Raw genomic sequence first — 376,985 nt, 5'->3', positions numbered from 1 at the left:
ACGCATCCCGGATCCGTTCATACTGCGCTTCTGTCAGTTCCATCGGTAAGACCAGACTAACAGAAAACTAGAACATAGCGTGAACACGCCCTAGTGAACAACATTCGATCCTTGGTCACTAAGATATAGATTGAAACTTGAGGCGACCGCCCCGAAGACGGAGTCTGCATCTGCGCCGTAGTAGCCGGGCATCGAGAAGCGTTTCCCTTGAGGGTGCTGAAAAAGGCAACGAATTTAGCAACGACGCGTGTCTGCCGGTCAATGCTGCAATTGACTTCGTCTTTGGCGAATCTTCCTTTTCTCAAAAGATCCGGCACATACTAAGTCTTCAGTAACTAGTACCGCTTGGTTTGATCATTTTTACTCGATGAGTAAGTAATCTGAGAGGCGGGGAAGGGGCGGGGCGATCGAGATATCTAACCCGCTAACTCATTCGCTAAATTAAGAGGCAGCCCGACATAGTTTTCTGCCAGCGATCTTGCTCCCGCCTCCGAACTGGTCACATAGTCCAATTCCGCAGTCTGCCGGCGCTGGTCGAAGGAATTGGCATCAGGAAAGCGATGAAGAATCGACGTCATCCACCAGGAAAAGCGCTGAACCTTCCAGACTCGGCGAAGACAAGTCTCCGAATAGGCTGCCAGTGTCTCAGAGTTACCACTCTTGTAATACGCCGCGAGACCATGCGCCAGCACGCGCACGTCCGCGATGGCAAGATTCATTCCCTTCGCGCCGGTAGGCGGGACGATGTGGGCCGAATCTCCGGCGAGGAACAACCTGCCGTACTGCATTGGCTCGACGACAAAGCTACGCATGGGTGTGACACTTTTCTGCAGGATTGGGCCCTGATTGGGCTGCCAGCCATCGACGCCAATCAATCTGGTGAGGAGTTCGCTCCAAATCCGGTCGTCGGACCAGTTGGCGATGTCCTCCGCAGGATCACATTGGAGATAAAGACGCGTAACTTTGGGCGAACGCATACTGTAGAGCGCAAAACCGCGTTCGTGATTAGCGTATACCAGTTCTTCCTGTGAAGGCGGCGCGTCGGCAAGGATGCCAAGCCACGCAAATGGGTAGATGCGATCGTAGACAGTGAGTGCGCCTTCAGGTATTGATTGACGGCATATCCCATGAAAGCCGTCGCAACCAGCGATGTAATCGCAATGCAGCTGCTCTAGTGTGCCATTCTCCGAAAAATGGATCACTGGATGTTCGTCGTTGAGGCGATGTATGCTCACTTGCTCGACGTTAAAGACGATCTTCCCACCGCTTCCCAACCTCGCGTTCACCAGGTCTTTGACGACTTCGTGTTGCCCGTAGACGACCACGGCCTTACCAGTTAAGTCGGTCATGTCGATGCGATGGCGCTTCTCCTGGAAGCCAATCTCGATACCGTGATGCAGCAGTCCTTCTTTGCGCATGCGTTCCCCAATACCGGTACGATTCAGAATGTCGACTGTGCCTTGTTCTAGCACGCCGGCGCGCACACGTTCTTCTATATATTGGCGGCTGCGGGCTTCGATGATGACTGATTCAATTCCCTGAAGATGCAAAAGGTGAGCCAACATCAGTCCTGCTGGTCCGGCCCCTACAATTCCGACTTGGGTACGCATCATTTTCTCCTCGCTGCTGATTGGAACTGATCCGGGTTCCATCTTGGTATGAATGAATTCAGGACCTCAGGCTATGCTGCATCCGTTGCGCGGCTCAGAACTCTAAAAAAACGGTCTCATTCTGTCCCTGCATGTGGATGTCCCACGTAAAAAACCCTGGTTGGTCGGCTGAAGCCCTTAGAAGCAGGGTCTCGCGGCGCGCTATTGGGATGCTTTGCAAAATGGCGTCGCCTTCGTTCAAGACTTCATCGGGAAAGTAGATTCGTGTAACGAGACCTTTGAGTAGCCCCCGCATGATCAATCCGACGACCAAGTGCGGTGCCTGCAATCTGCCGTTGGGCCCGGGGACCGCTCCGGGCTTGATTGTCTTAAATTGAAACCGTCCCTCGTCGTCGGTGGGAATCCGGCCGTAACCACTGAAACGGTGGTCCAGCGGCATATGTTGCCTGTCGTCAGGATGCGCATATTTTCCATGAGAATTTGCTTGCCATGTCTCAAGGAGGGCGTCTGGGATCGGCCGGAGATCGCTATCGAGTATGCGGCCTTGAACCTGAATGTGATCTCCTTGCATATGCGGGACCGCGATGTCAGCCTGCGTGAGACGGCCGAGACCGATGCTGAAAAACGGGCCGACAGTTTGCCAAGTTGTTGCTTGTAGACTCATACTCATTCCTCGCTAGTAGTGGTTTGTGTCTTCGAGAGGCGTCGCGTCTCGCCCGCGCAAAACGATGTCGAACCTGTAGCCCAAGGCTTGGCTTGGAACGGTACTGTCCCAATCGAAGCATGAGATAAGCCGGTTGCGCGCCTCTTCATCTGCGGTGCAGTTGAAGATGGGATCGAAGGGCAGCAGCGGATCGCCAGGAAAGTACATCTGTGTCACGATGCGGGTTGCAAACGCAGGACCTAAGATCGAGAAATGGATGTGTGCCGGCCTCCAGGCATTATGGTGATTGCCCCACGGATACCTTCCTGGAAGCACGGTAACGAAGCGATAGCGGCCATTGTCGTCCGTCACCGTGTGACCTTCTCCGGTAAAGTTGGGGTCGAGCGGAGCATTGTGTTGGTCACGCTTGTGCAGGTAGCGTCCCGCAGCATTAGCCTGCCAAATCTCGATCAGCGTACGACGCATTGGACGCCCATCCTCATCGATCACTCGCCCGCTAACAATGATTCGCTCACCCAGAGGTTGACCTTGATGTTGCCTGGTCAGATCGTAGGCGCCAGCGTCTACGGCGTCTTCCCCGAAGTGTGGACCCGTCAGCTCCGACAGAGTTTGCGGAATAGCAATCAGAGGCTGCCTAGGCGCTCGCTTGAGGGAGGATAAGTAAGGGATGTGAAGGTACTCTGGTTGAGTGCCAGGCGTCGGCTTGCGATACCGATTGATTAGATCAAAGCCGTATCTAAAATCACTGGAATCCATCCTGCCGTCGATCGAATCCTTGTCTGTCGTACGCTGAGAGGTATTTTTGTCCATTTGGTTTTCCCTTGCGCCGGCGGCGAAAAAGTTGTTTTAGGCTTCCCAGAGCAGCTAATGAGTTCGGGTGGCGGCCGGTAAGTCGATATTGAAGTTGGTGTCGCGGATGAGGGAGCCTCCGGGCACTAGATGGCGAAGAGTCTGATCATTCAGGGCAATTTCGAGATTTCTTCGCGAGAGGCGAGAATGCTCTCGAGCAAGACTCTCAGCGCGGGTGCCTTCACGCTTTTCGATTGCGTCTAGAATTGCGCGGTGCTGATCCTGCCCGATCATTAGCACTTCGCGGGATTCTGGAATCCGTGTTTGTACCAGCAGAAAGCCGCTATTCGGCGAGGCGAATGGAAGTCTCACAATACGTTCCATTTCCCGCGTTAGGATTTCACTCTCGGCCAAGTCAAGTAGCAATGCGTGGAAGCGTCCATTCCATTCGATGTATTGCGTCAGAGATTCCATATCCGAAGTTGAGGCATGCACCGCGACATTGAGTGCTCTGACGCATTCTCTTATTTCGATCAACGACTTCTGTGCACGCAGCGAATCGAGCGGCAGTCGTTCAGCCGCGAATCGCGCTGCGGTGCCCTCTAGTACTCCCCGCACTTCGATCGAATCGTAAATATCGCCCAAAGTAATGGCGCGAACCAAAAAACCGCGCGTAGGATGCATCTCCAGCAAACCCTCATGTTCGAGCGTAGTGAGCGCGAGCCGAAGCGGTGTGCGTGAAACATTGAGTCGAGCAGCCAAGGGCAGTTCCGCCATTCGCTCTCCGGGCAGGAATTGGCCGCTCAACAGCAACTCACGCAGGCGTAGCAACGCGGTCATCGTCTGCGACTGGTTTTCACGCCCGTTCTCCTGATCTTCGTGGCCTGAAGCATTAGTTCGAGACATGTTCCAAAGCCTCCCAACGGATAGTCTTTTCATTTCGAAACCTTAGATAGATAGGAACGGCAAACGGGAGAGATTTATGAACGTCGAGTGATACTGCGTTGCGATTGCAAAGAGTATGAGGCGTGTATTCACAGTCGTGCTGCGATCCCCCGATCGCAACATGACGGACAACCCCCGCGAAGGCATTGCACACGAGGTCGGTCAAAACATGAATTTGGAAAGGGCATGACGATTGTCCTGTAAAACGGAATCAGCATACAATAAAATATAAGTTGTATGCAACAGCTCATTGTTCTCCTCAGTTGTCTTTAGCCAGACAAAGCAGTATTCAAGATCGGTATTAGAACCGAAAAATTAGAATAGCGCGTTCGGGAAGATTTATAATGTATTGATTAATATATACTTATATTCTAAACGCGAGCCTATTCAGGCTAACACGGAGTAAGGTTACGTAGTGTGTGTCTTCTCAGGAATTTTTACTCTAACAACGGTGTCTGAACTTACCAGTTGCATGCAACACACATTTGAGCGTATACAGTCAGGCTGAGTAGAAAGTGCACGCTAGCTGCAAATGACTGAACTGTCATAAGGTGCTTTCGGCATTGGTCGGCACTATGGAGGTAAGGCATTGATCACGCTTTCAACGATGTCCACTGATACCGTTCCAGTAGGGAATATTGAAGAGTTCTGGCAGGTCAACGCTTCCGAGTTATTTGGGCGACTAGAGTTGGAGACCCGTTCAGACGAACACTTTTACGGCCGTTGCACACATGCTAATATCGACGACCTAGTGCTTTGCAAACTCGCGTCCGGCCCGCATCGGATCACACGTACTGCCACCTCCGCGCGCCAATACGATCGGGGATATTTGAAGGCGTTTTTGCAAATACGCGGGACGAGCTTGCTCGATCAGGATGACCGCACCACGCTGATCGAACCCGGCGAGTGGAGTCTGTATGATACCGCTCGCCCCTACCACTTAACAGTTCTGGAGGAGAGCGAGATGCTACTGCTGCTGCTGCCTCGAGAACGGCTATACACTCCGCAATCGAATCTGCGCCGGTTGACGGTTCGCAAATTCTCAGCCCGAGCGGGTGTAGGTAAGCTCGCGTGCCAGTTCGCTCATGTTGCTTTCGATGAAGTCGCAACGCTCAACATCTCTCAAAGCGTAGACGTCGCGGACTCCATCTCCCAAATGATTCGCCTCGCGGTTCATGACACTTTGTCGGTAAACGTTACGCCTCCATCGAGCGAGATGCTCTGCGAGCGCATCAAGTCTTATGTGACGAGCCATCTACGCAACCCCGAACTCAGCATTGATGATGTTGCTAAGGCAATTCGCTGCACCAAGCGATACCTGCATAAGACCTTTGAAAAGGAAGAGCTTTCAATCTCTGAATACATTCTGAGACAGCGGTTGGAACGCTGTCGTCAGCAGTTGCTGGATTCGGGTTGCGCCGATCGGTCAATCACGGATATTGCTTTCTCATGGGGTTTCAACAACTCAAACCACTTCAGCCGCTGTTTCAAAGAGGCCTTCGGTATGTCGCCGCGTGCGGTTCGCCCTGGCCCCACTGCTACGTAACTGTTTTGCGCACCGATTTGATAGCTCTCGGCAGGTTTTTTAAATAACATGTTCTTCCATCTGTTTTGCACCAATCCTGTTCATCCCGCACAGTTCCCTCAGAGAGAGATTCAAAGTTCCTTGTCAGGCGGGACGGACTCGATTCCGTTGCCTAGTCTCCTCTCGTCTCGGATTGTGCGATTTTCAGTGCGGCTTACTCGAGACAGCAGATGATTGGAGGCGAAATGTCGAGAATAATCCGAGTTAAATTTTTGCTGTTGGCCGTGATGGCGTGGGGAACACGAGGAGCGATAGCACAGGTGGGCACAGCGCAGTTGAACGGAACCGTTCACGATGCTGGGGGTGCGGTGATCCCAAAGGCGACGGTTACGCTTCGAGACGTTGCGACGAATCGGGCTTACACGACCTCGACGAACGATAGTGGATTTTATGCTCAGACCAGCGTGAGTCCCGGAAGCTATTCGCTGATGGTCGAGGCAAACGGTTTCTCTAAGTCAATCCAAAACGGTATTGTGCTCAGCGTTGGTCAGATCGCGTCCATCGACGTTGGTCTGACGGTCGCTGCCGCCAAACAAGATGTCGTCGTTACGACGGAGACGCTACCGCTCGATACTTCGCGTACCGAAGTGAGCCAGGTGATCACAACAAGTCAGATCCAGTCTCTGCCGATAAGCGGCCGGCTCTTCACTGATTTCGCCTTGCTCACTCCGGGCGTCGCTACGGGTCGCAGCAGCCTGCAATCAACCTTCACGGAGACCGAAGTAACTCGCATCTCGTTCGGGGGGCAGCGAGACTTTAGCAACGAAATTACGATCGACGGCGCAGACAACATCAATACCGTTACCGGTTCTCAAAGAGCGACGCCGTCCCAGGAGGCTGTCGCCGAGTTTCGAGTGGTCAATAGCAGCTTCGGAACAGAGACCGGTCGCGCACTGGGCGGTCTCGTGGATATCGTCACCAAGTCAGGGACGAATGACTTGCACGGCTCCGTGTACGACTACTTCCAAAACAATGCAACCAATGCAAGATCGATCTTGCAACCTGCGCCCGAAGCGGACACCCTTCGACAGAACCAGTTCGGCGCGACTCTGGGCGGCCCGATCAGGAAGGACAAGACCTTTTTCTTCAGCAACTACGAGGGACAGCGTCGAGGCGAGTCCCCCACGTACCCGGTGACACTACTAAACGATTTCGCGCTGTTCAATGCGGCGAAATCGGCGTTGAACATAGCCCCCGAGACCTTGAATGTTCTGAAGACTGCCGATTCGGACAATGGCTTCATCAAAGTTGATCACGAACTTAACAAGAGCAATCGCTTAGCGGTTCGCTATAACATCTACGACTCACGCAGCCTCAACCTGCTGGTAGGCGACACGCTGGACGGAGGCGGCATCGCAGCCCCGAGCGGTGGACACAATGCCTTCATACGTGATCAATCGCTGGTTGGCGTCTTCAACTCAGTGATCAATTCGGCGCTTGTGAATACGTTTCTCGGTCAATATGCACGACGTCACTATGACTTTCCCGGGGCGACGGGTCAGCCAACCCTGGATATCCCCAATACGCTCCAGTTTGGCCACAACTTTGGAGTGTTCGATCAGATCAACGAGTCACGTCTTCAATTCTCAGATACCGTCGCTTGGGTAAAAGGATCGCACGTTGCGAAGTTCGGTGTAGACACCAACTATCTCAATGACTTCGTTCTTTCTCCCGGTTTTACGCCAATGCGTATCGTGCTGCCGGGCGCGAGCTGCCTGGTCGAGTTCGCCAACTATGTGAACCCGGCAGCCAACCTCCAGCAAAATCCCGCCGATGGGCCCTGCCCCGTACCCAACTCCCTGCACGGAGTGCCTATTGTGTTCTGGGGCGCCCCGATCGGACACGGACCTTTAGCTCCTGGGTATCTGCCGCCTCCGATCGATACCAGCTGGGCAAGCCCTTTCGTGCCGTCGCTGCGATCAGATTTCAACGATCCGCTCAATCACGGTTACTTTGGTTTTTTTGCTCAGGATCAGTGGCATATTACCCCGACGTTGAATCTGACCTATGGACTGCGCTACGACTTTGAGACAGGTCTCTCAACGCAAATCAACCCAGACTATCGTGGCTTCCAGCCGCGAGTAGGTCTAGCTTACTCCTTGAACAAGAAGACGACGGTGCGTGCAGGCTTCGGGCTCTTCGACGACCGGTACAACTTAACCTTCATCTTTACTACACGTCTCCAGAGGCCAGTAGTCATCCCCAATGCCACTCTCCCGGGGGTGCAGTACAACTCCGATACGTTGCCTTTTTCGCTTAACCAGTTGACGCCTGGACCACCGCTTCCCAACGGTCAGACTATTACGCCCGCGGATGCCGCCGCGACCCTGGTCAAAACAGGGCAGGTGCCCCCCAGCTTTCTGACCGGCCCACAAGGTACGACTGTTCCCGGCAGCGCTGATCTGGTAGATCACAACAGCCGTATTCCCTATTCGGAGCAGGCAAATTTTGCGATCGACCGCGAACTCGGCAAGGGTTTCGTGCTCGACGTCGCCTATTTGTTTGTCGCGGGACACAAATTGCTGCGTCCGCAGAATCTAAACGTCTGTCCTCCCGGTGGATTGAGCAACGCTGCTACCAACTGTCCAGCCGCTGGACCTAAACCTCCGGATTGGCCTACCGGCAAAGACACCTTTAGCGGACCTTTATATACGAATGCCGGTCTCCTCTACTTCACGGACAACACGGGCAATACTGCCTACAACGGAGTGACAGTGCAGATTGTTGGCAATATCGCTCCTTATTTCCGCCTCAATGCAAACTACACTTTTTCAAAGACATTCGATAACGGCACCTTCGCTACCTTCGTTAGTACGCCTCAGGATCAGTACAAGAGAAATCTGGAGCGAGCATTATCGAATCAGGACGTTCGGCACCGTTTTATCGGTAACTTCACGGCGACCGCGCCGCAGAAGAAGTTTGTGCGTAACTTCGATCTCAGCGGCATCGTGAATCTTCAATCGGGTCGTCCCTTCACCGAGTTCGTAGGGTTTGATGCGAACGGGGACACGAATCCAGTCACAGATAGAGTCGGTGACGCCGGACGGAATACCTATCTGGGGGACAAGCTCATCACAGCCGATCTTCGTCTTCAACGAACCATCAAGTTCGAATTTGGCCAGCTGGCATTAGCTGTAGACGGCTTCAATACGTTCAATAGGGCGAACGTCAACGAAGTCACCTCCGTCTACGGAACGTATAACTACTGCGGCGGTCAAATACCGAAGCAGTACAAGGACACGGTCTCCCGTTCCATTCAGCAAGGCTCGACAGTTAGCTGTCCGACGGGCGGGCCGCCAACTCCTAACCCTCTCTTCGGCACTCCTAGGACCGTGTTCAACCCACGCCAGTTGCAGTTCTCGGCGAAGTTCGTCTTCTAGCTGGATTATCAGACTTTGCGTGATTATCGAAGCCAGCGAGTTAATCCGGGAAATCGAAAACGACAGGAGTTCTATGATGGCCACAATCTCGCCGCCCAGGACTGAATGGACGGACAAGTTATATTCCGGCGGCTGGCGGCATGGAACAGCCGGTGTGCATGAGGTCATTGAACCGGCGACAGGGGAGGTCCTTGCAAGTGTAGGAATGGCAGACCAGTCCGATGTATCGGGAGCCGCACAAGCGGCAAGCGCTGCACAGAGCGCATGGGCCAATATGCCGGTGCGGGCGCGAGCGGAGATCTTTCGTAAGGCCGCCGCAGTCTTTGAGCGCGAGGCGGGGGAGATGGTATTGTTCATCGCGCGTGAGACTGGATCCCTGCTAATGAAAGCCCGCCATGAGGTGCAACAGGCGATCGACATTCTGTACTGCGCCGCAGGCATGCCGCTGCAGCCAAACGGCCACATATTGCCGCAGATGTCAGGTCGATTTAACTTTGCCCAGCGTGTGCCGCTCGGAGTGGTGGGCGTCATCTCGCCCTTCAACTTTCCATTGATCCTTTCCATTCGTTCCGTCGCGCCCGCGCTCGCAGCCGGTAATTCCGTAATTCTCAAGCCCGATCCCCAAACACCAATTACAGGCGGTTTTTTTATCGCGAAAGCTTTTGAGGAAGCCGGTCTGCCGCGGAATGTCTTGCATGTCTTGCCAGGCAGGGCAGATGTAGGAGAGGCGATGTGTACGGAGAGTGATATCGCCATGATTGCCTTTACAGGCTCAACTGCCGCCGGTCGTAAAGTGGGCGAGCTCTGCGGGAGGCATCTGAAGAAGGTCGCGCTGGAGTTGGGAGGCAAGAATCCACTGATTGTTCTCGACGATGCCGATGTAGACATCGCAGTATCGAACGCTGCTTGGGGTTGCTATCTTCATCAGGGGCAGATCTGCATGGCAACTGGTCTCATCCTCGTACACGAATCGATCGTAGCTCAGTTCACGTCTCAGCTAACTGAGAAAGCAAAGCATCTGAGGGTAGGCAATCCAGCTATGGAAGAGGTCGCTTTGGGACCCGTGATCAGCGCCAAGCAGCGGGACCGCATCCACCAGATTGTGCATGAATCAGTGTCGCAGGGCGCAAATCTTTTGACAGGAGGCAACTACCGCGATTTGTTTTATCAACCCACGGTGCTCGGTGGCGTACGTCCTGGCATGAGAGCTTTCGAAGAAGAGATCTTTGGGCCGGTCGCGGCAGTCGTCTCTTTTGGATCCGATGACGAAGCCGCGGAGTTGGCCAACCGCAGTGAGTACGGTCTTTCCGCCGGATTAATTTCAGGGGATGGAGGACGAGCACTGGCCCTCGGCCAGCGGCTCAAGACGGGATTGCTGCACATCAACGATCAGACCGTCGCCGATGACGTGGTTAATCCATTCGGTGGACGCGGTGCATCGGGCAATGGCACCAGCATGGGCGGGCCCGCGGATTGGGAAGAGTATACCCAGTGGCAATGGATTACTTTGAAGAGTAGCGCCACCCCCTACCCAATGTAGAAATATGATTGCGAGATTATCTTGAGAAAAGCCATCAAAGCGGCAGTAGCAAGGGCAATATCCGCACCTTTGACCTTGGAAACCCTTCAAATTGAAGACCCGCGAGCCGGTGAAGTTCGGGTGAGTATTATTGCCAGCGGCATCTGCCACACCGATATTGCGATGCGCGATCAGGTCTTCGCAGTACCCCACCCGATCGTGTTGGGACACGAAGGCGCGGGCGTGGTCGAGTCCGTTGGCGCGGATGTCGTTCATTTTTCGCCCGGTGATCACGTCGTCATGAGTTACAGCTCTTGCGGTCGATGCTCTTACTGCAAACAAGCTGAAACGGCGTATTGCAACTTCTTCTTTGAGCTGAACTTCAAGGGTGCGCGCTTGGATGGCACCGGAGCGTTCGATGCCGGTCCCGATGGAATTCATAGCCATTTCTTTGGCCAGTCTTCCTTTGCGGAGTACTCCGTGTGTGCGGTACGTAATCTGATCAGAGTTCCGAAGGACATTCCGCTGGAACTACTCGCACCGCTTGGTTGCGGCGTAATGACCGGGGCAGGTTCCATCATGCACGCCTTGAAGGTTAGGGTAGGTGAGTCCATTGCAGTCTTTGGCGCTGGAAGCGTGGGCCTCAGCGCTGTAATGGCTGCTCGCGTGGTGGGCGCGACCCAGATTATCGCCGTGGATGTGAACGATGCGCGCTTGCAGATGGCGCTCGAATTAGGTGCGACGCATGTGATCAACCCCCACAATGAAGAGCCTGCCTCAGCGATCAAAGGAATGTTGCCAGAAGGTGTGAACTTTGCGTTGGATACAACTTCACGTCCAGAGACGATCACTGCAGCCATCTCGGCACTTTCGTCTCGCGGCAGTTGCGGCCTAGTCGGGGTCTCACCACCCGACGACCGGATCAGCATCGCGCCGATGGAGATGGTCAGCTTTGGGAAGAAACTTCAGGGGATCGTGGAGGGCGAAGTTGTGCCGTCAGTATTTATCCCGCAACTCATCGAGCTTTATCGCCAGGGCCGCTTTCCTTTCGATCGGCTGATTCGTTTCTATCCCTTCGAAGAGGTCAACCAGGCTATTTACGATTCCGAGACCGGAAGAGCCATCAAGGCTGTAATTAGGATGGAGCATTAAAACAACACGAGCATCTCGTGTTGCGACTAACAACAGGGATCATCAAGTATGGCAGAAATCACTTCTCTTCGATCCGCAGTCCAGCGCCTCATCCTCGATGGAGACACGGTTGCGCTCGAGGGTTTTACTCATCTTATCCCCTTCGCTGCGGGACATGAGATCATCCGTCAACGCAAGTCGGATCTGACTCTTATCCGCATGACGCCGGATGTGATCTACGATCAGCTCATCGGTGCCGGCTGCGTTCGTAAGCTAATCTTCTCCTGGGGCGGAAACCCCGGCGTAGGTTCTCTGCATCGTCTGCGAGACGCAGTGGAAGCGGATTGGCCTCGAGCGCTTGAACTGGAAGAACACTCTCACGCCGACCTGGCGAACGCCTACGTCGCGGGTGCGTCCAATCTACCCTTCGCAGTCATGCGCGGTTACGCGGGTTGCGAGCTTCCAGCACATAATCCGACCATTCGAACGATCGTCTGTCCCTTCACGGGCGAGCAGTTAGCTGCGGTTCCGGCTGTTCGGCCGGACGTTACTGTTATCCATGCGCAAAAGGCTGATCGTAAAGGAAATGTCCTGCTCTGGGGCATCCTCGGCGTACAGAGGGAAGCGGTGCTTTGCGCAAAGCGATCGATCGTCACGGTTGAAGAGATTGTCGATAAACTTGATGCTTGGCCGAATGCATGCGTCCTTCCGGCATGGGTCATTGATGCCGTTTGTGAGGTACCGTACGGAGCGACACCGTCTTATGCCCACGGCTACTATTCACGGGACAATCAGTTCTATCGTGCCTGGGACGGCATCAGTCGCGGCCGTGACTCATTCAACGATTGGATTGATCACTATGTCTACGGCGTGGCAGACTTCGAGGAGTTTCTGTCTGCTGCATCTCTCAAGCCACGAAAGGAACAACTTTGAGCATGACTCTCATACCCGCAACTGCAACCGAGATGATGACCATTGCGTCGGCGCGTCTTCTACGTAACGGCCAGGTGTGTTTTGTCGGTATCGGCCTACCCTCGACTGCGGCGAATCTAGCGAGATTGACGCACGCACCCGATATCGTCCTGATCTATGAGAGCGGACCAATCGGTGCCAAGCCAAATGTCCTTCCACTCTCAATAGGAGACGGAGATCTTGCCGATACCGCCGATACGGTCGTTTCTACCCCGGAGATATTTCGCTACTGGTTACAAGGCGGTCGCGTGGACATCGGGTTCCTCGGAGCTGCACAGATTGACCGGTTTGCCAATATCAACACCACGGTCATTGGCAGCTACGCAAAGCCCAAGACTCGCCTTCCCGGAGCGGGCGGCGCACCAGAGATTGCGAGCTCTGCCCGTGATGTGCTGATCATTCTTCGCCAGTCCCGAAGAACCTTCGTCAACAAGCTGGACTTCCTCACGTCGATTGGCTTTGGTGAGGGCGGGGATCATCGCAAACGGCTTGGTCTTCCGGGGAATGGTCCTCGTGCAGTTGTTACCGACCTTTGTATCTTTGAGCCTGATCCTTCGACGCGTGAGATGACTGTGACCTCACTCCATGAAGGCATTACTCGAGATCAGGTTATCGCGGCAACTGGCTGGCCGGTCCGCTTCGCTGAAGGAGTGAGCTCCATTTCAGCCGCCACCGAGACTGAACTATCGACCTTGCGCGATCTCGAGCGTCGCACGTTGATCGCTCACGGCGTCATCACCGGAGATTCAATTTGAAACACGAAGCATTTGTCTGTGATGCGCTCCGAACTCCCATCGGACGGTTTGGAGGCGCTCTTTCTACTGTCCGCACCGACGACCTCGCGGCGATTCCAATTCGCGGTCTCATGGAGCGCAATCCATCGGTCGACTGGCGGCAGCTTGATGAGGTATTTCTCGGCTGCGCCAATCAAGCAGGGGAAGACAACCGTAATGTTGCCCGCATGGCGGCTTTGCTCGCAGGTCTACCCGTCGAAGTTCCGGGCACCGCCGTCAATCGTCTCTGCGCATCCGGAATGGATGCAATTGGGGCGGCAGCCCGCGCCATCGCAAGCGGTGAACTCGATCTTACAATCGCCGGCGGCATTGAATCTATGAGCCGCGCTCCATTCGTCATGGCAAAGCCCGAAGCTGCTTTTCAACGGACCGCCAGCCTGCAGGACACCACAATTGGTTGGCGGTTCGTGAATCCAAAGATGCAAGAGGCTTATGGAATCGATTCGATGCCGGAGACGGCAGAGAACGTCGCGATAGAAGAAGAAATCTCCCGCGCCAATCAAGATGCCTTTGCCTGGCGCAGCCAGATGCGCGCCGCAGCAGCGCAAGATTCCGGATACTTCGCTGAAGAGATTCTCCCGGTAACCATCCAACAAAAGGGGTCTTCTCTCCTTGTCGACCAAGACGAGCATCCCCGCCGCAGTACTACTCTTGAAGCCCTCGCCAAGCTTCGCCCTATATATCCCAATGGAAGTGTTACGGCAGGGAATGCCGCAGGGATCAACGATGGAGCCGCAGCTGTGATTGTGGCCTCGGCAGCCGCAGTGACGACTCACGGACTGCGTCCGCGAGCTCGCATCCTTGGCATGGCCAGCGCAGGCGTCGCTCCACGCGTAATGGGCATGGGACCGGTGCCCGCGACCCGGAAGTTGCTCTCACGTCTCGGCATGACTCTCGACGCATTCAACGTTATCGAGCTGAACGAGGCTTTTGCCAGCCAGGCGCTGGCGTGCCTGCGTCACCTTGACGTTCCGGATGATGCGACTAGAGTCAACCCGAATGGCGGCGCGATTGCCCTCGGCCATCCACTCGGCATGAGCGGCACACGTCTTGTCCTGACGACGGTGCACCAGATGGAAAAGATCGGAGCGCGGTTCGGCTTGGCGACGATGTGTGTTGGGGTTGGCCAAGGGGTGGCTATCGCGTTGGAGCTTGTCAGGTGAGAACATAATCTAGCTGCCACCTCTTCGCTTCTCAAAGAGCTTTGGAACATCATCTATGGCGTTGAATTCTCCAACTCGGATCTATGATCCACTCTTCGCGACGCCGGAGATTGCTGCTGTGTTTTCAGGTCGAGGCCAAGTGGAGCAGATGCTTCGATTCGAATGGGCTCTGGCAGTCGCTCTGGAAGAGGCTTGCGTTATTCCTGTCGGAGTCTCTAAAGCCATCGAGGCAGTTACTGTCGATACTCTGGACCTCGACGAGATAGCTTTAGGTGCTGTAAATGCAGGCAATCTGGCCATTCCATTCATATCTAGCCTCAAGAGCTACGTCTTGGAGCATAGCCCCTCCTTGGTTGAGTACATCCACTGGGGGGCGACCAGTCAAGATGTTCTCGACACGGCAAAGGTGCTGCAAGCTCGCGAGACCATCAGGTTGTTGCAGATAGATCTCGATGGAATTAGCGACGAATTAGTCGTTCTCGTCCAGAAGCACGCGCTCACGCTTTTACCCGGGCGCACATGGTTGCAGCACGGTCCGCCTGTCACCTGGGGATTGAAACTCGCTGGATGGCTGGATGCGCTACAGCGGCACCGGGTACGTCTCAAGGAAGCTTCCGCGCGCTGCATTGTGCTGCAGTTCGGCGGTGCTGTCGGTACGCTCGCGGCTTTGGGTGAACTCGGTCCCCCCGTCACCCGGCGACTTGCCCATGCTCTCGACCTTCCTGAACCATCCATGCCGTGGCACACGCATCGCGATCGCTTTGCTGAACTTGCAACAACCCTCGGCCTGCTTGCCGGTACGCTTGGCAAGATCGGGAGGGATTTTTCCCTGTTGATGCAGACGGAGATCGCAGAAGTCCTTGAACCCGCCGGAGAGAATCGCGGAACCTCCAGCACCATGCCGCACAAACGCAACCCGGTCTATTCAAGTATTTTGCTGGCGACCGCGGTACGAGTCCCCGGTCTCGTCTCAACCATGCTCTCGGCTATGGTGCAGGAGCATGAGCGCGGCTTGGGCGGATGGCAGGCTGAGTGGGAGACGCTCGACGAACTGTTTCGGCTTACAGCAGGCTCTCTTCGTGCTGCCCGTCACGTTGTTTCCGACTGCGCTGTGAACGAAGATTTGATGCGACAGCACCTCGCTGCGATAGGTGGCGTCGCACTTTCGGAAGCAGTTTCGTTTGCGCTCGCAAGAAAAATTGGGAGGAGTCCAGCGCATCGCTTGCTCGCACAAGTCACCCGCGCTGCTCTGGACCACCGTCTCACGCTTCGTGAGGCGCTGCTGAAGTCTACCGAAGTTTGCAACCAACTTTCTGTCGAGGAGATCGATCTGGCACTCGATCCTGGCCGCTATCTTGGGTCGACCAGTACCTTCATCGCCAACGTCATTGCTGCGGAGGAGAGAGGCTAATGCCGCATCTTTCTCTCGATGGCAGATCAATCTTTTACCAACGTGATGGACCGATCGGAGCACCGGTGCTATTGCTGTCAGGATCTCTAGGAACCACCTTAGAAATGTGGAAGTTTCAAGTGGAGGGGCTACAGGAACATTACGATATTATCCGCTATGACGTGCGAGGGCATGGAAAAAGCTCAACGTCGATAAGACCTTATAGCATCGACGACCTTGGCGGCGATGTTGTTGCTCTCATTGAAGAGTTGGGCATCGATGGTATTGCCTTTTGTGGGCTTTCGATCGGTGGCGCGATAGGTCAGTGGCTCGCGATTCATGCTCCGAAACACTTTCGCGCCTTCATTCTTGCGAACACGGCAGCCAAGATCGGAACGCTTGATGCATGGGCCAAGCGAATCGCGATAGTCGAAGAACAAGGGATGGTCATCATTACTGAGAGTGTCATCGAACGATGGTTTACCTCAGCATTCCGAGAAGCTTCTCCGCAGATCATCGCGAACATGAAGCGGATGCTAAGGGGCTGCGATCCCATCGGATATGTGGCGGCGTGCAAAGCCCTACGTGATATGAATCTCTGTAGCTCTGTCCATCTAATTCGTACGCCGACCCACATCCTCGCGGGCGAGCACGATCTAGTCACCACAGTCGCCGATGCCACGTATTTGAAGGAGAAGATAGCTGGTTCAAGTCTAGCGATACTTCCCGCATCACATATTTCGAATGTGGAGACATCGTCGGCATTCAATTCTGCCGTGCGTCACTTTTTACAGGAGCGAGATGTCAATGGATGATAATGAGCGCCGACAACAAGGATTTACCGTTCGAAGAGCAGTCCTCGGAGATGCGCATGTAGACCGAGCCGAGGCTGGCAAGACACCGCTCAACGAAGACTTTCAAGACTTCATTACGCGCTACGCTTGGGGCGAGATTTGGTCGCGCCCCGGGATGTCTTGGCATACCCGAAGTCTTATCACCATATCAATTCTCATTGCCCTAAACCGGCCTGAGGAGCTGCGTATGCATTTCGCTGCGGCCTTCAACAATGGTGTTACGGAAGACGAACTGAAAGAGCTTATGCTGCACAGTTCCCTCTATTGTGGTCTACCCGCAGCCAATGCAGCCTACTGCCTCGCCTCCGAAGTAATCGCGGAGCGTGCCGGCAAACACTAACAAGCTTATTTCGGAATCGGTATATTGGTTTCTGTTGAGATTTGAACATAGGTTAGCCAAGATGGATGACCTCTTGACTGACAGACAGATCACGCCCCTCCGGGGTCATATGTAGTTCCATGGGATCACCACCAGCCGCGATGTTTTAGATGAGGAGCTTCCGGATTCCCGCATTGTGTCGAACGATGGTCTCTATGCCTTCGGCCGGCATCAACCCAACATCGCGCATCGAGGCGAGTTGAGAAAAAAACCTTGCTTTTGGAAGCGCTGCTATTACATTTTCGCATCTTCAAACCGAGATAAAAATTGGAGCTGTCGAATGAGGGATAATTCCGTAAGAATTAACGGTTTCGATGTGACGAAGAAGGTGCATCATAAAATCTTATTGTCCGAGACGAGAACTGGCACCTCGACGTGAAAAAGGAGATCGACTAGAAGGGCTGGATTACGCCATGCCAGAAGGGATGACCCATTGGCACTCTATGGACCTGCCGGAGTTAAACATTGAACAGGAGGGGTTTGGACTGGGATTGTAGAGAATGTGTAGCTGCGCACCTGTCGATATCGCCGTTTGGATCGCGAACCGCTCTATCGGCCCAGATGTGAAGGGGTCCAGTTCGACGTGGTCAAGTCGCTTTAGCGTTCCCAGTGTGAGTGTTTCGCACATAGGCCTTGACCGTTGCAAATTCACGATTTTCCTCTGGGCCACATGGACTGATTCGATATTGGCCCACTGCGGCGGGCAAGATCACCGTCTCGGCGTAATGCAACTCAAACGGCGTGAATGATGCGGTCGGGCTTTCGATGAGTACGCTGGATCCCTCAACGAGATTCAAGACGTTGACCGCACCCCTTGTATCGTGTTCCACCGGCACCGAGAACCAGTGACGCCGAGTCTCGATGAACTCTTCTTTGTGAAGGCCGGTACGCTCCTCGCGCCAACCCGGACCTTCAGCGACGACGGAAACCACATTTGTTAGTTCACAATCCACGAAGTCTTGGGTCTGATTCCATCGAATGTTGGCAAAGGCGTGTTCCAAGTGTATCGGGCGGGGAAGCCCATCTAGCCCCATGCGCAACCAATCCCACATCTTAAAGGTGAAGATGTAAGGCGTGGCACTTATTTCCAAGACCATGCATCCCGAACCCGAGCAGTGGACTGTCCCTGCAGGGATCAAGAAGTGATCATGTTTCTTGGCAGGAATTGAATGAACGTACCTATCGGTCGGGAATGTCTCACCTGATCGTTGAGCCAATTCCAGATCGCGGATCATGGCATTTGGATCGTCAGCATTCTTTAGGCCAAGGTAGATCTTTGCGCCCGCCTCTACATCAAGCAGGTAATAGCTTTCATCCTGCGTGTAGCTCAGCCCAAATTGTTGCTCGGCGTACTCCCTTAGCGGATGAACCTGTAACGATAAGTTACCGCCGCCCATGGTGTCCAAGAGATCAAAACGTATCGGGAAGTCCGCCCCGAACCTTGCGTACACTGCTTCACCCAACAACTGCTGAGGAAAAAAGAGAACAAGATTGATCGCAGGCAATTCGTAGATAACATCATCGAATCGCAACCGCAGGCTGTTCTCTTCAGGAACACAGTCAAAGCACCAAGCGTAATTGACAGCTTCATGCGGAAGATCGAATACTTCCTTCATCCACTGTCCTCCCCAAGGACCGGGATCGAAGAACGGGACTAGTCGGAGGGGTGCCTTGATGGCTTTCAAGAGTTCTGTGAAGTAGTTTTGTGCATCTAGCATCTTCGGAGATGATGGCTCAGTCGTATCAATGAAAACGGCGACCCGCTTCGCAACAGACACCTTCAGCCGATCCGCCACGCGCCAGTCGAGGAAAAAAGCTCGCTTGTATTTCTCAGAAGCAGGAGCCGTTCTATTAGAAAGACCAAGGTTTCCCAGTAAGCCTGCCCTTTGCCGCTTCTGAATTTCCCATCTCGGCATATCCACGTACGCAATGAGAGGAGCTCCTGGACAGACCACTGACGCACCGGTCCCGACAACGAGCTTCATGCCATTGGCTTTCTCAATCTGCTCTCGAATCCGCGTGAGTTTGCCGCCGTCAAAGAATGTATCAATGGTGGCATGGCTTAGCACTCCGAAGACTGGGTCGTCCCCGAGTTCGCGATCAAAGAGAGACTTCAGCTGTGGTTCGGTCAGCAATGCGTCTTCTGAGTAGAAGACAGCGTCTGGGTGAAGATGGATCTTTAGTTGGCGGGTAATCTCCTCTATATCGGCACCTGGGTAGCACTCCACGCAGAGTGTATTGGAGTAGCCTTCGAAGCGGCTCCGGATTGAAGCCGATATCGCATCCCAACCGTGGATGCATGTGGAGGTCGGCAGCCCGGTAATAACAGCCGGGCTTTTATCATAATTGGATGGTCGAGGAATATCAGCGACCTTCTAGGAGGGGAATAGTGCCATACAACGCTGAGTGCGGACCGAGGCTTGCTACTTGTATTTCGACGGGACCGGCGGGGGTCCATGCGTGGCGATGGATGAAAGCGCGCAGATCTGGAATGACCATCTCAGGCGACTTCATAACGCCTCCTCCAAGAAGTACCTTGCTTGGTCCATAGACATGAATCAGCCCTATGATGCCTGCTGCCCATACACGAATGCAGTGCCGCCGCACAGCTTCAGCGACTAGGTCACCTTCCGCTACAGCATCAAACAGCTCCTTGAAACCTCCTAGTGTATTGCCGAAAAGCGTACTGGTCTCAATGCACGGCCAGCCTTGCAGGATGTGCGGGAGTGCCCAGGTTGATGCTTCAGCTTCCATGCAGCCGACCGCCCCGCAACTGCATGTCCGGCCATTCAGATTCACGGGTATGTGCCCTCCCAAACAGCCGCCTTGTGGCTGAGACGAGCGAAACACCTTGCCTTCGACAAGCGCGGCGCACCCTATCCCAGTCCCAAACGTCAGCATGATGGCCGAGTCTGCATTACGGAGCCCACCCCCGTACCACTCTCCGAGAAGACCCATTCGAGCGTCGTTCTCAAGACGCAGAGGAAGACCGAAGTTCTCTTTGCTCCATCCAACAAGGTCGATAGAAGGTGCATCGCTATACTTACCATTTGTTCCGACGACGCGATTGCTCTTCCAATCGACCAACGCGGCTATGCCCATGCCTATACCCGATACCTGATTCAATGCCAAATTGTTCTGTGCCAGTAGGCGCCTTATGCAAATTGCTAAATTGGGCAGGACCCGGGCCAACTGAGCTTTAGGAGTCAAGGATATATCCTCAACGGCAATAAGTGTGTGGGCGTTCACCAGACCGACCGCGGCATGCGATCCGCCAAGCTCAATAGCGACTGCAACGGACAAAGGTCACCTCTCTCCTTGAGCGATGACGAACACTCCTACGCACAGGAGGAGCATTCCGGCTATCTGTTTAGCTACAACTGTCCGCGGAGCAGTGGCCCATTCGCTGGTCGCAAAACTAAATACACCAGCGAAGAAGACGATGAGCGACATGAACAACGGCCACGCGTCCGTTGCCCCGAGACGAGCCATTGCTGATCCATAAACTATGCTACTGCCGAACCACAGTAACGCCATTAGCATCGCGTAGGCGAAGTAGTGTCGAGTTGTTCTTTCCGCAAACTGCAGGCCAGTACGCTCCCGGTTTGCTAGGTAAATGCAATAGGCGAGATTTGGTAATGCGCCAGCCGCAAGCAGAGGGAGCCAGACGATGTTGGAAGCAAAACCGGGCGCGGCACCCCGATGGGTAGCGTCCGAGATCAATGCCCTAGAAGAGGCCAAGCCAAGATTCATCGCGCTCGCGCAAAGACCGGACAAAACCGCGATAGCTACTCCACCCGGCGTTCGATTGCCTCTTGGCAGATTCGAGTATTTTTCCTTCTGGTCTCCGGCGATCGCACACAGAGTCAGGCCAGAGATCATCACCGCACAGCCAATCAAGAGACTTGCGTAGAGGCCTCCGAGGGCACTTCGCTCAAGGAGCGGTACCAGTAAACTTCCAGCGCATGCTGAAGTTCCCAAGACGATTGAAAACGCGACAGCCAATCCGACTCTTTTGATAGCAAGGCCGAAGAGCACCTGCGCCACTCCCCAGGTGATGCCGCAGAGGAGAAGACGAATCAGCTGAATCGTAGAGGCGTCGCGATAGATTTCCGGCGCATAGGGAATCATCAGACGAGCCGTCAGGAGAGGCAAGAAGATAAGCGCAAAAAGAGTCCAAACACCCCAGGACGTTTGCCAAGACCAGCGCTGCATCCGCTTCATTGGAAGAGCGAAGGAAGCGTTCATCAGACTTGCAACAACAATCAAGATAAATCCCATAAGCGTGTCATCCATCCTTTCTTCCGCTCACGCGGTGGGCGCATAAGCATTGTGTCTTTAGACCGGCCTTCAGACGAGTGCAAGTCAGATAGCCAAATCCTGAAGCGTAGCCACCACACCATACAGGAGTTGTGCAAACGTTTGCAAATACCAAGCTAGGCTTCACCTGTTCCGTGATGCCGCGTCAGTGGAGTGCTAACATTCAGGAAAGCTGAGTAAGATCGGAGCCCCTAGAAAGGTTTGGCTAAGTGAATAATAGCAATCGTGTCACTTTGAAGGACTTGGCCAACCAACTCGGAATCTCGATCGCAACCGTCAGTAGGGCACTTCAGGGCAATCCTCGCATAAACGCTATAACGAAGCAGCGAGTCTCAAAGCTGGCTGCTGCCTCAGGATATGTCCCGAATCCCGCGGCTCGGTACCTGGTCTCGAATAAGGGGCTTATGATCGGCGTCAATTCTCCGCGCGAGATCGCCTTTTTCTATGATGCTGCGAGGCGCGGAATCAATGATGAAGCGGCTCCCTTCGAGGGGGCTGGGGTGCAGATTCAGCATCGCGTCTTTCCCAGGCTTGGTGAGGGTGAAAAGGACGCCTTCGAAGAGGCAATTGCAGCTGGGCTGGACGGGCTCATCGTCGTGCCCGGTGATCTGCCGTCTCTCAAGAGTTCATTTCGGAAGGCAGCAAAGCTCGGGCTACCTGTCTTGTGCTTGGTAACGGATGCACCAAATTCCCAAAAGCTTTGCTCTGTAAGCATCAACACGCATTCAATGGGCGCCATTTCAGCGTCATTGATGGGACGGTTTTTGGGCGGGTCGGGGAAGATTATGGTCACGACCGGCAATCTTAAGGTGGCAGATCACGAGCAGAAGTTCGCCGCCTTCGAGCAGACCATCAAGGCGGAATTTCCAAAGATGCAGGTCTTTCCAGCAATCGAAAACCACGAGATTGCGGAAGAAGCGTATAGGACATCGCGTGCGTTCGTGGCCAAACACCGAGACACCTCTGGCGTCTACATTAGTACCGGCAATGGCGCACCGGTTCTTGAGGCACTCGACGAGATCAAGTTGCTCGGCAAGTTGACCGTCATCTCAACAGATGTGTATGCGTCTGCCGTCCCCCACATTCGTTCCGGTGCGGTTGCTGCTGTGCTCTACGAACGCCCATACAGCCAGGGACGTACTGCATTCCGCCTGATGTACGAGTACCTCGTAGAAGGCAGGCTTCCAGTTCCTGAAATCCGCTTGGAGCCGCTCCTGATCATGAATAGTAACCTTGGTGCCTTCATCTCTCGACCAGGTAGCGAGAACCAGAACAAGGGCAATCGCGCACCGCTCACGCTGACTGACGAATTGGTCCTCTTCGATCAGCGCCAAAGCTGACCCGAACTCTCCGCAGAAATGTCTCTTGACAAGCAAGAAGCTGTTAAGGTAGCGTTCACACGTTCTAAATACAAACGTTTGCACAGTTTTCAAAAGAGCTCAAAGTTGCACGCTTCCTGGTGCGCAGATATATCGCAGGCTTACTGCACAGAGCGGGCCATTTGTCCGCATGGAGGGTTTAAATGTCCAGAAAGTTGCACTTCAGTTTGCTTCTGGGTGTTTTACTGTCAACCACCTTTGCGACGAATACCCGCGTCCAGGCGCAGTCCGTCAGCATAGTACAGACGAATGGCGACCAGTCCTTACTGCTGGCTAACGAACCCTCAACATCGTTTGGTTCATCGTCAGGTGGCACCTACACGATCACCATCAATCCCAGTGTGACATATCAGCAGATGGATGGCTTTGGCGGCTCACTTACCGATTCCTCCACGTACAACATTTATAACTTCTTGACTCCAGCTCAACAGACTGCGGTATTGCAAAGCCTCTTCAGCAGTACATCAGGAATCGGTCTGAGCATGCTACGGCAACCGATGGGTGCTAGCGACGAAACCGCGCAGGGGTTCTTCACTTATGACGACTTGCCGTCTGGGCAAACGGACGTGCCTTTAGCTAACTTTTCCATCGCAAAGGATTTGACCTACACAATCCCCGTCTTAAAGGAAGCTTTTGCGATCAATCCGAAGATTAAGGTCGAAATGCTGCCTTGGAGTCCTCCGGCATGGATGAAGCAATCTGGCACATTAATTGGAGGTTATTTCAACGACATTTATTTTCCGTCCCTCGCCCAGTATTTTGTCAAGACGATCCAGGCATATCAGGCGGAAGGTATTCCCGTCTATGCCGTCGCACCGCAAAATGAGCCAGATCACGAGACAACAGACATCACTTATCCTGCGGAAACCTTCTCTGCGAGCGAAGAAGAAACCTTTATCGCCAATAATCTCGGACCTGCGCTAGCGAATGCCGGCCTCAGTCCCAAGATATTTGGCTACGATCACAACTGGGGCGACACCACCTATCCCGAAACGCTCCTCGCCTACGGTCCGGCAGCCGCTTATCTAGCCGGAATCTCATGGCATTGTTATTCAGGCGCCGTGACGGCGCAATCAACTGTCGAAGCCGCTTACCCGGGTTTTGGAGTCTGGGAATCGGAATGCGCGGAAGGCGATGAAGACACCTTTACTCGCGACCTTCAATACACCATGGAAAACATCCTTATTGGGTCGCCGAACAACTGGGCGAAAGGCGCGACGGCGTGGAGTCTAGCTCTCGATGAGAATAACGGGCCTTACGATGCCAACTGCTCCGACTGTATTGGATTTGTGACCATCAATACCAGTGTGAGTCCGGCAACCGTGACCAAGACCCCGACTTACTACGCTTATGGCCAGATGAACGGAGTGGTTCCGGGCGCATACCGCGTACAGTCTAACTCGGGGGCAGTTGGGAGTGGTGGCATTGAAGACACGGCATACCTAAACCCGAATGGATCAATGACCCTCGTCGTCTATAACGACGCAACATCATCTACCACATTCGATGTGAACTGGGCCCCAAACAACACGAATTTCGTCTACACTCTCCCGGCAAATTCAGCTGCCACTTTCTATTGGACTCCAACAACGGGAGTTCCCCTCGGAATACCCACTAACTTAACTGCCACTGTCGCCTCTAGCAGCGGGATTAACCTGAACTGGACGGCTAGTAACGCCTCCGGGGTAACTTATGACGTGTTCCGCAGCACGTTCAGCGCATTCGCTCCTACTACGGGCAATCGAATTGCGAGCGGGCTTAGCGCGACAACTTTTTCTGACACCGGGCTTTATCCTGGTTCAACGTTTCATTATGAGGTAGAAGCCACAAACGCCTCGGGAGCAAGCAATCCCTCAAACGAGGCGAGCGCGACTACAACGCCAGTGATTTCGACAGGTAGTTATTACACGATCGACAATCTGGCCAGCGGTTTGTGTTTGGACGACACCAATGGAAGCACCTCCAATGGCACGGTGCTGCAGCAGTACACCTGTTCTCAAAACGACACAAATCAGCAATGGCAATTCACTGCAACTGCCGGCGGCTACTATGAGATAACAGCCTACAATGCGTCTACGCTGGCCTGGAATGTATATGACTCAGGAACCTCTCCAGGAACGAATATGCAGCTTTGGGCTTATGGCGGTACGAACAACGAGCAGTTTATGCCTGTTCTGCTCTCGAATGGAAATTACGAGTTTATTGACCAAAACAGTGGCCTCTGTCTCAACGTCCCCAATGGAGCGTCTACCAACTCCCTTCAAATGCAGATCAATACCTGCAACGGATCGATGAGCGAGGCGTTTACGCTGACCCCGCCAGCCGCCTCGATTGTGAACACTGAGTACTACACGCTTACCAATGAAGCCAGCGGTATGTGTTTGGACGACACTAATGGAGGCATCTCTAACGGGACGGTTCTTCAACAGTACACCTGCTCATCGTCAGGCAATACAAACCAGCAATGGCGGTTCACGCCAACCAGCAGCGGCTATTACGAGATCGCAAGTTACAACTCGAGCACGCTGGCATGGAATGTTTACGACTCAGGGACCTTACCCGGAACGAACATGCAGCTGTGGACCTACAGCGGCGGGGCCAACGAGCAGTTCAAGCCTGTTTTGCTCGCGACTGGGTACTTTGAGTTCATCGACCAGAACAGCGGTCTTTGTCTTAATGTTCCCAGCGGAGCGCCCACCAACTCCCTTCAATTGCAGATCAATACCTGCAATGGGTCTACCAGTGAGGCGTTCAAAATGAAGGCGGCCGCTCCAGCTATTTCGACAACCGCAAAATACCAGATTGCCAACGAAGCTAGCGGTATGTGTGCGGACGACACCAATGGAGGCATCTCCAATGGCACGGTCCTTCAACAGTACACCTGTTCATCGTCAGCCAATACAAACCAGCAATGGCAGTTCACACCAACGAGCGGCGGCTATTACGAGATCGCGAGCTACAACTCGAGCACGTTGGCATGGAATGTTTACGATTCAGGAACAGCACCCGGAACGAATATGCAGCTTTGGACATACAGCGGCACCAACAACGAACAATTCATGCCTGTACTGCTCTCGAATGGATATTACGAGCTTATCGACAAAAACAGCGGTCTCTGCCTCAACGTACCCTACGGAGCAGGTCTCAATAGTCTTCAGCTTCAAATCAATAGCTGTAATGGAGGACTAAGCGAGTCGTTCAGGCTGACCCAGCAGTAATCGCAATAAATGAGACTTAGACCAAGACCACAATTGAGCATTTATTGAAAATTTAGAAGTTTTTCAGGAGAGCCACCAGTGGAAGTCAAGCCTAGCCCAAAACAAAAGATATTCCGTGCATTGATGATCGCTACCGCAACGATCCTGCTCGTGACTCACCCGATGCAATCGGCAGCGCAGCTCTCCACTGCCTCAGTGAATGGTGTTATCCGTGATCAAAGTGGAGCAGTGATCCCGGGTGCTACTGTGATTTTGCGCAATGTAGACACCGCTGTAGCGATTGATACAAAGACGAATACAACAGGCACGTACGGTCTCTTTAACATCACTCCTGGGCACTACACCATCGAGGTTCAATCCTCTGGGTTTAGCCCCAAGAAAGACACGACCTTTACGCTGGAGGTCAGCCAGGTTGCAACTTTCGATTTTGTGCTGACCGTGGGGAGTCAAAGTTCGGAAGTCACGGTTTCGTCAAGCAACGCACAGATTGACACCACTACGGCAAACCTCGGTACTGTAATTACGGGCCGACAAGTGAATGATCTTCCGTTGAATGGCCGGAATTTCACACAGCTTCTTCTGTTAACTCCTGGGGTTTCTGGTGCAAATCCTAGCCAGAATGCTGGGGGATATACCACCGCAGTAGCGCTTGGTTCGTCTTTCTCATTTCCCGCCGTTAATGGACAGACAAACCGCAGCAACTACTTCTTGACCGATGGGATGAACAATTATGGTACATTTTTCAGCACCTATGCAGTACCGCCGATTATCGATGCGATCCAGGAATTTAAGATTGTTTCCCACACGGATGACGCCGAATTTGGTTCTGTTTTGGGAGGCGTCGTGAACGTCGTGACCAAGTCTGGGACGAATACACTTCACGGCTCGGCCTGGGAGTATGCGCGGAACGCGATTTTTGATGCCCGCACCTATTTTCTACCGCCTACAGCCGCCAAAGCTCAATTTCATCAAAATCAGTTTGGCGGGTCCATTGGTGGACCGGTGGTGGTGCCTAAGGTCTACGATGGCAGGAATAAAACATTCTTCTTCGGTGCCTACCAAGGATTCCGTTACCTTCAGACGAGCAATACGCCCCTAAGAGTTCCTACAGCAGCGCAGCTGAGCGGCGATGAAAGCAGTTGGCCTACGCAACTTTATAACCCATATACGACCAAGCCCGATCCGGCCCATCCAGGGCAGTTTATCCGCGATGCGTTTCCGGGGAACCAGTTAGGATCCTTTCTTGACCCACGAATGGTTGCGTACGCTCAATTCGTCTTTCCCATGGCTGGGCCTGTTTTCGACGGCGCTGGCGACAATGCAATTGACACCACACCAGTCACGCAAGAGCAAAACGAATTTAACGTGAGGATCGACCATACCTTTAGAAACGGCGATACAGCATTCTTTCGATACAGTTTTATAGATAGCAATGTGAATTCCTCGGGGGGACAGCCTGGCCTGCCAAACGTCACTGCGACCCCTGCGCGCAATTGGGGCGGAAGCTATGTACACGTATTTAGTCCGACTCTTGTGTCTCAGGTTCAGTATGCCCGCACCACCGTCCAATTGAATTCAACCACTCGTTTCGATCGCTCCACCTCTGCCATCATTAGTCAAGTTGGCTTCTCGCCAAGCTTCGTTGGGCAGTTTACGGCTGTAGATGGATCTTTGCTGCCCGGCCCAGGCATCGCGAATTTCACTGGCGGTAGTGGCGAGAATGTAAACTATAATCCTGGCGCAACAAACAGTTATCAGATCAGCGGAAGCGTAACCAAAGTTGCGGGGCGGAATGTTATACGCTTGGGCGGTGGTTATATTAGTGCAGGATACGCCACGCTGACTTCCGGTGCGCAGCTTGGGTTCGCCGCTCAACAGACCGGTAACACAAATCCTCTTGATACCGTAAATGCAGGCGATCCACTTGCCTCCTTTCTCATCAATGTCCCGAATTATGCAGAGCACTTCAACAGGGAATCGAATACTCGGCCTGGTGGTGTTCTAAGCGCTTTTGCTCAAGATACTTGGAAGGCCAGCGATCGTCTCACGCTGAATTTAGGGGTTCGATATGACGTGACGTTCATTCCGCCCTTTGGAACGGAGTCAACAGCTGGTAAGCAGGGCGGTATCGAAACTGGCGACGTGAATTTCAATAATGGGACCTATGTTCTTCAAAAGTTATCCCCTCCCTGCAACGTTACAGGAGTGGCCCCTTGCATTCCAGGCGACGGCACCCTTCCAGCCAATGTGGTAGTCGATCCCCGAGGCAAGATCGCCTTCAATAGCTACAATAATGTAGGTCCACGATTTGGATTCGCTTACCGCATCGGTGAAAAGTCAGCTCTGAAAGGTGGATTCGGGATTGTCTATGACAATTGGGCGGCCGTAACGCAGACTTCGCAAAATATAGGTGGGGGATGGCCTGATGTCGGGCAGCAACTTGCGAACAATATAAATCAGCCGAACTCCGGCACGACGACGCCGACTGTACAGAGTCAGAATCCATTCAATGACAATGGAAACAGTGCTCTCCCCGGACCTACCCCATTCAATCAAGTAGGATTTTTCTATGATCCTCATCTTAAGGATCCTTATTCCGAGCAGTGGAATCTTGGCGCGGAGCGCCAACTTGATAGCTCCACGACAGTTGAAATAAACTACGTAGGATCGGTGTCCAAGCGTTTGGGTATGCCGGGCTACTACAACACCGCTTTACTTCCGGGCTCTGGAAATCCGCAAAGTCGGGCTTTATATCCTTATATAGCGCCGACTTACTATAGTCGAAGTGTTGGGGCGGCCAACTACAACGCTTTCCAATTCTCTCTAAATCGACGCTTTAATAATGGGCTGGCCTACCAAGTCGCCTATACCTGGTCAAAGGCGATGAACGTTGGTGGAGACGATTTGTTCCAAAACACGACAGTTCCCACAGATCCCTATAATCCGGCCGCCTACGGAAATTACAGTGTGTCAGGGTTTGACCTTACAAACATCCTGTCGGTGAATGCTGTTTATCAGATTCCAGTCGGACGAGGGCAGCGCTTATCCACCGGATCTCACGTGGCGGACTACATACTAGGGAACTGGCAATTTAATAACATTTTTCAAGCCCATTCGGGATTGCCTTTCACTCCGTACATAAGCAGCGATATCGCAAACACCGGCAATCTTGCTCAGAATGAGTATGAACATGCGAATATCGTCGGAAATCCGAATAAGATTACGAAGAGAACGAGTGCGGAGTTCTTCAACACAGCCGCTTATGTGGCACCGGCAGGCTTTACCTTTGGAACGGCCTCGCGAAACTCCCTGAGGTCTGCAGGTTATTGGGGTTTGGATTCATCGATATTCCGACTGTTCCCTGTTGGAGGTGAACGTGAATTTGAATTTCGAATCGAAGCCTTTAACCTTCTGAATAACGTGGTACTTGGACAACCGAACAACGATCTAAATAGTGGAATGTCATTCGGAACGGTGAATACAACAGCCAATTCATCGAGAGTCTTACAACTCGCATTGAAGTATCTTTTCTAATGTCTTGCAAAGACAGGATCACCATTTAGAGGAGCTTTATGCCATCCGGTTTAGGCGGTATCGCGGTCTTCTGTCGATGTTATACGCGACTTTCTGCGCCGGTGAATCTGTCTCTCATGAGGATTTGTCGCCTTAGCGTTATGCATCACTCAGCGGGCTTGCAGTCAGGAGTTAGCGAACCAAAAATCTGAATACCTCTTCAGACAAGCGACTGAGCTAGTCCATGCTAGAAGACTGGCAGAGGCATAGTCGCTTCTTGAGCAGGTGAATTCAATCCCCCACCGTGCTGCCCTGATTACGTTGTACGGACAAGTCGGAGAGCGACTTAAAAGTATAGATATTGCTTCTACACTCTCTATGGTGAAGTAAGTGCTTTGACTCGGTGATAGGACCGCTAACGCGAGAAGTCGTTTAATGGATTCGCATGAACTCGAAAAATAACGCGTTGTGACACAGTTCCTGTGTGATACGCGCTAATTCAGATGAAGAAAGCATGGTTCATTCCAATGGGTATGGTGTCGCGACGTCGGTTTATGCAACAGGCTGCTGTTTCAGCTTCGTTATCCTTAGCAGGGCGGCTGTCTGTTGCCGGAATCGTTAGTTCTCCCTCCACGCCGAGGGCTTGGAAAACTGCAGGTGAGGACCGATACGCGGAATTTGGCGTCAAACCGTGGGCGGCGGCCTCTGCTCCAGGAGCGGTGGCAGTGCGCATCGACCCAACGCGGTCTATGCAGAGCGTCCTTGGCTTCGGCGGCGCCTTCACGGACGCCTCCTGCTATCTCTTTAGCCAGATGGAGAAGGCCGCGCGGTCTAGTCTGATGGATCAGCTCTACGGCCCCACCGGTTTGAACTTCTCGGTTGGCCGCACCTGCATCGGCGCCAGCGACTATTCGCGTAATGCATACAGTTTCGACGACAGTGCAACTCCCGACCCGACGCTCTCGAAGTTCAGCATCGAGCATGACCAAGCCTACATCCTGCCGACGCTGCGGGAGGCGCTGGCGGTGAATCCTGAACTCTTTCTCTTCTCAACGCCCTGGAGTCCACCCGCATGGATGAAGTCCAACCACTCAATGCTTGGCGGCAACATGCGCGACCAGTATTTCGGCACGTATGCGCAATATTTTGTGAAGTTCATTCAGGCGTACCAGGCACAAGGGGTACACGTTTCAGCTGTTACCTCACAGAATGAGGTTGACACCGATCAGGACAGCAAGATGCCGGCGTCGCTCTGGGGTCAGTATGACGAGGTCGTTTTCGTGAGGGACCATCTGGGACCTGCTTTGCGCGCGGCCTCTCTCGACACGAAGATATGGATACTCGATCACAATTACGACCTCTTGGGGCGCGTTATTGACGAGCTTGAGGAACCAGGACTGGCGCAATACGTCGATGGCGTGGCGTGGCACGGATACATGGGTTCGCCTGAGGCGATGACGCGGGTACACGATGCCTTCCCAACCAAGCATGCGTACTGGACGGAAGGTACTCCGGATCTCGCGGCGCCCGATAACGCAACAAACTGGACGAAATGGTCGGCCACCTTCACGGACATTCTTAAGAACTGGGCGCGCTGCATCGTCGGTTGGAATCTGGTGCTGGACGAGAAGGGAATGCCGAATATCGGACCTTACGAATGCGGGGGTCTGGTCACCCTCGACTCCAAGACCCAGCGGATCAGTCCCAGCGGCCAGTACTGGGCCTTTGCGCATTTTTCAAAAAATGTACGGCGCGGCGCGCGCGTAATTAGTACAAATGGCGGAATTGACGGTGTTGAACATGTCGCGTTCGCAAATCCAGAGGGCGACTACGTCTTGGTGCTCACGAATTCAGGATCCACCACCGACGTCGCCTGCGAGTTCCAGGGACACTCTACCCAGGTCCATATGCCGCAGAACTCTGTGGTAACACTGAAGTGGACCTAGTTCGGATCAAGTGTCTGAAAGAACACAACGTGAGGTACCGACAGTAGATGGATCCTTCGACTTGTAAACAAGATGAGGTTGCCAGAACTTGAGCACGAAGCGGACGCGAAAGTTAGGGCGTATTGACACGTCCTGAGTTTCGTCAAACGGAACTAGCCACAACACGAAAATACAGACGGCGCAGATATGCGTCGATTCGACACTTAAGTGAGGCACAGACTGCGGTTCTTTGATAGCCGAGAAGGTTGATTTACCGCAGCTGGGCAGTTCTGGGCATCACGACTTCAGCGGCTCGCAAGCAAGCTGATTTGGAGAACGAAGATAATGGGAATCACCCGAAGAGATTGGATCAAGGGGGCCGCTTCGACCTTTGCCATGGCTCAGGCCGGTTGGGAAGCGAAAAGCGCGTTCGGGTTGGAATTGCCGCATGCTCGCCCGGCGCTTGCCGATCGCCACTTCAGCAGTTCTGCGATCGAAGAACTCATCCCGCAAGTGCAACGGCAGATCGGCGACCCCGCGTTGAGTACACTCTTCGCGAATTGTTTTCCTAATACGCTAGATACGACGGTTTTCCCCGGCACCTCTGAGGGTAAGCCCGACACCTTTATAGTGACCGGTGATATCGCCGCCATGTGGTTGCGAGACTCCGCAGCGCAGGTATGGCCTTATTTGCCGCTCGCCAGACAAGACGAAAAGCTGCGCTTTCTGTTAGAGGGCGTGATTCGGCGCCAGACGCATTGCATCCTGCTCGACCCATATGCCAACGCTTTCCAACGCGATTCTTCAGCTCCCCCGTTAGAGTGGGCGATCGATAATAAGACGGAGCATCGGCCGGGTGTGGCCGAGCGCAAATGGGAGTTGGACTCGCTGTGCTATCCGGTGCGCCTGGCCTACGGCTACTGGCAGGCAACCGGGGACACGCAGCCTTTCGATGCGCAGTGGAGAGAAGCGGGTCGAACGGTGGTGCATACCTTTCGCACACAGCAACGCACGCAGGGCCAAGGACCGTATTCCTTCCTGCGCGTTACCACCTCTCCCAACGATACCCTTGCCCTGAGCGGCTACGGAAATCCTGGACGGCCAGTGGGATTAGTCTTCTCCATGTTCCGTCCCTCGGACGACGCCTGTATCTTTCCCCTCTTCATTCCCGCCAATCAGTTCGCGGTCGTGAGCCTGCGCCAATTGGCAACCCTAGCCAGTAAAGCAGTTCACGATGACAAGCTGGCAGCTGAAGCATCGGCATTAGCGGCAGAAATAGAAGCGGCGCTACAAGAACACGGAACCGTGCAACACCCCACGCTGGGCCGCATATGGGCTTACGAGGTGGACGGCTATGGCGGTACGGCGTTGTTAGATGACGGCAATGCGCCGGGTCTACTTACGATTCCTTACCTGGGGTATTGCCGCAAAGGCGATCCCCTCTATCGCCGTACCCGACAGTTCGCTCTTAGTGCCGCAAATCCCTATTTCGTCCAGGGAAAAGTAGCCGAGGGCATCGGCGGTCCGCATGTGGCACGCAATATGATATGGCCAATGTCCATCACCTTTCGCGCACTCACCTCGCAAGACGACGGGGAGATCCGCTACTGTTTACGGGTACTGCGAGACACGACGGCGGGAACAGGCTTCATTCACGAGTCTTTCGACAAGGACGACCCGTTCAAATACACGCGGCCCTGGTTTGCGTGGGCGAACACTCTTTTTGGCGAATTGGTCGTTCGTCTTGCTCACGAAAAACCTGCTCTGCTCGCAGCGCCTCTGGATTAACCTTCCCGCTCACCGGCAACGATTCGCAGGGGTTCGAAGGACAAATACCTCCGAGAACATTGACCTGAATTCGTTTATGTACGAGCCGATCTTCAATATGTCGGATGACAGATTGCGACTTCCAACACCATCCGGCAAGCGCCGAGCAACCAGAAGATTGATGTAGCTATATGGGTTGGCAAAGTGAATAATAGCCTGTTGGAAAGTTGTAGGTTCCTTGCTCATGAACATTCTCTACCCAATCATTGGAGATGAGTCATGGATATCATTGCCTGCATCATTAGCTCTTGGAAACGAACCAAATTCGATGTCCATCCTCGACAAGGACGCCCCATGCAATTGGGGCTGCTATCACCCTTATTCCTTTCAGTGACGTTGACGGTCCTCCTTAACTCCTTTGTGCGATCCGCCCGCGGTCAACAGCACGGTGGATCTGATCGAGCCGAGGAACTCTATTCCCAGGGGATTTCTCTTGCGCGCGAGGGCAGGCTTGCAGAAGCGGAATCTGTACTCGAAAAGGCGAATACTGTCGACCCCGCAAATTTCGACATAGTAAGCACCCTCGGGCAAGTTCGCGGAAAGCTCGGCGATCTTCCGAGCGCCATTTCGCTCTTTCAGCTGGCTATTCAACTCGCGCCAACCAAAGCCGAGGCTCACGACAATCTGGCCATCGCGCTAGCGGACAACAACGATCTGGACGCCGCTCTGATCGAGACGACGAAGTCACTGGCCCTGGACCCACATTTCGCTTCCGCACACCTTACCAAGGCCCGTATCCTTCAAGACCAACGGCATAGCCAGGAGTCCGCTCGTGAATATGCCGAGGTGGTGAAGCTCGCGCCGGAGTGGGAAGCGGGCTACTATTACTGGGCGCTCTTGGTACGCGATGAAGGTGATCAAGCGAAAGAGACCGACCTCCTGCGAACCGTCGTCAGACTTCAGCCCACTAACGAAAAGGCGCTTTATTTGCTTGGCTGCGGCCTCTCGGACCAGGGCGACCAGCCGGGAGCGATCACGTCCTGGAAAAAGGCGCTGGCCCTGCAGCCGAATGACACGCAGACGTTGTACCGGCTATCCAGAGGACTTCGCGAGTCCAACCCAGCCGAATCGGCAGAGTTAGAGAAGCGATTCTTCCGGCTTCGCAGCGAGCGCGACAACCTCGACAACATCAAGTCGTTGGGAAATGACGGCTATCGAGCCATGGAACAGCAAAGGTGGACCGATGCCATCGCTTCTTTTGAGAGAGCCCTGTCGATGTGCGAGGACTGCAGCGTCGAGGCGGGCCTCCGGAAAGATCTCGGGCTCGCTCTTTGCCGGCGCGGCGACACGCCCGCTGGAGTAGCCCAGCTTCGCGCAGCGCTAAAGCTGAATCCATCTGACCGCGATATTGTGAAGGCATTATCAACATTGACTGCGACACCCTAGGTTATGACCCCGTCTTCTCTGCCTGCTCCCCGACCATCGACCGTATCGCTCTTCTGCCAGATACTCGACAATCACTGCGCGGCCATGGAGCTCCACGGTCGACGCTCGCGAATCTGTCAGAGTATTAGCAGACAGACTAGGATTGATGACCTGCGAGTTATCCTGAGAGCTCTCGTAGAGCTTTCGTACTCCTCGGCGCAACCCGAGCTGCCTAACACAGCAAGTCAGATAGCGGACGCATCGCTCCGACGATTCGTCGACTCCGACGGCATGCTCCATGGGAGCTGTCAGCCGCGATGCGAAGCCGATGACGTACGTACAATATTCAAGGAGATCTTTATGCGCAATCTCTCCGCGCTTCAGCAACGCTCCCCGAATCCTGAATATCGAAGCTTTATCCTTCATGCAGCGGATAGTGTATTGACAAATGCGGGCGATACCCAAACCACTATGAACAAGTATGGTCAGGGCCTGCGCTGTGCTCCACTGCGGACGCACAAAGTGCAGGTCTCGACTCCATTGTTGCTGCGGCGAGAGTATCACTCTAAGTGAGCCTCACGATGCGAACGCTTTTGACAGGCCTTGCGCTGATCTGTATGGCCAGCGAGCCTGTGGCTCAGGTCAAGCAGACCGCTATACCACCGTTAGATCAGCTCGTAAAAAGCGATGGAGGCCTCTCGCAGAAATACTCTGATATCAATGCCGAGTCGAACGTCACCCTGCGTACATTGGCAGATTCTTCCCAAGCGAATGGCCAATGGAAAGCTGCTGCTTATTACTGGATGAGGTTGGTCTCCCTGTACGGCAAGGCAGATGACCGAATATCGCTGGGAATCGCCCAACTGCACATGGGAAAGGATGCCGAAGCTATCGTCAGCTTTCAGGCAGCCATTGTCACAAACCCGGCGAGCTTTGATGCGTGGGCCAACTTAGGCGTGGCACATTCGCGAGTGCAGCAATACGATCAAGCGGTTGTCTCGCTCCAAAAGGCACTGACCCTTAATCCTGGAGAGTTCCAGACTCGTCTCACCTTGGCAAAAGCGCTGACATCGGTCTTTCGCTTCAAGGAAGCACTTGCGATTGCCCTCGATTGTGAGCAGCGCGCTCCTAAAGATCCAGAAGTACTCGGCTTGGTTGGGCAGATACAACTGTTTTCCGGACAGCCTGGCGAGGCCTTGAGTGCGTTTGAGCGTCTCGCCTTGCAGCGAACGCTAACCGCCACTGAAGAAGCAGATGCCGGACGGACATTGATGTTGCTCGATCGACCCTCTGAGGCGCGAACTCATTTTCTCCGCGCACTGTCTCTCGACTCAGCTCTCACGGGCATACATTTCGACCTGGCTCGGTGCGCCCGCCGTATGCATGATCGAGACATAGAAGAGCAGGAGGACTCTCTGGCCAAGGCAGAGTTGCGCTGCACAAATCAGCAAGCCGAAGCTTTGGCACTGGTATGTGACGCAGACCAGTTCGAGAGCAACGGAGATCGAATAGCGGCTTCAATGCGCTACCATCAAGCTCTTCCATTGGTATGCGGCTCGCCCAAGCTCATCTACGAGGTCGCGCGAGGCTTGGTGAATTTAGGTGAGTTCGGCGCTGCCGCCCAACTCCTGGAATCGGCGCATAAAGAAAATATCACCTCCGCCAACATCCTCACTCTTCAGGCGCTCCTTGTCGAATCCAACGGTAAGTTCGAAGCTGCGGAGGCTGATCTTCGCGAAGCCCTAAATCTAGAACCCTCATCTATACTGGCACTTACAAACATGGGTGCCTTATTAGGCAAGCAGGGTCGATTAAGTGAAGCCGAGGATTACTTGGAGTCAGCAACGGAGATAGATCCACAAGCTCAAGATACTCTTGTTGATCTGGCTCTTATAAAGGCGGCGAGGAATCATATCGAGGAAGCAAATGCTCTCCTGAGGCGTGCCCTGAAATCTCCCGGAAATCACTCCCGTGCTGTGACGGCGCTTAATGCCTTGTGTGCTACAGAAGTAGCCACCTGTTCTCAGAAGTGATAGACCTCCTTGGATTAGGTGTTTAGTCCCCGGCATTTGATGGATTGGGTCGAGGGTAAATCTATCCGGGGTTTGTGACTAGAGTTTGCAGAGGTATTCGTATGACGTGAGGCCTTTCAAGGTCTTGAGTCTTCGGGCGAAGTTGTAGGCTGTTACAAGTCGGTCAATTGAGCTTTGAGTTGGTTATGGGTGTCGTAAAAGTATTGCTTCACCGTAGCTGTAGCTTTAATCGCTATTTGTCGTAGTGTTTCAGAATTATTTGTCGCATCTTGCGTCATCCCGGCCCAATCACGAGGCTGTCCCGTGCGGCTTCGACGACTGCGGTCGAGACCAGATGAAGGTTGTTTACGCTGAGAACCCGCTCGATCTGGGTGAGAAGTCGGGTCAAGAGCCTGAAGTTTCCGCCGGTCATCCGTATCAGACTCGCTATCACTTCCGGGACCAGTTGTTCGTCCGGAAGGGTGACTCCGGCAGGTGTCCATCTCCTTTCCAGCAGCTTTTGCATTTGAGTAGCATCGAGAGGCCGGAACTCATGGACGAACCCGATACGCGAATAGAGTGACGTAACAAATCGTATTATCAACTGGCTAGGGACATAGTCGGGAGCTTCAGAGAGTCCAAAGTCATTGAATACGTTGCATCCGCAATATATGGTGGCGCGGGACGATTACTGCAAATCAGCCCACAGTTAGGGATATTGCTATCGGAAGTAAAGCGGATAGCCTTCCAAGCGTCGAGGGTAACGGGGAGTGATAACCGCGCCATCCGACCGGGTTCGAACGGCGCGGCTGGGTAGGTTGTCAGAAGCTGAAGATGCCGTAGAACTGAACCTGTCGTGGGCTTCCAATGGGGTTGGTGATGGCGCCTACTCCCTGACTGGAGAAGACGGTGGGGTCGCTGTTGGGTAGCGGAGTGATTCCCGGCGGGTTGTTGAAGTCGCTGCCGCTGAAGTTGTTGCCGGGCGTATCGAAGCTGGGGGTGTTGGTGACGTTGAAGACCTCCATGGCGATGCGGAGGCGGTACTGTTCGTGTAGTTTGGTCTCTTTGAAGAGGGCGATGTCGGCCCGCTTCTGGAAGGCGCTGCGGAAGATGTTGCGCTGGCCGGTTGCAAAGGTCGACTCGAAGGTATCGCAGAGATAACCGCCGCTGGTAGTCCCGCCGCAAGGTGGAACGCCGGACTCTCCGGGCTGCAAGGAAGGATAGGCGAAGGCAGATGGGGTGAAAGCGACATCGTTGAAGTTGGAGGAGGTGCCGTTGGGTGCATTCGGGTTCACGAAGGCTCCGCTGTGCTTGGTGTGCGCACTCTTCGGATTGAAGCCGGGCGCGAGCGGAAGCACAGGGTTAGTGAGGAAGTCGTTGGATGCGAAGAAGATGCTGCCAACGGTTCCGGAGAAGTCGTAGACGTTATAGGGTTGGCCGCTCTGGAACGTGGTGACGCCGCTGAGGCCCCATCCGCTTCCCGCCTTGTCAGCAAAGCGGTTTCCAGTTTTAAGATCGGGCACCTGGTAGTTGAAGCTGAAGATGGTCACGTGGGTGCGATCGTAGTCCGAAGAGGCATATCCGGAGGCGAGATTCTGAGGATTGTTGCCGTTGTAGAAAAGTCCGAAGCCGCTCGCAGCATCCAGGGAGTGCGACCAGGTGTAGGACAAAAGAAAGTCGAAGCCATGCCAATTCGTCTGCCGAATGGAGGCTAGTAAAGCGTCGTAGTGCGACCAGCCTACAGTTGTCCAGGCCACGGAGTTGGGACTGTAGCCGATGTAAGGCACACGCAGATCGGTGTTGCCTCCGGTGCTGGTGCTGTAGGGCTCGGTGAGGAGTGTGGCTCCATTGGGATACTGGGCGTTGTAGCCATAGCTGTAGCTCTGCCCGTTGACCGGGTGATCCGGCGTAGCCACCTGGGGCTGATTGAAGGGGACAGGGACGGTCTGGTGGACTCCGTGATTGCCCGTGTATCCGAGCGTGGTCACGATACTGTGCGTGAGTTGGTACTGGAGGTCGAGGCTCCAGTTCTCGGTGTAGGGAAGACTGTTGTTAGCCGCGTAGGCACCAAACAGATAGGGGTTGGCTCCATCGATCAGGGCTGCCTGATTAGAGAGATTCTTGATGAAGTTAGCAGGATTGGTGTCGATTGGCGGGCGCACGGTTCCGAACGGATTCTCGGAGGTTGCACCCTTAGCGGGTATCACACCCTGCACAAAGGGGGGCTGCAGCGTAACCCCGAAGGGTCCATTAAAGCCGTTACCGGCGGAGGGTGAGAACTCGGTGAAGTATTCGCCTCGGTCGTAGTAGAGCCCGAACCCCGCCCGCAGGACGAGCTTGTCGGTGATGCTGTTGGCGAGACCGATGCGCGGGCCGATGCCCCACTGGCGATTCGTAAGGGTGGACTTCGATGCGCCCCGGGAAGCATAAAGTTTGTTGTTGCCGGCGACGACAAGACCACTGTTGATGATGGTATCGCTGGCGAGGTCGTAGGAGTACTGCCTTGGACTGAAGTTGACCAGATTGCCGTACTTCTCGTAGAGGCCGCCGTCGTAGTCGTAGCGGATGCCGGCGGTGATGGTCAGGTGCGGGGTCGCACGCCACTGATCTTGGGCATACCCGCCAACCTGAGGCGAGCGGTAGTAGCGGTTGCTTGCGCCCTGGAAGTAGACCGAGGTTCCAGCGCTGTTGCGAAGCGGCCCGCCGGTGAGGAAGTTGCCGATGCTGTTATAGGAGAGCGTGGCAACCTGATTGGCGCGGTTGATGATGTTGAGTTGGGTGAAATCGTAGTTGCCGCCGAAGGCGAAGGAGTGATTTCCAACCACGTAGTTCAGCGTCGAGGTGCCCTCGAACGTGTTCTGAGAGAAGCCGGTGTTGGCAAAGTTGGAGGTTGGGCCGATATTAAGACTATTGAAGCCGTTTGCATTGCGAATGGCGACACCGGGAAGCAGCGGGCTGCCGAAGAGATTGATGCCCACCGCAGAAGGACCAAAGGGTTGGCCGGTGAAAGAGTCCACCTTCATGCGAACGAACCCCCCCTTCTGCTCCCACGTAAGCCGCGGAGAGAGAACAACCGTGTTTTCGAGCGAGAAGACCTGGCTGCCAGCAGTGTACTTCTGCGGAAATCCGAGCAGGTTGGTGCTCGAAAAGGGGCTCTCGCTGGGATCCTGTTGGAAGTAATACCTGCCGGTAAGAGTGTCCTTGTGTGAAAGCACGTAGCTGATATTCAGGTTGGCCTGATCGGCTTGGAACTTCGAAGCAGGGCCGATAAACGATACCTTGCCGGCAGGATCGGCAGGGGACTCAATCAGGAGTCGGCCGCCCGGGAGTTTGGCTTGGAGAAAGGCGAGTGCGACGGGGTCGATAGGGGTGCCGGGGGGAAGGTTTGCCGCGGCTAATACAGGCTGCAGGCCAGCCACACTGCGGTCGTCGGTAATGCCGAGGGGCGCGAAGTAGCTACTGAGCGAATTGAGTTGGTCGCGCGCGCGGGTGTACTGATAGCTGGCGTAGAAGAAGAGCTTGTCGTGCCGGATGGGGCCACCGAGTTCCGCACCCGCGACATAGCGGTGAAGATCTGGAGTGGGGTTGCCGGTCTGTTTGTTGAAGAACGGATTGGCGTTGAGCGCGGAGGTCTCCCAGTTGCCATAAGCGGACCCATGAAGCGCGTTGGTGCCGGTTTTTGTAGTTACGTCGATGTGGGCGCCCGCAGTGGCTCCCTGCGCAGCGTCGAACATGGACGTGTTGACGCGCTCCTCTGCAATAGTCTGCTGCGGGGGAGAGGGAAGAGCTTCGCCGATAGCGTCGAAGATCGAGGTGTTGGTGCGGATGGTGCCATTCGACTGGAATGACTCGCCAGTGTTCAGAACGGCGCGGCTTTCGGTGACCTGACTGGAAGAGGCGCCGTTGAACAGGTTGTTAGTCATGACGCCGTTAAAAGTGAAGGTGTTGCTGCTGAGGCGCTGTCCGTTGGCATAGATGTTCTGGTTGCCAAGGCCGGTGTTGGTGCCGGTGTCGGCAAGCAGGTCAGCGTGAACTCCCGGACTAAGCGTTGCCAGTTGCGTGAAGCTGCCGGTGCCGAGCGGAATCTTTTCAATCTGCGCCGCGTCGAGAATGTAACCGTTGGTGGTATCCACTGTGTCGAGCTGAGGCGTCGCTGCAACGTCGATAGTGGAGGAGACCTGGCCGGCCTTGAGGCGCACAACCAGCGCGGCAGTGCGATCGGCCTGAATCTGGAAGCCGCTAAGCTTTTCCGTATCAAAGCCATTGGCTGTGATAGTCACCGTGTACAGACCGATCGGCAGACCTTGCACCTGGTAGGCGCCGCTTCCGTTCGTGGAAGTAGTACGGCTCGCTGCAGTTTGATCGTTGACAAGCACGACACTTGCTCCGGAGATGATTGCTCCGGTCGCGTCGCTGATGACGCCGGACACTGAACCCAGTGTTTGTTGCGCGTTTGCGGATTGAAGAATAATCGCACTCAGGATGATCAGGGCGATAAGTATCGCTCTACGTGGCGTCATTGGCTCTACCTTTCAGTAAACAAAGCAGGTATGTAGTAGTGAAATTAGGGCCTATGGTTCAGTTGTGGCCTTTGTTGATGAGGCTAGGGATCAAATGTTAAACGGCGGTGACAATTGTCTCGCGTATGTCGCGGTATGAATAAAGGACGGTTTTTTTGTTGTGCTATTCCGACGACCTCCCGGAACGATCCGCCCTTCTCAAAAAAAACTGCGACTCTAAAAGTCGTCTATACCTTTTGGCGGGGGGTAGGGTGACGACAACCCCCCGCGTCCGCACCCAAAGACTGCGAGGTCTCGATTGCCACGCGCTCCCTTCACCGAGTCTGTACCGCCTCAAATTCGCCCCCTGCCCTCGAGGCGTGCGTCTGAATTCGGGTACCCCTAAAATCCTATTCGCGAGACATCCGCGTGGGGCATCGATCGGATAAGTTGCGTTGCGCCTGCGCTGGCTAACAGCCCGAGGAGCGCGGCTGCAGCCCGTCGAACAAAATAAGACGCAATATCTGATCACGTTGCGCGCCGAGGGCGATGCGAATGCCAATTTCCGACACTCGCTGGGTCACCAAGTAGGAAAGCACTCCATACAGGCCTACCGCGGCCAGGAGAAGCCGGCGCACGCGCTCAAGCAGTGACTGGTGGAAGAGCATCACTTTGTCGCGCGTATCGTATTGGATTTCCGGCAAACCGAATTTCATGGTCATCACGTGATCGATACCGCAGCCTAGGTCCGCCATGCGCAGGTGCATGAAGCTCTTGAAAAGCAGTCCGGCTGAGAAGAGCAGCATGACCGTGAGCTCGATTTCAACTGTAAGCATCGTCTTGTGAAGCTGCGCCCGCGAGGTGCTGGTGCTGGCCGATCGTGAGGACTCCTGCAGCGCTGTGAGTAGCCGACTGCCAGTGGATGTGACTGCCGGCGCGAGACCAGCCAGCAATCCTGTAATCACGACCAGCCCTGCGGCAAAAGTGAAAACCCATCCATCGATGTGCACGGAGTCGGCCCGGGGTAGATTGCGCCAGTTGGCAGCGAGCCATCGCGTCGAAGCGAGCGATAGCATCAGGGCGAGCCCGCCACCCGCCACTGTTATACCTGGACTCCAAAGGGCGCCACCTCTGCGGCCACCGAGTGGCTAAAGCCGCCGGCGGCCCCATTTGGCAGCATGGTAGGGAGAGTTGCCAGGTATCGCCATCCGGCCGCCGATCAAGGACACCTGAAAAATGCGCCCGCTACGCTGACTGCCATGACCGGAACTGCAGCACGCGTTGTGTAAACCATCGAGCCGCCCATACTCAGATACGGCCGTCGCGACTGCAGCCTTCGTGGCTGCTTCATCGCGGACTTCGAGCGAGACCGGTTGAGTCGCTCTCCATACTGTCGCACCAAATCATCGAGTTGCGCAGTCTTGCGAGCCCCGGCGACTACGTTGTCACCTGCAGCCAACGCCGCTTCCGAAATGTCCCGCCCTAGTCCGTTGCCACTTCCTGTAACCAACCAGACTTTTGTCGTGAGAAGATCTCCTAGTTATTAGATTCACAATTCAAGGCCGAGGTTCCGAACAAGACCGGGTCCATTGCTAATTCGCACTCCCTCCACTCTAGGACTGGAGTAAAAAAACTTTGTCCAGCTTGATAGCGACTCTGCAAGCCAAGCCGCTTGACACATTGCCATTGCAGTCGCCTTTCTGGCTAGTCCGCTGGCAGGATATGTCTCCGGAGTCATTGTGAGAATCGGCGGCGGCGTGTAGCCGAGCTTCGAGCCTTTTCTCACCAGCACGAACGACGGCCTTTAGTCTTCCAGTGAGCGTGCCGCCCTTGGAATTGAGAGCTAAGGGATGCTGATCGCGATCTTGCCGAAGTGCCCGCCTTCAGCCAGATGTCTGTAGGCTGCCTGCGCCTGATCCATGGGGAACGTAGCGTCGAGAACGGGTTTGATTCCATGGGCGGTCATCGCAGCTGCGGCGTCGGCAAAATCAGCCACAGGGCCTGTATTGTTGCCCTGCAGGCGAATGCGCCTCTCCATCACGGGGACCACGTTGATCGAGACCTCCGTCCCGGACAGGAAGCCGATGATGAACACTGTGCTATCAAGACCCGCAGCTTCGATCGATTGCGGAAAGGTCGCCGCACCGCCTGTCTCGAGCACAAGATCAGCGCCTCTTCCATCGGTCAGGCGAAGCACCGCATCCGCCCACTTGGGAGTGAATTTGTAATTGATAATTTCATCAGCGCCCAGTTTGCGGGCGCGCTCCAGCTTCTCGTCAGAGGACGATGTAACAAGAACCCGCGCCCCGTGCGCCCTTGCAAACTGCATTGCAAAAAGCGATACGCCGCCGGTGCCGAGCACGAGAGCCGTCTTGTGCGGTCCCAGTCCGGCGGTGCGAACGGCGCGCCAGGCCGTGGTCGCTGCTATCGGTAAGGTGGCCGCTTCAGCGTGCGATAGGTGCGCCGGTGTATGGACCAGCGAGTGCGCGGGAACCACCACATACTCCGCGAGGCTGCCGGGAAGATCGATGCCACGACGTGGGCCGCCGCCGGCGGTGGGCATCCGGCCATCCTGCCAGTTGGGAATGAAATGCGGGATGACCCGTTCTCCAACAGTCCAGTCGGTCACAGCCGCGCCGATAGCCGCGATCTCGCCTGCTCCGTCTGTAACGGGAATGATCGGAAAATTGTTGAGGGGATACTTGCCGGTGGCAACGGCGATATCAAGAAAGTTCAACGAAGCGGCCCGCAGACGAACTAACACCTCAGCCGGGCCTGGGACGGGATCAGGATAAGTGCAGGAATGCAGTGCATCGACACGTGGTGCCGCTAGCTCAATGACTTTCATGAGTTCTCCAAGTTAATCTTTTAGATGGCCGCGGAATCGATTCGATTCCACACCTTGCCAGAGCGCGAAATACTACCGATAAATCATCTTAAACGAAATAGAAGGTCAGATGACGAGAGTCGACCTGCCGAAGACTGGTAGCGTCTAAAGTAAAAAATTTCGCACAGAGTTCCGCTGCTAGGCTAGCAAGACGTACCTCGTCGCGGCCAGCCAGCAACAGCGCAGCGCCTTTGTTGGCAAGTCGCCTACAAAGAGCAGAGCCCACTCCTCCATACGCTCCGAACACTACATAGGAGTTGCTCATGTCGCATGTTCCTCGAAACTCAAGCACCATGTTCGCGAAAAGAATCCTAATCTTCGCTTCTTATTTTTGCCTAGCGATGATGAATGAAGATACAGGATGGCCTGATTCATTTTAGGAGAAAATACCTGATCAAAAAATCAAACGCGAACAGGCATGCTGTAGCTGTTACTGACATAACAAATGAGACTTGAGTTTTGAACCCTGCTACCAAACAGCTTCTCAAAAAGAGGTGCACTCTGAACCAAAAAATTACCTTGTCCCCGTTTGACAAATAAATAGCTAACAAAGCTGAGAACCTAACTTTTCGTTCAAGGAAATCTTGTGAAGCGAATTCATGTGATGACATGTCTGGCGTTGCTGCGTTGCGGAAGTGGATGATGACAGAATTGCTATGGCGATCTCGCAAGCAGCGCCGCAACTATGGATTCGATTTGCCGCACGTGCTATCAAATTATTGGATGTCGTGAGGCTGAAGCACAACTCGCCACCATACTAAAAATTCGTTAGGCTCGATCGGCCGACACGGCTCTTGGCGTCCATATCGAGACTCCAACCGGCGCAGGATTTCAAGCAGAATTTCAGGAGCGCTATCCACATAGCCCAGTGGCCAGCAATCGAGCCATTGGCCATCCCAGCCTCGCCAACGCCCAACGAATGTTCTTCTCCCGAAGAACGGACGCTGGAGCCACGGCCTCGATGCCTGAGCCACGGGCTTCTGACCCTCCCGGAATGACATTCAACTTGGAATTTTAGGCGCTTCGGCTATCAGTTGTATCTCGCTGGCCACCTCGCGCGGGTCAGGCTCCTCCCATAACAGCATCGCTTTCGGCAAAGTGAGCGCCTGCACCCCGACCGTCAGGAGAAGGGCAACGATGTCTCCCGCTGTTGTTGGTCGTTCTAGATGGGTCGAATACATTCCCGCGAGATATATTGCGTATGCCATTAGCCAAACCAGCGTTCTCCGTGAAGCCCAATCTCTTTGCGCTACTTCACGCTCGTCTGGCAGCCACGGACGAGCCTCCCGGCTCTTGATGATGGGCATCACGTAAGTTCCTATTCGATAGTTCTTCAGCAACTCCTCCTGTTGCTCTGCCGAACTGTCTTCAAACCCTGCTGTCCCATATCGGTAGCGGGCCCACTCATCAAGGCTGCCGACCATCATCGTCTCCGGAGTCCTTCGCTTCGGAACGTCGAAGGTCTTGACCAAGCCCCCGTTGCGAAATACTCCGGTAAACGCGACCAGAAAAAGACAACCCCCACATTGTCCAGTATGGATGCCCAAACCGCTCCACTCTTTCATTTGCAGCCCAAACACACCTGCACCGAAGACCCCGTAGGTTACTACTACCGCAACGCGTCGTCGCCACCGGGCTTGCATATCGATACCCAGCAATCGTAGCTGCTTCACGCCGGTATTCAGCATCGCTATGCCTCTCTCTTTTCGATCACGTACACCAGCTCGCTCAGCGGTCGAAATGGATCTGGCGAGAAGACCGCCTCAACCGGCAGCTTGAAGAATCCGCTAATCTTGAATGCCAGTTCGAGAGACGGGGTGTAATCGCCCCTCTCCAGAAATCCGATCGTCTGTGGGTTGACACCCACAGCTTGCGCCAAGACCTGCCTGCTCAAGGATCGTTCTGAACGAAGTACAGCAATGCGGTTATAAAGCATATAGGTATCTTTTAAAAAGATTACGTTGCTTATAAGCAATATATCAAGCTCTCACACGGTGATACGGCCACTCCTCCACCACATTCCGAAAATAACTAGCGCCCCTTTCGGCCAGCCGTCTTCCGCTATTAGGATTGATCTAGGCAGGGATCGGGCCCTCCATGCGCGCAAAAAGACACGGCAGCACCCGAAAAGATCTGGCCACTGCAGATGACGGTCAACAGTTCTGGGGAACAAGGTACAGGATCGCGACGCCGTTTCTGAAGCTTCTGAGCTCAGGGGGTGTAAAGTACAACGCTTGTAAGACATCGGTGAATCAAGCTCTGTGTTTGGGAGAGTGATCATCCTCATGGGACACGCGGAACTCACAGAAGCCGTTGGCACGGATGCGAGCAAGCCGAAGATTCAACGATACACGGACGTTTGGCAGCGCAAGTCGGAAGGGCCCTGGATGCTAATTGCGCGTCAAAGCCACCTACATTGCGGTCCTTAGAACTCGGCTCTTCAAAACTGATCACTGGCCGGTGCATTGATAAAGACATCTAATGCTGGTAAAACACAACATTTTTGATCTTTCTTCAGATAGCGTCATCCCGTACTATGGAGGCACTTTGCAAGAGCAGGGGAGGAATAGATCGTGATTTCAATCTGTTTGGCACAAGATATGAAGCATCTCGCATGGACCGCTCTGATGCTTACCGGATACGCTACAGCAGAATGGAAGGCTGCGAATGAGCAAGTAACTGCCGCAGCCAAAGAACCCCAGATTGCAGCCGTATTAGAGGCCGTCAATGCATTGGATGCAGCGCTGGTGAAGGATAACCATGCCGCATTTGCTGCTGGGCTGGCGAAGGATCTTGTCGTCAACAATCCTCAGAATGGCATCTCTATCAGCGGGGCAACGGGACGCAGAAACACCGCAGGGCTGATCAGCTATAGCAGCTATATACGATCCGTTGAGTATGCAGGGATGCATGGCGATATGGTGTTGCTGATGGGGGACGAGCGGGTTATGCCCAAGGGTGATTCAACGTTGTCGGGAAAAGAGGTGCGGCGTCGGTTCACGGACTTGTGGAAGATGGAGGATGGTCGGTGGGTGCTGACTGTCCGGCAATCGACGATCGTAGCGCCATGAGAGATGCACTATCTGCGCCGCTATTGGAGAATTCTTCATGGTCCCTGCTGACGATCAGCACACCTGGTGTGTCGCTTCTAGTTCGGAAGCGCGGCGGTATTCTGCCCGGAGGCAAGCTTCCAGCTACCATCGATCTGTTTGATTGCCAGATATTTGAAGTGGGTGACAAGCGTGCCTGGAGCGGATTCGACGACACCCGGCGGTAAACCCACGAATTTGGTGACGGTTTGGTCGGTGTCGACCAGGACGGCGGAGTCTGAGATCTGGTCGAACTTTCGCTGAACGATGGCGATGGAGCTACCTTTGAATGGCCCAGCAAATATTCTGGCGTGCTGCTGCTGGACTGCCATCTTCCCGGTAAAGACTTGGCCTCGAATATTGATGAAGTCTGCGTCTTCGGTGTATTCATCGGCGTATGAGACGCTATCACCAGCGTTCCAGGCTGACTCTTCCGTCGCAAGTATCTTCGCGATGGCAATCTGTGGGGTGTCTTCAGCGGCTTGTACTCTGCCGCAACCAGTGGTTACGATTGAAAGCGTCATCATAAGTGCACCTATCCAGTTTCGAAATTTCATTTTTCTATCCCTCCGGGCTGATAATTCAAACTGAAATCGATCATGACAACACCCTGCCCATAACTCCTGAAGATGGTCTGGAGTTTTTCTGAAGATCGGAGCGAGCGGTGAGTAGCGAAATATGGAGGATGGACGGAATCGAGCTCGACAGACGAAGCTTTTCGCTGCGGCGTCATGGAGCGATCGTGCGCCTGGACCCAAAGCCTCTGGAGCTGCTGTTCCTGCTGGTTGAAAGCCGGGGCGGCGTGATCTCCCATGACGAGGCACTGCGCCGGGTATGGGGGGAGAATGTCTTTGTAAATGGCGAGGCGGCGCTTTACACGGCGGTAAAAAAGATCCGTCAGGCATTGGGCGACGCGACTTTAATCGAGACCGTCACCGGTAGAGGGTACCGGCTACGGATGGCAATCAATACTGAATCAGACAGCGCTCCGCCCAACATCACGCTGGCTTCACCAGAAGGTCAGAGACTGGCCATTCTTCCGTTGTTGAACCTCTCCAATGATCCCGAGCAGGATTACTTCTCTGATGGATTGACCGAAGAACTAATCAGCGCCGTCTCGCGTCTGCTGCGGGGACAGATGGGAGTGATCGCACGAACGTCGGTCATGCGGTATCGCAATGTGAGCAAACCGGTTGAAGAGATCGCCCAGGAACTCAAGGTCGATTACCTCGTGGAGGGCAGCGTAAAGCGTGACTCTGGAAGAGTTCGCGTCACTGTTCAGTTATTGCGTTCGGTTGACGGTACAGCGCTATGGTGCGAGAGCTTTGAGCGCGTGGTCGACGACGCGCTGGCGATGCAGTCGGAGATTGCGCTTGCCACAGCCACCGCCATCGGTATACAGATCGCGCCGCATGCCGCAGCAAGCACTAAGACAGGGAGAGCTGGCCCTATCAACGCCGAGGTACACGACCGCTATCTCCGCGCTCGACATCTCTTGAGTCAGCGTACCAAGCCTGCTATTCAGGCGGCGATGCGCTATCTACAGGAGGCTCTTGCAATCGACCCCGGCTTCGCACCTGCGACGGCAAGTCTCGCTTTGTGCTATGCGGTGCTGCCGATCACCAGCCTCTTGCGCCCGCATGACTGCTTCCCGGCGGCTCAGAGCCTGGCTAGCGACGCACTATCGCTGGACGCATCGCAAACGGACGCGCACATCGCATTAGGACTGGTTGACTTCTGGTATCGGCGTGATTGGAATGCCGCACGGCACCACTTCCTTCACGCTTCCACATTGAACCCGGGAGACAGTGCTCCTCCGATGTTTTTGGCGCATATCCATTCGATCCTGGGAGAGCACGAGCAGGCGCTGACGACCCTTGGCGCAGCGCTTTTTCTGGACCCGATCTCCCCTATCGTGAGAACCCATCATGGCCATTTCCTTTACAACGCGGGACGGTCGCTGGAGGCACTTCTTCCGCTGGAACAGGTGCTGGAAATGGCACCGCACTTCTGGGTAGCCCATCTGATGCGCGGGAAGGCACTCGCTACACCTGACCATCTTCAGGGTGAAATTCCCGGTCTGTCGGCTACCTCAACTGAAGCGATCGACTCATTCCTGCTTTCGGAGCGTTTTGCCATGGGCAACAGCGAACCGTTGGCATTTCGCATCCATACTCTGGCTGCGACAGGCCGGAAAGCTGAGGCCGAAGAGGCCTTCCGGACGATGCTGGAGATACAAACAAGAAGCCCGTTGCCTCCATTGCATCGGGGGCTGGCGGCAGTGGCTGTAGGTGCTCATGCCACCGCCCTAGAGTTGATCGAGGAAGCATTCGCGGAGAACGATGTCCGCCTAGTCTTCCTGTTAGTCGAGTCGCGCTGGAGCGGTTTGGGGAAATGCCAATATGCCGACGCCTTACAGCGAGCCAACCTGGTTGGCTGCAGTGTGGCAAGCTCCTAATCAAGCGCGAGCGCCCTGTCGCGAACCGGAATCTCTTCTCCATCGTAATCTCCCGATAGACCATTTTCTGTGGTTGCGGCAAAGGTCCTCTATCAGGGATGTTTCACTTACGCGTCTATGGAATAAGAGTTCTCGTAGTCATCCTCGCTCCCATACTTAAGAAGAACGCCTCCGTACATCTCGTGAGTTACAGACTGCGAACCAAGAGGTATCGCTGCTTCGCAGACCATCCGCCCCAACCCAGATCGCACCCTGCCTAACGACGACTATGATGGCGGTCGCAGATGCGTATGTGTCAGACAAAACGATTCCCAACAGGCAGATAAAGCAGATCAATTTTCGGATGAAATCCTATCACTGAGACTCTACTCTTCCAACAACTCCTCGATCCGCTCTACCGCCGCCAACCAGCTCGCGTGTTGCTCGTTGCTTAAAGTCTCCAACACTTTCATCACTTCGTTCGGTGCGTCTACAATCTTTAGATATTTGGTGAGCACCACAATGTCGTCGTCAAAACGTTCAAGACTTTCGCGCTGGATTGCCGCTATGCGCTCGAATACGGCTGAGTTATCGTGGACAGGCTCAGAAGATTTGGGAACAACGCGGTTAGTGAAATTTAGGGTATTGACGTCTACATTGAATCGAGTGAGGCTCGTCCCTGGCAATTCTAGATTTACGTGTCGGCCTTCAGCGCGGACACTTGCAGCCTTTCGCTCCGAATCAGATCGCTCAGGAATCACCCTATCACCGATCTGTGGGATTGGTGGTGGTGTAGGTGGCTGGGGTGGTCCTAGCGGCAGGGTTGGATGTTCTGCCTTTTTACGTGCTCTCGCCATGATGCATAGGCTAGCAGACAGTCAACTGTGTCGAACTCGGTTTTGGTTCCCAGTCGATAAACCATCATACTTTTTTGTTGAAAGGGATAAAAGAAAAGCATAATATTCGGTGCTCTCAGGGAGGTTGAGTTCCATGACCCTGGAATATAAACGTCACCCTCAGTTTCCTCTTCGACTCCCGCCTTCGCTGCGACAGAGAGCTACCGAACTTGCACTTGCAGAAGGTGTATCTCTCACCGTTTTTATAAGTCAAGCAGTGACAGAGAAGATAGAACGGATGCAATTCCGTCACCTTGAGGAAAACGATCGATAGCTACGCGACCGTCAAAGTTAGGCTCCCGTCTAGCCATTTTCTTTGGTCGATTTCTGACTTGCATTGGAGTATGTGTTTACGATGGTGTTCTTGTTCGGCCCTCATCGCAGCAAATTCAGCCGGTTCGGTAGTTGACTCATCCGCGTTTGCAATCCTATTTGCCAAGGCTTCGGTTTCGTGTTCCGAAGTGCGAATCTGGTCTACAAGGTCGGCGTGGTTAGGATCAGCCATGTCAGTCTCCACTAAGTTTGAAATTAGGTATTCGCGAAGGTTACCAGGGATGCTTGGGATGCGCTGGCTATCTTACTCCTGAGCTTCAGCCCAACCCTGCTGCCAAGCCTTACTCTTGGAGTCATCATTCTGCCCACCGTTTTGACCACACTCGAAGCCTTTATCGTAGTCAGCAATCTCTTCGTCCGAATGCTTTTTCAGCATGAATGGCTTTGAGTTCAGGCTTTCACCCGGAGCAGCCTCACCGCTGAGACCTCTTTCGCTGTAAGCTTCGTTGCTGTTGCTGTTGCTGTTGCTGTTGCTGTCATCTGGCACTGGCTGTACTCCAGTTACAACTGGATCGCTGACTGTAACAGTGTTCGGTGGTATGAGATCTTGGCTGTCATCTAGCGGCATTGTCTTGTTACACCTCGTTGTGGAATTCCGCAGCACACGATGGCTTTGACGCATCATCCAGTCATTGAGTCGCCTAGTCTTTCGGCCACACTTGGTTCCTGTTGGCAGGTCGTGCATATGGAACGATGTTCGATGTAGGTCGCTCGTGCAGTTGAGACAAGCTTCACTGCGTCAGTCCACCCCTGATGTCGTAACTCTATGCTCACACCCGGCTTACGCATGTTTGCATCTGCTTGTGCCATATGGCTTGTTGCTTCAAAGAGTTTTTTGGCAAGATTCCATCCGACTGGACACGGTGTCTGCACATTGTGAGGTACGGTTTTCGATCATCTGTGGATTGGGATACGAACAAGAAAAGGATCGAGGATCGTCGATCACGCAGGCCTTCGCCAATCCTCGGCAAACCCGAGAATCTAGATTTGCTCTTGCGTCAACTCGATAGCCTGACAGCGGACATCTTTACCTTCATCAACCCATGCGTCTGATGCCGTGCTGCTCAGCTTCTGAATATCGTTATCTGATACGCCAGCTATGCGGGCGGCTGCGGCAAATACGTGTGGATTTATGTGAATGGCCCCTAATGCAGGAGTACCCTTTGCCGAGGTCATTAGTTTCAGATAACCATCTGTGGTCTTTCTGAATGCGAGTCTGTAAATCATCTGGAACTTCTCCAAGAAGAATGCATAGCACGCTGGGATAGAAGAGATGGAGTACAGACATGATCCTTCTCGATCTTTTCAACCTCTACTTCTAACCGGTTCGCAGCTATCGTTTGAAAGCAGCGCATACAAATCGAATTCCAAGTCCCATCCATATTGAGTTTACGAAACGGTGCCGGAGCTAGTTGTGACATCTATTACGACCTCCGATCGGCCACCACAAACGAAATTTTTCAAAGCTTTGGTCGACTAGCAGAAATTGCGAAACATTTATTCATCTAAAGAAAGACCGAAGTTTATCTCTTTCGCTGTCCCAATTCCTAACCTCTCCAACTCACAGCAATCGTAAAACCTCATTACACTTTTCACATTTATCACTATGGTTCACCATCGCGGTATGTGTCCACAGAAGATCATTACGGCTGCTACTTGTTCTGCCGTGACCTAACGTGTTGACACACTCACCAGCTGCCTCCAGGAACCTTCGTGCAAGGTCCATCCCTTCATCACACGCTGGCATGTTCTCGATATCCCAAAGGGTCAGTAGAGCATCACTCTTTACTGGCATATTCCTTTACCTCTTTATCCGTTTGCACACTGTTCTGATGATCGGGAGAGCCATGCTGACGCTCTTTGTGATTGTGATCTAAAGGCACTCGGCGTTTCTCGGAATTCGCTGTGTACGACTTCTAAGCCTGTCGAACTGCTCCCGACTTAATTCAAATCAACAAAGCCTGATCTGCGCTCTTTTAGACTTTGCCTAACCAACTGAATGTCCCGGAACCTGCAGGCCCAGCATTGTCGATTCCGACTACAATCACCGGCTGCACAGCTTTCTTCGCGATCAAATCCGTAAGGGTTTCGTCAACGTGCCACTCATCTGGACACGGCTGTGAGGTGCAGCGGTCACAAAGGAACTGCCCGTCAAAGAGGTAGAGTACTGGGTACCGCTTCAGGGGAACCGCAGAATTGGAATAACCGCTGGGCAGCCACACCCGCAGCAGACGTTGGTCGCCATACACCTTGCTCTCCAACGGAATCATTTCAAGTGTCCCGGTGACGGTGCTTTTGCAGGGCTGCGGCATCAACTCGCTTGCGCTCGTAACAACCGCAATCAAAAGACTAGTGGAAGCAATAAGACGACGAATCATGGCGCCTTTCCCGTAATTTGAACCAGTCAAGCAGACCGAAGGAAGGCAAGTTTCTACGTATCCCGGAGGCCGTAAGTATCTAAAACAATGTACATTGCCACGACAATGTGAATTGTCAGGGGTAAAATCACTTCATGACAACTGCGCTCGTTTTGGTGCCTGTGCCACCTGAAAGTAGGGAGGGGGAGCCCCTCGCCCTCACCCCGGCACAGGTCAGACTGCGGAAGATGGTCCTCGACGCGGTGCCGTCGCCCCATTCTAAGCGCAACTACGGGAAAGCCCTCGACGACCTATTCGCCTTCTGTGCCAGCCGGCCTCTCTCCCGGTCCTTATTAATGGAGTGGCGAGCGGCCATGGAGTCGCTCTCCCCCTCTATTATTAATGTCCGGCTCTCCGCGGTGCGCAAGCTGGTCGAGGAAGCCCGGGGGAACAACCTGATCGGATCGGAGGAGGCGGCCAGCCTGACCGACGTCCCCAACATCCGCCAGAAGGGAACCCGGCAGGGGAACTGGCTGACCCGGGAGCAGGCCAAAGAACTTCTAGCGGTCCCCGATCGCTCCACCCTGAAGGGAAAACGCGACTACGTGATCCTGGCGTTGCTGGTCGGCTGCGCCCTCAGGCGAAATGAGCTGGCCGAGCTCGACGTCGCGACCATCCAGCAAAGGGAAGGGCGCTGGGTCTTGGCCGACCTCGAGGGCAAAGGTCGGCGCATCCGCACCGTCGCCATCCCCATCTGGGTCAAGCAGGGCATCAACGCCTGGATGATCGCGGCCGGCATCGAAGACGGCCGGCTGCTGCGCTCGGTTTCCAAAAGCGGGAAGGTCAACCGTGACACGCTGAGCGACTGGGCAATCTGGTCAATAGTTGAACAGTCATCGAAGCAAATCGGCATCGAGCATTTCGGTGCCCACGACCTGCGTCGAACTTGCGCGAAACTGTGTAGGAAGAACGGCGGCGATCTCGAGCAGATCAAATTCTTGCTTGGCCACTCCTCCATCCAGACGACCGAACGTTATCTCGGGTCGGAGCAAGACATCGAGATCGCGGTGAACGATAACCTGGGACTTTGAAGGCGATATTAGAAACGCGGGTCGTGTGATGGAAAGGTTGGTTCCTGCTCGCCTTCCCGCAGGCCGGCGAGATGAATGGCGAACCTATACTAGTTTTATGAAGAAGGGTCGTCCGCCAGTTCATAGTTGGCGCGAAATGGCGACTGCTTGGATCCATGATCAAGTGCGACGCGAATGGCTGGATGACAACCCACTGGTTGCAGACGAGAGTGGTATCCCCAGGTCTGGAAGATCGGTATCTACGTTGAACTATGTAGAAACTGTGAACATTCTCGTGGATCTATACTGGAGGTTGTCTACTGATCATCGAATATTGCTGGCGCCAGCGGGCAGTAAGATGCAAACAGTAGGCTGTTTCTTGGTGCGGAGTCTTCATCCAGACATTCATATCGAATACCCATGTCCCGAAGGATTTGCACCTGAGTACTCTTCGGGAATCGGAAGCCGATGGCAAGTCGACATGGGTAACCTGCGCGGCTTGACAAATGCTTTAGCGACCATCGAGAGGCGGGAATTCCTTGAACTCTCATTATGAGAGTATTCAAGTGTCTTCTAACGTCGACTGAGCGATGTGAATAGTCCTCGTTTACGGTTCGACAAGAACATCATTGGATAGTATGCGTATCTTCAAAGCCTGTTCCAGCTGAGCCGCCAGTTCTCGGACTTTAGCGACCAAGGCAAGTATGGCGGTGTTGTCCCACAAACCCATTTCACCGGCTTTAGATTTGCCGTTACGATGCACAATGTCATGCCTCTGGAGAACGGCTTTGTACAAAGCGCCAAGATTCTTCGGAAACGTGATATCAAGTGTGTCTTTGTACATGGCGCTCACGGTAGCGAGCCTGTGCCAGATCACCTCTCCGAGTTGGTCGAAAACCAATGTTTCTAGGTTCCTAGCAGTTGCGGCGGCTGCGCTGAGGAGAATCTTATGATCTTTCAACTTAGGGTCTGTCTCGACAAACTTTTGAACGAGCTCCGCGTCGCCCTTTATCTCTTGCCTGAACCTGTCAGCCAGGTAGGTTTCCAAGGCCGTGATCGCATTTGCGAACAGTAGTCGGCGCATGAACTGTTCGCTTTCACCCAATTGTTTTAGCCTTGTCGCTGCCTCGATTTCATCCAGGCTCAGCTCAAGAATGTCGTGAGGAGTCAGGGGCAAAGAGCTGAGGTCAACAACTTCGGCTTCATCCTGTGGAAGAGAATCGGGATTGGCCGACCATTCAAAATTCTGTTCTGTCAGCTCATCGGCGAGCTCATCTAAAGCTGAGTCCTTGGTCGCTCCGGAAAATTCGTCGCGTAGCTCATCTTTCGCGCCGAATGGTCCACCCCAAATCCATTGATATCCACCTTCCGAACTGTCATAGGGTAGGATCAGTGGGTCGCTGTAATGCTTAAAGAACCAGGCACGCATTACTTCCATCTGCTTTTGTTTGCTGAGCTTCCGTAGTGTTCCGATACCGACCGGTGTGCCGTCTTCGAGGTAGTAGGTGCGCCTCACGTGTTTCTCTGCCATTTGGTGTGGTCTCTCGATCTGTAGCTTTGATCGCTATCTGGCGCAAAATTTGAGGCTTTTATGGCGTATCTGCTAGTCGACTAGGCAGCACGAACGTCCCTCAGTTACAGGCAGAGACACTGTGTGCATCCTACTCGATGATGAGCATTGTCGGAACCATTGTCCCACTTGTCAGCCGCACTCAAACGCCGGAAAGTATACCCCCCGGATTCAGATACCGTCCTCAATTTTCGGGATTCGCCGAAAGGTTTTCGCGCCAGGCGCGCTAAAAACTTCGAATAAACGGCCGGCACTTGTAACATCCGGGCATGAGAAAAATTGCAGGTGTTCTGATCGAGCGCTTGGGCCTTATCGCCCTTGCTGCTGCCGCCGCCACCTTATTGCACTACTATAGTGACCTCAGTTTTGCGGCGTCTATCCTGTTAGGCTGCGCTTTCACGATTATCGGCCTATGGCTCTACGCCCTGAAGGAGCTCGCCGCGTTCAAGCCTTATCGCCTCATTTTCGGAGTCAACTACGATGCATTGTGGGAAGATCTGAAGCTAACGCCGGCCGAAGGGCCGAAGTTCGAGAACGTCAGTCTGACGGCGATCAACGCCGCGATTTTTGCCCGTTCCGATCAACGCGCCTATAGCGTGAAGCTAGATTTATACAAGGATATTCCCTGCGGTGCACCTACTTGGAGGACAGGCCCCGGCGAAATCAACGACGGCCCGACCTTTTTCCTGCGGCCGGCGCGAGACGGCTATCAGTTTGGCGCGCATGTGCAACGAGAATGGTGGAAGGCCCACAGCCTGCAGCTCGACCAGGCGCTGCGCGATCGGCAGCTAGCTTATGACAACACTATTGTGCTCAGGTTTTTGCCCTATGGTTTCATGCACGAGCATACACGTCGGTGGAATGAAACTGCGTCCCTCTGGTATGGCTTTGACCGCAAGCAGCGCCGATGGAAGACGCGGCTGCAACAAGAGGGCTGGACCTTCGACGACAATTACCCGACACATATCAATCATCGTTATCTCAGCATCGGTTATTACGATTTATAGCGTACCGCGCTAGTGTCAAGGTTTGCAGTTGTAGATTCCCTTTGGCGTGCGAAGATGAGCTATGACCGCTGACGAATATTTGAATATGCTTCTCGTCCGCGAGGCGGTCAACACCGGTACGACTTCGCCGGTCCTGGCCGTGCAGGCGACCCTGATGCCGATATTTTGGGAATGGGCAGGCAGCCAGCTTTTGGCGGTTCATCCAAGCGGCTCTTTTATGAAAGGCACCGCAATTCTGAGCGGTACGGATATCGATTTATTTATCTCCCTTTCCGAGACGACTAAGGAATCCCTAAAAGAAATTCACGCCCTACTCTTTACCAAGCTGACGCAGGTCGGCTATGCGCCGATGCGGCAAAATGTCTCCCTGAATATCAAGGTCCAGGGCTTTTCGGTCGACCTTGTGCCTGCGAAGCGTCAAAACCCTCTGCTTAACGATCACAGCCTGTATCGCCGCAACGGCGGGGAGTGGACCAAGACGAATGTGGTCACACATATTAATTATGTCCGGGCCGCGAATTGCCAGCAGGAGATACGGATTTTAAAGCTCTGGCGCAATCAAAAGAAGTTGGATTTTCCTTCTTTCTACCTTGAATTGACGGTCATCAAGGCGCTTTCACTTCAGACTGGCTATACGCTGGGGCGGCGAGTGCAAATCGTTTTTGAATATCTGCGAGATACTTTTGCCACGGTTCGCGTCGTCGACCCGGCCAATTCGAACAACTTCATATCGGACGACGTGACCGATGGCGAAAAGCTGAAGATCATCGCGGCCGCCAAAGCGGCGCGTAATGCCGCCAACTGGAATGAGATAGTCAAATGAAATGGTCATTGCCGAAGTTAATGAAGGGTCTTCATGAGCGCGTCGCACAGGATCTAAAAACTGCGCGCGAAACCCTAGGCCATCCGGTCGCGCTTGGTGACGGAAGCCAGGCGGTCTGGCTTTCTCTATTCGAAACGTATTTGCCTGAGCGCTACCGCGCCATGACGGCTACCGTTGTTGACAGTCGCGGCAAGTTCAGCGAACAGATCGACGTTGTTATCTACGACCGTCAATATTCACCGTTGATTTTCACGCATAAGAACGAAACGGTTATACCGGCGGAAGCGGTCTATGCAGTCTTTGAATCGAAGCAGGAAATTACGGGTTCGTACATAAAATACGCTCAGAAAAAGATTGCCAGTGTGAGGAACCTTCAGCGCACCAGTGTCGCAATTCAAACCATAGATGGTCCGCGCAAGAAGGCACTGCAGCCGATACTAGGCGGCTTCCTCGCGTTCGACTGCCGATGGAAAAAGCCAATCGATAAGACCTTATCGCGTGCGCTGACAGCCGATCAGTCGGACGGGCGCCTCGATCTGGGCTGTATTGCCACCTACGGAACTTTTGGATGCACCGCCGCCGGTTGTCTAGTATCGGAGCCGCACGATAAAGCGGCAACGTCATTCCTGCTTGCTTTCATCACGCAGTTGCAGGCATGCGGTACGGTTCCGGCGATCGACATGCAAGCCTACGCACGGTGGCTTGTCTGACGTGCACTTCGGTGGAGCGAGGCCGCGCCGCTTCGACATGCCGGGCCGCACTAAAATCGGACAATCTGATCTGTAGTCCGTGATCTTCACGCGGTGCGCTGCCCACCAGATAATTCTCAACACTCGTGCCGATTTGAATGATTAAATAGGTGTGACTTCCGGCTCATCCTCAATAAACTCTTCAGTCTCGTCTGGGACGTCTCCATCATCGCTATAACCGTAATAACTAGCAGTCGGCGCCAAATTTCCGCCGTAAAATCTGACTCCATGCTTCTGCAAAATGCTAAAAAACTCATCGTTCGCGATGTAGTCAGTTTTGGCTACCGCCCAACCATGCTCGTGTGCTTCATAAGCAAGCAACCAGTGGTCCTCATATAAATGGGTCGCGTTCATACGGCTGCGCCAGAGCGTTAGCTTTGACGTTTGCAAGAAACCTCGTTCAATGAGATCCAGTCCTATTAGGGCGACGATGTCGTCGTCGACAGCCGCTATCTTATCCCCAACGGTTCGCGAGATGAAGACGCCCATCTTCTTCGCAAGCCACAGCGCCCACGAGACCTCGTTTCCTTGTTGAAGTGGCGCGTGATACGAGCAAATACTCTCCAATGCGCTAGTCAAGGCTCCATTATTTTTATGGAATGCTGGATAATGATCGTAAACGTCACCCACAACTGAAAGCATTGTCGGTTCCCCTAGCGCGGCCCTCAGTAGCAAGGATTCGCAGAAGATCCAGTTCTCTTCGGCAAGTTTCGCGCTTAATACTTGTTTCGCAGCGTAGGTCAGTACGTTATCGGTAGGGAAGTTTTTTGCGTGTTCATAGGCGCGGTCGAAGAGACTCAAAAGATCCGTTGCCTGAGGCTGTCCGCTATCGCGTATCACAAGTCCACGAAGGTCGCTCTTCCAGGCTGGCTCGAACCTGTCCGGTAGCGAGATGATCTCCGTCTTAGGATCGTTTATCTCCAGCTCATATTGTTTGGCAACACCGTGAAGAACCGCCAAAGCTGTTTCAGCTTCAGAGATCGACCCAAGATATAAGTTATAGTCATCGATGGATCGCGTGCCCTTGATGTTGGGCAGCTTTTTTTGAAGTTCGAGGTCGAGAGCAGTACCGATTATTTCTCCGATGATAAATGAGGTGTCAGGTCCGATCGGGATTCCGCCAGTTTGTTTGTCTTGGGACTCTCGCGTCCATAAATCGATTCGATTTCCGAATAGTGCGTACTTCTTATCCGCTCTTGCGGCGGCTTTGCCATGTAGAGCCCAGGGAATGCTGTGAGTGTAGATCGATGGATAAAAACGCGCGATGTCCGTCTTGAGCAGAAAGCGAGCTCCTACCGATCTCTGAGCTCTGAAAAATGGCTGTTTGTTGAGGTCATTCTGCGACTCTACTGCTCTATCTGTACCCAGCACGGGCATGCTTAACGACAAAGGAGATTGCCGGCAGAATTTGTAAATATCCTTCCAATCGTGTGCAATCTGTGCCGCGGCCATCAATTGATGAAGCGGATTCGGAATCGACAGTGACCTGCGCAGGTGTTTGCGCTTCGGCACAGAATGCGTAACGCATCGACTCCGCAATTTGTTAGCTTGCTTTGCAAGCATTCCTAACATGATGGGACGGATGTGTTTCATCATGTCAGGCAACGCGACGGTTATCCCTAAGGCATTAACCGGCGGAATTATGCGGTCAGGAAAGTACCCATTTGTCATCAGATCATGGATGATCAATTTACCGGAAGCTGCGAGCGTGAGAGCCATATAGGGGCAGCTGAATCATACTAGGAACTCTTTCAAGAACCGGTAATTCAGAAGGCCTCCAAGCTCAACGTATCCTAACAACAAACGGTGGGTGAGTCTTTCTCATCCGCATTCGTTAGAAAAGCGACTAGGTGACGACTCGGATTCATTGGGGCTTGCGAGTGCGACCAGGATAGTGAATGTGGATTTCGCTGCGCATTAGAACGTAGATTAGGGCAGCAGCTGCGCCGGCAGGCCAGCCATAATCGGAAATCAAGCTTGCCAAGACCGTCATTATTGTTTCCTCCAAAGACAAATTCGAACCTAAGGTGCTGGCCCGGGACGCCGATGCCTCCCCTACCCCCCCGGATAGGCTTCTTTGTAGTGCTTGGCCTGCGCCCGGCGGGCGCGTTCAGGATCGTTCTCCCGCCATCGCCGACTTTTGGCGCGGCTGCGACAACCCTCGCTGCAGTACCGCCGACTCGACGTGGTGCGGTCGAAGACCGCGCTGCACTCAGCACACGCGCCACGGCCCTTCGCTGACAAGTCACATTCCCACATTGCGGGCCCTCGTTCCGCGACGAGTGCAAACAACTCGTCCAAGCGGTATTTTTCATAAAGTGCCTTATAGGCCTCTGGCGAGGGGTTGTTCAGCAATTCCAGACCATTTTCGGTCAGATTGAAGTCGGGCGTCCGCAGCGGGAAAATTTTGCCTTCGTTCCGTGTTCCCTTGAAGCGCTCCAAGGTGGAACGCCAGTTGATATTTCGAAATGTGGTTTCGGTGAAGTTTTTGGTTTCCCAGCCATAAAAAGAGACTTCAATACTGTAGCCCTGCTCAATTTGGGCCTTGAAGGGTTGCGCCATCCAAAGGCGTGACATTTCATCGCTAAATCTGATCTCGTGAAGAGCCTTTCGCCAACCTTGGTGTTGTTGAGGCTTAAGATCAGCATCCAATCGCGTCGCAAAATAGTCTCGTGTCCGTAGCCATTCGGCATGTTGCTTCCGGGCGTCCGCCTTGTGTGCCTCTAGCTGCTCGGCTGGTACAGGGCAAAAGCCGTCGTCCATCCGGATGATGTCGTTTGCAAAAAACTCGGTCATCTCGCGCGTGCGTCGCTGCCAGTTTTCGTAATCGTCAACTTCCATGCTGTCGTAAGCGAAATCATCGACGGAAAGTATCTCGAGAAATTCATTCCATTCACTAAAGATGTGCTGCAGCTCGGCATCGCTGTAATGGCCGGTCGCCTGCAGTTTTTTTGCCAGCCGAGCTTGCTGCTCGGTATAGAGCAAGAAGCCTTCACAGCCGGCGCCGTCTTTCCAGCGCCGCAACAGCTTGCCGTCGATCATCGCGTCCAGCTCGGACCGAATTATCCCATGCGACTCGACGGCATTAGCTAACCAGTCGTCCTGCAGTTCGCCACAGATTTGAGGATCGAAGAGCCGGAATTGCAAAGGCGTCTCCATGTCGAAGCCTGGCGCAGGAATCGGGTGAAAGGGATTGATCCGCTCGGCTTCCTGCGTATCGCTCATCTGGGTGGAATCCAAAATAGCCATGATTAGACAATAGGCCTACTCGGACCCTACGCAAACGGTCTTCAAATGACCGCTCCTTCGAAGTGACAACTCGGAAGCTATCGAGTTCGCCTTCTCGAGGAGTGGCAATCGCCGATTCACTTAGCGACGCTGAACGGAGATGAGTGGATAAGGTCTCGCGACCTCATCCACTCTAGCCGGCGACTATTCGTCGTCGGCTCCATCTGAAGGATCATCAGCGGCCTCGAACTTCGAGAGCCGCTTCATGCTGACGGCGTGGATCTCCGCGATCCGGTGCTTGAAGGTGGTCCCTTTGACCTCATCCTCTACCTCGCGATACCGGAGAATGCCTTCCAGGGTGACGAGCTGCCCCTTCTGGAGGGTCTTGGCGAACTTCGAGAGATTCCTCCAGGCAAAGACGCGATGCCATTCGGTGCGGGTTTCGTACTCGCCTTTGTCGTTCTTCCAGCTTTCCTGAGTTGCGATGTTGAGGGTGACGTACTCTTTGTTGTTCTGAGCGGTTTTGGCTTCTGCGTTCTGCCCGAGGCGGCCGATGAGGATAACTTTGTTGAACATGGTGTTTAGCTCCGGTTCTTTTGGTTTGTCCGCTGTCTGCGGTACATGCTTGCCCAACGGGTGTGCCGTCGCGACCCCCTCCCTCGGCGACTGAATAGAATCTGTGGAAGGGGACCACAGCTTGCCTGGGGGCAGGAGTCCGCACCTCACGGAGGCGCGCAGCGGATTCTGGGAAGGAGAGCGTGCGTCCGAAGGGCGGGGGTGTCTTGAGCGCGGCACGCTGAACGCAGATAGAAAGGCAAACCGGAAAGGGAGCCTCCCTGTTCGACGGCTTTCCCTCATGGCGCGAGTCGCAAAAGCCAGCTCAGAAACTAGAAGTGTCATCCACAAACGGGAGGAAAAATGACAAGGGCAAATGCAGCATCGATGCTCATCGCTCGGCCCATCTTCTCGCCTTCTCCATGGTTCTCCGGATGTAGGCAGCTCGCTTGGAAAGGCTGGGATCGCGGGAGAGGTAATCGTCTTCAAGGGCACATCCGATCCGGTCCTCGGTCATGCCATTGGCAAAAGCGGCGACACAGAAAGCGATGTCGGCGGCGGCGGGACGATCCTGGTACCTGGTTGAGCTTCGGAATCGCTCAAGAGACAAGTTCGATAACCTCGGTCCCCTTCGGGGAGAAATAGAACTTTGCAGACGCTTTGCCTCGTGTTCCTGCTCGCGGACCTGGTAGAGCGTCCTTATCTCCTGCTCGAAGGCCTCCGCCATTGGGTACTGCTGTCCGCTGTGGCTGAGCAGGCGCACGAAAGGGTAGAGGCCGTCAGACTTTCTGTATTTCGGTTTGCAGTGGTGAATCCGGGAAGCCGACCAAACCGCCTCCAGTCCGCCGCGCTGGGGTCGGCGTCGTACCGCTCGGCCAATGTCTGCGCGGCAAAGGTTCCGAGGAGCTTCGGAAACGTTCTCGGGTGCTTGAGCCAGGCTTGAAAGTTGCCGGCGCTGGTCTCGACAACAGCGCATGGGTTGAAACCATCCGCCGCGAGCCTCGCAAGCGAGGTCTCGTGGAGATCGTCGAGGGTGGTGAAACGATGCTCCCCGGATGGGCGTATGTAGATGTGCGAGCCGTGGGCATTGCGGTACTTGAGCAGAGAAAGCCTGTCGAGGACCGCCGCGGCCGAGATGCCATCGAGTCCTGGAAGCATTCCACGCTCACTGAGGACACCGACATCGTAGAGAGGTGCCTCGATAGCCGTGAGCAAATTGCGAACTGTGGATTTTGTTCTATTCATCGACGTCATCCTTGAAATTTGTTTCGCCGTGGGAGGGGAGCGGGGAGGGAAAGGCCCCGCCGCCCGCGTTGCGTGGGCGAAGTTCATACCATCTACCCTCTAAGCGAGATGAGAAGGACACTTTTTGACAGCATCTCGGGCATTTTTTTTGAAGAGTGCGGTTGCAAACGCAACCCCTCGGATTAGAGAGGTTGGCTTCCAAATGGAGGATCTTTCTGCCTCTGTGAGTTTGTCCTGTTGCGTGGCCGACGTACGTGAGACCACGGCGTCGCTCTTCGCAAAAACTCCCGATGCGCGGCATCAAGCGATAGCCTCGCCTGATGCAGGTCAAAGAGGGAGAAGCAAGTGGAGCATCCGCCCTTGATTCCGCCGCGTCCGTCTCGCTCCGGGTTGTAACGCGGATGCCGCTGGCACTTCGCCTTCACCCTCTCGGCGACCTTGAGTTTGTAGCTGAACTGAAACATGATCTCCTCCTTTCGGAAAAAGAGCGGGAGCCATTTGGCTGACTCCCGCTGCGGCGTTAGGCTGCAACGTCCTTCTTAGCCGTCGTCTTCTTCGTTGCGGTCTTCTGCGCGGCCTTGATCGGTGTGGCTGTCTTCACTTTCTTGCTGGCTGTCTTCTTGGGTTGTGGGGGAGCAAACGCGGCTTCGGCCTCGGTCAGAAAGTCGATTTCGCTTTCGCGCGGCGTGGCTGTGTGTGCGGTGAGGACGAGACGGAGAGCAAACCCGGTGAGCTTGTCATCTTGTAGTCCGTCGATGGTGGATAGCAGAATCTCTTCGGAGGTATGCTGGTTGTTTTCGTCGTTCGCGGCAAGTTGTTCCGCTACGTCATCGAAGGCATAAGGGTCGATAGTGACGAGGGCGCGGAGAAATACCCTCAACTGTGCTGCGCTGAACATGGCCGGGGCCTTTTCGATAATGCGGTCGAACTTGGATACACGCGCCTTATGCAACTTCTCTCTCCGGGCGCGTTCGGCTTCATGCTCCTTCTGTTCCTGCTCGAACTGCTGTTTACGCTCGTCGGCTCTCCGCTCCTGCTCCTGCGCGTACTCCTTTCGTTGTTGTTCGTAGTTGCGCTGGCGTTCCTCGGCCTCTTCCTGTGTCTCGGCTTCGGACGCGGGCGCCATTGTCGGGGCGGGATTGGCGGCTTGTTCTTCCTCTGCTCGTGGGTCGTGTACGGGGCAATCGTCGTCTGTGCATACGGTGAGAGTGGTTCCTACGCGCTTGCCGTAGACGATGATTGCGGGCTTAGCGGCTGCGCACGGCGGGGCTGGCTCGGCGTCCGGGTTCTCGACTACCGTCTCGATCTCGCGTAAGTGCCCGCGCTGAACGGCACCTGGCCTCTGCTCTCGTGCGTTCCTCCAGCCGTTCTCTATCTGGATAAGCTCGGGGCGGGTTGCAATCTCGCGGTCGATATGGGCGGTGAGCTTGATTTGATAGCAGGGTCCTGAGAGGCATTGGTCGCCGTCAGTTACGTCCGAAAAGAGGGAAGTGTTGTATCCGCTGCGGCGGGGGCAAGTGACGCAAGCTCCGGCTGCGGGATTGAGGGTGGGATCTTCGCGGTCGAATGGAGCATCCGCGAGCGCGAGATAGAGGTTGTTCTGAATCCAAGCGGATACATGCTTGGCAGGTAGCAAGTGCGCCTCCGAGTCCTGTCAGTCCTTGCGCCAGCACTGCTCGAATGCCTCGGCCTGTGACTCCTGCGGTAGACGGGCGATGAGGTTGGCGTGGCTGGCGGTGATGCGCTCTTGAGTGAATGCCTCGGCCACTTCAGCGATGAGTTGCAGAAGAGACAAACGAGCGTAGATGTGGCTTGCGCTCTTGCCTGACTTCTCGACCAACGTTGCAACGTCGTAGCCAGGCAGGTCAAGCAAGCGTTGGAACCCCTGTGCTTCCTCGTAAGGATGGATATCGGCGCGTTGGGCGTTTTCGACTAATTGCCATTCGAGAGCCTGAGTATCGTCGACTTCGACGATGCGGGCGGGGATGGAAAACAACTCGGCCAGTTGTGCCGCACGGTAACGCCGCGCTCCTGCGATCAACTCGAAGCCTTCCGAGTTAGGGCGTACAGTGACGGGCTGAATGAGGCCGTGATGCTTGATGCTCTCGGCAAGCTCCAGCAGCTTGCCTTCGTCAAAAGTGCGACGTGGGTTCGTGGTGGACTCATGGATGGTGTCGAGGGCGAGGTACTGGAATGCGCTGCTGTTCTGCATGACTGCCTCCTTGGGCGGGTTAAGACGTGTGGGGTGGTGGGAGCGGGACGGCCTGAGCCGTCCGCCCCCCGTGGGAGAAAATTCGTTAGCTGGCTTGCGCCAGTGCGGGTTCGGGGCCGGCTTCCGCCTCGGTCTGCTCCGCTGTGGCGGCGGGTGTCTCGATTGCGGAAAGAATCAAAGCTGACGTGCGCTGGATGACTTCCAAGCTCTCGGCCAGAAGTGCAGCATTGCCGTGGTACAGGTGGATGTATTCGGCTGAGGCACGGCCAGCGTCAAGGCCGATGGTCTGCGAAACAACGAAGGCGATAGCCTCGGCTTCCGTCTCGCGAACGGTTTTGGTGGTAGCTGTTCTGCGCTCTGCTTTGTGGAGCATTTCGTGTGCGAGTTCATGGACAAGGGTGCTGAACTCTTCGGCTGCTACCTGTCCGGGAAGGACGGCGATCCGGCCTCCGTAGCTCATGCCAAGTGCCGGGGCGATGCTCTCTTTGAACTCAAGCTCGATACCCTGCGCGATGAGAAAGTCGATGAGGCGTTCGCGGTACTCGCCCACTTCACCTTTCACCCGCTCTGAGAGATCGGGGAGCGGTGCGCCGTCTGTCTGGCTCACATCGAAAACGTAGGCCGAACGAAAGCCTACGAGTACGGGCTGATTCTGCTTGGTGATGTCCTTTTCGGCTTCCTTGTCCTTCTTACGGCGTACTCCAATCATCGGAGCCAGAATGCGGATGCCTTTCTGCCCCTTGATGACTTTGCGGCCTAGCTGGTTCCACGCATACATCCCGGCAACGCGGGTTGCGTCCGGTTTCTGTCGTGCGATTTCGAGAATGTTCCCGAAGCTGTAGTTATGGAAACGGCCCATTGCGGTGAGGTACGCAGTGAGTCCTTCGCTGTGGCCCGCTTCAAGCTGCTCGATAAGGAGCTTCACGTTGGCGGCGATTATTTCTTTCGCCGTCTGCGCTGTAGAGGTCGAGGGAAGGGAAGTAACGTTGCTGGCTTCGTTCGTGGTGGCGTTGCCGCTCATGGGGTGATTCCTCCGTCTTTGAATGGCCGTGCTGTGTTTGCTAACAAACACGCCTTGGCCCTGGCCCACGCCAGCAGGGGCGGCAAGTGCAAGAGGAGGGTTCCCTACCCTCGGAACGGAGCGGGAGCGGCATGGAGGGGGCGGAGCGCAGCGGAGGTCTGCACAAGCGCAGCGCGGAAGATTAGGGTGCCTCTTGCGCGCGCCAGGGACGGAGTCCCTCAGGAGGCTTGGTTACCTTGCTGCGCGGAGCGCATGAGATCGCACTTCGTTGTTGCTGGTGCAATGGGGCCGGCGTTGCGGGCAGGGAACGAGACTCTTACGAAACCAATGCTCGGACCCATCTCATCCGCCGGAGCAACTTCAGAGTTGCCGACAATCCAAGAGTTGAGTGATATTGTGATGTTTTTCGGCAATCTCCGAATGCCGATTCTTGCGGCAATTCGAAAGTCAGTCGAGGATCAGCTTTGATTCAGGGGCCGTAAACATCATTACGGTCAATGATTGCTGCGGACGCCCCGCTAATGGCTACCCACGGTACTTCGTCGGAGTAACTCCGACCATCCGCCGAAAAACCTTCGCGAAATGACTTTGATCAGCAAAGCCTACCGCAACGCCCGTTTCGCCGACGCTAAACGCCGGATTGCGAAGGTATTGCTTCGCACGATCGATCCTGCACTGCAGAAGGTATTGATAGGCAGTCAGTCCTGTACTCATCTTGAATAACTCGCAGAAGTAATGAGGGCTCATTCCTGCTAATTGCGCAAGCTCCCATAGACGCAGTTCCTGAGTAAAGTTCTGGTTGATAAAATCAAGAACTCGGTTCAGACGGGCTTTAGGCATTCCGCCGTGAAATTGAGGGCTATCGCCCTTTCGAGCCGAGTAACGCCGAATGAGGTAAAGGCCGAGTGTCAAACCAAGAGACTCGCCATAGAGAGGACCAGCCGGAGACCCGTCCTCGAGGTCGGCATGCATCGCGAGCATCAATGATTGAATGTGACGATCGCGAAGATTCCAGTGTGTCGTGAGTTCCAACTCATCAAGATGCGCAGTGTTCTCAAGTGAGCGCGACAGGAAACCCGGTGCCATGACCACGACGATCCTAGTCGTCGGACCCGACCAAGTGAGCCGATCACGACTGCCTGCGGGTAACAAATAGATTGTGCCGGGACTGTTCGCTGCACTGTGACTCCGTCCCTCCGTAGTCCACTGAGCCTTGATCTCTCCCCGAGTAAGAAGGTTAATGAAATGTGTCGGATGTTCATGATCCGGGATGGCGACGCCCGGGATGTCGCTGAACGATTCCAGGGCAATTCCATTCCAACCGGCGCCCTTACTTGTAATCGAAGAGCGGGTAGGAAAGGGGCACATGGCGCACCCGGTACGCATCACTTCTACGGCGTCGACAGGAAGGACCCCAGAGTTGGCCATGGTTTTACCTTTTTACCTCGCCAGGGAAACATTAGTAGAAGAGCATACACTCTTTCATCGCAGGCCGGTTTTTTTGACCAATTAAATCGGAAGAATTGACCAACACCGGAACATTTGACCAACCCTTCCGCGGTACTGTGTCCCTCAATCAGTTGAGAAACGGACGAAAGGGGCTCCAAATCACCAAGAAAGGCTTTACAAGGTTGCTCGAATACATCCACGCGAACGACAGTGGAAACATCAGCCTGGCAGCGATGGCCAAGATCGCCGAGGTGACGCCGCACCATTTTGCGTCGTTGTTTACAAAAGCGACCGGACTGAGTCCGCATCAGTATGTTCTGCGGACGAGAATCGAGCGCGCGAAGATCCACTTGCAAGATGAGATGCTGAGCGTGGCGCAGGTGAGCAGGCTCACTGGGTTCAGGACCCAGGAACACTTTACGAAGGTATTTCGGCGAATAGTCGGCGTAACTCCGAGCGCGTTTCGCGAAGGGTTATCAATTGATTAACGGTGGAAAACACACCGTTCAGTCTAGGTATCACTCAGAGAAACTAGGCAACAACTTGAACGAGAAGAACCCATGGTGAGCGCCATACCCGCGCCACGCTCGTAGCATTCTTGTGTCTTTTTGGAGTATCTGATGAGACGTATTGGCGAGATGATTTACTTGGTGGAAGATCAGCCTCACGTGCGAGAAGGCCTCTTCGCCTTCCTCACCTCGATGGAGTTGGAGGTATTGTGTTTCGGATCAGCATCAGAATACCTCGCTTACGTCAGATCTGATGTAAGTGCATGTCTGATATTGGAAATGGGACTGAAAGACATGCATGGCCTGGAACTGCAGCGTCGGCTAGCCGGGGAATTGGGCCCGCCGATCATCTTCATCAGCGAACATGGTAGCGTCTTATCGATAGTCAGTGCGATGAAGGCCGGCGCGGTGGAGTGCCTAACTAAGCCTGTAGATTATGAAGCATTGCTGATGGCTATTGAGGCAGCCCTCGCACAGGATCGAAGGGTGAGGCAGAAGCAGGCTGATAAAGCAAAGCTCCGAGAACGACTTTGCTCCTTGACTCCTCGGCAACGAGAGGTATTTTCACTTGTTGTCGGAGGACTTCTTAATAAGCAAGCCGCGGCCATTCTCGAAATCAGTGAAGTAACTTTACAAATCCATCGAAGTCAGATCATGCGGAAGATGGCCGCGGACTCGTTCGCAGAGCTTGTCAGGATGGCGGTAAAGCTCCACATCCCATACTGGCGGGCGGCCTCTACAGCTGAATGCCTCTCATCGTCCAAAGAGCTTCTCAACAGATAGCTGTGATTGTGCGTACGATGACTTTCGCGAACAAGAATAGGTCCGCATCTAATCGACGGCCCTGTCATCACAGTTAGTGGCGCGACTTTAGGCTTTTGGGATCGGGCACCGTGAACTTCACCGTTTCGCTGGTGATTACTTTGTGGGTGGGGTCTGCCAGTTCAATCAGCACCTTATGAGGGCCAGGTTCCAGGCCGACCAGAATTATCGTTTCGCCGCTAGCGTCGACAAAGTGCCAGGGAGCGTCATCGATGGTGATGTGGATATGACCGATGCGCGGCGACACGTCGAGGGCTCCTTTGCCAAACACTGGCACGACGCGCAGGTTTTCCGTCCGGTACTGTATGAAGATGCGGCCCTGAGCCAGCGGCTCGGGAAGCGGTGGATCGACAATCAGCTTTGGAAGTGGCTCGTTTTCGATGGCGACCAACGGTGATGGGACCGCGAATGTCCTTGGCGCTCTGGGAAGAGGCTCCGGCGACAGGCAAGCTGCAGGCGGCCATGGCGGCTACGTACCTGAGAGATGCGCGCATGGTGCCTCCTTTCAAAGAGATTTGGTGGAGGAGCATGCCAGCAGAGGCGTCGGGTCATAGCTCCTGCGAATTCGTCGATTTCGTTTGAACCTCGATCCGATCACGAAGCCGATGTGCGCAGTCTGCAGCTCAATGCCGCCTTCGCAGAGTCTGCAAGTGTCGCCACTGCCGCGGCGAGCATGATGAAGTCTTTGACGATCAGCCGGCCTACACCCGAGAGATACGGGAATCCGTGATTGGCATCTCCGAGCGCGGGCACCCAAGCCTCCGGTGTACTAATCAGAAATGACAGGGTCGTACACGACATCAGGATGAGTAGACCGCTCCCAAGCGCAGATAGCTCCGGTTTGACGGGATACAGAGCAATAAGAATACCGATGACTATGATGACGGCGCCCAACGCGTGTGAAAACGCGTATGTGCCATTTTCCTGATGCCAGGCTCTATGCTGCTGGTTCAGTTCCCCTTCTTTATTCACGTGGGTTCGATACTCTGACGGCCGATGATAGAGAAAGCTCATCACTGGACTGTTCGCAACGAGAGGAACAATGCTATCCGCTTCGTAATCTACGAATTTGAGTCCCCCAATCCAGAGTAGGACGATCACTAAAGCGCCCCGCAGCATGCTCATCGCCACACGATCAAGTTTCGAGGCAGCATACAAGCCTGACAATAACCAGCGACCGAGCAACGATGTTTCATCTTGAGGCGATTTCTTGTCCATCGAGAAGGCTCCTGTCCGACGTGCCAAAGTGCAATCGTTCCCTAATCAGGCAGAACCGCAGAAACTATTCATGTGATGTCAATTTGAGAGTCGGAACTTTTGCCGCCGCGGACTCCACAGAAGCGCCTGTAGGTCCCCCACAGAGATGGGTGGTCGTGGCCACTTTGTTCCGCCGGTTGAGGACGGCATTGGTTGAAGAGTACCCCACGGTCATAGCAAGAACAAGGAGCGCTCCGGGAATTACAGGTGGACTTGGAACCGGAATGTCGAAGAACCGGCAACCTGCACCGACTATGAAACTGATCACGAGACCGATCATGACTTTCATTTGACAGCTCCGAGAGCTAAGAATCGCTAGGCCTGGCATGAGCATTCAGAAATTGTCGGCTCGTAGCGCTCCGAACCCGAATCTCATATGCCCTCGCTGCAAGGAACACTAGCCGGTGACAGATCGGATTGCTATCACGTGTTTACGTTAGGGTCGTCGCGCCAGCACTTTTCCTGAATCGCAGGAACCCCGGAATAATGATGCGCCGCCGCTCAGTGCGCTCCGGTTCCAAACGATCCGAATATTCCCTAATACAAACACGTGATAGGCAAGCTCTGAGGTACTCACTATTGTTATGAGCGAGACGATCTTTCGTCCGCACATTTTTCCTAAGGAGCCGCTTATGTCCACGACTTTAGTTTCGTCGGTATCAACCTCCGTACACTACAACACGATTCGCATAGGGGACCTGGATATCTTCTACCGCGAGGCCGGCGCTCCGGATGCACCCGTGCTGATTCTGCTGCATGGGTTTCCGACCTCATCGAATATGTTCCGAAATCTCATTCCTCGTCTGGCTGGTTCGTTTCGAGTGATCGCACCCGATTATCCAGGATATGGGTTCAGCAGCATGCCTGATCGCTCGAGCTATTCCTATACTTTCGAGAAGATGGCCAAAATCGTCGAGGAGCTCACGATTACGCTGGAACTGCCAAAGTATTCTCTTTACGTCATGGACTACGGCGCGCCTATCGGATATCGGCTGGCACTTCTGCACCCGGAAAAGATTGCGGGGCTTATCGTGCAAAACGGGAACGCGTATGACGAAGGGTTGCTGGAGTTCTGGGACCCGATCAAGAAGTATTGGCATGATGCCACACCGGAGAACCGTGCGGCTCTGAATTTCCTGGTGTCGCCCGACGCAACAAAGTGGCAGTATCAGAACGGAGTGAATGATCTCTCACTTCTCGATCCCACGACATGGACGCTGGATCAACTCGGACTTGATCGTCCGGGCAACGGGGACATCCAGCTGGATATGTTGTATGACTACCGGACGAACGTACCACTATATCCCGACTTTCAGGCATTTTTCCGCAAGTATCAGCCGCCAACTCTGATCGTCTGGGGCAAGAATGACCACATCTTCCCGGCAGAGGGTGCAGCTCCTTACAAGCGTGATCTTCCGAATGTGGAGACTCACCTGCTCGACACGGGTCACTTCGCCCTGGAAACTCACGGTGAAGAGATCGCTTCCTGTATCGAGAAGTTTTTCGCACGCCGCGGTTGACTGTCCGTGCCGGCTGACCGAACATTAAAAGGCCGGTCCGCCCACACGATTCAGCAGAAAGAGGCCCTATGAGCTTTGCTTCGCTGCTCTTCACACCCGAGGTTAAAAGGCTGCAAGAGCGCTTTGGGAGCCGGCAGCAGTACGAGCGGATGGAGAAATCCGGTCCGTCGCACGATCGCCTCACTGCCTTTGAGTCGGAGTTCCTAGCCGAACGAGATAGCTTTTACTGGGCGACAACAGGAGCCACCGGATGGCCCTACGTCCAGCATCGCGGTGGGCCCAAAGGGTTCATCAAAGTGATCGACGATCGCACTCTCGCACTGGCAGATTTCCGCGGGAACACACAGTACATCAGCACAGGAAATCTGCTTACTGATAATCGTGTCGCCCTCATCATGGTCGATTATCCGCGGCAGGCCCGTCTCAAGATACTGGGGCGCGTAGAAATCTTTGAAGGCGAGAAGGCTGTCGGCTGGATAGAGCGCGTTCGTATGCTTGGATACAAGGCAGTCATTGAACGGGTATTCGTCATCCATGTCGAAGCCTACGACTGGAACTGTCCGCAACACATCACGCCGCGTTATACGGCAGAAGAGGTCCACGACGCGGTGCATGCGACTGAAGAGCGGTTGCGCAGCGTGGAACTGGAAAATGCTAAGTTGCGGAAAGAACTCGCACACTTGCGCGCCAGCTAAATCCGATGCTGAGAACCATTGAGCTGACTTAGAAAGGTGCCTAACGTCATGACCTCACGTCCGCCATTACCTCCGTTCACACAAGAGACTGCAATTCAAAAGGTTTGTCTCGCCGAAGACGGCCGGAACACGCGTGCCCCGAGAAGGTCTCTCGCCTACACTGTCGATTCACGTTGGCGGAACCGTGCCGAATTTGCAAATGGTAGAGAGCAGATTGTCGCACTCCTCTCACAAAAGTGGACAAGAGAGTTAGACTACCGACTCATAAGGAGTTGTGGCCGTTCCATGGAAGCCTATCGCAGTACGGTTCGCGTACAAATACCACGATGACTCGGGAAACTGGTTCGCGCCTACGGCAATGAGAATTGGAACTTCGACGAGCAGGGTTTAATGTTTGCGCGAAATGCGAGTATCAATGAGTTACCGATCAGGTCAGCCGATCCATTGGCCCTTGGGAAGACGGCCCGACGAACCGCCGGACTTGAGTGCTCTGGGCCTTTAATACTTCGACCCTGCTGTCAGAGATCCAATTCAACCTCTGACCGAGGGGTCGAACAGCAGATCAAAACGTTCCCCTCAGAAGGCCGATCAAGCGGCTCGGGTGAGTAGTCGACTCTGCCGTCGATCAGCCCGGACTCGCACGTGTGGCATACACCAACCCGGCATGACCACCTGACAGGAATATCGCAAGCTTCAGCGAATTCGAGAAGGCTTCCATAATGCGAGTTCCACGGAACGGTGAAACCACTACGTGTGAAGGAAACTTTCGGACCGGTGCTAACAGTTTCGGTGGGTGGATGTGATGGCGGTAGTGTCATGCTCGCGATTCCAGGTGTTATTGACGGTCCCGCGCCGAATATCTCTGAATGTATGCACGTATCGGTAACGTCCCAGGACTTCAACCCAGCTGTGAGATCCGCTATGAAAGCAATTGGTCCGCACAGATAGAAGTCCGCTGTTTTCGGTATGTTGCGTTGTTCCAATAACGCCAGATTAAGGTGCCCTTGAACGTCGTAGTCCTTCCCCGGCTGATCTCCAGCCTCCGGCTTGCTATAAGTGACCAACGAACGGCTCTGGGGAAGACCCTTCAAAAGCTCCCGTGCTTCCGCCGCAAATGGGTGTTCTCTGCCGTTGCGTGCTCCGTAGCACCACCAGATCTCTCGCTTGGAATTTGCTTCTGTGGCCGCTAGCGAATGAAGCATGGAGAGTACAGGCGTCGCCCCGATACCCGCGCTCAATAGCACGACGGGTTTGTCGTTCGGTGCAAGCGTAAAGCTGCCTCTCGGCGCGCTTACCTGAAGTAGATCGCCAACCTGGATGCGTTCATGAAAGTAGTGGCTGCCTGCGCCATCACCACGCTTCACGCTGACGCGATAGGTTGCTGCATCCTGCGGACCAGACATCGAATAGCTTCGCAGGATTGGAGTTGAGTCCTTGTCGAGCCGAAGCTTGAAGACCAGAAATTGACCGGCCAGAGGCACCGGTAATGGGCTCCGATCCTCCGACTCGAGGATGACAGAGCGCACGTCAGCGCTCTCTCGCTGCACCGCTGCTACGCGCAGCAGTCGAAATCCGCTCCACGCCGGCTGTGCCGCGGAGGTGGGGGCGAGGCCGGCATTGCCACCCTGCTTGTCCGCCTCGACCAGAGCTTGCAACGATCCTTTCCAACCCGCGCTAAGTGCGGGGATGAGGAGGGCACGTACCAGTTGATCGCGCGGATGGCCAGGCAAGTAAAGCAGCGCATCGACTTCGGCGACACTGACATGTTCCGGCCCATCAGCAACCTTGACGATCTCATCTCCCGCGCCAATGTCCCCTTCCTCAATCACACGGAAATAGAAGCCCGGTCGCTTGTGCGAAACAAGCAGCGAGGGCATCTGTGGGTTATTCATCCGTATGCCGACGCGATAGCAAGTGACCCGCGGCTGAGTCACCTCGAACAGCGCAGCACCAATCCGGTAGCGATCACCAATGCAGGCCTCATCATCGGAAAGACCATCGACTGTCAGATTCTCTCCGAACTGTCCGTACTCAAAGTCATGCCGCTGAAACTGAGCCTCCCAGTAGCGATAGGAGTCGAGTTGATACACCATCACGGCTCGATGCTCTCCGCCGTGGCCCGCGAGATCGCCCTGCCCATCGCCGTCAAGGTTAAGACGCCGCGCCATCACCCTGCCCGCTACGGACCGCTTCCAGATGGCGGTGTGGACGATCTTGCCTTGCCATTCAATATCGCGAGGAAGGCCGACGTTCACGGAGATAAGCAAACTCACAGTGCACCTTCTAAGGTAAAGCTACAAGAAATTCTTTTGAAAGAGCTATTTGTTCCGCGGAGCGTCTATCGTGCTCTCGCTACATTCTGCGCGTCCTCTACGACCAACGTAAATTCATCCGTGTCGATGTGGAACAAATAGCCGTAGATGTTGAGAGTCCTCGGCACCCCTGCAGACGCTCGAACCAGATTGACGTCGTGGTTAAGCGACGATCTGAAGTCGCGGATCGCCAGGCTGTCTCTTTCGTACACTGCCGAAAGGTCCGCACCCTGTTCAGCCTGAAAGGCGTCGATAAGCCCATCTGCCGTGAAGCTGGTTGTTCCGCAAAACGTATGATGTGCAACGACGATGTTTTGGACACCGAAGAGATGGTGCCCGATCGTAATGGAACGAAGTGCATCGATTGCACGGCCTCCCGCCACAACAATCGGAAAGATAGTTGCGTTAGAACCGACCTTGTTGCCAGCTTTGTCAAGCACCAACTCGCCGGGATAAACCTCATGCGGCCAAATTCTGGCCAGCATGAATGGTATTTGCGCTGCGCGCGGGTCGTAACAAAACATCACAATCGTTCGGAGCGGTACGGCATTCTTGAACGCTGCTCGCACATTCGGTTCGTTGTATCCCGGACTCAGCGAGTATACGTATTCGTTGAATTCATTCGCGTTGCCATCTGTTGTGCTGTTCATCCTCAATGCTCCTGACTGTGGCCGTTCATCCACTCAAGACAGTACTGCTTCGCCGATTCGTGCACAATCAGAGGTTTCTGTTAGATGTCCCCGATATGACTTTGCTCGCCGTTCGAGCCGTTAACTAGAGGGATCGCCCGCAATGCGTAACCGCTCCCAGAGCGGCGTGCGTAGTGGGGACACGGCTAATAGAAAGACATGATAGCGGCGAGTGCTCTGCACGGCTACGATCGAGTTGTTGATGCCGCTGTAGCTGTGGCGGCATCGGATGCGTGCATTGTGAGGAGCGATATGGAGATCAGCAATATCCCGAACACTTCCCGCCGGCATTTTATCGCCGCCGCAAGCGTTTCTACTGCCGCTGCGCTATTCACTCCGCCGATGCTCCATTCGTCAGAAATCGAAAGCATCCCAGATGGCAGCACTCTACAGCCGACGCCATCAGCTCTGAGCCTCGGGAGGAGCGACACGGCAGTAGTATTTATCGATCCTCAAAATGACGTGTTGAGCGAAAAGGGTCTCTCTTGGCCTCTTGTTCATGAGAGTCTGAAGGAAAACAACACCATTGAAAACATGGAACGCATCTTCAAGACCGCGAAGGCTCAGGGATTCGAGGTGTTCATCTCTCCTCATTACTTCTTCCCCACCGACAAAGGATGGAAGTTCAATGGGCCTCTCGAAACCGACGAGGCTACGTCCGGTCTGTTCGCACGCAAAGGGCGTTTGAACCTCGACGGATTCGAGGGCTCCGGCGCGGACTGGCTGGCACGCTTCAAGCCGTACATCGAGGACGGAAAGACAATCGTGGTGTCGCCCCATCGTGTGTGGGGGCCACAGACAAACGACCTCGTTCTTCAGCTTCGCAAACGAAGGATCAGCAAGATCATTCTCGGTGGAATGTTGGCCAACATGTGTGTCGAATCTCATCTACGGGAATTTCTGGAGCAAGGATTCGAGGTAGCCGTCGTGAAAGACGCTACTGCGGGGCCGAAACACCCAAAGTGGGGATATGGCTATACGGCGGCGCTCATTAATTACGCGTTTCTCGCCCACGCAGTCCTAACAACGGACGAAACGGTCAAGGCGATGGAGAGTGGTCAGCGATAGATTTTCAAAAGAAGATGGAGAAACACGGTGAAAATTGCCATTGCCTCCGATCATGCGGGCTTTCCGCTTAAGCAGGAAATACTTGAGTATGTTTCCCGGCTAGGTCACGATGCGCTCGATCTCGGCGCTCACAATACCGAACCTTCGGACTATCCGGACTTTGCGGCGGCGGTAGGCGGGGCGCTTATGGCCTCGTCTGCCGATCGCGGCATCCTCATATGCGGCTCCGGCGTCGGAGTCTGCGTCGCGGCCAATAAAATGCCGGGAATCCGAGCGGGTATATGTCACGACACGTACTCCGCCCACCAGGGGGTCGAACACGACGATATGAATGTCCTCGTCATAGGAGCTCGTATCCTTGGCTCCGCGCTCGCATTCGAGGTTACACAAAGTTATTTGAATGCCAGATTCCAAGCGTATGAAGAGCGCTTTGTCCGCCGCCTCAACAAGATAAAAGCCATTGAGCGCCTCTACATGCCTGTAGCCATGAGGTAGTGACCCCGCTGGCTGGCAACGAATCCACGCTTGATTGAAATATTGACCGCATGCGTGCGATCGTTTTCGCCTAGCTTGGAAAGGATTCAAACGGTCCATGATCGCCAAGCCTCAAGAGGATGACCAATGTCGAAGAAGCTTGAAGGAAAGATCGCACTCGTTACCGGCGGAACAAGCGGTATTGGCCTCGCCACCGCAAAACGCTTCGTCTCAGAAGGTGCGAAAGTCATCATTACCGGTCGCCGCAAGGATGTACTCGACGGCGCCGTAAAAGAGATCGGGCCCAGTGCGACCGGCGTCCAGGCCGACGCCAGCAACCTCGCAGACCTCGATAGGCTCTACGCACAGATCAAGGAGCAACATGGCCGTATCGATGTCCTGTTTGCCAATGCTGGAGGAGGCGAGTTTGCCACCATCGATAAGGTGACCGAAGAGCATTTTGACAAGACCTTCGACACGAATGTTAGGGGCGTCTTCTTCACGGTGCAGAAAGCGCTTCCACTTATGCACGATGGCGGAGCCATCGTGCTCAACGCCTCTATCGTTTCCGTCAAAGGAATGCCTGCGTTCGGCGTCTATAGCGCCACCAAGGCCGCGGTCCGCTCCTTCGCCCGCACGTGGACTAACGAACTCAAGGAACGGCAGATCCGCGTCAATGTCGTGAGTCCCGGTCCCATCGACACTCCCGGAGTCGACGGTCTCGCTCAGGATCAGGAGCAGGCGAAACAGCTGAAGGCCGGTCTGGCATCCCAGGTCCCGCTGGGTCGCATGGGTCATCCTGACGAGATTGCAAAGGCCGTCGTTTTTCTCGCCTCCGACGACTCCAGCTTCGTCGCCGGCATTGAGCTTTTTGTCGACGGTGGCATGGTGCAGGTCTAGTTGTCGCACAAGGTCCGGAACGTTGCTCGTGCTAATTCGCGACGCCGCCATTCGTCTCTTCGAGAACGAACAGCTTGCTCAGGTAACAGGTCGCTTCTCACAATCCGACGGAAGACCTGAAAAAGCAGTAGACGGACAATAGAAGCCTAGCAGAGGCTTCGCCGGATGGTGCTTGACTCCCGAGTCAATGTCCGCCTCTCGGCGGTCCGGAAGCTGGTCGCGGAGGCGCGGCGAAATGGCCTGATTGGGGTTGAGGATGCCGCGAGCCTCTCGGAGGTCCCGAACATCCGGCAGAAAGGGAACTCGGCTGGGGAACTGGCTGACACGGGATCAAGCGAAGGAGCTGCTTGCCGTTCCCGATCGCTCGACGCTGAAAGGCAAGCGGGATTATGTAATTCTGGCGCTGCTGGTTGGCTGTGCGCTTCGGCGGCAGGAGCTGGCGACCCTCGACGTGGAGATAATCCAGCTACTAGAAGGTCGCTGGGTCCTGGCCGATCTCGAAGGGAAGGGAAGAGCATGCGAACCGTGGCGGTCCCAGTGTGGGTCAAGCAGGTGAACGACAACCTGGGGCTTTGAAACCGACCCGGCCTCTAAGCGAATCGCTTATTGGGGAGATCGGCATAGTAAAAGGATGGGAGAGGAAGGTAATCCGCGACGAAACCGACGATCCTTGTGGAGACGTGGGCCGATGGGCTGTTCGCTGTCACCGGCGATTCGGCCTCGAGGCTCAAGAGTAAATAATATTGGACACACCCAACTTCGCAAGTAGATCGGTTGGGTGTATCGGTTTAGCGACAATCTCGAATTCGTGACCCTGCGTTTTCGCCTGTTCAAGCAGATCGGCAGTGGCAGCTTGCCTGAGAAGAAAAATATTTTGCAGTTTGGAAGTTTGCTGCGAACCGCGATTGCGACCTCGATGCCAGTCATGCCTGGCATAACTACGTCAGCGATCATCATTTCAGGCTGGAAGCTGTCGAGTAATTCAACCACTTGTTCTCCGCTAAACACAGCGCGAGCCTCGAAGCCCGCCTGGTTGAGAATGATCGCAAGGGTGGTAGCAATCTTCTCCTCATCGTCAACCACGATTACTCTACGTTCGTCAGTTCTGACGTTTCGGTCATGTATGCCTTTCTTCGCCTTGATTGACGTCTGGCTTAGGACAAATTAGATGCAGATTTTGTTCTAGTGCGCACGGAGATTGATAACCAGCCATCACAAATTCAGTTTTGGGTTTGGCGTAAATTTCTGCGATGCGGTGATTGAACGTAGTGCTCTCAATCTCCTACGCCCGCTCACTTTCTCACACGTTGCTCGGGTTGTTGGCAAGCACCGGGCTGCGCGTCGGAGAAGCAAGCGGTCTGACAGTTGAGGATCCGAGGGTCGATAAAACAGGCGACCATTCGTAGTGAAAGCCACAGCCAAATTGCTCCTGTTCGTATAGGCCAGGGAACTCGATATCTTCTCCTCGGGTGAGGGTGTCGACCATCTCAGTGGCAAACCTACGCGGCATTAGCATGCTGAAGGCTCTCTCGAATTGGCCACAGTTGATACTGAACCATTGCATTGTTTCGGTCGAGCATGTGGCTAGGAACGCGACACCTCGGAGCTCCCCTTTGAACTCGCCCTCAAAAAATAGTGACGGCTTTGCTGAGAGCTTGTATGTTCCAATCATGATTGCATCCGATGCATAGCTGTGTCGTCCATCTTACACATTACTTAGGAATAGTCTCTTTGTTCTGAGGGGTACTCTCTGACGGCTCACGGTGGGGCCTCAAGTCCAGCAGTTCCTCCACCACATACCCGCCAGTCGTTCCGTCCGAGAACGTCACAATCAGCCCGTCATCACCTTCGCGCTCCACGGTTAGTATTCGTATTTGGTTGGCCATGAGAAGTCTATATACACTCTCTAGGTCTGCTGATCTGTTCAATTTTGTACACTACGGGTTGTTTTGGGCTTGGTGGTGCGCTGTGTGCGGAGCGCCCTGTCCCAAGCCTCCCAAAGCAGTAAGCAGATCAAGCTCCTATGGCACTGGCCGATCCAGACGACCGAAAGCTATCACGGCTCCAAACAGGAGATAGCGATAGCGGTCAACGATAACCTGGGCTTGTTGGCTCTGATGGTGAGCGACTCTATTTGTATAGGCGCCGCCTGAAGTATCTTGGAATGATTCTGCGAAGATACGGCCTGGTGGAAGGAACGCCGGATAATGAAGCGTCGAGTCTGCTCCTACGATATGTTCGCCGTCCCTGACCCTTCCTTCGTCATGAAGGATACGGTCGGAGAGATGTACTTCTGCAATTTGCGATGCTTCTGTGTTTGGTCGGTGCAGTTGGCTACAAGGCCGAACCTTTCTGTAGATGATAAAAACAGTGCCTATTCGCTGACCACTCCATCGGGTGAAGAACATCAGTTTGCTGGGATTGTGGAGGTGGCGCGGTGGGCTACGGCCAATGCTATTGGATAGTGAGGTTTGGGAATCTGACACGCTAAACTAGCGTCTGGAAGGTGCCTTGTGGCCCAGCTGTTGATCTCCCCGCAGGAATACGAAACGCTTCTCAAGGCGCTGAAGGAAAGAATCCGATCAGCGCAACTGCAAGCCTTACGTTCAGTCAACAGCGAGCTGATTTCGCTATACGCAGATATCGGGCGAATGATCGTCGAGAAGCAGCAGGGCGATACCTGGGGCAAGAGCGTCGTTGGCAGTTTGGCAGAGGATCTACGCAAGGAATTCCCCGCGACGAATGGCTTTTCCGCCGCTAATCTCTGGCGAATGAAGAATTTCTACGAGGTGTACGGAGGGGATGCAAAACTCGCACAGCTTGTGCGAGAAATTGGCTGGTCCCACAACATCACCATTCTGGAGAAGTGCAAGAGCGAACAGGAGAGGGAGTTTTACATCCGCAGCTGCCGGAAGTTTGGCTGGTCCCGGAATGTCCTGGTTCACCAAATCGAGAATCAGGTTTTTCAAAGAACGATGACCAGTCAGACCAACTTCAGAGCTGCTTTGGACCCTGCAGCCTCGGTTCACGCTCAGTTGGCGGTAAAAGATGAGTACACGTTCGCCTTCCTGGACTTGGAGGATGCACATAGTGAGCGAGAGCTCGAAAGGGCACTGACTGAACGCGTTGGCGCGTTTCTGCAGGAGATGGGCAATATGTTTGCGTTTGTCGGGAGCCAGTACAAGATTCATGTTGGTGAACGTGATTTCTTCATCGACCTGCTTCTCTACCACCGGCAATTGCGCGCCCTGATAGCGCTGGAACTGAAGATTGGGGAGTTCGAGCCGGACTATATCGGCAAGATGCAGTTCTATTTATCGGTCCTCGATGACACGGTTCGTCTGCCAGAAGAGCAGCCGTCGATCGGGATTATTCTCTGTAAATCGAAGGATCGGCTGATTGTTGAGTACGCGTTGAAGGACGCGACCCTGCCGATCGGCGTCTCTTCTTATAGCGTGACCCCAAATATTCCGAGTCGACTGCAAGGCCAACTGCCGAGCCCGGAGCAGATCGCATTCCTTTTGGCCGGTATTGATTGAATTGTGTGCAAGCCACTCACTATAAATGACTTGTAAAACTCGCACAGCCTGTGCGAGTTTTACCAGACCTCTGACGGACTCGCCGGGGTCGTTTAACGACAATTTTGTTCTACGACGGAATACTTTCGTGTTTATTGAAATAAAGTATTGCATTAGTATTAGAAATGTATTACGGTGGTAAGGTCATCACGGGAGCCCCGCCAATGCCCGACAATTCCGCCATCGTCCTCTTCACTGCCAAAAGCGCCGACCGCATCATCCGAGAGGGAGGCACCTCTTCATGGCGTTTGGATCGCAACAATGCCCGGCGTTGTACCTACGCCGTTTGTGTCCGCAATGCGCACGCCGATTGGGGTGACGGCAATGAGCAGCATCACGACGCTTTCCTCGTAGGTAAGGTTTCTGCAGTGGTTCCGACTGGCGCTACTCCGGATAACAACGAATCACCGAAAGACCGCTATTTGATCGTTTTCAGTGAGTACGCACACGTCGCCGTTCCTGATTCCTGGCCTAAGGGCTATCGGAACCCAGTGCGTTATTCAACGCTTGAAGAGATCGGCATCGATCCGGCTAAGCTGGAGTGGAAGCCTATGCCTGAGGCGACTGAGGGACCATCCGATGAGGACGAGACGCCCGCTCCCGCAGCGAAGGGTGGCATCGAGGCGCTAACGATCATTCAAGCCAAGAAAGGCCTAGCGCTAACCTTCGGAGTTTCGCCGGAGGCCGTTGAGATCGTTATTCGCGGCTAACTGGTTCTAAGGTGGATGAGCCGAGGGCTCATCCACCCAGGCCGCCGACTACTCGTCGTCTGCTCCGTCCAAAGGATCATCGGCGGCCTCAACTTTCGAGAGGCGCTTCATGCTCATGGCGTGGATCTCGGCGATCCGGTGCTTGAAGGTGGCCCCTTTGACCTCATCCTCTACCTCGCGATACCGGAGAATGCCTTCCAGGGTGACGAGCTGCCCCTTCTGGAGAGTCTTGGCGAACTTCGAGAGATTCCTCCAGGCATAGACGCGGTGCCACTCGGTGCGGGTTTCGTACTCGCCTTTGTCGTTCTTCCAGCTCTCCTGGGTTGCGATGTTGAGGGTGACGTATTCTTTGTTGTTCTGAGCGGTTTTGGCTTCTGCGTTCTGTCCGAGGCGGCCGATGAGGATGACTTTGTTGAACATGTACCTGTGCAACTCGCGATGTCTTTGCATCTGGGCGGTGATGCTGGTGACGAAACATAATTTGCCAGCGAGCGAGCGAGATCGTTCATTTTGTGGTGACAAGTCCTCTTGGCAAAAAGCGCAGCTTCGACAAACTGATGGATCTTGCTCAATGGGCCGATGCTAACGCATTGGGTAAACCTGAAAGTGAGTGGTTGATGAACGGGCGCGATGTCGAATAATTGGATTTTGGTGGGAGTATAGAAGCCGCTGCAAGCGGTTTATCTTAAAATAGCTTGAGCAAGTGGAGATTGTGCATGATTCATCCAAGACTCGCGGCCTTAGAGAAGTGGGAGCCCATCGAATACGCGGCCGGCTATCGGGCACGTTTAGCTGCGATACCGGATTCAGAGATCGCACATCATTGTTGGCGTTGTGGCTGGGAAGACGCCGATGCGGAAGCTCTTGAATTAGAGAGGCACAAACGTGTCTTAGCCGATGGCGGGGAAGATGCTTACGCAGAGACATGGGGTCTGCTGTTCGATGCCGGCGGTGATGCCCGGGCGAATGCAGTTCCGTTCGATGAGGGCCGTACGCAACCCTGGAAAGAAGGCTGGATCGCCGCGGACATTAACGTTGGACTGGCAGGCTTTGAAGACTAACCCTTCGAAGACCGGAGTACAGCGGGCGCTGCATTGCCGATGCGGACGCGAGAAGATCCTTGCGCTCGGTCTTTGTGCGACCTGCTACACCTTGAAACGGCAGGACGACGAATATTTTGGCGGGCTGCGAGAGCAGGTCCTGGAACGAGATGGTTATTGCTGCCGTGTTTGCGGTGCTTCGGGGCGACGCAAACGTTCCATCGTTGTTCATCATCGCGTACCAGGAATATCCGAACTTCATCTTATGATTTCTCTTTGCCCTGGGTGTCATGCGAAAGTGGGTCGCACAAAAGCAGTTCTTTCACAGATGCCACCGCTTCTGCTCGAATTGTGGCGCGAACAACACCCGCTCGGTCATGAGCAAACCGCATTAGACTTCAAGGCCAATTTCCCAGTAGCTAAGAGCGCGCTTCTGTTCAGAGAAATCGCTCCACAGGCGCGATAGTTCAAGCGCGAAGCCCTCTTGCTCTGCGACGCGTTTTCGGACGCTCAGCTAACTGCACGGGGTTCGACCAGGGATCGACTGACTTCAATAGACGAAGGTGCTCATCGAGAACGAAGTCTCGTCCGCATTTTAAAAGTTCAGAGAATTTCCTTTAGTCGCTGAAGGGCACGCCAAACGTCAACGAAGCGGTTGTGGGTGGCCGATGCTGGGAACCAATCACATGTGGATCTTTTCCCATTGCCTTCCAGGTAGAGTATGCGACTTCATTCATGTAAAGCAGTCTGATCTCCTCACTGCTTTCGCCTCTTTGGCTATAGATGCTTATTCGAGTCAGAAGCTGCGTCTGCTCTGTCTCAGATATAAAAGTGCTCATACTAATGGCTGGAGCGTTCTGAACGTCCTGCACCTCGAGCTCACTTTGCGCGATGATCAGATAATTCAGTGGGGGCTGCGGGTGAATCGCATCCAGCCGAAATAGCACGTCGTTGGAGGTGTCACCTGATTGGTACTGCGAATTTGTCATATTTCTCTTTCCTGCAATTGGCTGATCGTCGCACTCGATTCGTTAGGTCGTTTCTTTCCGTGCGTTAGAAAAGCCGTAATATCTTCGCCAGCAGTTGACGCAGCGAAGCGGATGCAATGAAAAGAGGGCCAAGGGCCCATCCATAGGCTGCAATTCCGCTTCAGTGAACTCAAAAGACCTACATAGTGGACATGTTCTGGGCGACCAAAGAAGCCGCGGTAGATTCGCTGGCCAGTCAAATCGAGGTGCGTTCATTCCGCTCCTACGAATATCGGACCATTTGCGTTTAGATGGTTTCGCCTGCGACAAAATGACGTGAGGCGGGAGCAAAGAGCCCGGTACCTGAGCTAACCATACGCCCTATTTACCATCTGTGCGGCGCGGTCTCATGCCGGAATAGTGTGGTCCATTCGCCCGTCGAGGGAGTCAAACAAGGCTTCCACAAGATCGACTATGCATTTCGGACTTAGGCGAGTGATGGCCTCCAGAGGCCTTACCGGAGGTCGCTGGACAGCGAATGTTAGACGGAGGCTGCGACAGGAACAGAGTATAGGGTACCGTCGTTGCGGGCTCACCCGGGTTGTTTGTGTGTGACTACAGTCATCAAAGCGGCAGAGAGATCTTGAATGCGGTGCCGCTTTTGCCAGGACGCACGCTGCTTCGAAGACGAATCCGCCCTCTATGACGCTCAACAATTCTCTTTGAAAGTGCCAACCCGAGTCCCGTTCCGCGTTCTCCTTTTGTCGTGAAGAAAGGCTGGAAGATTAATTCGTTTTGGTCAGGCGGGATGCCATGACCATTGTCAGCAATCACAAATTCGACTATCCCCTGGCGTTTCCTCAGGCGCAGCCGGAGCGTCCCTTCCGTTGGTAGAGCATCCAAGGCGTTTACGATTAGATTTGAAACAACCTGGAGCATCTCACCTGTATAAACCTCGGCTACGATGCCATCGGAGAGTTCTTTGACAAGATTGATTCGCTTCTCTCTGATCGCGCGCTGATGAATACGGACGGCCGATTCGGTCAGAAGGACTAGGTCTACCGGTTTGGGTTTATCCGATTGCCGCGCAAATCCGAGTGTCTGTTTCGCGATATAACTCAGATTCTCCATCTGCTCTTGAGCCAGGGTCATGTACTTCCGCACTTTCTCTGAATCTGCTGCCTGTTCCAGAGCAAGATAATTCAAGTGGCCCAGGGCTTCTAGAGGGTTCTTGATTTCGTGCATAACTTCTAAGGCTAAGCGCCCTGCAATTGCACGCTCCTCCGATTTCCGAAGCGCCTCGGTGACAACCGCTAGACGCTGTTCAGCGGACCGTAAGGCCTCAATCGCTGACGCTAAGTCTGGTGAGGTGTCGGACTCCGTGTTCGCACCCATAAGCTCTTCTGATACTTCGCTGGAGAGACGCCCATTCGGCGTTTCGATTGGGATATGCCCGCAGACCAGTTGGCACGACTAATTTTCCATAGAGTCGACCTGAAAACTCAGATGCACAACGACTGCGCTATGTCGCCTAACAGGCATATCTTTCTCATAGGAGCATTTTCACTCAATGGGTTGGGAAACTGACCCTTTCATGCCTTGGATTGAACGCAATCGAGGAGATCCTGAACCGTCTCTACAAGCTTGCGCGGACCATCGAAAGCACTCAGAACAGCTCCGGTTGTCCGCTCGGAACAAGGAGAGCCGCTTGCTGTAAGGACCAAAGTGTTCAAAGCTGGCCGCTGAAGCTTCGCGAAATCTAATGCAGCTTCGCATTGTTGCTCTGATAGCGAGTGACAGAGCACGACCAAGGCTACTTCGCCGCTCTTCATAATGGACTCAGCGCCGTCAGAGCTAATCGCCGAGAATACCTGAAAACCAGCGTTTTCTAAGACCATCGTTCGCGTACCAAGCAGGAGCTCGTCGCTCCCATAAACGAGAATCCCAACTGAGGTATGTACTGCTGAAGACGGGTTCAAGGCGACCTCCTGTCGGTCGAATTGTAAGGGAAGCGCCCGCCTGGTATATGCCCGGTAGGCGTCATAGCCGCGCTTTTGGCGTATAGTCGAAATCAGGACGGTGTCTAACCCGTCTCATAAAATTCAGCCGTGACTGCTTGCCGTTTCCAAACGGCCGTCCCTTGCGATCTGACGCAGGGGGCCTTCATGCCTACCCAGACCGATAATCTTTTTCTATCTTCTCTGACTGCTGGGAGCCGTCAGGCGCTTTTGGCCCATTCCGTTTCTATGACTCTCTCCCCCTCAGTACCATCCTGTACGAGGCACAAGAGGCTCCCCCCTTTGCTTACTTCATCACTTCCGGTATGGCATCAGTCGTAACCTCTATGGCCGATGGCGCAACTGCGGAGGTCGGGGTCGTCGGGCGTGAGGGAGTCATCGGGAGTCTGCAACTCATGGGACCGGCGCTCGCTCCGACGCGATGCTTCATGCAGTTGGCAGGAAGTGCGCTGAGAATCTCACTTTCTGATTTGCGGAAAGCATTTCGCACTTCCGAAGAGGTGCGAGATCGCATCCTCGAGTTTGTTCAAGAGCAGGCTATGGACCTCAGTCAGATCGCGGGGTGCCACCGGCTGCACGAAGCAGAGCAGCGTCTCGCACGGTGGCTGCTGACGGTTCAGGACCGAACGCGGGGTGACGTGCTGAACCTCACGCAAGATTTTCTGGGGATGATGCTCGGCTCCCGTCGTACCACGGTCAGCTCACTGGCAGGAGCTTTCCAAGCTGCAGGCGTCATAGATTACCAGCGAGGGCGCATCAAGATCCTCGATCGACCAAAACTTGCGGCCATTGCTTGTGACTGCTACGAGGTCACAAGTCAGCTTTGTGCGGGACTCTATACCCGCCCATTGCCAGGCAACGTCGATCAGCTAACGATTTCAAACCTGACAGTTCTTGGAAACCATCACTGACAGTTTGCTTCTGACTCAGAGGGCTCCAATCTGGGCCGTATGACAACAAGTTTACGACCGACGAGAACGAGGTTGCGATGGACATTCAAAGATTGAAAACGGAAACCGAGAACGACCATCGAGCAGTCGAAGGAACGTTTGCCCTCATGGATGAGGATCTCAACGTTACCCAGTACATCGGCTGCCTTCTGCAGATGTATGGGATGGTTTCAGCCTGGGAGGAGCGTTCTCTCGAGGTCGCACCACGATGGCTGCGGACTCAGCTTGTGGCCCGAAAGCGAAAGAAGATGCTTGAGCTTGATCTGGCGTGGTTCGGAGTGAAGTACAGAGGTGATCTGCGTCCCGGGTTGTCGCAAATTAGGGATCTACCCAGCCTTCTCGGGGCGATGTATGTGATGGAAGGATCGACACTCGGCGGCCAGCTGATCGCCCGTCAGCTTCAGAAAACTCTTCATCTGAGCGAAGGCAAGGGCGACGCTTATTTCAGGGGCCATGGGGATCAGACCGGTCCTATGTGGAAGGAGTTCTGCCATGTCCTAGAGACGAAGGTGGCGGAGGAGGAAACAGAATCGGTTGTTCTTTCAGCAAAGGCAATGTTTGCAACCTATGGATCGTGGATGTTGATGGGATCGGCCATAGATGGCAGTTGATCCGCTCTTAGGCATTCCGTTCTCTCCTTCCACAGCTCAATCGAAAGTGGACATCCAAAACTGCGAAGACGAGCAAATTCGTATTCCGGGAAGTATCCAGCCCCATGGGTTCTTGCTCTTGCTTGATGATCGCCTTGAACGGATTGTCGCTGCGAGCGAGAGCACTGAAGAGTTCCTCGAAGTTCCTCTCACATTGATTCTTGGAGCGCTCGTAGAAGTCGTTTTAGAACGAGAAGTTCTCGGAGCGCTCAAAGCACAAGCAAATTCCAATGAGATTTTGGGGTCGCAGGCGTATCTTGGCGCGTTCCAAATGCGGGGAAGACTCTATAGCGTCATTACCCACCGGGTGGGAAACGAACGTATTCTGGAGTTTGAGCGCTTAGAACAACTCATCAGTTCGGAGTTGACCAATCAGGTCTTTACCAACTTTGTCAGTAAGCTCAATAAGCTTCGTGACGAAAAAGAGCTCTGTCAGGCACTCACCGACCAAGTAAAAAGTCTGACAGGATTTAATCGCGTTTTGCTCTATCGCTTCGACGAATACGGTCACGGTACGGTTCTCTGCGAAGAAACGGATAGTGTGCTGCCCAGCTATCTTGATTTGCGGTTTCCGGCCTCCGACATTCCACGGCAAGCCCGAGCCCTGTACCTTCAGAACACCGTGCGGATTATTCCGGACGCGATGTATTTGGCTTCGCCGCTCCGCGCGATCAACCAGAGGCCAATCGCCACATTGGACCTGTCCATGTCGATTCTTAGGAGCGTCTCCCCATTTCACCTCGAATACATGCGGAATATGGGAACAACGTCTTCGATGTCGATCTCGATCGTCTCTGAAGACAAACTTTGGGGGTTAGTCAGCGGACATCATGCTGAGCCTCGCATGGTTCCATACCTAGTCCGAAGCGTTTGCGATCTGCTGACAAAGCTAGTTTGTGCGCAGTTGACGAGTTTTCGATCTGCGACAAATCTGAAGAAGATAGTACATTTTCACGCTGTACAGCGTCGGATGCTGATGCATATGGCGGCTGAGAATAATCACGTTGCGGCCATCGCTGAGCAGATGAGGGACCTGATTGAGATCACCGACGCAAATGGCGCGGCACTCGTGATCGATGGTCAGTTCAAAGTTTTTGGCCAGACGCCCGCTGAAGAGGACATCCACAAGCTTGCAGCTTGGATGGATGGGATGCCGGATCTTGAGGTCTTTGAGAGTCGGCATCTCGGCAAGCACATCGAGTGGGCAGAAGCTTTCAGCGAAGTTGCTAGTGGCCTTCTTGCAGTTCGGATCTCGTATATACGGCAGGGCTACATTATGTGGTTTCGACCGGAAGTAGTGCGAACGGTAAATTGGGCTGGCGAGCCGAAAAAGCTGGACCATTCCGATAAAGGTCTCAACCCACGACAGTCTTTTGAAACGTGGAAAGAACTGGTGCGAGGCAGAAGCAATCCGTGGACGGAGATGGAGATCGAGTCTGCGACAGACTTCCGCGGGGCTGTAATGACTATCAGCCTCAAGCGCGCAGAGGAAGCTGTGCAGCTTGGTGAGGCACGCTTTCTGCAGCTTACCAACGCTTTGCCTCATCCCGTTTGGACTTCGGACGATGAAGGTCGCCTCACCTATGTCAATCTGAAATGGCTCGATCAGGGCCTAGGGAACATGGGCCGTTGGTATGAAGAGGATCGTCTCGCGCTGGAAGACAGAGATCGAACTGAAGACCTTTGGAAAATATCAGTAGCCCGCGGAATGTCATTCGATATTGAAGTACGATTCCGCTCCCCGGCGGAAACGGTGGAGCGCTGGAATCTAGTAAGGGCAATCCCTTATCTGCAAGCTGACGGAAGTCGAGCTGGCTGGGCAGGAACCTGCACTGACCTGACGGATCGGCGGCAACGCGAGACTGCAATTCGAATGAGTGAAAAACTCGCGCTCTCGGGAAGAATGACGAGCGTCATCGCGCATGAGATCAATAATCCGCTCGAGGCGATCATCAATCTTCTATATCTTCTCGGTGGTCGGGTGAAAGGAGACGATGTCGCGACAGACTATATTGGATCGGCAGAAGCCGAGCTACAGCGCATTTCGGGACTCACGAAGCAGACGCTGCGTTGGTCGAAGGAGAACGTGCAGAAGGCTGAGTATGGGACGGCAGGAGAGTTGTTCAGGGATGTTCTGCAACTTTTCGCCGGCAAGATAAGGAATCGACAAGTCAACGTTACGATCAAAGGCGGAGAGGATTTCCGCTTCTATGGCACGGTAGGTCAGTTGAGCCAGGTGGTGGCAAATCTTTTATCAAATGCCATCCAGGCTGTAGCTGTAGGTGGGCGAATTTGGCTCGGCGCGACTTCAAGCGGCGAAACCATGCAGATCGTTATACGGGACAACGGGTGCGGGATGAGCCAGGAGACTTTGAGAAACCTCTTCCAACCTTTCTACAGCACGAAGGGAGATCTTGGAAATGGTCTGGGACTCTACATTTCTCGCGAAATCGTCGAACGACACCAAGGGAGCATCACGGCAGAGAGTGAACTTGATATAGGAACTACGATGCGCATTAGTTTACCCACTCGAAAACCTCTGGATGAATAAAACCTCACATGCTGCGAGAGGGTAGAATAGGGATATCGCATCTAGTTGTTGAAATCGTGGGCGGCTCTATTCGCCACAAAACTTACCACTGCGGTGCGGTCTTCCGTCCTCGACGAACCGCCACTTCTCAAGAAGAACCTGCATTTCACCCGCGAACTCAGCAGAACGTTAGTCTGAACGCCGCATAAAAGGAGAACTAACGTGCGCTCAGAACTGATCTTTCGTGCCAGGGAAACGGTCGCCAACAAGTACAAGTTGTGTCAGACAGCCTCAAAGGCAACTCGCAGCCTGCACATCGCCGCGACAAACACCACAGACACCATCAATAATGCCTTCTCCCGAATAGCAGGTGGTGATGACTCTTCGGCAGCTCCGAATCCTCTTCTTTCCTCGTCGTAGCGAGCAGAGTCGGGATCATCGCCACTGGTTCAGACGCCTCGCGATCCACTATACGTAAGCTGCATTATCGGGCCTGTCGGCATACTGCTGATGGACCGCTTTATCAATGACTCCGGCGCCAAACAAGCCTTGACTCGACAATGCTGCCGGATGCATCCTTCTGCTTTGTGACAAGGGTGAGGCTGTCGCGCTCAAACGTAAAGCTTCTATGCTGGTTCCGGTTGATTAGATTGGGCAAGAGGGAAACTATGGGCATATGGATGACCTCCCCGCGCTCCTCGTCGACTGCATATGCCCCACAGTACGGGATGTACCCGTTTGCAAGATTCGCTCCTTGACCCGACTCAGCAGGAGCCCATGGATCGGTTCCGAGCGCCTTCCGGTCTCGCCTCATTAGCTGAGCGGAAACAAAGCCGTTGGCTGTGTAAATCAGAAAACCTACAGGCGCTGCCCCCAAAGGGTTGAGTTCTTCTGACGATTTAGACTGCTCAGTAAAGCTTTCCAGGTTCCAAACCCCCACGAATGGACTCCGAGCGTGGGCTGCATCTCCTGTCACCATGACGTCTCCTTTTGCCTGATCTAACTTATGCATTGTGTGCCTCTGGTATGTCCGTGCTCAGAGAATGGAGAAGTCGCATTTTGCCTTCGTCTTCTACATAGACCGCAACCAAACGGAAGTGAGAGACAAACTCCACACCTCCACGTTCTGCAATCGTTTGGCTGTCCCCGGTGAGGAGTGCTACCGAGCCGATCAATCGAACAAGCGCATTCGTTAGCTTGATGGACCTGAAAACAAGATCACCCGATTGCAGGTCGGTGAGAACTTGTTCCTTGGACAGGACACTACCGTTTGAGCGGACGAGTCTGTAATCATCGGCATACAGCTCGGCAAGCGAACTCCAGTCCTGATCGAGGAGAGCCTGATAGAAGACGAGGTTGTTGGTTTGCAGTACGGTTTCTGCGGTCATATGGCCTCGCTGGAAGGTGGATAGTCGGTGTAGCCCTTCTCTTGCCCTCCGTAGAACGTCGACCGATCGTATGGACTGAGTTTCAGATCGCTCTCGATTCGTTCCACCAAGTCCGGATTCGATATGAACATGCGACCGAACGCCACTGCATCCGCGTTCTTATCACCAACAGCTTCGCTGGCGGTGCGCGGCGTATAGGCGGCGGCAGTGATCAGGACACCCTGGAAATGAGGTCTGAAGAGCTTGGCGTTGTTCAATGCATCTTCATGCAATGCGTCGCCCAGACCAATCTCCGAGCCGCGGCCCTCGATGAGGTGGAGGTATGCCAAGTTGCGGTCATTCAGTTCATCGATGATCGAGGTGAACAACCGCATCGGGTTGCTGTCGCCGATGCCACCGTATTGACCAAATGGTGACAGCCGCACCCCAAGTCGTTCGGACCCGATGGAAGCTGAGACTTCCTCTGTAATTTCGAGGAGGAACCGCATCCGATTGATGATGGAACCCCCATATGCGTCCATTCTGATATTTGTTCCGTCTTCCAGAAATTGGTCGATCAGGTGGCTGTTAGAAGCCTGAAGTTCTACTCCGTCGAAACCTGCCTCGATGGCGTTGCGACTGGCCTTTGTGAAGCTCTTAATGATCGGGCTTATCTCGTTCAGTTCGAGAGTTCGAGGTGTCTCAATCGGAACCTGCCGGCCATCGCGCGTGAACCCAGGCAGTTTCGGAGGAATGGCAGAGGGCGCTACGGGTGGTCCGCCGTCCGGGGTGAACGAAGAGTGAGAATTACGGCCATTGTGAGCAATCTGGAGGAAGATCCGTCCGCCTCGGGAGTGAACGGCCTCCGTGACGGCCTTCCATCCATCTATCTGCTCCCGCGTGTAGATGCCTGGAGCATTTGGATATCCCTGACCCTGTTGGCTTACTGCGGTCCCCTCGGCGATGATGAGCCCAGCGGCGGCTCGCTGGGCATAGTATTCCGCATTCAAAGCTGTGGGGACATTTCCGGCTCCAGCACGCATTCTGGTAAGAGGGGCCATAATGATGCGGTTGGGAAGTGTGATGGCTCCCAACCGCAAGGGCTCAAAGAGCGAAGGATGATGGCGCATATTGTCCTTTTTATGCTGAAAGGTTGATGTGAGTGACGGCTTACCCACGATTACTGCAGGGTGATTTCACCCATGTCGATCTTCACCAGAAGGGGCTCGGGCACGAGTTGGTAGTCCCCTTCATAGGCGTAGATCCGGCGTTTGGTCGGGAAGATGATCCCACCCACGTCCCGATAGTCAGAGGCATAGTTCAGACCGGTTGCTCCACCGAGAATGTCCACCGTGTAGTCGTGGCGCCTGATCAAGCCATCCGGGCCGAAGCATGAAATCTGTTCTCGCGTGTGGCTCTTGATGTTGTCCGGAAAGGTGACCTTCAAACGACGCCACTTCTCCCCACTCACATCTATGGACGCAATCTCCTCGGTCACAAATCCCGGTTGCGTGTAGAGAAACGGAGTATTCAGGTAGGTCCAAAGTGCCTCGCCCTGGAAGTAGGCAACGTGCAAGTCATCCCACGGAGTTTCACGGGCCTGACCATCGAACGACTTCTCGGGATCCTCACGCTCAAGAAGCACAGTGCCATCCCGCTTCTCCATCACCAGTCGCTCCGGTGTGAAGAGAAAGCGTTTATCCTGGCCTGGAAAGTCTGTGGTCATCCGTTCTTTTTTGGTGTCCACAGTCATCACCACGTCCTTCAGGTAATCACCCTGGCTCTTCACAAACCAGATCGCCCCGGTGAGCGAGGCTGCAACGGTAACGCAGCTAATCTCGTTCCAACGCTTGAGACCTCCGTGTGCGTGCATTGCTTTCTGCAAAAGATCATTCATTTTCAGCTCCTGGCTTGTCTTGGTGCTGTTGCGTGCTGCGCGAGTGAGTGGAGCCGGTGTTAGACGGCTGAGGGTTGGGGTGCTTCAAGCTGCTCATTGAAGCTTGAGACGAAGACTGCCTCGTTGGGGCCGGCTTGGTCGCGTAGGAACTTCGCATGGGGAACCATGATCTCGTTCGCCTCTGTTGCAAGAGCCGCCATCGTGCCTTTCAGAAACTCGTCGAGCGGCATCGCGCGTGGCTCTTCGCTGCTGTTGAGCAGGTCGGTGCGGACCCAGGGAGGAATGACTTCCAGAACTCGAACCGGAGTGTGGCGTAACTCAAATCGGAGGGACTGCGCATAGGAGTGGAGCGCTGCCTTGGTGGATGAATAGACTGCTGTCATCGCCATGGGGGTGAAGCCAAGGACCGACGAGACGATCAGCACCGCAGCGGACTCTTGCTTTTTGAGGTGGTCGATCAAGGCACCTGTGCTCCGTATCGGCCCCATCAGATTGGTCGCAATGGTTGACGTGACCAGGTCATCGTCTACCAGGGCCGAAGCGTCGTCGATCAGCATGATTCCTGCATTGTTGATGAGCACATTCAGGGTGGGGTATTTGGCAATGAGTTGCTCGGCAGCCCGGCGTATGCTCTCTGGATCAGTCACATCTAATTCAACTGAGTCCATTCCGGGATTGGCTTCCAGGGTCTTCTCCAGATGACCCTGGCGACGACCAGAGATGATTACCTTGTTGCCCAGACGGTGAAGAGCCTCGGCAAGTCCACGCCCGATACCAGAGCCGCCTCCAGTGATAAGAATTACGTTCCCTTCAGTTTTCATGGTTCTCCTTTGTTCTCTGTGATTTGGTCTGGCTGGTGGTGCCTACGCGAAAGAGGCACCGAACATCGGTAGCCCGCTCTTGGATTCAAGTTCTGTTGCTTCGTCCTGGATGACATCCCAGTGTTCGACCAACACCCCTTCATCAAGGCGTACGATGTCGGCTACGATCCAATTCCTGGGCAGTCCGTGACCGGAAAACCGGCCATGCAAGATCACGAAGTCGCCCTCGGCCAAGGCGACATGATTCTCATATCGCAGCGTTTCCGGAAGGGCTCTGGTCAGACCGAGTAAGCCGTCACGTCCAGGGCCAATGTGCGCGCTGTGCTGGATGTAGTTAGGCGACCAGAAGCGCTCCGCAGCTTCGTAGTCCCGCTTGTTGAAAAGGGCGTCGAAGGCTTCGAGAACAGTTGCCTTATTCTTAGCGGGAGTAGCGAGGGTCATGATTGCTCCTTAATAACCACCGTTGTTTCTGAAGATGACGCTTGGTAGATCATGTCGATCATGGTGTGCATGGCCACAGCGTCCGAGAAGTCTCGGCCTGTCTTGCCTCCATGCACCCGATCCCGAGCAAACGCCTCATAAAGATGAGCCAAGTCCTGGACGCTGGCATCAAGTTCCGTTGGCGGGAGGAGGCTGAGATGATTGGGTGTGGGCAACTCTCTCCAGGTCTGTCCCTCGCCCTGCGCTCCTCGAATCAGGTCGTTGTGTTTTGTAACGAACGCCTTCTCATTTGTGATCTGGAGGTCGCCGTCTGTGCCGGTGAGATCGATTTGAAGTCCTGTTTGATTGCGCTTCCCACCCTCAAGCTGGATCTGAAACATAGCGCCGTTCTGAAGCGTACCCATGACCATCACGCCGTCAGGCGTCTCATTGGGGAACGACTCTCCCGTACTGCTTATCAGCTTAGGAAATTGTGTTCGGACAAGGGAGGTCATCGTGGCGGGCTGGCCTGCCGCGTTAAACAGCATGTCCATAAAGTGACCGCCATAGATTGAGAGCACATGGGAGAAGTTCTTTGCTGGAATTGTCCAGTCGAGCGATGCCGATCGTACTGGCCCAAAACCCGCCATGCTGACGTGCATACGAACCGAACGGAGTTGACCTACGTAGCCTTCTGAAAGAAGTTCGTGGAGATGGAGGGAACTAGATCCAACGGTCCGCTGAAGTCCCACGAGATGCCGAACACCGCGCTGCTCCGCAAGCTGCAAAAGCTCTTCCGAGTCTTTCGTGTTGGTCGTGAGCGGCCACTCGCAATAGACATCCTTCCCCGCCAGAATGGCAGCTTTAACCGCTAAAGCGTGTTCTGGTGCCGGGGAAAGTACCGCGACCAGGTCCACCTCAGCGTCGTTTACAAGTTGGTGCATGTCGCCGTAGCTACGAGGAATATCGTATGTTTTTCCGATTTCCCTGGCCTTCTCCAGGCTCCTACTTGAGACGGCGACAATATCGTATTCCGGCAACAATCTGAGCGCGGGAACATGCCCATATCGTGCCCAGTTGCCGACCCCGACCAGACCTATCCGGATTCTGCGTTCTTCCGCCATGTCGTACCTCGTGAATGCGTGTCCTAGTAGCGAAAGCGATCTGCGTACGTCTTGGCAAAATCGGCGAGAAATCGAGGCGCGCGGCCTGTCAGCCCAGGAAAGTTGTCAAAGGTGGCATCTGCACCGATGTCCTTGCCATTAGTAAAATCGGTATAGCTGTCGAATACGCACTTCATGTATGCAGGCTCGGCCCCTGCAGCAAGCACGTTCCGAAGAAACTCGGATGGCGGCTGCGGCTCGTACGAAAAGGGCTGCCCCAAAACTTCCGTAAAGACCTCCGCAAGTTCGTAGTAGGTCTTTGCCTCATACCCCATGCGGTAGGTCTTACCGGCATGAGGCTCAGGCCGCGCGAGGCAAACCGCTGCGACGGCTGCAACGTCGTCGCAATCGACCCAACTTAGTCGTGCGCCTCCAACGTAATGTTTGATCACGCCCTTTTGCACGTAGCTTTCGCCTCCATATCCGAGCAGATTCTGCATGAAGATCTCGGGGCGCAAGTGCGTGAAAGTGATGCCGGACCACTCGATGTACCGCTCGATGAACTGGTGCCAGCCGTAATGAGCGACACGCGTGTCGTCGTCACCGCTAGCACCCAAATGAACAATCTGTTGAACCCCGCCCCGCTTGGCGCTGTTCACCAGGTCCTTGCTTTGGCGGAGCATGTCTATCGTGTAGCCGGTTGCCATGAAGATGCGATCGATGTTTTCTAGGGCCGGGGCAAACGTCTCAATTCTGTCGAGATCAAACTCCACAACCTCCACCCCTAGGTGTTCTGCCCTTGCCGGATTACGAGCTGCTGCAACGACTTCGACGCCCTGGTTGGCTACAAGCAGCGGCACCAGAGCACCGCCAACCTGCCCTGTCGCTCCCAGTACCAGCACTCTTGCTTTCGTATTCATAGGACCCTTTCGGAGACAAAGAATGGGCAGGAAGCCGCCATCCCCTCAAGGAGGCGGCTTGCCGCTGGATGAGGAGAGTTAGGAACGGCTAGTTGTCGATCGCCTCGGCTGCGAGAGCGATAAGGTTCGCCACAGCCTCTGGCTTGGACATAAACGGACAATGGCTGGAGGGAACGGTGCGGATAGTAGCGTTCATGCGCTTGGCAAGGAACTCCTGGGCTGGTGGCGGAATCATCTGATCCTCAGTACAGACGAGGTACCAGGAGGGAAGTGTCTTCCATGCTGAAACCGCTTCCTTTCCGCCAAAAGCCGCAAGCGCCAGAGGTTTCTGTACTGCGGCCATCACAGCGGCCTCATCCGCAGTGGCATCCCCCGCGAACGACTTATGGAAAGTCTCACGATTGATCCAGAGGAATCCGTGAGCGTCGGGCTGAATGGAGGAAGACCCCGGAGAAGGAGGGCCCTGGTTAGCGAGCGACTCAAGGCTCTCGCCTTCATCGAGAGCGAACGCCGTAATGTACACCAGAGCTTTGACCTGCGGGGTTGCCGTGGCTGCGCCGGTGATAACTGCGCCTCCATAGGAATGCCCGACCAGTACAGTAGGTTCGGATTGCTCAGAAAGTAACCGCCGAGTCACATCGATGTCGTTCTCAAGGGATGTGAGCGGGATCTGAGCTGCCGTCACGTTATAGCCCTTTGCCTGAAGCAAGAGAATAACCTTGCTCCAGCATGAACCATCCGCCCATGCTCCGTGTACCAGCACGATGTTTTCTTTTTTGCTCATGACAGCCTCCAGGGTTCAGTGTTGTGAGATCGAATTCTCGTGTCATCAAACACCGCTTAGACAGCTACAGCCTGCGCATAGACGGGGTAATCGGTGTAGCCGACCTCATCAAAGGTGTAGAAGGTTGAGCGATCGTAGGGCGTCAGCTCCAGATGCTCGGCAATACGTTGAGGCAGGTCAGGGTTGGAGAGAAAGTGACGGCCGAAGGCCACTGCGTCGAGAGTTCCGGTTGAAACTACTTGCTCTGCGGTGTCGGGCTCGAAGCCTCCAGCGGCAATCATTTTTCCGTTGAAGAATGGGCGAAGGCGTTCTGCTGCAAGCCCTCCGCTCGCTTTCACATCTTCGCTACCGGATACCCTCGGCTCGATCAGATGGAGATAGGCAAGTCCGAAATGATTCAACTCTGTCGCAACATGAGCGAAAAGGGCATCCGGGTTGCTATCCGACATGCTATTCCAGGTTCCGTAAGGACCAATACGGACGGCTACGCGATCTGCTCCCCAAACAGAGGCGAGGGCGTGTACGATTTCAGAGAGCAGGCGCACACGGTTCTCCAGAGACCCGCCGTACTCGTCAGTCCGCTTGTTGCTCCCATCCTGCAAAAACTGGTCGACGAGGTAGCCGTTAGCGGCATGGAGTTCAACTCCCTCGAATCCAGCGGCCATTGCGCGTTTCGCCGCTTCACGGTAATCCGCAACGATGCCGGCTATCTCTTCCAAGGCCAATGCCCGATGCGGAGAGGGCTGAACCCAGCCACCGGGGATGGATACAAGATGATTCGAATTTTCCCAGTATGTTGGATCGACAGAAGCCGACACAGGGGTCGCACCACCCGTCATCGCGGTGTGAGACGAGCGCCCACTATGCCAGAGCTGCGCGAACATATGGCCGCCCTTGGCATGAACGGCAGACACGATCTTCTTCCATCCCTCGACCTGCTGATCGGAGTAGAGGCCCGGGGCTCCGAGCCAACCACGGCTGGTCAACGAAATGTTCGTCGCCTCCGTGATAATGAGTCCGCCGTCCGATGCACGTTGTTCGTAATACTCACGCATCAGATCACCCGGGACGGAATCAGGCTGAACTGAACGGGAGCGGGTAAGAGGCGCCATGATGACGCGGTGCTTCAATCGCAGAGCCCCGAGTGCCGTGGGTGTGAAAAGAGCGTTGCTAGCCTTCATCAGTCTGTCTCCTCTTTGCGTTCTAAAAGTCGTGGCCTGTAAACGTGCACTTTCAGTTGCAAGCCTAGGTGCAAATATCTATGTGGCAAAGACCAGATTGGGCCGCTTAACGTGGGCCCTTTCGGGCTAATATTTCGCTTAGCCGTGGTCTCAGTACAAATCCATGTCTGAAGCTTTGCGGATTGCCTACCGGCGGGAGACGGTCACTCTTCGACGCCCGAACCACAGTGCGTCAAGCGAATAGGCACCGGGTCCCAGCAACAGAACGGCTATGAGAAGTAGCACTCCGAGAACGCAGCAGGGAAGGCCCCTGAACCCTGTCTCCCACTCGACGGTCATCTGCAAAGCTAATGCCGCTGCACAAGCAAACGGTGTCATCAGCCCCGCGACTAGTAAGCCCGCGACCGGCCAAAGGATGAAAAAAACCCAATTCGGGACCGTTCCTCCAACGCAGAGAGCGTAACCTACTACCATCGCTGTTGCGCAAACACGCAAGAGAATCAATCCGGCACCCGGCGGTCCAGCCGGAAACATCGTGAACAGTCTCTGCACCTTTAGAGTTCAGCAGATTTTGCCTACGGCTTGAAGACCCTAAATGAAGGGACGATCGTAGCCATTTTGAGCCCCTATCGACAGCACCAAATAGAGAGTACTGTTCTTGCATCTCCGTCTCTAAAGGATCGAATTGCGTTCTTTCTCCGTTAGCCTGAAGTTTGCGGTTTGTCGACAGTGGCGCGGTCTCGCTGCTTGCCTCGACCTTCGTTGTCTTAGGCGCAGCTTCTCATGCGTTACGCAGTCCGAGCTGGATGCATCGCGTGGTTGGTAAAAAACTGTCTATCGGGGCTCAGCCCAATGTCTGACCCACAGCCAATCCGGGTTCTCGTTGTTGACGATCATCCGATGATGAGAGCCGGGCTGCGCGGCGAAATTGACGCTCAAATAGATATGCATGTTGTTGCCGAGGCATCAGACGGCAGGGAAGCGATTGAACTGTTCCATATACATCGTCCTGATGTCACGCTTATGGATGTGCGTATGCCGGGGCTAGGCGGGATCGAAGCAATTGAGATCTTGCGAAAGGATTTCCCGTATGCGCGATTTGTAATTCTTACGACGGCAGCCGGAGATGTTGTTGCGCTTCGAGCATTCAAGGCCGGTGCGGTGGGCTACCTGCTGAAGAACCTGTTGCGCACCGAACTAATCGATACGATTCGCGTAGTTCACTCAGGACGTCGAAGAATCCCGCCAGACGTTGCTCGGGAGATGGCAGAACACGCTGCAGATGACTCCTTGTCGTCGAGAGAAATCGATGTGCTCCGTTCTATTTCTCAAGGCCAAGCTAACAAGATCATCGCATCGGAGCTTGGTATCTCTGAGAACACAGTCAAAAACCACGTGAAGAGCATTCTTTCGAAGTTGGACGCCAACGATCGCACCGATGCCGCGATCATTGCAATTCGCCGTGGTTACATCGAGATGTAAGACTCGGTGGCTCTATTGAGCCATCTGCTTATGGTCGGATTGAGACTGTCGAAATGGACGGACCTGCCTTACCTTCAGCACAGGATGGGATGCAGCACACGAGAACACGCCGTGATGTAGGTCCTCCACAGTGAAAGGGACACCCTCATGAACTTACGACGTAATCTCCTTGCGGCATTCCTGTGCGCTCCACTCGTTTCTCTTACCGTCCCCGTTACCGGCCTGTCGCAGGTGCCATCCAAAGAGCCAATCAAGAACGTGGTTCTGGTGCATGGAGCATGGGCAGATGGCTCAAGCTGGCTGAAGATCCTCCCGCTTCTTGAGGCAGAGGGTTTGCACGTCGTCTGTGCTCAGATCCCACTCACCTCCTTTGCAGATGATGTTGCAGCCACAAAGCGGATCATTGATGCGCAGGAGGGTCCTGTGCTGCTTGTCGGCCACTCCTACGGAGGAGCGGTCATCACGGAAGCTGGCAACGACCCCAAGGTGGCTGGACTCGTCTACGTCGCCGCCTTCGCTCCAGATCAGGGAGAATCAGCCGGTAGCCTCGGGAAACCCTACGGAGCAACGCCGGGCGTAGGCGAGCTTCGCCCGTTGGCGGATGGGTTTCTGGTGCTCACAGAAAAAGGCATCCTGGAAGATTTTGCGCCCGATGTTGCTCTCGAAGACCGTACATTGATGATTGCTACCCAGGTTCCAACGCAAGGTGCTGCCTTGGGAGCCCCCATCACAACTGCTGCCTGGCGTACAAAGCCATCTTGGTTTGTCGTAGCCGCAAATGATCGAATGATCGCACCGGAACAAGAACGAGTGACGGCTAAGAGGATGAATGCTAAAACTTTGATTCTCTCGACAAGTCACGTTCCGATGATCTCAAAACCACATGAAGTAGCCGACTTCATCACTAACGCGGCATCAGCGAAGTCCAATCCGACTCCTCCAGGTACCCTGTAGGAAGTCCTGTTTTCAAACAGGAGGGGAAGCGCCTTATGCCTTAGACAGAGGCGCACCCTTCGAATCACCTCCAAGTTAATCACTCGAACCAGGAGCATGGCAATGCTAATTGGTACAGATCCGATTGAAGCTGAAATCGTTTATCTGCAGTCGAGGATTTGCACCTTGGAGCAATGCATCTGTGAGTTGCTGGTGAAGAATGAACTCCTGCGATCAACCCTCTCCCGCGGTGCTTTTCTGAGCTGGGTTAATAGGCCGCAAAGCTAAAGCTTCGCTGGATCTGTCGAGTGATCCTGTTTTATAGGGGGTCGTGGTCGTCGTGCCGTACGTAATGTGGGAACCGCCATACTCCGGCTTCCAAAGACTGCCTCCCTGAAAATAGCGATTCATGCTGCTCAGCTTTCCAGCCTCCGCTCGGGCTTCCTTTTGACCCGCTGTAGCTGACCGAATCGCGCGGTCTGCACCAGAACCATTCTGTATAGTCGGTGGAGAAAGGCTAATCGCCGAGATGTGCCAACCCTAACGGGCAATCCTCACCTTCCGTCAAATTTGCTTCATCTGTCTCTTGTACTCGCTTAGCCATTAGTGACTGTTCAGCAAAGGGTTGGAGGAGGATAGATGGCGATAAGGAACTTCTTGCCTGCAAGATAATGTATGAAGATCATTTCGCATCTCCGGCAAATAGCGGGCCGAAGCATAGGAAACTGTCTATGTTGTATCGTTGTGCTGCTTTGCGCGCAGATTGTGCAGGCGGAATATCCAGATTCAAGTGAGTATCCCCTCCGGAATAAGTACATTCGCTCTGAATTGACCGTTGAGCAAGGTTTACCCGATAACGTCGTGAATGCGATCGCACAGACCGAAAATGGGTTGTTGTGGATCGGAACGGGTACCGGCCTTGCAAGTTTTGATGGTGTTGCGTTTCATCCGCTTCGACTCAAGCTCGAGGGGTCTGCATCTGCAGGCGCGGTTAATGCTCTTCTCCGGGCTTCTAACGGAGATCTATGGGTTGGCACTGACGCGGGTGCGACAGTTCTTCCTAAGGCTTCTCAAGACCACATCGATCCAGGCACGTTAAAATTACTTCGTACGGCGGCAGGGGTCTCAGAGGACGCCCAAATCATCTTTGAAGCTCGGAATAGAGATATTTTAGTTGGAGGCAAGCACGGACTTTATCTGTATTCCGGGAAGGTGCTGGTTCCAGTTCTGGAGAACGTATACGTCAACAGGATCAGCCAAGCGGCTGACGGACACCTTTACATCGTAACAAGCGATGGATTAATTGAAGTTGCGGGAAAGAACAGGATCCCGGCTACCGTGACGGCCAAGCAACTTGGGGTTCAACCTGACCAGGTCTTTGAAGTTCACCAAGGGAGCGATGGTACCGTTTGGTACGGCACGCATGCCGGCATTAGGCGCCAGTCTAATGGTCTAGTCTCGTCACTGACACCAAGCCACGTGGGAAATACGGCGACGAACCACATCTATGAGGATCCCCAAGGCCACATATGGGTCGGCACCGGGATCGGCTTGTATCTGGTCACCGGAGATCGATTAGAGAATCTGGATACTCTAGACCTTCCCCGGTCAATCTATGTCACCGAATCTGGCGATGTGTGGTTGGGAACGAATGGAAACGGGCTTTGGCACTACAAACCACGAGCAATCCGCGTTTATACCAGGAAGGATGGGTTGCCGAACGATCAGCCGATGGCCCTTCTTGCGCGTCCTGATGGACAGCTATTTGTCGGGAGCAACTGCGGCTTCTCTATCTTCGACGGGAAGCGTTTTCGCAAGTACTTCGAGAAGGACGGTCTCACCAATACCTGTGTCTGGTCTCTTGCACAAGACTCTAAAGACAATGTGTGGATCGGGACGTATGGAGGTGGGCTGTTCAAATTCACGAACGGGCACTTCACTCAATTCTCCAAGGCCGACGGACTCCCTGATACGGTGGTCACGAAGATTCTGGTTGCGCACGATGATTCGTTATGGATTGCGACTCCTAATGGCGTTAGCCACATGCAAGGCAAGAAATTTCACAACTACGGACGTGCGGAAGGCTTGTCCAGTGATCACGTGCTCGACATCCACGAGGATAAGGCAGATACAATCTGGATCGCTTCGCCACAGGGTATCGATCACTTGGTCAAAGAGCGCTTTCAGCGCCTTGACCTGACCTTGGCCACAGGTGATGGATCTCCCTCTCGGTTCGTCGAGGATGGAAGGAGCAACCTTTATATTGCTGGCGCTAGATACGGATTGAGCAGGCTGGTAAATGGTCAGCTCAAAACGATCTTCGACAATCTGAACGTGAACGGGATGATCGAACTGCCTGACTCTCAGCTCTGGTGTAGTAGCCGGTACGGCATCTATAGGTTGCCTGTCGAATCGATTACGAAACGATTGACTAGCCCTGAGTCACCGCTTGATTATCGCTGGATAAATACCAGTGATGGCCTTCTTTCAAGCCAAACAAGCGTGGGATCTCCGAACATCGTTCGGACTGCGGACGGCAAAGTCTGGGTAGCTACCGTGAAAGGCCTGGCCGAGCTTGATGTGACCAAATGGCCTAAGGCAACACAAAATCCCATCATCTTTATTCCAGGAATCACTATCGAAGGCATTGACGTTCCTGTGGGTCAAAGTCTCACGCTGTCGCCGGGAGCACACCGCACTGAGATCACAATGGCGGCTGTGGACCTTGATGCACCGGATACTATTCGCATGCAGTACCGTCTCGAGGGCGTCGACTCAAGATGGCAAAATACAACCGCTTCTCGGGCCGCCGTCTACACAACGATCCCACCAGGTACACATCGATTCTTGGTGCGTTCGACGAACAGTGATGGCGTCTGGGGAAAATCTGACTTCGCTTATGACGTGCAGCAACAAGCATTCCTCTATGAACGTTTGTGGTTTCGCCTGCTCCTGGTAGGCATGGCGCTTTTTGCAATCAGTGCTCTGTATCTCTTCCGCGTAAACATCCTTGTAAACCAGGCGCGATTGGTACTTGAGGAACGAATGCGGGAACGCGAGAGAATTGCGCGAGATCTTCACGATACGTTCTTCCAAGGGATACAAGGCCTTTTGCTTCGCTTCAACACTGGGACCACACACCTCAGGCAAGACGAACCCGCACGGGCCATTTTCGAGGAAGCTTTGCAGCAATCGGATGGCGTGATGCTGGAGGGACGAGAACTCGTGCTCGATCTGCGAAGTCCTACGCGAGATACGTATGATCTCTCCGAGGCCCTCGCCGAAGTGGCACTTTCGTTGCGCAAACTCGGCAATGTCACCTTCCGTTCCATATGCAATGGTTCGATACAGGCTCTCCATCCAATAGTTTTTGAAGAGGCGTACCGCATAGGTAAGGAAGCGCTCACCAACGGATTTCGGCATGCGGAAGCCAGCGAGATGGAGACCGAGATCAATTTTGATAGGAATGAGTTTCGACTTCGTATACGTGATAACGGGATCGGCCTGGACAGAACGACTCTGGGCGATGGCTTCCGCGAAGGGCATTGGGGTTTGCCTGGAATGAGGGAGCGGGCTGCAAAGATCGGCGGCAGGCTGGAAATCTGGAGTAGAACAGGACTTGGAACCGAAATAGAGTTACGGATTCCAGCTTCAGTCGCATACCGCTTAAGACCGCAGATAGTACGAAGTCGTTTAGCGGCTTTCCTTCGACTTGGCTAGCACCTGCCCACTGGGGGCCTTCTGCATCAACTCGTTGGCCGCGGTGTTTCCCTCTACTCTTTAAATCATGCTGCGACGGCCTTGTCGAAGAGCTCGTTTTCGAAACGAAACGGGACCATGACATTTCTAGCGAGCACTGCACATCGACTATACATAAACTGCGTTATCGGACGTAAGTTTTTTGTTATCAATAGTATAGCATTTGTGGATGTATTTCGCCTTTTATTCGCTTATTGTTTGGGCATGGGCGGCGAACGATCCTCCACAACCCGGATGCGGCTGGCAGGAAAGATCTGCTGCTTTTGCGGGCGCTACCTTGACGCAATGCTCTGGCAACCGCCTGGCGAACGAGCCTGCGATTCGTGCGCGGTCCAACGCGCACCTGCCCCAAAGTTTCGCCGCATCCATATGTCCTTCGTTCTTCGAGAGCGATGGCATTGCACTTTCATGGAGGAAGATCTCCGCACTAAGGCCGCTCCCCCTCGTACCTTCACAAACCCGGACAACATGGTCGAGATGATTCGCCGCGGCAACGGATTCCGCGACCTCGCTTCAAAGCAGGCCGTCGAACATGCCATCATGGCTGGACGCGGCAATGTCGATCTCCTGCTGACACCGGAACAGTATGCACGGCTGGTGGGGTAGAAGAATGGTCGATTCTGCGATCAATTGGCTGTTTGTCGATCTCAACTCTTATTTCGCCTCGATCGAACAGGAGCTTTGCCCCGAACTGCGCGGCCAGCCCATCGCGATCGTGCCGATTCGTATTGAAGCTCAGACGGGCTGCTGTATCGCCGTCAGCTACCAGGCCAAGGCTTATGGCGTCCAAACCGGCTTCAGTGTTGCGGACGCCAAGCTGCTCTGCCCGCACATCATCCTGGTCGAGGCTCGCCCGCGCCTATACGTCGAATACCACCACCGCATTGCCGCCGCGATTGAGCACTGCATCCCCATCCAGCAGGTCATGTCCTGCGACGAGTTCGCCTGCCAGCTCCTCGGCCGCGAGCGCACGTTACTACGCGCCACCGCCATAGCCTACGAGATAAAGCGTGAGCTCCGCACGGTCGGCATCACGCTGCGTTGTTCCGTTGGCCTGGCACCCAACCGTCTGCTCGCCAAGATCGCTGGCGACATGCAGAAACCGGACGGCCTTATGATCTTCGAGCGGCGCTACCTTCCACAGGCGCTCTACAGCCTCGAACTAGCCGACATTCCCGGCATCGGAAAGCGCATGGAGCAGCGCATTCTTGCCGAAGGCATTACCACCATGCGCCAACTCTGCACCCTCACACGCGAGCGGATGCACACGATATGGGGAGGCGTCTTAGGTGACCGATTGTGGCTCTGGCTGCGCGGTGAAGATTTTCTTGAACCGCCAGCGCGTCCGCTACAAACTCTTAGCCGTCAGCACATCTTGCCTCCAGACTGCCGAACACCGGATAAGGCCCGTGCCGTGGCGCTCAAACTACTACACTCCACGGCTCGCAAGATGCGCCGCAACGATCTCTGGGCCGGCGGCCTCTCCTTGCAGGTTGGCTTTTATGATCATGTCGCATTCGCCTGCAATGTACGCATCGAGCCATGCCACGATCCATACACGCTGCAGGAGCACTTAATTGCCGTATGGCCGCGCGTTCCCGCCTACACGCCCTCAGACCTATCTGTAACTCTTACCCATCTTGATCTAGCTCCGTCTCCGGACCTCTTCGGCATTGATCCGTTTAACGAGCCGAATGCGAAACAGCGTGTAGTCACAGCCCTCGATACCATCAACGCCCGCTATGGCCTTAATACCGTGTATCTCGGCTCCGTTCATCAGGTCCGCAAGGAAGCACCGACCCGTATTCCTTTCGGCCCACCGCCGCCGTTGGAGGAATTCGACGACACCGCCGATAAATTGCGCACGCCGAGGGGTCCACGCGGCATCCGGGCATCAGATCTTCCCAGAGTGCAGCCGAAAACGCCAACGTCTGGTGGGTCAGTTTGAGTTCCTTCTGTCTGTAGGGGAACACCAATGAATTTCTAAATGAGTGACTCGCCCTGTTATCGTCATTTGACCTGTCCGTTACGACCGAGCGTAGCGCATGGTCCATAGAGCGTTGTCTCCTTCGTTGTATTCGTTGCCATCCCAGGGAGTGCCACAAACATGCAGGTAAGCAAACGGAGTACCCGCAAACATTACCCAGGCTCCCTTATCGCGGACCGTAGTTGGAAGCCCATTCTCTTTCGCATCAAAGGGCCACGTAATCATCCAATGAGGTCCGATTGGTATAGCGGGACTCGTCTTATCGGCCGGATCGGTGTTACTCCTCTGTGTTGCGCCGCAAAGCATATAAATCATCCCGGGAGATTCATTCGTCGGCTTCGGTTTGCCCTGCATGGCATCCATCATCCATCGCATACCCATCGGGTTCATGCACATTGGCGGTTCGCCAATCTTATTCTCGTTGCCAGGCACACAAACCCATTCGTTGGTTCCTTTAGCCAAAACCGTTAGTGTCCCATCGGCTCCCAGTTCGGCGACCATCGCATTTCTAGTCACTTGTTCAGGGCCGGAAAGTCTCGCTCGTTTGATTCTTGGGTCTTCCGCTTGGTCCAGGATTTGTTGCCTTTTCGTTTTTCCGAGGAGAAGATCGAAATCTGTCTCCTTCGTGAGAACCACACTTTGACCGGAACTGCTGCTCAATGACGCAGCAGCTCCGATCGTAATGACGATGAAATCTCTTCTAGTTCTCGTGGTCAGACTTGGACTGTCGAACCTTGGTTGCTGGCCGCGACAGGAATGTGCCCATCGATCCAGCTTTTGATATCCACGATGACCGACTCCTTATCGATATCGTTAAGTAGGTCGTGAAAGCAGCCTTCGTAAAGCTTTAGGGTTTTGTCGGTGGAACCGGCCATCTCGTAAAAATGCTGGCTACCACTTGGCTTTGTATTCTTATCGAGAGTGCCATGCAGGATCAGAACTGGCAGCGTGATCAGAGGAAACTCTTTCTTGAGTCGCTCGTCAGCCCGAACCATCGCGGCCATCGTTTGGGTTGGCTGAGTCTCATGCGCAATCAGTGGATCATTGTCCATTGTTTCGACGACTTTCGCATCACGAGAGAATCTCTCATTTGGAAGGTGAAGAATATGCGCATGTGGCGCGACATGGCTCAGTCCCTTGAAAACCGCGAGAGCAAAATCAGGAGCAGGTAACTCGTGGGCAAAACTTTCGCAGATCAGCCCCGTCAGCTCAGCCTGGTGGTCGAGGGTATAGAGGCATGCGACAACGCCGCCAGCGCTATGACCAAGCAAAAACAGAGGTAGACCCGGTTCGCGCGACTTCGCGACTGTCGTAACCGCCTCGACGTCACGCACGTAGTCCTCAAAGGCTTCGACATAGAAGCGTTCGCCGTCCGAATTCCCGCGACCTCGCAGATCCACAGCGTAAACAGCGAGACCATCGGCAACGAACTGTTCGGCCACCCATTCGTAGTATCCACTGTGGGCATTGAAACCAGGGACGATGACGACAATCGCGTGAGCCGCCTCGTCCGGACGCCATGAGCGAAAGAATATTTTTAGACCGCCTTCACTGTCGACCGTTTCTTGATTTGTAGTAGCCCGACTTTGTTTCATAGCACGCTCCTTATGCGAGATTTGTAAATCTGATTCGCGATCTTCAAACGGATGCTCACCGCGAGTTCGCTCGGACTCGTATCGCATCGATAGGATTTGTTCCATTCCCCGTGCTTAATCGACTGTTAATGGCGCGAATTGCAAGTAAATGCAGAACGACGGCAAGCGGTACAAAGAATCCTGGAATCAATAGAAACGGAAATGTACTTATCATTCGATCGGGAATTTCCGAGTGGATAAGATGGAGTGGTCCGGGAGCTGTCAGTATGGCGCGAGTCACAACATTCAATAGTGCGAGAAGCCCGAGGATGTTCCAAGCACTTGCGAATTTGAGTCCCCATCGCCCACGTGTGGACAACCATGCGATAACGGGTGCTGACAGTCCTATATAGATGTCGATGTTTGCTCCAGCGAAGGTCATCATCCTGGGCACCAGGCCCTCGATCCAGAGCTGATGCAGGAACAACTCCACGCCGATGCGAAAGCATTGTGTGCCCAGGATTAACCAGAGCGGAAAGGCTAGTACGGCCTGCGTGCTGGCAGACGGTTGCACAATGAAAAAGATGAGGAACAGAAGAACAGGACCGACGATGAAAGCGATTCCTGGTGGCCGTGTCTCCGAATTACTGAGAATGCCAAAGTGTGCCATCAGGCCGGCGTAGAGAAACCATACGAGGAGACCAGCCAGCAAACGGACTGCGGCCCGACGATTGATGTAGCGGTCGATCAGCGCGACGACGAACGTTGTCATCAGCGCCACGAATCCGAGAAAGAGTGTGGAGGTCATTTGCAATTCCTGGTTACTGATCCATATGACTTCTCGCTACATCGTTGCTACTTTGCGGCCATCAACATACCGAGAGGCAGCAGAGGACCGATCGGCATAAGCTCAAAGGTCAACAGGTTGGCTTGTCCAAGGGGCAGGCCTTTAAGGAGCTTGTCCGCCTCGTTGACTGAGTCCACGCTCATTAGGAAAATAACGCCCACCTCTTTCTCTCTCAGCCAGAACTGCTCCATCTTTCCGTCGAGATAGAGTTGCAATGTCGCCGGAACTTCCTTCGGTAGATACTCCTGACGTTGTTCCTGCGAGAGAGACTCCAGTGTGCCGACTGCCATTATCTTCATAATTTCCTCCAGTAGATAAGGCTTGCAGATTATTGGTGTTCGGCGACGGGTGCGCGAAACAGCGATTCATTCTTGACGATGTAGTCCATCATCTCGAGTGGCTCCCGGCCGGTGAGCTTCTTCACCATGTCGTTGGTTCCGGAGAAGACTCCGTCGCGGCAATCCTGGCAGACGTATCCCATGTGCTGTTGGAAGTACGGCGTAAATCCCAACTCTTTCAACAGAGTCTTGAAAGCTTCGATCTCCATGGGGATGTAGGTGATTTTGTTCCCCAAGGCCTGCGTGAGCATGTCCGCAATTTCGTACTGGCTCAGTTCCTTGGGACCATAGAGCGGATAGGTCTTTCCGGCGTGTTGGGCGGGCTCCTGGAGGATGGCGGCGATGACTCTGCCGAGGTCTTCCCCTGCGACAGGGGCGTACCGGGCGTCGCCAAATGCGAGGGGGAGGATCTTCTTATCCCGGATAGCGCCTGCCATATACATGATCCATTCAGCAAATAAAGTCGGACGCAGATGGGTGACCGGAACCCCTGAGCGATCCAGCAGTCGCTCCGCGATCCAATGATTCTGAGCCGCGTGACTCTTCGCAGATCTTCGCGCTGAGGCCTGCGACATGTTCACGATGGCACCAACACCCTGTTCGAGCGCGGTCTGCGCAAAAAAGGCAGTGGCCTCCAGGAGGCCTGGAACTTGAATGGGATAAACAAAATAGGCCCCGGTTATTCCCGTCAATGCTTCGCTGACCGCCTCAAAATCAGAGAGATCACCTTGTACAACCTCGACGCCCTGGGCACTGAGTTGCTCTGATCGAGCATCTCTCTTATGAACGAACGCTCGAACGGGTATCTTCAGCTCCAGAAGCGTTTCGATGGCACTGCTGCCCGTTGCTCCCGTTGCTCCCGTGATTAGAATCTTCTTGTTTGACATGGTGTCTCCAGTCGGGGAAGGCGAAGAGGGAGCGATCTTTCCCTGTGCTCCGATAGCTAATGCCTAAACGAACAGTAGCTGAATTATCGATGGCCGCTGGGTCGGATAAGCAACGTTTTAGGACATTCGAGTGTGCAGAGGCATAGACTGAGCCTGGAGCAAATCGAATGCACAAAGTCGGTTTTATTATGTTTCCTGCATTTTCGCCCATCAACTTCGCCGCCACGAGCGTATTCGAAACCGCAAACTGGCAAATTGGGAAACCGGAGTACCAACTCACTCTGCTCTCAGAAGATGGTGGTCCGATCGCTACGTCTCTGGGCTCGCAGATTCAAACGGTGTCATTCAAGCGCCGCGCGTTTGACACGATCATCGTTGCCGGCGGCATCGAACCCCCAACCCCTACGCCGGGCCTGGTGAAGTACCTTCAATCCGCTATCCATCGAAGTCGAAGGATAGCTTCGATCTGTACGGGGGCGCTGGTGCTTGCGGAAGCGGGATTGCTCGATGGTCGGAGAGCAACTACTCATTGGAACGCTGCAAGAGAGATGAAACGACGCTATCCAAGGATCGCTATGGAAGAAGATCGCATCTTTATCGCCGACGGACCCGTATGGACATCAGCTGGCATGAGCGCTGGTCTCGATCTCGCCCTGGCGATGGTGGAGAGCGATCTTGGCGTCGAGATAGCTCGGGCGGTTGCCAGGACATTGGTGGTCTATCATCGACGTTCAGGCGGCCAGTCTCAGTTTTCGACGCTGCTTGATTTGGATGCACAATCCGATCGCGTTCAAAACGCTCTCACGTATGCGAAAAAGAACCTTAGCTCACCTTTATCTGTAGTTGGCTTGGCGAAGGCGGCGTTTCTAAGTCCGCGGCAATTCAGTCGAGTATTTCGAGAAGAAACAGGCCGGTCTCCCGCTCAGGCAATCGAACGGCTGCGCGTAGAATCTGCTCGTTTGATGATGGAAGGCGGGCGCTTCTCCGCTGAGGAGATCGCCAGGAAGAACGGCTTCGGAAATCGAGAGCGCATGCGACGGTCATTTCTGCGGGCGTTTGGACGTTCTCCGCAGGCAATCCAGCGCAACATAGCCGTCTCGATCTAATAGCGATACAGTCGATGAACCGCTTTACTACCATCAAAAGCTTGTACTTCATTTTGGTTTGCTCGCCCGATTAGATAGATAACAGGAAACGCGTTAGGTCATCGAATCTCCAACTTTCCTGTGTTCGGCAAACTGGACCGTATCCGTCTCGGTTGACGACAAATTGCCAAGTCACTCATCGACGAGCCACATTCCACATGGACGAGTAGTTGACTTCTCGTACGAATGACCACATTGTCAGGTGGCCATATCAAGCCAATTCATCCTGGAATGTGCTCAGCTAGTTTCCCGTCCGTGGCGCATCCCACTGCGCGCGATCAACTCCCTTGATCAGCAGCCAAAGCGTCAGGGAGACCATCGCCACGAACATGGGCACAATCACGTAGGGCAAGTCGTGCTGCGGTGCGAGGACAACTATAAAATTCTTCGCGATGAAGCTTGCACCGCCAAGGATGAGGATCGCGCCAAGCCCACGCGGCAAGTAGCCGGAACGCACAATCAAGTACCCACGGAGCACCGCCGCAGTGCCATAGAACGTTGCGAAGATGCCGAAGCCATATCCGTAGATGGTGAGGCAGAGATAGGTGAGCGCCGCCTTGGCCTCCGGCGAGATCACCCGGGCGACATCGGCATCCAACGCCGGTAGCGCTGCGGCAAAGTAAAGCATTTCCCCTGCGGCAAAGACTGCCGTCCCCATCAGCCCGAAACACGCCCCCAGCAGCGACAGGTTACGGCTCACGGGGCGTAGCAGCGCATAGAGCAGCACGTTAAGCGTAATGTCGCAGGTGGCTTCGATGAGGTACGCGGCAAAGCTGGCCCGAAAGATTCCCACCGAGCTGGCCACCCGTTGCGCGGTCCCAGCCAGGTCGTTGGCGATGAGCAGTGTATTCGGCACGTGCGACTCGCCAAATCCCCCCGCCACGATCGTGATGACATACAGGGCCCCGATCCACCGCGCGTACTGCTGTGCTGTGCCTGCGTTCATCGCACACCTCGTAATGCCACATGATACGTGCGTCGGGTGACAGACCGTCCCCGAAGAGACCGCGAAAGCGAGAAATGAGAGCACTTCAGTTGGCCGAATAGTCGGCTTGTCAGCAACTTGACGCGAGGTTGCAAACGGTCCGCATAGCCGGTTACACAACAACTTGCCGAAGACATCCATCGACCTGAATAGGGTCAATGAGCGCTAAGACCTGCTATCGACAGTTGAAATTCGAGATGCCTAGCGGTCGGCAAAGCGCGGCTCACTGATAGGCGTGCCGGCCGGCGATGCTTGTTTTGCCGGGAGGAGCGCAAGCAGCGTGACTCCAATCACGACAAACATCACAATGTCCTGGGGACTATCCTGTCTGTGCATCCCGTGCGCCACGGCCTGCGCCGACATGATTGTCATCGTGAACGCATGGGCAAGGCTTGACCACGCCCCATAGGCGATCATCAAACGATGATTGGCCGGCTGCTTAACAGCCAACAACAGACAGACCCCAAGCGCCGTGTTAAGGCTCAGGAACATCGGCATGACGTCACTATGCCCGCTAAGCCACTTAGCGTGCCGCAGATTGTCGAACAGGAGATAACCCCAAAAACAGTAAAGCAAGCCCACCAACACCAACACTACCTGTAAGGCGCGTTCACGTTTCAACCGTCCTCCGTTTTGTGTGATCGTCAGCGGTGATCCGTTCGATATTAAGAACCCTGCGAGTTTCCGCAGTGGCTGCAGAATGCTTCTCCCCCGCGAATAGGCTTGCCACAGGAGCTGCAAGGCCCAAGGAGAGGCCCTCGGAACAGAAAATAAAGGATGAATCCAATGAAATTGGGTATGAGGAAAGCGGCAATCACCCAGGCCCAGGCAGGCTTCTGACGCCTTTTTGCGTCCCCGAAGATATATCCGAGGGCAAGGAAAAAAGCCGCGGTGAAGACGCCAAACGTTAAGCCAAACCAAAGCGCTTCCGGCATCGCACTGAGAAATCCTTTGGTGGCAAGGAGGGAACGGCCCTGGCCGGAAGCAAAATAGAGCACCCAAATCGGGATCGCCAGTGCCGCGATGCCCATTGCACATCGGGGTAAAGTCTTCCGCGTTGCCGTTCCCAATAAGACAGCCGCAACTACAATTCCGGCCAAAAACGCTATCAAAAGCACCGCCGATTGCTGTGTCATGCAATACCTCGATTCTCACCAGGGGCCGCGAGCAGACATAAGGCTGCGCAAAGAGATGGCAGTAGCCAAAAAACGAGCACGCCTGCCTGGACTTGAGCAGTGTCAAAATGGACCCCCAGGCGCGTGGCCATCCGGTATACGAGTGCCGATCCGATAAATGACATCGAGAGTGCTACAGCAAATGCAGCCCAGTTTTTGAATGGCACGCTGTGCTGTCGCATTGCCCCGGTGTCACGCGCAAGAATCCCACGACCCTCTTTCGCCTGCAGCCTGAGGGCCGCCAGAACCCTGGCATTGAGGGTTGGATTTACCTCGAAGGAAAAACCGCTGAGGCCCGCGATAATCCGGTTGCTGGCGCTGAGATACTCCCTGCAGGTAGCGCAAGTGGAGAGATGCTCGCGAAGAGATTGTTCCTTCTCCGCTGAGAGGACGCCCGCCAGACTCTCGTCGATCATGCGTTGGAAAGTGTCGTGGTGGTTAATATTCATGCTGTGTCTCCCTCAAACTGCGGCCGCAGCGTTGCCAGTCCTCGATAAATTCTGGAAGCTACGGTAGAGACCGGCGCTCCCACAATCACTGATATCTCCTGTAGAGATAGGTCTTCTTGAAAACGCAGTACGAGGGCTTCGCGATAGACGGGCTCCAGAGTTTGCAGAGAGTGGGCAAGCCGCTCGGCATCTTGTGTCCGCGCCGCAAGCGTGTATGGCGAAGGCTCACCGGATGCAGGCGATGAGCGAACACCATCCTCCTCATTTGAGTCCAGGTTAAACATCGGTCGCTTACGCATGGCATCAAGAGCAATATTGCGTGCCACCCTGAAGAGCCAGGGTTCAAAGCGGGAGTGCCCGTCGTAGGACTCACCTCGCTCCAGGACTCGGAGCCACGTCTCCTGCACGAAGTCGTCAACTCCATCGCGTCTGCCCAACAGGGAGACGAGATAGCGAACAAGCCGGTATTGGTATTGCTCGACCAGCGTCTCGAGGACAGCGACATCTCTCTGTCGCAACCCAAGCGCGATTCGTTGCGGATCGCTTTCCATGGACGCCCTCGAAATCAGCTCATAATCGAACATACGTGGGGTATACGAACCATGAACCCAAAATTACGAAAAGTAGAACCATTGGCTATTGGAAACCCGAAACTTGCTTCTGGCGGTTCGATACATTTTCTGGAGAAATGGTCGGCAATCTGGAAGTTGGCCTGATCGGACCTCAATTCAAGACAAATTGCCGCTAGAGAACCCTCTGGAAAGAGAAATATCCCCTCTGGACGCCCCTAAAGAGAAAAGAAAGCCTAGACAAGGGAGAGAGGATCTCAGCGGACCTGTTCCTCTCCGCAAATCCGGCCCGATGTTCAGAAAAGCAAAGGTCCCTTCTCGATGTGTGCCAAATCGCCAAGGCACTCATCGAGGATCGCGGGCGTGTCACGGTTCGTCACCGATTGCTATTTCAAAATGATCAACTGCTCAACGTCTACCTAAGTTTCCCTGACAACCTTTTTAGGGTCTTTGTCATCGAGAAGCGCAACGAATTTGGTGTGTCTCAGATGGTCGGCACCGGTCCACTCCAGAAATCCTATTTGAGCTACGGCCTCGGGCTTCAGCCAAACGCATTCCTTCATCTTCTCAGCGGTAAGACCGGCCCCCCAACGGCCTTCCGAGAGTTCCGGAAGATTTGCGAAGGGGCACTTCGCCGCTTTGAGGTGCTTAATCTTCTCGAACATTAAAGTCTTCTCCTCAAACTATGCGCTCTATGGCGACCTGTCGCGGCGGGTCGGGGACACGCTGACGTCTATGGTGCCGACGGTGGAAACTTACTCGATTGACGAGAGCTTTCTGCACTTGACGGACTTCCGGGAAGGAGAAGTGGAGAGCATGGCGCGCGAGCTGCGCGATCGCGTTCTGCGCTGGACCGGTATTCCTACTTGCGTCGGCATTGCTCCAACAAAGACGCTTGCTAAGGTAGGAAACTTTATCGCAAAGAAGCGGCCGCAATATGTTGGCGTTTGCGATCTACGCTCCGCTACGGTCCGGGCGGAGCTGCTGTCTGCTGTGCCGGTAGAAGAGGTCTGGGGCGTCGGCGGGGCGTCCGCCGCAAAGCTGGCAAAGCTAGGCGTCTCGACAGCTGCGGACTTGGCCGCGCTCGAAGCCGACGATGCACGGGCGCTGATGACGGTGACCGGTGGGCGCGAGGTTTATGAGTTGCGCGGGATCTCCTGTCTGCCGCTGGATTTGCTGGAGCCGACGCGGAAGGGAATCGCCGTTACCCGGAGCTTTGGCAAAGCCGTCACATCCTGGTCAGAAATGCGAGAGGCCATCGCAAGCTACGCCACCCGCGCGGCGGAGAAGATGCGCCGGTACAAGGTAGCGGCGGAGAATTTGTTTGTCTTCATGCATACAAACACCTTCAACAATGACCCTTTCTACTCAAACGGTGCGACGGCACGGTTTGTAGAAACGACAAACGATACCGGCGAGGTGGTCGCGCTGGCGGTTCGCCTTGGCGAACGTCTGTGGCGTCCTGGCTTCCGCTATGCAAAGGCCGGCGTGATGATCACAGAGCTGCTGCCTGAGACGGTGCGGCAACCAGCGCTCTGGAACGACATCGAGCGCGAGAAGAGGGAACGGGTGTGGAAGGTCATGGACGGACTGAACGCCGACCTTGGCCGTGATACGGTGCGAATTCTGAGCGCGGGAGGGAAAACCGCGAGCTGGAAGCTTCGGGCGGAACATCGGTTGCCGCGCTGGACCACACGCTGGGCAGAATTGCCGCGAGTTCGAGCGTAGACTCAGCAGGTGACCTTCTTATCAGGTAAGTTTACTGATCTAGGGGGCACCTCAAGAAATGGAAATTTATGTGCGCTAAGGCTGGGGGCGATTCTAGAACTTCGGAGACGAGATCAGTTACTTTTTGGGTTGCTCATCGCAGAAGCGAAGCGTAGATAGTGTGATCTCATTGAGCAAGGCAATTTGACCCTTAGCCATTTGCATGTAAAGATTCGCTTTCACAGGATCATCAGAATCATTTAGCGCGAGATAAACAAGGTTGTTGATCGCCTCTAAAGGCCTGACGACTTCCGTCATCAACGCTCGCGTATGAGCGCGAACCTCAACTAAGGCTGCGCTCCCAGAGACAGCGTCTTCCACTTGCTGTAGCCGCGTGGTTAGCTCTTCTAGGGTAATTGAATCTTCTCCAACTTCATCTCATCAAGAGATGACGGCATATTGTTTTACGTTCTTGGGACTGCTCAGGTAAGATGACCAGACCCTCCCCGAAGTTAGCTGTGTAGTAAAACAAGAGACTGAGAAAGAGTACCCGTGTCTTCTTCACCAACATCTCGCCAAATACTGATTTATGGTCATGACGCGATGCTTCTGGACACTCGCAGGATGCTGCTTGAACAAGCCGGATTTCTGGTGAAGGTTGCAATAGGTCAAGATGGCGTTCGTAGCCTGCTAGGACAAGCTGAAGTGCCGTACTCTTTGATCGTGGTTTGTTACACCGTGCCAGAGGCAGAGAAGCAATGGGTTAGAACCGCTGCGGATGCGTCTGGTGCACCTATCCACCAACTAACACCTCTCGTTCTCCCTGCTGAACTCCTAAGACAAACCGAAGCGTTGGTGCGAATACAACAGGTTCATTCAAAGGTGCCTTAGTTAGGGGCAGACACTGAGAGCTTTGGCGGAGTTGGCTCAGGGGTCATAGGAGTTGCCGCCAACTTCCGAGATCTCGTCCACAATAGATGCATGTCGGCTTTCGAAACCGAGACAACCCGCTTTATTGCCACATGGATGCAGCTTCGTCAGGTGATCCAAGCCGCAAACTTCAACCGCTTCCAGCAGGCAGGATTGAGCGCGACTCAGTTCATGACGTTGAATGTGGTCCCAAACGCAGGCATGACGCTCACTGAACTCGCGAGAAGACTGAACTTAAGTCCAGCCACCCTAAACGCCACCGTTCATTCTTTGGAAGAGCGAGGTCTTGTCCGCCGAATCCGTCAAATCGAAGACGGGCGGAAAATCAACATCTTCGCTACAAAGGCAGGCGAAAGCTTACAGAATTCCACATCTTCGGATTTCCACGCCTTCCTGACCGGGATATTTAGTCAAATGAGTAAGACAAGGCGTGAGGGCCTCCTTGCCGGCCTTGAGCAGATGGTGAAGCTCAGCGCCTTGAGCCCGGAGTCCCCTAAGCCTACTCGCCATGCTGATGACGCTCCTCAGGGGAGGCGTAGTTCTCGGCAATCTCGGCAGCAGTGATCTCGATCTCGCTGTTCCGCTGAATAAGGGATGCGATATCTTCATCCGTCTTGCCACGCTTCCGCAGAGACTCAATCTCGTCGCTGAACATTCCAACAAACGCCTGGATGGGAACTGCTCAGGCCCCAGGCCGGCTGCTTCGCGGAGAGACTTCTGCGCCTTAATTGCTTCTTCGACGGGATACAGCTTCGGTTGGCTCATTGGGTTTTCCTTTCGTAGTACGAAGTATTTATACTTGGAGAACGAGCATTCCGGAAAGGTTGCCTCCTCTGAACCATGGAGCGGTGCACACTGCTTTCGGGTCAACCATCGCTGACAGCGGAAAGGGAACGCCCTTTTCCATCAGCGTTTGAACCCTTTCACGAAAACGCAGTCTTGGAGCCTTGGGACCACGGGTGAGCAAACATAGTCTTGATAAGCACAAGGGCGCGATAACGGCAGAAGGGCAGCGGAACGGGACAATCTTCCGCATTTGCTCCTAGCCAGAATCCATCCATCAAAAGTCCCGTCGTAGTCAACGGCACTCGGGCAAGCGGATTGCTACTAAGTACTAGACGTGTTGAGTTCAGGCGTGGCTTTCGCATCATCTTCTTCGCTCTTTTTAGCGGAGTACTTCTCTTTCTCGGTCTTAGGTTTCTTCGCCTGCTCTGGCTCTCTGGCGCTCTGCTTCATGATTGGTGCCCCTGCTGCCGTGATCTTCCTCGCCGCCGACAACTCCTCCTTCAGATTGGCATTGAGCAGCCTGATAATCTTCGGCATTGGCAAAGCGGTCGCCATGGAGATGCAGGCTTCGTAGCCTGCAATCTCGTAGTGTTCGGTACGTAAGGCCGCCCCAACAAGCCCAGCATCAAATGACGCGCCATCTTCATCTTTCTCCAATGCGTCTTTACCCTCTTCCACGACGCCTTCCATGCCACTACAGTGCTGCCCTGTAGGCTTCTCGCCCAATTCGCCAAAGACTCTCTTTAGCCGCTCGACCTGACCCTTGGTTTCCTCCAGGTGTGCCGCGAAAAGTTGCTTCAGTTTGGGTTCTTCGCTCCTTTCGCAAGCTTTGGTAATGCTTTCACTAACTGATTTTCCGCACTGTACATGTCGCGAAGTTCGTCCAACAGAACGTCTCGTAATGCCATCTTGGTCTCCTTTGTCGCCAGTTGTCGCCAAGAGATTGCGACCGTGTTCCAGGAAATTAGGAACGCGGAAAAAAAAAGACCTTGATAGTTGATAAAACGTGAGCTCAGTGGCTGAACAACGCAATGAGGATGACGATTGGGATAGGTACACCGAGAAGGAGAAGCAGGATCGAGCGCATGGGAGTGTTCCTTAATATTTATTTTTTGCTGTTGAGAAAATTCGACAAAGTTCGATGCGTCTAGATAGCAACAACATGATCCCGTTGCCTTCCCCCAATTGTCCCGGCAAAGCTGGCGCAGAAGGCTCCGATAAGTAGAGCAACAAAGGTCCAAAGCAAGGTATGGGCGACGGATTTGCGTGCGGTTTCAGCTGCTGCCTTAACGCTCAGAAACAGGTCGGAAACTCTCTTATCGGCGTCGCTCTGACTCAGCCCGGTTTTGGATATCACCAGTTGATCAAGGTAAGTTTTGTCTGCGGCGGAGAGATCGCCCTGTTTGAGAGCTGTTGCAAAGATCACTCCCGCTTCCCGGTTTACTGAAGTGTTGTCTATTTCAGGTTTCGAACCATCGGTACGGAAAAGGGAATCGACGAAGTAAGGGTTGGGGCTTGCTGTGCCTGCCTGGTTTTTGGTTGCGGCAGTTGAGTTCTCGCTACCTGGCGCTGCACCCATGAGGGAGGTAGCAGCTGAAGTAAGGAACGCTGCGGTGACAACTAATGCAACCGACCAGGCTAGGAAACCGTGTGCGGTGTCGCGAAAGTACACTTCGTCCGTACGAATACCGGCCCATTTTGTTCTCAACCGGCCGGCCAAGTAGCCGCCCATCGAAGAGCTCATGATCTGGATGAGAATGAGCCAAACGATTGCAGCGCCTCCGATCGTTGATGTCGAAGCTCCCACACCAGACCAAACCGATACTGAAGCGAGTCCTAAGCCCGTACCCAAAGCTATAAGGATCAGCGAAAGAGCCGCTGTAACAAAGGCCCCTGCAACAACGGCGGACCAAGAGACTCCAGATGAGTTGGCTTCGTTATTTCCTACACTTCTATATCCAGTTCGTTGATCTTCCACTGGTAAGTTCACATTTCCTACATGTGCCATGATTTCTCCGTTATTTCAAGGAAGCAAGAAAGTGAGGCTTAGAAAGAACACGAAGACACGTTCTTCCTAAGCCCGACAATCGCTATTTAGTTGCCGCTAACGACTTACCATGCGCCTCGGTGGAGTGCTGGTGAGCCTCGGTCGATTGATCATGAGCTTTTTTGGAATGTTCAGCGCCCGCTTTATGGTCGCCCTTTTCGTGGTGAGCAGCAGCAGCGTGGTGTGCCTTCGCCGCGTTCTCGTGATGTTCCGCAGCTTTCTTATGCGCTTGATGAGCCATAGTGGTCTCTTTTCTGGGCATGTGACGCCCGCGGAGGAGCATACACTAAGATTGATCACTCGGTCGACCTAAGAAGAGACCGAAACCCAATGCAACGCTGGCCTAGTCGCGACAAAGCCGCCCTCAATTGGGGTGCTCTACGGATTGGGTTACTTTAAGAGGCTGTGCTGTCTCGAAACGCCTTCACTTTGTCGTGCGAAGCTAAAATGTGCGCTTGTTGTTTCGTAAGCAGCTCGCGAGTAACTGAAGAGGGGAGATCCTTTGCTTCTAAGGCTTCCTGGTACGCCTTCTTGGCAACATCCTCACCCTGTTCTGCGGTCTCCAATAGAGCGTGATCACCCCCGCCAAGACTGGCCTTTAGATCTGCCCAGGTGCGGTGAAGCGCTCCGGTTGCGGTACCACCAATGTCTTTCGTGTCGCCTTTTGCCAGTGCGAGTTCTGCCTCAAGTTCAGTAGCAAACTTGCCACGGTTAGCGGACTCTGCCAAAAAGAATTCTCTAAGGTCGGGCCTCTTCAGCTTCTCTCCAAGGTCTGCAAAACCGGTTTGTCCGTCGTGGAGTATCTGCACAATTGTCTTTACCAGCGAATAGCCTTCTGCCATGTGACACCTCGCTTTGTTTGAAGCGAGAGTCGTACTTGGGGTTGGTAGAACCTAGTTAACGGTTGCTATAAGTGCGGATTAAACGGAACGAGTTATTTATTTCCACTATACATAAGTAGCGTTATCGGACTTAGAATCAATAACTTACACTAGCACATCGTACCATATGAATTCAGATGACACTATCGCCCTTGGTGCGTTAACCTAAAAGTCCCCCTCAGGGGATTTCACCATGAATGAACGAATGCGATTTGTTCATCGACCGAATCGGGATTCTTCTTTCGATTCAATTTGCCGCGAATGCTACCAAACAATTGGACATCGAAAGGCTGAAGCAGAGCTTGCAAATGATGAGATAGTCCATGTCTGCAACATGGGTCATCCCTATACCGTCCGACAAGAAGGCCTCGAAGAAATCGGATGGACTGCCTCTAAAGAAAGTTAGGTCCTTAATATGCGAATTGCGTCACACCTTTTTCGTGAAATCCTTGACGGAATCCAGTCCGAACTGAGTGCTTTAGATCATCAAAAAACGTTAGCAGAAGATGAGGGCGCGCCTACGATTACTGAGATAGCTGCGATTGATAGAGTCAGAAAAATTCTTCGGGGGACGTCGGCTCTCATTAAGATCGAACTTGACGACCTCGATAGAGTGACGAACGGTCAGTTCAGACGATCTGAGTCCATTAAGCCGGTACCTAGCGACGCCGGAGAAGAAAGACTATAAGCAGGATTATTACGACCAATCCCAATCCACCGGGCCATATAAACGCTCTACCATTGCTGGACACTCCTGCAACGAGGCACCCTGTGAGCGACATGCAGCATAAGAAGACCGCAGCAATCTTCAACGCTAAACGAACGCCGGCTTGATGTAGCGAAATCATGTTCAACATTTAGCTCGTTTCCTCCAAGGCATAGTGAGTGCGTAGTAAGTCTACCCTGCCCACCTTCGTAGAACTCGGCCACCTAAGAAAGAAACGAAGGGCGAATGGGAGACCACAGCATCGGATCGCTCCCTCTGAGACGACCACATTAGGACGTTTAATGACCCTTTTTTAGATGTTCTAGTTTGTCCTGGCCTTCCATCTCCATGGTCCATCCATGTATCCAAGCTTGATGCGCCTCTTTCAACTGCTTTTCACCGCGAATAGCGGCTTCGTGACCCAGTCTTTCGTAGAATTCGTGTATCTGGCCCGACATCATGCCGTCGATGTCGGGGGGGGCCACGCATTCTGGGTTGGCTTCTGATCGACTGACGTTACTTTTCCTTTGCTTACTCCCACTACCTTCCTCATCTCGTACCTCGCTTGCAGTTCTAAACCTCTAAGCAGTTCACCAACCCTAAAACGGTCTTAATTCTTTGATGATCTTGATTGGATCTTCGCCTTCTCCCCAAGCGAGAACAAGAGAGTTGGATTTTGCTGTTAGGATTTGCGAGAGGCTTCCCTGAGATGGTGAATATGTCAAGTGCCGCGAATACGCTAGTCGACGCAACACCCGTTCAGCGCCTCCTTCTGAGGATCGTGAACGCGCTTGTCGATGTACCGGATGCTGTTTCGATCGAGATAACGGCTGGCTCCGACCAAACCACCTTTCGCATTTCGGTCCACCCTTCGGACATCGGAAAGCTCATTGGGAAGCAAGGCCGGACAGCCCGGTCCATTCGCACAATCTTTGCCGCTTGTAGTGTAAGACTTCAGCATCGTTTCTCAATCGATATCGTCGAAGACCTAAAACCTTTCCTGAGAAGCCGTCCGGACGCATGACCGCGCGAAAGCAGCGAGCTTTTTTAGGTTTCTTTTAGTACTTTGCGGGGGTCTTATCTTCTCGCATGGCAATGAACTTGGTGTGCCGGAGGTGGTCTGCTGGTCCACTCTAAAAATTCTACCTGGGCGACTGCCTCCGGCTTGAGCCAAACGCACACCTTCATCTTCTCAGCGGTGAGTCCCTGTCCGCACCGGCCACTATTGGGTTCGGGAAGGTTTGTGAATGGGCAGTGTGCGGTCGTTAGATGTTTGAGCTGGTCGAAGACTTTCCGGCGAGTGGCGGGCACGAAGGCAGCTCGCACTCGGGATGCATAGATGAGATTCTTTCCACGGTAGAAGCCGACGATGGTTGAATCGAGTCCAAGATTGCTGGGCACGTAACCGCCAATGACGAACTCCTGACTGAGATTGATGCGGTGTTTGGACCATAGGTCACTTCTCTGCCGCGGTTGATAAATACTGTCCGAGCGCTTTGCGGATCTGGAGCAGATCAAATTCTTGCTCGGCCACTCCTCCATCCAGGCGACCGAACGTTATCTAGGGTCGGAGCAAGACATCGAGATCGCGGTGAGCGATAACCTGGGACTTTGAAGGCTATATTAGAAACGCCGGTCGTGTGATGGAAAGGTTGGTTCCTGCTCACCTTCCCGCAGGCCGGCGAGATGAATGGCGAACCTATACTAGTTTTATGAAGAAAGTTGATTCTTTCGAGCTCTACGACGGCATCCGTCTGCTTGTTCTTTCGGCCCGTCAGACGGTGGCGCGGGGCGTAATCTTTTACAGGTTCAGACGAACTATGAAATTGGGCGGCGAATCGTCGAGCACGAGCAGGGCGGAGCTGATCGCGCACAATATCGCAAGGAAGTCATTAAGGAACTGGCTGAGCGTCTAACAACGGACTTTGGCAATGGGTTTTCAAAAAGCAATCTCGAGTACATGCGCCGTTTCTACCTTGTATATCCGGGTCGAGACATCCAAATATACCAGACGCTGTCTGGGCAATTCGGTGGCCTTGATAATAGTCTCCCTTCTTCAATTGCCCAGACAGTGTCTGGGCAATCTACTTCACCTCGTGCACAGGTTCCTTTTACCCTCAGCTGGTCCCATTACGTATCTCTTTTGGGGCTAAAGGATCAGGAGCGCAGATTTTATGAGATCGAGGCAGCCGAGCAAGGCTGGACACTGCGAGATCTCAAACGCCAATTCAATGCCGGCCTTTTCGAACGACTTGCACTCAGCCGAGACAAGAAGGCGATACGTGACCTTTCCCATCAGGGACAGGGTGTTTCGAGACCGCAGGACATACTCAAGACCCTTATGTTTTGGAATTCCTTGGACTAGAGGGCAGGGCTACCCACTCTGAATCTGATCTCGAAGCGGCGATCGTCAAGCACGTACAACATTTTCTCCTTGAACTGGGCAAGGGGTTTCTTTTCGAGGCACGTCAGAAGCGCTTCACTTTCGATGAAGAACACTTCTTCATCGATTTGGTTTTCTACAACCGTCTTCTAAAATGCTACGTGCTCATCGATTTGAAAATAGGAAACCTGACACATCAAGATCTCGGCCAAATGCAGATGTACGTCAATTACTTCGATCGATTCGTCAAAAACGATCAGGAAAACTCCACAGTCGGCATCGTTCTCTGCAAGAAGAAGAACACTGCGCTCGTCGAAATCACCTTACCTAAAGATGCGAATATCCATGCACGGGAATACCAGCTATATCTTCCGAGCAAAGAGGAACTTCAGCAAAAGCTAGAGGAATGGATTGAAGAGCAAGCAAAAGTTGGTGAACCATCGTCCGCTTAAAGGCAGATTTCCTGCCGAAATTCTAGGCTTCAGATCGTCTTTAGGCCAAACTATGGCTTTTCTAATTATGTGGCATACTTCTCAGCTAATTATTTGGCGCAGCGGCTCCGAATCGGGGGCGAAAATCTCTGTGGCATGCTTCATCGATAATGCAGCTATGCTTAGGCGCATGGGTTTGCGGGACAAAGTGAGGGACCTTGCATATGCCACTATATTTTTTTATTTTCCTCGGAATGCTAGCCGCCTCAATGTTGCTGTACATAGTGGCTGTGGGATTTGCGGCCGCCAGGCGGCGTCCGATGCCCATTTGGATCGGCGGGTCGGCGGCGAGCCGGCTGCAAGATACCAACGTGGCGTTGATGTGGTGGAATGTCGGCGTCGGCTGGTTACTGTACTTCAACGTCTATCGCATCCATGTGGACATGAGTGCTCTTGGTGATGCCGCCCTGCAAGCATTTAGCCGCGGCTATACGACCCGATTGCCGATCGTAGTGTTGCCCTACGGTCTGATGTGCCTATTAGCGGTGCTCGGGCTGTGGGGCGAGCCAGGTCGCACCTCGCGCCGCGCCCTTTGGGGCATCGCAACACTGCTCGTACTGAACATCCTTAGTACACCGTTCGCGGCAGGCGCGCAAGGAGATATTCAAGAACACGGATTCACACTAAAGGCATACCAACAACTGCAAATGGCGCATCTTTTTCGCAGTGTGCTGATCACCATCGCCGCTGTGTGGGGCATTGTCGAGGGATGGCGTCTGCCGAGAGTTGACGCGAAAGTTGACGGTGCCAGGAATTCTTAGCGGCTTCGCGCGCGCTGTCTATTTATGGGTGACCACTTTGTATTGGGGGAAGCGATGACCGAAGCCTATCGACATGGATGCGATCATGGTAGGTCCAGATCTGTTGAGACGGCATTTTCGGCGGTTTGGGCTTAGAACCCTATCCTTTGTGCAATGTTATGTCGCAGTCAGCCGGTAATCCAATCGATCAAGGCTAGGTTGACGGCATCGGGTTGGAATGCGCTGCTGTTCTGCATGGTTGCTCTTCTTGGAATTTGGTGAGGGATGAAGGTGGGGGCGAACGAGGTTCTCTCGTCCGCTCCGTTCGGGGTACTAGATGGGTTGGGTCAACTGTTGCTCGTAGGCTTTGGCGAAGCCCTGACAGCGAAGGTTGCTATCCCACTGCACGGCATATTGGCTGCCCACGATGTTCCGGCTCCACTGCTCCACGCCTACGTAGTCGTTTCGGTAGTGATAGGGATCGAGTTGCCCATCGCGAAGCTCGAAGCACATCTCTAGGTCGCGCATGAGATCGCCATTTTGCTCGCCGTGATGAGTGACAGAGACAGTTGGAAGACCGGATGGGCGTTCTTCTATGGCCCTCGATGACAAGAGCCATAAAGAGCGTGTTTCGATCTTGAAGAAGAGGCCGGGATTCCAGCCTCCGGCCGTCTCGAGGATGCGGATGATGGTCTGCATCAGGCCAACTCCGTGATTGCTGCTGTGTCACTGATGTTCACTGCGGGCGGCTCGATGGCAGAGAGGATAAGGGCTACGGCAAAAAAGGAGCCGACCACGGGCCGGCTCCATCTCCAATGCGGCCGCAATGTAGCGGCTCTTGAACTATGCTTGCTGTTGAGGTTATCGAACGAACCTGCGACGAACCAATCCAGCAAAGCCGGTCAGTCCGGTACCTAACAGGATGAACGTGCTTGGCTCTGGAGTAACACCGGTTCCGCCACCTCCGCCGCCGCCACCGCCCAGAACTTGTGAGTAGTCAGCTGACAGGTCCTCGATCAGGAAAGGATCGCTGCTGTTCGCGCCGGTGAGGGTGATGGTTTTGATGAACGTGCCGCTTTCGGACCATTCGTTGAATGAGCCCTGAAAGATGTTGGAGGTGTAGAAATCGGTTCCATCAAACGCGATTCCGGTTGTTCCACCAGAGTGAGCCGCTGCGTTGATGTAGTCGGCTTGAATAAGGTTGCCGCTGGTATCGTAGAGATCGTAGTTATCTACGCTGCCGTCAGCCTCGTTCGATAGTAGATACCCTTTACCGTTCATGACGAAGTATTCAAGGCCGTCGCAATAGCCAGTACAGTCTGCGAGCGACACGGTCTTCAGCAGAGTTCCGGTAGGACTGTACAAGTAGGCGTGATTTGTGCCGCTGTAATCGCCGACCCAGAAGTTCGTACCGTCATAGGCGATGGTAGAAAGGGCTGTGGAGCCAGCGACCGTAAATAAAGGTCCGTTGTCTGTCTTCGTCGCGAGGTTGTAGGAGTAGACGGCGTTGGTGGTAGCCGAGGTATAGTACATTGTGGTCCCGACAACTACAACGCCGCGACCATTGACGCCGCTGAGACCCGTATACGTGTTAGTAACTGCGCCGGTAGTTTTATCAATTTGAAAGACGTATGGGGAGCCCCCGGTGGCATTGTCCCCGTAGATGAAGTTGTCCGCGAGAGCTGAAGATGTCGCGGCAGCCAACAGGCAGCTCAAAACAAGTAATTTTTTCAAGAAATACCTCCAGAGATGGTTGGAAAGAGTAAAAGAATCCCGAACCTTCGCTTCCGCTGCGGACGGTAAAAGAACGCAGTTTCTGAGGCGAAAGGGCATCGGAGGAGCGCCGGCACAAACGAGACAGAGATGATTTTTTAGGGGCCTAGAAACGTAACCGGAGACAAACCGTCTGGTTTGCGCGAGTGTCTCTATCGAGAATTCGCCAACAAAGCATTCCGCATGTTGGAGCCTTTGTTGGCTGACGCGAAACTAGATGCAATTGCCGCGCCAATCTTGATCGTTCAAAGCAAAGCATTTAATTGTTGTGTTAAACCGAGCGTCCGTGCAAACAATTGCGCCCTTGTGAGAATCCATCGGGTATTAGTTTCAGAGAACGGGTCTTCATTCGGTTACGCTCCATTGGCACTTCTTGAATTATCTTGGTTTCAGCGCGCGTTGCGACTATGGCGGAGCGCCCAGAGACTCTGTTTCCGAACCATCTTTAGGTTTCCGGCACGCCACGCGGATCTTTTAATCCGCCTGCAACCTCGGGCCGTCAGTTCCAGGCATGGGACAAAGACGAGCATTGCCAGTAAAATGGCTGAGGTTATAGCTATCGAGATCAGGCTTTCAGACATAGAACTCCTCTTTCCAACGACAGGATAAGAAAAGGGGCTTATCACAATCCATTCGATTGCAGAAGATGAGGTGACCTTCTGGTACCGGTGGAGATAAACACGTCCCTCCATAACGCACCGACGCGGGGTCCCGTGAGGATCAGACTAGACGGCTCGAATACACATCTTTAATCCGCCACACTTCATCCTCACCCCGCAGTCGGTGTGCAGCTTGGTTGTCACACAATGCCTCGTTGACAGTCCTCAAGCCACGCTTAAACATTTCTCAATTAACAATCAATGAAGTTATGTACCTTTATCGAGGTATTTTGTGGCCGTCACCACGAACTTTTTTCTTGTTTTGTGACAACATTAGCCACCCAGGCGACGGTGGCACTTCGTCAATTTGCTCTTCGAAGCTCACCCGGCGTGTTCGATTGCGTCAGCCCTTTCTTGCATCTATGGGCGACCATTTCGAGATTGAGATCTCAGTTATCATCGCAACCTTAGCAAGAACCGTCATTTCCGCTCCAGCGTCAGAGAGTAGATATCATCGGTTCCCTCGTCGCGGAGCATCATGGGCGCGTCGGCTTGGTCGAGGCCCATCCACAGGGTATAAGTGCCCGTGTACCGCGCGCCTTCCAGATCGGCGACTTGCTCCCGTCTTCCGTCCGAAGCGCGAATGCGTTGGACTGACGGATCGGCCGTCCACCGGACGTAGTATATCCACCGGCCATCGTGTGACCATTCGGGAAAAGCAACGGCGCCTGTATCCAGCTTCGTCCATCTTCCGCTCGACAGGTCAAGGAGTCTCAAACTCACCGTATCGAGTGTCATGGCGGAGATGAAACGGCCGTCCGGCGACCAGCGGGGCACCAGGAGACCTTCAGATTCAGGAAGGACAGTGGCCTTTCTTGTGACGACGTCGAAGGCGCGCAAGTCAGATTGTGTGCTTGCGCCGACATTGGGCGACGTGGAGAATGCAATCTTCTGTCCATCAGGCGACCAACTTGGATCCGTCTCCGCCTTACGATCCAGCGGCAAAATGCGATGCGGCTTTCCGCTTCCATCGGACGCAATGACGGAGATGGCGTCGATACCGTCTGCCGTTCGATCGACAAAGGCAATTAGAGATCCGTCGGGGGACCAGCGCACCGATTTCGGGTGCAAGGGAGGTTCAGTCATCTGAATGGGATGACTGCCGTCCAGATTCGCGCGCCAGAGAACGCCATCGGGATAGGAGACATATGCCACAGATCTGCCGTCGTTCGAAAAGACGACGAACTCCACCGAGATACCTGCGAGAAAGGGCTTGAATTGTGTGGATTTTGTGTCAAAGCGAACAAGCTCGCCCCGCCGGGTGCGGCCCGATGCAAAGATCTTTTTCCCATCGGAGCTGGCAATCGGCCTATCCCAGACGGTGGGTCCGAAGGTGAGTTGAACCGGGGTTGCAGGTTCGCTCGAACCGAAGCTACGCTCGCGCGGAAGAAGCCAGATCTGGCCGTCGGCGACAAAGAAGAATTGTCCATCTGGCGCCCATTCTCCACTCCATTGAGTGGGCGATTTGCCCCATCCGGGGAGGAGCTGGTGGACATTGGTTCCGTCGAATGCGATCTCCCACAACAAGCCGTCTTTGGAAAACCGTATTGTCTTACCGTTCGGCGACCATGCCAGCGACTTCAAATATCCGCCGGGTGAGGCGATTCGATGTGCGTCCGAACCGTTCCGTCGCATCACGAATATATCGCCGTTCGCCGAGGCACTGACCATCTTCTCTCCGTCGGGAGACCAAGCTGAGGAAACTACGGCGTCCGCAAGATGGTGAATAGCGCCGCCCACGAGGCGAAAACTCCACAGCGAAGTGGCAGGTCCTTGTCCGCCTGCCTGAGAGATGATCAACAGAGTGGATCCATCCGGCGAAACGTCGCCGCTCCACGGATCCTCGATCCCAAGCTGGACCGGAACCTCCACTCCGCCGGAGACCGAAACCTCCGCCACGCCTCCAGTTTGTAGTTGCGTAAAATAGATTCTGCTCCCATCGGTTCCACCGATGGATTTGGCTCGTCCGTCGGATGTGATTGGTGCGTACGTCGAGACGCGCAGATGGGTTGGGTAACTCCATCGCATCGCAAGGTACGCAGTCAAAAGTACAAGCACCACTGCGGCACCGACGAGCCAGCGCATCGCAGGCGAACCAATAGTGCGGCCGAGCGAACGCGGCTCCCTTGCAGTGGGCGTTGCTCCGCTTGTCAAAGAAACTCGTGGCATCACGAGCGGCTGACTGGGTGTCCGGAGGTCGAGCGCAACATCGGTCGATACATCGCCGTTGGCTTCGATCTCCTCCTCCTCAATCGTGATATCGGTCACCGTTTCACTAGAGTTGACCACGACCTGCTGCTGAAGCCGTTCCTGCGGGGCGTGTCGCTTCTCCAGCTCTACCGGTACGGTGAACCTGTAGCCGCGGCGGGAAATAGTCTCAATGATTTTTTTACCCGACTCGTGCCGTAACAGAGCTTTGCGCAGCAGGAAGATCTGCTGAGTGAGGTTGCTTTCATCGACGAACTGGTCTGGCCAGAGTGCGGCAAGCAATTCATCCTTGCTACATACGCGGTCGCGATGATCAATGAGGTAAACGAGCAAATCGAAACTTTTACGATTCAGAGCAATCGCTTCCCGCCCCCACTTGAGTGTCCAGCCGGAGGGGTCGACAACATAGCCTTCGAATCGAATCAGGTCCCTGGTTTCCAGCAGCATAAGGCGAATGGGCGGAATTGAGACAGGTTGAAGCGAACCGTAAAGTTTCGTGATGAGAACAGAGGCATCCCACGAGTTCCATGCCGTGACTAAAACGACGAGCACTTCGCCAAAGCATACCAAACCAATTGCGAAAGCCCTAGCGGCGCCCTCAAAAAACCAAGACAACGGCGGAGAAACTGTTCGGTCTGTTCAGCGTAGCCATTTCAAAGGCCACCCAGCAATCTAAGCTCCTCAGTCGTCGTAAGATGATCTCTCCGCAATTGCTTTCGACCGTACGGCTCGAACCGAGGTTCCGCCAAATTGCCGCACAAAGGCTACGACAAATAATTTCTCAAGCTACACGTTATGTGTCACACCGTCCCAAATGCAGAGCAGGTTTTGGTCAGAAATGCTGCCGATGTTTCTGCTGCGCCTGTCCACCAAGATCTTACAAACAGAATTGTTACATCAGGCGGAAGCGTTGCTGCGAATAAAGCAAGTGGATTGAAAGGGATCGCCAGGGCCGGAACCTGGGAGACTTGAGAAAGCTAGTCGATCTCATGACTGAACGCGGAATCTCGGTTCACTACCTGAAGGAGGGGCTGGCCTTCACCGGCGAGGATGCGCCAATGGCAAACCTAATGCTCAGTGTGATGGGTGCGGTCGGCCAGTTCGAACGAGACCTGATTTGTGAGCGTCAGAAGAAGGGAATTGAGCTTGCAAAGCGAGATGGGGCCTACAAGGGCCGCAAACGGAAGTTCTCGCCGGAGAGGGCGGCGGAGCTGAGCCGGCATTTGGCGGAAGGGGAGGAGAAGGCTAGTCTAGCCCGCGAGTTCGGTGTCAATCGAGCAACGGTCTATCGTTACTTAGGTTGGACTGCGGCTGAGGCTGCTTCCGGTGCCAAGAAGCCGAGGGTAAAACGGGGTCGATCTCATCGGGAGCGTAACTATGAAGGGTCCTGTTCAACGAAGGGTCCTGTTCAACGCTCACTGCACTGCCCTGCGTGCTCTTGATCTGTGCTCGACGTGTTACACGCTGAAACGGCAGGATGATGAGCACTTCGGCGGTCTGCGGTAGGCCGCTTTGGAGCGAGACGGTAAGCGATGCCGGGTGCGTGACGCTTCCGGCCGAGATAAGCGTGCCCTCGAACAGAGGGACGGGTGTGGCTATGGGACGCTGCGCCTTGAAGTCGAGATTGGTCTGCTCATGCCCTTTTGGGTGTTGTTCCCGCCAAAGCTTCAGCAGAAGCGGAGGCATGGCAGACAAGACGGCCTTCGGGCGATGGACCTTCGCATGGCAGCTAGGACAAAGCGAGATCATCAAATGTAGAACTGACGTGCCGGGGACCCTATGGTGAACAATGATGGGTTTCAAAGAAATGAAGTCGCAGTATCCTGTCACTCCAGGCGGTCGATATTTCGTGGTCAAGGGTCGTCTCTGGCGACGCACAAACCCTTCACTTCCATCCGAAAGGAAGCAACTCCTGGTCCATGAGTTGATGGAGACGCGCAGGGCGAAGGGCGCAGCTATGCATAATCGGGACTTGGTCGGCCGCGAAGCAGCCCGGAAGAGGGTCGATCAAGTTAAACATTAATTAGGTGAGCGCGGGCCGGTTTGGTGGACTGACGGAACCCCGGATTAGAACCGGCATATGGCAATCAGTACGCCATATGCCGATTGGTTTATCAGTTTATCCGTTTAGGAGCATGACTTTCATGTCTGCCACAGGCTGCTAGGACTTGATGGGTGGGATCGCCAGGATCTGCCCGACCTGATTTTATTCGCGTCGGCCAAATGATTCGCCTTGGAGATTTCGTTGTATTTGTTGGGTGGCCACATAACGTTTATCAATATCACGGATTGAACGCATAGTGGATGTGACGCTTAAGCTAGCTTCTCGATGAGGAGTTTCGCCACCGCGGCCGAAGACTTCGGATTCTGCCCGGTGATCAGCAGGCCATCTTCGACGACGTATTCAGTCATGTCCTCTCCTTTGGAATATATGCCGCGCAACCTCTTGAGTTCATCTTCCAGCAGGAAGGGCACCACATCGGTCAGCTCCATAGCAGCTTCTTCTGTGTTGGTGAAACCGGTAACTCTTCTTCCGGAGACGAGGGGAGCACCGTCTGGCGTTTCGACATGCCGAAGCGCGGCCGGCGCGTGACACACTAGGGCGACGGTCTTTCGTGCCGCAAGAAAAGACTCGATGAGTTTCCTGGAATTTCGATCCTCCGCAAGATCCCACATCGGCCCATGTCCGCCCGAGTAGAAAGCCGCGTCGAAATCTGACTCTGAAACATCTGCTAGGCGCTCTGTGGTCGCAAGCTGCTCCTTGGCTTCGCCATCAAGTTTGAAGCGCAACGTGGATATTGACTGTGTTGTAATCCCGTCGCTTTTTGGGTCTACGGGTGGCTCGCCACCCTTGGGCGAAGCGAGAACGATGTGTGCCCCCGCATCTTTGAATATGTAGTACGGGGCGCAAAACTCTTCGAGCCAGAGTCCCGTCTTCTTACCGGTATTTCCCAGTTGATCGTGTGACGTAAGCACCATAAGAATCTTCATTGATCATCTCCTATATACAAAGTTTTAGGTCGGAAGCAAGTGCGAATGCGAATGCCTAGGTTCGGGAAACAATCCAGACAGGTTTGATGAGCTGATCTGATTGCAGACACAGTCTGATCAGCAATACTGCTTTTAGCGACTCGCTCCGTCGCGCTCCTCTGGCGTCCAATTAGACTCGGGTGTTTCGGGATTCATGTCGTAGCATTTCTGTACTTGTGCTGCTCGGGTACCGAGGCCGTCCTTGACAGTCTTCGTCCAGGGAGCCTCGATGTTCTTCTTGGTTTCCTCCAACATCGATTGGGGCTCAAGGTTTCGGTAGCTATCGACTTCACCTGCGACTACCTTGGTCATCGTCGTGATCATGAGGGCTGGGTCGAATTGTGGTCTCGGGAACGCAAGCTTTGTGTACTCGAAAAGCCTCTCCGACGGTATGTCCTCCCAACTTTCCCAGGTTTGGAAGCCGCGATCGTTGAAGCCGGTCAGGAAGGGACCTGGATTGATCGTCGCGACCTCGACACCAAACTCCTGAAGCTCCATGCTCATCGTCTCGGCTATGGCTTCGATGGCGTGTTTGGAAGCGGAGTAGATGCCGGTGAACGGGTTGACATTCAGACCTTCACGGGAGGACACCCAGACGATGCGTCCCCGCCCCCGCTTTGCCATCTGCTTCACGATGCCCTGCGTGAGCAGGAGAGGTCCGATAACGTTCACCTCAAACTCATGACGCATGTTGCTGGCGGGGATATCTACTACAGAGCCGCCCTCTAGAACCCCGGCATTGTTCACCAGGATGTCGATGTTCCATCCGAGGGCCTTCCTGCGGTCGCCCTCAACGGTGACATCCAGCTTTTCGACCTGTACGCTTAGTCCCCTCGCCGCCACATCACGCTTGAGCGGCTGCACTTGCCCGTAGATTTCAACGGCAGCGATCACCTCGAAGCCTTTCTCCGCAAGTTGCAAGGCCGTTCCATACCCCAGACCGGTCGCCGCGCCTGTAATCAAGACCCTCTTCATACCATCTCCTTTGTGTTTCATCGTTCTCCCGCCAAAACACGGTAATCGTTTGGCACCTGCTGTGTATGCGTGGCTCGAGCTTGCAGAGCTCGCCAGCGAAGCGCCATTCTTTCTATAGATGATGTCGCAGGTAATGCGTTTGGCCGAAAGCTCCGATTGTTTAGCCTAAAGCTACGACCACATTCACCCTTGCTCACTCTCGTGCGCACAATAAACCGCTGATGGACCTCTACGGTGGTTTAGAGTCATGAAATGCCGCACCGAAACGCCGATCGGCAAACCGCTGAGATACGTAGCGACGCGGTGCGCCTGGCTGCTCGACTGACCCCGCTGGAGGGCTACAACCAGACTCTCGTGGACGACGTTACGGTTTTACGACGGAGCAAATCCATACCGCGGACTCCTATTGCCTACGACCCAAGCCTGATTTTTGTTATTCAAGGAAAGAAGATCGACTACCTGGGAGGAACCAGGCTGGTTTACGACTCAAACACAGTGTTGGTGCTCTCCGCGCCCATGCCGCTGGAGTGCGTTGTTGAGGCGAATCAGAACACGCCGTTGCTTTCTGTGGTCGTCCGCCTTCGGAGAGAAGTCGTGCTCAGTATAGTGTCGAGGATGCGGAATCTGGACCTAGTGCACCGGACTGCCCCTCAAGCTATTCTGACCGCGACCCTGGACGAAGAACTCGCAAGTACGCTCATACGGCTACTCAAGACTGCCACCTCGCCCGAAGACGCGCGGGTACTTGGCGACCAAGTGGTTCGGGAACTCATCTACCTTGTACTCAAAGGGCCTAGCGGCTCGGGGATTCGTGCAATGGTGGACGTCCATGGATCTTTCGCCAACATCCTTCGTGCTCTTCAACGTATGCACGCGGAATACCGCCGCCCTTTGTTGGTTTCGGACCTCGCACGTCGTGCGGGTATGAGCGTCTCGACGTTTCACTTCCACTTCAAGCAGGTGACCGCCACGACGCCGATCCAGTACGTCAAAGCGATCCGCATGCATAGAGCACGCGCGATGTTGCTTGATGCGAATGCTACGGCTGGAAGCGCGGCAGCAGAGGTCGGTTACAAAAGCTCATCACATTTCGGCCGAGATTACAGACGGTTCTTTGGGGAAGCTCCCGCCAGGGGCGCTCCAAAGTCGAGCAGAAAGGGCATCAACAGGTTGCGAGGAATGCAGACTGCCAGCCATTATCGGAGATGACATAGACACCTCCTCCCACACCTTGGACCGCATATCCCAGTTTCGGATCGATCTTCCAAACCTGTGCCTTCACCGAAGGCAAGAGCGGTACGTACTTCTTCAGGTTCTCTGCTGAATCCTCATGTGAGGACTGAGCTGAGGCGCAAGCGAAAATGGCGGCAGCAAGTGCCAGACCGTACATGAACTTTTTCATTGGTAGCTCTCCTACTACTGAAGGCCGCACTAAGGCACACGCCTGCTGTGCGGCTGGCTGATTCCTTATTGCCCCCGTCTCGAATATCGATCTCTGTTGAAATACTGAAACTCAATCAGAGAAAGTCGTACACTGGCGACAATTAGTGTTTTGGTGGATTGGTGGTAGAGAAGCAGTATCGTGAAATTTTCCAGCTACTGTCGACCTTTTGAAACACGAAGAGTTCCTGGTTCGCCTCGGGGCCGCCGTCGCCGGTGGCGTTGACCTTGGATGTTCCTGCCGAATTGGTACGTGCGATCGCCCAGTCAGGAGCTATCTGGAAGACTTCAGCAACATTGAAATTTACCTTGAGCGTGATTGCCTCGAATACTCCGAGATATGCCTTATGGACTGCATCGGCTCCAACGCTGGACGGGAAATTCTGCGCCATGAAGACGCCGTCAGGGGCGTAGAGCTTCATCACTGCATCCGTATCGGACTGGTTCAACGCGTCTTGATATTCCTTTAGTACGGCGACGACGGCTTGTTCATTTGAATTCATAATTTGGACCTCCCAGACTGCCGATGCTTCGTAACTAACTTTAGGCTTATCCCGTCAGCGCGATAAGCGGGGTAAACTGGGAATCAGCTTTCCATAATGGAATAATGAAGATGGACCTCAATTCGCTGATGATTTTCGCCAAAGTCGTCGAGGTGAACAGCTTTTCAGAGGCTGCCCGCCGACTCAAAATGCCTGTCTCAACCGTGAGTCGCCGCATCGTGGAACTGGAGGATCAGCTCGGCGTGCGCCTGCTTGAGCGCTCCACACGCAGCCTCCGGCTCACCGATGTTGGTTCGGAAGTTCTGGAGCATGCTCAGCACAGCGCCGAACTCAGCGAAGCCGTCGACGGCATCGTCTCGAACCATCTGTCAAACGTCTCCGGCGTACTCCGGCTCTCCGCGCCACCCAGCATCTCCGACTCATTGCTTGCGCCGCTGGTCGGCGCCTTCCAGGCATCCTATCCTAACGTCCGCGTCCAGATCTTCATCACCGAACGGATCGTCGATCAGATCGCCGAAGGCGTCGACCTGTCGTTCAGGGTAGGAGAACTCGAGGATTCAGCACTCGTCGCCCGCAAGATTCTCACCTACCGGCACCGGCTTGTCGCGAGCCCTACCTATATGGCGAAGTGCAAGCCTCCCAGATCACCACGCGACCTACTGGGCCATCGTCTGCTCGCGTTCTCGTTTTGGAAGCCGGAGAATACCTGGAAGTTCACACACACGTGAACGGAAAAGATAAGGAAACCCTTACTTTCCGGCCCTACCTCTCAATCAACGAATATGCGGGCCTTGTCGGCACGATTCAAATTGGCGGAAAAGTCGAGGCAAAGAAGGAACAGTACCATCGGTTCGCGCCCGGAGTCGCATTTCAGTATGAAGCTGAACTTCCCACCGCCTCAACGGGTGCGCTTCAGGGCTATGGTCAACAAGCAATTCTGCTTCTCAATCACCACTACGGGAATAACGGTCACATTGATGTCATTGCGAATGGCTCGATAGTACAGTCAGACTGCCAAACGGTTACCGGATGTCGGTACGGTGGACAACAATCGTTCGCTCTTAGCTACCACCTTCAAAACAAGACGCGTTTTTACGCTGAGATTTTCGGCCAGAACACCTCACAATCCAATACGCCGCCTGGCACTTACTTGTTTGGCGGTTTATATCACCAATTTAGTGACGCCTTTGGCATAAACGGCGGCGTGCGATTTGGCATCAGTGATCACTCGGCAGCTATTGGCACGACAATCGGGTTGGTCTTCGGCAAACGCATTCAAAATGATGCGCCCGCTAAGCATCAGCCATGAGACAGCTTCGAAGATTTCTCGTTCGTTCTATTGGTGCGTCTTTTTCTTGAGGGCACTTCCCAAACTTCGGTGATCGATGCATCAATAAGGAATAGTAGTGACTGCAGATATGGTCTGGTCCTTGGGCTTGCTGATCGGGGCCTTGCCGTCCCACAACGTACCTCCCCAAGTCTTATTGCGTTCGGCGGCGGCCTTATGGGTTACAAACATTCTTGTCTTTGCGTCGTGGTACTGGCGCTTGGATGCAGATGGTCCTAATGTGCGGGATTTGCGCGAGAGCCATACCGATGGCGCGTTCTTGTTTCCGCACATGACTCTCAATGCTGAGACAAGAAAGGAAATGGGCGAGCAATATTTGAGCCCCGGATTCGTAGACTACCTCTTCATCGCCTTCAACACGAGTACCGCTTTCTCCCCCACAGACTGCCCTGTATTGCCGAGATGGGCCAAAGAACTCAAGATGGTTCAATCCCTCATCTCTTTCACCACCGTGGCTCTGCTCGCGGCTCGAGCTGTTAACATCCTGTAATCTCGAGCGACTACCGCTACCTGAATATGGACCAGGTTGTAGCTCAAGCTTTACTCACTTTCCGACGGATAACGAAAAGACACGCCCGCGCTACTGAAGTTTGCGTCTCCCCTTATGTTAAACCGAATGGATAACAGTGCCCATTGATTAGTTCGAATTCAGTTTGACTAGTTGGGTCGGGATGAGTTTCGCCGACTATGGCACTGTTCAGTCGTCCCAGGTTTGTTAGGGAGATTCGGCCGCTGGGAAAAGCATGCTAGACTTTTCGGCATGCCACTCATCATCATTCTTATTGTCCTATTGGTTCTCTTCGGCGGCGGCGGCTACTACATGGGTCCTGGAGTCGGCTACTACGGTGGCGGCGGCCTTAGTCTCGTTCTTGCGATTGCGATTATCTACCTGCTGTTTGGTCGAGGGCGGAGCAGGCTGTAGGGATCGTGGCCGTGAAGTCTATCTAGACTCCCGAAAACGTCATAACGAGAGGGATAGCTCTGGCAGAGCTACCTGATAGGGTTTATGGTGGTCGCAAGACTGCCTTGAACGCGATCCGAGTCACGAAACCTAGGAGGCGCGTAGCAGCCGGCGAATCGAACACATCGATTGCTATTAGGTCCGTGTTGCGCGCCTGACGCTCTATAGATATGTTGTTGGGAGCGAAGTGACATCTGAATATCCTGTGACTCCTGGTTAGGGGAAGGTTATGGCGCTGCACCAACCCGCAGATTCCTCAGGACCTGAGACGAACGCTAGTGAAGCGCCTCATGGAAGCACGACAAGCGAAACGCGCGTGGCAATTCGCAAGGATGACGAAGCCGCAAAAGAGGCGGCGAGAAGAATTATAGACGAGGTGAAGCACCTCTTAGGCGAGCGAGGCCCGGTTTGGTGGACTGACAGTTCACCCGACTGGAATCGGCACAAGGTGTCAGGAACGCCCTATGCTGAATGGTTTACCCAATTAGATGTATAGCTGGTCAACGCTTAAACGGAAGGAAGCGCATGACTAGGCGAGAACAGGCCAACTGCGAAAGGTGGGAGCCCGCGGAGTATGCGGTCGGTTATGGCGCTCGCTTGAGCGGAATTCCGAAGCTGGAGACATCGCACCGCTGGTGGCAAATGGGACGGGACGATGCCGACACGGAGCTGTTGGAGTCAGCTCGACACCCCTAAAGTGCTTGAGGAAGGCGGCGAAGACAACTTCGTAGAGACTTGGGGCCTTCTCTTCTACGCGGGCAGCCAAGCCAAAGCAAATGGGATTCCGTTTGATAGTGCCCGCAGTGATCTTTGGAAAGAAGGTTGGATCTGCGTCGATATTAGTCTGGGCATGTTGGGAGAAAAGGTGCGTTGAAAAAGTGCTTCCAAAGCGCCATGTACTGCAGCTGCGGGAATGCGAAGATCCTCGCACACGGCCTTGCGCGACTTGCTACACGCTCAAGCGTCAGGATGAGGAATACTTTGGTGGGCTGCGAGAGATGGTCCTGAAGCGGGACGGCCGTTGCTGTAGAGTGTGCGGCGCCCGATTGTGGTTCATCACCGAAACCCGACCATTTGGATGCTGCTCACGCCACAATTGCAGGAGTAACGGTCGAACCGGCGTCTTCGCCATCAACATCTTCGTACGGTGGACCCTTAGCGTGACACGGCAAACAAGAGCAGAACTCTTTAGACTTCAACGCTCAGAGCGAGAATTATGAACCGGGCCGACTATTCTGCGGTGAAAGGTGAATAGTCATCGCGTTTTGGTCAACGTTATGTCGGCAGACTGAGCGGTTCATTTCATAGGACCAAATGGACAAAGGCGCATCGGGCCTTTGTTGCTTCATAGTTCCCATGAGGAGGTCAGAAAGCTTCTACGCTGCGAAAGCCTATCTGCGGAGGAGTCGGACAGCCACGAAAAAGGTATCAGCGCATGGGGCGTTTCCAGCGCGGTTTGGAACCTGATGGATCGGCAGTTAGCGCAGCCCGTCGAACGCGGCAACGGTTGGCCCTGGAACGGCTATGCGCTGAGACAGATGAAGAAGCAGGAAAAGTTTCGGCGCCACTTCAACTTCGCGCTGGATCCTAGCACGGGGCTAGAGCGAAGGCAGAAGTGATCTACCGTTGGTCGGAGCCTTGTGGCTATGAGGACGAACGGGAGGATTGATTGAAGAAGCAGGTGGGGAGATCTTTAGGTAGGCAAAACTGTGGTGCATGGTGCTCGACATCGGGCTCTACAGCGCGATGGTGTGACTTTCCTTTTTGGCCTGTCGGTCACAGAAGCTAAGTGTACATAATGCGATTTCGTTGAGTAAGGCGATTCGACTCTGCACCATTAACATGTACAGATTCACCTTCTCAGAATTATGAGAATCATTTAGTGCGAGATGTGTCTGATTTACCTGTGCACCAACTCGCTCTTCTCATTCTTCCGACGGAGCTCCGGAGGCAAGCTGAAGGGTTGACGCGAATACGGCTGGTTCATTCAGAGTTGCTAATCGAAGGTAGACGCTGACTTTTGGCGAATTTGGCTAGGAATCACATTAGTTGGAGCCAGCTTGCGAGATCTCGTCCACAATAGATGCATGTCGGCTTTCGAAAATGAGACAACCCGCTTTATTGCCGCATGGATGCAGCTCCGTCAGGTGATCCAGGCCGCAAACTTTAACCGCTTCCAGCAAGCAGGATTGAGCGCGACGCAGTTCATAACCTTGAACGTGGTTCCAAAGCAAGGCATGACTCTCACAGAACTCTCAAGAAGACTGAATTTAAGTCCAGCCACCCTAAACGCCACCGTTAACTCTTTGGAAGAGCGAGATCTTGTCCGCCGAACCCGTCAGATCACAGACGGTCGGAAAATCGACATTTCTGCGACAAAGGCAGGCGAGACTTTACAGAACTCCACATCTTTGGGTTTCCACGCCTTCATGTCTGGAATATTCGGTCGAATGAGTAAGACAGGGCGTGAGGGCCTCCTCGCCGGCCTTGAGCAGATGGTGAAGCTCAGCGCCATAAGCCTAGAGGCCCCTAAGCCTACTCGCTATGCTGATGACGCTCTTCAGGTGAGGCGTAGTTCTCGGCAATCTCGGCAGCAGTGATCTCGATTGCGCTGTTTCGCTGAATAAGGGACGCGATATCGTCATCGGTCTTGCCACGCTTCCGCAGAGACTCAATCTCGTCACTGATCATTCCAACAAACGCCTGGATGGGAAACTGCTCAGGTCCCAGCCCGGCTGCTTCGCGCAAAGACTTCTGTGCCTTGATTGCTTCTTCGACAGAATACAGCTTCGGCTGACTCATTCGTTGTCCTTTCGTAGTACGAAGTATTTATACTTGGAGCGCAGACGTTCTGTAAAGGTTGCCACTCCCTCGACGAGATTGACACACTTGCGCCACTTCTCTCTAGGGTGAGAGATCTGAGTCCTAATCGACCGCATCGGGGTAAGCGGATTGCCCTCAGGTGGTAGACGTATTGAGTTCGGGCGCGGCTTTCGCCTCTTCTTCCTTGCTCTTTTTAGCGGAGTATTTCTCTTTCTCGGTCTTCGGCTTCTTCGCCTGCTCGGGCTCTTTGGCACTTTGCTTCATGATTGGTGCCCCTGATGTCGTGATCTTCCTTGCCGCCGACAACTCCTCTAGGTTGGAGTTGAGCAGCCTCACTATATTCGGCATTGCCAAAGCGGTCGCCATAGAGATGCAGGCTTCGTAGCCTGCGATCTCGTAATGTTCCGTACGTAAAGCGAATCTCTGAGCCGTTCTTCACCACGAAAGGCATTAACGGAACTGGTTTGGGTTTATGGATCTTAGCCAGCGCGCCGAGGTGATGGATGCTGTGCAGCGGATGCGGCAGAAGGCGCGCAGCTATGGCGATCTGGCTCCTAACAGCTACGTGAATATGGTCGAGACGGGAGGCTCCATTGAGATCCGACTTCTAAACCCTGCGGTATTCTACGTACCTTACTACGATCCGGTCATCGTGTTCGCTCGCCCTTGGCCAGGCTTCGTAGTTGGCACCGCGATCCGATTTGGACCCGCAGTTACCATCTCCGCCACCTTCGGGACATGGGGCTGGTGCACCGGTCCGGCGTTCTTCTGGCCAGCTCACACGATTGTGATCGGAGGGAATCCGTGGGAACATAGTTGGGTAAACCGGGGGTCTATGTTCACCCCGTACTCCCATCCCCGGATTCGGCCGGTCGGCCCGCGAGTGAGATCCACCGGAGATAAGAAGCGTGGCAAACGCTAGACAATCGAGATTGTAAGGGGGGCGGCAAAGATGCCGCCCCAGGTGCCACTGGGGTACCTCTTAGAGACTTTGGTTAGCACCAAAAGGCAATGCTAAAGTCCTCTGAAGGCGAACGGTCCAATGAACAAAAAAAATTCTGGTCTGCTAAGACTAATAGCGATCTTCAAATTATTCAAAGCGATCGCTCTTATCGCGGTGGGCTTTGGCGCCTTGCACTTGTTTCACGATGGCGTTCCTGGGGACTCAGTGACTCTCTTGATCGCCAAGTTCGGCTTCAATCCTGGGGGACACTACGTCGACCTTGCCCTTGGCAAATTATCGAATATTCCGCCCAAGGACTTCAAGGATCTTGGCATCGGCAGCTTCGTTTATGCCGCCCTCTTTCTCACCGAGGGTATTGGGCTCTGGCTTGCGAAGCCATGGGCGGAGTGGTTCACGACGATTATCACGAGCTCGCTCGTGCCACTAGAGATTTTCGAGATTTACCGCCATCCAACTGCCACGAAGGTCATCGTGCTCCTGCTCAACATTGCCATCGCTGTCTATCTCATATTGAGAATTCGTAAAGAACGATCTAGTGTCAACGAAACACACTAGCCGAGCCCGAGGCCTAGCTCCTTTCGTTGACCGTTTCTCGCTGTTTTCCGCAATCCATACGCCCGCCTGAGTCAAGGAAGACGGCCAGTTCTGTTGAGTGTTGTCGAGACTAGGTCTGACGGAACTAAAGGGGAGCATCTCGTGGTGCTCACTTCTCGTTGTCGTTTCAGCCTAACTGAATGCATGCTCTTAGCCGCTTTAAGGACTAAAGCTCTGCCGATTGTTTCCCGTGACGAGCCGAACGAGCAAGGGGAGAATCACAGCTCCGACAACCGCGATCACAATGCTCATAATGAGGCCATGATCTCCGACACCGCCGAGACCAATATGCGAGGAGATGAACCATCCGGTCAGGGCACCGATGACCCCGAAACCATATCCATCAAGACTCCGAAGCTAGACCCTTTCATGATTTTGCCCGTAAGCCAGCCTGCGACGATGCCAATGATGATCCGGCACTCACGCAGAACAGCAGCGCCGCCTGTTTGCTCGCGGGCGAGTCGCATTAAATTTAGGGCGAGTTCTGGGGCCTCTTTGCGGAGCCTTCCTGGCAAATTTGTTTCTTGGTGCAGTGTTCTCCGGAGCGGAGCTACGTTGCTAATCGCAGCCTTGGCGACCTTTGCCCTCCTACCCAAGACCTTGGTGTCCACTGGCAATGCGGATGAGGAGGAAGAAGAAGGTTTGGCCAATCTACTGCCTGCCTTCCGGATAGCCACCTAGTAGTGCTGCTGCTCTGGTTTTTGGTGCTGGAGGTCGCAGGCAACTGGGTGGAGTCCGTTTTACCACATTATGCCTATGATGCTGGAACACTTACGGGATCGGGGGTTGGTCTTCTCTTCTCCTGTGCGGCTCTGCTCATAGTGTTGCCAGCTTGCGCTGACTCGTATGCTGGCGTCTGTCTCCGGCTTTGGGATGATTTTGGCCAGTGGTGCCCGCTGATCGGTGGCTTTACGTGTCCGAGCATCTCCGCCTCGACCGGCTCAGTGATCTTCGCCGTAACTTTTTATTGGCGGACATGCTGGTCGGGCCACTGATTTCAATTGGCGATATCAGTCAATGCACTCATGAAGCAAATTCGGGAATATTAGCCTTGGTAAGACGCTTGCGTCTACCCAAATCTATCTCGGCGTCTCTTCATCCGTCGCGACATACCAGGCGACATCTTTCGATTGAAAGAGATCAGGGTGCCGGGAGGTCAGATGAGAAAGCACAAACTTCGCGATGCGGATGCTATGCTCAACTTCTTTCTCCCACTCCACGTTTGCGAGCCCGTCGCTGTGCGTTGGGTCCCAGCGCGCTGTGCGGATCGCGAGGACAAGACTAGAGGCAATGAGCAGTGCCGGCCCAAGTTTTTGAAAGTCCACCTCCCGACGATAGCCGCCCACCCGAGAACCAACATTAGTGGAAGTCATGCGACGTCACCTCTAACCCTCGTGTCGGTAGAGCTTTAATTCGTGAGGCTTTGACATGAATCGCGTCGTCTTCGTTCTGAAGCGGCCCTTCCACCGAAATGAACCTAGCGTTCGAGATTGCGCTACGATTTCGCTCAAAGAATTCCTTGGTAACGATGACGTTAAAAATACCTGTCTCATCCGAGACTGACAGGAAAACGGTACCCTTTGCTGTACCTGGCCTCTGTTTTACGATGGCCAAACCCGCTGTTCTCACGAACTCTCCGTCCCGTCGTTTCCTCAATTCAATGGCTGTGAGATATCCCTGCTTGTTAAGTTCCTGCCTGCGAAAGTGCATGGGATGCGGGCCGGTGGTCACACTCGTTCCCGCATAATCGGCAACCAGGCGTTCTTCTGGGGTCATCTCTCGTAATGGAAAACTTTTGCTGTTTTCCTGGAGCCATTCGCTTTGCTGACTGAGCAAAGGTCCTTCCAGCTTGCCAGCCCGTTCTACTTGCCAGAGTGCGTCGCGCCGATGCTGCACTCCGTCAATACCATTCATCGCGCCCACACGAGCGAGCAAAGCCAGCTCCTTCCGGTTCAAAACAGGTACACGTAAAGCAACATCCTCGACAGAACTGAATCGACTTGCGTCGCGGGCGCTGACAATCGCTTCCGCGGCATGTCGCCGAAGACCTTTTGCGTAGCCCAGACCAAGCCTAAGCGAGAGCGAATAGTCCGCTTCGCGTTCCAACGCGCAAGCCCATCCCGATACCTGAATATCTATTGATTTAACACGGAGCCCATGACGCCGAGCATCTTGAATCAAGACGGCTGGACTATAAAAGCCCATCGGCTGGTTATTGAGAATCGCGCAGGTGAAGGCAGCGAGATACTTTATCTTGAGGTACGCCGAAGCGTATGCGATCAAAGCGAAGCTCGCCGCGTGCGACTCAGGAAATCCATAGAGCGCGAAGGAACTGATGTTCTGTATGATGTTTTCCTGAGTTGCCATGTCGAGGCCGTTTGCGGTCATTCCGGCCCGGAGCTTGCCTTCAAGATTCTTCATGCGCTCCCAGGATCGGCGCATTCCGACTGCACGGCGCAATTCTTCTGCTTCCGCGCCTGTGAAGTTCGCAACCGTCATCGCCATGCGGAGCAGTTGTTCCTGAAAAAGCGGCACCCCTAGAGTGCGTTTCAGTGTGCTTTCGAGGGAGGGGTGTGGATAGGTGATTTCTTCCTTTTTCTGTCGTCTCCGCATGTAGGGGTGCATCATCTTGCCGACGATTGGCCCAGGGCGAATGATGGCAACCTGCACTACCACGTCATAGAACTTCTCTGGCTTGTTTCGAGGCAGGGACGCCATCTGCGCACGGCTCTCAACCTGAAACATACCGATCGTGTCGGCCCTCTGTAATGCTCGATACACATCCGTATCGTCGGGCAAGTTGGAAAGATCTACGGGGTCACCATAGTGCTCAGGGATTAGTTCGACGCAATCCTTGAGCACGGCCATCATGCCGAGCCCGAGCAGATCGACTTTGATGATGCCGAGGTCGGCGCAGTCTTCCTTGTCCCACTGCACGACGGTGCGGTCCGGCATGGAGGCTCGCTCCAGCGGAACAACGCGATCTAGTTGCCCCTGGCAGATAATCATGCCGCCGGAGTGTTGGCCCAGATGACGCGGCAGATCCTGGATGCGCATACAGAGTTCGAGATATTTCGCGATACGCGGATGCTTGATATCAAAACCAGCATTACGAAACGAATGCGCCATCGTGTCGGTTGGTCCACGCCACTCGAAGTGGCTCACGAGACTTGATAATCTCTGAAGTGATTCACGATCAAACCCGAGCGTCTTGCCGACTTCACGCGCTGACGACTTTCCGCGATAGGTAATCACGTTAGCGCACATGGCTGCACCCAGTTCACCGTACCGTTGGTAAACATGTCGAATGGCTAGCTCCCGTTTGTCTTCCGAAGGCAGATCGAGATCAATGTCCGGCCACTCGCCGCGACTCTCGCTCAGGAATCTCTCAAAGAGCAGTTCCATTCCAACCGGATCGACCGCCGTGATCTCCAAGGCATAACAGACCGCGGAGTTAGCAGCGCTCCCGCGCCCCTGAATGAGAATGTTGTTCCGTTTACAGAAGCAGACGATATCCCAGACAATAAGGAAATATCCTGCAAAGCCCAGCTTTGCAATCAAGGCAAGTTCATGCTCGACTTGTTTCTTCGCACGTTCGAAAAGTCCCGAATTGCTTTTTGCCCCGTAGCGCTTCATAACTCCCTCGGACACGCGCTTCCGGAGAAAGCTGTCCATTGTCTCGCCGTCCGGCACCGGATAGCGCGGAAACTCGTATCCCAGGTCACCCAACTGAAATTCAAGACGATTGGATAATTCGACAGTGTTAGCCACAGCACAATTCAAATCAGCGAAAAGCGCCGCCATCTCAGAGGCCGAACGGAGATGGCGTTGGCTGTTCTCGGATAAGAGCCGCCCCGCGAGATCAAGTTCTGTATGATTCCGAATCGATGTGAAGAGGTCAAGAATTTCGCGGTCATAGGCGTGCGCATAACGCACTCCATTTGTGGCCAGCAGTGGCAGCTTCAGAGAACTAGCTATACGAATCGCTGCTTGATTGCGCCACTCTTCCTCGCGCTCGTGATGTCGTTGCAATTCCACGTAGACATTCTGGGGACCAAAGACGCGGACCATACGCTCAACCACATCGCGCCCAGCGGTCTCGCCGCCGCGCGCCAAGGCCGAGGCGAGCGGCCCTTCATCGCCACCTGTCAGGCAGACCAGACCACGCGAGTAATCCTGGATTTCTTCGAGCTTCGCTGACCCATCTCCCTTGCTCTTCTCTCTCATCTTGAAGCGTGTGATGAGCTGGCAAAGATTCTGATACCCCTCCCGTGACTCGCATAGGAGAGGCAGTCGGACAGGCTCCGCAATGTGTTGGTGCGGGAGCCATTTCGGAGGGGTAAGACGAGTACCGAGGTTAGGAACCGCGATCTCAGCCCCAACATGGGCTCGAATGCTATTTCGTTTCGCAGAGGTGTGGAAGCGGGCTGAGCCATAGACGCCGTTATGATCGAGCAACGCCATTGCAGGCATCTCTATTTCAACTGCACGCTCTACCAACTTTTCGGGTTGGGAGGCTCCCTGAAGGAACGAGAACGCGCTCGCGCTATGGAGTTCGACATAGGGGTTAGTCATAGAGTGCCTCCATCTGCCATCGATTTCTTACCCTGTCCCGCACCACGCAGCAGCACAGGAGTGATCCATCCTCACTACGCGCATCGAGATCCCACTGTTCCAGTCCGTAACGATCTCGACTCCACCATGCGCCGCTTGCGAACCATGGCCCATAGAGATGCTCGACCACATAGCGCCGGGTGCGAAAGCGTAGACTCTCGGGCCGCGCATCTTTCAACATGACGGCTACCGGCTCGGGTGGACGCAGTTGCCGAAGGGAGACTCGTGACATCGGGGATGCCGTGATAGTTGCGTCTCCTGACGGCAGGGTGAATGGCTCGATACGGAAGCTACCCGGGAGATGTTGATCGGGGAGAGCCGGAGATCCGACATTGCCTTCTCCCACGAGCGCCGACAGACGCGCTAGCGTTATATCCAGCCGGCCTGCTTCCGGCAACTGAGGAGAAAACAGTCCGAGCTGAACCTTGCTGGTAGAGCCGGAGTCCGCACGCAGTCCGACAGCGAGAATCGCTGCCCGTGGTGGATGCGCCTCAAGATCAAGGTGGAGCAGTTTGATCCAGAGTTGCTTGTCATTTGTTGGCAATGCGGGACGTACCGTCCGCTCATGAGTGCCGCTGCCTTCGAGGTCCAACGTAACAGTCACAGAAGCCAAAGCGAGAACGCGCGCTGACACACGCGCGATGAGTTGATCCAGCATCATCGCGATACCAAAGAGGAGCGATTCCAGGACATCGAGGGGCGAATCCAGTTCCAGTCTGTCTTCAAGCCGAAAGACCGGCTCCGCCGCTTGGAAGAGGTGGGGCAGCGATCCTGCTGCCATCTGCCGGAGTCGCTTGCCGTCCTGGCCCATACGGGAGATCAGTTCTTTCTCAGGAAGGGTTGCCAACTCTCCCAGTCTGTAGATGCCCCACGATGCGAAGGTTTCCAATTGAGTGTCAGACACTGCAAGAACAGTCAGCGGTAAAGATGACAACGCGGCCCCTTCCTGACCAAACGCGACAACCTGCACGGAGGCTCGCCGTGAGAATCCCTTCGCGAGGCTCACAGCCGTATGGAAGTTCGTGCTGACTGCGACGCTCGCGGATATGCCGCTGGCTCGGATCTGAGTGATGAGGCTTCTGCCTAATTGCTCAGGTGGTCCGAACAAACTTCGCGTTCCCGTAATGTCGATGCCACAGAGGAACGCTGTATCTTCACTTCGGTCCTCCACCTGCGGCGAGAAGCTTCCGGCTACCTCAAGCAACGCGGCCTTCGTCATGCTTTCCGCGACAGTGGACCGACGCATGATGATTGGATTGGCGAACGTTTCTACTTCGACGCGAGACATGCGGTGCTTCATGCCAACAAGCCGGGCCTTGGTGTTGAGCGAGCAGACCTTTTCGCTGGGCACTTCGCCAGTCATGACGACGCAGGCTGCACCATGTAATTCCGGTCTCAGCCGTAGGAGCGACTGTGCGGGAAACTCCCGCACATAGAGGCAGGCGTAGAGAGAAGCTTCGTTTGTCATCGCTGACCTGCCCATGTCGCGCGGTTTTGCCGGCAAGCTGTCGTGACGTTCTGGGGAGGCTTACGAATCGGGAGGATATTACTTCCTCGCTCTTGGAAGCGATGCCGCGCGACCTCTGCCTTCGGCTGTGTTCCGGAGAACACGGTTGTCTCCTCGCGGAGCATCCTTGGAGTATGCAGACGCAACAAGAGTTCTGCGCTACTCTTGGCACAGACATACTGGGTCAAAAGAACAATGCTCGACTGCGTCCGTTCTGCCGCTACGCGATACCGATGCCATGTCCCTTGCTCTACGCGCGACACGAACTCTGGCGCGATGCTTCCAAGATCGAGCACGATGGCACCGAACCCGCCGGCCTGCAGGATCAAGTCGGCGCTCTTCAGACCCTGTTCAATCCGCTGGTACTGGCCGAGTGCGGATCGCCTCCGCACTGGAGATACCACAGGCTGAGAAGCCGGAGCATAGGTGACCTGAATAGGGCGGGTCTTTCGTTGCGGTTCCGCACACCGTGAATTCAGCGCCTCGGTCTGAAGCAGACCGCTGACAGCCAAAGAGAGGCCCTTGGCTTCATGCCGAGGATGAGTGCCACAGCCGCCTCCATGAATACCTTTCTTTGGTGTTCCAGGAATCAGGTATGCGTTTGGAAGCGCGAAATCGCGGACCTGTTCCGGATTAGAATTTTCCGGTACCCCGCAGCGTACCCAAAGAAGCCGCCGCAGATCGATGCCGGCTGCTGCAGCAGAGGCCGGGTCGAAGGTGTCCGATACATCGATCCAGGCGGCAACTTTGCCACTTTCGACGACACGCGCTATAAGGGATTGCGCCAGGGAGGTCCGGCCGGAACAATCTGGACCGGTGATCTCGCTGACTGCTCCGATCGGGAAACCACCTCGTAAGAGATCATCTACCGGCGCAACCCCTGAAGAGACTGCGGGCCGGACCATCTTCGCAACCGAAGTCAGGGCAGAAGGGATCTTATTGGCGAGGGTACTTTCGACTTGAATACGGAGGGCAGAGGATGACGGCATAGTGAACAACCTTCGCCAAATCTTCGCCTATTACATTTGGAAACGCAACCGCCCTTGCCTCCAAAATTGGGCAACAAATCGTTTAGGTAATTGATTCTATGCCGATTATTTAAGGCAAAAAATGTACTGTCGGTATAGGAGCTGACGCAGGTTGGGCGTGATTTATGGAATAACCGTAGACAGAGGTTCGCTCTGGATAGCAATTTCCGCCGAATAAACGCCGATTTGCATCCAACAGAAAAGTCAAAGAGTTTGGTAGTGGACCGTCTAGGGGCAGAGAAGCGTTCAAACTGCTGCAGAAATTATGAAACCGTGTTACCTGGCTCTAGTGGACCATGGTGACGGCTGTCAACAGATGCAATGAAACTTGAGTTAGCTAAACCCGATTCCCAAATCCCAGCCCGGAGCACCACATGATCAGCGATGCATTAGAAAAAATCATAATCAAACGAGTGGATATCGGTTATGAACTCACGGGCTCCGATGGCGTCAGTATCGCTGTTTACCTAAACTGGGATCCCATCGAACAGATGTTTCGTAAAGCGGATTTCTCGACTGAGTACATCGAAATGCGAAAGGCCGAAATTGACCGCGGCGGCGAAACAGCAATTGACGAGACCGAGGAATAGCTATGTGCGGCCGTTACTACAGCCAAGGCGACAAACAGCGTATTGCGGAAGCTTTCAAGGTGGGCAAGATGCCGCCCGGCTATCATTTGCCTGCGGATTACAATATCGCTCCCAGCACCTACCAGCCAGTCATCCGTCCGGACCGGGAAACGAGGGAAAGGGAACTGGTGCCGATGAGATGGGGATTGGTTCCCGCCAAAGTCGCCGACCCGAAAGCATTTAAGATTTACACCACCTCCAACGCCCGCGCCGAATCGATACTTGATAAGCCTATCTGGAGAGGGCCTTTCCTCCACACACGTTGCCTGATACCGATCGACGGTTTTTATGAATGGCTGCAACGCCCCGGTCTCCCTCAGCCTCCTGCTATAGAGCCCGGCGAACACGGCCTGTTTCCAGGAGCGCCACCACCACCGATGAAGACGCCAAAACCCAAGGCGGGCTCGAAGCCTGTTTATAAATTCGAGATGAAGGGCCATACGCCATTTGCAATGGCTGGCCTGTATTCACAATGGCGACCACGTCCGGGTGATATGCAGGAGCCGCTGGATACATTTTCCATCGTCACGACGGAAGCGAATGAGATGATGACGGCGATCCATGACCGGATGCCGGTAATCCTCCACGAGCGCGACTATGACCGCTGGCTAAACGACTATGATGAATCGCGGCCGCCCATTGATCTACTGCGGCCTTTCGAGTCGGAAGGCATGAGTATGACTCCAGCAAATCAGCTGGTAGGCAACGTTAAAAATAATGGGCCAGAGATGCTCAATAGTGCTTAGGCCCCACCGGGATCATTTGTTGAAATGACCTCGGGCCCAAAGCCAAAGCGCGAAACACCGGCAGAATTTTCTCAGCGCGCCGACTCTGTTACGCTCAGCATTGCGCGCATCCATGAAGCAAGATAGTAGTGATACGTCGCCCACAATCGCTGCGTCAGCCAGGCGAAGGCGTGGCATATGACTTAATCGAAGGCCTCGAAGGCATGTATAAGCCCTCGGCCTTATGGGAGAACTTCTGACAATCGCAAACTGGGCGTGACGGTCATTGCAGACACGACCCGACACAGTCACGGTTACTCCATCGTTTTTCGCTCGACTACTCAGGCCGACTTTAATTCCCGCGCGTCTTCAGCAGCAGCTTTTCGAGCGGGCTTCTTGGAGTCTGCCGTGGCAATACCCAGCGAGACCGCTTTGTCGACCGCGCCCTCGGTGACACCTCTTTTTACTGCTCTCCTGACCGCTTTTTCGACTTTCTTCACTGCCTTCTTCTTAGCTTTGTTGTTTGCCATAATCCCTCACAGTTATTACTGACGACGCGCAGCTTCCTTCGCGGCCTTCTTTACGATTTTTTTCGCAGCTTTCTTTGCTGGTGTTTTTTGGATGCAGCTTTCTTGAAAGTCTTCTTATCGGGTGCCTTCTTGACGGCTTTCTTGGTCGCGGCTTTTATAGTGGTCTTCTTCATAGTTGCCTTTTTGGCCGCGTTTTTTTTCGGAGCCTTCGCAACGGGCACCTTCCTGACAGCTTTATTTCTCGCAACCGCTTTGGAAGGCTCCTTCTTCAGCACGTCCGTTACCGTGGTTACAGCCGCGCCAGCTGCCGTTTTGACCTTGCCAGCTGCATCTTCCGCCATTGCCATTCCAAACCCAACTGCTTCAGCAACCTTTTCAACTAGTGTCTTCTCAGCCACTTTTCGTCCTTTCAATCTACGTGTTCACACGTAAGTAGGGATTGTAGATGGATACGGGCATATCCGCATCAAACTCTTGAAATTGACGACGAATCCCCTAGTGGCTGGACTGCCCGTAGCAGTACAGGCCGATGTGGGCCTTCATAACACCCGCGTCTTCCAAAATGCTTAGGGCAGTCAACGCGACCATTTCGTTTTCGCCGACAGCTTGCGCGAGCATGGCTGGGCGAATCTCGGGGTCGGGATTGTCGGTTGCACGATTCCGTAGGTACGCGAAAGTTCGCTCGATGAGAGATCGCACGGCGGGCGACCGCTTCAAGCAGAAAGGGATAGTGAATCCTTATTTCTGCATTTCACTGGACCGATCCGTTGGTCTATCCGTTCTATTTTGCGCTATGCCGAATTCAAAGACAGAAAAAGTACGTGAGGAATTATCTCCTGGCGACGATGGTTCACGAGTCGCTCCGCCAGGGGTTTAAGAGCTTGATAGGAAGATCTTGAACATCGCTTTCGTTGCGCGTGACGAAGACTAGGCCGTGCACTACGGCAGTTGCGGCGAGAATTGTATCAATGACGGGCCGGGGCCTCTGGGCCGACCACTCACCCCAGAGCTTCGCGCTGGCAGTGTCCACACTCAAGATCCGGTCTGCAAAGTTCATCTCAAGGCCATCGACCCACCCCGCAATTGCCTTGGCTGCCGATGGGTCGGAGTTCCGCTTGAGGGCCACACCCTTCTTGAGTTCTCCAACTGAAAGGCAGCTCATAAACAAGGCAGTTGGAGACACATTTGAGAGAAATGCCAAAACCCGCTCATCCGGCCGCTTCTTGCGAGTCTCGGACAACACATTTGTGTCCAAAAGATATCGGCTTCGAGATGTCACAGGCGGATCTTTCGTCCTGCATCGCGGCTGCGCTTAACCTCGAAGGAGTCTACCTTGGGACCATTCAACAGATAGTCCCTCAAGTTCGCCCGCTGGACAGTGAGCGCGCGATAGTCCGTGATTGAGAGGACCACGGCATGTTCGGAGCCGTGCCGGGTGATGATCTGCGGCCCTTCCGTATTCGCATCCTCGATCAGTTCGCTCAAACGAGTTTTCGCTTCCTGAACCTGCCACACAGCCATATGCACCTCCACTCCACGGTTCCGACTATAATCATATCACTTCTAGTCAGAATCGCCGTTTTCACGGATTCTCGTAAAAACTCGCCGTATTTCGGAAAGTTCGACTTCGTTTCTGAAGAGTTTATGGCTCTCCACTGTTGAACAATGAGAATTCATGGCGCGGTCTTAGCCTGTTTTTTTTCTACCCGACTAATTCAATCGCAGCCAAATCCAATTCTCTGACAAAATGGCTCGGGTCTAAGGAAATCTAACTGGCCATGTATACGTCATAGTCTCTTCTTCTTAGCGAAGGCAATTTCGACCTTGCTGTGCCTCACAGTCAAAGTGTTTTTCTTTCGAGAGGCCCGCCAGCTCAGACCGCCGCTTTCAATAAAGGCCTGGTTTTCGCTGTAATCGAGTAGTGATTTCTGTGCAATCTCGAAGGCATTCGCCAAAAAAGACAAGCTCACTTCGCCAGTCCAGCTCTTTCCACGTTCAATATTTGATATTTGGTCTACTGACAACTCGCAAAGATCAGCCAGTTCTTGTTGCCCCATATCTCTTTCGAAGCGAAGTTTTTTGATGCGAATTCCGAAATTGGGCTGAACAGGCTCCACATCAAAAGTGTGGAGATTTCACTTTTTTTAAGACACCGAGCGATATTACGAGTTATTATCCCAGTACATTGGGGATAACCTATGCCTATGAAAGCCATTAGGAGGTGAAGTCGAAGAAATCACGTACCGGAATACCCAGAGTGATTGAAAATGATTCAATTGATTCAAAGGAAGGCGCGTTCAACCCGCGTTCTACAAGGCTTAGGAAATCAACTGAAATATCCAACAATTCAGCAAATTGCTCTTGAGTCATATTGTGGCGCTTGCGAATAGAACGCATTTTTTTGCCGAATTGTTTTCGCAGTGTCGCCACAACGTGAAGTGTGAGCGAGGTGCATTAGATAAAACACCGAGCCGCATTACGGATTGACAGTAAATAGCCTTGCCTTGCATACCCGAGTGGAGATCAAAGTCCAAATGATCCAGCAACCCCAAGTACACGACTTCGCCAGAAGGTTTGAATGAGTTCGGAAGCTGCCGCATATTTCCCTGATACTCTGGGGAGCGCCTCAGACGTCGACGCGCCTGCTTCCGCATCGTCTCCCGTCATGGTCCAGCCCAACAGTGGATCAGCTTCACCTGTAGTCGCGGTCCATAGTCCTATCCGGGAGAGCTCTGATGAAGATCTTTTGATTCAGGTGGGGAAGGGAAGCAAGGAAGCGCTGTCTGTTCTGTTTCAGAGACACGCCCGGGCCGTCCTCAGCATCGCCCGCCGCATTCTGAGAGACGACTGCGAGGCAGAAGATCTCTTACAAGAGCTCTTCCTCTTTATCTTCCAGAAGGCAAGCATCTTCGACGCGGCAAAGGGTTCGGGTGCCTCCTGGATCATTCAAATGGCTTACTGCCGAGCTATTGATCGCCGAAGGTATCTGAGCTTTCGCCAGCACTACAATGGTGAGGAGCTGGATGAGGACCGCTTGACAGGTCATCAGGGGCGGATATCGATTGACGGACTTGCTGGGAGAGCGCTCTTGGAGAAGCTTCGCAGGGAGCTCTCGCCTGAGCAGATTCAGACGATGGAGCTTCACTTCTTTGAAGGATATAGCTTCCATGAGATCGCCGAGAAGACCGGCCGAACGTTCGGGAGTGTCAGAAACCATTACTACCGTGGACTGGAGCGGCTCCGGTCCCACATCTTCCCGGGGAAAAGAATCTCGAAGTGAGAGAATTGGTACACAATAGCTCCAAGCGGGAGCCGAGCCGGTGAACCCTCAATGGCATGACGAGTTCGTTGCCCTTTGCGCCCTCTTCCCTTCGGGTGAACTGACAGAGGAGGAGTGGGCTCTCCTGCAGGTGCACCTCGCCTACTGTAATTCCTGCCGTATGGTGTTCGATGAGTACCAACAGCTTGCCAAGGATGTGATTCCGGTGATGGCCGCCAGCGCGGCTTCAGTGCTGGACGGGCCGCCAGGACCGGCGTCGTTTTTTCTGGAAGCGGCTGAGCAACGGCTGATGAGCCGGTTGAACTCCGACGGCCCAGCCGACAGTACACACAAACCACAGAGTAGGAGCTGGAGGCTTCCGCTAGCCCTGATTGCGGCCTGCGTCGCGATCCTGTCCGGCCTGATTGGCCTTAGTCTGCATCACTCAGGGATTCGACCTGCCGTGCGGCCTGTCTCTACAAGCAGTGTGGATGAGAGAACACGGCCAGAGGGGAAGTCTGGAGCCAACAGCGAGCTCAGAGCTCAATTGGAGGCCACCCAACATGAAGTGACAGAGCTTCAACAGCAGATTAACTTAACCAAAGACCTCTATCGGCAATCAACATCTACTGCGACCAACACGGAGCAGCAACTGGAGGCTGAGAAGAGCCAGCGGGTTAAGATCAGCGATGAGCGAGACACTCTTAGCCAACAGCTTGCCGCCGCGCAGACCGAACTCGAATCTCTGCGCAGCCGATCCACAACCTTCGATGTGGCTTCCTCGCAGCAAGCGGTTCAAGCAGAAAGTCTAAAGGCGAAACTTCACGAGGCAAACCTGGCTCTCGAGGAGAAGGACCGGATGCTGGCGCTCGACAAGGAGTTCCTTGCCCATGACCGGGAGATCCGAGACCTGATCGGGGCGAGAGATCTTTACATCGCCGATATCTTTGATGTGGCGCAGACTGGAAAGACAAACAAGCCTTTCGGCCGGCTCTTCTATACGAAAGACAAGTCGCTGGTGTTTTATGGCTATGATCTGGATAAGCAGTCCGGCTTGAAGCAGTCAGTTGCCTTCCAGGCGTGGGGCAGCAGTGACGACAGACAGGACGTCAGTCTCGGCATCTTTTATCAAGACGATACGCACAAGCGATGGGTACTCAGGTTTAACGACACCAAGACGCTGGCGCATTTGAACAAGGTCTTTGTCACGGCAGAGCCGCAGGGAGGAAGCGCCAAGCCAACCGGCAAGCCGCTTCTGCTCGCCTACCTTCAGATTCAACCCAACCACCCATAAAATAGCACCAGCAGCTGATACATAACCTCGACCTCCAACCGTAGACAGGATGAACATCTTTCATCCTAGATTTCCGGAGCATCGTCGTATGAAGCTACTTGCTTGCCTTCTCCTGTCCGCCCTCTGGTTCGTCCCCACGGCGGTGTTTTCCCAGTCGACGAGTGCCACGATCAGCGGAGGAGTCACCGATCCCACAGGCCGTTTTATCACGGGCGCCGCGGTGGAGATTGCCAATGATGAGACCGGCGTGCGGTATTCCGACCAGACGAACACCTCAGGAATGTACTTCGTTCCCATCCTGCCTCCGGGACACTACCATGTGCAGGTCTCGAAGCAGGGCTTCAAGACCATCATCAAGCCTGACGTGGTTCTGAATGTGCAAGGGGCTATCGCGCTGAACTTTGTTCTGCCCGTGGGGGCGACGTCGCAGAGCATCACGGTGGAAGCTGGGTCGTCCTTGCTCAATACAGCGGACGCTTCGGTCAGTACGGTGATTGACCGCAAATTTGTTGCGAATATCCCCCTCAACGGCCGCAGTTTTCAGGATCTCATCTCAATGACGCCAGGCATCGTGACTCAGAGCCCGCAGTCGTCTCAAGCTGTGGGCGCGAGCGGTGATTTCAGTGTGAATGGCCAGCGAACCGAGAGCAATTACTACACGGTCGACGGTGTGAGCGCGAACGTCGGCGCCGGAGCAGCAACGGGAGGTCCTCAAGCGGCGACCAGCGGAGGGATCGGAGCTACAACCGCCCTTGGCACGACGCAAAGCCTGGTTTCGGTCGATGCGCTGCAAGAGTTCCGTGTATCCGGATCAACCTATTCTGCGGAGTACGGGCGCTCCCCTGGAGCACAATTCTCACTGCTTACCCGGTCGGGCACAAAGAAATTTCATGGGAGCGCATTCGACTATCTTCGCAACAATTACTTCGACGCGAACAACTGGTTTAACGACCATTACGGAAGAGCGATCACCCCTTTACGCCAGAACGACTTTGGGGGAACACTCGGAGGCCCAATCCACCTTCCGTATCTTGGTCCGCCTTCGCACCCAAGCTACTTCTTTGCTTCCTACGAGGGGCTTCGGCTTACCCAACCTCAAGCTTCTTCAATTCAGTATGTTCCTGACGCTGCCATGAGGCAGAATGCTCCTCCTGCCATGAAGTCCATACTTAACGCCTTTCCTCTTCCAAGCATCGGCGGCATCGACTACGCTAGCGGTCTTGCGCAGTTCATCGAGCCTTTCTCTCTCCCGAGCAAGATCGACTCCATCAGCGGCCGGATCGATCACGTCGTCTCACCCAAGTCGAGCGTCTTCTTTCGCTTTAGCGATACACCCAGCTCCACCAGCACCCGCGTGCTCTCTGCTCTAACGCAGACTTCATTTGACACACAGACCTACACTGTTGGCGCAACCAGCCGATTATCAAATCGGTTCACAAATGAGTTTCGACTTGGCTACTCCTGTAGCGACTCAAGAACGCAAACGGCGTTGGATTCCTTTGGAGGAGCTACGTCCGTTGACCTCGGAAGCGCGCTTGGGAATGAAGCGTCTGAAACTGCCGGCAGCGCTTTTCAACTGAGCTTTTTCGGTACGGGAACATCGATCTTGCAGGCAATCGGCAGTGTGAATCAGAGCCGACAATGGAATATCGTCGATACAGCCGGTCTGAGCCTCGGGAAGCACCAGCTCAAGCTCGGCATCGACTACCGCAGGATCAAATCTCCACTGTATCCGTCATCTCCCTATGTCTCGGGCATCTATCTCGATCAATCCTCGGTTCTCAATAACAGCGCGGATATCGGTATTCTCTCGAAGGTTCTGCCAGCCACGCCAATATTTAACGAAACCGCGGTGTTCTTGCAGGACGAATGGCATTCGCTTCCAAGGCTGACCATCTCCGGTGGGATTCGGTGGGAGATCGATCCCCCGCCAACCGAAGAGCACGGGAACGACGCCTTCACCCTTCTCGGCGATCTGGCCGACCCTAGTTCGCTTACAGTCGCACCACGAGGGACACCATTGTGGAAGACAAGTTGGTACAACTTCGCTCCGAGACTTGGAGCTGCATGGACGGCTCGGGATCAGCCGGATTGGGAGACGATTTTGAGGACAGGGGCTGGCGTGTTCTTCGACAGCGGAAACCAAATCGCCACAACGGGCTATCAGTATCTCGGTTTCTCCGCAATTCAAATCGGAACGGGCCAGGCATTCCCGGTAACTCCAGCACAGTTGGCTTTTTCGCCTTCCACCACCGCTCCGTATACCAGCACCGCAGTAGTTGCTTTTCCCCCGCATCTGCAACTGCCATATACGCTGCAATGGAATGTGAGCCTGCAACAGGCATTGGGGCGGCCTCAGGCTCTGACAGTCTCCTATGTCGGATCGAACGGCCGGCGGCTATTGCAGATGCAGCAGCTCTCTCTGACAGCGTTGAATCCGAACTTCAGCACCGTGGATGTCGTCCAAACGGGAACCACATCGAACTACCAGGCCTTGCAGATACAGTTCCAGCGCACAGTGACCCACGGCATTCAGGCGCTTGCCTCCTACACCTGGTCTCACTCGTTAGACTTCGGTTCAAACAACGCTTCTCTGCCACTCACTCGAGGGAACTCCGACTTTGACGTCAGAGATAATCTTCAGGGAGGGGTGAGTTGGGAGCTGCCAGGCGAGTACCAGAGGAAGAGTGCGGAAGCGATCCTTGGAGGGTGGGCGCTCGATGGCCGCCTCATAGCACGGACTGCTTTCCCCGTCACTTTGGGAGGCGACCTGCTTACCGATTCGGCAACAGGTAGCCGTTACTATAGCAATGTCGACCTGATCGCAACTCAACCTGTCTATCTCTATGGTTCCCAATATCCAGGTGGACGTTCGATCAATCAGGCTGCTTTCCAGCTTCCGGCAGCGGAGAAGACAGGGAATGCCCCGCGCAACTTCGTAAGAGGATTCGATGCTTCGCAGATCAACCTCGCCGCACGCCGCACCTTCCCTCTGGCGGGTAGCGCAACAGTGCAGTTCAGAGCGGAAGCGTTCAATCTCCTCAACCATCCGATGTTCGGTCTGATCGATTCGACGCTGTCCGATGCTACGTTTGGACAGGCTACTCAGACGCTGAATCAAAGTCTCGCTACCTTAGGTTCGCAATACCAACAGGGCGGTCCTCGCTCTCTTCAATTTGCATTGAAGATTCAATTTTAGAGCGAGGAGAAGCCAATGACCCAACAGAAGATGTGGAAGCGTCACAACAAGTTCTTGATATTCACCCTATGCGTCTTCGCGGGAAGCCTTCAGGCTGAGTTGCGGAGGGCAATCGTTCCGGCAGACTGCGTTACTGTCCGGCACTTTCTCGAAGACGATTTTCGTTCTTCCATTCAGACCAATTCCCAAGGGACTGCTGTTGCGTACCTGGTTCAGGCCCCTAATCTTCAATCAAATCAGAACGATATTCTCCTCGAGCTGAAACAGCTTGGTGCGCCGCAGGGGCAAGTGCAACACTTACTCGCCGGTGCGGATATCTCCGGCTTGCAGTGGCTGAACGATGGCACGGCCGTCATAGTCTTGGCGAAGGATGACGGCCACACCGTTGTTAAACAGGTTGAGATCCCTTCAGGACGCGTCCAGGTCTTAGCGCGAGCGTCTCAGGATATCTCCGAATACAGCGTCGCCGAAGATGGTAAAACCATTGTCTTTGCGATGGAAGAGCCGGACCAAACCCGGAACAAGCTAAAAAGTGCCAGCGACCTCGCGCAAGGCTATAGAATCCCCTTTCAGAGAGAGCAGGTAGCGCTCTTCTTTCGGCGAAAGATCTTCGTTACCCGGAGAGGCGGTACGGGAGGGTGGACCGCACCACAGGCCTTGAGCGTGCAGTCGCCATTTACCAAGGGAACTCTCACGTCTCTTTCCTACGCCCTCAATCTGCGGCTAAGCCTCTCTCCAAATGGAGAGTCGCTGGCGTTAACATATCTTGAAAATTCCAGCCGGATTTCAAACGCCTGGAAGAAAAGCCCGGTAGTTCGGGACATCCTTTCCAGCATTGGAGTAGCGCAGGTTACTGTAGTGGTCGATTTATCGGACGGCGAAACACATCTTCCATTTGAGGGCCCATGGGCATGGAGCATTCCCTTCTGGTCGCGCGACAGCAAGTCGTTCATGATCGCCTCTGTCTCTCCAGTCAATAGCGTGTGGGAGCAGCAAGACCTGCGAGAGCATCGAGGAGCCAGCGAGGCAGTTCACTTATTCGAAGTCAACGTTGCGTCCGGCTCGGTCATACAGGTTCGTTCTGAACTTAATGGAATCTACGATCGTCCCTTGTCGTGGAGATCCGATGACGATCTTGTCCTTCGTACAGGAGACAACATCGTTTCGCGGTTTCAGTATAAGCATCAGAAGTGGGAGGAGTCGTCGCAGATCCATCTTCCCCTTCAGGGGCTCTTCAGGAATGCAGGGCTTGCGAGCGATGGAAGATCTGTCGTAGGAGACTATGAATCACCGGCAACTCCGCCGGAGCTGTTTTCTTACAAAGAGGACGAAGAACAGGTGCAGATCCTGGCCAAGCTCAATCCGCAGTTCGACGAACTGACTCTGGCACCAATCAAAGAAGTGCAGTGGGAGACTTCGACCGGCTATCGTGCCTCCGGCATTCTCCTTCTACCTCCGGACTACAAGCCAGGCACACGCTATCCCTTGGTGATCCACTCATATCCAGCAGCGGGTAATTTCTTTTGCGATAGTGGCTTGAATCACGAGCCTTCATTTGCTCCCCAGCCGATTGCAAATGCCGGAATCATGTATTTGATTCGTTTTTTGCCCGAAGGACCGCAGACAGCGGAGGAACAAACCCACTATCCCAAAGGCCTCCCTGGACTTTTGGGACAAGTAGCATTTCAGGCGGATGTCTGGGATAGCGCCATCGAGCATCTTGCGAAGGACGGCCTCATTGACCGGAACAGAGTCGGAATCATAGGCTTCAGCCGTTCCGGCTGGTATACCGAATTTGCGCTTACACACGGCAAAACAAACTATGCTGCAGCGACCGTCGCAGATAATACACAATACAGCTTGGGCGAGTATTGGATGATCCACACGGATGGGGTTCTGCGCGCTTGGGATGCGATGTACGGAGGCCCGCCCTATGGCGCGACATTGAAGTCGTGGCTGGACTATTCCATCTCGTTCAACCTTCCAAGGGTTCAGACTCCATTGTTGATGGAGGTAATGGGTAACGGCGTGGCGTATGACAACGATGGGGCACCTCCAAGCAATCTCGCTCTGAAGTGGGAGGTCTTTGTCGGACTCAGTCGCCTTGGAAAACCTGTCGAGATGTATTACTATCCTCTGGAGTCGCACCAGCCCGGTCATCCCTTGGCCCGCCTGGCATCGCTAGAACGCAATCTGGATTGGTATCTGTTCTGGCTAAGAGACCAAGAGCGACCTACAGCGATGGACCCTCAGCAATACCAGCGATGGCGTGAATTGCGGAGCGCAGTAAATGCAGAACGCCGGCTGGATTCGCCACACTAGTGTGAACGATTTTCATATCACACAGGAGTTGAGTGTCCAGATTTCCGGCAATCAACTCCTGTATGGAAAGCATGAAGGTTACTCGTCCGCCTCATATGCTCCGACGGAGCTGAGGAAAGCAGGCATGCCACCTTCAATGTTGTCAGGGTTTCTGGTTGCCTTCGGAGAGCCCATGACGGAAGAACTAGCCATGGAGTAGGACAAAACAACTGGTTTCGTATAGCGCATAGAATTACTCCTTTTGTTACTTCCGTATGGGTGATCCATCCGGAACTTGTAGCCTTCCAGAGAAGGCAAACTGTCTAGCGTCTTTCTCAGGTTTAAGGAATGGTGGCCCATCCTGACTTCAACCAGATTTCAAAGAGGGATGTCCTCATGAGAGACAATCCCCACCTGCTCTGATCTTGGGATCCCACTTGACGAAGGAAGCTTTCGAATTTAGGAATGTCGATATATCGATGCCTGGCCAGGAGTGAGTTCGCCACGGAGTCCAGAATTGTGTCTATAGAGAGGGCAAGCGTGACAGCTGGTCCTCGATCGATATAGGCCTTCCTGCGCCGCTCCAATACAACGGAGGGAAGAATGCCCGAGAGCGCTCTACGCATGAGAGCGCGTCTTCGGCCTGGGCGAACGAGCTGATCATTGGGGATGCGAAGGAGGAAATCCACCAGATCTCGGTCAAGGTAAGGAAAACGGTATTCTCTTCTCGAAGATGCAAGGTGGGGGCTGGGAAGGGTCTCCAGTATCGACCACCACGTTCTTCCGTTCATGACCCTACTTGGCAGGAGCAAACCTCCTTCTTGTTTGGCATCAGCCTCGTTCGGTTCCAAGCGGTGGGGGGCCCATGGCGGCAGGTGTATCTTGCCGGATGAACCGCTCCAATAGGCGCGCTGTGAAAACGTAACAGTATCCCAAAGCAGATGTAGGAGCGAGGTGCGCAAACTCAGGCACCAAGGAAGCGTCTTCTGAAACAAAGCAGCGAAATTGCAGGTCAAGAGATAATCGGACAGCTCGGGCAGAGGCGTCGGCACGCCCCCCAAGAGCTCATCTCCTCCGACTCCGGACAAGAGGACTCGATATCCCCGCGATGCCAAGATTTCTTCAAAGTGCTCCCTTTGTTCGTAGGAGCCCCCATCGTTCCCCGGCAGTAGGGGATATCCCCCTGGAGGACAAGACAGCGGAGTGAATGTTGGGCGTGTTGAAGATACGTCGACATGTAAACCCACTTTGCCTCGCTGGGACTCCACAGCCGTAAAATAAGGTTTTTCATCCCAGGCTGGCTCGGAGTCGTCGTAAAACGAAACCGTATCGAGCAGTTGCTCTATTTGTCGCCCCTGATGCAGCCTGAGGGTGTCGGACATGCAAACAATTGCGCTGGAGTCCATCCCACCGCTGAGGTGCGCGAGAATCGGGGCCCCGGGACCGGTGCGACGATCGACAGCCTGTGCAAAGAGCTTCAGGAAATGTTCCTCATACTCACTGTCCTGGTTGTAGGTGATCCGGTCTTTGACCATCCATTGCCAGTGCGGTCTGCGAACAATGGTTCCCTTAGAGAAGATGAAATAGTGCGCGGGGGTCACCGCAGCAATATTGGCGAAGGGTGTCAGGTCGCCGATTGGGTGGCACGACAGGTAGCGTGCCGCATAAGCTTCATCCAGAGGCCTCGACCTTCTATCGGCAAAGAACGTCTCCAAGAAGGTCGACCATACAAGATGGCCGTTTGTTTCTTCAAAATATAGCGTCCGCGTACCGGCATGATCTCTAGCGAGGTAAAGCGAGCTGTTCTCTTGTATCCAAAGAGCGAGCGCCCAGTCTCCCACAAATCTGGCAAAGCACTCCTCCCCCCAGCAACGGAAAGCCCTTAGAATGATCAGCGAATCCGCCGTATCCGTCCCAGGAATGTCCAGCAATTCACGAAGTTCTTTGTGATTATCGAGGCGGCCATCCAACGAGACCATATTGCCGAAGTCATCGAGGAATGGCTGGGATTCCAGATCAGCACGCTGATGAGTACGGTATGACTGAAAGCCCATCCCGACGCTTCCCTTGGCTCGTACAAAGGTCCCATCCAGCGCATAGCGATTAGTCGCGTGAGCTAGGTCGAGTAGTTGCCGCCCCTCGACCAACGCTCCTTCGGTCTTTCTGATTCCGAAAATAACACTCATGACCCACCTCAGATCAGCAGCGCTCCAGTACCCGGTACTTATCCAGCATGTACGGTTTGTCATTCACGACAACACCCTTGATCTCCACCCAAGCGTGCGAGCGGAACGGCATTATCTGGGCTCCGATGACCATCTCTGCTGCCCACCCATGACGACGCAACAGAAGCGTCGTTGCGGCTGAACGTTGCAAGCACATCACTCGCTTGAAATAAAAGACGCAGGCCAGATCGACGGCATGACACAGGCCGGTGCTTGTCAGGCAATCCTGCTCGCCAACGGGTCGTACCTTCATCTCTCGGACAGTGCGATGAAGGTGTTTGAAGCCGCAGACGCGTAAGATGAATTCGAAATAGAGCAACAATAACCAGCTTTCAAGCACAAGCCGTTTCATGACGGTCTCCGAAGACGACAGGCAGGTTGAGCTCCTTGCACAGAAAAGCGATTCTCCTTGCTAAGGCCTCGATGCGAACAGATAAAGGCAGAACCGGGGAATGTCCTCGTTCTCCGCAGTAGTCCACGATGATGGGAGAACGTTGGGCCGCGCGGTTCTGCAGACGAGCCGCCATCTTCCTGACATGAGCGGGATTACAGCGATCATCGCTGTCTCCGGCTACAAACAATAAGGACGGATAGTCGATATGGTCCCCAATATGGTGGTACGGAGAAGATGCGTACAGAGCGGAGAAGTCCTGCGGATCGTTGACAGTCCCATACTCCTTCCGCCACTTCGCGGCTTGGTTGAAAAATTCGTAACGCACCATGTCCAGAAGCGGAGCGATGCAGAGTACAGCGGTGAACAGATCTGGCCGCTGCGTCATCGCTGCGCAGACCAATAGCCCCGAGTTCGATCCGCCAAAGATGGCAAGCCGAGGCGAAGTCAAACTTTCCCTGTTCAGCCACTCCGCGGCGGCTATGAAATCGCTGAAAGCTACCTGGCGATTTCTTCCTCGGCCAGCTTCGTGCCAATCCTTTCCGAACTCCCCGCCGCCGCGGATGTGGGGCAGCACGAAGGTACAGCCCAGCTCCATCATGATGGACACGAGAACGGAGAACTGTGGCGTCATCGACACACCGAAGCCTCCATAGCTTGTCATCAACACTGGCAATCCACCGCTCAAACCAACTCCTTTGGGAGTCACGAGCGTTATCGGAATGCTCTTTTCGTCTCCGGAGGGGTAATTGGCCTCACGAATAGTGCACAAAGGCGCTATTGGTGTGCATCTCCGGTGCCAGAGGTGTGGCTCGTCGGCGTCAATCTCGTACTCAAACAAGACAAGCGGCTGCGTGAACGATTCGAATGTGTAGAAGACACTATTTCCATGGTCGCCATGGTGAGCCAGCAGTTGAACTGTTCCATTCAGGGGAATGGGTATACGGCCCATATCTTCCCCAGCGAGATTCCAGCAACGCACCGAATGTTCCAGTTGATCCAGATAGTTGATAAAGATTCTGTCGCCGAGCATGATGAGCTCACGGACTGTGCCTGCCTGCTCCGCAATGACCGTCCGGATCTCAGTTCCCGCGAGATCGAGCTCCACGAGCTTCCCCCGGGAGGCATGTTCGTAGCTGAGAGCGAAGAGACGACCTTGTTTCAAAATGGGGCCAAATGGGAGCGTGCGATTTGCGAGCACACAATTCCAGATCTTCGTCTCATCGCGCCGGGCGACCCAGAAATCGACAACGAACTCCCCATCGAGCTCGTGTACGTACAACGCACCCAAATGGATCCCATCGGCTCTTAGGAGCAAGCGGCTTCCACGCGTGCGTGGAGCGCGAAAACATACCTGATCCTCGGCCGGCTCTCCAAACAGGTGGACGCAGATCAAATGCTCTTCCGGTGATTCCAGCACTTCGTGGCAATAATAAAACCCTCGAAGATCCGAAGTGAAGCAGAAGCCTCTCGCATAGCCGGTCTCGATGCTGTCAGGCAAGATGTAACCACTCACAACATCTACAATGTAGATGGCTTTCCGATCTCCGCCATCCCGTTTGAGCTCATAAGCGAGCATCGATCCGTCGTCGGAGACGTGATGGATGCCGACGCTTGTGAAGGGTCCCACCGCCGCAGGGTCGACGAGTAGCCGCTCGAGTCCCGATGTCATGTCTCGAATGTAGATGCTTGCCTGTTCCTGCCCTCTATCGCGCCGACGGTAAAAGTATCGGCCTGCCACTCTTGCGGGCTGATCGACGACTTCGATATCCAGATACTCACGTGCACGCTTTCGAAGCCCGTCGAGATCGATGCAGTCTGCGAAATATTCTTCGCACCTCAAGTGCTGATCGCGGAGCCATTCTTCCGTTTCGGGAAGATTCCGATCTTCAAGCCAGCGATAAGGGTCACGTACCACAACGCCGTGGATGAGTTCTTCGACCGGAGTATGAATTGAGTTGGTTAGTGGCATAGCGCCTCCAGCAGCTTCGGCTCGCGCGCTGCGTTGTCCATGTGCCGCGCAAGACTACGTGCATACGACTGCCGTCGGGGATCAATTCGTTGGGGCGAAGTCAGCCAATCGCCTCTTCCATACAAGGTCGAGGCAACCGCAAGGAGCGGCATATAAATCAATCCCTTATCGAATGAGCCGGCATTGCAGGATCGCAACCAGATCGTTCGATACCTGTCCGTGATCCCCCGGCTCATGAAGCCCCTCAGCTCCGGATCCTTCGTCTTGTTGAGAAGCAACAGGTGCTGTAGGGAAATGAGTGGATTAGCGATATATGCCTCGCACCAGTCAATGAACTGACAACGTCCGCAACGGAACAAGATATTGCCGTAATTGATGTCTCCATGCACGATCGTCTTGGGTAGATCGAGACGCTCCATGCGACTGCATACATCGTCGAATATTTTGCGAATCTCCTGCAGACGTGATCGTTCAAGACGAGGAACCCTGGATGAGGTTTGCAGGCTCATGGCCTCTTCAAGAGAGTCGAATAATGCTTCGGAATGCATTTGAAAGACATCGAAGCCTTGATCGAAGACGCCGGAGTCCATCAGAGTCTGGCTGTGTCCTTGAGTTCTCATTTGAAGTTCAGCTATGGATCCAGCAGCGCCTTCCAAAAAGCAGAAGAGCTTGTAAGGCTCGGTGGTCACCTCCTCGACCTGGGGCCCACCTGACATCAACCAGGCGTTCCATTCTGGCCGTACTGAGACGAAGTGTGGGAGACAATCACCGCTCAGCTCGGACAAATGCTTCGTAATCGGGAGTTCGTGTATGTTTGGCTCGCCCGTCGCCTTCAGCCAATAATTCGTTGCATCGTCCATAGGAAAACGGATAAGGGAGAAAGCCCCACCCGCGTTGTACTGTTCGATTTGGCTCTTGGACGAGAGCTTCGCCGCAGTTTCCCACTCAAGCCATCCAATCGCCTGATCGATCCAGCCGATCTGGGATACTGCGGAATGGCTGGTGCCGGAAAGCAGGGAATCAAGTTGGGCACGCTCCTGTTCGGATAACTCGGCACCCGCAATCTTCTCGAGCGTCACCGGCCTGAGTTCGGAGCTTGCATCGGGAGCAAGGACCTCAGCAACCGCGCAGCGGCAGCAACCGTTCTCCACGGCGAGAAACTCGAGAATGATAACGGGCAGTCCCACTATGGCTTTGATAGCCTTCTGCAATTGCTCCGCTGGACGGGTAAACAGCGGAATCCGAACACGCGGCAGACAGTAGCCTCCAACTGCATCGAACGCCAGCAGCTGGCGGGAGTCAGAACGCACAAGGATGACCCGATACTCGATCATCTCGATAGTAGCTTCGGCGATTGACATTTAGGCCCTCCGCATAGGCCGAGACAAGAGGTTGTTTTGCTTGAGTGATTCGACAAACTCGCGCACGTCACGCTCGACGGTTAAAACATCTTCGCCGGTATCACGCGAAAGACTCGCGGCAATGATCTGCAGACCTTCGCCTCGCTCAAGTCGTTGCCAAACAAAGGCCCCAGTGGAATTGAGCGTAGTGACCGTGCCGTGTTCGATATCGAGGATGGCGGCGCCATCCTGATCGGTGACCGTATGAATATGATTGCTGCCGATGCTCATTGGCTCCTCCAGCTGCTTAATACCCCGCAAGGATGCGGACAATGGAGAAGAGCTTAACCTCAAACCAAGTACTGACCCTGAAAAATCCGACGCATGGCCAAACTTAATCGAAAACTCAGGCCCATATCGGATAGCTGGGTCGCTGCTCTGTCAAGATTCTGTAGGTTCACACGCAATAACGGTCGAAGCTCGAAGTATAAACTTCTCGTCGATAGGGCCCGGAGGAAGTCACTTACTTTCCCTGAGGGCTAATTGGCCGAAATGTAAATTAAAGTCCGATAATCCCAGTGCAACTGTCATCACAGGCGATGATCCAGGTCCAGTCAGCCAGTGCGTGGAACTTGTTCACTAACAAAAGAACGACGTCAGCGGCTTGAGTGTGCACTCAGAAGCGGGAACTTTGTCGGTGGAGAACGTCGAGTAGAACTGTACCTTGGCGCTGGTGGGAAGGGAATTGGGGAAGGACGGCGAGCAGAGTAGGAACTGAAGAAAACCGGCACTCGCAAGCTTTTGCGAAGCATCGCAAAGGATGCGTTGCCTGATGGAAAGGTCTCATCCTGAGATGCAACAACTGTCTGAGTTGGTTCTATCTACGTGCAATTCGCGTCTACGCCCCCACTAAAAGTATGGATAATCATCCTTGCGGTAAGTCTGCACGTGCAATGGCTACGCCTAAGGCACGATCAGCCAAACAACCTCTAACCGAATCACAGAATATTCATCTGGTCGGCAGATCATGAAGGCTTCGGATGATCTGAAGCAGTCCTAACCAAGACGTCTAGCCCGGCTTACATGTCAAGAACCCCAAATTATGTTGAAACCACGATCCCCCAAGGAAAAGTCTGAAGCGAAACCCGCACGCAGATCGTTATAGCGGCACAGCAACGCCGGAGATGCGCTTAAGCTGGTGAATTTCGTCTTGACGAATCGAAATCGCTTCGCCGGCACCGTCAGAGCCGACAAGAAGAGTGTAACGATCCTCATTTCTATCCAAGTAGCCGCATCGTAGATCCGCGCCTCTACGAAACGCATAGAGCCGGCGGCCCCAGCCGGCCTTTGTTGTGTCGCTCTGAATCTCAGAGATACCGGGTATTTCTTCCAAAAGAATGAGAGAGCCTGGAGAGATGGGTGGATCGACACCCTGAAGTGCGCTGCCCTGCGGAAGTAGAACCACTCGATCGTCCAAAGCGCGAAGTTGCGGAAATCGTAGCGACAGCAGCATGGGCCATTCAGCAAATTTCTTGCGGAGTTCCATCCACCGATCCCTCGGAACGGGCATATGAGGTCGGCGAAACTTTCCCGATAGATCCGCAAAGTGTCTTGTATTGAGAAGAGTATCGAGAGAATACCTCCCTAGATCAGAGGGCATAGGCTGCTGCACCCTGAGGGCATCGGTGTAACGCGTCAGATGCATCACGGAGAGTCGGATCAGTGCATCGACATGGGGCATAGATGACGTATGGCGCCGATAGCGCCGTTCCGTCCTGCCGCTGAGTTTCGTATGGAAGATTGACTCCATCGTCTCTTGAATGCGCGGAAGATCCTGACGCGATCTCCGAAACCGGCGATGTTTCGTCCCGAACAGCCGATCCATTGAGGAATGCTCCCAGGGAAGGACCAGCGGAGCGTTGTGCTCAGACATTGGAAGAGAGTGGAGTAACGAATAGTCGGGCAGCGGAAGGCTCAACGCGAACATGCGTATTCTTCCTGCAATCCTCACGTCTTTCGGAAAAGCGAACTCATGAGGGCCGTTATGTCTTCGACCGGAGACTAGCAATATGAGCTTTCCTCGGCTGACGACACAGCGACTGCAACGGTATCCGTTACCGAACTGAAGCAGATAGATTGCTCTTGGGTTTGGACGCGATTGTTCTGCTTCGTCTATCGGCACTACAAGAGCAATTGCACCGGGCGGCAGGCTGGAGCCCAGGCTGTCTTCTGTTCCGACGTGCACATAGAATGCGCGTGGCTGACGCCAATCGGCATTCTCCAAGGCATGGATAGGAACGTTGCCTTGCCACTCCGGGACAAGTTCATGTAGGGTGGCATTCCTGGTAAAGATCTCATCAACGCCCAACTGTGAGGGCAGGTCAACCGGAAGATCGCGCTCGAATGGGTAAGTTTCAATGATGTGAGTGCGTCCGGCGTTTAATCTGAGGTCATACTCTCTGATTCTCTCCAACTCGTATCCGAAGAGTCGGTGCGCACCATCAAGAGTCAGCGAGAAGGCATTCGCAACCTCAAGAACGGCGTGAAGAGTGGGATGATCCTTGGTGCGGCGGAGATTCGAAAGCAGGTTCTTTGTCAAAAGCTCTCTTCTCTCTTGCGCCCGATATTCCTTTTCGTCGACGGGTGGAACGTTACGAAACAGCCCGCGGAGATGGATGAGTGTGTCGGCGATTTGCTCGCGTGGGACAAAACTATACACAATGAGCAGCCTCCTCAAAGAAGCTCAGCACGGGAGTCGGAATGACGAAATGAACAGGAGAGCCCTTAGCAGCAGGATCGTACAGAATCCATGTAAAGAATATTTACTTCAAAGTTTGCCTATTGCCTATATGGCGCGAGCCGACGATATGAGCAATTTTGTGCCTCGACATAAGGTAACGCAACAGGAAATATTCGGCTTCGTCGCCAAACGCGAGAATCCGTCCGATTAGCGGTTTTAGAGATGTTTCGCAGTGAGCTTCAGTTCTTAGCATATTTTGGTTAGGATGAGGACCTTCAAAGCCTCCGCGAGTCAGCTCTTAGGGGCATTTCCTTCGCGCGCTTGGCCAGTCCGTCTACAGACCTTACCGCACTCCCCTTCGACGCCTGGACAATCATCCAGCCGTTCGTGACTGTCACTTTGATCCGCCGTAGCTCTGCTCGTCTAGCATTACTCTCTCAGCCTCCGACACATTTCAAGTCGGGCTCTCCAGTTTCATTGAGAGAGTAAATTTGGCCAATCGCATAATTTCTGTTGCATGTCCACCATCTCACTGCCAAGCTTGCGGCACGGAGCCAGTCCGGCTCCAATGTCACACTGATTGCTCTTTCTTTCGCTGAGTAGGGAGCTATGTACGATTGGGCCGAGTTGTGCCATTTCAATTATTTGCCTACGATCCTGAAGAAACAGGGGTTCGGAGTCGCTGCAGAGGAACCGCAAACCTCACGGTCGAAGTTGATCCTCCATGTGCGGTGGCTGCAGTGGTGCGTTTTAGTCCGACTCGTCCACAAAATGAAGAAGAGTCGTATCCGACCTGCCGAAACCAGGATTGCGTTGACTACCCTTGCCCGGTCGCATTTGGGTGTGTCCTGCTAGGCGGATATGAGCCTGTTTCGCAGGTTCCGAGCTCTGCACAAAAATGACTCCAATTTGTGTAGTTTTCTCCAACGATGGGGATTACTGTGCCATCCCACGGAAGAAGGTCTAATCGGCGCAAGTGTAGGAACAGAGCTGCGCAATATCTAGCCCCTCCATTTCGTTTTATTCCAGAATCGCTGACGCAGAAAGGCATTTCCCACGCATCATAACCTCTACTTTGAAGGCAGGTCTCCATGCAGAGCAAGAATCCATTGGAAGTCACCATCATGATTGTCGTCATCGCTCAGGAGGGCAATTTCGTCCGGGCCTCGAAGAAGCTGGGAATTACTCCGCCATCACTCACCAGAAGAGTCACGTTGCTGGAGCAAAGCATCGGCGTCAAGCTGTTCGACAGATCGACGCGCAAGGTGGATCTTACCGCTGCAGGAAGGCTCTTCGTTCAGGAGGCATCTCTCTCGATCAGCCATGCGGAACGTGCTTGGGATCTCGCCCGATTTCAGGCTCAGATTGAGACCGGCCCCTATCGCATCGGGTATTCTCCCTACACTCACAATGCGTTCCTACCGCTTTTGAACAGGCTGAGCCCGGCGTCTCATCCTCCCGGCGATGAACCTTCCGGAATCGTCCTTGAGACAGCGAATACTCTAGAGTTGGTGGAGCGAGTTCTTCAGGGCCGTCTACACGTCGCCTTGGGAGTTGGCCCCATCGTTGACCGCGATCTGTGGGTACAGCGCGTCGGACAGGAGGGATTCTCGGTCTGCCTGCCAAGGAACCACCGGTTGGCTCAGAAGGTAGCGGTGACCGCACATGACCTGGACCGCGAAATGATCTTCTGGATGCCACGATCGTTGCAGCCACGGTTCTATGGACGGGTAATGAGATATATGGCCAGCCTGTCTGTACGACCGGTATTCAAAGAGGTCAAAAGTACGACGCACGCTCTTGAGTTCACTGTTCATGGCTTTGGTATCGCCTTGCTGCCCCGTTCTTCTGTGGCCCATATCTCCTATTCCGGAATTGTTTTCAAGCCGCTTGCTGATCGCTATCTCGGAATTGAGATCGCGCTCTTCATGAGGCGCGATCAACGGTACGGCAAACTCAAAGAGATCGCAGATGGATTTCTCTCTCAACTCTTGGCTCTCAGGATTGAAATCAATTGAGGGTCAGATAGGTATCCTGCGGTCGAAGTATGGATCGCTCCCGACCACCTGACTTCTGAGGGTTTATGCATACATCCACTTGGATCATTCCCTCGATGTGCGAATCTCTGTAACGTGCCGCCAGCCGCCATCATTCGCCACATGCGCGACCAGGTTGATGGATCGCCTGCACTCCTCGGCGACTTCATGCAAAGGAACGCCGTTCGAGCCACGCATGGCAAGCTGTGCGAGACGCCGCAGAGCGTCTCCGGCGTTGTTGGCGTGGATCGTCGAGAGCGATCCGCGATGGCCGGTGTTGAGGGCGTCCAGAAAGACACGCGCCTCCGGTCCACGAATCTCCCCTACTATAATTCTGTCCGGTCTGTGGCGGAGTGCCGCTTTTAGCAAATCGCTGAATCCGATCTGGCTCTTGTGAGTATCGAGTTGGGCCTCAGCGGATATGACATGCCGCTTCCGTATGTAGAGTTCGGCAACGTCTTCAATGATGAAGATTCGGTCGCTATCGGGGATAAAGCCGGCTATGACGTTTATCAAAGTCGTTTTTCCCGCGCCGGTTCCACCAGAGATCAGGAGATTGTCTCCACGGCGAATCGCATCCGTGAGCTGTTGCGCCTGCTCGACATTGAGCATTCTGCGCTCAATCAAATCTTCTACCGTGAAGTCGCGCGAGGTAAACTTGCGAATGGTCATCATGGGCAGCGGATTGACCACAGGCGGGATGAGCGCCGCCATACGGCTGCCATCGGGCAGGCGCAGGTTGAGAATTGGGCTGTCTGCGTCGAGCTTTTTGCCGAAGCGGTTGGCGATCACTTCGAGGCTCGTCAACAACGCTCCCTCATCAAATCTGATCTCTGACAACAGTTCGATGTTGCCCTTCTCCTCCATCCACACAGAACCATCGGGATTCACCATGATCTCGGAAACTGCTTTGTTGGACAGAAGATGTTCGATGGGCTTGAGAAACGGAATAATAACTTCGAAGCTCATCGTTTATTCCTCTTACCGGTTGAATGTCCGCGATCAAAAATGTCGTGGTCGTGGTGGTGGTAATGTGGGAATCGCAAAGCGATTTCCAAGGTCGGTGGGAAGGGGGAAACGGCAGCATCGTTTCTGTGCTTTCCACTGCCCGTCATTTCCACCGCCTTCATGTAGAAATCTTGTCTGGATCGAAGCCGATCTGCTGCTGCTCAAACCAACTCATATTGCTGGGCAGGAAATCAGGCTTGAGATAGCAATACGTGGGCGGCAGAGGGCTGATGCCGTCGAACGCAACGACTACGGACTGTGCATTCTTCAGGTCGAAGAAGACCTTCTCTTCAAAGAGTGGTTCCTTATGTTTCTGGTACTGCTTCGAGGCAGAGACAGAACCTTTACTGGACGAGGTGCGGCCACTCAAAAGTCCAACGTTTGCATTGGTGTTGGATTCTGAGACGGTATAGCTGATGCGGGTACGGTCTGCTTTGCCGCACAACTCAGACGCGTATCGTGCCGTCTCTGGGTCTGTCGTTGTCAGAAAGACCTTGGTACGGAGAGCCTGTAGCAGGGTCATGACTCCTTCGTTGGGAAGAGCCTCTTTGAGGCTTGAGACGCTCTGGGTTGCGACAATGGGAATGCACTTCGGTTGCCGAGACATCGAGTAGAAGCGCTCATCGCCAGTCGGATTGTCACCACCGACTGTAGCGAAGTTCTGGTACTCGTCGCAAATGAATACCGTTGGACGGAAGTGCCGTTCGGGGTGAGCATCCATAATCGGGATGCGTAGCTGAACGGCACGCTGGTAGTCGATCTTCATGAAGGTGCCGATGGTCTTGGCGAGCGCGGGGTTGAGAGCCACCGGGAAGTTCAGGCCGACGATTCTGCCGGATTCGATCAGTTCGTCGAACGGTGGAAGTACCCGCCCTTTGAGGTCGGAGGAACAGGGTTTGCCTTCGTACAGCTCTTTGGGCGGACAGAAGACCCGACGGACCTTGGCGTCGGTCTCAAAGAGAGACAGAAAGACGACAATACCCTGCACGATCGAAGTCTTGACCTCGGAGCGAAAGAACTTCCAGTGTTCCCAGTACCAATACTGGACGCTCTCGAAGTGGTCTCGCTGTTCAGCTTGGTATGGCCTTCGAGTGTAAACAGCAAATTCTGCTGACGTGTGTTGGATCAGCAACTGTTCCAAAGCCTCGGTCCAGGCTACGAGGTAAAGTTCCTCGTCTTCGCGCCACTCGAATCCCACCGGGGACAACAGACCCTCATGCTCCAGGTATGCTTCCGTATCGATACCGATATAGCTGGTTGTGCTAAAGCGCGTTCCAACTTCGATCATGAGTTCTTCGAGTCGTCCGGCGCTGATGACGGTGCGGAAGATATCGACCATCGTCAGGTATCCGTCGCGGATGCGGTGGAGCAGGATCACGTACCGGACAAGGTCTGTATAAGACTGCTGCCAGAAGGGCTCCTTACCCTTGCCCCATATCGAAGTAATGATGGAGGCGATGTTGAATGCCTGCGCGTAGGCGTCGAGAGTATTATTTAGCGGGTTATAGCGCAGATCGCCATCGAGGGAAATTTCGTCATAGTCGGTCTCTCGCCCGCACCACATAAGGATGCGTTGGAGTTGGCGGCATAGGTCCCCTTTGACCTCAAGGACGATGCCCGAGAGCTTTCTTTCCGGATCATCGGCACGGTATGCGAATAACTGGCGCATCGCCGGCAGGATCAGGCCGAGGGTTTTGCCAGAGCCGATGGAACCGAAGGAGGCGATGCCGGTATAGAGACCCCGTTCCGGGATGGAGAGCCATCGCGGGGTCGGACTGGGTCGCGGAACGAGCTGACGATGTACCTCGCCAAGTACCAGCGATAGCTCCTGCCTGATGCGTGGATCGACGAATGGCGGCAGCGATCCGGCAGCGTGCTCCAGCTCTTTTCTATATATATGGACATAGATCAGAGAGAACATCATGGAGAACACTAGGAACGGTGTGCTGTAGAGGAACAGGTTATAGCTCCATACCAGATCGAGATAGATTGATGACCGTTCGAGTGAGATCAACCGCAGTAAAGGGTTCACCTGATTGATCGGGTAAAGGCTATTAAGGACGATGCCGCAGGCTGCGCTGAGTCCAAGCGACAGCAGGATGCGGTACTCGACCAGGGGACGGACGATCTGTTGAAAAGTTGCGCTTAGACGCATACGGATCACGTCTCCTCTTAAGCGTGGGGCGTGCTGCTGTTTGGAGTGGAATCGATTTTGCGAACCGGTTCAGTTGTGCCTTTGATCGGCGTCGCCTGAATTCTTTGCTCGCTGGGAGGACGTGAGGACTGGCTGACTTTGTACTTGAGGAAGTCCTCCTCCTGTGTCAGAGCGAAACGCAGAAGCTCGTTGATGATGTACTTGCGTTCGTTATCCGACCACTGACACATCAGGTCGATGTCGTTTGAGATGCTGTCCTCGATATTGGTCTTCAGGAGCACGAGCCGAACCTTACTGGCACCATGCTCGATCTTGAATCTACTCATTTGCAGTTTCCTCCGTGGCCGGGATACGGCCTCGTCTTGAACTTGTACCGGACTAATCCGGTACCTCCTCTAGCCAGAGCCAGGTACTCACCTCAGCCAAGTCAGGTACAGGCTTCGGACTGGACGAGGTACCAACTCTGGACCTGACGTGGTATCTGATTGGGTCAACGGCAGGTCGGGGGTGGGAGCGACCAGCGCGGCGAAGCCGACGCGGAAGTGCGGCGCACTGGGGTCGCTCCCACCCCCTGCATACACCCCTCCCTGACCCCATCCACTAGCGCAAATCTCTGTATATAAGTCACTTATCCTCCAACAAGGGGGTATCGTGGTGGATATGGTGATGGGTATCGTCATCCTCGACAGAGAAAGACTCGGGCTGCGTCGGATCTAATGGGTAGCGAGAGGGGAGGACCACAGTGGAGAAGGTCACACGCATGGAAGTCTGGAGAAACCGTTGGCGGACCTTCTCCACTGTGGTGCTCCCCGCCTTCCACGCCGAGTAGAGAGCCTGGTGCTCCAGCGAGGTGTAGAGTAATCCGCCCTCCCGCAGAGTTTTCAGATCGCTCGACAGAACGCCGCGGCCACCCATCTCGGACTGCTGACGGACGGCGAGATATTCGAGGAAGTGATCGACGCCGAGCGGTGTCACGGCAGTGACTCCGCGCAGGCGGTCTGCGGGCAGAAAGCGGTTGAAGGTGGTTTTGGCTCTGGCGGAGTTACTGCTGGTGGCGGTGACGTAAACCAACTCGAACTCGCCGAGCGCCCCAAACAGTGGTTGGTACTGTTTGAGGTAGCGCTCGAAGCGAGCTGTTGTCGCCTGTCCCTCGTCGAAGAAGGCGAAGCGTGGAATGCCAGCGTTCGAGACGAGGATGGGGAACCCATCCGAGAAATACATCAGGCGTCCGGCGTGACTGCGAGGCAGCAGTTCCGACCGGACACCACACTGCGTAGTGAAGAAGTCAACTTTGTTGACTTCTTCAACGAGCATGTTCGCGCTTAGGTGTGCGAGGACGAAGTCCAGCACCATGAGGCGCGATTTGATGTGAGCGTCGCCCTTAATGCGGCGATTCTGGGAGTGTGGCCGTTCGATGGCGGCGTAAAGAGTCTTCGATTTCAGGTGGTAAATGTGCCAGCCCCGACCGCATTCGATGACCTGAATATGGTTATGTCGATCCGCTTTGCGGAGCATCCGATCAAGCGCAGTACCGCCGTCGCGACAAGCGAAGCGGTTGTACTGACGGCGCAGGAAGTAGCCGGAGTGAACGGCAACCAGATACAGAAATGAAGCCTCCCTTTCCAGGTAGCCGATGGCTTCGAGTGATGAGATCGGATCGTAGTCCATGGTCATAGCTCCAGAATGTCTCCCAGGGGATAGTGTTCGTCTTCGATCTTGGAGATGATGGTGGCTCGGTCTGCGGCAGAGGCATAGTTCCGGAAGCCAGCGTGGCCTTTGGATCGGAGATGGCCGGCATGGTAGGCGGCGGTTAGGACTTCGATGTCCTCGTGGCCGGTGCGTGATCGGTCGTCCGCATCTACGGTCTGCTCCATATCGCGGGGAAGGTCATATTCGATTCGAGCGTCAGGGATCTGGATTTTTCCATCGACGAACGGCAACTCCAGGCGTTCGGCGACCTCGTGCTTGATCTCGGCCATGTCGCGTTTGGGATCGGCTTTGCGTTCGGCGTGGATCGCCTTCTGTACCTGCGACTTGATCTCGAAATCGAGTTTCACTCGAAGATTCGAGCCACCCTTCTCCGTGATCTTCTGTACCTCTTTCCGATAAGCGCGGTAGATTTGGGAGTCGTGCTCCACCTCGCGCGGCTTTACTAGTCCTGCATAGAGCCTCTGGTCTTTCGGCAGGTCGCCCTGCTTGAGAAGCAAGCGGCGACCGTCCTGGGTCAAGGTGGCAACCTCGACGCGCTCAATCGTGCGCCGCCTTCCGTCGCGACGCAGATTGACCTGAGAGGTTTCGACGAGACCTTTGTCTCGGAGATACCGAAGGTCATTCTCAAGAGGACGTGATTTTCCGTTGTAAAGCGTCTCGCGGAGGTCCGCGACGCGGACGACGCGAAAGCGCCCAGCTTCGCTCAGGAGTTGTTTCTCTTCTGGGCGCAATTCAAGTCCGACGATGTTACTCGCTGTCCGAGACGGACGCCGAGGATCGGCGGATGGCTCGGGACGGCGACGGTCACGCGGAACATCTCGCGCACCCTTGTCACGCGGGCGTTTCTCCCGAGGACAGGTGCGGCGAGAGTCCTCATCCTTCACCTCCAGAGACTTTAGGCGATGGCGAATCGGGTTGTTAGGGACCTTGCGGGAGACGGACCATTCGCCGGGCTGTGGGGCAACGCGTTCGTCGCCATCGCGACGACGCGGCGGTTCCTGGGGGATGTCGATTCTCATGCGGCCTCCCCGTCATCGCCGCGCCCTGCGGGAGCGGGCGCGAAGTCAATCGCGGTCTGGGTATTCGCAGGCTTCGCGGACGACTTCTTCTGGCGGTTGGCTGGGGGAGAAGGCAAGATGGTTTCGTTAGAAACCGGTGGAGCCTTAGGAAGTTGGCCTACGACACGACGGACGTCGTAGTCGTCCACGTGCGTGAAACGGTTCATTTGCTTGTCGGCAAACTCGCGCATTGCACGGATACTGGCGACAAGATCGGGCGTGCGCTCCATATATTGGTCTTCGTTGGACATAGTTACTGTTCCTCCTCTGCACCACCGAAGCGAGAGAGAATCTCTTCGGACAGTTCACTTTGTCCGGTCTGAATCTCCTGATCGAGATGCCGGAGCTTGCGACCGGCATCTCGGAGGAAGAACTTACGCTCGATCCAGATGGTGACGCCAAGGATGTTGGCGAAGAGCAGAGCGCAGTAAAGCGCGATGCTCTGAAGATCGTGATGAAGAATGAAGCTGCGCCAGGGAGTGAGGAAGCGCAGTTCCGCGCTCAGCCAGAATCCGAGCGCGAGAAAGATCAGAGTGGCAACGAATACAGCGTTGGCGAACATTGGGTTCCTTCCGCCGCGATGGCGAAGCGGCAATTTCAGAAAAAGAGCGGAGAGGCGTTAGCCTCTCCGTGAAGAAGGCTGGACAACGATTAGTTGTCGGCAACCTCGTATACTTCGCTTGGCGGATAGTCGAGTCGCTGAATCTTGATGGCATGTATCTCGAAGCCGCTCTCCTTCATCGCGAGTGGGTCTTCAGAGATCACAACTGGTTGGGGGTACTCGAAGTCTCTTAGCGTGCCCTCAATTTCGATGTAGTCACCCCGCTTCATGCCGCGCGTCAGACCGCACAAGAACGGGCCGGGACAGATGATCGTATGTTCGGCGGTATGAGAGAGCCAGTAGCTATCGCGTTTCACCCACTGACCGGCCTCGGTACATAGGGTGAGTACCGCGAACGACTCTGCTGTGATGCCATCCGATGGAGGCGCCTCGGCATCTCTGCCGAGGAACCCACGCAACGTAACACTGTTGGCGAAGAGATTCATGGTTGCACCTCCCGAGGGAGGACAACACGGCCTAAGCCGCGTCGTCCTCCGTGACCGGCTCGGCGTCGAGGTTCTCTCCACGTGAGCTCTCGGGCTGCGCCAGCTTCTTGACGAGGCTGGCGCGTATCTCCCAACCACGACGCTTGAACGTGGTCTTCTTCTTGCCCTCACCGACCTCGGCGTCAAACTCGGTGCTGCGGAGCTCGCCCTCGATCTCGACGTAGTCGCCCTTCTTCAGGTTCTTCGCGTGGTCGGCGGACTTGCCGAAGGTGACGATGCGGTGCCATTCGGTGTGGTTGACCCATTGCTCGGTCTGCTTGTCCTTGTAGCCGGACTTGGTGGCAAGTGAGAGGACGGTGAAGGTCTTCTGCTGTTTGGTTGCGAAGTTCTCGGCGTCTTTGCCGAGGAAGCCCTTCAGAGTGATCTTGTTTTCGTAGAGTGCCATTGTGTTTCTCCTTGTTTGTATTTGCCCGGATTGCCCTCGGGACACTCTTGCGCGAAGCGACGGGAGGTGCCCCGCTCCCAAGTGCCAAGCGGCGCTTTTACGGAAGGTTCGGAAAATCTTTTCGTCCGCGTCTTGTGCGGAGTCTTGCCGAAAAGATTTTCTGAAAGCCGTAACCCGCAAGGGCGGCGAAGCCGAAGCAGAGACGCGCCGTGCCGCAGGGCGTGGGATAAGCACCGAGCGAGTGACCGAGGGTGAGCAGGGAAAATACGAGCAGGGATGGCGCTTTACGGAAACACCCGTCTGAAGAGATCCATCGCGTTCAGGACGCCTGTGCAATCGGACAGCAGTGGTGCCATGTCCGCTCGCCACCAAGTCCTGCTCCAAAAGCAGATCGTGGGTTAACCGCACCGATCGGTTGCTTCCATCGCCGTTTGCGTCCTGGCATGCGGAGAGCCTGTGTTTGGGCGACCGGCGAGAAGGCGAGTTGCACAGCGTGAACTCCGAAGCTGTGAGGGCAAGAAAAAGACCATAGCTTTTCCGTGATTGGGAGATACGCGCCAGTCTGTTCAGAATCTGCAAGCCGTTGCTCATTGGACCCTCTCGATACCGGGCCGGTCGCGGAGGACCTTGTCGACTGCTGCAATCCGTTTCCCGATCCAATGCATGACCGGAACCGCCATCGAGTTACCGAGCGCTTTGTAGCGAGGGCCATCGGCTGCCATCTTGCCGCGATACTCGACCAGCGTGTAATCGTCTGGGAATCCCTGTAATCGCTCGCACTCGCGTGGAGCCAATCGCCGCACGGCCATCTGAGGCGTCATAACGCCATCGACGCGCCCGCCCTCTCCGCCACGCTGAAGTGTTCCCGCTACATCGGTCGATGCAGTGAGTTCTCCAGACCAGGCGACAGACTGTTCCTGGAGCATCGCGGTAGTCGAGCTGTTCTCGATGCTTCCCGGAGCACGGGTCCGGAGGCTTCCTGCGGTTTCGGTGGATGAGGCTGCACTCGCGGTGCCGTCACTGCCGTGGAGCGTGAACGCAATTGTCGGGACGTTGCGTCCGGTGGCATTGGAGTTGGTTCCGAGCGACTGCATTACATCGCCGCTGAGAACATCTCCTTCCTGATTCTGTGCGAAGGCGATCGCTACCTGGCCGCCACCGTTGGCATGGCTCCGATCAGGCCCCATGCTGCGCAATGTCGGTGCGACGTCATCCGCGTCGGCGCCATAAACTTTTGCGGAGAAGGCGACGTAGGATTGCTGCTTCGCGCCCGGTTGCGCAGACAGCGCTCCGACTGTCCTTCCGTCCCAGCCATGCAGTCGTACTTCGTCCCGGCTGTTCTGCGCAAAGGCGACAGCCTGCGCCCCTCCACTCTCCAGGGTATGGGCAACATCGTCAGAGAACCCGCTACCATTCGACTGGGTATGCGCAGTACAGATGGCGACCGGCACGACGGGCGTCCCACGCCCGGTGCCGTCCTCGCCCGCGTCGAAGCCATCGGCTGAGAGCGCATGAGCGATCAGTGTTTCTGTTTCGAAGTCCTGCCTGCCCATGCCACCAGCATTCGGGCAATGAGATATCTCATCGGTGGAGGAGAGGACTCCTGCGCATAGTTGATTGCGGACGAACCCGTCCTTACATTCGGCATCGATGGTTGGGGCAGTGTCCGTGAGGCGACCGCCAGCAGGGCCGACTTCAACGCCTCCGGTAGCTCCTTGCCGCGCTTCTCGGCGCGGCGGAGGATACCCCGACAGGCTGTGGCGCTCAAATAATACCGCTGCGGCACCTCGCCAGCTTCCAAGACATCCGACAACGAAGACGCGGCGCCGTCGCTGGGGTACTCCGAAATACTGAGCGTCCAGAACTCTATAGGCGATCCCGTACCCGAGTTCGACCAGCATCCCGAGGAAGGCTCCAAACGTGCGTCCGTCATCGATCGACAGGACGCCGGGGACGTTCTCCCACACCAGCCATAGGGGCCGGAGTCGACCAGCAAGTCGAGCAAACTCGATGGTGAGGTTGCCACGCGGGTCATCCAGTCCCGCTCGCTTACCGGCGATGGAGAAAGATTGGCAAGGTGTTCCTCCGGCCAAAAGGTCGATTGCTCCGGCATCCTCAGCTCCAATCTTTGTGAAGTCTCCGGCATTGGTAACGGCGCCTCCGGCAGACAGAGCAACGATGTTGCGAATGGCTGCCGCGCGCTGCTTCGCCTCTTTCCGTGTGGGCGCATCGTGCGGACTGGGCATGTGGATGGGCCGCGATGCGCCATAGCGCGAGCACAGCAGCCAGCAATAGAAAGGATCAATCTCCGCGAACATGGCAGGTTGCCAGCCCAACGGGCCCCACGCAACCGAGACAGCCTCAATGCCTGAACACACGGACAGATACCTCATGCAGCGTTCCGGGGTCCGCGCTTTCTCGCGCAGAGCACATTGAGAGCGCTGAGGATGTGGGCCATCGAGGTATTGCGGCCATAGAGCACCATGTCTGCGTACCGGACGGGTGCGAGATCTCCTGCCCGATCCACCAGCAGCAAAGGTGTATGCAGGTCCGTTTCGAGCAAGCGATGGATCATCCTGCCTGCGAGATCACCTTGTCTTGCGTGGATCAGGATGCCGCAGACGAGGTGGCTCGCCATCATGACGGCAGCGGCGCTCCGACTGTCGTCAATGGCAGTGACATCGTAGGGTTGCAGGCGCAGCGCGAAGGCCGTGTTTGAGAGCAGTTCGCGGTCGGCGCAGTAAAGCAGTATGGGCATCTTCGATCGCATGATCGTTAGCTCCCGAATGCCTGATCCTCATGGACATAGCTGATGACCAGGCCGAGAGGATTGGTGAGTAACATCTTGTTTGGCACTTCATCACGGAAGCTGTAGACGACATTCGCAGTCCAGCGTTCGCGTCGTTGTTCGTCCTGATCACCAAGCGAACGGAACACTTTCTCGAATTCGATATGGGCGCGATAGGGTGCCTCTCGCAGGTCTTCAAGAACGACGGCCTTGATTTCTATATCGACGGTCGACGTGCTCGGATCGAGAAGAAAGGTTTCGAGTGTCTTTGCTTTGGTGACGCGCAGGAGCGTAGCGCCCTGCAAGTCGTTCGAGAAGAAGTTGAGCGACTCGGTGAAGTCACGCTGGAGAGTAGCGTGATTGCGACCGTAATAAAGCTCCGTCCAGCGGGCGAGGTAATACTTGCTTACGCGATCGACGGGGACTTTGGAGAAGTCGGCGTAGCTCGACACCTGCCCGCGTCCGGCTTCCGAGACCGCGATGACGAGCGGCTTCAGCCGCAAGGCGGCGGTTTCGGCGCGATACAGAAGCGCAAGTGAAGCGAGCGTAACGACGGAGAGTACGAGCAGTGCCACCTTCAGATAGGTGTTGGTGACGACGGGCTCGGCGTACAACTCCAGGAACTTGTGTCCGGCATCGGTGGTTCTAAGCGTGTTATTCGTAGCTGTCATGATTACCTTCCCATTGGGTTAACCCAGGTGCCGCTGCGTCCGCTGAGGATCGCGCCGGTCAGCTCTGGGATTTTGACCAGTCCATAGATGCAGACAAAAAGAGTGATGAACAGCGCGGGTAGCTCCATCAGTGCATTCGAGATGCTGATGGTGACCTGGAACATAGAGGTCAGCACCTTTGAAAAGACGAAGATGAACGCGGAGGCAATGACCTGATAGAAGCTGAAGCCGATAAAGGCTTTAAACCATCCCCAGAAGAGCCAGTCCATCTTGGGCACGATGAACCACGGGATAAAGACCGGACCTATCAGCACGCATACGGCGGCGGCGACGTAGCCATAGGAGATGACTGCGAAGGACACGGCCTGCATCGCCGCCAAAAGAATGGCAAGTATCAGGTACACCAGATCTTCGAGGATGTTGAAGTTACCCGGAGGCGCTCCAAGCTGCTGCTCGGCTGTGGTGACGGTGGTTGCGATCTGCTGTGTGGTATCGGACTCGATCTGGCGGGAGATGTTCAGGGTTTCTTTGGTGATCAGGTCGCTGAAGCTAAAGCCGACACCCGGGATCGGCGTCGAATAGTATGTCAGCATTCCCAGGCCAAATGAGATCAACAGGATCAGGTCGGCAAACTTGCCGAAGTGAAATCCGCCGTGTCCCTGCGAGGCGGACAGGGCGGATTTGATCCCAAACCAGGCAATAAGAATAACGGCCACGCCGCGGAACATATCAAGTCCCGCAGCCTCCAATGCAGCGCTGTTTGATGACAGAAGCTGGCTGATGGCCTGACCGAGAAAGGTAAACGGATTATCCTGCATGATCGACCTCCGGCTTACTGTCCTGTGGTGCTGAGTGAGATCGCATGCAAGGACGTGCTTACGCCGTTGCTCACGTTCTGCATGGTGTTGGAGAAGTTCTGCTGGAAGTAAATGGACTCATTGATGGCGCGGTTCTGCGCGTCAATCTGCTGCTTTTGGGCGAAAAGCTGTTGCTGGATCGAAGCCATGAGGAGTTGGTTGGTGTCTTGCTGGGAGCGGATCTGGAGCAGCGTTGCGGAGTTGATCTTGCCGAGCAGGGCATTCTGCGTCTGCTGACTGGGATCGTTGGAGAAGGTGTCCGATTCGAGGTTGGCGAGCTTGGTTGCGAATGCCTCGCCATCGGCGCGAATCGTGCCCAGGGTCGAGAGAGTGCTGGTGGTTGCGCTCTGTGCTAACTCGGACGTGGCGTACTGATTCGCGACCGTGGCTTGTGTTCTTGAATCGAGAGAGGAGTAGGAACCCGAGGGATAGCTCTGAGGCTGCACATAGGCGCTGTTGTAGCCCTGCTGCGCCTGGGGCAGTCCACCGAAGTTCAGAGCATTTACCAGGGAGGACGTATTGCCGTAGGCATTTGGCGGAGCCGCGAGGCTCTGCCATTTCGACCAGTCTGCCTTGTACCGCGCCTCAAGATTCTGAGGCATCGTGGCCATCTGGTAAGCCAGGTTGTACATCGTCACGATCTGTGTCCGCGTCTGTTCAGCGGTGGTAAATATCTGGGCTTCCTTGAGGAGATGTTGCTGCCAGTTATTAAGTTCGGTCGCCCACTTCTGAAGTTGCTGTTCGCCCTGTTGGATCTCCTGGACGGCGTGGGCGCTCTGGGTGGGGTCGTAGACGATGCCTGATCCGAACTGCGCGTGTGCCGTGGGTGAGAACGCAGTCATCAGGGCGAAGACTGGGATAAGAAATTTTACTGCTTTCATGGTGAAACCTCCGGTTAGTTATGGGTGAACGGATACGGGACAGGATGGGGAGCGCGCCTCAATGCGTTCCGGCGTCCTGAACCGATAGGGAGAGGGTTTGGGCGGCGGCGAGGGGGAGGCGCAGCCAACCACAAGCACGCAGCCGAGACCAAGAACGAGAAGGGCACGCATCAGAACACCGCCGGCATGTTGTGGTTTTCGTAAGCGGGCAGCAGCATGTCCTGGGTGATATAGACCTTGATGCGGTGCCCCTCGAAGATGGTGTGGGTGGGCAGGACATTGATGAAGCGGTCGAGCATGTTCGCGCTCGACTGCGAGAGGCTGGATGAGATGCCCTGGCGGTAGGCGTCCGAGCCGCTCTCGTTATAGCCGCTGTTCGTTGTGGCCTCAGCAGCGCCAGCGATGACGCCGAGAGCAATGGATGTCCCGAAGATTTCGAGATAGTGGTTGTTGACCTTGCCCTTGACACCGGTTTCGCCCGCCTGATCAAGACCCTTGAATTGGTAGAGATCGACGGAATATTTGTCTGGCATGAGCATCCGGTGGAAGGTGAGAGCCAGGCGCTTTTGGCCGAGGCTCGACACCTTCTGGGTGTCGCCGAGAATGAAGGTTCCCTCGGGGATGAGCACATGCTGACGGTCCTCGCTGTAGACGGGATTGGTGACCATGACTTTGAAGCTCCCCGCGAACTCTCCATCGAGCCGGTCAACCAGAACGGTGTCGATGGTGGTGCCTTCGAAGAGCGCAAAAGGCTGGCCGTGTGCGGAGTTTAGGCTTAGCTCCGGCGCACGCTTAGTCGCAGCGGCCTGCGAAGCAGAAGCCTGCGATGGCGAGTTCGTAGAACGAGCCGCAGGCGTGACCGAGTCCGTCTCCGGGCGGGTAATCGCGTCAGCGGAGCCCGAGGGAGACGCCGATGGGCGCGAAGCGCCAGCATCGGCGGAGACAAGGTTTGAAGCGAAGCGGGCCTTGAAGACCATCGCCTTCTCCGCGTCAGCGATGGGATCGCGGGGAGGCTCCGTAACAGTGGGCGCCGGCGACTGCGTAGCAGGAGTGACGGGGCCACCGGCCTGCGTGGGAGCCCGGGCTCCGGCAGTCGTGCCAGCAGCAGAGGGTTTCTGTTGTTGGGCCTGCTGCTGGCTCTGTCGCTGCTCCGCAGTCAGGTTTTGCTCCAACTCTGCGATCTTGCGTGCGTTGGCATCGCTTGAGAACGGCGTGACGCTCGGGAGAGCGACAGGCGTGGTCTTGGTGTGGTTCTTCGAGAACATCACGGCGAGCAGGATCAGCAGGGCGAGTCCTGCAACGACGTAACCCTGCGCCCGTTTGGGGACGACACCCTCCGGCAAGACGCGCTTGTCGCGCAGGGCCGGAGGGATTTGCGATTGAGGCGAAGCCTGCACCACGGGTACTTCGGGGATTAGTTTTTCCTCTGGCACGTTGCCTCCTATTTGCCTTTGCGGTCGAAGCTGAGCTTGTGTTTGCCGATCTCGAGGTAGCCGTGATCGACCACAGTGGGGATGACATAGGTGCCGTCGAGCAGCTGGAAGGTGATCAGGTCGGGCTTCTTATCCTTCATCTCGTAGATGGAGAACTTCTCTGACGCCGACGACTTGATGTAGGTGAACTTGTCATCGTGATAGATCGCCGAGACATCGAAAGGGCTCTCGTTGCGGTAGGTGTAGTCAAACTTCAAAGCCTTGACCGGATAGTCGGCGCGGAACTGTTCGACGGCACTCGCTGCATGAGTCTGGGCAAGTCGCGCCTGCTCCTGAGCAGCAATCACTTCCGACGCGGAGACCAGCTTGCCTGCGTTGCCGGCGGCGGCAAGTAAGGACTGGTCGGACGGCTCGATAACGATCTTCAGGTCGGGATCGGCGGGCCCGGCTTCATCGAGGGTGAATGAATAGATGCTGCCCCTGTCGGTAATCAGGTCCAGGCTGGAGTGGATGCCAGCCTTCGCAGGATGCACAAAGCAATAGTTTCCGACCGTATCGACGATCCAGAAGTCTTTGTCGCCGGTGGCTGCATCCAGAATCTTCTCTGTTGGCGGAAGCTGAATGAGTGTTGTGTAGCTCATCTTGCCGCGGACATTCACGATGTCGTTGGCGTGGTATTTGACGATGCGGGCGGTGGTCTGCTGGCCGTGAGCGACGGTTGCAGCAAGGCCGAGTAGAAGAGGGATGATGGGTGCAGAAGGCATGAGATCTCCTTTGAGGGTCGAGTTGGGTTATGAGCTGAGCGGGTTCGGGTAGTCCTGGGCGAGCCGGATCAAGCCTTGCTCCGGCCCAAAGCGGGCAAAATAATCCTGTTTGCGAACGTTGTCGCGAGCGTTGTTGGTAGCCATCCAATACCCCAGCGCATCGACTTCGAGGACCAGCTTCTTCGTACCGCGCGGCTGTATTAACAGCAGCTCGCGCTTGGGTACAAGCGACTCGAACAGCTCCAGCTGCGTGTCATTGAGCTGGAAGACCTCGGCATAGAGTTTGCGATCGATGTTTGGATTGGCCAGAAAGATCTTGGTGGGACAGGACTCGTTGATGATGTTGAGAACGCCCGCATCGGCTAACTCCACGACCGACTGCGTCGCCAGAATCATGGCGGCATTTTTCTTACGCCACGTCCGCTCTGCCCGCACCACCCAATCGCGGATGATTGCGTTCTTCAGGAAGATCGAGGCTTCGTCGGCGAGAAACACTTTGAAGATTGCGGCATTCGTCGCCTTTTCAATCTCCGATGAGGCCCTTTGGAGCACGTAAAAGAGCAGCGGCTCCAGGATGTCGGGATAGTCCGACCAGCCATCGAAGTTGAAGGTCTGGAAGCGGGCGAAGGTCAGGGTGTCCTCGGCGTTGTCGAAGAGGTAGCCGAACTGACCTTTACCTAGCCATCGTTGCAGCCGCTCACCCAGAGGCCCGAGGATGGAGGCGAAGTTGGATAGGGTCCGTATCTCGCGCGGGAGTTTATAAGCACGCTCGATCGTGGCGAAGAGCGATTTTTCATCGTCGCCTGTCAACGTGTACTTCCCCTGGCCTTCGATCAAAACCCTCATGAATAGGTAGAGAAAGTTCAGGTTCTCGTATGTGGGTGCGAGCGAGAAAGGATTAATACTGAAGCCGGGAGTCTTGAGTCCGACGTTCAGGTAGGTGCCGCCGAAAGTCCGCGTCAAAGCCTCGTAGCTGCCACCGACATCGAAGATAAAGGTCAGCGGGGCATACTTCTGCAGTGATTGAATGATGAACCCCAGGGTGAAGGATTTGCCCGCGCCCGTTGCGCCGAGCAATAGGGTGTGGGCAACATCTCCCGCATGGAGGTTCAGGTAGTACGGTGTTCCATGCGTCGATTCAAGGAGAGAGAGATACTCGCGATCGAGATGCCCGTTCCACGGCGATCCGGTATTGATCGTGAAGAGGAAGGATAGATCGGCATAGTTGGAGTTGAGTGCCCACTGCTTCCGGAGATTGAACTGTTTATTTCCCGGCACAGTAGCGAAGAACGCATTGAGAAGGTTGTAACGTTCCTCGTATAGCAACCCATCGTGCTGTATGAATAACTTCTGAAACTCGGCGACGGCATGTTCGACCTTCAGGCGGTCCTCGTCGTAAATCACGACGGAAAACGTGAACTCGCCGAAGTTCTTGCCTTCCATACCAATGGCCGTCAGGGCCGAGCCCAGCTCGGCGACCGCCGCTTCCTTCGAGTCATCGACCAACTCGTCCTTCGGTCCGGCGTTCTGCCGGTCCTGGAGGTTCGAGACAAAGCTGGTCTTGGAGTTGTGGTGATGGCGGCGACGCGAAGCGATCTCCTTGCGTGCCTTCGCGTTGTCTACCGGATGCCATTCGGTGACGACATGGAAGTTGGCTGGAATGTCGAGCAGACTACGCAACTGCAGTGGCCGCGTCTCGCTGGGCATCTCCTTCAGCGTGAGGACGCGGACGAAGCAGTCGTCAAGACGCAGATAGCCACGGTGCGCCTCTAACTCCGAGTCGCATGCCTGCCGGTCGAGATGACGCGAGCCGCGAAGCGGAGCGTCATCGATTTTGGAGGGGCGGAAGTTGACGAGACGCCGGACAAGCCGGAAGGTCCTCTCCGCCCCTGACAGCTCGATCTTCATCAGATCGTTAAGCTGTCCACTCAAACTCTGAACTTTTTGCTGCAGGCGCAAACGGTCGCGTTCGATCTGCTCATAGAGCAGGGTGCGCTCTTTGTTGCCTGAGAACAGAGCGCGCAGTTCGCGCAGCGACGAACTCGGCTGTTTCGGTAGTTGCGCCAGCGCATGGAGGAAGCTCGTCTTTGCATAGCTGCCGTCCACCATGACGATCCAGTAGATCTCGATGGAATAGAGCCGATCGGATTTCGACTGGAGAAACGCAGCGCGTTGTTCTGCGGCGGCGCGGACGAGAGGGTCGTCGTACTCGGCATAAGAGATCTCCGGCCGATTGTGTTTGAACAGGATCTGGTAGAGGCGCGTCTTGTCGTCGAGAGACCGCAGAGCGGCTTCGAGCCGCTTCACCGCGTAGTCGCGTCCAGCATGATCGAGACTCTCGTAGTCGATCCCACCAACTTTGAGTACGACGCCCAGGTCGCCTGTCTTCGTCAGGAAGCTGTGTTCATCCCAGAAGCCGTACAGGTTGAGTTGTGCGGCGAAGGAGCCTGCTTCCATCCAATCTTTCGTGATGTTTTCAATTCTGAACATTGCGTGTCCTGACGCTGATTGCGGTGGACTCCCACTTCATGGAGTCGTAGCGCCTGTGGAACTTTGCGGAGTTGAAGAGGATGCGAAGGATCTCTACGTCGTGCTTCGTGGCGACTTGCGCAATGATGACCCCAACGATGAACAGGCCTATGCCACCGACCAGCGAGTGCAGCATGGAGAAGATCGCGCCGCCTGTAATCAGCGCAACAAAGAAAAGTCGCCGTTCTGCGCCTAACACGGTCAGCGGGCGGTTCATCGCCTTGAAGACCCTATTTCTACGTGCGTCGCGTTGTGAACCGCCCTCTGCCATGCGCTACGTCCCTTCTGCCCACCATCCTTGGGTTGTGATTGAGCCTGCCGTCAAAACACTGCTACGGAAAGAGCCAGGCCATGAAGTTCACAGCGCCGATGGCCATGCCGATGCCGAAGACGATGCCGGCGAGCATCTTCTTCGACTGGCCTTCGCCGTAGGCGAACATCAGGCCTCCGACGACAATGGCCACGAGCGACAGACCCTGTGCGATGGGGCCAGTGAACGAGGTCTTGAGGGCGTTGACCGCGTTCTCCCATGGACTAGCGCCGGTCTGGGCGTAGACCGGCAGAGCGGCAAGGAACATCAGCGTTGGAATGGCCCACCTCCGGCATTGCGAACGCAATCGCCGGAAGTGAAGCCGTTTGGTGGGAAGGCTGGGTTGCATGTCTGCTCCTTTCGTTTGCATCTCCGGCGAGTGAGCACTCTCCGTTGCAACGACTGGAGCGACAGTAGGCGACAAAAGGGAGGTCGATTATTACCTTTTGCGACGCATTATTGCGTTAAAAGCAATAATCCAGAGACACAGTTTGCGAACGAAAAAACACATCATGAGAAGGGGAAGATGGGCTTCAGCTACCGCGCCGCGCAGGCGCAGAGCCTGGCATTCCCACCATGACTAGCAAAGAATCCGCGGGCGTGCTGCGGGTCAAGGCAACGATCATGCGACTCAGAGCGACTGCTCGCATTGAGGCGCGACCGGCATGCGGATAACATCACACTCGCGTAGGAATGCCCGAACCAGAAGATCGCCTTACGGCGACCCTCTGGTGGACTCTCTTTAAGCGTTCGCTGGCCTGCTGGTAGTACACGTCATCCATCTCCACGCCGATGTACTCACGACCCGTAAGGAGCGATGCGGCGCAGGTGCTTCCGCTTCCAGCGAAGGGATCAAGGACGTTCTCTCCTGGAATGGAGAAACTACAGATCAGTTGTGCGAGTGCTGATACCGGCTTCTGCGTGGGATGAAGCTTGTTGCCGCTGTAGGGCATATCCATCACATCGCCGAGCGGCTGCTTCGGGAGTGGCGGCCTGCCCTTCGCTAGTAGGAATGCCTGCTCGTGCTGATAGCGGAGGAACCTGCTCTTCAAGCTATAGCTCTTGCGAAATACGATGTGTCCGACAGGGTGGAGACCTGCGCTGCGCCAAGCTTCGAAGAACGCATCGATCTTCGTCCACCCGTAGAACATGACGGCGACGCGGTCCTGCTTCAGTACACGATACGCTTCTGCCATCGCGGGTTTGAGCCAGCTCTTATCGACGTCGTTCTGAATCGTGCGTCCACTGCGGTCGCGGTAGTTCACGAGATACGGTGGATCAGTTAGTATGAAATCGACGCTATTCGTGGGCATCTGACGCATGACTTCGATGCAGTTGCCGTGAAGGATCTGGTTGTTGAAGTTGCTCTGCTGTGCGGTTGCTACGGTCGTGGTTGCCATCTCTGAATCTCCTCTTGATCCCTTGCCTCTGAAGGCGCTCGGGACACACCACGCGAAGCGATGCGAGGGACCCGCCTCCCAAGGCAAGCGGGTGCATTTTCGGGAGGCCGAAAGAATGTTCTGTGTTCTTTGCAGAAGATTGTTTTGGAGAGACCCGAAACCCGGAGGGCGGCTGTCAGGCCGAAGGAGAGCCCGCCCCGTCCGAAGGGCGGCGGACCAGGCCCGAAGTAGTGTCCGCGCGCGCGAATGAAGAGCAATGGAGTTGCGGGGATCAGTATTGGCAATCACTCAAGTGCTGCAGGAACGTCTTCGAGAATCGCTCCTTCAGACATTTCGAAGACGCAGACTTTTACTGAACGATTCCAGACTGCCCGCCCATCAGCATGGTTGCGATCAGAGTGACTCGCTGGACAACGTCTTCAGGCAAAACCTTAGCAATAGGTTGGGCCGCATCGATCTCGTCCTGCGGAGGGACCTGAATGAATTCTTCGTCGCAGGCGGATAGTTCGTTTGAATTGAGAAGGCGGATGAACTCAGCTTTGTTCTCAGTTGAATTGAACGAGAACAGCAGCTCGTACGTGTCCGCTCGAGGATCACCCAAAAGGGCCAGCATTCGGGTGTCGGTCATTTGCGCATACGCCAGCATGTACCCGATCCGCTCTGCGGCCTGCGTGCGGTCTTCGACGTCATCTTTTGGTAGAAACTCGATGAGGACGATCCAATCGCTTTCCTCAAGCCAGTGCGGTGGGGTTGGCGGCATACCGCCTGGCGGAATGATGGGTGTGCTGCTCATCGATGAAATCGATCATCGCGCATAACCGGGCAAGACTCAAGCTGAAGGCTTTAACAATTGTGGTCGCGATGCAACACAGTGTGGCTCTGGATTATTGCCTCAGATGGAATAATGCGTCGCAAAAGGTAATAATCGCCGCCATAATTTCAACCTATCGTCTGGCTATGGGCGCTACGGAGTGCAATTGATCGCACTTCCCAATCTCGCGAAATCCGGGAAAACGTGCCGATAGGAGACGAAGATGCAAAAGCAAGAAGACGATCAGATGAAGGCGGCCGAGATCTTCGAGCCTTTACTGGACAGCCAGCAGGCTGCGGAACTAATGCGTGTGCATCCCGAGACGGTAAAGCGAAGAGCACGGCGAGGGGAGATTCCCGGCCTCAAATTCGGGAAATTATGGCGTTTTCGCGCCTCCGGCCTGGAGGGCTATATCCGCAATTTAATGCAGTAATTTGCGACCCAACTGCTGAAAATATGGCACCATCGAAATCAGCGGTCTGTGGCCAACGAAACGGGAGGACTTTATGTTTCGAAGGGCACGATACCAACAAGGAATGATCAACCGCATGAAGAGGAAGCAGGGCCCGGACTGCTGGATCTTCCGCTGGCGTGAGACCGATGCCAGCGGAAAACGGGTTCGCCGCAAGGTGGTTCTCGGAACGGTCGAGAAGTATCCCACCGAATCGAGCGCCATAAGGGCTGCCGAATCTTTACGCATCACCATCAACGAAGAGCAGCCCCGGTTCCCTCAGCAGCCGGTCTCGGTCGCCGCTCTCATCACACACTTCAAGCAGCATGAACTGGGTGCTATGCAGGAAGACGACGAAGGCCGGGCATACTCAACGCGGATCGTCTACAAAGACTTTCTTCGATTGTATGTCGAGCCCAAGTGGGGCGACGCAGGGCTGCGTGAGGTGCGGGCAGTAGCTGTCGAGAAGTGGCTTCGCACCCTGCCCATTGCAAAGGGAACCAAGTCGAAGGTCCGCAACATTATGAGCGTTCTGTTTAATCACGCGATCCGGCACGAGTTCCTTCCACAGAACTCAAACCCCATCTCGATGGTGCGGCAGAGTGCGAAGCGGAAGTCCATTCCGGACATCCTCGATGTGGCAGAACTGGTCGCTTTATTCGAGGAGCTTTCACGCCGGGAACGGGTGATGGTGTTGCTCGACGCGCTGACCGGTCTTCGCCGCGGCGAGCTGATGGCTCTGAAGTGGAAGGATGCCAACCTCGAGGAACTGGAACTTGCTGTCACGCGGTCGATCTACCGGCAGGTAGTGGGACCGTGCAAGACGGAGGCCTCGATGAAGCCGGTTCCTCTTGATCCTTGGATCGCCGAGGAGCTGCTGACTTGGAGACGCGCTTCTCCCTACAACCAGCCGGAGGACTGGATATTCGCCAGCACGCGGAAGAAGGGGAAGCAGCCTTATAGCCCTGATGCCATCCTCAAACGATGCATCCGCCCCGCAGCGACGCGGGCAAAGATCACGAAGCGAATTGGCTGGCACACCTTCCGGCGGACCTTCTCGACTTTGCTGAAGGCCAACGGCGAAGACGTCAAGGTGATACAGGAACTGTTGCGGCACGCGAGCGCGAAGATCACGCTCGATGTGTACGCGCAGGCTGTCACACTGGACAAGCGGCGGGCGCAGTCGAAGGTGGCTGAGATGCTGCGGGCGGGAAGGGGAATGGCGGAGAAATGCTTATTGGACCCGTCTGGACCCTCGGCTATTTCTAAGGAGATTGTAAGTGATTGAAGATATGGTAGGCACGAGCGGATTCGAACCGCTGACCTCTACCGTGTCAAGGTAGCGCTCTAACCAACTGAGCTACGCGCCTGTGCGTTCATTCAGTCTAAACGGAGATTGGGGTTGGGGCAACCTTGTCGGGGTTGGGTTAGGATGGATTGACCCCGCAACGTGCCCTTTCTGAGCCAATTTCGCGCCGCGCCGAACCTGCTTACGCTTATGCGGCTCTTTATTATCCCCTTCCTTTTGATTGAGATTCTGGACGGGCACTACGGGGTGTCGTTTGCCTTGTTCATGCTGGCTGGCATCAGCGATGCGCTCGATGGATTGCTGGCTCGATGGCTGAGCCAGAAGACTACGCTGGGACTATATCTGGACCCAATTGCGGACAAATTGCTGCTGAGTTCGCTGTTTGTGGTGCTGACGCATGTTGGGCTGATTCCGCTGTACGTTACGGTTCTGGTCTTCAGCCGCGATGTTGGGATTTTGTTGATCGCTACGCTGCTGTTTGCGACGGGAACGCTACGGGACTTTCGGCCGAGCGCGTTGGGAAAGCTGAACACGTTTGTGCAGATCGTCGCTTTGATTGTGGTGATCTGTCAGAAGCTGTTTCTGTCCCCGCAGCTTGCGACGCTGCGGGATATTCTGGTGCGCGCGATCGCAGTGCTGGCTCCGCTGTCTGCTGCCCAGTATGCATGGATTGTGCTTCGCAGGATGAGCACTCCACCACCGGAGCAGACGGTCGTCTAGTCGTCTGAGGGAATCTCGGAGAGGGCGGATTTTTCTTCGATGGCGATATCACTGTACTCGGCCGAATCGAAGACTTCTCCGCATTTTTGACACTCAACAAATTCGGCGTCTTCCTCTCGGGCGACGATTTTGACAATGGGATGTTTGCAGATGGCGGTCATTTTGGGGAGAAAAAAATGTGAATGGTATGGATTTTGCGCGTCCGCAGACCCCTTGTCAACCCGGATTCCGGAGTTTTTGTCCGGCAAAAACGCTGGAAGGAATGTTGAATCGGAGGGCACTCGCCCCCTGTTGCATGCATGGAATTTTGGACGTACACTATCTAGGACTGGAATTGTCTGATTTGCGCCCAATTTCCAGGGAGCGGGAGCGCGAAGTCTACATGCTGCGTCTGACCAAAAAAGCCGATTATGGTCTGATGGCTCTGAAGTATCTGGCAGAGCAGACGGACGGCAGCGCGCACAGCGCCAAGGATATTGCAGAGGCGTATCACATTCCACCGCAGTTGCTGGCGAAGATTCTACAGACTTTAGCGAAGGCTGGACTGCTCGTTTCGCACGCTGGGACCAATGGGGGCTATGCGCTCTCTCGCAGTGCGACGGAAATGACGGCCTTTGAGGTGATTCGGGCGATCGACGGGCCGCTTTTTATTACTAGCTGCATTACGATTCACGGAACTTGCGACCTTGCCGGGCATTGCACCATCAAAGAACCACTGCGCAAGGTCAACGACAGCATTAAGGATTTGTTGAACGGGATCCGTATTGCGGACTTGATCGAGGCCGGGGATACGGAGCAGGCTGGACCGGGAGCGCCGGTGGGCGGTGGTCTGGTAAGTATTGCGGTTTAGCCGTACGCTGCCGATGATAGATAGTTTGAGTTGAGTGACGAGTCAGAAGCATTAGTTTGGGAGATTTGGGAGATACGATGAGCAACGAGATGAGCAATAGCGGCGTAGTGATCAGCGAGTCCTCTGCACCACTGCCGGCTGGCGTAACGCTGCCGATTTATATGGACAATCACGCGACGACACCGATGGACCCGCGGGTCCTGGATGCGATGTTGCCTTATTTCGGCAAGGTGTTTGGCAATGCAGCGAGCCGCAATCATATGTTTGGCTGGGAGGCCGAGCAGGCGGTGGAGAAGGCGCGGGAACAGATAGCCAAGTTGATTGGCGCGACCGCTAAGGAGATTATCTTCACCAGCGGTGCGACCGAGTCGAACAATCTCGCGCTGAAGGGAATCGCCGAGATGTATCGCGAGCGCGGCAACCACATCATCACGCAGGTGACCGAGCACAAGGCAGTTCTGGATACGTGCAAGAAGCTCGAAAAGCAGGGCTATCGCGTGACTTATCTGCCTGTGCAGGCGGATGGGTTGATTGATCTTGAGGATCTGAAGCGTGCGATCGACGATAAGACGATCCTGGTTTCGATCATGTATGCCAACAATGAGATTGGGGTGATTCAGCCCATCGCCGAGATCGGCAAGCTGTGTCATGAGAAGGGTGTGATCTTTCACACCGATGCGGTGCAGGCTGTGGGTAAGATTCCGGTGGATGTGCAGAAGGACAACATCGATGTGCTCTCACTCTCGGGGCATAAGGTCTACGGGCCGAAGGGTGTGGGGGCGCTGTACGTTCGTCGCCGTAATCCGCGAGTGCAGATCTCGGAGCAGATCAACGGCGGTGGTCATGAGCGCGGGATGCGGTCGGGCACGCTGAATGTTCCGGGTATCGTTGGCCTTGGCGCGGCTTGCGAGATCGCCGGGCAAGAGATGGAGGCCGAGGCGAAGCGCGAGCAGGAGTTGCGCGACTACATGAAGGCCAAGTTTGAGAAGGCGTTGGACTACGTTCATGTGAACGGCAACATGGCGCATCATCTGCCGGGCAACCTGAATATGAGCTTCGTCTATGTTGAGGGCGAGAGCCTTCTGATGGGAATCAACGATATTGCGGTTTCTTCAGGCTCTGCTTGCACCTCGGCGACGCTTGAGCCATCTTATGTATTGAAGGCTTTGGGTCTGGGCGACGATGTGGCGCACAGCTCGATCCGGTTCGGTCTTGGGCGCTTCAACACGAAGGCTGAGGTCGATTATGTTTCGGACAAGGTCATCGACGTGGTTTCGAAGCTGCGAGAGCTTTCGCCTTTGTATGAGATGGTGAAGGAAGGTATTGATCTCACCAAGATTGAATGGGCTGCTCATTAGTTCGGCGGCATTTGCACATTAGAGTTTGGAATCGGACAAGGTAGAGACAGGAGAATAAGATGGCATATAGCGATAAGGTCGTAGACCACTACAACAATCCACGAAACGTTGGCACGCTGGACAAGGGCGCGGCCGAGGTTGGGACTGGGCTTGTAGGCGCGCCGGAGTGCGGCGACGTGATGCGGCTGCAGATCCGCGTGAATCCCGAAACGAACGTGATTGAAGATGCCAAGTTCAAAACCTTCGGCTGCGGGTCGGCGATTGCTTCTTCTTCGCTGGCGACGGAGTGGGTGAAGGGCAAGACGATCGACGAGGCATTGGCGATCACGAACACAGACATTGTGAAGGAGCTTGCGCTTCCTCCGGTGAAGATTCACTGCTCGGTGCTCGCGGAAGACGCGATTCGTGCGGCGATCGGCGATTGGAAGAAGAAGAACAACGTTGCCGAGACGGCGTCGGTTGCTGTTGCTCACTAGGTTTTGAGCGGCGGTAAAGGGTTGGGAACAACGGTAGCGGCGCATTTTTTAGTCGCGCCGCTACCGTGTTCTGTTGGTAGGGAGTGATGGCACTATGGCGATGGTGACTCTACAAACCGCGGCGGAGATGGAGGCGGCCCAGCAGGCTGCAGCCTCAGGCCAGGCGAAGAATCCTCTGGCGGGGATGAACGTGCTGACGGCGCAGGGGCAGGAGGCGGGCCAGAAGGGCATTCAGATTACCGAGAAGGCGCTGAAGCGGATTCGTGTCGCGATGGCCAAGGAAGGCGTTTCGCCGGAGCAGGGTGGACTGCGGGTGGGGATTCAGGGTGGCGGCTGCTCGGGTCTGAGCTACAACATTCGCTTCGATACGCAGCCTCGGGAGCGGGATCGCGTCTATGCGTTTGGCGAGGGGCTGGCTACGGCCGGCGATCCGACCGACGGGAAGGCGATACGGATCTTCGTCGATCCGAAGAGCTTTATTTATCTGCATGGCATGGTGCTCGACTTTGAAGAGACGCTGATGCGGCAGGGGTTCAACTTCATCAATCCGAATTCGACCAAGAGCTGTGGCTGCGGGTCGAGTTTTACGGCGTAGATGGCGCTGAATTAGAAGAACCCGTTTCGAAAGCCTAAAGACTATTGTCTGAATCATGACTGCCTCTTTTGTTGTGTGCTGCGCGCATTTATGAACTATCGAGATCTCATCAAACTCATTGAGCAGGACGGCTGGTATCTTCACAAAACGACCGGCAGCCATCAGCAATTCAAGCATCCCACGAAGCCGGGCCGGACCACGGTCGCAGGCAAAGGCGGGAAAGACGTTCCAGAGGGCACGCTGAAGAGTATTCTTCGGCAGGCAGGTCTAAAATAGAGCCATGCGCGAATATACCGTCATCTACGAGCGTGCAAAGGATGGTGGGTGGGGAGCCTATGTGCCCGACCTCCCGGGTCTCGGTGTCGTTGGCGACAGCCGCGAGGAGGCACACCGGCTGATCGTTGAGGGAATCGCGATCCATATTGCGGGATTGATCGAAGATGGACTGCCTGTTCCAGAGGCTGCGTCGTATGCGGAACTCGTCACTGTTCCTGCCGCATGAGCCATCAGGATTATTTCTCCTTTTTTGATCTGCCGCGGAAGCTGACGCTGGATGTGGTGGCGTTGGAGAAGCAGTTTTATGTGCTCAGCCGGAAGCTGCATCCGGATCGCTTCGCTTCGAAGCCGGTGGCGGAGCAGGAGGCGGCACTGGCGCAGAGTTCGCTGCTGAATGATGCCTACCGGACTCTGAAGGATCCGATTGCGCGGACGCAATACCTGCTTGGGCTTGAAGGAGTTGAGCTGGAAGAGCAGTCGAAGACGGCGACCGATGCGGCGCGGGCTTCGGGTGAACAGAAGAAGCAGATTGTGCCTCCGGAGCTGCTGGAGGAGGTCTTTGAGCTGAACATGCAGCTGCAGGAGATGCGCGCGGCCAACCAGATGGGTGAGGATGAGCCGGAGCTGCGGCGCGACCTGATGACGGCGAAGGACAGTTTCGACGCGAAGATGGTGGAGACGCAGGCGGAGTTGGAGGGGCTGTGGTCGGCCTGGGACGCAGGTGTGGATGCCGGGGATGAGGGGGCGAAGCTTCGGGCGAAGGACGCCATGGTGGTGCTGCTGAACAAGCGGAGCTATCTGCGGAACCTGGTGCGGGATGTGAATGAGGCTTTGGATATGTAGGCTCCGGCGCGGGTGTGCATCGTTGACTTCCCTTTCCGGGGTACCCCCCTATATACGCCGCGCGTAAATTCCCCATTATGAACGGTTTACGCCGGGTAACTCCTCGCAAATACGTCATATCAAACGACTTGCTTGCAAATACGTGCAGGCGCTGGACTTAGCCTAATAAAAGAGAAAAGCCCCGGCTGACTGCCGAGGCTTTTTCTCTTCTCTATCGATTATAGCGGATCGCACATAACTGATACGCCACGCGAATGTGCTGGATTGGCGCGGGTATTTCGCGTTTGGGGGGTTGACAAGCTTTTTTGCCGGGTTTTTGGGCTGGGCGGCAGTTTGCAATTGTCGGGCGGCGAGATGCCGGGAGCATTCGGGTAGTATGGTGCGCAGCGGAGGTGAGGGTGAAGAGCGATGATTTCTTTAGTCAACAGTCGCCCAGTTGCCGTCCTGTCTTGCGTGGTTTTGTCTCTGCTTTCTTTGACGGCGAACGCACAGATAGAAGTGGAATCTCCGCAACAGGAGCCGACATTTGATAACGATGTCTGGCATGTGAGTGTTTCACCCTATCTATGGCTTGCCGGGCTTGATGGAAACCTGAATCTGTTGGGTCATGATGCTGCAGTACACCAGTCGTTTGGTGACATTTTCAGCAACCTCAAAGTCGGGTTTATGGGATTGGGCGAGGTTCGCCGCGGTCGTGTGGGCGTGCTTACCGATCTTCTCTTTGTGCGCGTCGGCGATCAAGCTGCTGTCCCGGTGCTTCAGCTTCCACTCCCAGTGCAGGTGAAGCTGACGACAACTACGTTTACGCTGACGCCGGAGTTCGCTTACCGCGTCTATTCGCAGAAGCACTTCACTGCGGATGTACTCGGTGGATTCCGCTTCTACCATCTCGGTGCGAATTCGAATTTCAACGCTGGACCACTTGGCCAAGCTTTTTATTCGGGCACAAATGATTGGGCCGACGTTACGGGATGCGCGCGCCTGCTTGCCAGAGCCACACCAAAGATTGGTGTATTTCTGATTGGTGATGCCGGAGGAGGCGGTTCGAGCCCGACCTGGGAGATTGCTTATGGCGCTGGATACAAAATCCTCAAAGATGCGACGGCGCAGATCGGGTATAAGCGCCTCTATTTCAACCGGCAGGACGGAAACGCCTTCGGCTTGGAAGCCACATAGCAGGGACTTATCTTAGGGACTACCATTCGCTTGCGCTAGCCGCTGCAGCGGTGGATACACACTTGACTAATCCATGCTCCTGAAAGGATACCAACTATGATGGATTCTGAGATTGCGGCTCATGCAGCTAAGCTGTGGCCCCACAGAGAGCATGAAGCGAGCGTAGTGTTAGGTTTGCTCTGCTGTTTGGGGATCCATCGATGGCGGCGACTCGACCTTACAGAGCTGATACCTGGCAAGGATATTGCACACTGTTTCTGGTGCTCAAAGGTGAAGGTTGACGGCGTTGTTTATGACGTTTGATCGAGCGTCATCTTCGGCTTGGATTAGCCAAGTAAGTTGTTACCGCTGCAGCTACTTGAGCGCAGAGGATTGGGCTTTTCGTAGCACAGTCCTCTGTTGGATTTAAGAAGAGTTAGAGGCCTATTTGAGCGAGGCGCTCGAGTTGCTGGAGGTGGTTGAGGTCGTGGCCGGCCATGGTTTCGACGATGGTCCAGAGGGTCATGGTGCCTCGCTCGGGGTGAGTTGCGGGGCGGTGGCGGTCGTCGTCGGAGACGGTGGCGAGAAAGAGGAGGTTCCAGTTGCGGATGGCGTCGAAGAGAGCGAGCGCGGGTTCGAGAGGGTAGACGGCGTAGCGCTGAGCCCAGGCGTCCTGGTCGAAGGGCTGGATGATGTGGTGGGGCTGGTCGAGCGCGGGGGCAAGAGTCTGACGGAGGCGGAAGGAGAAGACGAGTTCGGTGTCGGCGAGGTGGGTGACGATGTTTGTGATGCTCCACTTGCCTGGGGCGGGTGGGGTGGTCAGTTGGGCGTAGGTAAGGCCGGTGGTGAGGGTGTGGAGGCGCTTGGAGGTGCTGGCGAGGACGGGAATGGGGTCGTTGCCGTCGAGGTTTTTGGCGTAGGGGTTTAATTCCATTTGGAGACGGTATCATGACGGCGCTGGGATGGCCTTAAGAACAGTCCTGCCGGACGGGCCCACTACGCGTGGAGCGGTCACTTCGTGACGTGTATGCCGGTTTGGGAGGATGAGGTGCTTGGGTCCTCCCGTTGGTCGGGATGAGCGTTTGGTGGCTAGGGCTTTGGTTTGAGCTCTGGTTCGGCCCAGGGATCGTAGGTGCCGATGCCCCACGTGTGACCTTCGAGGTCGCGACAGGAGAAGTGGCGGCCGCCGTAGTCCATGTCGCGGATGTCGATGATCATCTCGGCACCGGCGGCTTTTGCGGTGGCGTAGATGGTGTCGGCGTTGGGGACTACGAGGTACGCGCCCTGCGTTTCGCGGAAGCCGATCTCGTCGGGCTGGACCATGAATTTGCCAGCTTCGCCGCCGTTGTCGACGGAGCCGAGCATGATCATGCCGTTGCCGAAGGTGAGTTGGGCGTGCTGGACGGTTTTTTTGTCCGGGCCGACAAAGACGGCTTGTTTCTTGAAGCCAAAGGCGGTGACGAGCCATTCGATGGCGGCGAGGGCGTCGCGGTAGCGGAGGCTGGGGATGATGGTGGAGTGTGTGCTGCTGATTGAAGTGTTCATGGTTGGAAGGATGCCATGTTGCGGGGGGATGGTCTTGGAAAAATCGGCGTGATGAAAGAGAGATGTCCTGCCGGACGGGCCCGCTGCGCGCGGCGCGGTCACTTCGTGACGTGTATACCCCTTCGGTTGGTGCTCCCGTTGGTCGCAAATGAAATTCATGCTAATCGAGGGGGATGTGGTTGGCCCAGATGCGGTTGGTGGTGGAATAGTCGGTGGCGCTGAGGCCGGAGAAGGCGCGGAAGTCGTTGGCGAAGTGGGACTGGTCGTAGTAGCCGCAGGCGAGGGCGAGCTCGGCCCAGGGGATGTCGGCGCCGCGATGCATCTGCTGGATGGCTTGCTGGAAGCGCTGGATGCGGCAGTAGAGTTTTGGAGAGATGCCGATGTGTTGGTTGAAGCGCTCGGAGAGACGGCGGGGGCTGAGGCCGGTGGTGCGGGTGAGCTCGGCGATGGTGGTGGTGCCGGGCGAGGCGTCGAGGTGGGTCAGGGCGTAGTGGAGGATGGGGTCGCGACGTTGTTGTCTGCTGAGGGAGAGGCGAGTGAGAAGGGCGAATTCGAGGAGGGCGAACTTTTGTTTGGGGGTGGGAGCCTCGCGGAGCTCGTTGCGGAGGTTGTCGGCGGCGCGGCCCCAGAGATCGCTGAGTGCGGTTTCGCTGTTGGTGAAGACGTGGGCGTTGTCGGGGAAGAAGGCAGCGGTGCCGCCGGGGTGGAAGACGACGCCGATGAGTTCGGTGAAGTCGATGGCGTCGATCTGCTGGTAGCGGGAGTAGATGCCGAGGAAGATGCCGGCGGGCGAGTGATTGAGGGGATTGGCGAAGTTGTTGGCGTCGGTGAGATGGTCGCGGGCGAGGGAGAGGACGATCTGGGCTCGGCCGGTGGGGAGGACGCGCTCGTGCCGGTGGGTGGCGCGGGGGTCGCGAACGTACCAGAGGGCTTTCACGAAGGGTGCGAGGACGGGATGGGGAATGTGCTCCAGGTAAAGCATGCATCTGTCTCGAGTTGTGAGTCATCTGAAGGAGATGGCCGTGGGTGGCTCTGCCGGTGATGCGATTGTAGGACAATAGAAGATGGACGAATAGGGGATTTGAAGCGATGGCGGAGGAGCGGGTTGTAGGGATCGGGCGTGTTGTCGGGATAGACCTGGGTACGACGAACTCCCTGGTGGCATATATGGAGGATGGTGCGCCGGTGGTGATCCCCGGCGAGGACGGTGAGCGCCTGGTGCCGTCGGTGGTGGCGTGGACCGATAGCGGGGTGATGGTGGGGAATGCGGCTCGGGGGACGTTGATGGCGGACTCGGCGAGCGCGGTGTACTCGGCTAAGCGGCTGATGGGCAGGGATATTGAGGATGTGCAGGGGGAGCTGAAGCTGTTTCCGTTCAAGCTGGCGGAGGGTTTGAGGCCGGGTGAGGTGCTGAAGGTGAGTGTGGCCGGGTTGATGCTGACGCCGCCGGAGATCTCGGCTTATGTGCTGCAGCAGCTGAAGAAGAATGCGGAGAGGTTTTTTGGCGGGCCGGTGACGAAGGCGGTGATTACGGTTCCGGCTTACTTCAATGATGCGCAGCGTCAGGCTACGAAGGATGCGGGACGGATTGCCGGGCTGGAGGTGCTGCGTCTGGTGAACGAGCCTACAGCTGCGGCGCTGGCTTATGGGCTGGATAAGAAAACTGCCGAGAGCGCCAATGGGGATGACCGGCTGATTGCGGTGTATGACTTTGGCGGCGGGACATTTGACGTTTCAATTTTGAAGCTGCATGAGGGGATCTTTGAGGTGGTGGCGACGGGTGGGGATACGCACCTGGGTGGGGACGATATCGACAACCTGATGATTGCGATTGCGCTGGATGATATTGCCGGGGATCTGGGTGTGGATGTTCGCGGGAATGGTGAAGCGGTGCAGGCGGTGCGCAAGGCTGTGATCGAGGCGAAGATTCTGCTTTCGAGTGCGAAGAATGCGACGTTGAATGTTGAGCTGCCGCCGGTCGATGGGAAGCCCGCGAAGAGGTATCAGCGGCAGATCTCGCGAGAGCAGTTTGAAGGCTTGATTGCCGACGTGATTGCGCGGACAGCTGGACCTTGCAGGCAGGCTTTGAAAGACGCTGGGTTGAACGCGGCGCAGATCGATGAGGTGGTGCTGGTGGGCGGGTCGACGCGAATTCCTGCGGTGCGGGCGCTGGTGGATGATTTGTTTGAGATGGGTGCTCGTGGGAAGAAGCCGCATACGGAGTTGAATCCGGATGAGGTGGTGGCGCTGGGGGCCGCGGTGCAGGCGCAGATTCTTGCTGGTGGGGCTGTGTCGGGATCGGGGCTTGAGGATCTGTTGCTGCTGGATGTGACTCCGTTGTCGCTGGGGATTGAGGCGCTGGGTGGCGTGGTGGCAAAGATTATTCAACGGAACTCGACGATTCCGGCGAGTGCGACGGAGCACTTTACGACGGGCGTGGATGGACAGACGAATGTTGCGATCCACGTGGTGCAGGGAGAGCGGGAGTTGGCGAAGGATTGCAGGTCTTTGGCGCGGTTTGATCTGAAGGGGATTCCGCCGATGGTGGCGGGGCTGCCGCGCATCGAGGTGAAGTTTCTGATCGATGCAAACGGGATTCTGCATGTGAGTGCGCGGGAGCAGAGAAGCGGGAAAGAGGCTGAGGTCGAGGTGAAGCCTACCTACGGTCTTACAGACGAGCAGGTGGAGACAATGATTCTGGACTCGTTCGATAACGCCGAGACAGATATTCAGGAGCGGCAGACGATCGAGGCGAAGAATGAGGCTGAGACGATTCTAAGTGCAGTGAAGAAAGGCAAGAGCCATGCTGCGTGGCAGATGTTGACGAGTGTGGAGATAGAGAAGATTGAGGAGCAGGCGTCGTTTTTAGAGGCGGCGGTGCAGGGCGGAAACTACAAAGACATTCGAGCGGGAATCGAGCGGCTGGATAAGGCGACGCGAAGGTTTGCGGAGTTGATGATGGATACTGCGGTCTCGGGTGCGATGCAGGGGAAGACGATGGAGGCGGCGGGTGAGAGCATGGGAGAGGGACCAACGGCTCCTCATCCCTTTGCGAAGGCGCAGGTGAGCAGCTCGCGTTCAGGCGCGGATGTTGAGGCGACAAAGATTGAGGAATCAGTTAAGGATGAGGCTACGGCCGGAGAGTCGACGGAAGACTGAATAATGAGTGAGACGAAGAAGGTTGCTGAAGCTGTGGATCTGTCGAAGCCTGCGGGCGACGGGATGGTTCGCGTGACGTTTTTGCCTGAGGGCAGAACGGTGGAGTTCCCGTTCGATACGCTGCCCTACGAAGGGCACGGCCTGCCGATGTCGTTTCTGGATGTAGCGGAGAACTATGACATCTTTTTGGATCACGCGTGTGGCGGAGTTTGCGCTTGTACGACGTGCCATCTCCACGTGAAGGAAGGCGCGCAGGGGATTAGCGAGGCGGAGGATCTGGAGTTGGACCGGATGGAGACGGCGGCGGATATTCAGTTGAACTCGCGGCTGGGATGCCAGGCGGTGATTGAGAAGCCGGGAACATATGTCGTGGAGATTCCGAAGTGGAATCGGAACTATGTGCAGGAGGGTAAGCCTAGCCACGGGCCGGGAGCTTAAGCCTGGTCTCCTGGTCTATGGTTTCGCTGGAAGAATTCCGTACTTTGCTTCGAGGAATTGTTGCAGGTCTTCGGGGAGGACGGATGTCAGTTCCTGCCATGTCAGGAGCTTCAGTCGCCAGGTGAAGTTGGGGTGATGGACAGCGGAGAGAATGGAGTACCAGGTTTCGACGAGGTCGTGGCGGCGAGCGTCGCAGAGGACGCAGAAGGATGCGTTGGACGCGAAGGCGGCGAGGACGTTGCGGATGAGTTGGTAGCCCTGGATGACAGTGCGTGAACGCGCAGACGTCGGGATTGGTGAGGGTGGATTGGGCGATCGCTCTTCAAGGTCGGAGAAGTCCTCTGCTGATGGGTGTGGTGATGGAGCGATGATTTTGTGGGGCAGGCGTTCGATGGCGAAGATTGTTTCGAGATCGCGGTAGCGCTCGATGAGGCGCGGGCTGGCGGTTTGGAAGTTGGATTCGGTGAGCTTGGCTTCGACAAAGAGTTTGCCAAGTTGGAGATCGATCTCGGTGCGGTCTTTGAGATGCTGCTGCTCTTCCGTTTGTGGCGAATTTGTGAGGATGTCGGCGTCGTTGAAGAGTGATGCGGTCGATTCTTGTTGATAGATGATGTGGGCTGTTTTCTTTCGACTGGCAGGAGATTTTTTCAGCGGAATGCCGGGATGAATTCCGAAGTTGGGTTGAGTTTCGGCGGGGACGCCAAGAAGATTCGCAACGGCGGAGGTGAGGTGGCCGTTAGAGAAGATTCCCGGGTGGCAAAAAATGTTCATTAGGAGAGCGTCGGAGCTGTTGGCGCAGTCGAGCTCCTTCCACTGCCAGTCAGCGTGTGCGCGAACGCGGCGGTGGGCGGTGTGGGCTTTGGTGAGGCGACGGGACCAGGCTGGGTTGGCGCAGATGGCGGCGTAGCTGGCGGGATGGAAGTTGCCGTGACGGGCTTGCTCTGCCTTGTCTTCATGGCCGAAGAGGATGCTGGGCTCGGAGCCGGTGGTTTGCTCGTGCAGAAGATTGCTTGTGACGGCGAGGTGCTGGGCGCGGGCGTTCAGGTCGCGGCGCAGCAGGGAGGCGGACCAGGGGATTGAAGCGGGTTGGTGGTTATGCGTCATAAAACTGTGGCAGGTTTTCTTGTAGTCTTTCGATGAGACGGTTCTTTGCCGCTTGAGATTAGTTTATTTGGGGGATGCTATGGCTTTTGAGTTTGATTGGACAGATGCGGAAGAGATTGGGATTCAGTTGCAGGAGAAGTATCCGGAGATCGAGCCCTATTCGGTGCGGTTTACGGATCTGCACAAGTATGTGACGGGGCTGCCGGGATTTGTCGGCGATCCCGCGAAGTCGAGTGAGGGGATTCTGGAGGCGATTCAGACGGCTTGGAATGAAGAGTATGAGGATGCTAAGTAAGGGGTTTGTCCTGCCGGACGGGCTCCCTGCGCGGGAGGCGGTCACTTCGTGACTTGTGTACCGCTTCGCCTGGTCCTCGCGTTGCTCGGAGGAGAGATCCCCTCCTGTTGGTTGGGAGTGCGCGTGGCTTAGGCTATGCGGGAGCGGATTTGATGCAGGAGCTTTGAGCCGGTTAGATGGAGGGTTGCGATTGAGAACGCGGCCCAGACTGCGGTGGCGGCGGCAATGATCATGAGATCGCGAAGGTGGCTGTGGTGGAGGGGGATGAGATGGACGACGACGGCTGCTCCGGCAAAGCTGATGATGGCGGCGAGAAGTGCGCCGGCTAATTCGCGGAGTTCGAGTCCAGAGAGACGGACCAGTTTGCGGTGGTTGAGGAGGATGGCCAGCGTCAGGGTTTGAATCACGATACCGATGTCGGAGGCGATGGTGAGGCCTTTGAGTCCGAGGGTGTGAAAGAGAAGCGCGTAGATGGGGATGGAGACGAGGGTGACGATCCACCCAGCGGTGGCGGGCGTTATGGTGTTGCCGGCGGCGTAGAAGGAGCGGGCGTAGATTCCCTGAGCGGCCCAAAAAGCAATGGAGAGGGTGAAGAGAGTGAAGTAGAGCGCAGTGGCGCGGGCATCTTCTGGCGTGAAGGAGCCGCCGCGGAAGAGATCGACGATTGGGTTGGCGAGGGCGATCATCCACGCTCCGAGGAGGAAGGATGCGGCTAGAACTCGGGAGACGGAGCGGTTGACGGCGTTGGCGAAGTCGTCGAATCGACTCTGGCTGTAGAGGGCGGAGAAGAAGGGGAGCGAGGCTGCTCCTGCGGCTTGGCCGAGGATACCCATGGGAGCGGTGAAGAGCGTCTTGGCTACGGTGAGGAGGCTGATGCCGCCTACGTCATTTGAGGCGAAGTAGCTGAGTATCCACTTGTCGGCGGTGACGAGGGAGACGCCGATCATGAGAGGGAGGGTGAGTCGCAGCCATTCGAGGAAGGCTGGGTGGCGGAGGTTGAGGATGGGGTGATAGCGGAGGCCGCCGTGGAAGGCTCCGTAGAGATTGAGTGCGGCTGGGCCAAGGATGACTCCGGCTAGCACTCCGATGGCAAGAGAGTAGATGCCGAAGCGTTGGTGGAGGAAGATAGCTCCGACGATGATGCCGGCGTTATAGATGAGCGGGCTGATGGCCTGGTAGAGAAAGATCTTTCGGACAAGGAGGCGGGAGCCTAAGACTCCGCCGAGGAAGAAGAAGAACTGCGCGGGGAGCAGGAGGCGGGTGAGTGCGGTGCAGAGGGCGGCGCGATGGGGATCGAAGCCGCGGAAGGCGATGTGGGTGTAATAGGGGGCGAAGATCTCCGCGATGACGATGCCGAGGAGAAGCACGGCGGCCATGGCGTTGAGGATGATGGAGAGTGCGCGGTCTGCGCCTGCTTCGTCGTTTTGCGCCCGGTAGCGACTGAGGATGGTGACGAGCGAGATGGAGACGACCCCGCCGACGAGGAAGTAGGCGAGCATGTCGGGTAGCTGAAAGGCGGCGTTGTAGGCGTCGGTTTCGGGGCTGGCTCCGAAGATGCGGTTGATGTACTTGGTGCGGATGAGGCCGAGGACTCCGGAGAGGAGGGTGGAGAGCATGAGGAGGAGCGTGGCGGAGAAGGCGCTCTGCGACGAGGAGGGGTGGAGGAGAGCGAAGAGGCTGCGGCGAGGGTTGCGTTCGATGCCAGGGGCGATGAGGGGCTCGATGGTAGCGGATTCGAGAGGGTTGACGGCCGGGTTGGGATCTTCGTTGATGGACACGGGTTGAGTTGATTTTATCGGGTGGGCTTATGCTGATGGGTGGCGGGTCTGGTTCGTGGTGAGGAGTGGGTTTGGAGAACTTTCGGTTGCGGGTGTTTCGGGCGGTGGCGGAGGAGTTGAGCTTTCGCAAGGCGGCGGAGGTGTTGCATCTGAGCCAGCCGGCGGTGAGTCAGCATGTGCATGCGCTGGAGGAGGAGGTTGGAGTGCAGTTGTTCGACCGTGCGAGAGGCGCAGGGCATGGGAGCCAGATCTCGCTGACCGAAGCAGGGCGAGTACTACTGGGGTATGCGAATGCGGCTGCGGAGACGATGGTGGAGGCGAGGCGGGCGCTGGCCATGTTGAATCACGAGGCTGCGGGTCCGTTGAAGCTTGGTGCATCGACGACGGTGGCTCAATATCTTTTACCGCGGATCCTTGGAGCGTTCTTGAAGCAGCATTCGCAGGTGAAGCTTTCCCTGGTGAGTGGGAATACAGAACAGATTGTGGAGGCGGTGGCGGAGAAGAAGGTTGCGCTGGGGATTATTGAGGGGCCAGCGATGCGGCGGGATGTGAAGACTGAGCGCATGGTGCAGGACGAGATGGTGCTGATTGCTAGTCCGAATCATGCGTGGGTGTTGCGCAAAGGCGGAGCGATTGAGGTGGCGGAGTTGACGAAGGTGCCGCTGTTATTGAGAGAGCGCGGGTCAGGATCGCGGCGGGTGGTGGAGCGGGCCTTGAAGAAGATGGGGCTGCCGCTGCGGTCCTTGCAGGTTGCGGTGGAGTTGGATTCGACCGAAGCGATTATTTCGGGCGTGGAGGCAGAGCTGGGTGTGGGGTTTGTTTCGCGTTGGGCGCTGGGAAAGGTCTTGCGGCTGGGAGCGGTAAAGGTCGTTGCGGTTAAGGGGCTGGAGATTCGGCGGGACTTTAGCTTCGTTTGGCTGGCTGGTACCGAATTGACGGGGGCAGCGGCTGCGTTTCAGGGATTCGCCGTGGGAGCGATTGACGTTCGCTAGATAATGTTGGCGATAAGTAATACTTATCACCAATTGGAAAGTACTTCTCGACTGGGTAGACAGGCACGCGCATGCTTTAAGCATGTGGAAGAAGAACCTCTTTTATATCGGAATTATCATTTCGGCGAGCGGGCTGATCGGGCCTCCGCTTGCGTTGGCTGCGGGGCTCGCGTTTGGCCTGAGTACGGTGCATACATTTCATGGGGAAGGTCGGAATCTTTCAAAGTTTCTGCTGCAGGCTGCGGTGGTCTGCCTGGGATTTGGGATGAATTTGAAGGAAGTAGTGCACGCCGGGGCATCGGGGTTCTTGTATACGGCGATCAGCATTACGTTTGCGCTGGCGCTGGGTGTCGCTCTGGGCAAGTTGCTGCAGGTGGGGAAGACACAGTCGCTGCTGATCAGCTTCGGGACGGCGATCTGCGGAGGGAGCGCGATTGCGGCGATGGGGCCGGTGCTGAATGCGAATGAGGAGGAGATGGCTGTTTCGCTGGGTACTGTGTTTGTGCTGAACTCGGTAGCGCTGCTGCTGTTTCCATTGATTGGACATCTGCTGAACTTTTCGCAAACGCAGTTTGGGCTGTGGTCGGCGCTGGCGATTCATGACACCAGTTCGGTGGTGGGCGCAGGTGCTAAGTATGGACCTACGGCGCTGGCTGTGGGGACGACAGTGAAGCTGGCGCGGGCACTGTGGATTGTGCCGCTGGCGATTGCTACGGCGATGCTGAAGAAGAGCAAAGCGAAGGTGCCATGGCCGTGGTTCATTCTGTACTTCTGCTTTGCGGCGGTAGCGGCGAGTTACCTGCCGCGGTATATTCCGCAGGCTGTGCCCTTGTTTTCTGCTCTGAACCGGTTGGGGCGCGCTGCTTTGACTGTAGTGCTGTTTTTGATCGGGACCGGCATTACGCGGGAGACATTGAAAGAAGTTGGAGTAAGGCCGATGGTGCAGGGGATTACGCTTTGGATTGTGGTGGCGAGCTTGTCGCTATGGGCGATCCATGTGGGATGGATTTCACTATGAGGAACTAGCGATCGGGCGGCGTCGAGACAGTGGCTCGCGGCTGATCGCCGCTTCTATCCTTGAAGGGGTCTTTCCATTGGGTAGGGAGGCTGTGTCGACTGCCTCTTTTTTTTATTTTGATGCTGGAAGAGATGGAGATGCCGGCTACGGTGAAGCTGACCATCTGGCGCTGACTGCAGCGGAGGCAGCGGACGGGATAGCGCATGAGGAGTATTTCGGTGAGGTCTTGCGAGCGAAGGCTAGAGCGGCGGAAGTTTTGACCGGGGCAAAACTGACAACGGATGGGAGCGCCGTTGCGAGACTCGGTTCCGAGGTAGGGGGCGCGATCGCGGGAGGAGTGCCTGCGGCGAGAGCTTTCCTTGTAGCTTTCGTTGAATCTCATCTTCAACTCTTGTCCCCTTCGGGAAGGAGTGGAAGGTTGAAGAGCCTTTCCGGAGTTCGTCGCGGGGTGTTCGGTGTACGTGGAGCGCGGATCGTGTGTACGGTGGGACGGGCTGGTGATTTAGAGAGCAGAGTATGGAGATCGCGAAGATCTTTGTGCAGTTTGCGGAGCTGGCGCGAGTCGATGCTGGTGGGTGCGCCTTCGATGGTGAGAGCCAGTTGCGGCTCGCTATGTCTGAGTTCACTTTTGAAGACCTGACGAGCGCCGGGGATGGTGTAGCCCTCACTGTAGAGGAGGCTCTTGATGCGGAGCGCCATCTCGACGTCTCGCCGGCGATAGAGCCGCTGGCCTGTGCCGCCTTTGTGTGGCTTGAGTTGAGGGAACTCGCTCTCCCAGAAGCGCAGGACATAGGCGGGGACGTCGCAGAGTTTGGCGACCTCACCGATGCGAAAGTAGAGCTTATCGGGGATGCCGCCGGGGATGTCAGACCCGGAGGGTGGGGTGGTTTTGCGGATTGGCTGGTGCTGCGCCATGCCAGGAGCTCCGGAACCGCCTGCCCGGCGGAGTGGCCTATCGTTCGGCTGCTGCCAGTATAGGCCACTCGGTCGGCATGGTTTGTAATTTTTCCCTGGTGAGGGCTGTTGAATTTCAGGCAACTGGGGTGGAGACGGGCTGGCGTGGCTCAGTCTTTCCGCGGGCGCTGCGGACATATTGGACAGGCCAGGTGGTGGATTGGTGAAGGACCGCCGCCGCGTGAAGCGGCCAGTAGGGGTTGCGGAGGAGCTCGCGCGCCAGGAGGATGAGGTCGGCCTGACCGGTGCGGATGATCTGGTCGGCTTGGGCTGGCTCGGTGATCATGCCGACGGCTGCGGTGGGGATCTCGGCCTCGCGGTGGATGGTGTCGGAGTGGTGAACCTGATAGCCGGAGCCTACGGGAATCTGCTGGGCGGGGTGATTGCCGCCGGTGGAGACGTCTACCAGATCGATGTCGGCCTGTTTAAGGAGTCTCGAGAAAGCGACGGATTGGGGAAGATCCCAGCTTGGGCCGAGTGACTCCGGTGCCCAGTCGGTGGCTGAGATGCGGACGAAGAGAGGGAGATGCTGGGGCCATGCGGCACGGACGGCGCGAACGATCTCGAGGGGGAAACGGACCCGATTTTCAAAGCTTCCGCCGTACTCGTCGGTGCGTTGATTGGAGAGCGGGGAGAGGAACTCATGCAGGAGATAGCCGTGCGCTGCGTGGATTTCGACGAGGTCGAAGCCGGCGGTGAGGGCGCGGTGGGTGGCTGCTACGAAGTCGGCGACGATCTTGTCCATGCCGGCGCGATCGAGGGCGGTGGGGAGGGGATACGCCTCGTCGAAGCGGATGGCGGAGGGGGCTACGGGCTGCCAACCGCCTTCGGCGGCGGGCATGGTGCGGACTGGATCCCAAGGGAGGGACATGCTGGCTTTGCGGCCGGCGTGGGCTAGCTGGGTTCCGGCGTAGGCGCCGTGCTGGTGGAGGAAGGTGGTGATGCGGTTGAGTTCGGGGATGTGTTCGTCTTTCCAGATGCCGAGGTCGCCGGGGGTGATGCGGGATTCGGGGCTGACTGCATTGGCTTCCGTGATGACGAGGCCGGCACCGCCAATGGCGCGGCTTCCGAGGTGGACGAGGTGCCAATCGTTGGCAAAACCGTCGACCGAAGAGTATTCGCACATGGGGGAGACGGCGATTCGGTTGGGAAGCGTGAGGCTGCGGAGCTTGAGAGGAGCGAAGAGGTGGTTGATGGGCTGAGGCACTCCTATTGGATGTGGCGAAGTGGATTTGGATGTGAGGGATCGATAGTTGTGCGCAGGAATTAAATTTTGTGGTGGTTTTTGGGCGGGTTTTGGGAAAAGCCAGAGATTTTTGTGGTGTTTTGATGGTGTGGTTGTGGTGAAATGCGTGGTGAACGTGGTGAGCAGACAGCGGTTATTTGAGCTCCGAAAAAAGCGCCACGGTTTCGTTGTTTTTTTTGCGTGCCCGGGGGAATGGAACCCGACAGGACAAGAGAGCGTATTGTTTCTCTGATCGGATGGAGGCTGAGATGAGGGTGAATCAGAGTGCGGCGGCGTCGATGTTGGCAGCGACGATTGCAGCGTCGACGATGTTGATGACCGGGTGCCGGATTGAGAACGATAAACATGGCGACGCGGATAACGTGAAGATCGCTACGCCGTTTGGCGGTATGTCGGTGAAGACGAACGAATCTGCTGTGGTCGATGGGATTGGGCTGCCGGTGTATCCGGGCGCGGTATTGGTGAGGAAGAAGGACAAGAACGATGGCGCGGCAGACATCAATCTCAGCTTCGGCAGCTTTTCGCTCAAGGTGAAGGCGGCCAGCTACACGACGCCGGATAGTCCGGACCAGGTGACTGCCTTTTACAAAAAAGCACTGGGACGGTATGGCGATGTGATCCAGTGCCAGAACGACAAGCCGGTGAGCTCGCAGACGCAGACCGCTGAGGGGTTGACGTGCGCCGATGATCAGAAGAACCACATCAAGGTGGACAATGATCTTTCGGGCAAGCTGGAGCTGAAGGCTGGGTCGAAGCAGCATCAGCACATTGTCGGGATCGATCCCGATGGTGGCGGAACGAAGATCGGGATGGTGGCGCTGGATCTGCCGGGGCATATCTCGGTAGGAGATGGGGACGACTCGAACAAGCAGTGATGCGGATTGTGTTTCCTGAAGACGTGTCCTGCCGGACGGGCCCATTTCGCGTGGGGCGGTCACTTCGTGACGTGTATACCTTTCTCTGCAGGAATGATCACTCTCGTCCTCCCGTTGTTCGGCGTCATCTTCTCGTCCCGCAGGACACGCAGTGGCGGTCTGGAGGCGGTCGCTTGCCGCGCCCTTTGGGGTGGGGTAGCTTCATAAGATATGCATGAGTACTGTCATCGTTGCGGAGGCGAGCTTGCTGCCAGTGTTGGCGATTCGCCGTTCTGTCCCCACTGCGGTTCGCCGCAGATCTATCTGCAGGACTATGAGCTGCAGAGCAACGGGGAAGAGCAGAGCAACGGCGCGGAAGGCGATACGACCGGCGCGATGCCGCCCCCGCGGCCGCAGCAGGTGGAGTGGAAGACTGCGATTCGGTGCGCACTGCTGGTGGCGGTTGTGGCGGCGGTGCTGAGTGTGTTGTCGGCACGGGTGCAGCTGGTGTCGCCGCTGACGTGGCTGTGGACGATCAGCGGGTCGATGATTACGCTGGCGCTGTATCAGAAGAGGAAGCCGCTGGCGTGGATGGATGCCGGGATCGGAGCGCGGATTGGGGTGGTGGTGGGGCTGGCCCTGGTCTCGTGTCTTGCGGTCGCGATGGCGGGTGCGGGGCTGGTGGCGAGGTTTGGTCTGCATAACATGGCGGGGTTCGATGCGGAGCTGACGCAGACGCTGCATGCCCAGGTTGAAAAAGCTGCTGCGACGACGCCGGAGCCGCCGGATGTGGTGCGTTTTTTGTACTCGCCGGAGGCGCGGGCGGGGATTATGCTTGCGGGGTTTGCGATGGTGTCGGGCGTGCTGCTGGTGTTGTCGACCGTGGGCGGGGCGCTGGGTGGATTTATGCGGATGCGGCGAAAGGTGTCGGCTTAGGTTTCGTTGGGGGATTTCTACGACCTTTGTGGTAATTCGATCGTTTTCGAGGGGTTCAGCGCTTGTGACGTAATGAATTCCGTGGTTCGTTGAATTAGGTTCTGCTATACACAGCAGAGAGATTATGAAAGCTACTTTGTTTCGCTGTGCTCCTCTGCTAGTTCTCTCTGCCTTCGCGTTCGGTCAAAGCCCGACTCCGCCGGAACATATTCCTGTCAAGAATTTGCCGTTGTCCGCGCCCGCATCAAGTGCGAAGGGTGCGGCAAGCTCCCCAGACTACTCTGGAGAACCAGGCATTATTCAGCATATGGACAGGGTGTATCAGGTGGAGGCAGACGGTACGGGTTGGCGATTGCTGACGACGTCGGCTCAGGTGTTGACCGAAGGCGCGGTGAAGCAGTTTGGCGTGCTCAGCATTGCCTTTGCGAGTAGTTCGGAGAGTGTTGAGATTGTCTATGCCAGGGTGAAGCGCCCGGATGGAACGGTGGTGGAGACGCCGGTGAGCGGCGCAATGGAGCAGCCCGATCCGGTGACGCAGGCGGCTCCGTTTTATAGCGACCTGAAGCAGAAGCAGCTTCCGATTCGGAGTTTGAGCGTTGGCGACACGCTGGAGTGGCAGGCAAAGATCGTGCGAACCAAGGCAGAGGCTCCGGGTCACTTCTGGGGTCAGGAGACCTTCTTCGAAGATGCGGTGATCCTGTCTCAATCGGTTGAGCTGCGGGTTCCGAAGGATGCATTTGTAAATGTGTGGAGCCCTACGTTGAAGCCGACGGAGACGACTGCGGGCGGGTACAGGGTACTGCGATGGGAGAACTCGCAGCTGAAGCCGACCGTGGGCAAGGAGGCTGATGCGGCGAAAGAGGCCAAGAGCAAGGTGGTGTGGACGCCGGAGCTGGAGTTGGAGGCGACGCAGGGCAAGCTGCCTATGATTGAGTGGACGAACTTCAAGAGCTGGGAGGATGTGGGTGGATGGTATCGAGGTCTGGAGAAGGACCGGACGGTGCCGGATGAGGAGATCAAGGCGAAGGTTGCGGAGTTGACGGCGGGGAAGACGACGGAGGAGGAGAAGGTTCGCGCGGTGTATGGGTATGTGGCGACGCAGATACGGTACATCGGAGTTGCGTTTAGTGTGGGTCGGTATCAGCCGCATCGCGCGGAGGATGTGATGCAGAACCGGTATGGGGACTGCAAGGACAAGCACACGCTGTTGGCCTCGATGCTGGAGGCTTTGGGGTTGCACCCGGATGCGGTGTTGATTGGTGCGGGGATTCGGTTCAACGAGGCGGTCCCTTCGCCCGCGGCGTTCAATCACCTGATCACGATGGTTCCTATAGATGGGAAGGATGTGTGGCTGGATGCGACGGCGGAGGTCGCTCCGTACAAGATGCTGATGTACTCGATTCGCGACAAGCAGGCGCTGGTGATTCCGAGTACTGGAGTTGCGCAGGTGGAACGGACACCGGAAAAGCCTCCTTTTGCTTCGTATCAGGCGATGCATGCGGAGGGCTCGCTGGATAAGGATGGGACTTCGAACTCCCGGCTGTCGATAACGTTTCGCGGCGATGATGAGTTGTTGATGCGGAGCGTGTTGCGGCAGCTGTCACCTGCGCAGTATGACCAGGTAGTGCAGCAGATGTCGCAGAATATCGGTTATCAGGGAACGACGAGCCACTCCGAGGTGAGCAAACCTGACGATACGGCAGAGCCACTAAAGATCAGTTACGACTACAAGCGAGAGAAGGGAGGCGACTGGGATAACTACCGAATTCTTCCGCAGATCGCGCCGGTGCTGCTTACGAGACCGGACGATAAGACGCCTCCGGTTCGCGCGATCTTACTCGGTGTTCCAAGGACTGAGACTTCGACGGCGGAGATGAAGCTGCCGCAGGGTTGGGGTGTCGAGCTTCCTGAGGCGGTGCATCAGAGGTCGGCTTATGCGACGTATGACCAGACGTACCGGTTTGAAAAAGGGACTCTATATACGGAACGACGAATCGAGGTGTTGCAGGACAAGGTTCCGGTGAGTGACTGGAAGAACTACAAGAAGTGGGCGGATGCAGTCGATCTGGGGAATGAACAGTATGTGCAGCTGACGGGGATGAGCAAGGTGGCGGAGGGCGCCGGTTTGACGGGATCGCCCACCGCGACGGTTAACAATGCAGAGGCGCAGAAGCTGATTCAGGACGCGTGGAAGGCGGTGCAGCAACGTGACTTCAGTACGGCGCAGACCAAGTTGGATAGTGCGAAGAACTTGAATGAAAGACAGATCGGACTCTGGACGACTTATGGATACCTTGCATTCTCGCAGGGAGAGATGTCGAAGGCGATTGAAGACTATCAAACGGAGCTGAAGGCTCATCCGGAGCAGTATGCGGCGTATGGGATGTTAGGGCAGTTGCAGAGGAATATGGGACGGCGTAAGGATGCGATGGAGACTTTGAAGAGCTGGAGTGCTGCTCAGGGAGATAATCCAACGCCCGTCGTAGCTTTGGTGGGCATGCTTCTTGAGGATAAGAATGCTACGGAGGCCGTTTTGGTGGCGGAATCTGCGGTTGCCAAGCTTCCGGAGGATAAGAAGAAAGATGCAAGCCTTCAGCTTGCGCTGGGGAAGGCGCAGATTATGGCGGGAGAGAAAGAGCAGGGGCGCGCTACGTTGCTCGGCTTGATGCAGAGTACGGAAGATCCTCTGATGATGAATAACAGCGCTTATGAGCTTGCGGATGCGGGGCTTGAACTACCGGCAGCAGAGACGGCGACGCGGACTGCGCTGGGCAAGATGGAGGAGGAGAGCAAGACGTGGACGCTCGATGAGAATCCACAGATGCTGGCTGCCAAGTCACAATTGATTGCAGCGACCTGGGACACGATGGGATGGATTCTCTATCGCGAAGGGAGGTTGCCGGAGGCGGTGAGCTACATCCAGGCTTCGTGGAGGAGCAATCAGAACGCGGAGGAGGGAGAGCATCTGGCGCAGTTGCTGGAGAAGACGGGCGATAAGAGTGCGGCTCTGACGGCCTACGAGCTTGCGGGCGCCACGATTCCTGACTATGACGCTATGGGGGTGAAGAAGGCTCCTGGAGAGAAGAAGATTGAGTTGGGGAAGCGGTCGGAGGCGCTGCGGAAGGCGGGAGTGAAACCAGGGCCGCATGATGCGCATACTCTGCAGGAACTTCGTACGATTCCGCTGGGGGCGGCGAAGGGGATGTCGGGAACGATGGAGTATCGTCTGCTGCTAAGCCAGGGGAAGGTGGTGCGGGCTGAAGCCATGGGGTCGAAGGCGATGGAGGGCGGGGAGGAGTGGGTGAAGACGCTGGCGGTTGCGGGGTTCTGGCCGGCGGGTTCACAGGCGCAACTTGTTAAGACGGGGTTCCTGAACTGTCATGCGAATGTTTGTGAGGTGGTGATGGAGCCTTAGGCTTTGGCGGAGACGGATTGGGCTGATGGCGGCGGTTCGTTCGGGTGGGTGGATGCTGATATCATCAAGCGCAATTATATGAGTGAAAATACTGGAGTTCGGAAGCCGAAGTTTCGTGAAAAGGGGAGGCTGATGTCGGCCTCGGAGATCGAGCGTACGCTGGTGCGGCTGGCGCATGAGATCGTGGAAAAACATGACGGCAGTAAGAATGTCGGCCTGGTGGGGATCAAGCGCCGGGGCGTTCCGCTGGCGCAGAGGCTGGGCGTACTGATCGAGAAGATTGAGAAGCATCCGGTGGATGTGGGGGTGCTGGATATCAGCTTTTATCGCGACGATCTGTCGACGGATGGGCCGCGACCGAAGGTGACGCCGGGGGCGATCGGATTCGATGTGACGGGGCGCGACGTTATTTTGATGGACGATGTGCTGTATACGGGGCGGACGATTCGGGCGGCGCTGGATGCGCTGTTTGACTATGGGCGGCCGAAGAGTGTGCGGCTGCTGGTGCTGATCGATCGCGGGCATCGCGAGCTGCCGATCGAGGCGACGTATGTGGGGCGGCTGATTCCTACGTCAAAGCGGGAGATTATCGAGGTGAAATTGAACGAGGTGGATGGGCAGGAGCAGGTGCTGCTGGTTGAGCTGATGGATTGAGCTTGTCCTGCCGGACGGGCTCCCTGCGCGGGAGGCGGTCACTTCGTGACTTGTATACCCCTTCGGTTGGCACTCCCGTTGGTTGCGAGGGAAGATTGTGCCGACCAACGGGAGGGCCGCGCGAAGCTTTAAAAAGGCGTGCGAACGCCCGCGTTCCGCGCAGGAGGCTCGTCCGGCAGGACAGAGAGTCGCCACAGGCTCTAAGATAAATTCGTGACGATATTAGAGACGGGCACGATTGCGGCGGGGTCGCTGCTGACGGTTGCAGGCCTGACGGTGGAGGAGGTTGCGGCGATTCTGGCGGCGACCGACCGGCTGGAACGAATGGCTGCTGCGGAGAGAGCGAAGATTCTGGCGGGGCGGCGGATTGCGCTGCTGTTTTATGAGTCGAGTACGCGGACAAGGACTTCGTTTGAGCTGGCGGCGAAGTCGTTGGGTGCGATGACGACGCTGGTGAGCGATAAGTCGTCGTCGATTGAGAAGGGTGAGAGCCTGAAGGACACGGGGCTGACGCTGCGGGCACTGGGGGCGGAGTGCATTGTGCTGCGTCATGCGAACTCGGGGGCGCCGTATCTGCTGGCGAAGACGACGGGGCTGCCTGTGTTGAATGCGGGGGATGGGATGCATGAGCATCCGTCGCAGGCGCTGCTGGATCTGCGGACGATGCTGGCGCGATTGCCGGGGATGAGTGGGCGGCTGGTGAACGCGAAGACGCTTGAGGGTGTGACGGTGGTGATTACGGGGGATATTCTGCATAGCCGGGTGGCGCGTTCGAATGCGATGCTGCTGCCGCGGCTGGGGGCGAGGGTGGTGCTGTGTGGGCCACCCGGGTTGCTGCCGGATGATGCGTTGGGGCTGGGCTTGGATTCTAAAGGGGGGATTGAGATTGAGCGGGATTTTGATAAGGCTTTGAAGCAGGCTGGCTCGGGGGGTAAAGCGGTGGTGATGATGCTGCGGATTCAGCGGGAGCGGCTGGCGGGGTTGGAGCTGGATTTGGGGGAGTATATCTCGCGGTATCAGCTGGACGAGGAACGGTTGATGGCGCGGGCGCCGGAGGCTCTGGTGATGCATCCGGGGCCTATGATTCGCGGGCTGGAGATCGCGGGTGAGGTGGCGGACGGGCCGAACTCGGCGATTGAGGACCAGGTGCGGCATGGGTTGGGCGTGAGGATGGCTCTGCTGGTGAGGGCGCTGGGTGCAGGCGGATTTGAGAGTGTAACGGTATGAGTGACGTATTGATTTTGAACGGGCGGCTGGTGGACCCAGCGAGTGGAGTGGATGGGGAGCGGGATCTATTGCTGCGGCATGGGCGAGTGGCTGCGGTGGAGATGCCGGGGGTCTTGCGCGCTGTCAAGGGCAAGGAGATTGGCAAGGAGATTGGTAAGGAGATCATCGATGCGAAGGGGATGATCGTCGCGCCGGGGCTGGTGGATGTGCATGTACATCTGCGGGAGCCGGGACAGACTTATAAGGAGTCGATCAAGACGGGTACGGCGGCTGCGGCGGCGGGTGGATTTACGAGTGTAGTGGCGATGCCGAATACTTTGCCGGTGAACGATTCGGTGGAGAAGCTGGAGTGGATGCTGGATGCGTCGCGTGGGGCCTGCGTGAAGCTGTTTGCGATGCCAGCGGCTACGTTTGGAAGCTTGGGCGAGGAGATTACGGACTATCACGAGCTGCAGAGGGTCGGGGCGGTGGGGTTTACCGATGATGGAAAGCCGGTGTTGCATGATCGCGTGATGCGTGCGGCGCTGGTGGCGGCTGCGGGGATTGGCGTGCCGGTGTCGCAGCATGCGGAGGATACGCGGCTGACGGGTGGGTGCAGCATGAATGCGGGGCCGGTGGCGTTTCGGCTGGGGCTGCGCGGGATGACGGTGGAGGCGGAGTCGAAGATTGTGGAGCGGGATATTCGGCTGCTGCGGGATATCGAGCAGCATGATGGATTGCGGCCGCATCTGCATGTGCAGCATGTGTCTACGGCGAAGGCGATGGAGGCGATTCGGCAGGCTAGGCGGGCGGGGCTGCATGTGACGTGCGAGGTTGCGCCGCATCACTTTACGCTGACCGATGAGGCAATTGGCGAGTACGACACGAATGCGAAGATGAATCCTCCGCTGCGCAATGATGCGGACCGCATGGCGATGATTGCCGGGTTGATGGATGGCACGGTGGACTGCATTGCGACCGATCATGCTCCACATGCGTTGTTTGAGAAAGAGCAGGAGTTTGAGCGGGCTCCGAATGGGATTACGGGGCTGGAGACGGCGCTGGGATTGGCGTTGCGAGTATTGCATAAGGGCAATGGGATGCCGATCTCGCGGGTGATTGAGTTGATGAGTGCGCAGCCGGCTGGGATTGTTTCGCTCGAGGGGCGTGGGACGCTGAAGGTGGATAGTTTTGCGGATGTGGTGATATTTGATCCAGCGGCGGAGTGGAGTTTTGCGGCTGCGAAGAGTCTGTCGAAGTCGCGGAATACTCCTTTTGATGGGGCGCCGATGTTGGGCAGAGTAATGGCTACGATCTGCGAAGGCGTGATTGTTTATAGAGGATAGATGCTTCGTTTTGTGCAGAGTTGGATGGTCGTTCTGTTCGGTACAGTGCTAGCCACCTCCTATGGGCAGTCCTCTATTAAAGCTCGCCCCACAGACTTTCCAAGTTTCACGGTGTTCCCAGGTGCTGCAGATTCGGATGGCTTGCCGACTTCAGGGGCGAAGCTTTGTCTTCTTAAGCCGGCAGGAGTTTGTTTCCAAATGCCTTCACATCGGGCGTCCGATTCTGTGGAGTACGAATTTGGTCTCGATCCTCGCTCAGAGATTCTTTCGTTACCGGGCGGCGGATCACTTGTTTTCTTTTCGTCCCAGTTTTCTGGTGGTGGCAGCGGGACTTTAGATAGGCTTGCGATTTTGCGGTATCAAGTTGATGGCAAGATTATCAATCTGATGCCATTCGTTGGAGTGACAAATCAAAGCGACCGAGCTGTGTGGCATATTGCTTCGATATCAAACTTTCCTATTCTGATGACGGCTGATTTTTACTGGAGGGATGGAGAGACGCACTTCTCAGAGCATTACTATACGGTGACTGCATATGAGTTCGATACTAAAAGGGGACGGTATGTCAAAGCCTTCTCGTATGAAACGTCTAAGAGATATCCGGGGCTCGATAGAGTTGATCAAGTCCATGTGCTGAACTCAGAACGTGCGCAGATTTTGCGACGTCTTGAAACAGGCCTCGACGAGCACAAAGCAAGGTAAACGATTTTAAAGATGCCGCGATTCTAGGGATCCGGCCTCGCGGGGGGACAGATTCAACATAAAACCGCGCGGGTGCGGGGTGGTTGGGATAGAGTATTTTTTCTAACTGCGCTGTTGCGTGCGAGCAAAGGGACATCGCTATGTATAGGAAAGTGCGAGGGCGGTGGAACCCAGTGGAGGCGGTTTCGTATAGTGACGCATGAGAACTTTGCGATTGGCGGCGACGCTGGTTTTTGGATTGACGGTGATGGTGAGTGTGCGGGGTGGGTTGGCCGCGACGACCACATATGAAGTGGGAGAGAGTTCGCGGGTTTTTAAGCCTGGTCATGCTCGGAACTGGCGGGGTGCGAAGACTCAGGCGCTGGTGGCGACGATCTGGTATCCGGCGAATGCCGATGGGACATTGTATGAGGAGCCGCAGGTGATTGGGCCGCCGGACATGCCTCTGTTTCTGGCAGGTGGAGCGGTGCTCAATGCTCCGATTGCGAGTTCGCAGGTGAAGTTTCCGGTGGTGATGCTGTCGCATGGGACGGGTGGGTCGGCGATGCAGCTGGCGTGGCTGGGCACGGTGCTGGCGCGGCATGGATATATTGCAGTGGGGGTGAATCATCCTGGCAACAATGCGCTTGAGCCGTATACCGCTGAGGGGTTTGTGTTGTGGTGGGAGCGGGCGACCGATATCAGCGATGCGCTGGATGGGTTGATGACTGATTCGACGTTTGGACCGCACGTGGATGAGGGCCGGATTGGTGCGGCTGGGTTTTCGATCGGCGGCTACACGGTGCTGGAGCTGGCGGGGGCGAGAACGGATCAGGAGAGATTTCTGAAGGCGTGCCAGACGGATCCGACACTGCATAAGTGCGTGGTGCCGGAGATGAAGAACATGGGTGATCCGGAGCAGATGCTGGCGAAGGTGAGGGCGAGCAGTGCGGAGTCGATGGCGCGTGGAGGTGCGAGCTATCGCGATGCGCGGGTGAAGGCGGTGTTTGCGATCGCTCCAGCGGTGGGGCAGGCGTTCGCCCCGGATGGATTTCGTGAGGTGACGATTCCTGTGGCGATGGTGGTGGGAGCGGCGGACCCGATCGCTCCTGTGGCGACGAATGCGGGGAGATTTCTGGCGTTGATGCCGGATGCGCACCTAACGGTGCTACCCGATGGCGTGGCGCACTACACGTTTTTGGATACGTGTACGGATGTGGGAAGGGCTAAGCTTGGCGTGTTTTGCGGGGATGCTGCTGGTGTGGATCGCGAGAAGGTGCATGCGACCGTGTCGGCGATGGCGGTGAAGTTCTTCGATAAAAATCTGAAGTGAGGAGGGGAAGAGCGGACTCCTTCGCTGTTCGGCTATGCTGAGCTGGAGCTGATGACGTCGGCGTAGTTGAGACACAGGGATTTGAGGCAGGGTTCAAGTTGCTGATTCAAAGCAGGCAAATGACTAGACACGCGGCACACATATTCTTTCATCCCACTGTAGGCGAGAACACATTTGGCTCGTCTATATTCATAACCCCAATCCCTAATCAGTTAGTGGGAGGAGTGTCCACCAGCTTTGATTTCTGTTTAGACTTTTCCGTACGGCACATCATGCATCGGCAATAGCGAGAGGAATTAATTGATTCCTCGAGTATGAATCGCTGCCGATGCCTGGGGGGTGCAGGGTATTGCAATACCATTCAGGTAAACTTTTAAAGTGACCGTTTTTTCTCGCCGTCTTCCGCTCTTCGTCATCAATGTGATGTTCCTCGTCATTGCAGCCCCGGTGCTCTCGCAGAGTCCTGTTGCGATTGAGGCGACGCTGCCTGATGCGCCTTTGCCGCAAGCGCCCGTGGAGATCGCAAACAACACAGACGAATATAGTTCTTCTACTCTTGATGAGGCGCGGACCGGGCAATCTCAGACCGTTCCGGCTCAGCCGACTTCGCCTGGGCAGACGGATACGGCGCAGAAGCCAATGACGGATGAGCAGAAGAAGAGCGCCTCGGAAGAGGAGCTTCAGAAGGAACTACACCAGCGAATCGGAGTCGTCGTGCCGAACTTCAACGCTGTGCTCGACGGGAACAATCTTCCTTTGACTCCGGGGCAGAAGATGCGGGCGGCTTTCCGAAGCGCGGTCGATCCGTACCAGTTTGGACTCGCGCTTTTTACGTCGGCGATTGGGCAGGCGGAGAATTCGCATTCCAGCTATGATCTGATTCCGGGTACAAATCCGGCGCAGTATATGCCAGAGGGTTATCAGCAGGGCTGGGGGGCTTATGGCAAGCGCTTCGGGGCGGCATACACCGACCAGTTCGATGGAACGATTCTCGGCAACGGCGTGTTTCCTGTGCTGTTGCACCAAGACGCACGCTACTTTCGGATGGGTAAGGGAACTTTCAAGAAACGGTTCTTTTATTCGGTGAGTACAACAGTCCGCTGCAAGGGCGATAACGGAAACTGGCAGCCTAACTTCTCGAACCTGCTGGGGAATCTAGCCGCAGGCGGAATCTCGAATCTTTACTATCCGGCGGCGGATCGAGGATTTGGTTTGACGATCGAGCAGGGTCTGCTGGTGACCGCCGAGGGTGTGTTCGGCGCGCTTCTCATTGAGTTTGCGCCAGATGTTATCGGACATTTTCACAAGAATCGTACCCCGCCGGATGTGCCTACCCAAAGCGCTCCTTAAGGAAGAGAGTGTCCTGCCGGACGGGCTCCCTACGCGGGAGGCGGTCACTTCGTGACGTGTGACCGGTTTGGGGTAAGTGAGACGCTTAGGTCCTCCCGTTGGTCGGGACGGGTGATTTCCTTCAGGCTTGAAGGATGCCCATTTTTCTAGCGACGGAGGAGAAGGTTTCGAGGGCCTGATCGATCTGTTCGCGGGTGTGTTCGCTGGTCATGATGGTGCGAATACGGGCTTTACCTTCGGGGACGGTGGGAAAGGCGATGCCGGTGGCCATGACGCCGGCGTCGAAGAGGGCGCGGGAGAAGTCCATGGTGCGGCGGCTGTCTCCGATGAGGATGGGGGTGATGGGGGTTTCGCTTTTGGGCGTGGTGTTGCCGCCTGTGTCAAAGCCGGCATCGGCGAGCTGCTGTTTGAAGTAGCTGGTGTTGGCCCAGAGGCGGGCTATGCGGTCGGGCTCATTCTCCAATATGTCGAATGCGGCGATGCAGGTGGCGGCGACTGAGGGTGGGTGCGAGGTGGAGAAGAGGAAGGGGCGGGCGCGGTGGTAGAGGTAGTCGATGAGGTCGCGGCTGCCGCAGACGTAGCCGCCGAGTGCTCCGATGGCCTTGGACAGGGTGCCGACCTGGACGTCGACTTTGTCGGTGGCGTGGAAGTGATCGACGGAGCCGCGGCCGTTGCGGCCGAGGACGCCTGAGGCGTGGGCGTCGTCGACCATCATGATGGCGCCGTACTTTTCGCAGAGGTCAGCGAGCTTGTCGACGGGGCCGATGTCGCCGTCCATGGAGAAGACGCCGTCGGTGATGAGGAGCTTACGGCCGGGCTCGTTCTGGACTTCCTGCAGGAGCTGCTCGGCGTGGGCGATATCTTTGTGGCGGAAGACTTTGATCTTGGCCTTCGAGAGGCGGGCTCCGTCGATGATGCTGGCGTGGTTGAGCTCGTCGGAGAGGATGAAGTCTTCTTTGCCGAGGATGCTGGAGACGGTGCCGGCGTTGGCGGCGAAGCCTGACTGGAAGACGACGCAGGCTTCGACTCCCTTGAAGGCAGCGATCTTTTCTTCGAGTTCCATGTGGATGTGCATGGTGCCGGCGATGGTGCGGACTGCTCCGGAGCCTACGCCGTATTTTTTTGTGGCGGCGATGGCAGCCTCTTCGAGGCGGGGGTCATTGCAGAGGCCGAGGTAGTTGTTGGAGGCGAGGTTGATGACGCGCTTGCCGTCGTAGGTGCAGACGGGGGCCTGCTGGTCGTCGAGCACACGCAGCTTGAAGAAGGTGCCGCGCTCGCGGAGGTCGTCGAGCTGGGCGGTGAGGTGGGCAAGCTGGGGGCGTTTGGCGGCTGCGGAGGTCATGAAATTATCTTAAACCTTTTTAGGCTGGGCGGTCTCCGGTGAAGAATGAGCATCTTACGAGGTGAAGTGCTTCGCGAGGCGCGACTTCTGGTCGCTGAAGCTTATTTCTGAACTAAATTCCAGAATAACGAACGAGGATGTCACGATGAATTTTTCCTATAAGACTGTTGGAGCGATGATGCTGGCTGTGGTGATGCTGGCCGGATGCAAGTCGAAACAGGATGCTGCGATTGACCAGGCAAAGAAACAGGCTGCGGCTACGGGGCAGGCGCAGCAGGTGGTTTCGACCGACAGTAACGGCAATGTGACGACCACGACAGTGCAACCACCCGCGCCTGGACAGACGGCGCAGGCTATTACGACGACCACGACTCCTGCTGCTGCTGCGGGACCGGTAGCGGCGAACACGCCGGCGGTTGCGCCTGGTGCTCCTGAGCAGGTTGCGCCTGGAACTGCGGACCAAGTGGCGCAAGGACAACCGGCGACTGCAGGGCCAACGGATTCTTCCGGTCAGCCGGTCGGGCCACCTGCTCCTGGGGGTGCGCCGATTATTCGGCCGGCAGATGTGAATGTTCCTGCAGGGACGAATCTGACGATCCGCATCAATCAGCACATAAGCGTGAAGACGAGTCATGCAGGAGACCGGTTTACCGGAGAGGTGGAAGAGCCGGTGGTTGGCCGGGGTGACCGTGTCGTGATTCCGAGGGGAGCGCCGGTGAGCGGTGTGGTGGTTGCTTCGCATCGCCGGGGGCACTTCAAAGGGTCTTCGATTCTGGAGTTGAGGCTAACCTATCTGACTCTCAACGGGTCTCGCTATGCGCTGGATACTTCTGATTTGACGCGGACCAAGAAGGGCAAAGGGAAGCGGTCGGCTGCGATTATTGGCGGCGGCGCTGGGGCGGGCATGCTGGTTGGCGGTTTGGCCACCGGAGGCGTTGGGCTTTTGGTTGGCGGGCTGGTTGGTGGCGGTGGCGGTACGCTCCTCAGCGGGTTAACCGGGAATCGGGATATCGAGATTCCGGCTGAGTCGATTGTGCGGTTCAAGCTGGCGGATAACCTTGTGATCCAGCCTTCTTGATTTTGTTTGAGGAGTGAAGAGAGAGACTCATCTTTGCGGGTGGGATTTTTTCTTGTCAGGACTTATGTTTGAAGGTGCTTTGCGACGAGGTGGTGGGCCTGAGCTGTGATGTCTGCGTCGCCGCCGCAGCCAAGAAGCCAGTGCATGCCGGGTTCGCGCCGGAACCAGGTGAGCTGGCGCTTGGCGTAGTTGCGATGGCCTTGCTGGGCGTGGGCGACGGCCTGCTCGCGGGTGATTTCGTTGCGGAGGACGGCGGTGGCTTCCGCATAGCCGAGTGAGGTGAGGGGGCGGCAGGCTTCGCCGTAGCGGGCTATGAGGCGCTCCGTCTCTTCGATAAGGCCGCCGTCGGGCCGTTCGCGGGAGAACATAGCTGCGGCGCGCTGGTTGATGCGTTCATAGAGGAGGGTTCGGGGTGGGTTGAGGCCGAGGCGCAGGATGCGGTATCCGGTGAGGGCATCGCGGCCCTGCTGCCATTGCTCGGTCATAGGAGTGCGCTTGTTGGCGTTGTGGCTTTGGCCGGTTGCAAGAGAGACCTCGATGGCGCGGATGACTTTGGGGACGTCGTTGGGGTGGATGGCTGCTGCGGCGGCCGAGTCGAGGCGGGTGAGGATGCGATGGAGATAGGCGGGGCCGCGGGTCGAGGCAATATTGCGGAGGCGTTCGCGCTGGCCAGGTTTTTGTGGTGGAGCGGGGAAGAGGCCGTCGATGAGGGCACGGAGATAGAGGCCGGTTCCTCCGGCGACGATCGGCAGGCGGCCTCGGGCGGTAATGGCGGCGAGGGCTTCTCGGGCCTGGCGGCTATAGTCGCCTGCGGTGCAGGATTCGTCGGGCCACGCGATGTCGATCATGTGGTGAGGGACAAGGGCGCGTTCTTCGTGGGTGGGCTTGGCGGTGCCGATCTCCATCTCGCGGTAGATGGCGACTGAGTCGCAGCTGATGATCTCGCCGTTGAACTGCTGGGCGAGAGATATCGCGAGGGAGGTCTTGCCGCTGGCGGTGGGGCCGACCAGAACGATGAGGGGGTGCTCGGGGGCGCTTACCATAGACGCCACCAGCCAGGGTGGAAGAGGTTGTGGACTCCGGCGCGGAAGAGACTGAAGAGGAATACTGCGAGGGCGAGCAGGAGGAGGCCGCGAATCTGGCGGCGGCGTTCGGTTTGGAGTGGAGTTGCTATGGTGGTTGCCCTTTTTGGATGATAGTGGATTGCCTTGGTGGAATGGATTGGGCCGGTTTTTGTGGGTTGAGGAGAGCGGTTCGCGCCTGCCGGCGCGAATACCCCACCCTTTGCGGTAAGACTGCGAGAGGATGGGGCACTCGGTGTTTGGGCGCTCGGTTGCCCGGAGGGTGTTTAGAATGGCATGCTTGGAAGATGATGCGGAAGAAGATGGCCGGTGCGATGGTTGGGGCTGTGGCTGGTTTTGTGCTGGCCTGCTGTCTTTCTGTGGCGGCACAGGAAAAAGGGTACTGGCGTGCAGAGAGTTCTACGGCGCAGGCCATTACCGGCGATATAGGCTTCGGCGGGGAGAAGATGTCGATCAACTTCACGAGCTTCGTGGTGGCGCAGATACGTGCTCTCGAGCCAGGCGAGGTCAGTGCAGTCTTCGATGCAGACAGCGGTGCTGGCGGGACGGGCAACCTCTTCAGGCTGGATATCCCTGCTACGAAAAAGTTCCTGCACAAGAACACTTTGTGCGGCACCGAAGATGTGCAGTGGATGGCCACTTATGTTGCTGGGCGCTCTTTGAAGATTGCATTTTTCTCGGGAGCCAAGATGCCGGTCTTCGCGTTGAATGAGATCGCAAATTCGACGGATCTATGCGGCACGTTCTCTTATGTTCGGTGAGCTGCTTGCCCCTTGTGTCCTGCCGGACGGCGCCCTGCGCGGGCTGCGGTCACTTCGTGACTTGTGTACCGCTTCGCTTGGCGCTCCAGTTGGTCGCGAAGGAAGGCGATCAGGGGAGCGGTTTGTTCGTGTAGAAGGCGATGCGGAGTTCGAGGTTGGGGCCGTGGAAGTTTGCCGGGAGTGGGGGGAACTGGCCTTCGCCGGTGATAGCGCCCCAGCATGCTCTGTCGATGGATTGATCCTGGCTTGAGCCGTCGAGGTTCATAGCGGCGATGCGGCCGTCAGGGAGAATGGTGAAGCGGACGAGGGTCTCGCCTTGTTTATTGAGCGGCGGGCGGGCCTCCTCGGGGATGAGGGGAATCCAATTGCGTTTTATATCACTGAGGATTCGGCGGAGGTAGGGGTTGAAGTCTACGCCCTGCATATCGGACAAAACCTGAACTCCTTGGCCCATACCGGTGCGTCCGCTGGATGAGCCTCCGCTGTAGTCTCCTGAGCTGCCGTGGTCGTGGGCGGCGCCCTGCGCAGCTTGACGAATGGCATCGCCTGCGGTCTGGTTGGGATTGCCAAAGTTCGGCCGGGTTGCGACGGGCTTTGGCGCTTCAACGAGAGCCTGTTGCTGTGTAGGCTGGGGTTGCGGCGATGGAGGCAGAGGAGTTGCCTGTTGCTGGGGAGCCGGCTGCGTCACAGGGGGGGTGGACGTTGGCGGAGCAGGGGCAGCGGGTGTTGGCGGAGCGGCCTTGCGCATCGCCTGAAGCTGCTTCAGCATCTTTTGGTCAACGGCTGGCTGCGATGGTCGTGCTTTAGGGGTTCTGGGCGCGATTTTAGATAAGTTTGCCGGGTCTTCGAGACGGGTCAGCTGCTGCTCACGCTCTTTGAGTACTTCGGCGGGACTGATGAGGCGAGGCTGATGAAAGAGGACGCGGGGGCCATAGAAGAGGAACCAGGCGATGGCCAGGTAGATGATGATGGAGATGTAGATGGACTCGCGGAAGCGGGCTTTGGAGCGCTCGTCGTCGAGGGAGTCCAGCAGGTGAATCAACTCCCGCTCGTCGAGCTCTCCGAAGCGGCCGGTGCGCACCTTTACGGGCTGGTTGGACGGTGCGGATTTGGGCGGAGTCTCGAGTAAGGGCATCGGCTATGTGGTCTGACGGCTACGGGGGACGAAAGTTTCGTGCGGGATGGATCGGGACACTTCCCAGTAGGGTGCACCGGGTTGCGTAGTTCTCCCTATTTTCTCATCTTTGATGCATGTATTGGGAAAAGAAGCGTCGCTTGGAACTTTCGGACAGAGAGGCGAAACCGTAGACTGGGAGGGTGACTCTAAGATTTGCGCCAGATGTACGTGCCGTTGTGCTGACGATCAGCGACCGCTGTTCTCGCGGGGAACAGATGGATCTGTCGGGGCCTGCTGTGTGCGAGCTGCTGGAAGATGCCGGAGTGGGGCAGGTGTTGAGCGAGATGTTGCCGGATGAGATCGATCAGATTGCGGCGGCGTTAAGACGTAACGCGAAAGTTGTAGATCTGATTGTGACGACCGGAGGGACCGGGCTGGGCAAACGCGATGTGACGCCGGAGGCTACGAGGATGGTCTGTGAGCGGCTAGTTGAGGGATTATCGGAGAGGATGCGAGCGGATGGGTTGCTGCAGACTCCGCTTGCTGCACTGAGCCGAGCGGTCTGTGGGACGCTGGGGGATGCGCTGATTGTGAATCTGCCGGGGAGTCCGGCGGGCGCGCGGAGTTCGCTCGCGTCGATTCTGCCGGTGTTGCCGCATGCGCTGGATTTGCTGGCGGGGCGGACGGCTCATCATGCATTCACAGAGAGCGATCAGCATGGAAGAGCCGACGGCAATTAGAATGAGAAGGACCCCGTGAAGATCTCTCCCGTTGCACTTCTGCATAAATTGAACGTGGTGATGCTTGCGGCACTGAAGCCGCTCGGCGTGTGGGGTATCGGTGCGCTGGCGGTGATCGATTCGGCGGCGATTCCGGTGCCGATTGATGCACTGCTGATCGATTACGTGGTGCACGATAAGTCGCGTTTTCTGCTTTATTGCTTTATGGCGGCGGTGGGGTCTGCGATCGGGAGCCTGTTGCCGTATTACCTGGGTCGCGCGGGTGGGGAGCTGTTTCTGCTGAAGCGGATCAACCGGCAGAGGTATGAGCAGATGCGAGACCGGTTTGAGAAGCAGGAGTTTCTGGCGATCATGATTCCTGCGATGATGCCGCCGCCGACGCCGGTGAAGCTGTTTGAGTTTGCGGCCGGCGTGTTCGAGATGAAGATGCTGTGGTTCTTCAGCGCGATCTGCGTGGGGAAGTTTATTCGGTTTTTGATCTGGGCCATTATCACGATCACTTATGGGCCGGCGATTCTGCATACGATTACGAGGGCGATTCACCAGCACCTCGCTTATGTGCTTGGGTTTAGCGGGATTTTGATTGTGCTGCTGCTGGTGTATGTGCTGCGGAAGGTGTTCGACCGGCGACGAGGTACGACGCTTCCGGTGGAAGAGAGTTAGAAGTTTCCAAGTTGTTAATGTTGAATGCGGCCGTCCATCTCCATGCCGACGATGCGGCGGTCGGCGTTGAGGTAGACGGCGCCTGAGAGTGGAGGCTTTTCGCGACCGGCCAGGAATGGCGTGTCGTAGAAGAAGCGCAGGTCGCGGAAGGTGACGGTGGTGAGGCCTTCTTCGTTAGTGCCGATGTCGGTGACTACGGGGTACTGGGACCAGTCGAGGTAGGCCTCGCCGAGCCAACTGCGTTTGGCGACGAGGGTGGCGAGGGTGGTGGGGGGCTTATAAATGACGTCGGCCTGCGTGCTGGTGGTGACTACGCTGTTGAGAGTGTCAATGGTGGCTAGCTGGTAGAACTGCGGAGTTTCGGCGATGGTCTGCCAACGAAAAGGATTGATAGGGTAGGGGCTGGCGAAGACGCGGGAGACGGGGGATTCGTTGTAGTCGGCGGATTGGGCTAGTTGGAGGGCTTTGGCGTGTTCTACGAAGCGGAGGGTCCAGAGGGCAATGATGGCGAGGAGAGCGAAGATGGCCCAGCCTCGTCCGCGGAAAGCTTGTTTGCGCGCGCCTACTTCGCTGTTGATGAGCCCGAAGAGGGAGGGCGCGATGAGAGCGAGGAGCAGGAGGAGAAAGATGACGGGCTCAAAGATGAAGACGATGGAGCCAGAGTACCAGTGGGGGTTGAAGGGAAAGAAGGGGCGGATGCCGTAGTTATTGGTCCAGTCGAGCAGGAGGTGGCTGAGCAGGGCGATGAGGGAGAAGCAGTAGAGCAGGCCCCAGCGGATGGGGGCGTGGCGATGGGGCAGCGGGGTCGTGGTGGGGTCGTATGGAAGCGTGGGTTCGGGTTGCTTGCGGGCTTGGTTGCGGCGTGTTCGCCAGCGGTGGAAGAGCCAGACGGCTCCGACGACAGCGGCTGCTTCGAGCGGGATGCCGAGGAGGGTGTGGGTCCAGCCGCGATGATGCTGGAAGGCTGCGATGGGTCCGCGGATCGACCAGAGGGTGTCCAGGTCGGGGGCTTCGGCGGCGAGGGTCATCGCTATGGTGGCGTAGACTGCTTTGCGATTGAAGCCGGCGCGGGCGAGGACGGCTCCGGTCATGAGGTGAGTGATGGGATCCATGCTGATGCGATAGTAGCTGGTTTCGCGAAGCTGTCCTGCCGGACGGGCCCACTGCGCGTGGGGCGGGCGTTCGCACGCCTTTTTAAAGCTTCGCGTGGTCCTCCCGTTGGTCGGGATCATTTTTCTTGCGACCAACGGGAGCGCCAACCGAAGGGGTACACGCGTCACGAAGTGACCGCTCCACGCGCAGTGGGCCCGTCCGGCAGGACATGAGCTTGGTAGAATCAAGTTGTCTATGCCTACTTTGACCGCACTCTCACCCGAGATTCTTGCCAAATATCAGCCCGTGATTGGGCTGGAGGTTCACGTTCAGCTTTTGACCAAGTCGAAGGCGTTTTGCGGGTGCGTGAATAAATATGGCGGAGAGCCGAATACGCATTGCTGTCCGACCTGCCTGGGATTGCCGGGAGCGCTGCCGGTGTTGAATCGCAGGGCGGTAGAGTTTGCGGTGCTGGCGGCGAAGGCGATCAACTGTGAGATTCGCGAGACCAGTATCTTTTCGCGGAAGAACTATTTTTATCCGGATTCGCCGAAGGGATACCAGATCTCGCAGTTCGACAAGCCGGTCGCTGAGCATGGATGGATTGAGGTCCCGGCCTTTGATGTCGCTGGGGCGGCCGTGACGAAGCGGATTGGCGTGACGCGGCTGCATATGGAAGAGGATGCGGGGAAGAGCATTCATGATGGATTTGCGGACTCTGTTTCGAAGACTTACATCGACTTGAACCGCTGTGGGACGCCGCTGGTGGAGATCGTGAGTGAACCTGATCTGCGGACTGCGGATGAGGTGTTTGAGTATCTGACGAAGTTGAAGGAGATTCTGCTCTACACCGGCGTGAGCGATTGCAATATGGAGGAAGGCTCGCTGCGGTGCGATGCGAACGTCAGCGTCATGCTGAAGGGCGCGAAAGAGTTTGGGACGAAGGCCGAGGTGAAAAACGTCAACAGCTTCCGGTATATTCGCGCGGCGGTGGAGTACGAAATCGAGCGGCAGATTGGCGTGTTGGAAGACGGTGGGCGGGTAGTGCAAGAGTCGCGGCTTTGGAGTAGCGCGGAGGGGCGGACTTACTCGATGCGGAGTAAGGAGCAGGCGCATGACTATCGGTACTTCCCGGAGCCGGATCTGCCGCCGCTTGTGGTTGGGGCGGAGTGGCAGGCAGAGATTTTGAAGATGATGCCGGAGCTGCCGGAGGCTCGGCGGGCGCGAATGATTGCGGAGTATGAGATTTCGGTGCAGGACGCGGCTACGCTGACGGCGACGCGTGAGTTTGCGGACAAGTTTGAAGATGCGGCGAAGAAGGCGAAGAGCCCTCGGCGTGTGGCATCGCTGCTAACGAGCGAGTTGACGATGCGGTTGCGGGCGGCGGGGCTGGAGCTGGAGCAGTCGCCGGTATCGATGGCGGGTGTGGTGATGGCGGCTGATCTGGCGGAGTCGGGGGAGCTGTCGAGCAAGATGCTGAAGCAGTTGCTGGATACGGCGTTTGAGAAGAACGAGGACTTTCCGGTTGTGTACGAGCGGGAGAAGCCGCAGCAGATCTCGGATACGGGCGCGATTGAGGCGATGATCGATGAGGTGATCGCAGCGAATGCGAAGCAGGTGGAGCAGTATCGCGGGGGGAAGAAGACGGTGGCTGCGTTCTTTATCGGCCAGGTGATGAGGCTGTCGAAGGGACAGGTAAATCCGGCGCTTCTGAATGAGCTGGTGACGAAGAAGCTAGATGCGTTGGGGTAGAAGATAGGTCCTGCCGGACGGGCCCACTGCGCGTGGGGCGGGCGTTCACACGCCTTTTTAAAGCTTCGCGTGGTCCTCCCGCTGGTCGGCACAATCTTCCCTCCGACCAACGGGAGGATCGTTGTCTTCCACTTGCCACATCAAGGTATACGCGTCACGAAGTGACCGCTCCACGCGCAGTGGGACCGTCCGGCAGGACATGAATCTTTTCTTAGGGTTTAATGGGCGGATGTGTTTGAGGAATGTTTGTCGTGGGGTGTGTGTGAGCATTTTGCTTGCTCTTTTTGGGTGCCGGAGCGAGGCTCCGTATGTTGTGCCGGAGGAGCCGATGCCGGCGAACACCGTGATGCTGTCGCAGATGATGCGGCAGTTGTCGGCTACGCCTGGATTTACCGATGCGATGCTCGCGCAGTTGGATAAGAACGGAAAGAAGGGGCCGGCGTTGATGACGCCGGCGCTGGTGAAGCGGCTTCGCGAGTTGATCCTCGGGAAAGACTGGCAGGGTCTGGACCGGTTTCCCGGGTGGACGATGCAGGCGATCAATCCCACGGTGAGAGTTGCTGGCCGCGTGGTTGCCAAAGATCAGAAGATGGATGGTTTGGCGGAGCGGCATCCGGGGGCGCCGGATACAACTGCAAATGCAACAACGAAAGCAAATGCGGGGGTTCTTCGCTCCGCTCAGAATGACAAGGAGGGAGAGTCAGCAGCTCTGACAGCTTATGTCGATCTTGGCGACTATTCGCTGGTGAAGGCTGAGGTGGTCAATCTGGACACCCCATCGAAGCTGCCGGGATTCACGACAGATGGATTGGTGAGCGAGCTTGGTGCCGGGGTTGTTCGAGGAGATGGGGCGAATGCGACGCTTGCGCCAATGCATGCTGAGAGTCAGAGGCTGGCGGATGTGCTGAACCGGCTGAGCCTGAATGGGCTGGATGGTACTGCTCCTATGGTGGTTACAATTGAAGGACAGGATGTGAAGACGCCGCAGGATTTGGTGAAAGCGCTGATGGCTGCTGGACACACTGTGGTGGTGGCAGATGCGCGCTACTTCGCTAACTTCGGGCACTTTCATTACAAGGGACAGGATGTAATGATGCCGTTCTGGGTGGACTCTCAGATCCGCATACCGGGGACGAGACGTCCGCTTCTGGTTCCGGTGAGCCATGCTGAATATGAGTGGGAGTTTCGCGGGCCGAAGGTGAATGCGAATGTGAGTTGGTACTTCGGCATCGACGGCAAGGCGGAGTTTCGCACGATGGACACGCAGGATCAGTCCTGGGTGCTGGGGCGTCACGCGCATGAGTACGCGCAGGCGGATGCGGTGGAGGTGACGCGGCTGGCGGGGAAGATGTCGATTGCGTATATGCATCAGCACCTGGCGCGGCCTGAGCTTCCGTTTGGCGGGTATTATCTGCTTGGAGTTTGCCAGGATGGCGTTGCGGCGATTGAGAGGAAGATGACGGGGAACGACACTCTGTTTCCCAACACGGCGGATGGTGCACTGTTTGATGATCCACGCGATGCGGAGATCAATGAACTGATCAAGGCAATTCCGAAGGACCGGGAGGGAGGCGCGCCGGAACCTGAACGGATCTTCAGGTCTCTGCCGGCTACGGATTTTGATTTGATCACCATTCCTGGTTTCGCGGCTGATCTGAAGCTGGTGCATGCGGCGTGGCAGGATGGATCGCTGGAGCGGACTCCCTCGTGGATTAGAAAAGTGACGTTGAGAGTTGTTGGTGTGGCAGCTTTGGGAATGCTGGTGGGAGTTGTGGTTTGGCGAAGAAGGCGAAATAGTTGAAGCTGATGGATGTCGTTTTGAGGTGCAGTGACGAACTGTGATGCAACGTTGCGGTGGCCTTGAGGACTCATAGTGGGAGGAGGAACCTCGATGACTACGAAGAAGGCAACGGCAAAGAAGTCGGTGAGTAAGAAGACCGCTTCAAAGAAGACGGCAGCTAAGAAGGCTCCGGCAAAGAAGGCTGCGAAGAAAGGTTCGGGGCGGAAGTACAGTCCTTCGGCCAGCCAAAACGTAGAGACCGAGATGCACGAGATGAAGAAGGGTACGTTGAAGAGCGGTCGCAGCGGGAAGAAGGTGACCAATCCGAAGCAGGCGATTGCGATAGGTTTGTCAGAGGCGCGGAGGGCCGGTAAGAAGGTTCCGCCGCCACCGAAGAAAGGGTAAGGATGACTGAGTTCGAGAAGTACCGCGCGATGCTGGAGGTCGCGTTGGAAGAGGCCCGCACCGGGCGGAACGAGGGTGGTGTTCCGATCGGTGCGGCGTTGTTCGATGGGGATGGTAAGCTGCTGGCTTCGGGGAGAAATCGCCGGGTGCAACAGGATGACCCGTCGGTGCATGGAGAGACCGATGCCTTTCGCCGCGCGGGCCGGCAGCGGTCTTATAAGGACAAGGTGATGGTGACTACGCTTGCTCCCTGCTGGTACTGCAGTGGGCTGATTCGGCAGTTTGGGATTCGCACCCTGGTGGTTGGGGAGAGCAGGAATTTTGCTGGCGGGGTGGGGTGGCTGAAGGAGCTTGGTGTTAAGGTGATCGATCTTGATTCGCAGGAGTGTTCGGATCTGTTGACCGGGTTTATTGCGGAGAAGCCTGAGATCTGGAACGAGGATATCGGTGAGGAGTAAAGGCTCTTTGGCAGAGATCACTCTCGCGTGAAGATGCTCTTCGATATGGAATGATGGAGAGATGAGCATAGAGTCAGGGAGCGGATTTGGGTGCAGGGTTTGCGGCGAACGACATGCTCTGCCGTTGAGTTACAGCGTCAAGGCTCCGTTGGCCGTGGGTGCGATTCCGGCGGAGGAGTTTGATCAGCGAGTGGTGATTACTCCCGACCAGTGTGTGATCGATGGCAGGGACTTTTATCTGCGCGGACGTGTTCTGGTGCCGGTGATTGGGCTGGAGGAGCTTTTTGTCTGGGGGATCTGGGCGGAGGTGAGTCCAAAGAACTTCGTGCGGACGAATGAGCTTTGGGTTGTTGATGGGCGAGAGAAGGAGCCGGCGTTTCCGGGATGGCTGAATACGCAGCTGCCTGTGTTTGGCGATACCTACAACCTTGAAGTGAGCGTGCAGACGCAACCTGTTGGGCAACGGCCGCAGTTTACGATTGTGGATCCTGATCATCCGCTGGCTGTGGAACAGCGGGATGGGATCACGATGGAGCGGGTGGAAGAGATTGCGGTGAGGATGCTGCATCCGGTCCTGCCGGACGGGCCCGCTGCGCGCGGCGCGGTCACTTCGTGACTTGTGTACCTTTTTCTCGGTTGGTAACCGGCGAGGGTCTCCTCTGTCTGCGTGGCTTTAGATTGCCGAGGATTGGCGACGCGTGGTAAAGCCAAACCATGCAATGCCGGCAAGGATGTAAACGAGGTATACGTACGGCAGCCAGTTGTAAGGACGCTCGGGGACCGGATAGAGGGTTCCGGCGATTGCGAGGACGATGGCGAGCGTGGTGGCGATGGAGAGGATCAGCGAAGCGCTGGTGAGGTGGTGGTTGCGCTTGAGATAGAGGCCCAGCGCGATTGCGGCGAGACCGTAGGTGGTGAGGAAACCATAGACGGCGAGAGAGCCCATCCAGCCATAGATATCGGTTCCGGCGACGCCGCGGAGAGCGAGGATCGTCACAGGAAGCGCGGTGAAGACTCCGGAGACGACGACTGCTGAGCCTGGAGTGGCGTTTTTGCGGTGGGCCAGTCCTAGTCGCTGGGGGACCAGGCCGTTGTGGCCCATGCGCATGAGCACGCGTGCGGCCGCAGTAATGCAGGCGAGGGTACAGGCGAACATGCTGACAAGAGCGCCGAGGTCGATGAAGGGGCCAAGGGGCGTGACACCGGCCAGTGTGGCGAGGACGCGCATGGGGGCGGTGGATTCGCCGAGGTTCTGGTGGGCGGTGTGCATACCCAGGGTTTCGAGATAGGCGCAGAGGATGAAGAAGAGCCCGGTGAAGACGGCGCTCTGGATGACGGCGCGGGGAATGGTGCGGAGCGGGTTGGAGGCTTCGGCTCCGAGGGTGGTGGCGCTCTCGAAGCCGACGAAGCTGAACAGAGCTAGGACGACTCCGAGACGGACTGCTGAAGGCGTGACGCCTTGGAGGTGGAGTTGGGCGTGATCGATGTGGAGGCCGTTGTGCCAGAGCAGGAGCGCGAGCACGATGGCGATGAGCGCGACAGAGGTGGCTTCGATCCAGAGCATGAGGCGGGCGGAGACCTGCACGTCACGATAGGCGATGAAGGAGGAGACGCCGACGCAGAGGATCGCGAGGAGGAAGGTTGGGGCTGACTTGCCGGTGATCGAGAGGAGGAAGACGTTGGCGTAGTTGATGAAGCCCCCTGCTACCGAGGCTCCTGTGGCGATGTAGGCGAGCAGAAGTGCCCAACCGGCGATGCCGCTGACGGATGGCGGCAGAGATGAGGTGGCGTAGGTGTAGAGCGAGCCAGAGCAGGAGGTGTAACGGGCGAAGCGGCTGATGCAGAGAGCGATGAGCAGGATGGCGACGGTGGCGAAGAGGTAGGCGAGCCAGGTTCCGTTGCCGGCGAGAACGAAGACCAGGGGGATGGTCATGGTCGGTGTGGTTGTTGGCGCGATGGTGGAGATGGATTGGGCGAGGGTCTCCATCGGCGAGAGGATGTTCGCGCGCAGACCGGGAACTGGAGCGAGGGAGGCTTCGGATTCGGCGACTTGCTCCATTGTGCTTGACCCTTCTTGCGTGGTTGGAAACGGAGATGCGAGTGCTGAAGCGTTGCCGGATGATCGAGGCAGAGCTGCTGGTGGCTGGAACGATGACAGGGAGTTAGATCAAGGATAGCTGAAGTTGCTAGTGGGGCGAAGGAGTATCTTTCGGAGGTTGCCGATGACGGGGAGTTTGCCGTAATTGAATGCAGAGGTTGGTTTGCCGAAAACGGCCAGGTTGTTGCTGCGATCCAACTCTTCGGAAGAGTGAGACGGAGAGTTCAAAGTTGCAAATTAGGTGTAAGCTTCGGGCGGGTCCCCACACACAAAAACTATGAGGTACGACCATGAAGGCGTTCGCACGTTGTTTCGTCGCTTTGGTACTCACTGCTGCTCCGCTCGGCGGGCTGGCACAACAGTATTACAGTAATGCCGGAGTCACTCGGGCCGTGAAGCTCCGGATCTTGCCGGGGAAGACGAAGGAGTTTTACGAGGCGTTTGCTTATGCCCCTAAGGTCTTCGAGGCGGAAAAGGCAGCTGGCATTATCACGGGATACTCGATCTACACCTCAGTCAACTTCGAGGGGCCGGAGAAGTGGGATGTGATGTATGTGATCTTCTTCAAAAATATGGCGACGCTGGATACGTCCGCGGATCTGGCCGAGCCGATTGTTGCCAAGGTGTACGGCTCGCCCGAGAAGAGAGCAGAGGTGCTCAAGATGAGGGCGGAGAGCACGGAGGTGGTTTCGAGCGAGCTGGTTCGCGAGATTCATCTGAAGCCGCTGCCATAAAACTGAAGCCGCTCCATAAACCGAAGCCGCTTCATAAACCGAAATCCGGCGCGCCTGTGCGATTACTTCTTGTCTGACGAGGAGGATGCCGCTGCAGGCGCTGCCGGGGCAGACGGAGCGGTAGCCGGGGTGCTGTTGCCCGAGGAGCTGGAGTCGGTGCTTGACTTTGAACCGCCGGACTTGGAATCACCAGACTTGGAACCTTCAGACTTGGAACCTTCAGACTTGGAATCGCCAGATTTCGAATCGCCGGACTTGGAGTCGCTGGCGCTTGATCCTGAGTTATTGCTGTCGCCGGAGGATTTTGGCTTGGCGTTGCCGTAGCCGTCCGCGTACCAGCCTCCACCTTTGAAGCTGACAGCGGGGGCGGAGATGACACGCTCGAGATGGCCGCCGCAGTGAGGGCAGATAGTGATCTCAGGATCGGAGAACTTTTGGATCTTCTCTGTGTGCTTATGGCAGGTGGTGCATTCGTATTCGTATAGCGGCATGGGGCAGTTTTCACTTTCTAGTTATAGCTTACTGAAATTTCACATCTGAACGGTTGTAGAGAGCATCTCGCTGATTTCAATAAGCTCGTTTAAAAAGCCTGACTGAGTGTTTCCCAGGATGTACAGGAGGTCCTGGGCGCGAGTGAGGCCGACGTAGGCAAGTTTTCTTTCGCTGGCTTCGTCCCGATCGGGTCTGGGAAGCATTTCGATGCCGAGCAGAAAAACGAGTCGAAACTCCATTCCTTTGGCAGATTCGATGGTGGAGAGTTTAAGCGATGGAGAGGAGAGGTTTAACCCCATCTTGCTTTGCCGCGATTCGCTGACCCAATAGAGTTTCTCGTTGCCGAACCGCTTTTCAAACGCGGATGAGAAGCTCTTTGCGAAGTTTGGGGAGACATAAAGCACGTCAACGTCACACCAGCTACAAAGGCCCCCGTCGATGTATTCGGATATTTCTTTCAAGATGTATTGGATCTGGTCGACGCTCGCCATTCCGCAGATTATCTGTGGAGGTTGACCGTGACGATTTACATCGACTGGAAAAAGGAGGCTCTCGATGGCAGATTCGGTGTCGGGGTCAGTTGGGATGTCCTGAACCTTCGAGAAGTTTCGGGCAAGACTTAGAATTTCGGCGGTATTGCGGTAGCTCCTGTTAAGCGAGACGGGTCGTTTGCCTTGTACCTTAATGCCCACACTCTTGAAGGAGACCTTTCTTCCGAAGATGTTCTGCGCGGGGTCGAGGCAGAAGAGGAGGCTGTCGCTCTTTTCCTCAAGGAGCTCAGTGAGGGATTGCAGCCATTCAACGGCGAAGTCCTGGCCTTCGTCAATCAAGATCGCATCGTATTTTGCAATTGATCCGCTGGCGATGGCCTCGCGAAGGATGACGCCTGTTCGTTCGTCCCATTGTTCTTGGGTCTCAGAGTCGCGCCGCTGCAGGCTTGCTCCTGTGAGCTCTTTGACGAGGCCGTGATAGTGAAAGACCTCGATGCCGATGTGCTCCGATTCGGGCTCAGAGATCGTAAGCAGCTGCTGAATGTACTGGCGAAGAGAGATGTTGTAACAGACGATGAGAATTCGCCAGTTGGGCTGAAGCTTTTTGAGATACTTGGCGCGACAGGAGAGGACGAGAGTTTTGCCGCTACCTGCAACACCCTTCAGAACGCGATGACCTTCCAGGATGCTCTTCGCGGTTCTCTCCTGTTCGAGATCAAGGGCTCTGATCATGGCGCTCTGATCGGGGTCACGCAGGACGCATGCGTTATCGGAGCGCACGTTGTTGATCCGGACCTCGGGAAAGATGAGGTAGCGAAGTGTTTTGAGCTCATCGGCGGTCAGAGGATCGAAGGGGAACGTAATGACAAAAGTCTTTTTCAGCTTGGAGACTAACTTCCGCCTCGATTCCTTGGAGTCGAAGGTATCCGTGAGATCGTCGCTGAAGAGGCAAAAGACGGGACCGAGTGCGCGGATGATGCCGGAATCTCCAGCTTGTTTGCGGGTGATCTGGGTGAAGGCAGCGCAGTACCCAATCGGAAACCGGATATTGCCCTGGTTGGGGCCATCTTTGTGACGCAGTTCGGGAGATTTCTGGATCAGCTCCTTAAATTTGATAAAGCATTTTCGTGCCTGTTCGACGGGGCTATCTTGTGTTTTGAGAACATTATCCCAGCGAATCGTCCACCGCTCAGGGTTGAGATCGACAATCTGCTTGAGACCCCAATCTTTTACTTCAATGACGAGAAGTCCCAGATCTTGAGACCAGACAAGAAAGTCGGGGCGCTTCTTTACGGCTTTCGGTTCGAACCAGACGATAAACTCTTCGTCCGGGAGTAAAGCGTCTCGGAGCACTTTGAAGACGCGCTTCTCGCCCGACGTTGCTTCTTTCATCGCGGCGATCGACTCTGGAATCATTTCCGCCATGCTGTAAATTCCTTTTGGGATGCTTAGCCGCTCCGGGCGAACAGCCAAGGGTTAGCAATAAATGATGCGATAGAGTCAGACAACGATGTAAGAAGTATCGACCCGGTTAGAGCTTGCCCAGTTCGATGAGGCGGACGCTGGCGATAGCTTCTACTTTGCGCAGGGCTTCGACGGCGGCGGTGGCTGAGGCTGCCTTGGGGACGTCGATCTGCACGACGGCGAGGGCCTGGCCCTGTGGAACGCAATGACTTTGCGTGGAGTGTGCACGGCCCAGGGCGAAGTTGGCGATGTTGACCGAGTGCTCGCCGAGGATGGTTCCGATGCGGCCGACGACGCCGGGGACGTCGTGGTTGCGAATGGCGACGAGGGTGCCGTGGAGCGGGGCTTCGATGTCGATGCCGTCGTAGGTGAGTAGGCGGGGCGAGGTGCCGTGGAGGACGGTGGCGGAGGCGCTGGCGTCACCGGCCTTCTCTCCAGTGGCAGCCCCGGAGGAGTGGAGCACGATCTTGAGCACAGAGCCTGCGCCGCCGATCGTGAACTCCTTCTTGTCCTCCTGAATGCGGATGCCGCGCTCAGCTGCGATGGCGGCGGCGTTGATACGGTTGGCGGTGCTGCCTCCGTCTGTTCCTGAGAAGATGCCGGCCAGGGCAGCGTTGCGGATAAGGTCGGTTTTGCCGGAGGCGATGCGGCCGGTGTAGGTGATCTGGATGTTTTCGAGGTTGCCGGGTGTCGCATGCGAGAGAAATTGACCGAGGCGTTCGGCCATCTCGATGTAGGGAGCAATCTCTTTGTACTCCTCGTGCGAGAGCGAGGGCAGGTTGACGGCGTTCTGGACGACGCCGAGCTTGAGGTAGTCGCGGACCTGCATGGCGAGTTGGATGCCGATGGCCTCCTGGGCTTCGTCGGTTGCGCCGGCGATGTGGGGGGAGAGGAGGACGTTATCCAGATCGTAGAAGGGCGACTCTTTGAGCGGCTCCTGATGGAAGACATCGAGAGCTGCGCCGCCGACGTGGCCGGATTTGATGGCGTCGGCGAGGGCCTGCTCGACGATGAGCTCGCCGCGGGCGCAGTTGATGATGCGGATGCCCTTCTTCATGATCTTGATGGAAGTGGCGTTGATAAGGCCCTCGGTCTGGGTGGTGAGGCCGACATGGAGGGTGAGGTAGTCGGAGGTTTTGAAGATCTCGTCGATGGGGACGAGAGTGACGTTGTTCTCGCGGGCGATGACCGGGGCGACGAAGGGGTCGTAGCCGATGATCTCCATGCCGAAGCTGGCGGCGCGACGGGCGACTTCGAGTCCGATCCGGCCCAGGCCTACGATGCCGAGCGTCTTGCCGCGGAGTTCCTGGCCCTGAAGGGTTTTCTTGTCCCACTTGGCCTGGTGCATGGTGGAGTTGGCGCGTGGGATGGAGCGGGCGAGCGAGATCATGAGGCCGAGGGTGAGTTCGGCGACGGCGACGGCGTTGGCGCCGGGGGTGTTCATGACGACGATGCCGCGATGGGTGGCGGCATCGGTGTCGATGTTGTCGACGCCTACGCCGGCGCGGCCGATGACGCGGAGCTTGGGGGCAGCGGCAAGGAGCTTGGCGTCGGCCTGAACGGCGGAGCGGACGACGAGGGCGTCGGCATCGGCTAGCTCGGCGGCGAGGCCGTTTTTGATCTGGTCGGGGGTGACGATCTGCCAGCCTGGTTCTTGTTGGAAGACGGCGAGGGTTGCAGGGGAGACTTTTTCGGCGAGAACGATCTTCATGGAGCTCCGTAAGCGCAATTAAGGTTAAGACTTAGTTTAGTCGACAAGGCGTTATCGAGTGGAATGAGAACAAAAGGGTGTTTGTTCTGAAAAGATTAGAGCGCCTTGTCTTCGCTCTGATAGATCTTGTTGAGGCTCTGCATGAGATCTCTGAGGTAGTGGACATCTGTCAAAGTCTGCTTTGAATTGACGATGGCTTCATCGATCTCCTCCGGTTGGAGATCCTCGACTTTGCGTGTCGCAACAGGGCGCCCACATTTGTACACGTCGCGAATGTAGACCCAGGCCTGATCGTTCACCAGCGACTGTTGGCTATAGATTACGGAATAATCCTCAGCCGTTTCGTAGGACATCAGGGCGATCGCCCCGGTGTTGCGTGCCGTATCCCAGGCTGCTGATTGCAGTCCGTTCCACTCCCACTGCAGTCCGAATTTTTCGGTCGGGACGCGATGAGCTTTGAGGTCGGCGAGAATTTTCAGATTATCTTCCATTCGATGTTCGGTCTCGGCTAGTTGCTTCTCGTCCGCTGCCAGGGTCTGGCGGTTGTCCTGGATCTCCGAGTGGAGATTGTCCTCTGCCTGATGGAGGAGATGTCGGTGATGGAAGTACTCCACGGTCTGTTCAAGGCCTATGGCGATAAGCAGTCCGATTACGATGGTGGCAATGTGGATGAAGAAGTCTTTCCAGCTATGTGCGGCCTGGTGTGGCGGATGAACGTCGAGAATGGCGGGCTCCATTTCTGCCCCTAGGGGCTGAGGCGTGCTCGGCGTCGGATTGGGTGTCGACTCAGACAAAAAAGTGAGGTACGAAGGAGCTTAGATTATCAGTGATGGGGTTGAAGGACTCGCGGACGCCGAGGCCGCAGCAGTCCTGGTCGATCATCCAAAGGCCGAGGACAGTGTGGCGATGGTCAAAGACCGCGTCGGGGGCGAGCGCCTGAATGATTTGTTTGCCGTTGTAGGGACCAGGGGTGGTGGTGATGGTAGAACCTTCGCGGACGAGAGTGATGTTGGCGCCTTCGCGGGACATCAGCGGCTTGCGGACGTAGTTGCGCAGATGGGCGGCGTTGCGGGCGGCCTCCGAAGGCGATTCGGCGAAGTGGGATTCGAGGAGTAGCTCGTGGTTGGGGTAGAGCTGCCAGAGAATCGGCAGGATGCCTTTGTTGGAGAGGAGCATCTTCCAGATGGGCTCGATCCAACGGGTGCTGGGGTAGGTGTCGATCGCGTGGGGGCCGAACTCCTCCTGGATCATGGCCTCCCAGGGATAAAGCTTGAAGATGGAGAACATGGGCTGCTCGTCGGGGTCGAGGAAGAGTTGCTGCTCGTCGTTCCAGCCGATCTCGTTCATGAACATCTGCAGGGTCTCGAGGCCGGCCTGCTGGGCGGTGTCACGGAGATAGGTCACGGTGAGCTGGTCTTCGGGGTTGTCGAGCGCCGCGAAGTAGATGGGTTTGGAGAGGTAGGGGTCGATGTCCTTCCACTTGGCGATGAGTTTTTCGTGGATGGAGTTGAACTGGTCTGTTTTTCCTAAGTGCGAGACGGCAGCAAGGGCGAGGGAGACATCTTTGAGCCAGTGCCATTGGACGACTGCGGCTTCGAGGAGCGAGGTTGGGGTGTCGGCGTTGTACTCGAGGAGTTTGGGGGCGTGGCCGGATTGCGCGCCGGCCCAGCTTAGATCGAAGCGGCCGTAGAGGGCGGGCGGCTCGTTGTTCCAGGCCCATTCGATGGCTTCGACGGCGAAGGCGGGGATATCGAGTTCGGCATAGCGCTTCTGGTCGATGATGTGCTGGGCGGCGGCGAGGCACATCTCCTGCAGCTTGTATCCGGCGGCTTCGAGAGTGTCGATCTCGGCTGCGGTAAAGCTGTAGGCAGCGGACTCATCCCAATAGGGCTGGCCGTTTTCGAGAGTATGGAAGGTGAGGCCGACGGATTCGACTTTTTGCTGCCAGTTGTCGCGAGGGGCTAGGGTGATGCGCTGCATGTCTACCTTTGTGTAATCGTACCGATTGCTTGGAACCAACTGGTCAATATGCGTGGCTTGATCCGATCAAAGCTTTCGATCAGCGCTGCATCTACAGCGATCAGGCCGCACACCAGATGATTTGTAATGTTGTTGAATGATGCATCTTGATGACGAGGAGTAGCGATTAGGCTACTGGTGGTCTGGCCCTGATAGACAATTGGCAGATCTAAGTTGAGCAGCGCCGAGTCGCCGTCATGGGCAATCTTTTGGATAGAAGCTTGAAAAGGACGATCTCCAATCTGAGTGACGAGTTCCCATGATTCGCTAAAGACTATTTCTACTTTGGAGCCGTTCTTCATCTCTATTCTCCTGCGCCGCTGCCGCTGTGGGCTCCGCCTTCGCCACCGCTGCTGCTGTGGCTTCCGCCCTCGGAGAAGCTGCGGCCGAAGCCGCCTCGGATGGTGACGCCGGAGCGGTTGGCGTAGCTGCGACCGGCGACAGGCGCGTAGCCTCCACCGCCGACTACGCTGCCGAGGCCGTAGCCTCCCCACCCGCCGTAGTAGTAGCGGTAGGGGATAAGGATGGGGAGGAAGCCGCCGTGGCCGTCGGGACGTTGCTGCTGGACGCCTTGCTGGTCCGCGGGGAGGTTGGCGCAGAGGCTGTCGTCTACGACGTGGTTCTGTTCGTCGACGCAACGCTGCATCTCGGGCTTTCGGCAGCCGGTGAGCATGGAGAGGGCGGCTGCGGCCAGGAGTGGTGCGGCGACTTGGCTGGAGCGTTTCATTGGGTTGCATAAGAGTATCAAGGGCCGAGAGGCCGCGGATTTACGCGGGGCACGTCGATTTCACTAAGACGATTTATTTACGGTTGGAGGAGTGTGCAGTTCGCTTCGCAAATTTCCACCTTTACGGTGAAACTGGAAAGGGTGGGAACCGGCTTCGCCGCACAACCATAGGGGTACTGTTTGTTATTTCAGCTTCTTCAGCTCCGGATACCGCGCAAATATGCTTGTTATTTCAGCTTCTTCAGCTCCGGATACCGCGCAAATATGCGCCGCTGATCCTCCGCTGTCAACTGCCCCAGCCGCTGGGGCTTATCCTGCGGCCGCGTGCCTTTCTGATTCAGCACATTCATCAAGCTCCACTCCCGCTGCAGAGTCTGCGGCTCCTGCGTCGGCAAGTCGTAGCGCGTAAAGTCGATGACCATTGGTGCCTCGTTTTTGGTCCAGTTCCGCAGCAGCGCCAGACGAAACTCGCGATTCATGTACCACTCGATCTCCAACTCTTTTTCCGACCCCGGCGCGCCGGTTCCTCGCGCATCGAACTGATAGTTCAACGAGGCGTTGCTGGGCGTGTGCTCACGCCACTTCAGGCCGAATTCACCCTCGGTCAACACGCTCGTGTCGGGCCACCTGTCCCTCACGGCCTGCAGCCAGTAGGTCAGATCCTCGTCGTGCCCAACCGACACCTCCCAGATCCCTGTAACCCAGCCAAATCCATTCAGAGTATGGCCTCGGTCAAAGTGCACCGCCGTGGTGTCCAGCATCTCCTTACGGCCCGCTGCCGTCCCGAGATTTCCTACAGCTTCGATTGGACCCACGCCCAAACGGCTGTTGAACCTGCCCTCGAAGCCCTCCCGCCGCGCCGTTAGAAAGTCGCAGGTCCAGCCATCCAGGCAGACGCAGTCGATGAAGTCGGCCGCTCCCTGTGCCGGTTTCAGATAGTGCTCCCGGCTTGGATAGTACGGGTAGCAGATGCCGCCATCGCCATCACCGTGGTCGATGCCGTGCTGGCTCCAGATCTGCCCCTGGCAGACATGGATGCCCTCTTCCGTGGCCAGGTATCTCTGGTTCTCCGCATCCAGGTAGCCCGCTACGATGCACTGCGGACGATATCCGCCGCCCACCATGTTGGAGATCAAGCCCAACGCCTTGTGAATCGTCTCCCGGTTATGCGCTCGCGTGTCATACATGGGTGCAAAGTAGCCGCCCGGAATGAAGGTGATCTCGTCGCCATACCGATCGTGATACGACGCCAGAAGGCGGCGCGCGTCTTTGTACTCCTGCCGGCTGTCGTTCAAGGCCAGCCAACTTACCGCCCACGTCATCCGCCCTTCCGGGCACCCTCTGGCAAACGCTTCTCTTCGCGAACGAATATGGGCCGGGCTGTTGTCCGTAGCTTCGTCTTCTCCGATCGAACGACTCGGCGTCACCTCGATCTGATTAACGCGCACCACTGAGACATGGGTCAGGAATCGTCCGCGTAGAGCAGAAGTGCTCGCCCCCAACGCCATCGCGCTCTGCGCCTTGAGCGCGCCTGAGACCGCAGCGCCGGCGGCACCGATCAGGAACTCTCGTCTGCTATAAACGTCGTCCGTTGCCATATTTATATTTCCTGTCTTCCCATGGCTACTGAAAACCCACGTCCGAGAGTCCGGACGTGGGGCACGGTTTTGTGGTGAAACCGAGAGGGTGGTGTTGCTGGTTATTTGGCGTGTTCGGCGAAGAAGGTTTGGGCGGCGATGAGGCCTTTGCCGAAGGTGAAGTTGGGGGCGGGAAACTTGGTTTTGTGGATGACTTGTTCGAGGGCACCGAGGATGGCGATGGTGTCCATGTAGTCGAAGAAGCCGATGTGGGCGATGCGGAAGAGCTGGCCCTTCATCTCGCCCTGGCCGTCGGTGACGATGGCACCGAACTGCGACTTGAGGCCTTTGACCAGCGTGCCGGAGTCCGAGCCTTCGGGGGCTACGATGGCGGTGGCGGCTGCGGCTTCGTAGCCTTCGGGGGCGAAGAGTTTTAGGCCGAGTGCGGTGGCTGCGGCGCGGGTCATGGCGGCGCAGGTAATCGCGTTGTCTACCAGTTTGACGCGGCCTGCGGCTAGGTCGCCTTCGGGCTTTTCGGGTGTGGCGGCCTGGGCGGCGATGTAGTTCAAGGCTGCGCCCAGAGCGGCGATGAGCGCGACGGAGGGTGTGTAGGCGGACTCGCCCTTGGCGGCGTTCTTGCGCTCTTTGCGGAGGTCGAAGTAGTAGCGCGGGTTGTAGGTGGCCTCCATGCGATCCCAGGCGCGGGCGCTGACGGCGAGGTAGCTGAGGCCGGGGGGAATCATGACGGCTTTTTGTGAGCCGCCGATGAGGACGTCGATGCCCCAGCCGTCCATGTCGAGGTGCGAGGTGCCTAGGCCGGTGATGCCGTCGACGATGAGGAGGGCTTCGGATTTTTCCTGCTTGAGGAGGTTGGCGATGGCCTCGATGTCGTGACGGACGCCGGTGGAGGACTCGGTGGCCTGGACGAAGACGGCGCGGGTTTCGAGGTGGAGATTGGCTTTCACTTCGTCGAGGGAGAAGGTGCTGCCGTAGGGGGCGCTGACGACGTCGACGTGGCAGCCGAAGGCCTTTGTGATGCCGGTCCAGCGCTCGCCGAACTTGCCGGCGGTCAACACCAGCACGCGATCTCCCGGTGACGTCAGGTTGGAGACGGCGGCTTCCATGGCGCCGGAGCCGCTGCTCGAGAGGATGATGACGTCGTTCTTGGTGCCGACAAACTCTTTGAGCTGGGAGAGGACGCGGGTATACATGGCACGGAACTCGGGCGTGCGGTGGTGGATATCGGCCGCAGCCATGGCGAACTGGGCGGCGGGGAGTAGGGGGGTCGGGCCAGGGGTGAAGAGGCGAGTTTTGCGGATCATGGGTTTATTGTAGCGGGGTCCTGCCGGACGGGCCGCCTGTGCGGCGGGCGGGCGTTCGCGCGCCTTTTTACTGCTTCGCTTGGTCCTTCCGTTGGTCGGAATGATTATTATGCGACCGCTGGGGCGGCGTGCTTGTGTACCTGCTTCGCGTTGCTCGGCTTCCCTATAATGGAGGGATTGTTGGATGGAGATGCGATGACAATTGGCGAGAAGATTCAGACAGATATTGTGGTGGCAATGAAGGCGAAGGATGAGCATAAGCTGACGACGCTGCGGATGGTGAAGTCTGCGCTGAGGAATAAAGAGATCGACAAGCGCGAGAAGCTGACCGATGCTGAGGAGTCGCAGATCCTGACGACGCTGATCAAGCAGCGTAGAGAGTCCGTGGAGTCGTTCACCAAGGGCGGACGGCCGGAGCTGGCGGAGAAGGAACAGACGGAGATTGGGATGATCGAGGGCTATCTGCCGCAGGCCGCGGGCGAGGATGTGATTCGCGGCGTGGTGCTGGGTGCGATCGATTCATTGACGGTGGATGGGAAACGACCGGGGCCGAAGGATATGGGCCCGCTGATGCGGGTGGTGCAGCAGCGGATACTGGCGGATGGCCTGCGAGCGGATGGGAAGCTGGTGAGTGAGATGGTGAAGACGGAGCTGGCGAAGTAGGGCGAAGGATGGTTTTTGCCATGAGGAGTTAGAGTTCATGTTGATCGCTCCAGTGAAACCGGCGCAGTCTGAAGGCGCTCAGCGGCTGCTGATCTCAAACGAGGCAGAGGCAGCGCGTGGTGCGATTGCGTGGTCGAGCTTGTTCTTCGTGATGTTGCAGAGTGTCTGTACGTTTTTTACGGCGCTGGATGGTTTGCGGCTTGTCATTGGAGTGAGTGCGCTGGCCAGCATGGTTGGTGCTGGGGAGAGATGGGATAAGTTGCATGCAGACTGGATCCGCTTGCCGATGGTCGTCTTCGCGCTCGCAGGAGCCTTGTTGAACCTGACGATCCTGATGCATGTTCGGCATCTGCGCAGTCGTCCCGCGGCGCAGTGGCGTCTCCAGCCGCTTACGCCGGGTAAGGTTCGCAGGGAGCGTGTTCAGCTGATCTTATCTACGGTGGCGCTCGCTCTTCTTGTGATCGAAGAAGTGACACATCTGCATACGTTTCATCGGATGTAATCCTCGATTTCGGGTGAGTTGGCGTCTATCTTCTATCTTCTATCTTCGCTACCAGTTGAAGTTCCGAGCTGCGATGATGGTGAGCCTGACGCGCGGATGGAAGCTCTGCGAGCGAGATCTTGAACGACGGAGTTGGCAAAATAAATCAGGCGCTTCTGAATAGGAGATTTCTGAATTGCGTGGGCGCGGCGAGCAGGTGTATAGTCCTCGGCCATCGAGGTAACAACTATGCGAAAGATTCTGTGCGCCTTAGTGCTGTTAGCGTTTGCGACGCCGCTGCTGGCGAGTGATCCCTTCGTTGGGACATGGACGCTCAACTCGGCAAAGACGAAGTATACGACCGGTACCGCACCAAAGAACGTGACGCTTGTGATCGAAGAGCAGGGCGACAGTCTTCAGGTGACTGGTACCGGCACGACCGGTGATGGCTCACCCATATCGGTGAAATATACGGTTCCGATCAAAGGCGGGGCGGGGACGGTGCAGCAGGGTGACTTTGACGGAGTCAGCTCAAAGCTAGTCAGCTCTCACAGCCGCATCAATACCTTCACAAAAGGCGGAAAAGAGATCAGGAAGCGTCATACCGTTGTGTCATCGGACGGGAAGACGCTTTCGACCACAGTCAAGGGAGTGGGATGGGATGGGAAGCCGACTGCGGGTCTTGACGTTTACGACAAGCAGTAGCCAGACGGCTGACAGAAAGCGATGCGACTCAAAATATTGAAGGTTAGGTGTGGTTAGCCCGGAATGTAGAAACGGCGCATCTGGGGTTCCCGAGTGCTGTCATTTCGGAACCCAAGTTGTGCAGGGCTAATGGTGCAAAGTAGTCCAGTTGAACTCGGTGCCGGCGAGGATGGTACGGCCTTGCATGGGAACTTGCGGGATCTCCTGATAGCCGGTGTTGCTGAGGTCGAGCAGGCGCAGGTAGGGGCGGATGCGGCCGGTGTTGCGGGAGAGGTCGATGTCCGAGAGCGGGTAGGCGGTGTGCTGGGTGCGTTGGATGACGTTGACCTGGGTGTGTGCGTTGATCTGGTGGCCTAGCCGGCCGGGGAGTTGACCACTCCACGCGAAGATGGCGTTTTGTGCGGCGTAGTTGTAGGCGTACTCGGAGATGAGGTTGGCGGGTGGGGATGCGGCGTGGGCTCCTGAGTAGCTGAACTGCAGGTTCTGAGTTTGTGTGAGGCGGAGGCGGAGTGTGGTCTCGGCTCCGGTGATGTTGAGGTTCTGGATGTTGACGGCCTGGTAGGGTTCGGCGAAGGTGAGGGCTGGGGTGGCGAGGGAGAGTTTGGAGTAGTCGATGGTGTCTTTTTGCTGGAGGCGGAAGGTGGTCGCGGTAAGGGTTAGGCGTCCGTTGTTCGGAGTCCAGTCGAGACCGGCCTCGTAGCTCCACGAGGACTCGGGTTTGAGGTTGGGGTTGCCGATGGTGGTGGGGTCGGCGTAGTAGAGATCGACGTATGTGGGGAGGCGGAAGCCGTGGCCGGCGGAGGCTCGGAGGCGGATCGTGTGAGTGAGGGTGTAGGCGGTGGCTACCGAGGGGGAGAAGACGTTACCGTTGCTGGAGAGGACTTCGTCGCGTGCTCCGAGGGAAAGGGAAAAGCGGCCGAGGGCGCGGAGGCTGAGGTTGGCGTAGCCTGCGCCCTGATTGCGGGCGTGTTTGCCGAGCGAGTTGGAGCGGATGGAGTCGCCGTCGGCTTCGAGGCCGTAGGAGAGGGTGGCGTTGGGGGTGAGGTTGTCGGCGCGGCGCAGGGCAGCTTCGTAGCTGGTGGTGATGTGGTTGTTTTCGTAGATCTGGGGCTGGTCGGCGAAGAGGACGAAGAGGTCGGAGTGGCGGCGGTAGCCGTAGCTGGCGGCGGTGCGCTGGCCTAGCTGTTGCTGGATGCTGGCGAACCAGCCCTTGGTGCGCTCCCATGAGTCGTAGGGGCCGTAGAAGAGGTTGGCTCCGTAGGGGCGGTCGCTGGCGGCGAGGAGGATGTCGGTGGTGCCGGGTTTTAGGGTGAGCCAGGTCTCGGAGGCCAACGCGTTGCTGCTGTAGTTGCGGTCGGGAATGAAGCCGTCGGAGGTGTCGCGGCTGCCGGTGAGCTGCTCGGCGATGGGGCCGCGAGTGTAGGAGGCGCGGAGGTGCTGCTCGATGGAGTAAAAGCTGCCTGCTCCTGCGCTGGCTACGATGGCGAGGCCGGGGGCGGGGGATTGGGTGAGGAGGTTGACGGCGCCCCCGATGGCGTCGGAGCCATAGAAGGTGGAGCCCGAACCGTGGAGGATGTCGACGCGGGTGACGGCGTCGAGGGGGATGGGGAGGTCGAGGTTGAGGTGGCCAGTCTCAGGGTCGTTGATGCGGAGGCCGTTGAGGAGGATGAGGGATTGCTCGAAGGTGGTGCCGCGGAGGGAGAGGTCGGCCTGGACGCCGTTGGCGGCGCGGGCCTGGAGGTTGAGGGACGGGTCTTGGCGGAGGAGGTCTACGACGGAGTTTGAGACGAGAGGCTGGTCGCGTGGGGAGATGAGATTGACGGCGCGGTCGCTCTCGGCGAGAGGCAGGGGTTCGAGGGTGGTGGTGACGGTAATGCTTTCGGCGATGGGGGCGAGTTTTGTTTGGGGCTGCGTGGAGTTGGCTTGCTGGGGCTGCTGGGCGATGGCCACGCTCAGGCAGAAGAGTAGGGGAAGATGTGCTGGGCAAATTTTCATGGTTGGCGATGCGCTTTGATCTTGTCACTATCATCGGTTGAAATGGGCGGGAAGAGGAGTTAGTTTAGTCTGTTTTTAGATAGTTGAATTGCTCAACTAGTGGAGGGCTGGCGTTGAGGATTGAAGCGTTTTTGCGGCAGAGCCCGATCTTTCAGGCGAGCCGGATCGCTCGGAGGATGGAGATCTCGCTGAATGTGATTCTGCGGGATGAGAGACTGACCTTGTTTGAGGCATTGATGCTGGCTGCTATCTTCTTTGAGGAGAAGGGCGGCATTAAGCCTTCGGACCTGGCGGAGACGTTTCAGACGACTCGGGGGAATGTGAGCCATTGTGTCTCATCGCTTGAGGCGAAGGGATTAGTGCGGCGGCGGATCGATGAGGACGACGCACGGTCGTTCCGGTTGGTTCTACAACCGATGGGCAAGAGGCGTGCCGCGCGAGTAGCGGGAATCTTCGATCGCATGCAGACTCACTTTGAGGAGAATGTGGGGGAGGCAAAGCTGGCGGGGATGTTGGAACAGATGCGTGTCGTGGAGGAGTTGTGCTTGCATTTGGCCGAAGCGGCTGGCGAGCGAGGACGGTGAAGCAGGTGAAATTGAAGGGAGAAGCCATGTCTTTTGAATATGCGAATGGAAAGATCTGTATATCGAAATACCTTCATCTGCCAAAAGGGGGGCGCCTGAAAGCATTAGGGAAGAGAGCGTTATTCGTGGATGATCTTGACGAAGATGCCTTCGCGGAAGATTTCCAGCTCTTATCGACTGTCCAATGAATTCGGGAAGGAGCGACCTATGATTGCCAAAACGGTTTGGAAAAAGGATATGGAATTTGATGGGCACTCCGAAAGTGGTCATCATGTCGTTTTCGACGCCGGAGCCGCGCATGCCAACGGCCCTACCCCTATGGAGGCGGTTCTGATGGCCCTTTGCGCCTGCACGTCCGTTGACGTCGTGTCGATCCTCAAAAAGAAGCGCGAGCATCTGACCAGCCTTACTGTATCGGCCACCGCTGAACAGGCCGCTGAACCGCCCCGTATCTTTACACGGATCAGTTTGGTCTATCACGTTGGTGGTGCTGTCTCAAAGAAGGCCGCCGAAGACGCAGTCGCACTCTCCAAGAACAAGTACTGTTCGGTCTCGAAGATGCTGGAAAAAGCCGTCCAGATCGACTTCACCATTGAATACGCAAACACGACCGTCTGAAGCGAATAGTTACTCTCGGATGATTTTTACGAAGACGCCGTCGGGGAGGGTGGCTCCGCCGAGGATGTGGACGACGCCGTCTTTGGTGAAGCCGCGGAGCATGGTGTCGGCTTTGGCATAGGGGTTGGGCGGGGCTTCGGATTTGTTTGGGTAGGGGGTGGCTTTGATGGGTGATGGTGTGGGCTGGCTGGCGCTTGAGCCGGTGGCTGGGCCTCGGCGCATTCCGCGGTCCATGGCTTCGTTGGCGAGGCGGTCGGCGTCCTTGTTTTTGTGGCGAAGGGCGTGGGTGATCTCGAAGCCTTCGAGTTTGGCGATGCGGCTTCGGGCCTCCTGCCAGAGGGGTTTGAGGTCGGGGGAGTTGACCTTGTACTTGCCCTGGATCTGCTTGACCATCAACTCGGAGTCGGAGACGACGCGGAGGCGGGGGTGGTGGTGGTCGAGCGCGTATTGCAGGCAGCCGAGGAGTCCGGAGTACTCGGCGTAGTTGTTGGTGCGAAGCCCGAGAAATTCGGAGAGTTCGGCGAGGACGTTGCCGTGGTCGTCCTGGATGAGAGCGCCGTATCCGGAGGGGCCGGGGTTGCCGCGGGCTCCGCCGTCGCAGTGGGCGTTGATCCAGTCGGTCTTTTTCGGGGTAGGCGTATTTGGGCTGGGGGCTTCGGGGAAGAGGCTGGGGACGGCGGTCGGACGGGGAGGCATTGGGTGAGTTTACCGGATGTGGCGTGCGTGAATTCGGCGGCGTGATGAATCGGAGCTCCTGGAATTATGGCTAAGGTAAGTGCGAAATGCGGGGGTCTCTCCACTACGGCGGCAAATTGCGCCGCCTCCGGTCGAGATGACGAGCATTTTTGTAGATAGTGAGTATTTGTAGGGATGGCAATGCTATGCGGTTTGGTGGGGGGATGCCTCTTTCGTGGGATCTTTTTGCGCTCACCTTTTGGAAGTTCGGGGGTCTATCGGGGTGTACTTTGATTTCCTGACTCCGGAGTCAGAACGATGAATGCAGAAGTCGCTGGGTTGAATCCTGGCGGGGAGTTGTCTTCTCCGCTCGCTGTGGGGCTCCGAAAACGGCACGTTAGCCCGTTTGCCACGGGATTATTAGGGGCAACAGCGGTAGAATCGTTGCCAGCGATGGCAAAAGCAGCGGCTCAACCTGGAACCCGGAACGGCGGCAAGCTGACGCAGGCGCAGCTCGATGCACGGGCGCAGCAGCGAACCGAAGACGACGAGTTGATTCGCGAGGCGCAGAAGGGCCAGCGAACGGCGTTCGACGCTTTGGTGCGGCGATATGACCAGTCTGTGCTTCGGCTGGCGCTGCATATGCTCGGTAATGAGCAGGATGCGCAGGATGTCCACCAAGAGGCCTTCATTAAGGCGTATCGCCACCTGGGGAACTTTCGGTTCGAGTGCAGCTTTTACACGTGGCTTTACCGGATTGTGACAAACCTTTGCCTGGACCAGTTGCGTCGGCGAAAGAGCCGCAGGGAGGATCCGGCGACGGTGCTGGATGCCAGTGGCGATGAGATGGACCTGATGGCCAATATCACCGACGACCGGGCTATGGCGAACCCTGGGCGGGAGCTGGACCGGAAGGTGATGAGTGAGCGGATCGGCGAGGCTTTGAGCAAGCTGACACCCAGGGAGCGAACGGTCTTCGAGCTGAAGCACTACCAGGGGCTGAAGCTGCGGACGATCGGGGAGATGTTGAGCACGACGGAAGAGACGGCTAAGAATACGCTGTTCCGGGCCACGCGAAAGCTGCGGGCTAATCTGGCGGAGCTTCGGTAGAAGCCGGTGTGGGTGCGGTAGGTTAGGGATGACTTTACAAGGGCGCACGTAGAGCCTACGAAGAACAAGCAAAATTTGAGGCTGGCTGAGGTAGGACAATGAAGTGTGAGAGCGCAAGAGACTGTATCGTTTTGTTGAACTACGGCGAGCTGCCCGATGAGCTGGCTGGGGGACTGGAACAGCATCTGACCGAGTGCGAAGGTTGCCGCGCGGAGCTGGAGGCGTTCCATATGTTTGAAGAGCGGTTGGCGTTGCTGCCGGTGCTGGAGCCATCGCCGAATCTTCTGGCGCAATCGCGAATGCGGCTCGACGACGAGCTGGACATGATTGAGCCGCATGGGTTTCTTACTCAACTGAGGACACATTTTTATCGTTGGCTGGGGCATGTGCAAGGTGCGCCGGCGCTTGCGACGCTGCTTCTGGGAGTAGGGTTTCTGGCGGGAAACTTTACGCTGCGCTACCAGGTGGCTCATGCGCCGAAGCCTCAGAAGCCTGTGATTGTGACGGGTCCTGATGAAGGCGTGGATAAAGGCGTGATCGCGAATGTGACCGGGATTGTGCAGACGCCGAACTCGGAGCTGGTGCAGGTGAAGTACAACAGGGTGGTTCCCGAGACGATGGAAGGGTCGCTGGACAGCCCGGAGATCCGGAACCTGTTAATGGTGGGCACACGTGCCGCCGGCGTGGCTGGCGCCGATACAGTGCGGAAGGATTCGGTTGCGTTGCTGACGAACGAATGCAAGTCCGGGCATGCGTGTCAGCCGACCGCGGTAGACGGTAAAGAGATTCGCAGTGCGCTGATGGTGTCGCTGCGATATGACCAGGATGCCGGGGTTCGAATGACGGCGCTCGAGGGATTGCAGCGGTTTGTGGGACAGGATCAGCACGTCCGCGACGCGGTGCTCGAAGCTGTGATGCATGATTCAGATGCGCAGGTTCGGAAGACCGCGATTGGGTTGCTGGAGCCGGTCCAGTCAGACTCGAGCGTGCGGCAGGTGCTGCGAACGGTTTCGACGCAGGACGCCAACCCGTATATTCGGACAGCATCGTATAACGCGCTGCAGGGCTCCGCAGATATTCAGTAGACAAGGCAGGAAAGTGCGCTCGATCACCGGGTGCGAGAGATGGTGCGGATGAGGGTAGGCGAATGAAATACCGCAGGTCATTGGGAGTTGTGGCGGGGTTTGTGGCGCTGGCTGGGACGGCTGGTCCGCAGAACTCACTCGTGGCACAGGGTCTTCCTTTCTGGTCTGCGCGCACGGTGCTCGAAGGAGCGATGGAGGGCAGTTCGCATAAGTACGCGGCGCAGGGGTACCTCGGGGTGGAGGCACGCGACGTGAACGACGATCAGGTTGGTTCGCTTCGGATGAAAGAGGCGCGCGGGGCGGAGATTGTGAGCCTCGATCACGATGGGCCGGCATGCAAGGCAGGGATGCGGATGCATGATGTGATTCTGCAGATGAACGGCCAGGCGATCGACGGCCAGGAGCAGTTCAAGCGGATGCTGCGCGATCAGCCAGTGGGGCGGACGGTGAGCTTCGTGGTAAGCCGCGATGGGCAGACGATGACGATGACCATGCAGATGGCGGATCGGCGAACGGTGGGGCAGCAGGCTTGGGACCAGCACTACACAGTTCCGGCGCCGGGTGATGGACCTTCAGGGGCTGTGCGCGGTGGCAATAGTTTTATGGGCGCTTCAACATCGTCCGGCACAACAACGATTCCCAAGGGGCATCGCGAGATGCTGGCGATGAATATGATTCTGAGTTCGTCTTACACTGGCGCTCAGCTTGAGGTGATGGGGCCGCAGCTTGCGGGTTTTTTTGGCGCAGAGGGTGGAGCGGGGTTGCTGGTACGGAGCGTCGACGGCAACAGTCCGGCGGAGCAGGCTGGGTTGAAAGCGGGAGATGTGGTGGTGCGGGTTAACTTGATCGCGGTTTCGAGCGGAACCGATTGGACGAAGACGATCCACGACAACCGGGGCCGGCCGGTGCCGGTGGTGGTGATTCGTGACAAGCAGGAGCAGACGCTGACGCTGACGCCGGATACCAAGAAGCGCTCGTGTGTGCTTCCGGGGTTTGGGCTGGAGGAGTTGTTTGGCGAGACAAGCCAATATACCCGCGAACTGCTGGCCAAGTTGTAGGGCGAAGTGCGGTTCGGAAGACTCAGCAGGATTTTTAGCAGAACTCTATCTGGGTGATAGGCGCGAGTTCTTTGGCAGGTAGCCGAGACATAATTTCTGGTCTTTTCGCGCGGATTTGCCGGTCCTCTCGTTGGGGAAGGAGGAGATTGGCATACACTTCGATATACTTAAGCTGATATGTCTTCTGCTCCTACAACTGCCGTGGTGAACGGCAGCCGTCCGATGACTGCCAGGCGCCGCTGGAAGGCAGTGACGCGCAAGCTGCGTGAGCTGGGTTCGATCGGGTCGGCGGTGCTTTCGACCGGGCATCCATACATGGCGCACATTGTGCCGATGCGGCGATGCAATCTGGCCTGTACCTACTGCAATGAGTACGACGACCACTCGGACCCGGTGCCACTGGAGGAGATGCTGCGACGCATCGACGATCTGGGGCGGCTGGGGACTTCGGTGATTACGATCTCGGGCGGCGAGCCGCTACTGCATCCGGATCTCGATCAGATTATTGCGCGAATCAGGAAGACGGGCGCCATTGCGGGGATGATCACAAACGGGTATCTGCTGATGCCAGACCGGATCGAGAGGCTGAATAAAGCCGGGCTCGATCATATGCAGATCTCGATCGATAACGTGATGCCGGACGAGGTCTCGAAGAAGAGTCTGAAGGTGCTGGACAAGAAGCTGCAGATGCTGGCCGAGCATGCGGACTTTCATGTGAATATCAACTCTGTGGTGGGTGGTGGGATTGCGAATCCAAATGATGCGCTGACGGTGAGTGAGCGAGCGCTGGCGCTGGGGTTCAGCTCTACGATCGGGATCATTCATGATGGCAGCGGACAGTTGAAGCCGCTGGGCGAGGCCGAGCGCACGGTCTGGGACAAGGTGCGGAACCTGACGCGGCGGAGCTACTCGCGGTTCAACCACTTCCAGGAGGCGATTGCCAACGGGAAGACGAATGACTGGCGTTGCCGGGCGGGCGGACGGTATGTGTATATCTGCGAGAACGGGCTGGTGCACTATTGCAGCCAGCAGCGTGGATATCCGGCGGTGCCGCTGGCGCAGTATCAGACTGCAGATGTGAAGCGGGAGTTTTTGACGGAGAAGAGCTGCGCGCCGAGCTGCACGATCAGTTGTGTACACCAGGTAAGCTACATCGACCACTGGCGCGCGCCGCAGACCTCGTCGGTGACGCCTGGTGCATCGGGGCATGGAGCGGACGCGGAGCTGGTACAGATTCGTTGACCGTGCGGTGGCGATGTTGGTGAGGTTGTAACAGACGACTGACCGCGATTGCTTCAGCCGCTAAATTGGTGGATTCTGTTGGAATGATGCTTTCGAGTGGTACGTCGCGGCTTGGGATGGGCCGAGGTCTTCTGATTTCAGTTTTGGCGGTCGGAGTTTGCGTGCCTTCTCGCGCGCAGACCGGGGCGGGAACGCAGCGCACCCTCGACAAGGCAACCGTGGGGATGTCGACCTCGCCCGATCCAACCGAAGACGTGACGCAGCGGCCTACCAGCACTCCGTACTCTGGCGATCTTTCCATCTTCGAGTATCCGGATCGGGATAAGAAGCTGCAGATCGAGCGCGTGATGGATCTGCTGGGAATTGTACCGGGAAAGAATGTCGCAGATATCGGTGCAGGCTCGGGGTGGTTTACGGTGCGTGCGTCGCGCAGGGTGGGACCGGCGGGCGTGGTGATTGCAGAGGATATCAATCCGCTAGCGATCGAATACATCGGCAAGAGAGCGTTGAAGGAGAATCTGCCGAATGTGCGGACGGTGCTGGGGAGTCCGGACGATCCGCGGCTGCCGGGGGGAAGCGTGGATGCGGTGTTGATGTTGAAGGTTTACCACGAGATCGTGCATCCTGTGCCGACGATGAAGGTGCTGCAGAAGGCGCTGCGACCGGGAGCTAAGGTGGGGATCATCGACCGCAACGGCAATGGAGCGGATCATGGGTTGAACCACGAGGTAGTGGTGAAGGAGATGGGCCAGGCCGGGTACAGGCTGGTTGGGACCTATGACTTTACCAAGGCGGACGGGCAGGATTACTTTTTGATCTTTCAGGTTCGATGAGCGGAAGGTCACATTGCAGAAAAAGATCCGGGATTTCCGGGCCTTTTGGTTTTGTGACAGAAATCGTTACTTGTGGGCGGTGGTCTTCGGCTTGGCTGCTGCAGGTGCCGGGTTCTCTGCGATCGCATTGTCCAGCATGGCGTAGAGCTGGGTGACATCATTGACCTCGACAAAGCCCTTGTGGGTGACGATGAAGATGGTCGGGGTCTTGGTGAGGCCGACTCGTTCGCCCAAGGTTTGGTCAGCGTGCACCTCGGCGGCGAAGAGACCGTTCGGATCGATGACGAACGGCATCACGCGACCGTGAGATTGAAAGTACTTTTGCGTGAAGGCGTTGAGATCTTCCTTTGAGGCGATGGAGATCTGGTTGGCGAAGACGGCGCCGCGATACTCTTCGGCGGCCTGGGGCGAGATCTTGTCCTGAATGTAGCGGGCGATCACAGCCGCGTCAAAGCTCCAGACGTGCATTCGCAGGGGGAAGTCGTGGCGGAGAAGGGGAATCTTATATTTCTCCACAGCCGCATGGACGATGGGGAATGCGTGCGAGCAGGCGGGGCACTCGAGGTCTTCAAAGTCGTAGATGGCGACCTGAGATCCGGCGGGAGCGCGAAGCATTGAGGTGTCTTTAAAACCCTGGGCAAGGGCCGGGATGCCGACCGGAATGGCGAGGAGCAGGGCTGCGGCGAGGAGGATGCGGTTCATTGGTATAAGACGCATAGGATTATCTTTTGTATTTTAGCCGAGGGAGGGAGCCGAAGACCGTTTTCTCGCTATTTCTGCATCGAGAGGGGAGTGTGGCACTCTAATAAGAGAGCATGAAAGCCCAGACTGGAATTTCAAGAGAAGCGAAGACGCGGCTATGGGCTGCGGTGTGGACTGCGGCGCTGATTTTAAGCGTTCCCCTGGCGATTGCGCAGAGCCAAGGTGCTCAGACCCAGAACGTTGATCTTCCGCCGGCGCCGGTGCCGAATATCGTCAAACTGCCGGGCGGGGTGGTGGTTGAGCAGGGGACGGCTGGGGCGTTGCCGCTGAGCCTTGATGACGCGATCGCTCGGGGAGAGAAGCGCAACCTGCAGATGCTGCTGGTCATCCAGAACGAACGAGCGGTGCGCGGCCAAGTGTTGACCGTCGAAAATAGTTTGTTGCCGAGTCTGACGGCCAAGGGAGCGGTTGAGGCCCAGGAGATCAATCTCGCGGCGCAGGGATTCAAGGCCTCGTCACTGGCGGGATTTGGCCTTGCGCCAGGAACGTTCAACGAGATTGTCAAGGTGAATACGGCTTCGGCGCAGTTGAGCCTGAATCAGCAACTCTTCAATGTGCCCGCCTATTACCTGTTCCGATCGGCGCAGCAAGCGGTGAAGGCGGCTAATCTCACGACCTTGAATCAGCTGGGCAACGTCACTCTTTCCGTGGGCACACAGTATCTCCTTGCATTGGCGGACGCCTCGCAGATTGCGAATGCGCAAGCTCTGGAGAAAGCGGATGAGGTGGCGTACCAGCAGGCGAAGGCCTCGCACGAGGCGGGCGTGGGGACGAATCTGGATGAGTTGCGCGCCAGGGTTCAACTGCAGACGCAACAGCAGGCGCTAATCAACGATGAGAACGCGTTTGCGAAGGACAAGATTGCGCTGAACCGGCTGATCGGACTCCCTGCGGACCAGGAGATTGCGCTGACCGATACGGCTCCTTATGCGGAGTTTGCGCAGCTGCCGCTCGAAGATGCGAAGAATCTGGCTTTTCAGAGACGGAAGGATCTGCTGAGTCTGCAGGCGCAGCTTGAGGTTGCAGCCAAGGCGCGGAAGGCAGTGCGGGCGGAGCGTCTCCCGGTGGTCTCGTTCGATGGATACTACGGCGTGCTGGGGGAGATTGGTTCGCTCTACCATGGAGTGTTTGCGGCGACAGGCAAGGTAAGCGTACCGGTGTTTCAGGAAGGACAGCTTCGCGGCGAGCGTGAGGTAGCAGACGCGCAGGTTACGGGGCTGAAACAGCAGATCGACTCGCTTCGGGTGACGATCGAGCAGCAGATTCGCGCGGCGATGCTGGATGTTCAGTCGTCGAATGATCTGGTGAAGGTGGCGAAGAGCAACGTGGACCTCGCGACCCAGGAACTGCAGGATGCGACGGACCGCTTCTCTGCCGGGGTGGATGATAATCTACCGGTCGTGCAGGCGCAGGCGACGTTGGCGGCGGCGCAGAGCAGGCTGGTGGATACGCTGTATCAATACAACCAGTCGAAGCTGCAACTGGCGCGGAATACCGGAGTTGTCGAAACCCAATACAAAGTTTACCTGGGCCGATAGAGCTCCTTCGACGCGGGAATCTCCAACAAAATGAGGCGTGATTGCCTTATGTCCTTGCGATGCGCTCTCGCTGGGGAGAGGCGTCTTCGGCCTGAAGGCTCGAGAAGTCAGGTGATGCTTCAGATGTTGGCTAGAGAGCGAAGGAGATCCCGGAGATGGTGACACTTTCGTAACAGAAGTGTGAAAACATAGGGCATGGCGGATGGTTCGGAACGAGTGAAGCCGGCGGTAGAGAAGGGTTACCGCTCGGCATTCAAGTCACGGGACTTTCGGCTATATCAAGCGGCGCGGTTGATGGTGATTCTGGGCGCAGAGGCGCAGTCGGTCGCTGTGGCATGGCAGGTATATGCGATCACCCACTCTGCCTTGGACCTTGGATATACGGGGCTCGCGCTCTTTCTGCCCGGGTTGTTCGTCATGCTGGCCGCAGGACATGCTGCGGACCGATATGACCGGCGCAGGATTATTCTGCTCTGTTATGGATTGCAGGCGTGTTGCACGGCTGTGCTGCTGTGGCTCTCCTTGAGTGCGACGGCGTTGCAGCATGGGCGAATCTGGCCGATCTATGCGGTACTGGTGGGGATTGGGTTGGGCAGAGCGTTCAGCGGGCCGGCGGCAAGTGCCATGCTGCCAAGCCTGGTGCCGAAGGAAGATTTCGTCAACGCGGTGACCTGGGGGGCGACGGTCTACCAGATTGCGAATATGTCCGGCCCCGCCGTCGGCGGCCTGCTGTTTACGCTACCGCTGGCCGGTGTTGCGGCGATGTGTAATGGCGCGCCGCTTGTATACAGCTTCACGCTCCTGATGCTGGTTGGGTTCATCGTGCTGGTCGGTATGATTCGAACGAAGATGGTTACCACGGAGAAGAAGGCCTTCAGCATGAAGACGGTGCTGGCAGGGTTGGAGTATGTGTGGCGAGCGAAGCTTTTGTTGGGGTCGATTTCGCTGGACCTGTTTGCCGTGCTGTTGGGCGGAGCAACGGCGCTGCTGCCGATCTTTGCGACTGACATTCTGCATGCTGGGCCGCGCGGGCTTGGATTGCTCCGGGCGATGCCATCGGTGGGCGCGCTCGCGGTTTCTCTGTTGATGGTCGTGAGGCCGATAAAGCGCAGAGCCGGTCTGACGATGCTGGTGTGCGTTGGAATCTTCGGCGTGGCAACGGTTGTCTTCGGGTTGTCGAAGAGCATCTATCTGAGTGCAGCGGCCCTTGTCATCGTCGGCGCGAGTGACATGGTGAGCGTGGTGGTTCGGTCGAGCGTGCTGCAACTGGCGACTCCGCCTGAGATGCGTGGACGCGTGAGTGCGGTGAATTGGCTGTTTATCGGAGCTTCGAATGAGTTTGGCGAGTTCGAGAGCGGCGTGACGGCGCACTGGTGGGGTGCGGTTCGGGCCGTGGTGGTTGGGGGAATCGGGTCGATGCTGGTGACGGCCTCTGCTGCCGGGCTGTTCCCGCAGCTGCGCAATGCTGACGCTCTGACGGCGGAGGCTTTGATGGGAGCCAATGAGGAGTTGAGTGTCGCAGAGCCGGTAGATTAGAGTGCAGAGGTTGCTATCTAAGGGGTAAGGGAGAGTCGATGCAGAATGGGGCTAAGGCGGCGATCGGGGCGACTGTGGTGCTGGTGCTGGCGGTGGGCATTCGTGTGGGGTTGATCTACCGGGAGCGAAATGCTCCAGACAACTCGGTGAAGGCGCCTGCGCGCGAGGTGATTCCCGAGGACGATCTCGTCTTCTTAAAGAAGAAGCGGCCGGATACGCTGAAAGACATCAAGGATCTGGCTGGCACGACGGTCTGGGTTTCGGCTGGCGGACAGCTCGAATACTACCCTCTCGTTGGACATGCGGCTCAGTACGGCAAGGCTGCCGGAACGTTGTTGGGCGCGGAGCCTCTGGTCGTGAAGGACGCGATTGAGCAGGTGGCTCCTAAGGCTGCGACGTTTCGAATCCCAGGCGGCGACAAGCAGGTGTTGATGGTCTTCACGCGGCCCGATGTCGCAGGAGATACCAAGGAGTATGCCGTGCCAGTGGGGTACCGGCAGGGGGGCCAGTACACCTTTTATACCGACGAGATCCTGTTCTATGACGATCCGCATGATCTGTACAAGCACTGGGGACCGGAGATCTGGAAGGCAGTGGACACACACCAAGTCATTCTCGGAATGAACGAGCGGCAGGTGGAACTCTCGTTGGGACAGGTGAGTAAGAGCACGAGTAACGACTACGGAAACCGCATGGTGGTGTTTGCGAATCTTGGTAAACCGATGGCGGTCACGTTTGTGAAGAATAAAGTGACGGCGTTCCGGGCGGATCAGGGGTATTGAGTCTTAGTCTGGAACAAATAGAAAAGGGCGAGTTCATGGCGCTCCCCCCTTTTGCGATCCCGATGGCTTAGTGCTTTACCACCGTTAGTATCACGGCGCTTGGATACTGGCTGCTGTGATGGATGGCGGTGTGAGCGACGAGCCCAGTGGTCTCGTCGTAGTTGTTGCCGCCTGTGTTGAGATTGCGGTCGAACCGTGGGAAGTTTGAGCCGGCGACCTCGATGCGAACTCTGTGGCCAACATCAAAGTAGTTGCTGGTGTTCATCGGGGTTAGGGTCACTTTGTAGATCTTATCCTTCTCCATCCATACAGTGTGGTCGTCGCCCTCACGGTAGCGAAGGCGCTGGATCGTCTCGTCGAGGTTGTAGGCGGTGCCGTCGGGCAGGACGTCGATGACTTTGACGGTGACGTCGGTATCCTTCACGTCGGAGGAGACGTAGAGCGTTGCCGTAATCGGGCCGCTTACCTCCATGCCTTCTTTCAGCGGCTCACTGGTATAGACAAGGATGTCGGGACGCTCCTCCATCTTGCGTTGATCGAGCGCGCCGCCCATGCCAGAGATCGTATTGGCTGCGCAGCAGACGTTGCCGCCATAGCTCGGTGTGGGATTCATGGGATCGTAGGTGAAGAGGTCAGCGATATCTGGAGACTTCGCCTTCGACTTTGCGGGTGGCGTTGAAGAGAAGGAGAGAACGCCGTCGCCGTGAAGTGTGTTCGCATGGCCGCCGCTGGAGAGGGTGAGCGTTACGGGCTTTGCGCCTTCAGGAGGCCAGCTCTCAGAGTGCTGCCACTTGTTGATGCCCATGGTGAAGTACTGCACCTTGGGTGTCTTCTGGAGAAAGCCGTTGTCTTCGTGCTTGAGGAAGTGATCGAACCAGGCGTAAGTGAGCGCGTCGTAGTCGAGCCGTGCGTCGCCCATGCTGCGTTCGCCGACGATGGTGTCCTCCTTGGCACGCTTGTAGCCGCAGTGAAGTGTGGGGGCAATCACCGCGTACTGCTCGTTTGCCGCCTCACCTTTAGCGGCGGAGCGGACGAAGTTGTAAGCAGCGAGATTTGGACCGATGGAGACGTCGTACCAGGTCATGAACCAGAAGCCCGGAACGTTGATCGGCATGGTGTCGGACTGCCAGATGCCGCCCTTGCGCCACGCGGGATCGTTCGGCGTGCGCTGGATCATGGCGCCTCCGGTGGTGTTCGGCATCTTGTCGGAGAAGATGCCCTTCGGGCCATCAATGGCGGAGATGATCTCTTGCTCTGGCAGATGCTGAAAGGCCTTGGCCCAGTCGACAGGAGGAAGCTGCGGTGCGAGGTCAAACAGTTTCGATGCCTTGATGAGATCAGCTTGTGAGGTGTCCTTTGGAAAGCTGGGACGCACCTGGTTTTGTTCGCCATAGAGCCAGTCGATGAAGAGCATCTGTACGGCGCCGCCGCGATACCAATTCCCTTGTTCGTTGTATGGACCGACCTTGCCGACGCCAGCGCCGAAGCTCTGCGGAATGATTGTGGTGAGTGCCTTGTTGCCCAGTGAAGCTGCGGCGAGCTGCCACTCTGCGGTGGAAGAGCAGCCGATGAGACCGATCTTGCCGCTGGACCAGGGTTGCGCGGCCATCCAGTCGAGCTGATCGTTGGCATCGGAGAGAGGTGCGCCGAGGATGTCGTAGTTGCCCTCGGAGAAGAAGTGTCCGCGCTCGTTCATCTCGATCAGGACATAGCCGCGCTTGACGGCGTCGAGCTCCTGGCTCATGTCGCGATACGTCCCGAGCTTCACGTCCCAGAAGTTGAAGTTGTAGGGCGTGCGGCTGAAGATGATCGGATACTTCTTGCTTGTATCTTTCGGGCGATAGATATCGGCGGCCATACGCGCACCGTCACTCATCGGAACCATTACCTTGCGGTCGATGACGGCGACATCTTCCAGTTGCCTCTCGATAGCTTCGCGCTTTTCGATGAGAGCCTTGGTCTCCTCAGGCGAGAGCTGGGGCCGTGGACCTTGGGCAAAAGCAATCGGAGCGACGGCGAGAAATAGAGCTATCAGGTTAGACAAGCGCATTGGAGTCTTCTTCCAATTCATATAAGGCTTTTGAGACGTAATAGGAGACGAACTGGTGGCGACATGAGCTTCGTCGAAGTGGAAGATTTTTACTAACACTAGTGGAACGAAAAGGCAGTTTCAATATTGAGTTCGACCGTTACGGGTTTCCCATTCTCCTTTGCTGGTTCGAAGGTGTACTGCTGCACGGCGGCCATCGCATCTTCGTCCATACCAAGCCCCAACGCCCGACGAACACTAAGGTGACTTATCGCGCCGTTGCTTCCTACCCATAAGTTCATGAGGACAGTCCCGCTATACTTTTTATCTTTTGCCACGTTGTTGTAATTGGGATTGACGTATCTCACAACCTTTGGCGGGGTGATCGCACCACCGATCTTTCTAGGCCTCGTGTTCGGTGACTGTGAGTCAGAGTCTGCCGAAGTGGCTGCAGGCGTTGTTGTGGTGGAAGTTGGCAGGAAGTTCTTTTCCGCATAGTTCTTCCAGTAATACGGCATGGATGGAACTAGCTTATCGAGCCCATCGACAAAGACTGCATCAAGCGCAGGTCCATAGTCGCCACTTGGGCTTGCATCTATCTCGATATGGATGGGAGAGTCGAGGTGAACGCGGTTTTGCTTGTTGTCCGCTAATTCGAGACCGACGCGGGGGCCTTCGAGGATGAGTTTATCCGGCTTTAATTTAACCGACTTAAGGTCGAAGCCGCACACCGTGAAGGTAACTGTACCGGACTTTCCGATGAGTGTACCGTTGGAATCGAAGTGCAATTTATCTTCTCGCCAGAGTCCGCGTAGGTAGAGGGGCTTGTCTTTCAGCTTGGCTTTGATGTCCGCTTCGGTCGATTGTGCGTTGAGGGATGGTAAGAGCGGGCAGGAGAAAATGAACGCAAAAGCGCAACGAGCAAGAGGCGAACGCAAAATCAGCATGAGTTCGAATCTAGACGAAAAATAAGCCTAGTGAAACAGCAAAATGAGAGATAGACCTACAGAGTCCTCAGCCGGTATTGCGGAGGCCGGCGCTGATGCCGTTGATGGTTGCGGAGATGGCGCGGTCCAGCTCGGGAGAATTGGGTTCTCCTTTTCTCAGAGCGGCTCGTTTGCGTCGCATCAGTTCGACCTGTATGAGCGACATCGGATCGACATAGGGATTGCGCAGCCGGATGGAGCGCTCGAGAACAGGGTTGGTTTCGAGGAGCGACTTTTGCTGCGTGATCTCGAGAATCATGCGGTGGGTCAGGTTGAACTCAGCTTCGAGGGTAGTAAAGACGCGGTCGCGCAGGGCTTCGTCTTCGACCAGTGACGCGTAGAGGCGGGCGATCCCGAAGTCTGCCTTCGCAAGCGCCATCTCGACGTTACGCATGATATCGAGAAAGAGAGGGAAGGCGCGGGCCATAGTTTGAAGCTGCGCGAGGCCGTCGGGTTTGGATTGAATGAATTGATGAAGCGCGTGGCCGACGCCGAAGTAGGCAGGAACAAGCTGCCGCGACTGCATCCAGCCGAAGACCCATGGAATAGCACGCAGATCGGCCATGGATTTTTTACCGCTCCGTTTAGCGGGGCGTGAGCCGAGGCGGGCGTGTTCAAGCTCCGCGACGGGAGTGGATTGCTCGAAGTAGGTAAACGTGTCGGCGCTGTCGACGATGTGTTTGCGGTAGAACTCGTAGGAGGTAGCCGAAAGCTCGTCGAGCGTGGCCTCCCATGCGGGAAGGATCTCGCCGGTGAGATGGGGAGTCTCCGCGCCACGCTGCAGCGCTGCATCGGGGCGGGCCAGTGCGTCGAGGCTTGCGGCGATCATCAGCTCGAGATTGCGCTCGGCGAGCACTACGTCGGAGTACTTCCAGTTGAGGACCTCTCCCTGCTCGGTGATGCGAAGTTCGCCGGTGAAGCTGTCGACAGGCTGAGCGAAGATGGCGCGGTGCGTCGGTCCACCACCGCGACCGACGGTGCCGCCGCGACCGTGGAACAGACGCAACGTCACGTTGCACTCGCGAGCGACCTCGTGGAGTGCTCGGTGGGCCTTCCATATCTCCCACGTACTTGTGATCATGCCGCCGTCCTTGTTGGAGTCGGAGTAGCCGAGCATGACTTCCTGGTGTCGATTCCAGCTTGCGAGCAGTGGCTTGTAGACATCGCTCGTCCAGAGCTTGCGCATGATTGCCGGGGCATTCTGAAGATCCTCGATAGACTCAAAGAGGGGGACAGGTTGGAGGCCAGGATCGTCTACTCTTCCATTTGCAGCCGGGGCTGTGCCTTCCACTCTGACGCCGCCGAGACGCGCAAGCCAGATCACCTGGAGTACATCTTCGGCGCTGGTTGCACCACTGATAACGTACTGCCGGATGGACTCCGGAGAGTACGTTTGTTTGAGCTCAGCGATTGTGCGGAAGGTGTCGAGGACCTCGGCGGTCTGCTCACTGAGAGATGACGGAAGGTTCAGGGAGTCAGTCGAGTTGGAAGGGCACCATGCCGAGACCTCGGCGACGGCGGCGGCGTGGACGCGGGCGTGTTGGCGGATGTCCAGCGTCTGCAGGTGCAGTCCGTAGGTGCGAACCTCTATCAGCAGCGGATCGATCAGCATCTCGGCGAGTCGCGGACCGCTGTTGCCGATCAGCGAATCACGAAGGATGGTCAGATCGGAGAGCATCTCGGAGGCGCGGGTGTAGGGCTTGAGCGCGGGATTGGCTGGAACGGGAACGGCGGATTGGGGAGTTGCTCCCAACCGCATCATGATGCAGGCGATGAGGAGCCGGATGGACTCGTGAGGGAAGCGTTCGCCCAGGGCGCTCTGACCAGCGGTGCGAAGTTGGCTGAGGTAACAGTCGAGCAGCGCGCTTAGTTCGTTGGAGACGGGAACCTGCTGGGTGGAGCTTGCAAGCTGTTCGAAGACGTTCTGAAGGCGGCGTCGATAGTGCGTGAACAGGAGCGTGCGAGCCATCGCGAGGGCGTCACGAGTCGCCTGGGGAGTGACGAAGGGATTGCCATCCCGGTCGCCGCCGATCCAGGAACCGAAGCGGATCAGCAAGGGAAGATCGGCAATACAGGATTGAGTCGTTGAGGATTTGTCTTGTTCGGGTCTATTTGTAACTGAACTGAAGCTTTTCTCGCTGGGGTATTCAGCGGCGAGCGCGGTGGCGACTTCGGAGTAGAGGACGGGGAGGGTGTCGAAGAGGCTGGACTCGTAGTAGTCGAGCGCCATGCGGATCTCGTCGAGCACTGTGGGGCGGGCGCTGCGCACGTCATCAGTCTGCCAGAGTGCGGTGATCTCGGCCAGCAGGTCGCGTTCAAGAGATTCGAGGTGGGGTTCGGGGACGGGGATGCGGTCGAGCTGCTCGAGCAGATCGGAGATGCGGCGGCGCTTGAACATGACGCTGCGCCGGGCGACCTCGGTGGGATGTGCGGTGAAGACCGGGGAGACGCAGATGCGAGTCAGCAGAGCGTGCACCTGTTCGGTGGTAACGCCAGCCTGGCGCAGACGACGAAGAGTTCCGCGCAGATCGCCACGTTGGATAGAGCCGGATGCGCTGGCATTCTGATTGAGCTGCAAGGAGAGGCGCCGCCGCTTGCGATGGTTGGTCTCGGCGAGGTTGATGAGCTCGAAGTAGAAGCCGAAGGCGCGGGCCAGCTGATAGGCAGCGGGAAGGTCAAGCGTGTGGACGCGGGCGAGCGCCTGCTGAAGATGGGCGGTGGCGGCGGCTTGGTCGGCAGCTCCGGTTTGCGGGGCCTCTGCTTCGCGACGGGCGATTGCAATGCGGCGAAGCGCCTCGACGGCCTCGTAGAGAGGCTCACCGGCCTGCTCGCGTAACACCTCGCCGAGCAACATACCGAGAGAACGGACGTCGCGACGCAGAGGAGCTTCTTTCAACTCACCAGTTGGAGCCTGGAGTTCGGCGAGGCGCTGGGGCCAGTCGGTTGGAGACCAGAGAGACGACATGCTTTGATTATGCCTTGTGAGATGGCCGAAGAATATTTAGATGAGGTAGCGCAGGTGTTTTAGGTGGTGAAGGGGATCAGGCACGACGGGCTAACGCTTGCGCCAGGCAAATTTTAGAGCGGACCAGACTTCGTTGATGGAGCAGACCTTGTAGTCGACCAGACCTGCCGTGAGGGACGCATCGCGTACATGATTCTGGTTGAAGTCGACGTGGTGTTTGCCGCTGCGCTTGGGATGAATGATCCAGACGGATGCTGGCCTGGGGAGACGAAGTGTCAGGAGATCCAGTGTGGAGGACAGGTCTTCGAGTGAGCGGGTAAAACACAGCGCGAGACTTGTGGTGGGGCGCAGGCGCGAGAGTAGTGCGGTGTTTTCCGGGAGATCGCCTAGCAGCTCTTCGAAGCCATCCGGGGCGGCGATTAGAGCTACCTCCATGCTCGTATTGATTCCTAATTTTTTTAGCAGGGGTGTCGCCGAGAAGTCGCGTGGTGGGGCGACAGCCGGAGTGACCGGTGGATGAGCAAGGAGTGCGGCGAGGGCGCCAGGAACTTCGGACCAGGAGGCGTAACTGGCGTCGGGATTTTCTACGCGGATTCGTTCAGTTCTTTCGGGCGATCCGCCTGCGAAGAGAATCGGTATATGGTGTGCGGATCTGCTGGAGCGAAGAATTAGAGCGATCTCACGGGAGCGCGATGGAAGTTTGTCCAGATCGAAGATGAGCACGGCAGGGTTGAGATGGGCAAGCTCACCGACAACTGCTGAGGTTCTGATCAGAGGAGAGGCGTCGATCTTCAGGCCACGGCGTTTCAGCGCCGCCGCCTTTGTCATAACGTCTTCGTGCCAGGAGAGAAGTCTGACGATCTTCATGGGCTTTCGCGGGTTCGCGCTGTGTTGCAAAGGATTTTAGGCCATCGCCCTGACGTCATACCTCACATCAGCTGCGCGATCTTCTCCAACTCCTCTTGGAGGCAGGGCAGGGAGCAGCTGATAGCCTCCATCCGGAAGGCCGCTTTGCGAGCATCCTGCGTGGAGACCCCGTAACCGCGCGCGACAAGAAAGCTGCTGATGAGATCGGCGGCCTGCCAGGAGTCGAGACCCGACTTCATCAGATCTTCCCGCAATCCGGAGAGATCGGCCTCAGCGAACTTTTCGACGTGGGCACCCTTAGCCTTTGTCATTTGTTCTTCTCCTGCTCGGCGTGTGTTCGCCGTCAGCTTACCCAAAGTGTTAGACGTCATATATCGACCTATCGTCAGAGGACTTTACGAAAAGATGGCCTGGAAAGTTTCCTTGAGGCGCTCCCAGCAGAGAGTGCGGTTCGCAAGCAGTACGGGAGATCCTTCGATCACCGGATAGCGTCACCCGCATCTCCCGTGCACGAGATGACATTTCCGGCGCGGCCAAGCTTCTGATGGCACACTGGACAGACAACGTACTGCAGATCTGCGGCGGCAGGGATTGCGCGCTCACGGAACTATCTTATCGTCGGAGATGCGGGGGAGCGCGATACCATGAAAGATGTATGGATGAGATAAAGAGAACTCCGGCGCTTTTGGACGGCGTCGCCATCGCCACCCGGATCAAGGCCGAGGTCGCAGCCGAAGTCCGAGCTCTCTCGGCTCGCGGGATCACTCCTGGGCTGGCGGTGATTTTGGTCGGCGAAGAGCCTGCGTCACAGATTTACGTCCGAACCAAAGTGAAGACCTGCAGCGAGTTGGGAATCTTCAGCGAGATGATCACACCACCGGAGAGCATCACGACTGACGAGATGCTGGCGCTGGTCGCGGCTTTGAATGCCCGCGATGACATCGACGGAATCCTGATCCAGCTTCCGCTGCCGAAGCACGTGGACACCAAGCGGCTCCTCGAGGCTGTCTCTCCGGACAAAGACGTGGATGGATTTCACCCCGTGAACATGGGCAGGTTGCAGAGCGGTCAGGCGGGGCTGGCTCCATGCACACCTGCGGGCATCCTCGAGATTTTGCGGCGGAGCGGATTGCCAATCGCAGGCCAGAACGCGGTCGTCGTGGGGCGCTCGGATATCGTAGGCAAACCGACGGCGGTGATGTTGCTAAATGCCTCTGCCACGGTGACTGTATGCCACAGCAAAACGGTCGACCTCGGTAGCTTCACCCGCGAGGCTGATCTTCTCGTAGCAGCGATTGGTCGGCCGGGGTTTATTACCTCGAAGATGGTCAAGCCGGGCGCGACGCTAATAGACGTCGGAATCAATCGCATCACCGAAGCCGCCGAGGTGGAAGAGTTCTTCCCGGGCGATCCGGCCCGGGCGGCAACTTTTGCCAAACGCGGATCGGTCGTCGTCGGGGACATTCATCCGGCTGCCTTTGCGGTGTCGGGCGCGTACACCCCGGTCCCGGGTGGAGTCGGCGCGCTGACCATAGCGATGTTGATGCAGAACACGGTAGCTGCGGCGAAGCTGCGCCGGGGAATCTCGCGGGGGAGCAAGTAGCCACGATGCTGCGCGTTGGACTCACCGGCGGCCTGGGAAGCGGCAAGTCAACCGCGGCGAACCTGTTCGCAGCTCTCGGGGCGCATATCCTGCAGTCGGATGCGATCGGCCGCGAGCTGATGGAGGTCGGCCAGCCGATCTATGACGGGATGGTCGCGCACTTTGGCCCCAACGTGGTGTTGGCCGATGGCACACTTGACCGCACTGTCCTGGCACGCATCGCCTTCACGGAGGGCCGCGTTGAAGAGTTGAATGCAATCGCTCATCCTCTTGTGATTGCGCGCCAGATGGAGTTGACCGAAACAATCTTTCACAAGAATCCTCACGCCGTCGTGATGGTGGAGTCAGCGCTGATCTTCGAGACGCACTACGGTGCCGCAGATGGTTCGCGCTGGCAAAGTCGTTTCGACAGGATCATCTTAGTGACGGCTCCAGAGGAGGTGAAGGTCGCACGATTTGTCGCTCGGTCTTCCGCCGGCAGGTCGATCAGCGAGGAGCAACGCACGGAGTTCGAAGCGGAGGCGCGTCGCAGGCTGGCACAGCAGATCTCCGACGAGCAGAAGGCAGCTTTGTCAGACTATGTACTGACCAACGGTGGTGCGCTGCCCGAACTGGAGTGGCAGGTCGATCAACTCTGGCCGATCCTCGAAGCCGCGGCGTAGATGATCTTTGTCTGAATTTAGAGAGTGGAACCTGCTGCGTCGAACCCAACAAACAATTGACTATCCTCGGATGATGCATTTCGATCTTTTGCCGATGAAAGGACTGTGTCAGACAGGCACACTTCACCGAGGGATAAGGAGACGGGCAGATGATCCGGCAAGCTATCAATTGCGATATCTGTGCAGCAGAGAAGCAGACGAGTAACTACTGGTTCGTCGCTTACGAGCAGGACGGGGAGTTGAAAGTTCGTGGCTGGGAGTCGCCCAAGAATTCGCGCAAGGGCGCCAAGCACCTGTGCGGACAGAAGTGTGCGCAGCGCATGATGGCAAACTTCATGGCTTCGTTGATGGCCGCCGTTCATAGCAGCGATCAGGACGCCGAGCCTGCGTTGGAAGATATTGAGGTTGTGGCGAAGAGAAAAGAGGTAGAGGGGATCGTCCGTCCGGAACGCTCCGAGCGTACGGAGTGGCTTGAGCGCGGCGATGGATCCGATCGGCTCGATCGCACTGACCGCTCGCTGGTAGGTCGCGCAAGCATCGACAGCGTCGACCTCGAAGCCGAATCGTGGGCCGGTCCGGTAAAGGTCAGGGAGGAGCCCTGGGAGGTGCAGACCAAACGCCTGCCCGAACGCGAGAACTTCCTCCATGCGCCGCGTATCAAGCCCTCGGCACTCAATCGGCTGCAGCGAATGGTGTGAGAAGGTCGAGACTTAGCCCTGTCCAGCAAAGAGGGCGGGAGCACGACCGATTGGGTGCCCGATGCTCTCCAAAAAGTGGGACGAATTCGGTTCGTAGTCCCACTGTTCTGACAATCATCTGAATCGCTTCGATAGGATCCGCGACTATACGCCGCCCGAGCAGCAGGGCGCGCGGCTCGATACAATAAGATGTGTCGGTCTTTCGCAACCGGCTATTTGAAAGATCAGGTCGTGCTCACGATGAAACTGCGCCCCGTTCTCCTTGTGGTCCTTCTTCTCTCCGGCTTTTACTACCTGACCACGCACGTCTGGTCGACAGGAGCCGCTTCGCCCTGGCTCCATCGTGCCGCAGCGCCCTCCGCATCACTGCCTGCGACGAATACTGCAGCCGTGAATGGCCCGCTGGGAACCTTCGAGCTGACCGAGGCCCATGCCGCGCCCGCGTACGACACCGAGGAGCAGCAGAATATTGCGGTCTACAAGAAGGCTTTGCCGTCGGTGGTCAACATCACTTCCACAGCGATCGCGATGGACTTCTTTTACGGCCCGGTTCCGCAGCAGGGGCAAGGCTCCGGATTCATTCTGGACAAGCAGGGACACATCCTCACCAACAACCACGTCATCGACAACGCCCAACGCGTCGAGGTCACGCTCTCTGACAAGCACAAGTACAAGGCTACCGTCGTTGGCGTGGATAAAGGACATGATCTCGCTCTGCTTCTGATCAACAATGCTCCTAACCTTCAGCCGGCAACGCTCGCAGAGTCGCAGAGCCTCACCGTGGGTCAGCGCGTCTACGCCATCGGCAATCCGTTCGGCTTGTCCGGCACCATGACACGCGGAATCATCTCGGCGATTCGGTCGATTCGCGGGCCCAACAACAATCCCATTGAAGACGCGATTCAGACCGACGCCAGCGTCAACCCAGGCAACTCCGGCGGCCCACTGCTCAACTCCCGCGGCGAGGTCATCGGGATCACCACTCTCATTGCTTCGAATGGCGTTGATCAGTCGGCTGGTATTGGTTTTGCTATCCCGGTCAATACGGCCAAAGCTGTCATCGCAGACTTCGCGAAATACGGTCGAATCCGTCGTCCGTCGCTCGACATCGCCACGCTGGAGATTGGTCCGGAGGTTGCGCAACAGATCGGTCTGGCGGCTGACTATGGGTTGTTGATCGAGCGTGTCCTGCCAGGCGGCGCAGCGGAGAAAGCCGGGCTGCACGGGGGAACTCAAAGGGCCTACCAGGGAAACATACCCGTGATGCTGGGCGGCGATCTGATCGTCGCGATGGACGGACAGGAGATCACCAACGCGCAGGATCTGGCGGCAGTGATGAACTCGCATAAAGCGGGCGACGAGGTGACACTTACAGTCTTCCGCGGGCGCAAACGGGTCGACGTAAAGGTAAGGCTGAACGATGCAACTGAGCAGCAAGGGCAGGCTGGTCGCGAGACGTAGGAGGCGTCCGGCAGGACATTGCTGTTAAACTTTGCTGCGAACGTAGCGGCGATCCTGGATGGAGTATTCGCCGCTAAGTACAGCCGCGATCGCCTCCGGATAGGCGCGGTGCTCCTGTTCGAGGATGCGAGCCGACAGTGTCTTATCGGTATCGTCGTCGTGGACGGGCACAGTCTTCTGCACAATGATGACGCCATGATCCACTGCCTCATCGACAAAGTGCACGGTGCATCCGGCGACCTTGGCTCCATATTTCAGCGCCTGCGCCTGCGCATCAAGCCCCGGAAAAGCAGGTAACAGCGACGGGTGTACGTTGAGAATCCGATCTGGAAACGCCTCCACAAACACCGTTGAGATGATGCGCATGTACCCCGCCAGGCAGACCAGATCAACCTTGTGCTGATGCAGCCGCGCGATCATCTCCGCGTCATGCTCAGCACGCTTGCGGCCAGCGGAAGGAATCGCAAACGCTGGAATTTTCAGCTCGTTCGCTGCTGAAAGCCCCGGAGCATCTTCAAGATTTGACAATACCACGGCGATCTCCGTGCCGAGCAGCCGGTGTTCGTGGATAGCCCTAGCGATTGCAAGAAAGTTTGAGCCTCTGCCGGAGAGAAGAATGCCGAGTCGATGCATGAAGGGGTCCCTTGTTTAGATTTTAGGCGACGCCTACGCTTGATGTCTCGCCGACTCACAATCCTTACCGCGCATCCGGCAGCAAGCCATTCTCCACCAGCACCGGCGGCCTGCGATGCTTCGTTGCCTGCTCATACGCATAGGCCCAGCCCAGCAGATCACCATCTTCCCACCGCCGGGCCGAGATCTCCAGCCCAAACGGCAGTCCGTCGGGATAGAAGCCGCCCGGCACCACCACAGCCGGCACGCCGATCATGTTCACCCATCCAGTATCACTGTGCGGTCCCTCGCTGAGCTTTCCATTCTGCGGCATCGTCTCATCCGGCGGCGGCATCTGCGTCGCCGGGTAGACAAACCCGTCGAGTTGCAATCGGTCCAGCGTCTCGTTGTAGGTTTCGAGCGCCTTCCTGCGCGGGGCGTAAAAATTTGCTTCAGCCTGCGGATCGCTTTCGATCGACTCCTGCACGATCGCCGGTCGTCCTCGTCTTGTTGCGGGATCGGCGCCACCGATTATGGTTGTTGGGAGTGGCGATCCTACCACCTTCGCATACTCCGCAGCCGAGTGATACTCCGCCGGGCCATACTCCGCCAGAAACTTCTCCGTTCCCTCCTTCACATAAGGAAACGTCCCCACTCGTCCCACTGTCACGGCAAAGCTGTCCGGCAGAATCGAATCATCGAACACGACCGTAGCTCCCGCCGCCCGCAAACCTTCAATCGCCTTTATAAACGCCGCCCGCGTCTCTGGTCGCAAGGGTTCACGTGCGTCCTCGGTATCCTCGGCCACCTCGCTCGCTGTTGCCGATGCAGGGATACCTTGAAAGGCAATCCCAGCTCCCGCAAGAATGAAAGCCGGTACGCCAAACCGCTTGCCCTTCAGCGCATCCGTCTTCAGATACTGCGTATACGGCCCTCTTTGTGCCTTCGCGGTGAAATCGACTGTGCGCGCATCCGCAGCGTCCTCTCCGGCCATCACATCGAGCGCGATCGTCGCATCGGTCACTGTGCGAGCGATTGGCCCCGTGTTGTCCAGCAGCCAATCCAGGGGCGCGATCCCCGTGATACTCACCAGCCCGCGCGTCGGAAACACGCCTACCACCGAGCTCGTCGCCGACGGCATGCGAATCGAGTTCCCCGTATCGGTCCCGTTGCCCAGTAGCGCAAAGTTGCTTGTCACCGCCGTTACAGTTCCGCCCGACGAGCCGCCTGGGCTGAATCGGACGTCGTAAGCATTACCCGTCCGCCCAAACGCCGTGCTGCGATTAGTATCGCTCGCCGCAAAGTCCGGCATGTTTGTTTGCCCCAGAATCACCGCTCCAGCCGCCCGCAGCTTTGCCACGATGGTCGCATCCTTTGGGGCGACCAGCTCGTGCCCTGGAATCAAGTAGCCTTTCCACCCATCGGTCGTCACCAGCCCCTTAATACTCGTATTCGCCTTCGTCACAATCGGAACGCCCCACATCGGCCTGCGGCGAAAGCCGCTCCCACCAGCCTTTGCCTCTGCATCTTCTCGAGCCGCAGTGGCCAGCGCATTCTGTGTATCCACCGTCTGCACGGCGCGATAGATTCCGTTGTACCTCGCAATTCGCGCGAGGTACCACTCCACCACCTCGGTCACGGTGTACTTGTGGGCACGGTACAACTCCTCCAGGCGAGGAATCGTAACCTCCAACAGGTCGCGATCCATTGCTGTCTGCGAAGCCCGCGCATTCACGGAAGGCGCATCCTGCGCGTACAAACAAGTACCTGACAACAAGCCGACCACGACAAGAGCAAGGCAAGCGCTGACTCGAATCCTCATATTGTCCTTGAATGATCTTGAGAGATTTGGTGCCTTCTATAAGAACACAAATCCATCGCTAGACACTCAAGTTATGATGGCCTGAACCAAGAGGCTCCTATGTGTTTCTCTGCAACCGCGAACTTTGTCGGCAGTGCTGTTCTGGGCGGCATCGGCGTCGCCACGCTGACTGAAGTAAAGCACCGCCGCGAGCTGCTCTTCGCCGCCATGCCCTGCCTCTTCGCCTTCCACCAGTTCATCGAAGGATTCGTCTGGCTGGGCCTCGGCGGAATCCTCTCCTCTACGGTGACCCATAACGCTGGGGCAGCATACGTTCTCTACGCCCAAGGTCTGCTGCCGTTTCTCCTTCCTCTCAGCGTCCTGCTCATCGAGCCTACCCACAAGCTCCGCCGTCAGATGCTCCCCTTCGCCATCCTCGGCTGCATACTCATGCTCTACATGCTCTGGGGCCTGATCGCCTATCCGCTGCAGGTCTCGGTGCAGGACAACAGCATCGTCTACGTCAACAGCATCACAACCACGACGGTCATTGCAATCCTCTATGTCATCGCTACCTGCGGCTCGCTCTTCTTTTCTGGCTTCCGCGACCTCATCACCCTGGCGTGGCTCAACCTTGTAGGGCTGCTCGTCGTCATGCTGGTCAAGAGATACGCCTTCACCTCGGTCTGGTGCGCCTACGCCGCCGTCGTCAGCGTCATCATCTACTTCTTCTTTCGCCGCAGCCGTGCGCACCGCCCATCTACCTACACTCCCCTCGCTTAGCGGACTTCATTCGCCGAAGAAAACCGCGCCAAAACGAAAGTCCCCGGCCACCATGTAAAAGAATACAGTGGCCAGCGGGCTCGTAAAGCGACACTGCGACTATCTAGTTGTAGCTGACCTTGCGTTCCCCACGCACCACGCGGCCAATCAGGCAGTGCCGTTCGTTCGCGCGGTTCAAAATCGCCTTCGCCTTCTTGATCTTCTCTGCCGGAATCACCGCGATCAGACCAATGCCCATGTTGAAGGTCCGCAGCATCTCGTCCTCATCCACATTGCCCAATTGTTGCAGGTGTTCAAACAGTGGCGGTACCGTCCACGAGGCACGGTCGATCAGCGCTCCCATGCCCTTCGGCAGAATGCGCGGCAGATTCTCGGTGATTCCACCTCCTGTAATGTGCGCCATTCCGCTCACCACCTCGGCTCCGGTCAGCTTCTTGATCACCGACAGATAGCTGCGATGCGTCCGCATCAACGCGGCTCCAGTCTTGTCTTTCAGCTCGTTGATGTACTGCTCCGGGCCATACTTCGCGACTTCAAACAGCAGCTTGCGCGCTAGCGAATATCCGTTCGTATGTAGTCCGTTAGAAGGCAGCCCCACCAGAACATCACCGATCTGAATCTGTTCTCCGGTGATGATCTTGTCACGGCTCACTGCGCCGATGATCGTGCCGGCAAGATCGTACTCGCCATCTGCGTAGAAGCCAGGCATCTGTGCGGTCTCACCGCCGATCAATGCACAGCCGTTGGCCTTGCAGGCCTCGCTGATACCCTGCACCACCCGCTCGATCACCATGTCTTCGAGCTTGCCTGTGGCCAGGTAGTCGAGGAAGAACAGCGGCGTCGCGCCCTGCACAGCAATGTCGTTGACGCAGTGGTTCACCAGGTCCTGGCCAACGGTATGGTGAATGCCCAGTTCAAACGCGACCTTCAGCTTCGTGCCAACGCCGTCTGCGCTCGAGACCAGCACGGGGTTGGGAAACTTCTCCAGGTCTAGCGCGAACAAGCCGCCGAAGCCGCCGATCTCGCTCAGCACCTGTTTGTTGAAGGTTTTGCGCGCCAGCATCTTGATGCGCTGCTTGCTACGGTCGCCCGAGGTGATGTCCACCCCGGCATCCGCATAGCTGATGCTCTTTTTTGAGGGGATCTTGGTCTTTTCTTCCGAAGCAGGCCGCTTTATGCCAGCGGCTTTTCTCTGTGCGACTGCGGACTGCAACGAAGTGGTCTCCACGGGCATCTCCCGCCCGGACGTGGTGGAATGCGTGGCGATTGAATCGGGCGGCGGGGAGGTCTCATCCGGCAAGGTCGTGCTCCATATCGTAGTGCTTGAAAAGAAGAAGTTTAGTCTAGCAGGGCGGCGGTCAAAGCATCGTAAACAAACGTTATTCGTACACGCCCAAAAGTTTTTGTCGCTGATGCAAAGGTGGTAGAGGACAGGTATCGTAGCGCCCGAAGATGCGGTAGCGGAGGCGAGCAACAACGCCGTAGCCGAACTCACGCAGGGCTCGGGGAACCAGCGTTACCAGCCGCCCAAGAAGCCTCCAGGGGGTCGAAAGCAGCTTCAACGCCGCGGCAATCGCATCGGAGCGGTGGTAGAGCCGCTCCTGCGGCCTCAGGGCATCGGTCAGAAGCACTACACCATCGGGAAAGCTGTGAATGCCGAAGCGGTCGAGCACTTCGCGGCCGAGAGCGCTCTGGAGCGGGGCATAGCGCAGCCTCTCGCTACGGTCGTGTTTGAGCAGGAACTGAACCACGCCATTGCACAACGCGCAGACGCCGTCGTAAAGCAGTAGAGCCCGGCCCTCAATCTCTGCATGTTCTGGCTCGGTCATGTCTCCTCGGTTCTGTCTTCGTCTTCTAACTTCTCGTTTTCTACTTTCATGATATGCCCTCTTATACTGTTGATATGTCCCGCAGCCTCACCCGCTCCCGTCAATTGCAGCTTCGCGCTGAAAAGTTTCTGCCCGGGGGCGTCGACTCGCCGGTGCGCGCGTTTCGCGCCGTGGGGGGTGATCCACCCTTTGTCACCCATGCCGAAGGGGCCTATCTGTTTGATGCGGATGGAAATAAGTACCTAGACTTCTTCGGCTCGTGGGGGCCGATGATTCTTGGACATGCTTTTCCACCAGCGGTCGAGGCGACTCAGAGGGCAGCCTCGCGTGGGGCGAGCTTTGGAGCCTCCACCGCGGCCGAAGCAGATCTGGCTGAACTGGTGACGCGATGCTTTCCCTCGGTCGAAAGGCTGCGCTTCGTCAGCTCCGGCACGGAGGCATGTATGTCAGCTATCCGACTTGCGCGCGGCTTTACAGGACGCAACTTCGTCATCAAGTTCGAAGGCTGCTACCACGGCCACTCGGACGCCATGCTGGTCAAAGCAGGCAGCGGAGTTGCTACGCTGGGAATCCCTGGGTCCGCCGGCGTTCCCGCCGAGACCGCGATGCACACTCTTGCGCTGCCCTACAACGATCTCGATGCTGTGCGAGAGGCCTTCGCCGCACGACCAAACGAGATTGCCTGCGTCATTGTTGAGCCGGTGGTCGGCAACGCCGGGACGATTGCCCCTGCTGCAGATTATCTGCAGGGCCTGCGGGAAATCACCGCGGAGTACGGCGCACTTCTCATTCTCGACGAGGTAATGACTGGCTTCCGTCTCTCGCTTGGCGGTGCGCAGCAGGTCTATGGCGTGAAGCCGGATCTCACGACTCTGGGCAAGATTATCGGGGGTGGGCTGCCCTGCGGAGCGTTTGGGGGACGAGCCGATGTGATGGAGTTGCTCGCTCCGCTGGGGCCTGTCTACCAGGCGGGAACGCTGAGCGGAAACCCCCTCGCCATGGCTGCGGGGATCGCTACTTTGAGTCACCTGCTCAAGCATGAAGAGGAGGTCTACAACGGCCTTGAGAGCACCTCTGCTCGCATTGCTGAGGGGGTTGCGGGTGTGGCGCGGGAGGCGGGAATTTCGTTGACGACCAATCGCGTTGGGTCAATGTTTACGTGGTTTTTTACGGATAAACCAGTTACTGATTTTGCTTCGGCTGCGACGTCGGACACGGTCGCCTTTGGCCGGTTTCATCGTGCCATGCTCGACGCTGGAGTCTGGTTGCCTCCTAGTCAGTTCGAGGCCGCCTTCGTTTCGACCGCGCATGGGGAGGCGGAGATTGGAATGGTCCTCGAAGCTGCCCGCAAGTCGCTTTCCTGAAACCTGCCTGGAAGTAATTTCGGGACTTTTTGCAGATTTTTTTTGCTGTGGCGGGCGAGCGAAAAGTTGCTGGTTTGCTGAGGTTTTTGAAGGGGGTTGCGGGAAAACCGGGTGTTTCGACGTGGTTTTTTGATGGTAAAGACGTGGTGGGATGCGTGGTGGATGTGGTGTTTTAGCACCCTACTTTTCGGCTTCAAAAGATACGCCAACTTTTTGAGATTTATTTTTGGCTGGCCTGGAACGGGTTTGTTTCGGTGGGCCGATGCCGCCATCAACCGCATCTAAGCCTGAAAAGCGAGAGAGGTATTGCTATGAAAGCAGTGGTGCTACACGAGTACGGCGGCCCCGATAAGCTGAAGTATGAGGAGTGGGATGATCCACAGGCGGGAGACGGCCAGATTCTGATTCAGGTGACCGCAGCGGGAGTCAATCCGATCGATTGGAAGATCCGTAGCGGCGCCATGAAGGATTTTATGCCGCTGGAACTGCCCATCATCCTCGGGTACGACTACTCCGGCGTCGTACGCTCAGTCGGCAGAGGCGTCGAGGGATATGCCGAGGGTGACAAGGTCTTCGGGCGTGCCGGCAAGACCTACGCCGAGCTGCTTTTGGGTGATCTTGCGGGCTTGTCGAAGCTTCCTGATGGCCTTGATCCCATCGAAGCCGCTGCACTCCCTGTGGTGTTGAACACTGGGGAGCAACTCATTACGCAGGCCGGGAAGGTTCAGCCTGGCCAGACGGTTGTCATCACCGGCGCGCTGGGCAGCGTGGGCCGCACTGCCGTGTGGGTGGCGAAGAAGCTTGGTGCTCACGTCATCGCCGGTGTTCGCGGCTCACAGAAGAAGGCTGCGGAGGAGCTCGGGGCCGATGCTGTTCTCGCGCTCGATAGCCAACAGGAGATGGACTCACTAGGCCTGGTCGAGGTGGTCGCGGATACGATTGGCGGCAACGTCGGCGACGGGCTTCTGGCTAAGGTCAAACCGGGCGGAAGCTTTGCCTCCGTGGTGGGGCCTCCACCAAATGCCAAACTTTACCCCGACGTAAGAGTGGAGGCCTTTGGCTCGCATCCTGATGCAGTGAGTATGCGTTCGCTCGCGGAAGATATTGCAAAGGGAAGGTTCAAGATTTCTATTGATCGGACGATGCCGCTTGCCGACGCGGCGAAAGCACACGCTGAGGCGGAGAAGGGCGGCATCGGGAAGATTCTCTTATTAGCATGACCGCGCGTTCCTTGAAACGGATTTTGTGAAGACTAATCTAAACCTTCCAGCCTGAGAAGAACCTGCACGCGACTTTTGATGTCATCGCGTATCGCCCGGACTTCCTCTGTCGGCAGTCCCTTCGGGTCGCGGAGCGGCCAATCGTCCCGGCGTAGGCCGGGGACGTAAGGGCATTTGTCACCGCAGCCCATCGTGATCAGAAGGTTCGCGGCCCTCGCGAGTTCCTCCGTGAGCTTCTGGGGCTTCGCGTGGCTGAGGTCGATGCCGATCTCCTGCATGACAGCCTGCACTTCCGGGTGGATACGGTCTCCCGGCTCTGTACCAGCTGAAACGGCCTGTGCCTTCCGTGGATCTGCAAGATGATTGAATAACGCCGCCGCCATCTGAGACCGACCAGCGTTGTGCACGCAGGCGAAGATTACTTTGAGCATGTCGCCTCCTCTGCCTCTTATGAACAGCAACCCGGAGCACAGCATGACGCGACTGTTTTGCTTGTGGCTCCAGCCATGGGCTTGATGGCATATACCTTTACGCTTGCCGCTGCTGCGTTCAGGTCATACTTGCTCAAGAGGTCGGACAGCTCCGTGTGCAGTGTGGTGTCCCTATCCGATATGGGCGAACAGCACGACTCCTCGGCCATCGCCGGGGAGCAGCAGCCGGACTGGTTCTCCACCTTCGCGTAGGCGTTGAGGTTTGAGCCGCTGTCCACGATCTCCACATGCTCGAAGCCAGCAGCCAGCAAGCCGGTGCGGTAGTCGTCAATCCTGATGGCACCAGCGATGCAGCCGACATATGCCGCCATGCTCTGGGCGACGGCTTCCGGTAGCTCTCCCTTGAGCGCGATGTCGCTGACTGCAAGTCGGCCGCCCGGCTTGAGGATGCGGGCAATCTCACGAAAGACGACAGGCTTGTCCGGCGCCAGGTTCAGGACGCAGTTCGAGATGACGCAATCAACCGACGCATCCGGTAGTGGGATCTTGTCGATGGTGGACTGGTAGAACTCCACGTTGGTGTATCCACCGGAAGCCGCATTTGCCCGTGCCCGTTCCATCATGGCCGGTGTCATATCGATACCGATGGCACGCCCCTCCGGCCCTACCATCTTCGCGGCGAGAAACACGTCCAGGCCGCCACCGGAGCCGAGGTCTACGACAACTTCACCGGCTCTCAGATGCGCGGTCGCTGTGGGATTGCCGCACGACAAACCCATGTTGGCCTCAGCCGGAATGGAAGTCAGTTCTTCTGCGGAGTAGCCGAAGGCCTCCGCCACGGCCTTGACACCTGCATCGTTGCTGGAGAGCTTGCTCTGCGCGACCGCGCCATACTTCGAGCGGACGGAATCAAGAATCTGTGCCATGTCTCACCTCCCACATATTCGTCTAGGTGAATATATATATTGCTAACGAATTTGTCAAGGCGTATATATAAATGCATGACCCGCGCCAGACAGTTCGACCTGCCTCAGTTCTTTCAGGCACTTGGTGACACAACCCGCCTCCGGCTGCTGAACCTTATGGGAGAACAAGAGATCTGTGTCTGCTACTTTGTGGAGATTCTGGGGGCACCGCAGCCGAAGATCTCCCGGCATCTCGCGTATCTGCGAAACGCCGGCATCGTCTCAGCCCGGCGCGAGGGCAAATGGATGCACTACCGCATCGTTATGCCGCCGCACGTCGGGGCATCGCAGGTGCTCCTGCAGACGCTCGACTCCCTGAAGGAAGACAAGGCGATGCAGGCAGACCGGGCGCGTCTGACGAAGGCTTGCTGCTCCCCTGCGAGGTACGCGCTTGATGGCGCTCCATTGCCTACGGCTGTGGCTGAGCAGAGCTGTGAGGTTTGCTAATGGCTACGACACCCACACCGACGACCCGGGGCCGCGTCTGTGCTCCGGCCGCCCAACGGAAAAAGCTTTCTTTCCTAGATCGACTTCTGACGCTCTGGATATTCCTTGCGATGGTGTTAGGCGTGAGCATTGGGCATTTCGTTCCCGGTTCGGCTGACTTCGTCAACCATTTTCAGACCGGCGCGACAAACATCCCTATCGCCATTGGCCTGATCGTGATGATGTTTCCGCCGCTGGCCAAAGTGCGTTATGAGAAGTTGGGTGAGGTGTTCCGCAATAAGCGGCTGTTGGGACTGTCGCTGGTTCAGAACTGGCTTATCGGTCCGATGTTGATGTTCGTGCTCGCCGTGATCTTTCTACGGGACGAACCGGCCTACATGCGCGGCCTGATCTTGATTGGCATTGCGCGTTGCATCGCGATGGTGCTGGTCTGGAATGAGCTTGCCGAGGGTGATACGGATTACGTCGCCGGATTGGTCGCAATCAACAGCGTCTTTCAGGTGCTCTTCTACAGCGTCTATGCATGGGCATTCCTAACCATCCTTCCCCGGTGGTTCGGCCTGCAAGGAAGCGTCGTACAGATTGGCATCGGCCAGATTGCCAAGAGCGTGGGCCTTTATCTGGGGGTGCCGTTCGCGGCTGGCTTCCTGACTCGCTATGCGCTGATCCGGGCCAAAGGTGAGGAGTGGTACCGGACGCGGTTCGTTCCCCGTATAAGCCCGCTGACGCTACTCGCGTTGCTCTTTACCATCCTTGTGATGTTCTCCCTGAAGGGCGACTTGATCGTCCGGCTTCCGTTAGACGTGGTGAAGATTGCGGTCCCGCTGGTGGTGTACTTCCTCCTTATGTTTCTAGTCAGCTTCTGGATGGGGAAACGGCTGGGAGCCGACTACGCACAGTCCGCCACGCTGTCATTCACGGCTGCTGGAAACAACTTTGAACTTGCGATTGCGGTGGCGGTCGCGGTATTCGGGTTGAACTCTAGGGAGGCGTTTGTAGGTGTCGTGGGTCCGTTGATCGAGGTTCCGGCACTCATCGGCTTGGTGAATGTAGCATTTTGGCTACGCCGCAGGCTCTTTAGCAATTCTGTCGCAGCTCATTAACGGTAATGCCGGTAATCCGGCTTGTGCTTATCGGGTGGCTGCGAGGACGGCAGGACGAAACTGCGCGGCGTGTTCTTCGACGGTAGTTGAACCGAAGGCGACCGCAGCCGTGCCGCCAGCAAGGATGACCTCGACTTCGGTGATGCCGATAAAGGCGAGGATGCGTTTGAGGTAACCACATAACCATAAAAACTTCCGGCACCTGGTAACGAGAAGTCGGCTTTCGCCAGTTGCTGAAGAGAAGCGCATTTATGACGACTATTTAGCGCGCAGCAGCAGTGATAAACTTCCCATGAATTAACCTCGATCAGCCTCTTTTCAGGAGCGCCTTCGTGAGAGTTGTGTTTCGAATTGTGTGTGTGCTCATACTGCCCGCTGCTCTGTCAGTGCTGTGCAGCTCTCAGGTGCACCAGCCATCCTCGACATATCCAGAAGTAATCTCGATGTGTGAGGACTCAGACGGATGCTCCAACTGGCTCTTCAAGACGGGAGACGGCAAGGGGACGGGCCAGTGGGCGAGTGGCGGCAATGCAGACCTCACCATCACGTACCTTGATGCCACCTCTATCACCGTCCATCGCGAGGACAGGGCCGGTCCAGTCAAAGGCATCGTCGTCGATTACACCGGTACGATCTCAAACTACTGGATCGATGGCGATGTGAGTGCGACCTGGCCAAGCCACTCGACGGGGGCTTCGCACATGAAATGGCGAGGATTATTTCTCCCAACCCCCTCCGAATTTGGAGATGCCGGCAAGCTCTATGACAACTCGATCGCCCATGCTCAGGCATGGAGCATGTGCCAGGCTTTCGGAGAGGAATGCTCCGCTGCTAAACCGCCAGTCAACTCCCTTATGGTCATTGGGGGAAAGATCGGCTCGATGCAACTCACTACGGACTACTCCGCGGTGATTACAACCTTCGTCGATACGCTTCCCGGAGGCACTGTCGTCATGCGGCGTTACGATATGAAAGGAACCTTCTCCGGTGCCACTGGAATTTATACAGGGAAGCGAATTGGAAACCGGATCAGTGGAACGTTCAAGGTCATCTGGCCAGGACAGTCGAATAATGCCATGGAGGGTAAGTGGAACGCGACGGTGGCCCCGACTCGCTGCGACCCTGCCATGAATGTCGAAACAGAAAAGAACACAGGTACGCTCGCAAACATGATTGGCGATAAGGCCGCTTCCTTATCCTGCTACACGGCTGCTGCGAACAAGGGCGACGGCGAAGCTGAGGATGTAGCGGGCTATTACGACTACGTCGGTTGGGGCGGGGCGCCTGATTACCAGAAAGCGCAGGCGTACTTGATGCGGAGCGCTGAGCAGGAAAACGTGAATGCGATGCTTTCTCTCTCGCAATACTACAGAGAAGGTAAGTGGGGTCCGCCGAATCTGTTGCTGGCTAACTACTACGGCAACCGGGCGGAGTTGCATAAGAGGAAGACTCAGGAGAATGCTACCACTTTCTTTTTCTTCCGAGGTGACGATCTCGCTGCCACTGTCGACCATGAGGAATCCGTCATCAGCCTCATGGGTAGCGGGACATCGAGAGTCGATGCGGAGGCGGCGGCTTTCAAAAGAGAGGATGCTGACAATCCCAGCCGGGACGTTGACCCCGAAAAGCGCTGTTCCGCCGGCAGCCCGGCAGACTACTACAAGTTAAGCTACCAGCAACGCGAACAGGCCGAATCGAAGCACGCCGAATGCGTTAATTCCATAAAGAGAGCGGCAAATCAGGGGCGCGATTATCTAAGTTGCGTGCAGCGCTATAAAGATTCGAACGCCATCGAAGAAAATTGCAAATTCAACTGATCTCCCTGACCGAAGCTAATTTTGTGATTCTGTGAGTGCGGGGTTTCGTTGGGCGCGAGCCGACAATAAGGATGTCGACGAGACGACGGGCGCTGGGCTCCCAGCCGGGCATAGCAGTGGTGTGGAAGACGCCGACGAGGGCACGGACGAAGTCGTTGGGGTCGGTGTCAGAGCGGAGATCACCGCTGGCGATGGCGCGCTCGACGGAGGTTACGAAGGCAGTGTGAATGAGCGAGCGGGAGTCTTCGAACAGACGCCTGGAGCCGCCAGCGACGGTGTCCATCGCGGGAAGGATGAGTTTCTTGCCTAGGATGTGGTCGATGAAGAGGAGCATCCAGGCGCGCAGCGCTTCAAGCGGCGGCATAGTGGCAGCGAAGCGCTGTTCGGCTGCCGCAAGCTTTTCGACTTCGCTGCGGTAGACGGCTTCGATGAGGTCGTCGCGAGTGGGGAAGTGGCGATAGAGGGTGGCGTTGCCGATGCCGGAGCGGCGTGCGATGTCGTCGAGGCTTGCAGCTGCTCCATCGCGGGTGAAGGCTTCCCTGGCTACCTCTAGGATGCGCTCGCGGTTGCGCTTCGCGTCGGCGCGAGGTTTGCGGGAGGGCGGGAGTGGTGAGATCTTCTTTATCGACATCGGAGATGTGGCGAAACTTTTTTTGCAACCGGGGACTATCCCCGTTTATCTTATCTATACGGGGACTGCCCCCGTTTTATAAGGCACAGGCTCGGATGTCAACTTTAACGCGGCCTCCGAAGGGCTGCGCCACCAACAATAGGAGGAGCGATGCGCGTATTCGTAACGGGAGCGACGGGATTCATTGGGACGGAGCTGGTGAAGGAGTTAATCGGATCAGGGCACCAGGTGCGTGGGCTTACCCGCAGTGATGCGGGCGTAGAGCAGTTGAAGGTTGTGGGTGCGGAGGTCCATCGCGGCAATCTGCAGGATCTCGACAGCCTGCGCAGTGGAGCGACGGGGATGGATGCCGTGGTGAACCTGGCGTTCAACCACGACGACTTTTCGAAGTTTGCGCAGAATGCGAAGGACGAGATTCAGGCGATTGAGGCGCTGGGATCGGTGCTCGAATCGGGCAAACTGCTGGTGGTGACCTCCGGGGTTGGACCCGGCGCGCCAGGCCAGGTGCGGAAAGAGTCTGATCCTGCAACAGATTCGTCTGCGATGCCGCGCAGGCCGGAACAGGCGGCGCAGGCGGTGGCGGCAAAGGGTGTGCATTTGGCGATTGTGCGTCTGCCGCAGGTGCATGACACGCGCAAGCAGGGGTTGGTGACGAGGTTGATTCAGATCGCGCGCGAGAAGGGTATTTCGGCGTATGTGGGCGATGGGACGAACCGGTGGGCGGCCGCTCCACTGAAGGATGTGGCGCATCTGTATCGGCTGGCGGTCGAGAGTAGTGGACCGGGCGTGACGACGTACCACGCGGTGCAGGAAGAGGGCGTGCCGCTGCGGGATATCGCGGAGACGGTCGGTAAGGGGCTGAAGGTGCCGGTGGTTTCGATCCCGGCGGAAAAGGCCGTCGAGCACTTCGGGATGTTCTTCGGACACGCTGCGTCGCAGGATATGCCGGGTTCGAGCGAGTGGACGCGCAAGACGCTGGGGTGGGAGCCGACCGGGCCGGGGATGATCGAGGATCTGACAAATATGAAGTACTTCTGATGAAGCTGCAGTGGGCAGGTTTGGACGACCGTGGTGATTTAAATGGAAAGGCCCCGGAGTTCTCCGGGGTGCTTCCTCCGCAACGGATTCGTTCTGGAAGGCCGGCTTCTCGTTATCTGCGTTTCTAACTGTGCGCTTCTAACTGTGCGCTTCTAACTGCGCGGCCCGCCTTCGATTCAGCCAGTACAGGGGTCAGATAGCGGAGAATGGCATTGCGCATCGCCTGCTGCAGGCGCGGGCGGGCATGAGGCGAGGCGACGGTCAGCTCGTCGAGGATTCCGCGGAAGATCATAAGGGCTACCTGCCCATGGTGGGCCGCTTCGGAGCGAGAGAGAGTGGGTAGCTCGCGGCGGAGGCGGGCCTCGATGAAGTCGACGAAGACCTGCCCAAGAACCTGTTTGTCTTCGCGGGCGGAAGGTGAGAGCGGTGCGTCGACCACGAGGGTGTGAAACTCGGGACGCTTCCGGTTGAAGCTCATGCAGACATTGATCAGTTCGCCGACGGCTTCTGTGAAGCTCAACACGCCTTCGGAGTCGATTGCGCGTTCTGCCTCGGCCATTTCGCGCGCGTACCTCGAGGCGAGTTCGCTGGCGATGGCTTCCTTATTGGGGAAAAACTGGTAAAGAGTAGCCGGAGATACGCCCGCCTCCGTGGCGATCGCGTTTGTGGTGGTCTGGTGGTAACCAAGACGACCGAAGACTGCGGCAGCGGCGCGGAGGAGAGCCTGCTGGCGCTCCTCGCCCCGAGCGTTGCGCTTGCGGTTTGGATCGAAGACGGTCACAGGAGGATTCTCGCAGAAAAGGAATCATATAAGTAAAAACTTGCATCCTTTCTTTGAATATAAGTATCTACTTGCATAGGAGGTGAACGATATGTTCACAGTGATGGGAATTACGGGCAAAGTTGGCGGCGCAGTGGCGGAGAATCTTCTTGCTGCGGGTAAAACGGTGCGGGGCGTGGTGCGCGATTTGGGGAAGGCGAAAGCCTGGGCTGATCGCGGTGTGGAGCTGGTGCAATCCGCGTATGACGACGCGGCGAGGCTCGCACGGGCGTTCTCGGGGGCAGAGGGTGTATTCGCGATGATTCCACCAGACTTTGCGCCTGCTCCCGGGCTGCCGGACCAGAAGCGTACGATTGAGGCGATCCGTGAGGCGCTTGAGCAGGCGAATCCTGGCAAGGCTGTGTTTCTTTCGTCTATCGGTTCGGAGCAGGCGAGCGGGCTAGGACTGATTACCTCGACCCACCTGATGGAAGAGGCTATGCGCACGCTGCCGATTCCTGTGGCGTATCTGCGCGGGGGTAGTTTCATGGAGAACTGGCTGGGAGCGTTGGACCACATCCGGGCGACGGGTGAGATGCCGTTCTTCTATGCGCCACTCGATCGCAAATTTCCGCTGGTCGCCACGCGAGACATCGGCATGGCTGGCGCCAAGGTGTTGCAGGAGACCTGGACGGGCGAGCGTGTGCTCGAGGTAGACGGGCCTGAGGGTGGAACCGATTTGCATGAAGCGGCGGCCGCGTTCGGCAAGGCGCTGGGCTGTGGGGTGAAGGCCGTGCAATTACCTGAGGCTGCGTGGCAGAACGTTTTGGAAGCGATGGGTACGCCGGCTGATCGGACCGGGCTCTACATGGAGATGGTGAAGAGCTTCAACTCGGGCTGGATCCACTTCGGCAATTCAGGAACAGAGAAATTCCACGGGCCGACGACGATCGAGGCGTTCGCACAGGAACAGGTCAAGTAAAGAGAACAGGCGCAGGAGCTCTTCGATGCAATAAATTCGGCATCTCGGAAGCGGCGTTAGCTTCCGAGATGCGCGCTTCTCGTTACTTCCGCGAGAACGCCGGAGTAGCCCTTTGCAAGATATTCTTCTTCTCGTCACTCAATATGCGGACGAGAGTCATGTCTTATGAAGACAGAAGACAGATAGTCCTCGCAACGCGTACAACGTCTTATCCAGTGACAACTAGCTCTTGCTCGTGATCTTCAGCGGAGTTCGTTGGTGTTATTGCGCACGGCACCGAAGACCGGGAGTATTGCCTTGGAGAGTAGCCCATCATGCGGCGGAAGGCCTTGCCGAAGGCACTCTCGGACTCGTAGCCAAGGGACTGCGCGATAGTGGAGAGCCCGTCACTGGAGTTCTTCAGGCGGTCGGCAGCCAAGAACATGCGCCAGCGGAGGAGGTACTCCATCGGCGTGGCACCAACGGTCTGGCGGAAGCGCAGAGAGAAGACTGAGCGCGACATACCGACACGTTCGGCCAGCAACTGGAGGGTCCAGGGATATCCCGGGTCGTTGTGCATGCTGGTGATGGCGATACTCATATGCTTGTCGGACAGCGCAGAGAGCCAGCCGGGCCCAGCGCTGGCGGCGTCAGCTAAGTGCAGGCGCAGGGCTTGAATGAGCATCATGTAGGCGAGTTGCTGCGCAATCAGCGAACCGCCGGGTTGTGGGTCGCGCAGTTCTTCGCGCAAGCGCTCGAGGGACCAGCGCATGGCGGCCTTGTCCGACTCGCGGCGTATGTGGACGATGGGCGGTAGAGAGTGCAGGAGCATCTCGGCGTGGCTGCCGGTGAACCGGAAGAAGCCGCCGGCCATGTATTGCGCCTCTTCGGGGATCTCCGGGAGGTCCTTGGCCTTGCTGAGGCGCGCCAACGCGAGGGTGTAGTGGACCGGTTCGAGCGAGAGATCCGCGGTGAGCTGGAACGACAACCCGCGCGGCAGAAGAAAACAGTCCCCGGCCTTTAGCAGGACGGGCTCCGGGACCTCCTCGACCAGCAGCCAACACTGGCCGGCAAGCATCGCGTAGCACTTGACGCCTTGATGCTTCGGGAAGTGAATCGCCATATCGTCAGGAACCACGAAGCCGCCGGAGTACAAGCTCTGCGGCTTCAGCAGGGCAAGAACCTCGGAGAGCGGATCCATACGCTGACTCGATTCGGCAGCCGGTTGCAGGAGCGGCGTCTCGGATCTCAGAGCCTCAAAGTTCGGGGTTTCGAGGTTCTGGCTTGGCAGGACGATTGAACCGATCATACGGACTCTCAGTATAGATCGTCCCAACACCAGGACCCATCTAGTAGTAGACGGCGCAGATTGGCCGCATCAAAACTTTAAGGAGACATCATCATGCGTATCTTTGTGACCGGAGCAACGGGGTTCATTGGTTCGGCGCTTGTTCCGGACTTGTTAGCGGCAGGGCATCAGGTGCTGGGCCTGACGCGTTCGGAGGAAGGCGCCGAGAAGCTGCGGGCGGCAGGCGCTGAGGTGCTTCATGGCAACCTCGAGGACCTCGACAGCCTGCGCAAGGGATCAGCCGATTCGGAGGGCGTGATCCATCTGGCCTTCAACCATGACTTCTCGCAGTTTGAGAAGAACGCGGCTGACGAACGCAAGGCAATCGCGGCGCTGGGAGAGGTACTGGTGGGTTCTGACCGGCCGTTCGTGGTCACCTCGGGTACTGCGATGGCAGCCAATTTGAACGGCAAGCCCTCGACCGAAGACAGCCCGGTAGCGTCCTGGAACCCTCGCGTGGGGTTGGAGACGGCGGTGAAGGAGTTTACTGAGCGCGGCGTGAAGACCTCCATTGTTCGGCTCGCGCAGATTCATGACACGCGCAAGCAAGGGCTGGTGCCCTACGTCACGGCCGTGGCGCGAGAGAAGCGTGTGTCGGCCTACATCGGCGATGGCAGCAATAGCTGGCCGGCGGCACACGTCTCGGACACGGCGCGGCTCTACCGCCTGGCGTTTGAGAGGGCGGAGCGGGGCGCGATCTATCACGCGGTCGACGAAGAGGGCGTTTCGATGAAGACCATCGCCGAAGCGCTGGGCCGCGGGCTGAAGGTACCGGTGGTCAGCATTACGCCCGAGGAGACTGCGGCGCACTTCGGCTGGCTGGCTCCCTTCGCCGGGCTCAACATGCCATCCTCCAGCGCTATCACGCAACAGAAGCTGAACTGGAAGCCAACGGGGCCGGGCCTGATCGCCGACCTGGACGGCATGGACTACACGCAGGCCTGAGTCATCGACGGCGCACCGGTAGCTACTGCAGATTGCCGGTGCGCTTTGCGTTGATAGATCTCATTAAAATTCGACCACAACTTGCCTATGGCAGGAGCATCTGCACGACTGATCAGTAATATGTCGGCTTAGCTGAGTGAGCGTCAGACTGTTTGAGTGGAGTTCAGGCAGGCTGTGTAACTGCGGGTTTTGGCTCCATCCAGAGTTTGCCTACTGCCATCAGGACTACCAGCATGGCGGCGCATAGGGCGAATACCCGGCGCACGCCGATGTAGTGGGTGAGGATGCCGGAGAGGACGAGGCCTGAGATCTGAGCGGTGAAGATGATGGACATGAAGGTGGAACCTACGCGACCCATCAGCTCTGGGGGTGTCGCTTTTTGGAAGAGGGTTTGGGAGGGTACGATGATGCCCGCTACCGAGAAGCCGATGATGAGGTTGCCGAGGATGGTCGACCAGAGGTGGGGCAGTAGCGTGAGTATGACGAGGCCGACCGCGATGCCGCAGAGGCCGGAGTAGACGAGGAGCGCGTCCTTCAGCTTCTTGCCGAAGGTGTTGAGTCCGTTGATGCCGAGGAGCATCCCGAGGCCGATCATCGCTGAGGCGATGGCGAAGGATTTGGTCGAGGCGTGGAGGGAGTCGCGCACGTAGATGGCGATTAACGGGCCAAAGCAGCCGAGAACAAACATACCCGCTGCCATGGCGAGGATGACGAACAATAGAGCGGCGTGGTGCAGGATGAAGTTGAAGCCCTGCTTCATGTCGAGCCACACTTTGCCGATGGCGGATGCGTCCGCGGCATGGGGTGTTGGTGCGGCTGCCTTCGGTCCGGGTGCGAGGAAGGAGACGGAGGCGATGAGTAATGCGGAGCCAATGAAGCTGGCGGAGTCGAAGGCGTAGCAGCTGACGGCTCCCATGTAGGAGACCATGAGGCCTGCGATGGCGGGGCCTACGATACGCATACCGAACATGACCTGCTGCATGAGCGCGTTCGCGGAGCGGAGACCGTGCAGCGGGACTGCGGAGCGGATGGCGACCCCTTGTGCGGGGCCGAAGAAGCTGGAGATGACGCTGATGGCGGCGAGGATGGCGTAGTAGTGCCAGATCTGCGTGGCGAAGAGGAGCAGGAGACAGAGGCCTGCGCGGATGGAGTCGCTTGAGACCATGGTGGGTTTGAGGGGCCAGCGGTCGACGAAGACTCCGGCAAGGATGCCGAGGACCGCAATGGGCAGCATATAGGCGATTTGCACGCCCGTAACCTGCTGAGCGGTGGCGTGGAGCTTAAAGGTGAGGACGTTGATGACGGCGAAGAGGGCGAGGAAGTCGCCGAAGACGGAGATGACCTGGGCGTACCAGAGGCGGCGCATCATGGAGATGCGCAGGACATCTCTCATGGATAGGGGTGCTGGGAGTTCGGGATCGATGACGGGATTCTGCTGGGCCGCGGCCGGATTGGCGGTTGTGCTCATCGGAGTTCCTCTCGGGGTGTTGCCATGGTACGGGGTCGGGTGGGATTAGACTCCAGAGTTTTGCATGGCGTCTGTCTGGAGATCTACTTGGGAAATCTTTCTGGGACTATGGCAATTTGCGTGATGGTGTAGAGACTGCAAAACGCAGATTCCCTTCGGGAATGACAAACAAAAGGCCAAGACGACTCTACCTCAACTTCGGCGTTGCTCTATGTCCAGGAATCTACTGTCACGAACGCTATCTTGGGTTGATTTTGGTAGTGGTGAAGAATCAGGGCGGTAGCTTCGACGCTGGGCAGACGCGGTTGGCCTAGACCAGCCTGTCCGCCGTCGTGCAGCACAATATTGGATGAACGGTTTTGGCGTTGGTTGCGGAGAATTCCACGGAGGGTACGGTCTGCGATCTCGCGTGGGGAGAGGGGCTTCCAATCGCCGGGAAGGATGTTCCACTGGACGGGGGTAAGGCCTAGCTCGTGGGCCATGCGTAGGACTGCAGGGCGGCGGGCTCCGTGGGGGGCGCGGAAGTAACGGACGGGGATGCCGAGCGCGTCTTCAATGGCGGCGTTGCAGCGGGTTAGCTCTTCGCGGATGCGGGCGGGCGACTGCCATGCCAGCCAGGGATGGGTCATGGTGTGGTTGCCGATGAGATGACCTGCGGCGGCGATGGCGCGGGCGATGGCGGGGCGCTGCTGGACATAACGGCCGATGAGGAAGAAGGTGGCGCGGGTTTGATGGCGGGCGAGGGTTTCGAGTAGGCGCTCGGTGACGATGTCGTTGGGGCCGTCGTCGTAGGTGAGGGCGATCTGGTTGGGATTATCGCCGGCGATGAGGATTTTGCCGAAGAGTTGAGACTGGGCGGAGAGCGCGGCGTAAGTGAGGGTGGCTGCGGCGGTAGCGGCCGCGGTGAGAAGGGCGGTGGTGGCTGTTTGAGTTTGTGTCATGCCCCGTATCTGCATTATAGGGAATCGACCCTGAGTCGATGGGGTTGAAGGGGGAGCGCGGCTGAGTTGCGGTGTGGGCGTCTGAGATCTGGCAGGTAACGGAAAGCAGGTAACGGAAGATCGATTGCTTTCCTGCATTCAAGTTCCTACTATTGGCCGCACCAAAATTGACACTTGCTTCCAGGCTCCGGGGAAAGACTCGTTCCCGGGCAGTCAGGCTGAGGATTTTTATTCGCGGCGTGCCTGTCCGCATTGCAGCCGATATACCTCTCGCGAAGACACCAGAGGAGTTCGTCGTCTGCGCTCCGCCTTAGCTTCTCTCACGTTTGAAATCAAGGAGAAAGACTGTATGAAGCTGCCAATGAGTTTTCGATGCACCGTGCTGCCCCTGTTGTTTTTTGGTCTCGCAGGCAGCGTTGCTGTTACGGCCTCTGCGCAGGAAAAGACGATTGCGAGTCAGAAGATATTAACGATTCAGCGGGAGTACACCAAGCCGGGCAAGGAGGGTGCAGCCCATGAGAAGAGCGAGGCTGCGTTTTCCAAGGCGATGGCGGATGCGAAGGTGACGGACCACTATTACGCCCTTACGTCTCTTTCAGGCCGGCCGAGAGTTCTGTTTCTCAGTACCTATCCGAGCTTTGCGGAGATTGAAGCTGAGCGCAAGAAGGTGAATGGCAACGCGTCTCTTTCTGCGGAGCTTGATCGGGCGAATGAGGCGGATGGGGATCTGCTTGCGGAGACGAACTCCAGCATGTGGATACGAAGGGACGATATGAGTCTGAACCAGGGATATCGGGTGGGAGCTCGCTATGAGGAGTTGACGCAGTTTGTGGTTCGGCCGGGCCACATGGGCGAGTGGACAGAGTTGGTGAAGCTGGTGATCGGCGCGTACAAAAAGGGCGTTCCGGATGCTCACTGGGGAACCTACGAGATGGTTTATGGCGGGGGGAGCACGTTCCTGGTGATTACGACGCTGAGGTCCGGGGAGGAGATCGACTCGAACTTCGCGAAGGACCCTAAGTTCATCGAGGCGCTGGGGCCAGAGGGATTGAAGAGGCTGGAGGCGTTGGAGGCTTCGTGCGTCGAGTCGAGACAGTCGAATCTGTTTCGGATCGCACCGACGATGAGCTACCCGCCAGAGCAGTTGGTGCAGGCTGAGCCGGATTTCTGGACGCCGAAGCCGTAGGTGCCGGGAGAGTCACGGTTGCTAAAGGAAGAGCCCTGCGCTGGCTGGCGTGGGGCTCTTTTTTTTTCGCTTTTCGTCTTACGGCGGCTTGCGCTGGAGCGGCTGCGCGGGATCAGGCGGGTATGTCGAAGCCTATGTCCCGCATCATTTGATCGGTGACTTCGTAGTTCTGCTCAGCGTCCGGCATGACGTCTCTGCCTGAGTCCTCGTGGCCGAAGGAGTGGAGGTAGAGGCCGGCTTTGAGGAAGGCTCCACGAAGTTTTACTGCGTCTGGAAAGGCAACTTTCAAGAGATTTTCTTCCTGTGTGATGTCGATCACAGGCTGGTATTGAAGGATGTATCCGCCGGCGTGTTCTGGGTCTGGATGAAGCTTGAATCTGACTGGGTAGGTGTTCATCATCTGTAGAGTACCTTCTCCTTCGATGCCGGATCGGAGTCGGCAGGCCCAGTGTTTTGGAGGTTATTTCTTTGCGTGAGCTTTGAGGAGCGCGAGGACCTCTTCGGCGTGGCCTTCGGGTTTGACCTCTTCGAAGATGTGGAGGAGGCGCTGGCCTTTTCCTATGTCTGGACCGATGAGGTAGGTAGTGCGTTTGACACCTTTGACGAGCTTGCCGTACATGTTCTTGGGCTTGACGAGGTTGTAACGATTGATGAGCTCCATGTCGGGGTCGGCGAGGAGATCGTAGGGGAGGTCGTACTTGTCTTTGAACTTCTTCTGGTCTTTAACGGTGTCGCGGGAGATGCCGAGGACGACGATGCCTTGCTTCTGGAACTTCTCGAAGGCGTCGCGGAAGCCACAGGACTCGATGGTGCAGCCTGGGGTGTCGGCGCGGGGGTAGAAGAAGAGGACCACAGGCTTGCCCTTGAAGTCGGTGAGGGAGACTTCTTTGCCGTCTTGGTTTTGGAGGGTGAAGTTTTCTACGACGTCGTTGATTTGCATGCTGGCCTCTTGTTGTCTGAGATGAAGTTTATCGCTTGCGCAGTTTCCGCCGGATGGTTGCGCTCGTTACTTCGCGGAACAGTCTTTGCGTCCGGTGTCTGCTACGCTGGCGATCAACCATTTGCCATCCTTGCGGACGAGGTTGAAGAGATCGGTTCCGCAATGATCCACTTTACCGTCGACTAAGAACTCGAACGGGGCCCAGACGACGGCGAGGTCGTTGTCGATGCGTATGAGCGGATCGTGGATGCGTTCTTCGATCTTTGTGGTGCCGGGTTTTCCTACTCGGGTGGCAAAGTCCTCGAATGTCATCTGGGTTGGCTTGCCGTCTCGCATTAGAACCATCGTGCCGCCGGGGAGGGTTGGCTCCTTAATGGCTGCTGCGTCTCGCTTGGCCATGCCGTCGAACATCGCTGTTACGGGAGCAAGGACTGCCTGCTCTTCTGCTGTGGTGGCGTGTAACAGAGCGGGCACTAACACGGTTGCGATTGTTACGGCGATAGACAAAACCAAACACAGTTTAGGTGTCTTCATGGCTCCCGATTCTAAACCTTGAGTTAGAGGGAAGTTGGATAGATCTCAAAATTGAAGGCGTTACAAGCAGTTAAGTGAAGCTGGTGTCTCGGTATTTAATAGGCTCAGACTTCTTTCTGACGTTTTCGTATTTGGTCTTTATGCCGGTTTGACTTTAGAGGATGAAGTTCTCTCCTTTGTCGCCTGAATTCATGAGATCTTCTCCTGTCGAAGCGGTTCATTTTTTTGATTGAGCTGCGCATATTCAACTTCGTTCACAAAATATGCTGCGAAGACAAGGACTTGATGAGGATCGAGGCCCTGAGCCATTGCGTCCTGGACAGAGGGCCATTCGGATGCCATCTTCCGAAAGTCTGTCTCTGCAATGAGCTTAGTAAAGGCGCTCAAAATCTCCGAGCAGGAGCGACGACAAAAGGCTGGCCATGGTTCATTGAGTTTGCGCTCTTTCGAATCAGCACTGAGCCAGTACATTTCACAAGTGCCGGTAGAGAGGCGAAGTTGAAACTGCCCTCCAAGGCAAGCGTATCCATGAGCCTCTGCCTTAGCGAGAGCACTGGGGAAACAATCAAGTTGCCACGCATACTCGCTACCGCTTTGCGTTGCGTCAATTGTCATCTCTGGCGGAAGATTGTCAGGCTTGATCATGGGTTCTTTTCAGCAATGAGATTGTAGGCAACGCAGAGTATCAGGCCGGGGCCATAGAAGCCAGAGTCTTTTCGAGGGAGTCGGAGTCGGAGACGTGGGAGGCGTGCTGGTTTTTGTCGATCTTGTGGACGAGGCCGGAGAGGACTTTGCCGGGGCCTACTTCGATGAAATGGGTGGCGCCCTGGGCGATGAGGAGCTGCATGCACTCGACCCAGCGGACGGAGCCGGTGACCTGACGGATGAGACAGTCGGGGACTTCGGCGCGGCGGTGGATGAGACGGGCGTCTACGTTGGAGGCGACGGGGAAGGCGGGGTCGTGAAAGGTGACGGCTTCGAGGGTGGTGGCGAGTGCCTCCTGCGCGGGCTGCATGAGGGCGCAGTGGAAGGGGGCGCTGACCTGAAGCATGATGGCGCGCTTGGCTCCAGCTTGTTTGCAGAGATCGGCTGCGCGCTCGACGGCTGCGGCGGCTCCGGAGATGACGGTCTGGTCGGGGGAGTTGAGGTTGGCGGGTGAGACTACGGCGTCGTTTGGGGAGAAGTCTTTTGCGGCTGGGTCGTTGGGGAGGGGTGTGAGGTCGTCGGAGACCTGGGCGCAGATGTCGTTGATGAGGTCTCCGGAGAGGCCGAGGATGGCGGCCATGGCCCCGACGCCGGGGGGGACGGCTTGTTGCATGAACTGACCACGGGAGCGGACGGTGCGGACGGCTTCGGTGAAGGAGAGGGTGCCGGCGGCGACGTGGGCAGAGTACTCGCCGAGGGAGTGGCCGGCGGCGAAGGCGGGGCCGGGGATGCCTTTCTCTGCGAGGGCTTCGGTAAAGACACGGGCGGCGGCTACGGAGACGGTGAGGATGGCGGGCTGGGTGTGCTCGGTGAGCTTGAGCTGGTCTTCGGGGCCTTCGAAGATGAGTTTGGAGAGGGGGAAGCCGAGGGCCTGGTCGGCCTCGTCGAAGATGGCGCGGGCGGTGGGGAAGTTGTCGTAGAGATCGCGGCCCATGCCTACGGATTGCGAGCCTTGGCCGGGGAAGAGAAGAGCTAGTTTAGTCATCGTGATTATCGTAAATCAGGGTGCGGACTGCTCGCTAAACGAGGAATTCAGGCTTGTGAACAATTATTTCGGTCCTAACCGCCGTTCGCGGGTATCTGAATATTGGAAGGGTAGAGATCATGTTCAAAAAAATCGCTGTGGCCTTCGATGAATCGCCTGAGGCGGGACGAGCGTTTCATTCTGCGCTGAATCTGGCCAAATTTTCTTCGGCCGAGCTTCACCTGATCACAGTGCTTGAGGGCTTTCCGGCCTATATGAGTTATGTTGCGGCGGTGGCTCCAGATGTGCCGGTTTTGTTGAAGAACGAAAAGCGGAATTTTTATACGGATCTGCAGGGCAAGGCAAGGGCGGAGGCAGACCGGGCTGGGGTGCGTGTCGTTCCGGAGATCGCTGAGGGAGATGTGGCGGCGGAGTTGTTACGAGTGATTGAGGCGATCAGACCGGATTTGTTGGTGGTTGGTCTTTGCCATCACCAAGGTCCTGTGGGGCGATTGATGGGTCGAACGGCGCACTACATCGCGGTCCATGCCAAGTGCAATCTGCTGGGAGTTCATTGAGGAGTTTTTGAGTTGATTACAACTTTGAATAGGTTAGATGCCGAGGCCAAAATCTACGTCTTTTTCGTCGCCGGAGTGGGCGTAGAAGTCGTAGGGGGTGCGGCGGTTGAATTTATAGCGCTGGCGGAGTTCGCGGCCTACGAAGAGGCCGAGGGCTACGGCGCCGAGACCGGCGGAGATCCAGCCTACGGTCTTGATGAGAGTTGATTCTGCGTCGTCTTCTTCCAGTTGCGCGAGGCGCGGGAAGGGGAGCTGGGCGGTGACCGGGACGTCCTCGTTTTGGGTGTCTTCAGGCCTCGATTTGGAGCGGAAGATCATGGTTGAATGATAGCGCAGGTTCGTGGGTGGCTGGGAGAGGCGACGGTGGCGAGGTGCTGCTTCGGTGGCATTGACCAGTTGGACGCCGTGCGTCAGATAAGGTTGCCGCGGATAGTGTCGATGGTTGGTTTAGGTGACATCGACCTGGTGGAAGCCCAAGCTGTAGAGCAGGGTGGTGACGGTGGCGCGGGCGTTTTTGCGGGCGGTGTCGAGGATGCCGTCGGCGAGTGCGGACTGCTGGAGCTGCTGCTCGGCTTTGACGCGGGTGTCAGACTCGAGGTTCTGGTCGGCGGGAACGAGGATGCCGGTTGAACGGGCGTAGACGCGAGTGTGCTGGTTGTCAAGCGTGGTGAGGAAGAGTTGCGAGGCGGGGAGGGTGACGTGGATGGACTGGCCGTTGTTGTCGATGCGGACGTCTTCGGGTTTCAGTTGCGAGAGATCGATGCCGGCGATGGACTGGCCGTGGACGACGAGGAGGAGGCGGTCTCCGGCGAGGAGGTCGGGCAGGACGGCGCTGGACTTAGAGCCTTCCACTACAGTGTCGATGGAGTAGACGACGGTTTCGAGGCGGTTGAGGCGTTGAATGCGCTGGACGACGGCGGGGACCGAGGTGTCGAAGGTGGTGGTTCGGCCGGTGATGGCGGTGGCAACGCGGGCGAAGATGCCGGTGGTGGCGTGTCGCAGGAAGACGGCCAGGGCTGCGGCGCCGAGGATCAACGAGAGCAGGACGACGAAGAAGGTGCCGGAGGATCTGCGTTCTGAACCGTATGAGCCGTATTGGGTAGTCATGTTGTTTGGATGCTACTACTTCGCGTGGCGGAGGGGGGTATGGGTGCGGCAACTGCGCTGTGCCCGGGATGACGGCTGTAAAGGCGGAACGCAGATCCCCTTCGGGGATGACAAAAAAAGACAGGTGCAACAGCAAAAGCAAATGCCAAAACAAATGCGGGGATCCTTCGCTGCGCTCAGGATGACGACAAGCTCAGGATGACGACAATTTGAGGCGCATGTAAAGGGAGTCAGGGCTTGAGGTAGGTTTCGAAGTGCCAGAGGATGCGGTTGAAGAGTTCGTCGCGGGCGGTGGGGCCGGCGATGGAGTGGGTCTTGCGCGGGAAGAGCTGGAGGTCGTAGGGGATGCCGGCGTCGATGAGGGGCTGAAGGAACTGGATGGTGTTGGCCATGTGGACGTTGTCGTCGCCGGTGCCCTGGGCGATGAGGAGACGGCCTTTGAGGTTGGCGGCGTTCGTGGTGGGGGAGTCGAGGGTATAGATGTCGGTTGCTACATCGGGCTTCGATGCGGGGATGCCGAGGTAGCGCTCGGTGTAGATGGAGTCGTAGTTGCGCCAGTCGGTGACGGGGGCTACGGCGACGCCTGCGCGGATGCGGTCGGTATGCGTCATAGAGTAGAGGGTGAAGGTTCCTCCCCAGCTCCAGCCCCACCAGCCGATGCGTTTGGGGTCGAGTTGCGGGTATTGCGCGAGGATCTGGTCGAGCGCGGCCATCTGGTCGGATAACTGGATGGGGCCGAAGTTGCGGTAGGCGGCCTGCTGGAAGTCGCGTCCGCGTCCGCCGCTGCCGCGGGTGTCGACGTCGAGGACTGCGAAGCCATGCTGGGCGAGGAGCTCGTTGAAGATCTGGCCGGCGCTCCAGGAGTTGCGGATGCTGCTTTCGGGAGTTGGTCCGTTGTAGGGGTTGAGGATGAGTGGAATGGAGACGGATGTAGGACTTGTTGTTGGGGAAGGAAGTGTAAGGCGACCGTATAGTTTGGTCTTTCCGTCGGCGGCGGTGACGGAGACGATGTCACTGGTGACGGTTGTGGCGGGGGGAAGCGGCTTCGACTTCCAGATGGGAGAGCAGTTTCGGGTGATGTTGCAGAGGCTAATGACGGGCGGGGTGATGGCGTCGCTGTAGTAGTCGGTGAAGTGGGCGCCGTCGGGTGAGGTTTTTGTGCCGTGGGTGCCGCGGCCGGCGGTGAGCTGATCTTTTGCGGAGCCGTCGAGTTTGATGGACCAGAGATTGTCTTCGAGGGGCGAGCCCTCGTTGGAGGTGAAGAAGACTGTGCTGGATTTTTCGTCTGTGCCTGACTTGATGCTGTTGACGTACTCGACTTCGTAGTCGCCCTGGGTGAGTTGGCGGGTGAGGGTGGCGTCGGCGGCGAGGGGATGATGCTCGTCGAAGCTGTAGAGGTAGAGGTGGGTGTGGCCGTCGCGCCAGCTTTCGATGAGGAAGCGGCCGCCGGGGAGGATGCTGAGGTCGGTGCTGAAGTCGAGGTATTTGGCGTCGGTGTCGGTGTAGACGAGGCGGGTCTTGCCTGAGCGGGCGTCGGCGAAGTAGAGGTTGAGGTGCTGCTGGTCGCGGGTGAGGACTTCGAGGTAGATGGTGTTGGCGTCGACCCAGCCGAAGCGGGGGATGTAGTCGTTGTTGGGGCTGAAGGGGACTTCGAGGAACTTGGTCTTGCCGCCTTTCGCGGCGACGATGCCGACGCGGACGGCGGGGTTGGGGTCGCCGGGCTGGGGATAGCGCTGGCTGTCGATGGTGGCGTGGGTGGGGATCCAGTCGGTGATGGGGTACTGCGGGACTTTGGCCTCGTCCATCTGGAGGTAGGCGATGGATTTGGAGTCGGGCGACCAGAAGTAGTTGCTGCGGACGTCTAGCTCTTCGAGGTAGACCCAGTCGACTTCGCCGTTGAGGAGAGTGTCTGTGGTGTCGCGTGTGAGGGCGGTCTCCTTGCCTTGGGCGGCTACGGGGTGGACGTAGAGGTTGTGGTTGTGGAGGTAGGAGACGGACCTAGCGTCGGGGGAGAACTTGGGGTCGTCGCCGGAACCCTCGTGGGTGTCGACGATGAGGGAGCCGGTGCCGGCGGCGATGTCGTAGAGCCAGAGGCGGCCGCCGTTGTCGAGCAGTAGATGTTTGGAGTCGGCGGCCCAGAGGTAGGCGGACATGCCGTAGCGGGCGCGATGATCGGCGTCTTTCTCGTTGACGGCGGCGGCGGTGAGTTTGCTGAGCTGCTCGGCGGTGGCGAGGACGCTGGCGTGGCCGGTGGCGGCTTCGATCTGGACGATGTCGCCGGGCTTGCCGGTGGTGTCGTCGTCGGAGGCGATGTAGGTGAGGAGCTTGCCGTCGGGGCTCCAGTCGATGCCGTGGGGAGGGGTGCCGGTGAGGTTTTTGTTGGCGTCGGCGATGGTGCGGAGGCCGGGGTCGATAGCCGTGGTGGTCTGGGCGATGGCGCAGGTAGTCGAAAGGCTGAGGAGGAGAGCAACGCGCAAAGAGAGAGGCATGATTGCGACCAGTCTACAGAGAAGGCAGGCGCTGTCCAAACCTTAGTCGTGTTCGAGAGATTGTCCCTGGCGTCGGATCGAGCCATATCGCCATAGTGGTTAGAGATATGGCTCCCGGGCAAAGCTTTCGTTACTGGGCTTCGAGGCTGGAGGAGGTCGCGATCTCGTGGCGGATGGCGAGGCGGTTCTGATAGCTGGCGGCGATGAAGTCGCGGAAGAGCGGGTGGGGCTCGAGGGGCTTCGATTTGAACTCGGGGTGGAACTGGCAGCCAAGGAAGAAGGGGTGGGTGGGAATCTCGACGATCTCGACGTAGGTGGAGTCGGGTGTGGTGCCGGTGAGGCGTAGGCCGGCGCCGGTGAGGATGGCCTCGTACTCGCGGTTGAACTCGTAGCGATGGCGGTGGCGCTCGCTGATCTCGGTCTTGCCGTAGGCGTGGGCGGCGAGGGAGTCGGGCTCCATGACGCAGTCCCAGGCTCCGAGGCGCATGGTGCCGCCCATCTCTTCGACGCCGGTGAGTTCGCGGAGCTTGTAGATGATGCGGTAGGGGGTGGCGGGGTCGAACTCGCCGGAGTTGGCGTCCTTGAGGCCGCAGACGTTGCGGGCGTACTCGATGCAGGCGGTCTGCATGCCGAGGCAGATGCCGAAGTAGGGGACGGCCTCTTCGCGGGCGTAGCGGATGGCGTTGAGCATGCCTTCGATGCCGCGCTTGCCGAAGCCGCCGGGGACGAGGATGCCGTCGAAGCCTTGAAGTTGCACGGGGTAGTCGGGGGTTTCGAGGCCCTCGGCTTCGAGCCAGGTGACGCGGAGCTTGAGGTTGTGGGCAAGGGCGCCGTGGACGAGGGCTTCCTTGAGGGACTTGTAGGAGTCTTCGTACTCGACGTACTTGCCGACGATGGCGATGGAGACCTCGTCCTTGGGGTTGTAGGCGCGGCGGACGATGTCCTGCCACTTGGAGAGGTCGGGCGCTTTGGTTTCGATGCGGAGGTATTTGAGGGCTAGAGTGTCTACGCCTTCGGCGGCGAAGGTGAGGGGGACTTCGTAGATGCTGGGGACGTCGCGTGCGGCGATGACGGCGGCCTCTTCGACGTTGCAAAAGAGGGCGATCTTGTTGCGCATCTCGCGGGGGACGGCGCGGTCGGAGCGGCAGAGCAAAATGTCGGGCTGGATGCCGATGGAGAGCATCTCCTTGACGGAGTGTTGGGTGGGCTTGGTTTTGAGTTCCTGCGCGGCGGCGATCCAGGGGATGAGGGTGACGTGGACGAAGCAGGTATTTTCCCGGCCCAAATCTTGCCTCATCTGTCGAATCGCTTCGAGGAATGGTAGGGATTCGATATCTCCTACGGTGCCGCCGATCTCGACGATTGCTACTTCGCAGTCTGCCGCGACCTTGCGCATGGCGTTTTTGATCTCGTTGGTGACGTGCGGGATGACCTGGACGGTCTTGCCGAGATAGTCGCCGCGGCGCTCTTTGGTGATGATCTGCTCGTAGATGCGGCCGGTGGTGAGGTTGTTGTCGCGGGTGAGCTTGGCGTGGGTGAAGCGCTCGTAGTGGCCGAGGTCGAGGTCGGTCTCGGCTCCGTCGTCGGTGACGAAGACCTCGCCGTGCTGGAAGGGCGACATGGTGCCGGGATCGACGTTGAGATAGGGGTCAAACTTCATGAGGTTGACCTTGATCCCGCGGGCTTCCAGGAGGCAGCCGATAGAGGCTGCGGCGAGACCCTTGCCGAGCGAAGACACGACTCCGCCAGTTACGAAGATGTACTTTGCAGACATGTCCGCGACCTCTTTATTTGTATTTGAAATTTGTGCAGGATGGGCACGGTTAAGTATCGCAGGGTACGCGCTTGGAAGCAATGGGTTGACTTTTTGAGGGGAAGCCAGTTTGAGTCGTGAGATTTTGGCGAGTCAGGCAGAATCGGCTCTATTTTTCAGGGGAGGGGATTCTTTGGGACGCCGCGTGAGATCTTCTTGACGAGGAACTCCTGAATGAGGGAGGAGGCTGCGCCTGAGGCGGTGTCGATGAGTCCATTTCTGATGGTGAGGCCTGCTCCGTTGCGGTCGCTGGCGGGATAATAGAGGTTCGATATGCCGGCGGAGGCGAAGTTACCGAGGATGAAGGAGTAGTTGGGTTGCCAGTGGCCGTTGTCTCCTTTGCAGATGAAGGCGGTGGACATGGCATAGAGGGCGCGGGAGCGAATGGTTCCGGTGCCTTTGTAGAAGTAGCGCGGGTCCTGGTGGAAGACGGAGGGGAGGATGGCGTTGCCGAGGAGGTTGCCGATGAAGCCGTCGCCGTAGGAGGCACCGAAGCGTTTGAAGTAGCCTGCGGTGCCCTGGCCGTAGCCGCTGAAGATGTCCTGAGACTGCTCGGTGCCTGCGATGATTGCGGGGACTGCGAAGGAGACGGGATCGTAGGCGGTTCTGAGGGAGAGGCGGAACTTCTGCCCGGTGCTGAGGGGAACGGCGTCCCAGTTGTAGGAGACGTAGAAGTTTGGGAAGACGCCGAGGACGCGCTGTTTTTCTTCGAGCGAGACCTGCTCTTCGGCGATGTCGTGGCGCGTGAAGTTGACGTCGACGTTGGTGGTGGCGGAGGAGAGTTGGAGGGTGATGGTTGGCAGCTCGTATTGCTGGCCTCTTTGCAGGATGAGGGAGGAGGACGCCCAGCTTGCAAAGCCGGAGGAGATGACTGTGATTTTGAAGGTGCCGGGGTTGACTGCGGTGAATCTGAAGGAGCCGGTGGAGTCTGTGGCGACGGTGCGCTGGGGTCTGGAGTCGAGGAATTGAATTGAGACGAGAGCGCCTTCGACCTGGGCTCCGCTGGGATCTAAGACGGTGCCACTGATGCTGCCAGGGGGTTGCTGATCGGATGAGAGGAGGTTGGCGGATTGCTGTGCGGGCGCTTCTGGGAGTTCGTTGTGGAGGGGATCGAGTGTGGCGATCTGTCGGACTGCGGCTGTCGGCGTTGATGGGATTGGCGAGGGGCGAGAGAGTGTCTGCGCGTGTGCATACGCGCTGAGCATCGTGAACAGCAGAGTGGTCAGCAGAAGAGGGCCCGGATTACGCAAATCATGCATATCAGCGATGTTTCCAATTGTAGATGTCTACGCACCGTGGTTGATAGGACGCAAGCGCGTGGAGCCGATCTTGCTGACGTGATTGATCTTCTTAAATCTTTGCTTTTCGAGGATCGATCCTGCAATCACCCATCGGTCCAATCCCTTGGATAGTCCCGGACGGGATCTCTTATTGGATTGGATTCAATATCGCTCTTAGAGTTTGCAAGCACGAGTTTGCAACTGGGGATGGATGCTGCGGTTGATTCTTGTTTCAGGGGATAGCTCAGTGGTTTTTTTACAGGGTGTTAATGTCTCTGGGCTCCAGGATGGGTCGAGGGAAGCCGTGTTTGGCGACCAGAAGCATGGCGCGGCCGACCTGTTCGGTAGTGCCGATCTGTGCGGGGAAGGCGCGTCTCATCAGGGGGAGGATGGGATTCAGGACGGAGTAGAAGATGCGGTACAGCTTTGTTTTGGAGACGATGCCGTGGAGCGGCTGGATGAATCCGATGCGGAACATGTAGGCAGCTTTGAAGGGGAGTTTGAGGATGTCGTTTTCGGTTTTGCCTTTGACGCGAGCCCACATAGTGCGGCCGCGCTCGGTGCTGTCGGTCCCGGATCCTGAGACGTAGATGAAGGTCATGGCGGGGTTGAGCTTTGCCAGGGTTGTTGCAGCGGCGAGGGTGAGATCGTGGGTGACGTGGGTGTACTGCGCCTCGGACATGCCGGCAGAGGTGACGCCGAGACAGAAGAAGCAGGCGTCGTAGCCGGTGAGGTCGGCTTCGATGGTGGAGTAGTCGAAGAGATCTGTGTGCGCGAGTTCGCGGAGTTTGGGGTGATGCTGGCCGGTTGGACTGCGGCCGATGGTGCGGACCAGTGTTACGTCGGGGTCGAGCAGGCACTCGCGTACTACGCCCTGGCCGACCATGCCGGTTGCGCCGAAGAGGATCACGTTCATCGGTTCATGCTACAGGTGGGGTTGGTTTGACTGCTAACGGGATTGCAGGACTGGAGAGGGTGGGTTGAGGATGTTCGGCTTGGTGGGGCCGAGCTCCACGATCGACAACTGGCCGTCGGTGAGCAACTCGTCGCCGGTTGCGTTGGCGGTCTTCTTCGGAGCGTGCGGACGATCGACCAGAGCGTAGGAGGTTGCGGTGCCGGAGTAGAGGAGATCGGTTTCAATCCATTCGCGTTCGCGGTCGACATGGGGATCGATGCGGTGGGACCACTTCGTTTTCGCTTTTGCGGTGGAGATGGCGATGTCGTGAGTGGCGGCTCCGATCCAGACGTCGCGGCCCTGGTAGGTTCCAGGCTCCTTCCAGATACGGATGTGATGCCGTTTGGCAAAGGTGTCGAGGGATTTTTGAAAGACGAGATCGGGTGGTTTGCCGTTGATGGTCAGGAGAGAGACTGGAGCGTTGGTGTAGCCGGCACCGCGAATGGTTGCTTGAACCGACTTTGCGGCAGAGCCCATGCTGAGGGAGTCGGCTTCGAACCAACCTGACTCGCGAAAGGCTGCTTCGAGTTGTTGCTGTGAGCCGAGGAACATGAGATTGGTGACGTCGGAGGGCTTGTTGTCTTTGGTGTAGACGCGTATCGGGGCCGCCGTGACGAGTGCCTTCAGCTGTGTGTCGACCGGCAGTATGGGCCAGCCTGACCAGGCATCGCGGGTCTTTAGCATGGAAGGCCGAACGACCTGGATCTGGAGGTCTGTTCCTGCGGGGAAGAGGATCTCGCGTCGAATGGAGAGGCCGTAGACCGCGGAGACTCCTCTGATGGTGTATCCGGCGATTGGATTGACCATGCCGAGGCCGGCGAGAGCTATGGATCCCTTGGTGGAGGCGTGAGGCTGGATGATGCCTAGGATCTCGTTGTTGCGGACGGTCTCGCGAGCGTTATCGACATCGAGGACGCGGGCATAGAGGGGCGAGCGGGTGCCGTCGGCGTGAACGATGTTTGAGAAGTCGAGGACAAGACGGGGGCGCGAGTATTTGTCAGGAGCTTTTTGCGCGAAGAGGACGGTCGCCTGAACCTTTGTGCCGGGAGCGATGACGAGTTCTCCGTTGGGGCAAGCGATATTCTCTCCGCTCTTGCAGAGGGGATAGGTGACGGTCCCTTCGACGGGGTCGCCGGTGCGGGAGTGTTCACTGTAGACGGGGCCGTTGAGGCGGACGCTCAGGGTTTGGCCGGGTGCGAGATCGGCTTGTCTTGACTTCGCTACGCTGGCGGCGATGGTGTGCGGCATATCACCGTTTTCCTGGTTGAAGAAGTGGAAGAAGGCGGTAAGGAATCCGCTGGTTGCTCCGTTTTCTATTAGCAGGGTCTGGATCTCGAAGTTAGGAGAGTAGAGGAGGTAGTCGAGCGCGGTGTCGTTGTAGATGTCTTCGCGATTGATCTCTACGCCGTGCTGAATGAGCTGGTCTGCGATGCCTTCGTAGGCGACGATGATCTTCGGCTTGGTGTTGTAGCTGGAGCCGAAGATGGTCCAGTGAAGGGCGGTGCGGCCGTACTGGTCGGTTGCTTTGACGTCGGCTCCGTCGGCGATCAGTTTTTTGGCTTCGGCGAGCCGGTCGAGGATGGGCTGCTCCTTGGTTTCGCGGGTGGCCTGGTAGAGCTTTTGAATGAGCGGTGATGTGTGCGAGAGGTCGAGGGTTACGGCGGCAGTGTCCAGCTCGTCGTCGGGCGTGTCCTGTGTGTCTGCGGCGGTGTCGGCGGCCTCAGGTGGGGGCGATTGTTGATCGGCTTGAGCCGGCGGTACGGGCTGGCTTTGAGCGACTGCATGATCTCCCGACCCTGGTCCGGCGAGAGTCAAGGAGATGGCGAGGAGAAGGAGTGGCGCTCTCGATGCGTTTGGCATATATGACCTCTGAGTTCAGGGGGCCCGTATCTGAGTGTGGAACAGGGAACGTCCCAAGTTAAGACAGCGGTTCGAAAGCCACGTATTCTACTCGGAGATGATGGCGGAAATGATATACGAAGAAACGGAAGACAGCTACGGTGTGGATTGATCTTCAGGCCTGGGCGATGCGGAGGCTGGATTCTCTGAGTTCCGGTCGGAAAGAGGGGCCTGCACATCTTGCTGCGGGTGAGGAGGGCGAACGGGAGGCCCTGTTTTATCTGCGGAAGATGGGATATACGGTTGTGGCGCAGAGGTGGAAGAGCGCGAAGTTGTGGGGAGATATCGATTTGGTGGGGTGGGATGGGCCGACGTTGTGCTTTGTCGAGGTGAAGGCGCGCGGTGCAAGGGATGGGATGACGGCGGAGTCGGCCGTGGACAGGGACAAGCGGGAGATGCTGCGGAGGATGGCGCGGGCTTATCTGAAGGGATTTCCGGAGAAGCTGAGGGGCGATGTGCCGGTGCGGTTCGATGTGGTGTCGGTATACTTGCTGCCAACTGGAACTGAGTTTGAAGTGTATCGGGGAGCGTTTGGATGGTGATCTATGCACAGGAGTCGGATGTGGGGCTGCTGAATTCCGCCGAGTTGAGTGAACGGCTTGCGGCGGTACTCAGAGACTGGATGCCGTGGCTGGTGACTCTCTCCGAGGCTGAGGCAAGTGTGCCGGAGCGGCCGGGCAAGTGGAGCGCGAAGCAGGTGATCGGACATCTTGTCGATTCTGCGGTGAATAATATTGGAAGGGTTGTTCGATTACAGATTGAGCCGGGACAGAGCGAGTCAGGTTACGAGCAGGTGGAGTGGGTAAACCTGCAGCGCTACGCCGAACGCGAGTGGGCTCAAGTGCTGGCATTATGGTTTGCTCTCAATGAGCATATGGCGTGGACAGTTCGGCATATCGAAAAGTCTCGTCTTAAAAGTGTCGGATTGATTGAGGGCGAGTCTGTGACCCTGGGATTTCTGATCGAGGACTACATTGCGCATATGCAGCATCACTTGCGACTGATGCAGGGATGGCTGGGAGTCGGCGACGATACGGTGGGGTAGTCGTACGAAAGAAGTGGCACCGGTGTCTAATAAACTTGATTTGTTTTGATCTACAAGGATGAGGAACTATGACCCTGCTGAATGCACCGGAGTTCGACAACCGCCGCGAGACGCGAAACCGTAATTTGTTGATCGCTTCCGGGGCTCTGATTGTGCTGTTGGTCGTTTTGGGGATGGGTGGATTTCTTTTGGGACATGGGTGGTTCTTCTCCAATCTTCCGGCCGAGCATAAGGTGAGCAACTTCTTCAGCGCTCTCGAGGCGCAGGACTATGGCAAAGCGTTTGCAATTTATACAAACGACCCGGACTGGCAGCAGCATCCCGAACGTCATGTGGACTATCCGCTGAAGAGATTTACCGAAGACTGGACGACTGCAAGCCCGGTGGGCGAACCGATTCGTTCTCATCATGTGGATATTTCAAAGACAGACGGAACGGGGGCGTTTGGAAGTGGGATTATTGTTGCAGTGCGGGTGAATGGGACTCACAAACTGTTCATGTGGTATGAGCGCAAGGACGGAACACTGACTGAGCCGGCGCCACATGAGCTTCAATATGACTGACCCGGCTGTTAAGCAAACACCGCATAACGCAGGCTCGATTTTTGTTCTTCTACACTAGCTCCACAATCGCGTTATTGAACGTATCCCAATACACGCGGGTTGTACCGGCGGCGGTTTCTTGCCATGTGAACCGGGCGGCCTGGAGAAGCGAAGCTTTATGCAATTCTTGCCGTAAAACTGAATCTGAGAGAAGACGATTTAAAGAGAAGGCGATCTGTTCGACATCCGTTGGATCCACCGCCAGTGCGGCGACTCCAGAGACCTCTGGCAAGGAGGATGTGGTGCTGGTGAGAGTAGGAATTCCGCAGGCAAGAGCTTCTAGCACGGGGAGACCGAAGCCCTCGTACAAAGAAATATAAGCAAAGACGTCCGCGGCGCAGATGAGGAATCGCTTATCTGCTTCTGCTACGAATCCCGGGAAAAATATACGTGCTTCCAGCCGCAGGCGGCTTACGCACTCAAACAGTGAGTCATACATCCATCCTTTTGATCCTGCTATTACTAGTGCGGTATCCGGATGAAGGGGGGCTATCTCCGAGAACGCTTCAACCAGCCGCACGAGGTTTTTCCGAGGCTCTATTGTTCCCACATACAAAATGAAACGCGTGGGCAGACCATACTTTTTCCGGACTTGCTGGAGAAGGTCCTGATCCCAACAAGGCGAGAAACTATCGCTTTTACCATGATGTATTACGGCAGAAATACCCTTCGGAGAGCCGAACCTTGCTGTCAGATCGCTTTGAGCGGATTGGGAGACGAAAATAAGAGCGTCCGCCAGCTTGGCTGCAGCTCGAATAAAAGTCCGGTAATAAAGCCTCTTAAAAGTTAGGTGCACTTCGGGCATCGAGAATGATGTCATGTCATGAATTGTGACAACGTTCTTTGCTCGACCGCTGATGAGAGGAAAAGAGTAGTGGAGGGAATGCACAACATCGATATGGTGCTTCCATAGGATAAGAGGCAAAAGCAGCTGCTCGAAGATCAAGCGAATCAGCGGTGTTCGCAGCAGTTTCGAGGGAACCCACAATACCGTGACATTAGGCAAGCCTTGGTAATCGAAGTCGGAGTCATCATCCTGAGCGAGAACAAACAGATGTAATTCGTCATTCGATACCAACGAATCAATTAGATTCTTTGCATATACGCCGACCCCGGCCTTCTTCTTGGTCACACCCATTGCATTGATAAGTATTCTCATGACCATTTAAGCCGGGTCAACGATCCGATAACAGCGCACATTAGTTGCACACTGGCTCTGTCGAGCGGCTTCCAGGACTTAGCTCTTTTCGTAAACGTGCTTGTTATCTACAATACCCTTCTTGAACACCTTCCGAATACCTTGTCGTAGAGCTATGTCCCCCTGTAGCACCAAATCGCGTACTGGCTGCTCAGGCCTACCCCTAAACGAAGTCACATGAAAATACTCATGATCTTCTAAGGGCTTCGGCGAAAAGTAATAGTTGGAGACGCAGCAACGCGAACGGTCTACTTTCACCTCGCTCACTGAATGCCATGAATTCTCGTGAGTGGCCATCAGGGCAAGGCGATTGAAATGACTTGTAATCTCGCGCGGCGCACCCTTAGGGCCGTCATCCCATAACTCCAAGTTTCCACCGTGTTCATGGCCCCAGTTTGGGGTTACGTAGTAAAGCAGATTGAGGACACGGTACATCTCGCGCTTGATGTCATGAGAGTTGTCAAGATGTGGATTTAGGAAGTTTTCTTTCGCCATGAGGCTGATTCCACCGGCATACAGTTTCTCGTCGGGGACCATGCCCTGGATGCCGGTAATTTCCGCTACCGCGTTCAGGACGCCTGGCTCTTGGAACGCATAAACGATCTCTTCAAGTATTGGGGCATATTGATTCATCTGCGCGGCAACATGCTTGTTTTCGCGCAGGCTCTTCTTGAGCATCATCGCGCTCTTGTCAGGAAAGGCGTTGCATATCTCTAACGCGAGTTCTTTCGGTAAAAGGTCATCGACATAGCAGCTTTGCACCACATACTTTGGAAATTCCTGCCGCAGCCGGTCAGATTCGACTTTGAGTCGTCTTTCGATAAGCGCGGCGTACTCTCTGCGATTCATGTGAGCCAACTCCTAAATAAGACGCGTTCTGCGATGTTCAATCGCAGTGGGACAAAAATAGTATAAAGGAATTGATTCGTTGGTAAGTAGAGAGCCCATCCGTTAACGTTACTTTGGCACAAATTCTGGCGGCCCCTCCTCTCGATCGGATCGTCGTGCGAAAAACGAGACCACTCTTATCTATAATGAGATGCGGCGGTCCCGTTCGTGGTGGAGGAGGCAACGGGAAGTGGCCCGGTATGATCTGTAGAGGCGAGTGACCCAGTTGGCGCGTGAGGCTGCTTCTCAAAGGAATATTCCGAAGAAAGCTGGCAGGATGACGCGACGCAAAGCGCACATTGGCGGCACGGAGGTATGCCTAAATCAGCGCACCGCTTGCGGCCGGCTCGCGGCACTCTCGGAGTGCGTCGGAACGTGGATGTCTCAAGGGATTGATTTTCAAAGGAAACCGACGGAGAAATTTGGTGCGTGAAGACGTGCGATTCTCAATCGCAATGTGTACTTACAACGGGGAAAAGTATCTTGGCGAACAGCTGGAGAGCATTGCACGTCAGCAGCAGCTGCCAGCAGAACTTGTTCTTTGCGATGATTGCTCGAGCGATGCCACTGTGAGCATCGCAGAGAGGTTCGCAGTCGAGAGTCCTTTCCCGGTGCGTATTATCCGCAATCCGAAGAATCTAGGCTATCGTGGCAACTTCGCGCAGGCCATCGAGCTTTGCACCGGGGAGCTTATCGCGCTCTGCGATCAGGATGATGTCTGGTATCCGCAGAAATTGAAAAAGCTGAAAGAGTTGTTCCTCAGCAATCCTTCCGCCGCAGGGGTCTTCTCAAACGGCGACTTGATCGACTCGTCCTCGCGGCTTTTGGGAAAAGATCTTTGGGGAAGTTTTCAATTTGATACTTTCGATCAAATGAACTTTCGATCAGGACAGGCTGTGGGGGTTTTGCTGAAGAGGAATGTCGTTACGGGCATGGCCTTTGCTATACGCAGCTCATCAAAGAATGAGCTTCTCGCAATGCCATCGAGTTGGAATCACGATGCCTGGCTTGCACTCATGCTGGCGGCACACGCTAGATTGATAGCCTGTCCCGAGCATTTGGTTGGATATCGCGTGCATGGAAATCAACAGATCGGTGTGCCAATCTCTCTAAAAGAGAAGTGTAGTTACATCTTGTCGCACGGCATCAGTGGCTATATTCAGCTCTCACGCGATCGAAACCAAAAAGAATATCGAGAAAATGCTCTCCAATTCGACGCACTGCAGGTGTGTTTGGAAAAACTGGGTATCTCGAGTGACGATCATCTGTTGATCGAGGCGCATGCCAAGGCAGAACATGCTCATCGTGGTGGTGCACTTTTATCTCTTAGCAGGTTGAGAAGATTGCCCACTGTCCTGGGTCATCTACGGAGTTATAAGAAATACTCACCAACTGGATTAAATGCTGCCTTTCGGGATCTTGTTTTGTGAGCAGATCTGAACAACGAAGCCATGCTGTGTGGAAGCGGATGCCTGACCCAAAGTTATAATGAAGTCGAAAGGTCTATCAATCTACCATCCGTATGGATGCCCCTGCCCAGTTCGAGACGCAACGTAATGGAAGAACAAGCATTTTCGCTATCATTGTTCTTTACAACAAGCTGGCCGCCTCGTCTCCCACCATAAAGACACTGCTCGAGGCAGCCCACGCGGCTTCTAACCGACTGCGGCTTACGGTTTTGATTGTCGATAATACCCCCGGAGGCCAGGACCCAGGCATTCTTCCGGAGGGGGTTCGATATTACGCAGAGCCTGATAATCCAGGGCTGGCTGTGCCCTATAACAAGGCGCTAAAGATGGCCGAAGAAGAGGGCTTTACCTGGTTGCTCACCCTCGATCAGGACACAAACCTCCCAGTGGACTTTCTCAAAAAGATCGAGGTTTATGCAGAGGAGTATGTCTCTGATGCACGAGTCGCAGGCATCGTTCCTCGTATTGCAGATCGTGGAAGACTTATCTCTCCGTTCCGTTTCGTAGGAGGGTTTTTCCCGAAGGTTCTTGCGCCGGGGGTGGAGGGCGTCTCGAAGCGATTCACGTCTGCGCTCAATTCAGCGTCGATGCTCCGTGTTTCTGCCGTCCGGATGCTCGGTGGTTATGATTTGCAATTTCCACTTCATAATAGCGACACAAATCTCTTTCATCGTCTGGATCTAGCGGGAAAACGGCTGATTGTAGCTGGAAATATTCTGGTAAACCACGAGCTCGCGATCATGGATCGTCAGGGTCGCATGACTCCAGAACGGTACAGGCGACTTCTGGCGGATGAGCGCGCGTTCTGGGATTTTCACATGGGAGTTTTGGGCAGGGCCGAGCGGCTGTTGCGGCTAGTTGGACGAATGTGTAAGGACACTCTACGCGACGAGAATCGTGATTTTCGCGCGATAACACTCAATGAGATCAAGCTCCGGTTGCTGACTCGCAGGAGCAATAGGATTAGGCGCTGGACAGAAGCTAGGTGAGGTTAAGTTGGTACTCGGATGATTGCCTGTGGAGGCGCATTCTCTAATCCATGCGGCGCTCCGCACCAAGTTAGTGAGGTATGCGCCAAATCCCTACCTCAGGGTAGACCGTTTCAAGATCAGTGGTAATTTCACGATAGCGAAAGATAAGATTTGCGTCGGAAAGTATGACTGTGCCGGCATCTCGTTTTGTCAATGGTGCCTTTATTTCCATAATCTGTTTAGCCTTTCCACCAGATCCTCGAAGTGCGAGGCGGTCGTATATCTGACCCTGATGCAGGTAAGGAGCTATAAAATAATCGATGTGCTTTCTGGTGGCATAATCACTAAATCCCTCTTTTACTACTTCATCGTTGTACGCATAATTGGCTACAAGACCATCTACGGGAAGAATGCTCATACCGGAGTAGAAAGCAACGCTACCAGGAGCGTCAAACACGAAGATTCGGCTTCCTTTTGGAAGAGTATCTCGCAGTGTTATTGCGAGGCCCAGTTTAGGTTCGAGATAAGATCCGTGAAATGTAACCTGCCTATGCACGAAGTGCGTATAGGTGAAATTTGAAAATATACGTAAAGCAGCCAAGCTCAGAAAAGCAAAAAAGACAAGTGCTGCGAGCGCCGTTTCCATCCACTCCAGAGATGGCGCCACTCGTAAAACGCTGTCGACCATCCATATGACGCAAAAACAAAGAGTAAGATACCCCGTTGTGAGGTACCAAGGGGCTAACTCTCCGAACGTTAGTGTGTATGCCATGTGAAGTGCGGCTGCTATTGCGGTGAGAATGCAAATATTCTCGAAGCTCGTCCTAGTTTTTTTAATAAGCAAAGAGCTATTTAAAAATATAGCCCCAATAACCGGATACATAAAATTGCTAAAACCCCAGCGTTCTGGGTGTGGAAAAGTACTTTTGATAGCACCACTGATGGGAAGCAAGTGACCGAATTGATGTATGTTCCATATGAAATATGGCGCTAAGAGCATTCCTGCCGCAGTCATTTGTATCAGTGATGATCTAGTCCGCGTCTGTAAGCTGAGCGACCAATTGGTATTGACAATTTCGTAGATAAGTATTGTCGCAACAAAAAACATAAGATCTAGTCGTGCGAGCATTGTTAAGCCAAACAGTGTTCCGATGAGAAGGTTACGCCATCTACCTAACTTGTCATAAAAACTTGCCGAGAGGACTGGACACACTATGATCAACACGCTTAACTGAAGTGCAAGTGCCAAGTTCGCCTCGAGCAGGCGCCAAATACCCAATACCATGCCGAAGAATAGGAGCGGCAGGCACCCTAGGACGGAACCACGCATTTTGGCACGGCGTGATACTGAGACGATCGTGTACACGCAGCCCAATATGAGCACGTCCTGTACTGAGGTTAGAAGTTGGACGAGTGGATAAGAGGCTGGCGTGATCCATGCGCCTATTACACAGATCAGCATCCAAAGTGGGTGATAGCCGTTTGTCAGCATTATGCCGTTGAAGGTACTACCTTGACCACGTGCGATGTAGCGCGCAATTTGAGGATAAAAATAGCCATCATCCACAATGAAATTGTCAGGGCGAAGATGGAAGGGGACCGCTAGTAACAGGGTCCCAACCAATATTAGCCACATAGGAATTTGAGGCAACCGTCGATGAAGTGGCATAATGAGATAATCGATTTTACGCGATTTTGATAGCATGGGTGCGGATTATTGAGGTGGCAGAGATCAAGAAGTAAGAATCAAGTCTCAAGTCTCAAAGGATTTGAGCGTGCTCATCAATCCTGACTCAGAGCTTATTTCCGAGAGCGCATTAATGGCGGCATATGACATTGCCGCAGCGGAATTGAATAGCATTGGGTTAAATAGGCCAGCGGCAAGCCAGCCAAATAGAATAATGATCAGGCCGAATCGGTGGCTGGAAAAGAATCTTCCTTTCGACCATAATAATGGGTAATAGTAGAGCAACAATAAAACACCCATCAGCAAAAGCCCAATTATGCCTTCTTGTCCAGCCAATGCGTAGAGCTGAACCTCGTATCCGTATTGAAGGTCGGAGCTTCGGATAACATCTGGGGTATAGCTGCCATATCCATGTCCTAAGAGCGGGGCATCTAAGAAGAACCGCTCAAGCGCTGGAATTTGTTCTGTTCGTACTGAATCCGATCCGCCTGCAATCGCGTCAGAAAAGCGAATTTGATAGAGATCGACAATGACAGGAAGACTCACCAGTAAAACAATGCAAAGCAATGTGATGACCGAAGCGTGAAAATGATCTTTTTTACTAAAGATCATTCCGAGAGAAAAGGCTAGAGCTGCAAACCCCCAAAAATATCTTGAAAAGGTAAAGACAAGGGATACGGCAAGAAGAAAAAACATGACGACTGCACTCACGCTACTAATCTTAAGTTTTGTACGGTAGCGCAGCAGCATATAAATGCATATGGGAATTAGACCATCGGCTACAAATTGAATCCTGCCGAGAGCTGAGTCCAAGTCCATGCTCATTAGCTTCGTCCCAAAAAAGTCACTGATACTATCGATCATGAGCGAAACGGGAATTTCCTTATAAAAGCAGTAACCGAGCAGCGTAATCTTGATCAAACACGCAACGATTTCTGCAATAAGTACCGTTCGTAAGAATCGAATATCTGCGCCTTTTCTGTTTCTGCAGAAAACGGAGACCAGCCAGCAACTCGCAAAGGTTGTGGCAATGTCCTTGAATTGAAAGTAAGACAGAGCTGCGTTGGCTTCATAAACCTGCGCGATCAAAATCCAAACGAGCAGTGCTCCGGGTACAACAAACAGTAATGAAACCTTGGACAAGGTGGTTTTGCTATCTGCTAGATGTTTCGAGAGCGCAATTGGGAAAAGAAGAAAAAAGCAGATGAACTTGATGTTGATTCCGAAGAGGCTACCAGTCGGCAAGAGGACTAGGAGATAGACGTATATATGAAAGAGGGGCTCAAAACCTTTATTTGAGATCCAATTTAAGATCGACGAGTGGCCAAACGGGGGGGTCTTTGAATGCCCAACCTCCACGTACAGTGTGGACTCATTACTCACGGCTCGTTCCTCCATGTCGCCCTAAGAATCCGACGTCGTCAGCGTACAACGCGCTTGATCGTATCGGCCCGCAACAAAACCCAGGCGGAGCTCCCCAGCACGCCAATCACAAGACCGAGGGCCATGATCAGAGAGCGGTGCGGCCCGGACTTCATATCGGGGAGGACCGGCTGGTCGAGAACCTGAAGGGGAGAGTCTTTTGCTTCGTCTAATCGCGCCGCTTCGTATTGTTTGGCGATGATTTCGAAGAGTGCTTGATGATACTTCACCTCACGGGCCTTCCGAATATAGTCGAGCTCCAAGCCAGGCACCAAAGCACTCGAGAGGCTTCCTGTAGGGTTTTTACCGTTTCCCTTTGCCAATTGGGAGGCTTGAGACTGCAAACTTTCGATCTGCGTCCGTAACCGAAGGATATCAGGATTTTGTTCGGTCTCATTCATGAGCAGGGCGGCCAGCCTTGTCTGGAGGTCTGTGATTTGTGCCTGGACCTGTGCCTGCGCTTGAATGTTGGAAGCCATCTGCCCGACCGGCGCCACCAATCCACTCTTTTCCTCTTCCAGCTTCAAGGCGACCTCTGCGTTGGCGAGGTCGTCCTTTTCTTTGGCAAGGCGCTGCTCGTAGAACAGACGCCGCTGTGAACTCTCTGAGAGGGCCAATCCGGCCGAGGTAGCTTGTAACGTCTGAAGATATCCTGCGGCCAAATCCCGGGCGCGCTCGGGGGATTTATCGGTCACCGACACGGTAACGATGGGATCTTTCGTTCCCAGCGTAAACTCGGATTCCGAAAGGAGCTTCTTCTCCGCCAGACTCTCTTTTTTAACTTTGTACACCTGCATAAGATTGAAACGCTGAACAATGTCGCGAGCGACTGTATGACTCTTGAGAATGCCGACGTAGAGATCGCCTTGGCCTTTGCCGCCAAGGAGGCTGCCAGCTCCTATGGCTGAAAGCTGACCCATCAGTGCTGCGGCACTTGAAGTATTGTTCGCTCCCGGAGGGACAAAGGAGCCAGTTGCGGTGTAGTAAGGAGGGAGTATGAACGCCAGGATTGTTGCGAGAATGAACGTTATAGCTGCTGTCTTTAAAATGAAGCGTCGAGAACGCTGCAGAATCTGTAGCACCAGCGTCAAGGAGAGCGGTTCATTCTCGGTAAAGACGAGGCTCGTGGATTCCGAGATGTTGGAGCTCTCACTCTGAGTCGGTGTTTCGATTGGCATTCCGTACCTTTATACTCGCTATTGTCTTTTCAGCACATCCTGCAAAGTGCTGGCGGATAATGCTCGTTAGCCGATGACTAACTTCCAGTGTAATAGATTTTAGAAACCTTCTGAGGACGGCGAACGTGCGGACCTGCAAGCTCAGGTGGACGCCTTACTGATTTGATTCCAGATATCCCCGCTGTTGGTGACTTCGTAGAAGCATGGCGTGTAATTTTCCGGGCTTCAGCGGTCCAGAGAGACGGTCGACCGACGAGGTAAGAATGTCTAAAAGGAGGGGACGAGCTCCTAAAATCGTACAGATTTTCGTCTTTATATCCCTAACCGCTATATCCCGAGCAGAAGGCCAGATTTGATGAAACTGTCGCTGTGAACGGCCAAGGGTGTGCATTCTTCTGACAGCTTGCAGGAAAGTGGTTGGATGGACGTGGGAAGCGATTGCATTAGGAAGAAAGGTGAGGTGCATCTGATCCCGGTCTGCCAGCCGAAACCCGAGTTCTATGTCCTCCCAGGCAGCTGCTTTAAACCTTTCGTCAAAGGGGTTGGCTCGAAATAAACGCGTTTTGAACGACAGATTGCTAGTGTAGAAATGCTGCCAGGTCGGGGTCAGTCCTGCAGTCAGTCGCCCATAGTCAAACTGAACCTCTTCGTACCATTCCATAAAGGGTGTGATCTTCTGGTGAACTGTGTCCCATTGCGTCCGACCAAGACCGACCGCCTTGTTGTCCGGGTTAGCTCGGTGAAACTGGAGATGAGCGTCGAGGAGATTCGGAGTCGCAAGGATATCGTCGCCAATCAGAAGACAGATCTCAGTTGTGACATGTGCAATCGCCCAATTTCGCGCTCGTGCGGGTCCGGAGTTTTGCTGATGCAGAACCTGTAGATGGAGAGAGCTATTCTCTCGAATGTCAGCTAGCGCTGCCTCGGTGCCGTCGGTCGATCCGTCGTTGACGATGAGTACATCGAAGTCGGTCATCGTCTGCGCCTCTAAACAGTCCAAGCAAAGTCGCAGAGTGGACAAGCGATTGAAGGTAGGGATGATGACCGTCATCGCACTTCTAGTAATCATAGGATCTTCGGGATCTTGAGGGTTGTTGATAGAGAACCCTGGCACAGCCACAGGAAATTTCGAGCAGGTAGATATGGCTAATGGAGATCGCCGACCTCATTGCATCTGGTTCAAAACTGCTTATTGATAAGTTTATCGCACCAGTCACCATTTTTCTCGATCTGGTGCTCACGTACTCTCGCGCGAGAGTATGTCTTTCATTTTTGCGTCGGAATGTATCAGTTATCTTTGCTTTGGATTCTGCGCAAGCGCGCATTTTGATGGACGAAGAGATTGTATAATTTCGCTGTGCTATCTTCCGATTCTCTAACAGTTTAAATCGACCAGGGATAGCGACTATCGCGTTTCTTACTTTGTGCGGACGACCGTCGGTTGCCGCCTCTACCATGTAAAGGATCCAATGCTTAACTGGGCGGCCAGGTATTATCCAATTACACGAATATTGAAATCCCACGACATGTTCGAGCAGGGATCTGTACTTGAAATTGGTTCTGGCCCTGTCGGTCTGGGGCGATTCCGTAAAGTTCCTTTTGTCGGTTGTGATGTTTCCTTCCCCTTTGAGCCATCATGGCCTATGACCCCCATGGTCGCTTCTGCGACGGAGTTGCCCCTGAAGGACAACGAATTTGATGTCGTCGTCGCATCGGATGTACTTGAGCATGTTCCACCTCATCTACGAAAAATGGTGATTAGCGAGGCTCTTCGTGTTGCACGTAAGCTTGTTATCTTCGGATTTCCGTCTGGCAGGCCAGCCTGGGAGTCGGATCGAGAGTTGCTGAATGTTTACGTGAAATCTAAACGGACACCACCAGGTTGGCTCAGCGAGCACATGGATGCACCCTTCCCTGAATCAGAGATATTTGAAGGATTGGAAGGGTGGGAGATGCGGCAACAAGGCAATGAAAGCATATCCTTCCATTCATGGCTGATGCAGAAAGAGATGTCAGGAATCTTTAATAGGGCGTCTTCGCTAGGAATGCAAATTGCGCCGTCTCTTGTTGAGATGTTGCTACGCAGAGCGGATCGAGGGCCATTTTATCGGCAGATTTTTACCTTACGAAGCACCAAGAATGATTGAAGACTACTTGGTTAGAGTCATCTCTCTCTCCACAAGCGTTCCTGACCGTTCACGATGCTCCGGGCCGAGGCTGCACAACAATGTTCCTTGGGAGCAGGCTTGCCATGACAACCGTAAGATCTGACGATTCTCGTGGCGATCCTTCACTGGAGACAGTTGATGAAGCGACGCGTAGCCCATTGAACGCGAAGGTTCGCCGAATGCTCCGGATCGTGTTCCACTTTTTTCTTGGCCAGGGAGCACTTCAGGGAATCAACGTAATCATTGGAATTTTTCTTATACGCGTCTTGAGCGTCAGTGATTATGCAAAGTTCGGGTTGGCTTCAGGATTTCAGGCTACGACCTCGATCTTAATGGATCTAGGTTGTGCCAGTACGATCATACCTTTGATTGGCGATCGGGCTCTGGATCCGTTAGTTGTAGGTAGATATGTGCGGGGCGCAAAGTCTCTCCGGGACACTGCATTTTGGATGTTGTCACCTTTTGCAGCTGTTGTCTTCTTGATCATTACTCATAAACAGAAGTGGCCATGGCCCATTCAGATCACGCTGTTGATGACGGTTCTTCTCGCGCTTTATTCGAGCGGCCCCGTCTCTTACTATTCAGCCCCGTTGTTTCTTCACAGGCGGTTGCGCGATTATTATGTCCCGCAAACGATTTCGAACATCTATAGGTTGGGTGCTTATGTTGTTCTGAGTGTTTTAGGTGCGCTCAATTCATGGACGGCTGCTGGATTGAGTGCATTGAATATCACCTTTAATGGCCAACTTCTCGGGAGAAAGAGCCGACAGTTCTTCACTTGGCCACAGACCAACGACCTGTCGATCCGGAAAGAGATTGGTCGTTATATCCTGCCAGCTTCTCCGGCTATCATTTTGGGTGCTTTTCATGGACAGGTGGCGTTATTTCTAATCAGTATCTTTGGCAATACGGTGAGCATCGCTGAGGTCGCGGCGTTAGGACGTCTCGGTCTCATCTTCAACTTTCTGATGACGTTTAATATAGTGATCGTCGAACCGTATATAGCTCGCTTGCAACGGGGACGATTACTTCTCACTTATTTTCGTCTGATTTTCTTCGCTGCACTCTGCTGTGCCGGACTAGTTCTGTTTTCTTTTGCTGTTCCCACTGTCTTCCTATGGCTTTTAGGGCCGAAATATGGCGATCTACGCGGTTTGATCGGATGGGTCGTTCTGACGGCATGCATCAACTACGTTGCTGGGTTGATTTGGATCATGAACCGCTCCCGCAAATGGGTGTTCTGGCGAGGGACGATTGCGGAGATCGGACTGCTGCTGCTTGTTCAAGTCGGATATGTAATCGTCTTTGGAGTACGAAGCACTCGAGACGCGGTTATGTTTAATCTTGCTTCCAGTTTCTGTTATGTTTTCGCCCATTCGTACGTAGCGGTCTACGGCTTTCTAAAGAAGGAAGAGAACCCCGTGGCGGAACTGGCACCGGATCCACCTATGATGGATTGATCAATGCACGTGTTGGGTGGAACGCAGAGACTCGGTCAGTTGAAGGCGGAGTTTAGTCAGTCTTTATTGGAAATCGAAAAGAACAAACGGTGAGTACAACGTAGTCGGGTCCGAATACGTTCTCTACACTCAGAATATTGATCGTATTTCCGCGCACTCACATCCGAGCCTAGAATCAATCCCTTACGCGAATGGTGGGCCCGGAGGGATTTGAACCCCCAACCAAGGGATTATGAGTCCCCTGCTCTAACCGTTGAGCTACAGGCCCTTCCATGACTTACGGACAACGACTGCGACAGGGTAGCGGATACTGCCACGCCGCGTAGCTGTCTTTTCGGCTCAACTTCGGGTCCCGTTGCCAGACAATTACAACCGCTCGAAAGCGCGCTCCACTGCCTGGCGTCGGATGGATATACCGTTGCGATACGAGGGTAGTGCTGTGTTCGGCAATCCGCATGGTGATGAAAGCGTCACTCCCGATTCCCCAAGCCTAATCAGCATTGTATGGCGTAGAGAGTGCAGCTCAAAATCAGCCGATAAGTAATTGGGGATTTTGCGTAGATCAGGAAAAGGTCTGTGCCTGTCGAGATATTTACAATGGCCCCGTTACCGTCAAGTGTCTGGCAGGGCAGCATAGTGAAGCGGGTAAGCAACCCGTCACATTCCGGATGTATTGCGTCGTTTTGTTTTGCTGCGATCTAGCCAATTGTGTCTGGCCTAGGATCGACTGACAAAGAGCAGAACGCTAAGAATGCCTGCAAAACGGTAGAAAGCTCTGTGCACGAAAAAGTTCCCCAACAGATTCGGCTCATAGCCTTCTCACCTGACCAACTGGATTCGAATGTCAGACGCATCAACTATTTGAAAGTAACGGTTGGTTAGCCAAAAGGACAGGAGTAGGGCCGGGGAATCGAAGTTTGGAACAGGATTGTGTTAAATCCGGTTAAGGATTATTGGCATTCTTCGCGGAGTTCAGCCATCTCCTGACACTTCATTTTGAACGTGTTATCCATTGCCCCAAACGGCGCCCGTTCTGGAGGAAGTCAGATGAAGTCGCCGCGGGTTTCCCGTGCCCTGAAAGATACTAATACTTCCGTTTGCCCTGCAATGTTCTGCGCATTGAGAAAGACGGAGTTAGTGATTTTGCTGGATTTTTCGGGTTTTTCTTTGGCATGTCACGTGCTTCATGAAATCGCAATCAAGGGTCATAAACGATAAGGTCCAACGGTGTACCGGCACGATTTCCTGATCCAAGCTGTGGTTGCAGATAAACACATGAGTTTTCTGGAGGAATACAGATAATGAAACATCTTCTTCGCATCCTTTTCGTTCTGGCTCTGCTTTGCGGCGGTTCCAGCCTCGCCCACGCGAGCGGCATCGACTTCCGAATGACCGTTCTTGACCCTCCAGCAGTGGATGTTTGCAATCCGCCGGGCGTTCCCCAAGGATCTCCGGGCAACACGAATTGCACGATCTTTACTGGTGGTGACATCTCCCCTGTTAACCTTTCGCAAGCTGCTTGCAACGGGGCTGGAATTGGAAACGGCCTCACTTCAGGCACCTACGGATGCTTTGTCGTAGACAATGAATCGGGCCAAACTATTACCTCGCTCGACCTTGGTTTTCTTATTGCACCTCTTAGTACCACTCCCCAGTGCGACTCGGGTGGTCAGGTTGGGAATGGGGGCACCGTTATTCCGAGCGCTCTAAACGTTGTGAGTTGTGGACCTGATCCCAGCAATCCTCTTGAGTACGCTCTGGATTTTGCGGGTGGCGCGGGTGTTGCTCCTGGGGGCGCACTTATAGTCTTCGAGCAGGGAGAAAATCCCGGCGACTTCCAGGGAGGGTCCGGAACGATCGGTGTCGCCCCTGAGCCGGATTCGCTGTTGCTGTTCTCGACGGGCGTCATGATGGCTGGCATGTATATGTCGCGCCGGCTCTGGACGACTGTCAGAAAGCCAAACTGACTGTAACCGCTGAGTCAGATGGAGTTGAAATCAGGGAGGCGGGCAGGAGCCAAATAGCTCGTCTCCCTGAACGTCAATAGAGTTGGAAGGAAACCCGGGCTCAAGCCTGGGTTTCCTTGTTATGAACGTCGGTCTTGTGGTGGGTCGAGTAATGACAAAGTGAGAGTCACTGACCTGTTCCAGATAGGCAAGGCAGAGGTGGCTGAAACGGCGTGGTTCACAACGGTTTTATTGTGGCTGAGTTGCAGGACGCGAGCCCATGGTCTTTCGGGTCACCGTGCCCCAAAGTCCCGTGGTGTCAGAAAGATGACGTTGACATCGGAGCTTTGTTTTGCGTAACCTTCGAAAAGCAACCTGCGGGCTAGCTACCTCCTCAACCGAAAGTCTTGCCTGGCAATCGTTGGAACAGTTTTTTGGAAAGTTCCAAGAGAACCTCACTCAGAATCAGACGCGGGCTGATGTGAGGAAAGTCGCAGCTACCCTTAGCCCAGTCCGTGGGGAGTAGTGTTCGGGTCTTCCTTTCATCCGCAGACAGATTTTATCGACAAGTTTTGAGAGTTGCATCTATGCGCCGTGCAAGAGTTTCGACCGTGTTGTTGCTGCTCTTTGGTTTTGCAGTTGGACTGCGTGGAGAGAAACCCAAGTCAGCTCCTGCACCTAGAGTGCAGTTGGAGGCCACGCTCGGCGATAGCACCGTCGAACTCTCCGGCCTCTGGAAGTTCCATATCGGCGACGACATGGCCTGGGCGCAACCGGACTTTGACGACTCGAGCTGGGGGACGATCGATCTGACTCCACCTGCGGGGTCCGCGAATCCGGAGCTAGGCAGCAGCGGATACATTCCTGGCTGGACCGCCAACGGTTATCCGAAACATACGGGATTTGCCTGGTATCGGCTGCGCGTGAATGTGCAGAGTTCGCACGGCAGGCTTGCGATCAAGATGCCGAACGAAGTCGACGACGCATATCAGCTTTATGTCAATGGTCAGCTGCTTGGGGAACTCGGGAAGTTTGGCGAACATAGGACGACCGCGTATAGCACACTTCCGCGAGAGTTTCGGCTGCCGAGAGAGCTGCGCAACGGGCCAATTACTATTGCGGTGCGGATCTACATGGACAGTGCATCTCTTTTTCTTACTCCAGACGCGGGGGGAATGCACGAACCTCCAGTTCTTGGCCACGCCGGAGTGATTGGAACCCTGATTCAGATGGACTGGGACAACACCGCGCACGTTGTAGGCAGTGGCTTCCTGGAGATGTTGATTCTGCTCCTTGCATGGATGGTCGCAGTCAGCCTTCTCTCAATGGACCGCACGGAACCTTCGTATCTGTGGCTAAGCCTGGTTTGCGCAGTGACGATCCTGGGAAATGGCGTCGTCCTGATTGTCAGTTTTGTGCCATGGATTGCCCTGACACCTGGAATTTTTCTGCAGTCTGTCATCATTAATCCGATTCGAATTGGGCTTTGGGTTATCTTCTGGGGCTATTGGTTCCGCATCAGCCAGATGCAGTGGGTTCATCGCATCGTTTGGGGGCTGGTCGCGCTTACGATGATCGGAACGGCCATGATGAGTGCGCCGATTTACGGTGAACACATCCCGGTGCACGCTTCCGTTTATCTGCTACCTATTCTGCTGGGGCTGAGGCTTAGTTTTGCTGCGCTTTTGTGCGCAATTACCTTTCGAGGTATCCGCAAACAGAAGACCGAAGGATGGCTGGCCCTCTCGGCAGTCGTTCTGGTAGCCGTCGCTCTCTTTCAAGTACAACTCCGCCTTCTTCTTCATATACCGACCGCATTCAACATCCTTGGATTCGATGTTCAATTGGGAACTATCTCGACGATCTTCTCACTCTTTCTGATCACGGTCATGTTGGTTCGGCGATTCCTGCAGACCCAGCGGATACGTGAACAGTGGAAGGCTGAGATCGAACAGGCACGGCAGATTCAACACGTGCTTATTCCAGAGCATCTACCGCAGACACCTGGTCTTGCCATCGAAAGTGAGTATCGTCCGGCACGTGAGGTCGGCGGGGACTTCTTCCAGATCCTTCCTGTGCAGGAGGATGGCAGCGTGCTGATCGTGGTTGGCGACGTCACAGGGAAGGGCTTGCAGGCTGGGATGTTGGTTGCGCTGATCGTTGGCGCGATACGGACGGCGGTTCAATACGACTCCGATCCTTTGATTTTAATGAACAGCCTTAATGATCGGTTGTGGGGGCGTGGTCGGGCCAGTGCGACCTGCCTCATCCTGCAGATTTGCACCGACGGGCGGGTCACGCTGGCAAACGCGGGACATCTGCCACCGTATCTGAACGGGGCAGAGGTTGAGATGGGCGGTTCGCTGCCGATCGGCGTGGTGCCTGGAGCTGAGTTCTTTGTCTCCCATTTCAAGCTGGAGCCAGGGGACACACTGATGCTGATGTCCGATGGAGTCGCTGAGGCGCAGGATCAAGAGAAGCAGCTGTTTGGGTTTGAACGCATCGAGAAGATGCTGCAACAGCCAATCTCAGCGGCAGAGTTGGCGTCGGCTGCCCAGGACTTTGGGCAGGAAGATGACATTCTGGTGCTGCGGATTCAGCGCAGACTCCAGCCTGAGAACGTTCCTGACGAGAAGCGCATTCTCACGGCGATGTAAACCGCGGTTTCAGCGAGGACGATTTGATGCCTCAGCGAAGGCTCAGGTTTATTCGAAGCCTGCACAGGCGGCGGCTTCATCGGGGTAGAGTTTGGTGTACTTCGTTATGCCTACCATGGTGAAGACTTTCTGGAAGTGCGGAGTCAGGCCGAAGGTCTGGACGGTTTGTCCTTTCTGACTTGCAGCGTAGAGCAGTTGAATGATCAGTGCGATGCCGCTGGAGTTGAGATACTCCACCTTGGAAAAATCAAGCAGGATGCGCTTGGATGTCTCGGGCGATAGTCCGCTGTACGTGCCTAGTACCGCAGGCTCGGACGAACTCGTGATGTCGCCGGCGAAGCGCAGTACCGTGATTGGATCGCCAGAGGCGCACTTAACCTGCTCCATTTTGACCTTCGTACCTGAGTCCGCCATCTTGGTGTCTCCTCAATCTCCAGTGTTGTTTAAGCGTATGACGAGTCGGGCGTAGCTTCCAGTGAGAGGCGCACTCACCCATTCTGCCTCATCCACCAAAGACTGAATAAGGAACATTCCCATGCCGCGACTAGCCTCTTCTCCGTGCATTTTTTTGTCCATATCCGGGGCGTGAACTCCGCCCGGAGGCCCGGTGCCCGTGTCGAGCACCTTTACTTCAAGGGAACCCTCGTTCATGGAGAGAATGACATCGACAATCAGAGATTCGTCGAGTTTGTTTCCATGCTCCATGGCATTGATGCAAGCTTCGGCGACAGCGGTTTTTAGATCTTCAACCCGGTCCGGAGCGAAGCCCATCAGTTTGGCGACACTGGAGGCGGTGCTCATTGCAACTTTTTCAAAGCCGAGACGCGAAGGAAGACGCAGCTCGATGCTGTTCACGTTCTTTCCGTTCACTTCCCCTCCTACGGCTTTCGTCCAATTACGAGTGCGGTCATATCGTCTGATTGGTTTTCCTGATTGGAGAAAGCATCCAGAGTCTGCCAAATCGAGTTCAGTGTTCCAGTCGCGTCCGAGACTCGGCAGGTGCGGAAGGCCTCCATGAGACGATCCTGGCCGAATTCTTCGTCACCTTGAAATACCTCAGTCATTCCGTCGGTGTAGATTAGCAGCTTCGCCTTCTCGGACAGTACATATTTTTCTGCCGAGTAACCAGAGAAAGGCAACATTCCGACCGGGGTTCCACTGGCCTCAATCAACTCAGGGACATCGCTGCCGTTGAGAAGAAAGGCCGGATTGTGACCGCAGTTAACTACTTCGACAGTATGTGTCTTTGGATCAAGCTTCAGGAACATGGCCGTGACGTAGCGGCGGCGGGACTCCTCGCCTTCTTTGTAGTGGAGAAGGTTCATGTGTGTCGCCATGTCGGCGAGCGGCATCCCAGAGTTCGCGATAGCTCGCAACGCCGCCCGAAATGAGCTGCCAACCAGGGCCGAGGCAAGGCCTTTGCCTGCGACGTCGGCTACGACGATCATCAGCTCGCCAGAGGTAAGTGGGATGAGATCGAGGTAGTCGCCGCCGACTTCATAGCAGGTCTGCGAGCGGCCCGCGATGCTGTAGCCGGAGATGTCTGGAAACGTTTGAGGAAGGAGGCTCCGCTGAATGTCGCGTGCGCAGGAGAGATCCTGCTTGACCCTCTCCATATCCAGGGTTTGTTCGTGATATCGTGCGTTTTCAATCGCGACGGCGGCCTGGACTGCGAGATGTTCTAGAAAGTCCTGCTCGAAGAGGGTGAGCGGAGCGCCTTCGCGGGTGATGACTACCATTTCGGTAAGGGCAGCACCGTGGCGATCCAGCAAAGGGAAGCGGTAACAACCGCGTCTTGGATCGGAGGACGGCGGATGCAAGAGAAATCGTGGGGGGATCTCCCCGTAAGAAAACGGAAAGGCTGTAAAAAATGCACCCGCCATCTCAAGTTCCCGCACGGTGATCTGCAGGACGCTGCGGAGAACGCTGTCCAATTCGATGGTGCTATGGATTCTGTGGGTCGTGTCGAGGAGTGCTTGTAGACGTGCAATTTGCTGCTGAAGATGGAGACTGCTTTCGATTTCCATGGGAACTGCTCCTTCACGTAACCCCTTTCAGACGACGATAAGAACTCTTTGCCGCATAGGCGGGCGAAGGGTTCGCTCCTGCCGTTATCCACTGTTTCCTGGGCAAACAGTGGCGCAAACTCGACTGGCGCAGTGGATGTCGACGTCTTGTAGGTCCTTTCAGGAGATACCACGGATGAAAGACATTGAACAGAACAATCTTATTTCTTGTCTGTTGTGCCTGGGGTTGTGTTCGCATCTTCGGGCGCCGAGGGATTGATGCGCCCCCGATTATTTTCCGGGGTGTTGGAGGTGACCTTTGTGGGGCCCGGGCCTGCGGTCGATGGGTTATCCCCCTTGGGACCTGAGGGTTCTACAGCATGTTTTGAGTCGCCCGCAGGCGTCTGGTAGCTGGTTTGATTGGACTGTTGATTATTCGTGGTCATAGGGTCACCTTTCGCGTCTCGATCTCCATTGGAGAGAACGGTGGAGTTTGCAGTTGCCTGGTTCTTCGCAAAGGCAAAACACCGCCGGGAGGTGATCCACCTGATGGCGAAGGGTAGGTAGCCTATTATTAAGCGTTGGAACCAAAGTTCGGAGGCATAAACAGAAACATGAGAGCAGCAACAGAGGCAGAAGCGATCCCGTGCAGCGATTCCATTCTAGTGACTGGCGGAGCCGGGTTTATAGGGAGCAACTACGTGCTGGACTGGCTGGCTGCAGGCCATGGACCGGTCGTCAACCTGGACAAGCTGACGTATGCGGGGAATCCGGAGAACCTTGCGTCTATTGAGCGCAGCTCTGCCTACACGTTTGTGCATGGTGATATCTGCGACGCGAAGGCGGTTTCCGGATTGCTGCAAAGATACCGCCCGCGAGCGGTGATTCATTTCGCAGCGGAAAGCCATGTCGACCGTTCGATTTTGGGCCCAGAAGCGTTTCTGCGAACCAATATCGACGGCACATTTACCTTGCTGCAGGCGGCACGGGCGTACTACGAGGGCTTAGCAGGGGCAGATCGGGAGAGGTTCCGCTTTCTGCATGTTTCGACCGATGAGGTGTATGGCACGCTGACGCCGGAGGCGCCGGCTTTTCATGAAGACACGCCATACGCTCCAAACAGTCCTTATGCGGCGTCGAAGGCGGCGTCGGACCATCTGGTGAGGGCATGGGTGCATACCTACGGGCTACCGGCTATCATCACGAACTGCTCAAATAACTACGGGCCGTATCAGTTTCCAGAGAAGCTGATTCCGCTGATGATTGCGAATGCGCTGCAGGGTAAGCCGCTGCCTGTCTATGGAGATGGACAACAGGTTAGAGACTGGTTGTATGTAGGAGACCATGCGAGTGCCTTGCGCACGATTCTGGAACGAGGCCGCATTGGCGAGACGTACAACATCGGCGGGGGAAATCAGCGAAGCAATCTCGAGGTAGTGACTACGGTGTGCGCACTGCTGGATGAGCTGGTGCCGCAGTCAAAATTTAAACCGCATCTGCAGTTGATGACCTACGTTACCGATCGGCCGGGGCATGATCGACGGTATGCGATCGATGCGCGCAAGCTTGAGGGAGAACTCGGCTGGAGAGCGCAGGAGAGCTTTGAGACCGGGCTGAGGAAGACGGTGGAGTGGTATCTGAGAAACGCGTCGTGGGTAGAGCATGTAACCAGCGGGGCTTATCAGCAATGGGTTCTCCAGAACTATTCCGGTCGCGAAGATCAGCTTGCTGTTGCTGATCGTGGCTTCTTGACCGAGGCAGGCGAGAGGGTTCGATGAAGGGGATTATTCTCGCAGGCGGCTCTGGGACGAGGCTGCATCCGGTCACGCAGGTAGTCTCAAAGCAACTGCTGCCGGTCTACGACAAGCCGATGATCTACTATCCGCTGTCGGCGCTCTTACTGGCAGGGATTCGCGAGATTCTCGTGATCTCTACTCCGGAAGATACCCCGCGTTTCGAGCAGCTGTTGGGAAGTGGTGAGCAGTGGGGAATCAAGCTTCAGTATGCGGTGCAGCCGTCTCCAGATGGTCTGGCCCAGGCGTTTTTGATCGGTAAAGAGTTTCTTGCAGGGAAGGGGTGTTGTCTGGTGCTGGGAGACAACATCTTCTACGGACATGATTTTGCCAGGACATTACGGGAGGCTGCTGCAGGTGGTGCCGGAGCGACAGTGTTCGCTTATCCTGTTCTTGACCCGGAGCGATATGGGGTTGTGGAGTTCGACCAGCATCGCCAGGCGATCTCGATTGAAGAGAAGCCGCTGAAACCGAAGTCGCGCTATGCGGTGACGGGAATCTACTTTTATGATGCGCAGGTTGTTGGCATCGCTGAAGGGCTGAAACCCTCGCCGCGGGGTGAACTCGAGATCACAGATGTAAATCGCTGGTACCTGGAGCGAGGACAACTGAGGACTCAGGTGCTTGGCCGCGGAATCGCATGGCTCGATACTGGAACACACGATTCTCTGCTGGATGCGGCGACGTTCATCCATACGATTGAGAAGCGACAGGGGCTGAAGGTAGCTTGCCCTGAAGAGATTGTGTACCGGCTCGGTTACATAAATACCGATCAGCTGCGAAACCTGGCATCGAAGATCGCGAAGAGCACTTATGGGCAGTATCTGCTGAGGGTGCTGGAAGAGACGGTGTACTGATGGTGTCTGGGAGGTTGCCGCTGGGTGAGCGGATCCTGTTGACGGGAGCTTCGGGCCAGGTTGGTGGTGAGCTACTTCAGACCCTGAAGTCGTTGGGGGATGTGGTTGCCCCGGAACGCGAAATGATGGATCTTGCGAATGCGGTTTCGGTCAGGGAGACGATTCGTGCGATTCGGCCCAGATGGATTGTGAATCCCGGAGCTTACACGGCGGTCGACAAAGCGGAGAGCGAGCCGGAGATGGCGAATGCGATTAATGCCGAGGCTGTCAGGGTAATAGGAGAAGAGGCGCGAGCGCTTGGTGCTGGTGTCGTCCATTTTTCTACGGACTATGTTTTTGATGGCTTAGGGAATAGACCATACCTTGAAACTGATGCAGCCGAACCAGGGAGTGTCTATGGCGCGAGCAAGCTGGCCGGCGAGAGGGCACTTGCGGAGAGTGGTGCAGGGCACATGATCTTCCGCACGAGTTGGGTCTATGGAGGACGAGGGCGGAATTTTCTGTTGACGATCTTGAAGCTTGCAAGCGAACGCGAGACATTACGAATCGTGAACGACCAGCATGGTGCGCCAACCTGGAGTCGTGATCTGGCGAGGATGACAGCGCATGTAATCGGGCGAGTCGAAGCAACCGCAGAGACAACCGGACTAGAGAGGTCAATTGAGGACGCGAGCGGGATTTACCACGCGGCTGGCTGCGGTGAGACTACATGGTTCGAATTTGCAGCGGAGGCGCTTCAACTGCGCCGCGAAATGGAGCCTGGAGTGCAGTTTGCGACCGTCGAGGCAATCTCGACTGCTCAATATCCCACTCCTGCGAGGCGGCCGTTGAACTCACGGTTGAACTGCAGCAAGCTGAGGGAACGATTCAGTTGGTCCATGATGGACTGGCGGCAATCGCTGCGAGAGGTGTTAGCAGAGCTATGAAGCAGCGAGCGTTATTTCTCGATCGAGATGGTGTTGTCAATGAAGAGGTGGGATATCTGCACCGCGCCGAGGAGGTGCGATTTGTTGATGGGATATTTTCGCTCTGCAAGACCGCTGTAGGACTTGGATATCGGCTGATCGTTGTGACCAATCAGGCGGGCATCGCGCGGGGCTACTACTCTGAGGCCGATTTCCACGCGCTGATGCTGTTCATGCGCGCAGAGCTTCGTGCAGAGGGGGTTGAGCTGGATGCTGTTTATTTTTGCCCGTTCCATCCCGAGCATGGTGTTGGCGAGTACAAACGCGAGCATGAGGATCGGAAGCCCGGCACGGGTATGCTTCGACGGGGGGTTGCTCAATTCGGGGTGGAACTGAACGAGAGTGTGATGATTGGAGACAGATGTTCGGACGTGGCGGCCGCGAACGCAGCCGGATTGTGGCAGGCTTTCTTGATCAGAGGGACTGAGACTGACCGATGTGACGGCGAGTATCTAATGGTGGAGTCCTTGGCTGAGGTTGAACGTTGGCTGGTAGCGCACGGATAAGCGACTGTTGAGCATGCAGGTGTCACTGCGTTCAAATTGTGTAAGCTGCGGGATTCGGAATCTGCGGGGAAGCAAGAAGCTCCTCGACCGCGACGTTACTCGCGGAGTTTTCAGACCAGATGACTCACTTCGACCGGTGGCAGTTCGGCCTCGAGAAAGTGCTTGCCTAGGGCGTCTTTGGAACTGACCAGGGGAGGGTTACCATCGAGCGCCTCGATGGGCCAATCAATAGCGAGGACGGGATCGTTCCAGAGGATGGAGCGCTCTCCCGCAGGGTAGTAGAGGTTCGTGGCTTTGTAAAAAACCTCCGCGGTCTCTGAGAGAACAAGAAAGCCGTGGGCGAAGCCTTCGGGGATCCAGAGGAGTTGCAGTTGGTCGGCGGAGGATTGGGCTTTCAGGTGGAATCCGGCCCATCTGCCGAAATCGGGAGATTCGCGCCGAAGATCGACTGCCACGTCCCAAATGTGGCCGGAGAGGACTCTGACGAGCTTGCCCTGAGGCCTGCCAAGTTGATAATGAAGGCCGCGAAGTACACCTTTCAGCGAGAAAGAGTGGTTGTCCTGCACAAAATTCGCTGATAATCCTTGAGCGGCGAAGGTTGATTGATTGAATACCTCTGCAAACCAACCGCGACTATCTTCGAAGCGTTGGGGTTGAAGTAGCTTAACGTCACGTAGAGGCGTTTCAAGAACCTGCATCAAAGTAGTTTAGTGTCTCGACTCATACATGAAAACAGACCCAACGTGGCGGTTCCAAAGTGGAACGAATAAAAGGCGAACTCGGAATGCGTAAACTCCTTTTTCAGAACACCGTCGGTTAGAATAGTGAAGTTGTATCAATGCGCTTTGTTTTCCCAGTCGTCGACTTGGTCCAACCCGACCGATAGAGAGGCCAACGTATAAGGTCCATGGACGGGTAGCATGAGCAGGCAGGTGGAAGTGATTTGGAAGCGCGGCCGTTTCCCGGTCTCATTTGAGACTCCAGGAGCGGATTAGAGAAGGTACCGCGACACAAGGCGTGTAACAGGAACCGGTCCGGCTGATGGAACGCAGAGCATGCGGACATGCGAGCCGAACAGATACAGGATTCGAATGCAGGCTGAATATCAATCTCCCGAGTCGCGGACAGCGGCTATCGAAGGTTCTTATTCGTATCCAGAGTCGGTTGGTAGCTCGTTAGAGATTTCGCATCGAGCAGAGGAAACGCCATCCGACTTCTTCCGATACCGGGTGATCAAACGATCAGTCGATGTTGTCCTGGTTTTGATTTCAATGCCGGTTGTGCTGTTGTTACTCAGTATTGTGGCCATCTCCGTGAAACTGAGTTCGCCCGGGCCAGTCTTGTATTCGCATCGGCGGATTCGCAAGCATGGCGCCTTTTTTTCCATGTGGAAGTTCCGCACGATGTGTATCAACTCGGCTGAAGTGCTGGAGACTCATCTAGCGCGATATCCAAAGGCGAGGGCGGAATGGAAGAAGACCCATAAACTTCGTAAAGATCCGCGGATTACCCCCCTGGGGCTTTTTCTCCGGCGATACAGTTTGGATGAGTTGCCGCAGCTTTGGAACGTGCTTGCTGGACAGATGAGTCTGGTGGGGCCTCGACCGATTGTAGCGGCGGAAGTAGAAAAGTACGGTGATTGCTTCGACTGCTACTGCAGGGTCAAGCCCGGCTTGACTGGTCTTTGGCAGGTGTCGGGACGCAGTGCGTTGAGCTATGAAAAACGTGTCGCACTTGACTGTGAATACGTTGAAAGATGGTCTCTGATGAGAGACCTCTGGATCCTGCTGAAGACGTTTGCCTCGGTAGTGAATCAGGATGGCGCGTATTAGTCTGACTCACATAAAATAAAAGTGACGTGGCTGCAACCACCTGTCTCTCACTCACTAGCGCGTGGAGTTTATCTCTTCATCTTGAGGGTTTGCAGCTTGTTTTGTATCTTGGCTTTGCCGTGGGCTAGGCTGGACAAACCGCGCATCTGCCGTAATTTCAACAGTGGGGCACGAAGTTGGCCCATGACTGACATTTAGCCGGAAGCTTGCTTTTAACTCCCAGTCGAGAATCTCAACCGTGACAACTTGATCGGGGTTTGCCGATGCCTTTAGAGGGAATGCGGGATATGTTGAAAGGCTCATTAAGAAGGAGCCTGCAAGCGCTCCGGGAGGAGGACAGACTCGCGGCAGCGTGGCCGGTGGCGTGCGGAAGGGCAATGGCCGAACGAGGGCAGGTCATAGGATTTGAGAATGGCGTGGTGCGCGTTGAGGTGGAAGATGGCGTATGGTTGCGGCAACTGGTCAGTATGCGTCGACAGCTTGCCGCAGAGCTGTCGCGTATTTCGGGAGTACCTGTAAGCGAGATACACTTTGATAAGAAGGGGAACTACAAGCGATGAAGGAACAGGCTGGCGTGACCCTGGAGGATGTGCGGCGGGTCGCAGAGTTGGCGAATCTGGAGCTAACGGCGGAGGAAGAGCCGAGGATGCAAAGAGACTTGAACGCCATTCTTGGCCACATCGATCAATTGAATGAGCTGAATACTTCTGGGGTTCCTGCGATGGCGCAGGTAGGGGAGATGTTGGGCGGCGCGTTGCTCGACAATGGAGAGGCATTGCGGAGGGACGAGGTACGGCCGTCGCTCGACCGCGCTGAAGTGATGTCTGCGGCTCCTGATACCGATGGGCGGTTTTTCAAGGTTCCCAAGGTGATCGAAAGGTGAGCGCAAAGGTAGTGAACCTGGAAAATCTAACGATCGATGCCGCGCATAAGGCGGTAGCTTCGGGTGAAACTACGGCAACAGCGCTTGCGGAGCAGCACTATGACCGCATCGCCTCCCAGGACGGCAAGATTAACAGCTTTCTGGCGTTCAGCCGTGAGCGGGCGATGGCCCAGGCTGAGAGGATCGATGAGATGGCCTCCAGGGGGAACCCGCTGCCGCCGCTGGCAGGGGTTCCAGTGGGCATCAAAGATGTTCTTGTCATGAAGGGAGCCCCGGCCACTGCAGGGTCTCTTATTTTGAAGGGGTATCGGCCGCCGTATGATGCGACTGCGGTCGCTAAGCTGGAAGAGGCTGGGGCGGTGCTGCTGGGAAAGTTGAACTGCGACGAGTTTGCCATGGGTTCGTCGAATGAGAACTCTGCCTATGGGCCGGTATTGAATCCAAAAGCGTTAGATCGTGTCCCCGGCGGATCGAGCGGCGGATCGGCGGCTGCCGTGGCGGCAAATTTTGCAGTAGCAACCCTTGGATCCGATACTGGCGGGTCGATTCGCCAGCCAGCGGCCTTTTGCGGCGTGGTGGGGGTCTTGCCTACCTATGGCAGGGTCAGCCGCTATGGATTGATTGCATTCGCCTCCTCGCTGGATCGCGTCGGGCCATTCACCACGACTGTCAAGGACGCGGCAACTGTACTGCAGGTGATTGCAGGAAAAGATGTTATGGATGCAACCTCATCGACCAGGCCGGTGGATGACTATGTTGCCGGACTGGGAAAACCTGTGGAGGGGTTGCGGATCGGCGTGCCGGAGGAGTACTTCGGCGAAGGATTAGATCCGGAGATTCGCAGCGCAATCGATGGTGTAATTGCTGGTCTGAAGCTGGTGGGATGCGTGGTGAAGCCGGTCAGTTTACCGCACACCAAATACGCGATTCCAACCTATTACGTGATTGCGACGGCAGAGGCATCCTCCAATCTCTCCCGGTTCGATGGGGTCAGGTTCGGGTTAAGGGCGGAAGAGGCGACCACGTTGTCCGCGATGTTTCGCAAGACTCGAGATGCAGGCTTTGGCGCCGAAGTGAAGCGGCGAATCCTGCTGGGCACTTATGCCCTCAGTGCGGGCTACTATGACGCGTATTACCGCAAGGCGCAGCAGGTTCGAACTCTGTTGACCCGCGACTTTCTGACGGCATTTGCCGATGTGGATGTGCTGGTGGCTCCCGTGACTCCGACCCCGGCATTCAAGCTGGGCGAAAAGACAGACGACCCTGTCCAGATGTATCTGGAGGACATTTACTCGGTGGCTGCGAGTCTGGCGGGTATCTGCGGTGTGTCCGTGCCCTGCGGGCAGACGAAGGAAGGATTGCCGATCGGAGTTCAAGTCCTGGGCAATCACTTTGATGAATCGACGATGCTTCGAGTGGCGCAGGCCGTGGAGACGCAACAAGCTCGCCAGGAGTCTGGTGCCTGAGGCTGGCTTTCCTTACAGGAGGACGCTCCGCCATTTTGATGGGATCGGGCACCTGAGAGATCCGGAGATCAGGTGTCCGGCCGCCATTTCAGCGAGTTCGGCTGCTGATTGTATGATGAACGATACTAGGCTAAAAGAAGGTTGCGAGGATTAGAGCAGATGCAGTTTGGTAGTTCCCCCAGAGTACGCAGGTTTGGATATGTGCTTCTAGTCAGCGTGTTCGGAACGCTAACATCCTCTGCTCAGTTCGAACAATTCGGTCAGGCGCTCAGTGGGCAAACTTCACAGCAGCAGTCCTGCGACCCGAATGATCCGACGTGTCAGTCTTCTGACGATCAAAGCAACCTTCAGCTCCGCAACCCATCGGTCAATCAGCAGCAGCAACAGACCTTGACTCCGCAGATTATTGTGCCCGGGCAGCAGGACACCCAAACCAACTCGCAAAATAATACTCGGACCCAACAGCAAAATCAGAATCTTCAGACTCCTCTTCCGCTGGACTCGCCCACTGAGTTTCAACTTCTGGTCGCTAATTCGATTGGGAAGATGCTGCCGATCTACGGCGTGAATCTATTTCGCAACTTGCCGTCTACTTTCGCGCCGGTCAACCAGATACCGGTGACGCCAGATTACGTCGTAGGGCCGGGCGACCAGTTGCTGATCCAGATGTGGGGCCAGGTTACCTTGAACGGCCGCTTTCTGGTAGATCGATCTGGAAGCATCTTCGTGCCCCAGGTAGGCTCGGTTCACGTTGCTGGGGTGAAGTTTGAGCAGATGCATGACTTTTTGAAGAGCCAGATTAGCAGGGTCTTCCGAAACTTTGATCTCAATGTGAATCTGGGCCAGTTGAGGTCCATTCAGGTATTTGTGGTAGGACAAGCGCGCAGGCCAGGAAGCTATACGATCAGCTCGTTGAGCACACTGACCAACGCTCTCTTCGCCACGGGGGGACCAACTCCGCAGGGAAGCCTGCGACACATTCAGTTGAAACGCGGCGATAAAGTAGTCGTTGATTTCGATTTGTATGACCTGCTGCAGCGTGGCGACAAATCGAAGGATGAAAAACTCCTGCCCGGGGACGTTATCTACATTCCGCCGGTCGGTCCGCAGGTGGCTGTCACTGGAAGTGTCAATCATCCAGCGATCTACGAGCTCAAGTCACCGAGCGATACAACCGTCGGGGATGTTCTCGAGTTGGCGGCAGGTTTGACGAACGTTGCTTCGGGACAGAGGGTCCGGTTAGAGAGAGTGGACGAGCGCCGCAGGCGTAGCATGCTTGAGATATCCCTTGACGCGCAGGGAAGAGCGACTGTGATGCAGAATGGCGACGTGTTGGAGCTGGACGCGGTGGTCAGCCAGTACAAGGATGCGGTCACGCTGCGCGGAAATGTGGCTAATCCGGGACGGTACACTTGGAAGCCGGGAATGCGCATTCGCGATCTGCTGCCCGATAAAGATGCATTGATCACCCGCGACTATTGGTTGAAGCGAAGCCAACTCGGTCAGCCCACTCTGACCTACATTCCCACCTGCCTTCCCTTGACCCCCTACGGCATTCCAAATCTGCGGTACGGGATTCCTGTTGGAGAGGAAGGATCTAACCCCAACTGGAGATACTCCTCTACCAGGAATCCCAATTTAATTGGGCTGGCCTTCGGAAGCGAAGAAGGAAGTAGCTATCGAACGACGGATAGCGATATGGGAAACGACAACGATACCGATCCCCCCACCGATGGCGGACTCGACTGCATCAAAATTCCCGCTTCTCAGACCTCGTTGAGCGGAAGCAATGATCGATATTCTCCTTCCGCAGCGGCAAATGCAGCCAACGGAATAAGTGGGACGAATTCGGCGAACAACAATCAAAACGCCTACAGCGGTAGCAACTCCAACCTATCCGGGTTGCCGCAAAATGGCTCCCAGTTCAACACGGCACCTACAAATCGCGTCAGTGCAGCCAGCGCGAGTCTGGGTTCAACTGTGGCAAGTGCATCGTCTGGAGAGTTTAAGCCGCGGAATAATGTCAAGTTGAGCGAGCCCGATATCGACTGGAGCTACGCGGTCATCGAGCGTCAGAGCAAAGCGAACCTGACAACCTCTCTCGTCCCATTCAATCTCGGCAAAGCGATATTAGAAGAAGACGCTGCTCAGAATATCGAGCTGCTTCCCGGCGATGTTCTTACCATATTCTCGAAGGCTGACATTCGGGTGCCCCAGGCGCAACAGACCCGATTCGTGCGGCTGGAGGGAGAGTTTGCCTCCTCTGGTGTCTACAGCGTTCTGCCAGGCGAGACCTTGCGACAGTTGGTAGAGCGTGCCGGCGGGTTTACCTCGGAAGCATATCTCTATGGCTCGGAGTTCACTCGCGAATCTACACGTCGGGTGCAACAACAGCGCCTGAATCAATACGTCGACGAGATTGCGCTGCAGGTGAGTACAAACGCAACAAATAATGCGGGCCGAGCTATAAGCGCTTCGGACACCGCAGCCGCAGCTGCAACTCAGGCCCAGAATCAGAACATCATCGCCAGCTTGCGGCAAGCGAGGGCGACCGGACGCATCGTGTTGGATTTGAAGCCTGACAGCCGCGACTTGAGCCAGATCCCTGATCTCCCACTCGAAGATGGAGACCGTTTCATCGTTCCGCGTGTTCCCTCTACCGTAAGCGTCGATGGGGCAGTCTATAACCAGAACTCTTTTGTTTTCGAGTCACAACGCAGGCTTGGCGGCTACATAAGACTAGCCGGTGGCTCCAATAGAGATGCTGATAAGAGCCGGGCTTACGTCATTAGAGCGAGTGGATCTGTGATCAGCAAGCAATATAGTTCTTCGTTACGAGGAAACAGCTTTGACTCGCTCCACTTGTATCCTGGCGACACGGTAGTGGTCCCATTGAATCTGACCAAGGGCAATACGATACGGCTAATCGTCGATATTGCGCAGATCGTCGGTCAGTTTGGACTTGCCATAGCCGCGGCTAACGTTGTCTTCTAGAGAGACGACATTTAGCCGTGGGTTGGAATGCTGAAAATGGAATTGCAGTCCCTCCAACTGAATCGATGCCGGCATCGGAGTGATCGGTTCTGCCACCGCGATTCTTGAGCGAGAATGTAACCAGAGAGTGACAGAATGTACGCCGCCACACTCCCCTCGACGACTCAGCTTATCTCTATAAACCGCCGTTTCAACAGTGATAACCTCTGACAGGTGAATTTTTTTGTAGTTGTACCCACTTTGAATGCCGCCGAGGGATGGTCGCGGCTTACGTCGCTGCTGTTGGAATCAATTGCGGCGGACCGGGTGTTGATTCTCGACTCTTCTTCTACAGATGAAACAGTGAATCTAGCGAATGCCGCGGGCTTTCGAGTCCATGTGATCGCAAGATCCGAGTTTAATCACGGCGGAACAAGGCAACTGGCCGCTGAACTGTTACCTGATGCTGAGATTCTCGTCTTCCTTACGCAGGATGTTGAGCTGGCGCAATCCGATGCCATTCGTTGCCTGCTCGAGGCCTTTACCGATTCTGGCGTTGCAGCTGCCTTTGGACGTCAGCTTCCGCGTCGTGGTGCAACTCCGATTGAAGCTCATGCGCGCTTCTACAACTATCCTGCTGAGTCTGGCGTGCGCACGTTGTCGAGCCGGGAGCAGCTTGGGTTCAAGGCTATCTTTATCTCAAACTCCTTTGCCGCTTACCGGCGCGAGGCGCTGATGGCCGTCGGCGGATTTCCGCGCGGCGTTATTTTTGGAGAAGATACAGTCACCGCCGCCAGGCTACTGCTCGCGGGATGGAAGCTCGCCTACGTGGCTCAGGCGAAGGTCTATCACTCCCATAGCTATACCTGGATGCAGGAGTTCCGGCGATACTTCGATATTGGCGTGCTGCACCACCAGGAGAGCTGGATGCTGAGTGAGTTCGGTGGCGCTGGAGGGGAAGGCGGCCGCTTTGTTCGATCGGAGTTGCGGTCTCTCTGGCCTCGCTATTGGTGGCTTATTCCTTCTGCCTTGGCTCATACAGCGGCTAAACTGCTAGGCTACCGGCTCGGTCGAGTTGAGAGTCTGTTCAGCGTCGGTTTGAAGCGTCGATTGAGCATGAATCGTCTTTTCTGGAACTAGCAACAGTGTATGACTAACGGCAGCCGCTCCCATGAATTGCTGTCGGGAGATACCTGCGTGCCTATCGAAGCGTCTCTTAGCGATGCAGATGTAACTCGGGCGTCCACGTAACCTGAAGCCAGCCGCTCACATTGTGCCGCGAGCCGCTCATGTAGGAGGGAATCAGGAATCGCTCGTACTGCGTGAAGACTTGCGCCTGCCAGTGTTGATTGAAGGCATAGGATCCGTTGAGGAAGCCATCCGTTATCGTACTGCCACCGGGAAGAAATTGGATGCCCCCCTTGTTCTGCCGGTAGCCTAGTTCGACTTTAGTCCGCGCTGAAAACCAGTAGCCGGTGCGGCCTTCGATAGCTCGGCCATCGCGGCCCACAGCGTTGCCCAGCAGAAATCCCTTATTAGTATTTCCGTCCAGGTACTGGTTATTGATGAAGAAGTGCTGGCCGCCGAAGTCATTCACAAGCCCCTGCGAACTAACGGCCTCGACGCGTAAATCCATATGCGGCAGAAAGGGCAATCGCGCAAAGTATATGCCTGGGCTCCAGGCAGCCCTGCGAGGTGCATCGATTGGACTGGGGTCGTCGTCGGAGTATGCATCCGCGTAGAGGGTGACGGCCCGGCGCAAAAATGGCAGCCGATAACTGAAGTCGAAGTTACTCTTGCGGTCGCCAGGATCGGCTCGATCTCCGTAGCCGCCGCTCCCGCCGTTTCCAGTGGATATATCCCCGGTTGAGTTGAAGCTGAATACATTGTTCTTGAAGGTGTGGAGTGTGATGGGGTGTCCGACGCCCCAGAAGATGGACCAGCGGGTGAAGCTCATCTCGAGGTTATCGCCAAAATTAAAGTCAAGCTTTTGCCCATTGAACCAGGGACGTGCCGGATAGCTATGTCCGGAGAGCTTTCCGAGCACGATATCAAAGCGATAGGTGCCCAGCGATGGCAGGAACGGTATCGGGTGAGGGCGCGTGGATACGAGGCGCAAGTTGTACGTTGGCTCTGCGTTACTGGAGAAGGCGAGCGGACCCATCGTAGTCGGTCCCCAGTAGATCTCCTGTTTGCCCAAAGAAAGCGCATTGCCCTCGAAGGCAACGCCTGCATATAGCTCGATCGGCCGTTGGCGAGTGTAGGCTGATCTTTCAGGGATAGGCTGTATGGTTGGGTCGCCGAAGTTCGGTAATCGATCCAACACGTTGATCAGCTGATTAATTGCCAGCGATTCAGCCGGATTCCCAGGGCTTTGCTGCAGCTCCTGGCGATCATAAAAGAAGAGCCTTCCGTAGTTGGCGCGTATCGAATAGCCGGCGATTGCGCTGCCGCCGCGGCCAAGGGGGCGGCCGAAGTCGTTCCACCAGGTCTGTCCAAAGTGGAAGCTGTCTGCCAGCGCAGGGCCTGCGATTGTGCCGTATCGTGCGTAAACTGACTCGAGACTCAACGACTCGTAGTAGTTAGGTTCGATCTCGAACTCATTGTGGAGATCGGCCATGAGACGGCGAGCCTCAGAGACAAGCCTGGGACTGTTGTATTGCTCCATATCGATCTGGTCCTCCGCCACTCTGAGCTGGCGTAGGCACTCCTGCCGGGTCCACGGGCGGATTGAGACACTCTGACCGGGGATGAAGCCCATGGCGGCAAGCCGTTCCAGTGCCGGATAGACCCAACTGTCCATGGGGACGTTGGTCGATCCGATCGAATCTGGATCGTCATCTTCAGAGAAGAGCCGCGGTGGATGATGAGCGACAGGCACTGGCTGAGAGCTTCCCTGCGCTTGCTGCGTCTTGTGGGTTCGCGGCACCCCAAAGTCATCCGGCATCGCCTTGGAATCGAATGGGTTCAGGCTGAAGTTGTGGTGCGCGCGATAGACGTAGTGACCGATCAGCCATCCGGTTGCGCTTCCAATCAGAACGTCCGAGGGAAAGTGCTGTTCGGCGAGCACGCGGCTGACGCTTACGCCGGTTGCCAGTCCATAAACCGCTGTGCGGGTAATCCAGCCAGGGTACTCATCTCCAATTACCGAAGCCATCGCCCATGCAGCAGTCGCGTGATTCGAAGGGAAGCCTGACGCAGATGGACTGGAGTTGAAGAAGTCTCCCTTGGCATTGTTTACAAGGGGACGGTCACGCAGGGAGATGAATTTGCCTACTTCGCTCACCGCCAGGCTGTCCGCCAGCGCTTCTGCTGTCAGCAGGCCGGTCTCGTGGGCCTGGGGCGCGTCGTTGAAGAGACTCCAGAGGTACATGGCTGCCGGCGCCGCCCCAAGCGCCACTACGCCAGCGTTCGAGAAGGTGTTGAATTTGCTTCGGTCGTTTGCGTTGATTTGGATCAACGAGTTCATGGTGTGCTGGTCGCTGCCGATCAACAAACCTGTCGTCGCGCCAAGGGGAGCCAGCCAGATTGCGTCGCTGGGCCGAAGATGCAGAGGGCTCGTCCAGATGGCCTTTTGATCGGCCAGGAGACGACGCGGGGTGCCAGCGAAGGTTACGGGGGGTTCGACCTTTTCTGCCGCTGTTGCAGAAGACGAGGCCGGGTCGGTGGCGACTTGAGGCTCCGGCGCATCAGGCAGAGAGCTCGATGTCTCCGCTGAAACATTCATCGACGCTTGCCGAGGAGCTACGTTTTGAGCGAAGCACAGTCGCCCAATCGAAAGCAGAAGGAATGCTGTGAGGCGGAAGTATCGACCAGGTTTTGGGTGAGCTACAAGCATCGGCAACGGGTCGGGGTGAGCTTACTCGGATAATGCAACCCCTTGCAGGAGGCTACCATAGCTGGGCACGCCATGAGGACACCGTGACGAAAGCGTGACAACTTTCCCACTCGGAACTCCCGCTTCGCTTGACCAAAATCGGCGAAACGGGAGCGTCCACAAGGTGGTGATTTTAAAGATGGAAGAAGTGGTTGGCACCGAGGACAAGCAGCAGAGTAATGGCGGCAATAGCGACCTCGCCGACTGCTCCCACAATGAACGGCCTCGCTCCTTGTTTGAACAGGTCCTTCAGGTTTGTGCGCAGCCCAACTCCGGCAAAGGTGAGCAGAAAGGCCCAGCGGCTGAGGTTCCCTAACGCTGCGAGCTGAGGTTTCGAAAAGCCCAGCGCGGCTACATTGGGGTTGGTCGAAGAGCCCAGGGTGGCCAGCAGAGAGATAAAGAGGAAGCCGAGGACGAACTTGGGAAACTTCTTCCAGAGGAATGCGGCTTTGTTCTCGAGTTGTTCCGTGGCGCCGCGGCTGGCGAGGCCCTTCCGTGCCCACTGGATCGCGTAGGCCAGCACGACGAAGCCGATGAGGGCGTTGCGGCAGGTCTTGGCGAGCACGGCAAACTTGCCGGCGGCATCGGAGTAGAGGGCTCCAGCGGCGGTGGCTTCGGCGGTATTGTCGACCGCGAGACCGGCCCAAAGACCGTAAGCGCGATCACTCATGTGCAACGCATGGCCGATCAGCGGAAAGGTGAACAGCGAGATTGCGCCGAGAGCCAGAATGGCGGCAATAGCAGTCGAAGAGTCCTCTTCGTCGGCGTCAATTGCGCCCTGGGTTGCAATGATGGCGGAGACGCCGCAGACGCTGGACCCAACGGCCAGCAGCGTAGTGAGTTGGGGACCTAGTTTGAAAGTGCGGCCCAGCCACGTCATGAAGGTCAGCGAGAATGCGAAGGCGACGAAGACCAGGGCCAGCGAGATGCCGCCGAGTTTTAGAATATCGCCGAGAATAAAGCGTGCGCCGAGCAGGATGATGCCTGCCTTCAGCCAGAACTCGTAGGTAGCGACGCCCGCACGAAAGATCCGCGGCAAACCGACGGTGTTGGCGATGAGGATCCCAAAAAGAATGGCCCAGAGCACGTATTCGATGTTGGGCAGGACGTAGTGGTGAGCTTTCCCGTAGGTGTTGATGAAGTGCTCGACGAACTTGCCGGCATAGCCGACGACGGCCAGAAGTGCGATGCCTGGGAGCAGGCCAAGGAGGGAGGAGCGCTCGGCTGGGACGCGGCCCGGGGCGTGTGGGGGATACTCGCTGCGAAGATCGGGTAGATCGACTGAGGCGGCCATAGACTCTCCTTCATGTTGTTTTGTTGAGGCGAGGACCTCGATGTTTACCAGGCGACGGTTTTGAGCAGACCGGCGCGGACGATGATCGCCAGAGCAAGGGACAATACGATTGCCCAGGTGTCGGTGGAAAAAGAGAGACGGGTGCGAGGGGTGGACATGGAGAAGTCTCCTTGGAGAAAGAAGTGGTGCCCACGAAGCGACGTGTGGGCTATAACGCTGAATTTAGAAGAGGGGTACTACGAAGGAAGGACTAGCTACAACAACAACGAGTCGGCATGAGGTACAACGCGGCGGATTGGCGGAAGACCATCATGTCAGCTTTGAGTCTACACCACGGAGGCTGCTCAGGCTCTCAAGAGATGCGCTGCCTTCGCCTCAGCCTGGCGCCGCAGCAGTGCGGCCTTCGCGTAAAGCTTCTTGATGACTGGACTTCCGTCCGGCAGCCGGGTCTGAGCCTGATCCAGCAGAAGAAGATAGTCGTGCCACGCGCCGGTTGTCTGCTGGATGTTCTCCATGCGCTTGGCAAACTTCATTGCAGTCCTGGACTCTTCGCCGCCAATCTCTGCGATGTAGCGTGCGGTCTTGCAGGCCTTCCGGATCGAGTGAAGGTCATCGTCCTCGTGAGGATCGAGCCCCTGCACCGCCGGCGTCAGCCAACTTCGTGCGACATGGAACAGCCTTCCACCGCTAAGGTTAAAATCGGCGATTCCCGCAAAGATCATCTCGAGTCTGTCGAGCGCGTGGCGGATCTTATCTTCGTCGGCGCTGATCTGCTGTTGCAGTTTCTTCACCTTCTTTTTTCTCGATGCTTCCACCTCCTTCTCCAATTTGGTTGCGCCGTCTGAGGTTTGATAAGCGCGGAGAAGTTCACGTTGAACGTCCAGGTCGCGGACGTCGCCGGCGATGCGTCGAGTCTTTTGGACGGAACGTTTGAAGGCGCGGGACCTCTTCGGCAGAGCGGGAAGATCGACGGAGGGAGTCAGCAGTTCGAGCATAGCTTCCAGGCGGCGATTGCTGGAGCGAAGTCGATGGACGACCTCCGGCTTAGGATCCTCAAGGCAGTCGGCCATTGCGGCTTTCAGGATCAGAGAGTAGCGAAGAAAGGTGATAACCGGCTGCGGCATAGAACACCTGCTTTTGTTACAGATGCAGCTTACACAGATTAGGGCTTCAGGACACAGGATCGTCACGATAGTTGCGCGCAACCGGTGCGCGTAGGGCGGGTTTCATCAGTTGTAGGCAGGAGGGTTGTTATGAAGATCACAAACGTAAAAGCGATGGTTGCAAAGGGTGTAGCGGTTGGCTTACTGGCAGGTGCGTTTGTGTTGGCAGCACCGGCGAAGGCTGACGCACAGCAGTTCGCAGTGGGGGTCCGGGTCGGCTATCCGGCTTACTACGGCTACCCCGCTTACCGCTGCTATGGGCCGGACTACTATGCTCGTCAACGCTTCGAACAGGAACGTCGGCATGACGAGTGGGTGCGAGCGCATGATTTTGAACGCTACCACTACGATCATCGCGGACGCTGGTAGTCCACGCGAAAGGCTGCAGTCTTGCAGCGCCTAACAATGTTCGCAGGCCGGTGGCGGAGAGGTTTCCGCGCCGGCCTTGCTGTTGTTAGAGATCTCCGCTTCCGTAAGCGACCGATAGTAGCGGGCCTCCGGAAAGGCGCACCCTTGGCAAAGTGTTCGTCCGTCGCCAAAGCGCTCGCGATCGTAGTTGATGCCCTCGCCGCACTGCGCGCAGGTGATCCGCGCCGACTTGTAGCCAGGCATCTCACGCGGGTGGATCGGTACGGCAACCCACTCTTCGTGGAAGAGGTCCTCGTCAGGCAGCTCGCGATAAGCAAGCATCTGCTGCTCGTTCTTGTTCTCAATGTGCGGGTAGAGTTCGCGGGCGCGTTGCTTGGAAGATTCGAGCGCGGCGATCCGCAGAGCTTTGAAAATAGGAGTATCGCCCTGCGGTGTCAGGGGTGACGTCAGGTCGACAAAGGTAGCTGCCATCTTCCCCCAGTCGCGAAACTTGATGGCGCGCTTGCCCAGGCGGCAGCCTGTGACGACGGCAATCGCGTCCGTGGCGCAGCGGTCGATCTCGATGAAGGTGACCAGGCGCTTGCGGTCGGCACCCTTGGGATCTTCGACGCCAAGCCGTTCGCAACCCAGCATGGCCATGCGGACGCCGAGAATCTGGCCAGCGCAAAGGTGGCCGTGGGCGACCTCAGCTTCGCGGAGAAGGGCGTCAAAAGGCTGCATAACCAGATGATACTGCTGGATGCGGCGTTTTTAAGTGTTTGCGCGAGGTTGCTCAGCGGGGGTACTATTCGAGGCCCGAGGTGCTCTATGGCAGAATTTGCAACGACAATCGGTATGGTGCTGAAGCAGAAGTCTGGGCCAATTGCGGCGATCGCGCCCGACGCCTCCGTCTATCAGGCAGTCGAGATGATGGCCGAGCGAAAGGTAGGCGCGTTGTTAGTGATGGAGCATCAAACCCTGATGGGCATCATCTCCGAACGCGACTACGCACGAAAAGTCATCTTGCAAGGGCGCTCGTCAAAAGAGACGCAGGTTGCCGAGATCATGAGCAGCCCGGTGATCTCCGTTTCGCCAAAGCATACTGTGGGCGAGTGCATGCGCATCATTACGAAGAATCGCATCCGTCACCTGCCGGTGGTGGAGGCTAATGCAGTTGTCGGTGTGGTCTCGATCGGCGATCTGGTGAACTCGGTCATCAGCGAGCAGGAGATGACGATCCGGCATCTCGAAGCCTATATCTCTGGTGCGGCTACGACGTAGCAGATGGTTGCGCTGCCGCGATGGATACCGCCGATTTCTTTGCCGCAAATGACTCGTAAGCGTCGAGCGCATCGTGAAGCCGATTGAAGATCCATGCGCTGCCGATAGTCTCGGTGAGGTGATGGCGGTCGAAGTCTGCCCTCGTATTCCAGGGCACTCGAGCGAACCCCAGTTGAACACCGGCATCTGTAAGATTTTTTTTCAACTCCTCAACCACACGGGCAGCGCTGTAGTCCAGGTTGGTGATCGCCTCGGCATCAACGATGAACCAGCGGACGGTGGTCGGCGATGGGCCTACCAAGCCAAGAACCTCGTCGGAGAACCGGCTCGCGTTGGCGTAGAACAGTGCGGCGCCGAAGCGGTACATCACCAGCCCGGGTTCGGTCACTGCACCCGGAGTTGGAGGAATCAGCTTCCACACATTGGCCTCATCCGGAATCATGACGCCCGTGCGGGGATGATAGCTGTGATGCACGATGCGCAGCAGAGACAGGACCATCGCCAGAACGATACCCACCTCGACGCCCGCAGTAATCACGACGAGCGTAGTTGTCACGGCAAGCGCGAACTCGGCAGGGCTTTCGTGGAGAATATCCTTCAGGCTGCGCAGCTTGATCAGCCGGATCGCGACCAGGAAGACCAGTGTGCCAAGGACGCACTGGGGCAGGTACTGAAGCGGCTTGGTCAGAAACAGCAGGACCAGCCCGACGACGATCGCCGTGGTGACCTGGGCGACCTGGCTCCGGCTGCCAACACTTTCCACCATGGCCGTCTGCGTAGGGCTGCCGTTGACGACGAACGTCCCGCTAAAGGCAGCGGCTGCATTGGCCGCGGACAGGCCGATCAGGTCCTGATTCTCATCCAGCCGTTGATGGTAACGCGCTGCGTAGATACGAGAGGTGGCAGCGCTCTGGGTAAGGATCATGACAGCGCATGAGCCGGCGACCGAGACCAGCGGCCGGATGTCGCTCCATCTGACGTCCGGCATCGCAAGGTGAGGCAGGCCGCCAGCCACCGCGCCGATGATGGCGATGCCATGTCCGGCAAAGTTCCATAACGCGCTGGCCGCCGTGGCTAGAATGACGGCCAGCATTGGCCCCGGCACCTTCGGAGCAGACCAGCGAAGAGCAAAGACGAACGCAAGAACGGCAAGGGTCACCGCCAGCGTTTGCAGATGCACCTTCGGGAGGCTGCGGCCTATTTCAACAAGCTGCAGAATTGATCGACGCGAGGTGACCTGAACGCCAAGCATCTGGCCCAAAACCGCGATGCCGACCTGAAGTCCGATGCCCGTCAGGAAGCCGACGAGCACCGTCTGCGAGAGGAAGTCGGCGACGAATCCCAGCCCGCACAACCGCCCCACCAGTAGGAAGACGGCGGTGAGCAGCGCCACCAGGCTCGCCAGTGCGACATACCGGGTGCTCGCAGTTGGCGCCATGCCTGCCAGGCCGCTATGAAGGATGGCTGCGGTGGCCGAATCGGCGGCGACGACCAGAAACCGCGACGAGCCAAAGGTCGCAAAGGCAAGTAGCGGCAAAAGAAGGGAATAGAGGCCGGTTACGACAGGCATTCCGGCGATCCGGGTATACCCCAGCGCCTGGGGAATGTTCATCGCGGCAAACGCGACCCCGGCAACAGCGTCTCGTACCATGCCGTTTCGCTTCAACGGTCTGATGCCCTGAAACAGGTTCAACAAAATTAGAAACTCCTGCCTGGGAGACGGCGCAAAGTCCCCAGCCTTCGCAGCGGCTGTTTTGTAACTAAACGTTGATCCTAAACCAAATACCGCCGATTTGATGCAGGTCGTGTCGCAAATCCTCAACCCCGGCAACCCGAACCATATTCGGACTATTCATCCGAGTTATCGCCCTCTTCCAGGAGAGAGACAGTGCCGACCACATCGTAAGTGGTGGCCTCGCCGCCAGTCGGCTTCAAGGTCACCCGCATGGGCAGCCGTTGCCACTGCGCAGGCTGGCAGACCGGAATGAAGTGATCAGCCTCGGGCCACTTTCCAATCTGCTTCTGAACCACAGGACGACGCGCCCCCAGTTCGGCCACAATCGCGTAGAGTCCTCCCTTGGCCGTCGTGGCGATGCCGCAGTACGCCGCATAGTCGCGAAACCAAACCACATCGGAGACAGAGAAGTCGAAGTCGGGCAGGTGCAGCACCGTGATGTGGCCGGTGACGCGATCAACCGAAAGCCACGGTCCAGGCTGCCAGATCCAATGCGCCGCAGCGTCATTCGGTAGAGCGTCGTTGAGCCGAAGCGCGCGGCGGACAGTGAAGGTACGGTCCGTCACATCGTGAATCTCGCCAGTCGTCCACTCCTTCTGGCGGTCATCCACAAACAGCGGGCGCACCTTCAAGTTGCTCGTCTCGTCCACTTTCGTGTCGGGGGTGGCGTCGGGCTGCGTGTAGGGAACCTTGCGATACGCCCCCAGCGTGACCGTATGAATCTTAGGACCGGCCGCCAGCAGCGGATGTCCCAAGTAATTTGACGACAAAGCTAAAAAAAACATTGCTGGCAGGAGATGAGAAAACTGCGGTCTGGCGGGGGTCGCGCGGGGAGTCGAACTCAAGGGATAGGGCTCTCACAGTGGAATTTCCGTTGTTGCCATGCTACCTGACACACAGTCTTTTCTATGCGGTAGGGGCCTTAGGCCGCATACCACTTTCGAGGTGGAATAAAAGGGAGAAAAGGCAGAAGAAACTTCAGGGAGGCCGGAAAGAACTCCATAGGTAACGGAAAAGGTACAGACGTTGTGGAATAGATTGTGAATACGGGGCAATCCACGGGCCTTTGCAGAGTAGTATCGTGGAAAGTATGCGTGCTGCCGTCGTGGTAGCGCGTGCGACAGACCGCGGCGGATCATTTGAAGCAGTACGAAAGGATACAAACGAACATGTGGAAACCGAATCAGACTGGAAGCAACACTCCCTCGACTCCTGAACCGGTGCGTCCGTCGACTCCAGCGACGAACTTCGAGGCGAGCCCAACCCGTCCCGCGACCGTCGGCGCTGGCAATGCGGCAGCTGCTGTACCAACCGGCGAACAGGCCACCATCGGCAAGTCTCTCATCGTCAAGGGAGAGCTGACAGGTTCTGAGTCTCTTTACATCGACGGCAAAGTCGAAGGCGCAATCAACCTCCCCGGCAACCGCGTCACCGTAGGCCGCAACGGCCAGGTCGCGGCGAACATCGTGGCGCGCGAGATCGTTGTGCTGGGTAAGGTTCGCGGCAACTGCCAGGCCAGCGACCGCGTTGATATTCGCAGCGAAGGCTCGCTCACCGGCGACGTCATCGCAGCGCGTATCTCGATTGAAGATGGCGCCTTCTTTAAAGGCGGCATCGACATTCGCAAGCCCGGCGGAACCGACCTGAAGGGTGGCACCGCTACCCAGGCTTCTACCGAGCCTGTCGCCGTCGAAGCATAACGCTTCGTCGACATCGTTCCTTATTGAGTCGAGCGGTCCCTGCTAATCCCAGGGATCGTTTGCTTTTTATTGGAATAGCTGCAGCGGAAGATTGCGAAGAACCGTAAATATTGAAGCCGCAGCAAGCGCGACATAAACAGCCTCCTGCGAAACGACCAGTCCGCGGTAGACTCCGCGCCGCACAAAGCGTACGTACCAATAAAAACCATAAGCTGCGGCGACAGGGAGCAGGAGCGTCACGAGCGCATTCAAATGCATCGCCTCGCCGAAACGACCCCGCAACAGCGCAGCAAGCGCGCGTGTAGCTCCGCACCCCGGACACTTTAAATGAAAAGCTTCATAAATAGGACATCGTGGATAGAAGTTGTTCTGCGCTGGGGGAAAGCGATGCAGAATCTCAGCGAACGCCCCGAGAATCACCAGCGGCGCAGCTGCGCGCACGATTGCTGCGACACGGTCGCCTCGAATCAGCCAGATCATCGCGGCAGGTTCTGGTATCGAAGCGTCTGTTTCAGCTGGTTGATCTCGTTGAGCTTGTACTGAAAGTAGATGCCACCGAAGAAGAAGGTCATGACGGGGTTCAGACGTAGCCCAACCGGCTCCGCGCTGTTGAAGTGTTGTTCCAGCGTATCGCGCAGCGTAAAGCGAGCGATAAGGCGGGCGACCCAGGAGGCAATTCCAATGAATCCTCCTACAAAGTTCTGGTGCGGCTGCTGATGGTGGCTCATCGAGATCACAACCCCCCACGATCCGCCAAGGTTGAGCACGACCAGCACCGTGGCAATGATGTAAAACATCAGGGCTTTGCTCGCCGGCTGCACTTTGTTTGCCCATGCGGCGATTACCAGGTTCCACACCACTACGAAGAAGGTGCAGGTTAGAAATCCCAGCAGCAACTCGAGCACCCAGTTCAAATTCGGAGGATCTGGATATGCGCCGCCAGCCTGCGGATACGCAACCGGAGCAGCGTAGGCGGCTGCCGTCGGCACTACCGCTGCGCCGACGAGCTGGGCAACAGGAACCCAATCCGGCATCGCGTCGCTCTTAGCCATGTCCGTCGGCAGAATGTTTCCCGAGGCGACGTAGCGCTGAAGATCTTCGAGGGTATACGGTCCATACATCTGCCCATTGCGCGAAACCTGATAGGTCATGCAAAGCTCCTGAGTGTCGAGGACTGCAACGCAGCTGCAGCCTCGATGAAATCACGGAGAGGCGCTTTCGCACAATCACTTTCGAAGCGGCCGCCTCGATAGCTCAAATTGTGTCCGCCGGAATACAGATGTGAGAGTCTTGCAGTGTGGAGCGAGCAACTCTGATCGTCAACGCGTCAGCGGGCAGAAGGAAAGCTCTGCAAACCCTGGTCCCGGCCCTGATGCAGGTGCTTGAACGAGCCGGTGTGCGGTCAAATGCACTTTTGACCACCGCCGCTGGGGAGGCACAGTCCCTTGCGGCGGACGCAGCGACCAGCGGAAGCGATGCCGTCTTCGCCTGTGGGGGCGATGGCACTGTGCACGAGGTTCTGCAGGGCCTCGTGGGCACAACAGCCGCGCTTGGAGTCGTACCTCTCGGCACGGCAAACGTCTTTGCACGCAATCTGGGGCTGGCGCTCGATCCTGTGAGAGCCCTCCAACAACAGCTCAACCGTGAGCCTCGTGCGATCTCGGTCGGCGAGGCTTGCTACGCCACCAGCGGATCCGAACAAAAAAAATTCTTCATCGTCATGGCCGGGGCCGGCCCCGACGGTGCGCTCGTCTATCGACTTCTTGCAGGAAAACGATCGAGGCTGGGTCGCAGCGCTTACTATGGCCACTCCCTGCGGCTCTTCCTAACGCGTAAGTTTCCAGCGTTTCGTGTGGAGTATCGCAGCAACGAATCTTCCGAGTGGGTGGAACGGCGCGGAGTTGGCGTGATCTGCTCCCGTGTCCCGAACCTCGGAGGCATATTCAGGCGTCTGGCAATGGAAAGCTCCGCGACCGACAACAAGCTTCTTCTCTCGATAGTGAAACCACCCGCCGGAATCGGCTTACCGGCTTGGTTTGCATTCAGCTACCTTACACTCAACGCAAAAAATCCATGGCTGGAACAAGTTCGTGTCTCCGAGTTTCGCTGCACACCACTTGAGCAGAATCATCGCATTCACGCAGAACTCGACGGTGAATGGATCGGACATCTGCCAATGTCAGCGCGACTTTTGCCGCAGGCGGTCTCGCTGCTTATGCCACCCCTAAAACGTGAAGACATTCCGCATCATGGCACGGTATAGCTTATAAATTTTTCTTATCCGCGCTCTCCATCTGGATGTCCTTGGCAGCTCTGCTCAGCAGGATGCGCAGATCGGTAACTTTTTCGAGATAGAAAGCCGGATGATCGGTGGGAGCTGTGACGGCAATAAAGTCCGCACGGTTGACACTCTCCAGAAAAAAACTTGGTCGCGGATCGGGCTCGATGGGCCGAATCTCGACGTGGCTCATCTCAAGATTGCGTATATGCCGAAGATAAAACCCCTGCGCAGGCATCGGTCCGAACATGCCCGGGTCCGGATATCTCTCTTCGTACTCGGGCGGCCGTATGGCAACGGCATCCCTGGAGGCTCCCCCCGTGTGCTCTTGATAGATGTTTGAAAGTTTGATGTCCTGAATCGCATGATCGGGAACGCCGCTGAGAATCGAGCACAGCCTCGAGTTCGCGTTTGAGCTCACCACGTTGTTGATCAGGATTCGCTGCATCTTGCCGACTTGGGTGCTCTCTTTAGGGCCGCGAAGCCGGGCGCCCAGGCGCAGGAACAAGGGCGACGTAACGATGTCGCGCATCGTAATGTTGCTGATCGTGATGTCTTCACACAGCGCACCGTCTTCACTCTCAAGCGCCAGTCCATCGCAACCCTCAAACACGCAGTTGGAGATCGTGATGTTCTTGAATCCTCCATTGGACTCCGTTCCGCATTTGATTCGACCAGTGCGCGGAACCCGAACCCCAGGGCCGAACTTCTTGAAGCTGCCGTCAAGCACCGTTCCCAGTTCATAGGTGCCTGTGACGTAGCAGTTTGTAATCGTGACGTCTTCGGTAGTCCGGCTGTAACCCAGGGCATAGCTGCTCTTCGGGCATATTCCATCGTCCCAGGGCGAGTTCACCGTGCAGTTGGAGACGCGAGCGTTTTTACAGCAATCAAGATCCATCCCGTCTCGATCGGTATCGATCTTAAGATTGTCGATCGTGAGGTTGTCGACCCCCGTAAGCAGCAGACCGAAGTGACCGCCCTTCAGAATGGAGAAATCCCGAAAGATGACATTCCTGCAGTTCTTCAACGCGATCGCTTTATTGCCAACCCCAGCCTGTTCCGCTACGTATACCGGATAGTTGCCCCGAGCCTCTCGAGTGCCTCCGAAGCTAAGGCCCTTGCCATGGATAAGGCCAGGCCCCGTAATGCTGACATCGTGGAGCGACTCGCCCCAAAGCAGCGAGTTGTGCCAGTGATTGTGCCCGTAGTCCTGGTACGCCTCCCACGCAGCGTTGGGTTCGGCGGCGTCGTAGATCCCGCCGTTATATCCGGTCGATGCACCAGGCAACGGAGAGTCAGCGGCAACGATCGTCGCACCCTGGGCCAGGTAAAGCTCCACGTAGCTCTTCAATCGAATGGAGAAGCAAAGCCATGTTCCGGCCGGGAAAAAAACTGTGCCGCCGCCCGCCGCTGCTGCCGCTTCGATTGCTCTGTTGATGGCAGGGGAATCAACTGTCTTGCCGTCGCCGGCTGCTCCATAGGAGCGGATATCGAAGACACTCCCGCCAACTGACTGGTGATTTGCGGCAGAGGCTTTGGAAGGAGAAGCGGCTACGGCTGCTGCCAATCCCATGCCTCCCAGCCGAAGTAGATCGCGACGAACAGAGTTGAATGAGTCCATTGGGCAATGATCGTAGCAGACCTATGGCTGAGTCAAAGATTGCTCTTCTGGAGACCTTCGGTCAGTTGGAAAGATCAGAAGTCGTCGTTACCGGTGGGACGAAAGCGATAGCCGATCCAGGGCTCCGTCACGATATACGCAGGCTCTTCTGTCAGTTCGATCTTCTTCCGCAACTGACCGATGTTGACGCGCAGATACTCCGGCTGGTCGGCGTTCGTTCCCCACACTGCGTGGAGCAGCGCTCGATGCGTAAGCACCTGCCCAGGATGCTGCGCCAGGCATACGAGCAGGTCGAACTGCTTCGGCGTCAGATGGGTGTCTTGCCCGCGAACCACCACACGGTGCTGCGGAATATCGATATAAAAATCACCAGCCGAGATAATCTGCGGAGCCTCGGCCTCGGCGGCCGAACTGCGGCGGAGTTGTGCACGGACGCGAGCCTGCAGCTCCTGAATGCTGAATGGCTTCGTCACATAGTCGTCCGCACCGGCGTCGAGCGCTTCAATCTTTACTGCCTCTTGATTGCGGACCGAAAGAACAATGATCGGAACCTTGGATACGGCGCGAATCTCGCGGCATAGCTCAATTCCATTCATCTCCGGCATGGAGACATCGGTGACGACGAGGTCCGGCTTCCACTCGTGCACAGCCTCCATTCCTTCCACGCCATTCGCAGCGATGCGCAACGAATAGCCTTGCGTCGAAAGCGCCGTGCGAAGGACGCGGGTGATCTGTGCTTCGTCATCCACAATGAGAATCTTTGCATGTTGCTGGTCCTGCAGGTTCTGTTTCATTCACGCTCCGGATGTTGCGTCACGATATGGACATCCACATTCGGCGACTCTTTCAAAAAATGCTGAATCGCCCAGTAATAGAGGTATTTGCGAAAGCCGTGGACGGCGGTCCGGCCGAAGACAATGTGGGTGATGCGCTTCTCGCGGACAAAACTGGCAGCAGCGTGCGCAATGCTCTTTCCTTTGACAGTGAACACCTGCGCGTCGAGATTGCGTGCGAACTGCATATTGGCAGCAAGCGTAGCCTTCTCGTCGTCAGCCAGGTCTTCCTCGGTGTCAACATGCAAAACGAACAACTCGCCGCCAACACCCTCTGCTACCCGCGCCCCCCGCGCGATCAGCATCTGCGAGGAGCTGTTGGAGCTGATGCACACAGCAACGCGCTCGCGGACAGCCCAATGTGCCTCGATACGTTTCGCGTCCATGTAAGCGGTCAGCGTACGATCCACCGCCTTGGTCACATGCTGTAGTGCGAGCTCGCGCAACGCGATCAGGTTGCCGCGGCGGAAGAAGTTTGCCAAGGCCTTCTCCGCGCGAGCCGTTCCATAGATATCTCCGCGCCGCATCCTGGTCTGAAGAGCCTCAGGTGTCAGATCGGCCATGACGATCTCATCCGCGCGCTGCACCAGCCAATCCGGTACGGTCTCGCGAATCATCACGCCCGTGACGCTCTGCACTGTTGGCGCAACGCTCTCAATGTGCTGTACGTTCATCGTCGCCAGTACGTCAATGTTTGCAGCCAGAACGTCCAGCACATCCTCATAGCGTTTGCGATGTTTGCTGCCCTCGATATTGCTGTGCGCCAGTTCGTCGATCAGAACGATCTGCGGTCGCCTGGTCAGGATGCCGTCGAGGTCCATCTCTTCAAAGACCACGCCCTTGTACTCGATCCTTCGACGTGGAACCTGCTCCAGCTGCTCAGCCAACTCCGCCGTGCGCGGTCTGCCATGCGTCTCGACTACCCCGATGACAATATCCTCACCCCGCTGATGCCGCCGGATCGCCTCACTCAGCATGCTGTAGGTCTTGCCCACGCCCGGCGCATAGCCGAGAAAGAGTTTGAAGGTCCCCCGCATCTTCTCCGGTGCGACCTTCTCCAGCCATTCCTCCGGACTCTTTAACGCCGGATTCGAGTTGTCACGAGTGCCCATAAGGATAAGATAAGACAGTGCAGCGCAAGCTTACACGCAGTATCGTCCGCTACAGTATCTCCACTGCCGGCGCAGCTGTCATTGTAGCCGTCTACTTTCTTCGGCTGCATGTCAACGAAACCACGGTAGCCCTGACATTTCTGATTGGCATTCTTCTCGTAGCCGCAAACTGGGGCCTGCGCCACTCGATCTACCTGTCCATCCTCTCGGCGGCAGCCTTCAACTTCTTCTTCCTGCCTCCAGTCCTCACCTTTACCGTCGGGGATGGCCGCAACTGGGTCGCCCTCTTCGCCTTTCTGGTAACCGGAATCGTCGCCAGCCAACTTGCCGAGCGCGCACGCCGTGAAGCAAAGATCTCGCGCCGCCGTCAGCGCGAAGCAGAACGCTTGTACGAGTTCAGCCAGCAGATGCTCGTGACCGGCAATGTCATCGATCTCCTCAACGTCCTGCCACAGATGATCGCCGCGACCTTCAACCTTACCGGAGCCGCTGTTTATCTTCGGGAGAAAGATCGCATCTATCGCTCGAGCCCCAACTACATGGACGTAACCGCCTCCGAGCTGCGGGATGCAGCCTTCACCCGCGATCATCGCTATGACGAAGCACGCGCCGTCACCCTCGTCCCAATTCTCCTCGGAACCCGCCCCATCGGCGCCGTCGGAATCACAGGCAACAGGACCTCCCCTGAGGCTCTCGATGCGGTTTGTGGCCTGGCGGCGATTGCGATCGAACGCGCCGGCGCCGTCGAAACCCTGACCCGAGTCCAGGCCTCACGCGAGAGCGAGCGACTGCGCAATGCCTTGTTGGACTCTGTCGCGCACGAACTCCGAACGCCTCTCACCTCCATCACAGCCGCCGTCACAACTCTTCGCAGCGAACCCTCCCTCGATGCCGAGCAGAGCGGCGAGATGTTGCAGGTCATCGAAGAAGAAGCTGCGCGGCTGGACCGGCTCGTCGGTCAGGCCATGGAGATGGCGGAGCTCGATGCAAACGATATCAAGCTCGATCTACGCATGCACTCCATGCGAGAGGCCGTCGATCTTGCGCTCGAGGCTGTCCAGGGGCCGCTCAAAAATCATCCCCTAGAATTACGCCTCCCCGACACCCTCCCTCCCGTCCAGATGGACCTCGAGCGCATCGCCAAAGTGCTCCAGCACCTGTTAGAGAACGCGGCAAAGTATTCCACCGAGGGAAGTCCAATCTTCGTCAGCGCCGAAGTCTCCCGAGGCCAGCTCGTCACCAGCGTCGCCGACCGTGGTGCAGGAGTCGACGACCTGGAAAAGATGATGATCTTCGACAAGTTCTACCGCGGCCAAGGGCAGCGATATCGCGTCCAGGGAACAGGCATGGGGCTGGCCATCGCAAAGGCGATCGTCGAAGCCCACGGCGGCTCCATCGAGGTCACCAGCCAGCCCACGCAAGGTTCCGTCTTCTCCTTCTACCTGCCGCTGAATCTCTCCGGCCGCTAAGCCTACAGCTTCGGCAGCTGCGTCACGTTCCAGCCGCCACCCAGAGCCTTGATCAAGAGCACGCTCGCATCCATCTGCCTGCGCATAATGTCGATGTCGTTGCGCTCGTTATTCAGCTCCGTAGTCTGCGCCGTCACCACCTGCAGATAGGTGTCGAGTCCGCCAACATATCTATTGTTGAATATCTGCGCAGCAGATTGGGCCGCCATCGTGGCCTGGTGTTGATGCCCTGCCTCCTGGTTCAGAACGCGCAGCGCGACCAGATTATCCTCAACCTGTTGAAACGCCGTCAAAGTCGTCTGCCGATAGTTCGCAACCGTCTCGTCATAGCTCGCATTGGCCTGTTCGGACACCGAGGCTCTACGTCCAGCGTCGAACACCGTCTGCGACAGCATAGGCCCAAGCGACCACAGCAGACTCGCCGGGTCAAACAGGTTCGCAAACGAGGTCCCCTCCACCCCGACGGTACCGCTCAACGAAATCGTAGGATAAAACGCAGCCCGTGCAATGCCAATGCGGTCATTCGCTTCGGCAACCCGCCGTTCTGCCGAGGCAATATCCGGACGCCTTTCCAGCAGCTCCGAAGGCAGCCCTGGCGGAATCGCCGGCGGCCTCGCATCGAGAGGAGCGTTCGGCAACGCGAACGACGCCGGCGGCTTGCCCAGCAGAATCGCGATCGCATGCTCGAACTGTGCTCGCTGCAATGTAATATCACGCGACAGCACCTTCGCCGCCTCAAGCTGCGTCTGCGCCTGATCGACGTCTGACTTCGGAGCGACGCCGCCCTCAAAACGATTCTTTGTAATCCGGTAGGCCTCTTCGAAGTCCTTCACAGTATCGTTCAGCAGCTTCTCCTGGGCATCGGCGCTGCGGGCCTCGAAGTAATCTACCGCAAGCTCAGCCTGTAGGCTTAGCATTACTGTCTGCCGATCTCCCGCGCTTGCCTGGGCCTCCTCGCGAGCAGCGCTCACTGTGCGCCGAACACGCCCCCAGACATCGAATTCGTAGTTCAAATCCACAGGCAGTTGAAGTACGCCAACGCCATTTCCCTGGGCGTTGTTCACATTGAAGTAAGGCTGGTTGGACGATTCCCGTTCGCCCCCGCCAGTCGGCGCCACACCAACAGTCGGATAGAGCGACGCATGATTGAATCGGATCAAAGCTCGGGCCTCGCGAAAGCGAGCATCCGCAGCCTTGAGACTCTGGTTATTCTCCGCCACCTGCGGCTCAAGGGCATTCAGCTCCGCATCGCCGAAGATCGTCCACCACTCTCCGCGCTGTGCCGCATCGGACGGCTGCGCCACCTGCCAACTCGAGTTCTCCTTGTAGGCATCCGGCCCTGCTTCCTTATAGTCAGGCGCCATGGGAACCGAAGGCTTCACATACTTTGGCCCCACCATGCATCCGCTAAGCAGGAACACAGCGGCACTGGCCAGAGCACCTGGTCGTAGCGTCACTGCGCCCCCTCTTTCTTCTCCATCTGTGTTGCGTTCTCGTTCATCTGGCTCTTCACCTGCACCTCTTGGCCGCTCGCCAGTGAGTCGGAAGGATCCAGAATCACAGCATCGTTCGGTGTCAACCCCGAGGCAATCTCAACGTTCGCCCCCATGTCTTTGCTGATCGTCACTGGCACCAGCTGCACGCGTCCATCGCGAACGACTCCCACCTGCAGACCCTGCGCCCGGAACAGCAGCGTGTTCGACGGAATCATCAAATTCGAACTGCGCTGCGGCACCTTGAAGTGGACAAACACATAGGCGCCCGGCAACAGTTCGCCCTTGGGATTGTCTACATCCACCTCGACATTCAGTGTGCGTGTTGCTGAATCGATCGCGTTCGAGTTGCGCGCAACGGTGCCCTCAAACTCACGCCCCGGATACTCGTCCAAAGTCAGCATCGCCTTGCCGCCGGCCTTGATCGAGGTGGAGTAAGCCTCCGGAACCGACACGAACACGCGGATCTTTTGAATCGCGGCAAGATGGAACAGCTCCTTGGGAGTTGTATTCTCACCAGCCTGGATCAGTCCGCCGATATCGATATTGCGTGCCGTCACGATTCCATCGAAGGGTGCATAAATCTTCTCGAACGATTGCAGCTGCTGCAGTCTGCGCACAGCCGCCATCGAGGCATCCACCGCCGCCTTCTTCGCCGCGGCATCACTCACCGCAACATCGGTCTCCTGCTTTGAGACCGAGTTAGTCGTCAGAAGATTTTGATACCGTGCCGAGGTCGTATTTGCAAGATTCAGATTGGCCTCCGCGCTCTTTAGATCGGCCTGCGCCACCTGAAGCTGCTCATCCAACTCCGGCGTCTCGATGACCGCCATCAACTGTCCTTTGCGAACGTGCGCGCCAATGTCGAAGTACCATTTCTTCAGATAGCCGCTCGTGCGCGCGTAGATCGGCGTGTCCACATACGCCTGCGTGTTTCCCGGCAGCGCCAGCCCCGAAGACAGCATCGAGCTGGCGGGATGAATCACTTTGACAGACGGAATCGCGGCAGCTTTTGTGTCCGTTTCGAGCGTGCTCTCCGTCCGGCGACGCGCGGCAATCCCGAAGATGACAACCAGGGCCACAATCACAGCGATGACCGCCACTCCAATCCACGTCCCTCTTGTCAGGCCGGGCGCGGGGGCGTCCACCACCGCAGCCGGGCGATCGCCGGAGAGTGTGGTCTCATCCTCATTCATCCTGGTCTCCACCTTAGTTCCGCTCGTCATGCGTTCTCCTTCATGCCTCTCAAGTTCTTTCAGTCGCCCGCAGTCAACTGGTGCTCGCGGCTCTCATTGGCAACCGCATTTTTCTTATCCGAGCTGTGCAGCAAAGCAAAGACCGCGGGAACGAAGATAAGAGTCGCAACCGTAGCGCAACACAGTCCGCCGATCACAGCTCTACCTAGCGGCGCGTTCTGTTCTCCGCCCTCTCCCGCACCCAGTGCCATCGGAATCATGCCGATGATCATCGCCAGGGCCGTCATCATCACAGGCCGGAACCGGGTCGCTCCCGCTTCAATAGCAGCCTCAATCGCGTTCCCATGATGCAACAGGCGCTCTTTCGCAAACGATACCACCAGAATACTGTTCGCCGTCGCAACGCCCATACACATAATCGCGCCCATCAGCGCGGGCACACTCAACGTCGTCCTCGTCGTGAACAGGAAGAGCACAATACCCGCCAGCGCTGCCGGCAGAGCAGTAATAATGATGAACGGATCGAGCCAGGACTGGAAGTTCACAACGATCAACAGGTAGACCAGCACAATCGCAAACGCCAGTCCGGCAAGCAGTCCAAAGTAAGAGCTGTTCATCGTCTCAATCTGGCCGCGCACCCTCACAAAGCTGCCGCGCACCAGCGACTTCTCATTCTTTGCCACAATTTTGTTGATGTCTCGTCCCACCGACCCAAGATCGCGCCCCTGAACATTTCCGTAGATATCGAGCGTGCGCCGCACGTTGTAGTGCGTCACCACCTCCATCTCGCTGCTGCGCTTAATCGTCGCGACATCGGTCAAAATCTCCGGCTGCTTTGCCGTCGGAGAAGAGATCGGAATATTCTCGAGCGAGTTCAATGAGCTGATCTGGTACTGCGGCGTCTGCTCCACAATGTTGTACGTGTTGCCATTGTTCCAGTTCAGATAAAACATCGGATTTAGCTGCGTACTGCCCCCGAGTATGTTCAGCAAGCTGCTGCCCACATCACGCTCCGAGTAGCCGCCCTGCGCCGCCTTCGTGCGGTCTACATCAACGTTCAGCACGGGATAATCATCCGGCTGCTGGATGCGCAGATCCACAAGGCCAGGAACCTTGTGCAACTCGCTCAGTACCTGGTTCGCAACCTTTCGATTAGCCGCAATGTCCGAACCCTCGAACTGAATGTCGATCGGAGCAGGCAGGCCGAAGTTCAGAATCTGCGTAACAATATCCGACGGTAGAAAGTAGAACGTAACCCCAGGGAAGGCGCGCGGGAGATCCCTGCGCAATGCCTCGACATACTTGGCAGTCGGATGGTGATCTTCCTTCAGCGAGACCAGAATGTCCGCATCTCCCGCACCGATTAGCCCCGAAGTAGCATGCTGCGTATTCAGTGTGCTGTACGGCAGGCCAATGTTATCGAGGATGTTGTCCATCTCTCCTGCTGGCACGGTCTTCCGAATGTCTTGTTCGATCAGATCGCAAAGTTTCGCAGTCTCCTCGATGCGGATCCCGCTCTTGCCGCGAACATGGAGGATAAACGATCCATTGTCTGTGCTTGGAAAGAAGTTCTGTCCAAGAAACGGCAGCAGTGTGAAAACACACAGGCACAGCAGCAAAAAAATGGGAACGAAGAAGACTCGCGCCGCTACCAGCCGTCCGAGCAGATCTTGATAACTGGTGCGCAGCTTCTCAAAGAGGCGCTCAAACCCCCGCTGGAACCGCGCAAGGATGTTATTCGAGGGCACAGCATGGTGATCATGCGCCTTCAGCAGATACATCGCCAGCGTCGGAACCAGCGTGCGAGAGAGAACATACGAAGCCAGCATGGCGAAGACCACAGCCTCCGCCAACGGCACAAAGAGATAGCGCGCAACCCCGCTCAAAAAGAACATCGGCAGAAACACAATGCAGATACAAAGCGTCGATACCAGCGCCGGCACCGAGATCTGCGCCGCACCTTCCAGAATCGCGTCATGCAGCTCTCTGCCCTCCTCCAGGTAGCGTTCGATATTCTCAATCGTCACCGTCGCATCGTCCACCAGAATGCCGACTGCCAGCGCCAATCCGCCCAGCGTCATAATGTTGATCGTCTCGCCCAGAAGTCCCAGCACAATGATCGAGGTCAGGATCGACAGCGGAATCGAGATCGCGATAATAATCGTGCTGCGCCAGCTCCCCAGGAACAAAAGAATCATCAGCCCTGTCAGCACCGCCGCAATCACAGCCTCGCGGATCACCCCCTGCACCGATCCGCGAACGAACACAGACTGGTCCCCGATCGGCGTAATCTTCAACTCAGGCGGCACCGTCAGCTTCACCCTTGGAATCAGATTCCGCACGCCGCTCACCACGGTCAATGTCGATGCGGTCCCCGACTTCAGAATCACCATCAGCGCCCCGCGGCGTCCGTCCTGCCGCACAATATTCGTCTGCGGTATGCTTCCGTCCGCCACCGTCGCCACGTCATGCAGATAGATCGTCGTGCCATTCACCTGCTTGATCGGCAGGTTGCTGATCCCCTCCAGCGTCACCGGCGACGAGTTGATGTGAATGTCATACTCGTCCTGGCCAATCTTCGCCGTCCCACCCGGCTGCACCACATTCTGCTGTCCCACCGCATTCAACACATCAACCGGCGACAGCCCTTTGGCCTGCAGCAGCTTCGGATCGATGTTCAACATAATCGACCGCTGCTTGCCGCCATAGATATTCGGAATCACAACCCCCGGCACCGAGATCAGCTGCGGCCGAACAAAATTTGCCCCCAGGTCATTCAGCTGCTGCTCGCTCAGCCCCGCGCCCGACAAGCCCAGTTGTACGATCGGCACGCTCGACGCGCTGAAGTTAATAATCTGCGGCGGCAGAATCCCCGGAGGCAGGCTCCTCAGTTGGTACTCCGAAGCCGCCGAAACCTGCGAGTTCGCCGTATCCAGACTCGCCCCCGGCTGCAGGTAGATCTTCACAATCACCTGCCCCGCAAACGTAGTCGACTCGATATGCTGAATGTTGTCCACCAGCACCGTCAGAGCCTTCTCATACGGAGTCGTCAGCCGGCCCTCAAGCTCCTCCGGATTCAGTCCCGTGTACTGCCACGCAACCGACACCACAGGAATATTAATATTCGGAAAGATGTCGGTCGGCGTACTCGAGATGACCACAGGCGCAGCAATCAGAATCAGGATCGCCAGCACGATAAACGTGTACGGTCGGCTCAGAGCTACTTTGACAATCCACATGCGACAAGCCCTCTTCCGCTTCGGGTAAATCTTTCTCTATAGAGTAAGACATTCCTACCCGCCTGAAGGTTGCGACAGTTATTTCCGCGACCCGCCATCGGAAAAACCGATACCATCAAACCAGAGGACCCTTCCATGGAACTGAGACATCTGCGTTACCTCTGCGCCGTCGCCGAGCACGGCACCTTCAGCGAAGCCAGCCGCCGCCTCCACGTCTCCCAGTCCGCTATCAGCGAGCAGGTCGCCGATCTCGAGCGCGAAGTCGGCGGCCCGCTCCTCAATCGCAACTCAGGCCGAACCCGCCTCACGCCCCAAGGCCAGCTCTTCCTCGCCGAAGCGCGCAAAACCCTCGCCGCCGCCGACCGCGCCATCGAAATCACTCAGCGATCCCTCATTGGCCAGGTAGGGTCTCTCAACATCGGCTTCTTCCTCTGGGGCGCCGGCGGCTTCTTCGCCCGCATCATCCGCGACTACCGCAAGCTCCACCCCGACATCAAGCTCTCCCTCTACGAGATGCGCACGCCCGAGCAGATGGAGGCCCTCCTCACCGGCAAGATCGACATCGCCTTCGCCCGCCCCCTCGAGCCGCCCTTCGACCAGACCCTCCGCGCCGAACTCCTCTATCGCGACCCCATCGTCGTCGTCCTTCCCCGCGACCATCCTCTCGCCGGCAAACCCATCTCGATCCAATCCCTTATCACCGAACGCTTCGTCCTCTGCGATCGCCAGATGACTCCCGCTCTCTTCGACGGTATCCTCGCCCTCTGCTCCGGCGCAGGCTTCTCCCCGAACATCGTCAACACCTCCTCCACCTGGTCCGGCGTTCTCACCCTCGTCGAATCCGGCGAAGGCGTCGCACTGGTCCCGTCCGGAGTCCGCTACCTCCGCCCGCCTGGAGTCGTCATCACGAAGCTTGTGCCACAAAAGCTCCACATGGGACTCGCCGTCGCCTGGAACCCGCTGAACGAAGACCCCATCCAGCAGAACTTTCTCCGTTTGGTCCGCGATAACAAAGACCGCATCCAGCGCACCCACGGCCTCTAACTGAAAATTTTTGCCTCACCCTGAAATCGTCTTCTAAAGTGTTTTTAGCGTCTAATGTCTTCATGATCAGACCCTGCTTCCTAGTCATCGACCGAGAGTTTCCCGGCAGCATCTCGACCCGCAAGCTAGTGATCGAAACCGCAAAGTTCAACGTCATCACCGCCTACAGCGGTCAGGAGGCCTTTGATGTCTTCACTCGCTTTCCCGCTGTCAACGGCATTGTTCTCGACGGCGGTCTCGACGACATGTCCTGCGAAGAGGTCGCCAGCAAAATCAAACTGCTTCAACCAAAAGTCCCCATCATCGTCATCACCACCCCCGGCTTCAAGGGCTGCCCCTCAGCCGACTATCAACTCGAGTCCTTCGACCCGGCGAAGCTGCTGGAGATCCTGCGCAGCCTGAAGCCGGAGGCCGCCGCCGCAATCGAAAAGCGCAACGAAGAGCTCAGCCGCGAAACCCTCTCCTGATTCAGACACACAAAAGCCCTTCCCTCCGCGATCTTCCGCGAAAAGAAGGGCCATTTCTGCTTCCTGCTTATTTACCCGCTTCTACGTCGATCGTGAACTGAACCTCATCGCCCAGCATCGGCGAGCCATACTTCGAACCGAAGTTGAAGTCGCTGCGCTTCAGCGTTCCCGTAGCTGAAAAGCCCGTCACCATCTTGCCCCCCATACCCTTCTGCGGAGGCGTCGGTCCATCCACATCGAGTGTCACGCTCTTGGTCACCCCGGCCAGCGTCAGATCGCCCACCACCTGCAGCTTGCCGTTCGCGCTCGTCACCGCAGTCGACTTGTACGTCATCGTCGGGAACTTCTCAACGTTGAAGAAGTCAGGTGACTTCAGGTGAGCGTCGCGCTTTTCATTATTGGTGGAAACGGTCGTCGTAGTAATTGTCGCTTCCACACTCGACTTGCTGGGATTCTTCTCATCCCAGACCACGGTCCCGTTCACGCCGCTGATAGAGCCGCGCACCGTGCTGACGCCAAGGTGTTTGATCCCAAAGTTCACCTGCGAATGGTTAGGGTCAATCGTCCAGCTTGAGCTTTGGGCCAGCGCGCTGACTCCGGTCAGGAGCAGCGCAGAGAGGGCGGCGGTAAAGATGCGACGGTTCATAATCGTTCTCCTCGGAAAATTAAGTCTGCTGTGAGATGTCATCGTTATAGTGACCGACTCAAAAAATATGTGCCGGTCACCGTTGCAATTGTGTAAAACGTTGTCAACTCGCTGTCAGCGGCGGGGGAAAGGATTATGCGAGATCGAACAACAGTATCTCGCTATTCGCCTTCCCCTGCGCACTTACTTCCAGTGCCTCTTCGTTATCGACGGCAACAGCATCGCCCGTCTCCAGCGCCTTGCCGTTCACCGTCACCTCTCCCTGGATCACATGCAGCCACGCATGGCGCTTGCTCCCCAGCGGATAGGTAATCTGTTTGCCCGGCGTCAACTCAGCAACCGACACGCTCGTGTCCTGGTTGATCGTCGCCGCCCCGGCTGTCGGCGTCGGCGAAGCCAACAGCTTGAAGCGGTCCAGCTTCTCCTCGGCCTCAAACTTCAACTGCTCATAGCTCGGCTTCGTGCCTCGGCTCTTCGGCTCAATCCAGATCTGCAGAAAGTGAACCGGCTCCGTCTCCGAACCGTTGAACTCGCTATGCACCACCCCGCTGCCGGCCGACATCTTCTGAATCTCGTTCGGTCCCAGCACCTCCACATGGCCCATGCTGTCCTTGTGGGCAAGCTGGCCCTTCAGCACATAGCTCAGAATCTCCATATCGCGATGCGCATGCGCTCCAAACCCGCGCCCCTCTGCCACGCGATCCTCATTGATCACCCGCAGCGAACGATATCCCATATGCTCCGAGTCGTGATAGTTGGCGAACGAAAACGTATGGTGCGAATCCAGCCATCCGTGGTCTGCATGGCCTCTCTCGTTACTCTTCCGAACAGTCAACATAACATTTCCTTTCCATATCTCCACCGGCCCATTGCTTAGGCCCGCATGTCCTGCAAATCAAACTGCTCTTGCAATCTTCAGCTACCTCTGAACACTCTCAAAACTGTCGTCGTCCCGACCCCGACCACTAAACCGTCGTCATCCTGAGCGGAGCGAAGGATCCCCGCATTTGCCTCTCCTCATCTCCGCAGATCTTCCCCTTTGATCCATCTCTAACCAGCCTTCATACACTTCTGTGTGGGAACCGCAACCTTCGCCGCGATCCCCATCTTCTTCAATCCCTCGTACATCGTCCTTCGCTCTGCCTCGCTCAACCCGGCAGCGACAAACTCAAGATCCTTCTCATGCCGCGCGTAGATCTCCTCGATGAACTCCTTGCCATCGCACGTCAGCTCCACGTAGCGGGTGCGCCGGTCCGAAGCGCAGTTCTTACGCCGCACCAGCCCTCGCTTCTCCAGCCGGTCGATCGCAGAAGTCATCGAAGCGCTTGCCAGCAAGACCTTCTCGCCGATCGCCGAGATCGTTAGTGGCCCCTTATGCAGCAAAACCTCCAGCACCATAAAGTCACTAAGAATCAACCCCTGAGCAGTAAAAGAGCCCTCGATGAAGTCCCCGATTGAGTGAAATGCCCGAGCCAGAACGAGCCAGAGCCGAGGGGCCGAAACTATATTGTGCTCATCCGTCATCTTCGGCCTCCAAACTCCTACGGCATAAGATATCTCGACATCGAGATAAGATTCAGAATCAGCCTTATACTCCGGCCAGGAAAAGTGGCTATCCGAAGGTTCTGTGGAGTGGCCATTGGCATCCGTCCTGCCTCGCTCTAAGTTCAAACATAGCTAAGTGCAGCAGTTTCAGGCATCTCCCTGGGCGCTGCCGGAGGACGCTTTGTCGATGTCTCTACTGCCCCTGTCGTTGTTGGGCCTACCGATTCAGGTGCTCTTGCCTCTAGCTCTTGCATTCCTCCTGCTGTTTGTACCCCTGCCGCTTCCTCTCCTCATGCTTTCCCTGCGTAGCGTTGCGGAGGAATCTGTTGTTCTGGTCTTTTCGAACTTTAGCGCTCATGCCGCCTCCCTCCGACATCTCTCCTTGGCCCTCGCCATCCTTACAACCGTACCGACCTCGACGATCAGGACGGCGAGCAACATGAAGAGCAACGCATCGACAATCGCACGCCTGCTCTGCTTCGTACTGTTTCTCTCATTCGCCGCAATTCCGGCCTCAAGCGCGAAGAATCTCTCCCCCTCCATTCGCGGCACGGTCACTAACCCCGACGGAGCAATCGTCAAAGGTGCCAGGGTGCTGGTGACCAATCAGAAAACCGAGGCGGTCTTCAAAACCCAGACCAGCGCAGACGGAACCTACGAGTTCTCGAAACTTCCAAACGGCATCTACTCGCTGAGCGTTCAGGTTCCAGGCTTCCAGACCTTCACGGTCTACGGAATCAATCTTTCGGTCGACTCGAAGTACTCCAGGCAGGTCCAGATGCTTCGCGGCATGACCAGCGCAGTTCTGGTTCCGGCCGGAGATCAAGCCAAAGACACATCGAACGAACTGGCCGTTCGATCACTTTCATCGCATATCTTGTCGCGATGTCCTCAGATCCGTTGACGCCCAAGCTGGCGGCCGGCATCCTTCATTCGCTCCGTCTCATCGGCAGCATCCGAGACCAGTGCAGGTACCGGAGTGATTCCAGCCGTCAGTAAAGCCTCCTCCGCTAACGTCTGTGCCTCGGTCCTCTTCGAGGCGATACCCTCCGCGTTAAACGTCCAGTACTCCTTACCCTTCATCTGGCTGGAATCAAGCCCGGACAGCACCATAACCAGCCCGTTCAGCTCCTGTGTACTGGATTTTTCGCCCTCCAATCCAACCACAACCGTATCCGCCCAGAGCACGTCCGCCTCGCGCAGCGTCCCATAACCCTTATGCCCCACCTCGACGGCGCCTGGCATCCTCAGGCGCCGCAACCGAATGCCCGCCTCAGCCTCGACTGCACCCACCCCGACGGCCAGCGCCATCTGCTCTGTGCGCTCCGTATCCGCTTGGAAGATAACCAGTACGTGACTCATATCCCAAATCCCCTTCCGGTCCCAAATCTCCTCCGACCGGGAGTTCAGGACCATGGCCGAGCAAGTGCCCACAATCGCCCGTCTCCTTAAACCCGAAAAAGACAGCTCCGACAGGCGGCCGGTCAAAAATAAAGTTCAAAAACGTGGCGTATTTTTTCTCCTCCAAAAAGTGACGGCTAAAACACCACGTCAGCCACACAATTCACCACAACGTCACCACGACTTACCAGCGAAAAACACCATCAAAAACGCAAAACCCCCTGCAAAAAGCCCAATTCACCACGCAGCAATTTTTTTGGTCGCAAAATTCCGAAAAATTACCCCTCGTTAGTGAGCGGTTTCCGCGCAAAGTAGTAAAGCGAAAAAGCCAGCAGAGCAAACATCACCACGCTGACCGGATCATGATGCAGAGGATTATGCTCGCTGAACCGCGGAATCGAGCGATCCGTAGCCGCCTCATAAAGTTTCACGCAAACCCCCAGTAATCCAACGATTCCACCCGCCGCAATCAGCCCCGAAGCATAAAGAGAACCTGGCGAAACCTCAGACTCAATCGTCACATCGCGAGCAGTAATCGCGTTGAAGACAGGAACGCCGCTGGGATCCGCATGGGCAGGATCTGTAGGGTCAAAGCTCGGGTGTTGAGCTAGCCATGAATCGCGATCAGAGTGCCACAACGCCAACGAAGCATCATGCTCAACTCGAGCCTTCTCCGCAGCATGGCGAAGCATCGCGCGATCCACCATCCAGCGCATCACACCACCCACAAAGATCGCCAGCGTAGTCGCAATGCTGAGATAAGCGCCCACAGCGAAGGTGAGAGAGCGCACGCCAAGAAGCTCAACAACGACAACGATCGCAACACCCAGCAAGACCAGAGCCCAGGGAAGCTTACGGCTTAGAATGCCATTGATGACAGTGGCCATCAGACGGCCCTGCGGCGCAGCTGCTTTTTCACTGCCGATGCCCTGAATCCACTGAACTTCGATCTCGCCGGTCGAGGTGTTGTAGAGATATTTGCCATCATCCAGCGTGGTTGATCCAATGGCATTCAGCAGTACGTACTGTCGTGCGTTGGAGAGCTCTTCTTTGGCATGGTCGACACTGTGAGAGGTAAGAGTGATCTTGTCGTTACCAGTGAAGTGACCGTTGTTCTGAACGCCGTCAGGGAGTTTATCTAAAGAAAAGACGATTGGTTTCGGGAGGCGCTGAAAGGTCTCGAGTCCCTTGTTCATCGCGTTGAGCGTGGCGCCGATGGAGAAGATGGAGATGATGACGCCGATCATGATGGCGATCTGCTGCTTCCACGGCGTTGCGCCGATGAGGTAACCGGTTTTGAGGTCCTGCGAGGTGTCGCCTGCGTTCGAAGCGGCGATGCAGACGACTCCGCCAATGGTGATGGCGAGCGCTCCGAAGGCAGGTGCTGTCCAGCCTTTGACGAGGAAGATGGCGGCGGTTGCCATGAGAGTTGCGATGGTCATTCCCGAGACGGGTGAGGCGGACGAGCCGACGATGCCTACGATTCGGGCGCTGACGGTGACGAAGAGAAAGCCGAAGACGACGACGAGAAGGGCTGCGGCGATGTTGGCGAGTGGACCGACCTGCGCTCCGGGGATCGGCTTGAATTGGAGGAAGAGGAACATCAGCACGATGAGAAGAAGAGAGCCACCGAAGACCACGATGGGAGGAAGGTCATGTTCGGTGCGAGACGGCTGTGTCGCAGCCGATTTGCCGGAGCCTGTCTTCTTGAAGCCCTGAGTGAGTGCTCCTACGATGGTAGGAAGAGTGCGAAGCAGGGTGATGAGGCCCGCGGCGGCAACTCCACCTGCACCCATCGGACGGACGTAGGTTCTCCAGAGATCGGACGGCGACATCTGCGTGATGAGGACAGTGCCGGGATAGAGCGGCGTGGAGAGATGTGAGCCGAAGAAGTAGATCGCTGGCATGAGGACCAGCCACGAGAAGACACCACCAGCGAGCATGATGGCGGCGACTCGAATTCCGATGATGTAGCCGACGCCGAGATACTCAGGTGTGCAGTCAGCACGGATGGCAGAACCTTTGAGAAGATGTTGCGAACCGAGATCGGGCTGATAGTCGGGCTGGCTGGGCCAGAGTGCGAAGAGGTTGTCGTTCTGGAATAGAGTGTAAAGGCCGCCAAGCCCGAGGCCGAGGAAGACACGAGAGGCGAATGAGCCTCCGCGTTCACCGGCAATGAGGACGTCGGCGCAGGCCGTGCCTTCGGGATAGATGAGATTGTCGTGTTCTTCGACGATGAGCTGGCGGCGAAGCGGGATCATGAAGAGAACGCCGAGCCATCCTCCGAATAGAGCCAGCGCGAAGATGCGGGATGCTTCAAGATCGAAGCCAAGGAAGATGAGAGCGGGAAGGGTGAAGATGACGCCGGACGCGATGGACTGGCCTGCGTTGCCAGTGCTTTGGACGATGTTGTTTTCAAGAATGCTGGCTTTGCCGAAGGCTCGCAGGATGGAGATGGACAGGACTGATATGGGAATGGACGCGGCAACCGTGAGACCAGCACGAAGACCGACGTAGACCGTGACGGCGCCGAAGAGAACGCCGAAGATTGCCCCGAGGATGAGCGCCCGGGCGGAGAGCTCGGGTCGGGTCTCCGTGGTGGGGACGAAGGGTTTGAAGGTCGGTTTGGTCGGTGTGGATGTTGCCATGGTGGTGCGTCTCCCGCTTGGTCGAGCTTTGTTTTGGCTTCGATGGAGTGTATCAGCGCGGTGAGTCTATAGGTATCGAACGGATCTGAAGGGGGATGTTCGAGTATGGTGCGCTTCTTTTGTGTTGCGAAGAAAACTTTGCCACGGAATTAGCTTCGGTACGAGAGCAGTGAGGATCACACCGACTCGTCATCGTGTGTGTGCGCTTCTGGTTGTGGCTTGCGCGAGTTTGTCAGTTGATAGCGGAGCAGGGCTGCGAAGGCGCAGGCGATGAGGAAGAGCATGGGGCCGGTGAAGAGGAAGCGATCGGTGATCCATTTGCTGTCGAGCAGGCCGGAGGTCTGTCCATAAAGAGGTCCGAAGAAGCGTTCCATACGACCGACTGATCGGTGCGTGTCGAAGATACTTGAGGCTTGGGACTTCCAGGTGGCAAAGCGGATGAGAAAGGC

Annotated in this window: 358 protein-coding genes, 2 tRNA genes and 8 pseudogenes (1 of these 368 running past the window's edge); 165 read left to right on the top strand and 203 right to left on the bottom strand. The window is 56.1% G+C overall.

Annotated features, from left to right (window positions below):
• Positions 1-416: 416 nt before the first annotated feature.
• From pobA to HDF08_RS17770, 4 genes are read right to left on the bottom strand one after another with little or no spacing between them, the layout of a single operon-like run.
• Positions 417-1,652 (bottom strand): 4-hydroxybenzoate 3-monooxygenase, encoded by a 1,236-nt coding sequence (gene pobA / locus HDF08_RS17785; RefSeq protein WP_218884771.1) that lies wholly within the window; start codon positions 1,650-1,652, stop codon positions 417-419.
• Between the two features lie 52 nt (positions 1,653-1,704).
• The gene (pcaG, locus tag HDF08_RS17780) at positions 1,705-2,280 is read right to left on the bottom strand and encodes a protocatechuate 3,4-dioxygenase subunit alpha (RefSeq protein WP_218884769.1); all 576 of its coding nucleotides are present in this window, start codon (positions 2,278-2,280) and stop codon (positions 1,705-1,707) included.
• A gap of 6 nt (positions 2,281-2,286) precedes the next feature.
• Positions 2,287-3,084 (bottom strand): protocatechuate 3,4-dioxygenase subunit beta, encoded by a 798-nt coding sequence (pcaH, locus tag HDF08_RS17775; protein WP_218884767.1) that lies wholly within the window; start codon positions 3,082-3,084, stop codon positions 2,287-2,289.
• A 54-nt stretch (positions 3,085-3,138) separates the two neighbouring features.
• Positions 3,139-3,969, bottom strand: coding sequence for a GntR family transcriptional regulator (locus HDF08_RS17770; protein ID WP_179639899.1), 831 nt, complete (start codon positions 3,967-3,969; stop codon positions 3,139-3,141).
• A gap of 646 nt (positions 3,970-4,615) precedes the next feature.
• Between HDF08_RS17770 and HDF08_RS17765 the strand changes: the two genes are divergently transcribed.
• The 10 genes from HDF08_RS17765 (at position 4,616) to pcaC (ending at position 17,136) form a co-directional block, all read left to right on the top strand.
• Positions 4,616-5,554, top strand: a complete 939-nt coding sequence (locus HDF08_RS17765) for a helix-turn-helix domain-containing protein (protein ID WP_257031257.1) — start codon at positions 4,616-4,618, stop codon at positions 5,552-5,554.
• Between the two features lie 224 nt (positions 5,555-5,778).
• The gene (locus tag HDF08_RS17760; protein ID WP_179639897.1) at positions 5,779-8,973 is read left to right on the top strand and encodes a TonB-dependent receptor; all 3,195 of its coding nucleotides are present in this window, start codon (positions 5,779-5,781) and stop codon (positions 8,971-8,973) included.
• Positions 8,974-8,992: 19 nt separating this feature from the next.
• Entirely contained in the window at positions 8,993-10,513 is a 1,521-nt protein-coding gene (locus tag HDF08_RS17755) for a benzaldehyde dehydrogenase (RefSeq protein ID WP_218884765.1), read from the top strand.
• 21 nt (positions 10,514-10,534) lie between these two features.
• A complete protein-coding gene (locus HDF08_RS17750; RefSeq protein ID WP_218884763.1) occupies positions 10,535-11,644 on the top strand; it encodes an NAD(P)-dependent alcohol dehydrogenase in 1,110 nt (369 codons plus the stop codon).
• 48 nt (positions 11,645-11,692) lie between these two features.
• A complete protein-coding gene (locus HDF08_RS17745; protein ID WP_179639896.1) occupies positions 11,693-12,556 on the top strand; it encodes a CoA transferase subunit A in 864 nt (287 codons plus the stop codon).
• A 2-nt stretch (positions 12,557-12,558) separates the two neighbouring features.
• Positions 12,559-13,350, top strand: a complete 792-nt coding sequence (locus HDF08_RS17740; protein ID WP_179639895.1) for a CoA-transferase subunit beta — start codon at positions 12,559-12,561, stop codon at positions 13,348-13,350.
• Positions 13,347-14,552 (top strand): 3-oxoadipyl-CoA thiolase, encoded by a 1,206-nt coding sequence (gene pcaF, locus HDF08_RS17735; protein ID WP_179639894.1) that lies wholly within the window; start codon positions 13,347-13,349, stop codon positions 14,550-14,552. The genes HDF08_RS17740 and pcaF overlap by 4 nt, the downstream gene beginning before the upstream one ends.
• 55 nt (positions 14,553-14,607) lie before the next feature.
• On the top strand, positions 14,608-15,963 hold the full coding sequence (pcaB, locus tag HDF08_RS17730) for a 3-carboxy-cis,cis-muconate cycloisomerase (RefSeq protein WP_218884762.1): 1,356 nt from the start codon (positions 14,608-14,610) through the stop codon (positions 15,961-15,963).
• Positions 15,963-16,757, top strand: a complete 795-nt coding sequence (pcaD, locus tag HDF08_RS17725) for a 3-oxoadipate enol-lactonase (RefSeq protein WP_179639893.1) — start codon at positions 15,963-15,965, stop codon at positions 16,755-16,757. Before pcaB ends, pcaD begins: the two co-directional genes overlap by 1 nt.
• Positions 16,750-17,136: a 4-carboxymuconolactone decarboxylase gene (gene pcaC, locus HDF08_RS17720; RefSeq protein WP_179639892.1), complete on the top strand. Its 387-nt coding sequence runs from the start codon at positions 16,750-16,752 to the stop codon at positions 17,134-17,136. The genes pcaD and pcaC overlap by 8 nt, the downstream gene beginning before the upstream one ends.
• 626 nt (positions 17,137-17,762) lie before the next feature.
• On the opposite strand, the gene HDF08_RS17715 is transcribed toward pcaC, so the two are convergent.
• The 3 genes from HDF08_RS17715 to HDF08_RS17705 all read right to left on the bottom strand — a co-directional run bounded on the left by HDF08_RS17715 (position 17,763) and on the right by HDF08_RS17705 (position 21,471).
• Positions 17,763-19,310: a class I mannose-6-phosphate isomerase gene (locus HDF08_RS17715; protein WP_257031206.1), complete on the bottom strand. Its 1,548-nt coding sequence runs from the start codon at positions 19,308-19,310 to the stop codon at positions 17,763-17,765.
• 229 nt (positions 19,311-19,539) lie between these two features.
• Positions 19,540-20,478, bottom strand: a complete 939-nt coding sequence (locus tag HDF08_RS17710) for an ROK family protein (protein ID WP_179639891.1) — start codon at positions 20,476-20,478, stop codon at positions 19,540-19,542.
• A gap of 3 nt (positions 20,479-20,481) precedes the next feature.
• Positions 20,482-21,471 (bottom strand): L-rhamnose/proton symporter RhaT, encoded by a 990-nt coding sequence (locus HDF08_RS17705; RefSeq protein ID WP_179639890.1) that lies wholly within the window; start codon positions 21,469-21,471, stop codon positions 20,482-20,484.
• A gap of 233 nt (positions 21,472-21,704) precedes the next feature.
• On the opposite strand from HDF08_RS17705, the pseudogene HDF08_RS22265 reads away from it, so the two are divergent.
• From HDF08_RS22265 to HDF08_RS17670, 8 genes and pseudogenes are all read left to right on the top strand, one after another.
• Positions 21,705-21,851 (top strand): annotated as a pseudogene (locus tag HDF08_RS22265) (LacI family DNA-binding transcriptional regulator); the annotation flags it as partial.
• Positions 21,852-21,899: 48 nt separating this feature from the next.
• A complete protein-coding gene (locus tag HDF08_RS17700) occupies positions 21,900-22,835 on the top strand; it encodes a substrate-binding domain-containing protein (protein ID WP_257031205.1) in 936 nt (311 codons plus the stop codon).
• 182 nt (positions 22,836-23,017) lie between these two features.
• Complete coding sequence (locus HDF08_RS17695) at positions 23,018-26,092, top strand: RICIN domain-containing protein (RefSeq protein ID WP_179639888.1); 3,075 nt, start codon at positions 23,018-23,020, stop codon at positions 26,090-26,092.
• Positions 26,093-26,170: 78 nt separating this feature from the next.
• On the top strand, positions 26,171-29,626 hold the full coding sequence (locus HDF08_RS17690) for a TonB-dependent receptor (RefSeq protein ID WP_218884758.1): 3,456 nt from the start codon (positions 26,171-26,173) through the stop codon (positions 29,624-29,626).
• 698 nt (positions 29,627-30,324) lie between these two features.
• The gene (locus tag HDF08_RS17685) at positions 30,325-31,551 is read left to right on the top strand and encodes a glycoside hydrolase family 30 protein (RefSeq protein WP_179639887.1); all 1,227 of its coding nucleotides are present in this window, start codon (positions 30,325-30,327) and stop codon (positions 31,549-31,551) included.
• A gap of 324 nt (positions 31,552-31,875) precedes the next feature.
• Positions 31,876-33,318, top strand: a complete 1,443-nt coding sequence (locus HDF08_RS17680) for a glycoside hydrolase family 125 protein (protein ID WP_179639886.1) — start codon at positions 31,876-31,878, stop codon at positions 33,316-33,318.
• A gap of 258 nt (positions 33,319-33,576) precedes the next feature.
• A complete protein-coding gene (locus HDF08_RS17675) occupies positions 33,577-34,743 on the top strand; it encodes a tetratricopeptide repeat protein (RefSeq protein ID WP_179639885.1) in 1,167 nt (388 codons plus the stop codon).
• A gap of 548 nt (positions 34,744-35,291) precedes the next feature.
• Positions 35,292-36,755 (top strand): tetratricopeptide repeat protein, encoded by a 1,464-nt coding sequence (locus HDF08_RS17670; RefSeq protein WP_179639884.1) that lies wholly within the window; start codon positions 35,292-35,294, stop codon positions 36,753-36,755.
• An 81-nt stretch (positions 36,756-36,836) separates the two neighbouring features.
• Here HDF08_RS17670 and HDF08_RS21840 read toward each other — a convergent pair.
• The 8 genes and pseudogenes from HDF08_RS21840 to HDF08_RS17635 form a co-directional block, all read right to left on the bottom strand.
• Positions 36,837-36,973, bottom strand: a pseudogene (locus tag HDF08_RS21840) (IS3 family transposase); the annotation flags it as partial.
• Between the two features lie 56 nt (positions 36,974-37,029).
• Positions 37,030-37,260, bottom strand: a complete 231-nt coding sequence (locus HDF08_RS17665) for a TniB family NTP-binding protein (RefSeq protein ID WP_218884833.1) — start codon at positions 37,258-37,260, stop codon at positions 37,030-37,032.
• Positions 37,261-37,555: 295 nt separating this feature from the next.
• Positions 37,556-41,254 (bottom strand): TonB-dependent receptor, encoded by a 3,699-nt coding sequence (locus HDF08_RS17660; RefSeq protein ID WP_179639882.1) that lies wholly within the window; start codon positions 41,252-41,254, stop codon positions 37,556-37,558.
• Positions 41,255-41,703: 449 nt separating this feature from the next.
• Entirely contained in the window at positions 41,704-42,333 is a 630-nt protein-coding gene (locus tag HDF08_RS22260) for an FtsX-like permease family protein (RefSeq protein ID WP_179639881.1), read from the bottom strand.
• A 743-nt stretch (positions 42,334-43,076) separates the two neighbouring features.
• The gene (locus HDF08_RS17650; RefSeq protein WP_179639880.1) at positions 43,077-44,081 is read right to left on the bottom strand and encodes a zinc-dependent alcohol dehydrogenase family protein; all 1,005 of its coding nucleotides are present in this window, start codon (positions 44,079-44,081) and stop codon (positions 43,077-43,079) included.
• An 88-nt stretch (positions 44,082-44,169) separates the two neighbouring features.
• The gene (locus HDF08_RS22255; RefSeq protein WP_179639879.1) at positions 44,170-44,385 is read right to left on the bottom strand and encodes an SDR family NAD(P)-dependent oxidoreductase; all 216 of its coding nucleotides are present in this window, start codon (positions 44,383-44,385) and stop codon (positions 44,170-44,172) included.
• 736 nt (positions 44,386-45,121) lie between these two features.
• Entirely contained in the window at positions 45,122-45,808 is a 687-nt protein-coding gene (locus HDF08_RS17640; RefSeq protein ID WP_179639878.1) for a hypothetical protein, read from the bottom strand.
• A 2-nt stretch (positions 45,809-45,810) separates the two neighbouring features.
• Positions 45,811-46,056, bottom strand: a complete 246-nt coding sequence (locus tag HDF08_RS17635) for a helix-turn-helix transcriptional regulator (RefSeq protein ID WP_179639877.1) — start codon at positions 46,054-46,056, stop codon at positions 45,811-45,813.
• A 664-nt stretch (positions 46,057-46,720) separates the two neighbouring features.
• Here HDF08_RS17635 and HDF08_RS17630 point away from each other — a divergent pair.
• A complete protein-coding gene (locus HDF08_RS17630) occupies positions 46,721-47,191 on the top strand; it encodes a nuclear transport factor 2 family protein (RefSeq protein ID WP_179639876.1) in 471 nt (156 codons plus the stop codon).
• Between the two features lie 77 nt (positions 47,192-47,268).
• Here HDF08_RS17630 and HDF08_RS17625 read toward each other — a convergent pair whose 3' ends face one another.
• Positions 47,269-47,736 carry an SgcJ/EcaC family oxidoreductase gene (locus HDF08_RS17625; protein WP_179639875.1) on the bottom strand — a complete coding sequence of 156 codons (468 nt, stop codon included), beginning with the start codon at positions 47,734-47,736 and terminating at the stop codon, positions 47,269-47,271.
• A 158-nt stretch (positions 47,737-47,894) separates the two neighbouring features.
• Between HDF08_RS17625 and HDF08_RS17620 the strand changes: the two genes are divergently transcribed.
• Positions 47,895-49,667, top strand: a complete 1,773-nt coding sequence (locus HDF08_RS17620; protein WP_179639874.1) for a winged helix-turn-helix domain-containing tetratricopeptide repeat protein — start codon at positions 47,895-47,897, stop codon at positions 49,665-49,667.
• Positions 49,668-50,032: 365 nt separating this feature from the next.
• Here HDF08_RS17620 and HDF08_RS17615 read toward each other — a convergent pair whose 3' ends face one another.
• On the bottom strand, positions 50,033-50,503 hold the full coding sequence (locus tag HDF08_RS17615) for a hypothetical protein (RefSeq protein ID WP_218884756.1): 471 nt from the start codon (positions 50,501-50,503) through the stop codon (positions 50,033-50,035).
• Positions 50,504-50,636: 133 nt separating this feature from the next.
• On the opposite strand from HDF08_RS17615, the gene HDF08_RS22250 reads away from it, so the two are divergent.
• Complete coding sequence (locus HDF08_RS22250; RefSeq protein WP_179639872.1) at positions 50,637-50,816, top strand: YlcI/YnfO family protein; 180 nt, start codon at positions 50,637-50,639, stop codon at positions 50,814-50,816.
• Positions 50,817-51,119: 303 nt separating this feature from the next.
• Here HDF08_RS22250 and HDF08_RS17605 read toward each other — a convergent pair whose 3' ends face one another.
• The 3 genes from HDF08_RS17605 to HDF08_RS17595 all read right to left on the bottom strand — a co-directional run bounded on the left by HDF08_RS17605 (position 51,120) and on the right by HDF08_RS17595 (position 53,253).
• Positions 51,120-51,443: a hypothetical protein gene (locus HDF08_RS17605; protein WP_179639871.1), complete on the bottom strand. Its 324-nt coding sequence runs from the start codon at positions 51,441-51,443 to the stop codon at positions 51,120-51,122.
• A gap of 413 nt (positions 51,444-51,856) precedes the next feature.
• On the bottom strand, positions 51,857-52,102 hold the full coding sequence (locus HDF08_RS17600) for a hypothetical protein (RefSeq protein WP_179639870.1): 246 nt from the start codon (positions 52,100-52,102) through the stop codon (positions 51,857-51,859).
• Positions 52,103-52,851: 749 nt separating this feature from the next.
• The gene (locus HDF08_RS17595; protein ID WP_179639869.1) at positions 52,852-53,253 is read right to left on the bottom strand and encodes an alpha/beta hydrolase-fold protein; all 402 of its coding nucleotides are present in this window, start codon (positions 53,251-53,253) and stop codon (positions 52,852-52,854) included.
• A gap of 353 nt (positions 53,254-53,606) precedes the next feature.
• Between HDF08_RS17595 and HDF08_RS17590 the strand changes: the two genes are divergently transcribed.
• Positions 53,607-54,323: a tyrosine-type recombinase/integrase gene (locus HDF08_RS17590; protein WP_257031204.1), complete on the top strand. Its 717-nt coding sequence runs from the start codon at positions 53,607-53,609 to the stop codon at positions 54,321-54,323.
• Positions 54,324-54,909: 586 nt separating this feature from the next.
• Here HDF08_RS17590 and HDF08_RS17585 read toward each other — a convergent pair.
• A complete protein-coding gene (locus HDF08_RS17585; protein WP_179639867.1) occupies positions 54,910-55,833 on the bottom strand; it encodes a hypothetical protein in 924 nt (307 codons plus the stop codon).
• 308 nt (positions 55,834-56,141) lie between these two features.
• Here HDF08_RS17585 and HDF08_RS17580 point away from each other — a divergent pair, with 308 nt between their 5' ends.
• The 3 genes from HDF08_RS17580 (at position 56,142) to HDF08_RS17570 (ending at position 58,412) form a co-directional block, all read left to right on the top strand.
• Positions 56,142-56,879, top strand: coding sequence for a hypothetical protein (locus tag HDF08_RS17580; RefSeq protein ID WP_179639866.1), 738 nt, complete (start codon positions 56,142-56,144; stop codon positions 56,877-56,879).
• Positions 56,880-56,940: 61 nt separating this feature from the next.
• Positions 56,941-57,702 (top strand): nucleotidyltransferase domain-containing protein, encoded by a 762-nt coding sequence (locus tag HDF08_RS17575; protein ID WP_179639865.1) that lies wholly within the window; start codon positions 56,941-56,943, stop codon positions 57,700-57,702.
• Positions 57,699-58,412 (top strand): DUF6602 domain-containing protein, encoded by a 714-nt coding sequence (locus HDF08_RS17570; RefSeq protein WP_179639864.1) that lies wholly within the window; start codon positions 57,699-57,701, stop codon positions 58,410-58,412. Before HDF08_RS17575 ends, HDF08_RS17570 begins: the two co-directional genes overlap by 4 nt.
• 141 nt (positions 58,413-58,553) lie before the next feature.
• Here HDF08_RS17570 and HDF08_RS17565 read toward each other — a convergent pair whose 3' ends face one another.
• From HDF08_RS17565 to HDF08_RS17530, 9 genes and pseudogenes are all read right to left on the bottom strand, one after another.
• Positions 58,554-60,170, bottom strand: coding sequence for an RNA-directed DNA polymerase (locus HDF08_RS17565; RefSeq protein ID WP_179639863.1), 1,617 nt, complete (start codon positions 60,168-60,170; stop codon positions 58,554-58,556).
• A 336-nt stretch (positions 60,171-60,506) separates the two neighbouring features.
• Positions 60,507-61,700, bottom strand: coding sequence for a CGNR zinc finger domain-containing protein (locus HDF08_RS17560; RefSeq protein WP_179639862.1), 1,194 nt, complete (start codon positions 61,698-61,700; stop codon positions 60,507-60,509).
• 183 nt (positions 61,701-61,883) lie between these two features.
• Positions 61,884-62,255: a single-stranded DNA-binding protein gene (locus tag HDF08_RS17555; protein WP_179639861.1), complete on the bottom strand. Its 372-nt coding sequence runs from the start codon at positions 62,253-62,255 to the stop codon at positions 61,884-61,886.
• A 370-nt stretch (positions 62,256-62,625) separates the two neighbouring features.
• A pseudogene (locus HDF08_RS17550) lies at positions 62,626-63,392 on the bottom strand (RepB family DNA primase).
• Between the two features lie 269 nt (positions 63,393-63,661).
• Positions 63,662-63,943, bottom strand: coding sequence for a hypothetical protein (locus HDF08_RS17545; RefSeq protein WP_179639860.1), 282 nt, complete (start codon positions 63,941-63,943; stop codon positions 63,662-63,664).
• Positions 63,944-63,999: 56 nt separating this feature from the next.
• A complete protein-coding gene (locus HDF08_RS17540; protein ID WP_257031203.1) occupies positions 64,000-65,115 on the bottom strand; it encodes a hypothetical protein in 1,116 nt (371 codons plus the stop codon).
• An 18-nt stretch (positions 65,116-65,133) separates the two neighbouring features.
• Positions 65,134-65,691, bottom strand: coding sequence for a ParB/RepB/Spo0J family partition protein (locus HDF08_RS21835; RefSeq protein WP_257031202.1), 558 nt, complete (start codon positions 65,689-65,691; stop codon positions 65,134-65,136).
• An 85-nt stretch (positions 65,692-65,776) separates the two neighbouring features.
• Entirely contained in the window at positions 65,777-66,712 is a 936-nt protein-coding gene (locus tag HDF08_RS17535) for an ArdC family protein (RefSeq protein ID WP_218884755.1), read from the bottom strand.
• A gap of 525 nt (positions 66,713-67,237) precedes the next feature.
• Positions 67,238-68,140, bottom strand: a complete 903-nt coding sequence (locus tag HDF08_RS17530) for an AraC family transcriptional regulator (protein WP_179639859.1) — start codon at positions 68,138-68,140, stop codon at positions 67,238-67,240.
• Positions 68,141-68,343: 203 nt separating this feature from the next.
• Here HDF08_RS17530 and HDF08_RS17525 point away from each other — a divergent pair, with 203 nt between their 5' ends.
• Positions 68,344-68,649 carry a helix-turn-helix domain-containing protein gene (locus tag HDF08_RS17525; RefSeq protein ID WP_179639858.1) on the top strand — a complete coding sequence of 102 codons (306 nt, stop codon included), beginning with the start codon at positions 68,344-68,346 and terminating at the stop codon, positions 68,647-68,649.
• 132 nt (positions 68,650-68,781) lie between these two features.
• The gene (locus tag HDF08_RS17520) at positions 68,782-69,453 is read left to right on the top strand and encodes a response regulator transcription factor (RefSeq protein WP_179639857.1); all 672 of its coding nucleotides are present in this window, start codon (positions 68,782-68,784) and stop codon (positions 69,451-69,453) included.
• Positions 69,454-69,526: 73 nt separating this feature from the next.
• On the opposite strand, the gene HDF08_RS17515 is transcribed toward HDF08_RS17520, so the two are convergent.
• The 3 genes from HDF08_RS17515 to HDF08_RS22245 all read right to left on the bottom strand — a co-directional run bounded on the left by HDF08_RS17515 (position 69,527) and on the right by HDF08_RS22245 (position 71,029).
• On the bottom strand, positions 69,527-69,937 hold the full coding sequence (locus HDF08_RS17515; protein WP_257031254.1) for a DUF6130 family protein: 411 nt from the start codon (positions 69,935-69,937) through the stop codon (positions 69,527-69,529).
• A gap of 149 nt (positions 69,938-70,086) precedes the next feature.
• On the bottom strand, positions 70,087-70,710 hold the full coding sequence (locus HDF08_RS17510; RefSeq protein ID WP_179639856.1) for a DUF417 family protein: 624 nt from the start codon (positions 70,708-70,710) through the stop codon (positions 70,087-70,089).
• Between the two features lie 64 nt (positions 70,711-70,774).
• Positions 70,775-71,029, bottom strand: coding sequence for a XapX domain-containing protein (locus HDF08_RS22245; RefSeq protein ID WP_373563229.1), 255 nt, complete (start codon positions 71,027-71,029; stop codon positions 70,775-70,777).
• A gap of 352 nt (positions 71,030-71,381) precedes the next feature.
• Here HDF08_RS22245 and HDF08_RS17500 point away from each other — a divergent pair, with 352 nt between their 5' ends.
• The 3 genes and pseudogenes from HDF08_RS17500 to HDF08_RS22240 all read left to right on the top strand — a co-directional run bounded on the left by HDF08_RS17500 (position 71,382) and on the right by HDF08_RS22240 (position 73,573).
• Positions 71,382-72,269 (top strand): alpha/beta fold hydrolase, encoded by an 888-nt coding sequence (locus HDF08_RS17500; protein ID WP_218884751.1) that lies wholly within the window; start codon positions 71,382-71,384, stop codon positions 72,267-72,269.
• 68 nt (positions 72,270-72,337) lie between these two features.
• Complete coding sequence (locus HDF08_RS17495) at positions 72,338-72,964, top strand: pyridoxamine 5'-phosphate oxidase family protein (RefSeq protein ID WP_179639853.1); 627 nt, start codon at positions 72,338-72,340, stop codon at positions 72,962-72,964.
• A gap of 48 nt (positions 72,965-73,012) precedes the next feature.
• Positions 73,013-73,573 (top strand): annotated as a pseudogene (locus tag HDF08_RS22240) (DUF1348 family protein).
• Here the strand turns inward: HDF08_RS22240 and HDF08_RS17485 are convergent.
• Both HDF08_RS17485 and HDF08_RS17480 read right to left on the bottom strand, forming a co-directional pair.
• On the bottom strand, positions 73,483-75,237 hold the full coding sequence (locus HDF08_RS17485) for an MOSC domain-containing protein (protein ID WP_179639852.1): 1,755 nt from the start codon (positions 75,235-75,237) through the stop codon (positions 73,483-73,485). The pseudogene HDF08_RS22240 and the gene HDF08_RS17485 overlap by 91 nt on opposite strands.
• Positions 75,238-75,302: 65 nt before the next feature.
• A complete protein-coding gene (locus tag HDF08_RS17480) occupies positions 75,303-75,926 on the bottom strand; it encodes a carbonic anhydrase (RefSeq protein ID WP_179639851.1) in 624 nt (207 codons plus the stop codon).
• A 198-nt stretch (positions 75,927-76,124) separates the two neighbouring features.
• Here HDF08_RS17480 and HDF08_RS17475 point away from each other — a divergent pair, with 198 nt between their 5' ends.
• The 4 genes from HDF08_RS17475 (at position 76,125) to HDF08_RS17460 (ending at position 78,963) form a co-directional block, all read left to right on the top strand.
• Entirely contained in the window at positions 76,125-77,033 is a 909-nt protein-coding gene (locus HDF08_RS17475; protein WP_218884750.1) for an isochorismatase family protein, read from the top strand.
• Between the two features lie 27 nt (positions 77,034-77,060).
• Entirely contained in the window at positions 77,061-77,528 is a 468-nt protein-coding gene (gene rpiB, locus HDF08_RS17470) for a ribose 5-phosphate isomerase B (protein WP_179639850.1), read from the top strand.
• Between the two features lie 126 nt (positions 77,529-77,654).
• The gene (locus tag HDF08_RS17465; RefSeq protein ID WP_179639849.1) at positions 77,655-78,407 is read left to right on the top strand and encodes a glucose 1-dehydrogenase; all 753 of its coding nucleotides are present in this window, start codon (positions 77,655-77,657) and stop codon (positions 78,405-78,407) included.
• Between the two features lie 256 nt (positions 78,408-78,663).
• Complete coding sequence (locus HDF08_RS17460) at positions 78,664-78,963, top strand: tyrosine-type recombinase/integrase (RefSeq protein ID WP_257031201.1); 300 nt, start codon at positions 78,664-78,666, stop codon at positions 78,961-78,963.
• A gap of 47 nt (positions 78,964-79,010) precedes the next feature.
• Here the strand turns inward: HDF08_RS17460 and HDF08_RS17455 are convergent, their stop codons facing one another.
• Entirely contained in the window at positions 79,011-79,490 is a 480-nt protein-coding gene (locus HDF08_RS17455) for a response regulator (protein WP_373563221.1), read from the bottom strand.
• Between the two features lie 1,124 nt (positions 79,491-80,614).
• Between HDF08_RS17455 and HDF08_RS17450 the strand changes: the two genes are divergently transcribed.
• The 3 genes from HDF08_RS17450 (at position 80,615) to HDF08_RS17440 (ending at position 82,695) form a co-directional block, all read left to right on the top strand.
• A complete protein-coding gene (locus tag HDF08_RS17450) occupies positions 80,615-80,872 on the top strand; it encodes a hypothetical protein (RefSeq protein WP_179639848.1) in 258 nt (85 codons plus the stop codon).
• A gap of 48 nt (positions 80,873-80,920) precedes the next feature.
• Positions 80,921-81,946, top strand: coding sequence for a PDDEXK nuclease domain-containing protein (locus tag HDF08_RS17445; RefSeq protein ID WP_218884748.1), 1,026 nt, complete (start codon positions 80,921-80,923; stop codon positions 81,944-81,946).
• Between the two features lie 203 nt (positions 81,947-82,149).
• Positions 82,150-82,695, top strand: coding sequence for a hypothetical protein (locus HDF08_RS17440; protein WP_179639847.1), 546 nt, complete (start codon positions 82,150-82,152; stop codon positions 82,693-82,695).
• 48 nt (positions 82,696-82,743) lie between these two features.
• On the opposite strand, the gene HDF08_RS17435 is transcribed toward HDF08_RS17440, so the two are convergent.
• On the bottom strand, positions 82,744-83,115 hold the full coding sequence (locus tag HDF08_RS17435) for a single-stranded DNA-binding protein (RefSeq protein WP_179639846.1): 372 nt from the start codon (positions 83,113-83,115) through the stop codon (positions 82,744-82,746).
• A 296-nt stretch (positions 83,116-83,411) separates the two neighbouring features.
• Here HDF08_RS17435 and HDF08_RS17430 point away from each other — a divergent pair, with 296 nt between their 5' ends.
• Positions 83,412-83,756, top strand: coding sequence for a hypothetical protein (locus HDF08_RS17430; RefSeq protein ID WP_179639845.1), 345 nt, complete (start codon positions 83,412-83,414; stop codon positions 83,754-83,756).
• A 596-nt stretch (positions 83,757-84,352) separates the two neighbouring features.
• Here the strand turns inward: HDF08_RS17430 and HDF08_RS17425 are convergent.
• Together HDF08_RS17425 and HDF08_RS17420 are read right to left on the bottom strand one after the other, a co-directional pair.
• Positions 84,353-84,724 carry a hypothetical protein gene (locus tag HDF08_RS17425; RefSeq protein WP_179639844.1) on the bottom strand — a complete coding sequence of 124 codons (372 nt, stop codon included), beginning with the start codon at positions 84,722-84,724 and terminating at the stop codon, positions 84,353-84,355.
• Between the two features lie 603 nt (positions 84,725-85,327).
• Positions 85,328-86,098, bottom strand: a complete 771-nt coding sequence (locus HDF08_RS17420) for a sensor histidine kinase (protein WP_179639843.1) — start codon at positions 86,096-86,098, stop codon at positions 85,328-85,330.
• A 928-nt stretch (positions 86,099-87,026) separates the two neighbouring features.
• On the opposite strand from HDF08_RS17420, the gene HDF08_RS17415 reads away from it, so the two are divergent.
• From HDF08_RS17415 to HDF08_RS17405, 3 genes are all read left to right on the top strand, one after another.
• Positions 87,027-87,632 carry a Crp/Fnr family transcriptional regulator gene (locus HDF08_RS17415; protein ID WP_373563219.1) on the top strand — a complete coding sequence of 202 codons (606 nt, stop codon included), beginning with the start codon at positions 87,027-87,029 and terminating at the stop codon, positions 87,630-87,632.
• 92 nt (positions 87,633-87,724) lie between these two features.
• Positions 87,725-88,282, top strand: a complete 558-nt coding sequence (locus tag HDF08_RS17410) for a biliverdin-producing heme oxygenase (protein ID WP_179639842.1) — start codon at positions 87,725-87,727, stop codon at positions 88,280-88,282.
• The gene (locus HDF08_RS17405) at positions 88,272-90,872 is read left to right on the top strand and encodes an ATP-binding protein (protein ID WP_179639841.1); all 2,601 of its coding nucleotides are present in this window, start codon (positions 88,272-88,274) and stop codon (positions 90,870-90,872) included. The genes HDF08_RS17410 and HDF08_RS17405 overlap by 11 nt, the downstream gene beginning before the upstream one ends.
• A 502-nt stretch (positions 90,873-91,374) precedes the next feature.
• Here the strand turns inward: HDF08_RS17405 and HDF08_RS22235 are convergent.
• The 10 genes from HDF08_RS22235 to HDF08_RS17355 form a co-directional block, all read right to left on the bottom strand.
• Positions 91,375-91,830 (bottom strand): lipocalin-like domain-containing protein, encoded by a 456-nt coding sequence (locus tag HDF08_RS22235; RefSeq protein ID WP_179639840.1) that lies wholly within the window; start codon positions 91,828-91,830, stop codon positions 91,375-91,377.
• A 25-nt stretch (positions 91,831-91,855) separates the two neighbouring features.
• Entirely contained in the window at positions 91,856-92,239 is a 384-nt protein-coding gene (locus HDF08_RS17395; RefSeq protein ID WP_179639839.1) for a nuclear transport factor 2 family protein, read from the bottom strand.
• Entirely contained in the window at positions 92,236-93,348 is a 1,113-nt protein-coding gene (locus tag HDF08_RS17390) for an alkene reductase (RefSeq protein ID WP_179639838.1), read from the bottom strand. Before HDF08_RS17390 ends, HDF08_RS17395 begins: the two co-directional genes overlap by 4 nt.
• A 50-nt stretch (positions 93,349-93,398) precedes the next feature.
• Positions 93,399-94,115, bottom strand: a complete 717-nt coding sequence (locus tag HDF08_RS17385) for a hypothetical protein (protein WP_179639837.1) — start codon at positions 94,113-94,115, stop codon at positions 93,399-93,401.
• Between the two features lie 59 nt (positions 94,116-94,174).
• The gene (locus HDF08_RS17380) at positions 94,175-94,936 is read right to left on the bottom strand and encodes an SDR family oxidoreductase (RefSeq protein WP_179639836.1); all 762 of its coding nucleotides are present in this window, start codon (positions 94,934-94,936) and stop codon (positions 94,175-94,177) included.
• 42 nt (positions 94,937-94,978) lie between these two features.
• Positions 94,979-95,377, bottom strand: a complete 399-nt coding sequence (locus HDF08_RS17375) for a nuclear transport factor 2 family protein (RefSeq protein WP_179639835.1) — start codon at positions 95,375-95,377, stop codon at positions 94,979-94,981.
• Positions 95,374-96,480: a Gfo/Idh/MocA family protein gene (locus HDF08_RS17370; RefSeq protein WP_179639834.1), complete on the bottom strand. Its 1,107-nt coding sequence runs from the start codon at positions 96,478-96,480 to the stop codon at positions 95,374-95,376. Before HDF08_RS17370 ends, HDF08_RS17375 begins: the two co-directional genes overlap by 4 nt.
• 23 nt (positions 96,481-96,503) lie before the next feature.
• Entirely contained in the window at positions 96,504-97,379 is an 876-nt protein-coding gene (locus HDF08_RS17365) for an NmrA family NAD(P)-binding protein (RefSeq protein ID WP_179639833.1), read from the bottom strand.
• Between the two features lie 88 nt (positions 97,380-97,467).
• Entirely contained in the window at positions 97,468-98,163 is a 696-nt protein-coding gene (locus HDF08_RS17360) for an alpha/beta fold hydrolase (protein ID WP_179639832.1), read from the bottom strand.
• A 56-nt stretch (positions 98,164-98,219) separates the two neighbouring features.
• Positions 98,220-99,344, bottom strand: a complete 1,125-nt coding sequence (locus tag HDF08_RS17355) for an alkene reductase (protein WP_179639831.1) — start codon at positions 99,342-99,344, stop codon at positions 98,220-98,222.
• A gap of 852 nt (positions 99,345-100,196) precedes the next feature.
• Here HDF08_RS17355 and HDF08_RS17350 point away from each other — a divergent pair.
• From HDF08_RS17350 to HDF08_RS17330, 5 genes are all read left to right on the top strand, one after another.
• Positions 100,197-100,826: a response regulator gene (locus tag HDF08_RS17350; RefSeq protein WP_179639830.1), complete on the top strand. Its 630-nt coding sequence runs from the start codon at positions 100,197-100,199 to the stop codon at positions 100,824-100,826.
• Positions 100,827-100,973: 147 nt separating this feature from the next.
• Entirely contained in the window at positions 100,974-101,780 is an 807-nt protein-coding gene (locus HDF08_RS17345) for an alpha/beta hydrolase (RefSeq protein WP_179639829.1), read from the top strand.
• Positions 101,781-102,434: 654 nt separating this feature from the next.
• The gene (locus HDF08_RS17340) at positions 102,435-105,479 is read left to right on the top strand and encodes a sensor histidine kinase (protein ID WP_179639828.1); all 3,045 of its coding nucleotides are present in this window, start codon (positions 102,435-102,437) and stop codon (positions 105,477-105,479) included.
• Positions 105,480-105,926: 447 nt separating this feature from the next.
• Positions 105,927-106,124, top strand: coding sequence for a hypothetical protein (locus HDF08_RS17335; RefSeq protein WP_257031199.1), 198 nt, complete (start codon positions 105,927-105,929; stop codon positions 106,122-106,124).
• A gap of 4 nt (positions 106,125-106,128) precedes the next feature.
• The gene (locus tag HDF08_RS17330) at positions 106,129-107,466 is read left to right on the top strand and encodes a Y-family DNA polymerase (RefSeq protein WP_179639826.1); all 1,338 of its coding nucleotides are present in this window, start codon (positions 106,129-106,131) and stop codon (positions 107,464-107,466) included.
• A 78-nt stretch (positions 107,467-107,544) separates the two neighbouring features.
• Here HDF08_RS17330 and HDF08_RS17325 read toward each other — a convergent pair whose 3' ends face one another.
• The 5 genes from HDF08_RS17325 to HDF08_RS17305 form a co-directional block, all read right to left on the bottom strand.
• Entirely contained in the window at positions 107,545-108,006 is a 462-nt protein-coding gene (locus HDF08_RS17325; RefSeq protein WP_179639825.1) for a hypothetical protein, read from the bottom strand.
• A gap of 212 nt (positions 108,007-108,218) precedes the next feature.
• Positions 108,219-109,100, bottom strand: coding sequence for an alpha/beta hydrolase (locus HDF08_RS17320; protein WP_179639824.1), 882 nt, complete (start codon positions 109,098-109,100; stop codon positions 108,219-108,221).
• 55 nt (positions 109,101-109,155) lie between these two features.
• Positions 109,156-109,887 carry a hypothetical protein gene (locus HDF08_RS17315; protein ID WP_179639823.1) on the bottom strand — a complete coding sequence of 244 codons (732 nt, stop codon included), beginning with the start codon at positions 109,885-109,887 and terminating at the stop codon, positions 109,156-109,158.
• 47 nt (positions 109,888-109,934) lie between these two features.
• Positions 109,935-110,225: a hypothetical protein gene (locus HDF08_RS17310; protein ID WP_179639822.1), complete on the bottom strand. Its 291-nt coding sequence runs from the start codon at positions 110,223-110,225 to the stop codon at positions 109,935-109,937.
• A gap of 29 nt (positions 110,226-110,254) precedes the next feature.
• Positions 110,255-111,151, bottom strand: a complete 897-nt coding sequence (locus tag HDF08_RS17305) for an NmrA family NAD(P)-binding protein (RefSeq protein WP_179639821.1) — start codon at positions 111,149-111,151, stop codon at positions 110,255-110,257.
• 167 nt (positions 111,152-111,318) lie between these two features.
• Between HDF08_RS17305 and HDF08_RS17300 the strand changes: the two genes are divergently transcribed.
• On the top strand, positions 111,319-112,257 hold the full coding sequence (locus tag HDF08_RS17300; protein WP_179639820.1) for a GlxA family transcriptional regulator: 939 nt from the start codon (positions 111,319-111,321) through the stop codon (positions 112,255-112,257).
• 280 nt (positions 112,258-112,537) lie between these two features.
• Here the strand turns inward: HDF08_RS17300 and HDF08_RS17295 are convergent, their stop codons facing one another.
• From HDF08_RS17295 to HDF08_RS17270, 6 genes are all read right to left on the bottom strand, one after another.
• Positions 112,538-113,242 carry a DUF4386 domain-containing protein gene (locus HDF08_RS17295; RefSeq protein ID WP_179639819.1) on the bottom strand — a complete coding sequence of 235 codons (705 nt, stop codon included), beginning with the start codon at positions 113,240-113,242 and terminating at the stop codon, positions 112,538-112,540.
• 240 nt (positions 113,243-113,482) lie between these two features.
• Complete coding sequence (locus HDF08_RS17290) at positions 113,483-113,902, bottom strand: DUF6632 domain-containing protein (RefSeq protein ID WP_179639818.1); 420 nt, start codon at positions 113,900-113,902, stop codon at positions 113,483-113,485.
• A 44-nt stretch (positions 113,903-113,946) separates the two neighbouring features.
• Positions 113,947-114,417 carry a PLDc N-terminal domain-containing protein gene (locus tag HDF08_RS17285; protein ID WP_179639817.1) on the bottom strand — a complete coding sequence of 157 codons (471 nt, stop codon included), beginning with the start codon at positions 114,415-114,417 and terminating at the stop codon, positions 113,947-113,949.
• Positions 114,414-114,905 carry an anti-sigma factor family protein gene (locus HDF08_RS17280; protein WP_179639816.1) on the bottom strand — a complete coding sequence of 164 codons (492 nt, stop codon included), beginning with the start codon at positions 114,903-114,905 and terminating at the stop codon, positions 114,414-114,416. Before HDF08_RS17280 ends, HDF08_RS17285 begins: the two co-directional genes overlap by 4 nt.
• On the bottom strand, positions 114,902-115,456 hold the full coding sequence (locus HDF08_RS17275; protein ID WP_257031198.1) for an RNA polymerase sigma factor: 555 nt from the start codon (positions 115,454-115,456) through the stop codon (positions 114,902-114,904). The genes HDF08_RS17280 and HDF08_RS17275 overlap by 4 nt, the downstream gene beginning before the upstream one ends.
• A 437-nt stretch (positions 115,457-115,893) precedes the next feature.
• Positions 115,894-116,139: an ATP dependent DNA ligase gene (locus HDF08_RS17270; RefSeq protein ID WP_179639814.1), complete on the bottom strand. Its 246-nt coding sequence runs from the start codon at positions 116,137-116,139 to the stop codon at positions 115,894-115,896.
• Between HDF08_RS17270 and HDF08_RS17265 the strand changes: the two genes are divergently transcribed.
• Positions 116,114-117,202, top strand: coding sequence for a Y-family DNA polymerase (locus tag HDF08_RS17265; RefSeq protein WP_179639813.1), 1,089 nt, complete (start codon positions 116,114-116,116; stop codon positions 117,200-117,202). The two genes, HDF08_RS17270 and HDF08_RS17265, sit on opposite strands and share 26 nt — an antisense overlap.
• 117 nt (positions 117,203-117,319) lie before the next feature.
• Here the strand turns inward: HDF08_RS17265 and HDF08_RS17260 are convergent, their stop codons facing one another.
• A complete protein-coding gene (locus HDF08_RS17260; RefSeq protein ID WP_179639812.1) occupies positions 117,320-117,499 on the bottom strand; it encodes a hypothetical protein in 180 nt (59 codons plus the stop codon).
• A gap of 234 nt (positions 117,500-117,733) precedes the next feature.
• Between HDF08_RS17260 and HDF08_RS17255 the strand changes: the two genes are divergently transcribed.
• Together HDF08_RS17255 and HDF08_RS17250 are read left to right on the top strand one after the other, a co-directional pair.
• Complete coding sequence (locus HDF08_RS17255) at positions 117,734-118,072, top strand: hypothetical protein (RefSeq protein ID WP_179639811.1); 339 nt, start codon at positions 117,734-117,736, stop codon at positions 118,070-118,072.
• 90 nt (positions 118,073-118,162) lie between these two features.
• A complete protein-coding gene (locus HDF08_RS17250) occupies positions 118,163-118,675 on the top strand; it encodes a MarR family winged helix-turn-helix transcriptional regulator (RefSeq protein WP_179639810.1) in 513 nt (170 codons plus the stop codon).
• Positions 118,676-119,218: 543 nt separating this feature from the next.
• Here HDF08_RS17250 and HDF08_RS17245 read toward each other — a convergent pair.
• The 4 genes from HDF08_RS17245 to HDF08_RS17230 all read right to left on the bottom strand — a co-directional run bounded on the left by HDF08_RS17245 (position 119,219) and on the right by HDF08_RS17230 (position 121,786).
• Positions 119,219-119,836, bottom strand: a complete 618-nt coding sequence (locus HDF08_RS17245) for a YciE/YciF ferroxidase family protein (protein ID WP_257031197.1) — start codon at positions 119,834-119,836, stop codon at positions 119,219-119,221.
• 208 nt (positions 119,837-120,044) lie between these two features.
• On the bottom strand, positions 120,045-120,905 hold the full coding sequence (locus HDF08_RS17240; protein ID WP_218884745.1) for a hypothetical protein: 861 nt from the start codon (positions 120,903-120,905) through the stop codon (positions 120,045-120,047).
• Between the two features lie 82 nt (positions 120,906-120,987).
• On the bottom strand, positions 120,988-121,185 hold the full coding sequence (locus tag HDF08_RS17235; RefSeq protein ID WP_179639809.1) for a hypothetical protein: 198 nt from the start codon (positions 121,183-121,185) through the stop codon (positions 120,988-120,990).
• A 154-nt stretch (positions 121,186-121,339) separates the two neighbouring features.
• Positions 121,340-121,786 (bottom strand): ferritin-like domain-containing protein, encoded by a 447-nt coding sequence (locus tag HDF08_RS17230; protein WP_179639808.1) that lies wholly within the window; start codon positions 121,784-121,786, stop codon positions 121,340-121,342.
• 1,454 nt (positions 121,787-123,240) lie between these two features.
• Here HDF08_RS17230 and HDF08_RS17225 point away from each other — a divergent pair.
• Positions 123,241-123,555: a KH domain-containing protein gene (locus tag HDF08_RS17225; protein ID WP_306459723.1), complete on the top strand. Its 315-nt coding sequence runs from the start codon at positions 123,241-123,243 to the stop codon at positions 123,553-123,555.
• A gap of 53 nt (positions 123,556-123,608) precedes the next feature.
• Here the strand turns inward: HDF08_RS17225 and HDF08_RS22230 are convergent, their stop codons facing one another.
• Entirely contained in the window at positions 123,609-124,073 is a 465-nt protein-coding gene (locus tag HDF08_RS22230) for an ATP dependent DNA ligase (RefSeq protein ID WP_373563217.1), read from the bottom strand.
• Between the two features lie 274 nt (positions 124,074-124,347).
• Here HDF08_RS22230 and HDF08_RS22225 point away from each other — a divergent pair.
• The 3 genes and pseudogenes from HDF08_RS22225 to HDF08_RS17210 form a co-directional block, all read left to right on the top strand.
• Positions 124,348-124,896 (top strand): annotated as a pseudogene (locus tag HDF08_RS22225) (DUF1016 N-terminal domain-containing protein); the annotation flags it as partial.
• Positions 124,875-125,366, top strand: a pseudogene (locus tag HDF08_RS21475) (PDDEXK nuclease domain-containing protein); the annotation flags it as partial. The pseudogenes HDF08_RS22225 and HDF08_RS21475, both read left to right, overlap by 22 nt.
• Before the next feature lie 299 nt (positions 125,367-125,665).
• Positions 125,666-126,166, top strand: coding sequence for a hypothetical protein (locus tag HDF08_RS17210; RefSeq protein WP_179639805.1), 501 nt, complete (start codon positions 125,666-125,668; stop codon positions 126,164-126,166).
• A gap of 312 nt (positions 126,167-126,478) precedes the next feature.
• Here HDF08_RS17210 and HDF08_RS17205 read toward each other — a convergent pair whose 3' ends face one another.
• From HDF08_RS17205 to HDF08_RS17195, 3 genes are all read right to left on the bottom strand, one after another.
• Positions 126,479-126,844, bottom strand: coding sequence for a DUF6908 domain-containing protein (locus tag HDF08_RS17205; protein WP_179639804.1), 366 nt, complete (start codon positions 126,842-126,844; stop codon positions 126,479-126,481).
• Between the two features lie 162 nt (positions 126,845-127,006).
• Positions 127,007-127,879 (bottom strand): PEP-CTERM sorting domain-containing protein, encoded by an 873-nt coding sequence (locus HDF08_RS21830; RefSeq protein WP_257031196.1) that lies wholly within the window; start codon positions 127,877-127,879, stop codon positions 127,007-127,009.
• Between the two features lie 1,118 nt (positions 127,880-128,997).
• Positions 128,998-131,337: a winged helix-turn-helix domain-containing protein gene (locus HDF08_RS17195; RefSeq protein ID WP_179639803.1), complete on the bottom strand. Its 2,340-nt coding sequence runs from the start codon at positions 131,335-131,337 to the stop codon at positions 128,998-129,000.
• Positions 131,338-131,717: 380 nt separating this feature from the next.
• On the opposite strand from HDF08_RS17195, the pseudogene HDF08_RS22330 reads away from it, so the two are divergent.
• Positions 131,718-132,023, top strand: a pseudogene (locus HDF08_RS22330) (recombinase family protein); the annotation flags it as partial.
• A 31-nt stretch (positions 132,024-132,054) separates the two neighbouring features.
• Here the strand turns inward: HDF08_RS22330 and HDF08_RS22325 are convergent.
• The 3 genes from HDF08_RS22325 to HDF08_RS17180 form a co-directional block, all read right to left on the bottom strand.
• Complete coding sequence (locus HDF08_RS22325; protein ID WP_257031195.1) at positions 132,055-132,471, bottom strand: hypothetical protein; 417 nt, start codon at positions 132,469-132,471, stop codon at positions 132,055-132,057.
• 627 nt (positions 132,472-133,098) lie between these two features.
• Complete coding sequence (locus tag HDF08_RS17185) at positions 133,099-133,776, bottom strand: type 1 glutamine amidotransferase domain-containing protein (RefSeq protein ID WP_179639802.1); 678 nt, start codon at positions 133,774-133,776, stop codon at positions 133,099-133,101.
• Positions 133,777-133,908: 132 nt separating this feature from the next.
• Positions 133,909-134,790 (bottom strand): SDR family oxidoreductase, encoded by an 882-nt coding sequence (locus tag HDF08_RS17180; protein WP_179640028.1) that lies wholly within the window; start codon positions 134,788-134,790, stop codon positions 133,909-133,911.
• A 252-nt stretch (positions 134,791-135,042) separates the two neighbouring features.
• Here HDF08_RS17180 and HDF08_RS17175 point away from each other — a divergent pair, with 252 nt between their 5' ends.
• Entirely contained in the window at positions 135,043-135,999 is a 957-nt protein-coding gene (locus tag HDF08_RS17175; protein WP_179639801.1) for an AraC family transcriptional regulator, read from the top strand.
• Here the strand turns inward: HDF08_RS17175 and HDF08_RS17170 are convergent.
• Both HDF08_RS17170 and HDF08_RS17165 read right to left on the bottom strand, forming a co-directional pair.
• Positions 135,953-136,192, bottom strand: coding sequence for a hypothetical protein (locus tag HDF08_RS17170; RefSeq protein WP_179639800.1), 240 nt, complete (start codon positions 136,190-136,192; stop codon positions 135,953-135,955). The two genes, HDF08_RS17175 and HDF08_RS17170, sit on opposite strands and share 47 nt — an antisense overlap.
• Positions 136,193-136,334: 142 nt before the next feature.
• Complete coding sequence (locus HDF08_RS17165; RefSeq protein WP_179639799.1) at positions 136,335-136,733, bottom strand: YybH family protein; 399 nt, start codon at positions 136,731-136,733, stop codon at positions 136,335-136,337.
• 104 nt (positions 136,734-136,837) lie between these two features.
• On the opposite strand from HDF08_RS17165, the gene HDF08_RS17160 reads away from it, so the two are divergent.
• The 6 genes from HDF08_RS17160 (at position 136,838) to HDF08_RS22220 (ending at position 141,642) form a co-directional block, all read left to right on the top strand.
• Positions 136,838-137,461 carry a LysR family transcriptional regulator gene (locus tag HDF08_RS17160; RefSeq protein ID WP_179639798.1) on the top strand — a complete coding sequence of 208 codons (624 nt, stop codon included), beginning with the start codon at positions 136,838-136,840 and terminating at the stop codon, positions 137,459-137,461.
• Entirely contained in the window at positions 137,458-138,042 is a 585-nt protein-coding gene (locus tag HDF08_RS17155) for a hypothetical protein (RefSeq protein ID WP_179639797.1), read from the top strand. Before HDF08_RS17160 ends, HDF08_RS17155 begins: the two co-directional genes overlap by 4 nt.
• 97 nt (positions 138,043-138,139) lie before the next feature.
• On the top strand, positions 138,140-138,571 hold the full coding sequence (locus HDF08_RS17150; RefSeq protein ID WP_179639796.1) for a hypothetical protein: 432 nt from the start codon (positions 138,140-138,142) through the stop codon (positions 138,569-138,571).
• A 270-nt stretch (positions 138,572-138,841) separates the two neighbouring features.
• Positions 138,842-139,003, top strand: coding sequence for a DUF3309 domain-containing protein (locus tag HDF08_RS17145; RefSeq protein WP_179639795.1), 162 nt, complete (start codon positions 138,842-138,844; stop codon positions 139,001-139,003).
• 1,505 nt (positions 139,004-140,508) lie between these two features.
• Entirely contained in the window at positions 140,509-140,661 is a 153-nt protein-coding gene (locus HDF08_RS17140) for a hypothetical protein (protein WP_179639794.1), read from the top strand.
• A 468-nt stretch (positions 140,662-141,129) separates the two neighbouring features.
• Positions 141,130-141,642, top strand: coding sequence for a MarR family winged helix-turn-helix transcriptional regulator (locus tag HDF08_RS22220; RefSeq protein ID WP_179639793.1), 513 nt, complete (start codon positions 141,130-141,132; stop codon positions 141,640-141,642).
• Here HDF08_RS22220 and HDF08_RS17130 read toward each other — a convergent pair.
• The gene (locus HDF08_RS17130; protein ID WP_179639792.1) at positions 141,578-141,844 is read right to left on the bottom strand and encodes a hypothetical protein; all 267 of its coding nucleotides are present in this window, start codon (positions 141,842-141,844) and stop codon (positions 141,578-141,580) included. The two genes, HDF08_RS22220 and HDF08_RS17130, sit on opposite strands and share 65 nt — an antisense overlap.
• A 156-nt stretch (positions 141,845-142,000) precedes the next feature.
• Positions 142,001-142,270, bottom strand: a pseudogene (locus tag HDF08_RS17125) (DUF892 family protein); the annotation flags it as partial.
• A 67-nt stretch (positions 142,271-142,337) separates the two neighbouring features.
• On the opposite strand from HDF08_RS17125, the gene HDF08_RS17120 reads away from it, so the two are divergent.
• Together HDF08_RS17120 and HDF08_RS17115 are read left to right on the top strand one after the other, a co-directional pair.
• Entirely contained in the window at positions 142,338-142,787 is a 450-nt protein-coding gene (locus tag HDF08_RS17120; protein ID WP_179639791.1) for a DUF3300 domain-containing protein, read from the top strand.
• A 120-nt stretch (positions 142,788-142,907) separates the two neighbouring features.
• On the top strand, positions 142,908-143,384 hold the full coding sequence (locus tag HDF08_RS17115) for a DUF2127 domain-containing protein (protein WP_179639790.1): 477 nt from the start codon (positions 142,908-142,910) through the stop codon (positions 143,382-143,384).
• Positions 143,385-143,582: 198 nt separating this feature from the next.
• Here HDF08_RS17115 and HDF08_RS21815 read toward each other — a convergent pair whose 3' ends face one another.
• The 5 genes from HDF08_RS21815 to HDF08_RS17090 all read right to left on the bottom strand — a co-directional run bounded on the left by HDF08_RS21815 (position 143,583) and on the right by HDF08_RS17090 (position 150,533).
• On the bottom strand, positions 143,583-143,711 hold the full coding sequence (locus HDF08_RS21815) for a hypothetical protein (protein ID WP_373563228.1): 129 nt from the start codon (positions 143,709-143,711) through the stop codon (positions 143,583-143,585).
• A 791-nt stretch (positions 143,712-144,502) separates the two neighbouring features.
• Complete coding sequence (locus tag HDF08_RS17105; RefSeq protein ID WP_179639789.1) at positions 144,503-144,796, bottom strand: hypothetical protein; 294 nt, start codon at positions 144,794-144,796, stop codon at positions 144,503-144,505.
• Positions 144,783-147,998 (bottom strand): DNA polymerase III subunit alpha, encoded by a 3,216-nt coding sequence (locus HDF08_RS17100; RefSeq protein WP_179639788.1) that lies wholly within the window; start codon positions 147,996-147,998, stop codon positions 144,783-144,785. Before HDF08_RS17100 ends, HDF08_RS17105 begins: the two co-directional genes overlap by 14 nt.
• Complete coding sequence (locus HDF08_RS17095; RefSeq protein WP_179639787.1) at positions 147,991-149,505, bottom strand: DNA polymerase Y family protein; 1,515 nt, start codon at positions 149,503-149,505, stop codon at positions 147,991-147,993. The genes HDF08_RS17100 and HDF08_RS17095 overlap by 8 nt, the downstream gene beginning before the upstream one ends.
• Positions 149,502-150,533 (bottom strand): RecA family protein, encoded by a 1,032-nt coding sequence (locus tag HDF08_RS17090; protein ID WP_179639786.1) that lies wholly within the window; start codon positions 150,531-150,533, stop codon positions 149,502-149,504. The genes HDF08_RS17095 and HDF08_RS17090 overlap by 4 nt, the downstream gene beginning before the upstream one ends.
• 413 nt (positions 150,534-150,946) lie before the next feature.
• On the opposite strand from HDF08_RS17090, the gene HDF08_RS17085 reads away from it, so the two are divergent.
• Entirely contained in the window at positions 150,947-151,162 is a 216-nt protein-coding gene (locus HDF08_RS17085; RefSeq protein WP_179639785.1) for a hypothetical protein, read from the top strand.
• Positions 151,163-151,164: 2 nt separating this feature from the next.
• Positions 151,165-151,947, top strand: a complete 783-nt coding sequence (locus HDF08_RS17080) for an SOS response-associated peptidase (RefSeq protein WP_179639784.1) — start codon at positions 151,165-151,167, stop codon at positions 151,945-151,947.
• 320 nt (positions 151,948-152,267) lie between these two features.
• On the opposite strand, the gene HDF08_RS17075 is transcribed toward HDF08_RS17080, so the two are convergent.
• The 7 genes from HDF08_RS17075 to HDF08_RS17045 all read right to left on the bottom strand — a co-directional run bounded on the left by HDF08_RS17075 (position 152,268) and on the right by HDF08_RS17045 (position 154,886).
• Positions 152,268-152,456 carry a hypothetical protein gene (locus HDF08_RS17075; protein ID WP_179639783.1) on the bottom strand — a complete coding sequence of 63 codons (189 nt, stop codon included), beginning with the start codon at positions 152,454-152,456 and terminating at the stop codon, positions 152,268-152,270.
• 50 nt (positions 152,457-152,506) lie between these two features.
• On the bottom strand, positions 152,507-152,854 hold the full coding sequence (locus tag HDF08_RS17070) for a hypothetical protein (protein WP_179639782.1): 348 nt from the start codon (positions 152,852-152,854) through the stop codon (positions 152,507-152,509).
• 97 nt (positions 152,855-152,951) lie between these two features.
• Positions 152,952-153,155, bottom strand: a complete 204-nt coding sequence (locus HDF08_RS17065; protein WP_179639781.1) for a hypothetical protein — start codon at positions 153,153-153,155, stop codon at positions 152,952-152,954.
• A gap of 151 nt (positions 153,156-153,306) precedes the next feature.
• The gene (locus tag HDF08_RS17060) at positions 153,307-153,735 is read right to left on the bottom strand and encodes a type II toxin-antitoxin system VapC family toxin (RefSeq protein WP_373563216.1); all 429 of its coding nucleotides are present in this window, start codon (positions 153,733-153,735) and stop codon (positions 153,307-153,309) included.
• Positions 153,732-153,977 carry a type II toxin-antitoxin system Phd/YefM family antitoxin gene (locus HDF08_RS17055; protein WP_179639779.1) on the bottom strand — a complete coding sequence of 82 codons (246 nt, stop codon included), beginning with the start codon at positions 153,975-153,977 and terminating at the stop codon, positions 153,732-153,734. The genes HDF08_RS17060 and HDF08_RS17055 overlap by 4 nt, the downstream gene beginning before the upstream one ends.
• A 266-nt stretch (positions 153,978-154,243) precedes the next feature.
• Positions 154,244-154,573, bottom strand: coding sequence for a helix-turn-helix domain-containing protein (locus tag HDF08_RS17050; RefSeq protein WP_373563215.1), 330 nt, complete (start codon positions 154,571-154,573; stop codon positions 154,244-154,246).
• 97 nt (positions 154,574-154,670) lie between these two features.
• Positions 154,671-154,886 carry a helix-turn-helix domain-containing protein gene (locus HDF08_RS17045; protein ID WP_218884741.1) on the bottom strand — a complete coding sequence of 72 codons (216 nt, stop codon included), beginning with the start codon at positions 154,884-154,886 and terminating at the stop codon, positions 154,671-154,673.
• 148 nt (positions 154,887-155,034) lie between these two features.
• Between HDF08_RS17045 and HDF08_RS17040 the strand changes: the two genes are divergently transcribed.
• From HDF08_RS17040 to HDF08_RS17025, 4 genes are all read left to right on the top strand, one after another.
• Positions 155,035-155,736, top strand: coding sequence for an RNA polymerase sigma factor (locus tag HDF08_RS17040; RefSeq protein WP_179639776.1), 702 nt, complete (start codon positions 155,035-155,037; stop codon positions 155,734-155,736).
• Positions 155,737-155,776: 40 nt separating this feature from the next.
• On the top strand, positions 155,777-157,009 hold the full coding sequence (locus tag HDF08_RS17035; RefSeq protein WP_179639775.1) for an anti-sigma factor: 1,233 nt from the start codon (positions 155,777-155,779) through the stop codon (positions 157,007-157,009).
• Positions 157,010-157,097: 88 nt separating this feature from the next.
• Positions 157,098-160,208, top strand: a complete 3,111-nt coding sequence (locus HDF08_RS17030) for a TonB-dependent receptor (RefSeq protein ID WP_179639774.1) — start codon at positions 157,098-157,100, stop codon at positions 160,206-160,208.
• A 15-nt stretch (positions 160,209-160,223) separates the two neighbouring features.
• Positions 160,224-162,530, top strand: coding sequence for a prolyl oligopeptidase family serine peptidase (locus HDF08_RS17025; protein WP_179639773.1), 2,307 nt, complete (start codon positions 160,224-160,226; stop codon positions 162,528-162,530).
• Between the two features lie 78 nt (positions 162,531-162,608).
• Here the strand turns inward: HDF08_RS17025 and HDF08_RS17020 are convergent, their stop codons facing one another.
• The 7 genes from HDF08_RS17020 to HDF08_RS16990 form a co-directional block, all read right to left on the bottom strand.
• Positions 162,609-162,758 (bottom strand): hypothetical protein, encoded by a 150-nt coding sequence (locus tag HDF08_RS17020; protein ID WP_179639772.1) that lies wholly within the window; start codon positions 162,756-162,758, stop codon positions 162,609-162,611.
• A 92-nt stretch (positions 162,759-162,850) separates the two neighbouring features.
• A complete protein-coding gene (locus HDF08_RS17015; protein WP_179639771.1) occupies positions 162,851-164,695 on the bottom strand; it encodes an asparagine synthase-related protein in 1,845 nt (614 codons plus the stop codon).
• A 13-nt stretch (positions 164,696-164,708) separates the two neighbouring features.
• A complete protein-coding gene (locus tag HDF08_RS17010) occupies positions 164,709-165,086 on the bottom strand; it encodes a lasso peptide biosynthesis B2 protein (RefSeq protein WP_179639770.1) in 378 nt (125 codons plus the stop codon).
• Positions 165,067-167,097, bottom strand: a complete 2,031-nt coding sequence (locus tag HDF08_RS17005; protein ID WP_179639769.1) for a prolyl oligopeptidase family serine peptidase — start codon at positions 167,095-167,097, stop codon at positions 165,067-165,069. The genes HDF08_RS17010 and HDF08_RS17005 overlap by 20 nt, the downstream gene beginning before the upstream one ends.
• Positions 167,088-168,458, bottom strand: a complete 1,371-nt coding sequence (locus HDF08_RS17000) for a phosphotransferase (protein ID WP_179639768.1) — start codon at positions 168,456-168,458, stop codon at positions 167,088-167,090. Before HDF08_RS17000 ends, HDF08_RS17005 begins: the two co-directional genes overlap by 10 nt.
• The gene (locus HDF08_RS16995) at positions 168,459-168,728 is read right to left on the bottom strand and encodes a PqqD family protein (protein WP_179639767.1); all 270 of its coding nucleotides are present in this window, start codon (positions 168,726-168,728) and stop codon (positions 168,459-168,461) included. It abuts the gene before it with no gap.
• An 868-nt stretch (positions 168,729-169,596) separates the two neighbouring features.
• Positions 169,597-170,910, bottom strand: coding sequence for a hypothetical protein (locus HDF08_RS16990; RefSeq protein ID WP_179639766.1), 1,314 nt, complete (start codon positions 170,908-170,910; stop codon positions 169,597-169,599).
• A 1,358-nt stretch (positions 170,911-172,268) separates the two neighbouring features.
• Between HDF08_RS16990 and HDF08_RS16985 the strand changes: the two genes are divergently transcribed.
• A complete protein-coding gene (locus tag HDF08_RS16985) occupies positions 172,269-173,195 on the top strand; it encodes a LysR family transcriptional regulator (RefSeq protein WP_179639765.1) in 927 nt (308 codons plus the stop codon).
• A gap of 84 nt (positions 173,196-173,279) precedes the next feature.
• Here the strand turns inward: HDF08_RS16985 and HDF08_RS16980 are convergent, their stop codons facing one another.
• From HDF08_RS16980 to HDF08_RS16955, 6 genes are all read right to left on the bottom strand, one after another.
• Positions 173,280-174,182, bottom strand: a complete 903-nt coding sequence (locus HDF08_RS16980) for a TadA family conjugal transfer-associated ATPase (protein WP_179639764.1) — start codon at positions 174,180-174,182, stop codon at positions 173,280-173,282.
• 157 nt (positions 174,183-174,339) lie between these two features.
• Positions 174,340-176,376 carry a type IV secretory system conjugative DNA transfer family protein gene (locus HDF08_RS16975; RefSeq protein WP_179639763.1) on the bottom strand — a complete coding sequence of 679 codons (2,037 nt, stop codon included), beginning with the start codon at positions 176,374-176,376 and terminating at the stop codon, positions 174,340-174,342.
• Positions 176,377-176,393: 17 nt separating this feature from the next.
• Positions 176,394-176,702 (bottom strand): hypothetical protein, encoded by a 309-nt coding sequence (locus HDF08_RS16970; protein WP_179639762.1) that lies wholly within the window; start codon positions 176,700-176,702, stop codon positions 176,394-176,396.
• Positions 176,703-177,000: 298 nt separating this feature from the next.
• Entirely contained in the window at positions 177,001-178,044 is a 1,044-nt protein-coding gene (locus HDF08_RS16965; protein WP_179639761.1) for a hypothetical protein, read from the bottom strand.
• A gap of 2 nt (positions 178,045-178,046) precedes the next feature.
• Positions 178,047-179,105, bottom strand: a complete 1,059-nt coding sequence (locus tag HDF08_RS16960; RefSeq protein ID WP_179639760.1) for a hypothetical protein — start codon at positions 179,103-179,105, stop codon at positions 178,047-178,049.
• Positions 179,102-179,395, bottom strand: coding sequence for a hypothetical protein (locus HDF08_RS16955; protein ID WP_179639759.1), 294 nt, complete (start codon positions 179,393-179,395; stop codon positions 179,102-179,104). Before HDF08_RS16955 ends, HDF08_RS16960 begins: the two co-directional genes overlap by 4 nt.
• A gap of 59 nt (positions 179,396-179,454) precedes the next feature.
• On the opposite strand from HDF08_RS16955, the gene HDF08_RS16950 reads away from it, so the two are divergent.
• Positions 179,455-179,778 carry a hypothetical protein gene (locus HDF08_RS16950; protein WP_179639758.1) on the top strand — a complete coding sequence of 108 codons (324 nt, stop codon included), beginning with the start codon at positions 179,455-179,457 and terminating at the stop codon, positions 179,776-179,778.
• Positions 179,779-179,795: 17 nt separating this feature from the next.
• Here the strand turns inward: HDF08_RS16950 and HDF08_RS16945 are convergent, their stop codons facing one another.
• From HDF08_RS16945 to HDF08_RS16870, 14 genes are all read right to left on the bottom strand, one after another.
• Positions 179,796-180,191: a hypothetical protein gene (locus HDF08_RS16945; RefSeq protein WP_179639757.1), complete on the bottom strand. Its 396-nt coding sequence runs from the start codon at positions 180,189-180,191 to the stop codon at positions 179,796-179,798.
• A 31-nt stretch (positions 180,192-180,222) separates the two neighbouring features.
• Positions 180,223-180,636, bottom strand: coding sequence for a single-stranded DNA-binding protein (locus HDF08_RS16940; RefSeq protein WP_179639756.1), 414 nt, complete (start codon positions 180,634-180,636; stop codon positions 180,223-180,225).
• 587 nt (positions 180,637-181,223) lie between these two features.
• Positions 181,224-183,029: a DNA cytosine methyltransferase gene (locus HDF08_RS21470; protein WP_218884740.1), complete on the bottom strand. Its 1,806-nt coding sequence runs from the start codon at positions 183,027-183,029 to the stop codon at positions 181,224-181,226.
• Positions 183,026-183,406: a hypothetical protein gene (locus HDF08_RS16920; RefSeq protein WP_179639755.1), complete on the bottom strand. Its 381-nt coding sequence runs from the start codon at positions 183,404-183,406 to the stop codon at positions 183,026-183,028. The genes HDF08_RS21470 and HDF08_RS16920 overlap by 4 nt, the downstream gene beginning before the upstream one ends.
• Positions 183,407-183,411: 5 nt before the next feature.
• Entirely contained in the window at positions 183,412-184,095 is a 684-nt protein-coding gene (locus HDF08_RS16915) for a VirB8/TrbF family protein (RefSeq protein WP_179639754.1), read from the bottom strand.
• 2 nt (positions 184,096-184,097) lie between these two features.
• The gene (locus HDF08_RS16910; RefSeq protein ID WP_179639753.1) at positions 184,098-184,913 is read right to left on the bottom strand and encodes a type IV secretion system protein; all 816 of its coding nucleotides are present in this window, start codon (positions 184,911-184,913) and stop codon (positions 184,098-184,100) included.
• Between the two features lie 14 nt (positions 184,914-184,927).
• On the bottom strand, positions 184,928-185,833 hold the full coding sequence (locus HDF08_RS16905; RefSeq protein ID WP_179639752.1) for a hypothetical protein: 906 nt from the start codon (positions 185,831-185,833) through the stop codon (positions 184,928-184,930).
• 170 nt (positions 185,834-186,003) lie between these two features.
• Entirely contained in the window at positions 186,004-187,266 is a 1,263-nt protein-coding gene (locus tag HDF08_RS22215) for a TraB/TrbI/VirB10 family type IV secretion system protein (protein ID WP_179639751.1), read from the bottom strand.
• 8 nt (positions 187,267-187,274) lie between these two features.
• A complete protein-coding gene (locus HDF08_RS16895; protein ID WP_179639750.1) occupies positions 187,275-188,030 on the bottom strand; it encodes a TrbG/VirB9 family P-type conjugative transfer protein in 756 nt (251 codons plus the stop codon).
• Positions 188,031-188,057: 27 nt separating this feature from the next.
• Positions 188,058-190,520, bottom strand: a complete 2,463-nt coding sequence (locus tag HDF08_RS16890; protein ID WP_179639749.1) for a VirB4 family type IV secretion system protein — start codon at positions 190,518-190,520, stop codon at positions 188,058-188,060.
• Positions 190,507-190,830 carry a VirB3 family type IV secretion system protein gene (locus HDF08_RS16885; RefSeq protein ID WP_179639748.1) on the bottom strand — a complete coding sequence of 108 codons (324 nt, stop codon included), beginning with the start codon at positions 190,828-190,830 and terminating at the stop codon, positions 190,507-190,509. Before HDF08_RS16885 ends, HDF08_RS16890 begins: the two co-directional genes overlap by 14 nt.
• A 61-nt stretch (positions 190,831-190,891) precedes the next feature.
• The gene (locus HDF08_RS16880) at positions 190,892-191,218 is read right to left on the bottom strand and encodes a TrbC/VirB2 family type IV secretion system protein (protein WP_179639747.1); all 327 of its coding nucleotides are present in this window, start codon (positions 191,216-191,218) and stop codon (positions 190,892-190,894) included.
• A gap of 328 nt (positions 191,219-191,546) precedes the next feature.
• Entirely contained in the window at positions 191,547-192,269 is a 723-nt protein-coding gene (locus HDF08_RS16875) for a DNA methyltransferase (RefSeq protein WP_179639746.1), read from the bottom strand.
• Between the two features lie 349 nt (positions 192,270-192,618).
• Entirely contained in the window at positions 192,619-193,062 is a 444-nt protein-coding gene (locus tag HDF08_RS16870) for a hypothetical protein (protein ID WP_179639745.1), read from the bottom strand.
• Between the two features lie 241 nt (positions 193,063-193,303).
• Here HDF08_RS16870 and HDF08_RS16865 point away from each other — a divergent pair, with 241 nt between their 5' ends.
• Both HDF08_RS16865 and HDF08_RS16860 read left to right on the top strand, forming a co-directional pair.
• A complete protein-coding gene (locus HDF08_RS16865; RefSeq protein WP_179639744.1) occupies positions 193,304-193,513 on the top strand; it encodes a helix-turn-helix domain-containing protein in 210 nt (69 codons plus the stop codon).
• A gap of 115 nt (positions 193,514-193,628) precedes the next feature.
• Positions 193,629-194,819: a tyrosine-type recombinase/integrase gene (locus HDF08_RS16860; RefSeq protein WP_179639743.1), complete on the top strand. Its 1,191-nt coding sequence runs from the start codon at positions 193,629-193,631 to the stop codon at positions 194,817-194,819.
• A gap of 5 nt (positions 194,820-194,824) precedes the next feature.
• On the opposite strand, the gene HDF08_RS16855 is transcribed toward HDF08_RS16860, so the two are convergent.
• Positions 194,825-194,901: transfer RNA gene (locus tag HDF08_RS16855), tRNA-Val, on the bottom strand.
• Positions 194,902-194,981: 80 nt separating this feature from the next.
• Here HDF08_RS16855 and HDF08_RS16850 point away from each other — a divergent pair.
• Positions 194,982-195,560, top strand: coding sequence for a CDP-alcohol phosphatidyltransferase family protein (locus HDF08_RS16850; protein ID WP_179639742.1), 579 nt, complete (start codon positions 194,982-194,984; stop codon positions 195,558-195,560).
• On the opposite strand, the gene HDF08_RS16845 is transcribed toward HDF08_RS16850, so the two are convergent.
• Positions 195,557-195,841, bottom strand: a complete 285-nt coding sequence (locus tag HDF08_RS16845; protein WP_179638962.1) for a hypothetical protein — start codon at positions 195,839-195,841, stop codon at positions 195,557-195,559. The genes HDF08_RS16850 and HDF08_RS16845 overlap by 4 nt on opposite strands.
• Before the next feature lie 101 nt (positions 195,842-195,942).
• Between HDF08_RS16845 and HDF08_RS16840 the strand changes: the two genes are divergently transcribed.
• The 8 genes from HDF08_RS16840 (at position 195,943) to HDF08_RS16805 (ending at position 201,134) form a co-directional block, all read left to right on the top strand.
• A complete protein-coding gene (locus HDF08_RS16840; RefSeq protein ID WP_179640027.1) occupies positions 195,943-196,410 on the top strand; it encodes an RrF2 family transcriptional regulator in 468 nt (155 codons plus the stop codon).
• Positions 196,411-196,487: 77 nt separating this feature from the next.
• Positions 196,488-197,768, top strand: a complete 1,281-nt coding sequence (locus HDF08_RS16835; RefSeq protein WP_306459714.1) for an IscS subfamily cysteine desulfurase — start codon at positions 196,488-196,490, stop codon at positions 197,766-197,768.
• Between the two features lie 59 nt (positions 197,769-197,827).
• A complete protein-coding gene (gene iscU, locus HDF08_RS16830) occupies positions 197,828-198,244 on the top strand; it encodes a Fe-S cluster assembly scaffold IscU (RefSeq protein ID WP_179639741.1) in 417 nt (138 codons plus the stop codon).
• 94 nt (positions 198,245-198,338) lie between these two features.
• The gene (locus HDF08_RS16825) at positions 198,339-198,839 is read left to right on the top strand and encodes a HesB/IscA family protein (protein WP_179639740.1); all 501 of its coding nucleotides are present in this window, start codon (positions 198,339-198,341) and stop codon (positions 198,837-198,839) included.
• 90 nt (positions 198,840-198,929) lie between these two features.
• The gene (locus HDF08_RS16820) at positions 198,930-199,115 is read left to right on the top strand and encodes a type II toxin-antitoxin system HicA family toxin (protein ID WP_179639739.1); all 186 of its coding nucleotides are present in this window, start codon (positions 198,930-198,932) and stop codon (positions 199,113-199,115) included.
• A gap of 4 nt (positions 199,116-199,119) precedes the next feature.
• Complete coding sequence (locus HDF08_RS16815) at positions 199,120-199,341, top strand: type II toxin-antitoxin system HicB family antitoxin (protein ID WP_179639738.1); 222 nt, start codon at positions 199,120-199,122, stop codon at positions 199,339-199,341.
• Positions 199,338-199,958, top strand: a complete 621-nt coding sequence (gene hscB, locus HDF08_RS16810) for a Fe-S protein assembly co-chaperone HscB (protein WP_179639737.1) — start codon at positions 199,338-199,340, stop codon at positions 199,956-199,958. The genes HDF08_RS16815 and hscB overlap by 4 nt, the downstream gene beginning before the upstream one ends.
• Before the next feature lie 408 nt (positions 199,959-200,366).
• Entirely contained in the window at positions 200,367-201,134 is a 768-nt protein-coding gene (locus tag HDF08_RS16805) for a hypothetical protein (RefSeq protein WP_179639736.1), read from the top strand.
• 415 nt (positions 201,135-201,549) lie between these two features.
• Here the strand turns inward: HDF08_RS16805 and HDF08_RS16800 are convergent, their stop codons facing one another.
• From HDF08_RS16800 to HDF08_RS16790, 3 genes are all read right to left on the bottom strand, one after another.
• Positions 201,550-202,047, bottom strand: coding sequence for a DinB family protein (locus HDF08_RS16800; protein ID WP_179639735.1), 498 nt, complete (start codon positions 202,045-202,047; stop codon positions 201,550-201,552).
• A 155-nt stretch (positions 202,048-202,202) separates the two neighbouring features.
• The gene (locus tag HDF08_RS16795) at positions 202,203-202,658 is read right to left on the bottom strand and encodes a VOC family protein (RefSeq protein WP_179639734.1); all 456 of its coding nucleotides are present in this window, start codon (positions 202,656-202,658) and stop codon (positions 202,203-202,205) included.
• A 160-nt stretch (positions 202,659-202,818) separates the two neighbouring features.
• Positions 202,819-203,640 carry a helix-turn-helix domain-containing protein gene (locus tag HDF08_RS16790; protein ID WP_179639733.1) on the bottom strand — a complete coding sequence of 274 codons (822 nt, stop codon included), beginning with the start codon at positions 203,638-203,640 and terminating at the stop codon, positions 202,819-202,821.
• A 107-nt stretch (positions 203,641-203,747) separates the two neighbouring features.
• Between HDF08_RS16790 and hscA the strand changes: the two genes are divergently transcribed.
• Together hscA and HDF08_RS16780 are read left to right on the top strand one after the other, a co-directional pair.
• The gene (gene hscA, locus HDF08_RS16785) at positions 203,748-205,817 is read left to right on the top strand and encodes a Fe-S protein assembly chaperone HscA (RefSeq protein ID WP_179639732.1); all 2,070 of its coding nucleotides are present in this window, start codon (positions 203,748-203,750) and stop codon (positions 205,815-205,817) included.
• Between the two features lie 3 nt (positions 205,818-205,820).
• Positions 205,821-206,255, top strand: a complete 435-nt coding sequence (locus HDF08_RS16780; RefSeq protein WP_179639731.1) for a 2Fe-2S iron-sulfur cluster-binding protein — start codon at positions 205,821-205,823, stop codon at positions 206,253-206,255.
• A 15-nt stretch (positions 206,256-206,270) separates the two neighbouring features.
• Here the strand turns inward: HDF08_RS16780 and HDF08_RS16775 are convergent, their stop codons facing one another.
• A complete protein-coding gene (locus tag HDF08_RS16775; RefSeq protein WP_179639730.1) occupies positions 206,271-207,359 on the bottom strand; it encodes a PGN_0703 family putative restriction endonuclease in 1,089 nt (362 codons plus the stop codon).
• Between the two features lie 79 nt (positions 207,360-207,438).
• On the opposite strand from HDF08_RS16775, the gene iscX reads away from it, so the two are divergent.
• Positions 207,439-207,654 (top strand): Fe-S cluster assembly protein IscX, encoded by a 216-nt coding sequence (gene iscX / locus HDF08_RS16770; RefSeq protein WP_179639729.1) that lies wholly within the window; start codon positions 207,439-207,441, stop codon positions 207,652-207,654.
• Positions 207,655-207,782: 128 nt separating this feature from the next.
• On the opposite strand, the gene murJ is transcribed toward iscX, so the two are convergent.
• Entirely contained in the window at positions 207,783-209,432 is a 1,650-nt protein-coding gene (murJ, locus tag HDF08_RS16765) for a murein biosynthesis integral membrane protein MurJ (RefSeq protein ID WP_353069837.1), read from the bottom strand.
• Between the two features lie 71 nt (positions 209,433-209,503).
• Between murJ and HDF08_RS16760 the strand changes: the two genes are divergently transcribed.
• Both HDF08_RS16760 and HDF08_RS16755 read left to right on the top strand, forming a co-directional pair.
• Entirely contained in the window at positions 209,504-210,424 is a 921-nt protein-coding gene (locus tag HDF08_RS16760; protein ID WP_179639728.1) for a LysR substrate-binding domain-containing protein, read from the top strand.
• 82 nt (positions 210,425-210,506) lie between these two features.
• Complete coding sequence (locus HDF08_RS16755; protein WP_179639727.1) at positions 210,507-211,442, top strand: YeiH family protein; 936 nt, start codon at positions 210,507-210,509, stop codon at positions 211,440-211,442.
• A 4-nt stretch (positions 211,443-211,446) separates the two neighbouring features.
• Here HDF08_RS16755 and HDF08_RS16750 read toward each other — a convergent pair whose 3' ends face one another.
• From HDF08_RS16750 to HDF08_RS16740, 3 genes are all read right to left on the bottom strand, one after another.
• The gene (locus HDF08_RS16750) at positions 211,447-211,824 is read right to left on the bottom strand and encodes a hypothetical protein (protein ID WP_179639726.1); all 378 of its coding nucleotides are present in this window, start codon (positions 211,822-211,824) and stop codon (positions 211,447-211,449) included.
• A gap of 2 nt (positions 211,825-211,826) precedes the next feature.
• On the bottom strand, positions 211,827-212,357 hold the full coding sequence (locus HDF08_RS16745) for a MerR family transcriptional regulator (protein ID WP_179639725.1): 531 nt from the start codon (positions 212,355-212,357) through the stop codon (positions 211,827-211,829).
• A gap of 115 nt (positions 212,358-212,472) precedes the next feature.
• Positions 212,473-213,603 carry an NADH:flavin oxidoreductase/NADH oxidase gene (locus HDF08_RS16740; RefSeq protein ID WP_373563214.1) on the bottom strand — a complete coding sequence of 377 codons (1,131 nt, stop codon included), beginning with the start codon at positions 213,601-213,603 and terminating at the stop codon, positions 212,473-212,475.
• A 287-nt stretch (positions 213,604-213,890) separates the two neighbouring features.
• Here HDF08_RS16740 and HDF08_RS16735 point away from each other — a divergent pair, with 287 nt between their 5' ends.
• The 9 genes from HDF08_RS16735 (at position 213,891) to HDF08_RS16695 (ending at position 225,417) form a co-directional block, all read left to right on the top strand.
• Positions 213,891-214,517 (top strand): hypothetical protein, encoded by a 627-nt coding sequence (locus HDF08_RS16735; RefSeq protein ID WP_257031192.1) that lies wholly within the window; start codon positions 213,891-213,893, stop codon positions 214,515-214,517.
• 210 nt (positions 214,518-214,727) lie between these two features.
• On the top strand, positions 214,728-215,432 hold the full coding sequence (locus tag HDF08_RS16730) for a hypothetical protein (protein WP_179639724.1): 705 nt from the start codon (positions 214,728-214,730) through the stop codon (positions 215,430-215,432).
• 124 nt (positions 215,433-215,556) lie between these two features.
• Entirely contained in the window at positions 215,557-218,847 is a 3,291-nt protein-coding gene (locus tag HDF08_RS16725; RefSeq protein ID WP_179639723.1) for a DUF3857 domain-containing protein, read from the top strand.
• 78 nt (positions 218,848-218,925) lie between these two features.
• Positions 218,926-219,501 (top strand): bifunctional pyr operon transcriptional regulator/uracil phosphoribosyltransferase PyrR, encoded by a 576-nt coding sequence (gene pyrR / locus HDF08_RS16720; protein WP_257031191.1) that lies wholly within the window; start codon positions 218,926-218,928, stop codon positions 219,499-219,501.
• A gap of 213 nt (positions 219,502-219,714) precedes the next feature.
• Positions 219,715-220,728, top strand: a complete 1,014-nt coding sequence (locus HDF08_RS16715) for an aspartate carbamoyltransferase catalytic subunit (RefSeq protein WP_373563213.1) — start codon at positions 219,715-219,717, stop codon at positions 220,726-220,728.
• Complete coding sequence (locus tag HDF08_RS16710) at positions 220,725-222,053, top strand: dihydroorotase (protein ID WP_179639722.1); 1,329 nt, start codon at positions 220,725-220,727, stop codon at positions 222,051-222,053. Before HDF08_RS16715 ends, HDF08_RS16710 begins: the two co-directional genes overlap by 4 nt.
• Entirely contained in the window at positions 222,054-222,755 is a 702-nt protein-coding gene (locus HDF08_RS16705) for a hypothetical protein (RefSeq protein ID WP_179639721.1), read from the top strand.
• Between the two features lie 199 nt (positions 222,756-222,954).
• Positions 222,955-224,067 (top strand): alpha/beta hydrolase family protein, encoded by a 1,113-nt coding sequence (locus HDF08_RS16700; RefSeq protein ID WP_179639720.1) that lies wholly within the window; start codon positions 222,955-222,957, stop codon positions 224,065-224,067.
• A gap of 378 nt (positions 224,068-224,445) precedes the next feature.
• On the top strand, positions 224,446-225,417 hold the full coding sequence (locus HDF08_RS16695; RefSeq protein ID WP_179639719.1) for a hypothetical protein: 972 nt from the start codon (positions 224,446-224,448) through the stop codon (positions 225,415-225,417).
• A gap of 121 nt (positions 225,418-225,538) precedes the next feature.
• Here the strand turns inward: HDF08_RS16695 and HDF08_RS16690 are convergent, their stop codons facing one another.
• Complete coding sequence (locus HDF08_RS16690; protein ID WP_179639718.1) at positions 225,539-226,759, bottom strand: glycine C-acetyltransferase; 1,221 nt, start codon at positions 226,757-226,759, stop codon at positions 225,539-225,541.
• A 145-nt stretch (positions 226,760-226,904) separates the two neighbouring features.
• On the opposite strand from HDF08_RS16690, the gene HDF08_RS16685 reads away from it, so the two are divergent.
• Complete coding sequence (locus tag HDF08_RS16685) at positions 226,905-227,837, top strand: hypothetical protein (RefSeq protein ID WP_179639717.1); 933 nt, start codon at positions 226,905-226,907, stop codon at positions 227,835-227,837.
• A 62-nt stretch (positions 227,838-227,899) separates the two neighbouring features.
• Here HDF08_RS16685 and miaA read toward each other — a convergent pair whose 3' ends face one another.
• Complete coding sequence (miaA, locus tag HDF08_RS16680; protein ID WP_179639716.1) at positions 227,900-228,880, bottom strand: tRNA (adenosine(37)-N6)-dimethylallyltransferase MiaA; 981 nt, start codon at positions 228,878-228,880, stop codon at positions 227,900-227,902.
• Positions 228,881-229,206: 326 nt separating this feature from the next.
• Here miaA and HDF08_RS16675 point away from each other — a divergent pair, with 326 nt between their 5' ends.
• Positions 229,207-229,680 carry a hypothetical protein gene (locus tag HDF08_RS16675; protein WP_257031190.1) on the top strand — a complete coding sequence of 158 codons (474 nt, stop codon included), beginning with the start codon at positions 229,207-229,209 and terminating at the stop codon, positions 229,678-229,680.
• A gap of 109 nt (positions 229,681-229,789) precedes the next feature.
• Here HDF08_RS16675 and HDF08_RS16670 read toward each other — a convergent pair whose 3' ends face one another.
• Positions 229,790-230,815 (bottom strand): TonB C-terminal domain-containing protein, encoded by a 1,026-nt coding sequence (locus HDF08_RS16670; protein WP_179639715.1) that lies wholly within the window; start codon positions 230,813-230,815, stop codon positions 229,790-229,792.
• A gap of 182 nt (positions 230,816-230,997) precedes the next feature.
• On the opposite strand from HDF08_RS16670, the gene HDF08_RS16665 reads away from it, so the two are divergent.
• Together HDF08_RS16665 and HDF08_RS16660 are read left to right on the top strand one after the other, a co-directional pair.
• Positions 230,998-231,537 (top strand): MogA/MoaB family molybdenum cofactor biosynthesis protein, encoded by a 540-nt coding sequence (locus tag HDF08_RS16665; protein ID WP_179639714.1) that lies wholly within the window; start codon positions 230,998-231,000, stop codon positions 231,535-231,537.
• A 15-nt stretch (positions 231,538-231,552) separates the two neighbouring features.
• On the top strand, positions 231,553-232,200 hold the full coding sequence (locus tag HDF08_RS16660; protein ID WP_179639713.1) for a YqaA family protein: 648 nt from the start codon (positions 231,553-231,555) through the stop codon (positions 232,198-232,200).
• A 14-nt stretch (positions 232,201-232,214) separates the two neighbouring features.
• Here the strand turns inward: HDF08_RS16660 and HDF08_RS16655 are convergent, their stop codons facing one another.
• Positions 232,215-233,432 carry a metal-dependent hydrolase gene (locus HDF08_RS16655; RefSeq protein ID WP_257031189.1) on the bottom strand — a complete coding sequence of 406 codons (1,218 nt, stop codon included), beginning with the start codon at positions 233,430-233,432 and terminating at the stop codon, positions 232,215-232,217.
• Between the two features lie 115 nt (positions 233,433-233,547).
• Here HDF08_RS16655 and gatB point away from each other — a divergent pair, with 115 nt between their 5' ends.
• The 5 genes from gatB to HDF08_RS16630 all read left to right on the top strand — a co-directional run bounded on the left by gatB (position 233,548) and on the right by HDF08_RS16630 (position 238,303).
• Complete coding sequence (gene gatB / locus HDF08_RS16650; RefSeq protein ID WP_179639712.1) at positions 233,548-235,044, top strand: Asp-tRNA(Asn)/Glu-tRNA(Gln) amidotransferase subunit GatB; 1,497 nt, start codon at positions 233,548-233,550, stop codon at positions 235,042-235,044.
• A 262-nt stretch (positions 235,045-235,306) separates the two neighbouring features.
• Positions 235,307-236,845, top strand: coding sequence for a hypothetical protein (locus HDF08_RS16645; RefSeq protein ID WP_373563212.1), 1,539 nt, complete (start codon positions 235,307-235,309; stop codon positions 236,843-236,845).
• A 90-nt stretch (positions 236,846-236,935) separates the two neighbouring features.
• Positions 236,936-237,229 carry a DUF6496 domain-containing protein gene (locus HDF08_RS16640; protein WP_179639710.1) on the top strand — a complete coding sequence of 98 codons (294 nt, stop codon included), beginning with the start codon at positions 236,936-236,938 and terminating at the stop codon, positions 237,227-237,229.
• A gap of 2 nt (positions 237,230-237,231) precedes the next feature.
• Positions 237,232-237,687, top strand: a complete 456-nt coding sequence (locus tag HDF08_RS16635; protein WP_179639709.1) for a nucleoside deaminase — start codon at positions 237,232-237,234, stop codon at positions 237,685-237,687.
• A 61-nt stretch (positions 237,688-237,748) separates the two neighbouring features.
• Positions 237,749-238,303, top strand: coding sequence for a DUF2199 domain-containing protein (locus HDF08_RS16630; protein WP_179639708.1), 555 nt, complete (start codon positions 237,749-237,751; stop codon positions 238,301-238,303).
• Positions 238,304-238,360: 57 nt separating this feature from the next.
• Here HDF08_RS16630 and HDF08_RS16625 read toward each other — a convergent pair whose 3' ends face one another.
• Positions 238,361-239,746 (bottom strand): APC family permease, encoded by a 1,386-nt coding sequence (locus HDF08_RS16625; RefSeq protein ID WP_179639707.1) that lies wholly within the window; start codon positions 239,744-239,746, stop codon positions 238,361-238,363.
• 329 nt (positions 239,747-240,075) lie between these two features.
• Between HDF08_RS16625 and HDF08_RS16620 the strand changes: the two genes are divergently transcribed.
• Complete coding sequence (locus tag HDF08_RS16620; RefSeq protein ID WP_179639706.1) at positions 240,076-240,519, top strand: hypothetical protein; 444 nt, start codon at positions 240,076-240,078, stop codon at positions 240,517-240,519.
• Positions 240,520-240,581: 62 nt separating this feature from the next.
• Here HDF08_RS16620 and HDF08_RS16615 read toward each other — a convergent pair whose 3' ends face one another.
• From HDF08_RS16615 to HDF08_RS16575, 9 genes are all read right to left on the bottom strand, one after another.
• Positions 240,582-241,010, bottom strand: coding sequence for an FmdB family zinc ribbon protein (locus HDF08_RS16615; RefSeq protein ID WP_179639705.1), 429 nt, complete (start codon positions 241,008-241,010; stop codon positions 240,582-240,584).
• A 39-nt stretch (positions 241,011-241,049) separates the two neighbouring features.
• Positions 241,050-242,927: a DEAD/DEAH box helicase gene (locus HDF08_RS16610; protein WP_179639704.1), complete on the bottom strand. Its 1,878-nt coding sequence runs from the start codon at positions 242,925-242,927 to the stop codon at positions 241,050-241,052.
• A gap of 106 nt (positions 242,928-243,033) precedes the next feature.
• Positions 243,034-244,677, bottom strand: coding sequence for a phosphoglycerate dehydrogenase (gene serA, locus HDF08_RS16605; protein WP_179639703.1), 1,644 nt, complete (start codon positions 244,675-244,677; stop codon positions 243,034-243,036).
• Positions 244,678-244,772: 95 nt separating this feature from the next.
• A complete protein-coding gene (locus HDF08_RS16600) occupies positions 244,773-245,414 on the bottom strand; it encodes a hypothetical protein (RefSeq protein WP_179639702.1) in 642 nt (213 codons plus the stop codon).
• Positions 245,415-245,463: 49 nt separating this feature from the next.
• Positions 245,464-246,657 carry a glutathionylspermidine synthase family protein gene (locus HDF08_RS16595; RefSeq protein WP_179639701.1) on the bottom strand — a complete coding sequence of 398 codons (1,194 nt, stop codon included), beginning with the start codon at positions 246,655-246,657 and terminating at the stop codon, positions 245,464-245,466.
• 2 nt (positions 246,658-246,659) lie between these two features.
• Positions 246,660-246,998 carry a hypothetical protein gene (locus tag HDF08_RS16590; protein WP_179639700.1) on the bottom strand — a complete coding sequence of 113 codons (339 nt, stop codon included), beginning with the start codon at positions 246,996-246,998 and terminating at the stop codon, positions 246,660-246,662.
• 2 nt (positions 246,999-247,000) lie between these two features.
• Positions 247,001-247,423, bottom strand: a complete 423-nt coding sequence (locus HDF08_RS16585; RefSeq protein WP_179639699.1) for a hypothetical protein — start codon at positions 247,421-247,423, stop codon at positions 247,001-247,003.
• Between the two features lie 227 nt (positions 247,424-247,650).
• Positions 247,651-249,021, bottom strand: coding sequence for a DUF3863 domain-containing protein (locus HDF08_RS16580; protein ID WP_179639698.1), 1,371 nt, complete (start codon positions 249,019-249,021; stop codon positions 247,651-247,653).
• A gap of 101 nt (positions 249,022-249,122) precedes the next feature.
• Complete coding sequence (locus tag HDF08_RS16575; RefSeq protein WP_179639697.1) at positions 249,123-250,322, bottom strand: pyridoxal-phosphate-dependent aminotransferase family protein; 1,200 nt, start codon at positions 250,320-250,322, stop codon at positions 249,123-249,125.
• Between the two features lie 195 nt (positions 250,323-250,517).
• On the opposite strand from HDF08_RS16575, the gene HDF08_RS16570 reads away from it, so the two are divergent.
• From HDF08_RS16570 to HDF08_RS16560, 3 genes are all read left to right on the top strand, one after another.
• Positions 250,518-250,985 carry a GatB/YqeY domain-containing protein gene (locus HDF08_RS16570; RefSeq protein WP_179639696.1) on the top strand — a complete coding sequence of 156 codons (468 nt, stop codon included), beginning with the start codon at positions 250,518-250,520 and terminating at the stop codon, positions 250,983-250,985.
• Between the two features lie 37 nt (positions 250,986-251,022).
• Entirely contained in the window at positions 251,023-251,487 is a 465-nt protein-coding gene (locus HDF08_RS16565) for a hypothetical protein (protein ID WP_179639695.1), read from the top strand.
• Between the two features lie 228 nt (positions 251,488-251,715).
• Positions 251,716-252,171 carry a hypothetical protein gene (locus HDF08_RS16560; RefSeq protein ID WP_179639694.1) on the top strand — a complete coding sequence of 152 codons (456 nt, stop codon included), beginning with the start codon at positions 251,716-251,718 and terminating at the stop codon, positions 252,169-252,171.
• A 126-nt stretch (positions 252,172-252,297) separates the two neighbouring features.
• On the opposite strand, the gene HDF08_RS16555 is transcribed toward HDF08_RS16560, so the two are convergent.
• Positions 252,298-254,166, bottom strand: a complete 1,869-nt coding sequence (locus tag HDF08_RS16555) for a TonB-dependent receptor plug domain-containing protein (RefSeq protein ID WP_179639693.1) — start codon at positions 254,164-254,166, stop codon at positions 252,298-252,300.
• A gap of 113 nt (positions 254,167-254,279) precedes the next feature.
• On the opposite strand from HDF08_RS16555, the gene HDF08_RS16550 reads away from it, so the two are divergent.
• Together HDF08_RS16550 and HDF08_RS16545 are read left to right on the top strand one after the other, a co-directional pair.
• Positions 254,280-254,750: a MarR family winged helix-turn-helix transcriptional regulator gene (locus HDF08_RS16550; RefSeq protein ID WP_179639692.1), complete on the top strand. Its 471-nt coding sequence runs from the start codon at positions 254,280-254,282 to the stop codon at positions 254,748-254,750.
• A 207-nt stretch (positions 254,751-254,957) separates the two neighbouring features.
• Positions 254,958-255,368 (top strand): OsmC family protein, encoded by a 411-nt coding sequence (locus HDF08_RS16545; RefSeq protein WP_179639691.1) that lies wholly within the window; start codon positions 254,958-254,960, stop codon positions 255,366-255,368.
• Between the two features lie 9 nt (positions 255,369-255,377).
• Here the strand turns inward: HDF08_RS16545 and HDF08_RS16540 are convergent, their stop codons facing one another.
• Positions 255,378-256,064 carry a ribonuclease HI family protein gene (locus HDF08_RS16540; protein ID WP_179639690.1) on the bottom strand — a complete coding sequence of 229 codons (687 nt, stop codon included), beginning with the start codon at positions 256,062-256,064 and terminating at the stop codon, positions 255,378-255,380.
• A gap of 432 nt (positions 256,065-256,496) precedes the next feature.
• Between HDF08_RS16540 and HDF08_RS16535 the strand changes: the two genes are divergently transcribed.
• The 5 genes from HDF08_RS16535 to HDF08_RS16515 all read left to right on the top strand — a co-directional run bounded on the left by HDF08_RS16535 (position 256,497) and on the right by HDF08_RS16515 (position 261,371).
• Entirely contained in the window at positions 256,497-257,153 is a 657-nt protein-coding gene (locus HDF08_RS16535; RefSeq protein ID WP_179639689.1) for an RNA polymerase sigma factor, read from the top strand.
• Between the two features lie 134 nt (positions 257,154-257,287).
• Positions 257,288-258,238 carry a HEAT repeat domain-containing protein gene (locus HDF08_RS16530; protein WP_257031188.1) on the top strand — a complete coding sequence of 317 codons (951 nt, stop codon included), beginning with the start codon at positions 257,288-257,290 and terminating at the stop codon, positions 258,236-258,238.
• A 62-nt stretch (positions 258,239-258,300) separates the two neighbouring features.
• Entirely contained in the window at positions 258,301-259,296 is a 996-nt protein-coding gene (locus HDF08_RS16525) for a PDZ domain-containing protein (protein ID WP_179639687.1), read from the top strand.
• A gap of 177 nt (positions 259,297-259,473) precedes the next feature.
• The gene (locus tag HDF08_RS16520) at positions 259,474-260,538 is read left to right on the top strand and encodes a radical SAM protein (RefSeq protein ID WP_257031187.1); all 1,065 of its coding nucleotides are present in this window, start codon (positions 259,474-259,476) and stop codon (positions 260,536-260,538) included.
• A gap of 161 nt (positions 260,539-260,699) precedes the next feature.
• Positions 260,700-261,371 (top strand): class I SAM-dependent methyltransferase, encoded by a 672-nt coding sequence (locus HDF08_RS16515; protein WP_353069801.1) that lies wholly within the window; start codon positions 260,700-260,702, stop codon positions 261,369-261,371.
• 66 nt (positions 261,372-261,437) lie between these two features.
• On the opposite strand, the gene HDF08_RS16510 is transcribed toward HDF08_RS16515, so the two are convergent.
• On the bottom strand, positions 261,438-262,088 hold the full coding sequence (locus tag HDF08_RS16510; protein WP_257031186.1) for a DsbA family protein: 651 nt from the start codon (positions 262,086-262,088) through the stop codon (positions 261,438-261,440).
• Between the two features lie 98 nt (positions 262,089-262,186).
• Between HDF08_RS16510 and HDF08_RS16505 the strand changes: the two genes are divergently transcribed.
• From HDF08_RS16505 to HDF08_RS16495, 3 genes are all read left to right on the top strand, one after another.
• A complete protein-coding gene (locus HDF08_RS16505; RefSeq protein ID WP_218884736.1) occupies positions 262,187-263,671 on the top strand; it encodes a TolC family protein in 1,485 nt (494 codons plus the stop codon).
• A gap of 195 nt (positions 263,672-263,866) precedes the next feature.
• Positions 263,867-265,207 (top strand): MFS transporter, encoded by a 1,341-nt coding sequence (locus HDF08_RS16500; protein WP_179639686.1) that lies wholly within the window; start codon positions 263,867-263,869, stop codon positions 265,205-265,207.
• Between the two features lie 38 nt (positions 265,208-265,245).
• Entirely contained in the window at positions 265,246-265,989 is a 744-nt protein-coding gene (locus tag HDF08_RS16495; protein WP_179639685.1) for a hypothetical protein, read from the top strand.
• A gap of 67 nt (positions 265,990-266,056) precedes the next feature.
• Here the strand turns inward: HDF08_RS16495 and HDF08_RS16490 are convergent, their stop codons facing one another.
• The 5 genes from HDF08_RS16490 to HDF08_RS16470 form a co-directional block, all read right to left on the bottom strand.
• Complete coding sequence (locus HDF08_RS16490; RefSeq protein WP_179639684.1) at positions 266,057-268,039, bottom strand: CocE/NonD family hydrolase; 1,983 nt, start codon at positions 268,037-268,039, stop codon at positions 266,057-266,059.
• A gap of 98 nt (positions 268,040-268,137) precedes the next feature.
• Complete coding sequence (locus HDF08_RS16485; RefSeq protein ID WP_179639683.1) at positions 268,138-268,965, bottom strand: energy transducer TonB; 828 nt, start codon at positions 268,963-268,965, stop codon at positions 268,138-268,140.
• 67 nt (positions 268,966-269,032) lie between these two features.
• A complete protein-coding gene (gene ppc, locus HDF08_RS16480; protein WP_179639682.1) occupies positions 269,033-271,969 on the bottom strand; it encodes a phosphoenolpyruvate carboxylase in 2,937 nt (978 codons plus the stop codon).
• A gap of 90 nt (positions 271,970-272,059) precedes the next feature.
• Positions 272,060-272,836, bottom strand: a complete 777-nt coding sequence (locus HDF08_RS16475) for a DUF3052 family protein (RefSeq protein WP_179639681.1) — start codon at positions 272,834-272,836, stop codon at positions 272,060-272,062.
• Between the two features lie 62 nt (positions 272,837-272,898).
• Positions 272,899-273,147 (bottom strand): hypothetical protein, encoded by a 249-nt coding sequence (locus HDF08_RS16470; RefSeq protein WP_179639680.1) that lies wholly within the window; start codon positions 273,145-273,147, stop codon positions 272,899-272,901.
• A gap of 344 nt (positions 273,148-273,491) precedes the next feature.
• Between HDF08_RS16470 and HDF08_RS16465 the strand changes: the two genes are divergently transcribed.
• The 4 genes from HDF08_RS16465 (at position 273,492) to HDF08_RS16450 (ending at position 277,260) form a co-directional block, all read left to right on the top strand.
• Positions 273,492-274,439 carry a bifunctional 5,10-methylenetetrahydrofolate dehydrogenase/5,10-methenyltetrahydrofolate cyclohydrolase gene (locus HDF08_RS16465; protein ID WP_179639679.1) on the top strand — a complete coding sequence of 316 codons (948 nt, stop codon included), beginning with the start codon at positions 273,492-273,494 and terminating at the stop codon, positions 274,437-274,439.
• Positions 274,440-274,444: 5 nt separating this feature from the next.
• Positions 274,445-275,101, top strand: a complete 657-nt coding sequence (coaE, locus tag HDF08_RS16460; RefSeq protein WP_179639678.1) for a dephospho-CoA kinase — start codon at positions 274,445-274,447, stop codon at positions 275,099-275,101.
• 149 nt (positions 275,102-275,250) lie between these two features.
• Positions 275,251-275,799 carry a hypothetical protein gene (locus HDF08_RS16455; protein ID WP_179639677.1) on the top strand — a complete coding sequence of 183 codons (549 nt, stop codon included), beginning with the start codon at positions 275,251-275,253 and terminating at the stop codon, positions 275,797-275,799.
• A gap of 240 nt (positions 275,800-276,039) precedes the next feature.
• Complete coding sequence (locus HDF08_RS16450; protein ID WP_179639676.1) at positions 276,040-277,260, top strand: S1C family serine protease; 1,221 nt, start codon at positions 276,040-276,042, stop codon at positions 277,258-277,260.
• A gap of 24 nt (positions 277,261-277,284) precedes the next feature.
• Here HDF08_RS16450 and purN read toward each other — a convergent pair whose 3' ends face one another.
• Both purN and HDF08_RS16440 read right to left on the bottom strand, forming a co-directional pair.
• Positions 277,285-277,893 carry a phosphoribosylglycinamide formyltransferase gene (gene purN, locus HDF08_RS16445; protein ID WP_179639675.1) on the bottom strand — a complete coding sequence of 203 codons (609 nt, stop codon included), beginning with the start codon at positions 277,891-277,893 and terminating at the stop codon, positions 277,285-277,287.
• Between the two features lie 64 nt (positions 277,894-277,957).
• Positions 277,958-279,694 carry an amidase gene (locus tag HDF08_RS16440; protein ID WP_179639674.1) on the bottom strand — a complete coding sequence of 579 codons (1,737 nt, stop codon included), beginning with the start codon at positions 279,692-279,694 and terminating at the stop codon, positions 277,958-277,960.
• A gap of 99 nt (positions 279,695-279,793) precedes the next feature.
• On the opposite strand from HDF08_RS16440, the gene HDF08_RS16435 reads away from it, so the two are divergent.
• Positions 279,794-280,456, top strand: a complete 663-nt coding sequence (locus tag HDF08_RS16435; RefSeq protein WP_179639673.1) for a DUF6629 family protein — start codon at positions 279,794-279,796, stop codon at positions 280,454-280,456.
• Between the two features lie 103 nt (positions 280,457-280,559).
• On the opposite strand, the gene purM is transcribed toward HDF08_RS16435, so the two are convergent.
• On the bottom strand, positions 280,560-281,690 hold the full coding sequence (purM, locus tag HDF08_RS16430; protein ID WP_179640014.1) for a phosphoribosylformylglycinamidine cyclo-ligase: 1,131 nt from the start codon (positions 281,688-281,690) through the stop codon (positions 280,560-280,562).
• Between the two features lie 145 nt (positions 281,691-281,835).
• A complete protein-coding gene (locus HDF08_RS16425; RefSeq protein ID WP_179639672.1) occupies positions 281,836-282,285 on the bottom strand; it encodes a thiol-disulfide oxidoreductase DCC family protein in 450 nt (149 codons plus the stop codon).
• 74 nt (positions 282,286-282,359) lie between these two features.
• Between HDF08_RS16425 and hemL the strand changes: the two genes are divergently transcribed.
• From hemL to HDF08_RS16415, 3 genes are all read left to right on the top strand, one after another.
• The gene (gene hemL, locus HDF08_RS16420) at positions 282,360-283,649 is read left to right on the top strand and encodes a glutamate-1-semialdehyde 2,1-aminomutase (RefSeq protein ID WP_179640013.1); all 1,290 of its coding nucleotides are present in this window, start codon (positions 282,360-282,362) and stop codon (positions 283,647-283,649) included.
• 29 nt (positions 283,650-283,678) lie between these two features.
• The gene (locus HDF08_RS21465) at positions 283,679-283,825 is read left to right on the top strand and encodes a hypothetical protein (RefSeq protein ID WP_218884734.1); all 147 of its coding nucleotides are present in this window, start codon (positions 283,679-283,681) and stop codon (positions 283,823-283,825) included.
• A gap of 135 nt (positions 283,826-283,960) precedes the next feature.
• Entirely contained in the window at positions 283,961-284,869 is a 909-nt protein-coding gene (locus HDF08_RS16415) for an NADP-dependent oxidoreductase (RefSeq protein ID WP_179639671.1), read from the top strand.
• Between the two features lie 32 nt (positions 284,870-284,901).
• Here HDF08_RS16415 and HDF08_RS16410 read toward each other — a convergent pair whose 3' ends face one another.
• Together HDF08_RS16410 and arsM are read right to left on the bottom strand one after the other, a co-directional pair.
• On the bottom strand, positions 284,902-285,300 hold the full coding sequence (locus HDF08_RS16410) for an arsenate reductase ArsC (RefSeq protein ID WP_179639670.1): 399 nt from the start codon (positions 285,298-285,300) through the stop codon (positions 284,902-284,904).
• A 17-nt stretch (positions 285,301-285,317) separates the two neighbouring features.
• Positions 285,318-286,226 carry an arsenite methyltransferase gene (arsM, locus tag HDF08_RS16405; RefSeq protein ID WP_179639669.1) on the bottom strand — a complete coding sequence of 303 codons (909 nt, stop codon included), beginning with the start codon at positions 286,224-286,226 and terminating at the stop codon, positions 285,318-285,320.
• Between the two features lie 75 nt (positions 286,227-286,301).
• Between arsM and HDF08_RS16400 the strand changes: the two genes are divergently transcribed.
• Complete coding sequence (locus tag HDF08_RS16400) at positions 286,302-286,712, top strand: ArsR/SmtB family transcription factor (protein WP_179639668.1); 411 nt, start codon at positions 286,302-286,304, stop codon at positions 286,710-286,712.
• Complete coding sequence (gene arsB, locus HDF08_RS16395) at positions 286,712-287,815, top strand: ACR3 family arsenite efflux transporter (protein ID WP_179639667.1); 1,104 nt, start codon at positions 286,712-286,714, stop codon at positions 287,813-287,815. The genes HDF08_RS16400 and arsB overlap by 1 nt, the downstream gene beginning before the upstream one ends.
• Positions 287,816-287,842: 27 nt before the next feature.
• Here the strand turns inward: arsB and HDF08_RS16390 are convergent, their stop codons facing one another.
• Positions 287,843-288,064 carry a hypothetical protein gene (locus HDF08_RS16390; protein ID WP_179639666.1) on the bottom strand — a complete coding sequence of 74 codons (222 nt, stop codon included), beginning with the start codon at positions 288,062-288,064 and terminating at the stop codon, positions 287,843-287,845.
• Positions 288,065-288,258: 194 nt separating this feature from the next.
• On the opposite strand from HDF08_RS16390, the gene HDF08_RS16385 reads away from it, so the two are divergent.
• Positions 288,259-289,632, top strand: coding sequence for a tetratricopeptide repeat protein (locus HDF08_RS16385; protein WP_179639665.1), 1,374 nt, complete (start codon positions 288,259-288,261; stop codon positions 289,630-289,632).
• Here HDF08_RS16385 and HDF08_RS16380 read toward each other — a convergent pair.
• Positions 289,625-290,263: a TetR/AcrR family transcriptional regulator gene (locus tag HDF08_RS16380; RefSeq protein ID WP_179639664.1), complete on the bottom strand. Its 639-nt coding sequence runs from the start codon at positions 290,261-290,263 to the stop codon at positions 289,625-289,627. The two genes, HDF08_RS16385 and HDF08_RS16380, sit on opposite strands and share 8 nt — an antisense overlap.
• A 150-nt stretch (positions 290,264-290,413) precedes the next feature.
• On the opposite strand from HDF08_RS16380, the gene HDF08_RS16375 reads away from it, so the two are divergent.
• A complete protein-coding gene (locus HDF08_RS16375; RefSeq protein WP_179639663.1) occupies positions 290,414-291,301 on the top strand; it encodes an SDR family oxidoreductase in 888 nt (295 codons plus the stop codon).
• A gap of 124 nt (positions 291,302-291,425) precedes the next feature.
• On the opposite strand, the gene HDF08_RS21805 is transcribed toward HDF08_RS16375, so the two are convergent.
• Positions 291,426-292,082: a TetR/AcrR family transcriptional regulator gene (locus HDF08_RS21805; RefSeq protein WP_179639662.1), complete on the bottom strand. Its 657-nt coding sequence runs from the start codon at positions 292,080-292,082 to the stop codon at positions 291,426-291,428.
• Positions 292,083-292,173: 91 nt separating this feature from the next.
• Between HDF08_RS21805 and HDF08_RS16365 the strand changes: the two genes are divergently transcribed.
• On the top strand, positions 292,174-293,043 hold the full coding sequence (locus HDF08_RS16365; RefSeq protein ID WP_179639661.1) for an NmrA family NAD(P)-binding protein: 870 nt from the start codon (positions 292,174-292,176) through the stop codon (positions 293,041-293,043).
• 208 nt (positions 293,044-293,251) lie between these two features.
• On the opposite strand, the gene HDF08_RS16360 is transcribed toward HDF08_RS16365, so the two are convergent.
• Positions 293,252-294,331: an AraC family transcriptional regulator gene (locus HDF08_RS16360; RefSeq protein ID WP_257031185.1), complete on the bottom strand. Its 1,080-nt coding sequence runs from the start codon at positions 294,329-294,331 to the stop codon at positions 293,252-293,254.
• Between the two features lie 93 nt (positions 294,332-294,424).
• On the opposite strand from HDF08_RS16360, the gene HDF08_RS16355 reads away from it, so the two are divergent.
• Positions 294,425-295,315, top strand: coding sequence for an SDR family oxidoreductase (locus HDF08_RS16355; protein WP_179639660.1), 891 nt, complete (start codon positions 294,425-294,427; stop codon positions 295,313-295,315).
• Between the two features lie 163 nt (positions 295,316-295,478).
• On the opposite strand, the gene HDF08_RS16350 is transcribed toward HDF08_RS16355, so the two are convergent.
• Positions 295,479-296,783 carry an MFS transporter gene (locus HDF08_RS16350; RefSeq protein ID WP_179639659.1) on the bottom strand — a complete coding sequence of 435 codons (1,305 nt, stop codon included), beginning with the start codon at positions 296,781-296,783 and terminating at the stop codon, positions 295,479-295,481.
• A gap of 209 nt (positions 296,784-296,992) precedes the next feature.
• Complete coding sequence (locus tag HDF08_RS16345; RefSeq protein ID WP_179639658.1) at positions 296,993-297,724, bottom strand: polysaccharide deacetylase family protein; 732 nt, start codon at positions 297,722-297,724, stop codon at positions 296,993-296,995.
• A gap of 349 nt (positions 297,725-298,073) precedes the next feature.
• On the opposite strand from HDF08_RS16345, the gene HDF08_RS16340 reads away from it, so the two are divergent.
• Complete coding sequence (locus HDF08_RS16340) at positions 298,074-298,910, top strand: hypothetical protein (RefSeq protein ID WP_179639657.1); 837 nt, start codon at positions 298,074-298,076, stop codon at positions 298,908-298,910.
• Positions 298,911-299,022: 112 nt separating this feature from the next.
• Here HDF08_RS16340 and HDF08_RS16335 read toward each other — a convergent pair whose 3' ends face one another.
• From HDF08_RS16335 to fabD, 5 genes are all read right to left on the bottom strand, one after another.
• Positions 299,023-299,310, bottom strand: coding sequence for a hypothetical protein (locus HDF08_RS16335; protein WP_179639656.1), 288 nt, complete (start codon positions 299,308-299,310; stop codon positions 299,023-299,025).
• A 60-nt stretch (positions 299,311-299,370) separates the two neighbouring features.
• A complete protein-coding gene (locus tag HDF08_RS16330; RefSeq protein ID WP_179639655.1) occupies positions 299,371-299,850 on the bottom strand; it encodes a peroxiredoxin in 480 nt (159 codons plus the stop codon).
• A gap of 66 nt (positions 299,851-299,916) precedes the next feature.
• Positions 299,917-300,384, bottom strand: a complete 468-nt coding sequence (locus HDF08_RS16325) for a nuclear transport factor 2 family protein (RefSeq protein ID WP_179639654.1) — start codon at positions 300,382-300,384, stop codon at positions 299,917-299,919.
• Between the two features lie 189 nt (positions 300,385-300,573).
• A complete protein-coding gene (locus tag HDF08_RS16320; RefSeq protein ID WP_179639653.1) occupies positions 300,574-301,029 on the bottom strand; it encodes a hypothetical protein in 456 nt (151 codons plus the stop codon).
• Between the two features lie 40 nt (positions 301,030-301,069).
• Positions 301,070-302,074, bottom strand: a complete 1,005-nt coding sequence (fabD, locus tag HDF08_RS16315) for an ACP S-malonyltransferase (RefSeq protein WP_179639652.1) — start codon at positions 302,072-302,074, stop codon at positions 301,070-301,072.
• A gap of 119 nt (positions 302,075-302,193) precedes the next feature.
• Here fabD and HDF08_RS16310 point away from each other — a divergent pair, with 119 nt between their 5' ends.
• Positions 302,194-302,631: a universal stress protein gene (locus HDF08_RS16310; protein WP_179639651.1), complete on the top strand. Its 438-nt coding sequence runs from the start codon at positions 302,194-302,196 to the stop codon at positions 302,629-302,631.
• Positions 302,632-302,664: 33 nt separating this feature from the next.
• Here HDF08_RS16310 and HDF08_RS16305 read toward each other — a convergent pair whose 3' ends face one another.
• The 7 genes from HDF08_RS16305 to HDF08_RS16275 form a co-directional block, all read right to left on the bottom strand.
• Complete coding sequence (locus HDF08_RS16305) at positions 302,665-302,949, bottom strand: hypothetical protein (RefSeq protein WP_179639650.1); 285 nt, start codon at positions 302,947-302,949, stop codon at positions 302,665-302,667.
• Positions 302,950-303,078: 129 nt separating this feature from the next.
• Positions 303,079-303,738 (bottom strand): DUF4230 domain-containing protein, encoded by a 660-nt coding sequence (locus tag HDF08_RS16300; RefSeq protein WP_179639649.1) that lies wholly within the window; start codon positions 303,736-303,738, stop codon positions 303,079-303,081.
• 230 nt (positions 303,739-303,968) lie between these two features.
• On the bottom strand, positions 303,969-306,227 hold the full coding sequence (locus HDF08_RS16295) for a S9 family peptidase (RefSeq protein WP_179639648.1): 2,259 nt from the start codon (positions 306,225-306,227) through the stop codon (positions 303,969-303,971).
• 130 nt (positions 306,228-306,357) lie between these two features.
• Positions 306,358-308,001, bottom strand: coding sequence for a CTP synthase (gene pyrG / locus HDF08_RS16290; protein WP_179639647.1), 1,644 nt, complete (start codon positions 307,999-308,001; stop codon positions 306,358-306,360).
• Between the two features lie 155 nt (positions 308,002-308,156).
• A complete protein-coding gene (locus HDF08_RS16285; protein ID WP_179639646.1) occupies positions 308,157-309,299 on the bottom strand; it encodes a carboxypeptidase-like regulatory domain-containing protein in 1,143 nt (380 codons plus the stop codon).
• A gap of 277 nt (positions 309,300-309,576) precedes the next feature.
• Positions 309,577-310,236: an NAD(P)H-binding protein gene (locus HDF08_RS16280; protein WP_179639645.1), complete on the bottom strand. Its 660-nt coding sequence runs from the start codon at positions 310,234-310,236 to the stop codon at positions 309,577-309,579.
• 33 nt (positions 310,237-310,269) lie between these two features.
• Complete coding sequence (locus tag HDF08_RS16275; protein ID WP_179639644.1) at positions 310,270-312,135, bottom strand: LssY C-terminal domain-containing protein; 1,866 nt, start codon at positions 312,133-312,135, stop codon at positions 310,270-310,272.
• A gap of 140 nt (positions 312,136-312,275) precedes the next feature.
• On the opposite strand from HDF08_RS16275, the gene HDF08_RS16270 reads away from it, so the two are divergent.
• From HDF08_RS16270 to HDF08_RS16260, 3 genes are all read left to right on the top strand, one after another.
• Positions 312,276-312,716, top strand: coding sequence for a YraN family protein (locus HDF08_RS16270; RefSeq protein WP_373563211.1), 441 nt, complete (start codon positions 312,276-312,278; stop codon positions 312,714-312,716).
• Positions 312,710-313,219: a DinB family protein gene (locus HDF08_RS16265; RefSeq protein WP_179639643.1), complete on the top strand. Its 510-nt coding sequence runs from the start codon at positions 312,710-312,712 to the stop codon at positions 313,217-313,219. Before HDF08_RS16270 ends, HDF08_RS16265 begins: the two co-directional genes overlap by 7 nt.
• Before the next feature lie 68 nt (positions 313,220-313,287).
• Positions 313,288-313,782 carry a hypothetical protein gene (locus HDF08_RS16260; RefSeq protein ID WP_179639642.1) on the top strand — a complete coding sequence of 165 codons (495 nt, stop codon included), beginning with the start codon at positions 313,288-313,290 and terminating at the stop codon, positions 313,780-313,782.
• Positions 313,783-313,831: 49 nt separating this feature from the next.
• On the opposite strand, the gene HDF08_RS16255 is transcribed toward HDF08_RS16260, so the two are convergent.
• On the bottom strand, positions 313,832-314,959 hold the full coding sequence (locus tag HDF08_RS16255; RefSeq protein WP_179639641.1) for a glycosyltransferase family 4 protein: 1,128 nt from the start codon (positions 314,957-314,959) through the stop codon (positions 313,832-313,834).
• 99 nt (positions 314,960-315,058) lie between these two features.
• Positions 315,059-315,868 (bottom strand): 2OG-Fe(II) oxygenase, encoded by an 810-nt coding sequence (locus HDF08_RS16250; protein WP_179639640.1) that lies wholly within the window; start codon positions 315,866-315,868, stop codon positions 315,059-315,061.
• 464 nt (positions 315,869-316,332) lie between these two features.
• Between HDF08_RS16250 and HDF08_RS16245 the strand changes: the two genes are divergently transcribed.
• Together HDF08_RS16245 and HDF08_RS16240 are read left to right on the top strand one after the other, a co-directional pair.
• Positions 316,333-317,337, top strand: coding sequence for a glycosyltransferase (locus tag HDF08_RS16245; protein ID WP_353069778.1), 1,005 nt, complete (start codon positions 316,333-316,335; stop codon positions 317,335-317,337).
• A gap of 92 nt (positions 317,338-317,429) precedes the next feature.
• Positions 317,430-318,365 carry a glycosyltransferase gene (locus HDF08_RS16240; protein WP_179639639.1) on the top strand — a complete coding sequence of 312 codons (936 nt, stop codon included), beginning with the start codon at positions 317,430-317,432 and terminating at the stop codon, positions 318,363-318,365.
• A gap of 70 nt (positions 318,366-318,435) precedes the next feature.
• Here the strand turns inward: HDF08_RS16240 and HDF08_RS16235 are convergent, their stop codons facing one another.
• The 4 genes from HDF08_RS16235 to HDF08_RS16220 all read right to left on the bottom strand — a co-directional run bounded on the left by HDF08_RS16235 (position 318,436) and on the right by HDF08_RS16220 (position 323,685).
• Positions 318,436-319,914, bottom strand: a complete 1,479-nt coding sequence (locus HDF08_RS16235) for a hypothetical protein (RefSeq protein WP_179639638.1) — start codon at positions 319,912-319,914, stop codon at positions 318,436-318,438.
• 186 nt (positions 319,915-320,100) lie between these two features.
• Positions 320,101-321,417 carry an O-antigen ligase family protein gene (locus tag HDF08_RS16230; RefSeq protein WP_179639637.1) on the bottom strand — a complete coding sequence of 439 codons (1,317 nt, stop codon included), beginning with the start codon at positions 321,415-321,417 and terminating at the stop codon, positions 320,101-320,103.
• Between the two features lie 38 nt (positions 321,418-321,455).
• A complete protein-coding gene (locus HDF08_RS16225; protein WP_179639636.1) occupies positions 321,456-322,634 on the bottom strand; it encodes a GumC family protein in 1,179 nt (392 codons plus the stop codon).
• A 154-nt stretch (positions 322,635-322,788) separates the two neighbouring features.
• On the bottom strand, positions 322,789-323,685 hold the full coding sequence (locus tag HDF08_RS16220) for a glycosyltransferase family 2 protein (RefSeq protein WP_218884733.1): 897 nt from the start codon (positions 323,683-323,685) through the stop codon (positions 322,789-322,791).
• Between the two features lie 98 nt (positions 323,686-323,783).
• Between HDF08_RS16220 and HDF08_RS16215 the strand changes: the two genes are divergently transcribed.
• The 3 genes from HDF08_RS16215 (at position 323,784) to HDF08_RS16205 (ending at position 326,262) form a co-directional block, all read left to right on the top strand.
• Positions 323,784-323,984 (top strand): hypothetical protein, encoded by a 201-nt coding sequence (locus HDF08_RS16215; protein WP_179639634.1) that lies wholly within the window; start codon positions 323,784-323,786, stop codon positions 323,982-323,984.
• 176 nt (positions 323,985-324,160) lie between these two features.
• A complete protein-coding gene (locus HDF08_RS16210) occupies positions 324,161-324,781 on the top strand; it encodes a class I SAM-dependent methyltransferase (RefSeq protein WP_179639633.1) in 621 nt (206 codons plus the stop codon).
• A gap of 104 nt (positions 324,782-324,885) precedes the next feature.
• Positions 324,886-326,262 (top strand): lipopolysaccharide biosynthesis protein, encoded by a 1,377-nt coding sequence (locus HDF08_RS16205; protein ID WP_179639632.1) that lies wholly within the window; start codon positions 324,886-324,888, stop codon positions 326,260-326,262.
• Positions 326,263-326,454: 192 nt separating this feature from the next.
• On the opposite strand, the gene HDF08_RS16200 is transcribed toward HDF08_RS16205, so the two are convergent.
• Positions 326,455-326,530 (bottom strand) — tRNA-Ile (locus HDF08_RS16200).
• 1,033 nt (positions 326,531-327,563) lie between these two features.
• Between HDF08_RS16200 and HDF08_RS16195 the strand changes: the two genes are divergently transcribed.
• Entirely contained in the window at positions 327,564-328,229 is a 666-nt protein-coding gene (locus HDF08_RS16195; RefSeq protein WP_179639631.1) for a hypothetical protein, read from the top strand.
• A gap of 566 nt (positions 328,230-328,795) precedes the next feature.
• A complete protein-coding gene (locus HDF08_RS16190; protein ID WP_179639630.1) occupies positions 328,796-330,865 on the top strand; it encodes a PP2C family protein-serine/threonine phosphatase in 2,070 nt (689 codons plus the stop codon).
• Between the two features lie 48 nt (positions 330,866-330,913).
• Here the strand turns inward: HDF08_RS16190 and HDF08_RS16185 are convergent, their stop codons facing one another.
• The 4 genes from HDF08_RS16185 to HDF08_RS16170 all read right to left on the bottom strand — a co-directional run bounded on the left by HDF08_RS16185 (position 330,914) and on the right by HDF08_RS16170 (position 333,317).
• On the bottom strand, positions 330,914-331,279 hold the full coding sequence (locus tag HDF08_RS16185) for an STAS domain-containing protein (protein ID WP_179639629.1): 366 nt from the start codon (positions 331,277-331,279) through the stop codon (positions 330,914-330,916).
• 12 nt (positions 331,280-331,291) lie between these two features.
• Positions 331,292-331,735 (bottom strand): ATP-binding protein, encoded by a 444-nt coding sequence (locus HDF08_RS16180; RefSeq protein WP_373563209.1) that lies wholly within the window; start codon positions 331,733-331,735, stop codon positions 331,292-331,294.
• A gap of 8 nt (positions 331,736-331,743) precedes the next feature.
• Positions 331,744-332,892 (bottom strand): PP2C family protein-serine/threonine phosphatase, encoded by a 1,149-nt coding sequence (locus HDF08_RS16175; protein ID WP_179639628.1) that lies wholly within the window; start codon positions 332,890-332,892, stop codon positions 331,744-331,746.
• Positions 332,893-333,092: 200 nt separating this feature from the next.
• The gene (locus HDF08_RS16170; RefSeq protein WP_179639627.1) at positions 333,093-333,317 is read right to left on the bottom strand and encodes a hypothetical protein; all 225 of its coding nucleotides are present in this window, start codon (positions 333,315-333,317) and stop codon (positions 333,093-333,095) included.
• Between the two features lie 168 nt (positions 333,318-333,485).
• Here HDF08_RS16170 and rfbB point away from each other — a divergent pair, with 168 nt between their 5' ends.
• The 4 genes from rfbB to HDF08_RS16150 are packed head-to-tail and all read left to right on the top strand — an operon-like array spanning position 333,486 to position 336,992.
• Positions 333,486-334,649: a dTDP-glucose 4,6-dehydratase gene (gene rfbB, locus HDF08_RS16165; RefSeq protein WP_179639626.1), complete on the top strand. Its 1,164-nt coding sequence runs from the start codon at positions 333,486-333,488 to the stop codon at positions 334,647-334,649.
• Positions 334,646-335,521, top strand: coding sequence for a glucose-1-phosphate thymidylyltransferase RfbA (rfbA, locus tag HDF08_RS16160; protein WP_179639625.1), 876 nt, complete (start codon positions 334,646-334,648; stop codon positions 335,519-335,521). Before rfbB ends, rfbA begins: the two co-directional genes overlap by 4 nt.
• Positions 335,521-336,447, top strand: a complete 927-nt coding sequence (rfbD, locus tag HDF08_RS16155; protein WP_179639624.1) for a dTDP-4-dehydrorhamnose reductase — start codon at positions 335,521-335,523, stop codon at positions 336,445-336,447. Before rfbA ends, rfbD begins: the two co-directional genes overlap by 1 nt.
• Positions 336,444-336,992, top strand: coding sequence for a D-glycero-alpha-D-manno-heptose-1,7-bisphosphate 7-phosphatase (locus tag HDF08_RS16150; protein WP_179639623.1), 549 nt, complete (start codon positions 336,444-336,446; stop codon positions 336,990-336,992). The genes rfbD and HDF08_RS16150 overlap by 4 nt, the downstream gene beginning before the upstream one ends.
• A gap of 110 nt (positions 336,993-337,102) precedes the next feature.
• Here HDF08_RS16150 and rfbC read toward each other — a convergent pair whose 3' ends face one another.
• A complete protein-coding gene (gene rfbC, locus HDF08_RS16145; RefSeq protein WP_179639622.1) occupies positions 337,103-337,690 on the bottom strand; it encodes a dTDP-4-dehydrorhamnose 3,5-epimerase in 588 nt (195 codons plus the stop codon).
• A 393-nt stretch (positions 337,691-338,083) separates the two neighbouring features.
• On the opposite strand from rfbC, the gene HDF08_RS16140 reads away from it, so the two are divergent.
• The 6 genes from HDF08_RS16140 (at position 338,084) to HDF08_RS16115 (ending at position 345,286) form a co-directional block, all read left to right on the top strand.
• On the top strand, positions 338,084-338,824 hold the full coding sequence (locus tag HDF08_RS16140; protein ID WP_179639621.1) for a sugar transferase: 741 nt from the start codon (positions 338,084-338,086) through the stop codon (positions 338,822-338,824).
• 263 nt (positions 338,825-339,087) lie between these two features.
• Positions 339,088-339,384, top strand: a complete 297-nt coding sequence (locus HDF08_RS16135) for a DciA family protein (RefSeq protein ID WP_179639620.1) — start codon at positions 339,088-339,090, stop codon at positions 339,382-339,384.
• Entirely contained in the window at positions 339,381-339,707 is a 327-nt protein-coding gene (gatC, locus tag HDF08_RS16130; RefSeq protein ID WP_179639619.1) for an Asp-tRNA(Asn)/Glu-tRNA(Gln) amidotransferase subunit GatC, read from the top strand. The genes HDF08_RS16135 and gatC overlap by 4 nt, the downstream gene beginning before the upstream one ends.
• 11 nt (positions 339,708-339,718) lie before the next feature.
• Positions 339,719-341,173 carry an Asp-tRNA(Asn)/Glu-tRNA(Gln) amidotransferase subunit GatA gene (gatA, locus tag HDF08_RS16125; RefSeq protein ID WP_179640008.1) on the top strand — a complete coding sequence of 485 codons (1,455 nt, stop codon included), beginning with the start codon at positions 339,719-339,721 and terminating at the stop codon, positions 341,171-341,173.
• Positions 341,174-341,332: 159 nt separating this feature from the next.
• Positions 341,333-344,167 (top strand): SLBB domain-containing protein, encoded by a 2,835-nt coding sequence (locus tag HDF08_RS16120; RefSeq protein WP_179639618.1) that lies wholly within the window; start codon positions 341,333-341,335, stop codon positions 344,165-344,167.
• A 213-nt stretch (positions 344,168-344,380) separates the two neighbouring features.
• The gene (locus tag HDF08_RS16115) at positions 344,381-345,286 is read left to right on the top strand and encodes a glycosyltransferase family 2 protein (protein WP_179639617.1); all 906 of its coding nucleotides are present in this window, start codon (positions 344,381-344,383) and stop codon (positions 345,284-345,286) included.
• Between the two features lie 76 nt (positions 345,287-345,362).
• Here HDF08_RS16115 and HDF08_RS16110 read toward each other — a convergent pair whose 3' ends face one another.
• The 3 genes from HDF08_RS16110 to HDF08_RS16100 all read right to left on the bottom strand — a co-directional run bounded on the left by HDF08_RS16110 (position 345,363) and on the right by HDF08_RS16100 (position 350,441).
• Positions 345,363-347,873, bottom strand: a complete 2,511-nt coding sequence (locus HDF08_RS16110) for a capsule assembly Wzi family protein (RefSeq protein WP_179639616.1) — start codon at positions 347,871-347,873, stop codon at positions 345,363-345,365.
• Between the two features lie 283 nt (positions 347,874-348,156).
• Complete coding sequence (locus HDF08_RS16105; RefSeq protein WP_179639615.1) at positions 348,157-349,317, bottom strand: YeiH family protein; 1,161 nt, start codon at positions 349,315-349,317, stop codon at positions 348,157-348,159.
• A 344-nt stretch (positions 349,318-349,661) separates the two neighbouring features.
• Positions 349,662-350,441: a CHAD domain-containing protein gene (locus HDF08_RS16100; RefSeq protein ID WP_179639614.1), complete on the bottom strand. Its 780-nt coding sequence runs from the start codon at positions 350,439-350,441 to the stop codon at positions 349,662-349,664.
• Positions 350,442-350,570: 129 nt separating this feature from the next.
• Between HDF08_RS16100 and HDF08_RS16095 the strand changes: the two genes are divergently transcribed.
• The gene (locus HDF08_RS16095) at positions 350,571-350,849 is read left to right on the top strand and encodes a hypothetical protein (RefSeq protein ID WP_179639613.1); all 279 of its coding nucleotides are present in this window, start codon (positions 350,571-350,573) and stop codon (positions 350,847-350,849) included.
• Positions 350,850-350,879: 30 nt separating this feature from the next.
• Here the strand turns inward: HDF08_RS16095 and HDF08_RS16090 are convergent, their stop codons facing one another.
• Positions 350,880-351,569, bottom strand: a complete 690-nt coding sequence (locus HDF08_RS16090; RefSeq protein ID WP_179639612.1) for an FmdE family protein — start codon at positions 351,567-351,569, stop codon at positions 350,880-350,882.
• 87 nt (positions 351,570-351,656) lie between these two features.
• On the opposite strand from HDF08_RS16090, the gene HDF08_RS16085 reads away from it, so the two are divergent.
• The gene (locus tag HDF08_RS16085; protein WP_179639611.1) at positions 351,657-352,109 is read left to right on the top strand and encodes a CBS domain-containing protein; all 453 of its coding nucleotides are present in this window, start codon (positions 351,657-351,659) and stop codon (positions 352,107-352,109) included.
• On the opposite strand, the gene HDF08_RS16080 is transcribed toward HDF08_RS16085, so the two are convergent.
• Positions 352,099-353,760, bottom strand: a complete 1,662-nt coding sequence (locus tag HDF08_RS16080; RefSeq protein ID WP_179639610.1) for a SulP family inorganic anion transporter — start codon at positions 353,758-353,760, stop codon at positions 352,099-352,101. The genes HDF08_RS16085 and HDF08_RS16080 overlap by 11 nt on opposite strands.
• Positions 353,761-353,957: 197 nt before the next feature.
• Positions 353,958-354,689 (bottom strand): hypothetical protein, encoded by a 732-nt coding sequence (locus HDF08_RS16075; RefSeq protein ID WP_257031182.1) that lies wholly within the window; start codon positions 354,687-354,689, stop codon positions 353,958-353,960.
• A gap of 324 nt (positions 354,690-355,013) precedes the next feature.
• On the opposite strand from HDF08_RS16075, the gene HDF08_RS16070 reads away from it, so the two are divergent.
• Entirely contained in the window at positions 355,014-355,544 is a 531-nt protein-coding gene (locus tag HDF08_RS16070) for a bactofilin family protein (protein ID WP_179639609.1), read from the top strand.
• Between the two features lie 66 nt (positions 355,545-355,610).
• Here HDF08_RS16070 and HDF08_RS16065 read toward each other — a convergent pair whose 3' ends face one another.
• Together HDF08_RS16065 and HDF08_RS16060 are read right to left on the bottom strand one after the other, a co-directional pair.
• Positions 355,611-356,024, bottom strand: a complete 414-nt coding sequence (locus HDF08_RS16065) for a DUF2752 domain-containing protein (RefSeq protein ID WP_179639608.1) — start codon at positions 356,022-356,024, stop codon at positions 355,611-355,613.
• Positions 356,021-356,695 (bottom strand): DUF4339 domain-containing protein, encoded by a 675-nt coding sequence (locus tag HDF08_RS16060; RefSeq protein WP_179639607.1) that lies wholly within the window; start codon positions 356,693-356,695, stop codon positions 356,021-356,023. Before HDF08_RS16060 ends, HDF08_RS16065 begins: the two co-directional genes overlap by 4 nt.
• Positions 356,696-356,841: 146 nt before the next feature.
• Here HDF08_RS16060 and HDF08_RS16055 point away from each other — a divergent pair, with 146 nt between their 5' ends.
• Positions 356,842-357,807 carry a diacylglycerol/lipid kinase family protein gene (locus HDF08_RS16055; protein ID WP_179639606.1) on the top strand — a complete coding sequence of 322 codons (966 nt, stop codon included), beginning with the start codon at positions 356,842-356,844 and terminating at the stop codon, positions 357,805-357,807.
• A gap of 1 nt (position 357,808) precedes the next feature.
• On the opposite strand, the gene HDF08_RS16050 is transcribed toward HDF08_RS16055, so the two are convergent.
• The 3 genes from HDF08_RS16050 to HDF08_RS16040 form a co-directional block, all read right to left on the bottom strand.
• A complete protein-coding gene (locus tag HDF08_RS16050) occupies positions 357,809-359,395 on the bottom strand; it encodes a rhamnogalacturonidase (RefSeq protein ID WP_257031181.1) in 1,587 nt (528 codons plus the stop codon).
• Between the two features lie 122 nt (positions 359,396-359,517).
• Positions 359,518-360,237 carry a response regulator transcription factor gene (locus HDF08_RS16045; RefSeq protein ID WP_179639604.1) on the bottom strand — a complete coding sequence of 240 codons (720 nt, stop codon included), beginning with the start codon at positions 360,235-360,237 and terminating at the stop codon, positions 359,518-359,520.
• On the bottom strand, positions 360,234-361,388 hold the full coding sequence (locus HDF08_RS16040; RefSeq protein WP_179639603.1) for a histidine kinase: 1,155 nt from the start codon (positions 361,386-361,388) through the stop codon (positions 360,234-360,236). The genes HDF08_RS16045 and HDF08_RS16040 overlap by 4 nt, the downstream gene beginning before the upstream one ends.
• A gap of 17 nt (positions 361,389-361,405) precedes the next feature.
• Here HDF08_RS16040 and HDF08_RS21790 point away from each other — a divergent pair, with 17 nt between their 5' ends.
• Complete coding sequence (locus tag HDF08_RS21790) at positions 361,406-362,857, top strand: sensor histidine kinase (protein ID WP_179639602.1); 1,452 nt, start codon at positions 361,406-361,408, stop codon at positions 362,855-362,857.
• A gap of 2 nt (positions 362,858-362,859) precedes the next feature.
• Here HDF08_RS21790 and HDF08_RS16030 read toward each other — a convergent pair whose 3' ends face one another.
• From HDF08_RS16030 to HDF08_RS16020, 3 genes are read right to left on the bottom strand one after another with little or no spacing between them, the layout of a single operon-like run.
• Entirely contained in the window at positions 362,860-364,314 is a 1,455-nt protein-coding gene (locus tag HDF08_RS16030) for an efflux transporter outer membrane subunit (protein ID WP_179639601.1), read from the bottom strand.
• Positions 364,311-365,576 (bottom strand): efflux RND transporter periplasmic adaptor subunit, encoded by a 1,266-nt coding sequence (locus HDF08_RS16025; protein ID WP_179639600.1) that lies wholly within the window; start codon positions 365,574-365,576, stop codon positions 364,311-364,313. The genes HDF08_RS16030 and HDF08_RS16025 overlap by 4 nt, the downstream gene beginning before the upstream one ends.
• Before the next feature lie 29 nt (positions 365,577-365,605).
• Complete coding sequence (locus HDF08_RS16020; protein ID WP_179639599.1) at positions 365,606-368,785, bottom strand: efflux RND transporter permease subunit; 3,180 nt, start codon at positions 368,783-368,785, stop codon at positions 365,606-365,608.
• A gap of 135 nt (positions 368,786-368,920) precedes the next feature.
• Here HDF08_RS16020 and HDF08_RS16015 point away from each other — a divergent pair, with 135 nt between their 5' ends.
• Together HDF08_RS16015 and HDF08_RS16010 are read left to right on the top strand one after the other, a co-directional pair.
• On the top strand, positions 368,921-369,829 hold the full coding sequence (locus tag HDF08_RS16015; protein WP_179639598.1) for a LysR family transcriptional regulator: 909 nt from the start codon (positions 368,921-368,923) through the stop codon (positions 369,827-369,829).
• Positions 369,830-369,891: 62 nt separating this feature from the next.
• Positions 369,892-370,296, top strand: coding sequence for a response regulator (locus HDF08_RS16010; protein ID WP_179639597.1), 405 nt, complete (start codon positions 369,892-369,894; stop codon positions 370,294-370,296).
• A 67-nt stretch (positions 370,297-370,363) separates the two neighbouring features.
• Here the strand turns inward: HDF08_RS16010 and HDF08_RS16005 are convergent, their stop codons facing one another.
• The 3 genes from HDF08_RS16005 to HDF08_RS15995 all read right to left on the bottom strand — a co-directional run bounded on the left by HDF08_RS16005 (position 370,364) and on the right by HDF08_RS15995 (position 372,466).
• Positions 370,364-370,942 carry a YceI family protein gene (locus tag HDF08_RS16005; protein WP_179639596.1) on the bottom strand — a complete coding sequence of 193 codons (579 nt, stop codon included), beginning with the start codon at positions 370,940-370,942 and terminating at the stop codon, positions 370,364-370,366.
• Positions 370,943-371,075: 133 nt separating this feature from the next.
• The gene (locus HDF08_RS16000) at positions 371,076-371,780 is read right to left on the bottom strand and encodes a pirin family protein (protein WP_179639595.1); all 705 of its coding nucleotides are present in this window, start codon (positions 371,778-371,780) and stop codon (positions 371,076-371,078) included.
• Positions 371,781-371,992: 212 nt separating this feature from the next.
• Positions 371,993-372,466: a MarR family winged helix-turn-helix transcriptional regulator gene (locus HDF08_RS15995; protein WP_179639594.1), complete on the bottom strand. Its 474-nt coding sequence runs from the start codon at positions 372,464-372,466 to the stop codon at positions 371,993-371,995.
• A 208-nt stretch (positions 372,467-372,674) separates the two neighbouring features.
• Here HDF08_RS15995 and HDF08_RS15990 point away from each other — a divergent pair, with 208 nt between their 5' ends.
• Positions 372,675-373,391 carry a carboxypeptidase-like regulatory domain-containing protein gene (locus HDF08_RS15990; protein ID WP_179639593.1) on the top strand — a complete coding sequence of 239 codons (717 nt, stop codon included), beginning with the start codon at positions 372,675-372,677 and terminating at the stop codon, positions 373,389-373,391.
• Here the strand turns inward: HDF08_RS15990 and HDF08_RS15985 are convergent.
• A complete protein-coding gene (locus tag HDF08_RS15985; protein ID WP_179639592.1) occupies positions 373,379-373,849 on the bottom strand; it encodes a hypothetical protein in 471 nt (156 codons plus the stop codon). The genes HDF08_RS15990 and HDF08_RS15985 overlap by 13 nt on opposite strands.
• 52 nt (positions 373,850-373,901) lie before the next feature.
• On the opposite strand from HDF08_RS15985, the gene HDF08_RS15980 reads away from it, so the two are divergent.
• Positions 373,902-374,180 carry a hypothetical protein gene (locus HDF08_RS15980; RefSeq protein WP_179639591.1) on the top strand — a complete coding sequence of 93 codons (279 nt, stop codon included), beginning with the start codon at positions 373,902-373,904 and terminating at the stop codon, positions 374,178-374,180.
• Here the strand turns inward: HDF08_RS15980 and HDF08_RS15975 are convergent.
• Positions 374,167-376,536, bottom strand: a complete 2,370-nt coding sequence (locus tag HDF08_RS15975; protein WP_179639590.1) for an OPT family oligopeptide transporter — start codon at positions 376,534-376,536, stop codon at positions 374,167-374,169. The genes HDF08_RS15980 and HDF08_RS15975 overlap by 14 nt on opposite strands.
• Positions 376,537-376,712: 176 nt before the next feature.
• Positions 376,713-376,985, bottom strand: the 3' portion of a protein-coding gene (locus HDF08_RS15970) for a hypothetical protein (protein ID WP_179639589.1). Its footprint extends 219 nt past the window's final position; only the last 273 of its 492 coding nucleotides appear in the window; its start codon lies beyond the right edge, outside the window; its stop codon occupies positions 376,713-376,715.

Source organism: Tunturiibacter empetritectus, assembly GCF_013410875.1.
GTDB classification, from domain to species: domain Bacteria; phylum Acidobacteriota; class Terriglobia; order Terriglobales; family Acidobacteriaceae; genus Edaphobacter; species Edaphobacter empetritectus.
This window is presented reverse-complemented; position numbering and strand designations above follow the sequence as displayed.

Excerpts from the sequence above, each read along its gene's own strand:
- HDF08_RS17770 (WP_179639899.1), bottom strand. The coding sequence starts at position 3,969 with ATGTCTCGAACTAATGCTTCAGGCCACGAAGATCAGGAGAACGGGCGT.
- HDF08_RS16905 (WP_179639752.1), bottom strand. The coding sequence starts at position 185,833 with ATGAAAGCAGTAAAATTTCTTATCCCAGTCTTCGCCCTGATGACTGCG.
- HDF08_RS16385 (WP_179639665.1), top strand. The coding sequence starts at position 288,259 with ATGTGTGAGGACTCAGACGGATGCTCCAACTGGCTCTTCAAGACGGGA.
- HDF08_RS17760 (WP_179639897.1), top strand. The coding sequence starts at position 5,779 with ATGTCGAGAATAATCCGAGTTAAATTTTTGCTGTTGGCCGTGATGGCG.
- HDF08_RS15975 (WP_179639590.1), bottom strand. The coding sequence starts at position 376,536 with ATGGCAACATCCACACCGACCAAACCGACCTTCAAACCCTTCGTCCCC.
- HDF08_RS16825 (WP_179639740.1), top strand. The coding sequence starts at position 198,339 with ATGGCGATGGTGACTCTACAAACCGCGGCGGAGATGGAGGCGGCCCAG.
- HDF08_RS16570 (WP_179639696.1), top strand. The coding sequence starts at position 250,518 with ATGACAATTGGCGAGAAGATTCAGACAGATATTGTGGTGGCAATGAAG.
- gatB (WP_179639712.1), top strand. The coding sequence starts at position 233,548 with ATGCCTACTTTGACCGCACTCTCACCCGAGATTCTTGCCAAATATCAG.
- fabD (WP_179639652.1), bottom strand. The coding sequence starts at position 302,074 with ATGACTAAACTAGCTCTTCTCTTCCCCGGCCAAGGCTCGCAATCCGTA.
- coaE (WP_179639678.1), top strand. The coding sequence starts at position 274,445 with ATGCTGCGCGTTGGACTCACCGGCGGCCTGGGAAGCGGCAAGTCAACC.
- HDF08_RS16880 (WP_179639747.1), bottom strand. The coding sequence starts at position 191,218 with ATGCAACCCAGCCTTCCCACCAAACGGCTTCACTTCCGGCGATTGCGT.
- HDF08_RS22220 (WP_179639793.1), top strand. The coding sequence starts at position 141,130 with ATGTCGGCTTTCGAAAATGAGACAACCCGCTTTATTGCCGCATGGATG.
- HDF08_RS16800 (WP_179639735.1), bottom strand. The coding sequence starts at position 202,047 with ATGGAATTAAACCCCTACGCCAAAAACCTCGACGGCAACGACCCCATT.
- HDF08_RS17160 (WP_179639798.1), top strand. The coding sequence starts at position 136,838 with ATGAAGATGGACCTCAATTCGCTGATGATTTTCGCCAAAGTCGTCGAG.
- HDF08_RS22230 (WP_373563217.1), bottom strand. The coding sequence starts at position 124,073 with ATGGAGGAGTGGCCGAGCAAGAATTTGATCTGCTCCAGATCCGCAAAG.
- iscX (WP_179639729.1), top strand. The coding sequence starts at position 207,439 with ATGGCTTTTGAGTTTGATTGGACAGATGCGGAAGAGATTGGGATTCAG.
- HDF08_RS17350 (WP_179639830.1), top strand. The coding sequence starts at position 100,197 with ATGTCTGACCCACAGCCAATCCGGGTTCTCGTTGTTGACGATCATCCG.
- arsB (WP_179639667.1), top strand. The coding sequence starts at position 286,712 with ATGGCTACGACACCCACACCGACGACCCGGGGCCGCGTCTGTGCTCCG.
- HDF08_RS17630 (WP_179639876.1), top strand. The coding sequence starts at position 46,721 with ATGAAGCATCTCGCATGGACCGCTCTGATGCTTACCGGATACGCTACA.
- HDF08_RS17545 (WP_179639860.1), bottom strand. The coding sequence starts at position 63,943 with ATGTTTCAGTTCAGCTACAAACTCAAGGTCGCCGAGAGGGTGAAGGCG.
- HDF08_RS17375 (WP_179639835.1), bottom strand. The coding sequence starts at position 95,377 with ATGACCCTCGCTACTCCCGCTAAGAATAAGGCAACTGTTCTCGAAGCC.
- pcaD (WP_179639893.1), top strand. The coding sequence starts at position 15,963 with ATGCCGCATCTTTCTCTCGATGGCAGATCAATCTTTTACCAACGTGAT.
- HDF08_RS16325 (WP_179639654.1), bottom strand. The coding sequence starts at position 300,384 with ATGAAGACACCTAAACTGTGTTTGGTTTTGTCTATCGCCGTAACAATC.
- HDF08_RS17585 (WP_179639867.1), bottom strand. The coding sequence starts at position 55,833 with ATGGCAGAGAAACACGTGAGGCGCACCTACTACCTCGAAGACGGCACA.
- rfbB (WP_179639626.1), top strand. The coding sequence starts at position 333,486 with ATGAGAGCAGCAACAGAGGCAGAAGCGATCCCGTGCAGCGATTCCATT.
- HDF08_RS16220 (WP_218884733.1), bottom strand. The coding sequence starts at position 323,685 with ATGACGGTCATCATCCCTACCTTCAATCGCTTGTCCACTCTGCGACTT.
- HDF08_RS16335 (WP_179639656.1), bottom strand. The coding sequence starts at position 299,310 with ATGATGAACACCTACCCAGTCAGATTCAAGCTTCATCCAGACCCAGAA.
- purM (WP_179640014.1), bottom strand. The coding sequence starts at position 281,690 with ATGCCCGTGGAGACCACTTCGTTGCAGTCCGCAGTCGCACAGAGAAAA.
- HDF08_RS15990 (WP_179639593.1), top strand. The coding sequence starts at position 372,675 with ATGTCTCTACTGCCCCTGTCGTTGTTGGGCCTACCGATTCAGGTGCTC.
- HDF08_RS16610 (WP_179639704.1), bottom strand. The coding sequence starts at position 242,927 with ATGGCGGAAATGATTCCAGAGTCGATCGCCGCGATGAAAGAAGCAACG.
- HDF08_RS16050 (WP_257031181.1), bottom strand. The coding sequence starts at position 359,395 with ATGGGATTGGCAGCAGCCGTAGCCGCTTCTCCTTCCAAAGCCTCTGCC.
- HDF08_RS16455 (WP_179639677.1), top strand. The coding sequence starts at position 275,251 with ATGATCCGGCAAGCTATCAATTGCGATATCTGTGCAGCAGAGAAGCAG.
- HDF08_RS16205 (WP_179639632.1), top strand. The coding sequence starts at position 324,886 with ATGACAACCGTAAGATCTGACGATTCTCGTGGCGATCCTTCACTGGAG.
- rfbA (WP_179639625.1), top strand. The coding sequence starts at position 334,646 with ATGAAGGGGATTATTCTCGCAGGCGGCTCTGGGACGAGGCTGCATCCG.
- HDF08_RS16140 (WP_179639621.1), top strand. The coding sequence starts at position 338,084 with ATGCAGGCTGAATATCAATCTCCCGAGTCGCGGACAGCGGCTATCGAA.
- HDF08_RS17030 (WP_179639774.1), top strand. The coding sequence starts at position 157,098 with ATGAAGCTACTTGCTTGCCTTCTCCTGTCCGCCCTCTGGTTCGTCCCC.
- HDF08_RS17005 (WP_179639769.1), bottom strand. The coding sequence starts at position 167,097 with ATGCCACTAACCAACTCAATTCATACTCCGGTCGAAGAACTCATCCAC.
- HDF08_RS17340 (WP_179639828.1), top strand. The coding sequence starts at position 102,435 with ATGAAGATCATTTCGCATCTCCGGCAAATAGCGGGCCGAAGCATAGGA.
- HDF08_RS16300 (WP_179639649.1), bottom strand. The coding sequence starts at position 303,738 with ATGACTACCCAATACGGCTCATACGGTTCAGAACGCAGATCCTCCGGC.
- HDF08_RS16865 (WP_179639744.1), top strand. The coding sequence starts at position 193,304 with ATGCAAAAGCAAGAAGACGATCAGATGAAGGCGGCCGAGATCTTCGAG.
- HDF08_RS16450 (WP_179639676.1), top strand. The coding sequence starts at position 276,040 with ATGAAACTGCGCCCCGTTCTCCTTGTGGTCCTTCTTCTCTCCGGCTTT.
- HDF08_RS17740 (WP_179639895.1), top strand. The coding sequence starts at position 12,559 with ATGACTCTCATACCCGCAACTGCAACCGAGATGATGACCATTGCGTCG.
- HDF08_RS17120 (WP_179639791.1), top strand. The coding sequence starts at position 142,338 with ATGGATCTTAGCCAGCGCGCCGAGGTGATGGATGCTGTGCAGCGGATG.
- HDF08_RS17650 (WP_179639880.1), bottom strand. The coding sequence starts at position 44,081 with ATGAAAGTCATTGAGCTAGCGGCACCACGTGTCGATGCACTGCATTCC.
- HDF08_RS16500 (WP_179639686.1), top strand. The coding sequence starts at position 263,867 with ATGGCGGATGGTTCGGAACGAGTGAAGCCGGCGGTAGAGAAGGGTTAC.
- HDF08_RS17520 (WP_179639857.1), top strand. The coding sequence starts at position 68,782 with ATGAGACGTATTGGCGAGATGATTTACTTGGTGGAAGATCAGCCTCAC.
- HDF08_RS16875 (WP_179639746.1), bottom strand. The coding sequence starts at position 192,269 with ATGGCAACCACGACCGTAGCAACCGCACAGCAGAGCAACTTCAACAAC.
- HDF08_RS17640 (WP_179639878.1), bottom strand. The coding sequence starts at position 45,808 with ATGCTGAATACCGGCGTGAAGCAGCTACGATTGCTGGGTATCGATATG.
- HDF08_RS17140 (WP_179639794.1), top strand. The coding sequence starts at position 140,509 with ATGGATCGGCAGTTAGCGCAGCCCGTCGAACGCGGCAACGGTTGGCCC.
- HDF08_RS16045 (WP_179639604.1), bottom strand. The coding sequence starts at position 360,237 with ATGAAACAGAACCTGCAGGACCAGCAACATGCAAAGATTCTCATTGTG.
- ppc (WP_179639682.1), bottom strand. The coding sequence starts at position 271,969 with ATGTCGTCTCTCTGGTCTCCAACCGACTGGCCCCAGCGCCTCGCCGAA.
- HDF08_RS16580 (WP_179639698.1), bottom strand. The coding sequence starts at position 249,021 with ATGGCAACGGACGACGTTTATAGCAGACGAGAGTTCCTGATCGGTGCC.
- HDF08_RS16400 (WP_179639668.1), top strand. The coding sequence starts at position 286,302 with ATGACCCGCGCCAGACAGTTCGACCTGCCTCAGTTCTTTCAGGCACTT.
- HDF08_RS16790 (WP_179639733.1), bottom strand. The coding sequence starts at position 203,640 with ATGCTTTACCTGGAGCACATTCCCCATCCCGTCCTCGCACCCTTCGTG.
- HDF08_RS16470 (WP_179639680.1), bottom strand. The coding sequence starts at position 273,147 with ATGACAAAGGCTAAGGGTGCCCACGTCGAAAAGTTCGCTGAGGCCGAT.
- HDF08_RS17355 (WP_179639831.1), bottom strand. The coding sequence starts at position 99,344 with ATGAAGGCTAGCAACGCTCTTTTCACACCCACGGCACTCGGGGCTCTG.
- HDF08_RS17675 (WP_179639885.1), top strand. The coding sequence starts at position 33,577 with ATGGATATCATTGCCTGCATCATTAGCTCTTGGAAACGAACCAAATTC.
- HDF08_RS17305 (WP_179639821.1), bottom strand. The coding sequence starts at position 111,151 with ATGTCAAACAAGAAGATTCTAATCACGGGAGCAACGGGAGCAACGGGC.
- HDF08_RS17745 (WP_179639896.1), top strand. The coding sequence starts at position 11,693 with ATGGCAGAAATCACTTCTCTTCGATCCGCAGTCCAGCGCCTCATCCTC.
- HDF08_RS16595 (WP_179639701.1), bottom strand. The coding sequence starts at position 246,657 with ATGCAGCGCATCACCCTAGCCCCTCGCGACAACTGGCAGCAAAAAGTC.
- HDF08_RS16630 (WP_179639708.1), top strand. The coding sequence starts at position 237,749 with ATGAGCATAGAGTCAGGGAGCGGATTTGGGTGCAGGGTTTGCGGCGAA.
- HDF08_RS16260 (WP_179639642.1), top strand. The coding sequence starts at position 313,288 with ATGACCCTGCTGAATGCACCGGAGTTCGACAACCGCCGCGAGACGCGA.
- HDF08_RS16955 (WP_179639759.1), bottom strand. The coding sequence starts at position 179,395 with ATGTCCAACGAAGACCAATATATGGAGCGCACGCCCGATCTTGTCGCC.
- HDF08_RS15980 (WP_179639591.1), top strand. The coding sequence starts at position 373,902 with ATGGCCGAGCAAGTGCCCACAATCGCCCGTCTCCTTAAACCCGAAAAA.
- HDF08_RS16175 (WP_179639628.1), bottom strand. The coding sequence starts at position 332,892 with ATGGAAATCGAAAGCAGTCTCCATCTTCAGCAGCAAATTGCACGTCTA.
- HDF08_RS17425 (WP_179639844.1), bottom strand. The coding sequence starts at position 84,724 with ATGACAAATTCGCAGTACCAATCAGGTGACACCTCCAACGACGTGCTA.
- HDF08_RS16750 (WP_179639726.1), bottom strand. The coding sequence starts at position 211,824 with ATGAGATTCAACGAAAGCTACAAGGAAAGCTCTCGCCGCAGGCACTCC.
- HDF08_RS17010 (WP_179639770.1), bottom strand. The coding sequence starts at position 165,086 with ATGAAACGGCTTGTGCTTGAAAGCTGGTTATTGTTGCTCTATTTCGAA.
- HDF08_RS17020 (WP_179639772.1), bottom strand. The coding sequence starts at position 162,758 with ATGCGCTATACGAAACCAGTTGTTTTGTCCTACTCCATGGCTAGTTCT.
- HDF08_RS16195 (WP_179639631.1), top strand. The coding sequence starts at position 327,564 with ATGAAACATCTTCTTCGCATCCTTTTCGTTCTGGCTCTGCTTTGCGGC.
- HDF08_RS16745 (WP_179639725.1), bottom strand. The coding sequence starts at position 212,357 with ATGGCGCAGCACCAGCCAATCCGCAAAACCACCCCACCCTCCGGGTCT.
- HDF08_RS17105 (WP_179639789.1), bottom strand. The coding sequence starts at position 144,796 with ATGACTTCCACTAATGTTGGTTCTCGGGTGGGCGGCTATCGTCGGGAG.
- HDF08_RS16615 (WP_179639705.1), bottom strand. The coding sequence starts at position 241,010 with ATGCCGCTATACGAATACGAATGCACCACCTGCCATAAGCACACAGAG.
- HDF08_RS16490 (WP_179639684.1), bottom strand. The coding sequence starts at position 268,039 with ATGCGCTTGTCTAACCTGATAGCTCTATTTCTCGCCGTCGCTCCGATT.
- HDF08_RS17250 (WP_179639810.1), top strand. The coding sequence starts at position 118,163 with ATGTCGGCTTTCGAAACCGAGACAACCCGCTTTATTGCCACATGGATG.
- HDF08_RS16705 (WP_179639721.1), top strand. The coding sequence starts at position 222,054 with ATGCTTCGTTTTGTGCAGAGTTGGATGGTCGTTCTGTTCGGTACAGTG.
- HDF08_RS16465 (WP_179639679.1), top strand. The coding sequence starts at position 273,492 with ATGGATGAGATAAAGAGAACTCCGGCGCTTTTGGACGGCGTCGCCATC.
- HDF08_RS16725 (WP_179639723.1), top strand. The coding sequence starts at position 215,557 with ATGAAAGCTACTTTGTTTCGCTGTGCTCCTCTGCTAGTTCTCTCTGCC.
- HDF08_RS16910 (WP_179639753.1), bottom strand. The coding sequence starts at position 184,913 with ATGCAGGATAATCCGTTTACCTTTCTCGGTCAGGCCATCAGCCAGCTT.
- HDF08_RS17405 (WP_179639841.1), top strand. The coding sequence starts at position 88,272 with ATGGCAGTTGATCCGCTCTTAGGCATTCCGTTCTCTCCTTCCACAGCT.
- HDF08_RS16005 (WP_179639596.1), bottom strand. The coding sequence starts at position 370,942 with ATGAACCGTCGCATCTTTACCGCCGCCCTCTCTGCGCTGCTCCTGACC.
- HDF08_RS16025 (WP_179639600.1), bottom strand. The coding sequence starts at position 365,576 with ATGACGAGCGGAACTAAGGTGGAGACCAGGATGAATGAGGATGAGACC.
- HDF08_RS16520 (WP_257031187.1), top strand. The coding sequence starts at position 259,474 with ATGTCTTCTGCTCCTACAACTGCCGTGGTGAACGGCAGCCGTCCGATG.
- HDF08_RS17660 (WP_179639882.1), bottom strand. The coding sequence starts at position 41,254 with ATGACGCCACGTAGAGCGATACTTATCGCCCTGATCATCCTGAGTGCG.
- HDF08_RS17390 (WP_179639838.1), bottom strand. The coding sequence starts at position 93,348 with ATGCGCCATCATCCTTCGCTCTTTGAGCCCTTGCGGTTGGGAGCCATC.
- hscB (WP_179639737.1), top strand. The coding sequence starts at position 199,338 with ATGAGCCATCAGGATTATTTCTCCTTTTTTGATCTGCCGCGGAAGCTG.
- HDF08_RS16475 (WP_179639681.1), bottom strand. The coding sequence starts at position 272,836 with ATGAAGATCGTCAGACTTCTCTCCTGGCACGAAGACGTTATGACAAAG.
- HDF08_RS17210 (WP_179639805.1), top strand. The coding sequence starts at position 125,666 with ATGCCCATTTGGATCGGCGGGTCGGCGGCGAGCCGGCTGCAAGATACC.
- HDF08_RS22245 (WP_373563229.1), bottom strand. The coding sequence starts at position 71,029 with ATGATCGGTCTCGTGATCAGTTTCATAGTCGGTGCAGGTTGCCGGTTC.
- HDF08_RS17095 (WP_179639787.1), bottom strand. The coding sequence starts at position 149,505 with ATGACAAACGAAGCTTCTCTCTACGCCTGCCTCTATGTGCGGGAGTTT.
- HDF08_RS17765 (WP_257031257.1), top strand. The coding sequence starts at position 4,616 with ATGTCCACTGATACCGTTCCAGTAGGGAATATTGAAGAGTTCTGGCAG.
- HDF08_RS17435 (WP_179639846.1), bottom strand. The coding sequence starts at position 83,115 with ATGTTCAACAAAGTCATCCTCATCGGCCGCCTCGGACAGAACGCAGAA.
- HDF08_RS16215 (WP_179639634.1), top strand. The coding sequence starts at position 323,784 with ATGGAGATCGCCGACCTCATTGCATCTGGTTCAAAACTGCTTATTGAT.
- HDF08_RS17310 (WP_179639822.1), bottom strand. The coding sequence starts at position 110,225 with ATGAAGATAATGGCAGTCGGCACACTGGAGTCTCTCTCGCAGGAACAA.
- HDF08_RS16080 (WP_179639610.1), bottom strand. The coding sequence starts at position 353,760 with ATGGTACGAGACGCTGTTGCCGGGGTCGCGTTTGCCGCGATGAACATT.
- HDF08_RS17605 (WP_179639871.1), bottom strand. The coding sequence starts at position 51,443 with ATGCCGCTAGATGACAGCCAAGATCTCATACCACCGAACACTGTTACA.
- HDF08_RS16320 (WP_179639653.1), bottom strand. The coding sequence starts at position 301,029 with ATGATCAAGCCTGACAATCTTCCGCCAGAGATGACAATTGACGCAACG.
- serA (WP_179639703.1), bottom strand. The coding sequence starts at position 244,677 with ATGAAGATCGTTCTCGCCGAAAAAGTCTCCCCTGCAACCCTCGCCGTC.
- HDF08_RS21470 (WP_218884740.1), bottom strand. The coding sequence starts at position 183,029 with ATGAGGTATCTGTCCGTGTGTTCAGGCATTGAGGCTGTCTCGGTTGCG.
- pobA (WP_218884771.1), bottom strand. The coding sequence starts at position 1,652 with ATGGAACCCGGATCAGTTCCAATCAGCAGCGAGGAGAAAATGATGCGT.
- HDF08_RS16280 (WP_179639645.1), bottom strand. The coding sequence starts at position 310,236 with ATGAACGTGATCCTCTTCGGCGCAACCGGCATGGTCGGCCAGGGCGTA.
- HDF08_RS16920 (WP_179639755.1), bottom strand. The coding sequence starts at position 183,406 with ATGCGATCGAAGATGCCCATACTGCTTTACTGCGCCGACCGCGAACTG.
- HDF08_RS16655 (WP_257031189.1), bottom strand. The coding sequence starts at position 233,432 with ATGATCCCGACCAACGGGAGGACCACGCGAAGCTTTAAAAAGGCGTGC.
- HDF08_RS17365 (WP_179639833.1), bottom strand. The coding sequence starts at position 97,379 with ATGAATACGAAAGCAAGAGTGCTGGTACTGGGAGCGACAGGGCAGGTT.
- HDF08_RS16210 (WP_179639633.1), top strand. The coding sequence starts at position 324,161 with ATGTTCGAGCAGGGATCTGTACTTGAAATTGGTTCTGGCCCTGTCGGT.
- HDF08_RS15995 (WP_179639594.1), bottom strand. The coding sequence starts at position 372,466 with ATGACGGATGAGCACAATATAGTTTCGGCCCCTCGGCTCTGGCTCGTT.
- HDF08_RS16970 (WP_179639762.1), bottom strand. The coding sequence starts at position 176,702 with ATGAGTAGATTCAAGATCGAGCATGGTGCCAGTAAGGTTCGGCTCGTG.
- HDF08_RS17270 (WP_179639814.1), bottom strand. The coding sequence starts at position 116,139 with ATGTTCGAGAAGATTAAGCACCTCAAAGCGGCGAAGTGCCCCTTCGCA.
- HDF08_RS16560 (WP_179639694.1), top strand. The coding sequence starts at position 251,716 with ATGCGAAAGATTCTGTGCGCCTTAGTGCTGTTAGCGTTTGCGACGCCG.
- HDF08_RS16435 (WP_179639673.1), top strand. The coding sequence starts at position 279,794 with ATGTGTTTCTCTGCAACCGCGAACTTTGTCGGCAGTGCTGTTCTGGGC.
- rfbD (WP_179639624.1), top strand. The coding sequence starts at position 335,521 with ATGGTGTCTGGGAGGTTGCCGCTGGGTGAGCGGATCCTGTTGACGGGA.
- HDF08_RS17080 (WP_179639784.1), top strand. The coding sequence starts at position 151,165 with ATGTGCGGCCGTTACTACAGCCAAGGCGACAAACAGCGTATTGCGGAA.
- HDF08_RS16380 (WP_179639664.1), bottom strand. The coding sequence starts at position 290,263 with ATGTCGATAAAGAAGATCTCACCACTCCCGCCCTCCCGCAAACCTCGC.
- HDF08_RS17590 (WP_257031204.1), top strand. The coding sequence starts at position 53,607 with ATGGAGTCGCTCTCCCCCTCTATTATTAATGTCCGGCTCTCCGCGGTG.
- HDF08_RS17420 (WP_179639843.1), bottom strand. The coding sequence starts at position 86,098 with ATGGGTGCGAACACGGAGTCCGACACCTCACCAGACTTAGCGTCAGCG.
- HDF08_RS16090 (WP_179639612.1), bottom strand. The coding sequence starts at position 351,569 with ATGCAGCCTTTTGACGCCCTTCTCCGCGAAGCTGAGGTCGCCCACGGC.
- HDF08_RS16890 (WP_179639749.1), bottom strand. The coding sequence starts at position 190,520 with ATGTTCAGAATTGAAAACATCACGAAAGATTGGATGGAAGCAGGCTCC.
- HDF08_RS17040 (WP_179639776.1), top strand. The coding sequence starts at position 155,035 with ATGAGTTCGGAAGCTGCCGCATATTTCCCTGATACTCTGGGGAGCGCC.
- HDF08_RS17115 (WP_179639790.1), top strand. The coding sequence starts at position 142,908 with ATGAACAAAAAAAATTCTGGTCTGCTAAGACTAATAGCGATCTTCAAA.
- HDF08_RS16960 (WP_179639760.1), bottom strand. The coding sequence starts at position 179,105 with ATGAGAATCGACATCCCCCAGGAACCGCCGCGTCGTCGCGATGGCGAC.
- HDF08_RS17415 (WP_373563219.1), top strand. The coding sequence starts at position 87,027 with ATGGCATCAGTCGTAACCTCTATGGCCGATGGCGCAACTGCGGAGGTC.
- HDF08_RS17130 (WP_179639792.1), bottom strand. The coding sequence starts at position 141,844 with ATGAGTCAGCCGAAGCTGTATTCTGTCGAAGAAGCAATCAAGGCACAG.
- HDF08_RS16565 (WP_179639695.1), top strand. The coding sequence starts at position 251,023 with ATGTTGATCGCTCCAGTGAAACCGGCGCAGTCTGAAGGCGCTCAGCGG.
- HDF08_RS17570 (WP_179639864.1), top strand. The coding sequence starts at position 57,699 with ATGAAATGGTCATTGCCGAAGTTAATGAAGGGTCTTCATGAGCGCGTC.
- HDF08_RS16020 (WP_179639599.1), bottom strand. The coding sequence starts at position 368,785 with ATGTGGATTGTCAAAGTAGCTCTGAGCCGACCGTACACGTTTATCGTG.
- HDF08_RS16815 (WP_179639738.1), top strand. The coding sequence starts at position 199,120 with ATGCGCGAATATACCGTCATCTACGAGCGTGCAAAGGATGGTGGGTGG.
- HDF08_RS17295 (WP_179639819.1), bottom strand. The coding sequence starts at position 113,242 with ATGAACGCAGGCACAGCACAGCAGTACGCGCGGTGGATCGGGGCCCTG.
- HDF08_RS16545 (WP_179639691.1), top strand. The coding sequence starts at position 254,958 with ATGATTGCCAAAACGGTTTGGAAAAAGGATATGGAATTTGATGGGCAC.
- HDF08_RS16915 (WP_179639754.1), bottom strand. The coding sequence starts at position 184,095 with ATGACAGCTACGAATAACACGCTTAGAACCACCGATGCCGGACACAAG.
- HDF08_RS17240 (WP_218884745.1), bottom strand. The coding sequence starts at position 120,905 with ATGGCACATGTAGGAAATGTGAACTTACCAGTGGAAGATCAACGAACT.
- HDF08_RS17175 (WP_179639801.1), top strand. The coding sequence starts at position 135,043 with ATGCCGCACCGAAACGCCGATCGGCAAACCGCTGAGATACGTAGCGAC.
- pyrG (WP_179639647.1), bottom strand. The coding sequence starts at position 308,001 with ATGTCTGCAAAGTACATCTTCGTAACTGGCGGAGTCGTGTCTTCGCTC.
- HDF08_RS16285 (WP_179639646.1), bottom strand. The coding sequence starts at position 309,299 with ATGCATGATTTGCGTAATCCGGGCCCTCTTCTGCTGACCACTCTGCTG.
- HDF08_RS17280 (WP_179639816.1), bottom strand. The coding sequence starts at position 114,905 with ATGAATATTAACCACCACGACACTTTCCAACGCATGATCGACGAGAGT.
- HDF08_RS16100 (WP_179639614.1), bottom strand. The coding sequence starts at position 350,441 with ATGCCGCAGCCGGTTATCACCTTTCTTCGCTACTCTCTGATCCTGAAA.
- HDF08_RS16590 (WP_179639700.1), bottom strand. The coding sequence starts at position 246,998 with ATGAAGAACGGCTCCAAAGTAGAAATAGTCTTTAGCGAATCATGGGAA.
- HDF08_RS17180 (WP_179640028.1), bottom strand. The coding sequence starts at position 134,790 with ATGAAGAGGGTCTTGATTACAGGCGCGGCGACCGGTCTGGGGTATGGA.
- HDF08_RS16895 (WP_179639750.1), bottom strand. The coding sequence starts at position 188,030 with ATGCCTTCTGCACCCATCATCCCTCTTCTACTCGGCCTTGCTGCAACC.
- HDF08_RS16065 (WP_179639608.1), bottom strand. The coding sequence starts at position 356,024 with ATGATCTGGCTGATTCGAGGCGACCGTGTCGCAGCAATCGTGCGCGCA.
- HDF08_RS17500 (WP_218884751.1), top strand. The coding sequence starts at position 71,382 with ATGTCCACGACTTTAGTTTCGTCGGTATCAACCTCCGTACACTACAAC.
- HDF08_RS16225 (WP_179639636.1), bottom strand. The coding sequence starts at position 322,634 with ATGCCAATCGAAACACCGACTCAGAGTGAGAGCTCCAACATCTCGGAA.
- HDF08_RS16070 (WP_179639609.1), top strand. The coding sequence starts at position 355,014 with ATGTGGAAACCGAATCAGACTGGAAGCAACACTCCCTCGACTCCTGAA.
- hscA (WP_179639732.1), top strand. The coding sequence starts at position 203,748 with ATGGCGGAGGAGCGGGTTGTAGGGATCGGGCGTGTTGTCGGGATAGAC.
- HDF08_RS16780 (WP_179639731.1), top strand. The coding sequence starts at position 205,821 with ATGAGTGAGACGAAGAAGGTTGCTGAAGCTGTGGATCTGTCGAAGCCT.
- HDF08_RS17320 (WP_179639824.1), bottom strand. The coding sequence starts at position 109,100 with ATGAAACAAAGTCGGGCTACTACAAATCAAGAAACGGTCGACAGTGAA.
- HDF08_RS22325 (WP_257031195.1), bottom strand. The coding sequence starts at position 132,471 with ATGCCTCCGCTTCTGCTGAAGCTTTGGCGGGAACAACACCCAAAAGGG.
- HDF08_RS17230 (WP_179639808.1), bottom strand. The coding sequence starts at position 121,786 with ATGGCAGAAGGCTATTCGCTGGTAAAGACAATTGTGCAGATACTCCAC.
- HDF08_RS17335 (WP_257031199.1), top strand. The coding sequence starts at position 105,927 with ATGGAGGAAGATCTCCGCACTAAGGCCGCTCCCCCTCGTACCTTCACA.
- pcaG (WP_218884769.1), bottom strand. The coding sequence starts at position 2,280 with ATGAGTATGAGTCTACAAGCAACAACTTGGCAAACTGTCGGCCCGTTT.
- HDF08_RS16600 (WP_179639702.1), bottom strand. The coding sequence starts at position 245,414 with ATGGAGCCCGCCATTCTCGACGTTCATCCGCCACACCAGGCCGCACAT.
- HDF08_RS16120 (WP_179639618.1), top strand. The coding sequence starts at position 341,333 with ATGCAGTTTGGTAGTTCCCCCAGAGTACGCAGGTTTGGATATGTGCTT.
- HDF08_RS17275 (WP_257031198.1), bottom strand. The coding sequence starts at position 115,456 with ATGGAAAGCGATCCGCAACGAATCGCGCTTGGGTTGCGACAGAGAGAT.
- HDF08_RS17535 (WP_218884755.1), bottom strand. The coding sequence starts at position 66,712 with ATGAGCGGCAACGCCACCACGAACGAAGCCAGCAACGTTACTTCCCTT.
- HDF08_RS22255 (WP_179639879.1), bottom strand. The coding sequence starts at position 44,385 with ATGAGCAACTCCTATGTAGTGTTCGGAGCGTATGGAGGAGTGGGCTCT.
- HDF08_RS17205 (WP_179639804.1), bottom strand. The coding sequence starts at position 126,844 with ATGCAGACCATCATCCGCATCCTCGAGACGGCCGGAGGCTGGAATCCC.
- HDF08_RS16510 (WP_257031186.1), bottom strand. The coding sequence starts at position 262,088 with ATGCGTCTTATACCAATGAACCGCATCCTCCTCGCCGCAGCCCTGCTC.
- HDF08_RS17170 (WP_179639800.1), bottom strand. The coding sequence starts at position 136,192 with ATGAAAAAGTTCATGTACGGTCTGGCACTTGCTGCCGCCATTTTCGCT.
- HDF08_RS17025 (WP_179639773.1), top strand. The coding sequence starts at position 160,224 with ATGACCCAACAGAAGATGTGGAAGCGTCACAACAAGTTCTTGATATTC.
- HDF08_RS16440 (WP_179639674.1), bottom strand. The coding sequence starts at position 279,694 with ATGAGGATTCGAGTCAGCGCTTGCCTTGCTCTTGTCGTGGTCGGCTTG.
- HDF08_RS16945 (WP_179639757.1), bottom strand. The coding sequence starts at position 180,191 with ATGAATCTCTTCGCCAACAGTGTTACGTTGCGTGGGTTCCTCGGCAGA.
- HDF08_RS16690 (WP_179639718.1), bottom strand. The coding sequence starts at position 226,759 with ATGACCTCCGCAGCCGCCAAACGCCCCCAGCTTGCCCACCTCACCGCC.
- HDF08_RS16105 (WP_179639615.1), bottom strand. The coding sequence starts at position 349,317 with ATGGCCGCCTCAGTCGATCTACCCGATCTTCGCAGCGAGTATCCCCCA.
- HDF08_RS16185 (WP_179639629.1), bottom strand. The coding sequence starts at position 331,279 with ATGGCGGACTCAGGTACGAAGGTCAAAATGGAGCAGGTTAAGTGCGCC.
- HDF08_RS16940 (WP_179639756.1), bottom strand. The coding sequence starts at position 180,636 with ATGGCACTCTACGAAAACAAGATCACTCTGAAGGGCTTCCTCGGCAAA.
- HDF08_RS16110 (WP_179639616.1), bottom strand. The coding sequence starts at position 347,873 with ATGAATGTTTCAGCGGAGACATCGAGCTCTCTGCCTGATGCGCCGGAG.
- HDF08_RS16730 (WP_179639724.1), top strand. The coding sequence starts at position 214,728 with ATGCATGAGTACTGTCATCGTTGCGGAGGCGAGCTTGCTGCCAGTGTT.
- HDF08_RS16250 (WP_179639640.1), bottom strand. The coding sequence starts at position 315,868 with ATGAATCGCAGAGAGTACGCCGCGCTTATCGAAAGACGACTCAAAGTC.
- hemL (WP_179640013.1), top strand. The coding sequence starts at position 282,360 with ATGTCCCGCAGCCTCACCCGCTCCCGTCAATTGCAGCTTCGCGCTGAA.
- HDF08_RS16980 (WP_179639764.1), bottom strand. The coding sequence starts at position 174,182 with ATGAGCTTCGAAGTTATTATTCCGTTTCTCAAGCCCATCGAACATCTT.
- gatC (WP_179639619.1), top strand. The coding sequence starts at position 339,381 with ATGAAGGAACAGGCTGGCGTGACCCTGGAGGATGTGCGGCGGGTCGCA.
- HDF08_RS17680 (WP_179639886.1), top strand. The coding sequence starts at position 31,876 with ATGGGAATCACCCGAAGAGATTGGATCAAGGGGGCCGCTTCGACCTTT.
- arsM (WP_179639669.1), bottom strand. The coding sequence starts at position 286,226 with ATGGCACAGATTCTTGATTCCGTCCGCTCGAAGTATGGCGCGGTCGCG.
- HDF08_RS17475 (WP_218884750.1), top strand. The coding sequence starts at position 76,125 with ATGATAGCGGCGAGTGCTCTGCACGGCTACGATCGAGTTGTTGATGCC.
- HDF08_RS17055 (WP_179639779.1), bottom strand. The coding sequence starts at position 153,977 with ATGGCTGTGTGGCAGGTTCAGGAAGCGAAAACTCGTTTGAGCGAACTG.
- HDF08_RS15985 (WP_179639592.1), bottom strand. The coding sequence starts at position 373,849 with ATGAGTCACGTACTGGTTATCTTCCAAGCGGATACGGAGCGCACAGAG.
- HDF08_RS17615 (WP_218884756.1), bottom strand. The coding sequence starts at position 50,503 with ATGGCGAGAGCACGTAAAAAGGCAGAACATCCAACCCTGCCGCTAGGA.
- HDF08_RS16755 (WP_179639727.1), top strand. The coding sequence starts at position 210,507 with ATGTGGAAGAAGAACCTCTTTTATATCGGAATTATCATTTCGGCGAGC.
- HDF08_RS17260 (WP_179639812.1), bottom strand. The coding sequence starts at position 117,499 with ATGACGGAAGTCGTCAGGCCTTTAGAGGCGATCAACAACCTTGTTTAT.
- HDF08_RS16985 (WP_179639765.1), top strand. The coding sequence starts at position 172,269 with ATGCAGAGCAAGAATCCATTGGAAGTCACCATCATGATTGTCGTCATC.
- HDF08_RS16010 (WP_179639597.1), top strand. The coding sequence starts at position 369,892 with ATGATCAGACCCTGCTTCCTAGTCATCGACCGAGAGTTTCCCGGCAGC.
- HDF08_RS16965 (WP_179639761.1), bottom strand. The coding sequence starts at position 178,044 with ATGGACTACGATCCGATCTCATCACTCGAAGCCATCGGCTACCTGGAA.
- HDF08_RS16525 (WP_179639687.1), top strand. The coding sequence starts at position 258,301 with ATGAAATACCGCAGGTCATTGGGAGTTGTGGCGGGGTTTGTGGCGCTG.
- HDF08_RS16995 (WP_179639767.1), bottom strand. The coding sequence starts at position 168,728 with ATGAGCATCGGCAGCAATCATATTCATACGGTCACCGATCAGGATGGC.
- HDF08_RS17530 (WP_179639859.1), bottom strand. The coding sequence starts at position 68,140 with ATGGCCAACTCTGGGGTCCTTCCTGTCGACGCCGTAGAAGTGATGCGT.
- HDF08_RS17345 (WP_179639829.1), top strand. The coding sequence starts at position 100,974 with ATGAACTTACGACGTAATCTCCTTGCGGCATTCCTGTGCGCTCCACTC.
- HDF08_RS16575 (WP_179639697.1), bottom strand. The coding sequence starts at position 250,322 with ATGATCCGCAAAACTCGCCTCTTCACCCCTGGCCCGACCCCCCTACTC.
- HDF08_RS17225 (WP_306459723.1), top strand. The coding sequence starts at position 123,241 with ATGGTGAATATGTCAAGTGCCGCGAATACGCTAGTCGACGCAACACCC.
- miaA (WP_179639716.1), bottom strand. The coding sequence starts at position 228,880 with ATGGTAAGCGCCCCCGAGCACCCCCTCATCGTTCTGGTCGGCCCCACC.
- HDF08_RS16975 (WP_179639763.1), bottom strand. The coding sequence starts at position 176,376 with ATGCGTCTAAGCGCAACTTTTCAACAGATCGTCCGTCCCCTGGTCGAG.
- HDF08_RS16240 (WP_179639639.1), top strand. The coding sequence starts at position 317,430 with ATGGATGCCCCTGCCCAGTTCGAGACGCAACGTAATGGAAGAACAAGC.
- HDF08_RS16340 (WP_179639657.1), top strand. The coding sequence starts at position 298,074 with ATGAAGCTGCCAATGAGTTTTCGATGCACCGTGCTGCCCCTGTTGTTT.
- HDF08_RS17450 (WP_179639848.1), top strand. The coding sequence starts at position 80,615 with ATGAAGCGTCGAGTCTGCTCCTACGATATGTTCGCCGTCCCTGACCCT.
- HDF08_RS17700 (WP_257031205.1), top strand. The coding sequence starts at position 21,900 with ATGATCGGCGTCAATTCTCCGCGCGAGATCGCCTTTTTCTATGATGCT.
- HDF08_RS16885 (WP_179639748.1), bottom strand. The coding sequence starts at position 190,830 with ATGGCAGAGGGCGGTTCACAACGCGACGCACGTAGAAATAGGGTCTTC.
- HDF08_RS17695 (WP_179639888.1), top strand. The coding sequence starts at position 23,018 with ATGTCCAGAAAGTTGCACTTCAGTTTGCTTCTGGGTGTTTTACTGTCA.
- HDF08_RS17465 (WP_179639849.1), top strand. The coding sequence starts at position 77,655 with ATGTCGAAGAAGCTTGAAGGAAAGATCGCACTCGTTACCGGCGGAACA.
- HDF08_RS16255 (WP_179639641.1), bottom strand. The coding sequence starts at position 314,959 with ATGGGTGTGACCAAGAAGAAGGCCGGGGTCGGCGTATATGCAAAGAAT.
- HDF08_RS16685 (WP_179639717.1), top strand. The coding sequence starts at position 226,905 with ATGAATTTTTCCTATAAGACTGTTGGAGCGATGATGCTGGCTGTGGTG.
- HDF08_RS17330 (WP_179639826.1), top strand. The coding sequence starts at position 106,129 with ATGGTCGATTCTGCGATCAATTGGCTGTTTGTCGATCTCAACTCTTAT.
- HDF08_RS17705 (WP_179639890.1), bottom strand. The coding sequence starts at position 21,471 with ATGGATGACACGCTTATGGGATTTATCTTGATTGTTGTTGCAAGTCTG.
- purN (WP_179639675.1), bottom strand. The coding sequence starts at position 277,893 with ATGCATCGACTCGGCATTCTTCTCTCCGGCAGAGGCTCAAACTTTCTT.
- HDF08_RS16310 (WP_179639651.1), top strand. The coding sequence starts at position 302,194 with ATGTTCAAAAAAATCGCTGTGGCCTTCGATGAATCGCCTGAGGCGGGA.
- HDF08_RS17385 (WP_179639837.1), bottom strand. The coding sequence starts at position 94,115 with ATGAATGATCTTTTGCAGAAAGCAATGCACGCACACGGAGGTCTCAAG.
- HDF08_RS17300 (WP_179639820.1), top strand. The coding sequence starts at position 111,319 with ATGCACAAAGTCGGTTTTATTATGTTTCCTGCATTTTCGCCCATCAAC.
- HDF08_RS16870 (WP_179639745.1), bottom strand. The coding sequence starts at position 193,062 with ATGAGCAGCACACCCATCATTCCGCCAGGCGGTATGCCGCCAACCCCA.
- HDF08_RS17555 (WP_179639861.1), bottom strand. The coding sequence starts at position 62,255 with ATGTTCAACAAAGTTATCCTCATCGGCCGCCTCGGGCAGAACGCAGAA.
- HDF08_RS17565 (WP_179639863.1), bottom strand. The coding sequence starts at position 60,170 with ATGGCTCTCACGCTCGCAGCTTCCGGTAAATTGATCATCCATGATCTG.
- pcaB (WP_218884762.1), top strand. The coding sequence starts at position 14,608 with ATGGCGTTGAATTCTCCAACTCGGATCTATGATCCACTCTTCGCGACG.
- HDF08_RS16635 (WP_179639709.1), top strand. The coding sequence starts at position 237,232 with ATGACTGAGTTCGAGAAGTACCGCGCGATGCTGGAGGTCGCGTTGGAA.
- HDF08_RS16150 (WP_179639623.1), top strand. The coding sequence starts at position 336,444 with ATGAAGCAGCGAGCGTTATTTCTCGATCGAGATGGTGTTGTCAATGAA.
- HDF08_RS16620 (WP_179639706.1), top strand. The coding sequence starts at position 240,076 with ATGAAGGCGTTCGCACGTTGTTTCGTCGCTTTGGTACTCACTGCTGCT.
- HDF08_RS16860 (WP_179639743.1), top strand. The coding sequence starts at position 193,629 with ATGAAGAGGAAGCAGGGCCCGGACTGCTGGATCTTCCGCTGGCGTGAG.
- HDF08_RS16795 (WP_179639734.1), bottom strand. The coding sequence starts at position 202,658 with ATGAACACTTCAATCAGCAGCACACACTCCACCATCATCCCCAGCCTC.
- HDF08_RS16015 (WP_179639598.1), top strand. The coding sequence starts at position 368,921 with ATGGAACTGAGACATCTGCGTTACCTCTGCGCCGTCGCCGAGCACGGC.
- HDF08_RS17185 (WP_179639802.1), bottom strand. The coding sequence starts at position 133,776 with ATGAAGATTCTTATGGTGCTTACGTCACACGATCAACTGGGAAATACC.
- HDF08_RS17370 (WP_179639834.1), bottom strand. The coding sequence starts at position 96,480 with ATGGCGGAAGAACGCAGAATCCGGATAGGTCTGGTCGGGGTCGGCAAC.
- HDF08_RS16095 (WP_179639613.1), top strand. The coding sequence starts at position 350,571 with ATGAAGATCACAAACGTAAAAGCGATGGTTGCAAAGGGTGTAGCGGTT.
- pyrR (WP_257031191.1), top strand. The coding sequence starts at position 218,926 with ATGAGTGAAAATACTGGAGTTCGGAAGCCGAAGTTTCGTGAAAAGGGG.
- HDF08_RS22250 (WP_179639872.1), top strand. The coding sequence starts at position 50,637 with ATGACCCTGGAATATAAACGTCACCCTCAGTTTCCTCTTCGACTCCCG.
- HDF08_RS16625 (WP_179639707.1), bottom strand. The coding sequence starts at position 239,746 with ATGGAGCAAGTCGCCGAATCCGAAGCCTCCCTCGCTCCAGTTCCCGGT.
- HDF08_RS17380 (WP_179639836.1), bottom strand. The coding sequence starts at position 94,936 with ATGAAAACTGAAGGGAACGTAATTCTTATCACTGGAGGCGGCTCTGGT.
- HDF08_RS16670 (WP_179639715.1), bottom strand. The coding sequence starts at position 230,815 with ATGCCCTTACTCGAGACTCCGCCCAAATCCGCACCGTCCAACCAGCCC.
- HDF08_RS17090 (WP_179639786.1), bottom strand. The coding sequence starts at position 150,533 with ATGCCGTCATCCTCTGCCCTCCGTATTCAAGTCGAAAGTACCCTCGCC.
- HDF08_RS16000 (WP_179639595.1), bottom strand. The coding sequence starts at position 371,780 with ATGTTGACTGTTCGGAAGAGTAACGAGAGAGGCCATGCAGACCACGGA.
- HDF08_RS17085 (WP_179639785.1), top strand. The coding sequence starts at position 150,947 with ATGATCAGCGATGCATTAGAAAAAATCATAATCAAACGAGTGGATATC.
- HDF08_RS16735 (WP_257031192.1), top strand. The coding sequence starts at position 213,891 with ATGAGGGTGAATCAGAGTGCGGCGGCGTCGATGTTGGCAGCGACGATT.
- HDF08_RS17325 (WP_179639825.1), bottom strand. The coding sequence starts at position 108,006 with ATGGTCGCCGAACTGGGAGCCGATGGGACACTAACGGTTTTGGCTAAA.
- HDF08_RS17620 (WP_179639874.1), top strand. The coding sequence starts at position 47,895 with ATGGACGGAATCGAGCTCGACAGACGAAGCTTTTCGCTGCGGCGTCAT.
- rfbC (WP_179639622.1), bottom strand. The coding sequence starts at position 337,690 with ATGCAGGTTCTTGAAACGCCTCTACGTGACGTTAAGCTACTTCAACCC.
- HDF08_RS16295 (WP_179639648.1), bottom strand. The coding sequence starts at position 306,227 with ATGCCTCTCTCTTTGCGCGTTGCTCTCCTCCTCAGCCTTTCGACTACC.
- HDF08_RS17460 (WP_257031201.1), top strand. The coding sequence starts at position 78,664 with ATGCCGCGAGCCTCTCGGAGGTCCCGAACATCCGGCAGAAAGGGAACT.
- HDF08_RS16555 (WP_179639693.1), bottom strand. The coding sequence starts at position 254,166 with ATGAAAATTTGCCCAGCACATCTTCCCCTACTCTTCTGCCTGAGCGTG.
- HDF08_RS16135 (WP_179639620.1), top strand. The coding sequence starts at position 339,088 with ATGCCTTTAGAGGGAATGCGGGATATGTTGAAAGGCTCATTAAGAAGG.
- HDF08_RS16330 (WP_179639655.1), bottom strand. The coding sequence starts at position 299,850 with ATGCAAATCAACGACGTCGTAGAAAACTTCACCCTCCAAAACCAAGAC.
- HDF08_RS16640 (WP_179639710.1), top strand. The coding sequence starts at position 236,936 with ATGACTACGAAGAAGGCAACGGCAAAGAAGTCGGTGAGTAAGAAGACC.
- HDF08_RS17480 (WP_179639851.1), bottom strand. The coding sequence starts at position 75,926 with ATGAACAGCACAACAGATGGCAACGCGAATGAATTCAACGAATACGTA.
- HDF08_RS16700 (WP_179639720.1), top strand. The coding sequence starts at position 222,955 with ATGAGAACTTTGCGATTGGCGGCGACGCTGGTTTTTGGATTGACGGTG.
- HDF08_RS17145 (WP_179639795.1), top strand. The coding sequence starts at position 138,842 with ATGCCACTCATCATCATTCTTATTGTCCTATTGGTTCTCTTCGGCGGC.
- HDF08_RS16060 (WP_179639607.1), bottom strand. The coding sequence starts at position 356,695 with ATGACCTATCAGGTTTCGCGCAATGGGCAGATGTATGGACCGTATACC.
- HDF08_RS16390 (WP_179639666.1), bottom strand. The coding sequence starts at position 288,064 with ATGCGCTTCTCTTCAGCAACTGGCGAAAGCCGACTTCTCGTTACCAGG.
- HDF08_RS17235 (WP_179639809.1), bottom strand. The coding sequence starts at position 121,185 with ATGGCTCATCAAGCGCATAAGAAAGCTGCGGAACATCACGAGAACGCG.
- HDF08_RS17560 (WP_179639862.1), bottom strand. The coding sequence starts at position 61,700 with ATGGCTATTTTGGATTCCACCCAGATGAGCGATACGCAGGAAGCCGAG.
- HDF08_RS17315 (WP_179639823.1), bottom strand. The coding sequence starts at position 109,887 with ATGACCTCCACACTCTTTCTCGGATTCGTGGCGCTGATGACAACGTTC.
- HDF08_RS16775 (WP_179639730.1), bottom strand. The coding sequence starts at position 207,359 with ATGACGCATAACCACCAACCCGCTTCAATCCCCTGGTCCGCCTCCCTG.
- HDF08_RS16535 (WP_179639689.1), top strand. The coding sequence starts at position 256,497 with ATGGCAAAAGCAGCGGCTCAACCTGGAACCCGGAACGGCGGCAAGCTG.
- HDF08_RS17395 (WP_179639839.1), bottom strand. The coding sequence starts at position 92,239 with ATGACCGCAGAAACCGTACTGCAAACCAACAACCTCGTCTTCTATCAG.
- HDF08_RS17580 (WP_179639866.1), top strand. The coding sequence starts at position 56,142 with ATGAGAAAAATTGCAGGTGTTCTGATCGAGCGCTTGGGCCTTATCGCC.
- HDF08_RS16365 (WP_179639661.1), top strand. The coding sequence starts at position 292,174 with ATGTTCACAGTGATGGGAATTACGGGCAAAGTTGGCGGCGCAGTGGCG.
- HDF08_RS17635 (WP_179639877.1), bottom strand. The coding sequence starts at position 46,056 with ATGCTTTATAACCGCATTGCTGTACTTCGTTCAGAACGATCCTTGAGC.
- HDF08_RS16410 (WP_179639670.1), bottom strand. The coding sequence starts at position 285,300 with ATGCTCAAAGTAATCTTCGCCTGCGTGCACAACGCTGGTCGGTCTCAG.
- HDF08_RS16710 (WP_179639722.1), top strand. The coding sequence starts at position 220,725 with ATGAGTGACGTATTGATTTTGAACGGGCGGCTGGTGGACCCAGCGAGT.
- HDF08_RS16350 (WP_179639659.1), bottom strand. The coding sequence starts at position 296,783 with ATGAGCACAACCGCCAATCCGGCCGCGGCCCAGCAGAATCCCGTCATC.
- HDF08_RS17430 (WP_179639845.1), top strand. The coding sequence starts at position 83,412 with ATGATTCATCCAAGACTCGCGGCCTTAGAGAAGTGGGAGCCCATCGAA.
- HDF08_RS16275 (WP_179639644.1), bottom strand. The coding sequence starts at position 312,135 with ATGCCAAACGCATCGAGAGCGCCACTCCTTCTCCTCGCCATCTCCTTG.
- HDF08_RS17285 (WP_179639817.1), bottom strand. The coding sequence starts at position 114,417 with ATGACACAGCAATCGGCGGTGCTTTTGATAGCGTTTTTGGCCGGAATT.
- HDF08_RS17000 (WP_179639768.1), bottom strand. The coding sequence starts at position 168,458 with ATGTCAATCGCCGAAGCTACTATCGAGATGATCGAGTATCGGGTCATC.
- HDF08_RS16170 (WP_179639627.1), bottom strand. The coding sequence starts at position 333,317 with ATGACCACGAATAATCAACAGTCCAATCAAACCAGCTACCAGACGCCT.
- HDF08_RS17165 (WP_179639799.1), bottom strand. The coding sequence starts at position 136,733 with ATGAATTCAAATGAACAAGCCGTCGTCGCCGTACTAAAGGAATATCAA.
- HDF08_RS17360 (WP_179639832.1), bottom strand. The coding sequence starts at position 98,163 with ATGAGCAAAAAAGAAAACATCGTGCTGGTACACGGAGCATGGGCGGAT.
- HDF08_RS16355 (WP_179639660.1), top strand. The coding sequence starts at position 294,425 with ATGCGTATCTTTGTGACCGGAGCAACGGGGTTCATTGGTTCGGCGCTT.
- HDF08_RS16675 (WP_257031190.1), top strand. The coding sequence starts at position 229,207 with ATGATGCGGAAGAAGATGGCCGGTGCGATGGTTGGGGCTGTGGCTGGT.
- HDF08_RS16840 (WP_179640027.1), top strand. The coding sequence starts at position 195,943 with ATGCTGCGTCTGACCAAAAAAGCCGATTATGGTCTGATGGCTCTGAAG.
- HDF08_RS17100 (WP_179639788.1), bottom strand. The coding sequence starts at position 147,998 with ATGACTAACCCCTATGTCGAACTCCATAGCGCGAGCGCGTTCTCGTTC.
- HDF08_RS21835 (WP_257031202.1), bottom strand. The coding sequence starts at position 65,691 with ATGCAGAACAGCAGCGCATTCCAGTACCTCGCCCTCGACACCATCCAT.
- pcaC (WP_179639892.1), top strand. The coding sequence starts at position 16,750 with ATGGATGATAATGAGCGCCGACAACAAGGATTTACCGTTCGAAGAGCA.
- HDF08_RS16360 (WP_257031185.1), bottom strand. The coding sequence starts at position 294,331 with ATGATCGGTTCAATCGTCCTGCCAAGCCAGAACCTCGAAACCCCGAAC.
- pcaH (WP_218884767.1), bottom strand. The coding sequence starts at position 3,084 with ATGGACAAAAATACCTCTCAGCGTACGACAGACAAGGATTCGATCGAC.
- HDF08_RS17075 (WP_179639783.1), bottom strand. The coding sequence starts at position 152,456 with ATGGCAAACAACAAAGCTAAGAAGAAGGCAGTGAAGAAAGTCGAAAAA.
- HDF08_RS16375 (WP_179639663.1), top strand. The coding sequence starts at position 290,414 with ATGCGCGTATTCGTAACGGGAGCGACGGGATTCATTGGGACGGAGCTG.
- HDF08_RS17600 (WP_179639870.1), bottom strand. The coding sequence starts at position 52,102 with ATGATTTACAGACTCGCATTCAGAAAGACCACAGATGGTTATCTGAAA.
- HDF08_RS17440 (WP_179639847.1), top strand. The coding sequence starts at position 82,150 with ATGCCCGACAATTCCGCCATCGTCCTCTTCACTGCCAAAAGCGCCGAC.
- HDF08_RS16425 (WP_179639672.1), bottom strand. The coding sequence starts at position 282,285 with ATGACCGAGCCAGAACATGCAGAGATTGAGGGCCGGGCTCTACTGCTT.
- HDF08_RS17625 (WP_179639875.1), bottom strand. The coding sequence starts at position 47,736 with ATGATGACGCTTTCAATCGTAACCACTGGTTGCGGCAGAGTACAAGCC.
- HDF08_RS16820 (WP_179639739.1), top strand. The coding sequence starts at position 198,930 with ATGAACTATCGAGATCTCATCAAACTCATTGAGCAGGACGGCTGGTAT.
- HDF08_RS22235 (WP_179639840.1), bottom strand. The coding sequence starts at position 91,830 with ATGGTGACAGGAGATGCAGCCCACGCTCGGAGTCCATTCGTGGGGGTT.
- HDF08_RS16305 (WP_179639650.1), bottom strand. The coding sequence starts at position 302,949 with ATGATCTTCCGCTCCAAATCGAGGCCTGAAGACACCCAAAACGAGGAC.
- HDF08_RS17015 (WP_179639771.1), bottom strand. The coding sequence starts at position 164,695 with ATGAGTGTTATTTTCGGAATCAGAAAGACCGAAGGAGCGTTGGTCGAG.
- iscU (WP_179639741.1), top strand. The coding sequence starts at position 197,828 with ATGGCATATAGCGATAAGGTCGTAGACCACTACAACAATCCACGAAAC.
- HDF08_RS16805 (WP_179639736.1), top strand. The coding sequence starts at position 200,367 with ATGATTTCTTTAGTCAACAGTCGCCCAGTTGCCGTCCTGTCTTGCGTG.
- HDF08_RS16190 (WP_179639630.1), top strand. The coding sequence starts at position 328,796 with ATGCGCCGTGCAAGAGTTTCGACCGTGTTGTTGCTGCTCTTTGGTTTT.
- HDF08_RS16085 (WP_179639611.1), top strand. The coding sequence starts at position 351,657 with ATGGCAGAATTTGCAACGACAATCGGTATGGTGCTGAAGCAGAAGTCT.
- HDF08_RS16505 (WP_218884736.1), top strand. The coding sequence starts at position 262,187 with ATGAAAGCCCAGACTGGAATTTCAAGAGAAGCGAAGACGCGGCTATGG.
- HDF08_RS16540 (WP_179639690.1), bottom strand. The coding sequence starts at position 256,064 with ATGCCTCCCCGTCCGACCGCCGTCCCCAGCCTCTTCCCCGAAGCCCCC.
- HDF08_RS16265 (WP_179639643.1), top strand. The coding sequence starts at position 312,710 with ATGGTGATCTATGCACAGGAGTCGGATGTGGGGCTGCTGAATTCCGCC.
- HDF08_RS17595 (WP_179639869.1), bottom strand. The coding sequence starts at position 53,253 with ATGATTCGTCGTCTTATTGCTTCCACTAGTCTTTTGATTGCGGTTGTT.
- HDF08_RS17575 (WP_179639865.1), top strand. The coding sequence starts at position 56,941 with ATGACCGCTGACGAATATTTGAATATGCTTCTCGTCCGCGAGGCGGTC.
- HDF08_RS16345 (WP_179639658.1), bottom strand. The coding sequence starts at position 297,724 with ATGACACAAACTCAAACAGCCACCACCGCCCTTCTCACCGCGGCCGCT.
- HDF08_RS17495 (WP_179639853.1), top strand. The coding sequence starts at position 72,338 with ATGAGCTTTGCTTCGCTGCTCTTCACACCCGAGGTTAAAAGGCTGCAA.
- HDF08_RS16415 (WP_179639671.1), top strand. The coding sequence starts at position 283,961 with ATGAAAGCAGTGGTGCTACACGAGTACGGCGGCCCCGATAAGCTGAAG.
- HDF08_RS17510 (WP_179639856.1), bottom strand. The coding sequence starts at position 70,710 with ATGGACAAGAAATCGCCTCAAGATGAAACATCGTTGCTCGGTCGCTGG.
- HDF08_RS17665 (WP_218884833.1), bottom strand. The coding sequence starts at position 37,260 with ATGCAAAAGCTGCTGGAAAGGAGATGGACACCTGCCGGAGTCACCCTT.
- HDF08_RS16485 (WP_179639683.1), bottom strand. The coding sequence starts at position 268,965 with ATGCTGATTTTGCGTTCGCCTCTTGCTCGTTGCGCTTTTGCGTTCATT.
- HDF08_RS16040 (WP_179639603.1), bottom strand. The coding sequence starts at position 361,388 with ATGGGCACTCGTGACAACTCGAATCCGGCGTTAAAGAGTCCGGAGGAA.
- HDF08_RS16835 (WP_306459714.1), top strand. The coding sequence starts at position 196,488 with ATGAGCAACGAGATGAGCAATAGCGGCGTAGTGATCAGCGAGTCCTCT.
- HDF08_RS16495 (WP_179639685.1), top strand. The coding sequence starts at position 265,246 with ATGCAGAATGGGGCTAAGGCGGCGATCGGGGCGACTGTGGTGCTGGTG.
- HDF08_RS16585 (WP_179639699.1), bottom strand. The coding sequence starts at position 247,423 with ATGAAACGCTCCAGCCAAGTCGCCGCACCACTCCTGGCCGCAGCCGCC.